Annotated in this window: 344 protein-coding genes and 1 pseudogene (2 of these 345 only partly in view); 163 read left to right on the top strand and 182 right to left on the bottom strand. The window is 55.4% G+C overall.

Annotated features, from left to right (window positions below; genetic code table 11):
• The 5 genes from Mal52_RS26205 to Mal52_RS26225 form a co-directional block, all read right to left on the bottom strand.
• On the bottom strand, positions 1 to 500 hold the 5' end (the start) of the coding sequence (locus tag Mal52_RS26205) for a 3-hydroxyacyl-CoA dehydrogenase NAD-binding domain-containing protein (protein WP_145379586.1). 1,657 nt of this gene lie to the left of the window's left edge; only the first 500 of its 2,157 coding nucleotides appear in the window; the start codon lies at positions 498 to 500; its stop codon lies beyond the left edge, outside the window.
• Positions 501 to 715: 215 nt separating this feature from the next.
• Positions 716 to 2,005: a thiolase family protein gene (locus tag Mal52_RS26210; protein ID WP_145379588.1), complete on the bottom strand. Its 1,290-nt coding sequence runs from the start codon at positions 2,003 to 2,005 to the stop codon at positions 716 to 718.
• A 107-nt stretch (positions 2,006 to 2,112) separates the two neighbouring features.
• On the bottom strand, positions 2,113 to 3,129 hold the full coding sequence (locus tag Mal52_RS26215; RefSeq protein WP_145379590.1) for a DUF1571 domain-containing protein: 1,017 nt from the start codon (positions 3,127 to 3,129) through the stop codon (positions 2,113 to 2,115).
• A gap of 103 nt (positions 3,130 to 3,232) precedes the next feature.
• On the bottom strand, positions 3,233 to 4,144 hold the full coding sequence (locus tag Mal52_RS26220; protein ID WP_145379592.1) for an SDR family oxidoreductase: 912 nt from the start codon (positions 4,142 to 4,144) through the stop codon (positions 3,233 to 3,235).
• A gap of 109 nt (positions 4,145 to 4,253) precedes the next feature.
• Entirely contained in the window at positions 4,254 to 5,942 is a 1,689-nt protein-coding gene (locus Mal52_RS26225; protein WP_145379594.1) for a long-chain-fatty-acid--CoA ligase, read from the bottom strand.
• Between the two features lie 689 nt (positions 5,943 to 6,631).
• Here Mal52_RS26225 and polX point away from each other — a divergent pair.
• Positions 6,632 to 8,344 carry a DNA polymerase/3'-5' exonuclease PolX gene (gene polX, locus Mal52_RS26230; protein WP_145379595.1) on the top strand — a complete coding sequence of 571 codons (1,713 nt, stop codon included), beginning with the start codon at positions 6,632 to 6,634 and terminating at the stop codon, positions 8,342 to 8,344.
• A 52-nt stretch (positions 8,345 to 8,396) separates the two neighbouring features.
• On the opposite strand, the gene Mal52_RS26235 is transcribed toward polX, so the two are convergent.
• Positions 8,397 to 8,597, bottom strand: coding sequence for a hypothetical protein (locus Mal52_RS26235; RefSeq protein ID WP_145379597.1), 201 nt, complete (start codon positions 8,595 to 8,597; stop codon positions 8,397 to 8,399).
• A 349-nt stretch (positions 8,598 to 8,946) separates the two neighbouring features.
• On the opposite strand from Mal52_RS26235, the gene Mal52_RS26240 reads away from it, so the two are divergent.
• Complete coding sequence (locus Mal52_RS26240) at positions 8,947 to 10,437, top strand: endo-1,4-beta-xylanase (protein WP_197534475.1); 1,491 nt, start codon at positions 8,947 to 8,949, stop codon at positions 10,435 to 10,437.
• A 73-nt stretch (positions 10,438 to 10,510) separates the two neighbouring features.
• Positions 10,511 to 11,929, top strand: a complete 1,419-nt coding sequence (locus Mal52_RS26245; protein WP_145379601.1) for a cryptochrome/photolyase family protein — start codon at positions 10,511 to 10,513, stop codon at positions 11,927 to 11,929.
• Between the two features lie 6 nt (positions 11,930 to 11,935).
• Here Mal52_RS26245 and Mal52_RS26250 read toward each other — a convergent pair whose 3' ends face one another.
• From Mal52_RS26250 to Mal52_RS26260, 3 genes are all read right to left on the bottom strand, one after another.
• Positions 11,936 to 12,358, bottom strand: coding sequence for a hypothetical protein (locus Mal52_RS26250; protein WP_145379603.1), 423 nt, complete (start codon positions 12,356 to 12,358; stop codon positions 11,936 to 11,938).
• 130 nt (positions 12,359 to 12,488) lie between these two features.
• Positions 12,489 to 12,866 (bottom strand): hypothetical protein, encoded by a 378-nt coding sequence (locus Mal52_RS26255; RefSeq protein ID WP_145379605.1) that lies wholly within the window; start codon positions 12,864 to 12,866, stop codon positions 12,489 to 12,491.
• Positions 12,835 to 13,356, bottom strand: coding sequence for a hypothetical protein (locus Mal52_RS26260; RefSeq protein WP_145379607.1), 522 nt, complete (start codon positions 13,354 to 13,356; stop codon positions 12,835 to 12,837). Before Mal52_RS26260 ends, Mal52_RS26255 begins: the two co-directional genes overlap by 32 nt.
• Positions 13,357 to 13,697: 341 nt before the next feature.
• Between Mal52_RS26260 and Mal52_RS26265 the strand changes: the two genes are divergently transcribed.
• Positions 13,698 to 14,405, top strand: coding sequence for a hypothetical protein (locus Mal52_RS26265; protein WP_145379609.1), 708 nt, complete (start codon positions 13,698 to 13,700; stop codon positions 14,403 to 14,405).
• Between the two features lie 633 nt (positions 14,406 to 15,038).
• Here Mal52_RS26265 and Mal52_RS26270 read toward each other — a convergent pair.
• On the bottom strand, positions 15,039 to 16,493 hold the full coding sequence (locus Mal52_RS26270) for a catalase (protein ID WP_145379611.1): 1,455 nt from the start codon (positions 16,491 to 16,493) through the stop codon (positions 15,039 to 15,041).
• A gap of 711 nt (positions 16,494 to 17,204) precedes the next feature.
• Positions 17,205 to 20,156 carry a vitamin B12-dependent ribonucleotide reductase gene (locus Mal52_RS26275; RefSeq protein WP_231962448.1) on the bottom strand — a complete coding sequence of 984 codons (2,952 nt, stop codon included), beginning with the start codon at positions 20,154 to 20,156 and terminating at the stop codon, positions 17,205 to 17,207.
• A gap of 744 nt (positions 20,157 to 20,900) precedes the next feature.
• Here Mal52_RS26275 and Mal52_RS26280 point away from each other — a divergent pair.
• Together Mal52_RS26280 and Mal52_RS26285 are read left to right on the top strand one after the other, a co-directional pair.
• Positions 20,901 to 21,857, top strand: a complete 957-nt coding sequence (locus Mal52_RS26280; RefSeq protein WP_145379612.1) for a DUF6807 domain-containing protein — start codon at positions 20,901 to 20,903, stop codon at positions 21,855 to 21,857.
• A 60-nt stretch (positions 21,858 to 21,917) separates the two neighbouring features.
• Complete coding sequence (locus Mal52_RS26285; RefSeq protein WP_145379615.1) at positions 21,918 to 23,036, top strand: glycosyltransferase family 4 protein; 1,119 nt, start codon at positions 21,918 to 21,920, stop codon at positions 23,034 to 23,036.
• Between the two features lie 11 nt (positions 23,037 to 23,047).
• Here Mal52_RS26285 and Mal52_RS26290 read toward each other — a convergent pair whose 3' ends face one another.
• Complete coding sequence (locus Mal52_RS26290; RefSeq protein WP_145379616.1) at positions 23,048 to 23,488, bottom strand: hypothetical protein; 441 nt, start codon at positions 23,486 to 23,488, stop codon at positions 23,048 to 23,050.
• A gap of 222 nt (positions 23,489 to 23,710) precedes the next feature.
• Between Mal52_RS26290 and Mal52_RS26295 the strand changes: the two genes are divergently transcribed.
• Complete coding sequence (locus Mal52_RS26295) at positions 23,711 to 23,980, top strand: hypothetical protein (RefSeq protein WP_145379618.1); 270 nt, start codon at positions 23,711 to 23,713, stop codon at positions 23,978 to 23,980.
• A gap of 394 nt (positions 23,981 to 24,374) precedes the next feature.
• Here Mal52_RS26295 and Mal52_RS26300 read toward each other — a convergent pair whose 3' ends face one another.
• The 10 genes from Mal52_RS26300 to nadC form a co-directional block, all read right to left on the bottom strand.
• Entirely contained in the window at positions 24,375 to 25,955 is a 1,581-nt protein-coding gene (locus tag Mal52_RS26300; RefSeq protein ID WP_197534476.1) for a vWA domain-containing protein, read from the bottom strand.
• Positions 25,956 to 26,263: 308 nt separating this feature from the next.
• Complete coding sequence (gene argS / locus Mal52_RS26305) at positions 26,264 to 28,225, bottom strand: arginine--tRNA ligase (RefSeq protein ID WP_145379620.1); 1,962 nt, start codon at positions 28,223 to 28,225, stop codon at positions 26,264 to 26,266.
• A gap of 45 nt (positions 28,226 to 28,270) precedes the next feature.
• A complete protein-coding gene (gene rsfS, locus Mal52_RS26310; RefSeq protein ID WP_145379622.1) occupies positions 28,271 to 28,687 on the bottom strand; it encodes a ribosome silencing factor in 417 nt (138 codons plus the stop codon).
• A gap of 100 nt (positions 28,688 to 28,787) precedes the next feature.
• Positions 28,788 to 31,247 (bottom strand): sodium-translocating pyrophosphatase, encoded by a 2,460-nt coding sequence (locus Mal52_RS26315; protein ID WP_145380787.1) that lies wholly within the window; start codon positions 31,245 to 31,247, stop codon positions 28,788 to 28,790.
• A gap of 575 nt (positions 31,248 to 31,822) precedes the next feature.
• Positions 31,823 to 33,193: a hypothetical protein gene (locus Mal52_RS26320; protein ID WP_145379624.1), complete on the bottom strand. Its 1,371-nt coding sequence runs from the start codon at positions 33,191 to 33,193 to the stop codon at positions 31,823 to 31,825.
• On the bottom strand, positions 33,190 to 34,809 hold the full coding sequence (locus Mal52_RS26325; RefSeq protein WP_145379627.1) for an ABC transporter permease: 1,620 nt from the start codon (positions 34,807 to 34,809) through the stop codon (positions 33,190 to 33,192). The genes Mal52_RS26320 and Mal52_RS26325 overlap by 4 nt, the downstream gene beginning before the upstream one ends.
• Before the next feature lie 124 nt (positions 34,810 to 34,933).
• Complete coding sequence (locus Mal52_RS26330) at positions 34,934 to 35,875, bottom strand: ABC transporter ATP-binding protein (protein ID WP_145379629.1); 942 nt, start codon at positions 35,873 to 35,875, stop codon at positions 34,934 to 34,936.
• A 596-nt stretch (positions 35,876 to 36,471) separates the two neighbouring features.
• Positions 36,472 to 37,617, bottom strand: a complete 1,146-nt coding sequence (locus tag Mal52_RS26335; protein WP_145379631.1) for a hypothetical protein — start codon at positions 37,615 to 37,617, stop codon at positions 36,472 to 36,474.
• 306 nt (positions 37,618 to 37,923) lie between these two features.
• Positions 37,924 to 40,257, bottom strand: coding sequence for an ArnT family glycosyltransferase (locus tag Mal52_RS26340; RefSeq protein ID WP_145379633.1), 2,334 nt, complete (start codon positions 40,255 to 40,257; stop codon positions 37,924 to 37,926).
• Between the two features lie 405 nt (positions 40,258 to 40,662).
• Complete coding sequence (gene nadC / locus Mal52_RS26345) at positions 40,663 to 41,553, bottom strand: carboxylating nicotinate-nucleotide diphosphorylase (protein WP_231962449.1); 891 nt, start codon at positions 41,551 to 41,553, stop codon at positions 40,663 to 40,665.
• A 176-nt stretch (positions 41,554 to 41,729) separates the two neighbouring features.
• Between nadC and ald the strand changes: the two genes are divergently transcribed.
• Positions 41,730 to 42,842, top strand: coding sequence for an alanine dehydrogenase (ald, locus tag Mal52_RS26350; protein WP_145379635.1), 1,113 nt, complete (start codon positions 41,730 to 41,732; stop codon positions 42,840 to 42,842).
• Positions 42,843 to 42,884: 42 nt separating this feature from the next.
• Here the strand turns inward: ald and Mal52_RS26355 are convergent, their stop codons facing one another.
• Positions 42,885 to 43,682: a VOC family protein gene (locus Mal52_RS26355; RefSeq protein WP_145379637.1), complete on the bottom strand. Its 798-nt coding sequence runs from the start codon at positions 43,680 to 43,682 to the stop codon at positions 42,885 to 42,887.
• A gap of 608 nt (positions 43,683 to 44,290) precedes the next feature.
• On the opposite strand from Mal52_RS26355, the gene Mal52_RS26360 reads away from it, so the two are divergent.
• Positions 44,291 to 46,495, top strand: coding sequence for an FG-GAP-like repeat-containing protein (locus Mal52_RS26360; protein WP_197534477.1), 2,205 nt, complete (start codon positions 44,291 to 44,293; stop codon positions 46,493 to 46,495).
• 311 nt (positions 46,496 to 46,806) lie between these two features.
• Here the strand turns inward: Mal52_RS26360 and Mal52_RS26365 are convergent, their stop codons facing one another.
• From Mal52_RS26365 to Mal52_RS26385, 5 genes are all read right to left on the bottom strand, one after another.
• Positions 46,807 to 49,242 (bottom strand): CRTAC1 family protein, encoded by a 2,436-nt coding sequence (locus Mal52_RS26365; RefSeq protein ID WP_197534478.1) that lies wholly within the window; start codon positions 49,240 to 49,242, stop codon positions 46,807 to 46,809.
• 235 nt (positions 49,243 to 49,477) lie between these two features.
• Entirely contained in the window at positions 49,478 to 50,449 is a 972-nt protein-coding gene (locus Mal52_RS26370) for a sulfotransferase (RefSeq protein WP_145379642.1), read from the bottom strand.
• Positions 50,436 to 51,416: a hypothetical protein gene (locus Mal52_RS26375; protein WP_145379645.1), complete on the bottom strand. Its 981-nt coding sequence runs from the start codon at positions 51,414 to 51,416 to the stop codon at positions 50,436 to 50,438. Before Mal52_RS26375 ends, Mal52_RS26370 begins: the two co-directional genes overlap by 14 nt.
• A 203-nt stretch (positions 51,417 to 51,619) precedes the next feature.
• The gene (locus tag Mal52_RS26380) at positions 51,620 to 52,816 is read right to left on the bottom strand and encodes an ABC transporter ATP-binding protein (protein ID WP_145379647.1); all 1,197 of its coding nucleotides are present in this window, start codon (positions 52,814 to 52,816) and stop codon (positions 51,620 to 51,622) included.
• A gap of 12 nt (positions 52,817 to 52,828) precedes the next feature.
• A complete protein-coding gene (locus Mal52_RS26385) occupies positions 52,829 to 53,737 on the bottom strand; it encodes an ABC transporter permease (protein WP_145379649.1) in 909 nt (302 codons plus the stop codon).
• A 224-nt stretch (positions 53,738 to 53,961) separates the two neighbouring features.
• Between Mal52_RS26385 and Mal52_RS26390 the strand changes: the two genes are divergently transcribed.
• Genes Mal52_RS26390 through Mal52_RS26400 form a run of 3 tightly spaced genes read left to right on the top strand, consistent with a single transcriptional unit; the run spans position 53,962 to position 57,017 of the window.
• Positions 53,962 to 55,215, top strand: a complete 1,254-nt coding sequence (locus tag Mal52_RS26390; protein WP_197534479.1) for a DegT/DnrJ/EryC1/StrS family aminotransferase — start codon at positions 53,962 to 53,964, stop codon at positions 55,213 to 55,215.
• Complete coding sequence (locus tag Mal52_RS26395) at positions 55,216 to 56,289, top strand: glycosyltransferase family 2 protein (protein WP_145379651.1); 1,074 nt, start codon at positions 55,216 to 55,218, stop codon at positions 56,287 to 56,289.
• 14 nt (positions 56,290 to 56,303) lie between these two features.
• The gene (locus Mal52_RS26400; protein WP_145379653.1) at positions 56,304 to 57,017 is read left to right on the top strand and encodes a WbqC family protein; all 714 of its coding nucleotides are present in this window, start codon (positions 56,304 to 56,306) and stop codon (positions 57,015 to 57,017) included.
• On the opposite strand, the gene Mal52_RS26405 is transcribed toward Mal52_RS26400, so the two are convergent.
• From Mal52_RS26405 to Mal52_RS26450, 10 genes are all read right to left on the bottom strand, one after another.
• Positions 57,014 to 57,490, bottom strand: a complete 477-nt coding sequence (locus tag Mal52_RS26405; RefSeq protein ID WP_145379654.1) for an Mpo1 family 2-hydroxy fatty acid dioxygenase — start codon at positions 57,488 to 57,490, stop codon at positions 57,014 to 57,016. The two genes, Mal52_RS26400 and Mal52_RS26405, sit on opposite strands and share 4 nt — an antisense overlap.
• A gap of 78 nt (positions 57,491 to 57,568) precedes the next feature.
• The gene (locus Mal52_RS26410) at positions 57,569 to 58,240 is read right to left on the bottom strand and encodes a hypothetical protein (protein WP_145379656.1); all 672 of its coding nucleotides are present in this window, start codon (positions 58,238 to 58,240) and stop codon (positions 57,569 to 57,571) included.
• A 106-nt stretch (positions 58,241 to 58,346) separates the two neighbouring features.
• A complete protein-coding gene (locus Mal52_RS26415) occupies positions 58,347 to 59,114 on the bottom strand; it encodes an enoyl-CoA hydratase/isomerase family protein (RefSeq protein ID WP_145379657.1) in 768 nt (255 codons plus the stop codon).
• Between the two features lie 91 nt (positions 59,115 to 59,205).
• Positions 59,206 to 60,309: a hypothetical protein gene (locus Mal52_RS26420; protein ID WP_145379659.1), complete on the bottom strand. Its 1,104-nt coding sequence runs from the start codon at positions 60,307 to 60,309 to the stop codon at positions 59,206 to 59,208.
• Positions 60,310 to 60,983: 674 nt separating this feature from the next.
• Positions 60,984 to 61,532 carry a DEAD/DEAH box helicase family protein gene (locus tag Mal52_RS26425; RefSeq protein ID WP_145379661.1) on the bottom strand — a complete coding sequence of 183 codons (549 nt, stop codon included), beginning with the start codon at positions 61,530 to 61,532 and terminating at the stop codon, positions 60,984 to 60,986.
• A gap of 225 nt (positions 61,533 to 61,757) precedes the next feature.
• Positions 61,758 to 62,042: an antibiotic biosynthesis monooxygenase family protein gene (locus Mal52_RS26430; RefSeq protein ID WP_145379663.1), complete on the bottom strand. Its 285-nt coding sequence runs from the start codon at positions 62,040 to 62,042 to the stop codon at positions 61,758 to 61,760.
• 121 nt (positions 62,043 to 62,163) lie between these two features.
• Positions 62,164 to 63,591, bottom strand: a complete 1,428-nt coding sequence (locus Mal52_RS26435; protein WP_197534480.1) for a sulfatase — start codon at positions 63,589 to 63,591, stop codon at positions 62,164 to 62,166.
• A gap of 245 nt (positions 63,592 to 63,836) precedes the next feature.
• Positions 63,837 to 64,781, bottom strand: coding sequence for an outer membrane protein assembly factor BamB family protein (locus Mal52_RS26440; RefSeq protein WP_145379664.1), 945 nt, complete (start codon positions 64,779 to 64,781; stop codon positions 63,837 to 63,839).
• Positions 64,782 to 64,883: 102 nt separating this feature from the next.
• Positions 64,884 to 65,183 carry a hypothetical protein gene (locus Mal52_RS26445; protein WP_145379666.1) on the bottom strand — a complete coding sequence of 100 codons (300 nt, stop codon included), beginning with the start codon at positions 65,181 to 65,183 and terminating at the stop codon, positions 64,884 to 64,886.
• A 114-nt stretch (positions 65,184 to 65,297) separates the two neighbouring features.
• Positions 65,298 to 66,140: a ThuA domain-containing protein gene (locus Mal52_RS26450; RefSeq protein WP_145379668.1), complete on the bottom strand. Its 843-nt coding sequence runs from the start codon at positions 66,138 to 66,140 to the stop codon at positions 65,298 to 65,300.
• A 244-nt stretch (positions 66,141 to 66,384) separates the two neighbouring features.
• Between Mal52_RS26450 and Mal52_RS26455 the strand changes: the two genes are divergently transcribed.
• The 7 genes from Mal52_RS26455 (at position 66,385) to Mal52_RS26485 (ending at position 76,303) form a co-directional block, all read left to right on the top strand.
• Positions 66,385 to 68,838: a hypothetical protein gene (locus tag Mal52_RS26455; protein ID WP_145379670.1), complete on the top strand. Its 2,454-nt coding sequence runs from the start codon at positions 66,385 to 66,387 to the stop codon at positions 68,836 to 68,838.
• Between the two features lie 316 nt (positions 68,839 to 69,154).
• Positions 69,155 to 69,766 carry a PAS domain-containing protein gene (locus Mal52_RS26460; RefSeq protein ID WP_145379672.1) on the top strand — a complete coding sequence of 204 codons (612 nt, stop codon included), beginning with the start codon at positions 69,155 to 69,157 and terminating at the stop codon, positions 69,764 to 69,766.
• Between the two features lie 277 nt (positions 69,767 to 70,043).
• Positions 70,044 to 70,397, top strand: a complete 354-nt coding sequence (locus Mal52_RS26465; RefSeq protein WP_145379674.1) for an STAS domain-containing protein — start codon at positions 70,044 to 70,046, stop codon at positions 70,395 to 70,397.
• Positions 70,398 to 70,460: 63 nt separating this feature from the next.
• Positions 70,461 to 73,316: a 2-oxoglutarate dehydrogenase E1 component gene (locus Mal52_RS26470; protein WP_145379676.1), complete on the top strand. Its 2,856-nt coding sequence runs from the start codon at positions 70,461 to 70,463 to the stop codon at positions 73,314 to 73,316.
• Between the two features lie 9 nt (positions 73,317 to 73,325).
• A complete protein-coding gene (locus tag Mal52_RS26475) occupies positions 73,326 to 74,132 on the top strand; it encodes a CPBP family intramembrane glutamic endopeptidase (RefSeq protein WP_231962734.1) in 807 nt (268 codons plus the stop codon).
• 335 nt (positions 74,133 to 74,467) lie between these two features.
• Entirely contained in the window at positions 74,468 to 75,658 is a 1,191-nt protein-coding gene (locus Mal52_RS26480; RefSeq protein ID WP_231962736.1) for a HEAT repeat domain-containing protein, read from the top strand.
• A gap of 63 nt (positions 75,659 to 75,721) precedes the next feature.
• Positions 75,722 to 76,303: a HEAT repeat domain-containing protein gene (locus tag Mal52_RS26485; protein ID WP_145379681.1), complete on the top strand. Its 582-nt coding sequence runs from the start codon at positions 75,722 to 75,724 to the stop codon at positions 76,301 to 76,303.
• Positions 76,304 to 76,480: 177 nt separating this feature from the next.
• Here Mal52_RS26485 and Mal52_RS26490 read toward each other — a convergent pair whose 3' ends face one another.
• The 13 genes from Mal52_RS26490 to queC form a co-directional block, all read right to left on the bottom strand.
• Positions 76,481 to 77,800, bottom strand: a complete 1,320-nt coding sequence (locus Mal52_RS26490) for a nucleotide sugar dehydrogenase (RefSeq protein ID WP_145379683.1) — start codon at positions 77,798 to 77,800, stop codon at positions 76,481 to 76,483.
• A 496-nt stretch (positions 77,801 to 78,296) separates the two neighbouring features.
• A complete protein-coding gene (locus tag Mal52_RS26495) occupies positions 78,297 to 79,292 on the bottom strand; it encodes a sugar phosphate isomerase/epimerase family protein (RefSeq protein ID WP_145379685.1) in 996 nt (331 codons plus the stop codon).
• Positions 79,293 to 79,508: 216 nt separating this feature from the next.
• Complete coding sequence (locus Mal52_RS26500) at positions 79,509 to 80,324, bottom strand: leucine-rich repeat domain-containing protein (protein WP_231962738.1); 816 nt, start codon at positions 80,322 to 80,324, stop codon at positions 79,509 to 79,511.
• 96 nt (positions 80,325 to 80,420) lie between these two features.
• The gene (locus tag Mal52_RS26505; RefSeq protein ID WP_145379689.1) at positions 80,421 to 82,148 is read right to left on the bottom strand and encodes a hypothetical protein; all 1,728 of its coding nucleotides are present in this window, start codon (positions 82,146 to 82,148) and stop codon (positions 80,421 to 80,423) included.
• A gap of 44 nt (positions 82,149 to 82,192) precedes the next feature.
• The gene (locus Mal52_RS26510) at positions 82,193 to 84,586 is read right to left on the bottom strand and encodes a beta-N-acetylhexosaminidase family protein (RefSeq protein ID WP_197534482.1); all 2,394 of its coding nucleotides are present in this window, start codon (positions 84,584 to 84,586) and stop codon (positions 82,193 to 82,195) included.
• Between the two features lie 254 nt (positions 84,587 to 84,840).
• On the bottom strand, positions 84,841 to 85,356 hold the full coding sequence (locus Mal52_RS26515) for a hypothetical protein (RefSeq protein WP_145379690.1): 516 nt from the start codon (positions 85,354 to 85,356) through the stop codon (positions 84,841 to 84,843).
• A gap of 34 nt (positions 85,357 to 85,390) precedes the next feature.
• Positions 85,391 to 86,257, bottom strand: a complete 867-nt coding sequence (locus Mal52_RS26520; RefSeq protein ID WP_145379692.1) for an ExeA family protein — start codon at positions 86,255 to 86,257, stop codon at positions 85,391 to 85,393.
• Positions 86,258 to 86,274: 17 nt separating this feature from the next.
• Positions 86,275 to 87,072, bottom strand: a complete 798-nt coding sequence (locus Mal52_RS26525) for a hypothetical protein (RefSeq protein ID WP_145379694.1) — start codon at positions 87,070 to 87,072, stop codon at positions 86,275 to 86,277.
• Positions 87,069 to 87,602, bottom strand: coding sequence for a hypothetical protein (locus Mal52_RS26530; RefSeq protein WP_145379696.1), 534 nt, complete (start codon positions 87,600 to 87,602; stop codon positions 87,069 to 87,071). The genes Mal52_RS26525 and Mal52_RS26530 overlap by 4 nt, the downstream gene beginning before the upstream one ends.
• A 152-nt stretch (positions 87,603 to 87,754) precedes the next feature.
• Positions 87,755 to 88,555 carry a 4-hydroxy-tetrahydrodipicolinate reductase gene (dapB, locus tag Mal52_RS26535; protein WP_145379698.1) on the bottom strand — a complete coding sequence of 267 codons (801 nt, stop codon included), beginning with the start codon at positions 88,553 to 88,555 and terminating at the stop codon, positions 87,755 to 87,757.
• Positions 88,556 to 88,660: 105 nt separating this feature from the next.
• Positions 88,661 to 90,433: a sensor histidine kinase gene (locus Mal52_RS26540; RefSeq protein WP_145379700.1), complete on the bottom strand. Its 1,773-nt coding sequence runs from the start codon at positions 90,431 to 90,433 to the stop codon at positions 88,661 to 88,663.
• 197 nt (positions 90,434 to 90,630) lie between these two features.
• Positions 90,631 to 91,317, bottom strand: coding sequence for a 7-carboxy-7-deazaguanine synthase QueE (locus Mal52_RS26545; RefSeq protein WP_145379702.1), 687 nt, complete (start codon positions 91,315 to 91,317; stop codon positions 90,631 to 90,633).
• Positions 91,318 to 91,373: 56 nt separating this feature from the next.
• The gene (queC, locus tag Mal52_RS26550; protein ID WP_420824961.1) at positions 91,374 to 92,084 is read right to left on the bottom strand and encodes a 7-cyano-7-deazaguanine synthase QueC; all 711 of its coding nucleotides are present in this window, start codon (positions 92,082 to 92,084) and stop codon (positions 91,374 to 91,376) included.
• A gap of 381 nt (positions 92,085 to 92,465) precedes the next feature.
• On the opposite strand from queC, the gene Mal52_RS26555 reads away from it, so the two are divergent.
• Positions 92,466 to 92,951, top strand: a complete 486-nt coding sequence (locus tag Mal52_RS26555; protein WP_145379706.1) for a hypothetical protein — start codon at positions 92,466 to 92,468, stop codon at positions 92,949 to 92,951.
• 44 nt (positions 92,952 to 92,995) lie between these two features.
• On the opposite strand, the gene Mal52_RS26560 is transcribed toward Mal52_RS26555, so the two are convergent.
• Both Mal52_RS26560 and Mal52_RS26565 read right to left on the bottom strand, forming a co-directional pair.
• On the bottom strand, positions 92,996 to 93,430 hold the full coding sequence (locus Mal52_RS26560; protein ID WP_145379708.1) for an ASCH domain-containing protein: 435 nt from the start codon (positions 93,428 to 93,430) through the stop codon (positions 92,996 to 92,998).
• 9 nt (positions 93,431 to 93,439) lie between these two features.
• The gene (locus Mal52_RS26565; protein WP_145379710.1) at positions 93,440 to 94,834 is read right to left on the bottom strand and encodes an MBL fold metallo-hydrolase; all 1,395 of its coding nucleotides are present in this window, start codon (positions 94,832 to 94,834) and stop codon (positions 93,440 to 93,442) included.
• 445 nt (positions 94,835 to 95,279) lie between these two features.
• Here Mal52_RS26565 and Mal52_RS26570 point away from each other — a divergent pair, with 445 nt between their 5' ends.
• Both Mal52_RS26570 and Mal52_RS26575 read left to right on the top strand, forming a co-directional pair.
• The gene (locus tag Mal52_RS26570; RefSeq protein ID WP_145379712.1) at positions 95,280 to 96,353 is read left to right on the top strand and encodes a carboxypeptidase-like regulatory domain-containing protein; all 1,074 of its coding nucleotides are present in this window, start codon (positions 95,280 to 95,282) and stop codon (positions 96,351 to 96,353) included.
• 377 nt (positions 96,354 to 96,730) lie between these two features.
• The gene (locus Mal52_RS26575) at positions 96,731 to 97,267 is read left to right on the top strand and encodes a hypothetical protein (RefSeq protein ID WP_145379714.1); all 537 of its coding nucleotides are present in this window, start codon (positions 96,731 to 96,733) and stop codon (positions 97,265 to 97,267) included.
• Positions 97,268 to 97,424: 157 nt separating this feature from the next.
• Here the strand turns inward: Mal52_RS26575 and Mal52_RS26580 are convergent, their stop codons facing one another.
• The gene (locus tag Mal52_RS26580) at positions 97,425 to 99,044 is read right to left on the bottom strand and encodes a putative ABC exporter domain-containing protein (RefSeq protein WP_145379716.1); all 1,620 of its coding nucleotides are present in this window, start codon (positions 99,042 to 99,044) and stop codon (positions 97,425 to 97,427) included.
• A gap of 165 nt (positions 99,045 to 99,209) precedes the next feature.
• Complete coding sequence (locus tag Mal52_RS26585) at positions 99,210 to 99,953, bottom strand: ABC transporter ATP-binding protein (protein WP_197533495.1); 744 nt, start codon at positions 99,951 to 99,953, stop codon at positions 99,210 to 99,212.
• Between the two features lie 213 nt (positions 99,954 to 100,166).
• Here Mal52_RS26585 and Mal52_RS26590 point away from each other — a divergent pair, with 213 nt between their 5' ends.
• The 5 genes from Mal52_RS26590 to lpxK all read left to right on the top strand — a co-directional run bounded on the left by Mal52_RS26590 (position 100,167) and on the right by lpxK (position 105,046).
• A complete protein-coding gene (locus Mal52_RS26590; RefSeq protein ID WP_145379720.1) occupies positions 100,167 to 100,784 on the top strand; it encodes a Uma2 family endonuclease in 618 nt (205 codons plus the stop codon).
• A gap of 56 nt (positions 100,785 to 100,840) precedes the next feature.
• Positions 100,841 to 101,257 (top strand): hypothetical protein, encoded by a 417-nt coding sequence (locus Mal52_RS26595; RefSeq protein ID WP_145379722.1) that lies wholly within the window; start codon positions 100,841 to 100,843, stop codon positions 101,255 to 101,257.
• Between the two features lie 143 nt (positions 101,258 to 101,400).
• Positions 101,401 to 102,297: a TIGR01777 family oxidoreductase gene (locus Mal52_RS26600; protein ID WP_145379724.1), complete on the top strand. Its 897-nt coding sequence runs from the start codon at positions 101,401 to 101,403 to the stop codon at positions 102,295 to 102,297.
• Positions 102,298 to 102,469: 172 nt separating this feature from the next.
• A complete protein-coding gene (locus Mal52_RS26605) occupies positions 102,470 to 103,639 on the top strand; it encodes an isocitrate/isopropylmalate dehydrogenase family protein (protein WP_145379726.1) in 1,170 nt (389 codons plus the stop codon).
• A 333-nt stretch (positions 103,640 to 103,972) separates the two neighbouring features.
• On the top strand, positions 103,973 to 105,046 hold the full coding sequence (gene lpxK, locus Mal52_RS26610) for a tetraacyldisaccharide 4'-kinase (protein ID WP_197534483.1): 1,074 nt from the start codon (positions 103,973 to 103,975) through the stop codon (positions 105,044 to 105,046).
• On the opposite strand, the gene Mal52_RS26615 is transcribed toward lpxK, so the two are convergent.
• The 4 genes from Mal52_RS26615 to ilvN all read right to left on the bottom strand — a co-directional run bounded on the left by Mal52_RS26615 (position 105,010) and on the right by ilvN (position 108,985).
• On the bottom strand, positions 105,010 to 105,909 hold the full coding sequence (locus Mal52_RS26615; RefSeq protein ID WP_145379728.1) for a hypothetical protein: 900 nt from the start codon (positions 105,907 to 105,909) through the stop codon (positions 105,010 to 105,012). The genes lpxK and Mal52_RS26615 overlap by 37 nt on opposite strands.
• A 147-nt stretch (positions 105,910 to 106,056) precedes the next feature.
• Positions 106,057 to 107,037, bottom strand: coding sequence for a hypothetical protein (locus Mal52_RS26620; RefSeq protein ID WP_145379730.1), 981 nt, complete (start codon positions 107,035 to 107,037; stop codon positions 106,057 to 106,059).
• A gap of 230 nt (positions 107,038 to 107,267) precedes the next feature.
• Positions 107,268 to 108,266, bottom strand: a complete 999-nt coding sequence (ilvC, locus tag Mal52_RS26625) for a ketol-acid reductoisomerase (RefSeq protein ID WP_145379732.1) — start codon at positions 108,264 to 108,266, stop codon at positions 107,268 to 107,270.
• Positions 108,267 to 108,490: 224 nt separating this feature from the next.
• Positions 108,491 to 108,985, bottom strand: a complete 495-nt coding sequence (ilvN, locus tag Mal52_RS26630) for an acetolactate synthase small subunit (protein ID WP_145379734.1) — start codon at positions 108,983 to 108,985, stop codon at positions 108,491 to 108,493.
• A 293-nt stretch (positions 108,986 to 109,278) separates the two neighbouring features.
• On the opposite strand from ilvN, the gene Mal52_RS26635 reads away from it, so the two are divergent.
• Entirely contained in the window at positions 109,279 to 110,358 is a 1,080-nt protein-coding gene (locus Mal52_RS26635) for an acyl-CoA dehydrogenase family protein (protein ID WP_145379736.1), read from the top strand.
• 85 nt (positions 110,359 to 110,443) lie between these two features.
• Here the strand turns inward: Mal52_RS26635 and Mal52_RS26640 are convergent, their stop codons facing one another.
• Complete coding sequence (locus Mal52_RS26640; RefSeq protein WP_145379737.1) at positions 110,444 to 111,202, bottom strand: SDR family NAD(P)-dependent oxidoreductase; 759 nt, start codon at positions 111,200 to 111,202, stop codon at positions 110,444 to 110,446.
• A gap of 217 nt (positions 111,203 to 111,419) precedes the next feature.
• Here Mal52_RS26640 and glgC point away from each other — a divergent pair, with 217 nt between their 5' ends.
• Positions 111,420 to 112,682: a glucose-1-phosphate adenylyltransferase gene (gene glgC / locus Mal52_RS26645; RefSeq protein WP_145379739.1), complete on the top strand. Its 1,263-nt coding sequence runs from the start codon at positions 111,420 to 111,422 to the stop codon at positions 112,680 to 112,682.
• Between the two features lie 35 nt (positions 112,683 to 112,717).
• On the opposite strand, the gene Mal52_RS26650 is transcribed toward glgC, so the two are convergent.
• Together Mal52_RS26650 and Mal52_RS26655 are read right to left on the bottom strand one after the other, a co-directional pair.
• Positions 112,718 to 114,271 (bottom strand): serine/threonine protein kinase, encoded by a 1,554-nt coding sequence (locus Mal52_RS26650; RefSeq protein WP_145379741.1) that lies wholly within the window; start codon positions 114,269 to 114,271, stop codon positions 112,718 to 112,720.
• Between the two features lie 555 nt (positions 114,272 to 114,826).
• Positions 114,827 to 115,441 carry a sigma-70 family RNA polymerase sigma factor gene (locus tag Mal52_RS26655; RefSeq protein ID WP_145379743.1) on the bottom strand — a complete coding sequence of 205 codons (615 nt, stop codon included), beginning with the start codon at positions 115,439 to 115,441 and terminating at the stop codon, positions 114,827 to 114,829.
• Positions 115,442 to 115,833: 392 nt separating this feature from the next.
• On the opposite strand from Mal52_RS26655, the gene Mal52_RS26660 reads away from it, so the two are divergent.
• Complete coding sequence (locus Mal52_RS26660) at positions 115,834 to 116,361, top strand: hypothetical protein (protein ID WP_145379745.1); 528 nt, start codon at positions 115,834 to 115,836, stop codon at positions 116,359 to 116,361.
• A gap of 81 nt (positions 116,362 to 116,442) precedes the next feature.
• On the opposite strand, the gene Mal52_RS26665 is transcribed toward Mal52_RS26660, so the two are convergent.
• Both Mal52_RS26665 and Mal52_RS26670 read right to left on the bottom strand, forming a co-directional pair.
• Complete coding sequence (locus Mal52_RS26665; protein WP_145379747.1) at positions 116,443 to 116,934, bottom strand: 6-pyruvoyl trahydropterin synthase family protein; 492 nt, start codon at positions 116,932 to 116,934, stop codon at positions 116,443 to 116,445.
• Positions 116,931 to 117,854, bottom strand: a complete 924-nt coding sequence (locus tag Mal52_RS26670) for a triphosphoribosyl-dephospho-CoA synthase (RefSeq protein WP_145379749.1) — start codon at positions 117,852 to 117,854, stop codon at positions 116,931 to 116,933. Before Mal52_RS26670 ends, Mal52_RS26665 begins: the two co-directional genes overlap by 4 nt.
• 526 nt (positions 117,855 to 118,380) lie before the next feature.
• Between Mal52_RS26670 and Mal52_RS26675 the strand changes: the two genes are divergently transcribed.
• Both Mal52_RS26675 and Mal52_RS26680 read left to right on the top strand, forming a co-directional pair.
• Positions 118,381 to 120,144, top strand: a complete 1,764-nt coding sequence (locus tag Mal52_RS26675) for an ArnT family glycosyltransferase (protein WP_145379751.1) — start codon at positions 118,381 to 118,383, stop codon at positions 120,142 to 120,144.
• An 847-nt stretch (positions 120,145 to 120,991) separates the two neighbouring features.
• Positions 120,992 to 121,936 carry a ParB/RepB/Spo0J family partition protein gene (locus Mal52_RS26680; RefSeq protein WP_145379753.1) on the top strand — a complete coding sequence of 315 codons (945 nt, stop codon included), beginning with the start codon at positions 120,992 to 120,994 and terminating at the stop codon, positions 121,934 to 121,936.
• Between the two features lie 143 nt (positions 121,937 to 122,079).
• On the opposite strand, the gene Mal52_RS26685 is transcribed toward Mal52_RS26680, so the two are convergent.
• Positions 122,080 to 122,451 (bottom strand): hypothetical protein, encoded by a 372-nt coding sequence (locus tag Mal52_RS26685; RefSeq protein ID WP_145379755.1) that lies wholly within the window; start codon positions 122,449 to 122,451, stop codon positions 122,080 to 122,082.
• 1,148 nt (positions 122,452 to 123,599) lie between these two features.
• Here Mal52_RS26685 and Mal52_RS26690 point away from each other — a divergent pair.
• The 3 genes from Mal52_RS26690 (at position 123,600) to hemL (ending at position 126,711) form a co-directional block, all read left to right on the top strand.
• Positions 123,600 to 124,466: a radical SAM protein gene (locus Mal52_RS26690; RefSeq protein WP_231962451.1), complete on the top strand. Its 867-nt coding sequence runs from the start codon at positions 123,600 to 123,602 to the stop codon at positions 124,464 to 124,466.
• 44 nt (positions 124,467 to 124,510) lie between these two features.
• Positions 124,511 to 125,230, top strand: a complete 720-nt coding sequence (locus Mal52_RS30640) for an acyl carrier protein (RefSeq protein WP_145379757.1) — start codon at positions 124,511 to 124,513, stop codon at positions 125,228 to 125,230.
• Between the two features lie 182 nt (positions 125,231 to 125,412).
• On the top strand, positions 125,413 to 126,711 hold the full coding sequence (gene hemL / locus Mal52_RS26700; RefSeq protein WP_145379759.1) for a glutamate-1-semialdehyde 2,1-aminomutase: 1,299 nt from the start codon (positions 125,413 to 125,415) through the stop codon (positions 126,709 to 126,711).
• 60 nt (positions 126,712 to 126,771) lie between these two features.
• On the opposite strand, the gene Mal52_RS26705 is transcribed toward hemL, so the two are convergent.
• On the bottom strand, positions 126,772 to 127,299 hold the full coding sequence (locus Mal52_RS26705) for a PilZ domain-containing protein (RefSeq protein ID WP_197534484.1): 528 nt from the start codon (positions 127,297 to 127,299) through the stop codon (positions 126,772 to 126,774).
• 527 nt (positions 127,300 to 127,826) lie between these two features.
• Here Mal52_RS26705 and Mal52_RS26710 point away from each other — a divergent pair.
• The 7 genes from Mal52_RS26710 (at position 127,827) to Mal52_RS26740 (ending at position 134,466) form a co-directional block, all read left to right on the top strand.
• Complete coding sequence (locus Mal52_RS26710) at positions 127,827 to 128,312, top strand: 3-hydroxyacyl-ACP dehydratase FabZ family protein (protein WP_145379763.1); 486 nt, start codon at positions 127,827 to 127,829, stop codon at positions 128,310 to 128,312.
• A gap of 58 nt (positions 128,313 to 128,370) precedes the next feature.
• A complete protein-coding gene (fabG, locus tag Mal52_RS26715; protein ID WP_145379764.1) occupies positions 128,371 to 129,123 on the top strand; it encodes a 3-oxoacyl-[acyl-carrier-protein] reductase in 753 nt (250 codons plus the stop codon).
• A 176-nt stretch (positions 129,124 to 129,299) separates the two neighbouring features.
• A complete protein-coding gene (locus Mal52_RS26720) occupies positions 129,300 to 129,689 on the top strand; it encodes an acyl carrier protein (RefSeq protein WP_145379766.1) in 390 nt (129 codons plus the stop codon).
• Positions 129,690 to 129,819: 130 nt separating this feature from the next.
• A complete protein-coding gene (locus Mal52_RS26725) occupies positions 129,820 to 130,329 on the top strand; it encodes a 3-hydroxyacyl-ACP dehydratase FabZ family protein (protein WP_145379768.1) in 510 nt (169 codons plus the stop codon).
• A gap of 196 nt (positions 130,330 to 130,525) precedes the next feature.
• Entirely contained in the window at positions 130,526 to 131,812 is a 1,287-nt protein-coding gene (fabF, locus tag Mal52_RS26730) for a beta-ketoacyl-ACP synthase II (RefSeq protein WP_145379770.1), read from the top strand.
• A 357-nt stretch (positions 131,813 to 132,169) separates the two neighbouring features.
• Complete coding sequence (locus tag Mal52_RS26735) at positions 132,170 to 132,379, top strand: small basic protein (RefSeq protein WP_145379772.1); 210 nt, start codon at positions 132,170 to 132,172, stop codon at positions 132,377 to 132,379.
• A gap of 338 nt (positions 132,380 to 132,717) precedes the next feature.
• Positions 132,718 to 134,466, top strand: a complete 1,749-nt coding sequence (locus tag Mal52_RS26740; protein WP_145379774.1) for a GH3 auxin-responsive promoter family protein — start codon at positions 132,718 to 132,720, stop codon at positions 134,464 to 134,466.
• On the opposite strand, the gene Mal52_RS26745 is transcribed toward Mal52_RS26740, so the two are convergent.
• The 6 genes from Mal52_RS26745 to Mal52_RS26770 form a co-directional block, all read right to left on the bottom strand.
• Complete coding sequence (locus Mal52_RS26745; RefSeq protein WP_197534485.1) at positions 134,430 to 135,554, bottom strand: serine/threonine-protein kinase; 1,125 nt, start codon at positions 135,552 to 135,554, stop codon at positions 134,430 to 134,432. The genes Mal52_RS26740 and Mal52_RS26745 overlap by 37 nt on opposite strands.
• A gap of 258 nt (positions 135,555 to 135,812) precedes the next feature.
• The gene (locus tag Mal52_RS26750) at positions 135,813 to 136,760 is read right to left on the bottom strand and encodes a ribose-phosphate diphosphokinase (protein ID WP_145379778.1); all 948 of its coding nucleotides are present in this window, start codon (positions 136,758 to 136,760) and stop codon (positions 135,813 to 135,815) included.
• Positions 136,761 to 137,029: 269 nt separating this feature from the next.
• On the bottom strand, positions 137,030 to 137,998 hold the full coding sequence (locus Mal52_RS26755) for a bifunctional UDP-N-acetylglucosamine diphosphorylase/glucosamine-1-phosphate N-acetyltransferase GlmU (protein WP_145379780.1): 969 nt from the start codon (positions 137,996 to 137,998) through the stop codon (positions 137,030 to 137,032).
• 63 nt (positions 137,999 to 138,061) lie between these two features.
• Positions 138,062 to 138,751 (bottom strand): hypothetical protein, encoded by a 690-nt coding sequence (locus Mal52_RS26760; protein ID WP_145379782.1) that lies wholly within the window; start codon positions 138,749 to 138,751, stop codon positions 138,062 to 138,064.
• A gap of 21 nt (positions 138,752 to 138,772) precedes the next feature.
• Positions 138,773 to 139,171 carry a hypothetical protein gene (locus tag Mal52_RS26765; RefSeq protein WP_145379784.1) on the bottom strand — a complete coding sequence of 133 codons (399 nt, stop codon included), beginning with the start codon at positions 139,169 to 139,171 and terminating at the stop codon, positions 138,773 to 138,775.
• Positions 139,172 to 139,243: 72 nt separating this feature from the next.
• Complete coding sequence (locus Mal52_RS26770; RefSeq protein ID WP_145379786.1) at positions 139,244 to 140,425, bottom strand: hypothetical protein; 1,182 nt, start codon at positions 140,423 to 140,425, stop codon at positions 139,244 to 139,246.
• Between the two features lie 302 nt (positions 140,426 to 140,727).
• Here Mal52_RS26770 and Mal52_RS26775 point away from each other — a divergent pair, with 302 nt between their 5' ends.
• The 5 genes from Mal52_RS26775 to Mal52_RS26795 all read left to right on the top strand — a co-directional run bounded on the left by Mal52_RS26775 (position 140,728) and on the right by Mal52_RS26795 (position 144,674).
• Positions 140,728 to 141,042 (top strand): hypothetical protein, encoded by a 315-nt coding sequence (locus Mal52_RS26775; protein WP_145379789.1) that lies wholly within the window; start codon positions 140,728 to 140,730, stop codon positions 141,040 to 141,042.
• A gap of 233 nt (positions 141,043 to 141,275) precedes the next feature.
• Entirely contained in the window at positions 141,276 to 141,554 is a 279-nt protein-coding gene (locus Mal52_RS26780; protein ID WP_145379791.1) for a hypothetical protein, read from the top strand.
• A 56-nt stretch (positions 141,555 to 141,610) separates the two neighbouring features.
• Complete coding sequence (locus Mal52_RS26785) at positions 141,611 to 141,925, top strand: hypothetical protein (RefSeq protein ID WP_145379792.1); 315 nt, start codon at positions 141,611 to 141,613, stop codon at positions 141,923 to 141,925.
• The gene (locus tag Mal52_RS26790; protein WP_145379794.1) at positions 141,906 to 143,897 is read left to right on the top strand and encodes a DUF1501 domain-containing protein; all 1,992 of its coding nucleotides are present in this window, start codon (positions 141,906 to 141,908) and stop codon (positions 143,895 to 143,897) included. Before Mal52_RS26785 ends, Mal52_RS26790 begins: the two co-directional genes overlap by 20 nt.
• A gap of 141 nt (positions 143,898 to 144,038) precedes the next feature.
• Positions 144,039 to 144,674: a hypothetical protein gene (locus Mal52_RS26795; RefSeq protein ID WP_145379796.1), complete on the top strand. Its 636-nt coding sequence runs from the start codon at positions 144,039 to 144,041 to the stop codon at positions 144,672 to 144,674.
• 129 nt (positions 144,675 to 144,803) lie between these two features.
• Here Mal52_RS26795 and miaA read toward each other — a convergent pair whose 3' ends face one another.
• Positions 144,804 to 145,835, bottom strand: coding sequence for a tRNA (adenosine(37)-N6)-dimethylallyltransferase MiaA (gene miaA / locus Mal52_RS26800; protein WP_231962453.1), 1,032 nt, complete (start codon positions 145,833 to 145,835; stop codon positions 144,804 to 144,806).
• Between the two features lie 124 nt (positions 145,836 to 145,959).
• Between miaA and Mal52_RS26805 the strand changes: the two genes are divergently transcribed.
• From Mal52_RS26805 to queG, 7 genes are all read left to right on the top strand, one after another.
• On the top strand, positions 145,960 to 146,412 hold the full coding sequence (locus Mal52_RS26805; protein WP_145379798.1) for an SRPBCC family protein: 453 nt from the start codon (positions 145,960 to 145,962) through the stop codon (positions 146,410 to 146,412).
• Positions 146,413 to 146,452: 40 nt separating this feature from the next.
• Positions 146,453 to 146,734, top strand: a complete 282-nt coding sequence (locus Mal52_RS26810; protein ID WP_145379800.1) for a hypothetical protein — start codon at positions 146,453 to 146,455, stop codon at positions 146,732 to 146,734.
• Positions 146,735 to 147,211: 477 nt separating this feature from the next.
• Positions 147,212 to 148,804 carry a citramalate synthase gene (gene cimA / locus Mal52_RS26815; protein WP_145379802.1) on the top strand — a complete coding sequence of 531 codons (1,593 nt, stop codon included), beginning with the start codon at positions 147,212 to 147,214 and terminating at the stop codon, positions 148,802 to 148,804.
• Positions 148,805 to 148,927: 123 nt separating this feature from the next.
• Positions 148,928 to 151,852 carry a valine--tRNA ligase gene (locus Mal52_RS26820; RefSeq protein WP_145379804.1) on the top strand — a complete coding sequence of 975 codons (2,925 nt, stop codon included), beginning with the start codon at positions 148,928 to 148,930 and terminating at the stop codon, positions 151,850 to 151,852.
• 108 nt (positions 151,853 to 151,960) lie between these two features.
• Positions 151,961 to 152,362 (top strand): bifunctional nuclease family protein, encoded by a 402-nt coding sequence (locus Mal52_RS26825; protein WP_197532400.1) that lies wholly within the window; start codon positions 151,961 to 151,963, stop codon positions 152,360 to 152,362.
• A gap of 434 nt (positions 152,363 to 152,796) precedes the next feature.
• The gene (gene purB, locus Mal52_RS26830) at positions 152,797 to 154,227 is read left to right on the top strand and encodes an adenylosuccinate lyase (protein ID WP_145379806.1); all 1,431 of its coding nucleotides are present in this window, start codon (positions 152,797 to 152,799) and stop codon (positions 154,225 to 154,227) included.
• Positions 154,228 to 154,242: 15 nt separating this feature from the next.
• A complete protein-coding gene (gene queG, locus Mal52_RS26835; RefSeq protein WP_145379808.1) occupies positions 154,243 to 155,361 on the top strand; it encodes a tRNA epoxyqueuosine(34) reductase QueG in 1,119 nt (372 codons plus the stop codon).
• Here queG and Mal52_RS26840 read toward each other — a convergent pair.
• Together Mal52_RS26840 and Mal52_RS26845 are read right to left on the bottom strand one after the other, a co-directional pair.
• On the bottom strand, positions 155,349 to 156,461 hold the full coding sequence (locus Mal52_RS26840; RefSeq protein ID WP_145379810.1) for a WD40 repeat domain-containing protein: 1,113 nt from the start codon (positions 156,459 to 156,461) through the stop codon (positions 155,349 to 155,351). The two genes, queG and Mal52_RS26840, sit on opposite strands and share 13 nt — an antisense overlap.
• Positions 156,462 to 156,693: 232 nt before the next feature.
• Positions 156,694 to 158,307 carry a nitrilase-related carbon-nitrogen hydrolase gene (locus Mal52_RS26845; RefSeq protein WP_145379812.1) on the bottom strand — a complete coding sequence of 538 codons (1,614 nt, stop codon included), beginning with the start codon at positions 158,305 to 158,307 and terminating at the stop codon, positions 156,694 to 156,696.
• A 203-nt stretch (positions 158,308 to 158,510) separates the two neighbouring features.
• Here Mal52_RS26845 and pbfA point away from each other — a divergent pair, with 203 nt between their 5' ends.
• On the top strand, positions 158,511 to 159,821 hold the full coding sequence (pbfA, locus tag Mal52_RS26850; protein ID WP_145379814.1) for a (R)-1-hydroxy-2-aminoethylphosphonate ammonia-lyase: 1,311 nt from the start codon (positions 158,511 to 158,513) through the stop codon (positions 159,819 to 159,821).
• A gap of 17 nt (positions 159,822 to 159,838) precedes the next feature.
• Here the strand turns inward: pbfA and Mal52_RS26855 are convergent, their stop codons facing one another.
• From Mal52_RS26855 to Mal52_RS26870, 4 genes are all read right to left on the bottom strand, one after another.
• On the bottom strand, positions 159,839 to 160,717 hold the full coding sequence (locus Mal52_RS26855; RefSeq protein ID WP_145379815.1) for a 2-phosphosulfolactate phosphatase: 879 nt from the start codon (positions 160,715 to 160,717) through the stop codon (positions 159,839 to 159,841).
• 4 nt (positions 160,718 to 160,721) lie between these two features.
• Positions 160,722 to 161,339: a sigma-70 family RNA polymerase sigma factor gene (locus tag Mal52_RS26860; protein WP_145379818.1), complete on the bottom strand. Its 618-nt coding sequence runs from the start codon at positions 161,337 to 161,339 to the stop codon at positions 160,722 to 160,724.
• 127 nt (positions 161,340 to 161,466) lie between these two features.
• Complete coding sequence (locus Mal52_RS26865) at positions 161,467 to 162,717, bottom strand: radical SAM/SPASM domain-containing protein (protein WP_145379820.1); 1,251 nt, start codon at positions 162,715 to 162,717, stop codon at positions 161,467 to 161,469.
• A 358-nt stretch (positions 162,718 to 163,075) separates the two neighbouring features.
• On the bottom strand, positions 163,076 to 164,425 hold the full coding sequence (locus Mal52_RS26870) for a calcium-binding protein (protein ID WP_197534486.1): 1,350 nt from the start codon (positions 164,423 to 164,425) through the stop codon (positions 163,076 to 163,078).
• 670 nt (positions 164,426 to 165,095) lie between these two features.
• Here Mal52_RS26870 and Mal52_RS26875 point away from each other — a divergent pair.
• From Mal52_RS26875 to fmt, 3 genes are all read left to right on the top strand, one after another.
• Positions 165,096 to 165,365: a hypothetical protein gene (locus tag Mal52_RS26875; protein ID WP_145379824.1), complete on the top strand. Its 270-nt coding sequence runs from the start codon at positions 165,096 to 165,098 to the stop codon at positions 165,363 to 165,365.
• A gap of 181 nt (positions 165,366 to 165,546) precedes the next feature.
• Positions 165,547 to 166,119, top strand: coding sequence for a peptide deformylase (gene def / locus Mal52_RS26880; protein WP_145379826.1), 573 nt, complete (start codon positions 165,547 to 165,549; stop codon positions 166,117 to 166,119).
• Positions 166,120 to 166,136: 17 nt separating this feature from the next.
• Entirely contained in the window at positions 166,137 to 167,099 is a 963-nt protein-coding gene (gene fmt, locus Mal52_RS26885; protein ID WP_145379828.1) for a methionyl-tRNA formyltransferase, read from the top strand.
• A gap of 425 nt (positions 167,100 to 167,524) precedes the next feature.
• Here the strand turns inward: fmt and Mal52_RS26890 are convergent, their stop codons facing one another.
• From Mal52_RS26890 to Mal52_RS26950, 13 genes are all read right to left on the bottom strand, one after another.
• Complete coding sequence (locus tag Mal52_RS26890; protein WP_197534487.1) at positions 167,525 to 169,063, bottom strand: sodium:proton antiporter; 1,539 nt, start codon at positions 169,061 to 169,063, stop codon at positions 167,525 to 167,527.
• 35 nt (positions 169,064 to 169,098) lie between these two features.
• Entirely contained in the window at positions 169,099 to 171,318 is a 2,220-nt protein-coding gene (locus Mal52_RS26895; RefSeq protein ID WP_145379831.1) for a sensor domain-containing diguanylate cyclase, read from the bottom strand.
• A 55-nt stretch (positions 171,319 to 171,373) separates the two neighbouring features.
• On the bottom strand, positions 171,374 to 171,868 hold the full coding sequence (locus Mal52_RS26900; protein WP_145379833.1) for a chemotaxis protein CheX: 495 nt from the start codon (positions 171,866 to 171,868) through the stop codon (positions 171,374 to 171,376).
• A 385-nt stretch (positions 171,869 to 172,253) separates the two neighbouring features.
• Positions 172,254 to 172,919 carry an FHA domain-containing protein gene (locus Mal52_RS26905; RefSeq protein WP_145379835.1) on the bottom strand — a complete coding sequence of 222 codons (666 nt, stop codon included), beginning with the start codon at positions 172,917 to 172,919 and terminating at the stop codon, positions 172,254 to 172,256.
• Positions 172,920 to 173,176: 257 nt separating this feature from the next.
• Positions 173,177 to 173,599: a response regulator gene (locus Mal52_RS26910; protein WP_145379837.1), complete on the bottom strand. Its 423-nt coding sequence runs from the start codon at positions 173,597 to 173,599 to the stop codon at positions 173,177 to 173,179.
• A gap of 322 nt (positions 173,600 to 173,921) precedes the next feature.
• On the bottom strand, positions 173,922 to 177,065 hold the full coding sequence (locus tag Mal52_RS26915) for a PVC-type heme-binding CxxCH protein (protein ID WP_145379840.1): 3,144 nt from the start codon (positions 177,063 to 177,065) through the stop codon (positions 173,922 to 173,924).
• Between the two features lie 1,177 nt (positions 177,066 to 178,242).
• A complete protein-coding gene (locus tag Mal52_RS26920) occupies positions 178,243 to 178,611 on the bottom strand; it encodes a hypothetical protein (protein WP_145379842.1) in 369 nt (122 codons plus the stop codon).
• Positions 178,612 to 178,657: 46 nt separating this feature from the next.
• The gene (locus Mal52_RS26925; RefSeq protein WP_197534488.1) at positions 178,658 to 179,737 is read right to left on the bottom strand and encodes an MraY family glycosyltransferase; all 1,080 of its coding nucleotides are present in this window, start codon (positions 179,735 to 179,737) and stop codon (positions 178,658 to 178,660) included.
• A 448-nt stretch (positions 179,738 to 180,185) separates the two neighbouring features.
• Positions 180,186 to 181,115 carry an NAD-dependent epimerase/dehydratase family protein gene (locus Mal52_RS26930; RefSeq protein ID WP_145379845.1) on the bottom strand — a complete coding sequence of 310 codons (930 nt, stop codon included), beginning with the start codon at positions 181,113 to 181,115 and terminating at the stop codon, positions 180,186 to 180,188.
• Positions 181,105 to 181,755, bottom strand: a complete 651-nt coding sequence (gene rfbC, locus Mal52_RS26935) for a dTDP-4-dehydrorhamnose 3,5-epimerase (RefSeq protein ID WP_338054800.1) — start codon at positions 181,753 to 181,755, stop codon at positions 181,105 to 181,107. The genes Mal52_RS26930 and rfbC overlap by 11 nt, the downstream gene beginning before the upstream one ends.
• Entirely contained in the window at positions 181,704 to 182,870 is a 1,167-nt protein-coding gene (locus tag Mal52_RS26940; protein ID WP_420824962.1) for a class I SAM-dependent methyltransferase, read from the bottom strand. Before Mal52_RS26940 ends, rfbC begins: the two co-directional genes overlap by 52 nt.
• Positions 182,871 to 182,896: 26 nt before the next feature.
• Complete coding sequence (rfbG, locus tag Mal52_RS26945; protein WP_145380797.1) at positions 182,897 to 184,024, bottom strand: CDP-glucose 4,6-dehydratase; 1,128 nt, start codon at positions 184,022 to 184,024, stop codon at positions 182,897 to 182,899.
• A 357-nt stretch (positions 184,025 to 184,381) separates the two neighbouring features.
• Positions 184,382 to 185,344: a beta-ribofuranosylaminobenzene 5'-phosphate synthase family protein gene (locus Mal52_RS26950; protein ID WP_145379849.1), complete on the bottom strand. Its 963-nt coding sequence runs from the start codon at positions 185,342 to 185,344 to the stop codon at positions 184,382 to 184,384.
• A gap of 378 nt (positions 185,345 to 185,722) precedes the next feature.
• On the opposite strand from Mal52_RS26950, the gene rfaE2 reads away from it, so the two are divergent.
• The 5 genes from rfaE2 to plsY all read left to right on the top strand — a co-directional run bounded on the left by rfaE2 (position 185,723) and on the right by plsY (position 191,444).
• Positions 185,723 to 187,258 (top strand): D-glycero-beta-D-manno-heptose 1-phosphate adenylyltransferase, encoded by a 1,536-nt coding sequence (gene rfaE2, locus Mal52_RS26955; protein WP_145379851.1) that lies wholly within the window; start codon positions 185,723 to 185,725, stop codon positions 187,256 to 187,258.
• The gene (gene waaF / locus Mal52_RS26960; RefSeq protein WP_145379853.1) at positions 187,255 to 188,316 is read left to right on the top strand and encodes a lipopolysaccharide heptosyltransferase II; all 1,062 of its coding nucleotides are present in this window, start codon (positions 187,255 to 187,257) and stop codon (positions 188,314 to 188,316) included. The genes rfaE2 and waaF overlap by 4 nt, the downstream gene beginning before the upstream one ends.
• 172 nt (positions 188,317 to 188,488) lie before the next feature.
• A complete protein-coding gene (locus tag Mal52_RS26965) occupies positions 188,489 to 189,703 on the top strand; it encodes a glycosyltransferase family 4 protein (protein ID WP_231962457.1) in 1,215 nt (404 codons plus the stop codon).
• A complete protein-coding gene (locus tag Mal52_RS26970; protein ID WP_197534491.1) occupies positions 189,684 to 190,493 on the top strand; it encodes a lipopolysaccharide kinase InaA family protein in 810 nt (269 codons plus the stop codon). The genes Mal52_RS26965 and Mal52_RS26970 overlap by 20 nt, the downstream gene beginning before the upstream one ends.
• Before the next feature lie 258 nt (positions 190,494 to 190,751).
• Positions 190,752 to 191,444 carry a glycerol-3-phosphate 1-O-acyltransferase PlsY gene (plsY, locus tag Mal52_RS26975; RefSeq protein WP_145379857.1) on the top strand — a complete coding sequence of 231 codons (693 nt, stop codon included), beginning with the start codon at positions 190,752 to 190,754 and terminating at the stop codon, positions 191,442 to 191,444.
• A 55-nt stretch (positions 191,445 to 191,499) separates the two neighbouring features.
• Here the strand turns inward: plsY and Mal52_RS26980 are convergent, their stop codons facing one another.
• Positions 191,500 to 192,102 (bottom strand): hypothetical protein, encoded by a 603-nt coding sequence (locus Mal52_RS26980; protein ID WP_145379859.1) that lies wholly within the window; start codon positions 192,100 to 192,102, stop codon positions 191,500 to 191,502.
• Positions 192,103 to 192,319: 217 nt separating this feature from the next.
• Here Mal52_RS26980 and Mal52_RS26985 point away from each other — a divergent pair, with 217 nt between their 5' ends.
• The 5 genes from Mal52_RS26985 to Mal52_RS27005 all read left to right on the top strand — a co-directional run bounded on the left by Mal52_RS26985 (position 192,320) and on the right by Mal52_RS27005 (position 199,646).
• Positions 192,320 to 193,378: a M42 family metallopeptidase gene (locus Mal52_RS26985; RefSeq protein ID WP_145379861.1), complete on the top strand. Its 1,059-nt coding sequence runs from the start codon at positions 192,320 to 192,322 to the stop codon at positions 193,376 to 193,378.
• Between the two features lie 110 nt (positions 193,379 to 193,488).
• The gene (locus Mal52_RS26990) at positions 193,489 to 194,928 is read left to right on the top strand and encodes a zinc ribbon domain-containing protein (RefSeq protein WP_145379863.1); all 1,440 of its coding nucleotides are present in this window, start codon (positions 193,489 to 193,491) and stop codon (positions 194,926 to 194,928) included.
• A 1,304-nt stretch (positions 194,929 to 196,232) separates the two neighbouring features.
• Positions 196,233 to 196,919: a hypothetical protein gene (locus tag Mal52_RS26995; RefSeq protein ID WP_145379865.1), complete on the top strand. Its 687-nt coding sequence runs from the start codon at positions 196,233 to 196,235 to the stop codon at positions 196,917 to 196,919.
• A 671-nt stretch (positions 196,920 to 197,590) separates the two neighbouring features.
• The gene (locus Mal52_RS27000; RefSeq protein ID WP_145379867.1) at positions 197,591 to 198,274 is read left to right on the top strand and encodes a hypothetical protein; all 684 of its coding nucleotides are present in this window, start codon (positions 197,591 to 197,593) and stop codon (positions 198,272 to 198,274) included.
• On the top strand, positions 198,267 to 199,646 hold the full coding sequence (locus tag Mal52_RS27005) for an MATE family efflux transporter (RefSeq protein ID WP_145379869.1): 1,380 nt from the start codon (positions 198,267 to 198,269) through the stop codon (positions 199,644 to 199,646). The genes Mal52_RS27000 and Mal52_RS27005 overlap by 8 nt, the downstream gene beginning before the upstream one ends.
• Before the next feature lie 182 nt (positions 199,647 to 199,828).
• On the opposite strand, the gene Mal52_RS27010 is transcribed toward Mal52_RS27005, so the two are convergent.
• Complete coding sequence (locus Mal52_RS27010) at positions 199,829 to 201,682, bottom strand: WD40 repeat domain-containing protein (RefSeq protein ID WP_145379871.1); 1,854 nt, start codon at positions 201,680 to 201,682, stop codon at positions 199,829 to 199,831.
• Between the two features lie 247 nt (positions 201,683 to 201,929).
• Positions 201,930 to 205,139 (bottom strand): peptidase domain-containing ABC transporter, encoded by a 3,210-nt coding sequence (locus Mal52_RS27015; RefSeq protein ID WP_145379873.1) that lies wholly within the window; start codon positions 205,137 to 205,139, stop codon positions 201,930 to 201,932.
• A gap of 369 nt (positions 205,140 to 205,508) precedes the next feature.
• Between Mal52_RS27015 and Mal52_RS27020 the strand changes: the two genes are divergently transcribed.
• Both Mal52_RS27020 and Mal52_RS27025 read left to right on the top strand, forming a co-directional pair.
• Positions 205,509 to 206,807 carry a Gfo/Idh/MocA family protein gene (locus Mal52_RS27020; protein WP_231962458.1) on the top strand — a complete coding sequence of 433 codons (1,299 nt, stop codon included), beginning with the start codon at positions 205,509 to 205,511 and terminating at the stop codon, positions 206,805 to 206,807.
• A gap of 252 nt (positions 206,808 to 207,059) precedes the next feature.
• Positions 207,060 to 207,755 carry a hypothetical protein gene (locus tag Mal52_RS27025; protein WP_145379877.1) on the top strand — a complete coding sequence of 232 codons (696 nt, stop codon included), beginning with the start codon at positions 207,060 to 207,062 and terminating at the stop codon, positions 207,753 to 207,755.
• 214 nt (positions 207,756 to 207,969) lie between these two features.
• Here Mal52_RS27025 and floA (Mal52_RS27030) read toward each other — a convergent pair whose 3' ends face one another.
• Positions 207,970 to 208,932, bottom strand: coding sequence for a flotillin-like protein FloA (gene floA, locus Mal52_RS27030; RefSeq protein WP_145379879.1), 963 nt, complete (start codon positions 208,930 to 208,932; stop codon positions 207,970 to 207,972).
• 127 nt (positions 208,933 to 209,059) lie between these two features.
• Positions 209,060 to 212,428, bottom strand: a complete 3,369-nt coding sequence (locus tag Mal52_RS27035) for an efflux RND transporter permease subunit (protein WP_145379881.1) — start codon at positions 212,426 to 212,428, stop codon at positions 209,060 to 209,062.
• 416 nt (positions 212,429 to 212,844) lie between these two features.
• On the opposite strand from Mal52_RS27035, the gene Mal52_RS27040 reads away from it, so the two are divergent.
• The 3 genes from Mal52_RS27040 (at position 212,845) to eat (ending at position 216,775) form a co-directional block, all read left to right on the top strand.
• Positions 212,845 to 213,702 (top strand): hypothetical protein, encoded by an 858-nt coding sequence (locus Mal52_RS27040; protein WP_145379883.1) that lies wholly within the window; start codon positions 212,845 to 212,847, stop codon positions 213,700 to 213,702.
• On the top strand, positions 213,699 to 215,138 hold the full coding sequence (locus Mal52_RS27045) for a hypothetical protein (protein ID WP_145379885.1): 1,440 nt from the start codon (positions 213,699 to 213,701) through the stop codon (positions 215,136 to 215,138). The genes Mal52_RS27040 and Mal52_RS27045 overlap by 4 nt, the downstream gene beginning before the upstream one ends.
• A gap of 155 nt (positions 215,139 to 215,293) precedes the next feature.
• On the top strand, positions 215,294 to 216,775 hold the full coding sequence (eat, locus tag Mal52_RS27050; RefSeq protein ID WP_145379887.1) for an ethanolamine permease: 1,482 nt from the start codon (positions 215,294 to 215,296) through the stop codon (positions 216,773 to 216,775).
• 17 nt (positions 216,776 to 216,792) lie between these two features.
• On the opposite strand, the gene Mal52_RS27055 is transcribed toward eat, so the two are convergent.
• Both Mal52_RS27055 and Mal52_RS27060 read right to left on the bottom strand, forming a co-directional pair.
• Positions 216,793 to 217,302, bottom strand: a complete 510-nt coding sequence (locus tag Mal52_RS27055; protein ID WP_145379888.1) for a hypothetical protein — start codon at positions 217,300 to 217,302, stop codon at positions 216,793 to 216,795.
• A gap of 124 nt (positions 217,303 to 217,426) precedes the next feature.
• Positions 217,427 to 219,025, bottom strand: a complete 1,599-nt coding sequence (locus Mal52_RS27060; protein ID WP_145379890.1) for an NAD(P)/FAD-dependent oxidoreductase — start codon at positions 219,023 to 219,025, stop codon at positions 217,427 to 217,429.
• A 261-nt stretch (positions 219,026 to 219,286) separates the two neighbouring features.
• Between Mal52_RS27060 and Mal52_RS27065 the strand changes: the two genes are divergently transcribed.
• Entirely contained in the window at positions 219,287 to 221,731 is a 2,445-nt protein-coding gene (locus tag Mal52_RS27065) for a HEAT repeat domain-containing protein (protein WP_145379892.1), read from the top strand.
• A gap of 29 nt (positions 221,732 to 221,760) precedes the next feature.
• On the opposite strand, the gene Mal52_RS27070 is transcribed toward Mal52_RS27065, so the two are convergent.
• The 4 genes from Mal52_RS27070 to Mal52_RS27085 form a co-directional block, all read right to left on the bottom strand.
• A complete protein-coding gene (locus tag Mal52_RS27070) occupies positions 221,761 to 222,207 on the bottom strand; it encodes a GNAT family N-acetyltransferase (protein WP_145379894.1) in 447 nt (148 codons plus the stop codon).
• A gap of 178 nt (positions 222,208 to 222,385) precedes the next feature.
• Complete coding sequence (locus tag Mal52_RS27075) at positions 222,386 to 223,402, bottom strand: leucine-rich repeat domain-containing protein (RefSeq protein ID WP_145379897.1); 1,017 nt, start codon at positions 223,400 to 223,402, stop codon at positions 222,386 to 222,388.
• A gap of 37 nt (positions 223,403 to 223,439) precedes the next feature.
• Complete coding sequence (locus tag Mal52_RS27080) at positions 223,440 to 224,510, bottom strand: leucine-rich repeat domain-containing protein (RefSeq protein ID WP_145379898.1); 1,071 nt, start codon at positions 224,508 to 224,510, stop codon at positions 223,440 to 223,442.
• A 681-nt stretch (positions 224,511 to 225,191) separates the two neighbouring features.
• Positions 225,192 to 226,631, bottom strand: a complete 1,440-nt coding sequence (locus Mal52_RS27085; RefSeq protein ID WP_197534492.1) for a sulfatase family protein — start codon at positions 226,629 to 226,631, stop codon at positions 225,192 to 225,194.
• Between the two features lie 379 nt (positions 226,632 to 227,010).
• Here Mal52_RS27085 and Mal52_RS27090 point away from each other — a divergent pair, with 379 nt between their 5' ends.
• Positions 227,011 to 228,498 (top strand): Gfo/Idh/MocA family protein, encoded by a 1,488-nt coding sequence (locus tag Mal52_RS27090; protein WP_145379900.1) that lies wholly within the window; start codon positions 227,011 to 227,013, stop codon positions 228,496 to 228,498.
• A gap of 133 nt (positions 228,499 to 228,631) precedes the next feature.
• Entirely contained in the window at positions 228,632 to 231,142 is a 2,511-nt protein-coding gene (locus Mal52_RS27095) for a vWA domain-containing protein (RefSeq protein ID WP_145379902.1), read from the top strand.
• Between the two features lie 18 nt (positions 231,143 to 231,160).
• Here the strand turns inward: Mal52_RS27095 and Mal52_RS27100 are convergent, their stop codons facing one another.
• Complete coding sequence (locus Mal52_RS27100) at positions 231,161 to 232,207, bottom strand: glycosyltransferase family 2 protein (RefSeq protein WP_197534493.1); 1,047 nt, start codon at positions 232,205 to 232,207, stop codon at positions 231,161 to 231,163.
• Between the two features lie 404 nt (positions 232,208 to 232,611).
• On the opposite strand from Mal52_RS27100, the gene rfbA reads away from it, so the two are divergent.
• The 4 genes from rfbA (at position 232,612) to Mal52_RS27120 (ending at position 241,402) form a co-directional block, all read left to right on the top strand.
• Positions 232,612 to 233,538, top strand: a complete 927-nt coding sequence (rfbA, locus tag Mal52_RS27105) for a glucose-1-phosphate thymidylyltransferase RfbA (protein ID WP_145379906.1) — start codon at positions 232,612 to 232,614, stop codon at positions 233,536 to 233,538.
• A gap of 569 nt (positions 233,539 to 234,107) precedes the next feature.
• On the top strand, positions 234,108 to 235,373 hold the full coding sequence (locus Mal52_RS27110; RefSeq protein WP_145379908.1) for a peptidylprolyl isomerase: 1,266 nt from the start codon (positions 234,108 to 234,110) through the stop codon (positions 235,371 to 235,373).
• Between the two features lie 406 nt (positions 235,374 to 235,779).
• On the top strand, positions 235,780 to 240,873 hold the full coding sequence (locus Mal52_RS30030) for a hypothetical protein (protein WP_197534494.1): 5,094 nt from the start codon (positions 235,780 to 235,782) through the stop codon (positions 240,871 to 240,873).
• 208 nt (positions 240,874 to 241,081) lie between these two features.
• Positions 241,082 to 241,402: a Rieske (2Fe-2S) protein gene (locus tag Mal52_RS27120; protein WP_145379910.1), complete on the top strand. Its 321-nt coding sequence runs from the start codon at positions 241,082 to 241,084 to the stop codon at positions 241,400 to 241,402.
• A gap of 65 nt (positions 241,403 to 241,467) precedes the next feature.
• Here the strand turns inward: Mal52_RS27120 and Mal52_RS27125 are convergent, their stop codons facing one another.
• Positions 241,468 to 242,139 (bottom strand): DUF4328 domain-containing protein, encoded by a 672-nt coding sequence (locus Mal52_RS27125; RefSeq protein ID WP_145379912.1) that lies wholly within the window; start codon positions 242,137 to 242,139, stop codon positions 241,468 to 241,470.
• A 105-nt stretch (positions 242,140 to 242,244) separates the two neighbouring features.
• On the bottom strand, positions 242,245 to 243,537 hold the full coding sequence (locus Mal52_RS27130; protein WP_145379913.1) for a PQQ-binding-like beta-propeller repeat protein: 1,293 nt from the start codon (positions 243,535 to 243,537) through the stop codon (positions 242,245 to 242,247).
• A 238-nt stretch (positions 243,538 to 243,775) separates the two neighbouring features.
• Between Mal52_RS27130 and Mal52_RS27135 the strand changes: the two genes are divergently transcribed.
• The gene (locus Mal52_RS27135; RefSeq protein ID WP_145379915.1) at positions 243,776 to 245,191 is read left to right on the top strand and encodes an aldehyde dehydrogenase family protein; all 1,416 of its coding nucleotides are present in this window, start codon (positions 243,776 to 243,778) and stop codon (positions 245,189 to 245,191) included.
• Positions 245,192 to 245,358: 167 nt separating this feature from the next.
• On the opposite strand, the gene Mal52_RS27140 is transcribed toward Mal52_RS27135, so the two are convergent.
• A complete protein-coding gene (locus Mal52_RS27140; protein ID WP_145379917.1) occupies positions 245,359 to 246,327 on the bottom strand; it encodes an HDOD domain-containing protein in 969 nt (322 codons plus the stop codon).
• 242 nt (positions 246,328 to 246,569) lie between these two features.
• Positions 246,570 to 247,448, bottom strand: coding sequence for a deoxyribonuclease IV (locus Mal52_RS27145; protein ID WP_145379920.1), 879 nt, complete (start codon positions 247,446 to 247,448; stop codon positions 246,570 to 246,572).
• Positions 247,449 to 247,715: 267 nt separating this feature from the next.
• On the opposite strand from Mal52_RS27145, the gene Mal52_RS27150 reads away from it, so the two are divergent.
• The 4 genes from Mal52_RS27150 to Mal52_RS27165 all read left to right on the top strand — a co-directional run bounded on the left by Mal52_RS27150 (position 247,716) and on the right by Mal52_RS27165 (position 250,604).
• The gene (locus Mal52_RS27150) at positions 247,716 to 248,204 is read left to right on the top strand and encodes a hypothetical protein (protein ID WP_145379922.1); all 489 of its coding nucleotides are present in this window, start codon (positions 247,716 to 247,718) and stop codon (positions 248,202 to 248,204) included.
• A 395-nt stretch (positions 248,205 to 248,599) separates the two neighbouring features.
• Positions 248,600 to 248,803, top strand: a complete 204-nt coding sequence (locus Mal52_RS27155; RefSeq protein ID WP_145379924.1) for a hypothetical protein — start codon at positions 248,600 to 248,602, stop codon at positions 248,801 to 248,803.
• Positions 248,804 to 248,925: 122 nt separating this feature from the next.
• Positions 248,926 to 249,984 carry a 3-oxoacyl-ACP synthase III gene (locus tag Mal52_RS27160; protein WP_145379926.1) on the top strand — a complete coding sequence of 353 codons (1,059 nt, stop codon included), beginning with the start codon at positions 248,926 to 248,928 and terminating at the stop codon, positions 249,982 to 249,984.
• An 83-nt stretch (positions 249,985 to 250,067) separates the two neighbouring features.
• On the top strand, positions 250,068 to 250,604 hold the full coding sequence (locus tag Mal52_RS27165) for a GNAT family N-acetyltransferase (protein ID WP_145379928.1): 537 nt from the start codon (positions 250,068 to 250,070) through the stop codon (positions 250,602 to 250,604).
• Positions 250,605 to 250,678: 74 nt separating this feature from the next.
• On the opposite strand, the gene Mal52_RS27170 is transcribed toward Mal52_RS27165, so the two are convergent.
• The 5 genes from Mal52_RS27170 to Mal52_RS27190 form a co-directional block, all read right to left on the bottom strand.
• On the bottom strand, positions 250,679 to 251,137 hold the full coding sequence (locus tag Mal52_RS27170) for an ExbD/TolR family protein (protein ID WP_145379930.1): 459 nt from the start codon (positions 251,135 to 251,137) through the stop codon (positions 250,679 to 250,681).
• A 219-nt stretch (positions 251,138 to 251,356) separates the two neighbouring features.
• Complete coding sequence (locus Mal52_RS27175) at positions 251,357 to 251,776, bottom strand: ExbD/TolR family protein (RefSeq protein WP_145379931.1); 420 nt, start codon at positions 251,774 to 251,776, stop codon at positions 251,357 to 251,359.
• A complete protein-coding gene (locus Mal52_RS27180; protein ID WP_145379932.1) occupies positions 251,773 to 252,648 on the bottom strand; it encodes a MotA/TolQ/ExbB proton channel family protein in 876 nt (291 codons plus the stop codon). Before Mal52_RS27180 ends, Mal52_RS27175 begins: the two co-directional genes overlap by 4 nt.
• Before the next feature lie 385 nt (positions 252,649 to 253,033).
• A complete protein-coding gene (locus tag Mal52_RS27185; protein WP_145379933.1) occupies positions 253,034 to 254,596 on the bottom strand; it encodes a bifunctional GNAT family N-acetyltransferase/carbon-nitrogen hydrolase family protein in 1,563 nt (520 codons plus the stop codon).
• A gap of 508 nt (positions 254,597 to 255,104) precedes the next feature.
• Positions 255,105 to 257,108 (bottom strand): peroxiredoxin family protein, encoded by a 2,004-nt coding sequence (locus Mal52_RS27190; RefSeq protein ID WP_145379934.1) that lies wholly within the window; start codon positions 257,106 to 257,108, stop codon positions 255,105 to 255,107.
• A gap of 327 nt (positions 257,109 to 257,435) precedes the next feature.
• Here Mal52_RS27190 and Mal52_RS27195 point away from each other — a divergent pair, with 327 nt between their 5' ends.
• Positions 257,436 to 258,431: a hypothetical protein gene (locus tag Mal52_RS27195; protein WP_145379935.1), complete on the top strand. Its 996-nt coding sequence runs from the start codon at positions 257,436 to 257,438 to the stop codon at positions 258,429 to 258,431.
• 77 nt (positions 258,432 to 258,508) lie between these two features.
• The gene (locus tag Mal52_RS27200; RefSeq protein ID WP_145379936.1) at positions 258,509 to 258,652 is read left to right on the top strand and encodes a twin-arginine translocase TatA/TatE family subunit; all 144 of its coding nucleotides are present in this window, start codon (positions 258,509 to 258,511) and stop codon (positions 258,650 to 258,652) included.
• 55 nt (positions 258,653 to 258,707) lie between these two features.
• On the opposite strand, the gene Mal52_RS27205 is transcribed toward Mal52_RS27200, so the two are convergent.
• Both Mal52_RS27205 and Mal52_RS27210 read right to left on the bottom strand, forming a co-directional pair.
• Positions 258,708 to 260,372, bottom strand: coding sequence for a fucose isomerase (locus Mal52_RS27205; RefSeq protein WP_145379937.1), 1,665 nt, complete (start codon positions 260,370 to 260,372; stop codon positions 258,708 to 258,710).
• 200 nt (positions 260,373 to 260,572) lie between these two features.
• Positions 260,573 to 262,201 (bottom strand): ribulokinase, encoded by a 1,629-nt coding sequence (locus Mal52_RS27210; RefSeq protein ID WP_145379938.1) that lies wholly within the window; start codon positions 262,199 to 262,201, stop codon positions 260,573 to 260,575.
• A 330-nt stretch (positions 262,202 to 262,531) separates the two neighbouring features.
• On the opposite strand from Mal52_RS27210, the gene Mal52_RS27215 reads away from it, so the two are divergent.
• Positions 262,532 to 263,305: a DNA topoisomerase I gene (locus Mal52_RS27215; protein ID WP_145379939.1), complete on the top strand. Its 774-nt coding sequence runs from the start codon at positions 262,532 to 262,534 to the stop codon at positions 263,303 to 263,305.
• 453 nt (positions 263,306 to 263,758) lie between these two features.
• Here the strand turns inward: Mal52_RS27215 and Mal52_RS27220 are convergent, their stop codons facing one another.
• From Mal52_RS27220 to Mal52_RS27235, 4 genes are all read right to left on the bottom strand, one after another.
• Entirely contained in the window at positions 263,759 to 264,187 is a 429-nt protein-coding gene (locus tag Mal52_RS27220; protein WP_145379940.1) for a hypothetical protein, read from the bottom strand.
• An 83-nt stretch (positions 264,188 to 264,270) separates the two neighbouring features.
• Positions 264,271 to 265,236, bottom strand: a complete 966-nt coding sequence (locus tag Mal52_RS27225; RefSeq protein ID WP_145379941.1) for an ATP-grasp domain-containing protein — start codon at positions 265,234 to 265,236, stop codon at positions 264,271 to 264,273.
• Positions 265,229 to 265,897, bottom strand: a complete 669-nt coding sequence (locus Mal52_RS27230) for a 7-cyano-7-deazaguanine synthase (RefSeq protein WP_145379942.1) — start codon at positions 265,895 to 265,897, stop codon at positions 265,229 to 265,231. The genes Mal52_RS27225 and Mal52_RS27230 overlap by 8 nt, the downstream gene beginning before the upstream one ends.
• 62 nt (positions 265,898 to 265,959) lie before the next feature.
• Positions 265,960 to 267,477, bottom strand: coding sequence for a sulfatase family protein (locus Mal52_RS27235; protein WP_231962459.1), 1,518 nt, complete (start codon positions 267,475 to 267,477; stop codon positions 265,960 to 265,962).
• A gap of 254 nt (positions 267,478 to 267,731) precedes the next feature.
• On the opposite strand from Mal52_RS27235, the gene Mal52_RS27240 reads away from it, so the two are divergent.
• Positions 267,732 to 268,568: a DUF4349 domain-containing protein gene (locus Mal52_RS27240; RefSeq protein WP_197534495.1), complete on the top strand. Its 837-nt coding sequence runs from the start codon at positions 267,732 to 267,734 to the stop codon at positions 268,566 to 268,568.
• Positions 268,569 to 269,083: 515 nt separating this feature from the next.
• Positions 269,084 to 270,124, top strand: coding sequence for a DUF1573 domain-containing protein (locus tag Mal52_RS27245; protein WP_145379944.1), 1,041 nt, complete (start codon positions 269,084 to 269,086; stop codon positions 270,122 to 270,124).
• A 110-nt stretch (positions 270,125 to 270,234) separates the two neighbouring features.
• On the opposite strand, the gene Mal52_RS27250 is transcribed toward Mal52_RS27245, so the two are convergent.
• From Mal52_RS27250 to Mal52_RS27270, 5 genes are all read right to left on the bottom strand, one after another.
• Positions 270,235 to 270,810, bottom strand: a complete 576-nt coding sequence (locus Mal52_RS27250) for a peroxiredoxin family protein (protein ID WP_197534496.1) — start codon at positions 270,808 to 270,810, stop codon at positions 270,235 to 270,237.
• 182 nt (positions 270,811 to 270,992) lie between these two features.
• Positions 270,993 to 271,916, bottom strand: a complete 924-nt coding sequence (gene rbsK, locus Mal52_RS27255) for a ribokinase (RefSeq protein ID WP_145379946.1) — start codon at positions 271,914 to 271,916, stop codon at positions 270,993 to 270,995.
• 118 nt (positions 271,917 to 272,034) lie between these two features.
• On the bottom strand, positions 272,035 to 274,287 hold the full coding sequence (locus tag Mal52_RS27260; RefSeq protein ID WP_145379948.1) for an HlyD family efflux transporter periplasmic adaptor subunit: 2,253 nt from the start codon (positions 274,285 to 274,287) through the stop codon (positions 272,035 to 272,037).
• Positions 274,288 to 274,793: 506 nt separating this feature from the next.
• Positions 274,794 to 276,818, bottom strand: a complete 2,025-nt coding sequence (locus Mal52_RS27265; RefSeq protein WP_145379950.1) for a GAF domain-containing protein — start codon at positions 276,816 to 276,818, stop codon at positions 274,794 to 274,796.
• Positions 276,819 to 277,500: 682 nt separating this feature from the next.
• A complete protein-coding gene (locus Mal52_RS27270) occupies positions 277,501 to 279,456 on the bottom strand; it encodes a preprotein translocase subunit SecA (RefSeq protein WP_197534497.1) in 1,956 nt (651 codons plus the stop codon).
• Positions 279,457 to 279,691: 235 nt separating this feature from the next.
• Between Mal52_RS27270 and Mal52_RS27275 the strand changes: the two genes are divergently transcribed.
• The 3 genes from Mal52_RS27275 to Mal52_RS27285 all read left to right on the top strand — a co-directional run bounded on the left by Mal52_RS27275 (position 279,692) and on the right by Mal52_RS27285 (position 282,390).
• Positions 279,692 to 280,300, top strand: coding sequence for a peroxiredoxin family protein (locus Mal52_RS27275; protein WP_197534498.1), 609 nt, complete (start codon positions 279,692 to 279,694; stop codon positions 280,298 to 280,300).
• A gap of 128 nt (positions 280,301 to 280,428) precedes the next feature.
• On the top strand, positions 280,429 to 280,887 hold the full coding sequence (locus tag Mal52_RS27280; protein ID WP_197534499.1) for a hypothetical protein: 459 nt from the start codon (positions 280,429 to 280,431) through the stop codon (positions 280,885 to 280,887).
• 393 nt (positions 280,888 to 281,280) lie between these two features.
• Positions 281,281 to 282,390 carry a DUF6263 family protein gene (locus tag Mal52_RS27285; RefSeq protein WP_145379957.1) on the top strand — a complete coding sequence of 370 codons (1,110 nt, stop codon included), beginning with the start codon at positions 281,281 to 281,283 and terminating at the stop codon, positions 282,388 to 282,390.
• 32 nt (positions 282,391 to 282,422) lie between these two features.
• Here the strand turns inward: Mal52_RS27285 and Mal52_RS27290 are convergent, their stop codons facing one another.
• Both Mal52_RS27290 and Mal52_RS27295 read right to left on the bottom strand, forming a co-directional pair.
• Positions 282,423 to 283,520 (bottom strand): hypothetical protein, encoded by a 1,098-nt coding sequence (locus tag Mal52_RS27290; RefSeq protein ID WP_145379959.1) that lies wholly within the window; start codon positions 283,518 to 283,520, stop codon positions 282,423 to 282,425.
• A 180-nt stretch (positions 283,521 to 283,700) separates the two neighbouring features.
• The gene (locus Mal52_RS27295) at positions 283,701 to 284,672 is read right to left on the bottom strand and encodes a C-terminal binding protein (RefSeq protein WP_145379960.1); all 972 of its coding nucleotides are present in this window, start codon (positions 284,670 to 284,672) and stop codon (positions 283,701 to 283,703) included.
• 189 nt (positions 284,673 to 284,861) lie between these two features.
• Between Mal52_RS27295 and Mal52_RS27300 the strand changes: the two genes are divergently transcribed.
• The 9 genes from Mal52_RS27300 to Mal52_RS27340 all read left to right on the top strand — a co-directional run bounded on the left by Mal52_RS27300 (position 284,862) and on the right by Mal52_RS27340 (position 298,137).
• A complete protein-coding gene (locus Mal52_RS27300; RefSeq protein ID WP_145380802.1) occupies positions 284,862 to 285,530 on the top strand; it encodes an RraA family protein in 669 nt (222 codons plus the stop codon).
• A gap of 340 nt (positions 285,531 to 285,870) precedes the next feature.
• A complete protein-coding gene (locus tag Mal52_RS27305) occupies positions 285,871 to 287,334 on the top strand; it encodes a M81 family metallopeptidase (RefSeq protein ID WP_145379962.1) in 1,464 nt (487 codons plus the stop codon).
• A gap of 1,075 nt (positions 287,335 to 288,409) precedes the next feature.
• A complete protein-coding gene (locus Mal52_RS27310; RefSeq protein ID WP_145379965.1) occupies positions 288,410 to 290,557 on the top strand; it encodes a sensor domain-containing diguanylate cyclase/phosphohydrolase in 2,148 nt (715 codons plus the stop codon).
• Positions 290,558 to 291,078: 521 nt separating this feature from the next.
• Entirely contained in the window at positions 291,079 to 291,660 is a 582-nt protein-coding gene (locus Mal52_RS27315; RefSeq protein ID WP_145379967.1) for a DJ-1/PfpI family protein, read from the top strand.
• Between the two features lie 22 nt (positions 291,661 to 291,682).
• Complete coding sequence (locus tag Mal52_RS27320; protein WP_145379969.1) at positions 291,683 to 292,138, top strand: DUF423 domain-containing protein; 456 nt, start codon at positions 291,683 to 291,685, stop codon at positions 292,136 to 292,138.
• A 46-nt stretch (positions 292,139 to 292,184) separates the two neighbouring features.
• A complete protein-coding gene (locus Mal52_RS27325; RefSeq protein ID WP_145379971.1) occupies positions 292,185 to 292,922 on the top strand; it encodes a hypothetical protein in 738 nt (245 codons plus the stop codon).
• Positions 292,923 to 293,158: 236 nt separating this feature from the next.
• Positions 293,159 to 294,568 (top strand): pyridoxal-dependent decarboxylase, encoded by a 1,410-nt coding sequence (locus Mal52_RS27330; protein WP_145379973.1) that lies wholly within the window; start codon positions 293,159 to 293,161, stop codon positions 294,566 to 294,568.
• 258 nt (positions 294,569 to 294,826) lie between these two features.
• Positions 294,827 to 296,218, top strand: coding sequence for an ATP-binding protein (locus Mal52_RS27335; protein ID WP_145379975.1), 1,392 nt, complete (start codon positions 294,827 to 294,829; stop codon positions 296,216 to 296,218).
• Between the two features lie 386 nt (positions 296,219 to 296,604).
• Entirely contained in the window at positions 296,605 to 298,137 is a 1,533-nt protein-coding gene (locus Mal52_RS27340; RefSeq protein ID WP_145379977.1) for a prenyltransferase/squalene oxidase repeat-containing protein, read from the top strand.
• Positions 298,138 to 298,163: 26 nt separating this feature from the next.
• Here the strand turns inward: Mal52_RS27340 and Mal52_RS27345 are convergent, their stop codons facing one another.
• From Mal52_RS27345 to rpsO, 10 genes are all read right to left on the bottom strand, one after another.
• Complete coding sequence (locus tag Mal52_RS27345) at positions 298,164 to 299,012, bottom strand: FliM/FliN family flagellar motor switch protein (RefSeq protein ID WP_145379979.1); 849 nt, start codon at positions 299,010 to 299,012, stop codon at positions 298,164 to 298,166.
• Between the two features lie 150 nt (positions 299,013 to 299,162).
• Positions 299,163 to 300,041: a DUF6454 family protein gene (locus Mal52_RS27350; protein ID WP_145379981.1), complete on the bottom strand. Its 879-nt coding sequence runs from the start codon at positions 300,039 to 300,041 to the stop codon at positions 299,163 to 299,165.
• Positions 300,042 to 300,076: 35 nt separating this feature from the next.
• On the bottom strand, positions 300,077 to 301,006 hold the full coding sequence (locus tag Mal52_RS27355; RefSeq protein WP_231962381.1) for an IS3 family transposase: 930 nt from the start codon (positions 301,004 to 301,006) through the stop codon (positions 300,077 to 300,079).
• A gap of 50 nt (positions 301,007 to 301,056) precedes the next feature.
• Positions 301,057 to 301,341, bottom strand: coding sequence for a transposase (locus tag Mal52_RS27360; protein ID WP_420824937.1), 285 nt, complete (start codon positions 301,339 to 301,341; stop codon positions 301,057 to 301,059).
• A gap of 237 nt (positions 301,342 to 301,578) precedes the next feature.
• On the bottom strand, positions 301,579 to 302,508 hold the full coding sequence (locus Mal52_RS27365) for a PEP-CTERM sorting domain-containing protein (RefSeq protein ID WP_231962460.1): 930 nt from the start codon (positions 302,506 to 302,508) through the stop codon (positions 301,579 to 301,581).
• 272 nt (positions 302,509 to 302,780) lie between these two features.
• Positions 302,781 to 303,560 (bottom strand): PEP-CTERM sorting domain-containing protein, encoded by a 780-nt coding sequence (locus Mal52_RS27370; RefSeq protein WP_145379985.1) that lies wholly within the window; start codon positions 303,558 to 303,560, stop codon positions 302,781 to 302,783.
• A 206-nt stretch (positions 303,561 to 303,766) separates the two neighbouring features.
• Positions 303,767 to 305,179: a sigma-54-dependent transcriptional regulator gene (locus Mal52_RS27375; protein ID WP_145379987.1), complete on the bottom strand. Its 1,413-nt coding sequence runs from the start codon at positions 305,177 to 305,179 to the stop codon at positions 303,767 to 303,769.
• Between the two features lie 134 nt (positions 305,180 to 305,313).
• Positions 305,314 to 306,033 (bottom strand): sensor histidine kinase, encoded by a 720-nt coding sequence (locus Mal52_RS27380; RefSeq protein WP_231962461.1) that lies wholly within the window; start codon positions 306,031 to 306,033, stop codon positions 305,314 to 305,316.
• A 99-nt stretch (positions 306,034 to 306,132) separates the two neighbouring features.
• Positions 306,133 to 308,259 carry a polyribonucleotide nucleotidyltransferase gene (locus tag Mal52_RS27385; RefSeq protein ID WP_145379990.1) on the bottom strand — a complete coding sequence of 709 codons (2,127 nt, stop codon included), beginning with the start codon at positions 308,257 to 308,259 and terminating at the stop codon, positions 306,133 to 306,135.
• A gap of 324 nt (positions 308,260 to 308,583) precedes the next feature.
• A complete protein-coding gene (rpsO, locus tag Mal52_RS27390; protein WP_145379992.1) occupies positions 308,584 to 308,853 on the bottom strand; it encodes a 30S ribosomal protein S15 in 270 nt (89 codons plus the stop codon).
• Between the two features lie 609 nt (positions 308,854 to 309,462).
• Here rpsO and Mal52_RS27395 point away from each other — a divergent pair.
• From Mal52_RS27395 to Mal52_RS27410, 4 genes are all read left to right on the top strand, one after another.
• Positions 309,463 to 310,272 (top strand): sensor histidine kinase, encoded by an 810-nt coding sequence (locus Mal52_RS27395; protein ID WP_145379994.1) that lies wholly within the window; start codon positions 309,463 to 309,465, stop codon positions 310,270 to 310,272.
• Between the two features lie 514 nt (positions 310,273 to 310,786).
• Positions 310,787 to 311,410 (top strand): hypothetical protein, encoded by a 624-nt coding sequence (locus Mal52_RS27400; RefSeq protein ID WP_145379996.1) that lies wholly within the window; start codon positions 310,787 to 310,789, stop codon positions 311,408 to 311,410.
• On the top strand, positions 311,388 to 311,789 hold the full coding sequence (locus Mal52_RS27405) for a transcriptional regulator (RefSeq protein WP_145379998.1): 402 nt from the start codon (positions 311,388 to 311,390) through the stop codon (positions 311,787 to 311,789). Before Mal52_RS27400 ends, Mal52_RS27405 begins: the two co-directional genes overlap by 23 nt.
• A gap of 246 nt (positions 311,790 to 312,035) precedes the next feature.
• Positions 312,036 to 313,043: a hypothetical protein gene (locus Mal52_RS27410; RefSeq protein ID WP_145380000.1), complete on the top strand. Its 1,008-nt coding sequence runs from the start codon at positions 312,036 to 312,038 to the stop codon at positions 313,041 to 313,043.
• Positions 313,044 to 313,167: 124 nt separating this feature from the next.
• Here Mal52_RS27410 and gad read toward each other — a convergent pair whose 3' ends face one another.
• Positions 313,168 to 314,559 carry a glutamate decarboxylase gene (gene gad, locus Mal52_RS27415; RefSeq protein ID WP_145380002.1) on the bottom strand — a complete coding sequence of 464 codons (1,392 nt, stop codon included), beginning with the start codon at positions 314,557 to 314,559 and terminating at the stop codon, positions 313,168 to 313,170.
• A 170-nt stretch (positions 314,560 to 314,729) separates the two neighbouring features.
• Between gad and Mal52_RS27420 the strand changes: the two genes are divergently transcribed.
• The 5 genes from Mal52_RS27420 to Mal52_RS27440 all read left to right on the top strand — a co-directional run bounded on the left by Mal52_RS27420 (position 314,730) and on the right by Mal52_RS27440 (position 318,553).
• Positions 314,730 to 315,341, top strand: a complete 612-nt coding sequence (locus Mal52_RS27420; protein ID WP_197534500.1) for a TMEM175 family protein — start codon at positions 314,730 to 314,732, stop codon at positions 315,339 to 315,341.
• An 89-nt stretch (positions 315,342 to 315,430) separates the two neighbouring features.
• Positions 315,431 to 316,285 (top strand): DUF1559 domain-containing protein, encoded by an 855-nt coding sequence (locus Mal52_RS27425; RefSeq protein WP_145380006.1) that lies wholly within the window; start codon positions 315,431 to 315,433, stop codon positions 316,283 to 316,285.
• An 11-nt stretch (positions 316,286 to 316,296) separates the two neighbouring features.
• The gene (locus Mal52_RS27430; protein ID WP_197534501.1) at positions 316,297 to 317,028 is read left to right on the top strand and encodes a DUF1559 family PulG-like putative transporter; all 732 of its coding nucleotides are present in this window, start codon (positions 316,297 to 316,299) and stop codon (positions 317,026 to 317,028) included.
• Position 317,029: 1 nt separating this feature from the next.
• The gene (locus tag Mal52_RS27435) at positions 317,030 to 317,815 is read left to right on the top strand and encodes a DUF1559 domain-containing protein (RefSeq protein WP_197534502.1); all 786 of its coding nucleotides are present in this window, start codon (positions 317,030 to 317,032) and stop codon (positions 317,813 to 317,815) included.
• Positions 317,816 to 317,824: 9 nt separating this feature from the next.
• Positions 317,825 to 318,553, top strand: a complete 729-nt coding sequence (locus Mal52_RS27440) for a DUF1559 family PulG-like putative transporter (RefSeq protein ID WP_145380012.1) — start codon at positions 317,825 to 317,827, stop codon at positions 318,551 to 318,553.
• Positions 318,554 to 318,640: 87 nt separating this feature from the next.
• Here Mal52_RS27440 and Mal52_RS27445 read toward each other — a convergent pair whose 3' ends face one another.
• From Mal52_RS27445 to Mal52_RS27455, 3 genes are all read right to left on the bottom strand, one after another.
• The gene (locus tag Mal52_RS27445) at positions 318,641 to 320,137 is read right to left on the bottom strand and encodes an ABC transporter substrate-binding protein (protein ID WP_145380014.1); all 1,497 of its coding nucleotides are present in this window, start codon (positions 320,135 to 320,137) and stop codon (positions 318,641 to 318,643) included.
• Between the two features lie 253 nt (positions 320,138 to 320,390).
• The gene (gene ppc / locus Mal52_RS27450; RefSeq protein ID WP_145380016.1) at positions 320,391 to 323,147 is read right to left on the bottom strand and encodes a phosphoenolpyruvate carboxylase; all 2,757 of its coding nucleotides are present in this window, start codon (positions 323,145 to 323,147) and stop codon (positions 320,391 to 320,393) included.
• Positions 323,137 to 323,493 (bottom strand): hypothetical protein, encoded by a 357-nt coding sequence (locus tag Mal52_RS27455; RefSeq protein ID WP_145380018.1) that lies wholly within the window; start codon positions 323,491 to 323,493, stop codon positions 323,137 to 323,139. Before Mal52_RS27455 ends, ppc begins: the two co-directional genes overlap by 11 nt.
• A gap of 1 nt (position 323,494) precedes the next feature.
• Here Mal52_RS27455 and Mal52_RS27460 point away from each other — a divergent pair, with 1 nt between their 5' ends.
• From Mal52_RS27460 to Mal52_RS27540, 17 genes are all read left to right on the top strand, one after another.
• Positions 323,495 to 323,914, top strand: coding sequence for a methionine-R-sulfoxide reductase (locus Mal52_RS27460; protein ID WP_145380020.1), 420 nt, complete (start codon positions 323,495 to 323,497; stop codon positions 323,912 to 323,914).
• Positions 323,915 to 324,267: 353 nt separating this feature from the next.
• Complete coding sequence (gene ppk2 / locus Mal52_RS27465) at positions 324,268 to 325,146, top strand: polyphosphate kinase 2 (RefSeq protein WP_145380022.1); 879 nt, start codon at positions 324,268 to 324,270, stop codon at positions 325,144 to 325,146.
• Positions 325,147 to 325,283: 137 nt separating this feature from the next.
• Positions 325,284 to 325,922 carry an adenylate kinase family protein gene (locus tag Mal52_RS27470; RefSeq protein ID WP_145380024.1) on the top strand — a complete coding sequence of 213 codons (639 nt, stop codon included), beginning with the start codon at positions 325,284 to 325,286 and terminating at the stop codon, positions 325,920 to 325,922.
• A 286-nt stretch (positions 325,923 to 326,208) separates the two neighbouring features.
• Complete coding sequence (gene coxB / locus Mal52_RS27475) at positions 326,209 to 327,261, top strand: cytochrome c oxidase subunit II (RefSeq protein WP_197534504.1); 1,053 nt, start codon at positions 326,209 to 326,211, stop codon at positions 327,259 to 327,261.
• Between the two features lie 15 nt (positions 327,262 to 327,276).
• Positions 327,277 to 328,941: a cytochrome c oxidase subunit I gene (gene ctaD / locus Mal52_RS27480; protein WP_145380029.1), complete on the top strand. Its 1,665-nt coding sequence runs from the start codon at positions 327,277 to 327,279 to the stop codon at positions 328,939 to 328,941.
• Between the two features lie 16 nt (positions 328,942 to 328,957).
• Positions 328,958 to 329,584, top strand: coding sequence for a cytochrome c oxidase subunit 3 (locus Mal52_RS27485; protein ID WP_145380031.1), 627 nt, complete (start codon positions 328,958 to 328,960; stop codon positions 329,582 to 329,584).
• 26 nt (positions 329,585 to 329,610) lie between these two features.
• On the top strand, positions 329,611 to 330,489 hold the full coding sequence (locus Mal52_RS27490; RefSeq protein WP_145380033.1) for a hypothetical protein: 879 nt from the start codon (positions 329,611 to 329,613) through the stop codon (positions 330,487 to 330,489).
• Positions 330,486 to 331,259: a c-type cytochrome gene (locus Mal52_RS27495; protein ID WP_145380035.1), complete on the top strand. Its 774-nt coding sequence runs from the start codon at positions 330,486 to 330,488 to the stop codon at positions 331,257 to 331,259. The genes Mal52_RS27490 and Mal52_RS27495 overlap by 4 nt, the downstream gene beginning before the upstream one ends.
• Before the next feature lie 22 nt (positions 331,260 to 331,281).
• The gene (locus Mal52_RS27500; RefSeq protein WP_197534505.1) at positions 331,282 to 331,836 is read left to right on the top strand and encodes a QcrA and Rieske domain-containing protein; all 555 of its coding nucleotides are present in this window, start codon (positions 331,282 to 331,284) and stop codon (positions 331,834 to 331,836) included.
• A 28-nt stretch (positions 331,837 to 331,864) separates the two neighbouring features.
• On the top strand, positions 331,865 to 333,328 hold the full coding sequence (locus Mal52_RS27505) for a cytochrome b N-terminal domain-containing protein (protein WP_145380039.1): 1,464 nt from the start codon (positions 331,865 to 331,867) through the stop codon (positions 333,326 to 333,328).
• A gap of 40 nt (positions 333,329 to 333,368) precedes the next feature.
• Positions 333,369 to 335,804, top strand: a complete 2,436-nt coding sequence (locus tag Mal52_RS27510) for a cytochrome c oxidase assembly protein (protein ID WP_145380041.1) — start codon at positions 333,369 to 333,371, stop codon at positions 335,802 to 335,804.
• A 2-nt stretch (positions 335,805 to 335,806) separates the two neighbouring features.
• Positions 335,807 to 336,358: a hypothetical protein gene (locus tag Mal52_RS27515; protein WP_145380043.1), complete on the top strand. Its 552-nt coding sequence runs from the start codon at positions 335,807 to 335,809 to the stop codon at positions 336,356 to 336,358.
• Positions 336,359 to 336,520: 162 nt separating this feature from the next.
• Positions 336,521 to 338,143 carry an FMN-binding glutamate synthase family protein gene (locus tag Mal52_RS27520; RefSeq protein WP_145380044.1) on the top strand — a complete coding sequence of 541 codons (1,623 nt, stop codon included), beginning with the start codon at positions 336,521 to 336,523 and terminating at the stop codon, positions 338,141 to 338,143.
• A 41-nt stretch (positions 338,144 to 338,184) separates the two neighbouring features.
• On the top strand, positions 338,185 to 339,432 hold the full coding sequence (locus Mal52_RS27525; RefSeq protein ID WP_145380046.1) for a hypothetical protein: 1,248 nt from the start codon (positions 338,185 to 338,187) through the stop codon (positions 339,430 to 339,432).
• Positions 339,433 to 339,593: 161 nt separating this feature from the next.
• Positions 339,594 to 341,282, top strand: a complete 1,689-nt coding sequence (locus Mal52_RS27530; RefSeq protein ID WP_231962463.1) for an NAD-dependent malic enzyme — start codon at positions 339,594 to 339,596, stop codon at positions 341,280 to 341,282.
• A 15-nt stretch (positions 341,283 to 341,297) separates the two neighbouring features.
• A complete protein-coding gene (locus Mal52_RS27535) occupies positions 341,298 to 343,004 on the top strand; it encodes a thiamine pyrophosphate-binding protein (protein WP_231962464.1) in 1,707 nt (568 codons plus the stop codon).
• A 119-nt stretch (positions 343,005 to 343,123) separates the two neighbouring features.
• Positions 343,124 to 344,497: an NAD(P)/FAD-dependent oxidoreductase gene (locus Mal52_RS27540; protein ID WP_145380049.1), complete on the top strand. Its 1,374-nt coding sequence runs from the start codon at positions 343,124 to 343,126 to the stop codon at positions 344,495 to 344,497.
• A gap of 30 nt (positions 344,498 to 344,527) precedes the next feature.
• On the opposite strand, the gene Mal52_RS27545 is transcribed toward Mal52_RS27540, so the two are convergent.
• The 14 genes from Mal52_RS27545 to Mal52_RS27610 form a co-directional block, all read right to left on the bottom strand.
• The gene (locus Mal52_RS27545) at positions 344,528 to 345,502 is read right to left on the bottom strand and encodes a TraB/GumN family protein (protein ID WP_145380051.1); all 975 of its coding nucleotides are present in this window, start codon (positions 345,500 to 345,502) and stop codon (positions 344,528 to 344,530) included.
• A gap of 337 nt (positions 345,503 to 345,839) precedes the next feature.
• Positions 345,840 to 346,664 carry an SH3 domain-containing protein gene (locus tag Mal52_RS27550; protein ID WP_145380053.1) on the bottom strand — a complete coding sequence of 275 codons (825 nt, stop codon included), beginning with the start codon at positions 346,662 to 346,664 and terminating at the stop codon, positions 345,840 to 345,842.
• The gene (locus Mal52_RS27555; protein WP_145380055.1) at positions 346,661 to 348,556 is read right to left on the bottom strand and encodes a BatD family protein; all 1,896 of its coding nucleotides are present in this window, start codon (positions 348,554 to 348,556) and stop codon (positions 346,661 to 346,663) included. Before Mal52_RS27555 ends, Mal52_RS27550 begins: the two co-directional genes overlap by 4 nt.
• Positions 348,557 to 348,608: 52 nt before the next feature.
• Entirely contained in the window at positions 348,609 to 350,015 is a 1,407-nt protein-coding gene (locus Mal52_RS27560) for a tetratricopeptide repeat protein (RefSeq protein ID WP_197534506.1), read from the bottom strand.
• Between the two features lie 19 nt (positions 350,016 to 350,034).
• Complete coding sequence (locus Mal52_RS27565) at positions 350,035 to 351,156, bottom strand: vWA domain-containing protein (protein WP_145380059.1); 1,122 nt, start codon at positions 351,154 to 351,156, stop codon at positions 350,035 to 350,037.
• A gap of 108 nt (positions 351,157 to 351,264) precedes the next feature.
• A complete protein-coding gene (locus Mal52_RS27570; RefSeq protein WP_145380061.1) occupies positions 351,265 to 352,341 on the bottom strand; it encodes a vWA domain-containing protein in 1,077 nt (358 codons plus the stop codon).
• Between the two features lie 3 nt (positions 352,342 to 352,344).
• Positions 352,345 to 353,379 carry a hypothetical protein gene (locus Mal52_RS27575; protein ID WP_145380063.1) on the bottom strand — a complete coding sequence of 345 codons (1,035 nt, stop codon included), beginning with the start codon at positions 353,377 to 353,379 and terminating at the stop codon, positions 352,345 to 352,347.
• An 8-nt stretch (positions 353,380 to 353,387) separates the two neighbouring features.
• Complete coding sequence (locus Mal52_RS27580; RefSeq protein WP_145380065.1) at positions 353,388 to 354,263, bottom strand: DUF58 domain-containing protein; 876 nt, start codon at positions 354,261 to 354,263, stop codon at positions 353,388 to 353,390.
• Positions 354,264 to 354,348: 85 nt separating this feature from the next.
• Complete coding sequence (locus Mal52_RS27585) at positions 354,349 to 355,362, bottom strand: AAA family ATPase (protein WP_145380067.1); 1,014 nt, start codon at positions 355,360 to 355,362, stop codon at positions 354,349 to 354,351.
• A 378-nt stretch (positions 355,363 to 355,740) separates the two neighbouring features.
• Entirely contained in the window at positions 355,741 to 357,105 is a 1,365-nt protein-coding gene (locus Mal52_RS27590; RefSeq protein ID WP_145380069.1) for a sigma-54-dependent transcriptional regulator, read from the bottom strand.
• Between the two features lie 48 nt (positions 357,106 to 357,153).
• A complete protein-coding gene (locus tag Mal52_RS27595) occupies positions 357,154 to 358,608 on the bottom strand; it encodes a sensor histidine kinase (RefSeq protein ID WP_145380071.1) in 1,455 nt (484 codons plus the stop codon).
• Positions 358,609 to 358,936: 328 nt separating this feature from the next.
• Positions 358,937 to 361,576 (bottom strand): zinc-dependent metalloprotease, encoded by a 2,640-nt coding sequence (locus Mal52_RS27600; RefSeq protein WP_197534507.1) that lies wholly within the window; start codon positions 361,574 to 361,576, stop codon positions 358,937 to 358,939.
• A gap of 169 nt (positions 361,577 to 361,745) precedes the next feature.
• Positions 361,746 to 362,360: a thioredoxin gene (gene trxA, locus Mal52_RS27605; protein WP_197534508.1), complete on the bottom strand. Its 615-nt coding sequence runs from the start codon at positions 362,358 to 362,360 to the stop codon at positions 361,746 to 361,748.
• Between the two features lie 328 nt (positions 362,361 to 362,688).
• A complete protein-coding gene (locus Mal52_RS27610) occupies positions 362,689 to 363,552 on the bottom strand; it encodes a BamJ family beta-barrel-assembly machinery protein (protein WP_145380073.1) in 864 nt (287 codons plus the stop codon).
• A gap of 431 nt (positions 363,553 to 363,983) precedes the next feature.
• Between Mal52_RS27610 and Mal52_RS27615 the strand changes: the two genes are divergently transcribed.
• Entirely contained in the window at positions 363,984 to 365,216 is a 1,233-nt protein-coding gene (locus tag Mal52_RS27615) for a hypothetical protein (RefSeq protein ID WP_145380075.1), read from the top strand.
• A gap of 52 nt (positions 365,217 to 365,268) precedes the next feature.
• On the opposite strand, the gene Mal52_RS27620 is transcribed toward Mal52_RS27615, so the two are convergent.
• A complete protein-coding gene (locus Mal52_RS27620; RefSeq protein ID WP_197534509.1) occupies positions 365,269 to 368,745 on the bottom strand; it encodes a protein kinase domain-containing protein in 3,477 nt (1,158 codons plus the stop codon).
• Between the two features lie 249 nt (positions 368,746 to 368,994).
• Between Mal52_RS27620 and Mal52_RS27625 the strand changes: the two genes are divergently transcribed.
• The 5 genes from Mal52_RS27625 to Mal52_RS27645 all read left to right on the top strand — a co-directional run bounded on the left by Mal52_RS27625 (position 368,995) and on the right by Mal52_RS27645 (position 372,838).
• Positions 368,995 to 369,312, top strand: a complete 318-nt coding sequence (locus Mal52_RS27625; RefSeq protein WP_197534510.1) for an ArsR/SmtB family transcription factor — start codon at positions 368,995 to 368,997, stop codon at positions 369,310 to 369,312.
• Between the two features lie 61 nt (positions 369,313 to 369,373).
• Positions 369,374 to 369,934, top strand: a complete 561-nt coding sequence (locus tag Mal52_RS27630; RefSeq protein ID WP_197534511.1) for a rhodanese-like domain-containing protein — start codon at positions 369,374 to 369,376, stop codon at positions 369,932 to 369,934.
• Positions 369,935 to 369,981: 47 nt separating this feature from the next.
• On the top strand, positions 369,982 to 371,394 hold the full coding sequence (locus Mal52_RS27635; RefSeq protein ID WP_145380081.1) for an MBL fold metallo-hydrolase: 1,413 nt from the start codon (positions 369,982 to 369,984) through the stop codon (positions 371,392 to 371,394).
• A 25-nt stretch (positions 371,395 to 371,419) separates the two neighbouring features.
• On the top strand, positions 371,420 to 372,256 hold the full coding sequence (locus Mal52_RS27640; RefSeq protein ID WP_145380082.1) for a sulfite exporter TauE/SafE family protein: 837 nt from the start codon (positions 371,420 to 371,422) through the stop codon (positions 372,254 to 372,256).
• 48 nt (positions 372,257 to 372,304) lie between these two features.
• On the top strand, positions 372,305 to 372,838 hold the full coding sequence (locus tag Mal52_RS27645; RefSeq protein WP_145380084.1) for a hypothetical protein: 534 nt from the start codon (positions 372,305 to 372,307) through the stop codon (positions 372,836 to 372,838).
• Between the two features lie 61 nt (positions 372,839 to 372,899).
• Here the strand turns inward: Mal52_RS27645 and Mal52_RS27650 are convergent, their stop codons facing one another.
• Positions 372,900 to 374,222: a carbohydrate porin gene (locus tag Mal52_RS27650; protein ID WP_197534512.1), complete on the bottom strand. Its 1,323-nt coding sequence runs from the start codon at positions 374,220 to 374,222 to the stop codon at positions 372,900 to 372,902.
• 188 nt (positions 374,223 to 374,410) lie between these two features.
• The gene (locus Mal52_RS27655; protein ID WP_145380088.1) at positions 374,411 to 375,862 is read right to left on the bottom strand and encodes an HTTM domain-containing protein; all 1,452 of its coding nucleotides are present in this window, start codon (positions 375,860 to 375,862) and stop codon (positions 374,411 to 374,413) included.
• Positions 375,863 to 376,263: 401 nt separating this feature from the next.
• On the opposite strand from Mal52_RS27655, the gene Mal52_RS27660 reads away from it, so the two are divergent.
• Entirely contained in the window at positions 376,264 to 380,097 is a 3,834-nt protein-coding gene (locus tag Mal52_RS27660; RefSeq protein WP_145380090.1) for a DUF2339 domain-containing protein, read from the top strand.
• A gap of 210 nt (positions 380,098 to 380,307) precedes the next feature.
• Positions 380,308 to 381,456 (top strand): SGNH/GDSL hydrolase family protein, encoded by a 1,149-nt coding sequence (locus Mal52_RS27665; protein ID WP_145380092.1) that lies wholly within the window; start codon positions 380,308 to 380,310, stop codon positions 381,454 to 381,456.
• Positions 381,457 to 382,314: 858 nt separating this feature from the next.
• Here Mal52_RS27665 and Mal52_RS27670 read toward each other — a convergent pair.
• Positions 382,315 to 383,145: an ankyrin repeat domain-containing protein gene (locus Mal52_RS27670; protein ID WP_197534513.1), complete on the bottom strand. Its 831-nt coding sequence runs from the start codon at positions 383,143 to 383,145 to the stop codon at positions 382,315 to 382,317.
• A 100-nt stretch (positions 383,146 to 383,245) separates the two neighbouring features.
• Positions 383,246 to 383,902, bottom strand: a complete 657-nt coding sequence (locus Mal52_RS27675) for a hypothetical protein (protein ID WP_145380093.1) — start codon at positions 383,900 to 383,902, stop codon at positions 383,246 to 383,248.
• A gap of 338 nt (positions 383,903 to 384,240) precedes the next feature.
• On the opposite strand from Mal52_RS27675, the gene Mal52_RS27680 reads away from it, so the two are divergent.
• Complete coding sequence (locus Mal52_RS27680) at positions 384,241 to 386,454, top strand: DUF1549 and DUF1553 domain-containing protein (protein ID WP_197534514.1); 2,214 nt, start codon at positions 384,241 to 384,243, stop codon at positions 386,452 to 386,454.
• Between the two features lie 16 nt (positions 386,455 to 386,470).
• The gene (locus tag Mal52_RS27685) at positions 386,471 to 387,898 is read left to right on the top strand and encodes a DUF1501 domain-containing protein (RefSeq protein WP_145380097.1); all 1,428 of its coding nucleotides are present in this window, start codon (positions 386,471 to 386,473) and stop codon (positions 387,896 to 387,898) included.
• A gap of 18 nt (positions 387,899 to 387,916) precedes the next feature.
• Here the strand turns inward: Mal52_RS27685 and Mal52_RS27690 are convergent, their stop codons facing one another.
• The 3 genes from Mal52_RS27690 to Mal52_RS27700 form a co-directional block, all read right to left on the bottom strand.
• The gene (locus Mal52_RS27690) at positions 387,917 to 388,762 is read right to left on the bottom strand and encodes a dienelactone hydrolase family protein (RefSeq protein ID WP_145380099.1); all 846 of its coding nucleotides are present in this window, start codon (positions 388,760 to 388,762) and stop codon (positions 387,917 to 387,919) included.
• A 359-nt stretch (positions 388,763 to 389,121) separates the two neighbouring features.
• Complete coding sequence (locus Mal52_RS27695; RefSeq protein ID WP_145380100.1) at positions 389,122 to 389,841, bottom strand: hypothetical protein; 720 nt, start codon at positions 389,839 to 389,841, stop codon at positions 389,122 to 389,124.
• 102 nt (positions 389,842 to 389,943) lie between these two features.
• Entirely contained in the window at positions 389,944 to 409,392 is a 19,449-nt protein-coding gene (locus tag Mal52_RS27700; RefSeq protein WP_145380102.1) for an Ig-like domain-containing protein, read from the bottom strand.
• A 1,402-nt stretch (positions 409,393 to 410,794) separates the two neighbouring features.
• On the opposite strand from Mal52_RS27700, the gene Mal52_RS27705 reads away from it, so the two are divergent.
• The 4 genes from Mal52_RS27705 (at position 410,795) to Mal52_RS27720 (ending at position 413,308) form a co-directional block, all read left to right on the top strand.
• Positions 410,795 to 411,151, top strand: coding sequence for an ArsR/SmtB family transcription factor (locus tag Mal52_RS27705; protein ID WP_145380104.1), 357 nt, complete (start codon positions 410,795 to 410,797; stop codon positions 411,149 to 411,151).
• 76 nt (positions 411,152 to 411,227) lie between these two features.
• Positions 411,228 to 412,361: an ACR3 family arsenite efflux transporter gene (gene arsB, locus Mal52_RS27710; protein ID WP_145380106.1), complete on the top strand. Its 1,134-nt coding sequence runs from the start codon at positions 411,228 to 411,230 to the stop codon at positions 412,359 to 412,361.
• A 42-nt stretch (positions 412,362 to 412,403) separates the two neighbouring features.
• Positions 412,404 to 412,841, top strand: coding sequence for an arsenate reductase ArsC (locus Mal52_RS27715; protein WP_145380107.1), 438 nt, complete (start codon positions 412,404 to 412,406; stop codon positions 412,839 to 412,841).
• Positions 412,838 to 413,308 carry an ArsI/CadI family heavy metal resistance metalloenzyme gene (locus Mal52_RS27720; protein WP_145380108.1) on the top strand — a complete coding sequence of 157 codons (471 nt, stop codon included), beginning with the start codon at positions 412,838 to 412,840 and terminating at the stop codon, positions 413,306 to 413,308. Before Mal52_RS27715 ends, Mal52_RS27720 begins: the two co-directional genes overlap by 4 nt.
• 79 nt (positions 413,309 to 413,387) lie before the next feature.
• On the opposite strand, the gene Mal52_RS27725 is transcribed toward Mal52_RS27720, so the two are convergent.
• The 5 genes from Mal52_RS27725 to Mal52_RS27745 form a co-directional block, all read right to left on the bottom strand.
• On the bottom strand, positions 413,388 to 413,663 hold the full coding sequence (locus Mal52_RS27725; protein WP_145380111.1) for a YncE family protein: 276 nt from the start codon (positions 413,661 to 413,663) through the stop codon (positions 413,388 to 413,390).
• A 105-nt stretch (positions 413,664 to 413,768) separates the two neighbouring features.
• Entirely contained in the window at positions 413,769 to 414,806 is a 1,038-nt protein-coding gene (locus tag Mal52_RS27730) for a hypothetical protein (RefSeq protein ID WP_145380113.1), read from the bottom strand.
• 46 nt (positions 414,807 to 414,852) lie between these two features.
• On the bottom strand, positions 414,853 to 415,257 hold the full coding sequence (locus tag Mal52_RS27735) for a hypothetical protein (protein ID WP_145380115.1): 405 nt from the start codon (positions 415,255 to 415,257) through the stop codon (positions 414,853 to 414,855).
• A gap of 67 nt (positions 415,258 to 415,324) precedes the next feature.
• Complete coding sequence (locus Mal52_RS27740) at positions 415,325 to 416,287, bottom strand: DUF1559 domain-containing protein (protein WP_145380117.1); 963 nt, start codon at positions 416,285 to 416,287, stop codon at positions 415,325 to 415,327.
• 830 nt (positions 416,288 to 417,117) lie between these two features.
• Positions 417,118 to 417,375 carry a hypothetical protein gene (locus tag Mal52_RS27745; RefSeq protein WP_145380119.1) on the bottom strand — a complete coding sequence of 86 codons (258 nt, stop codon included), beginning with the start codon at positions 417,373 to 417,375 and terminating at the stop codon, positions 417,118 to 417,120.
• Positions 417,376 to 417,715: 340 nt separating this feature from the next.
• On the opposite strand from Mal52_RS27745, the gene Mal52_RS27750 reads away from it, so the two are divergent.
• The 3 genes from Mal52_RS27750 (at position 417,716) to Mal52_RS27760 (ending at position 419,411) form a co-directional block, all read left to right on the top strand.
• Positions 417,716 to 417,997 (top strand): hypothetical protein, encoded by a 282-nt coding sequence (locus tag Mal52_RS27750; RefSeq protein ID WP_145380121.1) that lies wholly within the window; start codon positions 417,716 to 417,718, stop codon positions 417,995 to 417,997.
• 144 nt (positions 417,998 to 418,141) lie between these two features.
• Positions 418,142 to 419,140 (top strand): flotillin-like protein FloA, encoded by a 999-nt coding sequence (gene floA / locus Mal52_RS27755; RefSeq protein WP_145380123.1) that lies wholly within the window; start codon positions 418,142 to 418,144, stop codon positions 419,138 to 419,140.
• Positions 419,141 to 419,162: 22 nt separating this feature from the next.
• Positions 419,163 to 419,411, top strand: coding sequence for a GreA/GreB family elongation factor (locus Mal52_RS27760; protein WP_145380125.1), 249 nt, complete (start codon positions 419,163 to 419,165; stop codon positions 419,409 to 419,411).
• A 34-nt stretch (positions 419,412 to 419,445) separates the two neighbouring features.
• On the opposite strand, the gene Mal52_RS27765 is transcribed toward Mal52_RS27760, so the two are convergent.
• Complete coding sequence (locus Mal52_RS27765) at positions 419,446 to 419,997, bottom strand: MarR family winged helix-turn-helix transcriptional regulator (RefSeq protein WP_145380127.1); 552 nt, start codon at positions 419,995 to 419,997, stop codon at positions 419,446 to 419,448.
• Positions 419,998 to 420,234: 237 nt separating this feature from the next.
• On the opposite strand from Mal52_RS27765, the gene ectA reads away from it, so the two are divergent.
• The 12 genes from ectA to Mal52_RS27825 all read left to right on the top strand — a co-directional run bounded on the left by ectA (position 420,235) and on the right by Mal52_RS27825 (position 434,477).
• Positions 420,235 to 420,723, top strand: a complete 489-nt coding sequence (ectA, locus tag Mal52_RS27770) for a diaminobutyrate acetyltransferase (protein ID WP_197534515.1) — start codon at positions 420,235 to 420,237, stop codon at positions 420,721 to 420,723.
• Positions 420,724 to 420,746: 23 nt separating this feature from the next.
• Positions 420,747 to 422,042 carry a diaminobutyrate--2-oxoglutarate transaminase gene (gene ectB, locus Mal52_RS27775; RefSeq protein WP_145380131.1) on the top strand — a complete coding sequence of 432 codons (1,296 nt, stop codon included), beginning with the start codon at positions 420,747 to 420,749 and terminating at the stop codon, positions 422,040 to 422,042.
• 38 nt (positions 422,043 to 422,080) lie between these two features.
• Complete coding sequence (locus tag Mal52_RS27780; RefSeq protein WP_145380133.1) at positions 422,081 to 422,476, top strand: ectoine synthase; 396 nt, start codon at positions 422,081 to 422,083, stop codon at positions 422,474 to 422,476.
• 234 nt (positions 422,477 to 422,710) lie between these two features.
• Positions 422,711 to 423,661 (top strand): ectoine hydroxylase, encoded by a 951-nt coding sequence (thpD, locus tag Mal52_RS27785; protein ID WP_145380136.1) that lies wholly within the window; start codon positions 422,711 to 422,713, stop codon positions 423,659 to 423,661.
• 18 nt (positions 423,662 to 423,679) lie between these two features.
• On the top strand, positions 423,680 to 423,979 hold the full coding sequence (locus Mal52_RS27790) for a hypothetical protein (protein ID WP_145380139.1): 300 nt from the start codon (positions 423,680 to 423,682) through the stop codon (positions 423,977 to 423,979).
• Positions 423,980 to 424,012: 33 nt separating this feature from the next.
• Positions 424,013 to 425,146 (top strand): M24 family metallopeptidase, encoded by a 1,134-nt coding sequence (locus tag Mal52_RS27795; protein WP_197534516.1) that lies wholly within the window; start codon positions 424,013 to 424,015, stop codon positions 425,144 to 425,146.
• An 88-nt stretch (positions 425,147 to 425,234) separates the two neighbouring features.
• Positions 425,235 to 425,774 (top strand): TRAP transporter small permease, encoded by a 540-nt coding sequence (locus tag Mal52_RS27800; RefSeq protein ID WP_231962465.1) that lies wholly within the window; start codon positions 425,235 to 425,237, stop codon positions 425,772 to 425,774.
• A 55-nt stretch (positions 425,775 to 425,829) separates the two neighbouring features.
• Complete coding sequence (locus Mal52_RS27805; protein ID WP_145380809.1) at positions 425,830 to 427,092, top strand: TRAP transporter large permease; 1,263 nt, start codon at positions 425,830 to 425,832, stop codon at positions 427,090 to 427,092.
• Positions 427,093 to 427,097: 5 nt separating this feature from the next.
• A complete protein-coding gene (locus Mal52_RS27810; protein WP_145380142.1) occupies positions 427,098 to 428,165 on the top strand; it encodes a TRAP transporter substrate-binding protein in 1,068 nt (355 codons plus the stop codon).
• Between the two features lie 352 nt (positions 428,166 to 428,517).
• Complete coding sequence (gene nrfH, locus Mal52_RS27815) at positions 428,518 to 429,096, top strand: cytochrome c nitrite reductase small subunit (RefSeq protein ID WP_145380144.1); 579 nt, start codon at positions 428,518 to 428,520, stop codon at positions 429,094 to 429,096.
• A 14-nt stretch (positions 429,097 to 429,110) separates the two neighbouring features.
• A complete protein-coding gene (locus Mal52_RS27820) occupies positions 429,111 to 430,661 on the top strand; it encodes an ammonia-forming cytochrome c nitrite reductase subunit c552 (protein ID WP_145380146.1) in 1,551 nt (516 codons plus the stop codon).
• Between the two features lie 321 nt (positions 430,662 to 430,982).
• A complete protein-coding gene (locus tag Mal52_RS27825; RefSeq protein ID WP_231962466.1) occupies positions 430,983 to 434,477 on the top strand; it encodes a PPi-type phosphoenolpyruvate carboxykinase family protein in 3,495 nt (1,164 codons plus the stop codon).
• Positions 434,478 to 434,692: 215 nt separating this feature from the next.
• Here Mal52_RS27825 and Mal52_RS27830 read toward each other — a convergent pair whose 3' ends face one another.
• Positions 434,693 to 435,373, bottom strand: a complete 681-nt coding sequence (locus Mal52_RS27830; RefSeq protein ID WP_197534518.1) for a GNAT family N-acetyltransferase — start codon at positions 435,371 to 435,373, stop codon at positions 434,693 to 434,695.
• A gap of 444 nt (positions 435,374 to 435,817) precedes the next feature.
• Positions 435,818 to 436,702, bottom strand: a complete 885-nt coding sequence (locus Mal52_RS27835; protein WP_197534519.1) for an alpha/beta hydrolase family protein — start codon at positions 436,700 to 436,702, stop codon at positions 435,818 to 435,820.
• Positions 436,703 to 437,017: 315 nt separating this feature from the next.
• Here Mal52_RS27835 and Mal52_RS27840 point away from each other — a divergent pair, with 315 nt between their 5' ends.
• The 6 genes from Mal52_RS27840 to Mal52_RS27865 all read left to right on the top strand — a co-directional run bounded on the left by Mal52_RS27840 (position 437,018) and on the right by Mal52_RS27865 (position 447,362).
• Complete coding sequence (locus Mal52_RS27840) at positions 437,018 to 437,581, top strand: ECF-type sigma factor (RefSeq protein ID WP_145380152.1); 564 nt, start codon at positions 437,018 to 437,020, stop codon at positions 437,579 to 437,581.
• Positions 437,582 to 437,869: 288 nt separating this feature from the next.
• Complete coding sequence (locus tag Mal52_RS27845; RefSeq protein ID WP_145380155.1) at positions 437,870 to 442,090, top strand: protein kinase domain-containing protein; 4,221 nt, start codon at positions 437,870 to 437,872, stop codon at positions 442,088 to 442,090.
• Positions 442,091 to 442,588: 498 nt separating this feature from the next.
• Entirely contained in the window at positions 442,589 to 442,972 is a 384-nt protein-coding gene (locus Mal52_RS27850; RefSeq protein ID WP_197534520.1) for a winged helix-turn-helix domain-containing protein, read from the top strand.
• A 425-nt stretch (positions 442,973 to 443,397) separates the two neighbouring features.
• Positions 443,398 to 444,579, top strand: a complete 1,182-nt coding sequence (locus Mal52_RS27855) for a Kelch repeat-containing protein (protein WP_145380158.1) — start codon at positions 443,398 to 443,400, stop codon at positions 444,577 to 444,579.
• A gap of 51 nt (positions 444,580 to 444,630) precedes the next feature.
• A complete protein-coding gene (locus tag Mal52_RS27860; RefSeq protein ID WP_145380160.1) occupies positions 444,631 to 445,551 on the top strand; it encodes an alpha/beta hydrolase in 921 nt (306 codons plus the stop codon).
• Positions 445,552 to 446,051: 500 nt separating this feature from the next.
• Positions 446,052 to 447,362 carry a serine/threonine-protein kinase gene (locus tag Mal52_RS27865; RefSeq protein ID WP_197534521.1) on the top strand — a complete coding sequence of 437 codons (1,311 nt, stop codon included), beginning with the start codon at positions 446,052 to 446,054 and terminating at the stop codon, positions 447,360 to 447,362.
• A gap of 134 nt (positions 447,363 to 447,496) precedes the next feature.
• Here Mal52_RS27865 and Mal52_RS27870 read toward each other — a convergent pair whose 3' ends face one another.
• The 12 genes and pseudogenes from Mal52_RS27870 to Mal52_RS27925 form a co-directional block, all read right to left on the bottom strand.
• Positions 447,497 to 448,261 carry a HoxN/HupN/NixA family nickel/cobalt transporter gene (locus Mal52_RS27870; protein WP_145380164.1) on the bottom strand — a complete coding sequence of 255 codons (765 nt, stop codon included), beginning with the start codon at positions 448,259 to 448,261 and terminating at the stop codon, positions 447,497 to 447,499.
• 563 nt (positions 448,262 to 448,824) lie between these two features.
• Positions 448,825 to 449,283 (bottom strand): Fur family transcriptional regulator, encoded by a 459-nt coding sequence (locus Mal52_RS27875; RefSeq protein WP_145380166.1) that lies wholly within the window; start codon positions 449,281 to 449,283, stop codon positions 448,825 to 448,827.
• A 307-nt stretch (positions 449,284 to 449,590) separates the two neighbouring features.
• Positions 449,591 to 450,808 carry a sodium/glutamate symporter gene (gene gltS / locus Mal52_RS27880; RefSeq protein WP_145380167.1) on the bottom strand — a complete coding sequence of 406 codons (1,218 nt, stop codon included), beginning with the start codon at positions 450,806 to 450,808 and terminating at the stop codon, positions 449,591 to 449,593.
• A gap of 51 nt (positions 450,809 to 450,859) precedes the next feature.
• A complete protein-coding gene (locus Mal52_RS27885) occupies positions 450,860 to 452,029 on the bottom strand; it encodes an amidohydrolase family protein (protein ID WP_197534522.1) in 1,170 nt (389 codons plus the stop codon).
• Between the two features lie 263 nt (positions 452,030 to 452,292).
• Positions 452,293 to 453,519, bottom strand: a complete 1,227-nt coding sequence (locus tag Mal52_RS27890) for an acetate/propionate family kinase (protein ID WP_145380169.1) — start codon at positions 453,517 to 453,519, stop codon at positions 452,293 to 452,295.
• A gap of 50 nt (positions 453,520 to 453,569) precedes the next feature.
• A pseudogene (locus Mal52_RS27895) lies at positions 453,570 to 453,731 on the bottom strand (hypothetical protein); the annotation flags it as partial.
• Between the two features lie 12 nt (positions 453,732 to 453,743).
• On the bottom strand, positions 453,744 to 456,188 hold the full coding sequence (locus tag Mal52_RS27900; protein ID WP_145380173.1) for a phosphoketolase family protein: 2,445 nt from the start codon (positions 456,186 to 456,188) through the stop codon (positions 453,744 to 453,746).
• A 199-nt stretch (positions 456,189 to 456,387) separates the two neighbouring features.
• Positions 456,388 to 458,193, bottom strand: coding sequence for a V-type ATP synthase subunit A (locus Mal52_RS27905; RefSeq protein WP_145380175.1), 1,806 nt, complete (start codon positions 458,191 to 458,193; stop codon positions 456,388 to 456,390).
• Positions 458,177 to 458,839 carry a DUF2764 family protein gene (locus Mal52_RS27910; protein ID WP_145380178.1) on the bottom strand — a complete coding sequence of 221 codons (663 nt, stop codon included), beginning with the start codon at positions 458,837 to 458,839 and terminating at the stop codon, positions 458,177 to 458,179. The genes Mal52_RS27905 and Mal52_RS27910 overlap by 17 nt, the downstream gene beginning before the upstream one ends.
• A gap of 89 nt (positions 458,840 to 458,928) precedes the next feature.
• Positions 458,929 to 459,579, bottom strand: coding sequence for a hypothetical protein (locus Mal52_RS27915; RefSeq protein WP_145380180.1), 651 nt, complete (start codon positions 459,577 to 459,579; stop codon positions 458,929 to 458,931).
• Positions 459,580 to 459,634: 55 nt separating this feature from the next.
• Entirely contained in the window at positions 459,635 to 460,081 is a 447-nt protein-coding gene (locus Mal52_RS27920) for an ATP synthase subunit C (RefSeq protein WP_145380181.1), read from the bottom strand.
• Positions 460,072 to 461,373: the 3' portion of a V-type ATP synthase subunit I gene (locus Mal52_RS27925; protein WP_145380183.1), read on the bottom strand. The gene runs 573 nt beyond the window's last position; only the last 1,302 of its 1,875 coding nucleotides appear in the window; its start codon lies off the right edge, out of view; it ends in the stop codon at positions 460,072 to 460,074. Before Mal52_RS27925 ends, Mal52_RS27920 begins: the two co-directional genes overlap by 10 nt.

Below are 461,373 nucleotides of genomic sequence, written 5' to 3' on the forward strand. Positions count from 1 at the left end.
AGCATCATCGGTAGCGCGTCGATCAGTCCGATGAGTTTGGGCAACCGGACCGTGCCTCCCCAACCGGGAATCAACCCCAGCATCACTTCCGGCAGTCCCAACTGTGTCTTAGGATGTTTGTCGGCGAGACGATATTTGCAGGCCATGGCGAATTCTAATCCGCCGCCCAAGCAGGCGCCGGATATCAACGCTACAGTGGGCACTTTGAGCGCCGCCAACTGGTCAAACACCTTTTGGCCGAACTGCGACATCTCGCGCGCCGCATCTTCGCCATCCAGGTCCTTCATCTCGGTGACATCGGCACCCACGATAAAGTTGCCCGGCTGTCCGCTGCAAAAAGCGACGCCCTGAATCGAATCCTCGTTGCGCACGTGCACCAACAGATCGCGCAGCTCCTCTAAGGTCGCCCGCGAAAACGAATTCACCGGCCGATCAGCACGATCAATCCGCACATGCAACAAACCGTCCACCGGTTCGTCATAGTGCCACATGATGGCCATCCTGTTTCCTCCCTGTCCGTCGTACTGACGGTCAATTCCGTTCTGCTGTTTTTTAAGAACTTTTAGCCACAGATGAAACACGGATAAAACACAGATCTGACCTAGTCTCTATGCAAGGTTTGGGAACCAAGGTTGTGCTATAGATATCTTTTTTCTGAGTTTCATCTGTGTTCAATCTGTGGCATATTCAAACCCTGACCACCTCGCAAAAACGCTCAAGCAGCGATGCGTTCGACGATCACAGCTGCGCCTTGTCCGCCGCCGACGCATAATGTTGCCAATCCGACGCGCTGGTTCCGCCGTTCCAATTCTCGCAGTGCTGTTAAGACCAATCGCGCCCCGGTGGCCCCGACTGGATGTCCTAAGGCGATGGCGCCGCCGTTGACGTTTAATTTCTCTTGATCCAGCGGCCCCAGCAACGTGCGATCCTCATAGGCGGCACAATCCTGGGGTGGATTTTCAAAACCTTTCAGGCAGGCCAACACCTGTGCGGCAAAGGCCTCGTTGATTTCGACCAATTCCATCTCGCTGAGTTTCATGCCACTGGATTTTAACGCTTTGGCGCTGGCATAGACCGGGCCGAGTCCCATGCGTGCGGGATCGCAACCGGCGTAGGCCGAGCCGCGGATTCTCCCCAGCGGTTGCAGTCCGTGAATCTTGGCGGTCTCTTCTTCCATGATCAACAAAGCAACCCCGCCATCGGTGACTTGGCAAGAATTGCCGACGGTGACGGTCCCCCAACGGCGATCGAAATAAGGTTTCAACTTGCTAAGTGCTGTAAGGCTTTGGTTATCGCGTGGTCCGATATCCTGTTCGATCGGGTTCGCTTTTTTGCCGGCATAGGCGGTCATGGTTTGATTGCTGAGCCGGTCCTCTTTCCAGGCTTCGACCGCGCGTTGGTGGCTGCGGAGGGCGAAGGCATCCTGTTCTTCGCGGCTGATGTCATATTCACGGGCCAGTTTCTCGGCCGTGTCTCCCATCATCAAACCGGAGTACGGATCCTTAAGGCCCATTTCAATGCCGATCTGCGGTTGAAAATCGGAGGGGCGAAACCGGGTGATGGCTCCCAACTTCTGTAGTGGACTGCGGCCTTTAACGACGGAGAATAGCTTCTCAGCAAATCGTTTTTTCCAAAAGACGGGGATGTTGCTCATGGAATCGACCCCCAGAGCAACGATGCAGCCAGCTTCGCCCGCTTCGATTTTTGCAACAGCTTCGGTCACGCTTTCCATGCCGCTGGCACAATTCCGATTAACGGTGTGCGCGATACTGGCCTGTGACATGCCGCACCGCAGCGCGATCACACGTGCGACGTTGGCCGAATCCGCGGGTGACGCCACGTTGCCGGCGATCAGTTCGTCGACGGCTAGCGGGTCGAAGTTATTGCGGTCGAGCAATTCGCGGACGACCATCCGCCCCAATTCGGGCGCGTCGACATCGGTCAGCGGTCCTCCCGCTTTTACAAACGGCGTGCGAATCCCATCGACAATGACGGCTGTGGCCATCGGTCCCTCCCTGCCATCATGGCTATCCTAAAGTGGCCGGCGCTCTGAGGCGCCAGCATCCGTCGTTGCGACGCGTCGGTTCAGTGCGAGCAGGCTCAGCGACGGTCTCAATCGTTCTGGAACCCATATTCTTCATTTGAGCGATCAAAATCAAGGTCGCTCAGTGGAGTGCCGAGTGCCAAGTCGCAGTAACCATAGTATTCGATCAATGTTTCGTCATCCATTTCCTCGCAGCCCCAATCCGCACCCCAGTCTGATTCGGGCCAAGTAAAGTTGGCGATTTGGATCGGAACGGAGAGCTCTTTATCGATAAACAAATCTGATTTTCGATAAGTCGCCGAGACCTGCGGGCTGCCATATTCCAGGATAAATCGGTAGCAGGGACGTTCGTGGCAGACTTCGTCGTCGAACAACTGGCACTTCAGGTCGGTGTTCTTCTCCAAATCATTCTGACGATCAGTGATGAGGGTCTCCACCAAACGCAACAGGCCCATTTGAGTCACCGGGTAACGCGACTGGCTCATGGCCAGCACGCAATGCGGATCCAAGCTGATGACCGGGAGCAGCCGTGATTTCCAGCCGACTTGCTTGAGCAAGATATTCCCGTCATTGACGCCGTCGGCGTAGAGCATTTCCTGCCCAGCATCTGTTTCGACCCATTTCATATAGACACTGAACGGTTCATGACGGACCTTGATTTCCGTCACATCGCCTTCGGTCAATTCATCTCCCACGCGTTCTTGTTTGATGAACGTCGCAGTGTAGTGATTGATACTTTTGAGCCGTTCACGTCCATTTTCCAGCAAATTCAACGCAGTCTGCAGCGCGAGTTGTTGCGGGTCTTTTTGGACGTCGACGTCCAACGGTTGTGTGGCCGATGTCGGCTCGGTTGGTTCGGTCGCTGCGACCTGGAGAATCTCGTTATTGAAAGCCGAGGCGACGGGAGTCACCGTCGAGGCGCGACGACTGGCCTTGCGGAAGTCGTGCGGATCGGCCGCAGGGCGTTGGCTGCCCCAGTGTGTATTGACAACCACACCGACGATGCAGATTGTCGAAAGCAACATAAAGATACGAAGCCGGCGGGGTTGAGACCGTCCAATCGGCGAAGAATGCTGTAGAGTCATGATATCGCTCCAAGTAAAAACCGACGATTCGTCTCAGAGCTTCGCTCCTTCTTCGCTGAGATGGTCGTAGTGTCCGCAAACTTGATTTGTAGAGAATTGAGAATTAGGGGTAGCTCTCGTCGACCGCCATCGCAGCTGTCTTCCGAGTCCGCTTTTGGGGGGGTAACGTAGGTACACGAGCCGCCGGCACTTCGACCTTCGGCTGAGGGGGTTTGCTGTTCCAAGTAATCATGCTGGTCGTAACCCGCAGCCAGTTGCATAACCACCGAAAGAGTGAACGATGCATCGTCCCTCGTCCAAATGGAATCAACTTCACTAGCCACGGAGTCAGGAGCTGCTCTTTATTCTTGCGAACAGAATTGATGATTTGGTTTGCCAGTTTTTTGGGCGTCAGCATCGGAGTAAACCGCGGCGTGCACACGCCGGCAAACATACCCGTTCCGACATAACTGGGGCAGACGGCAGTGACTCCAACGTGTTCATGTCCATTGAGCCGCAATTCCTCGCGTAACGACTCGGAAAAACCGAGCACGGCCCATTTACTGGACGCATATGTTGCTGCATTGGGCAAGGCGATCATAGCTGCGGCGCTGGCGATGTTCACGCAGTGCCCTTCGTCGTTTTCCACAAGATCCGGCAAGAAGGCGTGTGTCACAATCGCCGGACCCATGGTATTCACACGATAGGTCGCCAGATGTTTTTCGATGGGGACATCCATAAAAGCGCCGCCGAAGACAACGCCCGCATTATTAACGAGAATGTCGATGCTGCCGACGCTTTCCCGCACTTGATTGCGGACCGCCTTCACAGAAGCCGGGTCGGAGACATCCATGCGAAAACCGACTGCCTTATGGCCGGCGTTGGTTAAAAATTCAACGGTCGACTCGACACGCACTAAATCTAGATCGGTGACGATGATCGTCGCCCCTTGCAAGGCGAATTGCAGCGCCAGTTCACGACCTACGCCGTGTCCGGCGCCGGTGATCAACACTCGTTTTGCCGTCAGATCCCGCATGATCGTTCCTCGTTTATATTGTGATTCATTTGTTGCGTTTCTGAAGCAAGTCCATCCGTGACCATGATTCCTTTTGTCAACATCGCCGTTATTCTTTACGTCACGTTTGTCAGGTACGCAAATCTTTACGCAGTACCTTGCCTAAAAAATTGCGAGGTAAATCTCCTTCGGCGATTTCGATCATCCTTGGCTGCTTGTGTTTCGCTAGGTGTATTTTGCATTGATTCAAGAATTCTTTGCGGTCAAACTGCACGCCGCGTTCTAAAACCAAGATCGCTTTGACGACTTCACCTCGGTCGGGATCGGAAACACCGACCACCGCCGCGTCTTGAATCCCTGAAAACTGTTTGATCACTCGTTCCACATCCGAGGGATAAACATTAAATCCGGATGTAATGATTAAATCTTTTTTGCGGTCCACGATGCGAAAGAAGCCTTGGTCGTCGCAGACTGCCAAGTCACCCGTGTACAACCAGCCGTCGCGAATCGCGCTGCTGGTTGCCTCGGGATTGTTCCAATAACCAACCATGACTTGCGGGGCGCGGACCGTGATCTCACCCACTTCGCCCGGGGCAACCGGCCGAAATCCCGTATCGGCGTCGACAATTCGTACTTCGGTATCCGGCAACGGCATACCAATTGTTCCGGCCCGAGCTGACCCGTCCAACGGACCGGCATGTGTTACGGGACTCGCCTCGGACAGACCGTAACCTTCCACAACAATCGCACCGGTATGCTCGGTGAATTCCTCAGCCACGCTGGTTGGCAGCGGAGCCCCTCCCGACATGCAATAGTTGATCGACGTATAATCTCCCTTGCCATCGCGCATCAATTTGTTCAACTGACACAGCATGGCAGGCACGGCGTGGAAGACCGAGGGCCGCGCGGTTTCGATCGCCCGTAAGACCCGTCGGGGGACAAATCGATGTTGTAAAACCAAAGTGGCCGCCATCGCCGTTCCGGTCATGGCGCAGGTTGTTAAACCGTAGCTATGGAAGAATGGTACGACCGCCAAGACCGTTTCTTCGGCCATTGTCGCACCGCCCCAGTGGTGCAATTGCCAAGCATTGGCGACCAGATTGCGATGGCTGAGCACGACCGCCTTCGGAGCGGCTGTGGTCCCGCCGGTGGGAAGTATAAATGCGGGATCATCGAGTGAATGCTGTTGGATCGGCTGGAAGATCGGGTTGCCCTGTGCGAGTTCTTTTGCCAAATCCCGGCAACGCTTGTCCCGCGCTTTGCTACGGATCCCCAAGCGTACGATCCGAGCCGCCTTGTATCCCCATTTTTGCAACAACGGCAAACGATCGGCGATTGTCGTCAGCAACACGGATTCGGGCTGGTACTCGCCGTCGAACAATAATGGCAACAACATGTCCAAACCGATAACGGTTTTGCACTGTGTCGTCTTCAGCAAAGCAGTGACTTCGCCCGCAACCATCAGAGGGCTAACGGCGACCACAACGCCGCCGGCCATCCAAATGCCGTTTAAGGCGACCAGCATTTCCGGGGTGTTGGGCAACAACACGCCCACGCGATCACCCGGCTTGATCCCCGATTTGACGAGCACATGAGCCATCTGCCGCGCCGCGGCAAAGAGCTCCGCATACGTCATGCGTTGGTTGTAGTAGTGGCAGGCGACGCGATCGCCGTAATCAGCAGCGGTCCGCTCTAAAAAGCCCCAAGCAGGGATCTGCGGATACTCCAACGAGGCTGGAACGCCCTCGGGATAATGATCCAACCACGGAGCAGTCCGTGATCGTTTTTCGATTTTGGTGCGTTGGGAAGTTACGGCCATCGTGTTCCCTCCGATGCTTTAGCGGTCGCGCCACAATCCAGAACAGAACTGTGGCTTTGCTCTCCCCACTCTGTAAGATAGGGGCGGAACATTAACCGAAAGCAGGAATTAAGGCATCACCAATTTTCACAGGCGCAAAAAACAATCCTCCATGGCACGACAGGGTGCCATAGTCAACATATACAGACATTTGCAGGCGTCGAACTGCTTCCTGGTTCAACACGCCACAAGTTTACCCAGCCTGGGACGATTCGTCAGAAACAACGATTTGGAAATGATTTACAACATGTCGCTTCAAACCCAAACGACTGAAGCCGTCTGGCCAAAGCATGTGAGACAGAGATGACTTCTCCATCACAAAAGATGTGGCAACGAACCGAATGCAGATATCATCCGATTCCAAATTTTCAAAAAAACTACGGCGGGCCGCTGTGTCCACTGAGGGACTGACATCGTTGCCGCAACAGCTACAGCTTTCCGCCGTCTACTGAGAATGATTGCACTGACATCTCGAAAGTCAATCCTTCAGTCAACAAAAACGGCATTCGCCATTAAAAACCTAGGTCACAAATCCCCTCACGTCAAATCGGCCCCAGCGACCCGTAGCCTTGTTGTGTACTCTGCGAAGTCGCAAAATATCGAACCTGTTTTAAATACCAACTCTTTCCACAACACCACGATCCACTCTCATGCAAAACTCTGAAATCGCTCGCGCGTTTGATGATCTGGCCGATCTGTTAGAAATCGACGGCGCCAATGCCTTTCGCTTGCGGGCTTATCGCAATGCATCGCGAATGATCGCCGACCTCCCGGAGTCCATGACGGCGATTGTCGAGGACGCAGACCGCTCCCCCAGTGAGCTGCCCGGGATCGGAAAGGATCTCGCGGAAAAAATCACGACGTTGGTCGAAACCGGCACCTTGCCTCAACTCGATGAGATGCGGGATAAGATTCCCCCGGGAGTCGTGGAAATGCTGCGGTTGCCCGGCATGGGTCCCAAGAAAGCAGCCATTTTGTTCCATGAACTCTCCATCACCACGCTGGAGGATTTGAAGCAAGCTGCTGAGCAAGAACAAATCCGCGCGCTGAAAGGGTTTGGCAAGAAGACCGAAGAATCGATCCTGGAAGGATTAGCACACGCACAACAATCCGCCGGACGAGTCTTTTTAGCCGATGCAAAAATCCAAGCCGACGCCATCTTCGAATCGCTATCGCAGTTACCCTCGGTTCAACAAATCGCCGCAGCCGGCAGTTTGCGGCGGAGACGAGAAACCGTCGGTGATTTAGACATGTTGATCACAGCCGACGACTCCACCGAACCGATGGATGCGTTGGCAGACCACGAGTTGGTGGAAAAAGTTTTAGCCCGCGGCGAAACCAAACAGCGCGTCCGACTGCGATCCGGTTTGGAAATGGACCTGCGGGTCGTGCCCGCAGAATCGTACGGCGCCGCTCTCCAATACTTCACCGGCTCCAAAGCGCATAACATCGTCGTCCGCCGCCGTGCCCAGGAGCGAGGGCTGAAGATCAATGAATACGGCGTGTTTCGCGACGAAGACGCTGTTGCGGGACAGACCGAAGAAGAGGTCTACGCCGCCGTCGACCTGCCGTGGATCCCGCCGGAACTGCGCGAGGACCGACGGGAATTCGAATGGGCAGAGAACAATGCACTGCCAACGCTGATCGAAATAGAAGACATTCGCGGTGATTTGCACATGCACACCACCGCCACCGACGGCACGGCGTCGATCGCCGACATGGCGGCGGCCGCAAAAAAGCGCAAGCTGAAATACATCGCCATTACCGATCACTCGAAGCGAGTCACCATGGCCCAAGGCTTGGACGCCAAGCGGTTGCGCGCGCATTGGAAAGAGATCGACAAGGTCAATGCTGAGACTTCTGGAATTGAAATTCTCAAAGGCATCGAATGTGATATCCTTGAGGATGCAACACTCGATTTGCCCGATGACGTGTTGGCCGAAGCGGATTGGGTGATCGCTGTGCTGCATTATGGTTTGAAACAGCCACAGGACCAAATTCACAAACGGCTGCTCACAGCGATCAAAAACCCGCATGTCTCTATCATTGGGCACCCGACCGGACGTCTGATCGGCAAGCGACCGGGAGCGGAGATGAACATGCAGGAGATCCTCAAAGCGGCCGCCGACCACGGTGTGATGATGGAGATCAATGCGCATCCCAGCCGATTGGATCTCGACGACGTCGCCGCCGCAGCGGCAAAGGACCTGGGCATTCCCATCGTAATCAGCACCGACGCCCACGCGACAACCGGCTTCGACGTGCTGCAGTACGGCATCTACCAAGCCCGTCGCGCGGGGCTGGAGAAGAAAGACGTGGCGAACACCAAGACGTGGGGCCAGTTTAAGAAGTTGTTGCGGTGAGGTTCGGTCCTTGCCGGGTGTCACTCGGAAGTTCGACGATCGCTTTGCGGGCTTACCGTTTCCTTTTGCGGCGTTTATGAATTTCTTTGCGGCGACGAATCCATTTCCGCTCTAATAGGTACCAACGTAACTTTTCGGAAATTGTGGCATAAATGATTGCTGCGACCAACAAAACAACAAACGCCAACAGGAGCACGAACGTTAAATTCGAGAACCATCCCAAAACCGTCTCGATTGGATGTGGAGAATCCATGTTGAGCGACTCGATTCTGCCAATTTGCCTGCGTATTCAGCTTTCATCCAACGGTAAAGCGATAATTACGGACGGTCAACTGGTTCTCTGCCAACCCTGTTAAGATTTCTACAAACCCTAAGAAGATCCACGGAAAATCGTGTCGGTTCGTATGAGTCAATTGAAAATTTGAGCATCAACCCTAGAGTCGTCAGCAGAGGCAATGGGTGGCCTTGGGGGTCCGTTGGATTGGTTCGTCCAACCCTGTACAAATCGCCTCTTCCCCGTTGACGCGTCCCGCGGCAGGGGCAACAATGGCAGGCGGAGGTTGCGGCACGTCGCGCGCGGCCGGCGGAGGGGAGAAAACGTAATGGGTGTCATGCGATTCGTTGTGCCTCAATGCGAATCGCTCAGCGATTGGCCCGAGGTATTTCGCGCCTATTCCAGTGGCCTGGATCGCAGCGTTTGGCCCACCCGCGTCGAATTCGACGGACAGACCATTGTATGTCGACGACAAAACTCCGAAAGCAGCCGGATGCACGTTGCTTGGCCGGTCCAGGACTTCGGCCGTCCCATGCTGGCGACCGCCATGCTTCCCGAACGCGAAGCCCCTTATGTCTTGGCCGTCGAATTGGCCCGCGGCAAAATCGTCCAGGTGCGCAACCTGCGTGCGGAACTGACTCAGGCCGATTTGACCTTGCCGCCTGAGTATCATCAGCGCTATGCGCAGGCCCACCGCGAATTTGGACACGCTGCCAGTTGCCAGGACGATGTCGCCAAGGCAACCGAATCTGCCAATCGAGCGATTTACCACGCCTGTCACGCCGCTGAATTGTTGGCCCGCGCCTACTCGCAACAGTTCTTGGAATCGCGACATCAACAATACGACCAACTGCCGACATCGCTGGGCTGTCGATTGGACAACCAAATCCCCGAACCGCCGGAGCAGGAGTTATTCTGTTCCGCTTTCAATTCGGCCGCCGTACCCATCGAATGGCAGTTGGTCGAGCCGATCGAAGGGCAGGCCGACTGGACCGCATTCGACGCTCAAGTCGACTGGTGTATGGAAAACCGATTGGTCATGCGGGGCGGACCGTTAATTGATCTCTCCCCGCGCGGATTACCAAAATGGCTGTGGGAATGGGAACAGGATTTTTGGAACCTGCAAAGTTTTGTCTGCGACTTTGTGGAAACTGCCGTTTCACGGTACATCGGTAAAATTCGCATTTGGGAATTGGCCGCCTGCGCCAACAGCGGCGGCGCGCTGGTGCTCAACGAAGAACAGCGCTTGACCCTCGTCGCCAAGACATTAGAAGTCGCGCGGCACATCGATGAAGAAGCGCGATTCGTGATTCGCATCGACCAGCCCTGGGGAGAATATCAGGCCCGCGGGCAACACCGGCTCTCCCCGTTACATTTTGCCGATGCCCTCGTGCGGGCCGGACTGGGACTGTCCGCACTCAATCTGGAAATCGCCATTGGTTATCGTCCCCGCGGGACGCCGTCGCGCGACCTGCTCGATTTCTCCTCGATGATCGACCGTTGGTGCGCATTGGGAATCCCCCTGCACATCACGTTGGCCTTTCCCACCAGCGACCAGCCTGATCCGCTGGCAGACAGTGATCTGGAGGTCGACCGCTCCGCTTGGAAACTACCGTGGAGTCCCACCGCCCAAGCTCAGTGGTTCGACATGCTATTGCCGCTGTTGATCGCTAAACCAGCCGTCGCTGCGGTCTATTGGGCGCAATTCTCCGACGCCACGCCGCACACCTTCCCGCATTCCGGGCTGATCGGCCCCGACGGGATCGCCAAGCCAACCTTGCAACACATGATCGACTATCGCCGCAAGCATTTGAAGTAACGGTCTTGTCCGCATGTGCCACGTGTCTGTAACGTAGCTCTGCAATACTTAGTTCTTCAACACGTGACCCACCATGACTGCCACAATCGTGCGGTTTCGCAATGATCTGCGGATTGATGATCACCCCGCGCTGTTGGCAGCAATCCAGCGCAGTCAGCCGATCGTCCCGGTCTTCGTGTGGTCCCCCGATGAAGCGGGCAATTGGGCGCCCGGGGCAGCGGCGCGGTGGTGGCTTGACCGCTCGTTGCGGAGTCTCGCTGCGGATTTGCAGCGACGCGGTTCGCGGTTGATCATCCGTTCCGGTGACGTCTACGAAGAAATTGATAAGCTCATCGAAGAAACCACCGCCGATGCCCTCTATTGGACTCGCGGCTACGGACCGGCACTTCTGGAAAGTGATCAGCGACTGGAAACGTCGTTCACCGAGCGGGGAGTGGAGGCCGTTTCCTACAGCGGACGGCTGCTGTTTGAACCGGACGCCGTGCGGACGAAACAGGGAAATCCCTACCGGGTGTTCACCCCGTTTTGGAAAGCCTGCCTGAATCTTGATCCACCGCGCGAGCCGACCTCCGCACCCCGCAAAATACCCACTCCGCAAGACTGGCCCGCATCGGAGTCGATCGATTCGCTCGGACTGGCTCCCCCATTGGATTGGGCCGACCAGTTTTCCCAGCGCTGGCAACCCGGTGAGCAGGGAGCGAATAAAAAACTAAAACGTTTCCTAAAACAAGCCGTTGCTGACTATGAAACGGGGCGCGATCAGCCCGATGATTACGGCACCTCGCGCATGTCGCCGCACCTGCACTTTGGCGAAATCAGCCCGCACAAGATTTGGTACACCCTGCAAACGCAAAGCGGTGACGGCTCCCAGGCCTACTTGCGGGAACTCGGCTGGCGGGAATTCGCGTATCACGTGCTCGTCAATTTCCCGGAAACACCCGACCAACCCTTGCGGCCCCAGTTTGAAAACTTTCCCTGGCAGCACAACGCAACAGCACTGCGGAAGTGGCAGCGGGGGCAAACCGGTTACCCGATTGTCGATGCCGGCATGCGCGAACTGTGGACAACCGGCTGGATGCACAATCGCGTCCGCATGATCGTCGCCTCATTTCTGACCAAAGATCTGCTCATCGATTGGCGGCAAGGTGCGCGCTGGTTCTGGGACACACTGGTCGACGCCGATCTGGCCAACAACACCATGGGCTGGCAATGGACCGCCGGCAGCGGCGCCGACGCCGCCCCCTACTTCCGCATCTTCAACCCCGTCCGCCAGGGAGAGAAATTCGATCCCGCCGGCAACTACGTACGGCAATGGGTGCCGGAATTAAATTCGCTACCGAAAAAGTGGATCCATAACCCATGGGAAGCCCCCGCCGACGTGCTGGCTGAGGCGGGCGTTGAGTTGGGTAAGAATTATCCGCAGCCAATTGTGAATCATGGTGAGGCGAGGAAGGCGGCGCTGGCGGCTTATGAACTGATTAAAGGCACGTAGTTCAGTTCAAAGGCTGTTCCACAGATACATTTCCTTGCCCGTCTCGGCTGCGCGGCGTGCGAGTGTGGATAAATCGGCAACGATGGGGGCAAAATCGTCGGGCGACCAACCGAGTTCTTCTGCGGTTGCTTGTGCAAACTGAGCCGCAATATCGGTGATCTCGACATCCCCGATCCGCGCTAGGCCTTCCAGCATGTCTTGTGGAACGGTCGTCGTCCACTCTTCCGCATCTTCGGGCGTGATAAGTTGAAACTCACCGAGCAAATCGACGTCGTATTCGCGCCCGCGTAAAACTGCCAGAAACTGCGCAGCTTGCAATGGAGTGATCGATTTCAACTGGCACTGGTCCGCCGCGTCGAACGCATCGCCGCCAGCGTAGTTTGGAGCGCGCGTTGGATCAGCAATGAAGAAGTCGCTGAGAATTCCCATGGGATATCCAATTCCGTCAATCCAATAGTTCCGGCAGTACCGGACGAATGCGGACACACTTTACTTAAACTCTACCAAGCAACAAGCGGCCGGTAAAACCGGTCCTACGTCCTTCGCGAGATTCTCCGAATCAGATTTTGTCCGCAATCGACGTCCCGTCAGAGAGCCCTCCCCAAGGTTGGCCGCTCCAGACCCACAACTGATCGATCGCAATCCGTTGTAGTGGCCCAAACGCAAGTGACGGAACCGCGCCGCGTGACACATACATGACGTTGGTTGTACGAATTCTCGCTGTAATAAAACCGTCATCAATGTCATGAGCAGAGAGAATCATTACATCCCGGCGGATATCACGCGCGATAAACCGAGACAGTACACACTCATCGCGATAGATCTTGCGATGTCTTCGTTTTATCAATTGACGGAAAATGTTTTTGATTGGCTTCAGCATGATTTCTTGTTGACTTAATGTTAAATCACTTCGTTTTCCCCTCCCCAAACCGCTCATCAACAATCAACGTCTCCGCCGGTAGCGGAATGCGATTCAGGTCGACGATTTTACCGTCGACTATCAGTTCGATGTAAGTCGTGTTGATCCACGATTTTGCCCCGCGCTTTTTCGCTTCCTCCAGTGCGGCATCCACTTTGTCCTTAGGGGCTCCATGGGCTTGCAGCGTATGAATACAAACTCCGGCGTCGCCTTTGCCGTCCAACCAAAAACTGGGACCGCGCCGCAGCACAATCGGTGCCCCTTCGGTTTTGACCTTCAGGATGTGTGGCCACGCTGCTTCGAATTCCTCGCGCGTTGTGAAAGGGATCGCGTAATTCACCTGCGGAAACATTGGGCCTTCGAAGGTCCGCGCCTGTTTGCGGAGCGGTTCTAATTCCTGAGGCCAATCTTTGGGCCAGTCCCCGCCGTCCTTCACTTGATAGAGGGCGTACAGTGGGCCGGCTGAAAGAATCAAGATCGCTGCTAGCAGCGGAATCGCGCGTTTCATTGTGATCGCTCCAATGAGAATGTGACCGGGGGAGGCTCCTGATTCTGACGCGGTACTCGCAGGAATGGTTCCAGGAATTCTATGGAACTTTGGCTCCACTGAATAGACGAGCCTGCCTCACGTGGACGAGGCCACAGAGTCAACGGCGCAAACCATCAGACGGCAAATCCGATGCTTTTCTGCCAGACGGGCTGAAAAAAATTGACGCGGCGAATTTTCTCCTGTACCGTTGGTTCCAATACGACAAAGCGGTGCAATCGATCGCTTTGTGAACGCAATATTCGAAGTGCTGCGCATGTACAAATCGTTTTCATATTCTTTCCAATTTTAGGATGTTCTTCATGTCTGATACGCACAACGATCATGACTCGACTTCTTCCCCGGCAACGGATGCGGAACTGCAGGGCGATGCTGGAACATTAATTCCCTGGACGGTCAGTAACAGCGACGGAAGTAAGTCACACATTGTCCATGTCGACTCTGAAGGCATCACTTGGGCCTTGGGGATGAAAAAGCCCGAGGCGTTCGGGCAACTCGTCGGCAGACTGGCGGCTCAGCCGGATCAATCCGCCGCTTTGATCGGAGAACAAAAAGGCGGACAGCATCTTTCGCGCAACGACATCGACCGCGTGACCTTTGCAGAAGACCTCAAGCAATTGGTGATCACCGACAAAGCCGGAAAAAAACAGAAGATCGCAAAAGGAGACGACGACGAGCAGAAACAGGTCTTCGAAGCAGTCGGGCAACACCTCGGCGGCAAGGCCAGTGAGGAAGAGGCGGACGCTTGGTCGATCATACAGGGGCCGTTGGTCACGCTGGCAATCTTCGCCGCGATCGGCGGGTTTTTCATCTACTTCACCACAATCTCTGACCCAAACTACGAAGCCACCGGCCGTCGCAGCGGAATGAAGCAATTGATGAACTGGCTCGGCTACACCATCGGCCCCACCTGGGCCTCGGTCATCGTGGGTGCCCTGGTGCTACTGATCATTTCCTTAACGGTCGTCCAACTCGTGAAACGACCGACGCGGAAGGTTTTGGAGTTGTGATTGCTTGGCGTGAGTATCGCTAGGCAATACCGACCAAGCAGCCGCCTGAGGAGTTGGCTGAAGCAGGGAGGGGCTATTGGAAAACTCCGATGTGAGTGTTGTTCAAACGGATGGTAGCACGACAGTCAGGCTCCCCATGCCGTTACCCTATATTCCGGTCCCTGAGTGGATGTCGTCACTTGATTTTTTTTCGTTCGTCGCCATTCCGGTATGGGTGACTGGTTCGATGCTGGTTCGGTCGATGTGTCGTATCCAACCACCGCCGCTCGCCATCTTTTGTGTCACGCCGGACAGATTTCGGATGGAATTGGTAGCGCGCGAGAGCGGCAATTTGACGACCTTCGAGTGTGATCGGAAACAGATCGTTGAACTGCGAAAGAATCGATTCGAACCAGGGCTTTGGATTCACGTGCGTGGCCAGAAGATGCACTCGTATCTGCAAGATGTAGACGACGACACGATTCACTCACTATGTCGTGAATTGTGGACGATCCTCGCCTCGAATTGCGAGAGGGTGTCTTCTGGCCTGTCATGTGAAACTGAGTGAAATGCGTCTGGCGGCTGCTTGACGCGCGCGATCTCCAATGGTCAATCGCGCACGCCATCAAGCAGCTGCCTGACCGATTCACGTTCTCACCCGCCCGAGACGCCTTTCGCGATGCGGTCGCCGACGGCTTTGTCGATGTTGCGCCAGTACTCAAACGCGCGCTGCAACACCGGATCAGAGACGCCGTCCTTCAGATGTCCGACGACATTCGACACCAACCGGTCGCGCTGCGCATCGTCCATGACCTCGCGAACCAAGGTGCCGGCTTGGCCCCAATCATCGTCGTCTTCTCGCAGGGTGTAAGCGGCGCGGATGAATTCGCCGTTGGCTTCCCAGACGGCCGACTCAGGATAGCGCTCGCCGTCAGCCTGGGGGCCGCCTTTGGAGTTCGGGGCATACACGGGGTCGGACACGTTGTCGACGCGCATCGCCCCATCCTTGCTGTAGCTATTCACAGGCGCTTCGGGGCGGTTGACTGGAATTTGCTTGTAGTTGACACCCAAGCGATGACGGTGGGCGTCGGCATACGCAAACATGCGGCCGAGCAACATTTTGTCTGGGCTGATCCCGATCCCCGGTACTAGGTTGTTCGGTTCGAACGCCGCCTGTTCGATTTCTGTATGAAAGTCAGTTGGGTTGCGATCCAGCGTCAACCGGCCGACGTCGTGCAGCGGATAGTCACCGTGCGGCCAAACTTTCGTCAGGTCGAACGGATTGAAGCGATACGTTTTCGCTTCTTCGAAAGGCATGATCTGGACCTTCAGTGACCAACTGGGATAGTCCCCGCGTTGGATCGATTCAAACAGATCGCGGCGATGATAGTCGCCGTCGCTGCCAGCCAGTCGGTCCGCCTCATCCTGGGGGAGAAAGTCAATTCCCTGATCGGTCTTGAAGTGGTACTTCACCCAGAACCGTTCACCGGCCGCATTGACCCACATGTAGGTGTGACTCGAGTAGCCGTTCATGTGCCGCCAATTCTTAGGAATCCCGCGGTCCCCCATCAACCAGGCGACTTGGTGGGCGGACTCCGGCGAAAGGGTCCAGAAGTCCCACTGCATGTCGTGGTCGCGGAGACCATTGTCCGCACGGCGTTTTTGCGAGCGGATGAAGTGTTGAAACTTCATCGGATCGCGGAGAAAGAACACAGGCGTGTTGTTCCCCACCATATCGTAGTTGCCTTCGCTTGTATAAAACTTCAGCGCAAAGCCACGCGGGTCGCGCCACGTATCGGGGCTGCCCCGTTCGCCGGCCACCGTGGAAAAGCGGATCAACGTGCCGGTTTTCACGCCCGGCTGAAACAACGCCGCTTTGGTAAAGCCGCTGACATCGTGCGTGACTTCGAAGTGCCCAAACGCGCCGGACCCTTTGGCATGAGGCTGGCGCTCGGGGATCCGCTCCCGATTGAAATTCGCCATCTGTTCAATCAGGTAATGGTCGTGTAACAGAATCGGTCCATCCGGCCCTACGGTCAGCGAATGTTCGTCACTGGAAACCGGAATCCCCGCATCAGTCGTCGTGGGTGGGGGGGTCTCTTTTTTCATGATCATTCTCCTTAGATTGCTGTGTTCGACCCAAGCGACCCAACGACCACAAATTCAACCGCGGTACTGCGGGAATTCATCGCCGCCAATCTGCCGCCTAGCCAGAGAAGTTCAAATTCGAGGGAGCAGAGACAAAACACACGCTTCCGTATCCAAGTTGCACCGCCTCCCCCCGTAGACTCGGCCCATGTCTTTTACTAGCGGGCATCATACTCCGTTCTACCCCTGGAGAGAAAGCGTGCGCAGAAACGCGCGGGCAATGTGTCTTGCAGAATGGCCCCCATGCGCGAAGTGCAGATCCATGGCCGAAGGCCTACTGACATCATAGCCAGGGGCAACGCCCCTGGAATCGGAAACCGCAAATTCCATGGTTGGCCAACGGCCAACATCACCCGCTGATTCATGCACCGCATGTTGAATATGGCCTACGGCCAAAATCCGTATTGTCGCACATGCTCCCTACGGCGTTGCCGCAGGCTAAGGTGTCGGTTGGCCTTCGGCCAACGGGCCGTTCGGTGCGGTAGAATAATCAGTCCGTAGGTCAGGCTCCCGCCTGACGCGAATGACACAGGACGATCAATCGCGCAAGCCGTTAGGTGGCTGCCTGACCAACTCGCTTGCACCTCCAGTTTACAAAAAAAAACCACTACAAACAAAAACGCCCCGGCTTTTGGCCGGGGCGCTGGGAACAGGATATGCGATGAGCCCTCCTTAACTACAACCCATGCTGTTCCCGCAGTTGTGGCAGAGATAGCAATTGCCATTGCGGACGGTGATCGCTCCGCAATTGTCGCATGCCGGGGCATCCGATTGGTATTTGGCGAACAACTCACTGCGAGCTGCGGGGGTGTCTTCCAACTGCACCATGTCCTGTTTGGTCACATTCGTGGAATGACCATTGGCAGGGGTGTCAGGCAAAACCTCCGGCGTGGCGACTGTAGCGGTCGTGGCAGTTGCCACGGCCTTGGTTGCTTCGGCTGCGGTTGCTTCGGTCGTCTCTTCCTCAGTTTCCCGCACCGGAGCGTTCGCTTCGCGATAACCGGTGAGGAACTCCATGCCCAACCAACGGAAGATATAGTCGACCACGCTCTTGGCGTTGGGAATATCTGGATTGTTCGTCCATCCCGACGGTTCAAAGCGGGAGTGTGAAAACTTGTTGACGAACACTTCCAGCGGCACGCCGTATTGCAGACCCATCGACATCTCGGTACCGATGACATCCATCAGTCCACCGATCGTGCTGCCTTCCTTGGCCATGGTGATGAACAATTCACCCGGCGTACCATCCTCAAACAGACCCACGGTCACGTAGCCTTCATGGCCGCCGACGGAGAACTTATGCGTCAGCGACTGCCGCGTTGAGGGCAATCGTCGCCGCGCCGGAGCAGCCACTTGCGGGGCCTGCTTACTGTCGTCTCCGTCTTTGCTGGTATTGAGCGGCTGGCTTTTCTTGGAACCGTCGCGATAAATCGCCAACGCTTTCAATCCCAGTCTCCAGCCCTCGATATAAGCTTCTTCGATGTCTTCGACAGTCGAGTTTTCGGGCATATTGACGGTTTTGGAAATCGCACCGGAGAGGAACGGTTGAGCGGCGGCCATCATGCCGACGTGTCCCCGCCAACTGATCGAACGTTCGCCGTTGAGCGCCTTAAAGGCACAATCAAATACCGGCAAGTGCTCGTCCTTGATGTCCGCAGCACCTTCGATCGTATCGAACTCTTCGATGTGCTTGCAAATCGCGTCGATCGCGGCACCATCATAGCCTAGTGATCGCAACGCCATTGGCACTGTGCGGTTGATGATTTTCATCATGCCGCCGCCGGCGAGTTGCTTGTACTTGACCAACGCGATGTCCGGCTCGATACCGGTCGTGTCGCAGTCCATCATAAACGCGATCGTGCCGGTCGGAGCCAACACCGTCGCCTGGGCGTTGCGGTAACCATGTTGTCGGCCCGAAGTCAGGCAGTCGTTCCACACTTCGCGGGCTGCGTCGCGGAGATACACCGGACAATTCGGATCGATCTTCTCGACCGCATCGCGATGCATTTGCATGACGTTCAGCATCGGTTCGCGGTTTTCGCTGTATCCGGCAAACGTCCCAATCTTGCTGGCGATCTGACTGGAGGTCAAATACGCTTGCCCATTGAGCAACGCCGTCAACGAACCACAGATGCCGCGGCCGGTCTCGCTGTCGTAGGGAATTCCCATCGACATCAACAGGCTGCCGAGATTGGCATAACCCAGCCCCAACGGGCGGTACATATGGCTGTTCTCGGCAATCGCCGGCGTCGGATAGCTGGCGTGGTCGACGAGAATTTCCTGAGCGGTGATGAAGATCGCGGCCGCCCGGCGGAACCGGTCGACGTCGAACGTCGCATCGGCGTTCTGATACTTCATCAGGTTCAAGCTGGACAAGTTGCAAGCCGTGTCGTCCAGGAACATATATTCCGAGCAGGGGTTCGAGGCATTGATCGGTCCCGAATTCGGACAGGTATGCCACTGATTGATCGTCGTGTCGTATTGCACGCCGGGATCACCACAGTACCAAGTGCCTTCGGCCATAGCCCGTAGCACATCTTTGGCTTCGTACTCGGGGCCGGGCTGATTTTCGTCGGTGACCCAGTGCGTTTGCCATTTCTTGCCGTTGGTTGCGGCTTCCATGAACGCATCGCTGGTGCGGACCGACAGGTTTGCGTTTTGAAACATGATCGAACTATAGGCTTCGCCATTGAAGTTCGATTCGTATTCGCCGCTTTCGATCAGCGTCCGGGCTTTTCTTTCTTCCTTGGCCTTGGCTTCGATGAACTCCAAGATGTCCGGATGCCAATCCTTCAGACTTTGCATCTTGGCCGCACGACGGGTTTTGCCACCCGATTTGACCACGGCCGCGATTTGGTCGTAGACCCGCATGAAGGAGAGCGGACCCGACGGAATTCCGCCGCCCGTCAGTTTTTCGCGGGCACTACGGATCGTCGACAGATCGGTTCCCGTTCCTGAACCGAATTTGAAGAGCATCGCTTCGCTGGTCGCCAGCCGCATGATGTCTTCCATGTTGTCGTCGACCGACTGAATAAAACAGGCCGAGCCTTGTGGGTATTCATAAGGCGTATCGGGCCGCTTGATGGAGTTGGTCTCAACATCCCAGCGGTAGTTGCCACGACAGCCTTTGACGCCGTATTGGTGATACAGCCCGACGTTGAACCAAACCGGTGAGTTGAACGAGCCGTGCTGGTGTAGCAGCAACCAAGTCAAATCGCGGTAATAGATTTCGCCATCTTCGCTGGAAGCAAAGTAGCCGTCTCGAATGCCCCAATCGGTGATCGTCCGCGAGACGCGGTGAATCAACTGGCGAACGCTGTTTTCGCGTTCCGGCGTTCCCGGTTCGCCAAAGAAGTACTTACTGACAACGACGTTGGTCGCCAGCGAACTCCAACCGGCGGGAACTTCGCAGTCGGTTTGTTCAAACAGAACGTTCCCGTTTTCGTCTTTGATATGGGCAGAACGATATTCCCATTCGACCGTATCAAACGGGTCGGTACCAGCTGGGCAGAATGAGGGAGTGGTGGCGACCTTCATCGAAGTCGGCTCCACGGGACGGTGGCCGTTATGGCCGTTGTGGGTGTGAGACTCGGTGGTAGCAGTTCCATGCACTTTGTGCATCATGCACTCCTTGAGATTCCATAGGTTGTAACGCGGTTGCGTCTGTATCGAACGATTGGTCCTGTTCAAAACCGCCGTCTGAGCAATTCAATCACGGTTGTGTTGGTGGGGGGGAAGCATGCGTCTTGGTGATGAAGCCATGGCTTCTCCGCTGTGAAAACAGCAGTGCGCACCAACCTATCCCATTGCCCGTTACGCGGCCTTTCGTGGATGTTTATCGACAGACGACTGCCAGAAATGTGAACAAACGACCACTATATTGTAGAAATGGTTGGCACTTCATGCAATACCATCCCTTGGGTACATCGGCAATAACGTGCACCACATGTAGCGATCACTGGAAGGATCTACTATAAATTGGCGATTCACTTTGTCAATACGCGACTACTTGCGTTTCGCCATTCACCCCCGAGTCTAAGGGCGCAAGTCCCAGCCCTAAAAAGGACTTGCCGCGATTCATATAATTTTCATTTTTGCGAATTTTGAGATAAGCCGCGCCCAGTCCCACCGGAAAACCTGACCGTTTTCCACCAATTCCCCCAAACAGCTATACATTAACAATATTTCGCAAGTCACTGTCATAAAACAACTTGTGACCGAAACCACTTTTCGGGAAATTTGCACGACAAAAGCACAAATCCAGCAGACACCGACAACTGGTACCGGGACTGGTATACTACGCCTCCGCTTCACCAGGCGGCACGCGACGATTGCCGACAATTCGTTGATTCACCCCAGGAGTCACCCATGTGGAAGCCAACCAGTGCCCTCTCAATGGTCCTCATCCTCAGTCAGTGCGGTGGAGCATTCGCTGCGGAGCCTACCGTCGGCTTTCAGGAAAAACCGGGGCAAGTCAACGTCCTGATTTCCGGACAGCCCGCTTTCACCTATGTCTACCAGGATGACGCTACGCTGCGTCCCTATTTTTCCAATGTCCATACGCCGGGCAACATTCGTGTCACGAGGAAACACCCCATCGATTCGCAGAGCGAAGGGGGAGATCATGGCACGATGCACCCGGGAATCTGGCTGGCCTTCGGCGATATCAACGGTGCGGACTTTTGGCGAAATCGCGCCCAGGTCGTGCACGCCGGTTTTGTAGAAAAACCGCACGTCAAAAACGGTCGCGGAATGTTCTCGGTGAAAAATGAATACCGACATGACGGCAAACTCATTTGTACCGAGACCTGTCGCTACACGATCCTGCCTCAAGAGAGCGGATACTTGCTTGCCAGCGACTCCACCTTCGCCAACGACGACCATCCGTTTGCGTTCGGCGATCAAGAGGAACTCGGCTTTGGCGTCCGCGTGAATCGTAAACTACGCGTGAAAGGGGGTAACGGCCGTATCCTGAATGCAGATGGGCTCAAAGACGAGAAACAAGTCTGGGGCAAAGCGACCGACTGGTGCGACTACAGTGGCACCATCAACGACCGCCATGTAGGTCTGACCGTCATGCCGCACCCCGACAATTTCCGCCGTAGTTGGTTCCACGTCCGCGACTACGGCCTGATGCTGGCCAACCCTTTCGGACGCAAGGCGCTCACCGGTGGCGACAAGAGTTCCGTTTCCGTCCAACCGGGTGAAACCTTGCGGCTACGCTTTGGCGTCTTCATACACGACACCCCCAGCGCAGAGCAGTACTCGCCCGCAGCCGCTTATCGTGATTATCTAAAAGAAACACAATCGCCGAATGCATCGTGAAAGCTGTTTTGAAAGCGAAAGCACTGCTCCTCTCGCCACACCTTGTGGAAGTTGAATTCCATGCCACGCATTGCGATTTGTTTTGAATATCCGACGCTCAATGGCGGGGAGCGGTCGATGTTGGCGGTGCTGGATGCGCTGCGGACCGAGGCGACCGATTTTGTGATGTTGGCGCCCGCAGAGGGCCCGTTGGCGGCGGCGATTCTAAAACGCGGGTGGGAACTGATTCCACTACGTCTGCGCGACGCGACCGGGCAACGCCTCACGCGCGACGCGGTCATGGCCCATCTCCTCGAGGTGATAGCGCAAAGCAGAGCGGATTTGGTCCACGCCAACAGTCTCGCCATGGGACGTTTGACCGGTGCGATTGCCGCGCAGTTGAAGATCCCTTGTACGGCCCACATTCGCGATATTTTGCGGCTAAGCCGCGCAGCGATTACGGACCTGAATCGCAATTCGCAGATCGTCGCAGTCTCGCAAGCAACGCGCACGTTCCATGTCCGGCAGGGACTTGTTGAGGAACGGTCACAGGTGATTCATAACGGCATCGATACGGACGCGTTTCAGCCGCGCGCTGCTAGCGGTTGGCTGCACCAGGAATTAGGACTGCCGCCGCGCACGCTGCTGGTTGCGACCATTGGACAGATTGGACTACGCAAAGGGCAGGATGTTTTGGCGGCAGCGGCGCGTGCATTGCCATCGGAATTCGCCGACGTGCACTATTTGCTCATCGGAGAACGGAACTCCAGCAAACAAGAGAACATCGATTTTGACGAGTCGCTTGCGGGACAATTTCCAGCCGGGCGCTTCCACCGTTTAGACGTGCGGGACGACGTGCCGCAGTTATTAACAGAGATCGATTTGCTGGTGCATCCGGCGCGGCAAGAACCATTTGGTCGCGTCCTCTTAGAAGCGGCCGCCTGTGGGCGTGCGATTGTCGCGACCGATGTTGGTGGCACAGCGGAAATGCTGACTCATGGAGAATCAGCACTGCTCGTTCCAGCGGACGACGCAACAGCACTCGCAGCCACTATGGGCGAACTCCTGGGGAACGAAGCCCTGCGACACCAATTGGGGGCGGCCGCCCGCGCGCGCATCGAAGCTGATTTCACCATCGACCGCGCTGCCACGCAACTGCGTGATGTCTGGATGAAACAGACCTCACGCCGCAAACCCTAAAGGCCGGCAAGTCATTGGCCATGAAATCGCATAAAATGACGCTGCACGTTGGCAACGCACGATTGGCCATCAGTCGCCGCTGTGACGCAGTGGGCTTCGTCCGTGGCAGCACGCTGTAGATGCTCCCGCACCTGAGCAACATCGCCACTCAGGGCAGCCTCTTCGATCTCATCGCACGTCAGCCCAAAACAGGGACAAATCGGCGCAGCGGGATCTTTGGGATAGACCGGCTGCAAGAGGCTCGTGGCTGCGATCGTGCGCTCCATCTGATCAAAATAAGCGACAGAGCAGGGGGGATGCGGGCAAAAAAAGGCAGCGTCGCTGATTTGGTTCCGCAACTCCTCCGGCAAATGAGCGACCAGCGTCTCCCGATAAACAGCATGCCCGACCGTTCCGCAAGCCGGACAGCGGTCGCCATGGTCCTCGGGTTCTTTTACAAACGCTTTATTCATTTTCAGCGGGGGCCTTTCCAAGACAATCTTACCCTGAAATGGCCCTCAGCTCCTAGTCCGTTTGCATAGCCGGCACTGGCTCCCGATGAAGCGCCGGAGCGGACGGCGGATCGCTCTTCCGGTCACGTGGAATTCCGTTAACATACGCGCTATCGTAACGCGGCAGCATAGCCGGGTTGCATTGTGGAATCCCTTATACCAACGAACTCACGGACGAAAATTATGGAGACTTCGGAAAGCTGGAAAATGTTGTTTGAGAATTGGCCCGACTCAATTTCGCGTAAAGGGCTCTTGGTGACAAAGTTCCAGGAGACGATCCCCTTCGTCGACTTTATGATTTCGGGCGGCATCGTATTGTTCGAACGGGACAAACCCGATGCGGTCGGCGGCCGAAAAGTGATGCTGGCTTACGAATCAATCAGCGCCGTAAAAATCACCGAAATCATCGACCTACCCCGATTCCAAGTCATGGGCTTCCAACCCCCATTTTAAGAGCGGCAACAACACACCGCAGGGTGCGTCGCGACGCACCTTCCCAAGCAGACCGAGAGATGTCCCGCTAAAAAAGAACTCGCGCAAAGACGCAGAGCCGCAAAGAAGAAAAAGAGAAAGCTGTTGGAAACCCGTATAGATAAATCAATAACACCTGTTTCCAGGCCAGCCGCAAGCGACTCCTCAACGTGACACAACATCTTACTCTTTAAAAAGATAACTCTTTGCGTCTTTGCGTCTTTGCGCGAGGCTTTTCTTTCGTAGGGTGCGTCGCGACGCACCTTTCTATGTAGTATCAGAGATGTGCTTCGTAAAGAAGGACGCGCGTAAAGCCGCAAACAAAAAAACCATGAGAGACCCGCGCACTTGCAGCGTCTCTCTATGCACAAACCGGCTAGAGTTTACTCAATTGATTTCCGGCTTTGAGCGACCGGGCGCGTTCGACGAGTTCTACAAACTCCGCGCGGTATCCGTGAGGATCCCATGTCAGATTGGCGCGGGCAATTTCCAAAACGGTATCGAGCGTCGCGGTACCCCGATGCTCCGAATCGCGCAACAGCATTCCAAAGGCGGCGATCGCTGTTGCGAATTGAAAATCGGGCGAGGCTTCCGCAAATGACTTGTCGCTGTGCTGCAGCGTAAACCGCAACTCGCGACTATCGGTGCCATCAGGGTCTTTATAACGTAGCCGTAGCGTGAGCACCTCGAACTCATCGGCAACAGCAGCATTCTGCGGTTGTTGGTATTTCGACGGGTCGACCTGGGGCAGGGGGGTATCGCTGCCGACCGGCACAATTTCGTACAGTGCGGTGACCGTATGCCCCGCACCAATTTCGCCGGCATCCTTTGCGTCATCCTGAAAATCCTCCGCTTGCAGCATACGGTTTTCATAACCGATCAGCCGGTAGCCGGCCACGCGGGCCGGGTTGAAATCGACTTGAATCTTCACGTCTTTAGCAATCGTGATCAGCGTGCCGGTCATTTGTTCAACGAACACCTTGCGGGCTTCGTTGAGCGTATCGATGTAACCGTAGTTGCCATTCCCGCGGTCGGCTAATTTTTCCAACGTGGAGTCTTGGTAGTTTCCCATGCCAAATCCCAGCACGCTCAAATAGACACCACTTTTGGCTTTGCTCTCGATCAGCTGCACGAGATCGCTTTGGTTGGTGGTGCCGATATTGAAATCACCATCGGTACAGAGGATCACGCGGTTGACGCCGCCGGCAATGTAGTTTTCGACGGCCACGTTGTAGGCCAATTCCACACCCGCGCCGCCGTTGGTCCCGCCACCGGCATTCAACCGTTCCAGGGCGTCGTGAATCACGTCGCGTTGATCACCGGTCGTGGAGGGGAGTACCAATCCCGATGCGCCGGCATAGACCACGATCGCCACGCGGTCGTTTTCGCCGAAATTGTCGACGAGCATTTTGATCGCCGATTTAACGAGCGGAAGCTTATTGGGTTCGGCCATCGATCCGGAGACATCCAGCAAGAACACCAGATTGCTGACCGGACGGTGCGCACTGTTGATTTCACGCCCTTTCAAAGCAATGCGCGCCAAAGTGTGTGCGGGATTCCAGGGGCAACCCGCCATTTCGATACTGGCAGAAAACGGTTCATCGCCGCTGGGAGGAGGGTATTCGTACGGGAAATAGTTGAGCATTTCCTCAATCCGCACCGCCCCAGCCGGTGGCAGCTGCCCTTGTGTCAAGAACCGGCGCACGTTGGAGTAGGAAGCGGTGTCGACGTCGATCGAAAACGTCGAAAGGGGATTGACCGCGGCATTGAGGAAGCGGTTTTCAACAATCTGGTCGTAGGCTTCGCCACTAAAATCTGTGTCGTTGGACAGAGAGGTTTGTGCCATGGACTGGGCATCAATCGATGCCGCCTTTCTCTCTGTGTCCATCGGTCGATTGGAATCGTAGCTGCAACCAACCATACACATCGTGCCCAGCAGGACCAGAACAAAGCGCATCGCATCCCCTCCTCAAGAATTGTGAGGTGCCCGTGTTCGATAAGAAGTTAGCGTCGCGGTGCGAGCATTGAGCGCGACCGGCATTGGCTATCTATTAGAGATGCGCTGCAGCGAGAAATAATTCCCGGGATTCACATTTTTTCAGAGAATCCGCGCAGCATGGATAACAATCACGAGAAGCAAGCCGTGTCGTTTACCAGTTCGTTGAAAACCCAAAAACTTTCGAGAGTCGGGTGCCACTGCTGGCTTGTCCAGCAGTGTTTTTTAGGTCACACATTTTGCACTGACACCCAATTTCAACAGGCCGGTTACATCCGTTCGCTGGTGTGGATGCCGAGCAGCTCAAGGCCCTGCGCAATCACGCGGGCGGTCAGGTCGCACAGTAGCAGGCGGCTGTTGCGCAAGTCGTCTGTTTCCGCATTGACCACAGGACAATGCTCGAAAAAACCGCTGAACACACCGGCGGTCTTGAACAGATACTCGGTGAGATAATTCGGCCGATATTCCGCCGCTGCTTGCGCTAGTGCTTCGGGAAATCGCAATAGCGACAATATGAGTTGTCGTTCTGACTTGTGGGAGAGTCGAATGACGGCGCCGGACTGTCGCAGCGACTCCCGGTCGACCTCAGCACGACGGAGAATGCCGCACACGCGGGCGTAGGCGTATTGTATATACGTCGCCGTGTCGCCGGTGGTAGCGAGCATCTTGTCCCAGTTGAAGACGTAGTCGCTGTCACGATTGTGGTGCAGGTCGGCGTATTTGATGCCTCCCAAGCCGACGATCTCTGCGATGCGACGACGCTCCGGTTCATCGAGTTCCGCGCCGTTGGGCTTGGCATCGTCGTTGTCACTGACAATCGTATAAGCCTTGGCGATCGATTCGTCCAGCAATGACTCCAACCCCACCGTATCGCCTGAACGCGTTTTGAAGGGACGTCGATCATCCCCTAGGATCGTGCCGAAACTGACGTGCTGCAGCTCGGTCTGGTCGTAGCCCCATTTACGAACCGTTTCGAACAGCAGCTTAAAGTGATCCCCTTGGCGAGCATCGACGACGTAGATGATGGCGTCGGCCTTCAACTCCTCGATGCGGTATTTGACCGTCGCCAAGTCGGTGGTTGCGTACGTAAATGCTCCGTCGGTTTTGCGAACGATAAATGGGGCCTCGAAGCCTTCGACGAAGGCGCAAATCGCCGCTTCACTCTCGCGGGCAATCCCTTTTGCCTGCAGGTCGGCGACGACGTCGGCCAGCATCGGTTGATAGAAACTTTCGCCCAACGATTTGTCGAAATGAATTTCTAACCGGTCATAGACGCTTTGCAGTGCTTCCAAGCAGAGCGGAATGAACTGGTCCCACAACGCCCGGTTTTCCGCATCCCCCGCATGCAGCTTGGCGGTTTCATTGCGGGCAGCGGTCGCGATCTGGGGATCTGCGTCAGCCAGGGCCTTGAGTTTCGTATCGCCATCGACCGTGGCGATTTTCTTTTCAGCGGCCTGGATTTTATCCTTCAGCCCGACGACTTGGTTGGTGAGTTGCTTGACCGCTTTTTTTGCTTTTTTGTCTTTGGGATCGGCGTCTTGTTGGGCCGCGGTTAAAGCGGCTTCGCGCTCGGTCAATGTCTCGCGCAGCTGTGGCAGCTCTTTGGTGGCGGCGTGGTAATCGCTAAGTTGATTCACCAGACGGTACAGCCGCGACAGCTCAAGGACGGGAGCTTCCTCATAAGCCGACTGGTCGAGGAAGTTTTTGTACCCGTAGATGATCATGCCGAACTGCGTCCCCCAATCGCCGATGTGATTGTCACCGACGACATTGTGGCCCAGACAGCCTAGGATGCGGTACAGAGCAGCACCGATCACTGTGCTGCGGAGGTGCCCGACGTGCATCGGTTTGGCGACATTGGGAGCAGAGTAGTCGACGATGAAGTTGCGCGGTTGGGCGACCGGTTCCACGCCGAGGCGCTCGTCGTTGATCAGATTATTGATGGCCGTTTCCAGCCATTCGTCGCGCAGCTTGAGATTAATAAAACCTGGTCCGGCGACTTCCAGCGGTTCGCACAGCTCGTCGAGATCGACACTGGCAACCAGTTCGGCGGCCAATTCTCGCGGCATCTTGCCGACCTGTTTGCCCAATGACATCGCGCAGTTGGCTTGATAGTCGCCGAACTTCGGATCACCGGCCGGTTTGATCATTGCGGCGAACTGCGGCGCATCGTCGGTGTAGCTATTGAGCGCGGACTCAAATTGGTCACGGAGTTGTTTCAGGACGTTCATAGCGGCCTTTGGCAGGGGGTCAGCATCGCTGCGATCACGGATGGATCACTCAGCGTCGTCGAGGGGGACCGACTGCCAGTCGATTTTTTCCGCATCGGCCCACAAGTGTTCCAGATCGTACAGCGTGCGGGTCTCGGGATTGAAGACGTGGATGACGACGTCACCGTAATCCTGCAACACCCAGGTATCGCCGTCGTACCCCTCGGTTCCGATCCGCTGCGACCCGGTCTTCCGCATCATGCGGCTCGATTCGTCGGCGATAGCGTGCATCTGTCGCCGGCTGGTGGCTGTGGTGATCACAAAGTAGTCCGCAATCCGTGTCACCGAGGTCAGGTTCAACACGACCGTATCGGTGCCGCGATATTCATCGGCCACGCGTGCACAGCCGCACGCCAACTGTAAGGCGCGCTCCTGTGCGGCGCTGTTTTGCGGTTCACTGGATTCAGTCGTAATCGTCTTCATCTCCCCAATTCCGGCCGGAGCCATTTTAGTAAGAAACGTGATTTGTCTTTAGGACACGTTTCAATGGTTCGCGGCCGGTTTCGCTAGAAACAACGGCGGGCTACATGCCCAACGCCATTTTTACGATCAGGCCGGCGAAGACCACTGAAACCATACTCATCAATTTGATCAAGATATTCAAGCTGGGACCGCTGGTATCCTTGAATGGATCGCCAACAGTATCTCCCACCACGGTGGCTTTATGGGCATCAGTCCCTTTTCCGCCGTGGGCACCTGCTTCAATATACTTCTTAGCGTTGTCCCAGGCACCACCGGCATTGGCCATCATAATGGCGACGGCAAAACCGGAGGTCAGTCCGCCAGCCAGCATGCCCATGACGCCAGCGACGCCCAACAGCAAACCAACCACAATCGGGGCAACCAAGCCCATAACGGCCGGTACGACCATTTCACGCTGCGCGGCTGCTGTACTAATGGCGACACAAGAGGCATAGTCCGGTTCGGCTTCGCTTTCCATGATACCTGGAATATCGCGGAATTGACGGCGGACTTCTTCAACCATGGCACCGGCAGAACGTCCCACAGCCTTCATGGTCATCGCACAGAACACGAACGCCAAGGCAACACCGGCAAACATACCGACCAGTACCCGCGGGTTCATGACAGTGACGTTGTAATAACGAACAAAGTCCGGAATTTTGGCAAAGCGGTTATTTACGATATAGCCTTGATTCGCCAACTTATCGAGGTCGACTGTTGCGGAATCGCCCGGTTTGAGGTCAATCAGTGCTTGCAGTTCCTTGTCCCGGTGTTCTTCTTTGACGGTCGGCGGGAAGATCAACCAAGCTTCGTTTTTGCCACCTTCTTCTTTCGAATTTGTCGCAAGCAACCCGCTGGCGACTTTTTTAACCGTGCCTTCGCCTTCTGTTCCCACAATCGAGGGTTCCACCCAGCGGTCGAAACCGATGCGGACTTCTTCGACATAAGCGGCCAATAGTGCCAGAGCGGTCAAGGCAGCTGAGCCGATGGCAAAACCCTTACCAGTCGCGGCTGTGGTATTCCCCAAGCTATCGAGGGCGTCGGTCCGCTCGCGGACGATCGGGTCTTGGTGGCTCATTTCCGCGTTACCACCCGCGTTGTCGGCAATCGGTCCGTAGGCATCGGTCGCTAAGGTCAGGCCCAGCGTACTGAGCATGCCGACGGCTGCGATACCGACCCCATAAAGGCCCAAGGCAAACGTATCGGCGTTGGCATAGTCAAATCCGGTGCAGGCACCGAAGGAGACGAGAATGGCAGCACCCACGATCACGATCGGAACCCAAACGCTGTAGAAGCCTTCCGCAACACCGGCGATGATAACGGTGGCCGGTCCAGTGACCGCTTGGTCGGCGATTCGTTTTGTCGGGGCGTATTCTTCGCTCGTCGAGAATTCCGTCCATTTGCCGATTCCGATTCCAGCGACGAGGCCGGTCACCACGGCGATAAACACACCAAAGGCCAATCCCCATCCATGCGGCATCCCTGCATTTTCGAGAATTTCACCGACTTCGCCGGTGGAGGGTAGATACAAGATAAAGAACGCCAGCACCGCCGTCACGACAGCGACTAACGCACTGGAAATGTTAATTCCCTTGGCCAAGGCGGCCAGCAGATTGCGCTGCGAGGCTCCTTCTTCGGTTTTGACGAGGAAGACACCATAGATGGAAACCGCGATTCCCGCCGCCGCAATAGCAAACGGCAACAACAGCATCATGGCCTGCATTTTCAGGTGACCCTGAAATGCCGCCACGCCCAAAGCCGCGGTCGCCAAAATCGAGCCACAATAAGATTCGTAGAGATCCGCACCCATACCGGCGACGTCTCCCACGTTGTCTCCCACGTTGTCGGCGATCGTGGCGGGGTTCCGCGGATCGTCTTCAGGAATTCCAGCTTCGACCTTTCCAACCAAGTCGGCACCCACGTCGGCTGCTTTGGTGAAGATGCCGCCGCCCACGCGAGCAAACAACGCTTGGCAACTCGCCCCCATGCCAAAGCAGAGCATGGTGACCGTGATTTCTTCCAGAGTGAAGTGATAGCCCATCATGGGGGCAATGTAATACAGGCCGCCAAACCAGAGCGTGATGTCGATCAGACCGAGTCCGACCACCACCAAACCCATGACCGCACCGCTACGAAAAGCAACTTGTAGACCTTGGTTCAGTGATTGCTTGGCGCCTTGGGCGGTCCGTGAACTGGCGAGTGTCGCCGTTTTCATCCCGAACCAACCGGCCAAACCGGAAAAGAAACCACCGGTCAGGAAGGCAAAGGGGACAATCGGGTGTTGGGCCTTAAAGACAAAGGCCACAATCCCCAGAATAATCCCAGTTACAACGAAGAAGATCGTCACGACCTTATATTGCTGCCGCAAATAGGCGTTCGACCCGTCGCGGACATGACCGGCGATTTTGACCATCACCTCGTCACCTTCGTCCTGGGTGATCATCCAGTCGTAGAACTTTTTGGCGTACCACAATGCCGCTATCGAAGCGATAAAGCAGAGGCACCAAATCATGAACACCATGACAGGAGACCCCTGATTCGAGGCTCCTAAAGCCGCGTCGCCTTCACCCGCTTCCTGAGCGAATAAGGGCGTGGCCATTAAGGCCGTAATTGCCAAAGGCAAGAGCAGTTTCCAACGATTCACCATCTGACCGACTCGCGATGAGAGGAGTTTCATCCTGGGGTTGATCTCCATTGTACAGAGGCTGACACAATCAGCGAGAAAACGTAGACGGACCACTTGGTCGGGACGAGCGATGCCCCAATTAGAATGCCGCTACGCAACTGGGCCGGTTGTGCCGCAATTCATGGTTAATTCATGATTTCCAGCGACTAAAGGCCGCGAGTGTAGCGGTGGTCGACGTTCGTTGTCAACGTCGCGGCTATCGGCAAAAGCGGCTGATTTGCGGAAAATCTGCCAGATTTTTCTCGACGGCGCGAATCTGTCGCCACAGAGGAAATTGCCCGGCCGGTCGAGCTGAGGATTGAGCGCAATCAGAGCGGAGTTTTGCCTCCACAAAGCCCTCCCCGCCCTGATACGGCGGGGAGCTTACCTGCTTCAACCGATTCTAGCAGCGTGGAACGAGACTCGCCGACTTACTGGCGAGTCCGCCGCCGCAATTCCGATTGTGCATTGGGGACACGAGACTGGTTCATGTTCCACATTTTCTTGAGCGGATGCACATCGACGCGTTTTCCAAGCGTTTGCTGGATGTCGCGATAGATCAAGATGGCCACTAGCCCTTCTTCGACGGTGAGTTCTTCTTCGAGCAAGACCGGGAAGTCCTCGAGCATTTTTTCAAACTTCCGCATACCGCGAAGCAACAGCGCCTCGGCTTCGATGAATTCGCCCGCCTTGTACTTTTGCTCACCCTCGTACAGATCACTGTGGGCTTCCATGGTGTTGGTTTCGCGTTCAGCCAACACGCGGGTCCGCCAGTAGGTGTAATTGGTCAGATTGTGAAAGTACGAAACCGTCCGTTTGACGGTCTCCACGTCGACGTTGTATTCGGCTGCCATTTCTTCGAACTCGGCTTCGCTTTGCACTTCCATGCGAATTTCGCCGAATTCCGTACGAATTTTATCGTTTCCAACTGCCAACCAGTCATCGGATGCTGTTTGCCAAGCCTCCCGAGATCTTTCACCCACTTTGCCTTCACGACTGAAGACATCCGCGTAGTCGATTTGCGAGCGTGCGGGATAGGTGTTGAAAATCTCATTGGTCATGATGTGTTGCTGGTTTTGCGGGTACTGGGCCGCAACATCCTTGGACTTTTGAAACCATTCCTTGGCAACCAAATAGTTGTCCTTGCCATCGGGGTTTAAGTCGCGATCAATCCGTTCGTCACTTTCGCCGATCTTCGGATTGGGATCTTGTTCCATAAAGTATTGGCGAAACTGTTTCCATTCGTCAGAGCGGCCAATTTTTTTGCCCAGCATACTTCCCGTATGCCAGTAGAGTTCGGGCAACTTATGGTTCCGCTTCGTGCCCCGCTCCAAAAATTTGATGCCGGTCTTGACCCAGTGGTAGCGGTCCGGAACCGCATCCCATTCGGCCGAGACGTTGTATGCCAAGTTCCAACCCTGGAACTGCCAGACTTTTTGGAAGTGCGGCTGCAACAAAATAATCGACTCGGTCGTACGGTTTAGTTCGGCCCAGTCCTTATGCTGTTGCTGTTCTTGAGCCTCCATCCACAACAGATTGGTCGCAACGCCGCGTAATCCCAGCAGCACCAAGTTCATGGTCGCACTCGAAGGATCGACGTTCCCCAGGTCGGTGACACCGAGGTCGTTCTGCCTCCGCAGCGCATCGAGATGGCCCCCTGTTTCGGCAGGAATCGCGGCGCGCGTTTCCGTCGCCGGAATCGCGGTTCGCCCCGGACGTCCCAGTAACAGGATCGGAATCAACAGCAGGATAATTCCGAACAGATATACCAATTTGCGTTGTAGCGAATTGAGCTTGTTCATTTCGATTCCAATTCACGATACTTCAGTGCAACGTACGCTAAAAAGATCCACGGCAAACAGTGGCCGACCATGAGGGCAATTCCGGGCAGCAGTGCCGCTGAAAACGGAACATCAAAACCATTAGCCGTATATTCCGTGAAATCCAACGATCCAAAGTTCGGCACCAACTTTTGCGTCACTTTTAAAAACGCTTCGGGCACGGCATCGATCGTTTCAATCACGGTCTGGCCGGTCGATTTTTCGAGTTCGACATTCGGTGTGGTGTGCTTGTAGATTCGGACCATCGATTCCAGAACACCACCCCCCTTGACGTTGCCGGCCGCCAGCTCTTCAAAGAACCCTGAAAAGCTCTTGCCGACGATCAACATCACCGAGCTGGCCAGCGTAGCGACCGGACCTTTGACCACACAACTCCAGCCGACACACAGCACGACCGCCATTGCCATCATCATCCAAACGCCAACCAGGGCTTTGCAATAACTGGCAGCAAAATGGTGTTCGGGCAGTCGGATGAACAAGTCAGGACGTGCCATCCCCAGGTACTGGCCGGAGGTCAAACATTCGACTTCGACGCGCAGCTTGCCGTCTTTGACCAAATCGTCGATCAGATCAACGGTTTCTCCCCGGCGGACCGGCAAGGTGCGGGGAACTGTCGTGATGTTGGCCCCGTTGTGGAATTCCTTGACTTCAAAGGGAGCAATCGGCACCCGCAAATCTTTGTCTTCATTCACGAAGGTATAGCGGGCACGAATGCCGCGGTCGGCATCGCCAATGTAAGAACGAAAAACTTGAAAGGACGATTCCAGCCGCAACTCCGGCTCGCCGGTTTCGGGATCGGGACGCAAATAATCTTCGCCCACACCGTCGAAGACCCATGTGGCGCGGGCCTTGGTATTGCCCGGGATGTAGCTACGAAACTCCCAGACATCACCGGTATTGATGCCCGATTCTGCCGGCTGGCCCTGCTGGTCTAGCCAGATTATGTCGTTACCGTAGACCGGAACTTTAGCGGTTAGCGATGCGCGAGAATCCTTGTCGACGACTTGGCGATCCAGCCAGAGATAACCGGCAGCCCCCATCACGACCAAGGCGACCGTGCCGATCATGGCATAGCCGAAGATCCGCCCCAGGACAATTTCACTACGATAAACCGGTTTGGTCACCACGGTGTGCATCGAGCGGGCTTTGATGTCGTCGGGAATCCCCCAGCAGGCCAGCAATACGACCAGCGGCAAAATCAACCAACTGATCGAGGTGAGCACAAAACTGACGAGCACCTTGACTTGCGTGTCAGGCTGATCGCCCGGCGAACTCAAGAACCATCCCGCGAACATGATCAATAGCACAAAAATCACGCCGACCGCAAAGATCTTGCGTCGCCAAGCTTCACGAAAGGTCAGCATCGACAATGCAAAGACGCGCCGCGGGGACGTGGAAATCCAGTCATGGACACACGACCCGATCTGCGAAACCAACCAACCGGGGCCGCTCGCCCCTCGGGTCAGCAACGACATGACCAGCAGAAACAAGAAGATGGAAGCCGTTGCGATCCCAGCCACAATTGCCCAGTTGGACAATCCGCCGAGAACGTCAAAGGGTATTGGATCAAAACTCATACTTCACCAGGAAACGCAATGCGCGATGTGAAAGTGCTGAAAGTTGCGGGTATCGGGCGTCATTTGCCCCCAACCGGAAATATTCAATCTCATGATTGCCAACCCGGGGGGCCGGCAACCGACCTCACGACTCCGCAGCTTCTTCGCTAGCCGGCAGCGACTCCGCTGGCGCTGCCTTGTCTTCACCCGGCGGCACATACCGCTGCCCCGGCCGGTCGGCGGAATCGCGGACCGTCTTGAGGAACAGGTCTTCCAAAGTGGTGACCGGATGGTCGACATCGATCGTGTCGTTGTTGTGCTTGGCAATCACCGCTTTGACCTCGGCGATAGCATCTTCACTCAGCGTACTGGCGCGGATTTGTGTGATTCCCTGGTTTTTGAGCAATTCGTCCACGCGGCCGAGCACCTTCAGTTCGCCGCCGTCCAAAATTGCCACCCGATCACAGACATCCTGCACGTCGGACAACACGTGGCTGCACATCAGGACCGTCTTGCCCTGATCACGCAGGTTCAAAATCATATCCTTCATGTCCCGGGTCCCCAAGGGGTCCAGGCCGCTGGTCGGTTCGTCGAGCAACACCAGATCGGGATTGTTGATCAAAGCTTGCGCCAAACCAATCCGCCGCGTCATCCCTTTGGAGTATTCACGCAACTGACGTTTGCGGGCATGCTGCAATTTCACCATGTCCAGCAACTCGTCCGTCCGTTTCCGGCGATCTGCTTTGGACATGTTGAACAAACGCCCGTAAAAATCCAAAGTCTCGTCGGCGTTTAAAAACCGGTAGAGATAAGATTCTTCGGGCAAATAGCCGATCCGTTGGTTCTTCGAGACATCCGTTGCCGGTTGACCCAGGATTTCCACGGTCCCTTCGGTCGGAAACAACAACCCCAACAACAATTTGATGGTCGTTGTCTTGCCGGACCCGTTGGGGCCCAACAATCCAAAAATCTCGCCCTGTTTCACTTCGAGATTCAGTGAATTGAGTGCGCGAACTTTCTTTCGCCCCCAGAAGTCGCGATAGACTTTCGACAGGCTGCGGGTTTCAATGACGGCCTCGGAGTTCATGGACGTCCCTTACACAAACGAATGACTCAGAAAAAACTCAATGGAAATGAATAACAGCAGCGAACTTTGACCTACGGAATTTGCCCCTCGGATTCCCCACAAAGCGTTCCACTCGGGCCGATATTTTCCCCGTAAAACCAAATGGGAAAGGCATTTATCGATCAGAATGTGCGATTCGCGAAAGAGAGGACTCTAGGGATGCGTACGCTCCGTCCTGCCGGGATGTTGGGACTGGTTTTCGGATTTCTCCACAATTTGCGTTTCCTGTCCGACATTCACCATGCCGCAACTAGGCCGGACAGGCCCGGAAACACCAACAATCCCTCACACTCAACCGGGCGGAACCTACAAACGCCTCGTTCCGCCGGGCCGTATCCTCCGTGCCGGTCTCCAATTTAGAGTCGCCGACCAGCCGATGCAATAGCTTAGCCCCCTCCTTCAATTCGCAGCGACCGACAAGCGCCCGTTTGTACCGGCTGCACCGGTATCGAGAGCGTTTGCGTCTGGGGCACGGGTCTCTCAACCCGCACCATCCCAGTCGAAGGACACCCGCCACACCGCCATGCCTGCCGGCTGTGAGTTTTTCAGATGCGCTCTCAAGGTTTCTCGACAGCATTTCCATCGAGGCGTTGCCTCAACGTCTTGAAGCGTTCGAGGATTTTGCGGTGAGCGCGGGGTGTCTGGTAGACAATGAAATATCCGGGCACGTAGGCCATCGTTCCATGGCCACCATTTGGGGACCAGGTTTTAGGCAGCACCTTGGTAGTTATCTCTTCGGTGATTACGCTGGGCTCAACATTGGGGCCCAGTAGTTTCTGCACGTCGTAAATATGTGTTTCCGGGAGAGCATTGACCTTTTCTGGCGTCGTGATGAAAAGTACTTCGTGTCGGGCAATGTAGTCCAACTTAAGCGGTTTGAGAGCCTGATCCAACGCTTGCTGCAAGGACGCCCCTTCAGGCTGAAGTGTGACTGGAGGGTCTGCGCGAATTCCAACATCGTGGAGGGCGATTCTATCGACGAGAATGTTGATGTCATGCAATCTACTGAAGAAGACCATAACATCGGTCAGTGGGATGTCGACCATACCCACATTACCAGGGTTTGTTTGTTCCGCCAGCGCGTTTAATACGCGCGGTGCATCATTATTGGTCAGCGGAAAACTTTTCTCTCTGGAACGAATCAGCTTGTGGCCTTGAGTCAAATACCACGTCAATTGCTCGAATTTCTTTTGCACCGCGGCACGATTTGTCATGACCAAACCATTTTCCGTCCAGTCGATCGTGCCTTCCCCTCCCGCATCTCTCCAACTCTTGGGGGCAATGGTCGCATAGATGGCTTTTTGAAAAGCCGTCTTGGCTGCCTTCGTGTCTTTCGTTTTTATAACGTCCTCAAATTTCGCATATTGATGGTAAACGGTTTTCACATTCGGCCCGACCGCAATTTGAGCCGTGGTAATCGTGATTACGCCGTCCCTCACCATCCAGCCCAGTTCCAAAGGTTCGAGCAACAAAGTGAGCACATGCCCTAACTTGATACTGTCGACCTTATAGTTGATCAATGCGTCCGGATCGATCCCCTGCTTTACCAATTCCTCGTGATCAATGACGATCTGCAGATCATTGAGCGTTGCCAACGATTGGATCGCGTCGGTCAGTTTCACGTCTTGAATGTCGATGGATGATGACGTTTGGAGCGTCGCATGGAGTCTCTGTTCCGCCTTGGACAACTCGTCGCCGGCCACCGCACCGGCCCGCGGTTTGCCTTGTCCCTCATCCCCCAGAACAGAACCGCTGTATGCGCTCGCCAAAATAAATGGCAGGCATACCAAGATCTTAACATTCACACATCGCAGGACCCAAGATGATCGGCGCATTGGAGTCTCCTGAACAATGGATTAAGAAAGGCGGATCCCATTCGTAGGCCACCTCAGTCCGCATTGTCTATCCGGAACTCTCAGCGAACAAGCAGATTCTTGGAAAATCTAGACCGGGCGCGTCTTTTCTGCTGAAGCAATATCTCGCAGTCAGACGCCTTAAACAGCCTCGCTTCAATCGCTCTTCACGACCGGGAAAATCTGATACCGCTGATACACTGCCGTCGCTTTGTTTTCCGGCGGCATGACGATCGAACGTTCCAGCGAGGGAACCCATTTCTGAACATCGGCGAGCTGCGTCGGCGAGAGATCATCGAGCGGGCCGTAGCCGCTGGAGTCCTTGATCGGCCACTGCGGCCCGAGGATGCCCATTCGCTGCATCTCGGCGAACCGCGCCGGCGTGACGAAATCGGTGTAACCATACGACCCCGCATCGCGATACCGCAGGATCTCCGCCCAGTTGATGTAGATGTGCGTAATACCCGCGTCGTGCAGTTTTCGACGGATTTCGTCGGCAGGGCGTAGTTTCCATTCACCGGCGGGGACGCCCGGTTGTTTGTCCGCGAACCATTGATCAAAAATCGAGTAATCAAAGACCGTGTTGTACACATTGGGGAATTCGGCGGCGAACACCACCGCATTGCCCACGCAGAGCACTTTGGAGCCGGGGGGGAGTTCGCGATTCAGCTTCGGCAGACCGGGCGAATAATACCCTTCGGTGTGCTGCCGCGCGAGAGGGTAGTCGATCAGGTAGGCGTTGTATCCGCACAGCGACAACGGACCGGAGATCATCGTCAGGTGATACAACGAAACCACACCGAACAGCCCGATCCACAGAATCCGCCACGACAACCGCGCACTCCACGTCGCCCCCACACCGGCGAGCAGGGCGACAACCGGAATCAATGGCACCCAAAACCGATCGATGCGATGCGTAAAGATCCAATACGTGAGAAACAAATATCCGACGTAAGCCCACAACCAGATCACCAAGCGTCGCTTCGATTTCAACAAAAATGCCAGCGGCGCAAGGCCAAACAAAAACGGGCTCAGCCAATCGCTTTTGACGGTCACATCCATCACCTTTTCCGCCAAGTCGAGCGGCGAATAGGTGTTGGGGCTGTGGCCGTGCTTCCATTTCGCATTCAAATCCGCATCCCAATCCGCCCCACCGAAGACCGAATAGACCAACGGATAAACCGGATTGCCCGTTTCGATCGTGTTTTTAATCAACCAAGGCCCGATCGTGACCGCTGTTCCCAGGGCGAAGATCAATCCCAAACGGATAGCCCCTCCCCTCTGTTCCGCACGTTCACCGGGGCGAGTGAAAGGCAGGGCCAACGCCGCAATTCCCAAGGGGATCACCACCGACAACACGCCGGGGTATTTGCAGGCCATCGCTGAACCGGCGCACAATCCAGCCAGTAGGAAGGGCCGCCATGGCACCCGTACCTCGGCCGCAGCATGGAAACGTTCATAGCCGATCATCACCGCATAGAGTGCGGCAAACAGATAAAACGTCAGCCCCCCTTCGGCATAGGCAATCGTGGAGATGCGGTACGTCCAGGGAGTCGTCAGATGAATGGCCGCCGCATAAATACCCGCACGGGTGCTAAACCACCGCGATCCGGCGGCATAGATTCCTAGGGCGGTCAGCGGTCCGAAGCTCATCAACACGACTTTTCCAGCCACAGCCCCCCAATACCAATCCCCCAACAGGACCATCGACAACAGCGTCAGCATCTCAGTGCCGAAGGGAAAACTGGTGTAGACGTTGTGCGGCAACATCTCGATGCGACCCGCTTGGAAGTATTCCTTAGGGCCGCCCAGGTGATACTCCAGCACATCAAAATCGGTCGAGGGGAGCAGTGCCCCCAGGAGCATGCAAAGTACGAACGGCACGATAATGAACAGCCACAGGTTGTAATTCCGCCAATGATCGTCGGCGTCTTCGTTTGGCGGTGCCGACTTACGGCGGAATATTCGCAGACCGAGTTCAGCCAGCACGGCCAAGGCCAATAGTCCACCGAATAGCTCGCGGGAAAGTACGCCAAACCAACCCAACACAAGTGTGATCAAGGACCACGCAGAGAGGCCCAGCGCAAAAGCAAAGAACGTTCGTTCGCTGGTGCGCCGATTGGGGTCGGGACAAACAACGCGCAGCAGCAACTGCCCCGTCGCCCACGCCCCCAGGAGAATCGCCGTTGCGACCAAAAGCGGCGGAACACGCTGGGAAAGATTTCCCCACGAGGAAACCACAGCCGGCACCGGATTGGGAGGATCAATCAAGTCAAACAGATCCCACGGCACGCGTTGCCAGACATCGGCGCGCGAGACGGGAAAGTTGGGCAACTTGAAACTAAAAAAGATCGCACCGAAGATGACGAGCCAAACCACGATGGCCACGAAGATTTTTGGATCTCCGCGCTCAACCAATGCCTCCGCCGTCGCCCGCGGCTGTTCGGTTTTGGGTGTGGTTGTTGATTTGGTGCGTCGTTTGGAACTCACGTGTGGGTTGCTTTTCTATAGGGGCGCGGCAATTGTTCGGCGGTAGACGGAAAGAACCACAAAAATCACAAATGACGCGAAAACAAGTTCTGGTTTTCATTTTAGCTTATTGCGAGTTCAATTTAAGCAATGGAAGGTTGTTTTGCACCTTCTCCATTTTTTCGTACTACAACCCCTTTTTGTTTCGCATTATGAATTACTCCGGCGCGTGGTCCGGCACGGAACGCACAATGCGACGGCAAGCCGTCGGTTTGGGATGAGAGAGAGTCACGCTCGGAAATCTGTGTTTTATCCGTGTTCAATCTGTGGCTAAGAAAACAGCAGCCTTGTTTGGTTGCGGCACTGCTGCGCTAGGTTTTTCGTTACTTTCGTGGTTAATCATTGAACCAGCAGGCCTGCCCGTAATCATTGGCCGGACCAGTCGAAGGCTAGATCGAGGGCGATGGCGGAGTGTGTTAGGGCACCGATGCTGATGCGTTCGACGCCGGTTGCGGCGATTTGTGCGACCGTCGCCAACGTGACGCCGCCGGAGGCTTCGAGTTGGACGCTGGGTTGTCGTTGATTTCGCAATTCGACGGCGCGTCGTAAGGTGTCGCAACTCATGTTATCCAACAGCACAATATCGGGGGGGCCATCGAGCGCGTCTTGAAGTTGCTCCAGCGTATCGACTTCGACCTCGATGGAAATCCCCGGTTTGACGCTCGCCCGCGCCGTTTGAATGGCGGCGGCAATGGTCTGTGCCTGTTGCGACACAGCCCAGCCGGCAAGGTGGTTGTCTTTAATCAGCACGCCGTCATACAGACCGATCCGGTGATTTGTTCCCCCACCGGCGCGGACGGCATACTTCTGCAAATGCCGCCAACCCGGCAGCGTCTTGCGGGTATCAAGGATCTTCGCGGCAGTTCCCGTCGCGGCGGCAACATACCGGCTGGTGAGCGTGGCGATCCCGCTCAGGTGCGTCAAAAAGTTCAGCGCCGTCCGTTCACCGGTCAATAGCGTCCGCAACGGTCCGCGTATTTCCGCGACGGTCATCCCCGCTTCTACAGCAGTGCCGTCTTCAACGAGGCGGCGGACTTCGACCTGGGAATCGAGTTGCTCGAACACCATGTCGACGATCGGCAGCCCCGCCACAATGCCCGGTTCGCGGACGACCACCGACACATGTCCGCGCTGCTGCTCGTCGATCAACGCGCGCGACGTCAAATCGCCCGCATCATCAAGATCCTCCCGCAGCGCCATTTCCAACAACTGTCGAGCATTCGCCCGAGCAAGGTCATCAAAGACCGGAACGTTCAACGATCAACTCCTCAAGCTCAACTAAAAATGTTTTGCAACCACAAAATTCGATTCACTTGCCCGCACACACGCAACCAGTGAATAATGCCCAAAGCCGCACAGCGGAAATACTGCTTACTGCTTACTGCCTACAGCCTACTACCTACCGCCCTCTACGAACAACCCGGAGCAACCCCATGATCGTTGGCGTGCCCACCGAAATCAAACCGGATGAATACCGCGTCGCCCTGTTGCCGGTCGGGGCGGAGGAACTGACCCGCCATGGGCATCGCGTGCTGATTCAAACCGGCGCAGGAATCGGGAGCGGGATTCCCGACGAATTATACGCTGAAAACGGTGCGGAAATCGTCGCTACAGCCGACGAGATTTTTGCCCAAGCCGACTTGGTGATCAAGGTCAAAGAACCGTTGCCCGCCGAATGGCCCAAACTTCGCGCTGGGCAAATCTTGCTGACCTATTTCCATTTCGCCGCCAACGAAGAATTAACCCGCGCCGTCTTGTCGACCGGCATCACAGCTGTCGCATACGAGACGCTACGCGGCGCCAAGGGAAACTTGCCCTGCTTGACCCCCATGAGCGAAGTCGCCGGGCGGATGAGCATTCAGCAAGGGGCCAAGTATCTGGAGCGCCCGCAAGAGGGCCGTGGAATCTTGTTGGGAGGCGTGCCGGGAGTGCCGCCGGCGGACATTGTGATCTTTGGCGGGGGAGTCGTCGGCAAAAACGCCGCCCAGATCGCTGCCGGTTTTCAAGCGGACGTGAGCATCCTGGACATCAACGTCGATCGCCTGCGGTATCTGGAAGATATCATGCCGGCCAATGTGAACACGCTGTTCAGCGACCGGCACACTGTTCGCGAACAATTGATGAAGGCTGATTTGTTGATCGGAGCGGTGCTCATCGAAGGGGCCCGTGCGCCGGTATTGGTCAAGGAAGAAGATCTGAAACTGATGAAGCCCGGAGCGGTGATCATCGATGTCGCCGTCGACCAAGGCGGCTGCGTGGAAACCGCTCGGCCCACGACGCACTCCGACCCGACCTACATCGTCAACGACGTCGTGCACTACTGCGTCGCCAACATGCCCGGAGCAGTCGGCCGGACGAGCACCTATGCACTGTGCAATGTGACGTTTCCCTACGCCCTGCGGATCGCCAACCACGGCCTCAACGCGGCTTGCACAGCCGATCCCGGTTTAGCACATGCAGTGAATATGTCCGCCGGCAAACTGACGAACCGCGCGGTGGCGGAGACGTTTGGGTTGGCTTATGAGGAGTATTTGCCGGGAGCGTAAACCAACCTCGGTCAGTCAAACAAACGTTTTCCATGTGCCCAATCAATCATCCGCCGGGACGGTCATCTGAATCAGGTCAAACACCGCTCCCTGTGGGTCACCGACGATGCTGATATGGCCGACTGAGACTTCAAACGGTGGTTGGCAAATCGTGCCCCCCAGTTGCACCACGCGGTTGGTGGTCGCTTGAATATCCTCGACTGAGAAATAGACGCCCCAACAAGACGGAATGTCGCCCATTTCAGGCGTCTTCTGCAGCATGCCTCCCAGCGGGCGGTTGTTGAGTTGGAATGTCCAATAGGGGGTTGCGTCCGACTCTTCCTTCTCCACCGCCCAGCCAAAAAGACTGCCATAAAACTCAAGCGATGCCCCCACGTTGTCGGTGAGCAGTTCGTTCCATGACCAACAACCGGGGTCGTTGATCATTTCAGCACCGAAGTGGTCCAAGCCTTGCCACAAGGAAACGACCGCACCGCTGGGATCGCTGATGATCGCCATGTGTCCGGTGTCCATGATTTGAAACGGCTCCATCAACACGGTGCCGCCGCACGCCTGAGCACGTCGCGTAGAGGCTGCAATGTCATCGACATTGATGTAGGAATTCCAAATCGGCGGCATACCGGTCGATTTCATCTCGTCGTTCATCGCCCCCATGCCGGCGACTTGCAGGTCGTCGATTGTAAAAACTCGATACGGCGGTCCGCCCGGCGTCTCTTTTTTTGCGGATTCCCAGCCAAGCAGTTCTCCATAAAACTCCTGCGCAGCTGTGACGTCGTTCGTCATCAAGTCGACCCAACAAAATTGCCCATTCGCATACTCTGTTCTGGTTCTGGTCGCCATCGTTACGCTCTCCGTGAGCCTGATGAAGGATAAGGGAACTTGCACCAAGTATGCTGGCAGAATTCGGAGGCGGGTTCAACAAGATTCTTGACGGAATTTTTCGAGACTGCGAAGCGGCACGAACGGGAGTGGAGAGACAGGGGGACGTTGCGAGCGGCGGAAACAGGACCGGCTGTTCCGGTTTTCCTAAGCCACAGATTTTCTTAAGCCCCGGTTTCCCTAATCCACAGAGAAATCCCCGGCAGAGAACGAAATCGTGACGTGTCCCATTGCCCTCAACCTGACCGTTTGCGGTCGCAGTGAGCGATCCGCACCGGATGATGCACCGGCGTGATTTTCGCTTGAAACAAAGGGATTTCCCCTTCCCTACGATCGTCGCAATCGGCCTCACGCAGCGACGAACGAGACGAGACAAGAGTTGCAATGTCTCTAGTAGCACGTGATAATAAGGGTGCGCTTTCTTGCCTGACAAACTCTCGCTGACCAAGACAGGAGCAGCCATGACAATTGCCCAAAAGTGCGGTGGCTGTTGCAAGATCATTCTGGCTGGAATGATCAACGGTTTCTCCGGCTGTCATCGGTTCTCCGGCTGTCAAAGAAAACTGGCTATGAAACGACTGATACTACTGCTGGCATTGGGAGTGATCGGGTGCGGGCCTGCTGAGGTGACGGAAACCAACCCTGCAGAGGATGGTGATAGTCACCAGCGCATGCTCGCCACACTGAAGGAAATTCAAGCCAGCAGCACAGACGACCAACCCTACCTGAATGATGGCCGGCAAGAGCAACTTGCCCAGCAGTTAGAGAGCTTACCGGCCAACGTACCCCCGCAAGTGAAGTTGAAAACGCAACTGCAACTTTCTGAAGCCCAACTGCAGGCTGGAAATTCGCAGCAAGCCGTAGAGCAACTCTTAGAGGCTAAGAAATACTTGCTGGAAGTGGCGAGCGTTGTACCGAGGTCCGACCAAGTGCGGGACCTCTTGAACATGAAGCTAGCGGTCGCCTATTTGCGGCTGGCGGAAGACCAGAACTGCGTGAATTGCCGCGATGCCGAATGCTGTATCTTCCCGATCCAAGGCAAAGGAGTGCATCGCAACAAGCAGCCTGCCCAGAATGCGGTGAAATATTTGACTGCCTATCTGGAACGGAACAAAACCGATGCAACGGCGACTTGGCTGCTCAATGTGGCTTATATGACATTGGGCGAGTATCCCGAGAGTGTGCCCAAAAAATGGCTGTTATCCGACGGCCAGTTTGAACTAGACAGTGAATTCCCGAAGTTCAAAAACATCTCCCCGCAACTGGGTCTGAATACGTTCTCACTCTGCGGTGGAATGATTGTTGACGATCTGAACGGGGACAACTGGCTGGATGTGGTCACGTCGTCGTGGGACACCTCAGGGCAGATGCGGTGCTGGTTGAATAATGGGGACGGAACGTTTACCGATCATACGGAGGAGTCAGGACTGACCGGTCTGTTCGGCGGTTTGAACATGATACAGGCCGACTATGACAACGATGGCGACGTGGATATTCTTGTTCTCCGCGGAGCATGGCTCAGAGAGAGTGGCCGCCATCCCAACTCATTGTTGCAAAACGACGGCAACGGCCGGTTTCGCGATGTGACGTTCGAAGTCGGACTGGGCGATCATTTCTACCCAACACAGAGTGCTGCCTGGGCTGACTACGACAACGATGGTGATTTGGATCTGTACATCGCGAACGAGATTGGCAGTTCAGAGCTCTTCAATAATGACGGACAAGGTCATTTCACCAACGGGACCATCATGGCCGGCGTTCCGGGGGGACGTTACCCGAAAGCTGTTGTGTGGGGCGACTACGACAATGACCGCTACCCAGATCTGTATCTTTCGAACTTAAAAGGGCCGAACCAACTTTATCACAACAACGGCGACGGGACTTTTACTGATGTCGCTGCTCAGGCAGGCGTCGTCGAACCCAACCGCAGCTTTCCCACCTGGTTTTGGGATTTTAACAACGACGGGGTGCTCGATATTTACGTCGGTGCCTATTGGGCCAAGATCGGTTATTTTGCAGCAGACTACCTGGGCCATGCTCACGCAGCTGCCACGGATCGACTCTATCAAGGCGATGGAAATGGCGGTTTTCGAGACGTCACTGAGGAAATGAACCTGGCGAAAGTCACGTTGCCGATGGGTTCAAATTTTGGCGACATCGATAACGATGGCTTTCTCGATTTCTACCTGGGGACGGGATACCCAGACTATGCGGGTATCATGCCCAACCGAATGTTTCACAATCAAAATGGACTGCGTTTCAAGGAAGTCACCACAGCGGCCGGTTTGGGGCATTTGCAAAAAGGGCATGGCGTCGCCTTTGCGGACTACGACCACGATGGGGACCAGGACATCTTCATTGAATTGGGTGGCGCCTTTCGAGGGGACGCTTTCTCGGACGCCGTATTCCAGAACCCAGGATTTGGCAATCATTGGATCACCGTTCAACTCGTCGGCACAAAATCGAATCGAGCGGGAATCGGTGCACGAATTCGAGCCGAAGTGCAGGAAGACGGCAAGCTGCGGTCGATCTACAAATGGGTCAACAGCGGCGGAACCTTTGGAGGAAGCCCGCTGCGACAGCATATCGGATTGGGCACCGCAAACCGCATTGAGCGACTAGAAGTCTACTGGCCCACCACCGACACGACACAGGTGTTCACCGATCTTGAGGTGGACCAGATGATTAAAATCATCGAGGGCGAAGACAAATACCACCCGATCTCCGGTGTCCAGAATTCAAACAACGTGGTTGAAGTCGGTGCTGCCCACTAGCGAATAAGCCTTTCGCGTCGGCAGTGTCTTCTGAGTGGAAAACACGCCTGCGGGTCGAACTAGAAACCGCATCAGATTCTGATTGATTGCCAGCTTCTCTCACGGATCGAAGCGGTAAGGCTTACACCATGGGGATGGGATTTCTCCCACGCTGCTGCCCCAACCAGGGCCACAAAGTCTGTGTGGCCAAGCGCATGCGCCGGCAACAAAGCTCCCAACGCCGGAAATAATGGCGTGGGAACTGTCGGCTGCCGGCTTTGGTCACATTCACCAATTCGCAAGGTAAAGCAGACGACTCGGCGGGACGTCTGCTAGCTTTCCGAGTCCTCAGCAGCCTTCGCTTCCTTGATATCGGCTGACTCGATTCGGTGGTAGCGATTGGTTTCCGGGCTGGGGATTTTCACAACTGCGCCGTCGGGCCATTGGATCTCGATTTCCTCGACCTTGGTTTCAGCTCCCAGACCGAAGTGCACGACCGGTGCGTGTTGGGAAACAAACGAGTCGCCGGCGACAATCGGGGCAACGTGCGTCTGGCTAGGCGTCTTGACTGTGACTTTGGCACCGAGTCCGGAACGCGATGTCCCCTCCAGGTTGACGCCGATCCAATTCCCATCCGAATCGTCCTTGTTCTCCAGAACATGGATCGACCAAGTCCGATTGACCGGCTCTCGGCTGCGGATCACGAGATCCATATGCCCATCGCCATTGAAGTCGTCGCTGATCACATTCCGCGAATCATGTTCGGAGGAAACACCCGCTAGAAAATCGATTCGCAGGAAGCCTTGGCCACCTTCATTCATGAGGAGCACATTATGCTCGAATCCATTCCACGAAATCCCTTGATCCGAGAAATTCAGTTTGCGATTCATTTCAAAGAAGTCGCGCAATTTCGGATCCGTTTTCGACGACCCCGTATAGATGTCGTGACACCAAAACGACGTGCAGTAATCTTTCGCCGTTTTTTGACTATTGTGACCGTTGGCGACGAAAAGATCTCGATAGCCATCGTTGTTAAAGTCGAACGAAGTCGATCCCCAGGACCAGCCCGTTCGTGCGACCTGATCGTTAAACGTCGCCTGATTGAAGTCTTGCCCATCGGCAAGATACATGCGATTGCCATAGCCCATTTCGGGGCGATTCGATTGATAATCCTCGAACTCTTCTTGACCAAGCCCCATTTGATGCAACCGCTTGGCGGTCGTCGACGACATGCCCGTCATGAAGAAATCCAGCTTGGAGTCCAAATTGTAATCACCAAAGCTGAGAGACATGCCAAAGGCATGCCGGTCGCTAAGTCTTTCGTCAGTGATGTCCGAGAATTTCCCGGTTCCATCGTTCGTATACACGTCAATACCCGAGAAATCGCTGACAACGACCAGGTCCAGATCCGAATCGTGATCCACATCCGCCAATGAGGCAGAGTAGGTCCGGCGATTTCGCTTTTCGGTCAACCCACTCCACTCGGTGATATCCTCAAAGGCACCATCCCCGTCGTTGCGGAGCAAATAAGCGGGATGCCCATCGTTGGCATCAAAATAAGGGGTCGGCATCTGGCCGCCACTGTAGGGTTGCCGGTATTGGCCAATCCAAACATCCAGATCACCGTCGGCATCGATGTCACCGGCTGTGAGGACTGTTGGCTCACGAATATCCTTGGCCGAGAAAATCGGCTTTGCACGTGCTGTAAACCGTCCATTCTCGTCGGCAGGGTACAGAAAAACGATGCCATTGCTGCCTGCACCCAGAAAATCTGCTCGTCCGTCTCCCGTGAAATCGGCCATGACTCCCGAAAAGCCCAGCCCAGGCGGTGGGGGGACTTCGAAGAGTGAATCTTGCTCGAATTGGAAGTCTCCCCGATTCCAATAGAGTGCATTTTCTACGGGCGAAATCAGCTCCGACAAACCATCACCATCAATATCGTTCGCGATCAACAGCAGCCGAGCTTTCGTGTTGACCTTCATAGTCGCAGCTTCCTCAAAAATCGGAGCAGCTTGGCGTTTGAGGATTTTGACATCGGTGGCTTCGATGCTGCGAGCCTCGGGTCGACTGGCGGGTGTTGAAAGCGGCTTCCAATGCACCACCAGCTTTCCTCGAACGTTATAAAAAGCCTGCTCTGAATCATTGGCAAGATCCAAGACAAACGATACGTCAGAGCGTGGCGACTCTTCACTGGGTTCGAAGCGACTATGATGCCATTCGGACTGGACGATCCGTAAACCGGAGTCTTTCCATTCACTGAGCCACTTCTTCCACTGAGCGGGATCGAACGTTTGCGTGCCGTTATCACAGAGAAACGCGTCAATCCCGTGATCATGACGGGTCGGCTCACCCGGCATCCCGAGCGTCAAATCTTCGAATGTGAAGTCCGCCAGTTCGTTCATTTGGTCTTTGCTGGAACGCATCTTGTCCCACAAGCCGATAAAGGGCTCTTCGTACTTTTGAGCCGTAACTTCATCGGACCAAACGGTCTGATCCAACTCCTCGCGTTTCGCGACGATCTGACGAATGACACCTTCATCCACCTCAACTTTGCCCTCAACAACTTCGTCGGTGGGGGCTTCTTTCGTGACTCCTGCACCAGTCAAGACTTCGTCGATGACGACTTGGTCTTTCTGAGCCGCTCTCTCTTTTCCATCCTGAGGTTTGTTGACTTCGTTTTCGCGACTGTTGAAAAAGTACACGACGGAAATCGCAATCAGCAGCAGCACGACTCCCGTGCCGACCGCTTTCGGTGCCTGACCTGCCATAACTCTCACCTTTCGCGTTATTTTTCCGCTCATCTAGGTAGTTCGGAAAAACTGGAAAAATTGAACGGATCTATAGATATGATTCTAGAAGCAAAGCTCATTCTATAGGGGATCAGTCGCTAGTTCAAACGATGTCAGCTCGTTCGGACGACGGGAGGCGAGATAAAAACCTGCCAGCAATGTGTCTACGACACACGACTAGAGATCGTTGGAATCGATCAACCGGCTGAATTCTCTACGGCTGGACAGCGCGGATGATCTGCGGCCAATTATGACCGTCGCTGCGTTGCCGCACCTCAAACGACGACGGCAGGTCGCCTGCATTCGCAGACAACGGACGCTGGCATCTGTCGGAGATTTCTTGCAACAGTGATCCCGGAGCAGCGCAAAATTGTTCATAGGACACGTGCACAACACGCTCCTGAGGAATCGCTGCGGCGCCGCGTTGAATCGCAGCATTGGTCGCCAGAACTTGCCATGCGGTTTGCTGCGGCGGAGCGAGCGACAAAACCTGTTCGTAACCGGGTGGTTTGAATGAATACCACGCCGTATCCGAACCGGAAAATTCTCGCCGGGCGGCGAGTAGTGACTGCGCGTTGTCCGCAACATCCCGCTGGACAATCACAAAATAACTATTGGCAAACAGATGCGCGAGATAGGGGATGTGCCAATTCAGAATCATCCCCTTGAGCACCAACGGCTTTGCGAAGGCCGTTTGCAAAGCCCGTAGTTCGCGGATAAACGTTTGCCCATCGGACGACGCCAGTTCAGCGTCGCTGAGTTGTTGCGTCTCACCGAACTGAAAAAACCGCCGCCAGAAGTACCAGAACTCGTGCGGGGACAGAGCGCCCCGCGTTTTGCCGAGTTGCGATTCAAACGCTGCTCCGACTGCACCGCCAATTTCATCACGGAAATCGCAGTCGTACAACATTTTTTGCAATTGCGCCCCGAGATACGGCGCATAATAAAACCGAGAAAGGAAATTCGACGGATAGGCAAACAGGCCCGACTGTGCCAAATATTGGTAAACCAACGTCGTGCCGCTGCGGGCGCATCCCATGACGTACACGATCGGCTCATCACACAGTGGCAGCTCAGTGATTTCACGCTGTTCGACTGGCCCCAGGCGCGCCTCGAAAAACTTCAGCAGTGTTTCTAATTCTTCAGTCCGTTGGTATTCCGGAACCCGCTGGTCATGCGACGGCATCGAGCACCTCCAGGATACGGTCCATCTCCGCGCGGCCCAGTCGTTGGTCAATCGGCAACGGTAACAAAGCGCGGCTCAATTCCCGTTCCCAGTCAAACACGTCGCCCTCGCGGGACACGCATTCGGCCCACAATTGCGGCGCAAAGATTTGCTGATCCCACAACTGTTGATGTAAAATTGGCGGCTGCGGCAGAAAAGGGTAACAGAAGGGAACCGCGTCGGCATCGAGATGTAAGAGACTCGCCTGCAATTGGTTGCGCGAGGCCAATTCGCCGTGCAAGTATTGATAGTTCTCGCGGCGAATCCTTGCTGCGCGGGTGTAATCGACGCCGCCGAGGATCGATTCGCTCAGTCGAGACATCTGCGTGATCGCTTCGCCATTGCGACGTTCATTCTCGCGAAAAATCTCATGCCCGGCGGAGATTTCTCCCTGTTCGCGCAGGATCAAATGTTCGAACCGATAGTTCGCATTCCGCTGCCAGGTGTCGGGTGAGGGCAGGGCGGCATCGTCGGGGCCGTATAAATAACCGCCATCGGGAACGCCAAAAAACTTGCGGGCGGAATTGAAGTAGAATGCTTTGGGGGCGGCGGGGGTGTGAAAAAATGCCTGCGTATTATCGACCCACAAAAACTCCGCCCAACGGTCTGCAAGAGCGGCGACTTGCTTGTTCTGCAGACCAAAGTAGTTGATCACGACAATCCGCTCGCCATGGCCCAACTCAATCTCAGGTGAGACCGACAAGTCCGGCTCCAAACCATAATATTTGACGGGAATGTCCGCAGCCCGAAATGGCTCCAGCAGGGCGTCGCAACAATAAAACGGAACCCAGACCGCCGTCGGTTTTTCCACATTCAACAAACAGCCAACACAACTGCGCCCACTATTCAGGGCCAACCGCGCATGCGGATGTAACGGCTCACCACTAGCGGTCGGCTCCCATTCAAAATATCCGCCGACTGCATTCATACCTAAAGGTGTCCGCCAAGAAGCGCTACAAGTTGGGGGCCAACAAATCGGTCGGGTGCGTCGTGACGCACCTTTCGATGTCGTAAGAATCGCTTTGCCAATGTTTTGACGCTCATCGAAAAATCGTTGTTTACATCACTCATTTTCATGGGAGACATTTTTCGTCCTGTGCGAGAAAGGTGCGTCGCGACGCACCGTACATCTTAGGCGCAGCGGACGCGTGTTTCGTGGATCACCGATGCCCACTCGACATGGTCGCCGCCAAATTGAAACTCCAAGGATCCCGCTTTGCGCGTCAGACGTTCCATCCGTTCGACGGTGACGACGGCGAACATCAGGCAATACTTCCCCGGGGTTAATTTCAAATTCCCAAGATCCATTCGTACGCCTCGCTGGGTTTCCGTAAATCGCAATTGTTCGCGTTGCTGCGGTTTGATGGCCAGAATCGGATGACCGGAAAAATCTTCGATCGTGATCCGCAGTTCCACCTCCGGCAGGCCCGGTTCTAAGTCGAGGTCCAATTCCACGGACAACTCATCGTCGCCGGTGATCACCGCTTGTTGGTTGTCGAGAACCTCGGCGTCGTTGATCCACAGTTTCTCGTTGTGAATTCTGGCAGCGGTATTCCCGAACACTTTCAACTGTGTCTCGCATTGCGTGTAATACGCCTGTAGCCCTTGCGACAAATCGTGGCTGTTGCAAATGATCTGCCCTTCGGAAAACACAGCCACGCGCGTGCAAAACCGCGTCACGAATTGCATGGAATGCGAAACGAACACGACTGCGGCGTCCTCGAGCAGTTCCTGAATAAGATTCAGACACTTCAATCGAAAACCCAGGTCACCCACAGCCAGCACTTCGTCCAGAAGCAATATATCGGGCCGAATCATGATCGCCGCCACGGCAAATCCCAATCGGACCTGCATGCCGGAACTGTAGTTGCCGACCGGTGAGTCGATGAACTGCCCAATTTCAGCGAACTCGACGATCTCGTCGAACCGTTCGTGGATTTGTTTTTTGCTCAGTCCCAGGATCGAGCCGTTGACGAACACGTTTTCCCGTCCGGTGAGGATCGGATCGAATCCCGCTCCCAGCGCGATCAACCCACCGACGCGGCCCCGCAGCATGATTTTTCCAGCGTCGGGTTTGATCAATCCGTTGAGCATTTTGAGCAGCGTGGTTTTCCCGGCGCCGTTGCGGCCGATCAGCCCCAGGCATTCGCCGCGACGGAGATCGAAACTCACGTCATCCACAGCCCAAAATTCCTCCGACCGCAAAATGCCCGGCGGCGTTCCGAGGATGTCGCCGGCGAGATCCGTCAGTCCATACCACAGCGATTTTTTCAAATCCCGGCAAAACTTTTTGCCGACATGATCGCAACGTAATAATATTTCCGACATGGCGATCGAGCCTCACATGCCTTTCCGGGCAATGATGTGTGGCCGCGCCACGTGCAAGAGAATCAACCCGACTGAAAGCATACCTGCGGCGAATATCACCATGACGGCAGCGGGCAACAGCGGTTGTGCGTCCCCGCCAAACAACAGTTCTCGGCAGAGGTTCAACAGCGGCGTCAATGGGTTCCACTGCATCAGCGCGCCAAGCCACCCGGTCTCACGCACAGGATAGATCACCGGCGACAAATACATCAGCCCCATAAACACAATGTGTGTCATGCGGCCGATATCCCCGTACAAGGCAGCCAACGGCGCCAAAAAACACCCCGCCGCCGCACCCGTCAAAACCAACCCCGCCACCGCGAGTGGAAACAACATCACTGTTGCCGGAAGCCGATACTGATAGAGCAGGAACAGGCAGCTCAGCGGGATTCCTGCCAACAAAAACTGGAAGGCAACATTCGCCAGATTCCGCGCAATGAATGCCTCGATGGGCACATTGAGTTTCTTGAGAATGTCACTGGAGTAGACATCGACAGTCGCATCAAAACCGGCGCGTAACAAACCCCACAGGATCGTGCCGGAGAGCACGAACAACGGATACGGGATTTCGGTCTCGATCGAAACCACCGCCTGCGACCGCAAAAACACCCACATCGCCGCTGTCATGATCGGACCGCTGAACAACCAGGCGTATCCCATAAAACTGCGGCGGACTTGTGATTTCAGGTCGCGGGTGAACAAAATCCACGCCAACTCGCGCGTCGACCAAAAGTTGCTCAATGATTGCCGAAGCAACAATAACGGATGGGACCGCGCGCCGCTGGGAGCATAGACCAACCAATCCCCGGAGCGCGGGCTGTGTAGCACGTCCGACTCGATGGCAGCGATCTTTCGGGGGTCAACGGTTTCGACGGACGACACCTACTGCTCCAGTTCCTTCTGTAATTCCCATAGCGGTCGTTGAATTGCCGGATTCACCGTTGGGGGCGTTCAACTCTCCACGGATTTTCGCCACAACGACAATTCAAGATGACGAAAACCGAAGCGGTCTCTTATGGCAATTGCCAAATCGTGTCAAGCTGTCCCGCGACGATGACCTGTTTTGAGATAGGCCGACAGGGACGACCGCGTCTCGCCAAGCTCGTATGGCCAACATTTGCCCGATGCGGTACAAGACCGCTTGCGAAACGCGATTTGAGATTTGGAGACGATCCTTGATCACCGACGACTTACGAGACTCCGTTCCCTACCAAGAAAACCCTGTTCCCGACAGCGACCGGACGCTACACGTTGGGCAACCGAATTTGTCGGATCGCGCAGCGTTTGACCGCTTAGTGGACGAGATGTATGAAAACCGTTGGTTCACCAACAACGGCCAACTGGTGCAGCGTCTCGAACACCGGCTCAGCGAGTACCTGCAGGTCAAACATGTCGTGCTGGTGAACAACGCAACAACCGGACTGCAAATCGCCTCACAGGCGCTGGGACTGACCGGCGAAGTGATTCTGCCCGCTTTTACGTTCGTCGCAACAGCGCACGCATTGCAATGGGTCGGCTTGAAACCGGTGTTTTGTGACATTGATCCGCAGACACATTGCATTGACCCGCTAAAAATCGAAGCCCTGATTACCGAACAAACCTCGGCAATCGCCGGGGTCCATGTCTGGGGCCGTCCCTGTCCCACGGACGCCATCGACGAGATCGCCAGCCGACACAATTTGGCCACACTGTATGATGCGGCGCATGCGTTTGGTTGCCGCCACCAAGGCCGCATGCTCGGCAATTTTGGGCAATGCGAAGTCTTCAGCCTGCATGCGACCAAATTCTTCCATACCTTTGAAGGGGGAGCGGTGACCACCAACGACGATGCCTTGGCTGAAAAAATCCGGCTGATGAAAAACTTCGGATTTGAAAGCATGGACCGCGTCGTTGAATTGGGAATCAACGGCAAGATGCCCGAAGTCTGCGCCGCCATGGGGCTCGCTTCGCTCGAACAGTTAGACGACGTCCTCGAAATCAACCGTCGCAACTACCTCGCCTACGACGCGGGCCTGTCGGACATTCCCTATGTGCATTTGCATCCGCAGACGAACTTGGAGGGGACAAATTTTCATTACATCGTTGTCGAGGTCGACGACGACGCGCCGTTGAGCCGTGACGAACTTTTGAAACGGCTGCATGATTCCCAAATCCTGGCCCGGCGCTATTTCTTCCCCGCTTGCCATCGCATGGAACCGTATCGCACGCTGTACCCGGAATATCTCGATGCTCTTCCGGAAACCGACCGTTTGTGTCAACGCATCATGATTTTACCAACTGGAACGGCGATTTCGCCGGATGATATTTCTCGGATTTGCGCAACGATCCGCTCCTCACTCACACGAAGGAAAGCTGCTTAGATGAAACTGCGGGAGGACTGCACAACACGACCGACATCAATGACTGAGGCCGACGAAATCATTGCCGCCGCCACACGCGAACATGCTGCTGAACAAATCGTAACCGAGCCGCTGCTCAGCGTGTGCATCATCACCTACAATCAACACCGCTTCATTCGCCAAGCTGTGGACAGCGTCTTAGCGCAAAAGACCGATTTCCCCTACGAAATCATCATCGGCGACGATCAAAGCAACGACGGCACCACTGAGATCGCCCAGGAACTGCAACAGTCGCATCCAGATAAAATCCGTGTCTTAACGGCAACGGAAAACCTCGGCCAATATACCGGAAACGGTCGGCTGAACATGATCCGCACATTGCGCGCGAGCCGCGGGAAATATGTGGCGATGCTCGAAGGGGACGACTACTGGACGTCGACACAGAAACTGCAACAGCAGGTCCATGCGCTGGAGACCCATAGCGACTGGGCCATCTGTTTTCATTCCACCCATTGTTTTTGGGATGATGCCAGCAATCCTGGGTTTAACTTTCCATTGGAATTTGACCGAGACGTTTCCACGATCGAAGATTTGATCGATGGGAATTTCATGCAAACCTGCTCGGTCGTGTATCGCAATGGGCTGTTCGGCAATTTTCCCGACTGGTTTTTGGAAGCCGGTTTGGGGGACTGGCCGCTGCATATCCTCAATGCCCAGCATGGTGACATTGGCTATCTCCCGGAAACAATGTCCGCTTACCGGGTCCATCCTGGAGGGGTTTGGACATCAAAATCACAACAAGATTGTGAAGCGATCATTTCGCAACTTTATCTGTTACTCCATCGAAATCTGCCACGCCATTTATCTGATCTCGCTGGGAAACGTCTGTTGAAAGAGTTTGTCATTCAAATCGATGGCTTGCACGGAGCTTGCAAAAAATACGACCAAGCCATCAAAACCTTGGAACAGCACATCGTCAAACTGAACGCGCAGCATGAACGCTCCTCAAGCTACCGATTGGGACGTTCGTTGCTCTCGCCGTTGCGGATGTTGCGAACCTTGTTTCGCACACGCGTGTCGGCACAGGTTCAATAAGACAGGAGCCGCGCATGAAACTTGGAATCATGCAGCCCTATCTCTTTCCGTGGATCGGCTATTTCCAGTTGGTGAACCTCGTCGATGAACTGGTCATCTACGACGACGTGCAGTACATCAAGAACGGATGGATCAACCGAAATCGCCTCTTGATCAATGGCCAGCCGCGCTATTTCACCTTGCCGGTGCTCAAGGCATCCCACGCGCTGCCGATCTGCGCGCGGCGATTTGCGTCCTCGTTTGAGCGTGACAAACGGCGCACGCTCAAGAGCCTCGAAATGGCCTACGCCGCCGCCCCGCATTTCCGGGACACGCTGAACTTGGTGCAGGACTGTTTTGCCTGCCGGGACGACAACGTAGCCGCGTTTGTGTCCCACACGTTATCGAAAGTTTGCGACGCTTTAGGAATCGAGACGCTGTTGCGGCGGTCTTCGGAACTTAAACATTCCCCCGCAATGCGCGGGCAAAACCGGGTGCTCGACATCTGCCGGGCTCTGCACGCGTCGCACTATGTGAACGCCATTGGGGGAACCGATTTATACGAGAGCGACGTGTTTGCACAAAACGGCCAGCAACTCAGTTTTCTGCAGACGCGCGACGTTGCCTATCAGCAATTCCAAAACACGTTCCAACCCAACCTATCCATCATCGACGTCATGATGTTCAACAACCGCGACCAGATCGCCGCGCTGCTGCACGAATTCGATTTGAAATCGCCGCATTGCTAATACCGAATTCCCAAGCGGCGATAAATGAAGGCCAACAGCCAAATCGGGCCGATCAGGAGATATTGAATATCCTCAAAGAAAGCGGGCTTTTTCCCCTCGATTTTGTGGCCGATGAATTGGCCGATCCAAGCCACCACAAACACCACCAACGACGCCACCCACACCGGGCCAAGACCCGTCCGCTGATAAGCAACCAGCACGCCGACCGCCGCTGCGGAGACCAGGAACATGCCGGCAGCCAGCATCAGCGATAACCGCAAATAGAACAACAGACTGATCACAATCAGCAGCATCCCCCAATTCCAATAGGGGGAATCCAGACTTGCGGTTCCAGGCAGCGCCACGCCCCACAACAGACCGATCAAGCTCAGTACAATCAGCGGAATGCAAATCCAGTGCAACGTTTTGTTGGTCGCGTTTTGATGGCAGACCGCATATTCAGCGAACCAGTCATCGGCGGATTTTTTGGGCATAGCGAAATGAAGCTTGAGGTGACAGGCTGGAGGCCTCGGGGCGACTCCGAATGAGTCACCCCGCAGACAGGACGGTACTTACTTAAGTTTTCCCGTTTTGACGAACTCCACAATGGCATCTTTGTGCGTAGCCAATGTCCCTTGAGGGCCGGTGGCTTTGACGAAATAGTTGTCCGTGGGGGAAAAGGGAATGATAAAGCCAAGCATGCGTTGGTTTTCCGCCGGGCCTTGGCCGGGACGTTGACTATTGAACGTACCCCGAATATCGACCATCGTTGCCGTCTTACCGTCGACGTCGATTTCGGTCACCGCCGGTTCGTCACCATCAGCCATTTTGAATTGACCAATCCAACGATCAATATTGGCCTGTTTGCCACCACCGGCTGGCATGATCGTCAATTCCGCATCGCCATCTTCCCCGGGCAGTATAAACTTCGCTTCAACAAAAAACGGGTTGGCTTCGCGGTTCCAATCGGCCGGAGCGGCAAAAGTCATGCCCTTTAAATCGACATTGGCGGTCGCGGTCGTCTCATCGCCGTCTGCGGCATCCGTTTTCGGGGCGGCGGCTTCTTCCTTGGCCGGTTCAGCGGTTTCGCTCGCGGCAGCAGGGGGAGTTTCTGGTTCGAGCGGTGGGGCGGTGTTGAGTTTTTCCGTCGCAGACCCGGTCTGAGCGGGTTCTCCGCAGCCGACACAAATCAACGCAGCGACACACAACGTCGCAACAGGCAGGAATCGTGCACGCAGTAACATCTGGAGTTCTCCTTAGCAATGAGTCGTTTTCAGCGGCGCGAGGCAGTACTCGCGTGAATATTTTAAACAATCCGACAATTGCTTTTGTACTCGATTCGCCCGCGACTTACCATTTCGCCGCACGTTTCTCCAAAAACGCGTTGACCCCCTCCTGCGGCTGGCCGGTTGCGTAACAAGCGGCAAAGGCGACCGCTTCCTGTTCTAATTGCTCGTCAATATCACCCGGTACGAATGAATTGAGCAACCGCTTAGCCATTTCCAAACCGACCGGACCCCGCGCCAACAGCCGCGCAGCTTCCTGTTCCACGGCTGTCTGGAATTCGTCATCGGGAAATACCTCGTGCAGCAGTCCCAAACCTAGCGCTGCTTCAGCCGGCCACAATTCAGCGGCCAACACAATCCGTTTGGCGACTGATGGTCCAAACAACCGCGCGGTTCGCACCGTGCCCCCCCAACCAGGGATCACACCGATCGATGTTTCCGGCAATCCCATGCGACAGCCCGCGGCGCCAAAACGCAGATCGCAAGCCAGGGATAATTCGCTCCCACCCCCCGCGCACGCGGCATGAATGGCGGCGATCGTTACCGGTCGCAACCGCTCGATCCGCGACATCAATTCCTGTCCCTCACGGGCGATTGTGTATGCCGTTTGCTCGTTGAGGCTCCGCAGTTCGTACACATCCGCCCCGGCGCAAAATGTTCGTCCGTGGGAACTGAAAATCACCACTTGACTGTTGTCGTCTGCTTCGAGTTGATCCAGCGTGGCCGCCAATTGTTGCCGTGTTTCTTGGCTGAAGACGTGCACGCCGTTTTCAGTCGACATCCGTACGCGGGCGATTGGTCCGTCGAATTGCAAAATGATTTCGGTCGCCATCTTGACGCAACTTCCTTCTGCCAAAGAACGAAAACAGGCACCGGCCAGTCGACCGGTGCCTGTTGATTATTACGAGAATGTTCGGCAAATGCTAATTGCCGCTCAGCGCCACAGCCCGTTCCGGAAACGCCGGACCTTGCGGTGCGGCAATCGCCGGGGCTGAGGGTGTGCGATGGGCAATCCATTGCCCCACACGTGTGGCCGTCGAACGTGCTCCGTTGGCCGGACGAAATCCAGCCATGCGGAAGTCCGCCTTTTTAGGAGCCGGCGCCGGTACCTTTCGGGCCAATTCCGGCTGTCGCTTCGGAATTACCATCGCTTCCGGATCGCTGAAATCGTCGAAATTATCGAGATGATCGCCTTGGCTGTCGTCAGTTTCCCGTTTGGGAATGGTACTGCTCGGTTGCAAGTCCGAACGGGTGCTCGGATCGCGGCGTTGAGCTTCACGTCTGCCCGGTTGCGGTGCTGGAGCACGCGCGGTGGTCGGGCTGTACGGGGCTGCATACGTCGCGACTGTTGATCCCAGCGGAACCGAACGATACACGGTGACCGGCCGACGGGTGACAACCTCTTGGCTGGTCATCCGCACGGTGTTGACGGCCACTTTTTGTGTGGTCGTTCGGGGAACCATCCGCGTCACGCGGTAGTTCACCTTACGCGTGCCATGTACGGCGACGCGGCGCGTCACAGGGACATTGACCGTCTGTACATTCGGCACATAGGCGTGTTGCACAGAGTAGTTCGGTGTGAAGGCCGAACGGACGCCGTACCCAACGCGATTGAGAAATCCGAACAGATCCGGCCGACTGTCGTATTGGCAAGGAGTCATTTTAGGACGCGGCTGATATTGGGTCGTCCAATATCCGCAATCGCGTGTCACTTGACGGCATTCGGTGACGTCCTGATACGCCACGGTGGGAACTTCGGTTTCGCGATCTTCCACCACCGGTTCATAGGTGGTGACTTGTTGATCCACGTAACTGGTTTCGACAACGGGTTTCTGCACGATTTGGCGATACTCGCGCATTTCGGTGACCGGGACCGTTGTATAACAAGGCTGCGGCTGAACGCATTGAACGACCGGGGGCGGCGCGCACGACGCACAAGACGGCTGCCATTGGGCAGAAGCCGAACTCCCGACGGATACAACCGCCGCTGCACCAACGAGCAGAATGCGGGGGAACATGCGGGTCATAGGTTCCTTCCTGAGAGACTAAAAACGATAGAGTGTTGAGAGGTAGCGTGAGAGGACGAGCCAACTATGGTTTTTTGTAGGAATTCGCGACGGGGAAACTCTGCACCGGTGCTGAATTCGCCTGAGTTTTGGCTCGGGGGGCGGAAAATTATCGCAATGCAATTTTTCGGTCAAGTCCGCCTGCCCCGATGTCGAGGTAGCAACGGATTAAAAGATAGACATTCCCCGCCATCTCAATCCACACGACCAATGGCAACTGATGGCAAGCTAATCAGATAGGTCTTTCCGCACGGCAAAGCAGAGAGAATTCCAAAAAAATCTCTCAATACTGCAGTGCTGTTTGGAGATATGGACGCAGAGTGTTTGGTGTGGTCAACCGCCCGGGTGGCTTGTTTACCCCCGGGCGGTTTTTTCTGCGCGGGCGGTTTGAAGATAGACAATGGGTGGCACGGATGCATCGCAATCCGTGCGCCGCAGGCACATGAAGGTGCCCGACCCATTACCAACAGAACGGTTCCACGAGCGCGATGTCAATCGGCGGCATGTGATACCGTTACCCTCAGGCTCGTCGCTTCGTTAAGCTTTCAAACGACAGTCTGGTCTACTCGCTTTACTGGTGTTACCCCGCGTTGCACTGGCGAAGCCAGTGGCACCCGCGCAATTGCGAGCGGTGATTAGTGAGCTCCAAAGAACAACTCATCTTTACGATCAACGGTTTCCTTAAGCGCGTCGATGAACTCTTCGTGGAACCCGTCTAAGTCCTCAAATGCTTCAGGATCAAGCGCGTTAAGTTCATCAAAAAGACTATTCACTTCCGACGCAGTCAACCACCCAAACATGCAACCATCGTGATCAACGTTCGTACCGACCAACGGTCTTCCTGCTTCTAGGAAACCCAAGAGTTGTCGACTAGACTCTGAAACCAATGGATCAGCAATCTCTCGGTATTCTTCCCAGATGTCGTAATGTTGCCAATCATCGAGTGGCAATCGATACGGAGCTAAGTCGAGATGTTTTGCCAATGGTTCGATCACATAGTTCCAGCACCCTGGCTCCATCGCTGGGGCTGAACCCATGATCATTTCCTCGGCATAATCGCTAGCATGACTATCCTCCGGCAATCCCTGAAGAAATGCGTTCAGAAGGTCGGCGTCTTTCGACCCGACGGACTTCTTGACGGTTTCGAGCGATCGAATAGAAATCATGTAAGTTCGCGCGGACATCTGCTTTATTCTCCCAGACGATAGGTTGAGCGACGCCCCTCGAGGTTCCTGGCAACCGCAGGGGCCACAAGACATTACGAATTCACAGTATGGAATTATTATAAGGCGGGTTCACATTTGAACCCGCCACCAACTCTCCTCGCTTCGTCATTCATCGAACAACACCTCGTAGGGCGTGCAGTGCATAGGCCAGGCAGCTACCTGACGCGATTTTCCAAACCCCTCCTAATGCTTGTAAATCTTGTGCTGCGGACGGCCGCTGAGGATTTGTTCCTTGCCCCAGTTGGTCACTGCCCGAAATGCGTCGCTGTGGATGAAATCAGTAAACGCCTTCTCGTCCGACCATTCGCTTGTGATCAAATACGAAGCATCGTCGCTGACATCTTTCCACAACGTCGAACTGTCGTGCCCCTCAGCTGCCTTGAGCGCGTCGATCACGCCGGCAAACTTGTCTTCAAACTCCTGCTGCTTCCCCTCAATGACGTGATAATTCATGCCGACCGTAATCATAATTCATTCGCTTTCGGTGAGTATTTGTGAAACTACGTATGTCGCCGGCCCATGATATCGCATTTCCGCACAAACACAACCGGGTAGCCCCAACAATGGGGGGCACGGATTGCATCGCAATCTACTTCCCCTCCAACTCCGCCGCGGCCGCCTCGTACGCTTTATGACCGGTCGAACCTTTGCCCAGAATCGGTTGTTCCTCCTTGGGCAGCCTTTTGCGGTGGGCGTCCAGGACGCTCTTCATCTGCGGATCGCCGGCCAGATTGGTCCATTCATGGGGATCGTGGTCGTGATCATACAGTTCCTCCGAACCGTCGACATAATGAATGTACCGCCAGCGCGTCGAACGGACCGCATGGTTGCCGCGGCCGAAGGTCGTGATCGCCGGGCGGTCCCAGGCGCGCGACGGATCTTCCAGCAGCGGCGCGAGTGATTGCCCTTCATGCTGTGGATTCGCTTTTTGGCCGGACAACTGCAGTAGCGTCGGATAAATATCAATCAAACCGACCGGACGCTCGCAGACCGCCGGTTGGATTTCCGGTCCGGCGATGATCAACGGCACCCGCGTACCATCTTCCCACAACGAACGCTTCGCCCAGCGCTCTTTTTCACCCAGGTGAAAGCCATGGTCGGAGAATAAACAGACGATCGTGTTTTCCTTGTCCGCCCGCTGGTCCAATGCATCCAGGACCTTCCCCACACAAAAGTCGGCAAAACTGACCGAGGCCAAATACGACTGCACTGCATGCGACCATTGTCCACTCTCCTGAACCCATTGATGCTCCGGCGCAACATGTTTGAGCGTCACCAGATTCCGTGCATAGGGGGACAGATCATGGATGTCCCCTTCACTGATCACCGGTAGTAGGACCTTCTCGCGGGGATGCAGATCAAACCAGAGTTGCGGGACATACATCGGGACGTGCGGACGGAAAAATCCAACCGCTAGGAAGTACGGTTTGTCCCCTTCGGTTTTCAGCTTCTCTGCAGCCCAGGTCGCGATTTTATAATCTGGCATCTCTTCGGTCCGCTCGGGATATGCACCCCAGTCCCACAACGGATGTCCGTGTGGTTGGCTGATTTTTTCCTTGGGCCGCGGACCGAAACTACCAAAGCTTCCGCCGTACTCCCCCACGCGGTTAAAGATCTGCTGATTCGCCTGACTGTGAAACAACTTGCCGGCTCCCATGACCTGGTAGCCGTCATCGGCAAAGGCTTCGGGAATCGTCTTCTCGTTTTTCGTCACCTCCGATTGCGGCAGGCCGGGATTGAGAAAATACAACCCGGTCGACGAGGGCAACCGCGAAACCATCAGACTGGCTCGCGACGGCTGACAGACCGGGGCTTGGCAATGTGCATTGGCAAACAACACCCCCCGCGCCGCCAACCGATCAATATTCGGCGTCAACGCCTGCGGATGCCCCGCCAAACAACCGACCCAGTCATTCAGGTCATCGACGCTAATCAAAATCACATTCGGCTTCGCCGCAAACGCAGTCTTGCCTGGAATACAAATCAGCAGCAACAACAAAGCCATAAAAATACGCATGAGGTGTCCTTAAGTATCAACAATAATCGTGCGCCAAACATGCCAGCGAGGCTCGGCAGGAGCCTCGCCTTCAGATTCTAGCCACAGAGATCACAGAGGACACAGAGTAAAAAAGGCTTTAGACCTTAGGCTTTAGACTGTAGGTTTGGCCGTCGGAAATCAGTTGTTTTCCTACAGTCTAAAGTCTACAGCCTACAGTCTCCTTCTCTGTGTCCTCTGTGTTAATCCGTGGCTAAAAACTTCTGTCACTTGGCTTCAATCTCGGCAAGTTTCTTGCGAACCAGAGCGGATTGCTCGTCGTTTAAAATCTGCCAACACGCGAGGCCGTTGCCGACGAGGTCGTATTCATCGAATTCCCAGACGATGTTTTTGTTGCGATCGATTTCAAAGATCTGCGGATTGTCCGGCCCCGCATGGCAATTGCCGACGACAAAGTTGCCGTTGTCCAATTCCTCTAGGCAAGTCGTCCATTTCAGTTCCACGTCGGTGCCGGGCACCTTGTTCTTGATTTCCCAAACAACCCGTTTGTCGGGGGTGATCTCCAATACGCTATTGCCGCCACCCGACGCGATCAACGTGTTGCCGTTACGCAAGCGAATGGCTCCGTAAACGCGGGTCTTGACCGGGTACTCCCAAACGATTTCCCCGTCGCGATTGTATTCCGTCACCACGCCGGGGTCTTCGGAACAGACGAGGTATGTCCCTTGAGGCGTCATCCGCACCAACCGCGTCGACTGCGTGCCACCCGGTTTCAATGGGATCTGATGCACAATCTTCCCCGCACCGTCGACTTCAATCATCCGCCCCACGCCACTCTCGGTAATCAAAGTGTTTCCGTTGGGCAGGCGAGCAAAAGCGTGCACGTCGACCCGTTTGCCGGCATTACCGTTCATCGTGGCGGAGTCATACGTCCAGACGACCTTTTTATCCAAGGTCATCTCGGTGAGTTGGGTCCAACTATCGTGGAACAGAATGTTCCCATTGGCCAACAACTGCACATCATGATGCCCCGCATGCCCCTTGCTCGGCCCAGCAGTCTTGTGCGACCAAATCACTTCGCCATCCGCATCACAAATGGCAAGCACATTTTTACCATACGAAGCCCCCACCAAAACCAACCGCTCCGCTTGAACGTTTGCGGTGGTGAGGAGACAGGCGAGACAAAAGACGGTTGTGAGACAGTGCTTCATGTGGTGGTAAGTTCCTTGGTTTGGCTGAAGAGAAAACCGTAGGGCAGGCTCCCGCCTGCCATTCAAACCGTCTCTTCGCGTGACGGCAGGCGGGAGCCTGCCCTACATTGATTCTACGGGTTGTTCAGTGCCTTGCAGTTGTTTGATAACCGATTTCAAGTCCTCGATTTCTGACTGTTGGGATTGAAACATTCCATACACCATGGTCAAGACACTGCCCAAAGGGCCGGCAATTGTCATAGCGACGAAAAAAATGAACATCGAGTTAGTCATGCCGCCGCCGTCATCGGAACGCCCAAAGAAGAAACCCCACACAGGGCACATCACCAGCAGGGCAATGAACCAATACGACATTATGCGGATGGACTTCAGCGCGTGATTGACATCGAACTTTGTATTCATAGAAGTCACCTCTTTCTTTTTGTTACGATTGCATGAACAAGACGCAGGGCAGGCTCCTGCCTGCCGTTGAAACTGTGTCCTCGCGCGAGGGCAGGCGGGAGCCTGCCCTACGGGCTATTTACGAGGTTTCAACTCCAACACTGATGCCTCTACCGCCACATCGGTGCCCTTCTCTGGGATGGGATATTTCAGTGTCCAGAGAATGCCCTGTTTGACTAAGCGACGGTAGGTTTCTTGTTTCCAATTGTCATGGAAATGCAATCCGCTAAAGCCAAACGAACGGCCGCCGTTGGGGCGTTGCCAGGCCCAGGAAACGGTTTCGTCTTGGTCGTCGATGCGAGCTTTGATCAATGGCGTAATTTTAGTCGGCGGTTTGGGGAACTTCAGTTGGTAGTAAAATTCCTCGTCCAGTTCGAGCGTCTCTAAGCCGCGCGTGATGGGATGTTCACCATCAGCGACGGACATCGTTGTCGTCAGGAATTTGTATTTGCGGTCCGGTCCGCCATGGCAGCCACCGAAGAGTTTCACGAACGACGCAGTGTCGGCCGCCTCGCGGGTTCCCATTCCCCAATGCAGCACCGAAAAACCGCCGCCCCGTTGGGCGAGCCGCTCAAACGCAGCTAACCGCTCCGGGTTCTGGCTAAGCCACTTCGCCCCTTGCGAGACAAACAGCACCACTCCATCGGCGCCGTCGAGCAACTCCGGCCCCTCGGCCCACGGTTCGTCTGCCTTGGTGATGATCGTTTGCAGACCATCGACCCCCTGCAGCAAATGCGCGACGACCTGCATGCCGGCCATGTATTCGTGCGTTGTCGGTTTGTGATTGTCTGGCCCTTGGCCGATGAGCAACAACCGTTTTGGCTTGGCTGTTTCCTCGGCAACGGCGGAATGGGGCAGCGCCGCACAGAAAACGGCGGCGATCAACAAACAGTATAGGAACGGCAATCGAGTCAGCATCGAATCGCGGACCTCCGGCGGTTCAGGGGAGAATGGGACGAACGTACACCCATCGTAACCTCCTTCGGCAAAATTCTCCGCTGTTTTGAGAGAACTGACGGGTGGATTTCACGGAATTTGAGGTTTTTTAATTTTTTAGGGATTTTCTTGTACGAAATGCGAGCCGTTTCGCCACTAACAGGGGTAGGGGGATGTTTCCCCCCAACGCGACGTTGATTGAAATTTGATGTGAAGGAGTAGGACCGTGCGGTTGACCCTAAGAACTCTGCTGGCATATCTCGACGATATTTTAGAGCCGAAGCAGACGAAGGAACTCGGCGAAAAAATTGCCGACAGCCATTTCGCCACGTCGTTGATCAACCGCATCCGCGAGGTCTTACGACGACGACGGCTGACCGCCCCGACGCTAACCGGTCCCGGCAGCGGGTTGGATCCCAACACGGTTGCCGAATATTTGGATAACACGTTGCCACCGGAGAAGGTGGCGGACGTGGAGAAGACCTCTCTGGAATCAGACATCTATTTGGCTGAGGTAGCGGGTTGCCATCAGATTTTGACACTCGTCCTGGGCGAACCGGTCGATATTGTTCCGGAAAGCCGTGAGCGGATTTACGCCCTCACCGCTCCGGAACAAGTCGCCACGCTGCCCAGCCCCGCTCCGGAACCAGTCCCCGCGAAAGAGCGGCCCAAAGCGAAGTCGGGCGTTCGTCCCGCACCGCAGCCGGTTGCCGCTCGTCCGGCAGTTGTTGAGCAGGACGACTTTCGCAAGGGAATTCCCGACTATTTGCGAAAGCCGCCGCTGTGGAAACGCGCACTCCCCTTTGCGGCAGTCACAGCTGGACTGTTGCTGGTCGGGCTCATGATTTTTGCCTCCAATCAGCCAGACGAAAACAACGCCGCCGGCACAGGCGGGCAGGCAAAGATGGCGGCAGTTGAGAAAAAGCAGCCCAAACTGCCCGTGCAAGAGGAGCCGACCGTTGATGAAGCACCCGTGGAAATTGCCAGCGCTGAGCTTGCCGGTACTGAAGATGTAGAGGCCGTCGAGGAAGTGGTTGAGCCGCCGACAGAGACGGAATCCGCGGATGAAATCGATGAGACACAGCTCGCTGAAATTGAAACGTTCGCCCCCGAAGCATCCATCGATCCCCCTGCGCCACCCGATGGTGCGGTGGAAGTCGCTTCCACACTGCCTGACGAAATTGGCACGGTTTTGCCCGAGGTTGATCCGCAGGAGAACAGCCTCTTCCCGCCGGATGTCCCGGTAGAAACGGATCTGGATACAGAAACAAAAACCGAAACCCCATTGCCCCCGACTCCGGCGGAAGAAACGCCGATTGAGTCGCCAGTTGAAACGGCAACGGAAACGGCAACGGCAACAAGCGATACAGAACCGGGACCGGAACTTGTTTCCGCTGAGAGCGAGCAGGACAAAGTTGCGGTTGTCGAGACACCTCCACAGCCGTTGGAAACGGTCCCGGTGCCCCCCAAAAAACTGCGTCCGCCGGTGACTGCGCAATATCAGCCCGGACAAAACGGAATCATGTTGGTCCATGACCCCCACGAAGCGGGCTGGAGTAAGTTAGCCCCCCGATCAAAACTCCACCCGGGGGATCGGATTGCGGTACCGGATCCCTATTTCGCATCGATCCGACTCTCAGAAGGAAACACACACGTCACACTGTTGCCGGGCAGTCAAAACGGATCATTGATGGAATTGACCGAGCCCACAGAAGCGGGTCACTGCACGATTCAAGTCACCCGCGGCCGGTTTGTCTTTCGCGGAAATTCAAAATCGGCAAACAAACAGGACGGGCCGATCGAAATTGGCTTGAGAGTGGGAAATGAATTGTGGCAGGTCAAATTCCTCACGCCCGACGCCGTCTGGGGCTTGGAAATTAACCCGCGTCGTCCCGAGGGATCGGACCAACCGTTGGGAGACAATTCCTACACCGGCGACCTCTATGTCGCAGCGGGGACAATTCAATTCTTTGATGGTAAACAACTCAAAATCGTCAAAGATGGTCCCGCTTGGATTCCCTTAACCCTGGGGCAACGCCCTCAGGTCAGTGCCGACGGAACCGTTGAGCCGTCCGCTCCGTTGACGACCATGCCCAATTGGCTTGGTATGCCCAAGCTGACAGGTAAGCAATTGGAGCACAGCCGCCGCTTCGCACGCGAATTTGACGAAGTACAGCCGATCGAAATTTCGTTGGTCGGAGCGGTCGACCACGCCGACGAGGACATTGCCGCCTTGGGAGTCAAATGTTTTGCGTTGACCGAAAATTACGAAGTGTTGGTCAAAGCACTTTCCGGTTCGGAATCTGAAAGCGCCCGGCGGGCTGCCGCGGATGGACTGCGGGACTGGTTGCCGACCGATCCCGAAAATGGCGACAAACTCAAACAAGAGCTTTCCAAGGTTTACTACGAAGAAACCCCCGACGTGATCTATCGTCTCCTGTGGGGGATTCCCAAGGCCGACGCCGAACGTTTGGCGCCTTCCTTGCAATTGGTGAAGTGGATGGGACACGATCAACAAGTGATTCGGGAGATGGCCTTTGACGAAGTGCGACATCTTTCAGAAAAGCAGGGAACTTTGGGGTACCATCCCAGCAATGGTTCCGTGCAGAAACGGAGCCGTGCCATCGAAAGTTGGCGCCGTTTTGTCGAACGGACCGGCGGCCTGCACAGGCAGCGTTAGTGCGCGAGTCACAACCGAGTTGAACATGTTCGGGAAATTTCAGATCCCGATCGGCCAAATGCATCAAAGGATTTTTTATGACCTGATGAAACTACCTAGTCGAGTCTCCCGGTCGCTGCTCCATCTTGCAAACCACCCCATATCGGATTAGATTACCTGCGGGCCACTAGAACCGAGGGTAGAGGATGCCGCGGCCCCCCAAACCGTTGATGCAACAGGGCGGGCCGCAACTCAGTTGCTGCGTTGTCAAACAGAGTTGTCCAACAGACTCGATTGACAACGTGTGGGAACCCTGTACTTGCCAGCGAACGCCATTATGGCCAGCGAAGATCAGCCCCGGTCTTCTTCCGTCGACGGTTTCCCCGTTTCGAAAGAGCTTTCGCACGCCTTGCTCGAATGCATGCCGGTGAACGTCATCTTCAAGGATCTTGGGGGGCGGATTCTGTTCGCCAATCAGCGGTTTTGCCAAGAATCGGGCTCGCGCCCCGGCGAGTTGATCGGCAAAACCGACTATGACCTGTTTCCCCAGGAAATGGCAGAAAAATATCGCCGCGATGATGCCGATGTGCTCAAACGGGGCGGAGTCCTGCACGATGTCGAACGGCATTTAAACATCGACGGCGACATCCGCTATGTCGAAGTCTTTAAGGCCCCCGTGCAGGATGCTCAAGGGCACCTCATTGGTGTGCAGGTCCTCTTCTGGGATGTGACGGAACGCAAACTGGCCGATGAGCAGTTCGAGAACGAGCAAAAGCAGATCAAGTCCTTAACCAGCCGCATTCCTGAAATCGCCCTGCGACTGGATCGCGTGGAAAATGATTCCCAAGCTCGCGAAACCATGGACGCACTCCAAGATGTACTCACGCGGACTTCGGCAGCCTTGGCCAAGTTTTCCGCCGGCGATGCCGGATCGAGCCGCAAATCGTGATTGCCGCTCAGCTGGAATCTTCTACCCCTACCGCTAGGCAACACGAACAGCTAATTCGGCAATGACCGCACAAAAGGGACGTGAGGAACCAATTGTATTTGCGGGCCCCAATCAGGTACCATAGGCCCTTGACCACTAATCGCAGTGTGGCAGTACGATTTTTGCGATGCCATGCTGAACGTTGCCGATTTCGCTGATTTTTTCCCAATAGGGACGCATTAATCGTCGCGTGGTGGACTGACAAAAGGGATTCTCGATTCGGAACGACGGTTACTGTATGAGTATTTATGAAACGGAACAGAACGGCGATATCTTAATCCTCATCCCGCACTTCGGCGCGGGTGAATTTCGGTATCGTGATTTTCACATGGCATCTAGTTCCATGCAGCGGGATTTAGCCAACAAAGAGATCAAAGGCCTCTTGATTGATCTCTCGGACGCCTTTTATTTCGGGTCCGAATTCATCGGCATGATGATTGTCTTCGCCAAAGCTGTGCGTAAGCATGGAGGCAAATCGGTCATTTGCAACGCATCGTCACAGATGTTGGAAGTTCTAGGCACAATGAACATGTCCAAAATTGTGCCGATCGTGGCGACCCGCGAAGAGGCGCTACAGACATTGACGGCTTAACGTGTGCGGGCTTTCTGCCTGTATTCAGTCTTCTTCATTTTTGGTTGCGGCAACATCAGGCCCATGAATCACGCTCCCTCAGACAGCATCCCCGCCGAAACACAAAACGGCACGCACATCGGCGAACAACTCAACAGCCAAAGTTTGGCCTTCGTCGAGCAACTCTTCGCCGAATTCCAGCGCGATCCCACGTCGGTCCCCGAACAATGGCGGGCTTGGTTCCGCGAAGAGATGCTGGGCCAAGAGGGTCCGCCTCCGCAATCCGCGCAATCGCCGTTCGGCCAACGCAGCCTGTTCAATCCAACATCGAACGTCTCCACCAACGGCAAAAAATCTAGCGATGTCCAAGACATGGCTGGATTGCAGGAACGCTTGGACCAATTAATCCGCAACTTTCGCGTGCGGGGACACATCATTGCTGCAGTCGATCCGCTGGATCAACCACGCAGCAGCCCGGCGGAACTGGACCCGGCTTTTTACGGCTTCACCGAACAAGACCTCCAACGGCCGATGTCGACCGAATGGTTCGGCGGACCGGAAGTCAACACGATCCGCGCCATGATCAAATGGCTGCAAACCACCTATTGCCGCTCCATCGGCGCGCAGTTCATGCACATTGACAGCCTGAGCGTACGGCAATGGCTGCAAGATCGCATGGAGAAGACTGCCAACCACATCAAGCTGGGCCGGGACGAGCAGTTGCGGATTCTGACCCGTTTGAGCAACGCCGTCCTGTTTGAAGAATTCATCCAAACCAAATTTGTCGGCGCCAAAAGTTTTTCGTTGGAAGGGGCTGAAAGTCTGATTCCATTGCTCGATATGGCGATCGACAAAGCGGGGGACGACGGTGTTCGCGAAATCGTGCTGGGCATGGCGCATCGCGGGCGGCTGAACGTGTTGGCCAACATTCTGGGAAAAAGCCCCCGGCTAATTTTCCGCGAATTTGAAGACAAAGATCCCGAACTGAACTTCGGACGCGGCGACGTCAAATACCATCTCGGACACAGTTCGGATTGGACGACCGCCGGCGGCAATGAAGTGCACCTCACACTCTGTTTCAACCCTAGCCATCTGGAATTCGTGAACCCCGTTGCTGTGGGACGACTACGAGCCAAACAGGATCGTAAAGGCGACACCGAAGGTCACCGCAGTATGGCGATCTTAATTCACGGCGACGCCGCCTTTGCCGGGGAGGGAATCGTCCAAGAGACCTTGAACCTCAGCGAGTTACCCGGATACTCCACCGGGGGCACGATTCACGTCATCGTCAACAATCAAATTGGTTTCACCACCGGCCCCAAAGAGGCGCGTTCGAGCACCTATGCCACCGACGTCGCCAAGATGCTGCAAAGCCCGATCTTCCACGTGAATGGAGAAGATCCCGAGGCGGTGGCACAGGTCGTTGATTTGGCGCTCGATTTTCGCCGCGAATTCCAGCGCGACGTGATCATCGATATGTACTGTTATCGCCGCCGCGGCCACAACGAGGGCGACGAGCCGATGTTCACGCAACCGGTGATGTATCGCGCAATCAAAAACCGTCCCACGGTCTTCGAGGCGTATTTGAATCACCTGTTGTCGTTGCGAGGCATGACCAAAGAAGAAGCCGACGCCATCATCGAGGACCGACGCAAAGAACTGGAAAAGGATTTGGCAATTGCCCGCCGCGATACCTTTATTCAATGCGTCGATAAGCTGGGGGGAGTTTGGCTGGGCTATCATGGCGGACACGTGAGCAAGGCGGACCACGTCTCAACGGCCGTTGACAAATCGGTGCTCAGTGAAATCTTGAAGATTCAAACCGAACTGCCGGTCGATTTCACTCCGCACCCCAAAATCAATCGGTTGTTATCCGCCCGTCGGGAAATGGCCGGCGGCAAACGACCGCTCGATTGGGGGGCTGCCGAGGCATTGGCCATGGGGACCGTGGTTGCCGAAGGAACGCGATTACGGCTAAGCGGCCAAGACGTGGGTCGCGGCACGTTCAGTCATCGGCACGCCGTGCTGTGTGACTACGACGACGGTCACTCCTACATTCCGCTCAGACATCTTGCTCCCGAACAAGGCGCGGTTGATATCTTTAACAGCCCGCTGTCCGAAGCGGGTGTGCTCGGATTTGAATATGGCTACAGCCTCGACTGCCCTGACGGACTGGTCATCTGGGAAGCACAGTTCGGTGACTTCGCCAATACCGCGCAAGTCATCTTCGACCAGTTCATCGCCAGCGGCGAGGATAAATGGGATCGGCTTAGCGGCGTGGTCGTGTTGTTACCCCACGGATTCGAAGGGCAGGGGCCGGAGCATTCCAGCGCACGGTTGGAGCGGTTTTTGAGCCTGGCCGCGGACGACAACATGCAAATCGTCTCCCCCACAACCCCGGCACAAATGTTTCATTGTTTGCGACGGCAAGTCTTGTGCCGTTGGAAAAAACCGCTGATCGTCATGACCCCCAAAAGCTTGCTACGGCATCCCGAAGCAGTCTCATCACTCGACGAATGTGCCACCGGTGAGTTCCAATATTCGATTCCCGACGCGCTCGAAAGTGATCCAGCCGAAGTCAAGCGAATCCTCTTATGCACCGGGAAGGTCTACTATGACCTGATCGCCGAACGAGCGGAATGGGACCGCCATGACGTGGCCATCATCCGCATCGAGCAACTGTACCCGCTCTATGAAGAAGGTCTGGACAAAATTCTAGCTGACTACCCCGTGGGCATCCCCGCAGTCTGGGTCCAGGACGAACCGGAGAACATGGGTGCCTGGCGCTATCTGTTCTGCCGGTTCGGCGAACGCTTGTTCAACCGGTTTCCGCTCTCGTGTGTCTGCCGAGCCTCCTCGGCCAGTCCAGCCACCGGTTCGGCACGCAGCCATCGCGTGGAACAGGACGTCATCATCGCACGAGCCTTCAACCGCGAGTAGTCGTTGCGTATGTATCCCTTCGACGATCTCATTCCACTGTTGATGACGCTGGCCGGATTCATCAGTGCCGCTGTCTGGGCAACCGCCGTGCGCGAATTCACACAGGGCCGCCTGCCGCTACAGCAATGCGAACCACGACCGGTCCGCTGGGACCATTGGACGATCTTGGCGGCACTGGGCATTTGGGTGTTTGTTGATACGGCCGTCGTGTCTCTGCTGGGTCTGAACAGCGAATCGAGTCCCCTCACCCGCATTCAAGCCGGCACGTATTCTGGGCTGGGCAAATGTGCCTTGTTGATTCCACTGTGGGTCATTGCCGCCGGCGCCAAGCCGCGCGATCTACTCCCCTTGCCCGGCCAATGGGGAGGCGATTTTAAAGCAGCTCTGTGGGGTTTGTTCGCCAGCCTACTTCCCGTGTGGATTGTGAGCCTATTGATCGAGCCGCTCCGCACAGCGAACAACGGCCACCCCCTCATCCGCATGTTGCAGGACCATCCCTCGGTACAAACGGTTGCCTGGATCACGTTAGCCGTATTGGTCGCCGCACCGCTCTGCGAGGAACTGCTATTTCGCGTGATCCTACAAGGCTGGTTGCAAGACCGCGTCTCCCCCTCCACAGCGATCGTATCGGTCGCCATCGCCTTCGCCGCCATCCACGCCAACTCCTGGCCCGACCCACTACCGTTGATCCCACTCTCGTTGATCCTAGGCTACATCTACTACCGCCGCCGCAGTTATCTAACCAACGTACTAATGCACGCGTTGTTCAACGGCGTAAACCTGCTACTAGCGCTCTCGCAGGGGCCGGAGAGGTAAGTCGGCGACGCCTAGCAGTCCGTTGAAAAACCAAAAACATTCGCGAGTCGGGTGCCACTGCTGGCTTGTCCAGCAGTGTTTTTGCTTGCCACACAGTTTGCACTGGCGGACAAGCCGCCAGTGGCACCCTTTTTCAACGGGCTGCTAGGTCTGTCGCTCGATTTACCAGTACACGGATTGCGAGAGGCGACCGCATGCGGTCGCCTTTGAAGGTAGTCGTAGGGCAGGCTCATACTTGTCCTGCCGACTGAGACGCTATCGGGATGTTCCTAGACGGTTGGTGCTGATACAATGAATGGGTAATCCTCCAACCCGTGTGGGATGTTGAGTTCGTGATGCATCGAATCGCTTTGTGCTTGGCTGTTCTGTACTGCTTATCGGTGTCGCCCACGCATGGGGCTGAACCGATCCCAGAAGCGGCTGGCCCGGAAGACCGCGAGCAAATTCCGAAACTCATTCAGCAACTTAGTGACCAACGAATTCCTGAGGATGCTTTCCCTTACCGTGAGACGTATGGCGGGTACGCGATGCGTGCGCTCGTTAATATTGGGATCGAGGCTGTTCCAGCTTTGACGGCGGCGGTCGAGACGACCGACGCGGAGTCTCGGTGGCTGCCGGTACAAGGGCTGAAACGGATCGGCCCTCCAGCCCGCACTGCACTTCCAGTTCTCATTCGAAACCTGGACGTGGACTCATGGAGTTTGCGGTCGGAGATCACGGACTCATTGGCGAAGATCGATCGTGATGGAACGACTGTGATCCCGTCATTGAAGAAGATGCTTCGCGATGAGAATCCTTACGTTCGCGAGAGTGCCGCAACAGGCTTGGGGGCGTATCCAGCACATGCCGAGACCGGTGTCCCTGCGTTGATTGCCGCCCTGAAAGACGAGTCCCCCGATGTTCGCGCGGCCGCAGTCGTGTCTCTGGGAAAGATTGGTAAACCTACGAAAACAATAACACAATCTCTGCTGCCGCTACTCCATGACCGTGGTCGCTATGCACTGGTGGGCCATGACGTTGTTGTGCAATTTGACCTTATAGACCTCGTAGCGAGCGTTCTATCAAAATTCCAAGATCAGAAACAAGTCATCGTTCCAGCGCTCCTAGCGGCCTATCACGACGAACAATTACCAAGCAAAACAGGAATCATCGATGCTCTTGTGCACTTCGATGCAGCCGCCGAGCCGATTGTCCCTGATCTCATTCAGGCCATGAGTCGTTTGTCTACAACGAAGGACGTCGGTCGAATTCATGAGCCGATTGTGCTCGCGCAACTCGGCAAGCATGCGTCCGGGGCAATCCCGGCAGCGCGAAAACTGTTGCGTTCCGGAGACGGGCTGGCAAAGCTGTATGCGGCCGGAGTTCTGGCATGCATTGATCCCGATTCGCCACCAACGGCATTTGAAGTCTTAGCGCAACCTTTGCAGGAACCAAATAAAAACAGCGACGTCACCTTTGATTTTCTGGATGTCCTGGGTCCGGAGGCAGAGCCTCTAGTTCCCGATCTATTGACGTTCTTGCGATGAGACAAACAGGCTTTCGAACTAATTAGTGATGCCCGGATTTTCAATACATTCAGGCTATTTGGAGTGAAAGCGAAGCCGGCGATTCCGTCGCTGATAGAACTGTACCGGAGCACCTTGGACGAACATGAAGCTCAGGAGACATTCTTGGCGATCGGACCAGCAGCGCTGGATGGGTTGGTCGAATCATTTCGAGGACAAACGGCGTCTCCGCAAATCATCCGAGCAATCGAAAGGTTTGGCCGCCAAGCTGAAGAGACGATCCCTGACCTGATCGTATCGATGAATGATGACGATCCTGAAACCCGCCAGTCGATCGCGAATGCCCTTGGCTCGATTCGCAGAAATCCTACCATCTGCCTCCCTGCGCTGGGCCGCCTCTTGAATGATCCGCATGTCGCGGTTCGTGCGACTGCAGCGAAGAGCATTGGTCGATTCGGCCGCGCGGCAATTTCGGCCGTGCCACAACTTCGTGCCGCGCTTAGCGACGATTTCGTGGATGTCCGAGTTGCTGCAATTAGCGCGCTGTGGAATATTGGTGCCACCGACATTGAGACCCAACAAGCAGTCGCTAAGCGAGTGACGGACGCACATCCGCTTGTTCAGTTAGTTGCGAAGGAATGGATGGAGAAATTTGGGAGCCCCTGAAAAATCAGTAGCCGTCGATCAGGTAGCCGCTTAATACAGATATTGGTACCGTCACAATTTGAATACCAGCATCGCACAATGCGACCGCAAGCGGTCGGTATGGGAGTTGACGAACGGCGGCGCCAACATCCGTGTTTGATCCGTGTTCATCCGTGGCTCATTTAATCAGGAACAGGATCAAGCCTTCCAGATCTTCTCGCGCCCATCGACCACATTCTTCGTCGAATTGCGTGTATCGACGATCAATTGCCCGTGTCGCACGATGGAATCGTAGTCGAAACGTGTGTGATCTGTCGAAATCAGCAGGCAGTCTTGCGACGCGAGGAACTCCGGCGTCAGTTCTTCGCTGCTCAGATCCGGGACGTCGTGGTGTCGCATTTGCGGCAGTTTGGGGACGTGTGGGTCGCTGTAGCTCAGTACCGCTCCCCGTTCCCGCAATAGGTCCATCAGCACGAACGATGGGCTTTCACGGGGATCGTCGACGTCTTTTTTGTAGGCGACGCCCAACACGCAAATTTTGCTCCCCTTGATCGGCTTACCATGCTCGTTGAGCGCCAGCGCCAGTCGATCGATGACGTACTGCGGCATGTGCGTGTTGACCTCGCCGGCCAACTCAATAAACCGCGTCTGCATGCCTTCCTTGCGAGCGACCCAGCTCAAGTAAAACGGGTCGATCGGAATACAGTGACCGCCCAAACCGGGTCCGGGATAGAATGCCTGGAAACCAAACGGCTTGGTCTTGGCCGCATCAATGACTTCCCAGACGTCGATGTCCATCCGATCGAGCAGCATCTTCAATTCATTGACCAGCGCGATATTGACCGCCCGGTAAGTGTTTTCCAAAATCTTGCACGCTTCGGCAACTTCCGGTGACGACACCGGGACCGTGTTCACGATGGCCGAATCATACAGCAGTTTGGCCAGCCGTGAACTCGTCTCGTCGATCCCCCCGACCACTTTGGGAATCCCATCGGCGGAGAAATCGAGGTTGCCGGGATCTTCGCGTTCCGGGCTGTAGGCCAGATAAAAATCTTTGCCCGCTTCCAATCCCGAAGCCGATAGGATCGGCAACAACACATCGCGGGTGGTGCCGGGATAGGTCGTGCTTTCCAGAATCACCAATTGCCCCGGACGCAACACAGCGGCAATTTGCTTGGCGGTCCCTTCGACGTACGACAGATCAGGATCGCGGCTGTCGGACAGCGGCGTGGGTACGCAAATCAGCAGCGTATCGGCTTCCGCCAGCCGCGCCATATCGGCGGTCGGCTCAAATTTCCCCGAAGCGGTCCATTCTTGGATCCACTCCGGTTTGATGTGATCAATATAGGTCTTGCCCGCTTTCAGCAGATCCACTTTGCGCTGATCGACATCAAAGCCCATCGTGTCGAATCCGGAGGCGATAAACGCACGGATCAACGGCAGTCCGACGTAGCCCAAACCCACAATACCAATTTTAGCGGTTTTGTCCGCAATGGCTTGATCCAACGGAACGGTCATAGTTCGGCAATCCAGAAGTCAGGGGAAAGTCGGGTGGGGATAAACGGGTTGTATTAACTACAACGTGCGCACAGCAGTGACAGCGCACATGTCACGGAAACTTAGTACGCGTTGTAGGTTGCGTCAAGCTGCGATTCCCCGACAGGCATGGACAGCGGGAGGTTTTCTTAGCCACAGAATTCACAGAGGAAATTCGACTGTAGGCTGTAGACCATAGGATTTGGCGTTCGCTAATCAGGTCTTTTCCAAAGGTCTACAGCCTAAAGCCTGCGGTCTCTGAATACTCTGTGGCTAAAACCTTTCCCCTCGTTCCCAAACTCCGTTTATGAACCCACCTTCGCGAAGCTTTGCTTCACTCGATTCCATCTGTGACTAATCTGTGTTCGATCTGTGGCTAAGAATTCAATCCCATACTTCGAAAACGACCCGCGCATCAAGAAACCCCGGCACACACAACGTGGACCGGGGTTGTGAACGAAAATTGTTCTACGTTCGCTTAGTTATCAAAAGCGGCATCGAAGGCGATGTTTGATGGGGAGAAGTCGACGTTTTTCACAAACTGGCAGGCTTCCCGCGCGCCGGCTTCGCGTTCCATCCCGGTGTCTTCCCATTCCACCGACAGCGGGCCGGTGTAGTTGATGTGGTTTAGGGCACGGATGATTTCCTCGAACCGCACACCACCACGGCCAACACTGCGGAAATCCCAACCGCGGCGCTCGTCGCCGAACGACAAATGGCTCGACAAAATCCCCGTCCGACCATTGAGCGTGACAGCCGAGTCCTTCATATGCACATGGTAAATCCGCTCCGGGAAGAAACGAATGAACTCCGCCGGATCAATCCCTTGCCAGATCAAGTGGCTGGGATCGAAGTTGAAACCGAATTCTTCGCGGCCATCCAGAGCAGCCAAGGCACGTTCGGCGGAATAAATATCAAACGCGATTTCCCCAGGATGCACTTCCAAGGCGAACTTGACTCCGCACTCTTGGAACACGTCCAGAATCGGGTTCCAACGTTCGGCCAACAGGTCAAATCCGGCGTCGATCATCGACCGCGGGATCGGCGGAAAGTCGTAAACCAGATGCCAAATGCTCGATCCGGTGAACCCGTTGACGACATCGACGCCCAGTTTCTGAGCGGCACGGGCTGTGTTCTTCATTTCCTCGATGGCACGTTCGTTGATTCCAGCAGGATCGCCATCGCCCCAAACATACTCCGGCAGAATGCTCTTGTGGCGTTCATCGACCACATCCAACACCGCTTGGCCAACCAGATGGGCGGAGATCGCATGCAGCTTCAGGCCATGCTTTTCCAATAGTTCGCGTTTGCGGGCACAATAGGTATCGTCCGAAAGGGCTTTATCGACCTCAAAGTGATCGCCCCAGCAGGCGAGTTCCAGCCCGTCGTAGCCAAAATCAGCCGCTTTTTTGCAGAGTTCCTCGACAGGAAGATCAGCCCACTGGCCGGTGCAAAGAGTCACGTCGCGCGCCATGGTCGGTACCTTTCAGGTTGTTTTCGCTAACGTCGGTGTCACAGGGTAGTTTGAGAGACCCTCGAATGATTCATCACGTTAAAAAACTACGTGGCCAAAGTCAACGAAACGAAGGGACGTACCCCGACCCCAAAGTCGTACGGTCACCCTACGGAGAAGACAAAACGGGGAATTGAAGGCAAGTTTGCGGGGCACCTGTTGCCCAGGGAGCATCCGCTACCGTCTGCCTTTCGCATAGGCGGGCACTGTTGCCTTCAGATCATTACGCCCCGCATCACTGACCTGTGTATTGTCGAGAGTGAGCCGTTTCAGTTGAGGCATCGCTTTGAGATATTGAAGCCCGTCATCGGTGATCGAAGTATCGTCGATATAGAGAAATTGCAGGCTGGGGAACCCTTGGAGCTGTTCTAAACCCGCATCGCCGATCTGCGTCCCAGTCAGATTCAGCGTGCTGAGCCTGGGCAACTCTCTGAGGTGTGCCATTCCCACGTCAGTGACCTGTTCACCGGAAATGTAGAGTGTGCCCAAGCTAGAGAGTCCCTTGAGGTGCTCCAGCCCTGCGTCACTCAGCGGCAAGCCGTTGAGGTTGATCGTTCTCAAGTCGGTGAGCCCCTTGAGGTGCTCGAGTCCCGCGCCGTTGATTTGAGTCCCATACAGTCTGAGCGTGCGCAAACTGGTCAGCCCTTTGAGGTGTTCCAGACCTGCATCCGTGATGGCAGTGTCGTTGAGATAAAGGTCTCGCAAATTGGTGAGACCTTTCAGGTGTTTCAATCCGTCATCGGTGATCGGTGTGTTATTTAGGTCGAGAAACTGCAGGTCGGTGAGCCCTTGCAGGCGTTTTAAATCTGCATTTGTGATCGGCAAGGATTTGAGGTCGAGCCCCTTATTGTCCGGCGAGAACGAACCTCCCAGTTCCTCGATTGCAGCTCTGGTCTCCTTCTCTGTGTTCGGCGCATCAGTCGCCTCCGGTTGTTCATCCGGGCCCGGTGCCATTTTGGCCGCATCACAACCCGAGAAGACCAGCAGGGTCATAACTAGCACCAGGGGTTTCGATTCAATTCTCATGGAATGGCCTTTGTTTCGAAGCAAGCAGGGCAGACTCCCGCTTTCCGTGAGTTTCTAGTCAATTCAACAACTTTTCACCGCTGCATCCGTCGTCAACCGGTTGTTCATAAGATTTAACCGATTGAAAGCGAATAATACGAGGCAAAGGACGATCGCATAGCAGGCACCAATCTTTGCCGGCCAGATGGAGATGGCGCCGACGACTCCGGTAAAAGTCATCAGGTCCACAAGTCGCGCGCTAATGAGCGGCGCCGCAGCGCTGGAAGGTCTTCCAATCGGTGGATAAAAAATGGCTCGCCACGTCTGGAAGAGGCCAGCTGCAACGATCACGATACCCACCGGAGCGAAAATAATCTTCCGCGCTGTCGGCCAAGCGTACTGGTCAACGGCTTGGGGATCATACAGCCCCAACAATATTCCTTCCCGTTCGGATGCTCCCCAGGCCATGATAAACAGCAAAAGAAACACGCTGTAAACAAAAGAAACACCGCGCTGCCGATCACCAACCGCTTCCTTGTAGCATGCCGTGAGCATCATCGGGACGACATACAGAATCGCCAAGAAAATGCCCATGCTCAAAAAATAATCGCGAGAAAGGACATGCACGATCAGTGCGACGCCCGTCGCAGCTGCCGTCGTCTCACACCATTTTTGGTAAGTCGAACGTTCGATGCCGGAGATTTTTACACCTTTTTTCTCGACCTCTGCAACCGCCCAGTAAAGCACGGCGACATACAGCAAACCTAAGTTGAATCCCGACTGGAGTTCCCACATTTTCCACCAATCGACCAAACCGGGGTCGTATTGATACCCCAGGCACCACAGCGCCGACAGCGGAAATCCCACACCAAAACCAGCCCCAATCACTAATCCGGCCAACAATGTCTGTCGATCGCGATTCAGGGCTGCGACAAGCAACGCGCCCAACCACCAGCCAACGACGATCATGTTTTGCGAATTGGTATACACGGTGCGACTCAGATGGCCGCCGAGTGGCCCGGCGAACATGCCAAGTTCGTCGTTGGGAAAGAATAACCACTGCGCAACCGGCAACAGCAACAGACTCACGATTCCCACGGCAGAAATGAGAATTCCCCGCGCGATCCATTGGGGCAATCTGACCTTCGCTGTCAAAACACATACGACCACACACAACGACGCGCAAAAGAACCAAATTGCCAGCATGGTCCCTTGTGAGTCTGTGGATGTTTCCGCGGCACCAGTTGCATTCAATTCCGCAACGTACAGACCCAGATCCCATTTGGGAAAGAACAGCCAAGGCCATGTTTGTATCGCGATGCGTGTGAGAAACGCAAATCCCAGTGGGACCACCAGCCGAGCCAGCCAGACGCCCAGCGATTTTCTCCCGGCGAGCGCCCAACCCAAGGCAATTCCCCCCGGAGCGGCCCAACCGATTCCGCAAATCCCAAACCAAGTCAAGCTGAGCCACTGCGAAATGGGCAGAATTTCATCGCCGACGCTGAATTCACCGCGTAGCCACGAAACATATTGACCGTACCCCAACTCGCCGCCCAATGTAATTCCCAACCCCAACCACAACGGAATCCCACGGGCGTCAATTCCTTTTCGCCAGCAGACGTACCACCACAACAGGCCCCAGGTCAGTCCCGGCACCAGGGTTCCATCCATGCCGCCCCAACCGGCGGTCCCGCGAATGGCCCAGGTGATCGCGCCCATCCCGGCAAACACCAACGAAACAAACACAACCTCGCGCATCGAAGTGCGATTGTCCTTGTGGCGTTGGTCGATTTCAGGGGCCGCGATGTTCATGGTTGCATCGATTGCTTGCTGAGGAAAAACTGCTGCCCGTTTCGCTATTGTTTGAGCAACCAGACTTCAGCCAAGTGTGACCGTTTCTGCCAAGGCACATGCGTTTCGTCGACGGGATCCCAAGTCAGACGCAGGGCGCCATCGGCGGTCAACTCTGCCGGAACCGCGAATTCCTGGAACTCTCCAATTTGACTCCCCCGTTTGGTGACAGGCAGTTTCTTGCCGTCACCTCGTAAAGGCGACTCACCTTGCCCGGTCAGTCGCACAACATAACGCGCATCGGGGTCCAATCCATCGTAGTCGACCCCCACCGGCCAGCGCATGTGGTGCAGCCATGACAGCCGCCGCCGGCTCCGGCCTTCGTCGACCCACGTATGCCCTGGGTTCCAGGCATGTCGGCCCTCGGGATCGGTGTTGATTGCTTCACCGCGAATGACATGTGGAGATTTTCCAACATGCCCGATGTCGTCGTAAAAACTTCCCGGACCGGGATCTTCCCACGTACGGATCACATCCAGCCGCGCCACTCTATCCTGCTCGCGGCTTATCTTGCGAATCTTCGCGAATTCCGCTTCCAGCCACCAGCGGTCATTGAGCGGGCGGTCTACAAAGTCCATCACACAGCCACGTTCCGCGCCGCTGCCTCCGAATCTTTCGACGCTCGTCTGATAACCAATCGAGCGGAACAATTCCTCGGCCAGATCATCAATCCGTGCCCGAAGTTCCGGTCGGCAAGGCGCGGAGACGACGCGCTGCAAAATACGTTCAGCACGCTGCATCGCTGTTAAGGCTCCAAATTTTGGTGCCTGAGCCAGTGTCTGCAAGGCTTCCTGTTCAAGCTGGGTTTCGTAGAGCAGTCGGTGGCGGGTATAAGCGTCATAATACGCACGCATCAAATGTTGCTGAAACCGCCAGTTCTTCAACAATTCTGGATGTTGCTCTTCCAAACGTTGCCAGAGTGCCAATACGCCATCAACACTGGCGTTCTCAGCCAAGCTGCCCTGCCAATTGTTTTCTAGTCCCAGTAATGCGTCCGCAATCGACTCAGCAGCTTCTGCCCCAAAATGAAAATGCGCGTATTGCACAAGTATCTCACGCGCATCCTGTTGAGAGTCCCACCCTAGCATGCTCCAGACAGCCTTGTTGACATCGTCGTTGATGCCGTCGGAATAAGTCACAAAACCATCGGTGTGCGGTGCAAAACGGCGGAAGATCGTCGAATACGCCACCGGCCGCGGATTGGTCGATTCGCGAACCAACGTCACCGCATAAGCGGGATCCCACCAACTGACGGGAAACTGACATTCGACGGTGTGCGTGATGTCGGGATAGGACCGCACCGGATAGCGTTTCGGCAAACGCATCCGCGTCTCACGAATAGAAAGCGCGGAAGTATCGGCCACAATTCCGCCCAACCAATCGGGCTGCTCCCGCGCGATGTAATCCATCACGAACTTGATCTTCGGTTCATCAAAATCCTGCAATGAAACCCAGACTTTGGCACGCGGGTGAGACTTCGCCAGCAACTTTGCCAAGTCTTCCATGAAGGGAATCACCAATTCCGGCGGATTGTCGCCCGGATCCCCTCCCGGCACAAACACGGCATCCAACCGTGGCGTCGATTCATAAAACTTCGCGTGCTTTTTGAGTTCAGCTTGGCGGCGCTTCTGATCCGTCAACGAGAATTGCACCGGCGTCCACACCCAATAATCGACGTCGTAGCGGTCACAAATTTCGCCGATGATCCGATTCATCTCCGGCCTCGGATACTGCATCAACTCGTTCGTGCGCCCGTCTTGAAAGGGAATATTCTGCACGCAATTCATGCCGAGCAAAACCTGTTCGCGGATGTACTGATCGTACTGCGCCCGCGACCACGCATCGTAACTGTTCGAGAGCGCCCGGTAGCCCATTTCATGCCCGCGATGGGGATATTCGGGCGCTGTGGCAATCTGCAAAGCCTTATCGAGTTTGATTTCTCCTTTGCGGCAATGGAGTTCACACAAAAGGCGGCCCACCCCATAGATTGCCCCCCGGGAATCAGCCCCCACAATAAAGACTGCAGGCGACTTTTTGTTTGGATCGTCCACAACCCGAATCGCAAAACCTTCCGACTGCGCTTCAGGAAGCCTCAGATCGTCACGTCGAGGAATGCGATTCGACCAATCCGCCTTTGTGTTGCGCGTTGCAATGGCAATCACCGGTCGATCGGATTCCGGCCAAGTCTGCTGAATCTTGAGTTGAATGCCGGATCGTTTCGCAAGCTCTTCCACCAAGATGGTCGCCGCCACATCCTCGGTCTCATCACCCTGTCCCGCAGAAACGACAACAGCCTGCGAAAGATCAACCCATAGAGGAGCAGCATGCACATTGGAACTCCCCAATAGGAATCCGCAAAACACGACACCAAACACAACATTGAGACGTGAATAAACCATGGCGATAGTTCCGCTTCTCTTTTGCCTAAAGCCCGACGGTTCGGCAATTGATGTCCGCAACCTTCACCGAACTCTGTAGGCAACAATTCTCGCAGATCACATCGCGCATTGTTAGGGTAGAGATCATTAACGGCATCACGATTGTTATTTGGCCATGCCAATGACACTGCTGAATTTCAGGCAAACGCGCAGGGTGGCCCCGAAAGATTCTTTCGGGGCGGCGCAGCCGCAGGAGAGACCAGTTGACGCCGTGATCACTGCGGTCTCTGCAACGACGCATCGCCAATGCTGTGCTGTGACAGGTACGAGAACAGACGACGCGACTCGTCTTCGAGCGGTTGCGATTTCCCGTGTTTGTGGTCCCGGAACGGTTGCCAAAACCGGAAGGTTTTCGCCCAACGCAGTGGGACGAACACGATCACGATGGGGTTGAACTCGCGATCACCAGCAAAATGGGAGAAGAGCTGTACCGGCAAAGTGCCCGAATTCCAAGACCGTCTTTGCGACCAATTGAGAATGGCCGTCGATCGCGGCAATCGCGTGATGATGTGCTCTTCGATGTAGTCGTGCCAATGCGGACTCTCCGAATAGACTAAGAGGACGTATCGCCCGCGCGCGCACCAGCAAATCCAAACCACTACGTTGAGCAGCAGGCCATAGAGCAAGCACACCACGCGATAGAGCAGCCACACCCCGACAACTAACAACAGAATTGGCAGCAGGATCACGAGCAGTGGAATCGCAATCAGAATTCTGAGGTATCTGGGCATTGTTGCTTGGCCCTAGCCTAAAACCTCCGCTGCTTTAATAACTCACCAACCCCGCCACCTCTTCCGCCACCGCTTCGGCCTGCGGACGGGAGATGGTGCGGGAGTCATCCGCGTAACCCACCAACAAGGCCAAGTCGGCGAGGCGGTTGATTTTTCGCGGGATGCCGCCCGATTCGACAAAGATGGTTTCCAGCGACTCGGCATCGAAGACCGGTTCGCTCGCGCCGGCCGCCTGAAGACGGTGCTGGATGTAGGCCACGGTTTCGTCGAACGAAAAGGGCTGCAGTAGGCAATTGACTGTCAGCCGTTCTTCAAGTTCACCCAAACGGCGGATACGGCTGAGCAGGCTGTGTTGGGCCAAGAAAATCAGCGTGAATTTCATGTGCCCTTGCTCCTGAAAATTGAGCAATAACCGCAGCGTCGCAAACACGCTGGGATCGTCGATGGTGTGGGCTTCGTCGATAAGAATCACCGGTTGTTGGCCCCGCTCATTGGCGGCGGCCAATTGCTGTTGAATGCGTCGCACGATCACATCCAACCCCGCGCCGCAGATCTGCTGTTCGTCCGCTCCTAACTCTACAGCCAGGTAGGCCAACAATTCCGCCGACGACATTTGGGGAAACACGATATGCACCAAGGGCGCAAAGTTTTCGGGCAAGTCGGCTGCGAGCATCCCGGCGACATAGGTTTTCCCCATCCCCGTAGCGCCGGCCAAAATCCCGGCCCCTTTGTTGTTCTCGATCAGATACCGCATTTTCAGCAGCGCAGCTTCGTGCGTTTCGCTACGAAAGAAAAAGCGCGGATCACTGTTGTTTTCAAACGGATGGTCGGCCAACTGCCAATGTTGTTCGTACATAAGATTTGTCGCCAGGTAACTTGAGGAATCCGTATTCAAAAACATTTGCAAGCTGCGTTTCGCTACCCCATCATCCGCGGCGGGGCGATTTCAGCCCCCAAGTCTTCGCGGCGTGTCTCGATGACACCCAAAAACATGTCCGATTGTTTTGCTAATGACTCAACGATCACATTGCGTTGTCCGCTTTCTCGATCATCAAAGTCCACCAAAATCGTTGTGCCGACCACACCCGCCGCCCAAAGCGCCGGTGCGTCCATCGGATCCGCGATACAGCCCGCATCGATCAGGATCAACGGATACTCATCGGCCAACCCGGCCACCAAATTCGAAATCTCCGCTGCCGCATCGGCCAGTGAAACGATGGCCAAGCCCGATTCGCCCAGCTTGTGGGGCGATCTCGCTTCATGACCTGTAACCTGCAGTTGATCACACAATGCCGGCCGTGCGCGATTGGCTTCAATCAGCAACACTGGTTGCGCCGCACGCGCAGCGAGTGTGCGTGCCAGCGTCAAATAGACCGACGTGCAACCGACCCCCGTCTGTGAACCGGCCAGCGCCACCACCGATTTTTTTCCGCAAGCGGCCAATGCTTCAAGTTCAGCCGCCACTGATTCAAATCCCTCAGCGGCGCCGCGCAGCAATTCGTCGCAAATCGCCGGCCATTGCCAGTCCGGTGAAGTCGCGGTAAGAGGGACAACCTCTGCATCCGCTTTCGAATCCACATCCGAATCCGCATCAGCCAGTCGCGGCGCAACCTCAGCCGGGGATTCGCCACTGACCTGCTCAGGCGGTCGCTGGCAATCCGCTTCGGTTTCACGGCGTCGAAACGCCTTAATGAATGTCCGGTCCAGTGCGGTCATTTCGAGGAGCTATCGACTCTGTGTGTTGGTTCATCTTCAATCGTGCCCACCAGCCAAGCCGGCGAATCATGATCGCCTGCCGCTCCGCCTGGAACAGCGGGACCGGGATCTGGTGAGGCAACTTCCAATGGCAAAAAGGCAGCGTCGGGAGACGAACTGCTCTCGCTGAGAAATTCGACTTGTTGGATATCCCCCGTGGAGGCCCCCAAACTCACCGCCCCCAGTTCCGCTCCCGCTGCCAAGTGGTCGATCTGGCTGTCCTGAGTGTTGGTCTCAGTTTGCGGCCATAAATTGAGCGACAACGCCCAAACCACGAGGCACATCCCAGCCGCGGTTACCCACGAACTCGTTTTAACCGACCGCAGTTTGTACAGCCCGCGCGCAGAATATATTTTTGCCAGCCGCCATCGCGATGGCCGACTGCGGGGCGATTTCACCGCGGTTGCAGCAGACGCTTGCTCATCCGCGACGACTGCGTCTGGCGCAGATGCTGCTTTGGAACCGTTGGAGGAGTGGACGACTTGGGACACGTGCCGATTCCTCTGTTTTGAGACACGACAAACTGAGCGATCCTGCGCAGCGGCGCGCGGGACAACGATACAATCGATATCGGCGCACGATTCTCACGATCTTGAAGGTTTTGCCGGTTATCCGGCCTAGGTCAGGAGCATTGCAATATCAGTCAAAGCCCCAACGCTTCCTCAATTGTGTACAACCCCGGCTCTTGCTCGCATAGATACCTAGCAGCAATCAACGCGCCATGGGCGTAACTGTCCCGTGTATGCCCCCGCACGGTCAAGTCGATGGTCTCTCCCATCATGCCGAACACAATCGTATGCTCGCCGACATTGTCCCCGGTGCGCAAGGCATGATATCCGATCTCAGATTGCGGCCGCCGACCCGGTTGTCCATGCCGGCCGTGCACGTGCTCAGTCTGTCCCATTTCGTCCGCGATGATCTGGCCGAATTTGAGAGCGGTCCCACTCGGAGCGTCTTCTTTAAATCGATGATGTCGCTCGATCACTTCCACATCGACTCCACTAGAGACCCCTTTTAAGACACGGGCCGCTTCTCGTGCCAACTTCATGGTGAGGTTGACCGCGATGCTCATATTCGGAGCCAACAACAACGGCGCCGTATGCGAGGCCGAGAGGACTTGGTCCCGCTGTGCGGCAGAGAGACCCGTTGTGGCCGCCACCAACGGAATTGCTCGTTCTCCACACAGCTTGGCAATCGCGACCAAGCCGGCAGGCAGCGAGAAATCGATCACGGCATCGACGCGCTCACCCAATTCACTCGTCACCGGCACACCGATGTGACCAACGCCCGCCAATTCACCGGCATCTGCGCCGAGATGCGGAGAGGCGGAATACTCCAGTGCTGCACCGACCTCCAAGCCGTTCTCCTCATGGACGAGTGCGACGACTCTCCGTCCCATCCTGCCGGCAGCTCCATTAACACCAATTTTCAGTGACTGCGTCATCCGTTCTATCCTTGGTTTTGTATTACATTCAAAAGCTGTGCAAGTGGCGCAAACTCGCAGATTTGCCGGGCAAACTCAAGCCAGCCCGCTAAGATTTCTCCGCTGCTACGAGCCTTCCGGCGGCGATCCAGCTTCCTTGCCGGCGATCTCCAACAAGCCGTAATCGACGCGGCGGAGCTTGGACAAGTCGATGGCTTGTTGGGCGCGGGATTCGTCCAATTGGTCCGGTTGGTCCGCGAGATGCGTCGGCACCGTCACAGTAAATGTGCTCCCCTTGCCCAATTCGCTCAACAGCGACACTTCGCCCCCCAGCAACTTCGAGAGCTCCTTAACAATCGAAAGCCCCAATCCGGTTCCCGCGAATTCTCGCGTGAGCGCATTGTTCGCACCGGGCGCGGTGTTGCCCTGGCGAAACTTTTCGAAGATCGTTTCTTGATCCTCCAACGGAATCCCCACGCCGGTATCGTCGACCGTCAATTCCAATTGGTCGTTATCGGTCGCTGTCACCGCGATCCGCACGCGGCCCCCTTCGGGAGTGAACTTAATAGCATTGGAGAGCAAATTGTAGATGATCTGCTGCAATTTCCCCGGATCTTGACGCAGAACCGGCAAGCGCGGATCGACCTCGTAGTTCAGCGAGATGTTCTTCTTCTCCGCCAACGGGCTGAGCATGCCCACGAGCCGTTCAATCGTCTCGTCGATCGGAAAATCGGCGAGATGCAATTCCATTTTCCCACTCTCGATTTTCGCGAGGTCCAAAATGTCATTGATCATCGCCAACAAATCTTTGCCGGCGCTTTGAATATTGTGCAGATAACGCTTCTGCTTCTCGTTGATGTTCGCCGACCCGGTCAATACGTCGCTGAAGCCCAGAATACTGTTGAGCGGCGTTCGCAGTTCATGGCTCATTGTGGTCAAGAAATCGTTTTTGAGGTTGTTCATCTCGAACAGCCGCATGTTCACTTGCGCTAATTCGTCAACCTTGGCGTCCAGACTGCCGTTGACGTGCCGCAGTTCCTCTTGCACCGCCACCAGATGCCGCAACATGCGGTTGAAAGCATGACTCAGTTCCTCAAACTCATCCCCCGTGCGGATGTCCGCTCGCAAATCAAGCATGCCGCGGGCGATTTGGTCACTGACATCCTTAAGGTGCAACACCGGTTTCACGATGACGTACCGCACGATGGCATAGGCCGCCACCATGGCCAAAAAGGCGGTCGCGATGGCGGTCGCCAACAAGATGGCATCGTTCTCGGCCAGCTTCTTTTCGGTTTGATGTGCCGGAAAGGTGATCTCCACCATGCCCAACAAATCACCCTCTTGCTTGTCCGCATGTTGATGGCAGGCGATGCAGGCCGTGGTTGCACGGACAGCACCATAAAACTTGTAAGCGCTATTGGCGTCGCTTCGGTGAACGTTGGCTGCATCCTTATTCTGCAACAAATACGTCATCGCCTGGTGCCCTTTGAAATCCTTGGGGCGCTCCGTATCCTGCACATCCGGTGACCGCACCGCCCAGGTCAGATCCGTCGAAAACTCAGGCACCTTCACCTTGTGTATCGCATCACTTGGCAGTGCTTGGTCTAGCTCCGTCTCGTCGTCCGGTCCAGGCTGCTCGTTGGATTCCGCCTCTTTGTCCGACTCGGATTCTTTGGCTTCCTTTTGCTTCACCCAAACCGGGTGCTCATAGGTCATGATTGTCTGGGTCAGCATTTCGCCCGTGATTTCATGCTGCTCATACAACAGATTCGCCGTGCGATGGCCGTAAAACGCGAAACTGCCCACGATCAGAATCAACAGACCGCCCCCAAACAAGAAACGGCACTTCCGTTCCAAGCTGGTTTCCCCGAGCAGACGTTTGAAAGTTCGGTAAGACATAAAACCATTTCGCGGTCAAAAAATAACGGCAACCGACCCGCTCAGCATTCTATAAGATTTCCACACCCCTGGGCAGAGCGATTCTTAGAAGGCTTGAGGCAACAGGCCCGAGGGTACAGGCAAATTTTTCTGCCTACTGCCTACTGCCTACTGCCTACTGCCTACTGCCTACTGCCTACTGCCTACTGCCTACTGAATCACTTCCCCCGCACATTCCCATACAGCTCAATGTGCAGCCGCGAGGTAAACTGGTAGCCCCGCTGTCCCGCTGCCGCTTCGACCCATGGCGACTTCTCTGTTAAAGCCTCAGCTGTGACCGCTTGCGGCATCAGCCAGACATGGCGGGACTCCGCTTCGGGAATCTCCGCCAAATACGCCTCCACCTCGTCAAGATCATTGGGGTGATCGATTACGAATTTGAACTGGTAATCATAGTCCCGCAACAACCGGCGAATGACTTGCGGACGATGTCGGTCGCGCTCGTGTCGCGCCCGCCATTCCCCGGCCTGTTCCAGGCTGGGCACGGAGTTTGAGAGTTTGGGACTGATCGACATCAAATCCGCCTGCAGCAACAAATCGACCGTCCCGGCCGTCTCCACCGTGATGAATTTTCCTTGTTCACGCAGTGCCGCCGCCAACGGCTGGACCTCGGCCTGCAGCATCGGCTCTCCCCCGGTGATCACCACATGCGTGCAATCGTATTGCAGAACGTCCTCCACAATCGCATCCCACGAGCGATTCTCCCCTTCCGGATTCCACGAGGTATACGGGGTATCGCAAAACCAACACCGCAGATTGCATCCGGAGGTGCGCACAAAAACCGACGGCTCGCCACTGTAGCGGCCTTCGCCTTGCACGGAATGAAAAATCTCGGATATCTGCACAGTGGTCTCGTCAAACGATCTGGTGAAAACAGAATAGAAAAGCCGCGCTCAGCATTTCAGCCTTGCGCCGGATAGGTCAGCGGATCTTCCAACCCCGCATCGTGGAAACCCTTCAACCGCAACAGGCAAGCATCACACTGCCCGCAAGGCAGACCCGTGTCGCTGGGATCGTAACAACTGATGGTCAAACCGTAATCCACACCCAGCTCCCGGCCGCGGCGAATGATCTCCGACTTGGTCAGATCGATCAGCGGCGTATGAATCCGCCAAACCCCATCCCCTTCGACCCCCGCTTTGGTCGCCAGGTTCGCTAAATGCTGAAATGCGTCCACAAACTGCGGCCGACAATCCGGGTAGCCACTGTAGTCAACGGCGTTCACCCCCAAAAAAATATCAAACGCCCCCAACGTCTCCGCCCAGCCGAGCGCCAATGACAGGAACAACGTATTCCGCGCGGGGACATACGTCACCGGGATGCCGCCGCCGATCTCTTCCACAGCGGAATGCTTGGGCACCGGCGTCGCCGAAGTCAACGCCGACCCGCCAATCGCCCGCAAATCCAACGGTAAGACCAAGTGACGCGACGCACCAAACGCCGCAGCGACCCGCGCCGCCGCCTGCAATTCTTGCGCATGCCGTTGACCGTAATCAATCGTCAACGCAAACAGCTCAAACCCAGCCTCACGCGCAATCGCCAGCACGGTGGACGAATCCAACCCGCCACTAACAAGCACAACCGCCGGTTTTCCGGAAGTGGACATAACAATTCTGGTGTTTCATAGAGACAAAAAAACCCGGCAATCCGCCCCCAGCGGCGGGCCAACGGTCGAGTTTAGCAGATCGGTATAGGGTCTGTCATTTGCAGCGACAAGTGAGGCGTAAGCGGGGGCAGGCCTGCCCCAACGGCCCATTTCCACCACGAAGCTCCCTTTGCCAGCCGCAACAGCCCCGATAAGCTGAACGAGCTATACCAGGTGATTCATCGGCAGCATCATCGAAGGCAAGTTGGAACCATTCTGACGTAGGATGCGTCGCGACGCACCTTTCTGTGTAGGACGGGAGACATGACCAACTAAACAGGCGCTGCAAGGCAGATTTCGGTCCGTTTAGGGAACTATCATACCCGGTCATAATCATTCGGATTCACTATGTCGAAAACCTTGTTCGTAGAATATCGCAATGCCGGTTTCTGGGCCTCGGATGTCGCCGCTTCCGTGTTCCTCAAGTTCCTTATTGAGGTGGCTAATGAGCACATCTTGCAGAACCAGGATGAGTGGCTGAACGATGACATCGCTCACTGGCGTTTCAATGCAGGTGTCTCGGACTGCGGGCTCCACCTCAATAACGAATGGAAACCGTCACAGACCGAGGTGGTCATCGTACTTTGTCGCAATGCCGTAAAACGGATACGTGAAAACGGAGATATTCCAGCTAGCGAAGTCGCCACGTGGCGATTGTTTAATGATCTAGAAGTTTGTACGCGAGGCTTTGATCCCATTCCGTGTGAACCGGTGGCCCGGCTTGGTGATGCGGTCGCGGATTTGCTTAACAACACACTTCCAGTAGCACCACATGGGCATTGGTGGTTTTATACGCTCGATAATGAAGTGAAAACGATCGCCAAAAAGCAATGAACAATCCCCGTAGAAACGGACAACAGGCTTTGGGGACCACAGAATCACCCGCGCCGCCGCCACGGATAAAACCAAACCCCATACGGCAAAAACAACACCTCTAACGGCTCCGCAAACCGCACCGGGTCGCGCAGTTCCCAGGCGTATTGCCCATCCAACATCGCGCCGGGCACACAGGCCGCCGTCGCATCCCGCTTGCGGATCGGACGCGTGTTGTGCAATTCGACGCTCCCCACGACCACGCCGCGGGGCAGGGGGGTGACATCCAGATCATGCCGCTTTGCTGCGGCGAGTGCAGGCGGTGTTTCGGCCAGTTTCTTGGAGGCGTACAAATATATCCGCCCCCGCTTCCGGGTGTTCACTGTGCGGACTTCGATCGTTTTGATGCCCTGCAGGATCAATTCCACCCAGGGCTGACGAATCCCTACGGTGATTTGGTCGGGATCGGGGTGCGGCTTGTCGGTGGGTGGGACGGACACGGCGAGCGGTTAGACCTCGAACGATTCAAACTGCTGGGGAATGATTGGATCCTCGTCGCAATAGTCTCGCAGGATTGTCGCTAGACTTTGCGAGGACTCCGGTTCGCCATGCACCAAAAACGCCTGACGCACGCCGCCGCGCGATGCCAATTGGTCGTACCACCACTTAAAATCCTCGACATCGGCATGCGCCGACAGACCATTGAGTGTCTTGACCTGCGCCTTGAGTTTGTAGTGGCGGTTGAAGATGCTGACCTTCTCGCGCCGCTCCACAATCCGCCGCCCGAGCGTATGCGCCGCTTGAAAACCGATGATCACAATTCGGTTCTTGGGATCCTCGACCGAGTTTTTCAGGTGATGCACCACCCGCCCGTTTTCGCACATCCCGCTGGCGGCGATCACCACAAACGGCCCCTTGCGACGATTGAGCGCCATGCTCTCCTGCCGGTTGCCAATGTACGTCAGCCCATGAAACCCAAACGCGTCCGCATCGGTCATCAACGTCGACTGCACATCAGCATCCAACAACTCCGCATGCCGCCGATAAACCGATGTCAACCGATTCGACAACGGACTATCGACAAACACCGGCACCTCGGGCAGCAGGCCTTCGTTGGTCAGTTGATTCAAAAAATAAACCACCCGCTGCGTGCGTCCCAAGCTAAACGCCGGGATGATCACTTTCCCCCCCTCATGGACCGCCTCTTGGATCACCTCCAACAGCGCCTGTTTCAAATCCGCCGCCGGGGGATGCACACGATTGCCGTAGGTCGATTCCGATATCAAAATGTCACAACCATCGACCGGTTGCGGGTCGTGCAACAACGGCAAATTCCGCCGGCCCAAGTCACCGGTGAAGACCAACCGCCGCGTCCGTGCGCGTTCTTTGAATTCCAATTCGCAGATCGCCGACCCGAGAATGTGCCCCGCTTCGACGAACCGCAATCGCAGCGCCGGATTCAGCGTAAACCATTCGTTGTACGGCATCGGCTCCATCAATTGCACGACGGCGCGGACGTCCTCTTCGTCGTACAACGGTTCAGGTGGAACTTGACCTCGCTCCAAATGCCGCGCGAGATATTTCGCATCCTCGGCCTGAATCCGCGCCGAATCCAACAGCATGATGTCGGCTACATCGGCGGTCGGATCGGTGCAAAACACCGGCCCACGAAACCCCGCGCGATACAGCCCCGGCAGGTTCCCGCAGTGGTCAATGTGTGCATGCGAAAGAATCACCGCATCCAAATTGGGAGGATCACAGCGAAACGTCTCATTCTTCCGTCGCGACTCCGCACGACGTCCTTGAAAGAAACCGCAATCCAATAACACGCGCAGGTCACCGAACTCCAACAAATGCTGGCTCCCCGTGACCTCTCCGGCCGCACCACAAAAAGTGATCTTCAAGCTGTCACCTCCCTGTTCGATTGCCGATCCTAAGACGGCCAAGCGCCGCTGCCTCCGATATATCAACTTCAACACCCGCACGCCATTGTAATGCCCCCATCTTTCTCCCCTCTCACCTTGGGAGAGGGGCCCGGGGTGAGGGCTCCCCACCAGACGGGTGGCCGCGATAGCTTCGCTATCGGGGCGGGCGCAGCCCGCAAGAAGCCGCAATTTCTGCGCTCAAAAACGAGCAGAGCCTCGACAGCAAGGACAGCTGAAACTGCGGCGTCTTGTGCCAACGGCACACCGATTGCCGTTGGCAATCGCTGCCACCCGATGCGTGTCTTTTTGAGATAACGCAGGTCACTCAAACCGAATCATATTGTTCAATCCAGTCGGTTGTCATACAACACCGCTGCTCTTGAAAGCTCCTCCCCGAATAGCCCGCAATCTGGGACTGATGATCATGAACGCAGCTCGAATCCAAACCAAGTTAGTACTCATTAGCTTTGTCAGTTGCGCGATCACGATGGCGACCTCTTCGGCATCAGCCGACGAACCGAGCACATCACCGCAGATTTTCCTTGCAAAAGAAGAGAAAAATCCTGAAGCGCAGATCAAGCTGTCGGGACTCGTTCGGACCGCCGATAGGAAACCAGTTCCAGTCGGCACACGACTGAAATATTGCTCGATCTACACCTTTCGCCGCAAAGGGACGACAGGAATCACTCAAGCGATGTGGGGAAATCTCGGCTGGCGCCTTGGCCCCAACGGCCGGTTTTCCGGAGCTCCCTTCTACGGGCACGCAGAAGGTGACACTTTGACGCGCGTCAAATATTATTTAACTGCGTCGGCGCCAGGATATGCCCCCAGTTGGATTGGTCCACTCAAAGCGAAACCTGGAGATTCGCTTGATGATTTGGACATCGTCCTCAAGCTAGGCTTCGAAGGGCGGTTGAAACTGACCGATTCGGATGGAAAGCCAATAGTTGGTGTAAACCTTGAGATGAGCTACGCGGGTAAACAATGTCCGCTGTTGGGCAAGCTGAAAAGTGGTGATGATGGAATGGTGATTATCCCCGACTGCGCTCAAGCTTCCATTGATGTCTCTATACGCCATCCGGGATTTCAACCGTCCCGTTTCAAAGTTTTGCTATCGCCCAACAAAGACCTACAGCATGAACTTCTATCCGCTCGTCCAACCACCGGACTTGTAGTGTCAAGTGAGACAGGTGAACCAATCCCTGGAGCGAAAATACAAATTCTTGAAGAACAATTCGTTTATCCGGTGTTGTTTGGACTATCTCACGTTACATGTCCCCACGAATACCATTTTGGAGACGGTCCGATCGTCGGAAGCAGTGATCAACAAGGTCGATTCACAATCGATACCTTCATTGATGACCTCGACTATAAATTGGCAGTGATAGCTCCAGGCTACAAAAACGGTCGGCTCATCAAAATTCAAAGTGGACAAAAGGATCTTCGAGTGGAACTTGAGCTAGCTCCTGAAGAGGAATCGTCCAATAACGGCCTTTAATGCGGAAAGCCCCCCGGCGGAGCCGAAGGCTGAGGGTCGTAAATTGAACACATCCGGGGCGTGTCCCCTAAGATTCGCCGCGCCGTAAGTCCTTATGAGATAACGCCTCACGAAATCCCCCTTTGAACGGAATGCGATTTCGCATAAAATTCATCGAGTACCGAGCCAGCGTCCCACCACGGACGACCACTGCCTAAAGTCTTCGAAAAAAGACGACAGTGACGCCGTACATCACCTATAATTGAAACAGACGAAACAGCACATCGCGTTTAGACATTCCACGCTGTTACCACAATCCACGCCGAATCCAGAAATCTTCATTGCGAAGATCTTGGGAAGTGAGTCCGTCCGTAATGTAGCCATTCAAAGGAGAAGTGATGGTCGCTCCGATCAGTGGGGAGAATTCCCTGGACCGCCTGTTTGCCGCTCTCACCGAGCACACGTTCCAGAACGATCTGGGCATCGCCGATCCTCCGCTGATTGACTACCTCTCCAAGTTGCTGCTCCGTTTCATCCGCACCGACGCCATGTACCGCGTCCGTGACGTCGAAGGCAACTGCCTGAACGAAGTGGTCGACATGCTGGCCGAAGCGGAGGCCCGCCAAGCCAAACCACAACGGGAAGCCTTCCGCCACATCGGCGACTACACTCTCTTCTGGACCGGGGTCTACCCTGAAGCTCTGCCGAGATTTCAAGGCGCCAGTTCCAAAGATCAATTGATCGACTACTGCGCACAGGGCAAACGCTCCTACTTCATCGCTAGCACATTCGATGACGAACCGTATCGCGACGAAGCCCCCATCTTGCGACGGCTCAGCGAAGAGTTCGAACTCTGCATGACCGGCCTGCACCAAGTCCGCGCCGAATGGGAAAACCTACCTCACGAACATCAAAACGACGCCGGCCAAAATTAGCCACACCACCGATCAGTGAACGCAACAATTTCCCCCTCTCCCTCTGGGAGAGGGCCGGGGTGAGGGTTTCCGCACAGCACTTGCGGCTTCACCGTCAAGCGAGTCTCGCATGATGGGACACCGGAGGTCCTGGGGAACGCATCACAACAACCCCCGCTCAACTCGCCAACGATCGCGAGACATCGAACCGCTGAAATGCCCACGCCACCAGCGGCAAAATACCGGCCACGCCGAGCATCAGCAGGCACCAGGCGACGATCAATCCGGCCGCCGTTGATTTTCCTAACAGCACATACGCCGCGACTCCGCCGGCCGTTGCGAAACCGACGATCACAGCCAGGAACAGCATCTTGGCCATCATCATCATCATTTGCCGGCCGAAGTGTTGAAAGTCTCCCGGCGTACTAGCGGCAATCCGGACCGGATAGATCAAAAACGTCACGTTCTCCACGCCGTACAACAACACATTCAGCGGCACGACGAATACGCCTGCCAATCCGGCGACAAGCACATTGCCCGTGATGACCGCCACTACCACGAACAACACCAACTGCAACAGCGTGACCAAAATGATCGGCGCCGCCAACTCTCCGGCGGCGATAGCAATCGGCCGCAGCGGCAACTGCTTGAGCAATTCCATCTGTTCCAAATCGCCGCGAAAATCAAACGGGAACAGCGACGAAAAAATAAAGGTGCAATACACCGAAGCCCCTACCAGCACCCCCACCAGGTTTTCGCCTTCCATCTTGTGCACCAAAAACAGCACGACCCCGCCACCCGCGAAAATCATGATCAGCGGAACCCACATCGAGCTGCGTAAAGCTTTGGTAAATTGACGCCGCGCAATGGTCCCCACTCCACCCAAACGCGGGAATTGGGGAAGCCGGCGACGGACGGATCCCTCGCTGGCGGTGAACTTAAAGTTCCCGCTCCGCATCCGCTGCATCCGTTGGTACACCGCTTGACTGCCAGCGACCGAGGACTCCAAATAATTCGCGTCCAATTGCACGATAAGCAGCACCAACGCGGCATTGATCGCCGCCGCGGCACTGGCCCACAGGACGAAATCTGGAAACACATGCTCCGCGGCCATCACGCGACCATAGATATCAAAGGGCGCCAATAACACGACGCCCGCCGTTGTCTGCCGGACGGCGTTGACATAATCCTGCGGTCGATCCCCTTGCCGCGCCTCTAAGCCATTCCACACGGCAATGGCCAGCACGACTCCCACTGCCAACAGAATCAATTTCCGCGACAATGACACACCGTGCTCAGACAGCGTTTGTACCACCAACACAAAGGCGATCTGCAACAACTGCACAAAACAGATGGCCAAGAACAACCCCGCTATCACAAACCACCACGACACGGCGTAGCGAGTTGTCCATGTTGAAAAGAGGAGCGATAGAAAAACCGCCCCCACCACGTTGCCGGCGATCTTGTAATACAACAACTCGCGACGGGCGAACGGCCCGGCAAACAAAAAGTCCACCTCCGCCGGCCAAAAATGAATCGCCTGCAATTTCGCGCTGGAGTTCAAACTCAACAGCGTAAAGCCCAACAGAAACACCGGCACCATGGTCCGTAGTAACTCGGTTTGCGGCTCGTGCGGCGTACTCAACAGCACAAACACGTTGGACCCCAGCATCAGGACCAACATCATCGCGCCGCAACAAAACGTAATCGCTCCGCGAACCGACTTCAGGCCGCTCAACGTCCGCCGCAAATTCGCGCGATACCGCAACCGCAGCAATTTCCATAACGCCGGATGCATGAGGGGGGGACCTTTTTAGGCGACAGGCTTGAGGTTACAGGCTACAGGGCTGGCTCAACAAAGTCGACAGGCATGGAACGCCACCTGGGATATGAATAGCCATTGAAAACTCCACCGACAATCCAATCGTGATACAACTCATCGACAAACCTCAAGCCTCGCCCCTCAAGCCTCCGTCTGCGTTCGTGTGCCTTCGGTTGCATGAAAGAACACGTCCTCAAGCGACGCTTCACCACCCAACTCTTCGTAAGCCGAACGCGCTTCAGCGATGGTTCCGAAAAACAACTGGTTGCCCGAACTGAGAATCAACACGTGCGTGCACAAGCCTTCCACCAACGACATCAAGTGCGAACTCACTAGTATTGCCGCCCCCGCTGCGGCGCGCTGCTTGATCGACTCCCGCATGATGCGGATGCCCCGCGGATCTAAACCAGTCAACGGCTCGTCAAGCAGGATCGCCCGCGGATTGTGCAGATAGGCGCAGGCAATGGCCAGTTTTTGCCGCATGCCCCGCGACAGCCCGTGCGCGAACGCGTCTCGTTTTTCGGTCAGCTCGAATTGCTCCAGCAGTGCTGCTCCCGCGGTTTCCAAATCAGCAACCTCATAGGCCGAAGCAATGAACTCCAAATGCTCCCAAACCGACAATGCATCGAATAAGTGCGGATCGTCCGGGACATACGCAAGCTCCCGTTTGGCAGCAACGGGGGTTTCCACAACGTCATTCCCGGCAATCAACAGCCTGCCGTGCGTCGGCGGCAAGATTCCGGCAATCGCCCGCATCGTGGTGGTCTTCCCCGCACCGTTGGGACCGACCAATCCCAGTATGTGCCCCGGCTCAACGTCGAACGACAGTCCACGTACCGCCACCGTTTTTTCGTAGGTCTTGTGGAAATCCCTGACCGAAATCACTTGCATCTGCCTTTAACGACGTGGAAAACTCGCCCCGCTTGGTCCCTCAATCACGGTGCATCATAGGCCCCCCCCGCCGCCGAGACAATCGGAGCCAATCCCCGTTGACACGATCTGAGCCACAATATCGGGGAAAAAGTCTTCGAAGCGGCCCGAATAGCGCGTACAATAAGGCCAGCAGTCCACCCGAATTATTAATGGGAAGCAGCACGCATGAGTATTGCTGAGAACCAGGAAACACGTCGTCTCGGTCCAGAGTTGAATGGGATCGCCATGACCGTCGAAGAATTCGACGTCGTCGCGGAATCAGACGATTTGTACCAATACGAACTGATTCATGGAGTGCTCATTGTGAATCCAATCCCATCTGAACAGGAACGTGATCCTAACGGCGAACTGGAGTATCTGCTGAGAGCCTACCGCTACAATCATCCCCAGGGTGGCAATCTTGATGCGACGCTTTCCGAAGAATACGTTCATACATCGGCAGGTCGTCGAATTGCCGATCGCGTTATCTGGGCTGGCTTAGGACGGGTACCCGATCCACGGACTGATGTGCCCACAATCGTCGTGGAATTCATTTCCCACGGACGGCGCAACTGGTTGCGGGACTATATTGATAAGCGGGACGAATACCTCGCGCTTGGCGTCCAGGAGTATTGGATCTTCGACCGCTTCCGCCGCACATTGACTGTCTATCGCCAAACCGAGCAGGGCGTCGCCGAACAAATTGTGCCGGAAGCGAAAACCTATCGCAGCGACATTCTGCCCGGCTTTGAGCTTCCCATCGCACGTGTATTCGCCGCTGCCGACCGTTGGGGAAAAGACTAACACACCCGCAATAACCGCTGTTTTTACCTCGATGGTCTCACGCCCCGGATGCTCCCATGTTGGTAACTTGTCCTCATTGCGAAACACAGTTTACCCCCACAGCCAGATCTTGCCCCGCGTGCGGCGACTACCAACCACCGTTGGCATCCACCGCCGATTACGAAACCAATCAGGCTGAACTCGAAATCTCCGGCGGCACATCCGTGCTTTGCGTGCATCAACGACTCGTCGACAAAGGCTTCAGTGAAATCGTCGCCGACGACATCATCACCTCCGCGCGCCGTAATGTCCGCCGCGCAAATCGTCGCACCGGCGGGTACCGCATTCTTGCTGGTGCCGGTTTATTGGCCGGGGCAGGCTTGTTGGCGTTGGTTAGCCGCGGCGCAATTGTCGTGTTTAGCATCCTTGCCATTGGATTAGCATTGTTTGTTGCCGGCATGATTCAATATGTCAGCGGCGCGAATCTTGACTAAGTGGTCGGTTTTGCCTTGTTGTCTAGCATTCTAGACATCATGATGGGACCCAGCGGTTAATCTTTGCCGCCCTTTCTCGGTTCATATCATTCATCGCACGATCTCAGCGCTTCCCGTCGGCACGTACAGGAGACGTTAGTCCAATGAAAGTCTTGGTATCCGGAGCGAGCGGACTTGTGGGAGGGGCGGTTGTTCAGGCATTTCTGGACGCTGGACACGACGTCTCTCGACTCGTCCGCCGCCGCATTTCGGTTTCTGAAAATGATCATTTCTGGGACCCAGCCGCCGGCAAATTAGATCCCGTCGCGCTTCAGGGCGTCGACGTGATGATTCACCTGGGAGGCGACAATATCGCCGACGGACGTTGGACCCCCGAGAAAAAGGAACGCATCCGCGACAGCCGCCTCGAGAGTACGCGATTGCTCGCCGAAACCGCTGCAAAGCTTGAGCATCCTCCTAAGACATTCCTGTGCGCCTCAGCGATTGGCTTCTACGGTGACCGCGGGAATGAAACCTTGGACGAAGGGAGTACTCCCGGGACTGGGTATTTACCTGAGGTCTGCCAGGACTGGGAGGCCGCCTGCCAACCTGCACGCGACAAAGGAATCCGTGTCGTCAACCTCCGCTTTGGTATGATCCTCAGCCCCGATGGCGGCCCGCTGGCCAAAATGCTCACGCCATTCAAAATGGGCGTCGGCGGCAAAGTCGGCACCGGCGAACAATACTACAGTTGGGTCTCCTTGCACGATGTGGTCCGGGCGATGGAGTTTATCATCGATGTCCCCAGCTTAGAGGGACCGGTCAATATCGTGACGCCCAATCCGGTCACCAACTTGAAGTTCACCAAGACACTCGGTGCTGTCCTTTCACGGCCGACCGTGCTACCCATGCCCGCCTTCGCCGCCCGGTTGGCTTTCGGGGAAATGGCCGACGGGTTATTGCTGGCCAGTGCCCGCGTGATTCCCGACAAACTCCGCGATGCCGCGTTTACTTTTGAACACGATCAGCTCGGAAATTGCCTGCAAGCATTGCTCAAATAGCCGATCGCTGACCGGAAATTCGGTCGTGAATTCCCGGGAAACGCTTAGTTGAAAACGGACTTGCGTTCTGCTACCGTTTCTAATCGCATGTAAAGCGCTGACTCCCCGCGCGGAATCGGCGCAAGTTCTTACTCAATTTCAGGTTCCATCGGACCGCACAGGCAGGTTTTTTATGTACAAGGTGACGTTGATTCCCGGAGACGGGGTAGGTCCTGAAATTGCCGAAGCCACGCGAAAATGCGTCGATGCCACCGGCGTGAAAATTGACTGGGATTTCCAGGAGTGCGGGATTGAAGTCATCGAAGCCGAGGGCAAAGTCCCCGACCGCGTGATGGAATCGATCCGGGCTAACAAAATCGCTCTCAAAGCCCCGATCACGACCCCCATCGGCAAAGGCTTTCGCAGCGTCAACGTCTTCCTGCGACAAGAACTCGGCCTGTACGCCTGTGTTCGCCCCTGCAAAACCTACAAGGGTGTGCGAACCTACTTCGAAGATTCCAACGTCGACTTAGTGCTCGTCCGTGAAAACACCGAAGACCTCTACGCGGGCGTCGAATTCCAAGCTGGTGAGGAACGGACCGCGCAATTGATCGCCAAGATCAACGAAGTCGCCACCGGACGAACAATCGATACCGGCAGCGACACCACTGGTGTGAGCATCAAGCCGATCTCCATCGAAGGCACGCGACGGATCGCCGACTACGCCTTCCAATACGCCGTCGACAACAAACGCAAGATCGTCTCGTCGGTCTGCAAAGCTAACATCATGAAATTCACCGATGGGCTGTGGTACGACGAAACCCGCGCAGTGGCGTTGGCCTATGGCGCAAAATTCGAATGGCCCGATTTGGCCGAAGGTGTCCAGCCCGACCCCGCTCTTGTCGGCAATGTCAGCGATACCAACGGCGAAATCGAATACAACGAGCGCCTGATCGACAATATGTGCATGCAGTTGGTGCAAAAACCGGAACTGTATGACGTGATCGTCACCGAAAACCTGTACGGCGATATCCTCAGCGACCTGTGCGCCGGACTCGTCGGCGGACTGGGTGTCGCCCCGGGAGCCAACATCGGCACCGAAGCCGCCATGTTCGAAGCCACGCACGGCAGTGCTCCCAAGTACAAAGGCCAAAACAAGGTCAACCCGGTTGCCTTGATCCTCTCCGGCAAAATGATGTTGAACCACCTCGGCGAGCACGAAGCCGCCGCCAAGTTGGACAACGCTGTCGCCGAAGTGATCGCCGAAGGCAAAGACGTGACCTACGACATGAAACCCGACCGCAACGATCCCTCAGCTGTCGGCACCCAAGAAATGGCCGAAGCCATCTGCCGCCGCATGTAGTCGTCGGCAGAAAAAGAGTGGCCGGTGGTCAGTGGCCGGTGGCCAGAATCAGTTTCAAAACCCGGTTGCGCTTGTTCCGACAACTTGCAGATCAGTATCAGCGATTCGCGTCAGAGGGTTTTGAAACGACTTATTAAGTAGAGAAGAGTAGGGCAGGCTCCTGCCTGTCGCTTTGAAACCTCGGCATCGGGGTGCCACTGGCGGCTTGTCCGCTAGTGCCGCTGATCGGTGATACTTTAAAAAACATCAACCACGTACCGGGTGCCACTGCTGGCTTGTCCAGCAGTGTTCTCCCCGGCCACGCGGTGATTCCTTCCGGGCCATTGTCCCGACGTGAATGAAAAAAACTTTCGCGATCTGATCTCCGGAAAAACGCCAGGCCTTGGGCCAACCCTGGCGCGCGGCGGACTGCGACTGCTCTCACCGTTCTACAGTTGCGGCGTCAGACTTCGCAACGCGGGCTTCCATTTCGGTCTGCACACGATTCATCGCGCCCCAGTGCCAGTGGTCAGCATTGGCAACCTCACCACGGGCGGCACCGGCAAGACTCCCTTTGCCGCTTTCCTGGCCCATTGGTTTCGCGATCACGACCGGCAGGTTTGTTTCCTCAGCCGCGGTTACCGCGCCGAATCAGGGCAAGTCAACGACGAAGCCCGCGTGCTCGAGCAACTCTGCCCCGACGTCCCTCACCTCCAAAATCCCAACCGCGTCGCCTCCGCACAGACAGCCGTCACACAGTTCAATGCGGAACTGCTCATCCTGGACGACGGATTCCAACACCGTCGCCTACACCGTGATCTGGACATCGTCTTAATCGACGCCGTCAATCCCTGGGGCTACGGATATCTCTTGCCGCGCGGATTGCTGCGAGAACCACGCACCGGTTTACGCCGCGCCGATGTCGTCGTCATCACCCGCGTCGATCAAGTCGACGAAGACCGCCTGGCCGCCATACGCCAACAAATCAGCCAATACACTCCTGTTGAACCGGTCGAAGTCTCGTTCCCTCCCATGCGGCTAATCAACGCTGCCGGTCAAACGGCCGAAATCAATTCGCTGCACGGTCTGCCATTGGCAGTCTTCTGTGGGATCGGCAACCCCACCGCCTTTCAAGCAGCCATCGAAACCCTCGGCCTGACAATCGCCGCGTTTCGCGAATTCCCCGACCATCACCCCTACGGCAACGACGACGTCACACAACTCAAACGTTGGGCTGCAGACGCGAACGCATCAGCCGCGCTCGTCACGCAAAAAGACCTCGTCAAATTGGACATGACCGACTTAGACGGCGTTCCTTTGTGGGCTTTGGAAATCGGCTGCAAAATCAATCGCGGCGAAGAGACGCTCTCAGCGGCGCTCAACCGCCTGATTCAATCGTCGACAGCCTCCGACTCTGCGGAAGCATAATCGTCCTCGTTTGGATCCCCCACGTCGTCTTCAGGGACCTCTTGCGGCAAGGCCGTTAATCCATCGATGATTTCACGGGGGACGATCATGTCCTTGAATAAGTCCAGCGTTCTCGTTTCCCACGCGCCTTGCTTATTAATCTCAGTAATAACTCGCCAGCCAGACAGGAAACAGGATTCGTCACAACCAGGACATTGATACGGTGTCAGTTGGATGTAGTCACTGTCGTGGATAATCTCGCTTCGAAACTCCATAAGTGCCGAATAACGCTCGGTTTCAAGGACCTGAACGAGTTCATCGCGACATTCCGACGAAACCCGTACCTCCAATCCCATTGCTTCCGACCAGCGCCCACATGCTTCACAATAGGGAGGTCTTTTTCTGTATCCTGACACAATGACCAGCCCGCAAATCATTACCGCTTCGCAAACCCAAATCACATACAGTTCCGTACCCAGCGGCTCTTCACCGTTGAATTCCCAGACGCCCTGCTGGGCAATGATTTGAATCACTTGCCAAATAATTTGCGGCGAAAGAATGATCGAACCAGTGAGCAGACCGATATAGGCAACCCAACTGACGTAGACCAAAAACAATCCGACAACAATGCTCACGCCATGGACAACAACGCGATTGCGGACCTTTCCCACGCGCGCCCCATAGTCAACCGCCGATCCTCCCAGGGCACCGATGCTCAAAGCCCCAAAAAGACTAAAGACGACAAACGGATCGTAAAAACTAACTAGTGCGTAGATTGGGCCCATCACCACAGCCGCAAGACCGCCAACGGTGAGCATCGTGAAAATACCCGAAATCGGAGCAGTGTTCGACGGGCGGTAATAACGATCAGCGGCTTCAGGCATCAGCGCAACCCTTTCACGGCGCAGTGAACACGCGGCGGAATTCCAACAACTAAACTCATCGATGCCACCTAGCGGGCGGACATATTGAGGAGCATTAGACGATACGGAATTCTGTGTGTCCCCAGACTCACATTCGTAACGAAACCATCAAACGACCGGCGGTTCCTCGACGTCGGCATCCGCCTTCGGAGGTGACGTTTCCTCACTCGATAAGACCACTTCTTCGGCAGGCGTCTCTGCCGGCAAGGTGGCCAAGCCTTGGACCACGGAGTGGGGGACAATCATGTTCTCGAAGACGGTCCTCTCTTTTGTCTCTTCCTCGCCTTTATCGTTGGTCGTGATCGTCTTACGCACTGCGGTGAGGTGGTCGGTCTCTTCACACAGGGGACAGGCATACGCCGTCAAATGTACGCAGTCCAGCGGATTGACCGTCCCGCTGCGCAAACCCAGCAACTTCGAATACTGCTCTTCTTCCAAGGCTTGTGAAAAATCGGCTGCGCTTTCCAAGGGGACCTTTGCAGCCAATTCCTCCGGCTCTGTCCAGCGATTGCACGCTTCGCAAAACGGAATGCAGTCCCCCATGCCTGTGAGTAACGCAATGCCTCCGATGATTAGCGCTTCGAGCGCCCAAATCGTATATAGCCCTGAGGCGGACGGCTTCGAACCGCGCATTTCCCACAGAGGGTTTTCAGCAAAAAACTGGATAAAGGCCGTCACAGCCACCGGATTCGTGACGACTAGGCCGATCGCAGCTTTGTCTTCTGCATCGGCGTTCATTTGGATGACCAATGATATATAGGCCACCCAACACAGATACACAGCGACTGCCGCAATCACAAAGCTGACGCCGATAACGACTTTACGATTCCTGACCCGCCCAATCCGTGTGCCATACTGAATGGCCATTCCGACACCGGCCCCAAAAATCGCTGTGGCAATGATTGTGAAATAGACGAACGGGTTGAAGTACGCCAGCAATCCATAAATCACCGCCAGCACAGCTGCTGCGAGCGAGCCGACGGTAAACATGGTGATGATGCCCGAAATCGGAGCAGCACTCGACGGGCGATAATAACGGTGAGCGGTTTCGGACATGTCCACGGCCCCTTCAGTTCGTGGTGATTTCATGGCGAATTTCTAAAATTGAAATTCTCAAGCCCCATCCTACGGGCGGATTTTCTGGGGAGCAAGAAAATTCACCGACCGTTTCAAATTCTCCTCCGCCTCCGCTGAGGCAGAACACCCCAGCGCAAAAAAACGACCGCCACCAATCAAGGCAACGGTCGTTTTTGAATCTCTATCGGGGTGCCCCTGGCGGCTTGCCCGCCAGTGCGATGCACGCGATGCGTCTCGCAAAATTACTTCGCGTCGATCCAGCTCATCATGCTCCGCAATTGCTTGCCGACCGTTTCGACTTCCGAGGTTTGACCCCGACGTCGTTTGGCCAAGAACGTGGCGCAGTTGGCTTTGTTCTCCAAGATCCATTCCTTGGCGAATTCGCCGTCCTGGATCTCCTTGAGAATCTTCTTCATTTCCTGCTTGGTCTCTTCGGTGACGATCCGCGGTCCGCGGGTGTAGTCGCCGAACTCAGCAGTGTTGGAGATACTGTACCGCATGTAGCTCAGGCCGCCTTGGTACATCAAATCCACGATCAATTTCAGTTCGTGCATGCATTCGAAGTACGCCATCTCCGGCTGATAACCCGCTTCGACCAACGTTTCGAAGCCCGCGCTAACCAGCGCGCTCACGCCGCCGCACAGCACGACTTGTTCGCCGAACAGATCCGTTTCGGTCTCTTCTTCAAACGTCGTTTCAATAATCCCCGCACGGCCGCCGCCGATGCCTTTGGCATAGGCCAAAGCCAGTTGCCGCGAGCTGTCCGACGCGCCATCGCCCAGTGCGATCAAGCTCGGCACACCGCCGCCCTTTTCGTATTCGTACCGCACCAAGTGGCCCGGACCCTTGGGAGCCACCAAAGCACTGTCCACCCCTTCGGGGGGCACAACTTGGCCGAAGTGAATGTTGAAACCGTGCGAGCAAAGCAGCAAGTTGCCCGGCGAGAGGTTGGGTTTGATTTCGGTACGATACAAATCGCCTTGCACTTCATCCGGCAGCAGGATGTTCACCAAATCGCCCTGTTTGGTCGCTTCGGCAATCGAGACCGGCTCAAAGCCATGCTTGACGGCCAAATCATAGTTGGCCGAGCCCTTACGCTGTCCGATGATTACATTCAACCCGCTATCACGCAGGTTCTGTGCCTGGGCATGCCCCTGGCTACCGTAGCCCAAAATCGCAATCGTCTTGTCTTTGAGTAATGCCAAATCAGCATCGTCATCGTAATAAATCTTCGCGGCCATGATTCTGCTCTTTCAGTTTCTGCAAATTACAATCTGTGGTTTGTTGTGAATTGTTGTATCTAGTTCCCAAACTCTGTTTGGGAACGCTCGTCCGCGAAGCTCTGCTTCGCACGTCCAATATTCAAGTCATTCATCCAAAACAATGCGCCGAAGCGGAGCTTCGGACCATTGGGTTCCTAAACAGAGTTTGGGAACAAGGACATCAACACTTAGACCTCAGGCGTTTATTCCCCAACCGCACTGTCCGCTCCGCGGGTCAGGGCAATCCGTCCGGTGCGGACCAGTTCGATGATGCCGTACGGTCGCATCACTTCGACGAACGCCACCAGTTTTTTCTCTTGGCCGGAAATCTCGATCATCACATGTTCCGGCCCGACACCGACGATGCTTCCTCGGAAAATTTCGGTCAATTCCTTAACGTCGCTCCGCGTCCCGTTTTCCGTTTTGACTTTGATCAACATCAAGTCGCGTTCGACGTATTCTTCTTGCGATACGTCCAGTACCTTGACCACGGTTACAATTTTTTCCAGTTGTTTACGTGCTTGATCGAGTACCCGATCATCGCCGGCTACCACGAAGGTAATCCGCGAAAACTCGGGATTCTCAGTTTCACCAACAGCCAGGCTGTCGATATTAAAGGCGCGGGACGCCAACATACCGGAAATGTGGGCCAAGACCCCGGGTTGGTTCATCACCAACGCCGAGAGAACGTGTCGCATAGAACGAAATTCTCCTGTTAAAAACGAGGGTAAAAAGCAAGCTTTGCCCACCCAAACGGGCAAGTGTGCACCATCAGCGCGGCCGGGTCGGCGCAGACCGCCTCCCTGCCTGTGCAACGTGAATGCAAAGAGTGTAATTGTCGAGACCTCGGATCACAAGCGTCCGCCGTTTTCGCCCCCAAATCCCCACACTTGAATTCCGCCAGCCGACACTCGACAATAGGGGATGACCGCCGCACATCTTTCGCAAGTTGTTCCTGTAGTATGAGATAGGCCGACACTCCGGTATTCGCATGGCATCCAACTCCCCGCCCACAACACAACCGATCGAGCCTTTGCTCAAACGGCTCGCCGAAACCACCGGCGAGCTCGACCAACAACAAATCTGGCCCAGCCAGCAATTGCGCTGGCTGGACGAGGCGGGCGTCCTGGGCTGGACGGTCCCCCGCGCCTATGGCGGATCCGAAATCTCCGCCGCCGAATTGGTCGCAGGCTACGAGCAACTCTCCGCAGCCTGCCTCACGACCACCTTCGTCCTCACACAGCGCAACGGCGCCATTCAGCGCATCGCCGGCTCGGACAACGAATGTGTACGGGACACGCTCTTGCCCGGCTTGGTTCACGCCGACATCTTTGCGACGGTGGGCATCTCGCACCTGACCACCTCCCGGCAACATGTCGCCAAACCAGTGGTCTCGGTCCGCGAAACCGCTGCCGGTTTCGTCTTCGAGGGATTCATGCCTTGGGTCACCGGAGCCCGAGCGGCGGACTACATTGTCAGCGGCGGCACGCTGGACGACGGACGACAAGTCTTGGCTGCGATCAAAACCGATCACCCCGGCGTCCAGCCGCAAGACCCCGTCAGCTTGATGGCACTCTCCGCCACACAAACCGGCGCGGTGAAGCTCAACGATGTCGAAGTCCCTCGCGACATGTTGATCGCCGGACCCGTCGAACAGGTGATGAAACAAACCTCCGGCGGCGCCGGTTCGTTCACCACCTCTGCTTTGGCACTGGGTGTGACGAACGCCGCTGTCACCTCTCTGTCAAACGAAGCTGCGCGGCGCCCCGACCTCACCGAAGTCCACGAGCAATTCGCCCTGTCCGCCACACAGTTGGCCGAGGACCTGCACGCTGCCACACGTGGCGAGGCCGGTGCCGAACACACCGCCGAATCGCTCCGCCGCCGCGCAAACTCACTCGCACTGCGCAGCACACAAGCAGTCCTCACCGCAACCAAAGGAGCCGGTTACGTCTCCGGCCACCCCGCCGAGCGCGCCGTCCGCGAAGCGATGTTCTTCCTCGTCTGGTCCTGCCCCCAACCCGTAGCCGCCGCCGCCCTCAAAGAATTCGCCTGCACAATGGAGGGATAACCCCTTCCAAAAGCGAGGCGCCAAGGACTGCCCCTATTCTGGCCACCGGCTACTGCCTACCGCCTACTGCCTACCGCCTACCAATTCAGCAGTCCTTAAACCAAAACCCCCCATCCACACGCAACACCTCGCCGGTAATGTAGTCCGCATCGTCGGAACATAAAAACGTTGCCGCTTTGCCGATGTCGGACGGGGTTCCCAATCGCTTCAATGGTAGCTTCGCACCTTGCTCGCGGATCGTTTCTTCGTCAAAGGCGATGTGTTCTCCCGGAGTGTCGATCCAGCCCGGTTCGATGACGTTGACGCGGATGCTGTGCTCGGTCAGTTCCACGGCAATCGTTCGCGCCATGTGGTTCAGCCCCGCTTTAGCCGCGTTGTATCCTACACTCAACCGATACGGCATCGCTGCTTGCACGCTGGAAATGAACACGATCCGTCCCGGCGTCTTCGATTTGACCATCTGCCGCGCCGTTAACTGCGCCACGTGAAATCCGCTCACCAGCGTCCCTTGAATGACCTTTTCAAACACCTCCGGATCGTAGTCGAGGAATTCACAACGCACGGTGTAAGCGGGGTTACTCACCAGAATGTCCAGCGTCCCCGCAGCGGCAATGGCGCGCTCCACTAACTCTTCGCAGCCGCTGCGCGAAAAGATGTCGGACTCAACCACGGTGCACTGTCGTCCCAGGTCGCGAATCTCTTGTGCGGTCGCCTGCACATCAGGACTCCCGGGGCGATCATTGATCACCACATCTGCGCCGGCGCGAGCCAACTCGAGCGCGCAGCCTTTGCCGATCCCGCGTCCCGCACCCGTCACCAACGCCTGTTTGCCGGCAAGTTTCATAAAACACTGTTCCTAATTTTGAATCAAACACAAAATATCGCACAACATCCAATGCGCTGAAAACATTGCCATACGCGGCATTTCAGCGAATCACCATTGCCCATCACTATCGACTTTTGATAATACGGATATCGTAACGGGCCACAAGTGTTGTACTCCGCGGAATGATCGCCACGCAAACGCGTTCTCCGCTGCGTGATGAATGGGGGAAACAGGGATGAAAAATGTTCTCGCCATGGTCTTGGCGGGTGGGAAAGGCAGCCGGCTCGAACCACTCACGCGCGATCGAGCCAAGCCGGCGGTTCCTTTTGGCGGACAATACCGCATCATCGATTTCACGCTATCGAATTGCCTCAATAGCGGATTGCGACAGATACTCGTCCTCACGCAATACAAGGCCGCCAGCCTCGATCGGCATATCAACCTGGGCTGGCGATTCCTCAATCGCGAACTCGATGAATTCATCGACATCCTCCCTCCCCAGCAACGCATTGATGAGCAATGGTATCAGGGCACCGCTGACGCCGTTTATCAAAACATCTACTCCATCGAAAAAAGCCGCCCCGAAGATGTGCTGATCCTCTCCGGCGATCACATCTACAAGATGGATTACTCCGAGCTCGTTCGGGAACATAAACTTTCCGGCGCCGATGTAACCATCGCCTGCATTCCTGCCAGCATCGAAGAAGGTCGGCAATTCGGCGTGGTGCAGGTCGATGACCGCCGCCGCATTGTCAATTTCCAAGAAAAACCGGCCAACCCTCAACCGCTCCCCGACGACCCCAATCGCTGTCTGGCATCGATGGGAATTTACGTCTTCAAAGCGGAGTTCCTCTTCGATGAACTTTGCCGCGATGCGACTCACAGCGACAGCGCTCACGACTTCGGCAAAAATATCATTCCTTCGATCATTGATACGCACCTCGTGCGTGCCTATCCGTTCCACGATAAGAACACGGGTGACAGCCTGTACTGGCGCGACGTGGGGACCATTGATGCTTATTACGAAGCCAACATGGATCTCGTCGCCGTCGCCCCCGATTTGAATCTGTATGACAAATCGTGGCCGATTCGGACCTACCAACCGCTGATGCCGCCGCCGAAGTTTGTCTTCTCTCAGGCCGATGCCGATGACCCCCGCGTCGGACAAGCTTGGGACAGTATCATTTGCAGCGGATCAATCATCTCCGGCGGTCGTGTACTACGCTCCATCTTGTCCACCGACGTCCGCGTGAATAGTTGGGCGGAAGTCGAAGACTCGATTCTGTTCGATGGCGTAGACGTGGGTCGTCACGCCAAAATCCGGCGAGCGATTATTGATAAGGGCATCTCCGTCCCTGAAGGAATGGAAATCGGCTACGACCTCGAGGCTGACCGCGCGCGAGGGTTCACGATCACCGATTCGGGAATCGTCGCCATCGGCAAACTCACCGGCCTAGGCGACCTGGCCGATACCAACCGTGCCGACGCCGTTGCCTGAAACGTAGAGTTTCACTTCAAGCCCAGCGACCACCCTCACGGCGGTACCTGCACGCCGTGTTGTTTCAGCGTGTCTTCCAAGTTTTTGATCCGCTGTTGGTCACGAGTGTGTTGTTTTTCCGCATCCGCCACTGTATTGGATCTGTTAACGTAACCAACCGTGGCGACCACAGCCACAGATAACAACAAGATGAGCACGGCACTGGCCAACCGAGCAATTGTCGAATTGCGTTGGCACCATCGCCAGAGCACCGCCAGCGGGCGTTTGCGGCCTGCATGAATCACGTCGCCGGCTGCGAACCGCCGCAGGTCCTCGGTCAATTCCAACGCCGATTGATAACGGTCGGCGGGATCGGCAGAGATTGATTTGAGGATGATCGTTTCTAGATCACGAGGGATTTCGCGGTTGATGGAGCGTGGCCGAATCGGTGGTTCGGTCATTGCTTGTTGAATCAAACGGGGTGCTTCGGGTTCCGTCACCGCCGGTTGCAATGTGGCGATTTCGTACAACGTCACACCCAAGTTGTAGATTTCCGTCCGCACATCGAATTCGCCACGAAATTGCTCCGGCGCCATATAACGCAACGTCCCCACGGTATCATGCGATTCGGTGAGATTCGTGTCGCCCAACACCCGCGCCAATCCAAAATCAGTCACCCACACCTTGCCGGTAAAATCGATCATCAGATTCGACGGTTTAATATCCCGGTGGTAAATCGCCATATCGTGCGCGTGCTGCAAAGCGCCGCCGACTTGAATCCCCATACCGGCAATATTCCGCCAATAATAGGATTCCGTCCGCACCCCCGTGGACTGAACAAAAAACCTCCAAAACCGCGTCGAGGTATCCCCGCCGGACATCTCGCCTTGATCGTTTGCAGACGTTCTATTCAACGAATGCTGATCCGGCGGATTTCGCCCTTCGAGATGGGGTTGTTCCGTGGTGACTTTCGAAGAGACCAACCGCTGCGCAATCCCGGTCGAAGAGAGCGTCGCATCGGGGCGCGAATCCAGGTACTCATCCAGAGCAGCAGCATCCTCGCCCTCTTCTTCGGTCAGCCGTTTCAGACAGCCAATAATACTGTCCAAAGAATAACCGTCGATGAGTTGCATCGCGTAGTAATGCGATCCATCTTTATCACCCACACCAAACACTGGGGCGATGTTGGTATGGTGCAATTTGGCCGACGAGAGCGCTTCTCGCTTGAATCGCAAGACGTGTTTGGGAGAGGGCAAATAATTAGCCGGCAGCACCTTGAGGGCGACGCGGCGGTTGAGTGAACTTTGCATCGCTTCATAAACGATCCCCATCCCACCACGGCCCACCTCGCGTTGAATCACGAAGTCACCGAACACAGTTTGCGCGGGAAGCGCCGGTTCATCGACGACCACCGTCGGGTGAGAATCGTCCTGCGGCTTGGCTTCCTCGAGGATCGCAATGATCGGAAACAGACTGCGAATCCCCTCGGCATAACTGGGGTAATTGACGAGGTATTCGTCAATCGTCGGATGGTCACCCGCCTGCAATCGCCGTGAAAAATCTTCGGCGAGCATTTCAATCGGGGTCCGCCGTGAGTCACTCCATGTCATATTAACCGCCGTCCACCCCGCATAACTTGAAGCCCAAGTCCCATTCCCAAATCAAGATCCGTACACGATCGAATACAGTATAACAAACAAAGGACTCGCCGATTCACCCAGCACGTTGTGCGTTTTAGGGAGTAACGAGAAACCGTTGTCTCGTTTCACAAAAAATCTCCCCAGACCTTTGGCCGCAACCACAGAAAGTTTTAACCACGAAAGAAACAAAACACACGAAAAGGAAACTACGTTTTTCATCCAAACAATTGTTTGAGTTCAACTGAATCGCTGTAAGTCTTCACCGTTGTCTCTGTATCTATTTCGTGTATTTCGTTTCTTTCGTGGTTCATCTTTTTCAGGCAAACTCAAAATTTGCGAGTGGTGCAAAGTTTTTAAACGTTCGTAGTACGAACAGCAAAACCGACGTCTGAATTTTCACCGAACGGTTCCAGCAGATCTGTGTTTTATCTGTGTTCAATCTGTGGCTAAAATAAAGTCAGAAAGGGATTGCGGTTCGCCCGCGCTGCTGGCGTTCGCACTGAATCCTTCGCAAACCGTAAACGATTAAATGGTTCCCGACTCGTCGACCAGGATCGTTCGCAACCGATTCAAGGCGCGCAGGTAACGGTTGCTGGCCGCTGGTTGTCCGATGCCTAAGAGATCCGCAATGTCCTTGTTGCTCATCTCTTCAAAATGGCGCAACACCAGAATCTCGCGGTCGATCTCGTCCATCCCATCAATCGCGTCGCGCACGCGGGCCAATTTCTCCCGGCGGTCCGCCATGCTCGACGGTGAAGCGATGTTGGAAACCAACTTGTCAGCTAAGATCGCATAGGAAGAGTCCGCTTGTTGCAGCGAGACCTCTTGGCGAATGTCGCGCTTCTGCACACCGAAATGCCGTCGGTGGATATCGATCAACGTCTGCATCGTGATCTGCCGGATCCATAATGAAAACGGCATCGAACTTTGCTCTAAAAAATGCGGCAACCGAGAACGCGCTTCGATGAACGATTGTTGGACCACATCCGACGCATCAACCCGCCGCGTCAATCGACGGTCCATGTGAAACGCAACAAGCCGTTGTAACTGATCGCGATATTGATCAAACGACGACGCCAGTGTCGCTGAATCTTGATGCTCTCGCATTCGCTTAGACGCGTTTGAACGCTCGTCCGCCATACGTCGATTTCCCGCAAATGCCAAATGACCGTCGGCCCTACTTCATTCCACTGCATATCAACAGGCTTGTGATTGCGTCCCACCTCCTATGAAGTGGTAGATGCTGTTGCCCCACCGATCTGCTGATCCAACGCGAAGACTTCGCGTCAAGTTCCATTCTTTGACTGAATCGAGGTGTTGTCAACCCGCGGATGAGGTTTCGAGGCATGCCTGGGTAAACCGGCGGTTGTGTCGTAGCAGTCATTCTGCCAGCAAACTTGCTAAGCCATAAGCGAGAAACCTCTCTATTCCCAATCGAATCAGCGCCCCTATCAGTGAAAACCCTCGATTTTTCTCGTTTGGATACTCATGGAAACTTCTACTCCTCTCTACCTTTTTTGAAAGGGACAACCATGATCAATCTGGTTCACAAACAACCTCGCATCAAGTCGAGATTTCGACCGTGCGCAGCGATGGGATTCGCCATCGTTGCCATGGCCGCACTCGCGATGCCAAACTCCGCGCAGGCACAAATGTGTCCAAACGGGGGAGCAGGCGGTGGATCGACCGGCGGATCGACCGGCGAAACAGCGTCAACCGGTGGAACAAGCGCGAGCAGTTCTGCCACAGGGGCACTTGCTGCTGTGCAAGCCGCGCAACAGATGATGCAGATGCGACAACAGCGCAACGAACAGTACCGGCAGTACCTGCAACAACGCCGCGAAATGTATTTGGCCTCGATTCGTAACAACAACACCGAGACCAAACGGAGTCGCCGCGTGAGCGAAAAAACAGCACAGGCTCGACGCGAGGAACGGCGACTGCTCCGCGAGGAACGGATCGCCCGCAATCTTGAACGGTTGAATCGCATCCGCGAGGAAATCGAAGCAAAAGCCAAAGCGGAGTCGGAGACTCGCATCGCATCCACCGGCGGACAATAACCAATCACGGAAGTGCGGGCCCGCCGCAACGGTGCCACTGCGCACCAAACTTTGGAACCCGGCCCGGGCGACGACCGGTTTCTACAAACTCATTTCGCAAGTCGCCCATTGACCAAAATTTTCTTCGACATCGACCCGTATGGATTCGACCGGCGCTCCCGCCTTTTGATGGACCACATCCTCCAGGCGCCGGCCGATCCAGCGGGCGATCAGCTCCGCCGTCGTGTTTTCCAACGGCAACAAGATACAGTCCTCCCGAGGAAACACCCACCGCCGTTCCTCGAACGTCGCTTCGACTTCACGGTCTCCTGCCACGACTTTGATCTCCGCATGCTCGGTCGGCAATAACACCCGGTGATCCAGCTCATCGACAATCGCCTGCAATTCATCGCGCAGCGCAATGAAATCGAACACGTAATAATTCTCATCGAGCGCCCCGGCCACCTCCGCCGCTACCCGCCAATTGTGGCCATGCAGCCGCTCGCAAATGTTGCCGGCAAACGTGATGAAATGTGCCGCACTAAATACGAGATGGTCTTTGGTCACCCGCACACGAAATCGTTCGTTGGTCATCGTCTTCCTTCATTGATCAAAATGTCCTGGCCCGCCGCACTGTCTCTTGCGTCGCTGAGGGCCTGCCGCGCGTTCTCAAAATCAGCGAGCCCGTCGCGGAAGGCGGCAAATAAAATGGCCGCGATCAGGTCCGCCGTCGTCCCCGGATTGCGACGATGCCCATCGCCGCGCAACCAAACATCCAACTCAGCCACTTCCGTCGATGCCAAATCGGCCGACTCCTCAAACGATTCCAATGCCCGCTGCGCGCGCTGTCGGGCTTCGCCGGCAATCGCTGCTCCGCACTTCCGGGCGATCAACGAATCACCAAATCGTGCCATCAACTTCAATTGCAAATGGACGATCGATGCGTTCCATTGCTCCTGACTCGAGGGGGCATCCGCGAAATGCAAAGTGGCATAATCCAAGACTACGCCAAACCCATTGGCATATTCAGCCGCAATTTGATCCCACTCCGCCGCCCGTTTCATGACGGCCAACAACGACTCGGTCGGCGCCTCGGCCACATCTTGATCCTCGACCGTCCCCATCCCACCTGGTGCGGCAAGACGAATCGCCTCGTAAACCAGCGCGGCATCTTCGTTGTCCACCCCCTCTAAGATGTCGCCGATCCCGTCGGTCAATAGTCGTTCTGGTGGCACCGCCGCCAGTGGCGCGATCAACAAGACGATCCCCAAATTCACGTTCCGCCCCAACGCCTCGCGCGTCGCACGAATCGCCGCCAACACCGTTGGTCCGACTTTCAGTTCTGCCGAACGGGCCAACACCGGTTCGACCACGTGGGCCGCCTGGACGAAATCATCGTAGACCAAATCGACAAACCCGGCGGCGGGATGGACGTTCCCCGGCTTGTGCGCCGTCGCCTCCCACAGGCAAGCGACACGGATCATCTCTTCCAATTGTTTGCGGTCTTGGTGCATGCGTGCATTGTAATCGAATGCTCATTTCGTTGTCGCCCGCACCGCCATACTCTCGGTGAGCAACCGCGGGGGGTCGTGTTCGCAGATGCTGTCACCTTTGTGATTCGCATCTATTGTAGCGCGCCCCTCACCCCCGGCCCCTCTCCCAGAGGGAGAGGGGGGGCATTTTCTTCTCCCTCTCCCTCTGGGAGAGGGCCGGGGTGAGGGTTTCGCATGACAGATGTACTCTCCTCACCATACGAATCGCCAACTGTTTCCCGACGGTGATTCTCTCGACGTGCCGAACTCTCAAATCCAGACCGGCAATTGAACAAGGGCCCAGCGAGGCTAGTCGGGGGAACGTCAAACGTAGCGCGCCCCTCACCCCCGGCCCCTCTCCCGGAGGGAGAGGGGGGAGTTGTTTTGGCGCGTGATTCGTGGCACAGGAGTCTCCGTGGGCTGAGGGTTGTGATGGGGTATGCTATGATCCATGACGCTTAAACCGTCCGGCCCGCATTCTTGAAAACCGACCCGTCGATCCACCTCAATGAACTCACCCCGCCACCTATTTTCAGCATCGACCGTGATCTTGCTCGTGGTAGTCGTCGGCTTCCTGCTTCGCGGCGCGCTGCCGAGTCGTATTGCCATCGAGCATTTCGACGAAGGGGTCTATGCCTCGAATCTCGTCACCGGACCCGAATACGAATACCGGTATCCCAGCCGGCATCTCTTCGCGCCGCCGCTCGGTCCGTGGTTGATCGAGTGGTCACAGGTAGCGTGGGGCATCAATGATTTGGCATCGGTGGCGGTGAATCTCATCGCGGGTGGGCTGACCGTTTTGCTGGTTGGCTTCGTCGCCGCACGCTGGTTCAACGATCGCGCCGGCATCGCCGCCGCCGCGTTGGCTGCTTTGTCGGGAATTCATATTCTGTATTCCCGCACCGCTCTGACCGACCCGCTCGTCTGCTTTTGGATGCTGGCCGCGGTCTATGCGATCTGGTGCTCCCTCTCCTACGGAGACAAAAGCTGGGCGGTGATCGCCGGAGTGCTGACCGGTTTGTCGTGGTGGACGAAGTACAACGGCTGGCTTCCCTTGGCCATCGGTGTGTCGGCAACCATCCCGTGGTTGTTGGTCGGTCGCGACCGCGCACGGCTCCGCACCTCTCTGGTCTGCCTCGTAATCATCATCGCCACCGCCGGGATTGTCTGGTCCCCGGCCTGGTACAACCTGCCCGATGGCTATGCCGCGGTCGCTGCCAATCATCGTCAATACCTCGTCGGCCTCGACCGCTGGCCGCAAACCCTCTGGCAGCAGTTGCTCAATCACCGGCTACTCGAAGGCGCCTTCGGTCCCCTGAGTCTGGCTGCGGCAGTTATTGTTGTGGGGGCCTTTTCGCATCTGCAGGACAATGCTTCCGCAACAACCCGCACCTCGCATTTTTGGAAACTGCTCGCCCTCGCTGTGGGACTGACCGCACTGGCCAGCCTGTCGGCATCCAGCATTGTGCTTGCCGCGCTGGCTGTCTATTGGTTGTGGCGAAACGTCGAATTACGTCCTGCGGAGTCGCCGCCGGATGAAGATCCAGCTGCCGTGCAATTGGCGCTCTGGATGTTGATCGCCTGGATCGCCGGCCTCTCACTGACGACGCCGCTCTACACCGCCTACCCCCGGATCACGCTCCCTTGGCTGGTGCCCATCTGGTTGGCTGGAGGAGCAGGGATTGCTTGGCTGGTCGCCGGCATCAGGCAAGCGGCCGACGAATCACCAACCGCCAGCGCACCACGTGGAACCATCGCCTGGGCAGCCGGAATCATTGTCGTGGGAGTTGCGGTCGCCTTCGCCGGTCGGTATTGGAATCCCGGTTCCACGTGGAGCGCCTGGCAGTCCCACACCGGTCTGGCCGACATCGCTGCTGAGGTCAAGGCGGACATCGAACAGCAGATCGTAGAGCAGGGGGGATCCCCCCGTAGCGACAATTACGTCGTCGATGTCTACGGCGAACCCAGCCTGTTTTTTCAGCTACGACAACTCGGCATCGAGTTAGCCCTGCCGGCCAGCAACCTCAGATTCGCACAACCCGGCCTCGCTCCCCCGACACATCCCACCTTCCTACTCGCCGGTCCGCATGCCCTCCGCAGCTCACAATTCGAGGAGCAACTTGCGGAGACCGCCGGCCGTCTGAAGTTGCTGAAGACCTACCCGTACACCCCCAGCGATTTCGTCCTCCTCAACCAACACCCCCCAGAAGAGATCCGCCAAGCAGACGGCCAGCAGCGCCAGTATTCCGTCCGACTCTACCAACTTGAGTAAAAGTTCCACGTGGAACTGCGGGCGGGCGGCGGGGCCGCTTTGTGCGAGCTTCCGCTCGGTTAGGGTGGGCCGCTCCCGTTGGTCGCTGCGCATTGTTTATTTAGCGCACCGGGAGGGCGAAGCTCCTGCTGAGCCGCAACGGTACCTGCGGCGTGGGACCCCTAAGGAGCCTCGCCCGGAATGACCTATCCAATCGTCAAAGCACCCCAAGGTGGTCTGGCCGCCCCGGTGGAAGTTCCACGTGGAACTTTGTCTCAAACCGGCATTGGACTGGAGCCGGGAACGGTCGGTGCCTACCCGGTCAAAGGGTGCGTCAAACGTGGAACGCCCCTCACCCCCAGCCCCTCTCCCAGGGGGAGAGGGGGGATCCCATCTACTTCTCCCTCTCCCTCTGGGAGAGGGCCGGGGTGGGGGTTTTCGCACGACAGTTGGCGCTCCCCACCCAATCAATCGCTCACGGCAACCCGACGGGTAAATATGCCCCGCGATCCCATCCCAGCAGAGGGTTGAATACGGTCGGCGCCTACCCGGGCAAAAGGTGCGTCAAACGTGGAACGCCCCTCACCCCCGGCCCCTCTCCCAGGGGGAGAGGGGGGAGTTGTTTTCTCCCACTCCATTCGGAGGGGGCGGCGGGGTGAGCTTGTTTTTAACACCCGGATCGCTGGTTACACGTGGAACATCGCCCGACCGCACCGGACGCCCCAGAAGTCATCTTGCTTCTAATCGGCAATGGCAGTTAGAATCCCCGCCCGCGACGATCCTGGACGTTTCGTCGTCGCGTGGACGACCCCGGGCACATCAACGTGCCGCACTTTGGCATGTGGTTTTTATTCGAAAGCGATCGATCATGGATGATCAACAACAAGACTCCAAACGGCGGCTGGGACGTGGACTGAGTTCTCTGCTGGGTGGTTCGGCTGTGGAAACACACGAACCCGATCCGCCCGAAGTGCCCGCTACCATCCAAGCTCCCGGCCCCTCGGAACTGGTGCATGTGGCCGTCGATGAGATCGAGCGCAACCCCTACCAGCCACGCCGCGAGTTCGACCTCGATGCCATCAATGAACTGGTCGACAGTGTTTCGCAGCACGGTGTCCTGCAGCCACTGCTGGTCCGGCTGACAGAGCAGGGCTATCAATTGATCGCCGGTGAGCGGCGGTTGATCGCATCTCAAAATGCCGGCCTGACGACGGTTCCCTGCCGCGTTTTAGAAATCGACGACCAGGCAGTCTTCGAAATCGCCATTGTCGAAAACGACCAACGACAGGATCTGAACGACATCGAACGCGCCCAGGCTTATCAGGAATACCTCGACAAGTTCCACTGCACGGTCGAAGAATTGGCCCGCAAGGTGGGCAAGGGACGCTCCTCAATCAGCAACTGTCTGCGGTTATTGGAACTTCCCAAGTTCATCAAGCAGACCCTGGCAGAGAAAAAAATCTCCGCCGGTCACGCCCGCGCCCTCTTGCCGCTGGAAGACGAGTCGCAACAAATCGCCATGTGCCAGCGGATCCAATCGGAGTCGATGTCGGTCCGCCAGACCGAACAAGCCGTCCGCGACGCCAACGCCGAAGAGGACGAAGCGACGATCCCGTTCGAGAAACCACAAGCGGGCAAACCGGCCCCCCAGCCGAATCACCACCTCTCGTCGCTACAACAGCAGTTGCGTGATCTGGTCAGCGCCAAGGTCGACATCCGCGTCAGCGGCAAGGACCGCGGCAAGATCATCATCCACTTCAACACCAACGATGAGTTCGAACGGATCATCGACCAGTTGAAAAAAGCAGCCTAATTCGAGCTAGCTAAAGAACCCCCTCTCCCCCTGGCAGAGGGCCGGGGTGAGGGGCAAGCCAAGTTTGACGCCCCACCCCTGAGAGGTTGTCGGAGTCGAAATAGAGCAGGGCACCAAGTTCTCTCCAGCAGCCCGCCACCCCCCTATGCCTCTTCCAACCATCGCTGGCCGGATGCGGCTTGGATTTTTCCAGCCAAGCGATTGCTGATCGCAAAGGGGATATCGGGATGGGCCTGGAAGACCAGAGTCACATACTGATAAAAAAACATCTGGCTGCGAACCGCCTGAATCTCCTCCCACGGAATAAAGAGCGGTGGGTGAAAGAGACTGAAAAAGACAACCAGCGGGACAACCGCAATCCTCAGGCCTTGGTCGTTGGCGGTAATATTCAGGCTCATTCCGTACCCGGTCAAGCCCCCCATCGAGCCGGATTGCATCCACCAACTGGTGCCATCGATCTTCTCACGGCAGGCATATGTTTTGGCCAAACGCCGCCAGCCGCCAACTTCTGCCATGATGAACAGAATCGCAGCCTACGCCGCCAGAATTGCCGGGACCAGCCAGAGGAACATCCATGGGGGCTGCTGAAAGTTGATCATGGGGCGCTTCCAATGATTCGGTAGACGACTCGTGACGTGCAAACTCAATGCACGATAGTCTGTCTAAGACAACGTGCCAACCATTGGCGCGGATCACTTTTTGGTGTTCGGCTCCCACCCCCGGCCGGTCCCGAGAATGAAAAATAGCCTGGGGTAGCCGCGATTGCCCCCGGCAATCGGGGCGGGCAAAGCCCGCAAGAAGCCGCAGTTTGTGCGGTCCTAAACAAGCAGAGCCTCATCGGCAGGGACAGCTGAAACTGCTGCGTCTTGTGCCTGCGGCACACCGATTGCTGTGGGCAATCGCTGCCACCCGATGATTACTTCCCCCCTCCGATGAAATGCAATATGTTGCGAAGGACAAATGGAACGCCAAACGTGGATCGCCCCTCATCCCCGACTCCTCTCCCAGAGGGCCAGGGGGGAATTCTTGCGGCCGCTACCGAAGAAGAAATTGGCACTGGGTAGCCGCGATTGCCCCCGGCAATCGGGGCGGGCGAAGCCCGCAAGAAGCCGCAGTTTGTGCGCTCCTCGACAAGCAGAGCCTCATCGGCAGGGACAGCTGAAACTGCTGCGTCTTGTGCCTGCGGCACACCGATTGCCGTTGGCAATCGCTGCCACCCGATGCTTGCTTCCCCCCCTCCGGTGAAATGCAATATGTTGCGAAGGGCAAAGGGAACGCCAAACGTGGAACGCCCCTCACCCCCGGCCCCTCTCCCAGAGGGAGAGGGGGGAACCATTTCTTCTCCCTCTCCCTCTGGGAGAGGGCCGGGGTGAGGGTTTTCGGACGACAAGTGAACGTCCCAATCCAACTCAACTCCAATTTCAGCCCAACATCGAAAAACTCCGACCTGTAGCAGATTACCCCCCGATGCGTTTCGCGCGAGTCCGATCGAGCGAACGTCAACCATGGCTCGCCCCTCACCCCCGTCCCCTCTCCCAGAGGGAGAGGGGGGAATTCAGGGACGGTTACCACCGGCGGTGTGGGTGCGTATAATGGAGGGCGTCCATTTGTCGTGGGCATTATCCAACGTCATCCGCTAAGTTCACCGAGCCTTCGATCCACCGTGACCAACCCGCAACACACCCTGCATACCGATCACTCGCGGCATTGGCGCGAGAATACGTTTGTCTATCCGGTCCTCTCCCGCCGTAGTCGCGGGGTGTCGATCGGGGTGAATCTGAATCCGGACAAGGTCTGTAACTTCGACTGTATCTATTGTCAGGTCGATCGCCGTAGCGAAGCGGAGACGCGGTTTGTTGCCACGGAGCAGTTGTTGACCGAAATCGACGCGATGCTGGGATACGTCTCCAGTGGCGCGCTGTTCGCCGAAGAACCGTTCTCGACCGTGCCGCCCCAGTTGCAGCGGCTGAACGACATCGCCTTTTCCGGGGATGGGGAGCCGACGACGTATCGCAACATTGACCAGATCGTCGGAGAGGTGGCCGGTCTCAAAAAACGGCACGGGTTGGACGACGTGAAGATGGTGTTGATCACCAACGCCAGCATGTTCCACCGCCCAGCTTGCCGCGAGGCCCTGCGGATTTTGGATGCCAACAACGGCGAGATCTGGGCCAAGCTCGATGCGGGAACGGCGGAGTATTATCACCTGATCGAGCGGACGAAGATCCCGTTTCAACGGATCCTAGACAACATCACCGAAGCCGCCCGCGAACGGCCGTTGGTGCTGCAAAGCCTCTTCATGCGCGTGAATGGCGATCCCCCGCCACCGGAAGAAATCGACGCCTACTGTACTCGGATCAACGAAATCCAAGGGGCAGGCGGACAAATCAAACTCGCCCAAATCTACACCGTCGCCCGCCCCCCGGCAGAGAGTTTCGTCTCGTCGCTGACCGACGCCGAAGTCGACGCAATCGCCGAGCAGGTGCAGCGGGAAACAGGCGTGCCGGCGGAATGTTTTTATGGCGGGTGACCGATCGTGTACATCATCAATTCGAGACGTAAGGAGTGACGCTCATGGGATTGGATGTGGTGGAATTAGTCATGGATGTGGAGGAGGAGTTCGACATCAAAGTCCCGGATGGGGATTATGAGTTCCTAGCGACTGTGGGTGATTTCCATGGATACATTTGTGTAAAGACACAGGTCAAGAAATCGGATGTTTGCCTGAGCAGTAAAGCGTTTTTGCGACTGCGACGTGGGCTGATGTCGGCGATCGGGATTGACCGCGAACAGGTGCGGCTGGAAACGCCGATCGACGAATTGGTCCCGATTTCAGGACGGAGGCAGAATTGGCATCGGTTGCAAGAGGATATGAGGGTCAGGCTGCCGGAACTGCGACGGCCGGAGTGGTTGTCGACTACTTTGCAAACCGGGGCGATCGCTGCGATTCTGGTATCATTTTTGACCGCGTCGGCGACATTGACTGATCCGTTTGGTCCGAAATTGGTGTGGCTTTCTCTCTTCCCGCTCAGCATTGCTGCGACGGTTTTAGCCTATTGGCTGACAGTTCCATGGGCAGTCTGCCTGTCACCGGGGTGCGTCACGATTCGCAACCTGACGACGACGGTTCTGAATCAGAACTATTATCGTTTACTGTCACGGGAGAATTTGCCAGTCGAGCCGTCGGATGAGGTTTACCGCCGGTTGGTAAATATGGTCAGCGAACATTTAGGCGTTCCGCTGGAGGATATTCACCCAGAGTCGCGATTCATCGAGGACTTAGGATGCGGATAACCCGCTGTATTTGATTTCACGGCGCGTGTATGGTATCCCCATCGACTCCCCAAACTGACGGCTTGGCCGTCGTACTCGGCGCGGGAGGGCTGGTTGACGTCCCAGGTTCGTCGCCCCTCACCCCGGCCTTCTCCCAGAGGGAGAAGGAGATATTTATCATTGAATAGTTGGTAGAACACCCCATGCAACACGACGTCAGCCACAACGAATTTCAACGTGCACAGCAACTCATTCCCGGCGGTGTGAATAGCCCGGCGCGGGCTTTTGGTGGGGTCGGGGGTGAGCCTCCGTTTATTGAGCGGGGGAGCGGGGCGTATTTATACGATGTCGATGGCAACAAACTACTGGACTATGTGGGGTCGTGGGGGCCGCATATTTTGGGGCATCGGCATCCGGCGGTGATCGAAGCGATTCAGCAAACGCTGGCACGTGGAACCAGCTTTGGCGCGCCGACGGTGCAGGAATCGGAATTGGCGGAACTGGTCATCGACGCGGTTCCTTCAATCGAACAGGTGCGTATGGTCAACTCCGGAACCGAAGCGACGATGAGCGCCATTCGGCTGGCGCGGGGATTCACCGGACGGGATAAGATCATCAAATTCTCCGGCTGTTATCACGGGCATGTCGACAGCCTGTTGGTCCAAGCGGGAAGTGCGGCGCTGACGTTGGGAACCCCCTCAAGCCCCGGAATTCCGGCCGGTTGCACGGCGGACACACTGTCTTTGGAATACAACGATACCCAGCAATTGGCCGAAGTTTTTGCTGCTCAGGGGAGTGAAATCGCCTGCGTGATCCTGGAGCCGGTTGTGGGCAATATGGGCGTGGTTGCTCCCTCGACGGAGTTTTTACAGACGCTCCGCCAGTTGTGCGATGAGCACGGTGCGTTGTTGATTTTCGACGAAGTGATGACCGGATTTCGGGTCGCTTATGGCGGGGCGCAAGAGCGGTTTGGGATGCGGCCCGATTTGACGACGCTGGGAAAAATCATCGGCGGCGGCATGCCGGTGGGAGCCTACGGCGGGCGGGCGGATGTGATGAAATCGATTTCGCCGACCGGTCCGGTCTATCAAGCGGGGACACTTTCGGGTAATCCGATGGCCATGGCCTGCGGGATTGCCACGCTGCGGACACTGAAAGAAACCGATCCGTATGCCGAATTGGAACGGAAAACCAAGCGTTTGGTGGCCGGTTTGAGCAAGGCGGCCGGCAAGGCGGACGTGCCGCATACGGTTCCGCATGTGGGAAGCATGTTCACGTTGTTTTTCAATGCCGAGCCGGTCACGAATTATACAGTGTCGTCGCGGAACGATACGGAGCGGTTCGCGCGGTATTTTTGGGGCATGCTGGACCGCGGGTTCTATCTGCCTTGCAGCCAATTCGAGGCGAATTTCGTGTCGGTCTGTCATACCGACGAAGATATCGACGCAACGATTGCGGCGGCTGGGGAGTCGATCGCGGCTGCGGTGGAAGCGGGTGAATAGCTTCTACAAAATCAGGCCCGCATTGCGACGGCGAAGCCGTCGGTTTGGGCTTTTTAGCGATTAGACGACGCGGGCGGTGAAGAGGTGGCAGCCGAAGAATTCGATCTGTTCGAATTCCAATGGTTTGGCGAATCGACACATGACCGTCCAAAGTCCCTGGCCAGCCGGTTGCTGACGCACGACTTCAGCGACGGCAATTAAGCGGTGGCCGAAGAGCGGATTTTCGATCTTCATGCAGACCGATTGTCCGAGTTCCAATGAACGACCGAGCGTCATGGCCAGACCGCTGCGGCTAATGTCGACCATGCGGCCTTTGATTTGCGAACTATGCAGCGTCCAGGCTCGCTGGAAGAGAGAATTCTCACTCCCCCCGGTATCGGCACAGAGAGAAACCGTACAGCGGCTGATGCGACGCGGAAAAGCCCGCCGATCCAGGCGTGGCGGTTGCACGTTTGGCGCAGGGGTATCGTGAATTTTTACTCGGTTCGTGGCGGCTGAGGGTGGCTGTGATGCGCGCAGTGGTTGTTTCTGTGCAAGTATTTTTAGCGCATGGGCCAGCGCCGAGTGCGGTGCTCCGGCTTGAGCCACACCGGGCTCTACCTTCTCGCAAGAGCCAAGTGAGGAGGGAGTGAAGATCTGTTGGGTATCTATCATAGTCCAGGCGACCGCCGATTGCTTCCGATGTTTAACGAGCGTCATGAACCTTAAACCGTTGTGGGACATAACGATATGAGTTGCGCAACCATAGTTCGAGGAGGGTAGCGTGTCAAAAACGGTCGCTGTTGCCTGATCAATATGGAAGGCATGGTCGCCAGGAAGATCGTATTGTGACGGTTGTAGAGGCGGAAGGATGGGACATTTAGGAAAGAATACACATCCTGGACCGACGAGTCTTCGCACACACCCCAATCATCCTAAGGCCTCAGACTGATAGCCTTGTGATGGATTTCGCGGCTGACTATACTCTCACGATTCTGGCGTGGCCGTGACGGAACTGGCTCAACGTCCGGAAAGAATGAACCGACTAACGATCGTGGTGTGAATGATTGCCGTTTAACATCACGCGTTGAGTAACGATTGAGCAACACGGCGCAAGGCCGTAAAAAAGAGGACCGATGCGTTTTTCGCTTGTTGATAAAATTACGTCATTGGAACCGGGACGTTCGATTACGGCTGTCAAGAACCTGTCGTTGGCCGAAGAATATCTGGCCGACCATTTTCCCGGGTTCCCGGTCATGCCGGGCGTCTTGATGCTGGAAGCCATGGTGCAAGCCGGGGCTTGGCTGGTGCGCGCGACGGATGATTTTTCTGAAAGCACGATCTTGTTGAAGAGCGCTAAAGCGGTGAAATTCAATAGTTTCGTGACGCCGGGAAATTGCTTGACGATCGATGTGAACTTGCAAAAAACATCCGACGGCGAGGTCACTCTCAAAGGCAAAGGGACTGTGGATGGCCGTTCAACAGTGAGTGCGCGGTTGATCTTGGAAAAATTCAATTTGGCCGACCGCAATCCGGAATTGGCGGCGTCGGACGAATATCGTATTCGCAAATTGCGCGAGTTGTTCGCGGAATTGTGGACACCTCTAGAACAAACAGTGTGATTCAGGGCCCGGCCCTTTTTGTGAATCACACTTCTATATTGGAAGAAGTTGGAATCTGATGAGTCTCGAAGGTAAAACGGCGTTAGTGACCGGTGGGAGCCGGGGGATCGGCAAGTCGATCGTATGGGCGTTGGCAAAAGCCGGCGCGAAGGTCGCGTTCGTCTATCAATCCAGCAAAGAGGCGGCCGACCAATTGGTTTCCGATCTGGAGCTGGATCAACACGAAGCCCTTGCGATTCAAGCCGACGTCAAAGACAAAGACGCAGCCGATGCGGCTGTGGCTCAGGTGCTCGAAAAGTGGGAAAAGATCGACATTTTGGTCAATAACGCGGGGATTATCCGCGATACCTTATTGGCGCAAATGTCGCCGCAGCAATGGCAGGAAGTGATCGACACGAATCTGACGTCGGTGTACAACTTCTGCCAAGCGGTCACCCGGCCGATGATGTCGGCGCGTTACGGGCGAATTATCAACATGTCGAGCGTTGCTGCCGAATTTGGTAATTCGGGACAAGTGAATTACGCCTCGAGTAAAGCAGGCATGATTGGTTTTACGCGTTGCCTGGCCACAGAATTAGCGCGGCGGGGCGTGACGGTAAATGCGGTGGCTCCTGGTTTTATTGAAACCGATATGACAGAAGCGGTCCGCAACTTAGCGGGCAGCGAACTGAAGAAAAAAATTCCTGCCCGACGGTTGGGTCAACCGGATGACGTTGCCCAAGCTGTCCTGTTTTTAGCTGGTGACGGGGCCTCCTATGTTACTGGTCAAACGATCAGTGTTGATGGCGGATTGACGTTGGGTGGATTTTAAGCTGTAAGCCTCTCCCGGGACGGAGAGGTCGCGGATACGGAAAAGTGGGTCGGGTCGCCATGCTGGATGGCGTCCAAAATGACGATGAACAATTAGGTTGGGTATTTTCAAATTAGGGACACAGCGCGGTCCGTGTGACATCTCAGGTCACGGAACCGCCACTAGGAGGAGGCGTAATGCCGACACAAGACGAGATTTACGAAAAAGTTGCCGAGACGATGGTGGATGCCTTGGGTTTGGATGACGACGAAGTCACTCCCGAGGCGACCTTGGTCGGCGATTTGGGTGCGGAATCGATCGACTTTTTGGACATCGTGTTCCGTTTGGAAAAGACGTTCGATGTGAAGATTCCTCGCGGCGAATTGTTCCCAGAGAATCTGACCGCCGGCGATCCCAATTTGGTCAAAGATGGCGTCGTGACCGAAGAAGGCTTGGCGACTTTGCGCGAAAAATTGCCGTTTGCAGATGTCGACAAGTTTGCTGCGGATCCCCAAGTGGAGAACATCGGCGACCTGTTCACCGTACAAATGATCGTCAATTACCTCGATAAAAAACTGGCGTCCTAACGCACAGTTCGAGGTCGATTTTTAAACAGACCGGTTCGGCGGGAGATTCGCCGGGCCGGCCTTTTCACGTTGTTTGCGCGGATACCGCGGCCTAACGCGCGTTGCACCGAGAGCAGAGGCGAGTGATTCCATGCGGTGGATCTGGATAGATCGGTTTACAGAGTTCGAAAGCGGTTCGCATGCCACGGCCGTTAAGAATGTCACGTTGGCCGAAGAGCATTTGCACGACCATTATCCCGGATTTCCGGTGATGCCCGGTTCGTTGATCATGGAAGGCTTGGCGCAAACGGGTGGGATTTTGCTCGGTGAGAAAAACGACTTCGAGCATGTCGTGATTCTTGCCAAAATCCCCAAATGTGAATTTCACAGTTGGGCCTGTCCGGGCGACAAGCTGACCTATAAGGTCAACCTGGTGGAGTCTTCGGAGCAAGGCGGTATGGTGGAATGTACGGCAACGGCCGGGGACCGCCTCGTCGCTGAAGCCGAAATTGTGTTCGCCCATGTCGACAAAACCCGTCCGGAAGCGGCGGCGATTGATCAAAAGAACTTCGTGTTCAGCATGCGGTTGCTGGGTGTGATGGATGTCGGCAAAGCCGGGGACGGCAGTACGAAGATTTCCGTGAAAGCCGAATCCCACTAGCCGGACTGTTGACCCAGGATAAATTGAATCGACTGGGCGGTCCCTTTTCCACATCTACGAGAATCGTGCTTGGCCTACAACGGGCTACGCGGATACAATAGTTGTCGTCCGCGGCACGTGATGGATGCCCGGCCGCCACAATTGAGTTTTCAAATCCCCGCGTTTCCATTCCTTTGAGAATTTGGATAGCAGTTCCATGAGACGTCGAGTTGTCGTAACCGGAATCGGTTGTATCACGCCCGTGGGCAACACTGTGGAATCCATGTGGAAAGTCTTGCAGGAAGCGGGTAGCGGCGTGGGGCCGATTTCGCACTTCGATGCCTCCAACTTTCCCACGCAAATTGCCGGCGAAGTCAAAGGCTTCGACTTCAGCAGCTACGTCGATGACGAAAGCCTGTATGAACACGCTGGACGGAATGTTCGCTTTGCCATTGGGGCGGCGACCGACGCGATTAAAGATTCAGGGCTGATGGACGACCCGAATCTCGACCCGGTCGATTTCGGCGTCTATTTGGGAGCCGGTGAAGGGCAACAGGACTTCATGAGCCTGATGCGGATCATCGCCGATGCCTCGAAAAACGGCGAAGTCGACTTGGTGCAATTCACGCGAAACGGTTTGGCGGCTTTGCATCCTCAAGCGGAATTGGAACAAGAACCCAATATGCCGGTGGGGCACTTGGCATCGATTTTCAATGCCCAAGGCCCAAATGCCAATTGTCTAACTGCCTGTGCCGCCTCCAGCCAAGCAATCGGCGAAGCGACGGAAATTATTCGTCGTGGCGATGCGGACGTCATGTTGTCGGGCGGAGCGCACAGCATGATTCACCCGTTTGGCGTGACCGGGTTTAACCTGCTAACGGCGTTATCGACCAATAACGAGGTCCCCCAAGCCGCGTCGCGTCCCTTCGATAAAAACCGCGATGGTTTCGTGTTGGGTGAAGGGGCAGGGATGTTGGTTTTGGAAGAATTGGATCGGGCCAAGGCACGGGGCGCCAAGATTTATGCGGAGATCGCCGGTTATGGTTCCACGGCAGATGCGTTTCGCATTACCGATACACACCCCGAAGGACGGGGAGCGATTGCCTGTATCAAAATGGCGCTCAATGATGCGAAGGTGAATACGGATCAAATCGACTATGTGAACGCGCATGGCACCAGCACTTCGGTGAATGACCGCGTGGAAACATTAGCCATCAAAGGCGCATTGGGCGATGATGCTCGCAACACTCCGGTTTCCAGCATCAAAAGCATGATGGGACACTTGATCGCCGCTGCGGGAAGCGTGGAAGCAATCACGTGCATCTTGGCGATGCGCGATGGCGTTCTGCCACCGACGATCAATTACGAGACTCCTGATCCTGATTGCGATCTGGACTATGTCCCGAACGAATCGCGTCCGCAACAAGTCTCGCGGGCGCTGTCCAACAGCTTTGGATTTGGCGGGCAGAATATTTCGCTTATTTTCTCCAAGTTCCAAGACTGAGCTGTGGGCACCCAAGTGGTCCAGTTTGGGCGTCACACTAGGTGGAGCTCGGCGTTTGAAATCGTTCCTGGGGCGGGACGGGACCGATTTCAGTTGAAATGTGGGACAAAGATCCCTAAAATCGCGGATTGCGGCAATTTCTCTCGGTCACCGCAACGAATCGTGCGGTCAGTGTTTTTGATCGTCAAACTTGCGGAATTCTAGGGCTTTAGAACGTCCAATCTGTTGTGTCGCTTATGGCGGCTAAGCGGGTGATTCAGATATAAATCGAGTCGAGCAGTCGCTCGGCACGAGCATGACAGTCAACCGGCGGCATGTTGCCGCAGTGGTTTTTGAGACAGTGAAGAGAGGTTTAACGTGACAGTTCATAAGAGTTTACGTCGGGGAGGCCGTCTGGCACGTTCGCGGAATGTGTTGACGCGAGCGGAGCGGGTCGCCCAAATGAAGTCGGAAGATCGCTGGGTCGAAGGACGCAGTCCTCTGGGACTTCCCAAGGTTCGGGTCATTAAGTTGGTAATTGGCAAAAAGAAGAAGAAGAAATCTGCGGAAGAAGACGAAACTAAGTGAGAAGGACGCTAGAGGAGTTCCGGCGACGGCTATGTACGGTCGTCATGCGGTAATTCCCGAGATTTTGAGCGGATTCGCCAAATACCAGGATGGATATTTGCCCGTATCGGATTCTCACGCGTTTGCTTTTGGAACACGGTCTGAATGTGCGCCGTCGTACAAAAGTCACCGGGACCCGCCAGAGGAGGTCGGGCTGGTAAAGCATCCTTCGCGTTTTCGTTTTCGTTGGTCGAGCCACATAGGGCTGCTGGTCGATACTCGAATTGATGGGTATTGGATGAGCGGTGGGTCGCCTGTCGAATCGGCTTAGATACTGCACGAATTCGCGGACAGGAGTCATGCTCGATACAGTCCGATACTGGGGCGGTGCACCAATCCGTCTCCGCATGCGCCGTCAAGTTGCGAGCTTTGTAAAGGCTACGCAAAATTCACGTGGTGCGCAAAATGCCGTCCTTCAGCGACTCATCGCGCTCAATGCAGACAGCGATTTTGGTCGCCAGCACGGCTTTTCTGAGATTCGCAACGTGGCTGATTTCCGCGCCCGTTTGCCGATTTCTGATTACGAATATTTCCGCCCCTACATTGAGCGGCTCAAGAACGGTGAGAGTTCAGCGCTGTTGGGCCCGCAAAACCGGTTGTTGATGTTCGCGCTCACTAGCGGAACAACCTCGGGTGCGAAATACATTCCGATCACGTCACAATTCATGGACGACTATCGTCTCGGTTGGCGGATCTGGGGTGTCTGTGCCTACGATGACCACCGCGCTTTGTACAAGCGGCGGATCGTGCAGCTCAGTAGCGACTACGACCAGTTTCGCACGCCGGGGGGAACGCCTTGCGGCAATATCAGCGGGCTGGCCTGCGAAATGCTCAATCCGCTGATCCAAACGATGTATACCGTGCCCAAGCCGGTGATGAAAATCAAAGATCCGCGGTCGAAGTACTACGCCATGCTGCGTGCGGCGATCATGGACTCGAAAGTGGGCATCGTCACCACGGCCAACCCGAGCACGCTGCTGCATCTGGCGAAGTTGGCGGACGAATGTCGTGAGGACTTGATTCGCGACATTGCCGACGGCACGTTGTCGTCGAAGGTGACAGTCGATGATGAGATTCGCCGTGGATTGCGGAACAAGACACGGGCAAATCCGCGACGGGCACGCGAACTAGAAGCGATCGTCAATCGGACGGGACACCTGTATCCCAAGGACTTTTGGCCCGAGTTGGAACTGCTGTCGGTCTGGACCGGTGGCAGCATGGGACCGTACTTGGCGGGCCTGCCGCAGTTTTACGGTGAAAACAACATCCGCGACCACGGTCTGTCAGCCAGCGAAGGTCGCATGACGATTCCTTTGTCCAGCAATACGTCGTCCGGCGTGCTCGATGCAACGTCGCACTTTTTCGAGTTTATTCCTGAAGAGGAAATGGGCTCAGACGATCCCACAGTGCTTGAAGCGCATGAGCTGGTCGAAGACCGGAACTATTTCATCCTGTTGACGACTGCATCGGGGCTGTACCGCTACGATATTCACGATGTCGTCCGCTGCACAGGATTTCTGGGAACGACGCCGACATTGGAGTTCCTCAATAAGGGGGCTCACATTTCCAGCATCACGGGCGAGAAGATTTCGGAAAGCCAAATTGTCGCCGCTGTTCGCGAAAGCGTCGATCCGCTGGGTCTGGAGCTGGGACATTTTACGGTCGTTCCGTCGTGGGGTGAGCCGCCGCAGTATCGATTCTTGGTGGAAGAAACGAATCTGCCTTCAGCTGATGTCGGCGCGAAAATTGTGGCCAGCACCGACCACTGCTTGAAGAGGTTGAACCCCGAGTACGACGAAAAACGAAATACCGGCCGACTGGGACCAATGACGATGCAGTTATTGCCCAAAGGAACCTGGGAGAAGTTTTGCGTCAAACGGCAATCCCGTGTGGGGGGTAGCCTTGAGCAATACAAGCATCCCTGCCTAGTCCCGCAGTTGGAATTCTACCAGGAGTTTATGGACGAATTCGTCAATGGTCGGCGGACGGACACCGATGGGATTCCGCGTCCTTACTCGTCAGCAGCAAATCGAGTGGATGCTAAATAGATCGATTCAGACTCAGATTCGGACTCGGCCGCTGATTGGGAGCGGTCGGGGAAATCGGTGAGTTCGATTTCTTCCATCCAATGCCGGATCTCCGCAACGTACTCGCTGGACAGATCGCCTTTGACAAGGACGTTTTGAAACTCGGCTGCTCCGTGTCGTGCAAGATCGGCGTCTTCGGCCGTTTTGAATCGTTTTTCCGGGTCGGGGTGCACCAGCTTTCGCAGCATCCGAATCAGCAACTCGTTGAACGCCAATTCTTCAGGCGGCAGCAACTGGGGAAGTTGGTCGAGGATGGTGTGTTTTGCTTTGAGCGCGGCATTGAGACTTTTTTTGCCGAGAAAAGGTTGTGCCCCCGTGAGCATTTCGATGAGGACGTAACCCAAGCCGGCCAAGTCGGCTGCGGGTGAGCCGACGGTGCCCTGCAGGACTTCCGGTGCGGCATAGGCGGGTGTGCAGCGTCCCGTTTCCGGCCGATTGCGAAGATCATAGGCCGATCCGATATCGATGATCTTCACGCTCCCAGTCCGTTTGAGCATGATGTTGGCCGGTTTAATGTCGCTATGAACAATCCCGCGGCGGTGCAGCGCATCGAGCGCGGAGAGGCAACCGCGAAACACGGCGATAGCAAATGCCGGCCGAAGACGCGGTTTCTCCAGGCCGCGTGTTACAACGACCTCATTGATATCGCGCCAGCGTTCCGCCGAGACGCGTGACTTGAGATGTTTCATCATGCCCGGCTTGAGCAGGCGTTGTAAGTCGAATCCGTCGACCCATTCCATCTCCAACAGCCGCAAGCCATCAATGGCTACGAAGTCGTGAACAGCGATCAAATTGTCGTGTTGAACGCCGGCAACCTGAGAGGAGACCTGGGCGATGCGGGTCATTTCCCGCTCGTATTTGGCGGTTTCGTCAAAATGCTCGGGGGAAAAGATTTTGAGGGCGACAGGCAGTGAAAAGCCGTCCACACCACTGCGTTCACTGAGATAAACGACCCCTTGTCCCCCGACTCCGATACGGCGCAGAAAAGGGCGTTGCGCGACCCAATCGAGCTTTTGCCGCTCGAGTATCGCGTTGTAATTGGCCAGCAAATCCTGCTGGACGCTGCTGGGATCCTGTGGGGGGCCGTTCAGAGGTTATTCCTCACAATGGGAAGCAACCCCGCGAAAGGGGCTGGGTGGATGTGACACTCGAGATGTTCTTCAGACATCACGTGCCGACAGGGTCCTGGACACCAAAATTCGGCCAACGGTTCGCAGAGGGATGCGGCGAACTTAGCACGATCTTAACACAAACCTTGGGCGAGGAAAGGTATTTTTCGGCAACAGTCTTTCCGCAGGTCGCAAATATCAATCAAACAAATAGCTGACTGATTCAGCGCGGTGGATGCGTTTGATCGCCTCGCCCAGTAAGGGGGCGACGGTGACGGTGTGCAGGTTGGGGAGGTCTTGAGCTTTGGCGATTGGCAAGCTGTTGGTGACGACCACTTCCTTGACAGGAGCTTCGCACAAACGTGACACCGCTGAACCACAAAACACGGCATGGGCGGCGCTGATGTAGATTTCTTCGGCTCCATGCTTGTGGGCGACGTCGGCAGCGCCGCAGATCGAACCGGCTGTGGAGATCATATCGTCGAACAGTACGGCAATTTTGCCCTGCAGTGGTTCGCCGATGAGATTGGCCTGTTGCGTGCGGGTGGCACTGCTGCGGCGTTTGTCGACGATGGTCAAACTGCCGCCCAGATGGCGCTGATGATGCAAGGCGCGCTTAATGCTGCCCTCGTCGGGACTGACAATGGCCAGCTTGTCGGGGGGCAAATTCAGTGAACGGAAGTATTGATCCAGAATCGGCGCTGCATAGAGGTGGTCAACCGGCAGGTCGAAGAACCCTTGGATTTGGGCGGCATGCAGATCCATCGTCAGCACGCGATCGGCACCGGCGGTGACGATCATGTTGGCGGCCAACTTGGCGGTGATCGGAACGCGTCCGGCGTCTTTGCGGTCTTGTCGCGCGTAGCCAAAATAGGGGATGACTGTGGTGATCCGTTCGGCGCTGGCCCGTTTGCAGGCGTCGATCATGATCAACAACTCCATCAAGTTGTCATTGACCGGCGGGCCGGTGGGTTGAAACAAGAACACATCGCGGCCACGAATGTTCTGCTCCAATTTGCAGCCAATTTCCCCATCGGGAAAATCCCAGAGATCGATTTTCCCGAGCGTGATGCCGAGATAATCGGCGACTTCGCGGGCCAATTCGGGATGTGCCCGGCCGCTGATCAGCGTGAGAATATCGTGCATGGCGGATTTTGCTGCGCGCGGGAACGTGGCGGAGTGAGAGAGTACCGACACGCGCCATTGAATCGCGGGGCGGGGGGAGTGTCAAGGGTTCGGCGGTGAAGGAGTGGTGGGGGGACGGGTCGGGGTAGGCGCTCGTTTGATTTTGATGGCGAGCCTCACGCCTGTTCCCTCACGCCTGATGCCTGGGTGGGGAGACCTTCGGTCGGGGGGGTGCGGGGTCGGGAGACCCGCGCACAGCGTTTGGCCCGCGCACAACGTTTGGGCCACGCTCAGCCGATGCGTTCGAATGCTGCGACTGTTGTGCCGTCGGGGAGGTTGGCTGTTCCGTCGATGGCTGCGTGGGGGCCGATTTGGCAGTTGTTGCCGATGGTGACCGGGCCGCTGATTGTGGTGAAGGGGTAGATCGTGGTGTCGCGGCCGATCTGGGCGCGGGGGTCGATGTAGGTTTGTGCCGGGTCGACGATCGTGGTGCCCTCGAGCATCAGGGCCTGCATGGTGGCGTCCTGGATGCTGCGATGCACCTGGGCGAGTTGATCGCGGCTATTGACGCCCAAGGCTTCTTCGATGGTCAACCGCTGGGCGGCGACGACGCGTTGGCCATCAGCCAGCATGATGGCGGGGGCGTCGGTCAGGTAGAGTTCACCCTGCTTGTTGTCGGTGTTGACGTGTTTCAGGGCAGCGAAGAGTCGCTGATTGTCGAAGACGTAGCAACCGACGTTGATTTCGGTGATCGCTTTTTGAGCAGCATCAGCGTCTTTCTCTTCGACGATGCACTGGAATTCGCCGTCGGCATTGCGGACGATGCGGCCGAGTCCGAAATTGTTTTCGGTGACAGCGGTGCCGATCACGCAGGAAGCTTTTTCGTCTTCATAGTCCTTGAGCAGGGCGGAGAAAGAACTGCTTTGCATCAGCGGCGCGTCGCCGGTGAGGATCATGGTGGCGCCGTCGTGCTGGCGGAGGTTTTCTTCACAGACCATCACCGCATGCCCGGTGCCGTTTTGTTGGGCCTGCAAGGCAAATTCGACATCCTTGTGCACCGAGAGCGCGGTTTTGACCTGCTCTGCTTCATGACCCACGACAACGACCAGCCGCTCGACACCGGCGGAACGGGCGGCATCGAGGACGTATTCGATCATCGGCCGGCCGCACAATGGGTGCAGGACCTTGGGCGTCGCCGATTTCATACGGGTGCTTTTTCCGGCAGCGAGGACGATGGCGACGGGGGCGGCGGCGGGCATGGTGTGGCTCTTTTTTTGTAGGCGGTAGGCAGTAGTCAGTAGTCAGAAAAGAGTGGCCGGTAGTCAGTGGCCGGTGGCGAGTGGAGATCGTGTTTGCGGGATCTTGGTTGTTTTTTGTTTGTCTTGTGGGTTGGACTGTTCGGCTGGCTTTGAGGGTACGGCAACTCTCTTGAAGGTTACGGTTCGCGCCGTAGGCTTTGGCTCGAATCCTCCGGCTAAGTGGTACGCACCAAAATGATCTTGGACCCACTCCGGGACATTGCTTTTCGATGTTTTTTCGTAGGTCGTTTTTGCGGAAATGAACAGGTTCAACTCGGGTATTTCTTTTAGTGCGCGAAATTCGTCGTTGAAGCGGTTTGAAATCCAGATTTTCCCTGAAACTTTGCCTCCGTCGTTCAAGGTCACAGTATTGTCCCGGCCAAGTAAATCGTAACCATAAGAAACGGATAAAAAATAGACGGTTTGGACGCGATATCGGTCCGGTATCCCGGAAACCTCTATCGAACTTTGCCTGGGCCCTGACCAGGGAAGATTCCACTTATCGATCACAACATTGTCGGGACAATAGGGAGACAGGAATTCTCCGGCATCCTGTTTGTTGTAAGCCAATGTGAGGGATACCCAAACGTGGCCTTTTTGATCGACTTCAAGGCTGTCTGCATGCAACGTTAAGGCGCGGTCCTGCGCGAACGCGACCAGGTGTTCATGGCCTAGTTCAGACAATAGGCATCCAAGGGCAAGAATGAGTTCCATTGTGCATCCAGTTGCCGGTGGTCAGTTGTCGGTGGCGAGTGGAGTGTTCGTTTGCTCGCGAGGATCGGGTTCCCACGTTTCGGTGGTTCGGTTGTAGATTTCGCCGGTTTGGCCGTTGATCATCCGACCGTGCGTTCTGGCTGTAAAACGACTGTTGAAAAGGCCAAACGCATTGAGGATGTAGTAATTGTTTTCGTCGGCATAGTAATAGTCGGTAAATATTTTGAGACCATCCTGTGCCGCTATGATTTCACTTAGTTCTTTAGGCGAGATATTGAAACCGTCTGGCGTTTCGAGCTCTGCAGCCTTGGAGGTATCGCCGACGTATCGAATTGGCGATTTACCCAATCCGGCGCAGCCAACGAAAATGATGAGAACGGTAGGTAGGGCGAAGCGATTCAGGGTTGATCGGATTTGCATGATGCCTCGATTTCGATTCGTCATGCACAGCATGACCTACGGGGTTTATCGGGCCACCGGCCACTTTTTCCCCTAAAACCGCAGCCCCATGCGAGCGATGAAGCCGGTGTCGATGTCTAGGTCCGGGGCGATTGTTTGGAAGCTGAATTCGCGGTTGAAGACCCAACCTGCTTCGATGAAACCTGACACACAGCAGCCGTAGTTGCGGAAGCCCATCAGGATGCGAAAGTCTTCGATTTGCATGCGGTCGGTTAAGCCTGTTCCTTGGAGCGTGACTTCGTAGGCTTCGACGTGATATTCGCCGCGGCCGTAGAACCAGGTGGGGCCGAAAGCGGTGTTGCCGATGAAATAGTCGATGCGGGGGCGCGGCCAGACCATGGTGAATTCCCAACGGTCATCGGGACGCCAAACAAAACCGGCGTAGGGGACGATCAGATCGTCGACCCGGTCCCAATACTGTACTCCGAGGGCCCAGGTCCATTGGGGGCTGGTACGGATGAACAAGGCTCCCCGGCCATCCCACATCCAGGCTTCGGACGAGGCCTTTTCGAAATCGCTGGCGACTTGGGGAGTAAAACCGATCTCAAAAGAGTAGGGGCTGCTGACGGAGGTCGAGAGTTGGAAATCACTGGCGAGGCGATAGGCATTGGGCCCCAAGGGCAAGCCGGACGGACCACCCCAGCTGCGGTAGTTGAATTCCGGGCTCCAGGAGAACGCGGAGTCTTGAAACCATCGCCACGTCCGCCGCAATTGAGAGTCGAACTCAAAAACGCTGAATTTTCCGAACGGGCTTTCGGTGCTGGCAGCCGGCAGATATCCGACTTCCCATTTCGAGCTCCAGCCAAAACGGACCGGTTCGGGACCAGCGGAGCCGTAGAATCCGTTGGAACCGGGAACCGTATTGTAGGTCGGCATCGTTTGGTCGTAAGGAGTGACGAATCCGGGCTGCGGCGGCAGAAACGGGTCGCCACCGGTATAAGGAGGCGGAGTTCCATAGGAGGGCTGATCGCCGTAGACCTGTGCGACCTGGACCGGTTGTGAAAATGTAGGCGGCGCCAACGGAGCATTGTAAGGTCCACCTGCAGCTGGAAACGATTGGCCGACCGGAAACGCTGTGGGTTGCGGCATGTACGTCGGGCTTTGCCCACGGACCTCGGCAGCGAATGCGGCTGACGGTGACGTTACATGAATGGGACCGGCAGCTTCAGGCTCAGCGGATATCAGGGCCAGTAGGCAAAGTAATTGTGCGTTCACGCCAGTGCACCTATGATTTCTGGGAAGTGCGGGGGGAAATCGGTGGCGAAATGTCCTTGAGAGATGCCACGTTTGCTCCGGGGATGGGGCGAATCCACACGTTGTGGAGTCCGCGCGTTTAAGGAGCGGTGTGCGATTGTCTAAAACCGGCGATTTTCGTCAACAGCAAGTCGGTGCTTGGGGGGAATTGAGATGGGAAAAAGGTTGTTGAGGGGCGGTGGGGAGTCGGCAGTAGGCGGTAGACAGTAGACAGAAAAGGGGAGAGTTGGTTGTTGGGGGGCTGTTGTATGTGGGGTGTGCTAATGAATCTTGCAACAAAAATCTTTCCGCGATTTGATCCGTTCGGAGATCGCTGCCCGAGCTGTGGGAAATGCGCTCTGCGGGAGTACCCAATCCACACGAATCCGCCGGTCAACTGGTCGCTGTGGGATTGCCTTAAGTGCGGCGGCGAATTTGTGAAGGAGGGCGGTCGCACTATTCCGCGTAAGGAATATGACGGGCCGTTGCTCGCCGAATTTTTCTTTTCGGTACGCGAACAGCCTGACGTAGATCCGAATGAATTATGGCGACAACTCGAATTGGAGCGGAATCAACACGAAAAAGGGGACGGGAATTGAGATGGGAAAAGGTTGTTGGGTTGGCAGTGGGGAGTAGACGGTAGGCAGTAGGCAGAGAAAGGGGCGGTTGTTGGCGAAATCTTTGCGGCTTTGCGTGAGGTTTTTCTGATAGCACCTCACAAAGCGATTCCACCAGGCGATCGAATCGATTCTGCTTCGGCGGCCAAGATGGTGTCGCTTCGCTCTCGGTGAACGGTTAAGCTGACGGCAGACGCAATGGGAGGCTGCTCGCTATGAAACGTCGTTATCTGATTCTCATCACCCTGCTGGCCGTCATGGCCTGTCCGCTCTTAGTGGGGCCGTATGCTTGGCTCGACTTCAATGGCCATTTGCCGGGAGCGATCAGCACGGCGGTCGATCCAGCTTATGCATTCTTAAAGACGGAAGCCGGGGGATTCGATTTCACTCGACATCTATTCGATTCCTATATCGGACTTTGGCTGGGTGGCAAACAAGAAGCGCGCCTTTACCGAATTATACGGACGTCCAGAAACGATTTGGCGAGGCGCTAGATTCTGATTGAATCATTCTCTTTGCCTCACATGTCGCTCACACGAAAGCCGTAAACATGGCAACCCCGAAAACCTTTAAGAGGCTCGGCAAGATGCTGATCTTCGCGGGAGTGCTTGCTTTCCTCGCCGGCCCCGCTGTCACTACTGTGGGGATGACCAATACCTTTGAGCAAATCAGTCAAACCGACGAAATTCCAGACGTAGCGGTTGAACAGGCAGTCGAAAAGACTGTGTCGTTGTCATGGCGAACAAACGCGATCGGCATTCCAGTGGGATTGACCTGCCTAGTCGCGGGCATTTGTTGTTATGTGGTGGCTGCACGATTGAAACGCCTGGCGGTTGCCCAAAACAGTGAAATTCCCGCCGCATGATCTGTTGTCCAGTCGGGGCGGCGGGTATGATGCATGCTGGTCAAAGTTACTCACCGCCGAGGTCGACATGCTGCAGTTGCTTTCCGATTCTGGTTCGCCCAATTTTTGCGATGGTCTATCGCGGCGGCGGATGTTGCAGGTCGGGGGGTTGGGGACGCTGGGGTTGGGGCTGCCGCAACTGCTCAAGGCGAACAGCGAGGCGGCATCGTCTGCGTCGACGTTTGGCCGGGCGAAGCGGGTGATCTTCTTTTTCATGTGGGGCGGACCGGCGCATCAGGATACGTGGGACCTCAAACCGGACGGTCCTTCTGCCACGCGGGGCGAGTTTTTGCCGATCGCGACCAATGTGCCCGGCATGCATATTTCGGAACATTTCCCACTGATTTCCCAACAAGGCGACAAGTTGGCGATCATTCGTTCGGTGGGGCAGGAAGACAACAACCACTCCACCGGCGCGCATGCGGGATTGACCGGACGGCGGCATGAGCTGAAGCAAGAACGCTTTGCCGCCCGCGAGACGGATTTTCCGCACATTGGGTCGGTGCTCTCGAAATTGCGTCCCAATGCGGCGGGAATGCCGACGTTTGTGTCGATGCCGGAAATCATTGCCACGACCGACGGCACGATTACGCCGGGACAATTCGGCGGCATGTTGGGCAAGGCGCACAATCCGTTTCAGATCGATCAACACCCGGATTTGCCCGACTTTTCAATCTCGAGTTTGGCGCTGCGAGGCGGAATGAATCCGCAGCGGATGGATACGCGGCGGCAATTGCTGGAACAAATCGACGACGTCCGGCGATTGGTCGACCGCGGTGCCCGCGTGCGGGACATGGACGCGTTTTATGCACGGGCTCTCGATTTGGTCCTGTCAGCCGAAGCGCGGCGGGCGTTTGATATTTCGTCGGAGAGCGAAGAGACGCGGCGGCGGTATGGTTGGCACACGTTCGGTCAAAGCACGCTGCTCGCCAGACGATTGGTCGAAGCGGGGGTCAAGCTGGTGACCGTTTATTGGCATCGCGAAAAACCGACCGTCGATGCCAGTTGGGATACGCATTGGCTGAACAACCAGGAACTGCGCAATCGGCTGATGCCTGTTGTCGACCGGCCGATCGCGGCGTTATTGGAAGACCTCAAGGCCAGCGGATTATTGGATGAGACGTTGGTGATATGGAACAGCGAGTTCGGTCGTTCACCACGATTCAATCGTTATGGCGGCCGCGATCATTGGGGTGCGTGCAATTCGGTGGTGATGGCGGGCGGCGGCGTTCCCGGTGGGCAGATTTTCGGGGCGTCCGATGAACAGGCGGCGCATCCGATTTCCGAAAAAGTGACGCAAGACGACATTGCCGCCACGGTGTATCACCTGTTGGGGATCGAACCGGAGACGGCCATCCAAGACAAACTGGGCCGCCCCTATCCAGTCGCGTTGGGCGAACCGATTCATAAGTTGCTGGGCAATCGCGCCCAACCAGAACCATCGCCCGATCCGCCACCCATTATAGGGCGCCCGAAAATCGGTCGGTTCACGCAAATGTTGCGGGAGCGGGGACTGCGGTATTTGACGGTCGACTTTGGCAATCCCGATAGCGAAGCGGATTGGAAACTGGCTGGTTTCGGCGAAGCGGTCGGTGAAGGTCTGGAACGTTATCGCCAACCGGCTGCAGAGGTCGCACGGGTGACGTATCAAGGCATTTGGCATGTGATGTTCGACTGGGCCTACTTGGTCCTGCGTTGCCCCGAACCGCGCACGCTGGATGGTTTGGTGCTCACACTGGAAGGCCAACCGTTGCCGATTCCGGAAAACTTGGCACAGGAACCGCCGTCAAAAATCTGGCACATCCCATTTCCTCCCGGCACGATTGCCGGCAGTCAGAATTTCGATTTAGCGATTCGCGGTGCGGATTGGCGGCTGACTGATTTGGTGTTGGTGGGGGATCGGATATCGGAGCGGCATTTGGGGTATGTTTGATTGGGGGTGGATGCCGCTGAGCGGACCTGAATCGCAAGTGGATGTCTGAATTGATTTGAAACTAAATACGTCGCTTGCCTCGCCAACGGATTGCACAGCGGACCCTACTCACTTGGTACAGTGTTCCATCGAAGTTGAATCGTGAATCGCGAAAAACTCATTGCTGACCTCAATCGGGCCGTCGCTGACGAGGATGCAACCTTATCGCGTCTTGTGAGCTTTGAGCATGGAAGTCGTGAACGGGTGGAAATGGAACTTCGATACAATACGGTACGGAATTCTGCAGCGGCTATCCGACGAGAGTTGGCCACGGTGACAGGCGAAGAACATGCGGTCTGGCTGGATTTGGGTGTCCGCCCCGAGGCTGCCATTTCTGGTGCTGTTCTCATTCAGACCGAGTCACGCTGTTACTTGATTTTCAATGCGAGCAACCTAGATGTTGACGGACGTGCGGCCCAGGCGATTGCTGAATTCAAATATCCCCGAAATACCCGATTTGGCGCACCCAACGATGAGGCGCTCAGCGGACATCCATTATATGGTCGCGGATTGCAACCCTATGACGCATTTGAAGTGATCAACTCTCGATGGCTTGTCGAGGAACTACGGCAAAATCAGGTAGCATTTCCAAATTACGAATTCTCATGTCGCCATTTTATCTTCACATTCCACGACAGCTCGTTCGAATGTTTGGCAGAGGATCTCTCCGTAACCGTTGATGAACGTCCGTTCGACCAAATCTGGCATGACCTATATGCGAAGGTCAATGAGCTGTGAGTTGTTGCCTCGACTTTGGTATTCCACTGATTTTGCCAATGAAACTCCACCTGTTTCAGAGCGCGGGAATTGCGGCTTCTTGCGGGCTTTGCCCGCCCCGATAGCAGAGCTATCGCGGCCACCCAGTGTTTAGAGGCTTTCGCTGGATGTTTTGCTGAATTGGGTGAAGCGTTGGGCCAGTTCGTTGGGTGATTCGGTTCCGTTGATTTCTAATGCGCGGCATTCTTCTAAGTTGCGAAACCAGGTGTGCTGTCGTTTGGCGAATTGGCGGGTGCGGATTTGTAGGGTTTCGATTGCTGCGGGCAATGTGGTTCGCTGCTCCAAGTGTTCGATGATTTCTTTATAACCCAGCGCCTGCCGCGCTGTGTTGGCCATCGGTGGTGAAATCGTTAAGAGTCCGCGGACTTCTTCGACCAACCCGACAGCGATCATTTGCTCGACGCGGAGGTTAATTCGCTGGTACAGCCAATCGCGCGGTGGGGAGAGCCAAAATACGTTTGCGGGGCGTTGCTCGTTGGGCAGCGGGCCTTGTTGTTGTTGTGCGGAGAGCGGCTTGCCGGTTAGTTCGTGTACTTCTATGGCGCGAACAATCCGCCGCAGATCGTTGGGGTGCAACCGGGCAGCTGTGGCTGGATCGACTTCCGCTAATCGACGATGCAGCGATCCGGCGCCGTGCTCTTTTCCGAACTGGTCGAGTTGTTTCCGTAATTCCCAATCCGCCGACGGGCCTTCGAAGACACCCCGTAAGACGGCGCGCAGATACAATCCCGTCCCCCCCACAAACAACGGCACGCGGCCGCGATTGAGGATCTCTTCGCAAACGGCTTGCGCCTGGGCGACATAGTCCGCGACGCTGAATTCTTCGTGCGGATCAACGACGTCGAGCATGTGATGCGGGATGCGGGCCTGTTCTGCGGGATTTGGCTTGGCAGTGCCGATATCCATGCCGCGGTAGATGGCCATCGAATCCAACGAGACGATCTCCGCCGACAATTGCTCTGCCAACCGCAACGCCGTCGCTGTTTTTCCACAGGCGGTCGGACCGGCCAAAAATTGACAGCGGGGCAAAATATCGGGCGAAAACTGCATGAAAATGGCATCGTCAGCGGGAGAAACGGAGGGTGATCGTAATATCTGCCAGCATAGAGACCCCGTCGGCATTTGGCCAGATCCTACGGCGGATGGCTGAATTGATCGCATCGCCTTCCCGAATCGGTTACTATGAGATCGCGCGTGAATTTAGACCGGACTTGAAGCACCGAGGAAGACAGGGCGAAATCTATCGATGGCGGAATTTGAACGTAGCATCGTCGTCACCAGTGGGCTGGAAGAAGTGTTTGATTTCCTGCTCCGTCCCCAAAATGTGACCCGCATCAGCCCCCCCGACATGGGACTGAACTTTGTGAATGCGCCTGAAGTGGTCGAACTGGGCAGCATCATGGAGTTCAAGGTGCTCGCCCGCGGAGTCGTGCAGAACATCACTCACGAAATCACGCATCTCGACCGCCCGACGCGTTTCATCGAAAAGCAGGTCCAGGGACCGTTCAAGCAATGGCAGCATGAACATGCGTTTGAAGCGACGGGTGAAGGGGTGACGATTATCGATCGCATCTCCTTCGAACCGCCGGGCGGGTTGATCGGCTTGCTGGTGACCGAAGAATCGATTCTGGATTCTTTAGACGACGGGTTCGCGCACCGGCACGCACAGTTGCAAAAACTGCTGGGCAACGAAAGCTAAGCGGCATGTTCCCTCACCTTACGATGAACGGCCTCCTTCTATGAGCCAACCTCGCCCCCCCAAACTGCCGGCCTCGCGTCGCAATTCGGAATCCAACGCCGGGACCTTGTTGGCCGTCTTTTTCATCCTGTTGCTTGCCGGGGGGTTCCTGGCTTTGATCGGGGCCGCCACTCAAACCGGCTTTTTCTTCTTCATCCCCGTACTGCTCATCGCTGCCACGTTGGTCGGCCTGTTGCATTATCTTGTCTGGGGCCGGTTGTTGTCGCAGCGGATCATTGAGGAAGACGAAGCCAAGGCTCAATTTCCCGAGTCGGGCAAGTGAACGCGTGCCGGTAGAGGCCTTGCAAATTTATCGAAAACTCTCTGTGAACGTGTTCTCACCTAGCATTGCGGCGGGGTCTGAAATCCGAGGCGGCCTATCGTTCGCTGGAGTGGACCATTTAGGCTTAAGTCGTTATCAGGGCCTAGTTTGACAATCCCCGTTCTGTGCCGTATTATTAGAATTCTATACAGGTGACTCACTACAATTGCGGATTGCTCAGATGTCACGGTTGCTAAACGATATTCGAACTCCCTGCAGCGGCGCTATTGGCGTGCGCATTGGCGAGATTATTATTGAGCAACCCCCGCGACCTTGAGCACCAACGGTTTTCACACAACCTTCCACCCTCAGGTCGATTTGATCTGAGGGTTTTTTTGTTTCCAGTCGGCAGTCTACGGTAGACCGCAGGCAGCTCTTTATAGGGAGTCTGTTCTGTCTACTCCCCTCTGTCGACTGCCTACTCACACAGGTTTTCGTATGGCCCGGATACAACTTTACGACACAACGCTCCGTGACGGCAGTCAGGGAGAAGGGGTAAACTTTTCGCTGCAGGACAAGCTGCTGATTACGCGCAAATTGGACGCTCTTGGTTTTGACTATATTGAAGGGGGGTATCCCCTCTCCAACCCCAAGGACTTCGAATACTTTCAGCAGGCAGCGGAGTTGTCACTCCAGCATGCGCGGGTGTGTGCGTTTGGTATGACGCGACGTCGCGGCGTGACAGCGGAAAACGATGTCGGTATGCGCGCCTTGATCGATTCGCAAGCGCCGGTCGTAACTATCGTCGGCAAGTCGTGGGATTTGCACGTTGAGGAGATTCTCCGTGTTGACGAGGCGGAGAACTTGGCGATGATCCGCGACTCGGTCGCGTTCGTCGTCTCGCAGGGACGGGAGGTCATCTATGATGCCGAGCATTTCTTTGACGGATATCTCCACAACCCCGAGTTCGCCCTGGCTACGATTCGAGCAGCACAGGAAGCGGGTGCCACGATGGCGGTGTTGTGCGACACCAACGGCGGCAGCTTGCCCGAACAAATCGCCCGCACAGTTGGCATTGCATGTGACACGTTGAAGATCCCCGTTGGAATTCACACGCATAACGATGGTGATCTGGCCACGGCAAATTCACTGGCTGCTGTGGCGGCCGGGGCGGTGCAGGTGCAAGGGACCATCAACGGCATCGGCGAACGTTGCGGCAATGCCGACTTGGTCTGCGTCGCTGCGAATTTATCGCTGAAGCAAGAGCACGAAGTACTCGACGGTAAAGGAGTGCGGCATCTGACCGAATTGTCGCGGTACGTTTACGAACTCGCCAACATGAATTTTCGTAACAACCAGCCGTTTGTGGGCGCCAGTGCGTTTGCCCATAAAGGAGGCATGCACGTGCATGCGGTCAATCGCATCGCGCATAGTTATGAACACATTGAACCACAGGTCGTGGGGAACGTGCGTCGCGTGTTGGTGAGTGAATTGTCGGGCCGGTCGAACATTGTGGCCAAGGCGACCAAATTCAAATTGGAGCAAGATGCAGACCTGATGGCCAAGATCCTGGAGCGTGTGCAGGATTTGGAGAGCGAAGGCTACCAATTCGAGGCGGCGGAAGCGTCGTTTGACTTGCTGATTAAGAAGGTGGCGGGCAATTACGCAGCAATGTTCGAGCGGATGCATTACCGTGTGAATGTGGAAACCGACCAGAAGTCGCAACCCGTCACCGAAGCGACGGTCAAACTGCGGGTCCATGGCGAAGTACGGCACGAGGTGGCTGAGGGAGACGGACCGGTCAACGCATTGGATTCGGCATTGCGGAAGGCACTCAACGGGGCCTATCCGGGACTGGAGGAGATGCATCTGGTGGACTATAAAGTCCGCGTGATCAACTCCACCGAAGGAACCGCCGCCCGCGTGCGGGTTGTGATCGAAAGCCGTGATAAAGAAGAGATCTGGAGCACAATCGGCGTGAGTGAAAATGTCATCGAGGCGAGTTGGTTGGCGCTGGTCGATAGTGTGGAATACAAATTACTTAAGGATGCGGGGCATTTCGAAATCGAAGCCATGAGCGCCGCCGACTAATCCCCCGTAGGTCAGGCTCCCGCCTGACGCCCTGACCAGATAACGTCCAACATCTAACGTCCAATAGAAACCGCGTCAGGCGACTGCCTGGCCTACTGAAATACGAAGAATCTAGAAAACCTCATGACGACTGAACTGCCCAAGCAGTATGAACCGAAAGCCGCGCAAGAGCGGTGGTATTCGCAATGGGAACAGGATGGCCGGTTTGATGCCGATCCTGATCCGGAAAAACCATCGCATACGATCATGATCCCACTACCGAACGTCACCGGCGCGCTGCACATGGGGCATGCGCTCAACGGGACGTTGCAGGATTTGATTACCCGTTGGCGGCGGATGCAGGGCTTTGAGGCGCTGTGGATGCCCGGCACGGATCATGCCGGAATCGCGACGCAGTCGGTCGTTGAACGGCGGATGTTTGAAGAAGAGGGGCTGACGCGGCACGATATTGGCCGTGAGGCGCTGGTCGAGCGGATTTGGACTTGGAAGGACCAATACGAAGCTCGCATTCTCAACCAATTGAAACAAATGGGGGCCAGTTGTGATTGGCGGCGGACTCGGTTTACGCTCGACGATATGTGCTCGGTGGCGGTTCGCAAAACCTTCTTCAAGTTGTTTCGTGATGAACTGATCTTTCGCGGCAAACGGTTGGTCAATTGGGATACCTTCCTGCAGACAGCGGTCGCCAATGACGAAGTGTTTCACGAAACGGTTCCCGGCCATTTTTGGACCTTCACCTATCCGGTGGTCGGCAGCGATGAGACGCTCGCGTTTTCGACGACGCGGCCTGAGACGATGTTGGGCGATTCGGCGATTGCCGTTCATCCCAGCGATGAACGTTATGCGCATCTGATCGGAAAAATGGTCAGCATTTCGGTCACCGGCCGCGAGATTCCGATCATTGCCGATGGGATTTTAGTCGACAAGGAACTCGGTACGGGAGCGGTCAAAGTCACTCCCGCGCATGACCATAACGACTACGCCTGCGGCCAGCGCAATGATCTGCCGGTCATCAACATCCTCAACAATGATGGCACGATCAACGAAAACGGTGCTCCCTATGAAGGGTTGGACCGTTACGAAGCTCGCAAGAAAATTGTTGCCGATATGGAGGCAGCAGGGCATCTGGTCAAAATTGAGGACCGCGATATTGAAATCGCGCACAGCGATCGCAGTAAGACGCCGATCGAACCGTATTTGTCCGACCAATGGTTCGTCGCTATGCAGGACTTGGCGCAATCGGCGATTGATGCGGTTGAGGATGGTCGCGTTCGTTTCTATCCAGCACGTTACACCAAAACGTACAACGATTGGTTGGGCGAAAAACGAGATTGGTGTATCAGTCGGCAATTGTGGTGGGGACACCAGATTCCGATTTGGTATTGCGACACCTGTAGTGAAGCGGATCTGCAAGCCGCTTTCGGTGAGCGCGAGGATGTCTCCTATCGCCGCGACGCAGATGATACGACGTGGCTGATTTGCGGCGAAACCGATCTGGCCGAAGATGCGATGGGCGCTGAACATAAGTTGGTTCGCGATCCGGATGTTCTCGATACCTGGTTCAGTTCCGCCCTGTGGCCGCACGCCACACTGGGTTGGCCGGAGCAGACCAAAGACTTGGACTATTTCTATCCCGGCAATGTGCTGATCACCAGTCGCGATATTATTACGTTGTGGGTCGCGCGGATGGTCATCATGGGGCTGTACAACATGGGCGATATTCCCTTCGCGCATGTGCATATCCATCCCAAGATTTTGGATTCTTTCGGCCAAACGATGTCCAAGAGCAAAGGCAACGGCGTCAATCCGCTGGACATCATCGATAAATACGGCACCGATGCGATGCGGTTTACGATCGCCTCGTTCGCCGGCGAAAGCCAGGACGTCAAGATTCCGGTCGACTACGAATGCCCCCATTGCGGCGGGCTGATTCCGCAGACGCTCAAGGATCAAAAAGCGACGCCCGACGGCGGCGAAAAGCCGCGAGTTACGTGTAAGCAGTGTAAGAAGAGTTCACAGTTCTCCAGCCCGTGGTTCGATCCCGACGAGGGAGAACCGGTTGCGCGGATCGTCAGCGAGCGGTTTGAGTACGGTCGTAATTTCTGCAACAAACTGTGGAATGCCGCTCGGTTCGCCATGTTGAACCTCGAAGGCTATACGCCCGGCGAGATTGCTCAAGACGAATTGCAGGTCGAAGACCGTTGGATTCTCAGCCGGCTGTCGCGGACGGCCGAGTCAATCAACGCGCTGTTGAGCGAATACAAATTCGACGCGGCGACGCGCGCTCTGCGTGATTTTGTCTGGAATGAATTCTGCGACTGGTATGTCGAGATGGTCAAACCGCGGCTGCGCGATGAAGAGGCGAAACCCTCGACGCAGCGGATTTTGGTGGGGGTGCTGGATGGCATTGTCCGTTTGCTGGCGCCGTTCACTCCGTTCCTGACAGAAGAGCTTTGGGCGCGGTTGAATGAAATCGCGCCGCAGCGAGGCTTGTTCACGCCACAACCAGCGGCCGAGAGTTGCATGATTGCCTCGTATCCTGAGTTCCCGCTCGACTGGCAGGATGCAGGGTTGGAGTCACGGTTCGCGCGGTTGCAGGAAACGATTGTCGCTGTCCGCAACCTGCGTGCGGTATATCGCATCGCCAATGCGGTCGAACTGCAACTGCACGTCCGTTGCCCCGCGGGGGTCGCCGCGGAACTGGATGATGTCGCTCCGCAATTCGACAATCTGGCCAAAACGAAATTGGCCGCCACCGGACCGGACATCGAACCGCCCCCGGCATCGGCGAGTTTTTCGTTGACCGATGCGGACGGATTTGTCCCGCTGGAAGGAATTGTCGACTTGGGAGCGGAATTGGAGCGACAAAAAGCGGAAGCGGAGAAACTCCGCGGGCATATCGGCGGCCATGAGAAGAAATTGGCCAACAAGAATTTCGTGGACCGCGCTCCGGCGGAGGTTGTCGAGGATGTCCGCGAGACGTTGGCAGGCCTGAAAAAACAGTTGGAGAGCATCGAAACCATTGTCGCCCAATTGGGCGGGTCGTAGAATTCTCTCGATCCCATCCGCCCACCGGCGGCTTGGATTTTGCATTGCCTGCCAATTGCCTATACTGGGCGATAGACTTCTATTCGTATACACTCGGAGAACTCAGCCGTGCTCGTCCATATGGAATTGGCCCGCATTATTATCAACGAGATCAACGATCACCAGATCGTTTATCTGCGGGAAGTGAACGGCGACCGGCAATTTCCGATCGTCATCGGATTTTTCGAAGCATCGAGCATCGATCGCCGCGTCAAAGACGAGGCCCCACCGCGGCCGTTGACCCACGAATTGCTGAAAAACACAATTGAAGAACTGGGTGGCGAATTGCAGGACGTGGTGATCAACAACCTGCTGGATCACACGTACTATGGTCTGCTGCGGATTCTGCAGGACGGCGAAACGGTCGAAATCGACTGCCGCCCCTCAGATGCAATCGCCTTGGCGGTCCAATTCACACCACACTTGCCGATTTATGTCGACGAGGAAGTCCTTGCCGAAGCGGCGAATTGAACCCGGCATCGCGCGCAGGGGCACACTTCAATTAGCCACAGATTGAACACAGATCAAACACAGACTGAAGCCAGCGCTGCTAAGTTGCATTCAAGACTTTGACAAGAATTAGCCTCAGAGATCACAGAGAAAACCGAGAAAAGCTGTCTTGTGGGGTCATCGTGGTTTAATGAATCTCTCTGTGAGCTCGGTGCTCTCTGTGGCTTATTTTTTTAGCGGTGGGGATTTGCACAACAGATGAAGCATTGATGCATTCGGGGCACAGGTGTGATGTCGTTGATGGTCAGATTCCCAATCGACCGCTTGCGGTTGATCGAGGGGTGGCATTGAAAACATTGCGTAGGTCATGCTGTGCATGACGAATCGCAGAGGAATGAAAATCGAGCAAGCTTCGTCATGCACAGCATGACCTACTAAAGAGAATAGGCCCTATTTTGACTGCCAACCAGTACGAAAATCCGTTGATCTCACGATATAGCTCTGCGGAAATGAGCGGCATTTGGTCGCCGCAGACGAAATTTTCCACCTGGCGACGGTTGTGGGTCGCGCTGGCTGAGGCGGAGCGTGAGTTGGGGTTGGATATCTCAGCTGCGCAGATCGCTGAGCTTCGGGAAGCGGTGGACGATATTGATTTTGCCACTGCCCGCCGGCACGAAGAAACCTTGCGGCACGACGTGATGGCCCACGTGCATGCCTATGGCGACCGTTGCCCGAATGCGCGGGGCATCATCCACCTGGGGGCGACGAGTTGTTATGTCACGGATAACACCGACTTGTTGTTGTTGCGGGACAGCTTGGAATTGATCCGTGCCCGGCTGGTGCTGACGATCGACCAGTTGGCGAAATTCGCCGCTGAGTATCGCGATGTCGCCTGTCTGGGATTCACGCATCTGCAACCCGCGCAACCGACGACTGTCGGCAAGCGAGCGACGCTGTGGTGTTATGATCTGGTCCTCGATTTGGCGGAAATTCAGCACCGCTTGAATACGCTCCGCTTTCGCGGTGTGAAAGGGACGACCGGAACCCAGGCGACTTTCTTGCAACTGTTTGACGGCGATCATGCCAAGGTCGAAACGCTTGATAAACTTGTTGCTGAAAAAATGGGCTTCGAGACAACCTATGCGGTGACCGGTCAAACCTATTCGCGCAAGATCGATGCACAGGTGTTGGCGGTCTTGAGCGGCATCGGGCAATCGGCGCACAAGGCGGGTAGCGATCTGCGGTTGTTGCAAAGCCGCAAGGAATTGGAAGAGCCGTTCGGTAAACAACAAATCGGCTCTTCAGCCATGGCCTACAAACGCAACCCGATGCGGGCGGAGCGGATGTGCGGACTGGCCCGTTATGCGATTAGTCTCACCAGCAGTGCGGACAACACGTTGGCGACGCAGTGGATGGAACGGACGTTGGACGACAGCGCTAACCGCCGCCTGAGTTTGCCGCAATCGTTTTTGGCCATCGATGCAGCGCTGATTTTGTACCGCAACGTGGCGGATGGACTAGTGGTCTATCCGCAGGTGATCGCCAAACATGTCGCCGAGGAGTTGCCGTTTTTGGCCACCGAAGAAATCCTGATGGCGGGCGTCCGCGCCGGTGGGGATCGGCAAGACCTGCACGAAAGTGTCCGCGTGCACAGCCAAGCGGCCGCTCAGCAGGTCAAAGAGCATGGCCAGTCCAACGACCTGATTGCGCGTCTCAAAGGGGACCCCGCCTTCGCGAATGTCGATTTGGACGGCGCGCTCGACGTCAATAAATACATCGGCCGCGCTCCGGAGCAAGTCGACGCCTTTATTAGTGAAGTCATCGAACCGATCCGCACGCGGTACGCCGAGGACCTGAATCGTTCCGCAGGCGAGGTCCGGGTTTAATCTCCTTGGGATAACATGCCCACTGCTGCCATCAAACAACATGCCCGGGACGTGGGTTTCGACCTCGTCGGCATTGCGCCGGCGGTCCGCCCGGCGGGGTTTGGTGATTTCCAGGCGTGGTTACAAAAATGTTACGATGGCGAAATGCGGTATCTCCGCGGCCGTGAAGAGGCATACGCGCATCCCGAATTTGTGCTGCCACACGTGCAAAGCGTGATCATGCTGGGCTTGAATTATCGCACGGCCGAACCGGTCGCGCTGCCACCCACTGGAGGGCGGATTTCGCGCTATGCCTGGGGCGACGTCGATTACCACGATACAATCCGCGGCAAGTTACGGCAGCTTGCAGGGCATGTTCACGAACAACTCCCCGGTTGCCGCACGCGAGGTGTCGTCGATACGGCCCCGCTGCTAGAACGTGATTTCGCCCGACTGGCGGGGCTGGGTTGGTCGGCGAAAAATACGATGCTGATCAATAAGCAGATCGGCAGTTGGACGTTTCTAGCAGCTCTGCTCATTGATCGCGAACTCGTCTACGACGCCCCGCACGAAACATCGCATTGCGGCAGTTGCACGCGTTGCCTGGATGCTTGTCCAACCGATGCGTTTGCAGAACCGTTCGTGCTGGACGCGAGCCGTTGTATTTCGTATCTGACGATTGAATTGCGAGGACCGATTCCCACTGAATTGCGGGAGCCCATAGGAGATTGGTTGTTTGGTTGTGACATTTGTCAGGAGGTCTGCCCGTGGAATCGCAAAGCGCCGGTCTCCGGCGAACCGACATTCCAACCCCGCGATGACATGCGTCCGGTCGATGCGTTGGAATTGCTCACGCTGAGTGAAGCGGAGTTCCGTGCGCGATTTCGACAGACGCCGCTTTTTCGACCCGGTCGCGCGGGATTGTTGCGGAATGCGGCAATTGTGTTGGGCAATGCAGGGGATGAACGGGCGGTGCCGGCGTTGATAGCGGTGCTGAACGACGACGAACCGCTGATTCGTGGGGCGGCTGCATGGGCGTTGGGGAGGATTGGTGGAGCGGTCGCGCGAGTGGCGCTGACGGAGCGAAGCAGGATTGAAAATGATGGCAAGGTGATTCTTGAGATCGACGGGGCATTAACGAACTATTCAGCGTGAATCTCAGGAACAGAATAGAAATTGACGTCCCCCTCACTGTTTCCGGTTGCGAGCGTTTTTCCATCAGGCGAAAAAGCAACTGCAGTGGCACCCCAATAGTCGTCGTTGTCTTTCACAGTGGCGTCATCCCTGATTGTTTTAATTAACTCACCCGCTTCGATATCCCAAATCATAGTCAAACCTTGATCTTGGTCGTCTGGTGTTTCGGTACAAGCCGCTAGTAAACGAGCATCGGGAGACAGGGCGATTCCACAGATCACGACATCACCGGCATTGAACGTTCGGTATAGGGACCCGTCATTGATGTCCCAAATCGAAATGACATCTCCACAGCAAAACTGGGTCGTCGCAATTCTTGTTTTGGCGTGTGCCATCTGGATGGATTCGGTCGTACGAAGCAAACAGCGGCTTTGCTCCGATTGACTGGCAATATCGTAAATGGAGAGGTAACGACTATTGTCCACCCCTGTCACTTGAATTGCCAACAGGCGTCCATCAGCAACAAAACCAATCGGCCACATATCAAGGCCGTCTGCGGACAACTCCGCGCGCTTCTCGCTCGTCTCCACTTCCTTCACGACCACTTGATCATTGCCGGCCCTGACAGCGACATGACGGCCGTCGGGCGAAATCACGCGGGGATCCTCTATGGGGAAACGTTCCGGTTTCAGTTTGTGGATGTTCCAGCGAACGACTTCGTTGCCTCCCATCACATGGATGCACTCGCCGTCTGGGGTAAAATAAAGGGGCGCATATCCGACCATGGCATCAATCGTGAGCGAAGCCTGGTCGACCCAACTCTCGCGACCCAAGCCATAGTCTTTGGGTTCCCAAATACGAACTGTTCCCGGCGGATTTTCGAATAACGGTGAAACCCGCCAGCTGCTCGGATGTTGCGGGTAGTGCGTGCTTGCCAATTTCTTACCGTCTGGCGAGAAGGCCAGCGAATCAACCGCAAATGCACCGGCTGAGGCCGAGCCGTGAATCGCCCAGCCATCGTCGTCCTGAATGGCTCCATCCATGTCGATTTGCGAGGCACATCCAGCAAACGTTGCGAGGCACAGTGCCATCGCCAGCCCGGCATATGAAATCCGTTTCATCGAGAACGGCTCCTGAAAACGATTGCGATTCGCTGAAAACGTTATCCGAACCCTGAAACGGCAGCAATAGCGACTTGTTGGATAGCGGCGTGACCGACGATGATGTCGTTTCGGAAATTTTGGCGGCGTTGGTGGATTGTGCGTTACCCCCCGGCAAAGCCGGGGGCTGAAAGCAAACGCGCGCAATCCACATTTCCATCAGCCCCCGGCTTTGCCGGGGGGGGCGTGCCGATTACGGACCGGGCACGGCCGACACCGGTAATTCAAAATAAAACACGCGGTTTTGATCCAACGGGCCGTCGATTTCTTCTTTGGGGATCAATAACCGGTCGCCCAGGATTGTGCGGCTTTTGATTGTGCCGTCGGGGGCGGTGACTAAAAATTCTGCGGGATGCACGAAGACGATGTATTTGCCGTTTTGTCGTGAACGGCTTTGCACGATCGGGTCGTTTCGCCGGGGGCCGAACATGCCGCCGGAGGGGCAGATCAAAAACTCCGCGCCGTTCTCATTGAAGCGGCCGACGATGGATTGTTCCGTTCGGTCAGCGCAGATCATCAGGCCGGTTTTGCCGAAGGGGGAATCGAACACCAACGACCGATCGCCGGGAGTGTTGCGGACCAATTCGTGTTGCAGTTTTTGCTTGCGGTATTTTCCTACCAGTTCACCTTCGGGATTGATGAACACAGCCGTGTTGTACCGTTTGTCGCCGTCGGCTTCCATCATGCCGGCGACGAGATGAATATCCAATTCGTCCGCCAGTGCCGCTAATTTTTTGAAGTATTCGCCATCGGGAATCGGTTCGCCCAGTGCGCGGTATCGGGGGAGCGGAATTGATTTGTCGGCGATGGCGTAACCATCCAGAAACGACTCGGTGGTGACGACAATCTTCGCGCCGCCGGCGGCTGCTTCGCGAATCAATGCCTCGGCCCGTTGGTAATTGGTTTCCTTCTCGGTGCGAATCCATTTGAGCACGATCCCTGCGACGCGAACCGTCGGTTGATCGCTTGTGGAAGCGGCATTTTTTTCGGCGAGACGTTTTTTGATCAGCGGAGCTAAGAACTTGGCTGTTTCATCGCCAATGACATGATAACCGGCCAGATTGGGGTGCCGGTCGCTGAACCAGCCGGGGACGTCTTTGAGGTGTGCATCGTAGCGATTGCCCATCGCAATCACTTGCTGGTCGTAGATCGCTGGGCGGATGAGCAGATGAAATCTCTCCGGAACATTTTTGAGTGGAACGCGGCGATAGGTGAGGGCCTGTGGGCCGGCTGCTTTCAGCTCAGCGGCAAACCGCTCGTGGACATCCAACAATGGAACGTTTTCACTTTCAGCCACCGCGCGGACAATGGTATTGATGTCCTCGTCGCGCTGATCGCGGAAATAGGGAAACGTCGGCATCAGGATTAGTTCAGCGCCGGGATGATCCTGACGTAACCGTGCCATCAGCTCGCGTAGATCGTTGGGAAAATTCTTGGCAAAGTCCTTGCGCTTGCCACGGTCGTTGAGCCCGTAACGAATCAGCACATAATCGAGTCCGGGCAACGGCTTAATGTCGCGGTCATACCGTCCCGATGTGAGGAGTCCGTGGACAAACTCGCCGTCGCGACCTTGGTTGATCACATTTGTGGCGGGGATATCATTGTCCGCTTTGAGCAAATCGCGAATGACATCTTCCAGGTGATGTGCGTTGGGATCGGTTTTGCGACAGATACTGCCAATGCAAGTGCTATCGCCCATCAACAAGATTTGTAGTTTGCCGTCATGATCGGCGCGGGCGGTGGCGGATGCGACGGTGAGGGTGAATAGACAAATACTGGGCAGAATGAGGCGACGGAATAACAGCATGGAATGACTCCGGGATGAGGTAGGCAGTTCCATGCCATGATAACCGGGTGGAAAGCGGTTCGTCCACATTGTTGCTCGTTTGGCAGGTGTTGTTTTGTTCGTAGACGTTCGCTGTCTGATCGAGGACAATCACCGATTGAATCACACTGTGTGCGACGGCGAAGCCGTTGGTTGGAGTGAGGAAAACGTAGGCGGTTGGGATTATGAATACACCGAACGATGATCACTTGCGGACCGAAGGGGACGTGAATTTTTCCGCCGTGCGACAGGAATGGCAGGCGGGGCATCTGAATGAGAAAACCCGATCCATTTTGGATGCGGATGCGCGGGCCTTTCTGCACCAATCGCTCTCCACTCCTTGCCTGAATGCGCTGGAGGGTTGTGAAGGCATTTATCTGATCGACAGTGCTGGTCGGCGGATTATGGACTTTCATGGCAATAGCGCTCATCAAGTTGGTTACGGTCACCCGCGCGTTGTGCAGGCGGTCAAGGATCAACTGGATCAATTACCGTTTTGCCCGCGACGGTACACGAACGAACCATCCATTCAACTGGCGGATAAATTGGCGGAAATGGCGCCGGGTGATTTGAGTAAAGTCCTCTTTGCCCCCGCCGGGACCGCTGCGATCGGCATCGCTTTGAAACTGGCACGTTATGCGACCCGGCGACACAAGACGATTTCGATGTGGGGTTCGTTTCATGGAGCCTCGTTGGATGCGATTTCCGTGGGCGGCGAAGCGCTGTTCCGTGACGGGCTTGGGCCGCTGTTGCCCGGCAGCTTGCACGTCCCTTGGCCGCACGAGGAACAAGACGCGGCAGAGATCGAACGATTGATGGACCAAGAAGGGGACATCGGCGCGGTGATTGCCGAACCGATGCGGTGCACAACCGTCGATGCCCCGTCGGCCGCTTATTGGCGGCGGGTCCGCACGTTGTGTGATGCGCATGGCGCGCTGTTGATCTTCGATGAAATCCCACTCGGACTGGGACGGACAGGGCGATTCTTTTGTTGCGAGCATTTTGGAGTCACGCCCGATGTGTTGGTGATCGGCAAGGGGCTAGGTGGAGGGGTGATGCCGTTGGCGGCCACGATTGCTCGCGCTGATTTGGATATTGCCCCTGATCGCGCCTTGGGGCATTACACGCACGAAAAAAGCCCGTTGGCCGCAGCCGCGGCGCTGGCCACGATTGACGTTATCGAACAAGAAAACCTCGTCGCCCGTGCCCATGCATTAGGACAACACGCGGCTAGTCGTTTGCGTCACCTGCAACAACAAGTTCCCCTGATCAGCGACGTGCGGGTGCTTGGGTTGGCGATCGGGGTTGAATTGTCCCGCGGTGGTGGCAAAGCGAATGCCGAAGCGGAGCGGGCGATGTATGAGTGTTTGACGCGGGGCTTGAGTTTCAAAGTCTCTGACGGCAATGTGCTGACTTTGATGCCTCCGTTGGTGATCAGCAAGGCGGAGTTGGATGCTGCGTTGGATATTGTTGGAGAGGTGTTGCGTGCCTTGTAGGGTGTGGTGAATTTGCGTCAGGGGAGGCTGTTGGTTTTGCGAAAACCCTCACCCCCGGCCCCTCTCCCAGAGGGAGAGGGGGGTATAGGATTGGGGGGTGGCAAGAACACCGGGGCGTTCTTATGGGTGTTGGTGGCTGGATAGAGCGTGTGGTTGGTGGTGGACAGTTCCGGGACTATGGGGTGTGTGTCCCAGTGCGAGGCGATCACGATATCCGAGTCGAGTCCGAGTTGGCGGAGATTACGGCCGCCGTAGCTATTGCGCAATGTGCTTAAAAATGTCTCGGCATCTTTTCCGGCTGATTCCCACAGTGACATGGCTAGCGTGGTTTGGTCGTCTTTGATTTCTGGACGACTATGCTGCGTCCACAGTGCGGTGGCGATGGCTCCGGCGCAGAGGGCGTCTTCGACGGTGACCTCGCCGTTTGTGCCGGCGCAGATGAAACGCACCGGGCGTCCGTCGCGAATCAATACGTCGAGTAGCGCATTGAGATTCGCGAAACACCCAATCACAATGCGCTCGGCAGCAGCAACGGCGTCGATTGCCGCGGTCCCGTTGGTGGTGGTGAAGATGATCGTCTTACCGGCAATTCGCTCAGCCGTGTATTTTGCGGGGGAATTGTCTAAATCGAAACCTGCGATCATCGTCCCCTGCCGCTCGCCTCCTAGTAGGATTTCCTTGTCAGCGAGTTGTGTCGCCAGTTGCCGAGCAGCGTCGACGGTCGCGCAAGGAACGACTGCTTCAGCGCCGACGTCAAGTGCGGTGGTAATCGTCGTCGACGCCCGTAACAAGTCGATCACGACGGCGACAGATCCTGTGAGCAAATCTTGGTCGAGCATCTGCGGCAAGAGGTGGACGGAGAACGGGAGCGCTGTATTGGCGGTGGGAGTATCCATTCTCTTAGCTGCCTCCCAACACCGTGCGGAGTCGCCGCAAGGCGCGTACGTACCGCATTCCGGCGGCTGGTTGGCTGAGGTCCAGTGCCTGCGCGACTTCGCTGTTGGAAAGTTGTTCGATATGCCGCATCAACATGATCTCACGGTCATCTTCGTCTAACTCATCCAGGGCGGCCAAGAAGCGCTCCTGCAATTCCCGTCGAATTGTGGCGGCGGCCGGGGTGAGTTCTTGGTCTCGTAATTGGGCGGCCAGATCGAGGCTCGATTGATCGCCCGTCCCCAGGCGGTGCATGGGTTGTTCGCGGTCGACGCTGCGCCGCTCGGCGACGCGGTGTTTGCGATGCGCGTCGATCATGTGGTCCTTGGCCAGATGCCGCAGCCAAAGGTGAAAGGGCATCTTGGGGTCGTCCAGATAACGTGTTAGCCGGCGACTAGCTTCCAACAGCACATCCTGTACGACGTCGCTGGCATCGACGCGCTGCGCTAACTTGCGATCCAACCGCAGGCGAACCATCTGCCGTAGCGCCTCGCGATGCCGATCCAGCAATTGCCCCACGGCAGCGGAATCACCTTGTTGGGCGCCGCGCAGCAGTTCTTGTGTTTGGTCGGAATCGGGCCACATTGTTAGGCTTGAGGCTTGAGGGGACAGGCTTGAGGGTTGGGGATTTGATTGCTGTTGGACAGCTCGGGAGTTGCATTGGCATGGCCAGTGGTACCCAAATTACAATAATACCTGTAGAAATTGCTGGTTAATGGTCGGCGGTGACCATTGATTCTTTGTTTGCCGAGGGGAGCGGATTGACGGGGGCGTCGTAGGCGCCGAAATCGTTGAAACAGAAACGCTTGACCAAACGATAGATTAGGTTTTTCTCTGGAATCTCAACGGCGGGATTGTACTGTGAGGTGCGGTTTTCCATCGCCTGCAATTCTGCCAGCGCGGTTTGCCGGACAGTGGCATCCTTGGCGCCATGTAGGACGACTAATTCCTCCAACAAGTCGGGCCGCTCCAGTACGATACAACCGCGCGTCGATGAGGCGGCGAGTTGGCGGAAATCCTGTAGGAAATCCGATTCGCGGAAGACGTCCCGAATGTGCCGCTCGTCGTGGATCGATTCTTTGGAAAACTGCACGATCGGACAGGGTTCGATATCGCCCCAGGGATTGATGTGGTGGCTGATCCCGGTTGCCGCCGGGCAGAGCGCGCGGCCTTCTCCGTCGTAATAGGCATCGATGACGCCAATCGGTTTTGTCGCCCGCGTCTCGACCACGAATTTGCGAATGCGGGTTTGTTGTTCGGGCGTGAGCGCCATATCCGGTTCGGGATCGGGACCCATCGGGCGATAGACGTGATACCAGGTGTACATCACACCCATCTCGATGAGTCGGTCGACCCATGCGTCGGTCACTAAGTCATCGATGTTGGTTTGGCAGACGGAGGTGCAAACGCCGGTGAGCAGTTTGTTGTTCACACAGTTTTCAATGCCCTGCATCGTCTTGCTGAGCACGTCTTTGCGGCCGCGGCGTTCGTCGCTGACGATTTCTGTTCCCTCGACGCTGATCAGCGGCGTGACATTGCCCAGTTTGCGAAGCCGCTTTGCTTTTTCATCGGTGATGAATTGGCCGTTGGTGAAGACTTGGAAATAGCAATCGGGATGTTGCTCGAGGATGTCGAACAATTCCGGATGCATGAACGGTTCGCCGCCGACGATGCCGAAAAAGCTGTTGCCGACCTCTTTGGCTTCGGTGATTAGCCGGTTCATAGCCGTCAGATCGATGGTCTGCTGTTTGGCAGCCACGTCGACCCAACAGCCTTGGCAGCGGAGGTTGCAACTGTTGATGATCGAGACGTACAAGAATGGCGGAAAATATTCGCCCCGTTTGAGCCGCTGTTTAAATTTGTAGACGCTGCGCAGTCCTTTAAAACCCATGTTGTACATGAGTTTCCACAACAGCCGCTTGTCGGTTTCGAACAAGGCGCGTTTGGCCATTCGCAGGTACATCAACAACGTCCTCTCAGATGGAAGTGTAGGTCCGGTTATCCCGGACGATTGTGTCAGCGACCGGCATGAAAACCGGACCTAGCTCGGAGAGCCTTCGTCAGCCAACAGCGGCCGGTGGAACCGACCCTACTTAGCCTCTATCGTAACGCTCGGGGGATTGTTTAGCCACAGATTCCTACGGAATTCACATGGTTACGCAGTCGCCTTGCTGGCAAGTCCCGAATCGAACGCTAGCGGTTGGAATTGACGAGAAAGCGAATCGGACTGTGGGTTAGGCAAACCGCAACAAAAAATCCCCGCCACGGACGAATCCGAGACGGGGCGGTTGAAGTTGAAATTTCTCATGACGCGGGACGTATTACGAGTGGAATACGTTCTGGGTCGTGTCCCCTTCGGCACTGTTGAAGCCGTAGAGGTATTGTTGCAGCAACCAGTAACCGGAGGTTCCCAGCGGCTTGTAGTGGCGGACGAAGACGTCTGAACCGCTACCACCGTAAATCGAGTCGTACACGCCTCCGACGGGATCGTAACCACCATCGAGGTAGTCGTCGCCGGCTTGACCGGACAGTGTGTCCCGGCCGGTTCCGCCGTAGAGGTCATCGTCGTCGTTTCCGCCGTACATGGCGTCATTTCCGGCGTCGCCATAGAGGCGGTCCTCACCATTCGAACCCCACATGCGGTCGTCACCGTTTCCACCGCGGACGTAGTCGTTGCCGTCGTTGCCGACGAGTTGATCGTTTCCATTATCACCGTAGATCGAATCGTCGCCGTCTTGGCCCCACAGTGAGTCGACTCCATCGCCGCCCCGCATGTAGTCGTTGCCGGCTTGGCCCAGCATGTAGTCATTACCGTCTTGGCCGTACATGTAGTCGCGGTCGTTTCCGCCATACAGACGATCGTTGTCATTGCCACCGTACATCCAATCGACCCCGGAATCGCCATAGATGCGATCGGCGCCATCATGACCGTACATCGAGTCGTTGCCCGTTCCGCCTCGCATATAGTCGTTTCCGTCACGGCCATAGATGCGGTCGTTTCCGGCATCGCCGTACAGATAGTCATTCCCAGCGCCACCGTCGACGGTGTCGTTGTTATTTCCACCGTACATCACGTCGCTGCCGGCTTCGCCACGCATATTGTCGTTTCCGTTTCCGCCATACATGCGGTCGTTACCGTTCCCACCATACATATTGTCATTGTCGTTGTCGCCGTAGATGCGATCGTCGCCGTCGCTACCGTAAAGATTGTCGTTACCGTTTCCGCCGCGAACGGTGTCGTTACCCGCTTGGCCGTCGATGAAGTCGTTGCCGTTGTTGCCCACCAACGAATCGTTGCCGGTTCCACCGTACAAATTGTCGGATTGTGATCCACCGAAGATCGTGTCATTTCCGGCTCCACCATCGGCCGTCATGCTGATGTCGGTGTTGTTGATGACGGTGTCGTTACCATCTTTGGCATCGACGACAATCGAGTCGACGTCGTCGAAGTCGTAGTCGCGGTCTTCAATGACATCACCGTCGGCATCGCGGATGACGACGAGGACTTCATCGATTTCGCCATCGTCATAGGTATAAGAGATTTCAATCGTGTCGTCTTCGTTGGTGCCCTCGATTTCGAGTACACCATCATCAAGATCGATGTCCGCCGCCATCAACCGGCGGTCTTCCAGTGCTTCGAATTTCATTTTGCGTTTGTTTGGGAGAGTCATTTCGTGTTCGCCTTTTCGTTGGAACGGTGTGTTTGAAAAAATGGTCCAATACTCTGTGAAGCGAAACCGGTGGCGAACTGTTACACAGATATTGCAAGAAAAAATGTGGGCCGCAGAAATTCGTGCAGAGCGTGCCGTGGGCAGCAGCATCGTGCGGAAAAGCAGCTGTCTCAATTCGATTCGCGATTCGCCCCGTCGGTTTTGAGAGCAAAAAATCTCGTAGCAAAATTGGGGAATCGCCGTTGACGTGAAAGAAAGAACTACTTATCGTTCGCCGCTCTTCACTTGGGGGACCCCAGGCTCCGGTGACTGGCCGCGTTTTTTCTTCGAAAACAGAGCCGCCGTCACATCAGCCTTCCCCGCCGAACACTTCCTCTCAAGATCCACTTCAAGTTTTCAGAATCGTGCATCCATTCCGGTGTTGTTCGCGTGACCGTTGTGTCAGGACGAACGGATTGGAAAACCATGCTATTGAGATAATCCTTAGCCGTCTGACCGTTTCCCGAATGAACTGCAGACGGCCCGACCCGACCTCACAGCCTCTTCTCGTGACCCGTCACGATCCATGAACTGGGCAACCACCAATCCCCTGGGGATTGTGCGAAGTCCATGATGGGTAACCTGAGAATGGAACCGGGCTGTGCCACTTCGTTCCGCAAAGGACTGCGTTATGAGACAATTGCTTTTGACCGTTGTCGGAATTTTTTCGTTGACCATGGCAGCCGGGTGCTGCTGTTGGAGCAACCCTTGCAACTCCTGTAGCAGCCCGTGCAGCACCGGCAACTGCGGTCCTGGTGGCTGCGGCGTACAACAATACGGACAACCGTACAACAGTGGCGCCTATTTTGGTCCGGCGTCGCCTCAAACGGCCTATGCGCCGCTGCAGCCCATTCCGATGACAGCCGTTGGTCCGGTGGAATCGCTGCCGACCTATCGCTAAGCCGACTACGCGATCGAAGCGTTGAGCGATGGCCTGACCTTCGATATCTTGGTTTTGCGGGAATCCCGCCTTTGTTCGTTGATTCATTCGCCGAGGGGTGATGTACTCGACGACAGGGGCGGTACGTCCTATAATTCAACCTTGGTTTTTGTCTACGGTTGGAATGGGGACGTGTCGGTTCATGGAAATTGTTAAGTATCCGCATCCTGCATTGCGGTGGAAATCATCGCCCGTTCAGGCCATCAACGCCGAATTGCGGTCTACGGTCCGCGAGATGTTCGAGTTGATGTATGAAGCCAACGGCATCGGATTGGCCGCCAATCAAGTGGCGCTGCCGATACGGCTGTTCGTGCTGAATCTCCTGGCCGATCCGGCGGAGAAGGAAGAAGAATACGTCTTCATCAATCCGGAAATCATCCGCCGCAAGGGAAACCAGGAAGCCGAAGAAGGCTGCCTGAGCATGCCCAATCTTTATGGCGATGTCCGCCGCGCTGGAGAAATTGTGGTCCAAGCGTACGGTTTGGACGGGCAAGGCTTTGAACTGACCGTTGACGAGTTGGCCAGCCGCGCGATTCAGCACGAAACGGATCATCTCGATGGGGTCCTGTTCACCGACCGCATGACCGAAGCAGCCCGACGCGAAATCGATCCGATGTTGACTGATTTTGAAACGCTGTTCCGTCGCCAACAGGAACAGGGAAAATTCCCGTCTGACGCTGAAATCCAGCAGCAACTCCAGGAACGGACTCCGTAAGTGGAGGGGATGCGCGGATGACAAGGTTACGATTGGCCATGATGGGAACAGGCGCATTTGCGGTTCCCACCTTCGCAGGCTTATACGACACGCCGCACGACGTTGTGGCGCTCTACACACAACCCGCGCGCACCGGTCGCGGGCATCATAAACACGTGCGCAATCCAATGGTCGAACTGGCTGAAGCGCACGATACCCCAGTCCTGCGACCGGCAAAAGTCAACACACCTGAGTCGTTGGACGAGATGGCCGAGTTGCAGCTCGATCTGTTGGTCGTGGCGGCGTATGGACAAATCCTCTCGGCTAAGCTGTTAGACACCCCACGACTTGGCGCGGTGAATGTGCATGCCTCGCTACTACCGAAATACCGCGGCGCTGCTCCGGTGAACTATGCGATTCTTAGAGGCGAAACGGAAACGGGTGTGACGATTTTCCAGATCGAACCGAGCCTCGACTCCGGACCGATCTTGGGAATGGAGTCGCTGACGATCGGCACGGAAGAAACGGCCGGGGAATTGGAACCGCGACTCGCGCAACTCAGCGTGCCGTTGGCTCAGCGCGTCATCAGCGAATTGGCGGCCGGCACCACGAATCCGCTTGTCCAAGACGAAGCCACTGCGACGTTAGCGCCAAAGATGAAAAAAGAGCAGGGAGCGATTGACTGGACGCGTTCGGCTGACGAAGTCGACTGGCACATTCGCGCCATGCAACCTTGGCCCAAGCCGTTCACGTTTTGGCATCGCTCTGAAGGAAAACCGCTGCGGTTGGTCGTGCCGCATGTTCGCAAAATCGACGCCCGCTCAGCCGAATTGCCAGGCACAGTCCTGGAAAACGACGAAGGCGGATTGTGGATTCAAACCGGAAGTGACGTGGTAGAGATTGTGGAAATCCAGCCCGAGGGCAAACGTGCCATGTCCGCCGACGATTTTCTCCGCGGCCACAGCGTCCCCGCCGGCGAGCGTTTCGGGCCGCTGGAGTAAGCCGCCGTAAAGCGTCTGCAAGGGGTGAGGCGTGAGGGTTAGGTTTTAGACTGTAGACCGTAGACTATAGGGTTGGTCAGTAAATGCTGTTTGGCATGGCATGTGTATGTACTGGCCGCTGGTGAGGCGTGTGGCGTTGTAGCGATGGCTCAAGCCTTGGCAGCGAGAATCCCCGTGAAACGGGGATGGAAATGGCGGGCGGCTACTGCATACCCCGTCGTAAACGACGGGGCTGATACCGCTGCGCGGAAAACGCCGGTGAACCGGCGTCATTTACGCCACTCGCAAGGCTTGAGGCGTGAGGGGACAGGCGTGAGGTGGGCTGTAGGCTATAGACCGTAGACTTTAGGGTTGGTCGATGGCTGCCGTTTGGCGCGGCGTGCGTACGTTCTGGCCACCGGCCACTGGCCACTCCCTTCAACTCGCTAAACCAAAAACACCCACGTCAGCAACAGCGAGAGCGGAAACAGGACCGCGCAACTGTAGGCCATGTAGCCGAAGAAGCTGGGCATGCGGACGTTGTTCTTTTCGGCGATCGACTTGACCATGAAGTTCGGTCCGTTGCCGATGTAGGTCATGGCTCCCATGAAGACCGCTCCGAGGCTGATGGCGATGAGCGAAGGCTCAGCCACGCCTGCGACGGTGGTGGCGTCGGTGGGGATTGTCTTGGCTGTTTCGAAGAAGACGACGTAGGTCGGGGCATTGTCTAAGAAACTGGAGAGCAACCCGGTCCCCCAATAGAACTGCCACGATTTGTCGATGCCCAAGGAGGGACCATAGGTGTGCAGAATCTGAATCGGCGCCTGCATGCAGATGAAAATACCAATGAACAGCGCCGCCACTTCGACGATGGCGTCGTAGTTGAACGAGTTTTGTTTCCGAATCGCTGCCGATGTTGAGAGCAACGATAGACCGGTCAGCGCCAGCATGACGATTTCGCGAAAATAAACCGGTGCGTGATAGTGCGTGCCGGGGACCGCTTTCGACGGATCGAGCAGTGCGACGCAGAAGATGACGCCAAACAACCACAGGAAATTGATTCCGCCTCGAATGGCGAATGGCTGCGGACGCTCGGGACGGGTTTCCACGGCGGAGCGATCTTCATGACGGAACCGCCATGTGTCCCAAAGATAATACACGACCAGCAGAGAGCCGTTCATGGCCAACCATTGCGGCCATAGCTTGAGTGTCCAAAAGAAATCTACGCCGCGCAAGAATCCTAAAAACAACGGCGGATCACCAATCGGTAACAGGCAGCCGCCGGTGTTACATGCAGCGAAGATGAAAAAGACGACGGTATGCACCACGTATTTGCGGTTGGCATTGGCTTTGAGCAGCGGGCGGATCATTAACATGGCAGCACCGGTGGTCCCGATCAGACTGGCCATCAAAGCGCCGACGGCAATAAAGCCGGTATTCAACTTCGGGCGTCCGACCAGATGTCCCTCGATGGCGATGCCGCCGCTGATGACATACAGGCTGAACAGCAAGACGATGAACGGGATGTATTCCACAAGCATCGCGTTTTTCAGTACTGTGAGCGCCGCACCCCAACCGGGGGCGGACATCTCATGCGAGGTGTGATCCAACACACCGTGGCCATAGATAAACGCAAAATACAACAGTGTCAGCGCCCCGCAGCCCACAGCGACCAACAGGCGATTGTGATTGTGTTCCCACCACTCTTCGGAGAAATGAAACAACGGCAACAGGGCGATGCACAGTAACAAACCGGCGAACGGAATGATGCTATAGGCAGCCGGCGGGGGTGCTTCATGCGTGGCGTGCTCCGCATGAGCGGCGGTCGCGTCGTGTGCCGCTTCCACCCCATGATGCACCGCGGTTACGGTTGCGACCGATTGAAACTGCCACAGGCCATAGCAAATCGCCATACCGACAATGGCACCTACGACCCAACGTCGGGTGAGTTCTTGTTGTCCACCCGGGACTGCGGTGATTTCCATGATTCTGACTTTCCAACAATTGCAAGGCGCCCGATTTAACGGGGATCCGCCGGGGCAATTCCACATGAGGGGGAGGGAACGGAGTCCGTTGTTTGATTCGTCGTAGGACTGGAAGCGAAGAATTCCGAACAGATGACGTCCGTGCGACTCGTCGCATAAGCCTCCAATGCGCATTGCAATTCGACCCTGCTCAAGATGTCCTGAGATGCGATTGCTTGGAGCAACGCACTGGGGTCTTCTCGCTGCAGGATCAACAGATCGACGAGTTGGTCTTCGCTGAGTAAATCCAATCGCAGGGCGACCTCGCCGAATCTCTCGCCGGTGCATTCTTGCTCGGCAAGAATCGTTTGAACGTCAACGGACCGCAGCACTTTGCAGGAGACGGCTAATTGGCCGATCTGCGCTTTTTGGCCGGTCACCTGCAGCAATGCTCGCGAGACGACGGGAATATCCAATATCTGGTTCGCAACGAGCCAGCGGCTGAAACGATTATTGGTGACAAGTTGTTCCAACCGGGCTGAGGATTCGCAGATCAGCGAACGAACTTGCGAACGGTTGCCGCCTGCATGTTTTGATTTGTACATCTCTTGGTCGGCGGCGGCGATCACACGGTCTCCGACATCGACACAACTTCGTCCGGGAATATCTAAGGCGGCTCCCAGGCTGACACAGATGGTCAAAGGGCAACCGTCAATTTCAAATTGCTCAGTTTCGATTCGCAAGCGGATCCGTTCAGCCAGTTTTTCCAATCCCTTAAGAGTGGGATTGCTGACCAACACAACGAATTCGTCACCCCCATACCGAGCGAGGATGTCATCGGGCCGTAAAACTTCAAGAAATGCAGCCGCCACTTGTTTTAAAATTTGATCACCAAATTGGTGCCCATAGGTGTCGTTTGCCTGTTTGAATTGGTCAATATCGCAGAAGATCAACCCCAGTGGATGAGCGGTTTGTACGCAACGCCCGACTTCGGTATCCAAGGCATCCTCAAAGTAGGCTCGGTTGAAAGCGGTGGTGAGCCGATCGTACTGAGATTGCTGCTGCAATTCGTGATGCTGGGATTCCAAGTCGTGTTTGGCTTGAACGGCCGCTTCGTGCCGTGCCGTCGCATGCAGGTTGGCCACGCTTTCTTGCATCACAAGATTCGCCAATTGTTCGCTGGCTTGGGCCATCAATTCGGCAGGGTCCTCGAGTTGATTGGCTTGAGCCGAAAACTGATCGGCGACGTCCTCGATGCGCGCACGCACCTCATTGAGGAATTCTTCTAACTCCTGTTCATCCATTTCATAATCGTGGGCGGCACGTTTTTGCAGTCGCTCATAAGCGATGCCTAAACTGTTGGCACAAAAGAAATCGCCCACACAGGCGGCGAGTGCCAATGCGCGCTCTTGGGAATGGGTCGCAGGATCCTCTGATGTTTCCGGTTCTTCGACCGCCGCATGATGAGAGCCAATGAACTTCCAGAGCGTTTCAGGCAATTCCCACGTTTCGGCCAACTTGACACCGATTTCCATATGGTCGAAGCCCAGTTGTTCGCGTTCGATTTCGTAGAGATCGCGCGACTGCGTGGCAGCTGTGGTCATTACCGCCTGATATTCGTCGGGAATCGCCTTGAGCATCGCCAATTGGCCCAGATCGAGCAGCAGGCCAGCTAAGAACAGTTCTGATTCCATCCGTTGTTTGGCACGCCGTCCCAAAGTTTCTGCCGCAGTGGCTTGGACGACGGATTGCAACCAATACCGCGCGTAATATTCTGACAACGGCCCGGTTGTGGATGCGTGTTGGGACAAATAGAAACTCAGCGCCAACGATGTGACGTAGGTGCCACCCAGCAAGCTAACGGCCCGTTCCAGTGAAGTGACTTGCGAGGAAACTCCGAAGAACGTGGAGTTGACCGCCTTGAGGATTTTGGCCGAGATCGCCGGATCGTTTCGGACCAACGCTTGCACTTCAGCGATGCCCGCTTCAGGATCATTTCTCAGCTTGAGCAATTCGACCGCAACTGACGGCAATGTCGGCAGATGTTTGGATGTCCAGATTGTTTCGGGATCGATCATCGTCTCGACCGGATGTATGGGGATTTTTTGGGGGGGAGCAAGCCGTTCAATTTTCGAAGGGTCGATTGAACGTTTCGTCGTCGCTGGAAAACCGCAATACAGGACCACTTCGCTGGAAGTCGTCCAAGACGTCGATGTCGGGTAGGTGGATTCGGGAGGCTGTTTTGGCAGGACTTTAACGATGGTGGGGTAGCGCAAAGCAAGATTCAGGATCCGCGACAAATGAGTCGCGGACAGGTGGGACTGTTACTCGTCAATGCACGGGTTTGGTGAAACCCACCTCGATGGTAAACGGTCCCAGGTCGCTGTCGAATGAAATACAAATCGGAACGACATCGGACGGATAGTGCACGACGTGCCCGGCACCGGTGACGACGTTCGGGATGCTTAACGACAATTCCAACTGTGCCAAGTGCGCTTTGGCAGCTCCGGCTATCATGTTGGCCAATTCGCCAATTGCGTCGCAAACTTCATTGTTGACTTCATCGGTTTTGATGCCGACCAATTGATCCAGGACGGAAAATGACATCTCTTTGCCGAAACTCAATACGAACGTCCCTTGGACGAGGCCGGTCAATCCAATCACAGCACTCACTTCATGCTCGGGCGTCACTTGCGTCTTGAGTTTGAGGCCGGTCCGAGCTACCGATGCCCCCAACATCATTTCAAAAACGTTTTTGGTCGAAGTAATCACCGGATTGATGTAGTCGACGTCCGACGCCATTTTTTGTTCAACAGCCGCACTCATGGTGACTTTCCTCAAGGGGGGGCAATATCCAGGCGGATTTGACATCAAGACGAAGCGAATCTCCGACCTCTTCGAGAGAGCTCGCCGACCTCTACGCCGGTCGGAAATTGAGAATCTATCGCCACTATAGGTCAAGAATTGCGAAGAGTCGGGCACTATATTGCACGACGTTGCCAATTTCTCAGTCAGGCGATGAGAAATTAGGCGCGGTTTTAACAGCCGTAGGGGTCATTCCGTCAAAACGAGCGGACGAGCCGGATGACTGCATGGATTCGACACAGCAGAGCGCGCAGCCTGAAGTGACTGTACATTGCGTGGGGCGCGGAGATGGCTCTGAGCCGGTTTTGAGGAACAGCGCGATTCAACCGGTCGAACGATCAGACCGTTAGCGGTCTGGATCAGCGATTCGTCGCAAGTAGATCGCCAGGTGCATCTCAGTTTTGAGCAACCGTTGCCATACCGCGGCGGGGACTTCGATCCGTGGTTGCTCGCCGCCTCCGGTACGTTCTTCGGCATTCTCTAGCACGGCTGCGATTTGATCGTGGACATAGGCCAAGACGTCCGACACCAACGCTGCATGTACCGGTCGCATGTCGCGCGGGATCTCGGGGGGACCTTGCGGAAACAACTCCCCATCCGCCCGCGTGCTGCCGACTGCATCGGATTGATCTTCGCCGTGCAGCGACATGGTGTGTGAATCGGATGACAGAACTCCGCTGTTGAGTAGTTCGTCCCGCGTCTGTTGTATCGAGATTTCTTCTTCACTACCGAAGATCAACAACGAACGTCCGACAGCGACCAGATCACCGACTTGGAGCACGCGCATGTGCATCGGGTGCCCATTGACACGCGTGCCGTTGGTGCTGTCTAAATCGGTTAAAATAAACCGGCCGTCGTCGTCTTGAATTTTGACGTGAAATCGGCTCACGCTTTCGTCATTGAGACGAATGGTATTGTCGTCCTCACGGCCGATCGTGACCGGCGTGGGCAAATCTGCGTAGACCGATCCTTTCTCCAGACCGCTCACAACTTGAAATGTCACCATGGCCATGCAGCACGCTTTTGTAGAGAGTCTTGCCAACGTGGTTGCGTCGTGATGTCCCAGGATACGAGCGAGGCAAAATGGTTATCGAGAATGGCTCGCTGAGAACCAAACCTTTGAGCCATTCGACAACTGACCTCCGCCTGGGAACGCAATCAGGAGAATTGCGGATCAGGAAAAATCCGCCGCATAAACCAACTTGTAACATGGTAACGCGCTGAGCGTCAAGAACTTCTCCTCGCGCACGCCCGGTTACACACGGGGCGTTAGTTCAGTGAGGCGGCCCAATTCAGGATGTCTGGGTCGTTATAAGTCTGGCCGATCGCATCCGAGACAGACTTGACCACCTCAATTTTTGTGACCGGTTTGGCCAAAACCGAATAGGCCTCCGCCTGCTCGGCGTCGCGGCGCAAATCGTCCGTTGCATCGGCGGTGATGATAATACATGGCAGCAATTCGTGCAGCGATTTGACAATCCGCACCGTTTCCAACCCGGTGAGGACTTCCATATGCATATCCAACAACACTAAGTCGACGTGTTGCTCTTGCACAATATCGATTGCCTCTTCGCCCGATTCCGCCTCGACCAAGCTAAACCGCAGCTCAAATATTGAGCGGAGTGCCTCGCGAAAATGCGGATCGTCATCGGCGATCAACAATTCATAAGGACGGTTGCCTCGACGTCTCACAGGAACCTCCTTTGATTCCAACGATCAAACATCACACGAAATTCTGCGCAAACAATCCCTCCGGGACTGATGCCTGACTCCCTTAACAGCAACAACAATGCCAACAGGCTGCAAATCAATGGCGATTCCCTAAGTGTCACTGTCATAGGGTGTTCCGAAATTGGCTTGCAAGCCGGGTCATCGATTGTACCAGATGAATACGTCCGAAATCGAGATGAATTTACAACCGGCATTGCCCAAACTGTCAGAACGGCAGGTTTTTTAAGTCGCCAAAATGGCCAAGAAAGCCGTAAAACAGGGGCACACGTCTCCTGGGTTGCTGTTATTTCAGTGTTTCCAAATACGCCAGCAGGTCTCGAAATTCGCGAACTGTTAATTGGTCCTGGAGTTTTTCGGGCATGATTGACGTTTTTTGAGGCACCCGTTCGTCGATTTTGTTGCTCGATAACTCCAAGATATTCCCCTGGGTATCGCCAATCGTCACCGTGCCCTCACGGTCCTGGGCCAGGATTAACCCGCTGTGGACTTTGCCATCCTGCATGACGAATGACCAGCCGGAGAATTGGGGAGCGATCTCGGCGCTCGGTTCCAGGATCGACTGCACCAGTTTGTCCCGCTTAAGCGTGCCGGCGACTTTGGAGAGTTCCGGGCCGATTTGCCCGCCGCGGCCGTTGACCGTGTGACAGCGATAGCAACCCGCTCCGCCGGAGTGAAAAAACACCCGCCGCCCCGCATCCGCATCCCCCGGTTGCTCAAGCAGCTTTTGCCATTCCTCAATGGATTGCGGCCGCTTAGTACGCAAGGCGGCGTTCCGTGGCACGTTTTGTCCGCCGGCTTTTAGCGCGCGTTTGAGTTGATCCGCCAATTCGCGATCGTCATCGGTTACATCGTCGCCTTTCGAGCTTATCAACGATGTCGATAAATCGGTCAGCGCCGTGTTGAGCTCCGCGTTGAAATCCTGCGGCGGTATTTTGCGGACCGCTCGTAGGGCTTCGATTTGCAGGGCGCGATCTTCGGAACTCAATAGCGACGTCAACAGCTCGCGCGATGCGGCATCGATGGGTTGAGCAGCCAATCCGACTAGTGCCTCAGCTCGCAGATTGGTCTCCAGGTTTTCGTCACGCGCGATGCCTGCCAACAATTGGGTGGCGGTCGGAATGGAGGAGGCTTGTAAGGTGCGGACCGTTTCCAAGCTGAGCACCGGATCGGCGACCGCTAATAAATCGTTGAACAGTTTGTCATTCAACCCGGCATGGGCCGGATCGAGCGCCCGCAAGGCCCGCGCCCGCAACTGTGGTTTTTGTTGGGGGTCGGTGACGAGTTGCAGCACATATTGCGAGCCGTCGATTTCGTTTTTGATTTTCGTTTTGAAATCACCGTCACGCTCCACGCCATCCAAAATCGCTAGTGCCGCCAGCGTGGCTTCGAACAGATCGGTGGAAAGATTGCCATCGGTCAGCAACTGTTGCAACTGCGGCCGCAGGTCTTGGAAATCCTCCTCGGCGATCCACTGCACGGCGGCGCGTTGGATGTCGGGGGACGGATCGGCGAGGCCCGCTTCGGCGGCGGCTTTGAATTTGGGGGCCTTTTGGCGGAGGGCGAGGAAATAGCCGAGGCGGGCGCGCGGTTGCTCTATGACATTGTGGTTTGTCTTTTTGATTAACAACTTTTGTGAAAACTGACTACTTGCGATTTTTATTAAACAGCAAAATACAAATGGATCGTCGTTTAAAAAGACACTGTCATACGTTTCAAGCACCACATAGGAATCAATGTTTTTCTCTTTCGAGTAGTGCCCAGCATCCATTAGTGAAAGCGTCACGAACGGAAACGTCGGATCACTCGATTCAAACATCGTTGATAAAATGTGCCCGTACATATTCATTGGATCGGGGTCTAATAGCGATATCCCAAAATTCAACAAGAATTCACGTGCTGCTTCATCCTGAATTAAGTCATCCCATGAATCGGCACGCTGCAGGTGCTTGTCTAAAACCTGAAATACGGCAGTTGCGGATTCGTCAAACATCCTAGCAATATTTTGATCCCTTGCCTCTTGATTTGGCTGTACCAATTCGTGTTCAGTTGGGGACATTCTGTTCGTCAGCGTCCACACAGCTTCGACTCGGGCACGCGAGGAAAGCTTTAAGTCGGTCATCGACTTTTTCACAGTATTTCGCCCCTCCTCTGTCTCCGCCAATGCCACCGCCGCTGCGCGACGCACTTCAATCCGTTTTGACTTCAGTAACTCCTTTAACTCCGCCACCGGCCGTCCAGGAATTGTCGCGGTGTTGATCACCTCCCGCTGCGGCTCCTCTACCGCCGAGACGCGCCAGATGCGGCCGTGGCCGTGGACCGGGTAGTCCTTGAGGACCCAGTCGGTGAAGTACAAACTGCCGTCCGGCGCGACCGCCAAGCCGACTGGGCGGAAGTTTTCTCCGCCGACGATCAACGGTTCCGCCTTGGAAGTGAACGACGTGCCGCGGGGTTTGAGTTGGAATCGATCGATGCGGTGGTCGCCCCAGGAACCGACTAGCAGCGAGCCGATGTATTCTTCCGGGAAGCCGTCCGATTCGTAAGCGACGATGCCCGAGGGGGCTTCTCCCGTGCCGGCGACCATCGGCAGCGTGCCGGGCAATTCACCATTCCAGGAGGTAAACGGATGCACGCCGCGACGGCCGTTGCGGTAACGATAACCGTAATCACCGCCGCGAATCGTGTGCAACAACCGGCAGGGTGGACGGCTGTCGGGATCGTTGTCGACGGTGAACATGCGGCCGAACGTGTCGAAACAACTGGCGTAGGGGTTCCAAAATCCGGTGGCGAACCGTGTGAGCTTCGAACCGTCGGGGCGACACCGAAAGATGTTCCCCCCTTCGCCGCCCCCGGTCTCGACACTGCCGTCAGTGCCGAACAGTTTGTAATCCGCACCGAGGTTTTCCCCCATGCCGATGTACATCCAGCCGAGTGCGTCAAAGGCGAATCCGGCCAGGCCGTTGTGTGGATAATCGCCCGGCGTGTCGAGATGCAAAATCCGTTCGCGGCTATCGGCCTTGCCGTCGCCATCGGTATCACGAAACAACAAGACTTCTTTCCGCGTCGCGATATAGACCGCCCCGTCGGGCCGCAGGGCGATGCTCATGGTATGCACCAACCCGTCGGTGAAAACGACGATGTCGTCCGCGCGGCCATCGTTGTTCGTGTCGCGCATGATCAAAACGCGGTCGCTGTCGTGCCCTTGGTAATCGCTCGCGCGGTGGTGCGTGTTGCTTTCAATCGCCCACACGCGACCAAGATGGTCGACGTCGATGCCGGTCGGCGTGACGATCTGCGGATGCTCGGCGAACAGTTCAATTTTCAACCGCGGATCGAGCGATTTCGGCGGCGCGTCTTCCGCAGCACCGGCGATCATGGGATACACCGCGATCAGGATAACGGTAGCGAGCAGATTCATGCGAGCGGTCATGCGATTCCTTGTCGTGGATTGTGCGAACGAAATCGAGATTGGATTTTGGCCAGAATGAGATTGTCATGGCGGACGCACCATCAGCATACAAAAGTCTACGCCGAAGGCGTTAGTCATCATAGCCTAGGGTCGCGAACGTAGTGAGCGCACCCTAGGTGGGCGAGGCGATAATGTGTGGCAACCCTGCAGGGGTTGTTCAATCGTGATCGGATCGCATTACGGGGCATGCGATGCGTTGAGAAACCCTTTCAGGGTTTGTGCGCGGGGAGCCTGGGTTCCTAGGGTGGCGCGGCTTCGCCGCTTACCCTAGGCTAGGATGAGCTACCCCTTTGGGGTAGTGATAGGTGTGCGTCGACGTTCATTGGGTATGCTGGTCGCAGGGCCAGGACCGGGTGTCGGCGGAGGTGAGGATTCAGTGGGGATCCAGTCATGGCAAACGCACCACGAACATGCAAACGTGTACGCCCTGCATACGAAAGTCTACGCCGAAGGCGTTCGTCATCATAGCCTAGGGTCGCGAACGTAGTGAGCGCACCGTAGGTGCGTGGGGCGATGATGTGCGGCAACCCTGAAGGGGTTGTTCAATCGTGGTGGGATCGCATTATGGGGCATGCGATGCGTTGAGAAACCCTTTCAGGGTTTGTGCGGGGGCGGGCCTGGGTTCCTAGGGTGGCGCGGCTGCGCCGCTTACCCTAGGCTAGGATGTCTTACCCCTTTGGGGTATGTGCCCGCGGGCGTTGATATTTGGTGGGCGTTGTTTTTTGGTGGGCGTTGATAATTTGCGGACGTTGATATTAATGGGGGTGCCAGCAGGGCCAGGACCGGGTGTCGGCGGACGTGAGGACCCAGTGGGGATCCAGTCATGGCAAACGCACCACGAACATGCAAACGTGTACGCCCTGCATACGAAAGCCTACGCCGAAGGCGTTCGTCATCTTAGCCTAGGGTCGCGAACGTAGTGAGCGCACCCTAGGTGCGCGGGGCGATGATGTGCGGCAACCCTGTAGGGGTTGTTCAATCGTGGTGGGATCACATTACGGGGCATGCGATGCGTTGAGAAACCCTTTCAGGGTTTGTGCGTGGGGGGACCGGGTTCCTAGGGTGGCGCGGCTGCGCCGCTTACCCTAGGCTAGGATGTCTTACCCCTTTGGGGTATTTGCCCGCGGGCGTTGAGCGGCTAGGGCCTGTTGGCGCCTGCTGATACGGCGACGTCGTCGACGATGCCGTTGGTATGCCGGATTTTCACGCGCCAGCGCTTCGTTCCGAAATACTCGCCGCCGGGGCCCAAGTCGCAATCGAGGTACGCGCCGGTTTCATCCGACTTTTTTTCGATTTTGAAACCGTTGTCCGACATCACCTTCTCGGCTTTTTCAATGGGTGTGCCGGGCGGAGTTTGTTCGAGGATCCGCTGCTGCATTTTCTCCACACCGGGCAGACCGGCGTTGCGGAATTCGGCGGGGAGGTCGCTGGTTTGCAGCGGCTTCGGGGTATTGCACCCGGCAATTAGGAACAACGGCAACACGACCGCCAGAATACGTGAGATCATCGGTCACCCTTTTGATAAACACTGGCCGTGCCAGTGACACCCCAATTCATTGATTTTTGGCTGCACTCGATCTGTTTTTTATAACACGCACACGCCGCATCCAGCTTTTTGCCAATTCCCATTCCAGCCGGCAACAATAATGCCCGGCGAACAAATAAGCCGGTACGCCGCAAAACGCCAACCAGGCTAAGGCGGGAACACCGATGGCGACTGAAATGAAACAGGTCAGACCCGTCACGCAAAACAGGCCCGCTAGAAATCGCAGCACCGCCCAGCGGGACATGCCATGGCCCAGCAAACTGTGATGCATGTGTCGTCGATCGCCGTGCCAAACATCCTGTCCGATCAAAGCACGGCGGAGGATGGCCAAGGATGTGTCCAAAATTGGGACCGTCAATAATGCCACTGCGACACCGAGATGCAGTGCATCACCCGGTGCGCGCGGCGCTTGGATTGCTAAATACGACACGGTCATCCCGATCAGCATGCTGCCGGAATCTCCTAAATAGACGCGGGCCGGCGGCAGGTTATAAACCATGAAACCAATCAATGCTCCGGCGTGAATCAACGCCAACAGCGCGATTTCGGTGCGGTCGGTGATCACGGCGATCGCAGCGGCGGCAACTGACAATCCGACACCGGTCAATGATCCCAACCCGTCCATACCGTCTAAAAAGTTGATGGCGTTGATTCCGGAAACCAGCCACAGCACGGTTAGCATTTTTCCGAACATGCCTAGATCCCACACCGTGCCGAACACCCAAATGCGATCAACCGCATCACCGGCCATGACGATCGGTAGCACGGCGATGATTTGTCCGACAAACTTCCAGCGTGGTTTGAGATTGAAGACATCGTCGTATGCGCCGACCAGACAGATGATCAGCGAGGAGAGTAGCACAGGAACCAAGCCCCCGACGGGAACTTCGGTCAAAGCGGCGACGCAAGCAGCTAAGAGAATGGCGACGCAGACTGCCACTCCCCCGAGCGTGGGGACGGGATATTTTTGGCGTTTGCGTTGGCCATCGGGGCGATCCATGGCTCCGGTACGCGCAGCGACAAATCGCACGCCGGGCGTGAGAAATATCGCAGCCATAATTGCAATCACAAACGGGACACTCAGCATCCAGGCATCCATACCTTATGCTTTAGACACCCGCCGGAGCAGGTGTTCAGTCGATCAACGCGGTCAATCCATTCCCGCCGCGCACTACGGCAGGCCCGCGAAAGATAAGGGGTCGAGTGGCGGAGTATAAACGCTCATTAGAAATCGACAAACCCCATTATCGAGATACATTTCATGCTCGAAACGGTTGCGAGATTGGGCGGGCCAATGCGCGCGTTTGCCTTTTGAGACGACGGATTCCTGTTAGGTCACCACTACCGTAGACATGGCGCAGGGCGAAGCAAAGCAGCGGGAAGGGGCGTTTTTAAACCGGAGTTTGGGAACGCGGTGACAAAGGGATGTCAAACGACCTGGGGGCGAACTGGCGTTCGTCCCCAGCCACCCTTCCGTCGCAAAACATTGGCGACGCCAGTGGCACCCTTTTTCGGGCGGGCTCTTAGTCATCTCACTAGGCGGCGCGTGATTGTCGGTGTTGCTGTAATTCATGCACGACCGACCGCAGACCTTCGTCGAGGGTAATCGACGGTGCCCAAGCGACTTCTGTTGACAGCCGCTCGGTCACGGCGGAAATTTCCGGCGGGTTGTCGATGGAGGGTTCGCCGTTTTCGATGGTGGCATTGCCGCGGCCCACGGTTGCCACGAGTCGGGTTGCGATCTCTTCCAAAGTGACCGGTCGGCCTGAGGCGATATTCACCGGGCCGGTTACGTTGCTCTCCAACAATGTGGTGAGCGCGTCTCCGGCGTCATGCACGTGCAAATAATCGCGGACATGCGAGCCATGCCGGCAAATTGCTGATTTGTCGGCGAGCAAAGTTTTCACGGTTGAGGAGACAAAACGCTGATCCGATTCTCCCGGACCGTAAACGTTAAACAAACGGCCCCAGGCGGAACTTAAGCCAGTCGTGCGCGAGTACTCGGCGACCACTTGCTGCAAGGCGTTTTTAGACACTCCGTACAGACTCGTGGGACGTAACGGGGTCGTGATCTCGTCGCAGATTTCGGCGGATTCACCATATTCGGCACAACTGCCGGCGAAGACAGCCCGCTGCCCGCCGCAAGCTGAAAAGCCGCGCAACAATCCTAGGCTGGCCTCGATCCATTGCGCATTACTTGGCGAATTCCAAAACCGGCCATGCGTTGTTTCCCACGCCAAATGCAACAGGTGCGTCGGTTGGATCATCTGTAACATACGGCAGACGTAGTCGCTGTCAAACAGATCGCATTCATGGATCCGCATCCGCGGCGACGGCGCGAAGGGGCCGGTGTAGGTCCGCGAAGCGACATGCACTTCGTAACCATTGCGCAACAAGGCGTGTACGGCATGCCGGCCGATAAAACCTGTTCCGCCGGTCACAAACACAATTTTTTCATCCGTCATAAGAACGCTCCATCGTTTCCGCCACAGCGTGGGTCGCTGCAGTGGTCTCGTACTGAATCTGTCGGTCAAGGACCGGTCCAAAACTTTGGTCACGCTCTGAAATGCAACGAACTGGCAGCGGCCATTCGATGCCGATTGCCGGGTCGTCGTGGCAAAATCCGCGAGCGTGTTGGGGCGAATACGGGTGCCCCATTTGGTAAAACAATTCCGTGTCGGCGGTCAGTGTTTGAAATCCGTGCGCCATTCCACGGGGGATAAACAGCGTGCGACGATTGGCAGCGGTCAATTCCACGGCATGCCAACAGCCGTAGGTTTGCGAGTCGGCGCGGAGGTCGACGATCACGTCATAGGCTGCGCCACGGAGGCAGCAGACTAATTTTTGTTCGGCGTGCGGCGGCACTTGATAGTGCATGCCACGCAAAGTACCGCGACGGCGATTTTGTGACAGGTTGCATTGCACGATGTCGACATCAATACCATGTTCGCGGAGCGTCTCACGACAAAACGTCCGCGCGAAAAATCCGCGCTCATCGCGCCGCAAATCCGGCTGAATGACAAATGCGCCGGCCAAAGGTGTCTCGATTAGATTTATGGCAGCACCTCGACTTCCGGAATCGGCACCACGAATTGTCCGCCCCAGCGGCGGATTTCGGCCAGTTGCTGCGTGATCTCGTCGCGAAGATTCCAGGGAAAGATCACCACATAATCGGGGCGATGCATGTTGATCGCATCTGGATGCAAAATCGGAATCTGCGTGCCGGGAATAAAGTGTTGTTGTTTGCGCGGATTGCGGTCGACGGTGAAGTCGATGAATTCGACATCCACGCCGCAATAATTCAACAGAGTCGTCGCCTTGGCCGGTGCGCCATAACCGGCGACGCGCGCTCCTTTCAACTTCGCATCCAGCAAAAACTGTAACAACGACAATTTCGCCACGCGCAACTGGCGGTTGAAGTCGCGATACGTCTCGAGCCGCTCCAAACCGCGGCCCCGTTCTATCTCAATCAGTTCTTCAACAGCGGTCGCTATTTCAGGATTCGCCTCGGCATGCCGCGCGAAGACCCGCAATGACCCGCCGTGCGTCGGCAATTGCTCGACATCGGTGACAGTCAGATTGTGAGCTGCAAAGATCCCCTGCACGACGGCCAACGATAGGTAGGAAACGTGCTCGTGGTAAATCGTGTCGAACTGAATGGACTCGATCAGCCGCAACAAATGCGGAAACTCGACCGTGATCAAACCGTCGGGTTTCAATAACAATTTGAGGCCGGCAACAAAGTCGTTGATGTCCGGCACGTGAGCCAACACGTTGTTGGCGATCAATAAGTCGGCGTTTAATCCCCGCGCCGACAAATGCTCGGCATACGGTTTTCCGAAGAACGTTGCATCTGTGGGAATCCCGGCGGCGACGGCGACCTTGGCCACGTTTGCCGCTGGATCGACGCCGTGAACCGCGATGCCCTGTTTTTGAAAACAGCTCAGCAAACAACCATCGTTGCTGCCAATTTCCACAACCTGCGAGGCGTTGTCGAGTTGGAGTTGGGTTGCCATTCGTTCCGCGTACTGTTGGCAATGCCTTAACCAACTGCGGGAATAGGAAGAGACGTACGCATATTCCCCAAACAACGTTTGCGGCGATTCCAAGTGCTCCAATTGCACGAGTCGACATTCGGGACAGACTTGGACGTGCAGCGGATGGAACGGTTCCACCGCGCGCTGCCGATCCATGGGGACATAGGAATTCGCCAACGGCATCATTCCCAGGTCGGCGAACGTGACGTTTAACCGGCTTTGGCAAAACCGGCAGTGGGCACCTGTGTATTCAACGGTATCTTCGTGCCGAGAAATTGGCAAATTTGCTGTTGCGTCACCGCGCGTGCGTCGAGTCCGTTCTGAAACGCTTGGTACCATTGAACCGTCCATTGTAAAGCGGTGTCGAGTGTCGTGCGGGGCCACCATCCCAGTTCCTCCCGCGCCTTTTCACAATTCAGTTTGAGTGAATGAGCTTCGCACGGTTGCTCGCCGACGGCCAATTCCCAGGAGGCGTCTCCCTCCCACAATTCGGCCAGTCGATCGGCAATCACCGAAACCGGTTGTGCATCTTCATCGCGGGGACCGAAATTCCAAGCCTCGGAAAAATCGCCGGGGGCGTCCCACAGCTTTTCGGCCAACATTAAATAGCCCTTGAGCGGTTCCAAAACGTGTTGCCAGGGCCGCACGAACAGGGGATTGCGGATTGCGGCGGGTTGATCCGCTGCGAAGGCCCGCATCAAATCAGGAACCAGACGGTCTTCAGCCCAGTCGCCGCCGCCAATGACATTGCCGCTGCGGACCGTTGCGATGGCTGTCTCAGCTTTCGCCGTGGATGAGAAAAAGGAGTCGCGGTAAGCGGCGGTGATCAACTCGGCGCACCCCTTACTACTGCTGTAGGGATCGCTGCCTCCCATGGGGTCTGCTTCGACGAAGCCATGGATCGCGTCATGATTTTGGTAGCATTTGTCACTCGTGACGACAATCGCGACGCGGACACCAGATGTCTGTCGCACGGCTTCCAGCACGTGAGCCGTTCCCATGACGTTGGTAGCATAGGTTTCGAGCGGTTCGTGATAGGAGCGTCGCACCAAACTCTGCGCCGCCATGTGAATCACGATCTCCGGCTGTGCATCGCGAACCGTGGTGCGCAGGTGTTCGAAGTTGCGGACATCGCCGCGAATCGAGCGTAGGTCATCGTCAAGATGGGCGAGCTCAAACAGCGCTGGTTGTGTGGGGATGTCGCGGGCAAAACCGACGACCTCGGCGCCTAGCTCTTTGAGCAATAGACAGAGCCAAGCTCCCTTAAAGCCCGTATGGCCGGTCACCAGCACACGTTTTCCGCGCCAAAACGGCTGCCATAGTCTGCCGCCTTCCATGGCGTGCCCTCCTAAACTCATTTCCAGTGAGATCATTTTCGCCAGACGAAGTCCCTCGTCGAGCGAAAGCGGGGCGTAATGTGGCAGAAACATTCCGCAGGGTCAATATGTAATTGAGATGCCGTCCGGCAACTCAAATGACGATATTTTTAGCCACAGATGAAACACGGATCAAACACAGATTCGAGGAAGGCGGCAGACAAATCCCCAAACCGACGGCTTGCCGTCGTGCACGGTTATCCATGCCAAGTAACACCTTCGCACTGGCAAAGCCAGTGGCACCCTATTTTTCAGCTGTGATTATGCATGGGTGACGGGAATAGACACCGGTGGCGTGAAACCGCGTGGCCAACCGTTCTATTTTATCGTCGCACCGTGATTCATCGGTTTGACACAGCGGATGTCGCAGTTTTGGCAATTCGGGTCGCTGCGCAATTCGCCGCATAGCACGTCCGCGTGTGATTGATCGCGACAGAGTACAAAGAGCGTTGGGCCCCAGGATGTTTGGCCGATTCCCGTATAGCCCCGTTCCCGAATGACCGGTGCCAATTGTTGCATCGCCGGTGAGGCGAAGACTCCCCCTTGTGTCGGGGCAAAATATTCACCGACCATCCGACCGAATTCGTAAATGGCCGCACTACAGGCGTCGAAATCGGCTTCGATCACAGCCGGCATCATTTGCAATAATAAAATCCGGCAAAGCGTATCGGTCATGTCCGTCGGCATCGGGGCCATCTCGGCAAAGGCCTTCAATTCCGCTGATCCGGAGAGCCCGCTGAATTCTTTGGGGGTCACCAGCACAAATCGCCATTCGCTTGGAAACTCGGCGTGTCCCACCAGTGGGGCAACGGCGTCCTTGCTCCGTTTGCCGCCGTCGATGAGGAACCCTCCCCGCTCAAAACCGTGGATGCCCAGTCCCGACCGCAAACCCCGCCCGACACGTTCGGCCAACGGAATCGCAGGAGTCGCTGATTCACCAGCCAGCACCGCTAGCACGCGGGCGGTGGCCAAACCGAGTTGCGTTCCCGAACCGAGCCCCGCATGTGGCGGAATCACTTGCTCCAGGTTGATGCGGCAAGGGGGAGGCTGCTTGCCGTTTGGAATGGATTCCCGGTAGGCGCCGACGAATCGGCGCACGCGATCGGCAGCAATTTCGTCTCCAATTACCTCGTCAGCTTCGGCGACGGTTCCGCGCAGGCGATAACCGATTCCTGAGACCATCACCCCGGCGCCGCCGAATTGCCGCGAGATTTGGGGCGAATGCGCTAACAGCCCAAAATGTAGCCTCGCACCGGTTTCGACAACAACTTCGTCGGTCATGATCTCACTACTTCCGTCCGCCTCGGCCAAACGACTCTCGATTTCCGGTTTTTCTTCCCCCAGATTAACGAATCGGCTGTCGGGACGCAAAATCGTGGCGGTGGATATTTTTTGTGGTGAGAAATGTTGCCGCTGCGGGTTATCTTAAAACGCCATCGCCGCGAATCGGCATTGACTCAAAACGCCTTGCTGACGATCATTCCCGCCCCTCGCTAGCGATGGAGATCACCGAGTCACAGAAGTGCTCTGCCTCGCGGTGCGTTTCCCTTTCCGGCCGCGGTTGTCTGCTCTCTCCACAGGGAGCGAAACAATTGTCGCTGGGGCAAGGACTATAAAAACTTGATCTGTAGACTCTTTCGCAATGGATTGCGACCGACGATGTCCAATGATTTAATCCAGGTTCTGCAAAACCTTGGCCGCCCACAGGTGTTGGTGTTGGGCGACTTAATACTCGACCGTTACATCTGGGGCGACGCCGAACGGGTTAGCCAGGAAGCGCCCGTTATACTGCTGCAAGCCGATCGCAGTGAAACCCGTTTGGGCGGTGCTGCGAACGTCGCGCAGTTATTGCGGGGATTAGAAGCCGGCGTTTCGCTCGCAGGTGTCACCGGTGATGACCTCGACGGACGCGAACTCCGCAGTGAACTAGAAGCCTTGGATGTGAATTGTGATGCGGTGCTCGTCGACGACACGCGTCCCACGACCGTCAAGGAACGCTTCATCGGACGCGCGCAACATCGGCATCCGCACCAAATGCTCCGCGTGGATCGTGAACAGCGCACGGCGCTGGACGCCCAACGCTCGGAGACCTTGCTGCAGACCGTCCTGCCGTTGATTGAAAAACACCAAGTCGTGTTGATCTCCGATTATGCCAAAGGCGTGTGTACTCCGGAAATCGTGCAACAGATCATTACCCACGCTCGTCAAGTCGGCGTCCCGGTGATTGTCGATCCGCGACCGGGCGAGGACTATTCGCTGTATCACGGTGCGACGGCCGTCACGCCGAATCGTTTAGAAACCACGCGGGCGACCGGCATCAATGTGCAATCCAGTGATGATGCTTTTGCCGCGGGACGGCAATTGTGCGAAGAACTGGACCTGAAGAATGCGTTTGTGACACTTGATAGCGACGGCATCGCTGTGGTCCAAGCGAATGGGGACGCGGAATTGCTGCCGACGCGCAGACGTGAGGTTTACGACATTACCGGCGCGGGAGACATGGTGCTGGCGACGATTGGTGTCGCCATGGCCGATGGGGTCTCGTTGGCGGACACCGCCCGTTTGGCGAATATCGCCGGCGGTTTGGAGGTCGAGCAGATCGGGGTGGTTCCCATCACGCGCGACCAAATGTTGGGGGACCTACTGACTGGTCCGCGTAAGACCTACCAAAAAGTCTGCGATCTCGACGAACTTGCTCAGCACGTTTCCGCGCGGCGACAATTGAAACAAAAAATCGTGCTCACCAACGGCTGCTTTGATTTGTTGCATGTGGGACATGTGCATTATCTGCAACAAGCCGCCGATGAAGGGGATTGCCTGATCGTCGCCGTCAACAGCGACGCGAGCATCCGCCGCTTGGACAAGGCTCCGGATCGCCCGTTGTTTCCGCAACAGGAGCGAGCCACTATGTTGGCCGCTTTGGACGCGGTGGACTATGTGCTGGTCTTTGACGAAGAAACACCGCACGCCCTGCTGGATCGCCTCCGACCTGATTTGTTGGTCAAGGGGGGGACGTATCGCCGCGATGAGATCGTGGGTTGGGAACTTGTGGAATCCTATGGCGGCGACGTAAAGCCATTGTCGGTCATTCCCGGTGTCTCCACGACACAGATCGTTGAACGGTTGCGGGGCCAGACGATTTTGAAGAGACCCGCTGTTTCTCAAGCTCATGCGCCGGAGCGAAAAGCAGGATGAAAATTGCAATGTTTTGCCCGAACTGGGTCGGCGACCTCGTGATGGCGACTCCCGCACTGCGCGCCGTGCGCAATCGATACCCCCGCGCGGAGATCATCGGCATCATGCGGCCGTATCTTTCCGACGTACTCGACGGGACGGGGTTGATTGATCGTGAATTGTTTTACGACCCGCGTGGCGCCAATCCAGCGCAGCGTGGATGGTCACTCAGCCGCCAATTGCGCTACGAAGACATCGATTTAGCATTGTTGTTCACCAACTCATTTCGAACAGCCATGATCGCTTGGGCGGGGCGGATTGAACGTCGCGTCGGTTTTGCTCGCGATGCGCGGCGCTGGTTGCTGACGGATGCTTTGAAACCAAAATCTCGACGAACTCCGCATCCGGTGATCGACGAGTATTGGCGCTTGGCAGCGTATGTCGGTGCGAAATCCACCGGCGGAACCGCTGAGCGACGGCAGATGGAGTTGGCCACCAGCTCTGAAGATGAACTGCGGTTTCAACGGATTCTGGCCCGTATTGGGTCGCCGGAGGAAACGCGGGGACTCGTCTGTTTGAATTCCGGAGGCGCCTTCGGAGCCGCGAAGCATTGGCCGACGTCCTCGTTCGCCGAGTTGGGTCGATTGATTGCCGATAAATTTCATAAACAAGTCCTGGTGTTGTGTGGACCGGCCGAGCAAGCGCAAGCCCGCGAGATTGTTCGCCTTGCCGGACATCCGCACGTGGTCAGCCTCGCCGGCGAATCGCCCAGCCTGCGATTGACTAAAGCGGCCATCCGTCAAGCCGATTTATTGGTCACGACCGATTCCGGTCCACGGCATTTTGCCGCTCCGTTCAATGTCCCGGTTGTCACGATTTTTGGGCCAACGCACATCGCTTGGAGCGAAACCTTTTACCCCAAGGCGGTCCATTTGCAGCTGCATGTCGATTGCGGACCTTGTCAAAAACGGGTCTGTCCGCTCGGGCATCATCGTTGCATGCAGGAATTGGGCGTGGATCGCGTGTTCAGTGCGGTGACGAGACAGTTGCACGAAACCGCACGTCGGTCCGTGGCTTAGTGCTTTGTCACAGTTAAATTTTAGGGTTGTGTGTCACTGGCTTTGCCAGTGCGAGTTCAAAAGATCGGAAGTGTTACCAGGCACTGGCAGAGCCAGTGGCACCCCTGGTAATGATTGGCCGGCGAAACGATAAGCTGCGTCGCACTACAAACATTCTTCTAGTTCGGACCTCATGGCTATCAGTACCGTACAACAGGTCAAAACACCGAAAGCCGCCCCCCCTGCCCTTGACCGGCAGCCGTTGAAGATCGCGATTGCGCGGCGCTATTACTCCCTGCAACGCGGTGGAGCGGAGCGGTACTGTGTGAATCTATCACGGCAGTTGCTCAAGCTGGGGCATGATGTTTCGTTTGTCGGCGAAGGCATCGACGACGCGCTGAGCGACGAGTTGCCGTTTTTTCCCGTTCGCGTGCAATCCTCGACTTCCTCGGCCCGCAATCGCTCGTTTGCCGAGAACTGCGGCAAGGTGATTGCCGGGCAGAATTTCGATATTGTCTATGGATTGGGTCGCAGTCTGGGCGTCGACCTGTTTCGGGTGACCGAACGACTGCAATCGCACTGGTTGAACGTGCACTATCGCAATCGGGCGCATCGGTTACTGCAGCAACTCAATCCGCGGCACCGGACGCTCATCGAGTTGGAACGAACGATCTGCCAGTCACCACAAACGCGGCGGATTGTGACGATTTCCTCCGTCGACGGCGCGTTGTTGCAGCGGTATTACGACGTGCCGCCGGAGAAAATCCGCACGATTTATAACGGCGTCGACATTGATCACTTTCATCCCCGCGCTCAACAGTTTTCCGCAGAGGTCCGTCGCGAATGGGGGATTGGGGAACACGATCCGCTGATTACGTTTGCTTCCATGGATTTTGCGGGCAAGGGACTGCGGACCATCTTGGAGTCGCTTCGCTCAGCTCGCAATCAAGAGATTCAACTTCTGGTATTGGGACGGGGGCCGCAACACAAGTTTGCGAGACTGGCCAAACAATTGGGCGTCGCGAACCGCGTCACCTTCGCCGGACGACAAGACAAAATTGAGCGGTTTTATGCAGCGGGGGATCTGATGGTTCTCCCGACGACGTATGAACCGTTTCCCAATGTGGTCGTCGAATCGATGGCCTGTGGAGTTCCCGCGATTACGACTGCCACCGCCGGCGGTGCGGACATGATTGACGAAGAAGCCACCGGCTACCTGTTGCCCGATAGCTGGGCAGTAGGCGAATTGGCAGAACGACTGGACCACCATTTTTCGAAAACGGACGCCCAGCGCGAATTGATGGCGACTGCCAGTCGGGCCAGGACAGCCACGATGACGGTCGAAAACAATGCGCGGCAAGTTTCGGAGTTGTTCTACGAGGTGTTGCGTGACAAGTCTCGCGTTTGAGGATTGGCAAAGCGGAAAGTTGCGCGTGAATCGCGACTTCGCGCAGATCCTCCGCAGCAACCAACTCGACACGTTCGATGCATTGATGAATCTCACCGGCGGCACGATTGCCAAAAACCTGTTGGCGGAACGGACCACAACGCGGATCACGCTGCAAGATGGGGAGCATTCCCGTGGATTTTACATCAAACGCCATTTGCCCTCGCCGCTCAAAGAATACTTCAAACCCTTGTTGCGGCTGACTTGGCCGATACTGGGCGCCCGCAACGAATGGGATGCTCTGCTCGAATTCCACACAGCTAAAATTCCGACCATGACACCGGTGGCACTAGGTGAAGTGGGGCGGTATTCGTTTCTGGTGACCGAAGCGATCGATGGGTACACGAAGCTGCCGGAATGGTTGGCACAACAACCGGCGACGGCTGATTTGACGCCGGTCGTGGACCGCGTGGCTGAGATCGCACGGCGGATGCATGTCTCGGGATTGCATCACCAAGATTTTTACTTGGGACACTTGTTGATCCGCCAAGGCGAAGATGATTTTGACGTGCGGGTCATCGACTTGGGCCGCGCACGGGCGTCGGCCCACCTGTCGCAGCGTTGGATCATCAAAGATTTAGCGCAGTTAGACTATTCCGCCCGGCACATGCGAATCCGCGAGCAGGTGCGGTTTTTGCATGGCTATTTCGGCGGTTCACGGCGACTCGACCCGGCTGAAAAGCGCCTCGTACGACGAATCCGCAACAAGTCCCGCTGGATTGCACGGCACTCGCAGAAGAATCGGTTGTGAGGGGTGAGGCCTGAGGCTTGAGGCGACAGGCTTGAGGGGTGAGGTTGTGGGCGGTAGACCGTAGACGGTAGGAAAGCGTCCTGCCCAGCAGATCATGACTGCCTCACGCTTTTCTCACGCCTGTCACCTCATGCCTCAGGTCTCTGTCCATCGAATCTTTTATCGGATTCTGATACCGTCACCGGTTCATGCTGCCTTGTTGTCTTGAGCGGCCGCTGTTTGCCGGGGTTCTTCGGTGTTCCAAAGGGATTTCTATTCATGAATGATGCCACCGCTGCCTTGATTGTGGCGATCATTTCTTATCTCGTCGGTGCGATTCCGTTTGGCTATTTGATTCCCAAATGGTGTAAGGGGATCGATATACGCGAGCATGGCAGTGGAAATCCGGGGGCGACGAATGTGCTCCGCACCATGGGGAACGAGTGGGGAATTCTGGTGCTGTGCCTGGACCTGCTCAAGGGATTGTTGCCAGTATGGCTGTTGCCCATGTGGTTGTTGCCTAGCGACAGTCCGGCGATGCTTCATCTGCGTGTGCTGGCAGGAGTGGCGGCCATTGTGGGGCATATGTTGCCGGTGTATTTGCAGTTTCGCGGCGGCAAAGGTGTGGCAACTGCCTTGGGGGTCGTGATCGTACTGGGAGGATGGGGAACGCCGGTAGCTGTGGCAACGTTTCTAATCACATTCGCCGCATGGCGACTGGTGGCGCTCAGTTCGATGCTTGCAGTCAGCGCATTTGCGATCACGCAACTAGTGGTGCTTTATCCGTATCCGTCCCAGACGTGGAGCTTGCTGGGTTTTAGCGTTGCGGCGCCGTTGCTGATCATCTATCGGCACCGCAGCAATATCGTACGATTGTGGAATCGCGAGGAGGAAAGAACGGAGATCGGCAAACGCTCTTCGTCTGTAAAAAACGAGGTTCCGACGGAGTCCGATGAAGATTCAGCGGCGTGATTTGGTGCGGCGCAGCGGTTGCGGGGCCGATGACACAAAAAAAACGGGTGGGCTTTCAGCCGACCCGGATGTCGTTGGTCAACTCCAAAACTTCGTCGATGGTGTTCATGGCTGCGTGCGATGCCAGTTGTTTGGCATAGTAGCTGGACGTCCGTCCCGTGAGCACGAGATGATCGGCCAGCAGATCAACCTGCAGACCTTGAATCATCCCATTGGTGTGTTGCAGCACCTGTTGGCGGACGCGTTCGTCGAGCGGCATTTGTATCTCAGCCGCTGGCGTATGTAATCGCATGTCTGTTTCCTCCTTGATGAAAAGTCGCTGTGCGATTTCGTCTCTCAAGTTTCCGGAAGACGAGTCGGCGGACTCCAATTGCATGAAGCAACCGGCGGCCCGAGTCCGGTTTTCGGCAACGCGGAGAACTTGCGTCAGCGCGGTCTTAATGAAAGCCCGCTCAAACGGCAAAGCCATTTGCATCGCAGAAAGAAGCCAATCGCGTTTCTCGTGTCCTTGATGTCGCGTCGACTGATTGTAAGTGAGCTTGAGGGACTTGCGGGCGGCAGGCTGCTCGTCTTTGAATCGGCTCGTCAATAAGAGGGGACAACCAGGGGATGTCCTCAAAGAACCGCTCAACAAATCCAACACCCAACTGTAGTGCATCCCCCACAATACGTCAAATGATATCTAGCGGCTTACGGTCTGATTCACGAAAAACTCATCATGATTCCCACAAGGCGTTTCCGCGCGACGACGAATTTGCGATGATACCCGCACGCCCCAAAACCAACCCGCCATCGTGCGGCAACAATTGGCAACGTTTCGACTCATTTCCCCCATCCGAATTTCACTGAAAAACACAAAAGGAATGATGGACACTATGGATCAACCCGCCTTGGAGTTTCTCAAAGCGTTACTGTCCGCCCCCAGCCCTTCGGGGTATGAGCAACCGGTGCAAGCCGTGGTCCGAGAATTTGCCGACAAATTCGCGGCTGAGGTGACCACCGACTGGCATGGAAACGTCATCGCCGCTGTCAATCCGACCGGTTCGCCGCGGATCATGCTCGCCGGGCATTGCGATCAAATCGGCCTGATGGTCAAGCATATTGACGACGAAGGTTATGTCTGGGTCGACCCGATTGGCGGCTGGGATGTGCAGATGCTGATCGGCCAAAACATGCTGATCCACAATGCAGCGGGAGCGGTCCCCGGGGTTATCGCCCGCAAAGCGATTCATCTACTCACCCCCGATGAACGCAAACAAGTCCCTGAGATGTCGGACCTATGGATCGACATCGGTGCCAAGGACAAAGCCCAGGCGGAGGAATTGATCGCAATCGGTGACCCGGTGACGTTTGAATTGGGATTCCGGGAATTGCAAAACGGCTTGGCGACCGCTCCCGGCATGGACAACAAGGTCGGTGCCTGGGTGGTGATGAATGCACTCAAGCAGGTGGCCGCCGGGAATCCGCAGGCAGCGGTCTTCGCTGTTTCCACCGTTCAAGAAGAAATTGGTCTGCGTGGTGCCAAAACGAGTGCCTATTCGATTGAGCCGCAATTAGGAATTGCTGTCGACGTCACGCACGCCACCGATTGCCCGACCGTCGATAAGCAAAAATACGGCGACATCAAAATGGGCAGCGGCCCGGTGGTGTATCGCGGCCCGAACGTCAATCCGGTGATGCACGAACAACTGAAATCGACATCCGCCACGAGTAAAATTCCTGCGCAAATCGCCGGTATCTCCCGCCCCGCGGGGAACGACGCCAACGCCATGCAAATCAACCAAGGGGGCATGGCCACCGCCATTGTGGCGATTCCCAATCGGTATATGCACAGCCCGGTGGAGGTGATTTCGCTGGACGACCTAGAAAATGCCGCGCAACTCATTGCGGAATTTTGTCTGTCGCTGACGCCTGAGAGTGACTTCACGCCCTGATTGTGAATTTGGGCGAGCCCAGTGGAATTTGTATGAACCGCCGGCGGCAATTTTGCGTTGCCGCATCAGAAAGACGATTTTCACCGAAACACCGGACCTGACAGTAAGCTATGCCGAACATCACCTGCCCCCAATGCCGTGCCGAGATTGATGACGATTTGTGGGAAAGCACGGGACGGGCCGAATGTCCGTTTTGCGGGGCAGACATGCCGGAATTGGCAACCGCTGCTCCTATTGAAAACAGCGTCTCCGGTGCAGAAGCTGGGCGGATTTCTCTGCCGCCGTTGCCGTCAAAAAGTGTGATTCAAATCATCGAAGCCTCGCCCGACCGCCGCGTGTTTTACATACCTGGCGGCCGAGCGGGGGGCATCGGTTTTTTTGCGTTGGTCTGGAACGGCTTTATGGCGGTGTTTACGACGGTGATGATATCGTCGGGGCTGGGTGACAAACCGGGTGACATGCCCCCGCTAGGTCTTGCCGCCTTTCTCAGTCTGTTTTGGATCATCGGACTTGGCCTTGCGTATTGGTGGGTCAAAGCCAGATTCCAAAGACTGTTCGTGATGCTCGATCCGGGACGGATCGTAATCCAACGCGTTTTATTTGGCCGCAAGCGGGTCGATGAAACGGAGCTAAAGAAGACCTCGCGGGCCGAATTGATTGAGGCTTACCGACAAAACAACCGTCCGGTGTATCGCATCGAAATCGTCGGCGATAACCGCACAGCTAAGTTTGGCACATCGTTGGAACGGGAGGAGAAGAACTGGTTCGTCGACCGCATCAACGAGTTTTTGCACCCTGCTGGGACACCGCCGACCGGTGCTGCCAAATTCTGTTCTCAATGCGGTGAAGGTCTCCAGGAGGCCCAACCCGATCCCGTGACCGGAGCGGTGACTTGTTCTGCTTGCGGCACCATGGTTTCCAGCGCGAACATCGACGCTGAAGGGGAAATGACCGAGGCCAAAGAGAATGCGGAGATCGACACAGCCGAACTTGTTCAACCAACCGACGTGATCATCGATGAACAACGCGGAGATCATTTAAAGTTTCATCTCCCGATTTGTTCGCACGCAACGCTGTCCTGGATCGTGGCCGGCATGGCGTTTTTGTTTGGTGGTATTTTTCTGGCAACCAGCTTGGCGAATTTGGTCAATTTTGAAAAATTCGATCTGATAAGAACGTTGTTCCTCATTCCGTTTGTGATGGGCGGACTGGTGCCGATCAGCGTGGGCCTCTTCGCACTGCGTGGCCGCATTACGGCCGATATTACATCGCAGCGGATCAAAGTCCGCTATCATTTGGGGCTAATCGGAAAATCCAAAGAGATGGCGACCGACCAAATCACCGAAGTGAAACTCATGACCGGCGCGCCCTCCGATTCCCGCATCCAGAACAAATCAGGCCGGTCGCACAGCAATAACATCGCTGCCAGCGTCGTCAAATCAGCCGACCACATGATCCCGCTCACCCTGATCCACGACAAACCAACCGCCCGCTACGTCACGCAACTGGTACGACGCCAATTGCGAGAAATGGGTGTCGAGTTCCCGTAGACGATGTTGTGCTTTCGCGAGGAGATGTTGTGCGCGGGTCTCCGACCCCGCACTCGCCCGACCGCAGGTCTCCCGCAGAACGTGGATTCGAAACCGCCGTTGTTAGTAAAAAAGCCTCACGCAAAGCCGCAAAGCTCGCAAAGAGATTTGCGATGTTGATGTGGTTAGCATCGGTTTGCGTAGATCGCGCCGTACCTGCCCAAGCAATTTGCTTACAAAAATGCTACCCACACCACACAGCCTCCCTTTCTGAATCCGTTTCTCCTGGTCACTCCATTGCGGTCTTTGCGACTTAGCGTGAGTCTTTTTGTCTGCGTTATGGAGTTTGACGGCTAAAGCCTCAGCAGCGAGAACCCCCGTAGAACGGGGGTCGATTCGGCGGGTTATCTCCCCCCACCCCGCCGTAAACGACGGGGCTAATACCGCTGCGCGGGGCGCCCGGTGAACCGGGCTTTTGTGCTCACTACGGTCTCGGTGGTTGTCGTCCGGTCCTGGGATCCTCAGTCGGATGGCAACGTAAAGACAGATGGACCGACTGAATATATCGGTAAATTTCGTTGGTCGTTTCGCGTTTGAACATTGGGGAGGGTAACCCAACTGGCTCGAAATGGGACGACACCTGATGCGAACGATTCCCTATATGTGCTTGGCGTGCGGTGAGATCGTCGACGTAGCGGTTCCCATCGGTGAAACGGGACCGGGCCGTTGTCCGATGTGTGGTGGGGAGTTGACGTGCGATTTTGATTTGCCGGTCAATGAGCACGTCCGGGTTGAGGTTCAGACGCCGGAGCGATTGCGGTTGTGTTATCCTTGCGTCATCCCGGCACCAGGGCTATTTCAAAAAATAGCGTGGTTTCAATTTTCACTATCGCCGATTGTTATCATTTGGATGATGGTACAGTCGTGTTCGCAAAGACCATCCATTTTCGGCTTTGTACTATGTCTAGGTGTTGTTGCTTATTTCGTGATGTGTTCGGTCATATGTCTGTATATCGGGCTTCTTATTGCGTTCGGTCGCACGACACTCGATTTCGATAGAAAATGCTTGGATATTAAAATGCGCTTATGGGGATATTGTCGAACACGGACAGTAAAACTCAATAAAATTCAAAGCATTTATTCGTTCAGAAGCATTTGTACGGTTCAAGAAATGAACCATGACTCGCGAAATCGAATGATTCTGTGGGGACGTAAAAAAACTTATCGATATTTGTCGATTAAAGGAGGGACTGATTTCGACTCGGCCCGCTACGTTACCCACCTGATTCGCCGACAACTGATCACCATGGGGCACGAACTACAGGATGGCTAAGACCTTTCCTATTCAATGTCATAGCTGCACGGAAATCCTGGACGTTGCTGCGGACATGGACGTAACCGCCCACTACGATTGTCCGATGTGCGGTGCGGCTATCGAGATCGCCGAGGCGGAAGACTTCGACCTGCCTTGCCCGGCTGCGGTGGTCATCGAGGAACAGACGCCTGAGCGTTTGCGGCTGCGCGTGGTCGAAAGTCCCCGGGGAAGCGATGGTTACTATTTAGCGCTCTTATTTATGGGCATCGGACTCGTTTTAATAGGCTATGTCGTATTGGTACTGAGTATTGATTTTGATTATCCATTTCCATTGATTCACAACAACATAATTGATCAATTATTCTACGGGATAATCTCGCTGGGAGGAGGTACCCTTCAATTGACTGCAGCTAGATCACTAGAATTGGCAGGTGAAAATGTCACCATTCGATATTATGTTTTTGGGCTGGATTTTTTCCGAAGGAGGACGCGTTCGACCTTAATCGATAGCGTCTACACTGTGCCCCCTCACGCTAATTTTAAGCCTCTTCGTGTCTGGCAAGTTATCCTCGCGGTTGGATCAAAATTTCATACACGACGTTCGATTCTCACCCCAAATCCCGACCTAGCCCGCTACGTTACCCACCTCCTCCGCCGACATCTGATCACCATAGGACACGAACTACAGGATGGCTGAGACTTTTCCAATCAAATGTGGTAGCTGCACAGAAATTATCGACGTCGCTGCGGACAGTGACCCGGTCGCCGCCTACAATTGTCCGATGTGTGGCGCGGCTATCGTGATCGCCGAGGCGGTAGACTTTGAACTGCCTTGCCCGGCGGAGGTGGTGGTTGAGGAGCAAACGCCTGAGCGTTTGCGGTTTCGGCTGCGGTCAAGTTTACGAGGGTCGAATAGTCATGCGTTTGCAATGACAGTTTGTGTGGGATTCCCAATTCTTGATCTGTTATCGGAAATTGGAATCGCTTGGGTGCGTTCCGGCCATCTTCCGGGGGTGTTCCAATTATTGACCCAAGCCGCGATTTGCACTCTCATCGCGTTTTTTCTGGCGTCTTTTATTCTTTTTGGATCGACGACCATCGAATTGTCACACGGGGAGTGCTTCGTGCGAGAGCGAGGATTCTTCCTTCCGGTTAAGTGGCAATGTCCTATCGGCGACATGACATTCGTGAGAATGCGAAGCAAGCGATCTCGGCTATGGCCATTTCGCATTTTTGTATACTGCACCGATGTCACAATACGATGGCGGGGCAGCTACCAATGGGCAGAATCACCAAATCCCCGCATCGCTCGCTACGTCACCCACCTCCTCCGCCGACAACTGATCACCATGGGACATAACCTGCACAATGGATGAGATCTTTCCCATTCAATGTCGTACCTGTGCGGAGATTATAGATGTCGTTGCGAATATTGACGTAGTCGCGCCTTACGAATGCCCTTTGTGCGGCGCGGACATCGCGATTAGCGAGGCGGAGGATTTCGATCTGCCTTGTCCGGCGGAGGTGGTGATTGAGGAACAGAGTGATAATTTCTTGAGATTTCGGGTGGCAGATAGTCCCAGAGGTAGCGACAGCTTCTATTTGGGACGTTTGTTTTTTGTCATCGGTCTCGTTTTTTTAGGGTGTGTTGTATTGATGCACTTTATCGACTTCGATTTTTGGCCTCGATATTTTGACGATCCCCTTTTTGTTTTAATGTACGGATTAGGCTTTCTGGGCACGGGTGTCCTTCAAATGACGCAAGCAAGATCGCTAGAATTGGCGGGGAATCATCTGACCGCTCGATATCATGTTCTTGGGGTGACTTATTTTCAAAAGAGGACTCGTTCGGGCCTAATCAACAGCGTACACGTGGTAATACCTGCAATAACTATTTGGCCAGTTCGTATTTGGCAAGTTGTCATTGCCGATCGCCCTAAAACACATGGACGTTTTTTAATTTTCACGTACAACCGAGACGCTGCACGCTACATTACCCACACCATCCGCCGACAATTAAAAACCATGGGACACGAACTGCAGGATGGATGAACCCAAGGGGGAACGTGAGCGGAGTCCCGTTTTGACGGGGCCGGTGGGTAGAGCGGTGATGGTGCTGGCGCTGCCGGTGCTGGTTGAGCAGTTGCTTAGTTTCAGCGTGGGGATGGTTGATACCTATCTCGCCAGTATGAGCACCAATGCCACCACGGCGGTCGGGTCGGCGGCTTATGTAGGGTGGTTGGCGTCGTTGATCATTTCGTTTGTGGGCACCGGTACCACGGCGCTGGTTGCGCGGCATTGGGGGGCGGGTGAACACGACGCGGCCAATCGCATTGCCAACCGCTCGATGGCCATGGCGGCCTGCATGGGACTGTTGGTCTTCGTGTTTGTTTTTTTTGCGGCACCGGCGTTTGCAATGCTGCAACAGATGGAGGGCGAGACCTATGACATCGTGGTCCGCTACCTACGGCTTGACGGTCTGGGGTTGATCTTTGCCAGCATCACGCTGGTCGGCTCCGCTGCACTCCGCGGGGCGGGTAATATGCGGACACCGATGAAAATTCTGGGCATCGTGAATGTGCTGAACGTTATTGTCTCGGCCACATTGGTTTACGGCCTCGGTCCGATTCCAACGCTGGGCGTCGATGGCATTGTGATCGGAACGGTCGTGGCCCGCACAAGCGGGGGCTTGTTGATGATCTGGGTGTTGTTTCGCGGCAACAGCGGGTTACAACTGCACCGCCACGAAATTCACCTCAAAGGCTTGGAAGTCACCCGCATCATGCGGATCGGTCTGCCGGCTGCCTCGGAGGGGATCATCATGTGGGCGGGAAATCTGTTGTTCCTGATGATCATTTCACGGCTCAGCCTCGAAGGATTTAGCAAACCATTTTATGCGGCGCATATCATTGGTATTCGCGTCGAGGCGCTCACGTATCTGCCGGCGGTTGCTTGGGGACATGCGGCAGCAACGATGATCGGACAGGCACTCGGCGCGGGTGATGCCCAGCGCGCGCGACGAGCGGGGCAAATGGCGGTCCTGCAATGCAGTCTGCTGGCAGCCGGGTTGATGGCGTTTTACTACTTCGGGGCGGAGTGGATTTATACGTTGATGACCAAAGATGTCGCCGTCCGCGCCATCGGCATACCCGCATTTCAGTTTATGGCGCTGTTCCAAGTGCCGTTGGTATTGTCGATCGTCTACGTCTTGGCGCTGCACGGCGCAGGGGAGACGCGGTATCCGTTGATCTTTACAATCATCGGCGTGCTGTTCATCCGCGTGCCGCTGGGGTATTTGTGCGGCATCGTCCTGCACGGGGGACTGATCGGTGCCTGGGTCGGCATGAATGTCGACGTCACCATCCGCGCGATTCTGTTGTTCATCCGCTTCCGCTGGGGCGATTGGCAAGGCACTCGTGTGTAACGGCACTGACAGTCGAAAACGGTGACGCCGACAATGCGGTAGACGGGCGAGTTTTACCATGCCGGCGGACGTCATCCCCCGCGCACTGCTGGACAAGCCAGCAGTGGCACCCGATTGCTGGACTGTGAGCAATATCATCTAGCGCTGTCGTAATCGAATGTTCCCAACTGCAGGCAATTGCTTCATTTGGCATGCGCTGCGACGTCGTACATCACCAGTGTTTGGCCTCCGGTTCCCGGTTGGATGCGGGCGGTGAGTGTGATGGCGTTTTGAACGAACGTGATCGCAGCGCCGAAATTTGATTTCTGGACGCTCTCTTCCTTCCAACCCAGTGCCGTGATCTGGCGGCGACAATTTTCGAGGGCCTCGTCCGGGTCGATGTCGGTGGTGTAGGAGGTGAACTCGGGTGTTTCAAACGTAGCTTCGCCTCCCGCCGGGGCGGGGAGCTTGCGGGTGTCGATGTTGCCCATGTGCAGGAACTCGACGGATGTTTTTTGCCCCTCCACCGAATCGCCCAATGTGTTGAAGTACAGCCGCAGGAGATACCCCTCTTTTTCGTAAATCCGCAGCCAGGATTGATCCGTGTCGAGCGCTGCGACAGACTGTTCGCGTTCTTGCCAACCCGCTGCGGAGAGTTTTTCGCGATAGAATTCTCGGGCCTCAGGAATCGTCAGCGGGGCGAGGTAGCCGATGTTGTTTTTCTCTGTCGTTTGATAGTCTCCCCCTTCGATGCGGGGAAATTTCTTTAAGTCGAGCATGGCCACAAGTTGCTCCATCGTGGCCGCCTCGGGCAGTTTCACCGTCGGCGGGGCGGGAGTCTCAGGCTCGTCTGTCGGTACCCCGACTGTGTCCGCTTCGAGCGGTGGTTCGGTGGATGAATCCTGTGGTTTGGCGGCGGATGTTTTGATCGTGCCGGGGCGACCGTAGAAGCGAATCGTTCCGTCGCTGACGATCGCTAGCAACTTACCGTCGGGCGACCAAGCGACCTCGTCGACGGTGTTTCCTTCTTCGATAATTGTCTGCAGTGATTTTTGAGCGGCAATGTCCCAAATCTGCGCTTGGGTGTCCATATCACCGGTCGCCAACAATTTTCCATCAGGAGAAAAGCTGACCGCTCCGACGCCGAATTCATGTTTCAACGTGGCGATGATTTTGCGCGTGTCGACCGCCCACACCAGGGCGGCGTTTTCAAAATCGACGGTTAAGTCGGCCGTCACGACCTGCTTGCCATCTGCTGTGAATTTGGCTTCGCGGACAAAAACGGCCCGCGGCTCCGACAGTCCCAACGCGCCGAGCTGATCACCCGATTCGGCATTCCACAAGAAGACTTCATCCCCCGCCGAGAGTACGGTTTTGCCGTCCGGTGTGATGTCGGACCGGACCGCTTTTTGTGATTCCGTATTGATCACCGCCAGCGGTTCAGCTGTTTCCGTATCCCAGGTCTTGACGAGCCCATCGTAGCCGGAGGAGACCAGTCTCTTCCCATCCTGCGAAAAGGCGACCGAAACAATCCCGGCCTCATTCGCCTCGATCGAGTGCAATAATTCGTTGTTTTCAAAATCAAATAGGTGCACCAGTCCGTCACCGCCGCCGATCGCCAACAACTTGCCGTTGGCAGAAATCGCCAATGTGTCGGCCTCGACGATTGTGCCGGTGAGCGGGTACAGACCCTCAAAGATATGTAGCGGCTCTTCGTCACCAATTCTCCAAACCTTAGGCTCTCCGCCACCGGTCACAAACGTTGTACTATCCGGCGCAAAGGTGAACGCGCCAAGACTATATTCCTGCAGGACCATGGTGCTGAGAAGTTCCAACGGTTCAAAAGGCTCTCCTGCCGGTGGGGAAGGTTCTGCGTCGCTTGACGCATCGGCTTTGGCTGGCAGCGGAGCCTGGTTGTTGGACGAACTCTCAGTCGCCGGTGTCGTCGTCGCGTCCTCGTCAGCGCCGCCGCAACCGGTGATGCTCACTGAAACGAGCACCGCGAGCAACAACACCCAAACCTGTTGACGAAACATCGCACAAAGATACGTCTTCATCGCTCAGCCCCCTGTTGAGAAGAAACGGTCTCGATTACGAGCACGGTGCTGGTGTGGCACACCGCAAAGTTTACTCACTTTAGGGGACATTGCTATGGCATTCCTGGAGAAATGCCTAGCGAATGCCTAGGTGTATGCGGATGACATTGGTGTCTGTGTTCGTATGCGACGTCGGGAACGACCGCAAGCGGTCGGTTTGGGATTTGCGTGTGGTCGTTGAAACAGCCCGTAATCTCACCGGAGCAAATTACAAATTGAGTTGCTGCGCTGCCAAGTAGTAATAGGTGCCGCGTTTGGCGATCAGTTCGTCGTGCGTTCCCGTTTCAACGATCGCCCCGTCGTGCAGTACGAGGATTTGGTCGGCGTCGCGGACGGTGGCGATTTTGTGCGCGATGATGAACGAGGTGCGGTCGGCCAAAATCGCGTCGAGGTTTTTTTGGATCTCGCGTTCGCTCAAACTGTCCAGCGCGCTGGTCGCTTCGTCCATCACCACAATTCGCGGATTGCGATACAAGGCCCGCGCGATGCTGATCCGCTGACGTTGCCCGCCGGAAAGCGTTAAGCCGAACTCGCCAACGACCATGTCGTAGCCCAGCGGCATCGCGCGGATAAAATCGTGCGCCCCGGCCAACGTGGCTGCTTCCTCCACTTGCTGCCGGTCTGGGTTGTCATCGCCTAAGGCAATGTTTTCCAGAATCGTGCCGCTGAACAGCAGGTTTTCTTGCAGCACGAACCCGATCTGCTTTCTCAATGTGCCCAAGTCGATCCGTTCCAGGTTCCAATCATCGATGGTGATCGTCCCTTCGGTCGGTTGATACAGCCCCAAGAGCAAGCGGGCCAGGGTTGTTTTGCCCGAGCCGCTGCGCCCGACGATGGCGATGCGTTGTCCCGGCGCTGCTTCGAAGGACAGGTTTCGCAATACATACGGCGCCCCTTTGGTGCCGTAGTGGAAAAAGACGCGGTCGAATTTGACGCGACCCCGAATGACTTTGGGATAGACGCGTTCTTCCGGCGGCGGCTGCGGTTCGGGGTCGTTGTCGAGTACGTCGCTCAACCGCTCCAAGGAGACGCGAGCTTGTTGCAGTTGATCCCACAGTCCGATGACACTCGAGAGCGGTCCGATAACTTGTCCGGCCAGCATGTTGAAGGCCATGAAATCGCCCAAAGTCAATTCATTGCGCTGGACCAATGTCAGTCCATACCACAGCAGCGCCACGTTACTGAACACACCAATGGCGCCGTCGATTGCGCCGAAAGTTTCTCCTAGTTTTTCGCTGCGATACTGCGATTTCAAGTATTTCTCAAACAGGAGCTCCCATTTTTTCTGCATCGGCTCTTCGACAGCCATGGCTTTGACCATGTCGATCCCACCGATGCTTTCGATGAGGTTGGATTCATGGGCGGCCCCGTCTTCCATCAACCGGCGATGCATTAACTTCATGATCGGGCTGACGATTAAAGTGAAGGCCACGAAGACGGGGACGAATGCTAAGACCACGGCCGCCAAACGGGCATTGAGCATGAACATCACCACGAAATAAACAACCACCATCAACGAATCGAGCACAACCGTCATGGTGCCGGCGGTGAATAGCTCGCGCACATTTTCGTTATCGCCAAAGCGGGCCACGATATCGCCCGTCCGCCGCAGCTTGAAAAACCGCGTGGGTAGCTGCAGCAAATGTTCGTAAAACTCGTGCAACATGGTGCGGTCGAGTTTTTGGCTCAAGCGGACGGCGACTAGGCCCCGCAACATCGTCATGCCGATCCCAAATACGGAAACTATTACCAACCCCGCTGCCAGCCAATTTAGTGACAGCAGACTTCCAGGAGGCGCGGTGCCGTCTGGGGGACCGGCATCGGAGGGCATCAGTACCGAATCGATGATGTATTTCGTGAATAACGGCGCAGCCAGACCAACGATTTGCAATAACAATGATATCGCCAGGATCACACCCAGCGTCTTCAAGTTGCTCTTCATTAAGTTGGTTAACCGCCGCGCAGCTTTGGGCTTGGTGCGAATTCGCTCCGCGGCTGCCGTGGGAGTCACCTCCAGCGCGAAGCCGCTGAATTGCGTTTCCAGCTCTTCCAGCGTGACCCGGTACTTGCCCATCGCGGGGTCGGCAATGTACGCATATTTCTCATTCAATGCGTACAGCACCACGTAGTGGTAGCCCTGCCAAAAGAGGACGGCCGGCAATTGCAGTTTCGGCAGCCGATCCGCGGTGAGCTTCAAACTTCGTGTTTCGTAGCCGACTTCGTGGGCGGCATGGATCAATTGTGTTAGCGACGCCCCCATGGTGCTCACACCGGCCAAGTCGCGCAACCGGCTGACGCCGACGGGACGTCCGTGATGCGCTGTGATCATGGCCAGCGAGGCGGCTCCGCAATCAACCTCCTCGTGTTGGGGGATATACGGAAACTGGTACCGCCGCCAAAATCCGCCCAGGCCTGTTGAGGGCGGAGTCGGGACATGTTCACCGGTCGCAACCTCCTCGTCAGCGGGCATCTCCGTCGCTGTGACCGGGACCATCGCTGCGGGCGGGGCGGTTGGTTCGACGATGTCCTCCGATTCGGTGGTGGATGTCGCAGCATTTTCCTTGGCGATCGCTGCATCCCGCACCTGAGTGGTCACCGTGTCAAAGTGTTCGGCCGCGTCATCCGCGCGGGTATGTGCGGCGCGCTCTTCGAAGTAGGTCCGTACCTGCGGCACATCGTCCAGCAGTCGGCAAAAGTCGGCAGCGGCCAACGTTAGCATCGAGACCGGTCCGTCTGATTGAAATGTGAAATAGCTGCCCACCGGCGGCCGCTCGACCAACGCGCTGCCGCCGAAGGTATCTCCCGACGTCAACGTTGTCTGGACTTCCCCTTCTTTGACGACGTTCACACGGCCCGATTGAATCAAATAGAAATGTTCGGGAACTTCCCCAGCGGTGAGGATCGACTCTTCTGCGGGAAAGTCTTGCGATTGAAACTGATCCACCAGTTCTCGCAGTTGCGGCGGTTTGAGTTGCGTGCCGAGTTGTCCCACCACTTTGACGAAATTCCACAGCTGCAACCGATCCGCATATCGGTCAAAATATTGCCGCAGTTCGCCGTTTTTCTCCAGGAGACTTTGCACAGCTTCGGCCGGGATGCTGATCAGCGTGCTGTCGGCCGCGGAACGAATTGTGGCGTTGCGCGGCGCGTTGCTGACCAATGACATTTCGCCAAAGTGATCGCCGTCGAACAGCGTATTTAAGGGGAGTTCGTCGCCGTTCTCTTCGTGGAGCACACGGACTTTTCCAGAGTAGACGACGTACATCCGGTCGCCCACGTCTCCTTGCCGAAAAACAACCTGCCCGAGTTTATAGTGCCGGATATCCGCTTGGTCGCGGATGGCGGCCAGTTCTTCGTCGGAGAGTAACGAAAAGCAACTGCAGTTCCTCAAGCAGGTTTCCAATTGATCGACGTTCATTCAGTTTTCCTAACCGGGCCGCAGATGTGACATCAATGTCGTGAAAATGAAACTGCCAGTGTAAACGTCCCGCATGCGAAGATCGACTACATAAACAATAAAAGATCCCAAACCGGGTGTTTTCCAGTAGACGCTGGACCGCAATCGCAGACCCGGGTACGCTAGAGTCTGTTTCAAAACCCGGTTGCGCTTGTTTGACATGTTGATATTGGGGTGTCAGCGAGATGCGCCAGAGGGGTTTGAAACTAGTTTTAGAGAATGCCGGAAAGCGTCGCTCGTGAGTGACCGATGTTTGCTGGACTCCGCCGCTATTTCTGCCATGACCCCCATTGTGGGATTGGCCGTTCCGTCAATTCAGGAGTACCGATTGTGCGCCACCATTCGACATCCCGCCGTGACTTCTTAAAAAGTTCTACAGGAGTTGCCGCTGCAGGCATCGCGGCTCCTTATCTTTGGACCAGCGCTGTTTTTGCCGCCGACGGTCCAAACGAACGCATCAATGTGGCTGCGATTGGCGTGGGTGGACGGGGATCGGGAAACGGACGGAGAGCGGCTGGATTGGGAAACATGGTTGCGTGTTGCGATGTCGATAGCCAGCATGCGGAGAGGTTCGCCGCGGGGATCGACGGGAACTGCGCGACCTATACTGATTACCGCAAACTGTTGGATCGCAAAGACATTGATGCGGTGACGGTCGGCACTCCCGATCATTGGCACGTAAAAATCTCCATCGACGCCATGCGTGCCGGTAAGGATGTCTATTGCGAAAAACCACTGACGCTCACGATCGACGAAGGCAAACAAATCTGCCGCGTCGTCAAAGAGACCGGTAAGGTCTTCCAGGTCGGTACGCAACAACGCAGTGAAAATGAGCAACGCTTTCTCAAAGCGGTCGCGATTGCCCGTAGCGGTCGTTTGGGCGACAAGCTGCACGCGCTGTCTTCGGTTGGCGAAGCATCGAGCGGGGGGCCGTTTCAGGTGACCAAACCGCCGGCGAATTTGGATTGGGAAATGTGGCAAGGCCAAGCCCCGGAAACCGGGTACATGGCAGAGCGGACGCATCACAATTTTCGGTGGTGGCAGGAATACTCCGGCGGGCAGGTCACCGACTGGGGCGTACATCACACCGACATCGCCCTGTGGGCCTTGGGATTGGATGAGACCGGCCCGACCAAGATTTCTGGAAAAGGAACATTCAATAAACAGAAGGACTGTTACAACGTCGCCAAAAGTTTTGACTGCCTGATGGACTTCGAGGGCGGACATCAAATCCAACTGACCAGTGGTGGCAACGAATTGGTCATCACCGGCGACAAGGGAAAAATCCGCGTGAATCGCGGCGGACTCACTGGGAAACCAGTCGATGAAATTGCCGCGAGCAAAGAGGAAACCGACTGGCTCAACGGCGAAGTCGAAAAACTGTACCGCAACATGCGAATCGCGGGGCACATGCAGAACTTCTTCGACTGCATCAAAAGCCGCGAACTGCCGATCTCCGACGTCTACACACACCACCGCTCGGTCAGTGCGTGCCATCTGGCCAATATTGCGATGATCCTGGACCGTGAATTGACCTGGGATCCCCAAAAAGAGGACTTCGTCGGCGACGCCGAAGCGACTTCGATGCTCAGCCGCGAGCAACGCAAACCGTATACGATTGATGCCTAAGCGACTGTCGGGTGTGTGACATCAATCGTTAAGGACAACCAATCGGCTACATGAAAATACCTCACGCCAAGACGCAAAGCTTGCAAATAGAAAAATCTATTTCTGCGAATTCGTGTTGCGATTTGATTGAATCGAGGTTTTGAAACAAAGATTTCGTTCACTGACTTTGGCGAATCAGAAACTCAAACCATGAATACCGAATGTCCTCACTGCCAGACGCGTGTGAATCTTTCGGCGGATGGACGGTGCCCGATGTGTCGTCGCGCGATCGGCATCGCCTCGCAAGAAGTGGTTGAAGAGTCGTCTATTGAAACAACGCGTGAGCAATCGCAACGCGATGCGGTCGTCGACCTTTTGTTGTGCCCGATGTGCGGTGTGGCTTCTCCGGTTGGCAGCATGAGTTGTCCAAATTGCGGGGAGGATTTTGGCACACCGACCGGCAGCATGTGGCGTGAGGGTAAGAAAACTCTCGTCATGCACAAAACCGCTGAAATGCCAAATCGGTGCGTCAAAAGCAATCAGCCATCTACCCGCTACCTCAAACGTAAACTGTCGTGGCATCATCCGGGGTGGTATGCGTTGATTGTGGTTTGCAACATGATCGTCTACGTGATTGCCGCACTCATCGTGCGCAAGACGGCGACCATTTACGTTGGGTTGAGCGAGGAATGGTTTGCACGGCGACAGCGGGCCATCTTAATCAGTTGGGCGTTGTCCCTGTTGGGAATTGCCCTGCTGGTCACAGGTATTGCGCTGGTCGATGAGTCAGAATATGCGGTGGCCATGATCCCGCTTGGAATCATCCTGCTACTGGGCGGATTAATTTATGGAGTCGTAACGGCGCGAATCGTGGAGGTCAAGAAAATCAAAGATGATTACATCTGGCTAAACGGCTGTTGCGCCGAGTATCTGGACGAATTGCCTGAATGGACCGGCGAGCTATTGTAACGGCATGGCAAATCGCAACACGCCAAGCAATTCAGCGCTGCAAAAAGGATTCGTTCATCCCGATTTGGGGTGCCACAGGCGGCTCGTCCGCCAGTGCAAACAGAGACCGACGCCGCTGAACAGGGACACCCCAACCCGGTACGACACTGGCGGACGAGCCGCCAGTGGCACCCAACGCCGTCGCTAAATGAATGGTTGACTCGATCGCCGGAGGTTATTGGCCGTTGCTGGCAATCGCCTTCTTCGTTCGCAGGTTTCCGGAACGGTAGGCCGTTGCGATCGCCTTGGGAACATCCGCTTCGGCCAAAACGACCTTGGCGCGGTTTTCCTGGGTGAGCGCTTTCATCTCTTGCTCGGTGGCTACGGCTTGGGCGCGACGTTCTTCGGCACGAGCACGGGCGACGCGGACATCCGCCTCGGCCTGATCCGCCTGCAACCGGGCACCGACGTTTTCACCCACGTCGACGTCGGCGATATCAATCGACACGATCTCGTAGGCGGTTTGGGAGTCCAAACTGCGATCCAATACTGCTTTGGCAATCAGCATGGGGTTGGCCAACACGTCTTTATGGCTATCAGACGAGCCGATCGCTGAGACGATCCCTTCACCCACACGGGCGATGACGGTTTCTTCCGTGGCCCCGCCGACGAGTTGTGCGAGATTGGTCCGCACGGTGACGCGTGCGCGGGCTTTGAGTTGAATCCCATCTTTAGCGACACCATCGAGAGTTGTCCGGCCCGAGCCGCGACGGGGGTCGGGGCAATCAATCACCTTGGGGTCGACGGAGGTTTGCACGGCATCCAAAACGTTCCGGCCGGCCAAGTCGATGGCGGCGGCCGTATCCCAGTCCAAATCGATTTTGGCACGGTGGGCCACAATTAACGACTGAATGACGCGGCGGACGTTGCCTTGAGCCAAATAGTGGGCAGAAAGTGCCCGCGTATCGATCGGGGGCAGTCCTGATTGCACCGCCATAATCTTGGACTCGACGATCACCATCGCGTTGACTTTTTGCAGCGACATGCCGATCAGTTGCAAGATGCCGATGCCGGTCCGCGTGACGAAGGCCCGTAGCCAGATATTGAAATATTTGATCCCTACGAAAGCGACGACCAAAAAGAGCAGCCCTCCGATGAGGAAAACCGCCGCCATGATCAAGAATTGAGGGTCGTCCATTTTGCTCGTCTCCGTATGACCAAGTTATCAGCGTCGGCGGCGATTCCCGCCGGGCCGAAGATCCTAACAACTTACGAGATTACCTAGCGATTTGCAATTCCACCAGTCGCACGGAAAAGTCCAGGTTTTAAAGCTCCCTGTCGAGCGATGCGGTCGCCAGCTCCCTGGTTTGTTGCTCGTCATTCTCCTCAGGATCATCCGGTTTGCGGCGACCGACGATTTGCGTGAAGTCCATGTAGACCATATTCAACGACGGCACGATGACTAACGTCAAACCGGTGGCAAATGCCAGCCCAAATGTGAGCGTCACGGCCAAGGGAATCAGGAATTTGGCCTGGAAACTGGTTTCGAACATCAAAGGCATCAATCCAGCCACCGTGGTCAATGTGGTCAGCAGGATGGCACGGAGCCGCAATTTCGCGCCGGCGACATTTGCCTCAAACGGTGTCATGCCCAGTTTCACACGGCGATTGATGAAATCGACCAGAACCAGCGAGTCGTTGACCACAATTCCGGTCAGGGCCACGCAGCCGATAAAGCTCAAAATGGTGAGCGGATTGCCCGTCACCCAGTGTCCGATGATCGCGCCCAACACGCCAAAGGGAATGGCCGCCATCACGACAATCGGTTGCAAATAAGCCCGAAATAGCCCGGCGAGCATCATGTAAATCAACAACAACGACACAAGCCCGCCGATCCACAGACTGCCCATCGCTTTGCGGAATTCTTCCCCTTTTCCCAATTCTTCCAGCCGGACCTGAGGATGTTCTTTGCGCAACTCAGTCGAAAACCACCGACGCACATCCGCCATAATATCTCGTGAATTGCCCTGTTCGTCGTTGATTTGCCCGATTACCGTAATCGAGCGTGTCTGCTGGCTGCGATGAATCGATGTGAAACTCTCCCCTTCGGTGAGCCGCGCCACTTCGTTGACCGGAACCCACCCCCGGTTGCCGGTCGTTGCCGGGGTGGGAATCCACATCGATTCTAAATTGTAGATGTTATAGCGAAAGGACTTGGGATAGCGGACCATAATTTTGACGTCTTCCCGATCCCGCGTAATCCGCCGCACCTCGCGCCCGTAAAACGCGCTGCGGACATGACTGCCCAACAACGTTTCCTGAATTCCAGTCGGCCGTCCCGCATCGCGCATTTCGACGCGGACTTCACGTTTGCCCCGGTCATGGTTGTCGTCTAATCCGTAAACCCCTTTATAGGTCGCCAACTGCGCTTTGAGTTTTCCAGAGACGACTTTCAACTCCTCAAAATCATCGCCGGCGATACGGAGTTCGATATCCTTGCCGCCGGGCCCGCCGCTCATCGCTTCCCAAGTGACGGAATTCACGCCTGAAAGTTTTTCCGAGACACCGCGCAATTCGTCCAGAATCTGGTCACTGGAGCGGTTGCGCAGTTCGGCCGGTTGCAGTTCGATAATCAACTGTGCCAAATGCGGTTGGCTGAAGTCCCCCACCGCACCGGCGCCGGTGAAGTCAATTTGCAGCGCCACGAAGGATTGCACATTGACGACCTCCGGCAACGAGACGGCATATTGCGTCAATTCGTTGAGCCGTTTTTTGGTCGTAGCGGCCGGCGTTCCGACCGGCATCTCTACACCGGCAATGATCGTCTCGCTATCCATTTCTTGCACCATGACGATCTCGACAATGCCGCCGGCGATCAGGCCGAACGAGGCGATGACGAGAGCGAGCGCGACGGTTAGCGTGACGTAACGCCAACGCAGTGTGAACCGCAGCAACCGTTCATAGGTTGCGTTGATCGCCCGCATGATCGTTTTTTCTTGCACGGCGCCGAGCCAGTGAAAAAATCTGCGAATCCTGCCCACCTGTTGTTGATCGTCTTTTTCCGCATCGCTGCGGTGCGGCGGAATATGGGACAAGTGCGCCGGAAGAATCACCAATGCTTCGCACAATGAAACGCTCAGGGCACACAAGACCACCATCGGCAGCACACCCATAAAATCGCCGATTTGCCCCGTGATAAACAGTAGCGGTGCAAACGCGCCGATCGTGGTCAGAATGGCGACCGTGACCGGCCACATGACCTCTTCGGCTCCGACGATCGCCGCTTGGCGGGGCGGCATGCCCTCTTCGACATGCCGATAAATATTCTCGCCGATCACAATCGCATCGTCGACGATAATTCCCAAGACAACAATCAGCCCCATCATACTGATCAGGTTCAATGTCTCGCCAAACGCCCACATCATGATGAATGTGCCCATGAACGAAATGGGCAAGCCGATTGCCGCCCAAAACGCCACACGCCAATTCAAAAACAACACGAGCGAGAGTAGGACCAAAAACAACCCGGACTTGCCGTTGCGGGTCATCAGGTCCAATCGCCCCTCGACGAATCGAGCCAAGTCGCTATGCAGGCCGAGTTGGAAGTTGCCATCAATCGGCTCCGAGGCACTGGTTTCGTACACCTCCTGCAAATCGGGACGACCCATCGCCCTGTCCATAAACCATTCCAACGACGAACCCACCAAGGCCAGCGGTTTCCAATACCAAACCTCGTTATAGGCTTTGCGGAATCCATAAGGATCAAAATCCGGATCGCGTTCCTTGCCGGCGACATAGGCTTTGACCATCCGCGCGATTTGGATCGCATCCTGGTCGGCCGTTTTAAATACGATGCAGCTGGCCGACGGTTTGCCGTTGAAATAGCACTCCAGATCCGACTCGATGAATTCATCGATCACCACGGCAACATCCGACAGCAAGATCTTGCGGCCGTCGGGTGTACTTCGCACGACGATGTCGAGCAGATCCTCCCCTTCCCGTTCTTCGCCAAGCGTGCGCAGCGTCATCAACGTGCGATTGCTTTCCAATTCGCCGCCGGAAACATCGCGATTGGTTTGGCGAATCGCATCAGCAACTTCATCGAAGGTGATGTCGTATTGCCGCAATCGCTCGGGGCGGATTTCGACGCTGATTTCGTCGTCCCGCGTTCCGGAAACTTCTACATCGCTGACACCGGGCAGCAACAACAAGTCATCCCGAATTTTGCGGGCTTCGCGTTTGAGGATTTTTTCGCCGCCGTCGCCAAAAATGGCAACACTGATCACCGGCAGTTTGGGTTCCATTTTGCGGACAACTGTTTTTTCGGCATCGTCCGGCAGGTCTTGGATCGCATCGACCTCGACCTTGACCTCCTGCAGCACTCGATCGACGTCTTTGACTTGGCTGTAGAGCGTGACCGACGTCATCGACAAGCTTTCTGAGACCGTCGATTCGACCTTTTCGACTCCGTCGATATCGCGGACCGCCTCTTCGACCTTGATCGTGATCGCCCGCTCGATCTCTTCGGGCTGCACGCCGGGATGCAGGGTACTGATTAAGAGCTTGTTGGGCCGGGATTCGGGAAACATTTCCCGAGTCAAAGTGATCGAGAAGATCCCGCCCGCCACCAAAACCACGATCATGATCATATTGACCAAAACCGGGTTTTTGACGCTGAAACTGGGAATGGACATAAGGTCGCTACTGCCCTCGGCCGTTGAATCCAATCATTGAGATGTTCGCGCGAGCTGCCCCGATTTCAGGACGCCGCCCCCGGTTACCTGCCGTCTCATTATAGACGCCCCTGCGTCGTGACAACATTGGCGAATTGCCGGGAATGGATGCTTTTCCAGAATTGGTAAAATTCCGCAAATCTTTTCCTAGGGTGGCGCGGCTTTGCCGCTTACCCTAGGCTATGGTAACAAACCCCTTCAGGGTCATGTCCTTCCGGCACTCCAAATTGATTGGTCGATTTTGGGCATTTTGTGCTGTATGTCACGTTGCATTTCGCCACCATGCCCTCAGGCAAACTTGACAGACGCTGATCCTCGTCGAAGATGGGCGGATTGTTGTGCCTTTCCCTTTTGTCTCTTTTGCCAACGACCATCGCATGCTACGTGGTTTGAAAATCTTCCTGGCTGTCTTGCTGTGCGGAGCGGCTTGGTTGTCGTTTGATGCATGGTACACACCGTTGGAAGTGCGGCAGCAGGCTGCGGCCGAGAGAGTGACAGGCGGGCCGGATGAGTTTGCCGCTACCAAAGCTTTCACCGAAGCCCTGTGGGGATCATTGCGCTGGGCGGCGCCCCTGGCAGTGATTGCGGCTTTGTTGGCACTCTTTCAACTGCATCGGCTGGCCCCATTTTTGTCCGCCGCCGGACGCGGTTTTCAAGCGGCAACCTCGGCAAGTGAGAAGCCGCGCGACTCACGTCAAACGTGGCTGATTCGAGGATTTGTGGCAGCATGGTTGATCATTGCCATGTCGCAATTTGGGGAAAGCATCGTGCAGCGGATGCGCGATTGGCAGAGCTATGGGCTGCATTCTGGACAGACGTCGTTGCCGAACCTCAGCGATACCAACTATCTGGTGATTCGCTACCTCGAAGAGGCGACACCCCCGGATGCAAAAATTCTAGTACTCAGCGACCAAAAATTGTTCTTCCTGTCCTATTACCTGTTGCCGCGGCGGTTGTATCACCCGATGCATCCCGACAGTGAATTCGTAATTCCGCTGGCTCAAGGGAAACGCCAATTGGCTGCTTATACGCGTGCGGACTTGCCGCCCCAATACCTCGACGAATTGCAACCAGACTACGTGCTCGAATACTTTGAAGGCGACGCGTTTGTCGATCCTGCCCGGGTTCGAGAAGATCCGGAATGGCTCAAGTTTCTGGGTCAGGGACAAATCACCACTAAGCGGCCCAAGATTCAGGTTATTTTGCGTCCCTATCCAACGGAGGGGACGCCGTGATTGGTTGGGGTTTGTTACTCTTGGGCCTGATCGGCCAATGGCTCTTCGGCGCCGCACTCGCCACGTTGATTCTCGGCCGCCGCATTTGGAGACCGTCTTCACAGGCCGGATGGCTGACGAGCCGGGCGGAATTGATCGGGTTGGGTATCGTGCTGGGAATTGCCGGGACGAGCTACGTGCAATTCCTGTGGGGACTTGCCGGCGGTCCGTTGGCGCGATCGACGAGCATCGGTTGGGGAGTCTTGGGTTGCCTGGCTGGAATCGTCGCTTGGGGACTCAGCCGCACCCCCCGCCCTGCTCCGCTCGGTAACGACGACCAATCCGCCTGGGTCCGTTTCGCCGCGACGATTGTTGTGTTGTTGTTTGTTTCGCTAATGGGCCAAACATTATTAACGCCGCAGCGGTTGTGGGATGAACGGGCGATCTTTGGATTGAAATCGATCGTGTTGTACGAGGACGCCCAACTGCAAAGCGCTGACCTGTTGCACCCCGATTTCGTCCAATATCACCCCCGCTATCCACTGCTGATTCCGTTGGCCGAACAACACATCTATGCCTTGTTGGGACGCGCTGACGACCGCTGGGCTAAGTTGCTCTTTCCGCTGATGTCTCTCGGCATGGTGCTCACATTTGCTGGGGTACTGCAACGTCATCTGCGGGTCGCTACCGCCTGGCTATGGACATTGGTCTTAGCCACCGTGCCCATTCTGGCATTCAACGATTACGGGTTCCTCTCCGCTCAAGCCGATGCCCCCATCGCCTGCTATCACGGCGTCAGCCTGCTCTATCTGTGGAGTTGGTTACGTACACGGCGACAAGAAAAGATCAGTGAACCGCGCCCATTGATTCTGGCCGCCGTGGCCGCGGCAATGACACTTTTCACCAAGGACGAAGGAATCGCGCTGGCGCTCATCGATGGTGGCCTGTTGTATCTGTTGGTCGCGGTAATGGCCTGGGGACCGGAGAATCAAAAACTCGCTGCCCTAAAAACCGCGCTGGGCTGGACGGGTCTCTATGCCGTCACAACGTTACTCATAGCTGCCCCATGGTTCCTCTACCGTGGGCGACTGCCGACGACGACGGAGATGAATTATAGCGGGCGAGTGAACTTGGCGACGCTCGTCGCGGGACTCGGCACGCTGTCGTGGTCCGTGCCACACATGCTCGGCGCCATGTTCCTGCAGGTGACCACCATGGGCCTGCAGTGGTGGGGATTGCTCATCGCTGGAACGACACAACCGCGCCGCGCACTCCGCCCGGAGCAGCTGTTATTGCTGGGCGACTTACTAGGCGCATTGGCAGCCCTATTGGTCGTCGGAATGATCGCTCCCACGCCGGTCGAAGAACACATCGGCGGCTCCAGCCACCGCTTTCTTATGCAACTCACACCGGTCGCCATATTGTTCATGGCCGGACAGTGGAGTGGAGATGAGTAGGTGGTTGAGAGTGGCCAGTGGCCGGTGGCCAGAAAAAAAGCTTCGCTCGCCCAGCCCTCATGCCTGTCCCCTCACGCCTCACGCCTAAAGTTGCTGGACGCATTTGCGGTGACTTGCCACAATGCGTCAACGATACAAAACACGAAGGAAGTTGCATGGACACCAAGAAACCGGGCGTTGTCAGTTACGATCAAGTCGGCGACGAGTATCTGCAAAACCGCAAGCTGCGCAAATCGGCGGGGTGGATTTTGTTGTGGGCCTTGGGGGTGGGAGCGGTTATTTCCGGCGATTATTACGGCTGGCAATTTGGTTTGGCGCAAGGGTTTAAAGCACTGGCGATTGCTACGGTTTTGATGGCCGCCATGTATGTTTGCATCGTGTTCACGATTGCCGAACTCTCTGCTGCGCTGCCGCATGCAGGGGGATTTTTCTCATTCACCCGCAATGCCTTTGGTCCAACGGGCGGATTTATTTGTGGCCTGACTGACACGATCGAATACGTGATCACACCAGCTGTGATCGTTGTCGGTATCGGCGGGTACGTCAACAAACTCGTGTTCGGCGACAGCACGCCGCCGGATGGGATCACCTTTTTCTGGTGGTTTTTGTTTTATGCGGTCTTCGTGGCCGTTAATATTCGTGGCGTGGAATTGACGTTGAAAATCGGCTTGTTGATCACCGGTATCGCTGCGGCAGTTTTGATTATGTTTTATATCAGCGCTGTGTCGTCCGGTGCATTCAGTTGGGAGAATTTGCAAAGATTCACTCCCCACGAGACAAAAGCATCTTCGTGGCTGCCTTCGGGGACTTGGCATATTTTTGCGGCATTACCTGCGGCCATGTGGTTCTACTTAGCGATCGAACAACTCCCACTCGCTGCGGAGGAAGCCCACGATGCCGTCAACGACATGCCCAAAGCATTGATTTGGGGGATGTTGACGTTGCTCATCCTGTCAATGTGCACGCTGGTTCTTAATACCGGAGTCATTTCCAATCCGCAGGAATTTTCGGAATCGGAAGCTCCTTTGGCGGACGGGTTGAGCGAAGTCTTCGGAATTGGTGCCGGGATGCGGCTTTTGACGCTCGTATCCCTAACCGGTCTGATCGCCAGTTTTCACGGCATCATCTACGCCTACGGGCGCGTGTTGTTTGCCCTGTCCCGCGCCGGCTATTTTCCACGGTGGATGTCACTCACCGGGAAAAACCATACTCCGTATGTCGCCATCATACTGGGGGCCGGGATAGGTTTTGCTTGCGCCGTAGTGATTCAATTCGCCGGCGACGACAGTTTGGTCGGCAAGTCGCTGCTGAGCATGGCGGTCTTCGGCGCCGTGATTTCTTACGCGATGGTCATGCTCAGTTTTATTAAACTCCGCATCACCCGTCCGAACATGCCGCGTCCCTATCGCAGCCCGTTGGGTATTCCCGGAGCCGTGGTGGGATTGGTGCTGTCGCTGATCGCACTGCTGGCCACCTTCGATGACAAAGCGGCCCGCCCCGGTGTGTGGGGGGTGGCGATCTTTGTGTTCGTGGGGATTGTGTATTTCTTCCTCTACAGCCGGCATCACCTCGTCGCCCAAGCCCCGGAAGAAGAGGACGCTCTGATTGCTCAAGCGGAACATGAATTGTCGCATTAGCGATCGAAGACGCTTTGCTACATGTCCCGCCGATAATAACCAAAGAGGCCACGTTGGACATCAACGACAATGAGGTCACAATTGGAGATTTTTCCCTCTGGGCTGAGCGGCCCGCGGATGATCAGAGCGAAATGAGGTTCACCCTTATGGTTACGCAGTGGCAAAAACCACTTCTCAAGTGATTTCCATCGGCGAAGGCCTTGAGGCTTCTGCTTCAGCCATCGACCATATCCATCAGGAGGCGCACTCGAAAGAATTCTCTTCGCTTCCTCCACTGGGATTCTCAATACCACTTCACGGGTTCCGTCGGCGCCACCTGGAGGAATGGCAATTCCTTTTGTATACGTGTCAATGTGCTCAACAAGTTCGACGGAATCCGTTCTGGGAATGTTAGCCAGTCGCAGTGCGTTATCAACCGCCGAGTCCGCGCGTGCTTGGTTACTACGGTGAACATGTATTGCGACCGAAATGGCTAGAACCTCGTAAACACAAATCGCGACAAGGCAACCACTAGCGATCCGTTTCATCGCGGGCTCATCCATTGCGAAGAATCATTTTTGTTTCTGGTTTCCGCGATTGAGAAGGCAACCAGAGACGGCGCAGCCAACAAGAAGCCACAATTACCGTGATTCCTAGCATACAGACAAAAAATCACTTCTCCAAGACCGCAAACTGCGACACGATGGCCTTCGCACACCGCAAACCATCGACAGCGGCGCTGATGATTCCACCGGCATACCCTGCTCCCTCGCCGGCGGGATAGAGGCCGGCGATGCCTGGGGTTTGGTAACTCTCGCGATCTCGGTCGATACGCACGGGAGAGCTACCGCGCATTTCGGGGCCGACCAGCACGGCGTTTTCCAGGAACTGGCCGCGCCATTTTTTGTCCATCACTTTTAGCCCGCTGCGGACGGCTTTGAGGATCACCGGGGGGAGGACTTCCGACAGGTTGGCCGAGACAGAGCCGCGCTGGTAGGAACAGACCGGCGGGCGGCCGTGTGGGCGACGGTCGGCTAAAAAATCCTCCGCGGTTTGCACCGGGCAGAGATAATCGCGACGGCCAATCTCATAGGCGATTGCTTCGTACTTACGCTGCACTTCGACGCCGGCCAGTGGATGGTTGCTCCCCATTTCCTCAGGCTCAAGCGTGACGACCAGTCCGCTGTTGGCGAAGGGTGTGTCGTGCCGAGAATTGCTCATGCCGTTGGTACAGAACATCTCCGGTTCCGACACGCTGGGAATAATCGAGCCACCCGCGCACATGCAGAACGTAAACAGATCCTTTTGGCCGCGGGCGACGAGATTGTAATCGGCAGCACCGAGCAGGTCGTAGTATGATTCCTTGCCGTATTTGCGGCGATTGATTTGGTCCTGCGGTTGTTCGATTCGCAGTCCCAATTGAAACGCCTTGGCACGCATTGGCACGCCCAGTTCGTGCAACATGTGATAGCTATCCCGCGCGCTATGCCCGATGCCCAACACGACCGCCCGCGTCGGTAAATAGCCGCTCGAAGTTTGCAGGCCGCGAACAACACCGTCGTTGATGTCCAGCCCCTCCATCTGGCAACCGAAACGATATTCACCTCCCAGGGCTTCGATCTTGCGGCGAAAGTTGCGCACCAACATCGGCAGCCGGTTGCTTCCCAGGTGGGGGCGGTGTTCGTAGCGGATCGACGGCTTGCCGCCGCACTCCACAAGTTGCTCCAACACCCAATCGACATCCGGCCCGCTCATGCGACAGGTCAGTTTCCCATCGCTGAACGTCCCCGCTCCCCCTTCGCCGAACAGGTAATTGTTCTCGCGATCAAACGCGCCCCCGGAATCGAAATCGCGAATCGCTTTCACGCGCGGTTTGACCGCTTGGCCCCGTTCTAAAATGATCGGGCAATAACCCCGCTGTGCCAAATAATACCCGGCCAACAATCCAGCCGGCCCCGACCCCACGACCACCGGCCGCTGCGGCAACGGTTCCGGCCCCGACGATGGCTCGACGAAGACCGGATCGCTGAACTGCGTCACCGCTTCCCCGCCGCTTTGCCGCGCCAACAGCGCCGTTTCGTCCGCCAAGTCCACGACGGTCGAATACACAAACTCCATCCGATTTCGCGACCGCGCATCCAAGCTTTTCCGCAAAATCCGCCACTGGCGAATCTCCTCATCGCCCACCCCCAACAATTCCGCCGCCGCACTACGGAGCGATTCTTCAGGAGCCTCGACAGGGAGACGGAGATTGGTGATTTTCAGGGACATTGGCGGACATTTCGGGTGGACGGACAATTTTTGCGACGGAGAAAGTGGATTCTTCCCGATTCGGTTGTCGCGAATCTAGCCGACGATTTCAAATGCACCAAGCTATTGGAAGGTGAATTTTCTTGTAAATCGGAATCTGGCGATCTATCGTGAACGGCGACAGTATCGCTTACAGGCGATTGACAACTTCGGGCCTAGCGCCCGGAAACGGTTGCATTCAAAGCCGATCATGTGATTGACAATTGACAGAAGAGAGATTCAATGCGTTCATTTTATCTGACTGCGAGTCTGTTGGTAGTGATTTCGCCCCTCATCGGGTGTGGTGGCGGTGGCGGTAGCGACAAGGACGATTCCATACAGCAAGTTGGCGTGGATACCAGATACGTTCTACCAGACGCGATATTTGCCGCGGTGATCAATGTACGGCAGATACACGAGTCACCGGTGTGGGAGGATCATCCCCAACACTTGAAATGGTCTGATTCATTCTTAGAGGCTTTCAGCTACGCGCAAATGGATCTGAAGTCTGGTGATTTTGGAGGAGACATCCGGCCAGAGAATATCAACCGTATCGTCTTGAGTGTGGGGTTTAGACCAGAAGATGCCACGACTAAAATTCCGGTCGCATTGGTTGCGCACTTCAAAGAAGCTCATGCTGATATTGAAACCATCGAACAATTTTGGGGACTTGCGGGTGATCCCGATTCAATTCAGAAAAAAGCAATTGGTGCCGCATCTTATTATTTCGTTCATCCAAAAAAGTATCTTTCAGAGGCGATGTTCGTTCACTTCCCGGATAAACGGACCGCCGTTGTTGTGAACAACGAAAAAATACTGCAGGCATTCATCGCAGAGAATTCCGATGTCACTTCACCAATTACAGAGAAGCTTCCAGATCTTGATCTTGGTCCCGACGCAACATTTCTGTTGGCGATAGACGACAAGCAAAGGGACATTATTAACACCTTTATTAACATCTATGGGAGAATGACTTCAGGGAAATTTCTAGGGAACTTGCCTGAAGGACTGCAAGAAGCGTCTCTCGCCGGATCACTTTCACCAGATTTAGAATTACAAGCCTCATGCCAATTCGTTGATTCGGAAATTGCCACCGCTGCGAATACATCCTTTACTGGATGGACGCAGAATTGTCTGTCCGTCGTATCCACTGCGCTGGGGGAAAATAATCCGCCCGTTTCAGCGGAGTTGAGAAAAGAAGTACTCGCGATCCAAAAATTACTGAGCGGACTTCAGTCCGACCAGAATGGCAGCCGAGTCGACATCCAAAGTTCAAATACTGATGGCATCGACGGCCTAGATGCCATGGCGGCTTTTACAAAGTTAAAACTCGCGGCTGTAGAATCTGACCGCAAGAGATTCCTAGCACGAGTGGATTATGAAAAATCCCATCCCCGCGGTTTCTCGTCACCCGCCAATTTGAAATACGTGCTGCCAAACGCCACATTAGGCGTTGCCATCAACGTGCACCAAGCCATGCAGTCACCTGTCTGGGAAAACAACACTGAAGTCAAAATGTACCTTCCCATGCTTCAGGCTCTTCTTCCCAACTTATCAGAGAGCGGGCTGAACCCGTCAAACATTGCTCAGGTTTTCGCGAGCATCGAACCGGCTGACGGGCCGGACATCTCAAGATCGTCGGTATCTGTTGTCCTGCAGCTCAAATCGCCGCATGCGGGTGAAGGTTTAGTGGAGCAATTCACAAAATCAAAGGGGCAAGAAAGCAAAATCAACAAATTGCAGTTTAATGGCCAATCTTATTTTAATCTTGACCCCAATAGCCCGCTGGGACGTCAGTTGTTTCTTCATTTCCCAGACGAAAATACAATCCTATTCGCTGGTCCAACGGAACAAGTGATACAGCAAGTTCTAAAACAAGACGCGTCACCCGATTCACCATTAGCCACAACGCTTAACACCGCTGATATGACACACGACATCGTATTTGTCGCTATCGCCGACGATCAAATTCGTGACTTCCTACGTAGAGTGTCTGCTATGTACTTGGGCGATGAAATGACCGGGCTGCTAAAACGTGCGGAAAACGCTGTCGTGTCCGGCACCTTTTCACCGAATGCTCGATACGAAGCCGCTCTTACGTTTAGCGATGAAAAAGCCGCTACGGATATGCGCACAGTCCTGTTGAATAAACTTCAGAGTGTCAAATCCACAGTCGAAACACGCATTGAGAAACTCAAGCCACTGCCGGATGTGAACATGCAAAAGCAAGTCATGCCGGAATTGAAAGCATTTATTGATGGTGTGCGTTCGGAGCAGACAGGAAAAACTACGCGATTCTTTGTTGTCGGTTTGGACAACATGAACCTGATCAAAGTGCGCGAAGCTGAAAAATGGCTAGCCTGGGGTGTTGACGATAACGATGAAGATTCATCGGAGGAGAATTCCTATGGCAGTCGGTCAAACGAATCCGATCCAGAGGATATCGAATCAACGATTAAGGACCGAGTCCAATACCATATTGACCACCTCACCAAGGAGAAATACAAATCGTTTGGGCCGGAACTTCGAGTCTCTTTTTGTGAAGCCCTAGGCAAAAGGGGAGCACATGCCAAAGCAGCCCTGCCCCATCTTCAAAAAATTGCCGATGATGCGGACGAAGACGAGTCGGTCCGCAAAGCCGCGGCACAGGCGATTAAAGATATCAATTCCGACATGGAACAAAATTAGCGGCCCGCCAAGCTATTAATCACGGCGGATCAAGCTGCCCGTTCTGCTGTGTACTTCAACCGTAACAATTCCTGCCCCGTGGGTTCGTGTACCGATTCGCTCAAGGGTTGGAAGCCGTAGTTGTCGTAGAATTTACGACCGATGGCGTTCGCGCGGAAGACTTCGACCTCGAGGACACTGTGTAAGTCCCGTGCTTGGTCCATCAAGGCGCGGCCGGCGCCGGTGCTGTGGAAGTCGGGTTGTACGAAAATCGCGCCGACTTCGTTGCCGATCAGGGCGATGAATCCGATCACGGTGCCGTCCTGTTCAACGACCCAAGTGTCGGCGTTCGGTAGATACATGTTAGGAATGTTGTGCCGTTCTTGGGCGAGGAACTCCTCGGTCAAAAACGGATGCGCCAACCGCGTCGCTGCCTCCCAAGAGGAGAGTACACCCTCTAAGTCTTTATCGACGTATTGGCGAATTGTGCGTTCCATGCGACTTAAATCCAGAATGATTGCGCCGGTCGCCGATTTTAGGTTTGCTCAGAAAAGACGAACCACGAAAGCAGCGAACGGCACGAAATACAAAGGGAAACAGCGATCACCTAACCATCAAATTAGGCCACCGCTTTGTGACAGCGGAGCGATATGGTAGGTGTTTGGGCGGCGCCAATCAATAACGCGTCACTTCGCAGCCCGGCAGGGTTCGCTGGAGCTCGTCGCGTTGGGCTTCGCTAAGTTCCAATCCTCCCAATCGCAGGCGGCGCAGATTGTGGAGGACGTATAGCTGCCGCACGCCGTCGAACGTCACTGCTGTTTCCGACAGATTAAGGTCTTCCAAATTGGCCAGCGGGAGCAGATGTTTGAGCCCCGCGTCAGTGATATCGGTCCCCACCAAGCTCAACGTTTCTAGGTTTTTCATATCCTGCAAGTGTTTCAATCCCTCACCGGTCACCGAGGTTCCGATCAACAGCAACGATTTGAGTCCGCTCGATTGACCGATATATTTCAGTCCCTGGTCTGTGAGTGGCGTGAGCGTGATTTCCAATTCTTCCAGCTGCTTCAGCTTCGATAATGATGCCAACCCACTCCCTTGAAATTCAGCTTGGCGTATTTTCAATCGCCGTAGATTCGATAGCGTACCAAAGCGGGACAGCCCCGCATCGGTAATGCTGGGATTCAGCAGGGTTAACGATTCAAGATTCGTGAACTGCCGGATGTAGTTCATGTCCTCATCGCTGGCATCGTAGAAACAAACGTTGCGGACATGCTGCAGCCAGTGCAATTTATCTGCGGCGGGCCGTAAATTCTCGGCATCTCCGGCGATCAATTCGATCCTTAGCAATTCGTGGTCGGTCCATTCCTGAAAAATTGCTGGGCCTATGTACTCCGTATTTGCGAAAGTCCCGGTACCTAACGTTGTCGTTTGATGAAACGAGGTTAAAAGTTCGAGAGAGTCTTTCGTGGATTTCGGTGGGGGTGGGGGCAACAATAGTGGAGATGTGCCCCCGGGATTTGTGATGCTGACCAGAGGACACTCCGCACGAATCACCGCGATCGCCCGCTGCTCCATCGCAATCGGCACCAGCCACTTCACGCTGATCACCGCCAACAGTGCGACAACAACTAGCAAATACGGCCAGCGCGCACGGCGTTTCGTCTTCGGCAGTTGAGTCGCTATGCCTGCCATGTTTTGCCCTTGGCAAGAATTCACTGTGTGGCGCCAATCAATAACGCGTCACTTCGCAGCCCGGCAAGGCTTGTTGCAGTTCGTCGCGTTGGGCATTGGTCATCCCAAAGCCTCCCAGTCGTAGGCGGCACAGGTTGTGGAGGACCTGTAACTGCCGCACGCCGTCGAGCGTCACTGCGGTTTCGGACAGGTCGAGGTCTTCCAAGTTGTCGAGAGTAAGTAGATAGGGCAGTCCGGCATCGGTGACCTTGGTTTCCAACAAGCTCAACGTTTTGAGTTGCTTCAGATCCGACAGATGTTTTAAGCCGTTGTCTGTAATGGGCAACCCCAAGAGCATGAGCGATTCCAGTCGCGGCAGATTCTTCAAGTGGACTAGACCGTCGTCCGTCACGCGTGTGCCCACAAATTGCAATGATTTGAGTCCGTTCAACTTGCAAACGTAACCTAGCCCTTCGTCGTTCAACTGCGTGTTCGTCAGGTCCAATTCTTCCAACTGTTCCATAGACGAGAAGGCCTTGAATCCGCGACCATTGATGTAGGCGTGAGGCAGGATCAGCCTGCGCAAATTTGTAATTTCACCAAACCTCGATAGACCCGCATCTGTGATAAATGGCGAGCGGAGGTTCAACGACTTGACCCTTGGTAATTGCCCGATGTAGGCGGCGTCCTCGTCCTCCAGGCCGAACAAATCGACATCGACAACGTCTTGCAGCCAATGCAACTGATCGGCCGCCGGACGCAAATCTTCGGCCGAGCCCTCGATCATTCGTACCCGCAGAAATTCGTGACCCGTCCACTCTCTAAGAAAATCCGGACCAACATAATCGGCATCCAGATTCGTAGATTTCCTTGCAGATAACATCCACGTTGAATGTGTTAAGAGAGAGAGCGCGGATGCCCCGGGTGGTGGCGCGGGCGGAGTTGTTGATGGAATTTGGATCCCTACTCTCGGACACTCCGCACGAATCACCGCAAGCGCCCGTTGCTCCATGCCGATCGGCACCAGCCACTTGATGCTGATCACCGCCAACACCGCTGCTGCGGCCAGAAAATATGGCCAGCGCGCGCGGCGTTTCGTCTTCGGCAATTGAGTCGCTGTGTCTGCCATGGCGCTTCCTTTGGCAAAGTCGGCTTGGGGCTTGAGGGGACAGGCTTGCGGCGGTTGGATTGTATGTCAAATGTGTTGGGCACGCCAATCGTTTCACCCACCCCTCCCTGGCCACTCCCTTCACCGCTCCGCATCACGCGTTGTGCGCGGGCCTCCCGATAAAGACTGGTTGTGCGCGGGTCTCCTGACCCCGCACCCAGCCGACCGCAGGTCTCCCGCAGAACGTGGATTCGAAACCGCCGTTGTTAATAAAAAAGCCTCACGCAAAGCCGCAAAGCTCGCAAAGAGATTTGCGATGTCGATGTGGTTAGCATCGGTTTGCGTAGATCGCGCCGTAACTGACAGAACATTTTTTAAAACGATGCCCCCCCGCCACACAGCCGCCATTCATACATTCATTTCTCCCGTTCACTCCTTAGCGGCCTTTGCGGCTTTGCGTGAGTCTTTCTTTTCTGCGTGTTGGAGCTTGACGGCTAATGCCTCGGCAGCGAGAACCCCCATAAAACGGGAGTCAATTTTGTGGGTTGTCGACCACTCACCCCGCCGTAAACATGTTGTGCGCGGATCTCCCGACCCTGCACCCTCATGACCGAAGGTCTCCGACCACCGTAAAATTCGAGAGACCGCTAAACCAGCAACATTCCTCCACGCCAACTCGCCACCAACCTTCCCGTATCACTTCTACTGCCGACTGTCGACCGGTTTGCACGATGCCTGCCACGCCAGCAACTCCGCTTGCATCCGCTCCACGATTTCCGGATGTTCAGCGGCGATGTTGTGGACTTCCTCCGGATCGGCCAGGATGTCGTACAATTCAAATACCGGTGGCCGGAGTGGTTTGCCGTTCGAGTCGCGCTTGCGTTTTCGAGTGTTGTTGATGAGCTTGTAGCGATTGTCCGTCCAGGCCAATGCATCGTGGTGTTGAAAACCGATGGGTCTGGGTCGCTCGGTGACGTTTTTTTCGATCAGCGGCAACAGGCTTGCGCCGTCGATCGCGCGCTCGGTGGGGATTTGTACGCCGAGCAATTCCAAAATCGTTGGCAGGTAGTCGCTGGTGACCGCTGGATAATCGCTCACCCTGCCAGCGGCGATCTTTGCGGGCCATTCGATCAGCCCCGGCACACGGACGCCCCCTTCGTACAAATCGCGTTTGCGGCCGCGATACGGACCGGCCGAACCGGGGGATGTTTTCGCTTGACCCTCCGGGCCGTTGTCGGAACAAAACGTCACCAACGTATTGTCTGCCACGTTCAAATCCCGCAGAGTCTGCCGCAACCGCCCGACTTGTTCATCCATCGCCGTGATGCAGCCGTAATAGTTCCGTGGAAAGTCATCGTACTCGGCATACAACTTGGCATGGTCCGGACCGGCAACGACTGGCAGGTGCGGGGTGTGAAACCAGACGACGACGAAGAACGGTTTCTGTTGTTCGGCAGCTTGAGTGATAAACGGCACCGCGCGATCCATAATGACCCGCGCATCGTCTCCTTCAAGATTCTCGGTCACGACCTCGCCGCGTTGATTCCAATACCGCGTCCCATAGGGAACGGCAGCGGCGCGATCCTGCAGGTAGTTCCAGCCTTTGCCAGATGCCTTGCCGTGCGGTTTGAGCATCGGGTCAAACGTGGGGACTTTGGCCTCGGTACTGAAGCAACGATCAAATCCGTTGTTCTGTGGCGGTGAAAAATGTGCCACATGTTTCGGCCCTCCGCGATTGGAATCGCGAATCGTTTTGGTCATGGTCCCCAAATGCCATTTGCCGAAATGTCCGGTGGTGTATCCCTGTTCGCGTAGCAGTTCCGCCAACGTCAATTCCTGTGGTGTCATGTGACCACTGTTGGCAGTCAAGATTCCATAACGGTACGGATGCCGCCCGGTCAGCACCGATCCCCGTGTGGGGCTACAGACCGGCGCTGCGGAATAAAATCGATTCAGCTTCAAACCGGCCCGCGCCATCGCATCCAGGTGCGGAGTCTTGATCACCGTATTTCCGTTAAAACCGGTATCCCCCCAACCCAGATCGTCGCACATGACAAGCACAACGTTCGGTGGGACGGCTGGCAAATCGCAGGAAACACCCAGCAACAACACGCACAGAGTTGCCATACAGCGAAACGACATGAAGAGCTCCCGGCAATTAACGTTAAAAAGTGGCAAGGAACCATTATCATACGGATTTCGTACGGCAATCGGTCAAGGTATTGGAATTCAGGTCCAATATTTTTCGCACAAAAACTTCGGTTTCCACAGCGAATGAGCAATCGTTTTTCAAATCGTGATCGTAGTGCCGAATACAACCGCAGAGGGTTGGTTTGTGACAATTGTAGCGGAGTCTCTTCGCGACCACGTTGCTCTACGCTGAGTCAACCGCTCGTTGCACAATGGCCGGAAAAATGGGCTCAACTTGCGAGAACCTATTCGGTCGGTTTACAATGAAGTCCACCAAATAACGTGACCTACCCCCCGCATATTCTTCTTTTTGAATCACAGAGGATTTCCGATGTCGATCATCACTCGCCGACGTTTTTTACAGACTTCGACCGCCGCAGCGGGCGCTTCGCTGTTGCTGACCGGCACGCAAGCGTCCGGTAAGGTCAATGGAGCCAATGATCGGGTGCGAATCGCCGTCGCCGGTTTGAATGGTCGCGGCAAAAGCCACCTGCAAGGTTGGCTGGGACAAAAGAACGTCGAAGTCGCTTACGTCATCGACCCCGATCAAGACGTCTTGGATCGCACGCTGAAAGCGCTTGCTGAAAAAGGTGTCACCAACGTCAAAGGCGCCGCTGATGTCCGGGAAGCCTTGGAAGATAAAAACGTCGACGCCATCTCCGTTGCCACCCCCAACCATTGGCACTCGCTGATCACGATTTGGGCGGCGCAACACGGCAAACATGTCTACGTTGAAAAACCGATGAGCCACGACATTGCTGAAGGCCGGGTCGCTGTCGAAGCCCAGAAAAAATACGGCGTCGTCGTGCAACACGGCACGCAGCGTCGCAGCAACGCACAGCTTGCCGGACTGGTCAAAGAAATCCAGGACGGCAAATTCGGCAAACTGAAAATCTCCTACGGATATTGCTGTAAGCCGCGGAATGGCATTGGACAGAAGAGTCCGACCACACCGCCATCGAACTTGAATTGGGATCTGTGGAAAGGCCCGGCACAGATTGACCAATATCACCCCAATTTCGTGCACTACAACTGGCACTGGTTCTGGGAAACCGGCAACGGTGACATGAACAACCAGGGGACGCACCAATTGGACGTCGCCCGCTGGGCACTCGACGAAGATCAAACGCACCCCGTTCGCGTGATGGGCATGGGCGGCCGGTTCCAATGGAACGACCAAGGCGAAACCCCCAACACGATGTTCGCCGTCGCCGAATATCCCAACGGACAGTACGTCTACTTCAATGTCCGGAACGTGAACTATAAGAATTACAAAAAGCAGGTCCTCAACGAGTACTACTTCGAGGATGGCGGAAAGATTCTCCCCAACCCGCAAGCGAAACATCGCGAAGGGGGCGACTACTGGAAGTACTTTGCCAAAGGCGATACCCAAGGCGAAGTGCTGACTGTCGCGGATGGTGATGTCACGCCCGGCGGCAACTGGGGCGCCTTCATTGCCGCCGTCCGCGAAGGAAACCCGGACATGGCCAACGGCAACGCCCTGGATGCCCACTACGGCTGCGTGCTGGGCCACATCATGAACAACTCGTATCGCTTGGGTGTGGACGTTCCGTTCAACAGCAAAGCGGGTAAGTTCGGTGAAAATACCGATGCCTACGAGCACTTCACGGCTCTGCACGACATCATGAGCAAAGACGTGGGACTGTCCGCCGAGGACAACAAATACACCGTTGGTCCCTGGTTGACCTTCGACGGTGCCAAGGAACGTCACACCGGCGATCATGCCGAAGCGGCCAATTCCTTGCTGAAAGACGCCAACACGACCGGCTTCGAAATCCCGCTGTTAGCGAGCCTCTAAGCCGCCGTGAAAAACGACAACTGACGAACCCGTATGCCCCCGGTTTGGTTTCGACCAAGCCGGGGGATTTGCATTCATCGAGTCACTGTACGCGTTTTACCCAACGATCCTCTTTGTTCTCGACAGGTCACGCGTGGAAGCGTCGAACATCATTTTTCAGGGCCGGGGTCTGTGGTGGCTGTGGTTGAGCCTAGCCGCACTCGCGGCCGCCGGCGTGATTTTTCTTTACCGTTACGAACGCCGTTTGGTGGCGGCGCGGATCGGGAATTCGCTGTTAGCCTTACGGCTGTCCGCCATCGCCTTGCTGTTCTTCGCGCTGTTGCAACCGGTACTGGCCGTCGTGCGCGAGCGCGCTGCTGAACGGCGGATATTGATTGCCATCGATGTCTCGCAAAGCATGCAGACACCCGATCCCCAGGCGAGCGACGCGGAAAAACTGCGCTGGGCGCGGGCCTTGGGAACCATCGGCAATGACCACAACCGCGACCGTATAGACCAATGGCTGCAGGCTTTGGAAAATGAGCAAGAACCGAAATGGGTCGCATCCGGCGACGGCGAAGCGGCAGTGCAACTCGCACAAACGCGCCGCGATAGCCTGCATCAACTCCTGGATGAAATCGGCGCTCTGCAACGCCGCGAAATTGTTCAGCGGATACTGACGTCAACGACCACGCCGTTACTCGCCAAGTTACAACGGATTGGTGATGTGCAAATCCATTTGTTCGCCGACAAGGCTGTAGCCGTCGACGGGGATGCGTTGTCGCTCATGGACCTCAACGAACAGGAGTTGGGCTTGAACGTCGGTGTGACAAATTTGCAGGCGGGAATCGCAGCCGGGACTTCTTCTGTTGAGCAGCCATCGACAGCGGGAATCGTACTCCTTACCGACGGCCGCGATACTTCAACGCACGATCCCATCGCAACGGCCCGCGCGCTCGGCCGCGAAAACATTCCGCTGTTCCCGGTGCTCATTGGCAGCCCCCGCAAACCGGTCGACATCACCGTTACCGATCTCGATTTTCCCACGTCCGTCTTTTTAGGCGACACCCCGCGACTGACGGCAACCCTCGCCACGACCGGTTTTGCAGGCCGCGCCCTCGAAGTCATCCTGCAACCAGCATCCGGTGCTGCAATGCGAAAAATGGTCAACGTCGAAGCGGACACGACAACCGTCGCATTTGACTGGCCGGCCGATTCAGCGGGGCGGTCTTCGTTCAGCCTCTCCGTCGCTGCACAACCGGAAGAACTTCGCGACGACAATAACTCGGCCGAATTCGCGCTTACGGTCGTCGATGACACAATCCGCGTGCTATTGATCGAGGAGGAAGCTCGCTGGGAATTTCGGTTTATCGATAACGCCTTTCTGCGCGACAGCCGCGTTGATGTCGCGCAGGTGATCTTTGAACAGCCGTTTCTCAACGTCTTGGATGCATCATTCTTCCCCCGTCAATTGGACTGGCCGGACGATCCCGCTGCCTGGGACAAATCCGCACTGGCCGAAACTGATGTGGTGATTGTGGGCGATGTCTCGCAAACACATCTGACACCCGCTGACTGGGAAAGCTTGGACCGTTACGTCGACGCCGGCCGCGGCACACTCGTGCTCTTAGCAGGGAAAAACCATGCGACGGACGGTGAACTTCCTCCCGCCTTGCAGCGCCTGTTGCCGGTTTCTGATTTGCGGATCGAGCAATTCGCTAAAAAGTCTGCACAATCGTCGCCTAGCGAACGCGGCTTTCATCTCGCGCTCACCCCCGAAGGGGAACGCGAACCGATGCTGCAGTTCGCCGCCGATCCCCAAGCCAATCGTGAAATCTGGCGTAATTTTCCCGGACATGTTTGGGGCATGACCGGTACCGCTAAACCAGGCGCAAGCGTTTTGGCGACCATGGTTCCCCCCGCCGACGCTCCACCGGGAACCTCAAAGAATCGCGCAATTCTGGCACGACAAACCTACGGCCTGGGGCAGGTTTTGTGGTTGGGCATCGACAGCACATGGCGATGGCGGCACCGCGCGGGAGACCGGTATCACCACCGTTTTTGGGGCCAGTTGGCCCGCTGGGGCGCACGTCAGCAAAGCCTGGGTGGAACGGACAGTGTGAAATTTGGTTTTGAGCGAAGCGATATTGCCCAAGGAGAAACAGCAGTCGTGCGTGCTCGATTCAATCGTGTATTTCTCGAACGCTATCCGCAATTGACAGCGACAGCCGAACTAGTCGCCGCGGGGGAATCGCGTATCTTGCAAACACTTCCCTTAACCCCGTCGCCCGGTCGCCCCTTGGCGTATGAAGGAGAGGCGGTCGACTTGCCGCCGGGGGAATACACGGCCCGCCTGAAAGTCGACGGAGCAGATTTGGGTGCGGCAGAATTCGTGGCGACGTTGTTTGTCTCGCAACCGCCAACGAAGGAACTGACCGACCTAAGCGCCAACGCGGAGCTGTTATCACAACTTGCCACCGTCAGCGGCGGACGGTTGATCGGCCCCGATGACTTGTCCGAGTTGCCGCAATTGCTCAATGCTGCTGAGGCCGCGCACGGTGATCGGGATGAAGTCGCACTCTGGCAACACCCGTTGCTATTGCTACTGTTCTGCGCATTGGTCACGACCGAATGGGTGGTCCGCAAACTGAACGGCTTACCGTGAACTACAGTGGTGCAGCGGTCATTGCGGCAAGACGGGGACCAGTGGTAATTGGAGCAATAAGGAGAGTTGCTTCAATCGCGATTGGCGGCGGATCCCAAGTTTCATGACGCGGGAAATCCTTTGGAACTTCCCTTGGCGGCTTTCAAATTTCTGGCAAAATAGCCGCACGAGTTGCGCCCGATCGTCGTCGGCGTTCGTGGTTGATTCCAACCGCCGCAACAACGTGCGGGCTTGGCCAATCCCAGCCGTCAAGTTGGCAGTCTGCCGTCCCACATACGCAGGCAAATTCGATAACAGTCGGCCGATGTGCACATGCGTGCTCCGTGCTCCGACGCAATTTTTGCTGTGCTGTCGGTAGCGGACTGTCGCAGTCGGTAAATAATGAATCCGGCCGGTTGTCGCAGCGCACAAAGCCAGCCACCAGTCGTGCAGCGCCGCATCGGTAGGAATCGGCACGGCCAGTTCCAACAATGCGCGATTGACCAATGCCGTACAACCGGTGACAAAATTTTGCACCAGCAACGTCTTGAGGGGTTGATGGGGCGAATGGGCCAAGCCTTCGTAGCCCATAAAAGAGTCGTGAATTAACCGCAGGTCTTCATCCACGACCGCCAAGTCGGAATGGACCAGTTGCGGGACATCGCGACCATCTTCGTCTTCCGCGCAGAGAATCAGTTCCATCTGTCGTGCGATTTTTTCGGGATGCCAAACGTCATCCTGATCGGCGAAGAGGACATAGGGGGCGCCGGCGTCATAAGCCGCTTCCAGCAATGTGCCGAAATTCTGTGTGGTTCCCAGCCAGCCCTGCGCGTCGTTGAGTAGCGTAATACGATGGTCGTTGTTCGCTAACTCTCGGACAATGTCGACGGTGCGGTCGCTGGAACTATCGTCCCGAACCAGCAAAGTCCAATTGGTATAGGTTTGTTGTTGCAGGCTTTCGATTTGTTCGCGGATGTAATCTTGGCCGTTGTAAGCGGCCAGGACGATCGTCACCGGCGGCCCGGCGCAGACCAGGGACGTTTGCGAACTTGACTCGATTTCGTGGCAGCTCTGGGTGTCTAACACTATCGCATGCTTTCCCGTATCAATACCGCCTCGGCGGCGTGGATTGGGGGTCTCGGGTTTTTTAGTCAATGGCGCGAGGCATTTCGCTCTGTGCTGACTGCACGAACATTGGCATCCCGTCATTGCGTGGCGAAGGGTACTCATCCCCGCCAAATTGGGCAATACGACTTTGCTACTCAGTTGTTACGTCAAAACGGTGTCTCAAAACTGCGGCGGTCTTGGCAACAACTGTTTGAAATGGCGAGATTCATCTTTTGTTCACAAAAACCAGGCTGGTTTACACGTCAAATCACGGTTGATAGAGTTGGCCGTCGAACATTCGGATTCTATTCATCTCCAACGGCGAAGATCCTACCAGTTAAACAACGCGGAACCTCCGCAAATCATCTCAAAAGGAATGGGCCATGCCTTTAAAAGGAATCGTTCTCGCCGGTGGTGCGGGAACCCGGTTGCACCCGGTCACACGTGTCATCAATAAACAACTGCTACCGGTCTACGACAAACCGATGGTCTATTATCCGCTGAGCACCTTGATGCTAGCGGGAATTCGCGATGTGTTGATTATCAGCACGCCCGAGGATCTGCCGCTCTTTCAAACGCTGTTGGGGGATGGCTCGCAATGGGGCATGCGGCTCAGTTTTGTCGTACAGCCGACTCCGGCCGGCCTTGCGCAGGCGTTTATCCTGGGCGAGGAATTCATTGGCGACGACCCGGTTTGCCTGATTCTGGGCGACAATATTTTTTACGGACACGACCTGCAATTCGCATTGGAGAATGCAGGGAAATCCTCAGCCGGTGCGACCGTATTCGCCTATTATGTCCGGGACCCACAGCGCTACGGTGTCGTCAATTTCGACGCCGAAGGCCGGGCGATCGATATTGAAGAAAAACCAGCCCATCCCAAATCGAATTACGCGGTCACAGGTCTGTACTTCTATGACAATCGTGTGATCGAAATCGCCAAAAACCTGAAGCCCTCTGCTCGTGGCGAGCTCGAAATCACGGATGTGAACCGCCGCTATTTGAACGATGGCGAGCTGCGGATTGAACTCTTAGGACGCGGTAGTGCCTGGTTGGATACGGGAACCCCCGCATCGCTGCTGCAAGCGGCCTCATTCATCGAAGCGGTCGAGCAACGGCAAGGTTTAAAAATCTCTTGCCCGGAAGAAATCGCGTTTCGTATGGGGTTCATTGATGCTGATCAACTCCGCGCGTTAGCCGAGCCGCTGAAAAAGAATACGTACGGAGAATATCTGCAGGAAATCGCCGACGGAGAATCGTCGCCGTTGATCGAAGACCACGATAGTCGCGTTCGCCGCGAGAACAGTTAAACATCGCGTCTCTACGCGGACCTTGTTCGTGTTGCGCGACATCTATTCAGCTCAGTCCCTAGGACAAAGCCTACGGCACTGAGTAACGATAAAGCACAGGTTCTGGGTGGTTGAGGACGAGCATTCGCTCGTTCCCAGGGCGTTTGGCATTCCTGTGTCTTATAAACTGGGGGCGGACTTTGTCCGTCCCCAGCCACCCTTACGTCTCTGCCCCATTGAGGGCATCTCGTGGTACATAAGCTACGAAGGTCGGCGATGAAGATCCGTCTGCATGCAAATTTAAGATGAGCGTCACCAATTAAGAGATGACAGTCGCTAGCGGTCCGATCATTTTTGAGATTCGATCTTTTTTCGATCGCAGCGCATTATCAGTCGCAGAGAGCGATATCCGAATTGACCGTTTCGGAGAATCGCCTCTATAATCCGCCGCTGATTTTCCATCCTCCCCTCATTTCCGAATCGCATCGTGTTATCTCAATTACGATGCGTGTTCACACCATTTCTCACTGACATTTCCCATTTGCGGCTGCGCCGATGTTTCGGCTCGCCCCAGCACTGGTTTCGCAATAATGAAACAAACACTCACCCTCGTGGCTGCGTTGGTCATCACCACGGGTTGCAACAAGATTGCCAAGGTCGACAATCCGGTTGCCCCCGAACCGCCGCCCCGTTTGTCATTTGACAATCGGCCGACCAGGGACACTTCTAAGTCAGCCCCGCAATTGGCAGCGCGCGACGAAAAGCCGTTGGCCAATGTGGCGGACGAGATTCCCGCGTATGATGACTTGCAGCTCAATGAAAAGGGTGTGACGCGCGTCACCAATTCCCGAATTGGTCCCGCATCGACGAATGCAGACCGCGATCTCGGCACTGCGACGGGAACTCTGGTATTGGTCAACGGCGAACCGATCTTTGCCGAGGACGTCTTGCTGGAATTCGAGAGACGCGTCGCAAAAACGAAACAACGTATGACCGCTGCTCAAATTGAAGAAGCACAACCAGAACTGCGTGCTGCTCGCGCTGAATTTCTCCGTCGCAGTCTTCCCATGCACGTCCAGAGCAAGCTGTTGTCGTCGGCATTGCTGAAGAGCCTGACGGAGGAACAAAAAGAGCTTTTGGACCAAGGCATGAAACAAGCCTTCGAAGACAGCTTGGAAAAGAAGAAGAAGGAATTGGGCATCACCAGTCGCGGTGAACTGGAGGTGGCCATGGCCAAAGAAGGCGTGACGATGCAGCGGATGCAACAGGCTTTCTATGAAAACCAAATGGCTCAGTTGTACGTCTCGCAAAATGCCGGGACACCACCGAAGTTCAGCCGCCGTGAATTGTTTGACTACTATCAAGAACACAAAGAAGAATATGCGGTCGAAGGCAAAGTCAAATGGCGGCAGATCAAAATCGGCTTCAAGGAACGTGGTGGCGAACCAGTCGCGCGGCAGGACATCGCGAAGATCGAACAGTTGCTCATCAACGGTGCTGATTTTTCAGAACTGGCTGAAGAGCACTCCGACGGACCGACTGCGCTGAACGGCGGTATGTGGGACTGGACCGAGATGGGCAGTCTTGTAGATGAAAACCTGGAAGCCATTCTGTTTCAAATCCGCCCTGGCACGGTCAGTGACGTGATCAAATCAGATGACAGTTATCATATTGTTCAGGTCGTTGAACGGATCGATCCGGGTTATGTGCCGTTCGAGGACGTGCATGAAAAAATCAAATTGGAATTGCGCCAAAGCCAATACCAAGAGGCGGCGGCCAAACTTGTTGACGAACTCAAAAAGACAGCCGTGATCGAACCGAAATACGACTTTGGCGATACGGCATTACTGCAATAACAACGACAGATAGAAACGGTCGGTTCGGCAGAAATTGCCGGAGTTGTTTTCAACTTGAACCGGTCTTTCGAAAAGCACGAGAAACACTTCAAATTTCATCTGACCGGTCTTGACCGGTATGTCGGGTTTCCGGTATTTAGCCCGCACTTCTACACTCTCTCCACAATTCACACACTCGTTTGTTAGCACAGGCGTGATCGGGCTGCGGCCCCGGCGGCGATACGTTCGTCTCCGGATCCACTCCCTGCCCGGGATCAACGTCTGGCTAGAGAACTATCGCATTCGAGTGATTTCGCCGCACGGCGCGCGACATTGCAATGGTGTCGGGCTCAGGCGGCGAGTTCACTCCCACGTTTGGTTAATTTAGGTCATGGAAGCTGTTAGGACCTTTAAGGAGGTAGGTACGTTGGGTAAGGCACTAGGATTATTCGCCTGTGGTAGCCTCATCACTGCATCGTTGTGGTGTGGGCATCAAGGTTTTGCCGCTGAGACAAACTCGAAGCGTTCTGCATCACAGAAGAACGATTCGACAGCCGCTTCTCGCGAGCGGTCGTCACGAGCTTTGTTGCGACTCGGCAAAGAATTGTACGCCAAGGGACGTTATGAAGATGCGGTTCGGTCTTTCCGAGCTGCGACATACGCTCCCGGAAATCTCGCCAAGGAAGAACGGGCGCAACTCGAACAATATTTGTCACGCGCCGAACGCAAACTGAAAGCACTGCCTCGTGGGAGAACGGCTCGCCGGATCACGGCTCGTGGCCAATCGCCCGAACCGTCCAATCCGTTCGCCGTCGCGGCGCAAGGTCTTGGATCAGCTGATCGCAAGGCAGCCGTCAAGAAATGGTTGGCCAATGCCCGCCATGAATTCGAACGCGGTAATGTTGCCGCCGCCGAAAAAACGGCACTGCAAGCCGCCAACATCAAAGTCCGCTTTGGACTGTTGGAAGACAGCCCGCAACGGCTGTTGGAAGACATTGCGGCTTACAAGCGCAAAGCCAATGAAAGTGTCTTCGATGACACCAATACGGTGACTCGCGCACAAAGCACGAATGATTTTGAAATCCGTCAAGCTGGCGGAACAGAACATGCGACGCGTCGATTCCCCACCGGAGTTCCCGGGGACATCGTCCAAGTCGCCGGCAGCCAACCGGCTGAAGCTCCGCATGACGAATGGCGTATCAAAGCCGATTCGTTGATGCAAAAAGCGCGTGAAGCGGCCGAATCGAAACGCCTCAACGAAGCGTATCGCCACGCCTTAAGCGCACAACAACTCGAACGCAAAGGCAAAGTTCAATACGCTGACGGCGAAATGTCACCCACCGCCTTTATCGAAGTGCTCAACAGCATGGAAGAAAAAGCGTTGGTCGCCACCGGAAAGCCGGATGCCATTAAAATTCAGGCACAACGCCTGCTGGCAGCTGCCGAACGGGACATCGCCGCTGGAAACTTTGAAGCGGCCTATAAAAAGGTCGACCAAGCCGAAAGCATGGATGTCGCTTACGATCTGTTGGAAAAACGGCCCAAGTCGGTCCGTATGAACATTGCCGAAGCGGAAAACGCTGAAGCCAACAAATTCGTCCAAGGTGGACGTTACCAACGTTCGACCGGCAGCCAATTTCCTTCGGCCGCTGAGAAATCAGCAACCCCGTTCGAAACGGCTCAACAGGCCAATTCGCCCAAAGCTCAAGCCGTGAGCTTGATCAAACAGGCCCGCAAGGACCTGGCAGCCGGCGACATTGAAGCCGCCCGCCAAAAAGCGGTGCAAGCACGAGAGATTCCCGTCGCTTATGATGTGTTCGACGATCAACCCCGGCTGGTCCTCGCGGACATCGCCCGGCAAGAACGGATGTCCAACATCGCGGCAAACGATAACCTCTTCGACGAAGAACCGGCCAATCCGTTTGCCGAACCGGCTGCTGATCCGGTGAAAACCGATCTAAACGCCGATAAGCGGCAAGCCTTGAAATTGCTGAACCAAGCCAGACTGGACCTGAAGGCGAAAGACGTCGACAGCGCCCAAGAAAAGGCAAAGATGGCCGCCCAACTGGGGGTCAAGTTTGGAGTCATGGACGACAGCCCCGAGAAAGTCTTGGCGGACATCGACTATTTCACCAACTCCGGCAAACAAGCCCAACGCTATGCTCAACGTGATACCGAAATCCAAGCCGCCAGTGGCGACCGGGACAAGGGTCAAGTGGAGAACGCTGACGACGCAGAAATTGCGTTTCAGGTCGAGGAAAGCACGACGGACGACAAGGCATTGGCCACCCAATTGCTGAACGAGGCCCGCAATCTCGCCGACAAAGGTCGGTATGACGCGGCCCGCGCTAAAGCGATGGAAGCCCAAAAACTGGACGTTGCTTACGATCCGTTTGATGATGATCCTTCACAGGTTCTGAAATGGATTGCCAAAGCCGAAGCCGCAATCAGTACACCGGCAGCCGTGATCTTCGACGAAGAGAGCGACAACAGCCCGTCGCTCACGCAGTCGGAAAAATCGGGATTGGATTTGTTCAATGCCGGCGAAAGCGAACTGCGTAGCGGTAACCGTAACCAGGCTTATCAGTACTTCCTGCAGGCTCACCATACCGGTGACCGCCTGAGCCCGCGACGTGCACAACAACTGCAGGACTACCTGCAGGAATTGCGTCCGCGACGCGACAACAAATTGCGGCAAGTCCAATACCTCGCCGAAGAGGGCGAGTTGGCCACCCCGCAAACTGGTGACAATGGTGGTTCGTTGCTGCCCACGGTCGACAACGAACGCAAAGTCGCCTATTCGAAACTTCGTAATGATGTGATGAACGCTGGCTTCCGGGCCGAACGCCTGAAAACGTCCGAACCCGAAAAAGCGTTGCAACTGTTGGGTGAAACTTTGACCAAGGTTGAGAATTCGGATTTGCCGCGTGATATGCTGCAACCGATGATTCGCCGCATCAATCGGAAACGTGAAAGCATCAAATCGTATCAGGTGCAACACGCTCCGGTGATCGCTCAACAAAACCACAATGCGGAAGTCCGCGACGACATCAAGCGTGATGTGGAAATTGCTATCCGCATCGAACAAGACTTCGCCGACAAGGTGGACGAGTTCAATCAGTTGGTTAAGGAACAACGTTACGCCGAAGCGGAAGTCATCGCCAAACAAGCCAAAGCACTCAGCCCTGAGTCGCCCGAAGCTGAGGTGATGATCTTAAAGTCGAGATTCTTGCGAAACATCACACGTAGCGAGAATACTCGTGCACTCAAGGAAGAGGGTTTCTTGAATGCGTTGCACGAAGTCGACGAAGCCTCCATTCCCTTTACCGGCGACTATGCAATGCCGGCACCTAAGGAATGGTTTGAAATGACCGCTCGTCGCAAAAAATACGCCGGCGACAACCGCCGACGGACCGAAGCGGAAGAGCGGATCGAACGTAACCTGGAACGTCCCGTCTCACTGCACTTCGACAACGAGCCTCTGGCCAACGTCCTCAACCATCTCGGCAGCTTGGCCGACGTGAACTTGTGGATCGATGACGAAGGTCTGGAAGACGAAGGCGTGACGACCAATACCCCGGTGACGATCAACGTCGACGGCATCCAACTCAAGAGTGCCTTGAATTTGTTGCTGGAACACCGCCACTTGGGTTACATGATCAAGAACGAAGTGCTGCAGATCACCAGCGACATTCGCCGCCAAGGCGAAGTGATGGCGGTCACCTACAGCGTAGCGGACTTGGTTGTCCCGATTCCGAATTTCGGAACGCCTTCCACGATGATGGGCCCTGCAGCCAGCACGAGTAATCCCGCCTTCAACGCCGGGTTAGACTACGATGGCTCAAGCCCAATGAATGTGAGCGGTGGTCAGAAATTCTTCGATGTCCCTGCAGCCGGTGGACAGGCGCCCTTTGGCGGGATTCCTGGATTGCCGGGCGCACGTAGCCCCCAACTTGGTGGTGGATCGGGTGCGGACTTTGACTCTTTAATCGACTTGATCACGACGACGGTTTCCCCCGACACTTGGGAAGAAATCGGCGGCCCGGGAACGATTAGCGAATTCGAAACGACCCTGAGTTTGGTCATTCGCCAAACCCAACAGGTTCACGAAGAAATCGCCGAGTTGCTGGACCAGTTGCGTCGTCTGCAAGACTTGCAAGTTACCATTGAAGTCCGGTTTGTCGCCGTGTCGGACCGGTTCTTCGAACGGATCGGTATCGACTTCGACTTCGACGTGCAGGACAACGTCGGTGGACCGAACCCACCTGTTGGTGGCTGGGGTGCAACGACTCCTCCCAACGGAACCTATCCCAACGTGACACTGCAAAGTGGAACGACGGGTGGAACGACGGGGACCACGGGTACGACTGGTACCACGGGGACGACTGGAACGACTGGTACCACGGGAACCACAGGGACGACAGGAACGGCAGGCAGCACAGGATTCTTTAGTGATCCTCCGCTGCGACAGTTGCCCGACTTGGACAACTATCCCAAGTACGGCTCGATCGTGGGTTACAGTAACGCCAACGGTGGTGCCTTCTCACCTGACTTAGACGTTCCCTTCCGTCAAGGTTCGTTCGACATCGGTGTCCCGGACTTTGGAAACTTCCAAGCTGAAGCCGGTATCAACATGGGTATCGCGATTCTGAGCGACATTGAAACCTTCTTCTTCATCAATGCCGCAACGGGTGACGAGCGGAGCAATATTATGTTTGCCCCGAAAGTCACATTGTTCAACGGCCAAACGGCCACTGTGACTAGCCAAGTGCAACGTCCGTTCGTCACGAGTTTGATTCCGGTCGTCGGATTCTTCTCGGTCGGCTTCCAGCCGGTCATTCAGACGATCGCTGACGGTGTGCAGATGCAGGTCCAAGCGGTGATTTCCGCCGACCGTCGTTATGTGCGACTCACAGTGATTCCTCAGTTCTCGAACGTGACTGACGTCTTCACCTTCTCATTCGTCTCCGGTGGAGGTGGTATTGCCGGTGGTGCTGGCGGTACAGCCGGTGGAGTCGGCGGCGGAGCCGGTGGAGTCACTGGTGGCGGAATCGGTGGCGGTGGAGTCGGTGGTGCCGGTGGTGGCGTCGGCGGTGGTCTCGGCGGTGCCGGTGGCCTCGGCGGTGGAGCAGCTGGCGGACTCGGCGGTGCCGGTGGTGTCGGCGGTGGAACCGGCGGTATTGGTGGTTCCGGTGGAACAGCCGGTACGACGGGTACTGCGGGAACATCCGGTGCGGCGGCGGGTGGATCGATTACGGTTCAACAACCGGTCGTCGAAATCGTCCAGGTCGTCACAACGGTGAGTGTGCCGGACGGTGGTACTGTTCTCTTGGGCGGCATTAAGCGGCTCCGGGAAGGACGGAACATGGCCGGTGTCCCGATCTTGAACAAGATTCCTTATATCAGTCGCTTGTTCAAGAACAGTGGTGTCGGACGTGAAACCGAAAGCCTGATGCTGATGGTCACACCGCGGATCATTATTCAGGAAGAAGAGGAAGAGTTGCTCGGCGTGCCGCTTTAATCAACGGCACTTCCTAGTAACCGTGTAAAAATTGACTCCGCCGGTGGCCTGAAAAGACCACCGGCGGTTTTTTTATGCGCTCACTCAACAGGCATCCATCAGCCAGGTATTCCCGCCGCATCTTGAACGGAGTGGTACTTGGCGAATTGCCGCCAGCCGTTATGATGGAATCAGTTGGTTTCATATCCGTATTTGGGGAACGGTTTACATGGCGGAGTTTTACACGGTCGCACGGGTGGGAGAGATCCCCGAGGGGGAAGGCCGATCATTCCCCATCGAAGGCCGCATGGTGGCCGTCTTTTTGCTGGACGGCGAATACTCAGCCATCGACGACATTTGTTCGCACATGGGCGCCTCCCTAGCGTCCGGCAACGTCGAAAACGGCGCCGTCTATTGCCCCTGGCATGCCTGGCGATTCTGCGTCAAAGAAGGGACCTGGCTGGACAACCCCAAATCAGCCATCGGACAAAAATGTTTCGAGGTACGGGTCGTCGGCGAGGAGATTCAGGTAGCGGTGCCGGTGGAGTAGGAACGGGATAGCCTCAGAGCTATTTCCAATTCGATTCTCGTCGAGAATCGATGAATGACTGGTCGCTAGACTGTGGCTGCCGAAATACGCTCATATTTCTCGGTTTGCCATGTCTGTAAGGTCGTTACGAGCGAAATTGCGGCGATCCCCAAGATCAAGCTGACCACATCGACGACAAGCGAGACTTGGCTTGATGCCAGGAAATCATCAAGCGTTTTTGCCCGCATCGACATACGCGATGACACTCTCCCGATAATGATTGCAATCACCCACATCGTCCACCAGCGCGATGTGGCCGCTGGTGAGGAAGCCTCCTCCCAGTCGTCATCCATATTGGGATTCGAGGCCTTGAAGATTTCGATCATCACCTGATACGGCTTCCAAAAATTGGCTATCGGCACAAAAAACCAGCCGACCGCCCAACCGGGAGAGTATTCGAGTTTATCATCCACCAACGACCGTGCGTTCCGACTGGAAACATAGGTCCAACGTAAAAACAGGATCGCTGTCATCAAGTACACGACAATCGCTGCGCCAAAAATCATCAATTGGCGCTCATCGTTTGCATCGGCTTCTCCCTCGGCAACGATTGCTCCATCAACCATTCTTTGTATCATCTGAACTTCTAGCCAATCGGACCAAAGTCCAACCAACGAGAAGGCACAGTAGAGGCCCAGAAAGCATTTGAGAACTAAAGACAACGTGGACGTGTCGCGAAAACCCGTGGGATCGGCCATCAAATCGACTCCGCAAGCACTAGAGAGTTTGTATTACGAATCGTAACAGACAACTTGATTGGCCCGCGACTTAGGGATCCCTCGAACCGGCAGTCTCCCACACAGCTATTCCTTCCGAATCGCCCACAAATTATCGAACGTTCGCAAATAAATCGTGCCGTTGGAAATCGCTGGCGAGGCGGCTAGGGAATCTTTCATTTCGTTCACGGACACCACTTCAAATTCCGGCCCTGCTTTGACGACCGTAATGCGACCGTCGCGAGCGGTCAGGTAGATGTGACCGTCGGCGTAGATCGGCGAGGCTCGGTGGCGTTGCCGGTGTGTCCGCTTTTGCTTGTAAAACGTCTCGCCCGTCTTGGCATCCAGCGTCGTCAAGTTTCCGTTTTCCATGCACAAATAAACAATCCCGTCATAGACCACCGGCGTTGGCACATCAGGCGTCTTCTCGTGCTGCCACAAACGATACGTCTTGGAATCGGTGATGTCTCCCGTGCCATCGGGACGCAGAGCTAGTAGCGGGCTACGCTTGGCGGACGGAGCGACGATGATTCCCTCAGCCGTCGTCGGCGAAGCCACCAGCCGCAACGTGCGGTCGTAACGGTCCGGCGGATTCAAGCCGCCGCTGCGCCAAATCTCCTTGCCCGTGTCCAAATCGTGGGCCACGATCAAATCGGCGCCATGGGTCAGCAAAAATTCCCGTTCATCGTCGCGGTAGATCGTCGGCGAGGCATAGGCATGTTCGTTTTCCGCAACCGCCTCACTCGGCCGGGGCTGCTTCCAGATTTCTTTGCCGGTGAGCTTATCCAAACAGACCACCAGCGCTTCCTGAGTCGCTGCGTCGCCATCGCCGTGGATCAATTGAAAATACAACCGATCGCCATCCAACACCGGCGTCGACGTCATCCCGAATTGAATATCGAAGCGACCATAACGGTCCTGCATGTTGAAATTCCAAATCTCGTTGCCGTCGAAGTCGTAGCAACCGATCGCGCCATTGCCCATGTAGGACCAGACATGCTTGCCATCGGTGCAAGGCGAGGGGGATGCGGAGTTCCCTTCGTCAGTACGGGCGGTCTTGTTCCCTTGACCGACGACTTTGCGCCACAACTCTTTGCCATCGGTGTTGATGCACATCAGCAACAAATCATCGCCGGCAGCGGCCGTGACAAAAATTCGGTCGTCCCACACAACCGGCGACGCCCCGCCCGGTCCAGGCATTGGAATTTTCCAGGCGACGTTTTCTGTACTGCTCCACGAGATGGGCAAATCGGTTTCGTGGGAGATATTGTCCAGTTTGGGACCGCGCCATTGGGGCCAATTCTCAGCCTGGGCACTTGGGAGTGCTACGGAAAGGACCCAGCAAATTGTCGCGGTGGAAATCAGAGAAAAAATACGCATACCGATGACACCTTCAATCAACGCCTGGAGTGAAATAGGTTTGTGGCTTGCTTCCAGTTTGGCGACTGGAACGGCGCAGGTCAATCGATGCGAACGCGACGACCCCGCAGCTCTCAATTTGGTGAGGGGACATTCCAGAATTCCCCTTCGACTTTCCCCCGCACCACCTCAGCGATAAGCTAACAGCCGGTGCAATCTATCAGCAAACCCAACACACCTCATTCGGGGAGACGCTCCCATGCAGATGTTTTTTAGCGGGCAATGGCAAGACAAATCCGACACGATCGATGTCGTCAACCCATTCAACGGCGAAGTGATCGATACGGTTCCCCGCGGCACAGCCGCCGATGTCGATGCGGCATTGGCTACGCTGGCCGAAGGGGCGCGGATCATGAAGAAGATGTCCGCTTGGGACCGCTGCCAGATCCTCCGCAAGGCCGCCGCCATCATGGAACGTCGCGAAGAAGAACTAGGCCGACTGATCAGCACCGAAGAAGGGAAAATCCTGGCCGAAGGAAACCTGGAAGCTTCGCGGGCGCGGGAAGTCATCGAAGTCTCCGCCGAGGAAGCCCGACGTATTACCGGAGAGATGGTGCCGCTCGATGCCGCGCCGGGCGCCGCCGGAAAACTCGGTTTCACATTGCGGGTCCCTTGCGGAATCGTCGCCGCCATTACGCCGTTCAATTTTCCCTGCAATCTCGTCTGCCACAAAATCGGGCCTGCCATCGCCGGCGGGAATGCGGTATTGATTAAACCCGCTTCCGACACACCATTATCAGCACTCAAACTGACCGAGATCATGCTCGAAGCGGGTCTGCCTCCCGAAGCGATCGCCTGCATCACCGGGCCGGGCAGCGAATTGGGCCAGGCGATCTGCGAAGATTCGCGCGTGCGCAAGATCAGCTTCACCGGCAGTTTTCCGGTCGGAGAAAACATCTGCCGCATGGCGGGCATGAAAAAAGTCACCATGGAACTGGGCAGTAACTCGCCGGTGATCATCATGGACGATGCCGACATCGAAACCGCCGTCAAAGCCATCACATCCAACGGCTACGCCAACGCTGGCCAGACCTGTATCTCCGCGCAGCGCATTCTCACGTCCAGCAAAATCCATGGCGACTTTCTCGATGCACTCCAGCCGAGCGTCGAAGCACTGTCGGCCGGCGATCAACTCCAAGCAGGAACTAATGTCGGCCCCTTGGTGCGCGAGGCAGATGCGGAGCGGGTCGAGAAATGGATTCGGCAAGCTGTCGAAAGCGGTGCGCGGCTTGTCACCGGCGGCGAGCGGAACGGATCCGTCTGTGAACCGGCTATTCTGGCGGACGTCGCCCCCGAGATGCGAATCAGTTGCGAAGAGTTGTTCGGACCAGCAGTCGCCTTGACCGTTTTTGATGATATCAACGAAGCGATTTCACTGGCCAATCACACCGAATTCGGTCTCTCAGCCGGGATCTTCACACAAGACATCGACCGCGCCATGCGCTTCGCCCAGGAAGTCGACAGCGGCAATCTGCATATCAACTGGGGTTCACAATGGCGCGCTGATTTAATGCCCTACGGCGGCCTCAAGCACAGCGGCACCGGTAAAGAAGGCCCCAAGTATGCCATCCGCGAAATGACCGAGGAGAAGATGGTTGTCATGCATCTTAAATAGGCTTGAGGGGTGAGGCTTGAGGTAGGGGGACGTGCCTGGGTTGGGAGACCTGCGGTCGGGACTGTGCGGGGTCGGAGACCCGCGCACAACGTGATGGGTGCGGGGTCGGGAGACCCGCGCACAACTTGTCACCTCAAGCCTGTCTCCTCACGCCTCACGCCTCTTACCTACACCGACGTGTCTTCAATTGCTGACGTAAGACTATCGAGGTCCAGGGCGGCTTCGAGTGAGGCTTCGTTGTGGGTGCGGCGGGCTTCTTCCAACAGCAATTCGCAGTCGATGGTCCCTTCCAAGGAGATGCCGAACATCTTGGCATTTTCATCGATCTCGCGTTGGCAGGTCACAGCCAGCGCGATGTACGCATCGAGATCGATTCCGAACTCGGCAGCCAGCAATTCCTGTGAAGCAGCGACGTATTTGTTATCCGGCGTCCACAAGGCATGTGCCATCAAATCACCGGCGTGTACGGCAACGGTTAACAGTTCCGTCTCTTCCCCCTCGACGTGATGCAAGGCGACCGCTTCGATCAATTCTTCGGGCAACTCCCAACGCTGCAACAGACGTGCGCCCAGTTCCGGATGCGCAAATCCAAACTCTTCGCGTTCGGCTTTGAGTAGTTCAAGGCCGTGTGGGTGTTGGTCGACAATATTAAAAAATCGTTCCGGTTCCAGTTGTGCAAAAATCAATTCGCCCATGTCGGCCAGCAGCCCGGCGGAATAGGCTTCGTCGGCGTTGAGTTCTTTTTTCAGTTTCGCCAATTCGGCCGCCACCGTCGCGATCGTGAGCGAGCGGCGCCAGAATTCTGAATATTGTTTGCCCCGCGCGCCGCGGGTCATGCTCTCCACCAATCCAAAGGTTAAGGCAATCAATCGCAACGACCGCTGCCCGATGAAGGCCACTGCTTGACGCACGCTGGTGACTTTGTGCCGTAAGCCGTACCGCGACGAATTGGCCACGCGAAGGATCTTCGCCGACAACGCCGGGTCGCTCTCGATGCACTGGGCGACGGTGCGGACGTCAAAGTCGGAGTCGCGGGTGAGTAGCAGGATCTTCTGCGCCACTTGCGGGGCGGAGTGCAACTGATCCATGCGGTCCAAAAAGCCATCGATGGCACGATTCGGGGTGGGGGCGATCATCGCAAGACTCGTTTGCAGGCATATTTTTTGAAAATGACACGGAGTGTGTCAAAAACATAGCTTGCCCACCGACGGGGGCAAGCCGCCACCCGTCGCTTTTCGGGTTGCCAACTCACCCATCAAATACCACCGCTATAACCCCCACCCAGAGTGTGACGCGTTCGACTTTCTCGCATTGTCTGAGCGGGCACATAATCGACACGACCGCTATCACTCTCCGGCCGGGCGTTCGGCACCAACGGTTAGCTGCGTTTGGTCCGTTTGCGTTTTTTGACCAGGCTTCTTAGCGTCGCAAGGTTGATCTCATCCAACGGGGTTCCGTCCTCGTCCCCTTTGGGGGTCTCCATGTACATCGGTACCTTGGCGAAACGACGGTCGTTGAGCAGATTGCGAAACGGTTCCAAGCCCAAAAAGCCTTCGCCGATTTTCTCGTGCCGGTCAACACGGCTGCCGAACTCTTTTTTGCTGTCGTTCAGATGAAACGCTCGAATGCGGTCCGTGCCTATCAAGCGGTCAAATTCCTTCATCGTTTTTTTGTAGTCTTTCGGCTCGGTGATGGCATAGCCGGCGGCAAAGATATGGCAGGTATCGACGCACACTCCCAGTCGCTCACTTTGTTCGACATGGTCAAAAATATAGGCCAACTGCTCAAAGCGATGCCCCAGATTGGTCCCTTGCCCAGCGGTCGTTTCTAATAGGACTTGCGTCTGAAATCCCTCGGTTTGTCGGTGGGCTTCGTCGAGAGCCTGCACAATTTTTTCAAGCCCCTCCTCTTCGCTCGATTTCACAAAGCTCCCCGGGTGCATGACCACACCGATCAAACCCAACGCCTCGGCGCGTTGTAGTTCGATCACAAAGGCATCGAGTGACTTCTTCCACAGCGCGTCGTCGGGACTGGCCAGATTGATCAGATAACTGTCATGCGCGACCGGGTGGGTGACGCCGGTCTCTTCGAGGGCTTCGCGAAACAGCCGGATATCCTCTTCGGTGAGCGGCTTGGCGCGCCACTGATTATTGTTCTTCGTAAAGATTTGCACACAGTCCATGTCGAATTGGGCCGCGGCACGAACCGCTTTGTAATAACCGCCGGCAATGGACATATGAGCGCCGAGAAGGGGCATAGTCGAACTCAATCTTGAAAAAATGGTGAAACTTTCCAGCAATTCACGTTCAATAACCATAGACATATCAGACACTTACGGTCAACCGCCTCCGTCGAAATTGTCCACCGCGCTTGCTGGAAAACGCAATTCTGCTGCCATTGCCTAACCCCTTCGCCCAGCATTGGTTCGGAAAACTAACTGCCGAATTTGCAAGATGTTCTTGCCAGAAGGCAGTCGTCGCGTCTAAGATTTCGTCATGGCTCCGAATATCTAGGGGAATTCGCCATGGAATGGAATGCTTTAACCATCGTTGCTTCTCTTGTGGGGGGCGTATTGATTGTTGCGGGAATGTTGGGAGCGGTCGTGCCACTGCGCCGGCGGTTAAAATCCAATGAAGGCCGCCGCGCCTGTCAGGCGTTTCGTTTTCAGCGGGAAATGCTCGAAGCGAAGTTCTTCGACATTGCCGTAACCTTGGGAAAACCCCGTGGGTTGCGCTGGATCGATTGCCGTTGGGAGGACAATGTCACATTTGCCCGGGATAAGCAAACGGGGCTCCTCACTGCATTTGTAGCAGTCAATATCCGCTTTGAAGCGATCGAAGGGGGCGATATGGAGGACGTCGCAGCTGTCGACACGATTCGCGATGCAGCGGCCCTATTCCACTACCAAAACGGACGCTGGGGAACCGGCGGGCGGGCCCTGTTTAACCTCAATCCCGACGAAGCGCTGATTCGGCTAGAAAATCAGTTCGAGCCGTTGGCGCCAATGACGTAAGATTTTAGGCCGGTCGATCTGCACAGCTGTGCGGGTTAGTGATTGTCGGTCGGGCTTTCGGCATCGTCGGACGTCACCGCAAAGCGGGGTTGGCGGATCGATGCACGTCATTCCGACTTTAGCAGAACTGACCTCGCTGAAAATGTCATCAAAGAACAATTGTCTCAACGTTCGATGTTGGAGAGGGATCGCGGCATCTCAGAACCGGGCGGATCGCGGATTTTATGGCTGCTGCCCCAGTCGCCACTGCGAAAAACTGGCTGACCGAGACCAGTGACATACTTGAGATGCCTCGGTTCGACCGTTACGATAGGGGTGTATTTTCAATGGGAATACACGCCAGCGGTGGTCGGTAAGTACAATCATGTCCCCCGTAACAAGGCGGAACTTTACGAATGAGTGAATATTTGAATTTAGAACTGACAAAAGAACAGCGTGAGCTGTTACTCGACGGGCTGAGATTTGTCCGCAGCGCGCGGGCCTTAGACGTCCGTGATCCTCAACCGGGGGATGATCCGACGCGCAAAGCGGAATTGTCCGAAGTCGACGAATTGGTAGGCTTGCTCGAAAAAGGGCCGACCTCGACCGTCAATGCATGAACGCGTTTTCTCATAACCGGCGACGCCGGCGTTGACTGCTCCACCCGGGAACAGTCGGACAGCCGAGTTTGTCGGATGAGAAAACCCTCGAAACGAAGGCCGCTTGCTGCGGATGTCCCGGAATGCGTTATCAGAACGTGTGCGTTGAGGCACTGACTTACACACTGCCTCCGCATGTCGTGACTTCCGTGGATATCGAGGAACAACTCGCCCCAGTCTATGACGGGCTGGGGATGTCGGTCGGCCGCTTGGAACTGATGACCGGAATCCGCGAGCGGCGATTTTTTCCGCCAGGAACCTCGCCCGGTCACGTCAGCGCCACAACCGCCAACGACGCCATTGAAGCGTCGAAGATCGACCGCCGCCATTTTGGTTGTTTGATTCATGGTTCCGTTTGCCGCGACCAAATGGAACCGGCGACCGCTTGCGGCGTACATTACGAAGCCGGCATGCCGGGCGATGCGTTGGTGCTGGACGTCAGCAACGCCTGTCTGGGCATACTGAATGGCGTGATGATTCTAGCCAACATGATCGAACTGGGGCAGATCCGTGCCGGGGTCGTGGTGGGGACCGAAACCGGTCGCGATTTGGTCGAAGGCACCATCGACTCCCTACTCCGCAATCCAGACGTGACCCGCAAGGACGTCAAACTGGCATTCGCGTCGTTGACGATCGGATCGGGATCGGCGGCCATCGTGTTGTGTGATCGCAAGTTGAGCAAGACAGGAAACCGTCTGCTGGGAGGCGATTTCCGCGCTGATTCCGAAAGCCATCACCTGTGCATGGGGGACAGCGAAATCGAAACCCACGGCGACGGTCGCCCCCGCATGCTGACCGATGCCGAAGCCCTGCTGCACGCCGGCATCGATCTGGCTGCCGTGACGTGGGAGCGGACCAAACAGGCCCTGAATTGGACCAATGATTCGGTCGATAAAGCATTCACACACCAAGTTGGCAAAGCCCATAAAAAGCTGCTCTACGAACGTCTGGAGCTAAGCCCCCAGATTGATTTTTCGACTCTGGAATTCTTGGGAAACACCGGAGCCGCCGCCCTGCCGACCGCCACCGCTGTCGGTATTGAACGGAAACATGTTCAAGCAGGGGATCATGTCGCTCTGCTGGGTATCGGCAGCGGACTGAACGCCATCATGCTCGGCATGCAATGGTTGGGCCACCCGTAGCTTGCTGCCGGCGATCCAGAAGAGTCGTGCAAGAGTCACTTCGTTCACCCCACATCTTGACGTCTGTTGGTATTGGGTGAGGCATGAACGTCATTCTGCAAACCCCGCGGCTCTCTCTGCGGGAAATGTCGTTGGACGATCTAGATTTCGTCGCAAGCATGTTGTCCAACCCGGAGGTGATGCGGTATTACCCGAAATGCTATACGCGCAGCGAAGCTCAAGCGTGGATCGAACGGCAACTCATGCGGTACGAACAGCATGGGCACGGTCTGTGGCTCGTGACCGAAAACACAACCGGCGAACCGGTCGGACAAGTCGGCTTGGTTCAACAGCAGATTGAGGCGACCGCTGAAACCGAAGTGGGTTACCTCATACACCGTCCGTTTTGGAGGCGGGGACTGGGAACGGAAGCAGCGCGGGGTTGTCGAGATTTTGCGTTTCAGGAATTGGGCAAGAAGGAACTGATCGCACTAATCCGCCCGGTCAACATCCCCTCACAAGGGGTGGCAACGAACATTGGCATGTCCTGGAAACGCCGTCGCGTGCAACACGCCAATTTGGAACATTGCGTATTCACGATCACTCGTAGTGAATGGCAAGCAGAGCTACTGATTTCATAATCCGCTGGACGCGGTTGAGTGGCTCGCGCACATTGCCATGCGCAGAAATAAGCCTACTGCCTACTGCCTACCGCCTACTTCGGCCGTGGCGCCTCGGCGGCGAAGCTGATGGATTGATAACCGGCGGCGCGGCAGAGGTCGTAGACGTGGATCATGTCGCCCACAGGGACGTCCTTATCAATGTCCAGGATCACCGGGCTTTCGGCATCGAGTTTGGCGACTCCTTTGAGAACGGGCGCTAACTGATCGAAGCTGTCGTATTCACGATCATTCAACTCGATCACGGTCTGCTGTTCAGCGTTGCGACTGAGATAGATCCACAGTTTGACCTTGGGGATCACCTCTTCAGGCGGGACAACCGGCGCCTCGATGCTGCCGGAGGGGGGCATATCGGTGGGCAATAGATCCTCGATGGTTTGCCCGCTAGCGGCACAGACAAAGAATATCAGCAATAGAAACACGACGTCGATCATCGGCGTCATCGCACCGGTCGCCGAGAGTTCATCGATGGGTGGATAAGGGGGGCGTTTCATGGGATTTGCTGTGCAAATCAGTGGCGAGTGGTCAGTGGCCGGTGGCCAGAAATAAGTGGTTCGTCACGACTGAATATTTCGATGGGGTGCCACTGGCTTTGCCAGTGCCAATGCAAATGTGTGTGCTACTTACAAAACACTGGCAGAGCCAGTTGCACCCGCCGAGTGCTTAGAAAAGTTGGTGTTGTTTAAATCTCTCTGTCTCTGGCCACCGGCCACTCACCGCGTCGGCAAGACAGCCCAGTTAAGTTTTGTAATGCCGACTTTAACGCAGGAGAGCATGAGTGGTTCGACAGTGCCGTAAGGGACGGTGCGGTCGGCGCGGATTTGGACCTCCAGCGGTTCTTCGCCGGCATCGACCTTGGCTTGTTGAATCATAAATTCGAGTTGCGGCAACAACATTTCGTTACCACCGACAAAAAATCGCTGCTCAGCCGTGATGGTGACTACCACCCGCTGTGCCAGTTCAGCTTCGTCGGTTTGTCGCGTCGCTTCGGGGAGTTCGACCGCCTGGGCGGTTTCGGAGCGAGCGAGGTGACTGGCGGCCAGGAAGAAAATGATCAACAGAAACACGATGTCGATCAACGGCGTGATATTGAAATGCAGCCCGCGTTCGCGGCGGCGCAAGGGGACTTTCATGACGAGGTCGGCTCCTCGCTACTACCGGTCGTTGGCGGCGACGGCGTGGGGGCTTTGGTCGATTGTTGTGTCACAGCAGGTTGCGAAGTGGCGGTTTGTGAGGCGGGTTCGACAGCCTTCTTTTTTTGCTGGCGGCGCTGCGCGACGGTGCGTTTGTATTTCGTAAAGACATGCTCGGCCATCAGTGTTGATTCAGCGACCAGTTCGTCAACACGGTTACGGAAAATTGCGAAGGCTGCCAGCGCCGGGACGGCGACACTTAGTCCCAGCAGTGTGGTCACGAGCGCGCGGTAAATTCCGGGAGCCAATTCCGAGACCTGGGGATTGGCTTTGGCTTCGAATTCCATAAAGGCCAAGATCATGCCCCAGACCGTGCCGAGCAGTCCCAGCATAGGGGCGAGGTTGCCGATGACGGACAGGTATTCGATTTTGCGAAACAGCCGCGCGGCTTGTTCCATGCTGGCATCCTCGACCGCTTTTTCGACGGCGGAGTAACCCATTTCGACCTCTGCCAAACCGGCGGAGATCACGTAGCCCAAAAAGCTGGGCTGCAGTTTGCATTGCTGTTCGGCTTGGGCGTATTGTTGCAGGCCGACAAGGCGATGGGCTTCTTCGGCCAGTCCGTGTGGCATCAACGTGGCATGGCGGATGGAGATCAGGTGTTCAAAGATCAGCGCGATCATCGCGACGCTGAGCGCGAGGATGATGTAACCGACGTACCCACCGGCCTGGATCATTTCTTTAATGTCCAGCTTTGTCGCCTCGGGTTGATCCTGAGCAAATGTCGGAGCTTGCGCAAAACCGGCCTGAGCCATCACCAGCCAGAGACAGCCGCCGAGCAAGACGATTATCACGAGTCGTCGCGTATGCATCCGCACACTTCCTTTGTCCATGGAAGAGGTCACGCCGTCGATTGGCCCGAAAGAAACCGCGTATTTTAGGGAATATGTCGCGCCGTATTACTGCGCGGGGGAGAAAAATGAAAGTGCAATTTGCGGCGGGGGGCTGGTGGGGCTGTCTTAAAACGGTTTGCAAAGGCTGCGGCGGGGGTTTTGAGATAGCGGCGGTTGCATTGTTCTGCGTTTAGGTTCTGATTCTCTTGCGGTTAGCTGATCGACCCTTTTGTGTGGGATGGTCAAACTTGGCTTGGCCCTCACCCCCGGCCCCTCTCCCAGGGGGAGAGGGGAGAATGGGTGGGTTTTTGCAGAGTAGCTTGCGCCGCAGCGGAGATGGCTGGTTTTTTCCGGTGCGCGGTGATCAGATTTCGCGGGACATGCCGTCTTCTTTGTAGACCACGGTGTACAAATCGCGGCGGCGGTCGTTCCAGTTTTGGACGGTGCCTGATTCGCGGTGGCGGCGTAATTGTTCCAAATCGAGGTCGTGAATAATGACGGTTTCGACGTTGGGGTTACATTCCGCGGCGACGGCGTCGCGGGCGAACTCGATATCAGCCGGCGTATAAATGCCCGACTGTGCGTAATGGATGTCGGCGTTTTCGACGGAGGGGAGATTGCCCGTACAACCGGCGATCGCTACGTAGATGTGGTTTTCCACACACCGGGCCAGTGCGCAGTGTCGAATTCGCAAATAGCCGTGCCGCGAGTCGGTGTTGAATGGGACGAACACCATCCGTGCCCCTTTGGCGGTGGCGATACGAGTCAACTCGGGGAATTCGATGTCGTAACAGACTTGAATCGCGATGCGGCCGCAATCGGTGTCGAAGACTTCGACCTTGTCGCCGGGACTGACGCCCCACCATTTCCGTTCGCTGGGGGTGATGTGAATCTTGTACTGCTTGCCGATCGAGCCGTCGCGGCGAAAGAGATACGAGATGTTGTACAGCGTGTCGTCTTCGACGACGAAATGCGATCCGCCGATCACATTCACGTTGTATTTGACCGCCATTTCGGTGAACAGCTCGAGGTATTGCGGCGTGAATTCCGAAAGTTGCCGCGCCGCCAATCCGGGGCGTTGCGGTTTGACGCAGGAAAGCAATTGCGTCGTAAATAGCTCGGGAAAGAGTACGAAGTCAGAGCGGTAGTCAGAGGCGGTGTCGAGAAAGAACTCGACTTGTTGCGCGAATGCCTCGAAGTTATCGATTTTGCGCATCTGGTACTGCACAGCGCAAATCCGCACCGGTTCGGTGGGATGGTTATATCGCCGCTTGGGCGCCGGACGGTAGTCCAGATTCCGCCATTCCAGAAACGTCGCATAGCCACGGGATTCGGTGTCAGAGGGGAAATAGTCGGCGATCAATCCCTGGACGGTAAATCCGTTGGCGAGCTGCGCTGTGAGCACAGAATCGTGCAGCGATTTGTCGGCGACGGCGTCGATGTATTCGCGAGCGGTCATTTCATCAGCATGTTCCCCGTAGCCGGGAATGCGGCCGGCGATGACAATCCGTTCGAGATTGCGTTCACGGCAGATTTCTTTGCGGGCGTCGTAGAGTCGCCGCGAGAGTTTCATGCCGCGGTACTCGGGATCGACCATGATCTCGATGCCGTAGAGCGTGTCGCCACGAGGATTGTGGTTGCGGATGAAGCCATTGTCCGCAACGGCCTGCCAGTTGTGCCATTCCATGGCCGGGTCGTATTCGAGGATCAAACAACTCGCGGAGGCGGCCACTTTTCCATCGCATTCGACACAGAATTGCCCTTCGGGAAAAAGCTGCAGTTGGCTTTCAATCTGTTCGCGGCCCCACGGTTTCATGCCGGGAAAACACTGCAGTTGCATGTCGACGAGAGCATCAAAATCGTCGATCGTCATATTGCGAATTTGGAGATTCCATTCGTATTCTGTCAGATTGATTTCGTCCGTCATGAGTGGTTACTTTCGAAGAACCCGTTTCAAAACATAGTTGCGCTAGTTCCGCAAACTTGCCAAATCAGTGTCAGCGGAACGCGTCAGAGGGACTTGAAACGACCTAAGGGAAAAGGTGCGCAATGCCGCGCGGTAAACGACTGCGAGCGCGTATCCTAGTTTGTCGATCGTGCGGCGGGAAGCAATATTGCGTTTGCCTGGGGAATTCGCCAGGCTCCCTGCGATGGACTTTCTTGCGTCACGACTGCGAAGCGTGGTCCACCTGGGTGAGGGGGCTAGTGATCATTTCCCACGGCTATCGCGCAGCCACGTTTGTCCGATACGGCGCTTCGCTACTGTCGCTGCCGTTGTTGCTGATAGAGGAGCGGAATGATGGCATGACAATTCCTGTGTCGGAATTAAGGGGCACAGAAGTGACCTATGCTCACATGTCTGCAACTTGGACTCACCCAAAAAAGCAGGCCTGGATCGAGTAATGTCGATCCAGGCCTGTCTTCGTTTTCGGTGATTACTTCTTCTTAACGGCTTGTTCGATTTGCTTGTTGAAGATGTATTCGAAGATCTGCAACTGTTGGCGATTGACTTGCACTTCCGGCCCATCTTCGGGAAGCGGCCAAGGAATCGACAATGCTTCGGCGGCCTCCATGACCAACTGCATGGCGGATTCTTCTTCAAGAGCATTGAAATTGAAAGTCACACGGCCGTCGCGGCCAATCACGACAAACCCGGAATCATAGCCGGCAAGATACGTTAAAGCTGTCGCTCCGGCATATGGTTCCAGAGCTTCGTCGATGCCGGCCAAGGATTTCCAACCGCGAGCCTTTTGGAAATCACGAACACGCTGCATATCAGACCCGGCTTCGAAGATTTCTAAAATGACAACTCCCTGTGGTCCAAATTTGGACTGGAGTTTCTTCATGGCTGTAATGGCTTCTTGGTTTTCCTCAACCTCTTTGAGATCCTCCATTGGCTGGGAGAAAATAAGAACAACCACTTTGCCTTTGAAGTTGTCGAGGTTTCTTGACTTGCCATCGATCCATGAGGCAATTTTCAGCGGCGGCGCGACTTGAGAAGGCTGAATGGGCTGAGGCGCCGGGGGCAATGGCTGAGAATCGCCGGCGCGGTAGGTCCGTTCATCGACCGCATTGATATAGAGAGCGCCCTTGGGAAACGCGAGTGCTAGAGCGGCCGGTTCGATCGCTTTTTTCGGTTCAAATTTTGTGGCTTCCCAGGCAGTGACGCGTCCCGTCACCAGCGGTGGGCGAGGCGCGTCTTTGGCCAAGGTGCCGGCAGCGAATTCCTCCCGCTGTTTTTGAGCAATTTTTGCGTCGGGAATGAGATCGCGGCGTCTTATCTTTGCCGGATAGAAGCCATTGGCGACCTTTTTGACGGCCAGGATTTGCAAGTCGCGATGAAACGGGGTGACGACTTTATCGGCCGTGCTGACGTAACTCCATTCCATGCGTAGCGGCAGAGCGCCTTGCCGGGGGTCGATCCAGACACGCGCCCGCTCCCCTTTTTCAACGACTTCATCCATGACATACATAACGCGGCCTTTGACCTCAGTCCGCTTGACGACTTTAAAACGACTCGGATCAGCGGTCATCAACAGATCCCATTCATGCCAATCTCTTTTGTGGGTCCACTCCTCTTTAACAATACCCATCGGAGGGAGCGAAATGGAGATGCAGTCGTTGAGGACATTCGCCACACGGCCCTGGCCGGGGGCGTTTCCGCCGAACCAACACCGCAGCGGTGGGTCGTTGTCTTTTGACCACGATGCCAACACGATCGAGTTATACAGCTCCGATAATTTCTCCGGAGGAGTCACTGCGCCGGGAAACAATGTGTCATCGGATGCGGATGGATTGTTTGACCGGCGGAGGTGAAGTGATTGGCCATCGGTCCAGACATACGGCCGCTGAATCACCCACCCTTTGAGGCGTTTTTTGACCAACTCGTCGGACAGGCCCTGTGTCAGAGATTGAATTTCCGCGTCTAAATACCGCATGGTCTCTTTGAATTGCGCTTCATCCAGCGCTTTCCCGTTGACCACAATAGATCCCGGATTTGCCTTGGTGAAGTCTTGTTTCTCCTTGAGACGCTGCCGTTCGGTTTCAATCGCGGCTTCCGTATCGGTGATTGTCATGCGGTATTCAACACCCAGCGGCATGAACTTGGTGAAATTCTTGTGATAGGCGGCTTGGATGGCTTTGACCGAAGGTAACTTCGCGGTTCTGCGCGATGCAGCTGCTCGCTTGCGGGGCGCAGCCGGGCGTTTGCCGGTCGAGGCGGGCCGTTTGCCGGTCGTCGCGGGCCGTTTGCGCGTAGCGGTTGTCGGTTTGCCTTGAGGGGCTGTTGCCGGCTTGCGCTGAGGAGCGGTTTGTTTTTTAGCAGCGGGCGGATCCGCGGCGCGGGCGTTGAATCCCCCCACCACAACGGTGAAACCGCAAAGAACGGCAAACAGGGCGCTGAGCGAACGGCCGTAAGGGCGCAATTTCCCGACGGGCATTGAGTTCTCCTCCATGAGAAGTTGCAAGCATTTTTTTGAGGTGCGGCGGCATCTACGGCGCAACTGCCGCGGGCCCGATCCACAATGGAACGGGTCTTTTAACGGATATGAGACAGGTTGGCTAGCCGAGATCGTTGCTGGAATAACGGAAAGTTTTTCAGTCCCGTTTATCTCAAAATGTCGGCGAGTTGTTCGATGCTTCTTGCTTATCTTGGAACGACCTATCGGACTAATTGTTACCGGGATTGACGATGCGCAGTGAGTGGTTTTTAATGAATTTACGGTCGTGCACGTGGAATTGAAATTTCTCGTCCAGAAAGAAAACTGATGGGAGCGCCTCGCCAAAAACAGTGGACCTGGATTGTTTTCGGAGTATTCCTGACAAGCTGTCTGCCACTGACAATCAGGGCTGATGAGGGTGCGATTCAAAAAGAGACGGTCGCCAAGAGCACGTCTGGCGAAACGGTGAAAATGCCGGTGAACTACAATCGGGCGATGCTAGTCGTCGTTTCGGAACAGGGCGTCGCGGGGGTGCGTTTTCTTGATGCCTTTGAGCGGGGCAACAAAACCGGCAATGGAGTTGTGGGCGTCTCGTACGAATGGCGTTTTCTGGGGCGAGAAGCCGATGCGAAAGAGCAAACCGGAAGAGGTCGCGTGTTTGCCAAACTGAAAGACAGCGAGGTGCAAAAAGGGACATTCGATGTGCAATGTGGGCCGATGAGTCTGACGTGGTCCTATCGCCAACAAAAGTCGGGGGTCGTGGCATTCGACCCCCGCAACATGTCGGTTCACTCCCTTGCCGACAACTACTTCACCAAGAGAAAGGGCGACCCGCTCCACAAACCGGTCGACCTTCGCCGCTTTCTACAGGCCGAGGCAAACTCCAACGGATCGCAAATGGGAGCGCCGGTCTACTACCAAGATTGCGCCGTCGTCGTAAAGCACCCGTCAGGATTGGCAATTTTTGAATTTGGTGAACCTTTCGAACACGAAACGGACAAGGAATTCCCGCACTACGGGATTCCGTTTCACGGCAGGTTTTTGTCGCCCGGAAAACCGACCCGCGAACACAACGGTGAAGTCTATGAAGAGCGATTCCTACGAGGCGGATTCATCAAGTCCCAATTGAATCTTGAAGTCGGACCGCTGCAGATGGAGTGGTCGCAAGGGGATAATTCATTGGGTTGGGTTTACTACGCTCCCGAGCAAACCCCTGTTTGGATTGTTGAGAAAGGCTCCTTAGAGACATTAATTGCCGCCCTTTCCACGCCACACAAAAGCGAAGAAACCAAACCGGCGCCAATTTTGGAAAAGACCCCGTAACGACTGTTCCTGTCTGGGGTTGATGGGGACGATGAAGCGAGTTGGACTATCGTACAAATCTGAGAGGGGAGTTGCTGATGTTTCTACCTGGCCCGATGGAACTGCTGATCATCGCCGCGATTTTCTTGATGCTCATCGGCGTGCCGTTGCTCATCGCTGTGCTGGTGATTTATCTGGTCAAAAGCACGAAACCGCCGGGGGGCGACGATCGGCACGGCTAGCTCGCCCCCCGGCATAGCCGGGGGGCTAATGGAAACTGGGGCTAATGTCGGTGAACTACCACTCCTTGCCATCGGCGCGGGTGCCGCAGAGGGCGACTTCGATTCCCAGTTCGGCGGCCATTGAGGCTTTGGCGAGTAATGCTTTGTCGGCATCGGCGGCCGACTTGGCGTAGGCGACTTGGATGTGGTTCGATTTGTGACGGGCCATCATTTGATCGCGCGACGTTCCGTAGGTGACGGCGTGCATGATCGGCCATTGAGGGGTGGTTTCGTTCCAGCGTCGCTCGGTTTCTTTTTTGGATAGCTTCACCACGCCGCCGCGGCCGAGGTCCATTTTCAGGCGATCGTCTTCGACATAAATCCGCGACCAGATGATTTCACCCGGTTTGGAAATGCCTCGCAGCGTGCTGCCGCCGGCGGGGAAGTACATGGGGACTTGCCGCAGGCCGTCGGCCCCTTTCCATCCACCGATGAAATGCGCCGGCGGGGCGGCGCCGCTGATGAGCAGCACCCAGATGTAGTCATCCACTTTGCCCGTAGCATCGTGATCGCCCCAACGAATGTCGTGCAGCGTGTTTTCGACCGGTTGGCCCATCGCTTTGTGGACGCGATAGGTAATCAAGCTGTCCAGGCCGGCGCACTCGTCAACTTCGTTGAAGTGCGGGATCGCTTCGCCAGCGTACAGTTCGCGTTTGCCATCGCGACTGGTGACGGGCGGGCGGTCCTGGTTGTTGAGGGTCCCTTCGACCAAGTCGCTGGCCGGGAGCAGGTCTTTGAGTCCCTGTTGGTATTGAATCCCGATGCAGTCGCAGCCAAAGTCATCGGCAATCCGCACCGCAGCGATGTACATTTGGCATTGCTTGTGAATTTGATCATCGGTGAGATCGGTTTCGTGGGTGGGTCCGGTGTGGAAGGTCATGCCTTTGTCTTCCATCCACTTGCGGACTGCTTTGGCTTCGGCGTCTTTGACTTGCGTCGATTCATGGTACAGCGCCGACTGGCTGAGGCGTTCTTTGTAGAGGCCGGTCGGGTTGAGGAGATGGTCGGGAATGATCGCATTGAACATGCCCATGCAGCCTTCGTCGAAGACACCCATGATGGCTTTTTCGGATTGCATCTGGGCGGCCAGCGACTCGCCGAGTTTGCGTTCCTTGCCTGAGATTTTCACCCGCTTGAGCGGTTTGACATGTTTGGTCGCGTGCCTGCACGTGCCGTTCGTCAGCCATTTCTTGAGGCGAGTCGTGAAATATTTATCGGTGAAATCCTCGCTCCAGAGTGTGGAATACTCTACACCCGCTTTGGTGAGCGAGCCGTTAAGATTCAGCATGCCGACCAAACCGGGCCAGGTCCCCGACCAGTTGGCAACGGTCAGAATCGGGCCTTGATGCGTGGCCAACCCCGAAAGGACGTGATGCGAGTACTGCCAAACCGCTTCGGCCACGATCAACGGAGCGTGCGGATCGATGTTTTCAAAAACCTGCATGCCTTGTTTTTGCGAGCCGATGAAGCCGTGCTTTTCGGTTTCGTCATAAGGATGCGCGCGAACGATTTCATAACCGGCCGCTTCGACCGCTTGGGTCAGTGCAGCTTCCATTTGCTCTTGCGCTTCCCAGCAGTTTTGGTTTGCGGAAAGCCGCAAGTCGCCACTGGCGATCAATTGAACTTGGTTCTTTTTGAGTTTTGGTTTTTTGGTCGGTTTAGAAATTGTATAGGCGGCCATCGTCGGTGTGTCCTAATTTGTAGTTTGCAAATGTGATCAATAGCAAAAGGAATTCAAAAATGTGCCGTCATCGGCCCGCTTATGAAATCAGAGAGCCCCTATTCTCGGGTGCCACTGCTGGCTTGTCCAGCATTGTTGATGCAGGTCGTGCCGTTTGCACTGGCGGACGAGCCGCCAGTGGCACCCACTCCAATGGGGTATTAGAGGTTTTCGGCAACGAGCACATCGGCCAGTTTGCGGTAACGTTGATAGATGTTTTCATAGGCTGCTTGTGCATCCGCTTCTGGTTCGACAATTTTCGCCGCACGACTCGGATCATCCGCACGCGGACCGGCCATAGCGGCGATGGCGTCGGCGGTGGTGGCAAAGTGTTTTCGATCGGTGTCGGCGGCCAAGACGCCGAGAATCGCCGCCCCGAGTGCGGGGCCTTGTTTTGAGGGATGCACTGTGATCGGCAACCCCAGGACGTCGGCGTAGATTTGTACCAACAATGGATTGTGGTGCGGAAGTCCTCCGGTGGCAACGATGCAGGTGACCGGCACGCCGTTTTCTCGCAGCAGGTCAACGATCCAACGCACGCCAAAGGCGGAGCCTTCCATCAAGGCGCGGTACATGTGCCCTGCCCCGTGGTTCATGGTTAATCCGACGAACGCGCCGCGCAGTCCCCCATCCATCAGCGGCGTGCGGCAACCGTTGAACCAATCCATACAGAGCACGCCCTCAGCACCCGGCGGCATCGTTGCGGCCTGAGCGGTGAGTTGATCAAAGTTGTCGTGGCCGGTCGTGCGCCGCAGCCAATCGAAGGCGTCTCCCACAGCGGCCTGTCCGGTTTCGTAACCGAAAAAGCCAGGAAGGATTCCCCCTTCGACGATCCCCGCAACGCCGGGGACGTTTTGTTCAGCATCGGCATTGAGCATGTGGCAACTGCTGGTTCCCATGACCATCACCAACGTGCCTGCTCCAGCAGCGCCGGCGCCGGGGACACCGGCGTGTGCATCGATCGTGGCGGCGCTGACGGGGATTCCGGCGGGGAGTCCGAATTTCTCTGCGATCGATGCACAGAGGGTGCCGGCCGCTTCGCCCGGCGCGAGGAATTGTCCTGGCATTTTCTCGGCGACAACGTTTTCTAGTTTAGGATGCAATGCGGCAAAGAATTCACGGGAGGGGAAACCATCGTGGCTATGCCACATGCCCTTATAACCCGCTTGGCAGGTGGAACGAGGCAGTTTGTCGGCGGGACTATCAACCAGTTGCCAGACATACCAGTCCCCTGCTTCGAGCCAGACTTCGGTCGCTTCGTAAACGGCGGGCGCCTCTTCGAGGGTTTCGAGCATTTTGGGAAAGAACCACTCCAGGCCGATGATGCCGCCGTAGCGAGCTAGCCAAGGTTCGTTGCGGGCGCGGGCCAGTTCGTTGATTTTCTCGGTTTGCGTTTTCGCGCCGTGATGTTTCCACAGTTTGGGCCAAGCAAATTTTTCAGCAGCCCACTGCGGCACGAGACACAGCGGCGTGCCGTCGCTCAGCGCGGGGAGCATGGTGCAACTGGTGAAATCGACACCGATGCCGATGATTTCGTCGCCGGTCAACCCAGCTGCGGCCACAGCATCGCGAACTGCTTGAGCGGAGGCTTCGATCCAGTCGCTGGGATGCTGAAAGGCAAAATCGGCGGGGAGTTTTTCATCCGTGCCGGGCAAGGTCTCGGTAATTTGTCCGTGCTCATAAGGCACGACAGCCGAGGCGAGTTCGTTGCCGTTCAGATCGGTCAACAAGGCCCGGACCGATTCGGTACCAAAGTCGAGTCCGAGTGCAACATGTGCCGGTTGATTCATGGGGTGGCTCCGCTGAGATTTGTCGATCATTGACGAGAGGTGTTATAAAATAAAGTCTCGCGCAGAGACGCTGAGGCGCAGAGAAAAAAGTTGGTGGAAAAACGGGGTTCCGAAAAGTTGCCAGGATAGCGTAAAACGGCGGTGACTGCGAATGGTGGCGGGGGAATTTTGTGGAGGTTGGGAGGTTGTCTCCGCAGTCTTGGCTGAAGTTGGTACACTGCGGGGGCGTGAACCGGTGGGCCGTCGGATGCGTTACGGTATTAGCGGCCCGAACGGGCTGTTTTCGAGTTATTTTTGGGTTGGAGCAATCGCCTCGCAAGGACGTTTGTTGTGGGATATTTTTTCAGATACTTGTTTAAACTACCGCCGGCAAGGGCGGCCGTTCGATTTCTGTTGGGCGTGATCGCAATCCCGACATTTCGGCTATTTTTGCGCAAGGTCGTGCGTCTACAGGATTTGGACGCTGAACTTGAAAAAGATTTAGAGCAATGGTTTCGTGCCTCGCTGGTTCTGTTGGCCGTGACAGCCAACATGGAACATTTGATGTTTGACTGGATCACGGGTGAGCATACAAGGATTGACCTGGATTGGTTGGTGCTTGGCGGACGGATTTTGATCGCGGTCGGTGTGATTGAAACGATGCCGGATCAGGAGTTGTTTGCAATTATTTATCCTGGTCCGCCGCACCTGAAGTTTCGTCGCGGGCAAATCCTGAGCACAGTGAAAGAACATTGGCGGCCCTACATCAGAGGTTTGATTTGCCAACACATCAATCGCTCATCGCCGGTCTTTGCGATTATGTCGGCAATTTTTTCTGGCCCCGCGGGTTGGGTGTTTTACGTACTTGCGATTATTCAATATTTGATTATTGGACTGGTCACATCCCGCGACCATGCAATGAGCGTGCTCAGTGAGTTTGACAAACAGGTCACGAACCGACGGCGGGAGTTGATTGAAGAGTTTCACCTGGACGAGTCAGACACGCAGGTTGCACCGCCCGAAGAACAAACGACCGCGGAAGAGGCCCCGCCCCCCGATGGCACCGCTTCCGACAAAACGGCACAACAACCGGCGCCTGAACCGACGCGAGATTCGTCGCCATAGCCGGTTGGAAGCAATCGGGAGATGTTTGGCCAACGGCCAAATGACATCATAGCCTAGGGCATTCGCCCTAGGTATTTGCGTTGGCAACAATTTTGTCATTGGCCAACGGCCAATTTCACGCTTTCGGCACGTGCGCAACGCATATGAATTTGGCCTTCAGCCAAAAATCATTGTTGCCATAATAATACCAGGGGCGTTGCCCCTGGCTAAGGTGGGGATTGGCCGTTGGCCAATCTTGTGTGGGGCGCTCGTGGTGTGCTCGTGGGGTGCTCGTGGGGTGCGGTTGGGGCGGTGCTGGTTGATCACGTCCTTTTTGGTGGGCGCTGCTGCGGGATGCTATGGTCGACTTGCTTGCTTCTCTTATTGGCAACGTGGGAATTGCGGCTTCTTGCGGGCTTCGCCCGCCCCGATAGCAGAGCTATCGCGGCCACCCTGTGGATGGTTCTGGCCGGTTTACTCGTAGTAATACCCCAGGCTGCGGGTCATGCCGCGCATTGTGTCGGCGGTCTCTTCGAGTTCTAGGTCGTTGGCTTGGTAGAGGACCAGGGCGGAGAATAGGTCGGTTTGGAAGGTGCGGACCCATGCGCTGTTGTAGACCTCCATCGCCCGGAATTCGAGGTCCCAGGCGACGGCATTCTCGTCGCAGATGTTGTCGTCACCTTCGTAGATGTCGAGGTCGTCGTATTCCTGCCGGAAGGCGTCGAGGGCGGCTTCGGCGATTTTTTCAGGATCGGGCCGGTCGAAAAATACGGTCAACAGCCAAAACGAGGTTTCCGGACTTTGCACCGTGATCGCGACTTCCTGGGCGTCTTGTTGTTCGGTGATTTCCCAATCGTCGGGATATTCAAAACTAACACCGTGTGACTGATAGGTCTCGACCATGAGGGAATTCTCCACGAAAGCACGACTGCAAATGTCAATTCTGGGGGGCAATTCCCAAACGTTAGACGGGACGGCGGCGGAAATCAATACTCGACGTTCGTGAGATCCGTGGCGGGTGGATGAGGCAGGCAGTGCACCGCTTCGGCAGCCGCATCGAGTAACTGGACAGCTTCGAGCGCGGGTGCCTGAAGTGCGGCAGCGGTTTCATCGTCGAGTCGTTGTGGCGTCCCGCCTTGAAAGACGTTGGTCACAGCACCGGGACTGGTCCGCAACACACCGCCCAGATACCGACCGGCCATCACGAACAGCCGCACATCCCAAAAGTTGCCGTCGCGAAGTTGCGGGATGATCCGCTCGGACAGCAGATGATTCCCAAAAAACGACTGTGGCGGATCGTGCGGATCGGCGACTTGTACGCCATGCCCACCAAAACCAACGCGAGGTTTGATCACATACCCGCGTTCAAATAGATTGGGATGTGCACTGAGGATCGCGGCTGCCTCACTGGGAGTTTCCACCGCAAAACTGCGCGGGACACGAAAGCTGGTTGCCGACTTCAGCGCGGTATAACAGTCGAGTTTGTCGCGGACAGCGACCCAGGCGGCGTTGGGATTGATCACGCGGACGCCGCTGCGCTCATACGACCACGGTAGGTCGTACCACCAGCGGAAAATGCTCCCGGGTCGTACACGATTCCCTTTGCGGGTCAGTAACTCATGGGAATCTTGCTGGTTGTCCTCCACGTGGCAAATGACCAGCTCTCGGTCGAGGTGCAAACGCAGGTGCCCGGCAATCCAACAGGCGTCTTCGTCGGCGTCGGGCAAGGGATCGTTCCGCCGCCACATCAGGCAGGTGGGGCCGTCGGCTGCGTTTAAGACCTCGGCGGTATGTCGAAACGGCATATCGTTTTTGTAGAGCAACAGGTATTCCCACAGCATGTGCGAACAACGATTGGCCTCCAATAAGACCGGTGTGCCGTCGGCATCGAACATGAAGTCCAACCCGGCCCACTGGTAATGCTGCACTGGGACGGAAGCGAAATTAGGCATCGGCGTACACCGTCGGATCGTCAATACCTGCCGCCATGAATGCCTGCTGCCGGCTGCCACATTTGATGCAGCGTCCGCAATGCTGATTGTCCCGAGGATCGACACAGGAGAAACTGTGCGCCAGCGTGTCGCGATCGGTTTCGCGGATGACGTCGGTCTTGGTCATTTGGATATAGGGGGTGAGAATTTCAATCGGACGACCTGCTTCGAGGCTGAGCAGTTCCTGCGCGCTGTCAAAGTATGCGCGGCTACCATCGCGAAAGGAGTTGTCGGCGGTGGTGCCGAGCGCGCATTGAAAGTCCGGCAAATGTGCGACTTTAGGGAGTGCAAAACTCAAAAGCATGAGATTGCGTAGAGGGATTTCCAAATCGTGGCTTCTAGCTCCCGCACGGGGGATGTTGTTTCCGGTGACGGCCCAATGATTGTCGAGCCAACCGGCGAGGGGAATCTGAAATTGAATGAGCGGGTCCAAGTTGTCTGATGCGTGTGCCTGGCATAATTGTTGAACGAAGAGCGTCTCGACGTCATCCCAAATCAAGCCGCAATGCACGTGCACGGGAACAACGCGTCGCTGCTGGCTGAGAAATCGGCTGACCAACGACGTGCTTTCGACACCGCCGCCAAGCAGTACAACGATCGGACATTCCAGGGTGTTTGACATCGCGGGTGTGGGGTGGTGTGCGCAATGGTGTGGGGTGAAACCGGTGTGGACGCGGCGGGATGTTATTTGCCTTCGGCGGCCCAACGTTTCATTTGTTGGATGTTGTCCTGCAATTCTTGAAGATCTTCGATCGATCCGCGGCGCCGCCGAGTATCGAGGTACAGCTCCATGTCGCTGTCGTACATGGCTTCGGATTCGGGATTCCGGCCGTGGTCGTTGGTGCGGACAATCCAATCGTCGAGGCGGTTTCGCATGTCGGCCAATGGCGTGGCGAATTTGGCGTCGCCGGCAAGATTGTGAATTTCGTGCGGATCATTTTCGAGATCGTACAATTCTTCCGGCGGTCGGGTGGGAGCGAACAGTTGTTTTTGGATGTCGTTCAACTCACCAGCAGCAAAGGCGCGCCGCAGATCGATGAGGATTGATTTGTGGTCTTTATAGGCGCACGGCTGGAGGTGCGGTCGTTGTGGCAAATAATTGCGGATGTATTTGAAACGATCCGTCCGCACGCATCGCAGATGTTCGACCGTTTCGTCGCAGCGATCACGGGCGGCAAAGATCGCTTCACGGGGTTGATAGTCCTCGGCAAGTACATCCTGCGCCTGCATGGTTTCGGGGAGCGGAATTCCCGCTGCTGCAAGGGATATGGCCGCCATGTCGATGTGTTCGATCAAGTCCTCCCGAATGGTTCCCGCTGCGATCCCCGGGCCGCGGAGGATGAACGGAACGTGAATTCCTTCTTCGTACAAAAACTGTTTGCCGCGGGCGTGGCTGATGCCGTGGTCGGTCATGAACAGCACGAGTGTTTGGTCAAGGACGCCTTCCTCCTTGAGCCGCGCGATGATCTCCCCGACAACGCGGTCCGTTTCGAGGACGGAATCCAAATAGGCGGCCCAATCTTCGCGCTGCACCGGTGTGTCGGGGTAATAGGGAGGAAGTTTTACGTCAGCAGGGTCCGTTTTGCTTCCAAACTTTTGCTTTGCCTTTTGAGCAAATTTTTGCGCCGACTGCCGCGTACCGCCGCGGAGTTTTCCACCGGGGAGTTGGATCTGAGCAAAGAAGGGCTGCCCCGGTTTGCGGTTGGCCCAATCGGAACCGTCGTACATCGATCGATCCCACTCGAAATTGTAGTCGGTTTTGCCGAGTCGATTGGGACGGATCGGCCATCCGCTGATGGTCGTGTAATAGCCGGCGCGTTGGAACAACAGCGGAATCGGTTCGACGCCGGGCGGGAGGTGAATTTTTTCTTCGCCACGTCCACTGCGATGATGGTGCGCTCCAATCGCTGTTTGGTACATGCCGGTGATAAAGGCCGAACGACACGTGGAACAGACCGGAGCAGTCACAAATGCGCGGTTAAACTGCACGCCCTCCCGGGCGAGTTGATCAACATGTGGTGTTTCGATCAACGTTTCTCCGTAACAGGAAAAGTTGGCCGACATGTCGTCGACAACGATCCAGAGAATATTGGGCCGCGCGGGGGCAGGATCGGCGGCCTTCGTCATGGAGGGGGATGCGAAGACGAGGGTAGCGAGGAATAGTAAGACTGATGTCCAGCGAATGGTGTTTGCGTTGTTCATGCTGGTGGGCGCCTGATGGTGGTGTGAAAACCCTCACCCCGGCCCTCTCCCAGAGGGAGAGGGGGTCGCCGAGTGGTGGGTGGTGAGATTTAGGTTGGTGGTTACGATTTTTAGGCTGGCCGTTGGTTTACAGTATAAACGTGGATTGATTTGATCAATAGCGTGGCCCCAGGGAATAAACGGCATGCATGGAGGATCTTACCATTGTGCGATCTCGCGAATTCTTTCATGGACGTTTTGAAAGGGCGCTCTCCATGGTTAGACCTTGTGCGATGTGGTGTCTGCTTCTGTTGACCGGTTGCGGTGCAGCAGAGGGAATCGATAAGAAACCAGCGGTCGCCGTTGCACCTGCGCGCGGCGATAAGGTGGCGGCTGACGAGGGGGACTTGGCTCAAAGGGGGCAACTTGAACGCAAGATCATCTACCGCGCTGACATGGATATCGTCGTTGAAGATTTCTCCGGTGTACCCGCACAGGTGCAGGCGATCATCCGCCGCCTCGATGCATTTGTTGCAGATGCTCAAGTATCAGGCACTGCCAACGTGCCGCGTCACGCGTATTGGACAATCCGCATTCCGGCGGAGAAGTTCGAGGAGTTTCTCGTTGCGAGTCGACTCTTGGGAGAAGTTCGTAGCGAAAGCCAAACGGCCCAGGACGTCAGCGAAAAATTCTATGACCTGCAGGCACGGCTGGCCAATCAGCAACAAGAAGAACAGCGACTCAAGGAATTACTCGATCAGCACAGCGGCAAGTTGGAGGAAATCTTGGCCGTGGAACGCGAGATCTCAAGGGTTCGGGGGGAAGTGGAACAACTGCAAGGTCAACTCCGCGTTCTATCGGATCTGACAGCCTATTCGACGGTCACACTTCGATTCGAAGAGATCAGCAATTACGCACCTGTGCAATCGGCATCGTTTACGACACGCATCGAACGCACATGGTCATCGTCGATTGAATCGTTTAGCGAATTGGCGCAATCGATCGTGTTGGCCGTGGTCTTCGTCGCTCCTTGGATTTGCGTCCTGGCTATTCCGTTGGTGGCAATTACTGTCTTTCTAAAGTGGATTCGACGCAAACCGGTTTCGATGTAACGACTGTTCGAGAACCGTTTTTAGTGATTATTGGGCCCTAGCAGTGTTCAGTGGCAGATAGGCTAGGTCGATCTGCTTAGCAGCGTGGCGGTGGGTCTGGCGTTTGAACAAACTTGGTGCGTCGTTCGGTTTGCTCCGCTGCTGGGTGGGGAGGCAAAGTTTTCCCAGACCACCAATCCGGCTGAAACTCGCTGCTGCGGCGATTTGATTTTGTGAAATCCCGGAAATTCATCTTCACAGCCCCCAAGAGTCGGGTATGTTGAAGTAAGCAGATTCGAAAACAATTACGAACGGGTCTCGCGTTTCTGGGTCAGACGCGATAACCCTTCGACGAATCATAACTGGGCAGTGACGACCGGCGGCGACTTCTTTCATCGCGGGCGATTTCTATATTTCTTGCATCTGCGGTGTCTGCTGCGCGGTCGGTCCGGCTGGTGAAATTGTTACGACTGAATGTGCCAAGGTGGGCAGGGAGACTGACAACGGAATGGCCGATTCATCCAACGAGGAGGACCATGATGTTCAAATTTTGCACGATTACTCCTGCCACACTTTTGCAGAAAGGGAGACCGGCGGCAGTCGCGGTCTGTTGCTTGCTGCTGTGCTCGGCAGTTTCGGCACAGGCCGCAGAGTTGACTTGGGCAGAAAAGATGTTCGACCGGCTGAATCAGGATTTTGGCACGGTTCCCAAAGGCTCGGTTGCCAAGGCGCGGATTAAGATCACCAGTCATTGGCGGGATGATACGCACATTGCCGATGTCCGCACGACCTGCGGGTGCTCTGCTGCTGAGCCGGAAAGAACGACGCTCAAAAGCAACGAATCGACGTACATCGAAATCACGATGAATACGCACAAGTTTTCGCACCGCAAGAACTCGAATGTGATCGTGACCTTCGACAAACCACAGCGGGCTGAAGTGCGGATTCCGATCACGGCATTCATTCAACCAGACATCATCCTCGCGCCGGGGAGTGTGAATTTCGGGACGGTCGATTATGGAACGGGATGGCGACAAAAGGTGCAGGTTTCTCATGCACGTTCGCCCAACTGGAAAGTCCGCAGCGCGCATACGGACAACGAACACTTGGACGTGACTGTCACGCCGAACGCAAATGGAAAACCGGGGTATGAAGTTTCGGTTCTGTTAAAACCGACCGCACCGGTGGGAGACTTCCGCGATCAAGTCGTGTTGGAAACCGTGGGCGGGGAATCGTCGCAAGTGACGGTATTGGTCGAAGGGAAAATCGCCCCGGATGTAATCGTCTCACCGCAAACCGCCTCGGTGGGTAAACTCCACCCGGGCGACAAAAAAACGGTGCAGTTCGTGGTCCGCGGGAAAAAGGCGATCATGATCGAGAAGATCACCTCGGGCGCCGATGAATCGGCATTTGCCTGGCAATCACCGACAGATGAAAAGAACGTGCACGTGATTCCGATTCACCTCAAAGGGGACTCACCCATGGGCAAGTTCGTGGAGGAATTCGACGTCCGCATCGCCGGTCGTTCTGAACCGGTACACTTCAAGGTGTATGGTGAGATTGCCGCAACGGAGTAATGTTCTCCGCGGTGTGGGAACACGAGAATAGCGCTCGGCCTTCGGTTATGACACCGAAGGCCGAGCGTTTTTTGTCTAGCGACTGCACTTACGGGCCGTCCATGCCCAAATCATTTGCCGAGTTCAGCGATGATTTCCTTGGCTTTCGTCCGCCCGCCATGTGAGCGGCTGATTTTTGCGAACGTGACTTTCTGATCCCCATCGATGATGAAGGTCGAAGGATACGAGGTTTCCTTCTCCCCTTCCCAGCGCAATCCGTAGGCATTGGTGAACGCAAAATCGGGATCGAGCAGAAACAGGAAATTCGGGGGAAACTTCTTTCCCTTGATGAATTGCTGAGCATGCTCGGCCACCCCATCTTTGTTGTCGGGATACACAAACACGACCGTCGATTTCTGCTCGTTGAACCCCTTGGCGGCGTTGAGAAATTCGGTCATTTGCCGGGAGCAGAGTGGGCATTGGTAGGTGGGAAAACCGCGGAGCATAACGACCACGACCGGTCCCTCTTCGATCAGCTTGCTCAGTTTGTGTTTTTTGCCCTCCAATGTCGGGAGTTCAAAATCGGGGGCTTTTTTACCGACGGCGGGTGGTTTGGTTTCCTTTTCTGCGCTGCGAAGTTCGCCGCCTGTCCAAAATAGTCCACAGGCGATGGCCAGCAGTGTCAACGGAATGTGTATTCGATTCATGGAATTCGCTTTCTGGAAAATGTCGTGCTGTTGTGTTTGGAAAAGTGCCTTGAACATCGGCCGCTTCGCGGCATGTGAAACGGCGTTCTTTACGCGGACGGCAGAATTATGAGACTTAGGGTGCACGGTGACTGTGAACTGCAACACAATCGTGATTTCACAGGGTTGATTGACACGGGGCGTTATTCGCCCTTTTTCGACAGGGCTGCCTCAATTTCGTCGCGGTCGGCCAGAGACGGTTGCGCGCCGGAGCGGGTGACGGCAATGGCCGCGGCGGCGGTTGCCCAGTGTGCGGCTTGTTCCAGCGCCAGACCTTCGGAGACTGCTACGGCAAGTGCGCCGTTAAAAGCGTCTCCGGCAGCGGTGGTATCGACGGCGGTGACCTTCCGGCTGGGAATGCGTACGTTCGTTTCACCCGTGATCTGGCAACCGTCGGGCCCCAAGGTGGTGATGACGCAGCCACATCCGAGATCGCGCAACTGTTGCGCCGCCTCCCCAACACCGTCTCTCCCGGTCAGCAACGCAGCTTCACCGGCATTGGGGGTCAGCACGTCGACCAATGCCAGGATCTCAGGAGTGGCGATTTCAGGGAGCGCCGGTGCGGGGTTGAGGATGGTGATCAGTCCGGCAGCTCGCGCGCGCTGTAGTCCCCGGACGACGGTTTCTATGGGGGATTCCAAACAGCACAGAAACACCCCTGCGGCGGCGAACAAGTTCTCGGGGAGCGCATCAACGTGCTGAGGAGTAAGATGCAGATTGGCACCGGAGGCAACGCTGATCGCGTTTTCGCCCTGTTCATCCACAAAAATCAGCGCCACACCGGAGGGTTGGTGGGGTACGGTCGTGATGTACTGGCTGACGAGGTTTTCGCGAGAGAAATTATCAAGCGCAGCGCGTCCGAATTCGTCATCCCCGACGGCAGCAATAAAGGTGACCGGATCGCGGGCGGCACGGGCAGCGGCGACGGCTTGGTTGGCCCCTTTGCCGCCCGGCGCCTGAAAGTATTCGCCCCCCAGAACCGTTTCTCCAGGAGCAGGAATCCGTGGTGAACGAATGACTAAATCGGTGTTCACCGAACCGAGCACAATAATGGCCGAAGGCGGCATAAGTGGCGAGACGTCTTAATTCGGGGAGTCGTGATGGATTACAAACAAACGGGACGAACATGGTCGCTAAATCGGGACGAGAGGAGCACGCTGAGATTTGCCGCTTCTGCCATCCGTTTCACAACCTGAAGTGGAACGTCTCAGCGAGATACCGCCAAGCGACTTGTGCGAGGGTGCGGCGTTTGCATTCGATTTTGGCGCGGCCTTTTAATCCCGACACCAACAGATCCATAGGAAAATTGCCCTCCGGGTCTTGGATGAAGACCAGTGCTTGATAGGAGGTGTTGAGCGGCTTCATGCGACCGGAGGAATCCTGGGTGGTGGCAAGTTCACCGCCGAGGGAGTTGGAGAGTTGGCTGGGGGAGTCCTCCATCACGCGCCGCGAAAGCTGTTCGATTTTGCATTGAAAGGTTTTGTCGGGAAACGCATCGAATTTGATGTAGACCGGAAAACCTTCCTGGACGAACTCAATCTCGGATTGGTCGATGATCAGAATCGCTTCTTTTTGGTGAGGATCGCCAATCGTGCAAACGGACGTACCCGGTTCTAAAAAAGTACCGAGGTTGCGCTTGTCGAGCGGGCTCCCATGCCAGCGGGGGAGCGTTTCGTAGATATCGTGGTGGGGCGGTTCAGAGACAATTTCGGGAGGAAACACGGTTCCGTCGACCGGCGCTGTGACGCGGAGGTCGTCGATCTGCTCTTGGCGGATTTCGACTTGTTTGAGGGCGTCATGATAAAGCTCCTCGGACTGGGCTCTCTCTCCGCCAAATTTGCTGCCCAGATTGCGATAAACGACTTCCGCGTATTTTTGGTCGGTGGCAATCCGTTCCTGTGCGCGCAGTTCGAAGTTGAAGTCCTCGTTCTCCAATTCGACGAGTACGTCCCCTTTTTTGACTTGTTCCCCTGGTTGCACAAGCACCTTTTTGATGCGACCACCCCCTTTGACGAACACCGCTTCGGCGTCGCGGGGCCGGACGGTAAAGACCGTGTTGACTCGCTTAGGCACCGGGATCATTAAAAAGCCGACCAGCAATGCGACAGCGACGACTCCACTGACCGTGGCCCGGAATTTTTTGATCATTTCCAACCTTCCCGGAGTAAAGATGAACTTCACCATTTTGACGACCGGCATGACAAACATCATGATGACAATACCGGTAGCCATCATCGCGCTGATGGCGCCTAACTTGTACGGTTTGAGAAACGTGTACAAGAACAGCAGAATCCCGAACGTGACCATCCAGCGATAACACCAACTGGCGATGGCATAAGTAATAAACCACCCTTTGCGAGATTTGGGCATAAAGGGATCGGCGGGCATTTCCAAGCCGAGGCAGACCTGCGCGGCGGTCCGTTGCAGCAGTTGGTTTGCCTTGGTTCGCAGGTTGGGAATTTCCAACCAGTCGCTCATGACGTAGTAGCCGTCAAATCGCATCAGCGGGTTGGCGTTGAGCAGGATGGTATTTACCGAACAGACAAACATCGTGCTAAAGGCGATGTTGTGGATCAAGCCGGGTGCGGAATACCACCAGATGAACGTAGAGATCGAGGCGAGCACCACTTCGACGTAAATTCCAGCCAGACTGATGGCGATGCGGTGCCATTTGTTGGGCATTGTCCAGGAGTCCGAGACGTTGCAATACAGCGCCGGGGAGAGCACGAGGAACAGCATCCCCATTTCATGGCATTCGCCGCCAAAATGATGGCAAGTCAAGCCGTGTCCGAACTCGTGGACAATTTTTGTCATCCCCATGGCGATCCACAGCCAGACGATGTTTTTCATGTTGAAAAAGGAGTGAAAGCTTTCCATTTCCGGGCGACCGCGGAACTCATGGAAATTCACCAAGACTAACCCCAAAGCGGAGAACGCCAGCAGAACAACACAGGCCAGCGCCCATGGGGTGTAGATCCATTCGAAGCGGGGATACAGCCAATTGAGCGCCCGTGCGGGGTCGAAACCAGGGAGTTTGATGTACAGCACGTTCGACAGCGTGGACTTCAATTGCTTTTTGGCGCGGTCCTCGCGGCGTTTGAGCAGCTTTGCCCCCTGCCCTGCCGCCTCGCTGATGACCATTCCCGATTCATGCAGCCGGCCGATGAATTGCTGCAATTCTTCGAGCGTGATTTTTTGCGGAATGAATTCCGCCTCGAATTCGTCTTTGATTTCCTTGAGGCTCCGCACGCCATCGAGCGACGCGAGGATTTTGTATTCTTCTTCCTGAAACCGGTAGTACTTGAGTCCGACCGGATCCTTAATCAGGTAGTAGGTCCGCCCCTCGTAGCGTTGCTCGCTGACGACCAAATCGGGACGGCGGCGCAAAATCACCGGCCGTTCGATCGAGGCAGCCATCGAGGAATTGGGGGAGGCCATAGTTCACATCGGGTAGAAGATTGGTTGATTCGTAGGGTGCGTCGCGACGCACTTATCTGTGGAGGACGATTGATAAAAAGTTCGGGGTAGCCGCGATGGCGCAGACATCGGGGCGGGCGCAGCCCGCAAGAAGCCGCAATATCCGCGCCCTGATACGAGTAGAGTCTCGATGGCAAGGACAGCTGAAACTGCTGCGTCTTGTGCCTACGGCACACCGATTGCCGTTGGCAATCGCTGCCACCCTGTAATTGTTTCCTCCGAGGCTAAATGAATTTGTCCCAAAGGGACAGGGAGTATGTTGTTGGGTGAAGTTACGGAGTTGTGTGACGTGGATCGGTTGTGTGCGGCTTGGCGGGAGCCTCGACCTCCCGGTTTTTTTTACGTGGGTTTGCGATTTTGTTTGCTTTTTTCCTCTTTGCGATTTCTGCGACTTTGCGTGAGGTTTTTTTCCGGTTGGGAATTTCTCGTACTACTCAGAAAGGTGCTTCGCGACGCACCCTACCTTGTCAGTAGCCGAGCCAGAACTTGACGTTGTAATAAAACGCATCGATGGCGGGGTGGAAGTAGACGTAGCCTAGGGGGCGTTCGCCGCAGATGATGCCTGCTTTGACCTCAGCACCGGGGCGGAGTTTTTCGGGCATGTCTTCGGGGTCGGGCGTGATCGTCAAGAGGACGACGTTTCCTTCTTCTTCGACAACCTCGGTGATCATGGCGGTTTTTTCGACTTTGCCGTGATAACGCCGCTCGGGATTGGTGGCCAGGACGTACGTCACATCGAGTTGTTCCCCCGGTTTCAATTCTTGTTGTGCGCGGAGAATATGGCCGACGCGGTCCTCGGGGACTTTGACTTCCAACACCCAGGATTTTTGGTCATCGGCGACGCTGACCAGCAACGTTCCGGGTTGGACGGGGCGATTGGCGATGCGTTCTTCGATACCCCAAGTCGTAACCACACCTTCGATAGGGGAGATGATGTTGAGGTTCCGTTTGCGTTGCTGGAGCGATTCCACATCCGCTTTCAAGCTTTCGCGGTTGGCATCCAGCGACATTAAATCGCCCGTGATTTGGATTTTTTCCTGCTCGGAAATTCCCTCAGCATTACGCTGATTGCGTTTGATGTTGTATTCGCTTTCGGCGCGATGCAATTCGATTTGGGCTTTTTGGAGTTGGCTTTCAAGGTTGAGATCTTCCATCTCGACCAAGACGTCGCCCGGATGAACACGATCGCCATGGTCCACGCGAATATTGCGGACGGTTCCCGCTTCGCTGGCAAATAGGTCGCGGCGGATCCTGGGCTGCAATTTCCCGTCACCTTCCAGACGGAACTCACCCGGCACAAGCGTGAGCACACCAATGATTCCGGCCAGCAACATCAACACCGCCAGGAATTTCGCCAGTCCGCGGCCTTTGAGTTTGGAGACCTGGCTTCCCATCCATTGCCAAACTGGCAGCAGAAACACGCGCTGGTAGCGCTGCGAGTTATACAAGGCGGTTTCGCTGTGCCGCACGACGATCTCGGCCAGTTCCCGCAATTGCGGTTCGGGCTGATTGTCCTCGATCTGCTCTACGACCAACGCACCAAAATAGCGGCTCTCTGCTTCGGGGTCGTCTTGGGTTTCTTTGAGCGGCATGACAAACACCGCTTTGGAACTTCCTTCGTCGACATAGTCCCGCAGGGCCTCTTCGATTCGAGGAGGCAGATCATCTGTTGAACCGGTATAGACCAATGGTTCACCGGCGAAGACAACCGAATCGACCAGTGCGGACATCAATTGTGTAAGGTTGGCGCGGCGGTCGACGACGTCCTGCCCACTGATGGCCTCGATCCGCATTTTTTTACCATGCCGCAGCGCGACGCTGACACGGTCGCAACCGATGAGCCGGCGTCCGTCGTTGGCAACAGTGTAGGCAACGGCATTGGTTTTTAGCGAAGTGTGGACCTGCCGGGTGAAGGATTCCAAACGCGACCAAAGATGTTGGCGATCGACGAGTCCCCGCAGGCGACGGTTTTTGAGGAAACCCGCACCAAGTTCGCAGACTTGGTTCAAAAAGCGCTCGTAGCCTTGTTGCACGACGGGCGCCGCCGAGGGGTTGTGAAAAACTTCTACGAGGCCTTCGGCTGTGCCATCGACAGTCAAGGGACTGGCAACGATCAGATAATCAGTCGGATTGCCGGGGCTGCCGGGTTCGGTGCCCCCACTCTTGGCCGGGATCGCTGCACCGCGATTGTTGGTGAGAATTTGTCCCAGCAAGCGGCCGTGTGTTTGTTGTCCCGCTTCGCCAAGTTGATCAAAACCAACTTCTTGCAAATTGATTTGATAAACAAGTTCCAAAGCGCCGGCATCATTGCGGAGCCAAACCGCTCCGGCGGGCGCGGCTAAGGCGGCCAGGATTCGCCCCAGATAATTGGGGAAATACTCCTCGTCCGAGACATCGGTCTCCGACAGCCGTGCAATCTCGCTCACCAGACGGCGGATCTGCTGCTTGGTTTTTTCAATTTGGCTGGTGCCGGCGGTTTCGGTCGTAGACATGAAAGTCCTAGTGCTGCTCGGCAGCTTGGTTTTCGGAGCGGTTATTCATATACGCCACTCCGGTGTCGCTTTCCTGTTCGTTGTTCGTACTCGAAAACTAAGTTGATATGGTCTACTCCTGGAATGACCACTTCAATTTGTCATGCGGCAATTTGCCGATTCCGCACGAACCCCCAACGGGCTTCGTGTCCTGATCGATACGATCATTTAGGTTGTCACAATTACACGACAGCACAGTCCGAAAGTGAGCAGCCCTTCGGTTGCTGTATTCTGCCAGATGCATGGCAATCCGTCCAACGGGAATTGCTGCCTAGCCTAGAATAAGGCGAAATGTACGAACGGCTCGTTCGGCAGCGGCCGTCGCGATAAACGGTTTTCCTATTTATAATGGTTGCGTAATTCACCGATGAATCAAGCCTCCCGCCGCAGACTTCAAGCGAATCCGCGTCTGGAAGTGTTATCGCTACGATAAAAAAGCCTCCAAAGTAGGCACTACGTCAGAATTTTGTGCAGAGACTTCCGTTGACGCCCACTGAATCAGACACCCCGGTACATCATTCTGCTTCCGATCACACATTGCGACGGCAAGCCGTCGGTTTGGGGTGCTGCTGTTTCAGGCCTGAAAAACTGTGTTTCTTCGGTGTTTCTTCAGCGGCTAGGCGATGCACACTGCGTTGTGGGGTTATTCTGCGGTGTTGAGGAAAGGGTCGAGGCCCATGTTTTCTTGCATCTCGGTGCGGCGTTTTTCGAATTTCATCATTTGTGTGCGTCCGCGGGAATGTTTGCGTTCGATCCTGCGTTGTGCTTTACGGAGCAATTTGACGAGGCGGTCTTTTTGGACGCCGCCGTTGGAAGCTGCGGAGCGGTAACTTTCGCGAATGCGCCGCGCTTTGGCGGTGCCGTAGCCTTCGAGCAATTGGTCGTCCAGTGAGAGGAAAAACTGACTGGAGCCGGGTGCACCGTGGCGGCCGGAGCGACCGACCAGTTGGTTGTCGACCCGTTCGGAGTCATGCCGCTCGGTCCCGATGACGTGCAGGCCCCCCATGGCATCGACTTCTTTGGACACTTTGATATCGGTCCCGCGGCCCGCCATGTTGGTGGCAATGGTCACGGCGCCGAGTTCTCCGGCTTTGGAAACGATCTCCGCTTCCTTTGCATGTTCCTTGGCATTGAGAATGGTGTGCGGGACGCCGTTTTCTTTGAGTAGTTTGCTGACGTGCTCCGACGCATCAATGGAGCGGGTACCGATCAAGACCGGTCGTTGTTGCTCATGCAATTTCCGCGCTTCGTTGACGACCGCTTGCCAACGCGCCTCGGCTTGGGTGAACATTTGGTCGGGCAGGCGTTTGCGCTTCGATGGATAGTGTGTGGGGATTTTCAAGGCGGTCAGGTTGTAGATCCGTCGGACTTCCCAGCGCGAACTCCAAATCGTTCCCGTCATGCCGAGAAGGTTTTTGTACCTTAAAAAATAGTTTTGAATCGTCGTCCGCGCCGCCTGGCTGGTGCCGACCGTTACAGCCACGCGTTCCTTGGCCTCGATGGCTTGGTGCAATCCGCCGCGAAGTTTACGGCCGTGCATAATCCGCCCGGTACCTTCGTCGACGAGTTGAATCTCGCCATCCATCACGACGTATTGCTGATCACACTGAAATTCGAGCAGGACTTTGATCGCCCGCTCGATGTATTCGTATAGTTCCTCCAACGGCATCTGCCGGACAAGATTAGACATCGGCAGCGCGCGGACCTTCCAACGTCCCTCGCGTTTCAATTCGATGGTTTTCTTTTCCGGATCACGGGTAAAGTCTTCGCGGTCCTGAAACTCACCGGCATGCCGCGCCGCCCATTCGTAGGTATCGACGACCTGTTGTTCCGGCTCGGAACTGGGGGCACTGATGATCAATGGGGTACGAGCATCGTCGATCAGGACGCTATCGGCTTCGTCGATAATGGCGCAATAATGCCCGCGCTGCATGGGCGTTTCGGTTTTGCCCTTCTCGCCGAACAACAAATCCGCGGCACCGGATGCGGATGCTTCGCCCCCCATCGCCAAGCGATCTTGCAAAAAGTCGAAGCCAAACTGCGTGGCTGTTCCGTAGGTGATATCGCATTGATAGGCGGCGCGGCGGGTGTTTTTATCGAAATCGGGATTGGTCACCCCGACCCGCATGCCCAACAGGTTATAGACGGGCGACATCAGTTCGGCGTCGCGTTGGGCGAGATAGTCATTGACGGTCATCACATGCACGCCCTGACCGGCCAGGGCGTAGAGGTAAACCGGGAGCGTGGCAACCAGGGTTTTGCCTTCGCCCGGTTCCATTTCGATGAGCGCACGGCGGGTCATGGCGGTACCGCCCAGCAATTGCACGTCGTGGTGCCTTAGTCCGACGGTGCGTTGCGCGGCCTCGCGGACGATAGCGAATGCACGAGGCATGACTTTCTCAAGGGTTTCGCCCCCTTTGATCCGCCAACGGAGGTCTAAACTCGCCTTGCGTAGTTCGGCATCGGTGAGCTTTTTGATCTCATCTTCGAGCGCATTCACACGGCGAACGTTGAGCGCCGATTGCGCAAAGGCACGTGCAGCGCGGCCTCCGATACGGGCTCGAATTGCATTCCACCAAGCGGGTCCAAATCTCGACATCGACCGCGAATATCCCCTCATAACCGGCGACGACCTGACAACCAGCGCATGATAGCAGGGCGGACTGGGTTTGGCGATTCAACTTTTTGTAGCCCAGGGCCGTTGAATACGCCGGCAATCCTTCTACAACGCACAGAGAGACTCCAGGCAACGTGGCAATGACCTTGGTTAGTCGTTACGCTGCATGATGTGCTTTTTCACTCCGCCGAAATTGAGATTTTTGCTGCAGTCCGCCATGACCGAGTCCCATGACCAACTTATTGAGGAATCCCGCCCCCCGCGCAGCGGCCTGCCAAAAATTGTGTGGGTGATTCCGGCGGCGGCTGTGTTGATCGTGTCCGCAATTGTGATCCGGTCGACGTACGGGCCGCTTTGGCAAAAGGACGGGTCGGGGGGATTTCAGCCCCGCCCTGCCCCGGAGATCGTGTTGCTTGATCAAAGCAAAGAGCGGCACCGCACGGCACGGTATCTCGGCCGGCGGTCGCTGATCGTGCTGTTTTTTGACGGCCAAAAGCGACCCGAAGACGTCCGCCAATTGGCGATGCTCCGCGATGCCTATCCTCAAATCCGAGACGCCAACGCTGAGATCGTGGCAGTCAGCGGGGCACCGTCGGAAACGATGGCGCAATGGGGCGGCGGCTCGATCCCGTTTCCTATCCTGGCCGATGTCGACTATGCTGTACACAAGCAATGGGGTGTTACGGTTCCCGAAACAGGACCGTTCATGCCGGTCATGTTTCTGGTCGATATTCGTGGCGTGATCCGCGATTCGCAAGAGTTTGATCCGCCCGATTCGCCCCTCGACTTGCCCCAACTTCTCGATCAACTCGCACGACTTCAGTAGGGCTTTGCCAGTCGAAGTCGAGATGTCGGGAAGAATTACCAGACACTGGCCGAGCCAGTGGCATTCGAAATTCTAAGTGTGACCAAATACTAGTGGCACTGCCACGCAATCTTGCGACCCAACGAAATATGTCTTCCTCTGAGACCGACAAGACGCAATCGGACGCCGCCCCCCGCACCATATCGGGTCGATTGGTGGTCATGTCGATGTTTATTCTGGGTGTCATCGGCGGAACGATTTGTGTGACCTATGCGATTTGGCACAACGCACCGTTCATTGAACTGAAGAAGGCCTTAGCAGCGGAATTCCCCAAGTCGGTCCCACAGATCGAGGGGGGCCAGCACAAAGGCTCGCCGATGACATTGCGGATCGTGATGAAAGTCGATTTTCACCCCGGCGAAGAAGCCAACGCGCCGCTCGCTGAGGCGGCGACGAAGCGGATCGTTGAGTTGGCGCAGCAACACCAAGATCTGTCCCCTTACGAGATCTTGCGTATCCACCTAGTCAAGCAGCGTCCGCAGGATCTCACATCGCGAAAGACGATTGATTTTCGCGTCGCGGATTTGCCAGACGAATCGCCGAAATGAGATAGCGGACTGCCAGTGTTTTATCAGTCATTCCGGCATCTCTCATCGCACTGGCAAAGCCAGCAGCACCCCCTCTATGTCAGTGCTCCCCTCTTGAGATGGCGATTTATCGAATTGGGAATTCTCCTCAATCGGAATCAGAAATTGGTGAGAGGCGGCGGTTCCGGGTTTCCAAGATGTGGATTGATTGGTATGTTCCGCCTCCCTCGCTGAATGCGGAATGCCGTGCATCTCAAAACAACGGTTTCTCGCGGCGAGGTCTCTACAAGAAGTTTCAAAACCCTCTGGCGCGTCACGCAAACACTTGCATTGTAGAATCCTGAACAAGCGCAACCGGGTTTTGAAACTGGTTCTACGACTTCGACGACTTTTTTATTGGCTGTTGAAATCCTCATGTTAAAATCACGAATCCTGCCAATCGCCACCTGCTGCTTGGGTATCGCGCTTTTGGTTACGAGTTCCGGTTGGTTTGGCAAGTCGGCTGACAGCGACGACAAGGCAGAGGCCGAATCCGAACAGACAGCCGCATTGCCGGCTTCGTTTTTCGATGACGTTGAGCCGCCGGCAGCGGTGGTTGCGCCGGGTCAAAGCGGATTGCGGATTGGCAACCGCTATGCGTACTTAAAGACCGTGGAACAACGCATCACGCAAGATCAAGCCGTTGGTGCAACCAGTGGTAGTTCACGGTTGACGATTGGCCTGACGTTGGAAGTTAAAGATACGGTCAGCGACGATGAGTTGCAGGTTGCCAGCTCTCAACAAAACGCCGGCGACACGCTGTTCAACGTGCGGTATCAAAACGTCAAATTGGTGCAAGATATTCCAGGACAAGAAATCAATTACAACTCGGACCAACCCAACAGTCCCGTGCCACCTCAAGCCGAAGCTTATCAAGGATTGCCGGGCCACGGTTTTTCGTTTTGGTTGGACAAGCAAAATCGTTTACGGAATCTCGTCGGGTTTCAAGACTTCTTGCAATCCTGCCTGCAAAATGCGTCGCCTGAACAGCGAACCTTCGTTTGGAACTCACTGGCCGGGATGACCGAGGAAGACTATCTGGCGAATTTTATTGACGACGGCATGGGCCTGTTGCCGCTGGACACGATAGTGCGCGGCAAGACTTGGCAACGAGAACGAAAGATTCACCAACCGCTGCCAGTGAACTTGCAATTGACGTATACCATCGATGAGGTGCAGGAATCGTTGGTAGAACTGGCAGTCGGGGGTACCGTGACGCCGCAGGCGGCGCAGGAACTCGGAGATGTGCAACTACAAATTGTCGGCGGGCGGATTTCGGGTCGCTGTACAATTGACCGTCAAACGGGGTTGCCACAAAATAGCCGCGTCGAGCAGGTGATGCAGATGGTCGTGCATTTGCCCGGCGGCGAATCGATTCCGCAGACCAAACAAACGATCTCGCAATTGACGGCAGTGCCGGAATCCGACGACCTCCGAGAGCCGCTTCCCTATGCAGGTATCGAAAAAGAATCGCGACTCCGCTGACACAACCTGCGAGCGACGGAGCGCACTTTCGGTTACTCGTCGTCGTTGCCCCGTTTGAGGAATCGGAGCCAGCGTCCGCTATTGGCATCTTCGCCAGTTTGCGCGGCATTGTTGGACGGGCTCGCTTGGCCAGTGACGCCCATTTTTTCGCGGTGCTTTTGCATTTGGTGTTGTTGCTGCTGCAATTCCGCTTTTTCTCGGGCAATTTTGGCGCGTTCCAACGAAAGCTCGACTTCGGTTTCGCGAATTTTGTCCTTCCACTCTTCTTCGAGAGCTTCCAGTTTTTCGCGAAATTCGTCCGGCATGCTTTCCATTGTGTCGAACTTGACGACTTCGCCTGAGCCTTCCTGTTCCTCGATTTGCTGCTTGAGCGAGGCAATAATCCGATCACGCTCCTGAACAGCTTGCCGCAATTGATCGATGTCGGCACTGTGCAAATCGATCGGTGTCGGCGTATTGGTCAGATCCTCAGCGGCTTCATCAACCGCAGCCTCTGGTTGCTCGGCGGGTGTTTCGATTTCAGCGACGGGTTCGGGTTTTGACTCCGGAACCGGTTCGCCCGCCATTAATGCGGCGCGTTGCGCTTCCCAACTGCCCGGTTTGAAGTCGTTGGCCGGCGCCTCTTCTTCTTGAGGCTCCTCAGCGGCGGGAGCTGGGTCGGATTTCGTGAGCGCTGACAACGCGCTGCCGATTCCACCGCCGCCACTTCCCTCACCCAGGACGTTCCCGGCAACCATATCGCGCAGTTCGGTCACCTGCAGTTCAATCCGCCCCAAGGTGACACCCGGTTGGGTGGCTTCCCATTGAGCGATCATTTGCCGCATTTCGTCAAAGAGCGTTTTTTGCTCTTCGACGATCTCTTTCGGCATTCCGCCACCGGAGCGGCTTTGCCTGGCGCCGGCTCTACGGTAACGATCTAATTGTTCCGCGGCTTGTTCCAGGCGCTCGGTGAGTGCAAAGACCAAATCTTCCTTCTCTTGGAGTTGCGACTCCAAGAGTTCGATTTGTTGTTGCGGACCTTGCCCTGGATCAGTCATCGAGGCGCCATTCTCTTGGGTTTCTTCAGGCGCAGGCAAAGAATCGAAATCAATGCCTTCCAGGTCGGCGTTGTTGTCTGTATTTGAGGACATCGTTGAGGCAATCTCCGAGGGGTGTCGTGCCACACCTGTGATTTGTGACAGTAGAAATGCCGTTTCCAAAACAGCACATCGACAGAGGTCACAGGCTACAAGAGATATAGGTCACACATCTTGCAGCGTCAAATTGTCCTCGTTGAAGTTGAGCAACATGGCCCAACTCACTGCCATCAATCAGTTGGAGTGCGGCCAAATTTGCGGATTGACCAGATGTTCCGGTTGGCGGGCATGCAACATGTCGGCGATTTGACGCGCGACGCGGTTGCGTAATTCCGCCAAAGATTGCTGTGAAACGAACGCCGCATGCGGTGTGACAATCACCCGTTGGTCGAGATACAACGGTTGTGACAAATCGGGAGGTTCGGGGTCGAAAACATCCAATGCCGCACCGGCGATTTCATTGTTCTTCAAAGCGGACCACAAATCGTCTGTGGAGATCACCCCGCCCCGCGAGGTATTGATCAAAAAGGCGGAAGGCTGCATTCGTTGGAATTGGAGTAGCCCGAACATTCCCCGCGACTGTGGCGTCAATGGGCAATGCAAAGATACAAAATCGCTACGATCCAACAATTCGTCAAAACTGACCATCTCGCAACCGCTGCTGCGCGGATTGCCCGACGGTGTATGAGACAGCGTCCGCATGCCGAAAGCGCGGGCTCGCGCTGCGACTTCACTTCCGATGCGGCCCAAACCGACCAAACCGAGCACGCATTCACTCAGGCGGCGCATGGTCGGGGCGGCACTCAGGTCGTATTCCTCCATCTTGGTCCGCGCGTGAAAAAAAGCCACATTCCGGGCACAGGCCAACAGCAATGCCAGCGTGTGGTCTGCAACCTCGCCGACGCAGTAGTCGGGCACATAGGTGACTGGAATATTTAATTGCGTGGCGGTGTCGACGGCGATGTTGTCCAAGCCAATGCCGAACCGTGCAATTCCCCGACAACGCGGCGCTGCATTGATCACAGCTTCGGTGACCTGCGCCCAACAGGTGCCAATGGCGTCGCAATCCTGAGCCAAATCGACCAGCGTGGCTTCGTCTCCGTTGGGGGCTGCGATGATCTCGGTATCGGCGGCGGAGAGAATTTTGCGTTCAATCTCCCAATCCGACCATGGCCGGTCGGTTAACAGTACTTTGAATTTCGGCATGGTTGTGACTCGTGTGGAAATTGGCAGTGATCTGGGCGCGCTTCCGGTCAGTCCACAATTTAACAAAACAGACGGCAAAGGCGTCAACAGGCGTTGCGTGTTGGAGCTGTCGACGGGAATATGTCAGATACTCGTACCTACTTCACAACCGCGTGCGACGCATTACGTTTTCTAAAGAAGGCACCGACCATGGCCGTTGAAGATCCGGCAACAATCACACTCCCGCAAATGCGCGAGCAACTCTACAGTGCGGTCGTCAGCGACGCATTGGATGGACTGGGATATTCCAATCAATCACCGCGCGTCCCCTTGCCTCCCATCACCGTCGACACCACGCTCGTTGGCCGTGCCAAAACAACTTTGTGGGCGGATATGGCGCATGAAGACCCGCAGCCGTACGAACTAGAATTGCAGGCGGTCGACAGTTGCCAACCGGACGACGTCTTCGTCGCTGCCGCCGGTGGATCGTGGCGATCCGGGGTGTGGGGCGAGTTATTATCAACCGCTGCAAGCAACAGCGGATGCGTGGGAGCAATCATCGATGGCGCGGTCCGCGACGTTGTCAAAATGCGGGCGATGCAATTTCCCGTGTTTGCCCGTGGAACCTGCGTTTACGACAGTATGCATCGCCAACGTGTGATCGACATCGACGTGCCGGTACAAATCGACCGCGTGACGATCTGTCCCGGCGATTTAATCTTCGCCGACGAAGACGGGGTCGTTGTCGTGCCCCAAGCCGTGGAACAGGAAGCCATCCGCGCTGCCTGGGATAAAGTGCATGCCGAAAACATCACGCGTGACGCGATCAAAAACGGTATGAAAGCGGTCGATGCTTATGCGAAGTATGGCGTGCTTTGAGCGGGGTGCGCAAATTCACCACGGAGTCACGGAGGACACAGAGCGACGGAGCCGCAACGATGCGTGATTGTTTTACTTAGCCACAGATTGAACACAGAAGGAACACAGATTTCCGGGGGGGGCCTTGAAAATCCCAAACCGACCGCTTGCGGTCGCATTGTGCGATCGGTGGTAAGTAGCGAATCTTGCTTGAATTCTTGTTCAACTGAAAACCTGTTTTTATCGTCCCGGGTACGACTTTGGGGCGTCTCCTGGCATGCTGCACAGTGCGCGACGGCAAGCCGTCGGTTTGGGGATTTTTTGATTACTACGTCTAGGCTTTTGCGAGGAGTGGGGAGTGATGCGGGTTGGGATATTGGGGATTCAGCATGAGTCGAATACATTTTTGCCGGTCCCCACCACGGAGGAGCATTTTCGCAACGGGGCCTTGCTGAGCGGTGAGGCCATCCGCGAGGAGTATGCCGACTCGCATCACGAATTGGGCGGGTTCTTTGCGGCGCTCGATGCGAGTGACATCCAAGCGGTGCCGCTATTCTTTGCTTGGGCCTTACCCAGCGGAACGATCACCACCGCGTCGGCGGAGTTTTTGTGCCGGCAACTCAAGGATGCCGTGGCCGCCGCTGGAGAATTGGATGGCCTGCTTGTTGCGCCACACGGGGCGGCGGTCAGCGAGCCGTATGCCGATTTTGACGGGCATTGGTTGTCGCAGTTGCGAGAACAAGTCGGTACTGAGGTACCGATCATCGGGACATTGGACCTGCACGCCAATTTATCGCAACAGATGGCCGATGCCTGTGATGCCTTGATTGCCTACCGGACAAATCCTCATCTCGATCAACGTCAACGGGGAGAGCAAGCGGGGGAATTGATGATTCGCACATTGCGCGGCGAGATTCATCCGGTGCAAGTGGCTTCGCTGCCAGCGGTATTGATCAACATCGAACGGCAATTGACCTCCGACTCTCCCTGCCGGGAAATGTACGCCTTCGCGGATGAACAGTTAGATCGCGAAGGTGTGCTTGCCAATAGCCTCCTCTTAGGATTTCCCTATGCCGACGTCGCAGAGATGGGATCGGCGTTTCTCGTTGTTACCGATGGCGACCGGGCGTTAGCGCAACGGAGTGTTGATGAATTGGGCGACTATCTGGTCCAGCATCGCGACGATTTTTTGCCGCACATGGTGGAAATCGACGAAGCGGTGCCCCGCGCACTCGCAGCGGCCACACCAGCCTGCTTGTTGGACATGGGAGACAATGTCGGGGGCGGTTCGCCGGGGGACAGCACATTTTTGTTGCACGCGCTCTGTGAGGCGGGCGTGGGTGAGGCGTTTGTCTGCATTTATGACCCTGAGTCGGTGGTAATTGCCGACGCAACTGGTCCGGGCAGCACGGTAGAATTGAACATTGGCGGCAAAACGGATGATCGCCACGGCGCCCCCTACCAAACCACCGCAACGGTGGTCAGCCTGCACGAAGGCAAATTCCGTGAGGACCAACCGCGACACGGAGGACGGACACATTACGACATGGGCCGGACCGCTGTCGTGCGAACCGCAGCGGGTCCCACAGTGATGCTGACCACGCGGCGGATGGTGCCGTTTAGTTTGGCGCAATTGACCAGTTGCGAGATTCAACCGCAACAGTACAAAATTCTGGTGGCCAAAGGGGTTCACGCGCCAACGGCCGCCTATGCTCCGGTTTGCCCGACGCTGTTGCGCGTGAACACACCGGGGGTGACGACAGCTGACATGCAGCGGCTCGATTTCCAAAACCGCCGCCACCCACTGTTTCCCTTCGAGCGCTAAACGACGGCTTTTCAATACCTGCTTTGCGAATACAGACCAGCGAACCGGGAGGGCGAAGCTCCTGCTGAGCCGCGATTCAAAGAAGACAGTCACTCTGCACGAGGTTTTCTTGCAGCGGTTCAACGGTCGTCCTATGCAGAAAAGTGCGTCGCGACGCAACCTGCACCACTCAAACGCTGGCCGCGATGAATGCAAATAAAGTAAACGTCCAATAGGCGAGCGTTAGGAGAATGGTGGATAGCGGAGCTACGTAATCCAGTGGCTCAAATTGACGCACCCAAGCTTCCAAAATACATAGAATCGACCAACAACCGAGCCAGGGGACTAAGTGAACCGCCAGGTATTCGTTATGGAATATCTCGTTGCCGAAGACCAACGCGAATGTGAAAAAGCTGAGATAAATGAAAAACGAGATCGGTCGAGGCGGCCGTTTAAATAATTGAATTAAAGTGAAAACGAGCATGCAAAAGCTCAAAAAAACGAGAGATACGGCGATTCCCCCGAGTGTGTTCAAGTCGAATAATAGGCCTGGTAGTTCAAACAAATCGCGCTGCATGATAATCCCTCGAACGGTTGACTGCCTTCAAATTGAAGAGAATCGGGCACTTTGCAACGATATCGAGACGATTCCCCACGATGAGCACTTTGGCGATTTCGCCACGCGTATATAACGCGACTCAATCACAAATGTCCGTCGCTCCGTGGTGAATTTAACCGATCCAATCGACGTGCCTGACGCAATCGATGTGTATCTAACGCGTCCGGAAGGTGTTCACGCATGGTTTTGATTGCCGAATGAAAACGTTTCCCGGCGCCGTTTTTGTTTGGAGGGACTTTATTGCCGAACAGGAACGTGCGTCGCGACGCGCCCTGCAAAGATGAGTAGGCCGGCGTGATTGGTTTAATCGAAATAATCGTGTCGCGTTGGCGAGGGATTGTTGTCTGCGGCGGAGCTTAATTGGTTGTGGGGACGGAAGTTGCGGAGATGTGTTTGACTCCGTCTCTCCGTGAGATAGTCTTTTCTGGCGATTGCGGAGCGTGCGCGGTGCCAAGATGATCTCGGAGAATCCCCCCCATGATGAATGTCACTGAAGTACCGGCCCCCTCTAACTCAAACAGCCAACAGTATCTCACCGACTCTTCGCAAGTCTTGTTGGGTTTGTTGACGTTGTCCGACAATTGTGTCGCACATCCCCGCACGACCGATGACGATACCGGCGACGTCATTGCGCGCCCGGCGTTGACCAGCTTGCTGTCGGCGCTGCATTACCGCGACGTGGCGACGGTCGAACATGCGCGGCGGGTGGCGATGTTGGCATTGGGCATGGCATCGCAAATTGGCTGGGAAGATCGGGAACTGAAGGTACTGGAAGTAGCCGCACTGCTGCATGACATCGGCAAGATCGGCGTTCCGGACAGCATCCTGTTCAAGCCAAGCTCCTTGAGTCCCGAAGAAGCGGAACTCATGTCGCTGCATTATTACATTGCCAACGACGTGCTGCAGGCGTACCACGTAGATCCTGAAGTCTTAGAGATCGTCAGCCAATGTCACGAACACTACGACCGTGTTGGGTATGATTCCCAACGCGTGGGCAGCGACGTCCATATGGGCGCGCGGATTTTAGCAGTGGCCGACGCCTATGATTCCTTGGCGACCGAACAGGTCTACCGCAAGGCCAAGCCGCACGATGAGATCATGCAGATCTTAATGCTCGGCGCGGGAACGCAATTTGATGGAAATATCATTTGTTCGTTGTCACGCTGGGTGGAAGATGGCCGGGTGCCGACGGGAATGCATTTGAACAGCAAGGGTTTGCTGCCCTCTGAAGTTTCGGAACGTGAATTTCGCGGCGACTCAGAAAATGCCGGCGCTCTGTGCCATATTTTTGCTTATCTCCACTTATTAGAGAATCTGTATGACGGATTCTATTTGATGAATTCCGATCAACGTTTCGTCGTCTGGAACCGCCGCGCCGAAGACCTGCTGGGGCATCGCCCACACCATATGCTGAACAACGTCTGGTCCAACAAGACCTTGGGCTACTGCAACGAAAAAGGCAAACCGCTTGCCGACAAGAAGTGTCCCCTCTTTCAAGCATTGGCCGAACGAAAGCCGGTTACCACCACGCTGCCGGTGCGGCATCGCAGTGGCGAACTGGTTGAGGTGGAAGTCCAGACCGTACCGTTGATCGATAGCGAGGGAATCCTGAAGGGCGTCGCGGAGATCTTCCGCAATACCTCTCGACAGGGAGGAAAAACCCAGCAGTATCGCGAGCTCAAAGAAGCCGCCAGTCGCGATTCGCTGACGCAAACGGCCAATCGCGGCGAGATGGAACGGCAACTCGAACAGACATTGGCCGAGGCGACAAATGGCCAAACCGCTGAGACGTTCTGCGTTATTTTTATTGATGCCGATCATTTCAAGAGCATCAACGACGATTTCGGCCATACGGTCGGGGACGACGTGTTAGTCGAACTCGCCAAACTCCTGCAGAATGAAACCTACTCTGGCGAGTTGGTGGCGCGTTACGGCGGCGAGGAATTTGTGGTCATCTGTCCCGCAACGGACCTCGACCAAGGTTACAAGCGAGCCGAGCGGCTCCGCATCGCTGTGAGCAAACTCAAGATCGCCGATCTCAAAGGTCGCAAGCTGACCGCATCGCTGGGTATCGCGGTGAACGAGCCGGGTGATACCGTCACGGATCTTCTCAGCCGCGCTGACAAGGCACTGTACGAAGCCAAAGGGGCCGGCCGCAATACGACGCGGGCGTACGCAAACAAAGAGTTGGACATCCAGTGCCAACTGGAGAACGCCCAAAAAGAGGCCAAAGAGGCGGAGGCATTTATGTACAAAGGCACCTTCCACGCAGTGATCGCGTCGGACATGTTGGTCTATAAGCTGGCAGGATTTGTCGACGATTACCAATCCAAAATTCTGGAAGTGACCCCCGAGCGCGTCGTCATGCGTCTCGGCAACCGCGGCGTCATTCCAGGGTGGGGCAATCATGACGGCCGACGCCCGGTGACGATTGAGGTGGTTATCGGCAAGGAAGAAGTCCAAGAGCCTGGCAAGACGCGCGCACGGGCCAAGCGGGTGGAGATTCTGGTCACAATTAGTCCTGTGGGCTGGATCCGCAAAAAAGACGTCTTCCAACACCGCGCTGCCGGCGTCTTCAAGGATTTGAAGAGCTACTTCATCGCTGATATGGATTTATCACCGTAGAGAGTCCGCCCGAAAAAGGGTGCCACTGGCGGCTTGTCCGCCAGTGCCTACGATGTCACCAGAAAAACACTGCTGGACGAGCCAGCAGTAGCACCCGACGCGGCTTCTCGATGCTGAACATCTCAGTGCTGTACAATAGCGCGCTACACAATGCACGTACTCTGCAAAGTTCAAAAAGCCTCGCGCAGAGACGCGAAGGCGCAGAGGGTGTTGTGTGACACGGATTGGTCTGTGCGCGACTCGCTGCCGGAGCCTTGCGTTTTCAGGTTTTCGCCAATGTGGGTTTGCAACCCTCGCTTCTTTTCTTCTTTGCGCCTCTGCGTCTCTGCGCGAGGTTTTTAGATGCGCAGTTCTCTCGTCCTCTGCAGAAAGGTGCGTCGCGACGCACCCTACGTTGCTGGTTGGCAACGGGGACAGCCCAAGAGTTGCGGAAGGACCGACTGTCGTTCTAACATAGCGCGGCTGACCGGAACCGTCGCACTGCCGGAACACTTTATCAGAGAACTGCTGAGGACTTCATCATGGCGAAACAAATATTAATGCTCGTCGGCGATTTCGTTGAGGACTACGAGGTGATGGTGCCGTTTCAGGCGCTGTGGATGGTCGGGTTGGAAGTGCATGCGGTTTGCCCGCAGAAAAAGGCGGGGGATTCGGTGCGGACCGCCGTGCATGATTTCGAAGGGGATCAAACTTATAGCGAAAAACCGGGGCACAATTTTACGCTCAACGCCGATTTCGATGCGGTCGATCCAACGGCCTACGACGGGTTGGTCGTGCCGGGGGGACGGTCGCCGGAGTATCTGCGGCTGGACGGCAAGGTCCTCGAGATGGTGCGGCACTTTGCGGAAACCGGCAAGCCGATCGCGTCGATTTGCCACGGCCCGCAATTGTTGGCGACCGCTGGAATTCTTAAAGGCCGCAGCTGTGCCGCTTATCCCGCTTGCCGACCGGAGGTCGAAGCGGCCGGCGGTCAGTTTGCGGAAATCCCGGTCGACGGTGTGCACGTTGACGGCAACCTTGTCACAGCACCGGCATGGCCCGCGCATCCCCGCTGGTTGGCGGCGTTTTTGGATGTGTTGGGCGTTACGATTCAACACGGATAACTGAATATAAAGGTGCTTGCTAATGTGTTGCTCGAAAAGTTGGACGTGGATCGGGGCGGTGATTGCCGGATTGGCGGTCGTGATGGGGGCGTTTGGCGCGCACGGCGTGGATGGGTATTTCGCCGATAAATACGCGGATCAAACCAAAGAACTCGCCGGGGGAGAAATCCCCGCTGCACAGAAATATCTGCGCGATTTTAACACAGCGGCGGATTATCAGATGTACCACGGCTTAGCCTTGCTGGCAGTCGGATTGCTGTCGACGATGCAGCCGAAGCGGTCGTTGCAGATCGCCGGTTGGTCGTTTGTGGGGGGCGTGGTTTTGTTCTCGGGGTCGCTGTACGTACTCACGCTCACCGGCAATACGAAGCTGGGCATGATTACACCCATAGGTGGTTTGCTGTTTCTTGTAGGTTGGGTGGCATTGGCGATCGGGGCGTGTCCCTGTGGGACGACCAAAGTTGAGTTGAATGTGTAAAGTCGCCGACCGCTGAGAACCACCATTTCAGGAGTCTGATTGCGTCATGAAATTCCTGGTGCTGCTGTTTATCTTCATCATCATGTGCATGGTCGGCACAATTCTGGTCTTCCAGTATTTTGGATGGACGGGGTTGGCTTGTGTGTTGGTCGTCCTGTTTTTGGGCGTGATCTTCCTCAAGCGACTGATGAGTTGGTTGTTTATCCGATTGCTGATGACGCCGTTTCGCAAGAAGGCGGCGGTGCTTAAGAATGCGACCGTTGAAGTGCACCGCGTCGCTCCGGCAGATCCTCCGGATCGCAGTGACGAAATCGCCGAAGAACGAGCCATGCTGGAAGAGGCGGGTTTTGATGATGAAGATTTAGAGGAAGAGGAAGAAGAGTACAGCTCTGAGGAATATCTACGCGATTTGATCGCACACGATGCGGCTGCCGATTGGTATGAGATTGATGTGACGATCACCCCAGCGACGCCAAGCGAAGGCCGCGAACAGACGCCGTTTCAATATTGGGAACCGGCAGAGTTGATGCTCGTGCCCTTTGATTATTCCGGAAACCGTTTTGACGGTGATGATTCGGACGATCCGGAAGAAAACGCCGGACTGGGGATTCACTCGGTGCAGATCTGGCAGGAGAGCGCGTTCCAGGAAGACGAAGAGGGAAAATACGCCGGACCACAACGAATCTTGCTGCACGTGGGCGTCCCCCGCGGAAGCAACGACATGGCATTCATGTACTATTTCGAAAAATTCGGGCAGGTGGAATTGCCCACAATCAACGTCTGAACTGTTGGCACAATCCGGTCGCTCGGCAAAGCCGGGGGCTGAGGGGCGAAATTTTGCGGGATCCGCCCGCGAACCCGCCGCATGTTGCCAAAATGCATCGTATGTTTCCAGTAGACCACAGCCATTCCGGTGCGCGTTGCGATTTGTGAACGCAAAACCGGCATGTTCCCTACAATTGCCCGAAGACTCGCGAATCTCCGCGTCGATTCGGTCCCTTGGTCCGCCGGAGACAAAGCATGTTCAATCGCAAAATCCATCGGCACGCCACACACATCCCACAGCGGGGAACCCACGCCGATATCGCCCAGCCGGCACAAGCCGCGGCGGTGGTCGGTGCACAACTTCCACAAACGCAAACCCCCGCTGCTGTCGCTTATCTCGACGTGCAGGAAACACTCCACTTAGCGAATGACCGGAACTACGACTTATCGTCGTTTCGCCACACGTGGCAGGAACCAGAGTTCACGCGTTTGATTCAGCAACTCTCCCAAAAAACTGCAGCCACCGAGACTGCTACACTGGAGCGTCGCTGTCTGCAAATGCTAGGGGATCTGTTCCATACCGCCGAACCGGCGGGAGCTTCGGTCTCGAGCCCAGCACTGGCCGTGCAATTGGCGGGGCTGGCAATGCTTTGGAATTGGCGCCGCCATCACCGGACGTCGGGCCAACCGATCACACGTCCAAATATCATTTGGGGTCGGACCCCCTCACCCGCATGGGCGCAATTCTCGCGCATCTTTGAAATCGAACCGCGCAGCGCAGAGTCGACCGACAACCGTTTCGTGTTGGATGTCGACAGCGCAATGGCGCGGATTGATGCGAATACGATTGGCGTCGTCGGTGTGCTGGGCAATGATGTGACTGGCAATTACGACTCCCTGGCGGAACTCAATGACGGGCTGACCCACATTGACAACACAACTGGTCACAACGTGCCGATTCACGTCGATGCGGCGGGCGGCTTCGTGGCGCCGTTTCTGACACCCGAAATGCCCTGGGATTTCCGTTTGCCGCGCGTGCAGTCCATTCAGGTTTCGGGAGGACAGTATGGGATGGTCCAACCCGCAGCTGAGTGGGTCTTATGGCGCGACCCGGCGACATTGCCCGCCGGATTGTGCGACACAAATCACGATGACAACGCGGTCTCCGCACCCGAACACGTGGTGGCCCAGTATTACAGTTTCCTCAGACTCGGTCGGGACGGGTATACGCGGATCATGCAGGATCTGCAGGACGTTTCACAAATCGTTGCGCAAGGATTGGCGGCGACAAATCGATTTGAGGTCTTGAGCGACAGTCACTCATTGCCGCTGGTGTGCGCCAAATTGCGGGATGGCTCCCGGTTTTCGGTGCTTGACGTCTCACAGGAATTGCACGAACGGGGCTGGCAGGTGCCGGCTTCGCGCGTCGGCAGTGGTCCCGTTGAGATCCTCCGCATTGTGCCGGGCGAGGGATTCGATCGCAGCCGTGCGGAGATGCTGGTTCAGGATATCCGGAGAGTTCTGAAAGTCCTCGACATTCGTCCTCCGCGGCGCACCCGACAAGAAATCGAGCAATCGTTGTTGCACGATGTCTCCGAAACACTGCACGATCTTCGCGGCATCCATACGCGGATTCCGCTGACCACGCCTGCTCGCGTCAGCTGACGCACCATTGCTTGACTCCATTCCTCCAAGACGATCGTAACAATCGTGCCGATTGTGGCGTTACCGTTGCTGCTCGCGAGCGCTCCTAGAGGAATTGGGCGAAACACTTTTTTTCGAGCCGATGCTCCGACTTTTGTCGTGAAGACGGACTAGGCTTTAACTGACCGATTGCGCAGGCAACTTCTGCATTGCGTTCGAACTGCCCTGCCCTCGGTTGATGTTCGCAAAAGTGTTTCAGGATTTAGTCGAGGAATTGCCATGGTGTCTTCCGATATGAGTACCGAATCGTTGTTGGCCTCTTTGTTTGCGGAAAAAGGGGTTCCTCAATCTCCCGCACCAGACGCCGTGACTGCCGCCAGCACAATAGATTCGGAATTCATTCCCGAAGAACCAACGACATTTGAAGAAGCGGATCTGCGTGAGGCGGAAGTTGAAGCGCTCATTCTGAAATTTCTGATGAATACTGCCTCGGCGACCGGGGCGGAGATCGCAGAACAGATCAAGCTGCCGCAAAAAATGATCGACCCTGTCCTACGGCGTCTCAAGGATGAACAGCAACTCGTCTATAAAGGGATGGGCTCGCTGAATGATTACATTCACGAGATCACCGAAATTGGGGCTGTCCGCGCGCGACGTTTCTCGGAGAAAAACACACATTTTGGATCCGCGCCGGTTTCGATCAAGGATTACATTGCGGCCATCGAAGCGCAATCCATCGATAAAGATAAACCGACGGTTGCCAAACTGCAGGCAGCGTTTGCGGGATTGACGATGTGCGACGATTTGATGCGCCGCGTCGGACGGGCGATCCATTCCGGACGAGGCCTATTCCTTTACGGAAGTCCCGGGAATGGCAAGACTAGTATTGCCGAACGGATTACCGGTGCATTCGGGGAACATATTTGGATCCCCCGCATCCTGAACATGTATGGTGAAATCGTACGGTTGTTCGATCCCAGCAGCCATGAGGAATTGCCACTCAGTTCCAACAACGGATTGGAAAACGGTATTAAAGTCGACCGGCGATGGATCAAAATTCGACGGCCGACGATCATCGTGGGTGGCGAATTGACGATGGACAATCTGGAGATGACCAAAAACCGCGATTCGGGAATCAGCGAAGCGCCGGTACAACTCAAAAGCAATTGCGGCACATTGCTGATCGACGATTTCGGTCGGCAACGCATGAGCGTCGCTGAGTTGCTGAATCGTTGGATTGTTCCGCTAGAAAAACGGTATGACATTTTGAGCATGGCCAGCGGCCGCAAGGTGCGTGTCCCTTTTGACCAGATGATTGTGTTTTCGACCAACCTGGATCCGTCGGATCTGGTCGACGAAGCCTTCTTGCGGCGCATTCCGTATAAAATCGAAGCGAAGGATCCCACCGAATCGCAGTTCCGCGAACTGTTCGCAGAGCAGGCAGCGACGTGGAACATTGAACTGCCCGCCGGTGCCCTCGAACATCTGATTGAGCAGCACTACAAATCGCCGCGCCGCAACATGCGATTTTGCCATCCCCGCGACATCCTGCAACAGGTCCGCAATCTGTGTGAGTTTGAAGGACAGCCACGGATCGCCGACATTTCCGCCCTGGATGCCGCTGTGGAAACCTATTTCGGAATCATGTACGGAACCGAAGATTGGGTTTGAGTCGCCCCCTGCTCTGCTTGCTGTGAGCGGGGTTCTCATCCCGGCAATGGTGGACTGGTTTCCCGGCTGCGAATCGTCGGTCGATGAGGTGTATTATCACAAATACTTTGTGTCCTCTACGGTTCTGCTGACTTCGCATTCTGTCTTGGCCGCCCGTATTTCGTCCATTAAGGCACGGTTGAGGGCGTTTCTAGCAGGCAATCTCGACAGTTGACTGGCGACATTTCTCGAAATCCTCGTTGATTGCCGCTGAGCAGATGCGTAGAGTGCTTATTATGAATGGGCCAACGCAACGTGCTCCAATCGGTTTCGATTCTTCGTCCGCGAATCAGCGGATCGCCTCTCCCCCGCCTGGGCGACCGAAGTCCCGGCGGACGGCGCCCAAATTGAAACCCCTTGCTGACGAATCCGGCGACAGCAATCGCCCTGCCTCGTGGCCCTTTCGCAACTTGGGTGATGCCCCGGGATGGGTCTGTAGCCTGTTAATTCATGCTGCTCTGCTGATTATTCTCGCACTGATCACCGTCACGCATCAGTTTCGTGATCGCTTGCCGGAGATTTTGGCTGTTCTCGGCGAACGCGAACGAGCGCCGGTAGCGGAAGAGTTAGAGACGACCTTCCAGCCCATTGAGATGCCTGCTTCGGACAGTTCTCTGGAATCGTTTGATGCGCAGGATATGGTGTCGAGCTTGTCGGTGCCGCTGCCGCTGGAGGAAACGCCTCAAGAGCCGATCCAAGTGTCGAAGAAGACCGATTTAATTTCGCTGGAATCGATCCCAACGGTCGGGTCGCCGGAGTTATCAGGCCGGACGGGTGCCGGAAAAGCTGCACTCATTGCGAGAGAGGGCGGGACGCCGGAAAGTGAAGCCGCCGTCGCGCTGGGATTGCAATGGCTGGCCAACCACCAAAATCGCAACGGCAGTTGGAGTTTTAATCACACAACCCGGCAATGCCGTGGTCAATGCAGCCACCCCGGCTCACTCAACAACTGCACGACCGGCGCGACCGGTTTGGCGTTGTTATGTTTTTTGGGTGCTGGACATTCGGACCAATCGGGGGAATACAAAAGAACCGTATATCGCGGGTTGAAATACCTGCTGTCGCAGATGAAATCCTCGAAACGTGACACGGGCAATCTGATGGGGCGCACCGCCCGCCGCGGTCGGCGTGGAGGTAATGAAGGAATGTATGCGCAGGGCATCGCCACGTTGGCACTTTGCGAAGCGTATAATTTGGGCCACAGCAAATTTTTGCGAAAGCCCACACAAGATGCGCTGAACTTTATTGTCCGAGCTCAAGACTCCTCCGGCGGAGGCTGGCGGTATAATCCCGGTGACCCCGGCGATACGTCTGTTGTCGGCTGGCAAGTGATGGCACTCTACAGCGGTCGCATCGCGGAAATGGATGTGCCGCAACAAACGTTTGACGGCGCGTGGGCATTTCTGGACAGCGTGCAATCCGATGAAGGGGTCGGCTACGGTTACCGACGACCTGGTGCCACGCCCACGTTATCGGCTGTCGGTTTGTTGTCGCGGATGTACTTAGGTAAACAGCACGGATGGGATCCGACCAATCCGGTCGTTAAGTTGGGGGCCAACCGACTGTCCGTCTTGGGCCCCTCGGCCAAGGACATGTATTACAACTACTACGCCACGCAGTTTATGTACCAAGTCGGCGGCGACACCTGGATCAGTTGGAACAACGAATTGCGGGACCAATTGGTGGCCAAGCAAGATAAAAAGGGGCATGCCGCCGGGAGCTGGCTTCCGACCTGTCGACATGGCAGCCGACCAGGCGGACGCTTGTACATGACAGCGATGTCGATTTTGACGTTGGAAGTCTACTACCGGCATTTGCCGATTTACGCCCGTAGCGGCGATGTCCCGGCAGATGGCGGGGACAGGCCGATCGACTTTTAATTGCGGTTCACGAAGTGTCTGTGGTGTTAAGACAAAATTCGTGGTTCTCGGCGGGGGACGTAGCCGACTTCGCTGATCTTGATCCCGAATTTCTCACCGATTTTGACTGCTTCGCCGCGAGCATACATCTGGTTGCTCACCATCAGTTCCAACAGGTCCTCGCACGGTTTGTCGAACGAGACGATGGTTCCGGGACAGAGATGCAATAGCTCATCGATTTCAATACGCCGCTCAGCCAGCTTTACGATCACGGGAACATTGATGCCACGAATGCGTGCCAACGGATCGACCGGCGGCGGTGCCCCGGGTGTGTTGGTGGATGCCGCGACGGGTGCCTCGACTGCGGTTTCAGCCACTTTTTCACGGGATGGTTCGGCACTGGCCGATGCAGTCACGGCAGCGGGCAGCGGCCATACGATCCATAGACGACTTTGATCCTCATCGACACTGACCGGCAACATCGTCGCGGATTCCGCTGGACCGGGCTGCGTCATGGCCGTCAGTAGATTGTCATGTGCCGTTGTTGTGAATTCTTCGCATTCGATATCGGGCGGCAGTAGATTCATCGACCATTCCATGGCCAATGTTTCCAATCGCGCACGCTGGCTGTCTCCCGGTTCGGTATACCACTCGGGAAGCGGCAAAGATGCAGGGATGGCGCACACCAACGACTGATCGCCGACGCGGCAACAAACCAGCAATCCCGGACCGGCAAGTTCGGAGGGGGCATCGTCGCTGGACCAATCGGCGGGCTCGCCGATGGTTAATGTCTGCTTGGTGTCAAAGCATTGATTGAGCGACTCGGCAATTGCGGCACTATTTTCGCAGCAAATGCTGACAATCCCCTCAACGGTGGTCGATGAGAAATCGGCCATGGTCCCCCTTTATCTCGAAACCGCGTCCTTACCAGTGGTGTCGACGCGCGCACTCCCGGTGTTTGGAAGTGTTATCGGCGCCAACAGATCCGGAGCTTTTGGTAAAGCCGTTGCAATCGTCGCAAATTCCCACGGGAAGGGATCACGACATCATTCCGCAGCGATCTTCCACTGGTAGCGAAATATGCGAGCATCCTGTCCCAAATCGCCGGGCAGGAAGAATAGCTGGTCACCCAATACGGCTAGTCCCTCGCGGGTGAGGGTCTGTTCGGTCCCCTTTGGACGCGGCACGCGGGCAGAAGCAATTTTTGATCGTTGGCGAATGTCCACAATGGCCACCAGCGCGGGGGATGTCGCTGGTTCGCGGTCGCGATTTTTGTCGACCCCACCGGCAAGGACTCGTTGCTTGCCAATTCCTTTCCAGTCTTGGACTGCCAGAGCCCAAGTTTTGTCGTCGCTGATTAGTTCTTGGCGGGGAATGGTTTCCACTACCGTCCCATCCGTCCGCCAACGATAGACGAGCTTCGTATCCCAATTGGCTCCGTACAATTCGCGGGACATCGAATCACAGGCGATGGCCCCAATGTGATCATCGCAGGTGAAGGCCACTTTGCTCACGGTAGTGGATAATGGTTTGTCCGGTTGATGGGGGAATCTCAGCACAACAGTGCGGCTATGGGGCCGACTGGCGGAGATGGGGATCCAAAAATCCTGACCGTCGAAATCAAAGCCGCCGGGATGATCCAAACGCAATGCATCGTCCGGACTCTTTTGCGGAGGGGTAATCTCGACGAATTCGACTGTTTCTAGATTCTTGCGATCAAATCGCAACAGCAATGCGCGGCGCGGTTGTGTCTCCAAACGACCAGTGACGTAGTAGTGCCGCTGTGTGACAAACAAGCCTTGCGTATGAATCCGCGCCGGCTTTCCATCGATGTCAAAATTCGGCAACGCCTCGGCGGCTTTATACTCCAGCAGCAGAGATTGCGCTGCGGCGGGGGTGACAGACCAACAGTTCTGCATCGCCATTGCGACTGACCTGCATCAAATTCCTGTACCACCGCTTATGAAGATCGGGTTAGGTAAAGCACGTCCTGTTTTTCATCGGAAGCTTCGTGAGCCCCGTTCGCCTTCGCTGTCGCCTCGGCCTGCGTAGCGGGAGGGGCCGAGGGGGCGGCGATGGTGGGCGGGGCGGACCCCGTTTGTCGAGTTCGAGCTGAGGTCAACCTCTGCCCAAACTCCGCCGGCGTCAAATATCCCAGTGAACTGTGTGGCCGATGCTCGTTGTAATCTTCACGCCAAACTGTTGTCAGCTGTCGTGCCGCTCGCAAACTTTCAAACTCCTCGGTCGCTAAAAACTCATCACGAAACCGGCTGTGAAAGCTTTCCGCAAAACCATTCTCCCACGGACTGCCCGGCGCGATGTACAACGCCTCCACGCCCAACTGTCCTAACCAACTCCGAAGCGCCTGCGCCACAAACTCCGGACCATTGTCGCTGCGAACATGACGCGGCACGCCCCGCATGGCGAACAATTCCGCCAGCGTGTCGATCACATCTTCACTTGTAATGCTGCGATCCACTTTCAAAGCCAAACACTCCCGGGTGTGTTCGTCGACGATCGACAACCACTTCAGCGGACTGCCGCTCGCCGTGCGATCGAACACAAAATCCCACGCCCACACATCGTTCTGGGACGCCGCTTTTCGCCGGTGACAGCCATTGGCAGTCGTTCCCAGACGGCGTTTCTTACGCTTCTTCTGCGGCACTTTCAGCCCTTCTCGACGCCACAGCCGATAGACCCGCGTGTCGCTCGCCCGCCAACCTTCGCGACGCAGCAAATGGGCGATGCGGCGATAACCGAACCGCGAACGACGGCCTACCAACTGCAGCATCCGCTTGAGCAAACCATGCTCATCGTCGCGCGGTTGCGCCACATAGCGTTGGCTGCTACGAGGCTGCTTCACCACGTGGCACGCTCGCCGCTCCGACACCGCAAACGTGTGTTGCAGTTCACGGACGGCACTACGCTTTCGAGAAGGGCTTACCAGTTTCCCTCCGCAAGGTGTTTCAACATCTTGATGTCCAACGTCTGGTCCGCCACGATTTCCTTCAGCCGCCGGTTCTCATCTTCCAAGGCCTTGAGTCGCATCGCCTCCTCCGACTTCATCCCGCCGTACTGTTTCCGCCAACGGTCCAATGTCGCTTGGCTGACTTCCAGCGCCTGCAGCACGACCGCTTCGTCTTGCCCGGCATTGAGCATCGCATCGGCGTCACGCAACTTCTTCACAATCTGCTGCGGCGAATGCCGCCTGCGTCGTTTCGTCATTAAAAGATCTCCTTGCAAAAATCGCTCAGAAACCTTCATAACCAATGGCACAGTTTTTTAAAGGCAGGCCACGACCACCACGATTCCCAACCAACATTTCATCACAATTCCCCTCAGCGATTGAGGACCAACGGCGGGTAAAACGTAGCCACTTCTCTACGTCCATCCTAACAAAAAAGCCGCCCCCGGGATGCGGGGACGGCCGAATGCCAAATATCAAATTGTTGTCAGATGGTTTCAGGCAGCCGCTTGACGTTGCTTGCGGCGACGCATGCCATAACCGGCCAATCCGACCATGCCGATGCCGAGCAGCACCATGCTGGAGGGTTCGGGAACGGCATTCACGTTATTGACTTCGGTCAATACGTTATCAATGTACAGTCCTCCGCCCAGGGTACCGGTAGCAGCAGTCCCAGAAACTCGAAACAGTGTCGTTTGCACGGGAACACCCAATGGCTGCAGGGCCGGTTGGTGGATGGCATAAAATTGCTCCCAACTCGTTCCAGAATAAACAAGACTGTTATTCACGTAATAGTTAACAACATCGTTTTCCACACCATCCATGAACAGCACTTCTATTCCCAGCGTGTGCCAATCGGTATAGCTAAGGCCCGTCGAAATTGTCGTCGGTCCGACGAAATTACCTGAGGAATCCACGTCATAGGTAATGATCTCCAGCGAAGACCCAGTATCTTCGATATCAACAAATCCTTGACGGCCACCGGAACCATTGTCGGGGCTCAGCGTAATGCTCAAACCAGCTTGAGCGGCACCAGTCGCTGATTGGAAGTCGAATTCCGTAAAGTAGCGGTTATAGGTCGCGCCGGTGGAACCTTCGCCCGCGAATTCATTCGGCATGGAATTGGTGGGATCCAACGGAAGTGAGGGAATTCCCCCAGGCCGCGGCGCAAAAGGCATATCACCAAACGAGCTTCCAGTCACTGCATTGGAAATCCGCCAAACCTGATTCCCAGTGCCATCATCAACGACTCCTTGGTCGATGTTGGCGTTTGTCGCGCTCCATCCACCTTGCCCGTTCACACTTCCCAGTGCAAACGATTCAAAATCGGTGAAGCTACCAGCCTGTGCCTTGGATACAAGGCAAGTCGACACGGCCATTACCATTCCGGCAACGAGCCATCGTGAACGCATAACTTTTTTAATCATGTTGTCTTTCCTACTGCTAAATGGTGAGCGATTGTTATCCGATTCATTCTTATATACTGCGGAACTAAATGCCACAGTCGTTGTTCCTGTTCAGATATCGATTGTGCGCAGTTTTGCGCGGCAAGGTTCCACCGTTGGGGAATCTCGCCAAATCCAGCCACAATCGGAGCAACGACAGGGCGGGCGTGATCAGACTATCACACCCGCCCGGGTCGTATTCCTAGCTATTCCTCAAATGACTCAAACCAGCTGACAAGCAGCGGAGAGCATTTTTAGGCAGCGGCTTGATTTTGCTTGCGGCGACGCATGCCGAAGCCAACCAATCCGACCATGCCGATGCCGAGCAGCACCACGCTGGAGGGTTCGGGAGTGACGACCACTTGCGCCGTCGTCTGAGCTAGCGTGCCTCCGTTAGCGTCCAGAACCGTCAGACGGAAATCGTAAATTCCGTCGGCATATGGATCGAACGCGATTGGCGCCCAACCGAGGTTTTGCGAGTTCTGCACGACGTTGTAGAGGTTCAGATTAGCGTTGTCGATGACGCCGCCGCCGTTTCCAGTGGCGTTGGTTCCGACCGCATTATCTGTCCACGCAGAGAAGACATCAAAAGGCCCCAAGAAACTTACGCCAGCAGAGGGATCGACGTCGATCTCCAGCATCACCTGCACGTCAGCCAGGGTCAAACCGCTTGTACCGTCCCAATCGACATTTGCCGAGAATTCGTAATTCCACGTTGCTGCGGTTCCGGAAGAAATTCCAGGTGTGGCCTGATAAACGCCTCCGCTGTTCGGAAGCACAGGTCCAAACCGCTGCTTGCCACGCAAACCAACTTCCACTCCATTGGACTGGCTGATCGTCCAGCCGCCATTGGGATTGCCACTGCCAAAAATTACATCGGGCGTGACATTCCCAGCTTGTGCCGTCGTTGTCAGCAAGGCTGCAACGGCAATAACCGCAAATCCTGTAGTAAGTCTCTTCATCGGGGCATCTCTCCTCAACATTCCATGGTTTAAGTGGGGCAGAACGAAATCAAAATCCAGGGTGGCCCGCATGGAAATTAGCAGTATTGAAGCTGGGCCGAATTCCGGCGGTAGCTGGAGCGCAATTCAATTTGATTGCAGCAAATTGGTTAGGCCCATTCTGAAGCCTCGCAGAGGGAATTACAAGCAGAATCGCCCAATTCAGTACAATCCCTACATTCAACCGTTCTTAACATTCACCAAAGAGCGGTCGAGCGAGATTCTTCAGGCGCAGCGGGCTATTGATTCAGCCCGAATTCCTTGATTTTGCGGTAGAGCGTCCGCTCGCCAATCCCCAGAATGCGGGCCGCTTCCTCGCGTTTGCCCTCGGTCAACTGGAGAGTCTTTTCGATGTAAAACCGCTCGATGTCGGAGAGCGACTTGCCGATCAGAGCATCGTGGCCATCGAATCCCAGAATTGGCTCATCACCCGCGCGCGGCGGGGGGGCAATCTCTTCGGGCAGATCGTCGACGTCTAACAATCCGTCCATATCGACGACCACCATCCGTTCGATGACATTTCGCAATTGGCGGATATTGCCTGGCCAGTCATAGGCCATCAGTGCTTGCCGCGCCGATTTCGACACATGTTCGACCTCACGTCCATGTCGTGCCGTCATTTCTTTGATGAAATGCTCGATCAACAGCGGGATGTCTCCCCGGCGCTCCCGCAGCGGCGGGAGATTGATTTTGACCACATCCAGGCGGTAGTACAGGTCCTTGCGAAACTTTTTGTCTTCCACCATCTGCGCCAAATCGGCATTGGTGGCAGCCACCAAACGGACGTTCACCTTGATCGGCTCGTTGGCGCCGACACGATTGATCTGACCGTCCTCTAGTACGCGGAGCAACTTGATTTGCGTCGACATGGGCATTTCGCCGACTTCGTCGAGGAACAGCGTGCCACCGTTGGCGTATTCAAATTGTCCAATCCGCCGCCGCTCCGCTCCGGTGAACGAGCCTTTTTCATGGCCGAACAATTCGCTTTCCAGAATACCTTCGGACAGGGCCGAGATATTCAGCGGTACGAATGGCTTATTTTTGCGGCGACTGTTTTGGTGAATCGCCTTGGCCACCAGTTCCTTGCCGGTCCCATTTTCCCCCAAGATCAATACCGAACTATCGGTTGGGGCGAGTTGCTGCAGTTGCGTGATGATCTTCAGCATTTGCGGCGTGTTGCCGACCACCCCTTCGAAGCCGAATTTTTCGTCGAGTTGTCGTTTGAGTTGCGTATTGTAGCGGGCCAGCTTGAGGCGTGACGAAGCCTTTTCGACCGCCGCTCGCAGTTCAGAAATGTCGAGCGGTTTGGTGAGGTACGTATAGGCCCCGTGTTGCATGGCCGTGACAGCGGAGTTGATCGAACCATGTCCGGTGAGCAGGATCACCTCAGCGTCGGGGAGTTCCTCTTTGGCTTTGGCGAGAATCGCCAACCCGTCCATGTCGTCCATTTTGAGATCGGTGACGACGACATCGAATGTATCACTCTCAATCAGAGCGGCCCCCCGTACGCCCGAGGCGGCGACGGTGCAATCGTAGTCGACCCGTTCCAAGCTTTCAGCGACTGCCTGCGCGTGCGGCTCATCATCGTCGATAATCAGCACGTGGATCTGAATCGCCGAGAGGTCGATGGAATTGTCTTGGGAGTCCGCCATGGACAATCAGCTTCTTATTTTTTTTTTTGGGGGGGGGTATGGCGCTGTGCGTCTCTAGTTCGACTTCTGACAGCGGATGCGCGCCTGAAGTTTTTCATCGTGACAGCTAAGAGTAGACATTCCGATGAAAATGATCAATCCGCGGCGGGCAAAGCGATTGTAAAACGTGTTCCGCGCCCCGGTTCGCTATCGACGGCAATGCGGCCGCCATGTGCTTGAACAATCTTGCGGGCGGTGGGGAGTCCGAGTCCGCTGCCGCCGGATTTGGTGGAGTAAAACACTTGAAACATTTTTTCCACCGTGGCGGGACTCATGCCAACGCCGTTGTCAATCAAATCCAGCAGAACTTCGCCATCGCGTGTATAGGTTTGCAATTCCAGCAGTCCGCCTTCGGGCATGGCTTGTTGCGCGTTTAAGGCAAAATTCATCAGAACTTGACGAAACAGCGCGCGATCGAGACGCACGTGGGGAATATTGCTTTGAAAGTGCGGGCTGATTTCTACATTTTGCTCTGCAGCTTCGGCTTTGTAGAATTCGACGAATTCGCTGATCACTTCATTCAAATCAGCCGGGGCCAAGTCGATTTCACCCATGCGGGCAAAATTGAGGAATTCTTCTAGGATGGACTGCAGGTGCTGACACTCGCGCTGTACGGTCTCCACCTTCCGCAACATACGGTGGCCGTTGGCGACTTCGCTTTCCACGATATCTTCTTGCAACAACTCGAGGCTCAGCAAGATGGTCGAGAGCGGATTTTTGATTTCGTGCGCCAAACCACCGGCCAGCGCAGCGATCTCCTCGTATTGATCAAGCAACCGCTGCTGTTCGGCTGCGTTCATGGATTCAGCGGCCATCCGGATCACCCACTTTCCGCTGGAACGCGCAAAAGGAAACGAGGCTGCGATGCGAGTCGCAGCCTCGTGAAATTCTTAATCATCTATCACGACGCAAAGTTAGGACTCGTCCGACTCGGCCTTTTCGTCGGATTCACCCATTTCGACCATGGCGGCTTTGCGAGAGAGTTTGACGCGGTTTTGGTCGTCAACGGCGATGACCTTCACGTGCATCTTGTCCCCTTCTTTGCACACCTCGCCAACCGATTTCACATAACCATCGGAAAGCTCGCTGATGTGGCAAAGGCCATCTTTCCCGGGAGCGATTTCGACAAACGCGCCGAAGTCCTTCACGGAGCTGACGGTTCCGCTATAGATCTTGCCGACCTTGATCTCTTCGGTCAAAGCTTCGATACGCGCCAAGGCGTCTTCGACTTGGGATCCACCGGCACCGGCGATAGTCACCGTGCCGTCTTCACCCACATCCAAGGTCGTGCCGGTTTCTTCTTGAATGGCGCGAATCGTCTTGCCGCCCGGCCCGATCAACAAGCCGATCTTGGACGGGTCGATCGAAGTTTGCAGCAATTGCGGCGCGAAGCTTGAAATCGCTTCACGCGGCCGGCGAATCGCACTGAGGATCGATCGCAGCAAATCCAATCGCGCCTCTTTGGCTTGAGCCAAAGTTTCACGAATGATTTTTTCGCTGATTCCGTCGATCTTGAGGTCCAATTGGATGCCGGTGATCCCTTTTTGGGTTCCGGCAATTTTGAAGTCCATATCGCCGAAGTGGTCTTCGTTCCCAATGATGTCGGTCAGAATGACATATTCGTCGCCCTCTTTGACCAAACCAATGGAAATTCCGGCCACCGGTTGGCTGATTGGCACACCGGCATCCATCAGGCTCAATGTGGCGGCACAAACCGTCGCCATCGAGCTACTCCCGTTGGACTCAGTAATGTCGGAAATCACCCGCATGGTGTAGGGGAAATTTTCGGAACTGGGCAACACCGGCTTAACGGAACGTTCGGCCAAGGCACCATGACCGATTTCCCGGCGTCCGGGACCACGAATCGGGCGACATTCACCGACCGAATAGGACGGGAAATTGTAATCGAGCATGAACCGTTTGCCGTAGTCGTCAAACAATCCGTCGACCCGTTGTTCATCACGCGTCGTTCCCAACGTGACGGTCGAGACCGATTGGGTTTCGCCACGAGTAAACAGAGCCGAACCGTGGACACGGGGCAGGATCTGCACTTCGCAAGAGACCGCACGCAAGTCGGTCGGACCACGACCATCGAGCCGTTTGCCGCCGAGCGTCATTTCCCGAATCGCTCGGGCTTCGACGTCGTGGAATGCTTTTTTCAAATCGCCGATCGTTGCGCCGTCGGCAGTCTCTTCGACACCTTCGGGGAAGAACTCTTCCATCAGTTCGTCGCGCACAGCCTTCGTGGCGTCGGCTTGGGCGTGTTTGCCCGAGACTTCCTTAGCGGCCCGGATTTTATCCAGCGCTTTTTCGGTGACAATCGCATCGAAGGGATTGGCGGGCGGAGCCTCGTATTCGACTGGCGAATTTCCAACCTTTTCGATGAGCTCTTCTTGAATTTCGCACAGCGTTTTGATGTGCTTGTGAGCAAACATAATCGCTTCGGACATGCGCTCTTCGTCCATCTGGGCAGCAAACCCCTCGATCATCAACACCGAGTCTTTCGAACCGGAAACGATCAAGTCCAAGTCGCTAACATCCAGTTGTTCCTGCGTCGGCAAAACGGCGAATTCGCCATCGACGTGAGCAACGCGGACAGCTGCGATGGGTCCTTGGAAGGGCACCGGAGCGATGCACAACGCGGCGCTGGCCCCTAGCATGGCCAGGATGTCCGGGTCGTTTTCATGGTCGAACGCCAAGACGTTGGCCATGACTTGTACTTCTTCGTGGTACCCTTTGGGGAACAAGGGGCGAATCGGACGGTCGATCAAGCGGCTGGTGAGGATTTCCCGTGTTGTGGGCCGTCCTTCGCGTTTGAGGAACCCGCCGGGGAATTTACCGGCTGCCGCCATGCGCTCACGGTAATCGCAAGTCAACGGAAAAAAGTCGATTCCCGGTCGCGGGGGACCGGATTGAGCGGCCACAAGTACGACCGTCTCTCCATATTGCACCAACACACAACCGTCGGCTTGCTTGGCAATTTCGCCAGTTGTGATACTGAGTTTTCTGCCTGCAAATTCTCGTTCGACAACAACTTTCACTGCATTCACCTCACCCGGCCCAGCCGGTACCTAACGACACAAATTTCCGCTGATGCAACCACTTTCGACGGGTCACACCGGTAATCCAACACAAAAGCCAACACATTTTTCCTGACCAACCCAATTGATACCGCGTTGCTCGCAATACTTTGGGGTGGGTATATATCGCGCATGGCCAACTGGCGCCGAAACGCATGTGCAACCAAACGGCGGAGACGAGTGCATTTCAGTTTTGATAACTGGAACTCGTCTGTCTCGAACAGCATCGCCGCCGGAGCTTGATTCCGCGCAGCCGGAAACCGCGCGGCGTTCCGGACGGAATCTTTACTTACGAATCGACAATTTCCCGATGATGTCGACGTATTTCTGTTGATTCTTCCCTTTCAGGTAATCCAACAGTCCCCGTCGACGGCTGACCAGCATCAACAAACCGCGCCGACTAGCGTGATCCTTGGGATGCGTCTGCAAGTGTGAGGTCAACTCATTGATCCGTTCGGTCAATACGGCGATTTGTACTTCCGGCGAACCGGTATCCCCGTCTGAACGAGCGTATTCTTTAATCAATTCCGACTTACGATCCTTGGTAATCGACATCCATCATTTCCTAGTTTTCCCGCAACGGCATAGTGAGTCCGGGTGCCCAAGTCGCGGGGTCAGGCAGCCCGTTTCCAGCATTTGGAAGTGAAGTTCCGGCCCCGGTAAAAATCGGGGTCGAAGAATTGCTTTAACTCTATCAATGCTGGGGGAATATGCAACGGTAAAACCAACCCCGGCAGCTCAAGGCAGCAAGTTTCAACCGGTCCGCCGGACACCCCCAACGACGAAGAAATCGGCCATTCCCCCCACTGCCCCACCGCACAGGAAATCACGCATAAACAACTACTATCATTGGGCTTACATCGCGCCTCATACTCGTTGAAATACTCAACGACACCTGAAAATGACTCCGCGCAGCAGTTCGGGGAGGCAACCAGAACCGGAGAACCTGTGGCAAAGTCGCTAATTTGACTCTCCCGTACATCCGGGTCATCGCTGGGCAGGTTTTGGGCTAAGGGTGCGGGTTACCTGTGGTCTACTACAGTTACGGCTTGAGCAGCACCGATACGATTAGTGTTATCCAAACGAAACCTACGACACGACCGCCACGCACGTGTCTGCAGGGAACGTATTGAAATCCAGAATAATGATCGGTGGGAATCTTCCATGACGGACCAACACGATTGCCAAAAACACCTTGCTGAAATCAAAGCCCTCCGCGAGGAATTGATGCAAGCGCAAAAGATGAGTTCCGTCGGCGCACTCGCCTCTTCGGTGACGCATGAATTCAACAACATTCTCACCACCGTCATCAATTACGCCAAAATGGGCCTGCGGCATAAGAACGAAGAGACACGCGAGAAGGCATTCAACAAGATTCTGGCCGCCGGGCAGCGCGCCAGCAAAATCACGACCGGCATGCTCTCCTACGCCCGCAACGGCAGTGATCGCCGAGAAGTGATGGATCTTGTGGAACTCGTCCAAGATGTCTTGGTGTTGGTGGAAAAAGACCTGCAGAATCATCGGGTACGCATGCAGACGCATGTCGAAGGCCAACCGGTTGCCGAAGTGAACGCCAGCCAAATCCAACAGGTCTTGTTGAACATGATCATCAATGCCCGCCAAGCGATGGATGGCGGGGGACGGTTGGATATCGGGATCCGAGCGAATCCGGAGTCGAATTGTGCCGAAATTTCGATCCGCGACTCGGGACAGGGAATTCCTGCCGACCAACTGCGAAAGATATTCGACCAGTTCTATACCACCAAGACCGTCGATGAGCAGGGACAAGGTGGCACGGGGCTGGGACTAGCGATGGCCCGCGACGTCATCGAGGCGCACAACGGTCGGTTGCGAGTCGATTCGGCCGTCGGCAAAGGGACGACCTTTACGCTGAAATTCCCCTTGGCTCAGGCGAGCGACGTCAAAAAGCCAACCAACATCTTCCGTGGTCCCGCTGCGACATCAAAATCGTAACGCAGCCCAAAATGGCCGGGTTTTCTTAGCCACAGATGGAACACAGATGAAACACGGATTTTCGGGTATGACTCCCGAGAATCCCAAACCGACCGCTTGCGGTCGCATTGTGCGAGTGGATCGACAGAAATTCCCCCACGAATTTCACGCACGACGCACAAGCTTTGACTGTTTGCCATGTAGCAGCCCACCCGAAAAAGGGTACCACCGGCGGCTTGTCCGCCAGTGTGGAACAGGTGATCGGCAAAACACTGCTGGACAAGCCAGCAGTGGCACCCGACTCTTGATTATTTTGCGATATTTCAATGGGCTGTTCGTGGTGTCACTGCTCTCAATTACCATGAAACCCGGTGCGATTGCCGTACGACGCTATTCATGAATTGCGCCCAGGGGCCCCTGCCATGATCCGGCTCTGGCGACGCTTCCCGGTGATTTCTCTTGACGGCAGCCTGTGCGGGCGTGTAGCTTTGTACTACAAAGCAAGCATGTTCGCCACTTGAGGGTTGTCCCCGCTATGGAACTCCAGGAAGCACTGGTTCAGATATCCGAGATCCGCCAACAGATGGCGCGGGCGGAGGTGTTTCGTGGTTTTCGCGCGCTTCCCGTTGCCTGCTCCGGCGGACTGGCGATTGCCGCAGCCGTTGCGCAGGCCAGTTGGATCGAGAATCCGCTGGCACAATCGACGCACTATCTCAGTTTGTGGATCGGCGTGGCGGCGATCAGCCTGGGAGCGCAAGCGATCGAGATGTGGATGCGTTCCCGCACCTCGCAATCGGCTTATTCCAAAAGCATTATGCTGTTGGCGGCGGAGCAATTCTTTCCCAGTGTGATCGCCGGTGCGCTGCTGACATTTGTCTTGGTCAATTTCGCCGAAGAAACGATTTGGATGCTGCCCGGTTTGTGGCAAATGCTGATTGGGCTGGGAATGTTCGCCACCTATCGCTTGTTGCCCAAAGCTGTGTTTTGGGTAGCTGCATTTTATGTGATTAGCGGCATTGTCTGTTTGGCCGTGGCGCGGGGCGACTTGGCGCTCTCGCCGTGGGCGATGGGTATGCCATTCGGATTGGGCCAATTGGCGACCGCTGCTGTCTTGTATTGGACGTTGGAACGAAACGATGACGAAGCCCTCAAAAACTGAATCCGCCGCCGAGAACGGACGTTTCGCCTACAACGGTTTGGAACGCGTGATCCACGAACGCGCCCGGTTGAGCATTATGACCTCGCTCGTCGCGCATCCGCACGGCTTGCTGTTCTCGGACTTGAAGGATTTCTGCGCACTGACCGACGGCAACCTCAGCCGACACATCGACGTCCTTAAAGAAGCTGGGTTGATCGAAGTCTGGAAAGGGCTGAAGAACAACCGCCCGCAAACGCTCTGCCGGTTGTCAGACGTGGGACGTCAACGGTTCACGGAATATATCAACGTGCTAGAAAACGTGGTCTCCGACGCCGTCAATTCCGAAGCCGCCGAGCGTGCGGCGGATAAAACCATCACCGAAGGTTGGTCGCCGGTGTGAGTGCTGGCTGTCGACCGCCAAATGACCAACGTCGAGTTGTCGGGGTGCCAACGAAGCCGCAGGAATGTTCTCCGGCCATTTGAGCAAAGGTTTGGGGCTAGAAACCAACCTCAAGGGCAATTCGGCTGCCGCGCTAAAATAACGGCCTCATGCGATTCTTGTCCTATCTGACGACTCATTGGCTCATGAATTTGCATTCCTGACGAAGTAACCACGATTTACGCCAACATATTTGTAAGCGCCCCAATGACCGATCACGAATACCCGACGGTTGCCGACGATGATGTCGTTTATAACCTTCAAAAGCAGTCTCGCGATCCAAACGGAGTGCTTGAAGGGCTTCGTTATTTTCAGACGGTTCAAAAGCTCCCGGACTGCACATCCGAACAATTGATCGAAGAATGGACACAATTTCACGAAGCCATCTCCGGATTGTTACCACCCCGATACCTAGCTGGAGAAAGGTATCCTAATCTTACACCTTTAGGGCACTGGGAAACGGTTTTCGAGGTCGATTATTACTCAAATTTCGATCTTCCGAGGGGGCGAACGGTTTGGTTGATTCTGTTTCATGAATTGATTCGAGAAGAATTCATCACGCTTTTGCAGAATGATATTCTAGCGAAATATCCTTTATGGAGAGTGTACGTAAAGACAACCGATATCGACTTGGATTTGCTTACAGGAGCTGCGAAGGCTTGTGACATACTTGTCTACCCCAATGCGGTACGTTACGGAAACCTCGCTTCTGGAATGGACAAGGCGTCCGACTTTTCGAATTGGAAGACGGAAGCGGCTCGCCTGTATTGGGAGATTGCTGGCTCAGAAATCAGACAATTCGAGTGGGTTAAGTCGCGGGTACCGAAACTCTTGCCAATGATGCAAGAAAATGAGATTGAGGTGGTCGGTGCGGTTGACTGCGGAAGTGAATGGTCATTGTGGTATTTAGAAGAGGAGTCACAAGACTACCATTATTTTGTCATGGATCACGGCAGCCTCGCACGTGGAGAAGTCTCCAAAGTCATGCCCGGTGACAACTTTTCGATCAATCGTCACGGGGAGGTAGGGGGACGTGATGTATATGGTTCTAACAATACGAAAACCATATTGAAAAATTGTAGCTTTCCGAAATCAATTCTTGATGACCTGGAGGTGCATCGCAAATCGCGCCAAGGGGAATCAGGGGATTCTTACAAAAAGTGGCGGTTGATCGTTGATTCCGATTTGATTGCGAAGGAATCTGATTTTGCTTGATATCGAATGGGCTGATGTGATTGGTTTGTGAATCGCAAGTCACGCAGAACGATTCTCTCGTGCCTCCCCAATTAAACGGCCTGCACCATCGCGACTTGTTGTTCTTTTAACCTGCGTGCTGGCATCAATGGTGAAAATTTGAGCCGCTTACTTTGGCGGTGTGCTCTGGCTGCGATTGGAAATGTTCTACCGCCCGCCGCAGATCGATCAATAGCATGTTGGCCATATCGCGGGTGAAGCCTTCTTTGCAAACTGCGCGCAGCACGGCCAAGTCATCGCGGTTTTTGGGGAACGTGTAGGCAGGGAGCAGCCAGCCTCGTTCGCGCATTTTGTCGGAAATGTCGAACACGGAAAAATTGTTTCTCGGTTTGACGGCGAAGGCGAACACGGGAATATCGCTGCCGTCGGAAATCAATTCAAACGGGCCGATCTTGGCGATTTCTCCGGAGAGAAACATAGCGACTTCCCGCGAGGCTTCGTGGATCTGCCGGTAGCCTTCTTGGCCTAACCGCAGAAAGTTGTAGTACTGTGCGACGACCTGATTACCTGGCCGCGAGAAATTGAGCGCGAAGTTTGGGAGATCGCCTCCCAGGTAATTGCAGTGGAACACCAGATCGTCGGGCAACTCCGCTTGGTCCCGCCAAATGATCCAACCCACGCCGGGATAGACCAGTCCGAATTTATGTCCCGAGGTGTTGATCGATTTCACCAACGGAAGACGGAAATCCCACTCCAGGTCCGGCTGCAAAAAGGGCGCGACCATGCCGCCGCTGGCACCGTCGACATGAATGGGGACCTCCCAACCAGTGTCGGCATTCAGTTTTTCCAGGGCGTCGTTGACCTCTTTCACGTTTTCATAACGACCGTCGAACGTGCTGCCCATGATGACGACGACACCGATGGTGTTTTCGTCGACCAGCTTGAGGGCTTCCTCAGCGTTGAGGCAGTAGCGGTCCCCTTCCATCGGCACGAAGCGCGGTTCGATCTCCCAGTACCGACAGAATTTTTCCCAGCAGACCTGCACGTTGATGCCCATCACCATGTTGGGTTTATCGTGCGGCTTGCCTTGGGCTTTGCGGCGGTCGCGCCATTTCCATTTCAGCGCCATCCCGCCCAACATTGCGGCTTCGCTGGAACCGATCGTGGAACAACCGGTGGCGGTCGCCTGTTTGGGGGCATTCCATAAGCGGGAAAGAATATTTACGCACCGCAGTTCAATCTCAGCGGTTTGCGGATATTCGTCTTTGTCGATCATGTTCTTATCGAACGTCTCGGCCATCAGCTTGGCGGCTTGCGGCTCCATCCAAGTGGTGACGAACGTTGCCAGATTCAGCCGCGAATTGCCATCGAGCATTAATTCGTCGTGGATCAGGTTGTAGACGGTCTCAGGGGGCAACTCTCCGGCGGGCATTTCGTATTTGGGCACAGGTTCATTGACCGCTCGCCCCCCGTATGCCGGGGTGAGCATCGTATCGGCCGGAGATAATTCGCTGAGATCGACTTTTTTATGCATAATGCTTTTGCCTTGAAAACTATTTCAGTGGGACTCGTTATCGTGCAAGTGTTGGTGGCTGTCAGCTCGACGGTCATTGTGCGCCGTCGATGCAGGCTTGGCAACTTACTTTCTTTGTTGGCCGGGCCATCGGCACAATGACCGGCAATCGAATTTCACGCAAGGTGAGATGTATGAAATCGAATAACGATGCAAGGTGGACCTCTTCTCCGGTCCGATTATGTTCACTGACCGACGGCGTCTACGCGATTGTATTGACGTTGCTCGTGTTGGACCTCAAGCCGCCGCAGGATGCCAACCTCTCGAATGACGCACTGGTGGAAGACGTCTTGCAGCAATTCCCCACATTCTTGGCCTATATTGCCAGTTTCACCGTGGTGGCTCAAATCTGGCAGCGGCACCACCGGCTGTTTACGCATCAGCGCGAGTGCGACTTAACAATCGTCAGCCTGAATTTCTTGCACATATTTTTGGTGACTTTGATTCCGTATACAGCTTCACTGGTCGGACATTACGACAATGATCGCTTTGCCGTGATCTTGTTCAATGTCGACTTAGCCACAGGCGGAGGCTCGCTGATGCTCATTGCCCATCGTATGGCCAGCCGGCCCGATTTGCGCGACCCGGGGAAACCGCCCCCCTTGCTGACGTATCCTTGGGCAGCACGACACGTTTATGGAATATCCGGTGCGCTGTCGGTGCTGATTTCTTTTATCAGTTTGCACTTCTCGCTGCTGGTGTGGATTTTCGGAGCGGTGATTATGGTCAAAGCCAAACGGCAATGACCCAATAAATTTGTTGTCACGGGAATTGCAGCGGGTATGATGAACCGCTGCTGCCGTTCACCTATCTGCTTATCCTGGAGCGACTCAAGATGAAGACCTGCCCGTTTTGTGCTGAAGAGATTCAAGAGGCGGCGGTCAAATGCCGGTATTGCAACTCGGACCTGACCGGTGCGCCGGCGGTCCAGGGAGACGCTGCCTATGCCTCCAGTGATCCTCCGCCGAAATCGTCTACTTCGACAGCATGGATTTTAGTCGCTGTATTGGGCGGTGGCGCATTACTAGTCGTTCCCTGCATGATCGCGATGTTGTTGCCGGCGGTTCAGCAAGCGCGTGAAGCGGCGCGGCGGACGCAGTGCCGGAATAACCTGAAACAGATCGGTCTGGCTCTGCACAACTATCACGATGTTTGGGGGTCGTTTCCGCCCGCTTATATCGCTGACGAAACCGGCCGCCCGATGCACAGTTGGCGGGTGTTGATCCTGCCGTACCTGGACCAACAGGCGCTGTACGATCAATACGATTTCGACGAACCGTGGGACGGCCCCAACAACAGCCGCTTGTTAGCGAACCGCCCACCCGTTTACGCCTGTCCCAGCAGTGACTTGGACGCGACCTCGACATATTACGCGGCGATCGCGGGGGAACCATGCGTCTTTGCCGGCGCGGAGCCGATCGCTATCAGGGACATCACTGACGGCGCGAGTAACACGATCCTGGTTGGGGAGGTCTCCGGCATGGGGATCCCCTGGATGGAGCCGCGGGACGTGGAGTTTGACACGTATACGAATATCGGCGACCCGGCGGGATTCAGCAGCGACCACAGCGGCGGCGCTTTCTTTTTGTTTGCCGATGGCAGCGTACAGTTTCTGTCCGAAGAGACAGACCCGGACGTGGCGCGGTCGCTGTTCACGCATGCGGGGGGAGAAATGATACCGGTGTGGTAGGAATGGATGACATGGACAGGCAATCGATCGATAAGCGGGGTTTCACAACAATCGAATTGGTCGTGGTGGTTGTGATCATCATCGTGCTGATTCTGCTGTTACTCCCAGTGCTACAGTCTTCACGTGGTGGCGACTCGTTATTTCGTGGCCAACGTCGAAACAGTCTCAAGCAGATCGGTCTGGCATTACATAACTATCACGACGACTATGGAGCGTTTCCCCCTGCTTATGTCGCGGATGAAAACGGACGCCGGCTGCACAGTTGGCGGGTGCTCATTCTCCCTTATCTTGGGGAACAGCAGGCGCAAGAATTGTATGAGCAATACGATTTCTCCGAACCCTGGAACGGCCCGAACAACGTCAAGTTGCTGACGCAGCGTCCTAATATTTACCGCGGTCCCGGCCAACAGGGAGATACTACCATGACGGCGTATGCCGCCATCGTCGGGGAACCGTGCGTATTGCAAGGGACGGAACCGGTGGCGATCAAGGACATCCGGGACGGCACGTCAAACACGCTCGTTGCAGGCGAGGCCGTTGGGGCAGGGATTCCGTGGACCAAGCCGCAGGACGTGGACTTCGATCAATTCACGCATTGGGGCGACGCGAATGGTTTCAGCGGCGGCTTTCCCGTCGGAGGAGCATATATGCTGTCCGCCGATGGATCTGTGCACTTTCTTAGCGACGAGGCGCCTGACAAGGAACTGGCCCGGTCGATGTTTACACGTGCGGGTGGAGATTGACATGGTTTATTACGAAGGCGAAGGCATAGCCATTCCCCGCAACGAGACGTCCGACTCACGGCCCTTTGTAAAGCGTGTAATCGTATACGGCATTCTTGCTGGTGTGCTTTTTGTTTTCTTTCTGCTCATGATGCCCTCGGTCGGTCCGCATCCCAAAGCGGCTCGCAGGACGGCCTGCCGCAACAATCTCAAGCAGATCGGCCTGGCGCTGCACAACTACCACGATGTCTACGGCACCTTTCCGCCCGCATATGTTTCGGACGACCAAGGCCAACCGATGCACAGTTGGCGGGTGTTGATTTTGCCGTATTTCTACGATTCAAAATACCGAGCCCTCCACGATCAATATCACTTCGACGAGCCGTGGGACGGGCCGCACAATATCGGCCTGTTGGAGAAAACGCCTGAGCTATATCGTTGCCCCAGCCATAAGGACGCGGAAGCGGGGATGACCGACTACGCAGCTGTGGTGGGCGATGCGTGCGTGATGCGGGGAACCGTGCCAGTCACAATCCGTGAAATCACCGACGGATCCAGCAACACAGTTGTTCTTGGGGAATCGACCGGGTCGCGCATTCGCTGGACCGAGCCGCGCGATGTGAGCTTGGGTACCTTCAAGCACATTGGCGATGTCGATGGTTTTAGTAGCGAACACGATGGTGCTTATGGGGGCGCATTTATGCTGCACGCTGATGGAAGCGTGCATTTTGTGAGCGAGGAGATGCCTGCGGAGAGCTTGAAAACGCTGTTTACACGCGCCGGTGGGGAAGAGGTGCCACCGTACTAGGAGTTCCGAATGGACCATGCCAGTGACTCTGCCAAGCCGAAGCGCCGACGGTGGGTCTACTGGAGCCTCGGCGTTGCCGTGATTTTTGGCTTTTTGGCGTGGCGTGTGGTTTTGTGGGGCATGCATGGCACCGAGGCAACTTGGAACCGCGGCATGCTCAAACAAATCGGACTGGCGCTACACACTTATCATGATGACTATGGTCGCTTTCCGCCGGCTTATGTCACCGACAAGGACGGCAATCCGATGCATAGCTGGCGGGTGTTGATCCTGCCTTATATGGATCAAGGCGCATTGTACAAAGCCTACGATTTCTCGGAACCGTGGGACGGGCCTCACAATATCCGCTTGCTGGACAAACGGCCCGTAACCTATGGCGGGAGATTTTATGATGGAGATAAAACAAAAACGCATTTTGCCGCGATGGTCGGCGATCCATGCATTTTCCGCGGCGCGGTGCCGGTGAGCCTCAGCGAAGTGACCGACGGCTCATCTAACACATTAATCATCGGCGAGGCTGTAGGAGCGGGGATTCCCTGGACTGAGCCGCGCGATATTGAATTTGAGAAATTCACCCGCTTTGGCGACCCAAACGGCTTGAACGGCTTCGACAACATTGCCGTTACGGTTTTATGTGCCGATGGCTCGGTATTTCGGATCATTGCTGACCAAATTGATGGCGATGCACGTGCTTGGTTCACGCGCGCCGGAGGTGAAGAGATTCCGCGAACTGACTGACTCGAAGCGGAGCTTCGGGAAATTGCGTTCCCAAACGGAGTTTGGGAACGAGGTAACAGAGTTTGGGAACGCGGGGACAATCAGTTGTTATTCCAGGTTGGCTAACGGGCGCAGGCCGAGTGAGCGGCGGTAGCTGTCGCGGAGGGTTTCCATGCCGATTTTTTCGGCGATCTCTTTCCAACGTGTGGAGACCGTCTTGAGCGTTTCTTCGGCGGACTCGGGATGGGACAAGCATGAGGTTAAGCCTGCGGTCAGGGCGGCGCGAAATTGTTCGCGGCCGATGACCGGCAGTGCTGCCACGAAGGCTTTGTTGTCGAGGCTGCCAGCCACCTCGCCCAAATAACTGCCCCCTTCGGCGGCGCTCATATCTTCGGGAAGCCACAGTTCAGGATAAGACATCTGCGAGGTGCGGCAGACCGTGCGCGTGTCCGGAGGAAAGGTGGTTGCCATTTGTTCCAGTGACGTGAGGAACTTGAACAGATTCCAAGCCGCAGCGGTTTCCAACTCAGAACTGCGAGCGGAGACCGCGGCGGTCATGCCGCCAAATCCGGAGAGCGTGACATAGTTGATGCCGTCGTCCGCTCCGGGCGCCCAAACGTCTTTTGAGCGATGAAACACTTCAGTCGATCCGGGCAAGCGTACGAAACCGATGGCGATGTCAGCGGCGCGGGGTTGCGGGGTGATGGTTTCTGATTCACGAGGATTCGCCGGCACCAAGACCGGTAACGGGTTTTCAAAGCCGGTTTCAAACGTGATTGCCATCGCCGCTCGTCCGGCGAAAAATTCGCGGCGACAATCGTAAGTGTCATAAGTCAGTACCTCAGGCGGCATCGCTTGGACGGCTTTGAGGCTGTCTTCAAGTGCGCGCTGAAAACCTGGGCCATCGATTTGGGGCTCGCCGCTGCGGATGTCGAAAAAGGTTGTGTATTCGTCGGGATGTTTCACATACGAGACGGCTCGGGCGAGGTACATCGTAGCGCGAAACTCTTCGCTCCAGGGCTCAATGACCGGCAATCCCCCTGCCCAATCATCAACCGTCTCGGCGAGTTTTTGGTACTCCTCCCAGGTTCGAGGAGGAGACAGGTTGGCGGCTGCTAAGAGGTCTTCGCGGTAATAGCAGGTCAACACAGGGCAAGAAATCGGCACCGTCGCCGGGCCGCCGTACCGAGCGCCGACGGTATCGCGCAGCCCTTTAAACAAATCGTTCCAGTCCAAGTGATTCGGCTTGCGGAGTTGCTCGGTGATCACCGGAAACCATCCCGCATCCCCAAGATCTGAAATTCCGGTCACGGGAAACAGTATCAGGTCGGCGGAATCGGCGTTTCCACCATAGGCCTCAATTAAGGACTGATTCCCATCCAGCTCTCGCGGCTTGAGAACGACTTCGGCTCCGGTCCGCTTTTGCCATTCGGCCAAGGCCAATTCCCAATTCTGTTCCAGGCCCAGCCCAGCGGGAAACGAGACGGTGACTTGGGTGCCGGCAAATGGATTGGTCTCAACGACTGGTTTGTCGTCTTCACAACCAACACAGCCGAACACGATGAACAGACACAACGTGGACCAAGAAGCAAGCGGGAATCGCATGCGTTCGCTTTCTCCAATGGGGATCGATACGACAGGAACTTAAAGAGAGAAGAATACAGTGCAGAGTGTAATTGCCCGACACACCCGTTCCTAGTACGACAGTAGGACTTAAAATATTGGGTCATCCCGATTTAGAGTGCCACTGGCGAACAAGCTGACAGTGGCACCCTACTGCGTAACCTGTTAAATGACAAGTGGTTACCCACACTCCGGTGATTTAACTTAGCGCTGTCGGACTACCGGGGTCCGCAAATCAGCCGCTGGTTCGCATGCCGGCAGCAATCCCTTTGATTGTGAGCCGCATGAGATGCCGCAAATTTTCTTCATTCTCGGAATGCTCTGGAGATTGGGGGTTCTGCAAACGCCGCAACAAATCGACTTGGATCAAATTCAATGGGTCGATGAATTGGTTGCGGAGCTTGATCGACTCTTGCAGCCACTGAATTCCGTCGAGCAATTTTTCGTTGCCCGAGATGGCAAGCACTGCGTCGCGTGACCGAGCGTACTCTTCGGCGATCCTATCTCCCACCTCAGACGATCCTGAGGCATCGTCGGTCAGATCCGCGTACTGCTTGGATATTTCCAAATCCGTCTTGCTCAGCGCCAGTTCGGCGTTATCGATGGTGGCGCGGAAAAACGGCCATTTTTGGTACATCGAGCGCAGTTGCTCCAAGGCGGCGGGATCGGTCAATGACTCTTGAATCGCTGCGCCAAGCCCATACCAAGCGGGAACCAAACAGCGAGATTGTGTCCAGGAGAAGACCCACGGGATGGCGCGTAGATCACTGAGACTGCTTCCTCCCCGACGGCGGGACGGTCGCGACCCGATGAGCAACCTTTCGATTTCAGAAATCGGGGTGCACCGCCGAAAGAAATCGACAAAGTTGGGATGCCTGACGAGTTCGAGATAAGCCTTAAACGATGCCTCGGAAAGTTGACGCATCGATTCAAACCACTCCTCAGGAATATCGGCTGGGGGCATTCCCGCCGCCAACAGCGACGACCAGACGACCTGTTCCATATGGCGGTGAGCGATATTGGGATCATCGTAACGATCGGCCAAGACCTCTCCCTGTTCGGTCAGCCGCATGGCGCCGTGGAAGGTTTGTGGTGGCAGCGAGAGGATACTGCGTGCCGCCGGTCCCCCGCCGCGTCCTAATGATCCGCCGCGGCCGTGGAAGAATGTCAGTTGCACCCCTTCGCGCAAGGCGATTTGGTATAGCTGTTGCTGCGCGCGATACAGCGACCAGCAGGCGGCCAAATAACCGCCGTCTTTGGTGCTGTCGGAGTAGCCCAACATAATAATCTGACGATCCTGTTGGCTCCGCACATGTTCCCGATAGCAGGGAATTTCCAGCATGGTTGCAAAGATGGATGAAGCTTGCCGCAGGTCGTCAATGGTTTCGAACAGCGGAATGATCGGCAGCGGCGGGATGCGGTCGGGTTTGACAAAGGGGAATTCCGAATCCGCATGCTCCCACAACCACAGCACGTTGAGGATGTCACTCGGCACGTGGCACATGCTGATCACGTATCCCCCCAAAGTCTGTGGGCCGAAAGCGACTTTGACCCGTTTGAGCAATTGAAACAACGACAACGTTTCCCGCGTTTCGTCGGAGAGGCCTTCGGTGGAAAACGAGAGGGGTTGGGTTAATGTTTTGGCCAGCAGTTCTTGTCGCTCGGTTTCGGAGAGCGTCTCGGCGTTTTCACAAACACCCGTATATTGCAGCAGCTCATTCACCACGTCGCCGTTGCGCCGCGAATCTTGACGCACATCGAGCCGCGCCAAATGGAATCCGAACACGTTGATTTTATCGATCCACTCAGAGATTTCTTCGGCGATCAATTCGTTGCCGGGTGTCGAGAGCAGTGCCCGGTAGATGACCGAAACGTCCTCGGCCAACTCTTGCGGAGTGGCATAAGCGCCGTCGACAAAGAAATCATCGAGCCCTACGTTTTGCGTTTGTTCCAAACGCCGCAGAATCACAGCCAGGTTCCGCCGCAAGATTTCATCCGGCGGAATTTCGCGCAAGATGCCTTGCAAGTGCGGCCAGCGTTCCAGTGCTGCTGTCAGCGCGTCGTCGATTTCGGTCCCGAGCGAGACTTGACGTTTGGAAACGCTCAGTGATTCAAAGAGATTCCGGCAGGTGGCGATATGCGCGTCCATGGCAGACTGCCGCAGCCAAAGCAGGGTCTGTTCCGTTACCCGATGCGTGACGAATGGATGCCCGTCTCGGTCTCCGCCGATCCAGGAACCAAAGGTGATGTAGGGGTGTTCGCGAAAGGTCTCACCGGGATAGACGTCGGCTAATCCAGCGCGGATTTCTTTGAGAATCTGCGGCACGACCTCCCACAACACGGGTTGAATAGAAAGGCCGCGTTGGACTTCCTGCAAGACCGTTGGCCGCCAGGGGCGGACGAAATCGGTTTGCCACAATTTGGTGACTTCAGCACGAATGCCGCGACGATTGCGGGCGAGTTCGCCGGGGAGCAGGTCGCTGGTATTGACGTCCAACAAGACACGGATCCGTCGTAGTTTTCGGCGAATGGAACGCCGTTTGGCATCTGTGGGATGTGCGGTGAACACGAGTTCGATTTCCAACTGATCCAACAATTGCTGCATCCGATCGGTCGAACTCCCTTCATCCTTCAACTGCAGCAAAGCATTCTCAATGGATTCGCTGCGCGGTGCGGATTGTGCATTTCGCGCACGGTCGCGCAGCACACGGACCCGTTGACGGTCTTCGGCAATATTGACTAAGTCCAGAAAAATGCTAAACGCGCGAATCACCACACGTAGTTGCGGTTCCGTCAATGACGAAATCAGAGTTTTGAGCTCTTCATTGGCGTGTTGCTTATGGTTTCGGCGATCTTGTGAAATGCGAACGATGGTCGCGACTTGCTGTAACAACTCGGGGCCGGCGATTTCCTCAATGGTGAGTTCGAGCATCTCGCCCAATTCGGCGATTTCCCGATGCAATGAACTATTGTCAACGTTTTCAAACAGCATATTCTTCCTTCATGGTCTCGACTGGGGAGCAGTCGTGGCCGATCAAAACAAATTTTGAGTGGATGTTCAGTGAAGTGTGACCATTGATACAGAGCACGGCAAGCATATCGCGACAAGTATCCCCCGTCCGGTCTTCCCAGCAAGCGAAGCAGCGGCCGGAAATGGCGGTCATTGCTAATAAAGCTGTTCCTGGCAGCCGTGCAGTTGTGACTCGGTCAGCGACGGTGTGTGAAACATGGTAGTGGTTGTGGTCGAGGGTTTCGCCGGACCGGCATTTTGTTTTCCTGCGCCGCGTGTATACAATTTCACTCAACATTTCACCTGTGAGCAGACCGAGGATCGCCATTATGAGCAGCCGCCCGTCAACCGACGCATTGAATGCACTGACGCCGGAGGAAGCACGCGTCATTCTTCACAAAGGGACCGAACGTCCTTTTAGCGGTGAACATGCCGATCGAAAAACGGCTGGCACGTATCTCTGCCGACACTGCAACGCGCCGCTCTACCGATCAACGGACAAATTCGAAAGCGGCTGCGGTTGGCCCAGCTTCGACGATGAAATCGCCGGCGCCGTCACCCGTCACGTGGATGCCGATGGTATGCGCACGGAGATCGTTTGTCAGAATTGCGAGGGTCATTTGGGACACGTCTTTCTGGGCGAACGGATGACCCCGAAGAATACGCGGCACTGTGTGAATTCGGTGTCGCTGACGTTCATTCCCGAAGGGGAGCCACTGCCAGCGGTGATATTGCTGAACGGCGAATAGCCGACGATCAACTTTCCTATCGGCTGAGAGTCCGAGGCATGCGGACCAGACGCGTGACCCCCGCTGGGGAGGCGACGGCATGCAGAGCTGGTCGATTTCGCCATGCATGCCCCTGCATCGCTTGAAGAAATTTCTTGACAAGGCGAACGTGCAATTCCAGGATAGAGTGGAGGCGATTTGCCTGAAGTCCTCGCATGTTCCGCCATGTTGATTGGCATGCCAGATATTAAATGCGGACTGTTCTCAGGAGTTGTCGCCATTGTGGTATGAAATTCCCTGTTTGGTACCGCACTTGCTCGCTTCAAACTGGCAAAGCACCCTTTCATGATCCTCATTTCTCGATTGGTGGCAGTATGGCGGCGAAAGAAAAACACGAGAAACAAAAGAAGACGTCCAAGAAACAGCGAGCGGAAGAGGCTTTGACGAACGGGACCGGCGACGTTAAAGCAGAGAAGCACGCCATTGATTCCAAGATCTATGAAAAGGAATTGGCCCGCCTACAAATTGAATTGGTGAAGCTGCAAGAGTGGGTCAAGCATGAAAAACTGAAAGTGGTGGTGATTTTTGAAGGTCGCGACGCCGCCGGCAAAGGGGGCGTGATCAAACGGATCACTGAAAGCCTGAACCCCCGGATCTGCCGCGTTGTGGCATTGGGAACGCCGACCGAGCGGGAAAAAACGAGTTGGTATTTCCAGCGCTACGTTGCCCATTTGCCCGCTGCGGGAGAAATCGTGTTGTTCGACCGCAGTTGGTACAACCGTGCGGGCGTAGAACGGGTGATGGGATTTTGCAGTGATGCGCAGTATCAGGAGTTTCTCCGCTCCTGCCCAGAGTTTGAACGGATGTTGGTCCGCTCAGGAATCATGGTCATTAAGTATTGGTTTTCGGTGAGCGATGCGGAACAAGAACGCAGATTTCAGAAGCGGATGAATGATCCGACCCGCAGTTGGAAGCTCAGTCCGATGGATGTAGAATCGCGCTCGCGCTGGATCGAGTACTCCAAAGCCAAGGATGTGATGTTCGCGCACACCGACATCAAACAAGCTCCGTGGTTTGTGGTCAAAGCCGACGTTAAAAAGTGCGCTCGGTTGAATTGCATCAGCCATTTTCTCAGCATGGTTCCTTATAAGGATTTGACCCCCACGCCTCCCGAATTGCCGCCGCGGCCCGAAGGAACCGGCTATATGCGTCCGCCGATTGAGGATCAGACATTCATCGACGAAATCTGGTGAGCCTTTCATTACGTTGCGACTCGGAGTAATGTTTTGATCGGCTTCTCGGCTGGTTGGCGATGTTGTGTTCCGGTATTCCTGAAAACAGCCGCCGATGCGCGCTGAACGAATCACGTCACCTTGAAATTGAGTAGAACATGCACAAGTACGTCATCATGGGTGTTCAAGGCTGCGGCAAGGGGACGCAAGCCAAAATGCTCGCTGAAACCCTGGACTTGGTGCATATCAGCGTGGGCGATATTTTCCGCTGGCTCATCAAGAATCACACAAAACTGGGAGCACAGGTCAAGCGTATTGTCGCCTCCGGAAACCTCGTCGGCGACGATGTCGTGGAGCCAATTGTGCGACGCCGGCTGAACGAGCATGATTGGAATTACGGTTTTATCCTCGACGGCTTTCCCCGGAGCGTCTCTCAGGCAGGTTTTTTCTTGGAAAGTTACGACATCGACGCCGTGATTCATATTCAGGTGCCCGATGCGGTCGTGAGCGAGCGGGTCTTATCGCGGCGGCTGTGCAGCCAATGTGGGTTGGACTACAACCTGATCTCGCACCGCCCGGAAGTGGAGAACGTCTGTGACGTCTGTGGAGGCCAACTGGTTTCCCGCCCCGACGATACGCCCGAAGCATTGGCCGAACGCTTGAAGGATTACCACGAAAAAACAAAGCCAGTCCTGGAACTATTCCGCCGCAAGGAGTTAGTGCTAGACATTGACGGCACGCGTCCTCCCCAGGAAGTTCAACAGGATATCCGTTCGCAGCTCGGTGTTTCTGTATAGCGCGGCAATGCAAGTTTTTGCTTTGAACTCATTCGAGCATTTGATTTCTCCTCCTGCGGAATCAAGGCGGCGGTCCACACCACCCGATGCAGCGACTTCTCGGTGTCGATAAAATCCGTTCATCTCCCAACAACAATTCAAATTCGTAGTTGCCGCAAAAGGAATTTGTTTGTACTTTGCAGCAATGAAGGATAGACCCGTTGCACAGGATGGATTTCAATTGCAACGCTCGAACGGCACAAATCAGCCGAACGAGGGACGCCGCTCTTGCGCGAATGGAGTGTTGATGACGGCCAAGCGCCCTTCACGAATCGTCGCCCGCAGCATACGGTGCGTCTTGCTAACGGCTCTGGTTTTGCTCGGAACCGACAATGTCGTACTGGCCGAAAGCACGTCGATTTTCGATACGGCTTCGTACAACTCCGAAAAGATCAGCGAGATCTTCATGCTGGTGTTGGCGATCACCGGGTTGATTTTTGTGCTGGTGATTGCCGCCATCGCGGTTTTTGTCGTGCGGTTCCGTGCACGGCGCAGTGAAACCGAAGATGAGCCGGAACCCCCGCAAATATACGGCAGTTGGCCGATCGAGATCGCCTGGACGATTGCGCCGCTGTTAATCATTTTTGTTTTGTTCCTCGTGGTCGTCCGATCCGTCAATGAACAACGGCCTACGCAGGCTCCGGGCGATGCCGTGCAGGTGCGGGTGATTGGGAACCAATGGTGGTGGTCCTTCGAATATCCCGAATTGGGTTTCACCACCGCGAATGAATTGCATGTCCCGCTGGACGAATCTGCAGATCCCAGTTCGGTCTTTATGCAATTGGAATCGGCGGATGTGGCGCACAGTTTTTGGGTCCCGCGACTGGCCGGCAAGACCGATCTGATTCCTAACAGAATCAACACGATGTGGTTTACACCGAACGCGACTGGCATCTATTACGGACAATGCGCGGAGTATTGCGGGACACAACACTCGAAAATGTTGCTGCGGGTGATTGTAGAAACCCCCAGTGAATTCGCAGCTTGGGTGGAAAACGAAAAGAAGCCAGCGGTGAACGACCCTGCGGTCGCCGACGGGCGGGCGCTGTTTTTGGAACATTCCTGCGCCAGTTGTCATACGATTCGCGGCACCAACGCGCGGGGCACTTTTGGGCCGGACCTGACGCATTTGATGAGCCGTCAAACGATCGGTGCCGGGGCCGCTGAGAACAATCACGACAATCTGATCACTTGGATCACGAATCCACATGTTTTCAAAACGGGATGTTATATGCCCGAGATGAAACTGACTGCTGAAAACGTCAAAACCATCGTCTCTTATCTGGAATCCCTTCGTTAGCGGGCAATTGTTGTCATGGAAGCAGACGCCTACACCGCCCTCCCGAACCGTCGCCCCGCTACAGCGGTGGCGCACGATTGGGTGACGACGGTGGACCACAAACAAATCGGCATCCTGTATATTGTGGCGAGTTGTTTTTTCCTGACGCTGGGCGGCGTGGAAGCGTTGTTGATGCGGCTGCAATTGTGGATGCCCGATCTAGAGATCGTCAGCCCGCAAACATTTAACCAATTGTTCACAATGCACGGCACGACGATGATTTTTTTCGTCGTGATGCCGGTCGAAGCGGGCATGGCTAACTATTTGGTGCCGCTGATGATCGGCGCGCGGGATATGGCTTTTCCCCGGTTGAACGCGTTCGGCTTTTGGATGTTTCTGTTCGGCGGGTTTTTGTTGTACTTCAGCTATTTCGGCGCGATGGGCTTATACGGCGCCGGATCGGCTCCCGACATCGGTTGGTACGCCTACGCTCCACTGACCTCGCCGGCATTTTCGCGCGGGAATAGCACCGATTATTGGCTGCTGGGGACAATGATTTCGGGCGTGGGAAGCGTTTCATTCGCCGTGAATATGATCGCTACGATCATCACCATGCGGGCACCCGGCATGCGGTTGTCGACGATGCCGTTGTTCGCTTGGATGATTTTGGTTACGTCCGGTTTGATTGTGTTCGCGTTTCCGCCCTTTACGGCGGCAGAAATCATGATGTTGTTCGACCGGCACCTCGGCGCGCATTTCTTTGATACGCAAGCCGGGGGCGACGGTCTGCTGTGGCAGCATCTGTTTTGGTTCTTCGGACACCCGGAAGTCTATATTTTGGCGCTGCCGGCCTTTGGCATTGTTTCAGAAGTCATTCCTGTGTTTTCGCGTAAGGTGATCTTCGGCTATGCCTCGATGGTGGCAGCCACGGTGAGCATTGGCTTTATCGCCATGGGGGTGTGGGCGCATCACATGTTCACGGTGGGGATGAGCAGTACGGTCGATCTGTTCTTCAGCGCTGCCACATTCCTGATTGCCGTACCGACCGGAATTAAAATGTTCAACTGGACGGCAACGCTCTACGGCGGCAGGATCCGTCTGACCGTGCCGATGCTGTTTTCGCTGGGCTTTCTCTCGTTGTTTCTTATCGGGGGATTGACCGGCATCATGCTGGCGATTGTGCCGATGGACTGGCAACTCAGCGACAGTTATTTCCTGATCGGCCACTTCCACTTTGTGGCCTTTGGCGGGATCTTTTTCGCGGTGATGTCGGCTTATTACTATTGGTATCCCAAGGCCATTGGGCGAAAGATGAACCGCAAATTGGGGCTGTGGCATTTCTGGCTGCAGTTCATTGGGTTCAATCTGACGTTCATTCCGATGCACTTCTCAGGCATCCTGGGCATGCCCCGTCGCGTGTATACGTATAAGGCGGGTGTGGGGCTGGAATTTTGGAATCAAGTGACCACCGTCGGTGCGATCATCACCGGCATCTCGTTGCTATTTTTCATCGTCAATCTGTGTTACTCCTATTTTTATGGCGAGGAAGCGGGCGACGACCCTTGGAATGCTTGGACGTTGGAATGGGCGACGACTTCGCCGCCTCCGGCTTATAACTTTGAAGAACTTCCGGTTGTCAAAAGCCGACGGCCGTTGTGGGATTTGAAACATCCCGACGATCCGGATTGGAAACACGAATAACCGGCCTCACAAATTCATGAGCGAAATCGCGCACACTACATCCGGCGAACTTGCCGCCCCCCCACAGGGTTGGGAGGGGGAAGGAACATCGCATCTGGATCCCAAGAAAGTCGGCATGGCCTGCTTTCTGTGTTCCGAAGCGGCGTTCTTCATGACCTTGCTGGTGGGTTACGGTTTGTATCTCGGAAGAGACCTGACTGGCCCCACACCGGCAGAAGTGCTCAGCATGCCGCTGGTGATAGTGAATACGATTTTGCTGTTGAGTAGCAGCATCACAATCGCCCTGGCTATGAAACGGTATGAGAAATCAGAATTCGGACAGTTTCGCCTGTTCCTGGGGCTGACCATCTTTTTGGGCGCAGCATTCATTGTGGGAACGGGCATCGAATGGAAAGGGCTGATTGAAGATCACGGACTGACGATCAGCCGCAATCTGTTTGGCACGACGTTCTATACGCTGATCGGCTTTCATGCGACGCATGTGACGATCGGTTTGATCATGATGTCGACGTTGTTGGGCATCCAAGCGGCTGGACGTTTGGGAACTGACAGTCCGGCAGCGGAACTGATTTCGTGGTATTGGCACTTTGTGGATGGCGTGTGGATTGTGGTCTTTTGTCTGGTTTATGTGTTTGGCCGTTGATGGCATCAGAAAGCGGATTTGACGCATTGAATTCTTCTCCCGAACAACATGAAGGCTCCGCCGAACGTGGCGACGCACCGGTGCGTGAAGAGGTGGTGGAAATGCCCAACGCCACAGCTGCGCCGATGGTGATGGCATTCGGGCTGACCTTGGCGCTTTCCAGCGTGGTGATGCATTTGGCCTTTGCCGTCGTCGGCTTGGTGATTGCAGTGGGCGGATTGGTGTATTGGATTCGCCACCTGACCCCAGGAGCGGGTGTGCACTGGGAAGAATGGGTTCCCAAAAGCAACCGCCCCCAACCGGTACGGGTCTCACCAGGTGGCGTATCATCGATTCAATCCGGGATGCCGGGCCATCGGCTGCGTGTTCCCGCGGAGATTTATCCCTACTCGGCAGGTCTCAAGGGAGGACTTGTCGGCGGGTTGATGATGGCGCTCACGGCGCTGGCCTATGGGCATTTCAGCGGGCATGGCATTTGGTATCCCGTCAATCTGCTCTCGGCAATGGTCATCCCCGCTTTCAATAACATGGGCGCTGAGGACCTCGACAAATTCCACCTGATGGGCTTGATCGTGGGAACGATCATTCATGTGGTGACATCAATCATCGTGGGTCTGTTCTTTGGCATCATTTTACCGATGTGCCCGCGCTGGCCGCTGTTGTGGGGCGGGTTGGTCGCTCCATTGTTGTGGTCAGGATTTGTGTACGGATTCATGGGCGTCCTCAATCCAGTGATGAGTGAGCAGGTGGATTGGCCCTGGTTCTTCGTTTCGCAATTCGCTTTCGGAATCACCATGGGGTTTGTCGTGATGCAATCGACCAAAGTTCAAATCCAACAGGTCTTGGAAGTGGAAACCCAACAGCCGGCGGACAACAGCCAACACTCGCAACCGGACGAATCGTGATCAGACAACGCATTCAACAAATTCGCAGGAAAGTCCCCCGACCGTCGCACGGTGTCTTGCGACGATGGTGCGGTCGCTTGTGTCTGCTCTCACTGTTTTTCTCCGTGGGGTGTTTCGACTCACTGCCGGGCAAACCGACGGAAGCAGATCGCTATAAGCGTCCCGACACGGTTATGGATTTTCACACGCTCTACAAAACCAATTGCTCGGGTTGCCATGGTGCCGACGGCACAATGGGACCGGCGCCGCCTTTGAATGATCCGCTGTTTTTGGCGATTTGTTCCGATGCGGACATCAAGCAGATCGTCATGCACGGTCGAGACAACACACCGATGCCAGCCATGGACCACAAAACGAGTGGGCCGCTGACGGAGAAACAAATCAATGCCATCGTCGCCGGCATTCGCGCGGAATGGGGCAAAACGCCGCCCCAACTATCACCACCGTTTCCGACCTACCAACTTGCTGAGACACCCGGTGATGCGCAAGCCGGTAAAAAAGTCTTCTCGCAATATTGCGCCACCTGTCATGGCAAAGACGGCCAAGGGGACACAGCGGGAGCACTGAACGACGCCGGTTTTCTGGGCACGATCAGCAATCAAGCCTTAAGGCGGATCATCATCACAGGCCGCAGCGACTTGGGTATGCCGAACTACCATGCGATTGGCGACGATTCGCTGGAAGGCAAACCGCTGACATCCCAACAGATCACAGACTTGGTCGCCCTGCTGGCAGAGTGGCGGACCGCTGATGTAGGGGGCAATGAGTAACGGAATGGACGAAGGAACTTGTATGAATTCACAATCCGGCGAACCTCCGACCATGGAGACGGCAACCACCCGACGGGGGTTTATGGAGTGGTTTAGCTGGGCGCTCCTGGGGCTAGGCAGCGTGGCGATGGCGATCCCGATCTTGGGATTTTTTCTGGGACCGATTCTCAAGCCGCGGGCCGATGAATGGGTCGATTTCGGGCCGCTCACGGACTTCCCGCAAAATTCGACGCGTTTGGTGGATGTCTTGAATCCGCTGCGCGGCGCCAACGATGGGATGACCGGCAAGGTGGCTGCTTATGTCCGGCGGATCGAGGGGGAGACGTTTCAAATTTTCTCTACGCACTGTACCCATTTGGGCTGTCCGGTGTCGTGGTTCAAGGAATCGGGACTTTACATGTGTCCCTGCCACGGCGGCGTGTACTACGAAGATGGAGGGCATGCCTCCGGTCCGCCGCCGCGCGGATTATACGAATTCGAGCATCGCGTCGAAAAAGACCGTTTGATGGTCAAGTTGGGACATCTGCCCACGTTGCAAGATCCGGGAAGCGCACACGTCTCGGGAAAAAACTCATAACGGCAGCGGCGAAGGAATCCGCAACACAATGAAACAGGCAATCGGTAAACTCTTGTGGTGGTTTGAGGAGCGGCTTGAGCTGCGCACATCGTTGTGGACGGTGATGCGTCACCCCATTCCGCGCGACCTCCGCACACAAGTCGGCTGGCTGTACGTCTTTGGCAGCACGGCTATGACACTGTTGGTGTTGCAAATCGTGACCGGCATCGGCTTGGGGATGGTCTATGTTCCCTCGGCCGGCGAAGCCTACGAGAGCCTGGAACATATCAACTACAACGTCGAACTGGGCTGGATGTTGCGGGCGATTCACAATTGGTCGGCCAACGGCATGGTGGTGCTGGTGGTCGTGCATATGACCCAAGTCTTTTTGATGGGGGCCTATAAGTATCCTCGCGAATTGACTTGGATGATCGGCGTGGTGCTCTTTTTGCTGACGCTCGGCATGGCATTCACTGGTCAAGTGTTGCGCTGGGACGCCGATTCCTATTGGGGTCTGGGCGTCGGAGTGGCGATGGTTGGGCGGATTCCCTACATCGGTCCGGAGTTGGTGGAGTTGATGTTGGGCGGCCCGACGGTAGGAGCGGATACGCTCAGCCGATTCTTTGCGCTACACGTGTTTGTTATGCCCGGCCTGTTGTTTGCCTCGTTAACGGTGCATCTGTATCTGGTGGTCCGCAAAGGAATCTCAGAACCTCCCAAGCCGGATGACCTCGTCGATCCGGAAACCTATGTTGAAAAATATGAAGAGAAACTAAAAACAGGCGATCCGTTTTTCCCGGATGTCTTTTTACGGGATGCAGCGTTTATTGGATTGACGTTGTTGGTGATTGTGGGGATGTCCGCCATCTTGGGGCCTGACGGTCCCGGTGCGCCGCCCGATCCGACTTTGTTGGCCGTCGAACCGTTGCCTGACTGGTATTTCCTGCCCGCGTTCGCCGTGTTGGCGCTCAGTCCGCCCTCGTTGGAGACCGGGATTATTTTGATTGCGCCGGTGATCATTGTTGCCATCATGTTCTTGTTTCCGGTCTTCGCCGGAAAAGGACAGCGTAGTCCGCGTCGACGACCGGTGGCCGTGCTGATCGTCATCGGCTGTTTTCTCAGCTACTGTGTGTTATGGCAGTTGGGCGTGCAGGAACCGTGGTCGCCACACATGACTGCTTGGAGCGGCGTGCCGGTGCCAACGCACATGATCAAAGGTCGCTCACCCAAAGAGTTGCAAGGGGCGGCCATCCTTCAAGAAAAGACCTGTCGAAACTGCCACGCGCTCGATGGACAGGGAGGCCAGCGTGGGCCGGATCTGACCGTGGTGGCGACGCGGTTGACACGGGACCAGTTGATTCGACAAGTCGTTCAAGGAGGCGGAAATATGCCCGCCTACGGCAAAGAATTGAATCGCTTCGAAGTCGAAGCATTGGTCAGCTTTTTGGAGACATTAAAGCCAGAGGGTTACGCTTCGGCTGAAGCCTCGGTGGTCACCGATCGGGCTGATTGAACTGTCGCTGCGGATTCGTTTTTCGGACGATTTTTCACCGGTGATTTCAGTGGACTCCTCGTTCCAAGCCATTCTCAGTTCCTGGTCGTTCGACGTTTGGATCGTGGCTCCGATTGTACTGTCCACGCTGCTCTATGTGCGGGGCTGGTACGTACTTCGCCGGCGTGGGTCGCAGCGATTTGGTGCCTGGCAATTGGCCGCGTTTGGTTGCGGCATGGCCTTGTTGTCCATCGCCCTACTCTCGCCCATTGAAACCTTCTCGGCGTTGATGTTGCGGATGCACATGGTGCAACATCTGCTGCTGATGTTTCTCATTCCGCCGCTGCTTTGGCTCAGCGCCCCGGAGCTGCCGTTGCTGTGTGGATTGCCCTCAGGCCTGCGTCGTGAATGGATCGCGCCACTTTATCGTTGGAAACCGATCCGTAGCGGTTTTGCCTTTCTCACGCGGCCACCGGTGGCGTGGGGTCTGTTTGTCGCAGCGACTTGGATTTGGCATCTCCCGCGTTTTTATGATGCTGCGCTAAGCTCTGGAACCTTGCATAACTTGGAGCATGCCTGTTTCTTCTGGGCAGCCATGCTGTTTTGGTGGCCGGTCGTGCAGCCCTATCCGAGTCGATTGAACTATTCGCGGTGGGTCCTGCTGCCCTATTTGTTTCTGGCAGCAGTTCAAGGGACGGTTCTGTCGGGGATTTTGTCGTTTGCCAACGATGTGATTTATGACCATTACGAATTGCTGCCGCAGGTCTGGGGCATTACCGCAATCGATGATCAAGCCATCGCCGGAACGTTGATGTGGCTGTTTGGCATGCTGGCCTATGTGATTGCCGGAGCATTGGTCGGATATAAATTGCTCTTTGCGCCTCGTTCGAGGCAACTTCACTTTGCCGTGGCTGGTATGCCAGCAGTGCAGAGTGGAGTAACCGCGTATGGTCCCCCCACAGCAGTGCGGCCGACTCCCCGCCGATTGAATCGCGCTAAGCATCGCCCACCGGTGCGGCAACAATTGCCGATACTCTCCCCCGATGGGGATTCCTGCCACCGCCCTGCGAGGGACGTACTGAACGTGCCGCTCTTGGGCCGGTTTCTGCGGTGGAACAAATCGCGGTTGGTGCTGCAAATCTTGATGTTCGCAGCGGCGGCTTTGGTGATCGTCGATGGATTGTTGGGAGCGCAGATTGTTTCGCTGAATCTGGCGGGCGTGCTGCCGTGGATCCATTGGCGCGGATTTTTGGTGCTGGGGTTACTCGTCGCCGGGAATTTGTTTTGCATGGCTTGTCCGTTCAAATTGTCGCGAACGTTGGGGAAGACACTCTTCGGCGGTCGTCGACACTGGCCGCGATGGCTACGCTCCAAATGGCTGGCCGTCGGCTTGTTGTTCGTGTTCTTCTGGGCCTATGAAGTGTTTTCATTGTGGCAAAGCCCGTGGTGGACGGCTTGGATTGCGGTGGGGTATTTTCTGGCGGCGTTTGTGGTGGATGGTTTTTTTCGCGGAGCGGCGTTTTGCAAGTACGTCTGCCCGATCGGTCAGTTCAATTTTGTGCAATCACTCGTTTCGCCCTTAGAAGTTCGGGTTCGTGACACGTCTGTCTGTGAAGAGTGCACGACCAAGGAGTGCATTCGTGGGGCTGCGGCGACAGCGACGGCTGCGGCGATTCCCGGTTGTGAATTGCATCTGTATCAACCGCGCAAGTCGAGTAACTTTGATTGCACGTTTTGCCTCGACTGTGTGCATTCCTGTCCGCATCAAAACGTGGGGATCCTGACAACGCTGCCCGGTCGGGAACTGCTCCGTGATCCGCGGCGGTCGGGGATCGGTAAATTGGGCAGTCGAACGGATGTAGCGGCGCTGGTGTTCCTGCTGGTTTTCGCCGCTTACGTGAATGCGGCAGGCATGGTTGCCCCTGTCTTGGATCTAATTGACAAGCTGCAAGCAGAGTGGGGTTTTGCGAGTCGCATTCCCCTTGTCACGGCTGGGTATCTGTTGGGTTTGGGAGCAGTACCGTTCTGCTTGGTGGCGATCGCTTCGCTGGCCGGACGCCGATTGAGTGGGGATTCCGAATCCGCCTTGCGCATCGCGACGCGATTCTCGTATATGCTTGTCCCACTCGGTTTTTCGATGTGGTTGGCGCATTATAGTTTCCACCTGTTCACCAGCAGTGGCGCGTTTAGCGCTGCGTTGCGACGATTTCTCAGCGAGTTTGGATGGCGCGACGTCGAGACGGCAGCGTGGGTCTGCTCGTGCGGCTTAGAAACAGCCGATTGGTTATTGCGAATGGAACTGATGCTGCTCGATGCCGGATTGTTAATGTCGTTGTATGTCGGATACCGCATTGCCCGCGATCGCTATTTGGGAATGCGGCGCGCCATGGGAGCGTTTCTGCCTTGGGCGGGGATAGCGGTTATTTTGTTTCTCACGGGTGTTTGGCTCGTGTTCCAGCCGATGCAAATGCGCGGCGTGATGCCGATGGGGATGTGAACATGATGGCGGCACACTCTTCACGAAAAATTCTCATACTGAGCCTGTGTAGTTTGGCGTGGCTGCCCGCGCTGGCGTACGGGGATGGTGGCACGGCCCGATTTTCGGGGAACGTTGGCGACTATCGCATGACTGTCTTCACCGAGCCGACCCCGTTGCGCGCCGGTCCGGTCGATGTCAGTGTCTTGCTACAGGACCGGCAAACCGGGGGATTCGTAACGGATGCGGCGGTTACTATCTCAGTTTCTCACGCCGACCGACCATTGAACGTCAATCGAGTTACAGCAACGACCGCTTCTGCGACGAACAAACTATTTCAAGCAGCATCGTTTGAATTCGCGCAGCCGGGCACTTGGAATATCAGTGTCGAGGTGGACGGGAATCAACAAACGGAGAGTAGCGCGTTCGAACTCAATGTCGCTCCACGTGTTCCCCGTTGGGTCGACTTTATTTTTTGGATTGGGTTTCCGGTCATTCCGATCGCGCTGTTTGGGGTGCGGGAGTCGGTCCGATATCGCCAAGCTCGCGCACCGAGTCCGGCTACCGCCGGTTGACAGCAAATTCACGTTGTATTTCCGCTACAATTCGCGTATTTCTCGTAGAACCATTCGCGGTCAAATGGCCGTTTTGTTGTTCCACAACGATTGATGTTTTCACCGCAGACGACAGGCCCGGCGTTATTCATTTTCCTTCCCCCCCTGCAACGTGTTTGAATCATGAGATATTCCGCAGTCATCATCGTTCTGGCCGGCACGTTACTCTGCCTTCTCCTGGGCGTGTTACGCGATTCGGCATGGTATATCCCGTTAGTCGTACTCGGGCCGCTCTCGTTGCTCGGCATCTGGGATTTGACGCAGACTAAACATAGTATCTGCCGCAATTATCCCTTATTAGGTCGATTGCGATTTCTGCAGGAGATGATTCGTCCTGAGATCCATCAGTACTACGTCGAAAGTGACCTGGATGGCCGACCGTACAATCGAGACGAGCGTTCGTTGATTTATGAGCGAGCCAAGAATGTTTCGGGCCTCAAACCGTTCGGCACCGAGATGGACGTCTATGGCGACGAGTATGAATGGTTGGATCACTCGATTGCACCACGTCCCAAGCAGGATGAGCCGTTTCGCATCACCGTCGGCGGCCCGGATTGCAAGCAGCCGTATTCGTGTTCGGTCTTGAACATCTCGGCCATGAGTTTCGGGGCGATCAGCCCCAATGCCATCGAAGCACTCAATCGCGGAGCCAAGAAGGGGAACTTCTATCACTGCACCGGCGAAGGGGGACTGAGTTCCTATCACCTGAAAAACGGTGGAGATTTGGTATGGCAAATCGGCACCGGCTACTTTGGTTGCCGCGACCAAAATGGCGCGTTTGACCCTGGCTTGTTCCGCGAACAGGCGCTCACTCCACAAGTCAAGATGATTGAGATCAAGATTTCACAAGGAGCCAAGCCGGGACATGGCGGTGTGCTGCCCGCAGCCAAGATCACACCGGAGATCGCCCGCACGCGGAAAATCCCCATGGGCCGAGACTGCATTTCTCCGCCGGGACACACGACCTTCGACAGCCCCCGCGGTTTGTGTGAATACGTCAAACAGTTGCGAGAACTCTCCGACGGCAAACCGATTGGCTTTAAGCTGTGCGTGGGACATCGCCACGAGTTTCTTGCCATCTGTAAAGCGATGTTGGAGACCGGCATCCTCCCCGATTTCATCACCGTCGACGGGGGTGAAGGGGGCACGGGAGCGGCACCGAATGAGTTTTCCGACAGCATTGGCACGCCGCTCAAAATGGGGTTGATGTTCGTACACAATGCACTAGTGGGTTGCGGTCTGCGCGATAAAATCCGCATTGCCGCTTCGGGAAAAGTCAGTTCGGCTTTTGCCATTGCCCGCAACCTGGCCATCGGCGCCGATTGGTGCAACGCGGCTCGGGGCTTCATGATGGCGGTGGGCTGCATCCAAGCGCAATCGTGTCATACCAATCGCTGTCCGGTGGGCGTCGCCACACAGGACCCCGTCCGTCAGCGGGCGCTGGACGTGGGTGACAAGGGAGAACGGACCTACCATTTCCATCACAATACGATGGAAACGTTGTCGGAGATCGTCGCGGCCGCCGGCATCGATCATCCCTCAGAATTTCGCCCCTACCACATTCATATCGCCCTCAGTCGCACCAACGTAAAGAACTATCAGGAAGCTCATCCATTTTTGCAGTCGGGCGAGTTGCTGAAGGGTTGCCAACACCCGGACTTCAAGACGCATTGGGACATTGCTTCAGCGGAGTCATTTCAGGCTCAAGGTGCGGACGTGAAAATCCAAGAAGAGCTTGCCACATAAATCACAGACGTTCATTTTTAATCAGCTATGGGGATTCAGCGATGGCCATTGATGAGTTGACGTACCCGCCTAAAGGGGACAAGAAAAATTCCGCATTTTTTGACGAATATCGCCTGAAAATTTATGAGCGACGACGCGCTGCGGGCTTGGAACAGTTGCTCGGCAATATGGTGGGCATCGTCGTTCAAGTCGAACATGGTGAAGCGATTCCCTACTTGCGAGAACTTTACCTGCTCGGCCCCTATCGCTTTGAAGCACTCCATCAAAACGCGACGCATCGCATTTATACGCTGTGTTCACAGCCGAATTTCCCGCGAATGATCGTGCTGGAGCCACTCACCGCCGACTATGCCGACGAAGTGACGTTGCTCAATCGTCTCTATCCCTTGGCGGCTCAAAAACCAAACGCGCGATACATCGGCGAAATCTTCAACACCACTGACACTGGCCAGACACGAGAGATTTTGGAATCGCACAACATCCGTTTCAATTATCACCACGAAACGAAAAACCCGTTTTACACCGATTCGGGTGTTCTGTTTACCTTTCCCTCGGATTACACCTGCAACCGGATCGGTTATTTCCAAGGTGATATTGAAGACATTGAAGCACTCAAGCTGGGAGACCAGCTTGAATTCGACGCGGCGGAACTGGCGACCTTGGAAAAAATCGCGGAGTTCGCCCAGGCTGAACGCCTCGACCCCCTCGTGCTGGGTGTCGATCATTTGGCGACACGAATTTTGGCTGGGGAACGCGAAGATGCGATTCTGGAATTCTTGACGATGACCCACTACTACTTCTGGGGGGCTTACAACATCGCCGAGATGAACTCGTCGACCAACGTCAATCGCAACGGCCATGTCGAGGACGATAAGGAATCGCCGGCCAAAGTCTTCACCGCCAACAACACGCCTTCGTTCATCAATTCCTTTGAAGGCCTGCCGATGCCGACTGAGGATTTTGTGCGCAATTACGGACGCCGTTTGCACCATATGGCTTACGAAGTGCAAGACGGCGACCATCGTGGCGGCGAGAAAAACGTCGATTTTGTGGTCAATACCTTGCGGGATAAAGGGGTCAAGTTTCTGGCCCACGTGGTGGGAGAGTGTCTTGACGATCCGAACCTCAAGCAGATTTTCTCCAAACATTCGGAGTATTCTATTCTGATCACCGAATACGTCGAACGCTGCCATGGATATGAAGGGTTCTTTACGAAGTCGAATGTTGCCTCCCTGACCGCTGCTGCCGGCCAAGACGAACGTTACGAACATGGACATGTGTTCGACTAATCGTCAGCCCCGCCAAATCGTTGTCGCGTCTCTTTATTCGCACTGTTTTTGATCACAAGTAGTTTCAAAACCCTCTGACGCGTCACGCAATCACTTGTGTTATTGATTCCCGAACTGGCGCAACCGGGTTTTGAAACTGGTTCTATGCAGAAAGCCCTATCGTGACATCCAACCAACCAACGCAGGCCTGCTCTCCCTTGCACGGTCGGGCCTTAATCGAATCCCCACTCGACAACAAAGGAACCGCCTTTACGGAACAGGAACGTATTGACTTCGGACTGACCGGACTACTGCCCCCGCATGTGGAGACGCTCCAGGAGCAGTCGGAGCGGGCTTACGAAGCGTTCTGTATGAAACAGTCCGACATCGAAAAGCACATTTACCTGCGACAACTGCAGGACGAAAACGAAACGCTGTTTTACCGGCTGATGCTCGACCACATCGAAGAAATGATGCCGATCGTTTATACGCCGGTGGTCGGCGCGGCCTGCGAAAAATTCAGCCATATCTATCGCCGTCCCCGAGGGATTTTCGTCTCCTATCCGGAACGTCATCTCATGGATGGCGTATTGGATAACTTGATTCAAGATGTCGACGTCATCGTGGTGACCGACGGGGAACGTATTCTTGGCTTGGGCGACCAGGGTGCGGGCGGCATGGGAATTCCCATCGGAAAACTTGCTCTCTATACGCTGTGTGGCGGAATTCACCCGGGCAAGACCTTGCCGATTCTGCTGGACCTGGGAACGAATAACCAAGAACGCTTAAACGATCCGATGTACATCGGTTGGCGGCATGAGCGCATCAAAGGCAAGGAGTACGACGAGTTCATCGAAAGCTTTGTCACTACAGTCAAGCGGCGTTTCCCCGATGTGTTGCTGCAATGGGAAGACTTCGCCTCGGTCGATTCTGAGCCGATCTTGGAGCGGTATCGCGATCAGCTCTGCACATTTAATGACGACATCCAAGGGACGGCGGCGGTGACGACCGGGACGATTCTGGCCGCCGTGGCTGCGGTGGGAGGCGACCTGGCCGATCAACGCATCGTGATGCTCGGCGCCGGTTCAGCGGGATTCGGTATTTGCAGCCAACTCAAACGGACCATGCTTCGCCAGGGATTGAGTGAAGAACAGGCACAGCAACGTTTTTATATTTTGGATGTCGACGGCCTGATCTACGATGGCCGTAGCAATCTCAGCGCCGTCGAGAAAAGCCTGGCGCAAAGTGCGGCCAATCTCACCGACTGGGACTGTGATGTGACCGGCTCGATTGCATTCGCCGATGTTGTCCGCAATGCCAAACCGACTGTCCTCGTCGGCGCCACTGGGCATGCCGGCGCATTTCCGGAGGAGATTATCCGTGAGATGGCGCAGCACGTGGAACAGCCGATCATCTTCCCACTGTCGAATCCCACATCCCGCGTGGAAGCAACGCCAGCTGAAATATTGGAGTGGACCGAAGGTCGTGCCTTGATCGCGACCGGCAGCCCGTTCGATCCCGTTGAATATGCCGGCAAAACACATGCCATCGCACAATGTAACAACAGCTACATTTTCCCGGCGATGGGATTGGGCATCCGCGCCTCGGGAGCAACACGTGTGTCGGACGAGATGTTCGCCGTGGCGGCAATCGCGCTGCAGGAAAAATCGCCCGCTTTAGAAGACCCCACGGCATCGCTGCTGCCCGCGCTGAAAGATATTCGTGATGTCGCACGGCATATCGCGGTCGCTGTGGCGACCGAAGCCCAAGCCCAGGGACTGGCTGAGAAGACCTCGCCTGAGGAACTTGAAAAGCGGATTGACCAAACCATTTGGTCACCGACTTATGCGCCTTTGACGCGCTCAAACTAAGCATTGGTTCAATTCATGAATGCAAGCAATATGGACAACTCCCCAACAACCGTGGGTGGCTATCTGGCTGCGCGGCTGGAACAAATCGGTCTTCGGCAATACTTCGCTGTGCCGGGCGACTATAACCTAGTGCTGCTCGATGAGTTCTTGACCAATCGCAACTTGCAGATGATCTCCTGTTGCAACGAACTCAACGCCGGTTACGCCGCCGATGGTTATGCCCGCGCGACGGGAGGTCCGGCGGCTGCGATTGTGACATTCAGCGTCGGCGGCTTGAGCCTGTTGAATGCGATTGCCGGTGCATATGCCGAAGACTTACCGGTCATTGCGATCTCCGGTGGGCCGAATACGAACTCCGAAGCGGAATACGAGTTTCTGCACCACACCTTGGGCGATGTCGATTATGGATATCAACGCGAGATCTTTCGCCGCGTAACGGCCGAAGCGGTGATGATTCAACATCCGACCGAAGCCCCGCGGCAAATCGACCGGGCCATCGAGACGGCACTCGTAAAACAAAAGCCGGTCTATTTGGAAATTGCCTGCAATATTGCCGGCGCAACAGTCTCCTCGCCGAATCCACGTACGTTCAATGTGCGCTTCTCCAGCGATCCCACGTCGCTAGATCAAGCCGTCGAACACGCCGCTGAGTTGCTCAACGCAGCCATCAAACCTGTGCTTGTCGCCGGAGTGAAACTTCGTGCTGGCGGGGCGGTTCCCGCATTTCAACAACTTGCCGATTCAAGCGGCTATGCGGTCGCCCATATGCCCAACTCGAAAGGTTTTCTGGACGAACAGCATCCCGGTTTTATCGGTAACTATTGGGGACCGGTCAGTTCGCCCGGTTGTGGAGAAATCGTGGAGTCGGCCGACCTGTGTTTATTCGCCGGCGCCACCTTCACCGACTACACCACCACCGGCCACACAGCACTGATCAATCCACAAAAAATGATTCGCGCCACGTCCGATAGCGTGATTCTTCCCACACAAACTTACAACGAAGTTGCACTGGCGGATTTCCTAGACGGTTTGACCGCCAAACTCAAACCCAATGACGCATCATTGGCCGCCTTTAAGCGTATTCAAGAACCGGCACAACAACCGCAGCCCAACGGAGATGACGCACCACTCACCACGCGAACCTTGTTTTCCGAAATCCAAGGGCTACTCGATGAACAGAGTGCCGTGATCGCTGAGACGGGTGACTCCTGGTTCAACGGCATGCAACTCGACCTCCCCTCGGGAGCTAACTTTGAGATTCAATTGCAGTATGGTTCGATCGGCTGGTCCGTGGGTGCCACGTTGGGCTATTCCATCGGGCTTCCCGAGCGGCGGGTCGTGGCCTTGATTGGCGACGGGTCGTTTCAGCTGACGGCTCAAGAAGTCTCGACCATGATTCGTTACGAGACGAATCCGATCATCTTTTTGATCAACAATGGGGGATACACGATCGAAGTCGAGATTCACGACGGTCCGTACAACACAATCAAAAACTGGGACTACGCCGGCTTGGTCGACGTGTTCAACGCCAACGACGGAAATGGTTGGGGCTGCCGTGTGACGACCGAAAAAGAATTGAGCGACGCAATCGCCCATGCGAAGCAACATGACGGCTTGGCTTTAATCGAGGTTGCCATCGACCGGGATGACTGCAGCAAAAACCTGCTGAAATGGGGCGGGCAAGTCGCGAAGAACAATGGACGCCCGCCACGAAGGAACTAGAACCGGTTTCAAATACCCGGTTGTGCTTCTACCGAATATTTGTACAGCAGTCTCAGCGGAACGCGACAGAGGATTTTTATAGCGACTTGTAGCAAAATTGGACTTGAGGACTCTGCGCTATGGATAGGAACTCCCAACAGAAAAACGGTAACTCCCCGCCGCGTGTGGTCATTGTGGGGGGCGGGTTTGGTGGTCTGCAAATCGCCACAGCTCTCAGCAAGTCACAAGCAGCGATCATTCTCATCGATCGCCGCAATTACCACCTGTTTCAACCGATGCTGTATCAGGTGGCGACGGCTGAATTGTCACCGGCAAATATCGCCGCTCCGTTGCGATCGATCTTGCGCAAACAAAAAAATACCGATGTCGTGTTGGGTGAAGTCACCTCGGTCGATCTGGACCAAAAAGTCGTCCGTTTCAATGGAGGCGAGATAGGCTATGACTATCTGGTCCTGGCCACTGGTGTGCGTCAGTCCTATTTCGGGCACGACGATTTCGCGCCGTTTGCGCCGGGACTCAAGTCGATCGATGATGCCTTGGAATTGCGGCGACGGATTTTGCTGGCCTTTGAGGAAGCTGAATGGGAAGCAGATGAAGAGGCGCGACGGGCAAAGCTCACCTTTGTGATTGTGGGGGGAGGCCCGACCGGAGTGGAACTGGCCGGCGCCATTATGGACATCGCCTCCAACACGCTGCCAAGCGAGTTTCGTAACATCGACACCAAAACGGCGCGGGTGATTCTTATCGAAGGGAGTCCACGTTTAATCGCCGCCATGCCCGAGGACCTGAGCAAACGCGTGCACAAGGCCTTGGAAGAGATGCATGTTGAGATCCGTTTACACACCATCGTCACCAATGTTGACGAAACGGGTGTCTATATCGGTGATGAACATTTGCCGGCGGAGAATGTGTTTTGGGCCGCCGGTGTTCAAGGGCAAGCACTCGCGCATGAATTGGGAGTGGAAATCGATCGCGGCAGTCGCATCGTGGTGGGGCCGGATCTTTCAATCCCTGGCCATCCCGACGTGTTTGTCGTGGGAGACGCCGCTCATGCGACCGACGCCACTACTGGAAAGCCGGTCCCCGGAGTCGCACAAGGAGCGATTCAATCCGGCCGCTTTGTCGCCGCACAAATCAAACGCGAACTGGAGGGTGGCGATCCGAAAAACCGGCCCGCTTTCAGTTATCACGACAAAGGTTCAATGGCGATGATCGGCCGCGGCAAGGCGGTTGCCGCCATCGGCAAAAGACATTTCGGCGGCCTGTTGGGCTGGCTGACCTGGAGCGTCGTACACGTGATGTTTCTGGTTGGTTTCGGCAACAAGTTGACGGTGATGTGCGATTGGTTTTGGAATTACATTCGCCACACACGGCAAGCGCGTCTCATTACCGGCGATCCGGAGTTTCAACTGAAACAATTTGGTACTGGTGGCAAAAAAGATGCGACACCGACCCCTTCGGAAACCGATCAGGTCGATGCCGCGTCTAACTAACCCCACACACATAGAACACGCAGCAGCAAGCTATTGCGGTTGCTGCAGGAGCTGCAACAATCCTTCCAAGGCTGATTTCTTGGACGCCCGCGTGATATCCCACGCTTGCACCCAGCTGACGTCACCTTGCTGCATTTGAAAATCCTCCGTCAATCGCGACGCCATGTCGGGCATGTGCGCTGCTCCGTAATAGACGGCGATGCGTAGCGGTTTGCCGTTTTTGCGATTCGCCAACTGCTCCTTGAGGACCTTCAGTGCTGCTTCATTGCGATCGACGATGAGGATGGAATCCAACGTCGCTCCCAATCCCATATCCGGCCCTAGTTCCTCAAGTTTGCCAGCGATCAGCGCTTTCAGTTGTTGGGCTCCCTCCTTGCGGGTTAGGAACGATAGAATCTCCGCGTCCGACACATTACCGCTTAGCGATCCGCCGTTCGCCCATTCTTCTTGGTATTGTTGCATCACCTCTTTGACAACCTTGATGAACAGACTCATGCCGGTTTCACCCCGCTTACGCATCGCTTCGCCGAGTTCGGTCGGCGTGAGGTCGGCATGCACGAAGTTCTTTGGCGTGTAGTCGATCGAGTCGACTTGGAAACTCAAGTCCAACATCGAAGGTAGCATCCGTTGCACGAGTGCCAATGGTGTCTGCTGGCGATCTGTGAAGCCGCGAGCCGGTGTGACATCCTTGGGTTTGACCATCTCGTATAGCACAATGTCGTAATCCTCGAACAACCGGTTCAAGGCATCGAAGTAAACGTCGTCGCCGATGTGTATGGCGCTGACTAAATCGACCGTGACATTTTTCTCGCCTGACTTGGGCGCAAACGAAACGACAGCAGTCTCCAGTGCTTCGGGCTTTTGGTCTTTATCGCGTGAGACGCGAAGGTATTTTGTCGGCGAAGATTCCTCCTGCGGACTTTGGGCCTGCACCGCGGTGCTTCCCAACAACGTGGCGGCACATAACGACGTCGCCACCAGTGCGCGGTTGACTAAACAAGACATAAATTCGAGTTCCTTTTGAAGTTTGCGGCGAGAGATCGTGTCCCGCGAACGGCCCAGCGACACGTTACCTGCAGACGATAATTCGCAAACTCCACTCAAACATTGATGGAATTCGCGGTTGCGGAGAAAAGATTCCGCTCAATAACTCAGACAACACGTTCTTACGTTCAATACGATGCTGGCCCACAAACCGTTGGGCTCCTCCCGTTTGAAGGGTCAATCATCGTCGTTCCATACGTCAAGTCTACGTCAATTTGCGAAACCGGGTCGTTGACTCGCTCGTCAACAACCGCGGGTTTCACAAACGGCTTTGCTCGCATGACGAGCCTCCATCAAACTAAATCACTTCCAACTGCGAATCGGTTAACCAACCGGTCCGACCATCGTGCAATTGCACATGGATCCACTCGCCGCGTTGCTCGACGACCTGAACTCTTTCGCCTTCGATCAGCGACGTCCCCTCTTGGGAACCAAACGCCTCACCGTTGCCTTCGCGTAACGGGACTTGATCGGCCGTGATAATTCCCACGGGCAATTGCGGGCCTTGATCGCGGTTGGCCATGATCAATGTGGCGGACAAAAACAGACCGGCAGCTACAACCCCGATGGTTTTCAACGAGCGTTGCCAATTTGGTATCCGCAGACTCATCGTGATCCAGAAACAAGCCCAGGCGATGGCGGCGACCAACAATAGATTCTTGAGCGGAACGGCCGCTAGATGTTGTTGGGCGCTCTCCCACGTCGTTTGCGGAATTGCCGCCGGTGCTTCGGTTTTTACCAACGATCGGGCATGCTCCAGATTGGCGTGCACGGCTTTGTCGCCGGTCATCGCCGCCGCCCGTTCGTAGTTGGCGATGGCTCGCCCCAAAGCACCGCTTTGCAAGTACGCGTTGCCGAGGTTGAAGTGCATTTGCCAGTTGTTAACGCCGTCGTCGACGAGCGTTTGATACTTCGCCGCAGCCGCTTCGAATGCCTCCTTTGACAGGGCGCGATCGGTTGCGTTGGCTGTCCCGCTTTCGTACAGCGTGTTGGCTTCGTGCAGGATCGTTTGTTGTTGTTCATGATTCAATTCCCCCGCCCGGGCCTCTCCCGAATCGAAAGTGGTTGCTAACAGGGCTGCGACCAAAATCGCGAAGCCAGCAATCGTGCGGTTGGTTTTCATATTTGAGTTCCTTGTAGTCTCGAATTCATGGTGGTGTTGGAATAGTTGGGGGCACTGCCAATGCCGGCAACACACGATTTGGCCGTCTGAATCAAACCAGCGATGTCGACTCCGCCCGAAGCGGCGTAACTACAACGTTCGCACTGTTCGATCGTCTGCTCGCATTGATCAAGCCCGCTGAAACCGCGTGACCGTAATTCGGCGATCATATCGCGAGGACTCATCGTCGAGTTCGGCTGATTCAGGCAGCTTGCCAAATGACTCCGCAGAGCTTCGATGACTTCACCCGGCGATTTGGCCCGGTCCAACATGGCATTCGTCGCCCGCTGGCTTGATCCCGGCAGGACGCTCATCCAATGGCCCAAGTGCTCACGATTGCGGTACAACACCGTGCCGACAAACAGCAGCGGCGGAAACACAAAGGCGATTGTCCAGGGCCAATCTCCCATCGGTCGTGAGACCGTGAGAACATTGTCGCCGGTAAAATTTGCGTAACTAACAAACGACTGCGGCTGTTGAGGATCAGCGGCCGGCTGCGAACCGTTTCCTTGTCGACCGACGATGGCGCTGGCGGCCAGGTTATTGCCCGGCGTCACGTTGATCTTGATCGGCTCGCTTTTGACCGTGACAAACTCCTCCCGGTTGGGATCAAAAAAGGTTAATGGAATCGCTGGAATCTCGGTGATCCCCGCCTTGCGAGGTCGAATGCTGACGGTAAACAGTTTCGTATCATCCTGCACGATTCCCGCCAGCGGGTCGTCGGAGACGCGGAAGTCGGACGACAACACACTCAGCGAGGGGGCTTGCACCAATTCCATCGGACCATCGCCGCTGATGCCGATATACAGTGTAATCGGATCCCCGGCCTGCACGTCGGTCGGTGTGGCTTGCGTGCCGATTCGATATTGCCCCACCGTTCCACGATAGTCATCAGGACGGTTTTCCGTGGGGACATCCGAGACGAGCGTCGCATTGACACTGGCCGTGGCCACGATGGGCCGTGCGTCGGCGACGACCAACTTCGGTCCGAACATACTCGGCATATCGCCGCCGAACATGCTACTCCGTCCGCCGAAAAACGAATCAAATGGATCGCGCGATTTGCCCAAACGGGTTGGATAGTCGACAACGATTTGTACATCTTCGGCGTCAACTTCGCCCGGACGTTTGGGGTAAATCGTGGCGGGGATTTCATACTGGTAGTAGCTATGCTCGTTTCCATCGGCATCGGCGCGAAGTACTTCTTCGCCACCGGGTCGCTGGTTGTTTTCAGCCAGCTCCTGCATGCGTTCGCTAAAAACGCCCCATTGGCTGCGGTCGGCGGATATCATCTGCCACATATCCCCTTCCCCCAGTTTGATGTCCAGGGAACGGTCGTAGTACGGCTTGACCCAGATTTTCAACGTCAAGTTCATCGGCTGGCCGACGTAGATTTTGTCGTCATGCCCCACGATTTCAGCGAACAGCAGATCGCCAGTTTCGCTGCGGGTCACGACAAAACGTTGTGGTCGCGTCGAAACGGTTTGGCCGCCGACATTGACCTCGAACGAGGGAATTTCAAACGTTCCCGTGCGCCGGGGCACGATCCGCCAGGCGTGTGTTTCGGAAACACGGTGCGATCGCCGTCCGTTGATGATCGTTGTTTGCGAACTCCGGCTGGGTGATCCCATGGACTTGATTTCCAATCCATCGACCTGCGGAATCTGGGGAACGACGGAGGAATCCGCATTCTCGATCTCCACGGACAACGTAATTGGAGAGCCGACATAGGCTTCACGCGTCGATAGGGACGCCCGCACTTGTGCGGCCGAGGCCGGGGTTGCGGCGAAACCGGCGCCGCTCAGCATGGCAATTGCCAGTGCCGAAATTGTGAAAGAGGATCTTGATTTCATCGCTAATGCTCCAAAATATAATGCGCCAAACCGATCAGGGCCGGGCGGTGGATTACCAATCTTTGTCAACGGGAACGTAACGGCTTTGCACTTTCTTGAGGTTTTGCATCCGTCGCATCAAGTCGCGATCGCGGACGGCTTGCAACATTTTTAGTGCTTCCTGCTTGGTCATGGCTTGCTCCATTTCTTCACCGTGCTCTGCTGCTGCAGCGGCTGCGGCCTGGGGTTCGCCTTGTGCTTCTTCGTCGCCGGCCTGGCCGACGGCGCCGCCCGATTGCTGCTTCTCATGTTGTTCATCAGCGGATTGCGGGTCGGCGCCGTGCGGCTGAGCCGGTTGTTGCTGCTCGTCCTGTTGCTCATCACCCGGTTGCGGCTCGTTTTGCTGCTCGGATTTGTCTTGCTGTTCCTCAGGAGACTGTGGCTGACCGTCGGACTGTTGATCCTGCTGTTGCGGATCCTGCTGGTCTTGGTTTTGTTGATCCGACCGGTTTCCCTGGTCGGATTTTTGCTCATCTTGCTTCTCTGAATCCTGTTGGTCGGAGTCCTGTTCACCAGAGTCCTGCTGGTCAGCTTCGTCTTGTTGGTCCTCCGGCTGAGCATCATCGTTTGATTGCTCATCCTGCTCGCCGGAACCTTGTTGTTCATCCTGCTTAGATTCTTCTTCATCCTCTCCCTGCTCGCCTTGTTGATCCTGCGATTCGTTCTGTTGATCTTGCGAGTCGGATTCCGATTCCGAGGAATCTTGTTGATCTTGGTTTTGCTCCTGTTGTTGATCCTGATTCTGCTGCTGATCTTGTTGTTGCTCTTGATCCTGGTTCTGTTGTTGGTCTTGCTGTTGGTCTTGATTCTCCGAGTCCTGTTGCTGGTCTTGCTGCTGTTGATCTTGTTGCTGATCTTGCTGTTGCTGCTCGTCTTGCTTTTGTTCTTCCTCTTGTTTTTGTTCTTCTTGCAGCTTGTTGATCAACAGACTGGCCAATTCGATATTGGCTCGCGCATCGGAGTCGTTGGCGTCGGCGGCTAAGCTGCCACGGTAGTGGGAGATGGCCGACCGCGCCTTTTCGATCGCCGCGTCGCGATCTTGTTCGGCTAGTTTCAAGGCATCGGTGTAGTCGCAATTCGCGAGGTTAAACCGTGCTTTCGCTTCCAGTTTGCCGTTGCGTGTCGCGGTCGCTTCGGCAAACAATTGCCGAGCGCGTTCCGTGTCGCCTTGGCGGTACAGAGCGATGGCTTCGTTGTATTTTAGTTCGTTACGATTCGGTGCCAGCGCCGCTGCTTGCTGATAGTCCTCCAGCGCCTTATCCACCTGACCCTCAGTCAGAGCGGCGTTACCGCGATTGACGAGTTTGGCAAAATCGTTTTCGCCCGCCATCACCGGCTGCCCTGGAGCGAATGCCGCCAGGGCCAGCAACGGCAGGGATGTCTTCACCAGTTTGGATCGAAATATCGTTTTGATGTTCATGGTTTGGGTCCTTATCAGGTCACGCCGCATGGGTGTGCTTGGAGGTGCGATGGGTTGAGGATTTCGAATGTCTCGTCGGTTTCAAAGGTGCGTCTTGCGGTGGCGTTTCGACACCGTAACGGTGAGGGACTGCCGAGGCTCGTTTGCTGCCACTCAACAGCGTATCTGTTAAGAGCAATAACAATGCCAAACCGACAAACCATTGGTACCGCGGAATGTAACTATTGATACGGGCGGTCTCGAAATCTTGCTCATTCACTTGAGCGACGTATTGACGATAGACGCTCGCCATGTCGACTTGCTTCGTTCCCGCCGGAATGTAGGCTCCGTCGGTTTTCAAGGCGATTTGCTTCAGGACTTCGCCGTTCATCTTCGACCAAATCTGCTCGCCATTGTGCGTCAGGTAACTACGATGCCGCGGAGAAGATTGAACCGGCACCCGCGAACCTTGTTCGCCATCGCCCAGTCCCACGGTGAACATGCGGATTCCATTGGCTTGATGCATTGCTTCGGCCACCGCCACAGGGTCACTTTCATGGTCTTCACCGTCGGTAAAGATCACAATGGCCTTGTGGTCGGAGGTTTTATCTAGAAATGCCTCGGATGCCATGCCGATCGCATCGCCGATTCGCGATCCGCCGCGATCGACTTCGTGCGGACCAACTTCGTCCAGCGTCCGTTTGAAGTCGTTGTAATGACTGGTCAGCGGAATCTTCTGACGGACGTCCCCGGCGAAGACCACCAGCCCAACACGGTCACCGGCCATTTCGTCGACCATATCCTTAATCTGTTGCTTCGCCCGCTCCAGACGGTTCGGCGTCACGTCTTCGGCCAACATCGACCGCGAGACGTCCAGCAGGAACATGACCTCGATACCCTTTTGCGGAACCTCACGCCAGGTCTTGCCCCAACGGACATCGACCAAGGCCAAGACCATGGTGGCCAAGGCGGCCGAGACGATTCCCAATTTGAAAATTCGTCGGCGTCCCGAAGCGGGAAACAGGAACGGCGTCAGGTTTTTGGTGGCGAATCTTGCCACAGCGCGGCGATTTGCCACGGCTGCGGCGACGGTCACCGCCACAACAGCGGCCACCAGCCACAAGTAGTTGAAGTTGGCGTAATTGCCGATTTGAATATCCATGACACGTCTTTCCGGTTATGAGTAAAGCGTCTATGAGGAATGCGGGAATTATTAGGTCGGGTGCCACTGCTGGAGTCTGCTGCAGTGGCACCCTTTGTCCACGGGTTGCTAAACAAGCCGTCGGAACATCGTATGACTAAGCACAACCTGTGCCACGAGTGCGAAAAGTGCTAACAGGACCAGCGGAGGCATCTTCATGCCGGCGACTTGCACCGGTTCGATCGCCCATTCGCGATAGTCCACATATTGCTTCTCTTCCACGCGGCTCTTTTCGAGTTCATCAATCTTTTCGTAGATGGCTGCCAACGAGGCTGTGTCGGTGGCTCGGAAGTAGTTGCCGCCGGTCAGCTCCGCGACTTTGGTCAACGTCTCTTCATCGATATTGACCTCCATCATCCGGTACTCCTTACGCCCAGTGAACGGGTCGACCACCGGCACCGGAGCTTGTCCTTGGGTGCCGACGCCGATCGTGTAAATCTTTACGCCCAAGGTCGCTGCCAGTTCCGCCGCTTGGATTGGATTCACATCCCCGGCATTATTCTCACCGTCCGTCAGCAGGATCATGACCTTGCTTTTGACTTTGTCGTCCCGGTCGTTATCCAAGGCAGTCAGTTTTTCGACCGCCAATCCCATGGCATCACCGATGGCGGTGCCGTCTTCATTGCGGTCGTCGACGATTTCAGATTGATTCAACTGTGCGACGAGAAACGGGTGGTCCAGTGTCGGCGGGCTGATGCCATCGGCATGCCGTGCGAATGTCACCAAACCGATCAAATCGCTGAACCGTCCTTCCAAAGCCTCGCCGCCGGTAATGAATTTGCCGGCGACGTCTTTGACCGCTGTCAAACGGTCAACCGGTTGTCCTTCGACTTCAAAATCCATGGCCTGCATACTGCCGCTCCGGTCGACCACCATTTCGATGGCAATCCCTTCAGATTCGCTGACCGTCTGTTTACGGCCTTCTTGCGGCCGTGCTAAAGCGACGATCAACAGCACCACAGCGGCAATCCGCAATGCGGGCGGGACCCAAGCGAGGCGTTGTTTCCACGTCTTGGGAAGATTTTGTAATCCGCTCGTATCGCTGAACGCGACCGAGGTCGTTTTGCGTTTTCGCAGGACATACCAGGCCACAAACGGCACGGCTGCCAGTAGTATGAGAAACCAGCTAGATGCGGTGGTGAACATGATTTATGCCTCCTGAGCGACGGGGTTAGGGTCGGATTGTTTACGCGTCGGAGCGGTCTCCGCCACAAAGCGACGCGCCGTTTCCATCGCCTCATTGCCGTCCGACGTCGCCGGGCAGTAACTCGCGAATTTGACGATGTCTGCTTGCGTCAAAAAGTCCTTTAGTAATTCACAATGTTCGCGGCTGAGTGTTTCCCCGTCGCGAATGTGTGCCAAAAACTCGTCCGTTGTCAGTCGAGGAGCGGCGATTTCAAAACGACGCTCGATATAGATGCGTACGATGTCGGTCAGGCGCGAATAAAACAGTTGCACCTGTCCTTGCTCAACATGCTGTTCGTCAACCAACCGGTCCATCTCGGCCAAGGCCCATTGTTCGGCGGTCAACTGTCGGCGATTCCGCAGTGCGACAACCAGTAACAAAGTCGCAATTGCCAATCCGGTTCCCCCGGCGATCCACCAAGCCGTATAAGTCGGCGGAGCGGTGATCGGCAGATCGACGACCCCTTTCAGGTCACGAAACTGCGTCGGATCCGCCTGGCCTTCCAGAACGCTGGTGATCGAAATCGGAATCGACTGCGAGGTAATCACGCCATGTTGCGGGGTCTCCCCCCGTTTGTCGGTGAATGCCACCGCGATCTCGGGAATTTGTTGATCCCCGGAAAGCAGTGATTCCAACTCGTAGACCCGCGTCCAACTCCGCTGGTCTCCCAACGGAATATCCAGCTTGTCGGTTACGTCGACGACATCCAGTTGCCCCAGCGAAGTGGGCTGCTCAGGGAACGAGACAGTCACCGATTCGGGAACGACCACCGATAATGTCAGTCGAATCCGCTCCGCAATTTGCGCCGCAGAGCGATCGACCGTGGTTGTCATTTCCGCGGGACCGCTGTGTGTGGTGAATGCCACACCCTTCCCCGCACCGTCCGCAGGCGTCGATTGGGCCTGCAGTTGGCCTGCCAGCAACAGGATGGCCGCCGCTGCGAACGCAGAGCACGTGAACGTTCCGCGTCGTTTCATTTTGTTATGTGATATTTTCATCAGACGGCTCATCGCCGAGCCTCCCGTTTGTGAAAGAATTTTCGAAGTGGATCGACGAAGTCGTCGCCAGTTTGAATGTGAATCGGGTCCATTTTCAATTTCGTGAACAGTGCGTCCCGTTTCTCACCGACCCGTTTGGCATGCTCGGCATACAACGCACGATGCCGGCGGCTGCTCGTATCCAAGGTGACAATCTGGCCGCTTTCCGCATCGCGAAGTTCGACTAATCCGACGTTGGGGATTTCCAACTCGCGTTGGTCACCCACAACGACCGGAATCACGTCGTGTTTTCGCGTTGCGATCCGCAAAGTTTTTTCGTAATTGTCATCTTGGAAGTCGCTCACCAGAAACACGATCGAACGGCGTTTGACCGTGCGATTGAGGTGTTCCAATGCAGCCTTAATATCCGTGCCGCTCCCCATCGGGTTGCAGTACATCAATTCCAGAATCAGCCGCATCACGTGACGCGAACCTTTCCCCGGCGGCACCACTTTTTCGATGCCGTCGGTGAATAGATTCAAGCCGACCTTGTCATTGTTCTTGATGGCGGAGAATGCGAGCGTTGCTCCCAACTCCGTCACCAATTCCCGTTTTGTCTGATAGTGCGTCCCCAGGCCTTGTGAGGCACTGAGGTCGACCAGCAACATGACCGTCAACTCGCGTTCCTCGCGGAACAATTTGACGTATGGCTCGCCGTAGCGGGCCGTCACGTTCCAGTCGATGCTCCGTACATCGTCACCAACGTGGTAGGGACGCACCTCCTCAAACTCAACGCCGCGGCCTTTGAAGGCCGTATGATATTGGCCGCTCAACATGTCGTCCGCCAAGTGCGACGTGCGAATCTTGATGCGGCGCAGTTTGTTTAATAATTCCAGGGGAATCATCGAATTTAGACCTCACTTTCGTTGGCCACGATAAAACTAGAACACAACCCGCAGGGCCCGCCATGCGGACTCTCTGCACCTTGGATTAAGGAACAGGGATGTGTTCGATAATCGCCCGGACGATATCATCCGACGTCTTGTCTTCCGCTTCGGCCTCGTAAGAGATCACCACGCGGTGCCGAAGTACATCCAAGGCAATGTCCTTAATGTCCTGCGGTGTCACATATCCGCGACCATGTAGGAACGCATTCGCTTTGCCGGCCAACGTCAAATTGATCGTTGCCCGCGGCGAACCGCCGTACTGGATCAACTCGTTGATCGGCAATCCGTATTCACTGGGGTTCCGGGTCGCCATCACCAAATCGACAACGTACTCTTGGACTTTGCCATCGACATAGATCTCGTCGACCAACTCACGCGCCTGGGCGATTTCTGCCGGTGAGGTCACCGCACAAATCTCCATCGAACTCTTGGTCTTGGACATCCGCGAGAGGATTTCCAGTTCCTCGCTGCGGCTGGGGTAATCGACCACGACTTTGAGCATGAAACGATCCATCTGTGCTTCGGGAAGCGGGTAGGTCCCTTCTTGCTCAACGGGGTTTTGCGTCGCCATGACAAGAAACGGCTCATCCAACAGAAACGTTTCGGATCCGATCGTGACTTGCCGTTCTTGCATCGCTTCCAACAAGGCACTTTGCACCTTGGCGGGAGCACGGTTGATTTCGTCAGCCAAAATCAGGTTCGAGAAGATCGGCCCTTTTTGAATGACGAACTTTTGATCTTGGGGTTGATAAATCAACGTTCCCAACAAGTCGGCCGGCAACAGGTCCGGAGTAAACTGCAAACGCTGAAAGCCGGTGGAGATTCCTTTGGCCAACGTCGCCACAGCTGTGGTCTTTGCCAATCCGGGTACGCCTTCGATCAACAAGTGGCCGTTGCCAAGCAAGCCGATCAACATGCGGTGCATTAATTGTTTTTGCCCGACAATCACGCGGCCGACTTCGTCCAACAGACGCTGAAACGGTTCGCTACGAATTTTGGCCTCTTCGGTCAATTCGTTGATTTGAGCATGAGTTTTTGAATCGGTCACAGTCGCCATGTCATCATTCCTCGCGGAGTATCAGGCACCGCCTTGGAGCGAGGCGGTGCCGATGGGAAAGGATTAGGTTTCGTGCTCCGGTGATGACAAAAGCAAAGTGCGTGCCAATGCGAAAACGAACGCAAATCCCCTGAAAAACTGCTAAAAACACATGTTTTCGCATGGGGCAGAATGCCCCACGGGGGAAGTTCGCCCCAAGCGCATCGATGATCGATCGGGGGATGGCGGGAAGCAAATGGGAGCGGGTGCCTCAGCATGCTTGACGGGTAGTGCGTTTGCTCGCAGGGCGGATAACTTTGGGGAGCGCGCTTGGTCTCACGACACTGCCGGACAAGCCGGCAGTGGCACCCTAACTGGCGAGGCAATTCTTGAAGCGCCTCAGTCGTTGTCGACGCCGTATTGTTTCAGCTTGCGATACAGCGTCTTGCGATCCAATCCCAGCACGCGAGCAGCGAGCGTTTTGTTCTGGTCGACGGTATCCAGCACATGCAAGATATAGCGGCGCTCGACTTCCTCCATCGAGACCAACTCCATCGGATCGGCGCCGCCGATGAAGACTTGCGAGGACTGGTAGTTGCGGATTTTCTCCGGCAAGTCCTCCACGGCAATTTTGTCGAACCGCGTTAAGGCGACCGCTCGTTCCATGATGTTTCGCAGTTCGCGAATATTGCCCGGCCAGGAATAGCTCAGCAGTTTTTCGGCAGCCTGTTCCGAAATCCCCACGATTTCCTTTTTCGCACGTTCGGCAAATTGCTCGACGTAGTGTTGCGATAACAACAATACATCCATGCCCCGCGACCGCAGCGGCGGTAGTTCGACTTGGATCACATTGATGCGGTAGTACAGATCCTCGCGAAACCGATTTTCCTCGACAGCCGATTCCAGATCTCGATTCGTAGCAGTGAGAATGCGGACATCAAACGGAATTTCCTTGTCACTGCCGACGGGACGTACGCGGTTTTCCTCCAGGGCCCGCAGCAACTTCACTTGCATAGCCATCGGCATTTCGCCCATTTCGTCTAGCAGCAACGTGCCCCCTTCTGCTTCCAGAAACAGTCCTTTGCGCTCGGTCCGTGCATCGGTGAACGCGCCTTTGGAGTGTCCGAACAACTCACTTTCCAGCAAGGTTTCCGACAATGCCGCACAGTTCACCGCAACGAATGGCTTCTCAACGCGGCGACTTTTTTGATGAATCGAGCGTGCCACCAACTCCTTACCGGTCCCGCTTTCGCCGGTGATCAGCACCGAAGCCTCCGAATCAGCAATCCGCGCCAGTTGATCATACAAACCGTGCATCACCTGGCTATCGCCCAGCATTTCGCCGAACCGCCCGGTTCGCTGCACGGCCTCGCTGAGGACCTGCACCTGCTGTTGTAACCGACTGTGTTTGCAGGCCCGCTCGATCGTCAGGGCCAACAGGTCCATTTCGATCGGCTTGGTGACAAAGTCATACGCTCCGGCGCGAATCGCAGCGACCGCTGTTTCCAGGCTGCCGAAAGCGGTCATCACGACGACCGGGATGTCGGGGCGGTTATCGGTGATTTGTCGGCAAAGTTGCAAACCGTCGGTGCCGGGCATCCGTACGTCGGTGAGCACGACGTCGAACTCCTGCTCCTGTACGGTACGCAGCGCATCATTCGCGCTGGTGCACCACGAGGATTCCATGCCCCGCAAGCGCAGATCGGTGTCGATCAATTCGCACATGCTCTGTTCGTCATCAACAACTAGAACTTTGCCGTTCATGTCGGTTCCCATAACCTGACTGACCACTTCCAACTGGTTTTAGAAAACTTAGGATTCTGCCGGCGCCGATTTCGGGAGATACACGGAGAAACAGCTGCCCTGTCCGACTTCACTTGTCACCGAAATCCACCCGCCATGCTCCTGCACAATGCCGTAGGAAATCGACAGTCCCAACCCCGTCCCCGCTCCGACATCCTTGGTGGTAAAAAACGGTTCGAAGATGTCATGCAAACGTTCTTCCGGGATTCCAGAACCATTGTCCGTCACATCGATCTGATAATACTCGCCCGCCGCCAAATTCACATCTTCCGGCGGTTGCACATTCGTGTCTGCTAATCGCACGTCGACTCGACCGGCATCCTCCATCGACTGGACCGCATTCATCACCAGATTCGTAATCACCTGCTGGATTTGCCCCGCGTCGACATGGGCGGGAAAGGCATCGCCATCCGCTTCCACTTTAAGCGTCACGTGGGCTTTGTCGGCATAGGGCCGCAGCAGATCCACCGCGTGATCGAGCACTTGCCGCAAATCGGCCGCTTCGCGCTGTGGCGTCGACCGCCGCGCGAAATCCAGCAATTCGCGGATTATCTTAGCAATGCGATCCGCTTCGGTCTTGATCACGACGGCACTTTTTTGAATTTCCTCGTCGTTCAGTTTTCCGCTGGCAATTAAGCCGGCGCGGCCGGAGACGACGTTGAGCGGAGTTCCCATTTCATGCGCAATCCCCGCCGCCAAACGGCCGACGGTCTTCAGACGATCCGCATGCCGTAATTGGTGCTCGGTTTCGATGCGGGAGGCCGTCTCAGCTTGGATGGTGTCGCGCTGCTCGGCCAATTGATCGCACATCTCGTTGAGGGCCATCGCCAATTGGCCCAATTCGTCTTTGCGATTCAGGTGCAGCGGTTCAGAAAAATCGCCTTGGCCGACGCGTTTGGTCTTTTCCACCAATTGAGTTAGTGGCCGTCCGATCATACGAAGGCCACCGACGATCAGTATCGCGCCACAGATTGCCGCGACCGCCAACACCGAAAGCACCGAATTGGTGATCGTCTCCCGCATCCGTTCTTCGACCGGATCGGTTGGTTCCGAAACGTCGATTTCCCCACGGGTTTTTCCATCGATTTCAAATGGAAATATTGTATGGACACGCCTGTTGCCGTTGCTGTCGGTCACCGTCTCAGTCACGGTCTGATCAAGCCGCACAAATGCCAGCGCTGCCGGTGTTTCTCCTGGTGCATTGTCGTCCCTACGCAAGTACCGGATCGTTGTTTCTCGTTTGGTCGAAATCCGCACGACATGTTCGACCTCGCTATGGCCCCCCTCGTTCCAGGCGTCGAGCAGAAGGTGAGGCTTTATCGATTCGACAAGATCCGCGGCGTGCTGTGCATGATCCTCGGTAAAATCCGTCGTGTCCTGCTGAATCGTGAGATAGCTGAACAGCCCCGTGATGGCCACCACGGCCAATAAGAACATCAGCATGATTTTCGAAGCAAGTTTCATGACACTTTTCCGCGGTTCCACATCCCAATCTTCATAGCCCTCACTTGTGCCAATGCTACGTGACCCGCTCCAATTTGGGAAGGAGCCAACCGAGACCCATGGTGCCGCCAAGATGATGTGTTTCTTTTGCCTTTAGAAAAAGCACGGAGAAGCTGCGGCTTCTTGCTCTCATGGCGGCAGGCGGGAGCCTGCCCTACAACGACTTACCAACACTACCTATTAAATCGCCGCTGGCAGCGCGAACGGCCGGTCGTACGATCCCCATTGGATCGCCGACCGGTCCGTCGGGCTACAAGGACGCACAAGTGAACGTCGAAAAAATCAATAGCTAAGCCGTCTTAGAAATCCCCGCATCCAGGATTTTTCCGATACGAAGGGAAATGTCCTGCAGATGAGAACGGGTATAAATATCCAATTCGATCTTGCCGGCCAACAGGTTGTCGATCGTATGCTGCAGTTCGCCGATTTTTGCTGCGGCCACAACCGCCGCATCGCCTGGTTGTTTCAAGACCAAATGCGACACCCTTTCCAAATAACTCCGCTGCAAGTTGCGGCGAAGACTGCTGATGGCAGGTTTCCGAGCCGTATATTCTCCAGGTTGGATCGCATCGACTTCACTGAAGACCGATTGGGTCAACCGGGAAATCAATTCCGCAACCGTCAACGCATCCTGATCGGCCGGCGTTTTCAGCTCGTTGTCCGCCACGCGATCCAAGGTTAACGGAGAGAGTAACTGGTCCAGGATTCGATTTTGCCACAAGGCAATCGTTTCGTGCACCGGAAAATCGGAACGATCCGCGACATCACTTCCCCAGTGCGACCACCGCGCCGGGCTCATGTGATTGAACAGTTCCGGCGGAATCTCATAAGCCGCGTCGCTGAAGACCGAGTCCTCCAACAGTTGCAGCGCCTCTCGCTGTTGGGCGGGCGACACAATTTCCGCCGGATTCTTTGCTCCGGCATCTCCCTGGTGGCTGCGATTCATGCGAACGCCCCCCACATAACGCGCTGCGAAATGCATGGCTTGTCCTTGAATCGATAACAAATTATTCAGCGACGGACGCACGCGTTGATAACCCTTTCCGTCCGACGTCGCACGCTCCACAACTTTTGGCAACAGTTGACGCACCAACTCACTCCGCTGGCGGGCATAACCGATCAGGTCATTTCCCAAATCGAAACGATTCGCATCCGGATCGGGATCGATGCCCCGCGTATCTTCGTCTGTCGCGAAGATCAGGCCCGGCTCCCCGCTCCGTGCGGCGATGGCCTGTAATAGCGGAACTTCTCCGCGCGGACCGCCCGGTAGCGGCGCGTAACCGTATTGAATGGCCCAGATGTCATAAGGACCAATCGTCGTCGAGAAATAGTCGCCTTGCTTGTCTTTATCCGGCACGATGTTGGTCGGCAGATAGTCCATCACCGACGCAGCCAAACCGGTTTGGCTCGTGAGTTCACGATTCTGCAGTTCCTCCAAGCTGCGAAACGTGCTTGCTTTGAAATTGTGACGTAATCCCAACGTATGGCCGACTTCATGCATCACGACCTCCTTCAGTCCCTGCATGACGGCCGTCTCCTTCAGTTCTTCCAATCGCTCTCCCTCGGCATGCAACGGCAGTACACTATGCACCAATGCTAACTGGTGGGACATTCCCTGACAGTTGCTGCAGTGGTGCGCGTGTTCGGCGGCGGATTTCTCTGCTTGCTGCTGCCGATAGGTTTCGATATCCAGCGCTCCGCCAGTCATTCCCGCCACATCCTCTTGCGTGAGCGTTTCAATCTGCTTGCTCCACGATTTGACAAAGTCGGCGTCGAGAATAATATCGGCATCCAAAATCTCGCCGGTGTACGGATTGATCCGTGATGGTCCCATCGCGAAACCAGCATTGGCCGTCATCCAGCGGAAGGTGTTGTAATTGATGTCCTCCGGATCCCAAGTGGCATCGTCGGGCTGCTGACGCACTTCGATCGCGTTGAGAATTCCAGCTGCTTCGAATGCCTTATTCCACTCCGCTATTCCTTCGCGGATCGGCTGACGGTATTTGTACGGAACGGTGTTCTCGATCCAGAAGACGATGGGCTTTTTCGCCGGCGACAATTTGGCCGACGGATCGGCCTTCTGCACATTCCAACGATTGATCAGCCGCACGAATTGATCGTCGCCATCGTTGTCCGAATAGTCTTTTACTGCTGTCACAAAGTACCCCACACGATCATCGGCCAACCGCGGACGGTAATCCGACGGGGTCAACCGGCTGATCGAATAGTGCACGTGAATCGTCACACCGCGCGTATCGGCCACCGTGTCGATCTTTACATGGCCGCTCGAGGCGTACGTTGCCGCCACTTCCAGCTCGACATTGTTCTTGAAACCCTTAACCCCGGCCCAATTCGAACGATCCGCCGCGAATGAGAATCCCGGCAGTACGTGCGAAATCTGGGGCAGATCGGACATGAACACCTTAGTGATATCAACCAAATCGCCGCCGTGCGGGCCTTTGGTAATCACCGGCAGGCTGAATAGCACGCTATCGGTAAACGCATTGGTGACGGCTGTCGATTCTGGGCTACCGTGATTTGCCCGAAAACGAATATTACGGCGGACGATTTGAATGCGGTCGTCGACCTTCTTAAATCGCCACACCCAGTCGTCATCAAATCCCCAAGTCATGCCTCCCAAGAGTGGGGTTTTGCCGATACCTCGAGCGATTGAGGTGAGCACTAAGTATTCGCTACCGAGTTGTTGAGGCCCCATTTCCGCATAGAGTTTGCTCCCTTTGCGGTACAGCGGCACGACCCCTTCAATGGCCGTTGCCCCTTTGAGGATTTTTTCGTACGACGGTTTGCCGGCTGTATCCGCGGCTTTCGCAGCGCTCTCTCCACCGGCAATAGCGGCGGGTACCCAGAGTGCCATCGGTACGATTGCGATCGCGACGATGGCACGCTTGGCGAAACTTGTGACTCGCATGACTGCTCCTCTTCGACTCGCTGAGGGGTTTATTTTAAGTAACCGGCTGGTCGGCCGGATTGGCTGTATCAGGGACTCTTGAACCCGGCTCACGTGGAACCGGGTTCAAAAGTCGTTGCACATCAAAAGGTGCTTGCAACAATGATTCCTTGATTTGTTTGTTGCCGTATTACAGCAACGTCTTGCTCGGTGCGGAGTGAGAATCGATTCTCGCTCGTAACTCCGCTTTACGGGCCGCTCCGACAACCTTTTCGACCGGCTGTCCGTCCTTGAAGACCATCAACGTCGGCAGGGCTTTGATGCCGTAGCGGGCCGCGATTTGCGGATTGTCATCCACATCCACCTGTGCCACCACCGCTTGACCGCCCAGTTCACCCGCCAGTTCATGGATCACCGGTTCGATCATCCGACACGCGCCGCACCAGTCCGCTCCAAAATCGACCAACACCGGCAAGTCGTTGTCGAGCACCACCGACGAGAACGTCGCATCGGTGACATCCACCGGCTGCCCGGCCGCGGCTTGGGGCACTGCTGTGTGCGGGACCCGAGCTTGTGGAGCACGAGCGTGCGAGATGGCATCGCGACGTAACTGTCGTTCGACTTCCCGCGTGGGGTTATTCGTCACAGCGGGTTGAGCGACTTCGGCTCGCTCTCGTTCAATGATGGTATCCATCGTTGTAAACTGCGGTCGCTGCCGTTGCGGGCTTTGCAGTGACCACCACAACGCCAACCCACCCACTGAAACCGCGACTGCCAGATAAAGTTGTATGCCTTGATTCAACATGTTTTTCTCCTTGTGCCAACCGCGAAATTGCGGTCTGTGGTTGTATACAGCAAGCGGCGTGCCTAACCGAGCCAACGTTAAGAAACAGGCAAAACACCCGCGTTTTTACATGTTTTTGCAATCCATCGAGCCATTGCGCTGGGGCATAATTCCCCAAGCGACGCCTTCTGCCCCCGACGATCAGTTCCAACGTCCTGTTGTTTGCCGCATGAACTCACGCGACCTCGACGACCGCGCAAAAAAAACCCGCGCCCGGCAGATTGACTTGCCGGACGCGGGTAACTGCCAGGAGTTCACCACGCTCCTGTCTCATCATTTGCTCAGCAAATCACTCCGTCGCTGTTTTGGCTTCGGACAGATTCACCGAAAGCGGTTTGGACGGTTCTTGTTCCATCACGTCCAACAATTCCACTTCAAACACCAACACTTCGTTGGGTCCAATTGCCCCACCTGCTCCGCGGGGACCGTATGCCAACTCCGCAGGAATATACAATTCCCATTTCGCTCCCGGGGACATCAACTGCAAAGCTTCCGTCCAACCAGGAATGACGCCGCCGACGTTGAACTCGACCGGCTCGCCACGCTTGTAGGAGCTGTCAAATTCTTTGCCGTCCATCAATGTGCCGCGATAGTGCACTTTGACGCGATCCGATTCGGAGGGCTTTTTGCCGTCACCCGCTTTAATGACACGATATTGCAGTCCGCTGGCGGTCTCGGAGACGCCCTCTTTCATTTTGTTTTTCGCGAGAAAGTCCTCGCCTTTCTTCTTCGCTGCTTCACTCATCTTGGCATGTTCGGCCATCAAGGCTTCCATTTGCTGTTTTTGAAAGGCCGTTAAAACAGCCGTCATTTCCTCATCGGAATATTTCGAAGCCTTGCCGGCCATTGCATTGCGAAATCCTTCAATGAATTCGTCCGCCTGCAACGGGAGCTTCTGTTCCTGCATACCCTGTGCCACATTCGTACCGATGATGTAACTGAGAGCCTTCAAATCGACTCCCGCCTCGGAGGCGTTTGTTGCCTCACCCGCTTTGGATTCGCCAGAGGACGCTTTCGCCGATGTGGCGGCCGTATCCGCTCGCGCCGTTTGCAAGCTCCCCTGCATTAGTCCTGTACTTGCAGCAACAGCCCCCACACCCAGCAAGGCGCCCATGGCAATGGGGTACTTCATTTTTGAAAAACTGAAACTCATCTCAACGTCTCCTGGTTCGTGTTTAGAAGGGAAAGCATAAATGGTTTTGCACCGGACCAACTTGTTTTGTTGTTGTGCCCCCGTGCGGTTTTAAAACACAAATGCAATCGACGTGCCAAACATCTCAGTCCCGTTCCGCTGGAGATGGCAAGCATGCATTTCCACCTAGCCCGCTAGGAGAATATGCGTTTTTTAAATTTCTAATTCGCGTGAATCACTCATCCGCTTCCGGCGTGCTCCCAGCGGGGCAGGCTTCCCCAACGTGGCGCTTTGCCCCGTTCTCCTCACGGTTCCCTAGGCCAAGTCAATCAACGATCCGCTTTACCGAACCGTTTGCAAATTCTAAACGGCGGGTGAGGTACCAATTGTCCTGTTCCGGCTAAAACAAATAGCCACCAGGTCACAAATTCATTTGTCTGATCGGGAGACGAATGAGTAAACTGGTCAGCGCCGTTCAGCCGGCGCATCGCAAAAGCGTTGCACAGTCTACGGCCACGCATCTCTGGAGAATGTGCAAGATTTTGAGTGACAACCGATTTCGACATCAGCAATACACAAACGCTCCGCCGGCGACGAGATATCACCTCCTCCGCGCGGATCCCGGTCCAGAATTGGACAGCGAAGAGTTTCGCGTGCGCATGCGGGCCGTCGGCGAGAGATTGCGGGCCGCCGGTGTTTCGTCCCTCTATCTGGTGCATGGAACGTTTGTGGGCGGAGACGCTGCCGGATTGTGGTTGGAATTGTCGCGACTGCTGCCCGCTTACGGCGATGTGCTGCGACAGTTGAACAAACAATGGGTGGACGCCACCGTCGGCGAACATGGCAACTTTACCGCTCAGTTTGCGCAGAAGCTCGAAGAGTCACTCAACGATGGCAGCGAACGACAGATTTCAGTCCGCGTCTTCCATTGGTCGAGCGAAAACCACCACATCGGCCGTGCCGACGCTGCCGTCCGGTTGTTCGATGAATTGGACAATCGAAAGGACCAAGGACGGATTTTGCTTTGGGGTCACAGCCACGCCGGCAACGTCTTCGCGCTGTTGTCACAGCTGCTCGCGGCTGACAATGCGACAATCGACCTGTTTTTCAATACGGCGCAGGTCTTTTTTCGCAATCCAATGACGCGGCGGATTGATCTCCCCTGGTGGCCGGATGTCTGGCGGCGGCTCAACGATCCCCACCGTGTGCTGTCTGCCGACCAATGCGATTTTGTCACGTTCGGGACACCCATTCGTTATGCCTGGGATCCCCATGGGAATGCACGACTTTTGCATTTCATCAATCATCGACCGCGCGAGGGATCCCCCGATTACTTGTGCCCTTTTCCACCCACGCTCGACGACATCATACATGCAGCGGATGGCGACTATATTCAGCAACTAGGCATCGCGGGAACCAACGTGCCTCCCGGCGTCCTTGCGTGGCGGAATTTCTTGGCCGACCGCAGGCTCAACCAATTGTTGCAGCACAACCTGCGGCTGCGCGATCTTCACGAGCGTCTCAAGCTGGGAATGCGTGTTCCCGAACAAGGGGTCTCGCTGTTGTGTGACTACGGCACACCAACCGGCAACATCGCACGGCACCACGCCGGTCATGCGGTTTATACACAACTACAATGGCTGCTTTTTCACGCTGAACAAACCTGCGCGTATTTGTATGGGTGAAACCTCAAGGCGTCGCCTTCAAGCAAATAGAGTGTTCAATGCCTACCCAAATTCACTGGGGCGACACTTGAACCGGATTCTCCGTATCAATTCGCCAGAGAAAAATATTGCTCGGCTGAGTGCGAACAGCCTCTCGCCAATTGGGGTGATTCCACAGTTCCACCCGACCTGACCATCCACCAGCGATGATTGTCTGGCCATCTGGTGAAAAGAGCAGATGTTGGAAACTCCCTCGCCCCCCCGGAATGGGCAGTGAGAGCAGTGCCTCCCAATGACGCAGGCGCCACAAGCGTATCGCTGTGTCGTCAAATGCACCGGCCACCAGTGCATTCCCGTCCGGTGAAAACTTCACGGATCGGTAAATGGAAAAGCCTCCTTGCAGTATTTCGATCTCTTGATTGTTCAAATAGTCCCAAAGAGCGATCTCGCCACGCTTTAATCCCAGTGCAATCGCGTGGCCGTCGGGTGCAAATGCCATAGCTGTTGCCGCCATGGGAGTATTGAGGCGACTGGGCTGCAAAAATCCTTTGCGCCCGAAAGGGATAATCATGTTTTGGCCGGAATTCGTTGCAATCCATTTGCCGTCACTCGAAATTGGTATCTGCAAGTTTTCACCATGCAAACTTCCATGCCCCAGGGATTGGTTATCGAGACGGTCGTTTGTCACCATGTCCCACAGCGAAATGGTATTCACGTCGCTCTCCCATGCATTGCTGCCAACCAGCAAACGTCGATTGTCGGCCAAAATTGCCAATTGCATAGGGACACCCTCTTCGAGACTTATCTGAGACTGTTCCTTATAAGTTAACGAATTGACAATGCGGACGATGCTCTTGACCGATCCATGTTCCAGACCTCCGAGTGCCAGATGTTCGCCATCGGGTGAAAATGCTAGCGAGAAAATGGAATCGCCCGTTTCTTGATGGACGAGGCGTGGAATCTCCGCAGCGATGTCCCAAATTTGCCACCCTCCGCTTGCCTGACGCGGGTCCCTCGTACCGGTATGCTGACCGAGCGCCAAAAACCGACTATTCGGGGAGATCGCGATGCCTTGTAACCCCAATGGTTCCGCGGCAAGTTTCGTACGATGAAAACCGGCAGAAATGTCCCACACGCGCAGTCGGCCCGCACTGTCTCCCGCTACGAACAGTCGACCGTCCGGGGAAAAGTCCATTCCCCAAAACGCAACGCCGTCATTCTCAATCACATGAGCGATACTTTGCGTTGGCAGATCCCAAAGATAAATCGGCCCATTGCTGCCCACCGATGCCATCGATTGATCGTCCGGCGCGATCCGGATGGCTTGCGCCGTATCCTCTTGCTGCCCCACTAATGAAATCCAACGAATTCCATTCTCGACGCTATCAAATCTGACATCGCCACTGTCGCCGCAATAGGCCACATATCTGGAATCGTGTGTAAATACGGCGGAACGGACCGATGTGCCGTAGCGACGTGTTTTATCCAAAGTGTAGTTCGTCGTGTTCCAGACGATTGACGTGCTGTCGCGGCTAGCGGTGACCAACCACCTCCCATCTTTTGAGAACTCGACCGATTCGATCCGTCCGCGGTGTGCTTGAATCGAGTGACGTTCCTCCATACTGTCCAAATCCCAGACCTTGAGCACTCCAGCATCATCGGCCGAGACCACGTCCGATGTCAGCGGCGAAAACGCCACACCGACAACCATTGTCTCATGCCCGGTTAATGTGCCGATTTCCTTCCCCGACTCCACTTCCCAGATTCTGACCGTATGGTCGTCGCTTGCCGTTGCCACGCGTGAACCATCTGCTGAGAACGTTACGCAGTTCACTTCATTCGAATGCCCCTTTAGAGTTTGCAAGCGTTGGCCGCTGGCCGCATCCCAGATATGGGCCAATCCGTCGCTGCCCGCGGTTGCAAAGGAGCGGCTATCCGGCGAAAACCGGATGAAGTAAATGTTATTGAGATTGTCATCCTCGTGAGCGTGGGCGTCGAAGGAAGTGAGCAAGACCGGCGGTGGCGCGTAGTCTTGAGGATGCGCAAGTTTCCACAGGTAATGCCATTCAAATCCCCGCAGATCGCTGTTCCCGTCCTGCGGCAAATGGGGCTTCAGCAATTCTTGTATCGCCGTGGATGTGTTGGGTTGGTCCTTGATACGAAAGTAACTATCGGCCCAGATTTCACCGGCACGTTTGACGTCACTGTAGTATTGGTCTTCGCGCAACACTTCGGGATCGCTGGCGCTCGCACCGTTTCCATCGAAAACGGAAACCGCTCCGCGAGGCATTGCAAACCAAGCGACCAAGGAGACCAAAGCGGCAATTGCAACGGCTCCCATCAGGACACTGACGCCCGAAAATTTTCTGCGGTTCACCCAATGCACCGTTTTACGCAGCGTGCCCTGTCCGCGCGCAAGAATCGGCTCACCACGAAGAAACCGCCGTAAATCAGCTGCCAAATCACCCGCCGTCGCATAGCGTTGCGCAGGTGTTTTCTCCAAACACTTTAGACAAATCACCGCTAATTCCCGGGGAATCTCCGGCCGCTGTTTGCGGAGCGAAGGAGGTTCTTCGGAAACCACTTTTTGCAATGTCTCGAGGACTGTTGCTCCCATGATCGGCGGCTTGCCAACCAGCAGTTCATACAGGATCACACCTAGCGCATAAATGTCGCTGGACTCATCAACATCCTTCGTCCGGCCGGCGGCTTGTTCGGGTGACATGTATTGCGGTGTTCCCAAAATCGCACCGGTTTGTGTCACACTGCTGTCAGCCGCAATAAATTTAGCGATACCGAAGTCTGTGATGCGCGGAATATATGCGTATTCACTCCTCTTTGGCACTGACGGATCCGGTTCCAACATGATATTGCTGGGTTTCAAGTCGCGATGGACGACCCCCTGACGATGGGCATATTCGCTGGCCTCCACCAATTGTGCGACCCATTCGGCTACTTTCCGGGGATCATTCACCAAACCTTGTGCGCAACGCCGCGCGATCCACATTGCTAAATTTGGACCCGCGCAGTATGCGGAGAGGATATACCGGCCTTTCTCGAATTTTCCGGCTTCGTACACCGGAATGATATTCGGATGCGTTAGCGCTGCCGCGGCGCGCCCTTCGCGCAAAAAACGACGATCCATATCATCTGAAATCGAGGCATCCATACGCGGAATCTTGAGCGCGACCTCCCGATTCAACTGCGGATCAAACGCCAAGAGGACGACCCCATTTCCTCCCTCGCCAATTTTGTCCAGTACTTTAAATCGGCCAAAATGTTTGGGGAACGTCCGCGGTTCCGAGGACTGCTGATTTGTCTGGGCATTGGTCAGCGCGACGGTTGCGTCTCGATGAGAGATGAAGCCGGCTAGATCCGTCTCATACAACTCTTTGAGCATCAACAGAATTTGCAATTGTTCCGAACCGAAGCGTCGCAGGGCGTCGGCTTCGATCGCCGCTGTCTCCCGGCCCTCGCGCAGGGCCTCCTCAAACTCGTCGAGCAAAACAAGCCATTTGAGATCCTTCGTCGGTGAATCGTCAAAGCTCACAATTCTCATCCCGTCGCAATACGGTGATGTCACATCAATCGCCGCTGCTCGACCCGGTTGGTGCTGAGCCGTGGCGCAGCACTCAATTATCGTAACGCGCCCAAGTGAATTCATGAAGCACCACAGCCCTTTTGTCACATCCGGGCCAATTCCCGTCCCAATTCGTTAGCGCGCTCCAAATCCCAAAAAACTGTGAAAACACTCATTGACATGTCGCGAGTTGACGATACAATGAAGTAGGAGCCAATCATGAAAGCAAAAAAAACAAAAGCAACGATCGCCCCAATGGAAGCGTTTGGACAAGCAGCAGAATGCCTCAAGGCACTGGCGCACCCGGCGCGACTCCGCATGGTGCAGCTGTTGCTCGATGGCCGGTACACCGTCGGGGAGTTGGCAGAAGACTGTGATATTCCCAACAATGTGGCGTCGGAGCATCTCCGATTGATGCAGCGTTGTGGTTTTTTGACAAGCCAACGCGAAGGGCGCAAGGTGTTTTACGAAGTCGCTGAACCACACTTGGCTGACATCATGAAGTGCATCGAAAGCCGGTTTCTGGCAGCCCCCTGAAGGAGACTGCTTATTTTTTTGACACATATATCATAACCTTACGATATTACGAGGTATTATCATGGCCACGCTAAAAACGATCTCAGTCCAAGAACTGGCGGAAATCGGAGACCAAAAGAAGGTCGAATTGATCGACGTCCGCACTCCGGCGGAATTTCGCGAAACACACGCAACCATTGCTCGCAACGTTCCACTGGATGCACTCAACCCGGAAAAACTGCTTGCCGACCGAAATGGTTCAGGGGATCAACCGCTGTATGTGATCTGCAATAGCGGCAATCGGTCAAGCAAAGCGTGCGAGAAACTGATCCATGCCGGTTGCGAAAATGTGGTGAATGTGGAGGGGGGCACGCAGGCTTGGGAACAAGCCAATCTCCCGGTCGTCCGCGGCAAGAAGACAGTCTCACTGGAGCGGCAAGTCCGCATCGCCGCCGGCAGCTTGGTGTTACTGGGCAGCGTGTTAGCTTTGACGGTGCATCCCTATTTCGCCGGACTGGCCGCCTTTGTGGGAGCGGGCTTGGTATTCGCCGGCGTGACCGACACCTGTGGCATGGCCATGCTGCTCGCCAAGATGCCTTGGAACCGCGTCAGCAGCGACGATCAACAATGCCGTGTTGCTTGATGCCCGATTCCATCAGCGAACACGAAACAGATGAAAGGAACAATGTCATGTACTTCCAACGTTATTACTTAGAATGCCTGTCGCATGCCTCCTACATGGTGGCCGACGAACAAACGGGCGTCGCTGCAGTGATTGATCCACAGCGGGATATTGAAATCTATCTCGAGGATGCGAAAGAGCACGGTTTTAAAATCGAGCATGTGATCCTCACGCATTTCCACGCCGACTTTATCGCCGGGCACATCGAACTGCGAAATCAATGCGGAGCTAAGATCTATCTCGGCAGTCGCGCCGAGGCCGAATTTGAATTCCAAAGACTGGGTGACGGCGATGCGATTGAATTTGGCAACGTACGGCTGCAGGCGCTGGAAACACCGGGGCATACGCCCGAAGGCCTCTCGATCCTGGTCTTCGACAAGAGTGTCGACAGCGAGCAGCCGCAATCGGTTTTAACAGGCGACACGCTGTTCATCGGCGACGTCGGTCGGCCCGACTTGTTGGCATCGATCGGTGTCACGGCCGATGAATTGGCAGATATGCTCTACGATTCGTTGCACAACAAATTGATGAAATTACCAGATGCGACACTCGTTTATCCTGCGCATGGCGCTGGATCGATGTGTGGTAAAAACTTGAGCGACGCCGCCTCAAGCACGATCGGGGAACAGAAACAATACAATTACGCGCTGCAGCCGATGACGCTGGAGGCGTTTAAGGAATTAGTCACCGCCGAACAGCCCGAAGCTCCTGACTACTTCGTGCACGATGCCATTTTGAACCGTCAAGAACGACCGGCAATGGACGAAACCATGCGTGACAAGTTGCGTCCGCTGGATGTCGACGAAGTCTTAAGCCTGCAGCACTCCGGCGCACAAATTGTCGATGTCCGCAGCGCTTTGGACTTTGCCGGTGGACATCTGCAAGGAGCGCTGAATATCGGCCTGGATGGAAAATATGCCACATGGGCCGGAACGATTTTAGACAAAGACCATGAGATTGTGGTCATCGCTGAACCTGGCCAGGAACAGGAAGCTGTCATGCGACTCGGACGGATCGGCTTTGATAACGTTGTCGGCTATTTACTTGGGGGGCTCAATGCCCTGGACGATCGCCCCGATCTTTTGCAGCGGACCGAACGGATTACGGCACAGGCACTGGCCGAACAACAGTCGGCGGCCAGTCACTACTTCATCCTCGATATACGTACGCCGACGGAGTATCAGCAGGGGCACATCGAGGGGAGCTACAACATACCGCTGAATCACCTGGAGGAACGGCTGCAAACCATTCCCAGCGATGAAACTGTGGTGATCCATTGTGCGGGAGGCTATCGCTCATCTCTGGGGGCCAGCTTATTACAAAAACATGGGTTGGAAAACGTCCTCGACTTAGTCGGCGGATTTGGGGCATGGAAAGCGTCTCAATTGCCGCAAGTCCCCGCGACCGCTTCAACAACTTGAGTCACAAGATCATATAGGTAAACTCATGGAGACCGTCATTCTCAGCTTGGGCTTTGGTCTCGTCATTGGGTTGGCTTTGGGGCTGACCGGTGGGGGCGGATCGATTTTCGCGGTGCCATTGTTGGTGTATGCGATGTCTGTACCGCCACACGAAGCTGTGGGGATTTCGCTGGCGGCCGTCGGGGCGACAGCCGCCTGGGGTGTGATCCAACATCTACGAGGTGGTCAAGTCGAATTCCGTACAGGGTTGCTCTTCGCCGTGACCGGAATGCTGGGAGCGCCGCTCGGCACCTGGCTGAATTCATTGATGCCGGAAAAGCTATTGATGCTGCTCTTCGCCGGTTTGATGTTGGCAATCGCGTTACGCATGTGGCGCCGCTCGACAGCATCGAACACAGCAACAGAAAAGACTGCTTGCCCCGCTGACGCAACCGTGGAATCGCCGAATGAGGCAACGTGCCGCCGCGATGCCCAGGGCCAACTGCAATTGACATCGCGCTGCGCGGTGCTGTTGATCGCACTGGGGTTTGCCACAGGCATCTTATCGGGACTGTTCGGAGTCGGCGGGGGATTTGTGATTGTCCCAGCACTGGTGTTATTCAGCGGTATGCCCATCCATCGCGCCGTTGCTACCTCGTTATTGGTGATCGCCTTAATCAGTGCGTCGGGGATCGCGTCCAACCTGCTTGCCGATCGGCCCCTCGATTTTCACATCGCAGCGCTGTTCGCGGGAGGTGGGATTGTCGGTTTGTCGATGGGGACCCAACTGGGCCGTCGGATTTCAGGAGCTGCATTACAGAAGGGATTTTCCATGGCCGTTGTGGCCGTGGCGGTATTGGTGGTCACAAAAAGCATGTTTTAAAAAACGGGTCTCTGGTGAGCGGCCGTTTCATTTCAGTGGAGAACAATCATGAGTACGACACGACGGATATTCCTGGCAGCGTTGGGCGGACTTCTTAGTTCGCACTTTGCCGGTCCTCTATTGGGTGCACCACAGCGCGGGCGCGGTAGACGGGGACGCGGCGGCGGGCGGGGACAGAATGACCCGCAATTCCAAAGAGATCGCACCGTATTTCAATATCTGTTAGCGAATCACAAACAGATTCGGCGCGAGGTCAAGAAACTGCCCAATGGTGTGGAGACGGTCACCGAATCGGACGTGCCGGAAATCGTCGCCGCGATTCAGGAACACGTCGCTGCCATGCATCGCCGTGTTAAGAACAAACAACCGATCCGGCAGCGCGATCCCTTGTTTGCAGCCTTATTTCGCAACGTACAATGGACCTCGATGACTGTAAAAAACACCCCCAAAGGGGTGCACGTCGTGGTCACGTCGGAAAAAAAGGCTGTCGTCCCGTTGATTCAAGCCCACGCCCAAGTTGTGTCGGCATTTGTCAAACTGGGATTCGTGGAAGCACGCAAGAACCATGCTGTTCCCAAATAACCGATGCGCGTGGCTGTCGGATGTCAAACTGACCTCGATGGTCGGCTGCGACAGCCGACGGCTACAGCAGCAATTGTGCCCGCAGGCCAAACACGACGGCTGTGTCGTTGAACTGCACCGACGGTTCCACGACTTGCAAGTCGGCGGTCAGATGAAACCAGGGCGTGATGGTGGCGTTGTAATAGATTTCGCCCCCCTGCAAATTGTCGACGTCGAACTGCCGTTGCAACGACTTGAATTGTCCGCTGAGGCCGCTGTAGAAATATCCGACGCCCAGCGTATCGTTATCACGACCGCGAATCATACCTTGAGCTTGCAAGGCCACGTTGCCGGTCCACCGATACGGACTGGTCTCTTCGTCAGCCAATCCCCACTGGCTCAATAGGCCGACATTGCGTTTCGGATTACACGGATCGACCATCAACTTTTGTTCCGCCACATAGAACAACGACCACGAACCGCTTTGTTGTCCGGCAGTAATCCCCTGCCCCGGAATGAAGGCCCAATCCAAACGATCCAACGAGGAAAAGTCCCCACTAGCCCATGTTCCGCCGAACAGGTGCGAGCCGGGCAACTCGTTGAATTCTGTAAAAAACCGCCATAAGCCGAGGACGACCGCACCGTTGTCGAACAATTCGTCGAAGCCACTGGTTGTGGTCGAGTTATTCGAGTCATAGGCAACCAACGCTCCTTGAATTTGCTTCTCCTTCATCCGCAAGACCCCACCCCCAAGCGTCGACAGCGGAAACGTGCGGGCCATTGTTAGTGGGAGAATCATCGAGGCATTCATAAAGCCCGTCACGCCGCGGCCGGTTTGAGGGTAGAGCATGTTCCACAGATCGAGTGCATTGAATTTCCCAAAAGAGAGCGCCCATTCTTCACTGAGCGCTTGCTGGAAGAGCAGTCCGGTAATCGCCGTTTCGTTATTGAGCGAGGGATACAGCAAGTTACCATTCACCGGGGCCAATGGTGCCGCGTCCATGATTACGTCCTCGCCGTAGCGCGTCTCGGCATGCAAAATGGCCATGAACCCTTCATTGAGGCCCAGCTTGCCCCCTTCAAAGATCACAAATTGATCCAGCTTGCCGCCGTTGTTAAACGTCTGCTGATTTCCGCCGCTGGTGACTCCCTGATAGAAGTTCGTCAACGAGGCGTTATACACAATGCCGCTCTCAGCCAACCCAGAACGCAACCCACCCAAATCCCCGAGCATGAACGGCGAGGACAACCAGTCGGTGCAGGGATCCGTATTGCTATCGCACATCCAGCTGGGTTGTGCCGTATCGCAGGCCGGAGCGCAATACTCCTGAGCACGTGCAGTGCCGCAGAACGAGATCGCCAGGCAAACAACACTGAATCCGAAGAGTTTTGCGGAGAGTTTCAAGATCGTGACTCCAATCCATCGGGGCCCGGGCGGAACAAAAGAAGACCGGCTTCTCATTGATCGTGCCTCTCCGTGCAAAACATCACGGAAATCAGCAGCATCAGAAAATGCGTTGCGACCCGCAAAGATTAACAATTGGTCAAGAACGAGAAACTTCACGCTGTACGGTCAACGTGAAGGCACTCAACTCAATTGGTGACAGTCACTTCGGGAAGCTCGATTCCCAACTCCGCCGGCCATTGATCTGTGGGCACATCCCACGGCTCTGCGCGGAGCGGTTCTGTCAGCGGGACAATCCAGGGCTGGTGCCCCCATGTACGATCGACCGTTAGCAAATCAAGCTCCGGATCAATCATCAACTGAGGCTTACGCCCGTTGAGAGACACAAGGACAACCGCACGGATCTCTACCTGCTCGATTCCCGCCTGGCGTGCCATCTCAGCAAAGAGCCGGGCAGTCGCCACAATCTGATCGGGCGAGACAACCAGTTCGCGGAGTTGAAGAGCGTTCAACATCCGGTCAACGGGAATCTCGCCGGTTTCTCCTTTCGCTACGTCTGTCGCATAAAAGCGAATGAATACGTTCTTGTTACGAAGCATCATCCGCCATGCAAACTGATGCCCCTCTTCCGTCCAACTGGGATCCCCTGGATAGACCCAATGCCGCAGGGGAAAAACCAACTGACACACCACAAACAGGGCCACCACACCCAACACCGCCCGTTGCCCGAGAGTTGTAGCGGCGGTTGGAACACTGTCCGTGGCCGGCAAAGGCCGGCGAAGAAGTTTTCGTGGCCAATCCGCTGAAAAATAGATGGTCGTCAGCAGTATCATCATCCAAGGGAAAACATCGATGTCGAACAGCATCGCGTTCATCAAGTGAAAGAGAGTGGCAGCGATGTAGGCAAACCAACGCGTTTTCTTCCACAGCAATAACGGCACAATCGACAGGTCGAATATCAAGCCCGCATAGCTTAAGGCCCACGCCATCCATCGCTGCGTGAGATACGGACCAATAACCGGGAGATCGCTTTTATAGCTAATCCAAAACCCGACCGGCATCGCTTGTAGCCAGTCGCCGTTCAGCTTGGCGATTCCGCCATAGACATACGGCAGTGCCACCATAAACATCAATACCCACCGGCACCAGTTGGGAATGAATTGGCTTGCCCGCTCAGGCACGACGGTCGCATCGACCGAGAAAGAACGGTGAGCGGGAATCAGAATCAGCAAAAACGCAAGCAAACTCATCATATAGTAGTGGTTCTGAAACAGACCCGCCTCTGCCAGAAACGTGTAGGTGTATGTCACAAAGAGCACGATTGCGCTGAGCCGATAGAACCATCCCAAGCCGACCCCGATCGCCGCCAGTCCCATCAGATAGAACACCTGCTGCATCCGTTCGCCGCTCATCGGCCGGACCCACTCAAAACCAAAATAGCTCAAGTGGTGCGGAGAGTCGGTAAAGTAGAAGGTCACCCAGTCCCGGCTCAGAAACAGCCCGACGTGCCACAGCATGACGCCGGCAAAAGCAATCCGGAAGAAGACCACGCTCCCAATGTCACAAGGCTCCCACAACCGACGCCACCAGGGAGTCGAGGGGTGTGCATCCTTCATCGCTGGTTCATCGGGCTGGTTCATCAGGAGTCGTAACCTTCAATCGAGACAAACCGGTTGTATTCGAACCCAGCAACGCGACCCTCCAAAGATATGCCGCCACGCGTCCTGGACGGAATCTGCGGGCTCGGCAGAGAAGTCGATGCATTCGCCATTCTTACCCGCGACCAGTGCGTTCGATAATACCCGCAGACGACGTGCCCGTCAAAGACTTAGACGTCGTTGCCCCTTGCGTCTACCCGTTGGCGGAGTAAGGCGAGACGACCAGCGGATGCGGTGCTAGCAGAAAGATCGTTCGCTCGCGTTATATCCCGTGACCCAACAACGTCTATTCTCTAGATGCTTGTTGTTTCCGTTTCTGAACTATGCGAAGCTCGCGATTGAAGTGTGGATATCGACGGGATTACTGATAGGGGAATGTCGGGATGGACGGAGTATTTATCCTTTTCGCGATTGGGATCGGGGCCTGGATTCTCCTGGGACCGATCGTCGTCTTCCTTCTATTTCAGCGCGTCCGTCACATGGAGGACCGCATCTATCGGCTCGAACGATCCAAAAACAGCAGCGCAACGGAAAAGACTCACATCGAGACCACCGAACCGGCAAAGCCTTCCGCACCGATCCACTCCGCAGATATTTGGCTGAATGATGTTAACCAGCCCCCGCAACCGCGTTCGCGTTCCGTGCCGAAGAAAACGCCCACAGCTGCGACGGCGTCACCATCAGCAATATCTAGTCTCGCGGACAAAACAGAAACAAAGGTTTCCTTCGAAGAACTCTTAGCGGGCAAATGGCTGACGTGGATCGGGGCCGTAGCTGTGATTCTCGGCGTTGGTTTCTTCTTCAAATACACAATCGACACGGGCTTGATCGGCGAAACCGGGCGGGTTGTGTTAGGGGTGTTGGGCGGAATGCTCTGCTTTGCCGGTGGAGCGTTTGCCATGCTTCGCAATTACCGCTGGCTCTCGCAATCGCTGGTCGGTGCAGCGCTAGGCATTCTGTATTTCTCGCTGTTCGCCGGTTATCGCTGGTACGAGTTGATGCCGCAAGAGCTTGCGTTCGGTGGCATGATTCTCTCGACAGCGGCTGTTCTCTCGTTCGCTGGTTATTTCAAAGCTCAACCGACCGCGGTACTGGGATTGATCGGTGGATTTCTAACGCCCGTCATGCTCTCCACGGGTCAAGATGCACAATGGTCACTTTTCTCCTACATCTTTCTATTGGATGCAGGCGTGTTGGGACTTGCGACGTTTCGCAAGTGGCAACCGACGCAAGTGCTGGCGTTTGTCGCCACACTCTTCATGTGGTTAGGTTGGATTGAACAACACTATGCCCCAGAAAAGATGTCGGCAACTTTGATTCTGATGACAGCCTTCTTTGTGCTCTTTGCCCTACTGGGCGTGTGGCACAACATCATCCGGCGTGAACAAGCCAAGGCAGCCGATTTCTTTCTGATCCTGGCCACACCCGTCGCTTATTTCAGTGGTCTCTACGCAGTGACATTGAAAGAATTCTCCGCATTGCACGGGGTACTGGCAATTGCGATGGCTGCGGTTTATTTGGCGTTGGGGTTAGTAGCGCTTTCCCGCCACCCCGCAGGCCGTCGCGTCATCATTGCCATGGGTGGAATTGCTGCTTCGTTCTTGACGCTGGCAATTCCACTGCAATTTACAGGGCACTGGGTCGTGATCGCGTGGGCAGCCGAGAGTTTGCTGTTGGTAGAACTGGGGCTGCGTTTCAACGAAGTCAGACTTCGTCAGGCGGGCTTTGGACTTTTGATCTTCGTGCAAATGTTGCTCGCTTATTATTCCGCTGGAACATTTTTGGAACCAAATCAATTCCAAACGCGGTTCACTAGAATCGATCCGATTGCTCTTGAAACAATGCCCGGAAGTGCGATGCAGCCGACCATCAATGCCACCCCGGACGATCCGTCCTGGACAAGCATATTCAATGGTCGTTCTCTGAGTTTTTTGGCATCGATTCTCGTGTTGGCAGTCCTGGGATGGGAATATCGTTCACGTTTCGCTGCCACATCCGATCAACTTTCGACAAGGGAAACAAATATTTCGGATCCCACCCGCGCAGGGCCAAGTTCATGGCTGGGGATCTGGTTGCCCGCCTGTGTGCCGCTTGCTGCTTGGGCGATGCTCATTGTCGAATCGTTCGCCTTCGGCCATGCCCGGCATTGGCGGTTTCCCAATTATACAGGCATGTTTTTGATCTGGACGTCGTTGATTGCGGTTTCCGTGGCGTTGATGTCTCGGTGGTTAAACACGCGTGAGTTGCGAATCGTGACAGCGGGTCTCTTTACGATCTTGGGGGCTCTGCTGGCCATCACATTCGTCGGCACGCTTGCGGGCTGGCAATCGGACTGGCGAAGCCTAGAGACCGTTGCCAATGGCGGACTGTGGAATCTGTTCCTCGTCAATCCTCGTGGCTTGGGATTCCTCTTCGCGATTGCTGCCGCATGTTTTGTGGCGTTCTTGTTTCGACGCGACGATTCGGAGCAACCGACGGACACGGAATGGGAACGGCAGTTTTATGACCTCCCGCTGAAGACAATACTGGGCCTATTCGCCAATATCACTGCCTTGATGATGCTGACCGCTGAAGTTTATGCCCAGGGTGTCGTCCGCGACTGGGGAACGACCAGTTCCCTGTTGATCACCATCGTCTGGACCTGCTATGCCATCGGAACCCTGATTGCGGGCATCTATTTTCGGTCAAGTTCGATCCGCGTTCTTTCGTTATCGCTGTTTCTACTCACGACGTCAAAAGTCTTCTTTTATGATATTTGGCACCTCAACACAGCGATCCGTTTTATTGCGTTCGGCGGACTGGGGGTCTCGTTGTTCTTGGTTTCCTTCCTCTATCGCCGCTATCGCGAACGTATCCGTGCATGGATTGCCCCGGTCCTGATTGCGATTTTGGTGCCGCTCGCCGCATTGGCGAATTCGACGACCGCCTATGCTGCTGATTCGGCGGAAAACGTTTTGGAAACCCTCACCCATCGCTATCCAATTGATACAGATGAGACCACGACTGACGCCTACGGCGAGATGGTCTTGCCCCCAGGCTTATACGGCATCGCCCGACGTGACCTGGGTGACCTGGGTGACCTGCGAATACTCTCTGTCGATGTCGACACGGAGGCTTGGGAGGAAATCCCGTATGTCTTGAGTCGGCAAACCGATGAAATACGCACGGTGACACCTAAAGCGGAAATGTTAAACCTCTCCGAAGTGGGGGGAACCACCCAGTTTCTGCTTGCGTTAGGAGAGACGCGCGAACCGGTCAACGAGATTGACATTGGCATTCAAAGTACCGATCGCAATTATGAACGGTCGGTCAAAATATTTGCCGCAAATCAGCGCGATCCCCAAGTCTGGAACCTGCTCACTGACAAAGGTTATCTCCTCGACGTCTCGCGTTCTGGACATCGTTTTCAGGTGCATCGCGTCCATTTCCCGAAAAGCCGGTTCGCGTTTTACAAAGTGGAGATTCACAATGGCGATTTACCTCCATTAAAAATCACCGGCGTAACGATTCTCGACCACATTCACGTACAGGCCCCCCGTGTCGAATCGCCGGCTCGAATCGTTTCAAACGCCACCTCTCCTGAAACGAAGCAAACAACTGTTGTTTTCGATTTCGGATACGATCGTCTGCCAAGTGTTGGGATAAAACTCGACATCAATTTCGTCGGTAATTACTATCGCACGGTACAGCTTGACGCTACAGACAGTTTGGAGGAACCCGTTCGCTGGCGGACTGTTCGATCGGGACAACTGTATCGGATTCAGCGTTTGGGCGTGAACGTGGTGGAAGATCATTTGGAATATCAGCAGATCACTGGCCGATATCTCCGGCTAACCATCAACGATGGCGACGATCGCCCACTGAAAATTGCGGGTTGTACGGCAGAATCTTTGCAACAAACCGTCGTGGTGGAGAATCGGCACTTGAACGTCGCCGGTCGTGAAATCGCCCTGTATGTCGGCAGCGAAAGCTTGCAGCCTCCTCGTTATGACCTGGCCAAGACGATCGGCTCCACGCGCCAACTGGCCGCAAGCAAAATCAATTTTCGTCCTGTCGAAAAGAATCCATTCTTTACCGGGCCGATCCAACCCAAGCTTCCCTGGAGTGAGGAACATCAAGGATTGCTTTGGACGGTCACGATTTGCGGCGTTGTGGTACTCGGGACGCTCACCGCATTTCTACTCAAAAATGCCGCCCGCAACCCGGAGCCGGATTGACCATTGTCTGCTTCCCGTTCCTCACCAGCGAACCCAACGTCGCCCGGCCTGCCAGCTGATGCGACAGTGTCGCATTGCGGTGTGGAGTCACCACCAGTAGCATGACTTTGCCAACGTCAAAGGCCGTGTCGCGAAACCGATGGCCGGTCACTTGTTTTTAGAAACCACAGCTCTGTTCCGAACAGAACATCCATACGCAGAGAGTACGTCATGCCTGCTCAATCGAGATTGACATTGAAATTCACACTGTGGTTGTTCGCAATCGCGATTCTTAGTGCGGAGCCTTGCCGAGCTGAGGAAGTGGGTGGTCCGCTGCGTCTCACTTTGCCGGCGGACTGTTATGCGGTTCCCGGTGTCGAATTCAGCATTTACTACGATAATATTGTGCTCACGGAGACACCTGAGGATTATGATTTCCAAGTAACGTGTGATATCGGAGAATCCGCAGCAAAGCGTTGGCGGATCACTCCACAAGAAGCTGATGTGGGCGATCATCCGTTGACGGTCTCCGTTTCTGATGCCGACGGAAAATCCCTCGGCACGGCCAAGACGGTGCTACATGTGACGAAATCTGATGCGGGAGAAAATCGTCCGCTCCGTTTGCTGATCGTCGGCGACAGTCTGACGCACGCCACGCATTACCCCAACACAATCGCTGAGCATCTCACAAGCGCGGGAAACCCGCAGTGGACTATGCTGGGAACGCACCGGCCTTCCGCAGCCAAGACCGGTGTCGCGCATGAAGGTTACGGCGGCTGGACCTGGCAACGCTTCGCCGCTCACCATGAACCCAACCCCGATGGCACCTATCGCAAGCGAAGCAGTCCCTTTGTCTATCTGAACAAATCGGGAAAACCGCAGTTGGACCCGCAACAATATTTCGAGAAGGAATGCGACGGCAAGCCCGCTGATGTGATTGTGTTCCTACTGGGAATCAACGATTGCTTCCGACTCAATCCCAACGACCCGGAGAGCTTGGACGATGGGATCAATGCCGTCCTTGAGCAGGCAGAGATCCTCCTAGCCGCATTTCACAAAGCAGCCCCGCAGGCCAAGCTAGGCATCTGCCTCACCCCGCCGCCCAACACGCGGGAGTCCAGTTTTGAGGCCAACTACAAAGGCAAGTATCCGCGCTGGGGCTGGAAGCGCATCCAACACAGACTGGTCCAACTTGAAATCGCGCAGTTCAAAGGACGGGAGCAGGAACAGATCTTCATCATCCCAACAGAACTCAACCTCGATCCCGTCGACGGATATCCAACCAACAACGGCGTCCACCCCAACCCAGCGGGCTACGGTCAAATCGGAGCAGAGATTTTTGCGTGGTTGAAAGCGGAATTGGCGGCAGACGGTCGGTAGGGACGGGTTTTGATGCTGCGGCATGCCGCCAGAAATTTTCGGAGGCCACCCGTGAAGCGACGAGCGTTCGGCTGAGCTATACAAACTTGTTCACACTGTATCGCCGTCTAGCCCCCACATACTCTTAAGCCTTTGAACCCTTTGCTCGTGTCGCTCATGCGGAGGGACACTTGCAAGGATATCGTCATCGGAAACGGGCTGCACCAGACGAGTGAAAGCCCCTGATCGCCATTCCACCCAATCGTCGTGTACCAGAGGTTCGCACAATTCCAATACGGACGCAGAAGTGTCGGCAACGACCTGTGATGCTGTCTCCCATACCTCAAGACACCCTTGAGGGTCCAGTCCCTGGACACTGAACAAGACCGCAGCAATATCTGTTTTCAAGGCGGTAAGCAGCTTCAGCCGAGTCTGTCGACTTGCCCCGATTTGTGAGACCGAATACCTACCGTAGATTCCGTTCTCAGCCAGTACAGCTTCCGCAACAGGCTGTGATACTCGACAATTTCTAGCATACCACTCGACTGCCGACTTCGGTGAATGAAACGGAAAGGCCATCTCCATTCTTGAATCTGCGTCGCTACGCACACCTGTAGCATAAGTTTGATGGTACGTTCGGTCAGGGAATCGCAAGGCTACGTATTCACTCTGGACAAGTTCAATCGGCGGAAATACCGCTTTCTCACCACCCGAAAATACTATGCGTTCCTTCATTCTTGACCTACTCCCTTTGACGACGTCCTTCACTGCTGCAAAACGTTCATGCCTATTCACAAACAACTCCCACGGCTGAGTCCTGAAAGAATCTTTCGCGGCCAACCGTGCGGATTATTGAGTTTCTTTGAAGCAGGAATCCAACTACACGGACCCGAGGAGATAAACTGCTGGCCGCCTTCCGCCAGAACCATCCCAGTTGACGTTAAACCCATTTCTTCGAAATGTGTCAACAATCAACTGGCCAACCCGTTCCATGTCTTTCGGTTGTCCTTTGGGAGCACCCCAAAAAGCGAGCTGTAGCTGGCTGGTTTGCTTGGCGCGATCTAGGTCTTGACGTGTATAAAAACGGCATCCATGCAGACCGGCTTTTTCGCCGCCGCGATCGTGAAATACTTCGGCGCAATCGGAGAAGCCATCTTCTTGAGTGTATCCTGCGTCCTGAAGTGTAACCAAACCCGCTTCTGAGAGTTGATCAAATATCGAGTCGATGTGACGCTTGGCCTCGTTCCATTGCTTGGCTGTCATTTTAATTGGCTCGGGTTCAGGCGGCGGTGGCTCGGGCACAGGTTCGCCCGTAACTCGCGAAAGGAGTTCTTGCGCTTCAAGTGTCATTGCGTTGGTAACAATGTGATTCCCGTTTCCATCGCGAGTATTTGGATTTGCGCCTGCATCAAGCAGTAGCTGAATTGGTTCAGTCGATGGAGAAAACTCTGCTGCGAGATAGAGCGGCGTGCGGCCCCCACCTCCTATCGACTCCAATGGGCTACCAGCATCGATAAGAAGTCGCATCACGGCAAGGATTTTGCTTAGATCACCAGTGTTCGTTCCCATTGCTGCGCAATGCAGGGCCGTGAATCCGTATTCATTCCTGGCGGCTGGCTTGGCCCCCGCTTCGAGGCAAGCGCGTGTCATCTCCAAGTCACCACCCTGAGCGGCATCGAAGATTTTTTTGCGGTTTATTTTCGATTTCATTGTGGATTCAAAAACAGAACGCTTGAAGACCACCGGGCGACAGCCAGTGCAGTTTGAACCTAGAGCCTCGCACAATCCAACGCTGCAGTACACGCATTGGCTATTTGCTGAGGTCTCGTTGAAGGGCGTCTGGAATAGCCGACCCGTTTTCCGACATACCAATGATAATGTAACGCTGGCTTGCAGTCTCCAGAATCTGTGGCAGAGCGAAACGCATCATGCCCGATATGGGTACGCGCGTTTCCGCTCCATCGGCGGCGATTGCCACAAGCTCGTGCTTGGGTTCACGGCTGCCCGGGACTTGATCGATGTAGAGATAAGCTGTTTTTGTAAAATCAATACTGTGGCGAATCGGTTTAGCCTTGGTGCCGACCTCACGAGTAACGCGCGTGGGTGTGAGAGTGACGTTATGGTTGCTACTGACTATGTCGAATGTATTGAATGCCATCCATGCGGTTATCGCGACAAGTGCAACGGAAAAGAAGCGATAAATCCCAGGTTGAAGTGCGAAGACAAACGCACCGATTCCCGTAAGTACAGGAAAGATGATGAAGGGCAGTTTGGATGACAAATTCTCGGTATAAACAGTCGAGTCCCCTTTGGTGGCAACGTTTACAGGGGGTGTTCCAGAAAACTGCAGGGCGATAATCATGACGAAGGCGGCAACGACGATGATCCGCGCCAGGTGAACCTGTATCGGGTGAACGGGGATGGGGTTCCCGTAATCGTCAACTGTTGCTGTTGTCGTTTCTTCCACGCCGGTCAAGGCTCCAGCAACTCACTGATGTTAGAGGGAGTTTCAATCCAGTACTGGCAGACGGCAAAGTTGCAGCCTATCGCCCGGGTCGCCCCATTTTAGACGGATGTTTCCGCATTGTCACGTTTTTCCTGCGTGATACGACCCCAGTGATGCAAACAGCGAGATGCCATTTCTTGCCACAAATCGGCCACGATCAAACAGAACGCGGTCGCCCTTCATTCAGTGATTCACACAGCCTGTTTCGCTCGAATCATCGACAATCAACTTGAAAAGGGTGTGGACATGGTTAAGCTAGAATGGGGCTCTTTTTTTCGTAGGCTGAGGAAATGCGCGTTTTGAGTATTCGATTGACGATCCTGGGCATTTTATTAGCGTGTGCCCCTGCTTGCGCGGTTGCGGGCGAGATTAGCTACCTCAACGACGTGATGGCTGTTTTTTCCAAAGCGGGGTGTAATCAGGGCGTTTGCCATGGCAATAAATTTGGCAAAGGGGGCTTTCGACTTTCACTGCGTGGACAAGACCCGCGCTTTGATTATCTGTCTCTGTCGCGCAATCTATCCGGGCGTCGCGTGAACGTGCAGAATCCCGCCGAGAGCCTGTTGTTGCTCAAACCGACTATGGAGGTCGCCCACGAAGGGGGGCGGCGGTTTGATGTCGATTCGGTTGAGTACAAAATTCTCCTGCAATGGCTCGAAGCCAACATGCCATTCGACTCCGATCAAGCAGAGCGCTTGACGGGACTCACGGTCACCCCGCAAGAGAAAATTGTTGTCGGTGATATAGACAAGATTCAACTGACGGTGCTGGCGCAATTCTCCAACGGCACCTCGCGCGATGTCACACGGCTGGCGGTTTATGAACCGGTCAATCAAAACGTAACCGTAAGCATCGGCGGTCTCGTGCAGCGCGAAGATTTTGGCGAAACCTGGGTCAATGTTCGCTACTTGGACCAACAATTCGCCGTGCGACTTGCATTCATTTCGCAGCAAAACGGCGACAATTGGAAGGCCACGAATCCGCACAACTATGTGGACGAACATGTCTTCGCAAAATTGAAACAATTGCGACTGAACCCTACTCCTCTTTGCAGCGATGAAGTCTTTCTGCGGCGCTCGTATTTGGACCTGTTGGGTCTGCTGCCGACGCCCGTTGAAGCTCAGCGTTTCATTTCTGATCACCGGCCGGATAAGCGAGCGCGGCTGATTGAGGAATTATTGGACCGAACCGAATTCGCCGATTTCTGGGCACTCAAATGGTCCGACCTGTTGCGAAACGAAGAGAAGACACTCGACCGCAAAGGGGTGGAGAATTTCCACGCTTGGATTCGCCGCGCATTTGCACAGAACATGCCGCTGGACCAGTTCGTCCGAGAATTGATTGTCGCCCGGGGATCGACCTATGAGAATCCTCCGGCAAATTTTTATCGCGGATTGCGTGATCCGATCACCCGCGCCGAATCGTCCGCCCAATTGTTTCTGGGCATCCGACTGCAATGCGCTAAATGCCACAATCATCCTTTTGATCGTTGGACGCAAGACGACTACTACGGCTGGGCGAATTTGTTTGCGCAGGTGAATTACAAAACAGTCGACAACACACGCAAGGACAAGCTCGACAAGAATGAGTTTATCGGTGAGCAGATCGTCTACATGACTTCCAAAGGTCATGTGAAGCATGCGGTCACAGGGCAGCCGGCTGCATCAAGGTTTTTAGGAGCCTCGGACCGATCCATCGATGAGCAAGACGACCGACTGCTCCAGCTGTCCGCTTGGATCGTCTCTCCTGAGAATCGACTATTTGCCCGCGCGCAGGTCAATCGCATTTGGTACCAATTGATCGGTCGCGGGATCGTCGAACCGATCGACGATTTTCGGGTTACCAATCCTCCTTCGAACCCGAAGTTACTCGACGCTTTAACCGACGACTTCATCGCCAGCGGCTTCGACGTCAAGCACATGATTCGCACGATTATGAATTCGCACGTCTACCAAGCAGCATTGCCGACTGCGCCCGGCACAGCGATGGAGTTGGAGAACTTCGCGCGACCCGTTGTCCGCAGACTGACTGCCGAGCAAATCCTCGATGCCATTTCGCAGGTGGCCGGCAAACCGGTTGCATTCAATGGCTTTCCCGTGGGAATGCGAGCGTCGCAATTGCCCGGAGTCCGCGCGATTCGGCCGCGGGACAAACAACTCAGCCTAGGGGATCAATTCCTCCTGACCTTCGGAAAGCCGCAACGAATGCAAACCTGCGAGTGCGAACGCTCCAACGAAACGACGTTGAGTCAAACACTCCAAATGGTCAGCGGCCCGTTAATGAATCAATTGTTGGCCGCGGATGAAAACCGAGTGGATGAGCTACTGCAATCCAAACGGTCACACGAAGAGGTCATCAACGACATCTTCTGGTCGACGTTGACACGGTCCCCCACAGCAGAGGAAATGGCCACCGTCCTGTCCAATGTTCAACAGGGCGATTTGACTCGCGAGACATTGGAGGACTTGTTGTGGGCGCTGCTGAACTCGAATGAATTTCTTTTGCGGCACTAAGTGAAGCACCGAGATCATGAATAGGCCACAGTACAATCAAAGCCAGTTGGATTCCGCCGTCCGTCATTTTCAGGATGAGCAGTTTCTACGCCGGGATCTGCTGAAAATCGGCGGCGCTGGATTTTTGGGGCTCACGCTCCCGAAGTTGCTTTCCGCATCCGAACCGAAACAGCCCAGCGCAAAACCACCAGGTCGCGCTAAATCTGTGATTTTTCTGTTTCAGTTCGGTGGGCCGAGTCATGTTGACATGTTCGACATGAAGCCCGATGCGCCGGATGGAATTCGTAGCAAATTCGCACCGATTCAGACCTCCGTCCCTGGATTGGTCACCTGCGAACACCTGCCCGAAACCGCTAAGGTGATGGACCGCGTCGCACTCGTCCGGTCGGTGCATCACAAAATGAAGAACCACAACTCAGCCGGTTACCACGCTTTAACAGGCGTTGCCCCTCCGCTCGACGATCAGCGCCTACGGGAATTGCCCGACCTTTATCCGGCCTATGGTTCGATTGTCGATCAAGTCGCCCCGGCCAGTTCGGAATTGCCGACGTTTGTTTCCTACCCTTACGTGATTGCCGACGGCTCGACCACGCCCGGCCAACGTGCCAGTTTTCTCGGCAAGAAATTCGATCCGCTGCTCATCACCGAAGACCCCAACGATCCCCACTTTAAACTCCCCGAACTGAGCCTGCCTGCGAATCTTTCGCAGGACCGACTCTCGAACCGACGTCACATGCAACGTCTGTTGAATCGACAGTCCCAACTGTGGGAGTCCTCCACACAAGCCCGCGGCCTGGACGACTACTATGAAAAAGTCCTGACCATGCTGGCCTCATCGCGTGTCCAACAAGCCTTCGACCTGACACAGGAATCGGAAAAAGTCCGCAACAATTATGGCCGCACCACCTACGGCCAAGGCTGCCTGTTGTCGCGACGATTAGTCGAAGCAGGTGTGAAGTTCGTCAACGTTTATTTTTCCAAGGGCATTGGAGGACAAAGTACCACCAGCGGAGGCTGGGACACGCATGGCTTTAACAACACGCGGATGTACAAGATCCTGCCGGAATTTCATCTCCCGATCACCGAACAAACTTTGCCGACGTTACTTCTCGATCTGGAAACGCGCGGTTTATTAGATGAGACGTTAGTGGTCTGGATGGGTGAATTTGGACGCTCGCCGAGAATCAACAAAAACATCAGCCGCGATCACTGGCCGTTTTGTTACACCGTCCTGATGGCCGGCGGAGGAATTCGCGGCGGGGCAATTCACGGAGCCTCCGACAAACAAGGCGCCTATCCCGATCGCGATCCCGTCACGCTAGGCGACATCGCTGCGACAATGTACGCCTTGCTGGGCATCGACCCGGAAACACAGATCTACGACCGGCTCGATCGCCCCTTGCCAATTGCTCAGGGCAAACCGATCCAGTCCATCATGGCCTAGTGCGGACCGACGATTAGGCTACACCAGCGATTGCTTAAACAACGCGAGCATGCGTGCCCAAGCTTTCTCTGCTTGTTTCTGGTTGTACACCTTGGTGTCGGGCGGACACCAACCATGTGCGGCGGGGTACACCTCGATCTCGGCGGTGAGTCCTGCGTCGGCAAAAGCTTTTTTGAGCACCTCTTTCGCTTCGGGATCGCGTTCGTCGTCGTTTTCGGCGACCGCATTGAGGAACTGTGCCTTCATTTTGGGGATCAGCAGATGCGGGCTGTCCGGTTTATCGGTGACCAAGCCGCCGCCATGAAACGTCGCCCCTGCTCCGACACGGTCCGGCACAGCTGCCGCCGTCCGCATCACGATGGGGCCTCCCATGCAGTATCCGGTGGTACCGATCTTTTTGCTCTTGTCGACCTGCGGTTGCGCGTCGAGCCAAGCAATAAACGCCTTGGAGTCTGTGGTTTGCGTCTTTGCATTCAACGACCGCGCCAGCGGGATTACATCTGGAATCGGCGTGTTCGCCCCTTTGGGAGCGGTCGGCGCCTTTTGGGTGCGATAAAACGGATTGACGACCAATACGCTGTACCCCGATTCGGCAAGCCGATTGCCCATCTGACGAAACGCCGGGCGCAATCCGAAGATGTCCGGCCAGATAAGCACCGCTGGGTGCTTACCGGTTTTGGGAGCCACAAAGTAGGCATCGCATTTGCCGTCGGGAGTTTCAATCACGACGTCGCGTCCACTCACCTCTGCCGCATTCGCCGTACGCGGCAGCATGGCAGCACCGACTGCCGCAGCCGCCATCGCACCAAAGTCCCGACGAGAATATTTCTTAAGATCGTCTTCAAAATGATCTTGATCACACATAAGGAGTCTCCAAATCAAAGGGGGCAGTACAGCTAAATTCTATCCGGTCATAACGAAAATCATCGGATAAAAACAAGCCTACCAGCCCCGATTCTCATCTCCCCAATCTGCGACGCGTTGCTAGCTGCACGCCCTAAAAAGGGGGCCACAGGCGGCTTGTCCCCAGTGCAAAACGTGTGACCGGCAAAACACTGCTGGGCAAGTTAGGAGTGAATACCAACTCTTGGATGTATTCGTTTTTTCAACGGGCTGCTAGCGACCGTTCCTCTTCAACACGTGCGGATCGTGGATCCGACTCGAAGACTCCGGCGTGGTTTGGTCGGTTGGACCGCAACAGTGACGGCGCTATTGATTAAGAATCACGCGGCACAACTGGTCGATGCGTTTTTCAATCTTGCACGAAACAGGATCAAACAGAACGCTCCAAGTCCTGCCAAGATCAGGCCTTGCGGTTCAGGAACGACAGTAATCGGTTGTTCAACGGTGACCGAACCCGAAACCAACTGAGCGTCAACCGGTTGCCCAAGCAATGAGAGCACGGGACTCCCCGGCGGCGTGCCGACCGCAAGAACCGTGCTTTCCCCTGGCGCGAGTGCAACAAAGTCGTAACTCAATACCGAAAATGTTTCACCGGGCAGGATCGTAAAGGGGAACGGGGAGAACAGCCCCACTGCACCAGCTCCCGATGCGAAACCAATCGGAGGAACAGCAAATTGCGCTGTCAATGGAGCACCGGTCGCAGCAAACTGCGGAAACGGTAAGCCAAACAGATCGATCGTTCCAGGATTGACTCCGGCCAATGCTCCGCCCAAATATCCAGTGGGACCGGCACCGAGAACGGCTCCTGCATCATTATAGGCGAGGTCGAACAAGATCGTATCGAAAATTGTGGGTGACAGGGGCAAGCCGTTATCGCTGATCACAACATCTACGGTGAAGATGTCGCCGAGCAGCACTGTCGTCGAGCTTTGAATCCCCGGCGTCAGTGGATCCATATCGACAGAAAGGACAGCTCCCGCATTTGTCACTGCCGGCGAAACAAAAAACGCCAGGATGGCAATCGGTAAAAAATTACGCATGAACACGAGCTTTCTAAACAATATCTTGGTTGGACGTCACGGTCTCGATTCAGCCCTACTTACATTTAACCCAGTCTCTCTATTTCACGCAAACGATTCGATTCAAAATTGTTCCGATTCCAAGAAAATATCATCAGGCAGTGAGCTGCCGACATTTCCGTAAACGGACCAGAAGTCCAGAATATTCACTTGTCCATCGCCAGTGGTATCGGCGTCGGTATTGAATTGGCCAAAGTTTGAAGTGAGTTTCATCACATCGCTGAATCCCACACTCCGGTCGCCGTCGATGTCACCTTCCAGGCGATGGAACCGATAGTCATAAATACCGTCGTCAACGCCATCCGTATCCTGCAAGACCGCATCGACAAGTTGTGGGTTGAGGATTTCGCCCGTCTGAATTCGCAGTGCATAGTTGTCATTGCTCAAGAGAGTCTGACCGCTACCGCCAAATCCGTCCACGGTCAGGTCGACCGTGACTGAATTCGTCGCATCGTCCCAAACAAACCGGTCGGCGGACAGGACGACTTCTGTCGACGGAGAATTTGTCAAACCGTAGATCTGAATAATCTCCACGATCTCACCGCTGGCGATCAACGCCCCGATGTTCGTATCGTCGCTGAACGTGACAGTGATATGCCGCACATTCGAACGGTTTTCTTCGCCATCGTTCACAGACACGTCAACGATCGTAAATTCATTCACGGCTGCGACGTTCACATCAATGGTCACCGGTCCCGACGTAATCGCCGCATCGCTGCCATCTCCGGTATCAGTCACGTCGTAATCAAACGACGCTGGACCGTCCGCATCCGGTGTAAACCGTGCCGTGTAACCATCGGCCAGCAATTCCACCGTGCCGTTGACCGCACCCGACACACTAAACAGCAGATCGTCGTCGGCTGTCTCAACATCGTCCACCAGCGTTCGTAGATCAATCTCAACGGCTGTGTCTTCGTCGGTATTCAGCGTCGTCGTACCAGCAATAGGAACATCATTCACCGCGGCCACAGTGATGTCGATGGTTTGCGGAGCGGATGTGATCGCAGCAGCACTGCCATCTCCCGTATCCGTCACGTCATAGACGAACGACGCCGGACCGTTGTAGTTCGCGCCGGGTGTGAACCGTGCGGTGTAGCCATCGGCCTGCAATTCCACGCTTCCATTCACAGCACCTGACACACTGAAGACGAGATCGTCGTCGGCTGTTTCCACATCCTCCACCAACGTACGCAGATCAATCTCAACCGGCGTATCTTCGCTCGTCGACATTGTCGTAGAACTTGCCACTGGATCGTCATTCACCGCAGCGACGTTGATGTCGATCGTTTGCGGAGCGGACGTGATCGCAGCAGCACCGCCATCTCCCGTATCGGTCACGTCGTAGACGAACAAAGCAGGACCGTTGTAATCCGCACCCGGTGTAAACCGTGCGGTGTAACCATCGGCCAGAAGTTCGACCGTACCATTCACCGCGCCAGAAACATTGAACGCGAGATCGTCATCGGCCGTTTCCACATCGTCGACTAACGTACGCAGATCGATCTCCACCGGTGTATCTTCATCGGTATTCAGCGTCGTTCCCGTCGCGACCGGATCGTCATTCACCGCCGCCACATTGACGTCGATGGTTTGCGGTGCAGATGTGATTGCCGCAGCACTGCCATCTCCCGTATCCGTCACGTCATAGTTGAACGAAGCGAGGCCGTTGTAGTTAGCACCCGGTGTGAATCGGGCGGTGTAACCGTTGGCCAGCAGTTCGATTGCACCATTCACCGCACCAGAAACGCTGAATACGAGATCGTCGTCGGCCGTTTCAATGTCGTCCACCAGCGTCCGTAGATCAATTTCAACCGGCGTATCTTCATCCGTCGCCAAGGTCGTCCCCGTCGCAACCGGATCGTCATTCACCGCGGCCACATCCACGATGAACGTCTGGCTAACGCTTAGTCCACCCGTATCAGTCGCTTGGACCGTGATGGTTGATGAACCGTTGGCATTCGGAGCGTAATCGAGCGTCAACTGGCCGGTGGTCGGATCGATCATCACCGACGCAAACAGCGATGCGTTGCTATTCGCTGTGATCTCAAGGTCCAACTCACTATCCGCATCTTCCAAATCTTCGAAGGCGGCAAACAAGTCGATCACGCTCGAGGGAGCATCCTCAATCACAGCCACGTCGCCAATCGGTGTTTCCACAAACGGTCGGTCATTATCGCCACCGACTGTCACATCGATCGTGACGGGGCCGACTGTGATCGGATCATCACCGCCATCACCCGTGTCCGTCACGCGATAGGCAAACGACGCTGGACCGTTGTAGTCCGCACCGGGGGTGAACCGTGCTGTGTAACCGTCAACCAGTAACTCCACACTGCCGTTTTCGGCGTCTGACACGCTGAAAGTCAGATCATCATCGGATGTCTCGACATCGGAAACTAATGTTCGCAAGTCGATCTCGACGGGTGTATCTTCGCCGGTCGACAAAGTCGTGGAATCCGCCACGGGAGCGTCATTGACCGCTGCGACGTTGATGTCGATCGCGATCGGGCCTGCGATGATCCCCGGGTCATCCCCATCCCCACTGTCCGTCACATCGTAAACAAACGAAGCAGCGCCGTTGTAGTTCGCACCGGGCGTGAACCGCGCCGTATAACCGTCAGCCAGTAACTCCACGGTGCCGTTGACCGCACCAGAAACGTTGAACACCAACTCATCATCGGCGGTTTCCACGTCATCGACCAACGTTCGCAAGTCGATCTCCACCGGCGTGTCTTCGTCGGTATTCAGCGTCGTCGTGCCGGCCGTTGGATCGTCATTCACAGCAGCCACGTCAATGTCCACGGTTTGCGGAACGGATGTGATTGCAGCAGCGCTGCCATCGCCCGTGTCCGTTACGTCATATTCAAATGATGCTGCGCCGTTGTAGTTCGCACCCGGTGTAAACCGCGCCGTGTAACCATCAGCCAGCAATTCTACGATGCCATTCACAGCACCTGAAACACTGAATACGAGATCGTCATCGACGGTTTCGACATCGTCCACCAACGTTCGCAGATCAATCTCGACAGGCGTATCTTCGTCAGTCGCTAAAGTCGTCCCTGTCGCCGTTGGATCATCATTGACGGCTGCCACGTTGATATCGATTGCGAGCGGCCCAACGGTAATTGCTGGATCGGCGCCATCGCCGGTATCTGTCACGTCATAGACGAATGAAGCCGAACCGTTGTAGTTCGCACCGGGTGTGAACCGTGCCGTGTATCCATCAGCGAGGAGTTCCACGCTACCGTTAACCGCACCCGAAACGTTAAATACCAGATCATCATCGGCGGTTTCCACGTCATCGACCAGCGTTCGCAGGTCGATCTCCACCGGCGTGTCTTCGTCGGTATTCAGCGTCGTCGTACCAGCCACCGGATCATCATTCACCGCAGCCACGTTGACGTCCACGGTTTGCGGTGCAGACGTGATCGCACTAGTACCGCTGTCTCCCGTATCCGTCACACCATAGTTGAACGACGCGGGACCGTTGTAGTTCGCACCCGGTGTGAACCGGGCTGTGTAACCATTGGCCAGCAGTTCGACCGTGCCGTTCACAGCGCCGGATACGCTGAACACGAGATCGTCATCGGCCGTCTCAACATCGTCCACCAGCGTCCGCAGGTCAATCTCGACCGGCGTATCTTCATCGGTATTCAGTGTCGTCCCCGTCGCGACCGGGTCATCGTTCACTGCGTCCACGTTCACGGTCATCGTGAGCGGTCCGGTCGTGATTGCCGCTGCACTCCCGTCGCCGGTATCCGTCACGTCGTAGTTAAACGAGGCCGGACCGTTGTAGTTCGCCGTCGGTGTAAAACGAGCCGTGTGGCCGTCCGCCAGCAGTTCTACGGTGCCGTTCACCGCCCCCGAGACATTGAAAATCAAATCTTCGGCGGCCGTTTCGACGTCGGAAACAAATGTCCGCAGATCGACTTCAAGCGGGGTGTCTTCCAAAATATTAAATGTCGTGACATCCCCTTGCGGAACGTCGTTTACCGCCGCCACGTCCACCACAAACGTCTGGCTGATACTCAGTCCGCCCGTGTCGGTCGCCTGAACGGTGATCGTCGACGTCCCGTTGGCATTCGGAGCATAATCGAGTGTCAACTGGCCGGTAGTCGGGTTGATCATCGCCGACGCAAACAGCGATGCGTTGCTGTTCGCTGTGATTTCAAAGTCCAAGTCGCTGTCCGCATCTTCCAAGTCGTCAAAAGCGGCAAACAGATCAATCAGGCTTGAGGGAGCGTCTTCCAGAACGGCAACGTCTTCAATCGGTGTTTCCACAAATGGCTGATCATTGTCGCCACCGACATTGATATCGATCGTGATTGGACCAACGAGGATCGCCGCTGCACTGCCGTCACCCGTGTCGGTCACGTCGTAAACGAAGGACGCCGGACCATTGTAGTCCGCACCGGGCGTAAACCGCGCCGTGTAGCCATCGGCGAGCAGCTCCACGGTCCCGTTCACAGCACCCGACACGCTGAAGAACAGATCGTCGTCAGCCGTTTCGACGTCATCCACCAGCGTACGCAAGTCGATCTCAACCGGCGTATCTTCATCAGTCGCCAAGGTCGCTGCCGTCGAATCCGGCTCATCATTCACCGCAGCCACGTTGATGTCGATCGTCAACGGCCCCACGATAATCCCCGGGGCATCACCATCGCCCATGTCCGTCACGTCATAAACGAACAACGCCGCACCATTGTAATTCGCACCCGGCGTAAACCGTGCCGTGTAACCATCGGTCAGCAGTTCCACCGTGCCGTTCACGCCACCGGAGACATTAAAGACCAAGTCGTCATCAGCGGTTTCGAGATCGGCAACCAACGTTCGCAGATCGATTTCGACCGGTGTGTCTTCATCGGTCGCCAAGGTTGTTCCTGTCGCAACCGGATCATCATTCACCGCTGCCACAGTCACGTCGATCGTCACCGGACTGACCGTAATCGGAGCATCACCGCCATCACCCGCATCCGTCACGTCGTAAGCAAATGAGGCCGGGCCGTTGTAGTTGGCACCGGGCGTGAACCGGGCCGTATAACCATTGGCCAGCAATTCCACCGTGCCGTTCACGGCTCCTGACACGCTAAAGACAAGATCGTCGTCAGCCGTTTCCACATCCTCGACGAGCGTTCGCAGGTCAATCTCAACCGGCGTATCTTCATCGGTTGCTAAAGTTGTCGGATTCGCCACTGGATCGTCGTTCACCGCAGCCACGTTCACATCGATCGTCAATGGGCCACTAGTAATCGCCGCCGCACCGCCATCCCCTGTGTCCATCACGTCATAGACAAATGAGGCCGGACCGTTGTAATCCGCACCCGGTGTAAACCGTGCCGTGTGACCATCGGCGAGCAATTCCACCGTCCCATTGACCGCACCGGAAACGCTGAACACCAGATCGCCGTCCGCCGTCTCGACATCTTCGACCAACGACCGCAGGTCAATTTCAACCGCTGTGTCTTCGTTCGTATTCAGCGTCGTCGCACCGGCCACCGGAGCATCATTCACCGCGGCCACATTGATCTCGATGACTTGCGGAGCGGACGTGACCGCAGCGGCACTGCCATCTCCAGTATCCGTCACGTCGTAGACGAACAAAGCAGGACCATTGTAGTTCGCACCGGGTGTGAACCGCGCCGTGTGACCATTGGCCAGCAGTTCGACGCTGCCATTCACGGCACCCGATACATTGAACACGAGATCGTCATCGACCGTTTCAACATCGTCCACCAGCGTCCGTAGATCAATTTCAACCGGTGTATCTTCATCAGTATTCAGCGTCGTTCCCGTCGCTACCGGATCGTCATTCACCGCCGCCACCGTGATGTCGATCGCGAACGGCCCGACGACAATCGCTGGGTCCACGCCGTCGCCGGTATCTGTCACGTCATAGACGAACGAAGCAGGACCGTTGTAATTCGCACCGGGCGTGAACCGCGCCGTGTAACCATCTGTCAGCAATTCTACGCTACCATTGGTCGCGCCAGACACACTGAACACCAGATCGTCATCGGCCGTCTCGACATCGTCCACCAACGTCCGTAGGTCAATTTCGACCGGTGTGTCTTCGACAGTATTCAGCGTCGTTCCAGTGGCTACCGGAGTATCATTCGTCGCACTGACCGTCACATTGATCGTCACCGGATCGCTCGTGAGAGGAGTATCCGCACCATCGCCGGTATCAGTCACGTCGTAATCAAACGAGGCCGGACCGTTGTAGTTCGCGCCGGGTGTGAATCGTGCCGTGTAACCATTGGCCAGCAATTCCACGCTTCCATTCACAGCACCTGACACACTGAAGACAAGATCGTCGTCGGCTGTTTCCACATCCTCCACCAACGTACGCAGATCAATCTCAACCGGCGTATCTTCGCTCGTCGACATTGTCGTAGAACTTGCCACTGGATCGTCATTCACCGCAGCGACGTTGATGTCGATCGTTTGCGGAGCGGACGTAATCGCAGCAGCACTGCCATCTCCCGTATCCGTCACGTCGTAGACGAACGACGCCGGACCGTTGTAGTTCGCACCGGGAGTGAACCGCGCCGTGTAACCATCAGCGAGGAGTTCCACGCTGCCATTGACCGCACCAGATACGTTGAACACGAGATCGTCGTCGGCCGTTTCGACATCATCGACCAACGTTCGCAGGTCGATCTCAACGGCTGTGTCTTCGTCAGTATTCAGCGTCGTTCCCGTCGCCACCGGATCATCATTCACCGCCGCCACCGTGATGTCGATCGCGAACGGTCCGACGATGATCGCTGGATCCGCGCCGTCGCCGGTATCTGTCACGTCATAGACGAACGACGCCGGACCATTGTAGTTCGCACCCGGTGTGAATCGCGCCGTGTGACCATCTGCCAGCAGTTCGACCGTACCATTCACCGCGCCAGACACGTTGAACACCAGATCATCATCGACCGTTTCGACATCATCGACCAACGTCCGTAGATCGATCTCCACCGGTGTATCTTCATCGGTATTCAGCGTCGTTCCCGTCGCGACTGGATCGTCATTCACCGCCGCCACATTGACGTCGATGGTTTGCGGAGCAGATGTGATCGCAGCGTCGCTGCCATCGCCCGTATCCGTCACGTCATAGTTGAACGATGCGGAGCCGTTATAGTTCGCACCCGGTGTGAATCGTGCCGTGTAACCATCGGCCAGCAGTTCGACCGTGCCGTTCACAGCGCCCGATACGCTGAATACCAAATCGTCGTCGGCCGTCTCAATGTCGTCAACCAGCGTCCGTAGATCAATTTCAACCGGCGTATCTTCATCCGTCGCCAAGGTCGTCCCCGTCGCGACCGGATCGTCATTCACCGCCGCCACATCCACGATGAACGTCTGGCTGATGCTCAAACCACCGGTATCAGTCGCCTGGACCGTGATGGTTGATGAACCGTTGGCATTCGGAGCGTAATCGAGCGTCAACTGGCCGGTCGTCGGGTCAATCATCACCGACGTAAACAGCGATGCGTTGCTGTTGGCCGTGATCTCCAAGTCCAACTCACTGTCCGCATCTTCCAAATCTTCGAAGGCGGCAAACAAATCGACCACGCTCGAGGGAGCATCTTCGATCACAGCCACGTCGCCAATCGGTGTTTCCACAAACGGTTGATCGTTATTGCCACCGACATTCACCGTAATCGTCACCGGCCCGACGGTGACGAATGGGTCGTCCCCACGGATTCCGTCATCAGTGACGTGATAGTCGAACGCGGCAACTCCGCTGAAGTCTTCATCCGGGGTGAAGCGGGCTGTGTAGCCGTCAGGTAACAATTCGACCGTACCGTTCACCGGGTTGGATACGGCAAAGGTGAAGTTGTCATCCTCCGTCTCGACATCTTCAACCAAGGTCCGCAAATCGATCTCGACCGCTGTGTCTTCAGTGGTATTCAACGTCGTCGTGCTTGCCACGGGTGGGTCGTTAACGTCTTCCACAATGATGCGGAACGTTTGTTCGACGAACAACCCGCCGGTATCGGTCGCGCGAACGGTGATGACGGTCAGCCCTGCGGCGTTTGCTGCATATTCCAACGTGAGTTCGCCGGTGACTTCGTCGATGGAGACGTTTTCGAACAATATAGCGTCGGTGTTGCCGGTCACCTCGAACACCAAGTCTTCATCCGGATCTTCGACGTCGCTGAAATATGTGAAGAGGTCCAGGACCGTCGGCGGGGCATCCTCATTGACATCAAAGTTAGACAAGACCAACTCGATCACGGGTGTGTCGTTCTCAGCAGCAATAACAACATTGTTCACGATCGGTCCCACAGTGATCGGTGCAGCACCAGAATCGCCCGTGTCCGTCACGTCATACTGGAACGACGCTGGGCCGAAGTAATCCGCTCCGGGTGTGAATCTCGCCGTATAGCCATCCGCCAGCAATTCGACGGTGCCGTTGACCGCGCCTGAAACGCTGAACACGAGATCGTCGTCAGCCGTTTCATCGTCTTCGACCAGCGTCCGCAGGTCGATATCGACAGCGGTGTCCTCGTTGGTATTCAAAGTTATACCGACGGCGACCGGTGCTTGGTTCACGGCAAAAACGTTGACGTCGATTGTTACCGGACCGGAACTGATCGGCGCGTCGCCGCTGTCACCGGTATCTGTGACTTCGTAATCGAATGCAGCGGGACCGTTGTAGCCATCAGCCGGCGTGAACACCGCCGTATACCCGTTGGCCAGGAGTTCAACGGTGCCGTTGACCGCGTTGGACACGGAAAATGCCAGATCGATATCCGGTGTTTCCACATCGTCAACGAGCGACCGCAGATCGATTGAGACCCCAGTCCCCTCGGTAGTGTTGAGCGTTGTCGTTTCCACAACCGGAGCGTCGTTGACAGGAGCGATGATGATGTTAACTATAAACGGGCCGACAGTGACCGGGCCGTCGACACCATCGCCAGTATCTGTGACTGTAAACTCAAAATTACCGAAACCGTTGTAATCGGGGACGGGAATAACAGTTGCAAAATGGAGGCTGTTCCAATTGAGAATGATGTTATCAACGCCGGTGATGTCGAAGACCAAATCTTGACCGGTCGTTTCTACATCGCTAATCAATGACGTCAGGGAAAAGTCGAACCGCTCGTCTTCATTCAAGTTCAACGTTGTGAATATATAGATGGGTGCATCATTGACGGCAGCGACGTTGACGTTGATTACTATCGGGCCAACCGTGATCGGAGAATGAATACCATCCCCCGTATCGGTCACGCCATAGAGAAATGACGCCGCACCATTGTAATCCGCTCCTGGCGTGTATCGCGCCGTGTAGCCGTCAGACAGCAATTCCACCGTGCCGTTGACAGCACCGGAAACACTGAACACAAGATCGTCATCAGCCGTTTCAGCATCATCAACCAGCGTTCGCAGGTCGATTTCGACAGCCGTATCTTCGTTAGTATTCAAAGTCGTGCCAACGGCGACCGGTGCTTGGTTCACATTGGCCACGTTGACGTCGATTGTCACCGGTCCGGAAGTGAGCGGTGCATCTCCATTGTCTCCGGTATCGGTGACATGGTAATCAAACGACGCAGGTCCGTTGTAACCGGCAGCGGGGGTGAACCGCGCCGTGTAACCGTTTGCTAACAACTCCACGGTACCGTTGACAGCATTGGACACGGAAAACGTCAGCGCGCCGTCCGGTGTTTCCACATCGTCGACCAGCGTACGCAAGTTGATATCGACGGCGGTCTCTTGGTCGGTGTTGAGCGTTGTCGTTTCCGCAACCGGGGCGTCATTGACCGGAGCGTAGTTGACGTTGACGATAAACGGGCCAACAGTGATCGGGGCGTCGGTTCCGTCACCGGTATCCATCACGGTGAATTCGAATGAGGCGGGACCGTTGTAATTGGGAATGGGAAGAACAGTAGCATCACCGTTGGAGGCGAAGTTGAGAACGATGTGATCAACACCGATGATATCGAAGACCAAATCTCCGCCCAGTGTTTCGACATCAGTGACATACGACGTCAGGAAGAAATCGATCCTCTCATCTTCATCTAAGTTGAGAGTTAGACCGGAAAAGACAGGGGCGTCATTGACCGCATTGACGGTCACCGCAAACGTCGTTTCGACAAACTCACCACCAAGGTCGGTGGCGCGAATCGTAATGTCAGCCACACCGTGCAAATTGGGAGCATAATCCAGCGTCAAGATTCCCGTGGCAGGACTGATCGATACTGCTGTAAACAGCGCGGCGTTCGAGTTGCCCACGACTTCATACGTCAACTGCTGATCGGCATCTTCTGCATCGTCGAATGCGGCAAAGAGGTCGATCTGGGTTGCCGCCGCGTCTTCGTCGACGGTGACATCAGCGATACCGGTCGTAGTCGGCGGTTGGTTGGAGCCGATCTCTTCGACAATGGTCGTGGTGACTTGTTGCTGGCCAAGTTCTACCCCACCGGTAACGTCAGTGATGTCGACGATGACCGTTTCGCTGCCTTCATCCAGTTCATCAGCGACTCCAGTGATGGTGATGCTGCCCGACAGACTGCCCGCTTCGATCACGATCGAGTGATCTGACAGCCTGTAGTCGCCTGCCGAGGCTACGAACAACAAGCCCAATGGATCGACGAGCCCGCCGCCAGAAGACATGGTTCCCAGAAAATCGCCCGTAGTCCCGTCGTACTTGAGAATCGCGCCGCTGGCGCTGCTGACATAAAGATTGCCATCCGGACCGAACGTGAAGTCGGTCGGTGCGTCTAGCCCGCCGCCGGATGCGAAGCTACCGAGAAACGCGCCCGTCGTCCCGTTGTAACGGAGGATCTCATCATCAGGCTCATCGATGAGGTAGAGATTACCATCCGGGCCGAACGCTAAACCGGTCGGCTCGTCCAGTCCACCGGCACCATCCCCAAACAACTCCTTGATATAGGCGCCAGTCGTGCCGTTGAACACCAAGACGTTGTACGGTCCACGACTGCCACCACGCCCGTGATTTGAGACATACAGATTGCCGTCCGCGCCGAATGCCAGTCCGACCGGATTTCCCAAATCCTCCGTATTGGGTAAGACAAACTGGTCGATGAACGCGCCGGTTGTGCCGTTGTAACGGAGCACGCTGTCGGTCTGGTTGCTCGTCACGTACAGGTTTCCATCCGGGCCGAACACCAAACCCCGCGGATCGTTGAGGCCGCCGCCGCTTGCAAAGGTGCCAAGCAGCGCACCGGTCGCACCGTCGTATCTCAGGATCGAATCGGTCGCCACGTTGGCCACATAGAAATCGCCATCGGGGCCAATGATCATGTCGCCGGCAGCGCCCGTGAAGTATTCATCGATGAACGCACCCGTGGCCCCGTCATATCGCAGGATGCTATTCGTCGCGCCATTAGCGACAAGCAGCGACCCGCCTTCGATGAAATCGTCGGCCGTTCCGCCAAAGCCCAAGAAGACCGTCACGTCCTCAGTGGTGATCCCTGAGAGTGTCGCTGTGATGGTCACGGTACCGCCCGCTTCTTCGATGATGTTCGAAGAGGCGTCCAGCGTGACCTCGGGGACAAACGCCGCTGGAATGACGTTTATCAAAATGTATGTGAAATCGGTGGCAGCCTCCGAGTCGGTCACCCTGATTAAAATTCCTTCCATCCCGCTGGAACCGGGGTTGCTGCGATATGACAGCGTGGCGAGTGCGGCGTTGATGTCTGCGACGGCGCCTTCCACCATGATATCGTCCGTGCCGTTTCCAGACACGGTCAACCCAGACGTATTGCCAAGCGTTATGTTGCCGAAGGTCGAACTCAACTCAAGTGCAACGGTGGCCGAATCGATGTCCGTGACGCTCACGCCATCGATATCCAATTGCGTATCTTCGTCCACAAACAACTGCCCCGGAACGGTAAGAACCGGGGCGTCGTTAATATTGTTGACGATGATCGAAAAGGTCTGTGCCTCACTGATGTTCACGCCACCGTTGGCGGTCCCACCGTTGTCCATGAGTCTTACAGTAACAACGGCCGTTCCCGCAGCGTCATCGGCCACTGCGAACGAGAGTGCTCCCGCCGCGTTGATCGTGGGACCGTCGGTGAAGAGGGCATCGTTGTCGGTCGACACCAAGAACGACAGCGTCTGACCACTTTCGTCTGTCGGACCAGCAGCAATATTGGTAGCAAACGCATAATTCGTTAGCCCGCCCGAATCCTCATCCACCACCTGGTCGCCCGCCAAGGTAAAGGACGGACTATCGTTCACGCTGGTGATATCGACATTTACTGTGATCGGCCCCAACGTGATGGCCGAATCGGCACCGTCACCCGTATCCGTCACGTCGAAGTCAAATGCAGCTGCTCCGAAGTAGTCGGCGGCAGGCGTAAACCGCGCCGTATAACCATCCGCCAGCAATTCAATTGTGCCATTCACGGCACCGGAGACGGTAAACGTCAGATCGTCGTCGGCGGTTTCCAAGTCATCGACCAGCGTCCGCAGATCGACATCCAAAATCGTGTCTTCCACAGCATTGACCGATGTGGAGACAATCACCGGATCGTCGTTCACAGCAGTGATCGTCACATCGAACGACTGCGTTACGGTTTGTCCGGTGGTGTCCATCGCCTCAATGGTCAAGGTCGCCGTACCATTGGCATTGGCGGCATAGTCGAGCGTGAGCATGCCGGCGGCGATGTTCAGTGAGGTAAAGAGCGCCGGATTAGTATTGTCACTGACGCGGAAGGACAACTCCGTATCCAAATCCTCCGTGTCACCGAATGCGGCAAACAAATCAACGATTGTCGAAGCCGCATCTTCTGCAACAGTGACATCGTCAATCTGGGCCTCAATGAACGGCGGCACACTTGTGGGAATGCGACTGCCGAAATCGAGGTTACCAATCGTCTCACCCGGATGAACGGTTACGGTGTAGGAAAGCGGAATGACCGGCTCGACAAGTTCGTCATCCTCAATGGTCACCGTGGCATAGCGCGGTGCACCGACCGTATAGCCACTGCCCGACTCCACCGTGATAACAATCGTCTCCAACCCTTCCGCAGCTCCATCCGTGAGCGGCGTCAGGTCGACCGTGACGGAAGAGTCGCCATCCAGGATGGTCGCAATTCCGGAAAGTGCTACGAAATCGCTGCCAGCGGTCGCTGTGCCGCCGATGGAATAATGAACCTCCAGCGCGCCGGAAGTCGTATCCGTACGCGTGAACGTAAACGCCCCCGCGGTAGCCCCTTCTTCGTCAATTGTTGAAATCACGGTATCGACCGTGACAAACGGTAAACTCGTTCCCGGCGGGCGATAGGACTGGGCTTGGTTGTAGTCGACTTCATATCCCAGGTCCGCCAACGCACCGACCGTCACCAGACTGATCATCGCATTCGGATCGCTGATCGAGGTCATCAACTCGTTATCGAAAACCGTCTCGCGCCAGTGACTGCCCACCGACCCTGGGCCACCTACATTTTCCAGAGGAATTGAGGACGCTGAAATGTTAAAGATGTCCGCGTACTGCTGCACCGCCTCTGCGCCAATGTATCGCGGATCCGGAGTCCCCACGTTGACCCGTAAACCGTTTGCGTCCCACAACACCCCCAGTCCCAAAGCGTGACCGATTTCGTGGAGGATGGTGCCGAAGAGTTCCGGGTGATCAAGATCGTTGACATCGAGCACGACCTCTCCGCGCACAGGCAATAATGTTCCTTCATGATACCCGCCCTCTGGAATGAGCGGACGTGCTTGACCGAGGGTATTCCCCACACCATCGATGTCGATTGTATACACATCCATTAGAAAATCATCGACAAAGAACCCGTCCGGGCTGACCATGTCGGACAAGTCCCCGACGATAATTGACTCCCAAATCGCCGCGGCATCGAGGAAGAGTTGTTCCTGCTGCGGCGTGAGCGTTGCCGACAAAAACCGGAAATCAATATCGAAACCGGCCTGTGTCTCCGCTTGCGAACCAGGGAACGTCTGCACCCGGTCGGTCCCGTCGGGATATTCGACGGCAACAGTATAAGTCCCCGGCGCAAGATTGGTGAATTCATACTCGCCTTGTGCGTTCGTGGTCGTAAAGGGTTCGTCGGCAACATCGCGGACACCGTTCCCATTGATGTCGAGATAGACCACAAATCCTGCCAGCGGATCTTCGACCGCGTCCTGCACGCCATCGCCGTTCGTGTCGTTCCATTTGATACCGCTGAGCGTTGAGGGCTCGAAAACCGTAAACGTGCGAGAAAAGACATTATTGTCTTCGCCACCAGGCCCTTCATCGACGTCGTCGCCCGAGTCGACCGTCATTTCGAGCGTGTGTTCACCGGCCGACAGTTGACCTAAGAAGATGTCTTCAAATCCTGCAAAATTAAACACTCCAAGTGTACCGGTCTGTTGCAGGGTAGTGACTTCCACCCCGTCGAGCGTCAGAGTTACAGAATATGAACCGGACGGTATGCTGCCAAAATTACCGCTGCCCAGATCGACGTAAATATCATCCGTCGTGAGCAGCAGCGGTGTCGACGTATTGGTTCCCGACTCCTTGGAAATCACGATGGGGTTGTCCCACCCCGCAGCTAAGCCGGGTCCGATATCCGCGTACCCCGCAGCACCGACGTTGATGACCTTGTAGAAGATGTTGTTGCCTTCACCGCCGGACAGCCCTTCATCGACGCTGCCCGTCGAATCGATGATCAACTCGATGGTGTGGATACCGTTGCTGAGCGTGCCAATCGCGATGTCCTGGAAATCGAGCGCAAACTCATTCACGCCCAACGGAGTCGAGCGCGTGAGAGTTGTGATCGTCGAGCCATCGATGCGAAGCGTCACCGAAAACGGACCCGCCTCGGCAATCCCGAGATTCGCCACTCCCAAATCGACAAATAGGTTGTCCGTGGCGTTATATGCCAAAGCATCCGTATTGGTTCCCGTAACTGTGGAAACGACGATTGGGCTGTCCCACACACCGTCGATCACGTCCGGCACCAAGTCGGGCAATGGCGAGTCATCATTCTGAATCGTGGCGACTCCCTCGCCATCTTCGATGACCGCGCCGGAGGCGTTGTTGAGCACCACCGAAAAGGTTTCGTCATCCTCAAACAACGTGTCGCCGAGAATCTGTACAACAATTGTCCGCTGAGTCTCACCCGCGGCAAAGGTGATTGTTCCGTCGGTAGCAACGTAGTCCCTGCCTGCTTCAGCGTTATTTGCAAGTGGATTGACGAAGACCCGATCGACCAACCCCGCTGCGGACGAGTCGACGGTCGTGAAATCGACAGTAGCTTCACCGGAGGCATCGCCACTTCGAGTGACCGTGAAACTTGCCAGTGAGCCGACGGGACCGGCAAATCGCAGCACCTCATTCAACCGCGCGCTGATGACATACAGGTTGCCGTCCGCATTCACCTGAATGTCGCTGATGTCATCTAACCCACCGGCACCTGGTGCTACAAAATCACCGATCAACTCACCCGTCGTCGCATCAATTTGCATCACTGATGAGCCAGCACGGTTGGTGACAAACAGCAACGAGCCGTCGGCCGAAAAAGCGAGACCACTCGGGATCCGTGGACCGGGAATGGCGGCGAAACGCCCCAAGAACGCTCCCGAGTCACCGTCATAGCGGAGCACTCCAGCGGTGCTGTCATTGCGGGTGTCGTTCACGACGTACAAATCGCCGTCCGGACCGAAAACCATGTCCTGAGCACCGGTCAATCCGCCGGTTTCATCGACACCGCCGGTCAGCGGATCGTCACCGACGAAGATGTCGACAAATTCCCCCGTGACCGCGTCGAAACGCAAAACCTGATCGGGGAGACTACTTTGACCGATGAGCACATACAACAGCCCGTCTTCGCCGAAGAACATCGTCCGCGCGTTGAGCACTTGATCGGCGGGAATAAAGGTGTCCACGAACGTGCCATCCACCGGATTAAAACGATGAACACCATCTCCCAGGGTATAGACGTTATCGTCCGGTCCGAAGACAACCGCATCGAAGGTCAGCACGCCTCCATCGTTGTCGAGAATAAACTCCGCACCATGATTGAGCGGCGTGGACAGCGGTTCGCCCGTCTGCCCGTCATAGCGAAACACGCCGGCCCTCGAACCGACATAGAGATTTCCATCGGGGCCGAACGTAAGGGAACGTGGGATATTCACCCCCCCCTCGCCGGAGGAAACGAAGGCATCCATGAATTCCCCGCCACCCAGCCCGGCCCCTTCAGTGACAGTCACGTCGCTGACAGAAATCGTCGGTTGCGCCGGCGGAGGGACGTCGTCATTGATGATCGTACCGACCGCCCAGTCATCCGTAATCAGCGTGTCGTTAATCTCGAAGAAAAAGACCCCAAACGATTCGTCCGGTTCAACAACCAAATCAGAATAGACTGGAACCGCAATGATGATTTCCGACACGCCTGGTTCAAAGATTAAATATCCGCCCCACCCCCATTGTGCCGTCGGCCCGAAGTCAGCATTTGGACCGCCATCCGCACTGCCGGCCTCAAATTCGAACCTAACACGCAATCGCTCGGAAGTGCTGCCGGGACGCGTCGCGACAAAGTTGAAGTTCTTGGTTCCCAAGTTGCCTTCGACATAGGTGACGTCGGAAATGAACAACTCGCGGACGTCGTCGTTGAGAATTCGGCCCTCCCCTTGGCCGACAGCGATCGCCCCTCCAGCAACATTGGACAAATTGACGAAGAAGGTCTCGTTGGCTTCGTCGTCGAAATCACCGGCGACCTGCACCGTGATCGTCTTCTCTGTTTCGCCGGCCAAAAAGGTAAGCGAGCCGCTTGTCGTTTGATAGTCGCCCCGCTCGCCGATCACACCGCCGTTGTTCTCGAACCAACGAATCGAATCGTCGCCGAAGGAGGCCGCAGCCACATCCACGTCGCCATCACCATCGATGTCGGTGAGGATAATTTTTTCAACCCCGACGGAAACTGTCGAAATATAGTGAAACCGATAATTCCCATAGCCGAGATTTTCATACCAAGCGATTTGCGACAAACCCGCAGTAGCGGCGACGACGTCCAGGTCACCATCGCCATCAATATCAGCAGTCGCCACCGAGTTTGACGACCCCGCAAAATCATCAATGACATAATGTGTGAAGTTTTCATTTCCGTCGTTTTCGTACCAGTCAATGGCGTAAGTTGAGCCCGTAAGCACGTCGAGGTCGCCATCACCATCCATGTCGGCAGCCCACACCGATTCAATAGTCCAGACTTCGTCGGCAATGATATGCTTAGTAAAGTTCTCGCTACCATCATTTTCAAACCACAAGACCTGCCGCGGACTTAGCATCGAACCAACAAAGTCTAGATCACCGTCCTGGTCGAGATCAATAACTTCGAAGTCATCAGCGCGTGCCGCGCCGGTACTCACCGTGTGGTAAGTAAAACCGCCGGCGCCGTCGGACTCATACCATACTAGGATGGAGTCAAAATTGACGGCCACGACGATATCTAGGTCCCCATCCGCATCGAGATCGACCACTTTGACGTCCGAGGGACGATCAAGTTCACCTGCGCCACTAATCGTCCGCTCTGTGAAATTTTCACTGCCATCGTTCTCATAAATGTTGACCTCGTTGCGGGCGTAGGAAGTCGCAATGATATCCACATCGCCGTCGCCATCGATGTCCGCTGTCGCCACCCCATAGACGTCGCCTAAAATGACGATTTCGTGAAACGTATAATTCTCGTTGCCGTCGTTTTCATACCACGCGAGTGTGTTATCATCGCGCGACGAGGAAACCATGTCGAGATCGCCGTCACCGTCCACATCGGCGACCTGTACGTTGCGAGCTCCATCGGCCGTGTTGTCGATCAGATGCTCTTCGAAGCGCGAGAACTCTGTCGAGACATCCACGATCCCCAATGCCGTGCCGTCTGCCGTGGTGAAATCGACGGTCGTTTCTCCCGACGTATCGCCGCTGCGGGTCACCGTGAATTCAACAGTTTTTGAAAGCAGATCGCCTTCTGTCACGACGGCATCGCCGATCGAAACAGTCGCCCCCGGCAAGGCGTCATCGTTGAGAATCGTGCCGCGCGCCTGACCGTCATCCACCGAACCGCCCACGGTGTTACTAAGGCTGACGAGTAAGTATTCGTCTTCCTCATGTGCGACGTCGCCATTGACGATGACCGTGATCGTCTGCTGGGTCACGCCATCGGCAAACATCAACGAACCGCTCGTCGCGAAGTAATCACCCAGCTTCTGATTTTCGTAGTAGGTGATCGTATCTTCGACCGTTGAGGCAGACAGGATCTCCAGGTTTCCATCACCATCCAAATCGTCGGTGAAGAGCGTCGGAGCCACCAGCTTACCCGCTGTCACCGTATGCAATGTCCAAAAGTTGCGGCCGAGGTTTTCATGCCATTGAATGCCCGCATCATCCCCCCCCACGGAAACGACAACGTCCACATCACCATCGCCGTCCATATCGGCGGTCCGCACATCGCGTACCCCGTCAGGGGTGGTACGGATCTCTTGGTATGTAAAGTTCTCGTTGCCGTCGTTCTCAAACCATGTGATGGTATAGTCGCCGTCATAGACAGCCACCACGTCAAGATCGCCGTCATCGTCGAAGTCTGCGGAGGAGACCGCAGTGGGTGTCGCCTCACTCGGCGCTTCGAAAATCACATGCCGCGTGAAGATTTCATTCCCATCGTTTTCAAACCACGATACGGTGTTGTCACCGGGGTTTGATGTGAGAACGTCCAGATCACCGTCACCATCCAGATCCGTCGCCTCAAACGCATTCACTTGGTTTGCAATATTGGTCACAACCCGCGTTGTGAAATTTCCATTGCCATCATTTTCGTACCAGAAAACGGTGTGGTCGAAATCAGACGACGCCATCGCATCCAGGTCCCCGTCGCCATCAACGTCGGCAACAGCAACCCTTTTCTCGCCTGCAACGGCAGTGTCGATTGCATGGAACGTGAAGTTCTCGTTGCCGTCGTTCTCGTACCACGCAATCGTGTTGTCTTCGCGCGAGGCCGTGAGGATATCCGTGTCGCCATCGCCATCGAAGTCACCACTGGTCACATCTTCGGCACCATTGGCCGACGTGGTTACGGTGTGCGTTGTAAATACTCCGCCGCCGAGATTTTCGTACCAATGAATCGTATCGGAAAAATACGAGGCGGACAGAATGTCACTGTCCCCATCGCCATCAACATCGGCCGACGACACCGCCTCAGCGCGATCGGCCGTGGAGCTCAGAGTCTGTTCATTGAAAAACGTTTGAACCGGCGTCGCGTTCCCGCCGCCGGTTTCGAAATCGACGGTAACCACTCCTGAGGAACTACCGGTCCGGTCGACAGTGAATTCGAACGTCGATGTGCCGGCATCGCCCTCGGAAATCGAAAGATCGCCAATGGTCAGCGACCCCGCCAACAACGTGCGGTCTTCCAGTCCTTCCAAGGACAGCGGGATCTGTCGTCGACAGGTGCTAAACTTCCGCCAACTGCGATTTCGGCGACGGCGTTGAGAGGTCAAGCGAGTATAACGTTGCGAGCGAGCCCAAGAGGTGGTGAGCAATGACCAGAAAGACATGCAGGTTCATCCCGTCAAAATAGGGGGGCGATGAATCGATTTTTAATAAGAAACAAAATGATTGAGATGGAATATAAAAATCAACGATCTGCCGATCCCGGAAGGCAACGACAGACGTGCGAATCCGCAGATTTGCGAATCCTAAGACTGGGGAGTTTGTGTGGCAGAGGGCCCGCAAAAGCGCACCACACAGAACCAAAGAATTAACAAAGCGAGCAGCGAAGCGATGTAGATGTAATAGAAGAATGGCCTAAGAGCGACGACGTGATAGCGAGCGCGAGTGATCCCGACATGAGCTGTCTCCGTAAATCCAAAGGTGTAACATCAGAGCGAAAATGTTCGACACGCGTATCAACTGCAACGCGAAGCTTGATTGAATAGCAGCTGACAAAACTGGAGCAGAAGAGTTCAACGCAATACCCTAGCGAAACGAGCAAAAGCGACCGACGAAAAGAAGTGACAATGCGTCGGTGTCGTTGCGTTGTTTAGCAAAGCGAACTTGCGATGCGGGCCAGTCTAAACTGCGCAATTCGCGAAATCAACAAAAAAAGCAGAATCCCTCCAAACCCTCCGGCCTGCAGAGAATAGAAAGCGCGAGTCGGCACGCGATTTCACGCGGGAGTCAATCAACCAAACAGCGAAAAAGCATCCGCACTTCCCCCGGCTTGCGCAAGGATTCCACAAGCGGAGACCCGACTCCACATTGATAGAGAACGTTAATATTCTGCTAAGAACTAGTTCAATACCCTACTGCGTTTGTTCCTGAAACTTGCAAATCCGTGCCAACAGAATGCGGCAGCGGTTTTTGAATCGAATGAAAAGCAGACCACCTCACTTCCATTCCCGGCTTCAAAAAATGCTCTACCACTGACGGCCAAGCAACCATCCGCGATGAGAGCGTCTATCCCAAAGACTGTCTCAACTGTTCCGTGGGCAAGATCGCGGGACACGACTTGTCACCATCAAAACTAGGGTTACTACCTAGCACAGATCTGCACCCCACCCCCGCCCAGCGGCTGATAGGCGTTGAGGATTGCGCGCTGGAATCGTTAAGCTTTCGTAATTGCGCAGCATTGGCTCTGAAATCTTCGGGATTGATCGCTTCTTGTTACTCAACGGTGCGACCAGCTCAGCCGCAACGTTGCCAACCAGCGACACCGGCGTCGTGAACAGGGACTGCGGAACGAAAGCCTGATACCCCACTCCAGCCGGCAAAGCCCTGGACAACTTTCCGGTAGGGGTTATGACAACATCGCACCGATTCACCACCAGCCGCCGCCGCTGGAATTTTGGCCAATTCATTTCGCCTGCCGCAATTCACTGGAGATTTGGATTGCCATTGACGATCGATAGGTAGCGGCGTACTATATTCGCATAGGCGAATTCAATAGGACCCCCCAAGATGGCCACAAAAACTGCCAGCATCTCACTCACGACAATCTTCCGAGCGCTGTCCGATCAGACGCGGTTGCGAATTCTGAATCTGCTGCGCGACGGAGAATTGTGCGTTTGCGATTTGGTCGATGTGCTGGATGTGCCGCAACCAACAGCTTCGCGGCATTTGGCCTATCTGCGGAAGTCCGGACTAGTGCTTGCTCGCAAAGAAGGACTGTGGCACTACTATCGATTGACCCCCAGTTCCTCGCCGTTTCACGAAAAGCTCTGGGAGTGTTTGGCGACCTGCGAAGCTGTCGAGTCTGAACTTGCCAGCGACCGCCAACAACTCAAACATTCGCCTTGCCGTGACTGCTGCGACTAGTTTTTTTTAACAAATACATTCGCCTAAGCACATATAATACCACACCAAAACAACAAGAAATGGGAGATTAGCTCCGATGGCCGATGGAGTCGCCAAGCGTCTGGGTTTCCTGGACCGGTATTTGACATTGTGGATTTTTCTAGCGATGGCGGTCGGAGTTGCCGCCGGCCGCTTGCTTCCCGGTTTGGAAGGTTGGATCAATTCGTTTCAGGTGGGCACAACGAACATTCCCATCGCGGCCGGTTTGATACTGATGATGTATCCGCCGCTGGCCAAAGTCCGCTACGAAGAGATGGGCGAAGTGTTCCGCAATTGGAAACTACTCGCGCTGTCGCTGGTGCAAAACTGGGTCATCGGACCGGTGCTGATGTTTGCCTTAGCGATCTTGTTCCTGCAAGACTACCCCGAATACATGGTGGGGTTGATCATGATCGGCCTGGCCCGTTGCATCGCGATGGTCATCGTCTGGAATGAGTTGGCCAAGGGAGACAGCGAATACGCCGCCGGGTTGGTGGCTTTCAATAGTATCTTTCAAGTGCTGTTTTTCAGCGTCTATGCCTGGGTATTCATCACCCTGTTGCCGCCGTTATTTGGATTGGCGGGAAGCACTGTCCAGATCGGTATCGGTGAAATCGCGCAGAGTGTCTTCATCTACCTGGGCATCCCCTTTTTGGCCGGCATGGCCACACGGTTTGTTTTAATCCGGGCTAAAGGTCGGCAGTGGTATGAACAACAATTCATTCCCACCATTAGCCCGCTGACGCTCATCGCACTGCTGTTCACAATTCTGGTGATGTTCGGGCTGAAAGGAAATTTGATTGTACAGATTCCTGGTGACGTGGTGCGGATCGCTGTGCCGCTGTTGATTTACTTTGTCGTAATGTTCTTGGTGAGTTTCTGGATGGGGAAAAAGATCGGTGCGGACTATTCAAAAACGACCACGATCGCCTTCACTGCGGCCAGCAACAATTTTGAACTCGCCATCGCCGTGGCCGTCGCCGTCTTCGGCATCAACTCCGGCGCCGCTTTCGCAGCTGTGATCGGACCGTTGGTCGAAGTCCCCGTGTTGATCGGATTGGTCAATGTCGCTCTCTATTTTCAAAAACGATACTTCGGTGACGAAATCTCAGACGACGAAACCCTGCAATCCGCCGCGGCGGCCGCCTGCCCGACAGTTCGTGGCAGCCACGCAGAAGCCGGGCAAGATTAATCACCAATTGAAACGCGAACCATAAAAAAGGAATACCATCCGATGCCAAAGCGAGTCTTAATTCTCTGCACCGGAAACTCATGTCGTTCACAGATGGCCGAAGCGCTCTGGGAATCGCTGGGCGGCGGCAGTTGGCAGTCTGAATCCGCCGGCTCAAAACCCTCCGGCTACGTGCACCCTTTAGCCATCCAGGCGATGCAGGAAATGGACATCGACATTCCCGAACATCAAAGCAAATCGCTCGATCAGTTCCAAAACCAACCGTTCGATCTCGTCGTGACAGTCTGTGACAACGCCAAAGAGTCCTGTCCGGTTTTCCCCGGGGCAAAGACCACGTTGCATTGGCCATTCCAAGACCCCGCCGATGCCACTGGTTCGGAAGAAGAACAAATGACCGTCTTTCGCCGCATCCGCGACGAAATCAGAGACAAAATTGAAACCTACTTGCAAACTCTTAAACCTGAAGGAGAGTCAAAATGACCAACGAATCCGCTGTCGATTTTCCCGGCAATTACCGTCTGCACGTCGCTTTGACCGTTTCCAACTTGGAAAAGTCCAAGCATTTCTATGAAATCCTGTTCGGCCAACCCGCCTGCAAAGAACGGCCGCGGTATGCGAAATTTGAGCCGCATGACCCGTCAGTCAATTTGACACTGAACGAAGAAGATGGCAATGTGCGAATCGAAGGCGGATCCGCTCACTTCGGCGTTCAAGTCAAATCCATCGCAGCGGTGCACGCCGCCATCGAGCGTTTCCAAGCAGCCAACATCGAAACGATCACCGAAGAAGGCACTACATGTTGCTACGCCGTACAAGACAAGGTGTGGGCCATCGATCCTGATGGACATAAGTGGGAAGTCTTCGTTGTCCTGCAGGCCGACGCCAAAGATGAACGTTACGAAGCCGCCGGTTGCTGTGGTCCGGAGACCGTTCAACTGAATAAGTAAGACACTGGTTATTTAGTTAAGACACTGGCCTTCCCCACAAATCGTGGGGAAGGCCAAGCCGCAGCCCGCGCGATTTCCCTCAATGACCGTGATCTTCTTCCCCTAGGGCAATTAACTTAGTCGGCTTCCCACCAACCGGCATTGTGGCTAGCACCCCCAGATCCTTAAGCGACATGATCGAAATCGTACTGTCGCCGGGGTTGGTCCAAAATGCGTATTGACCGGCGTGATCAAACGTAATCTGGTGGTGTCCGTAGTGGCCTTCGACGGCGCTGTGTCCCACGGGAATCGTTTCCAGCAACTGTGCGTCGGAAAAATCGAGATCTTGGTTGGGATCAAGTTGGACGATGCTCAAGAATTCGTCCCCTTCGACATCAGCGGGATGGTTGTGAAAGACAAACGCTAAGCGCCGCCCATCAGCTGTTTTGACGATTGCCGGAACCGTGGGCCCGTTTCCCGGTTACATAGGAAGTGGAACGTTCACGAGTTGTGGGGAGGTCTCGTGCGCATTCAACAGCCCCAGCATAGCATAGTCCTCCTCTCCATAAACAAAACTGACGTAGTCGCGGTGCGTTGCAAAAGCCCCCGTGCGCAATGGTTTTTTCGTCTCGGGATTCTCACCAAGCGCGATGTGATGAATTTCCGTATCCGCATGTTCCGCCATCGGATCAAGATCGGCTGCGACCCAACAGATCCCATCGGCCGGCGCAAAGAAAACCTTGTCCGCTGCAGTGGTGGCGCCGTGAATCACCCCCGTAGGCAGTGCTAGCGAATAAGCGATCTCCTCGTTTCCCTCAGGCTGGATACGAGTCACGTCCACGCGTCCCTGATTGGGACCGCCACCGTCAATCCAGGTCCCATATCCGGTTCGGTTTTCCGCCACGGCCAACGTAATGTGATGTCCGCCGCCGGCATGGAACCCTTGTGATACGTTGACCTCCCCTTCTCCATCAACGACTGAAGGATCGATCCGGGTGTAACCGTTTTTGCGATCATTGGCTAAATAATAGACGTCTCGATAGACGTACAGATGGGCCGGGTTTCCTTGTTGATCGTCGAGTTTCCGGGCAATGATCCGTGGTTTGTCGTCGAAACTCCAATGCCCATGATCGCCGTGCGCTTCCTCTTCGACACCGGTTGCTAAGAGCACCCACCCGCTCTGAAATACACCGTCCGCGTCGTCCCGCACGCCGACCAGCAACGTACCTTGGCTGCTGTCCATCTGCACGAGATTTTGATGCTCAGCATCGAGCACCGGAAATTCGTCGACGTCATGCATCTCACCCAAACTGGGCGGGTTACCTTGTAAAACATCTGTCCAACGCAGCTTTCGCGTATCGTGGTCTTGAAGAAACAATCGGCAAATCACCGACGGCTCCGGTTCTTCGGCGGCGTGTGCCGATGCGTCAAATGTGATCAAATCCTGCTGCTGACCGCAGCCCACCAACATGAAGGCTGCGTGCAATAGTCCGACATAATTCCAAGTTTTCAGGTTCATGTTATTTTCCTGCGCGAGTCGCATATGTGGGTTCGTAAGATAAATTTCATTCCGCAGCAGAGACAAAGGGCGGCCCGGTTCCCGCTTGAGTTTCCATAAACCGGCCCCGGCGAAATCCGAGAAACACCCAATGGACCTCCGTGTCCGTTTGGGAGAGCCAATAAAACCGTCTGTCTCCCACTGGGGTACGATAGACCGACGGATTTCCTTGCAGCAGTGGGTTCTCTGCCACCGAGGGTTGATGTCGCAGATAGTTGGTCAGCAACCGTTGGTCTCCCTCGGTCATTTCTGATTGCCGCTGCCACGTTGTGCTGTCGATGTGCAGTTTGTCCGGCGGTGTCGACATGGGCCGAAAGACAGCCGTGGTTTCCGCCGAGCAACCCTGTAGACCCCACAGCATGAGCAAAGCGGCCAACTGTTGCACCGCTGAAGTGACAGTGATCAAGCGCATATTCCATTCCTATTCAATACCGGCAACGGCAACGATCCATTGCAGCCGAACAGCGAGCGAGTCATTCTTAAAATTCACTAACGACCTGACCATCACTGCGCGAAAACAGTTGTCGCATGGTCGCCAAGTCGATGTTTTCGTTCATAAACTGCACGCTCCCGTCACACATCAAGATGTTGGCTCCGCCCGCATGCTGACTCCTCGGTCCGGAGACCAATTCGCCATGGTGTGACACATCCGGCTCAGCGGAATTCGGTGGAAAATGGGCGTTCACCAGCACGTGATAGCCTGTGCTGCGAATCCAAGCCCCGGCGCGGCGCCCCTCATAGCGGGTTGCGGGAAATGCCGTTAATGCATCCGCATTCACGGTACAGGGGCCGCCTCCACTCACCCGCTTCATTTGCCGTTGCGCGTCGACCAATTCAGTCGTGTCGTCGCCACGTGAGCCAAACAGAGTTTCAGCCATGAACACCGTCGTCGTTGTTCCATCTGAAATGTCTCTGAAACGAGTCGATGAACCGCGCCAAAACAGGCCATCGTTGAGTCCTGTGCAGTAATTCAATTCGCTCCCGCTGCCGCCATTCACCATATAATTTGCACCGGCAAACAAATCCCCGTTGCCGTCTTGATACATGACTTGACCGGCATCACTCGGGCAGACAAAAACCGGCACAACCCGAGCAGCAGCAGTCGCCAAGAGCGGATTGACCTGAGGAGCCCAAGCCGGCCCCAACAGCAGCGGATCGTTGAAGTCAATCAGACCATGCAGATTCGACTGCTCAAGATAGGGAAGGACTTGAGCTTGCGGAGAATAGCCGTAGTTCGAATCCGCAGCCAACAGCGGAAAGGCAGTATGCACATCGTAATAATTGTGCATGGCAATCCCGAGTTGTTTGAGATTGTTGCGACACTGCGTGCGCCGCGCCGCTTCGCGCGCCTGCTGCACCGCCGGCAGCAATAAAGCAACAAGAATCGCAATGATGGCGATCACCACCAGCAATTCAATGAGTGTAAAACCAGAACGTTTCATAGGTGAGTTCCCAGTCGATGAATACGAAACAATGACGAAAAGCGGCGAACCAGAAACACGCAACCGGCGCCGTCAACTAAGGCGCAAGTATGACCACACAACACCTATTTGTAAATGCAATCCTTTTGCATTTACGTCATTTCCGAAAAATACACCAGTTGCACCTGACGACACTATTCCGCACCAGCCCCACCGCCGGCTATAAATCCCCAGCCCACACCGCATTGGCTCAGGCTGTACCGGTAGCCAGCGACCCTGTTTTAGACTTGTATCTAAGCGTTTGCGGAAATCTAAGCACGCATGACAATTGCACCAGAGCAGTTCACACGCAGTGGCCGGTACTTCCAGAAAGCGCAGTCCAGCCCCAACCCCACGCCGACGGACACCGCACAACAAACAATGGTTCCGCCGATTTGCGTGCGTGCGTTCAACAAATAATTGCACATGCTATTTGGATGCACATACCCAGCAAGGGCCCGGCAAACACGCACCTAAGGCCATGCAGCGCGGCAGATGCGATTACAGCAGCCTGCCGAGAACAGCCAACACAACTGAGCCCACCCAGAGCATTCGAAGATTGCGCATTAAACGCCCCCACGCAGCGCGGGTAGCAGCTGCTCTCGACATGACCGCAAAGCCGCATCAATGGCCTGGTTGCCGATTCACACTCGCCGCAACGGCGCTCGCGCATTTCCCGGCGCGCAAAATTTGCGCGGAATGCACAGAGCGGTCCACATTCGAGCCGCCACCGCCACCCATGGCCATGACTGACCTAGCAGCCAATGGGACGTAAAAACGAACCGTGGGCGACGACCATACTCAACACAGCATTACTCCAACGTCAATTGCGGACCCTGCTCAGTCTTCTTCAGATCCAATTCTTTATCAGACAAAGCCTCGTTGGTCGGCGCATCGAGTGCGAGGACCGTTTGCTCACCATGATCAAACGTTGTGTCCCCAGGAAGAACTTGTCCTACGCGCACCACCAAGCTATTGGCTTCGGGCACAAAACGCACGACCGATTCTTCAGGTGAACTCGCGAGAATTTGCGACAAATGTTCAGCAGCATTTTCGGTAACGGTCAACATCGGCAACTCCTTCTAAGAAAATTACATGGCCATTCACCGGCGTGCCGGCGGACAAGTACGATCTGACCGCCGATCGACACGCCGCAACACCGAGACTTCACCTGCCGGCAAGCCGCGGCACGGCCAAATATTATTTTGTGCTGAATGCATTTTCAAGAACAATCCGCCTCTCAACCCGAGGAGCACTCCCCCGCACACCAAATAAATACCAGAAAACCGCCAAAACCAATTGACACACACCCTCGCATTATATTAACTACACAAAGCATTCTGTCGGCACAACGCCACTCAGCCTGAACTTCACGCTTCGCCTGGCAAGTCAACAAAAGCTCCTCCACCCATGTTCACCATCACCAGCACCGCAGCCTACAAACTCAACGATTTACTGAAGGAATTGAGCGATTCCGAGGCAAAGTGCCTCAGACTCGAAGTGCGCGATTGCCAAGCGATGCTGACCCTGGATGAGCCTCGCGATTTCGACCAAGTTTTTGTCGTCGGCGACCGCAAGGTGCTCGTTGCCGATGCGACAACCTGCGACGAATGCTCGCAAGTCCACCTCGATTGTGGCTCAGCAGGAAACTTTGCACTTGTCTACTCCGGCAATCGCTTCGAACCGAACTGACACAGGCAAACATCGGCCGCCGCGAATCGCGTTGACAATCGCCCCGAGGCCGCCCACAAGCCCGCGCGGCGACACTCTAACCCGCCGATCACACACAGCCTCGCAAAGCCAAAACGAAACCCCACAACACTGGAGCGCAACCCAATGCTAAATGGATGGCTGACCGTTACCGGGATCGCGTTTGCGGTTGTATTGACACTGGTGTTCGCGTTTGTGTTTTCAAGATATGCCGGACTGTGGTTACGCGCCTTGGTTTCCCGTGCGCGCATAGGAATGCCCTCGCTTGTATCGATGACACTGCGACGGGTCAGCCCGCAAAAGATCGTCGACGCCAAAGTCATGGCAGTCCAAGCGGGACTCGAAGGAATTGACAAACGCAGCCTAGAGTCACATCAACTGGCCGGCGGACGCGTTACGAATGTGGTGCGGGCACTGATCGCTGCTCACCGGGCAAAAATCGATCTCGACTGGAACACGGCAGCAGCAATCGACCTGGCCGGTCGGGATGTCCTGGACGCTGTGCGCATGAGCGTCGACCCCCGCGTGATCGACTGCCCAGCCCCGGATGCACCGGGACGCAACACACTCGACGGAGTCGCACGGGACGGAATCCAATTGAAAGTCAAAGCCCGCGTCACAGTGCGCGCAAACTTGGCACAACTAGTCGGCGGGGCGACAGAAGAGACAGTTGTCGCCCGAGTTGGCGAAGGGATTGTCTCGGCCATTGGCTCGTGCGCAAACCACAAAACAGTCCTAGCGAATCCGATGCTCATCTCTCAACGGGTCCAGGACCGCGGACTCGACGCGCAAACAGCGTTTGCCATCGTGTCGATCGACATTGCCAACATCGACGTAGGCGACAATATCGGAGCACGACTACAGATCGACCAAGCCCAGGCGGATATGCGGGTTGCCCGCGCAAAAGCCGAAGAGCGACGCGCCCGCGCAGTCGCGACCGAGCAAGAAATGATCGCCAAGACACGCGAAAACCAAGCCCAGGTTGTCGCAGCCGAAGCGCGGATCCCGCGCGCCCAGGCTTGCGCATTTCGCGAAGGGAACATTGGCACCCGAGACCACCGACGCCGCAGGCACAGTCCCCGGACCGTGACCGCACCGCGCGCAAAAGAAACTGAACAACTCTGACTTCAAGAAAAGGAGAACTGCCATGCACGAAAATTCCGACAGCGTTGTCGATGTCGGCAACTGGGTTAACCTGACTGGATTCGAGCCCGGCGCTGAAGAAGAAAAAATCTATATCGTAGACGACGCAGCGGCACAACCGGCGGAGCTCAAGGTGGGCAAAAGCAGCCCGCTCGCCCAAGCTTTACTGGGCAAGCAAGTGGGAGATGAATTTTCGTTTCAGACACCGGCCGGGAATGTTCAGCTGACTGTTACCGCAACCGGACAGCCTTGACAGCAAGTCCACGCTTGCGACCGGTCACGATGCGCTATGCGGGCGGCTGTTCACTGAGACGATCGGCCGCCTTCTCGGCCGATTCATCGATCGCACCGATGGCCAGCATGGGAGTTGCGTCGATCTCCTCAGCCTCCATCATAGAGACAATGCGCTGCAACGAAGAAAGCGTCTGGGTTTTTTCCCAATCGGCCAACTTGGCGAATTCGTGCACGAATTGCTCCTGAAGCAACGACGGAGCGCTACGGACAAGCTCAGTAGCTTGAGGCGTAGCAACGACAAGCATCCGGCGTTTATCGACGGGGCAGCGGCGGCGAACGACAAAATCACGGCGCGTCAGCCGATCCAGAATCCCAGTAACCGTGCCCTGGCTTAAGTGAACCCGTTTCGCCAATTCACCGGCCGGCACCTCACCGATCTCACAAAGGGCTTTGAGCACAGTGAGTTGCGGCCCAGTGAGCCCATGTTTCTGCAACAGCTTACGGGAGCGTAAGTCGACAGCACGAATGATACGACGCAGCGCAATGAGCACTTGCTCGCAGAAGAAGTCATCGGGTTGCAGCGTCGTCGTCCGTTTAGCGGCCATGCATCACATCCAGAAAATGCGGATATATTACTGTGTACAGAAAGTATCGACAGGCGAGGATTTCGTTGCCTCAGGCACTACAGTAGATTAAAAACCAGTGAATTTAGCGAATCCTTAAATTTGCAGAGGATCACTGTGGACATTTATTTTCAATTGTGTACAAAGTAAATGCTCGGTATTGGCAGTAACTGCCAATAATGTGTTTTCGTCACGAAGCAACAGGGTAGTCAAATCTCTTTGAATTTCCGCGAGCCGACTTTAACCGACGCAGTTCGGATTACGCGGCTTGTCCGACGGTGTCCGCCGTTGGACGTGAATTCGCACTATCTCTCACTGTTGTTATGCCGCGATTTTCACGCAACTTGCGTCGTCGCGGAGCTTGACTCCCAATTGGCTGGGTTCCTGTCAGCATACCGTCCGCCCGGACGGAATGACACTGTTTTCGTTTGGCAAGTGGCCGTTGATCCTCAACATCGCTCTGCCGGCGTTGCTTCACAGATGCTCGACGAATTGTTGGCCCGCCCCGCGTGCGGTCAAGTCAACTGGCTGGAAACAACCGTGACACCCTCCAACACTTCGTCGCAAAAGTTATTCCGGTCTCTGGCAGCGCGGCTGGAGACTGAGTGTAACCGCGAAGATGGCTTCACAGCAGATTTATTCACTGAGGCCGATCCGCATGAACCAGAAGATCTGTACCGCGTCGGTCCGTTCGCACTGAATCACTAATCAACCAGAAAGATTTTGGTCATATGTCTATTTTTAATCGTCTTGAATCGAACGTACGAGGCTACTGCCGCTCGTTTCCCACGACTTTTACGACCGCTCAAAACGCAACACTCACCGATGAGAACGGGCAGGATTTCATCGATTTTCTCGCCGGTGCGGGAACCCTAAACTACGGCCACAACAATTCAGACATCAAAGACCCGCTCATCGAGTACCTGCAACGCGATGGCGTACTGCATGGACTCGACATGCACACCGACGCCAAGGCGCAATTTCTGGAAGCATTTGAAGAACACATTCTGTGGCCGCTGGAACTCGACTACAAAATTCAGTTCACCGGCCCAACCGGAACAAACGCCGTCGAGGCTGCCTTCAAACTGGCCCGCAAAGTGACCGGCCGGACGAATATCGTTTCCTTCACCAACGGTTTCCACGGAGTCAGCCTCGGCTCGGTAGCTGCCACGGGAAATAGCCATTTCCGAGACGCGGCGGGGACTCCGCTGAACAATGTGACGTTTATGCCGTTCGATGGCTACCTTGGCGAAGACGTCGATACGCTGGATTATTTCGAGCGGCTATTGCGCGACAGCAGCAGCGGTCTGGACCTGCCGGCGGCCGTCGTTGTCGAAACCGTCCAGGGCGAAGGGGGCGTGAATGTCGCAAGCGTCGAGTGGTTGCAAAAGCTCGAAGAATTGTGCCATGAATTTGAAATACTTCTAATCGTCGACGACATCCAAGTCGGCTGCGGGCGAACGGGAACGTTCTTCAGTTTTGAAGAAGCCGGGATTGTGCCCGACATCGTGACGCTCTCTAAATCGCTCAGCGCCTATGGATTGCCCATGTCGTTGGTTCTGATGAAATCGGAACTCGACGAGTGGAAACCGGGCGAACACAACGGCACGTTTCGCGGCAACAACCTGGCGTTCGTATCGGCCAAAGCAGCCATCGACCTGTATTGGCAAGATTATTCCATGACACGGTCGGTAAAACGCAAAGGGGCACTGATCGAGAAACGCTTGCAAGAGATTGCCGAAGACATCAATGATGTCGAACTGGAAGTCCGCGGGCGGGGGATGATCTGGGGCTTGGCCTGCCGGGAGTGCCCCGAACTGATGGAACTGGTCAGTGCTGCCGCGTTCAAACGCGGATTGATCATCGAAACCAGTGGCACGGACAGCCACGTTCTGAAGTGCTTACCACCGCTGACCATTGACGATGATCAACTGATCAGCGGACTGGAGACGATTACCGAAAGTTTCGCAGCCGTCCTCAATGATGCAGAGGCCATGAAGTCACTCGGCCTTGCCCACGCCAACTGATTTGATTTTTTGATACTACTCATCCGGAATTTGCAAGAATGATCGTAAAGAACTTAAACGAGATTATCGGCACCGAACGTGATGTCCACGGCGAGACATGGAACAGCCGCCGACTGTTGCTGGCCGGGGAAAACATGGGTTTCTCGATGCACGACACGTTGATCCACGCCGGCACTGAAACCACGATGTGCTATGAAAATCACCTAGAAGCAGTCTACACCATCGAGGGCGAGGGAGAAATCCAAGTGCTGCCGGACGGGCCGACCTATCCGATTGGTCCCGGTACACTGTACGCGCTGAACGAAAACGACCGCCATTGCCTCCGCGCAAAAACGCAATTGCGGATGGTGTGCGTTTTCAATCCACCGGTGACCGGCCGCGAAGTCCACAACGCCAATGGAGCCTACCCTGCGGCGACTGTGGCGGAAACTTGAGACGAGTCGTCGTTGCGCGCCAGAGAGCATCTATCAAACTGGCGGCAAAGTCGCGCCCGGCCAAACCATAACCACAGCCACAGCCAGATTTCCACCGAAGCGAAAAAGGGCCCTGTCCTTCTTTCTGCATTTTTTCGTGTGTGCCGTCTCTTTCGTAGCCCTTAAATTTTTCTAAGGAAACCGAAAGCTTGTACGTCACGCAAAGATTTTGAAGGTTAGTAAATACGATTCCCCATGGAGACAACACCCCCACACAGCATCGATGCGCGGGAAGACTGTTATCCGTCAAGGGTCCAACCCGAACCGGAATTCCTGAAACGATGCGACCCGATCGTCTACAACCATGAAGCTCCAGGACCGCTCTCCGCGGCACAACTCAGCCAGTTTGAGCGCGATGGGTTTCTGATCCTGCCCGCTTTTTTTCCGGAAGCAGACATCGCCACCTATAAGGAAGAAATCCAAAGGCTCGGCGCATCTGATGAAATTCAACAGCGTCCGGAATCGATTCTGGAACCGGACCATTGCGAGTTGCGTTCACTATTTTCCGTGCATAAACCAGAAATCAGCCCCTGTTTTTCTGAGGTGGCTGCGGATCCGCGGATTGCCGGTATGGCGGCACAAATCCTTGACGACGATGTGTATATTCATCAATCACGCGTCAACTTAAAACCGGGATTCGCCGGCAAAGAATTCTACTGGCATTCGGATTTCGAAACGTGGCACGTCGAGGATGGAATGCCGCGCATGCGAGCGGTCAGTTGCTCGCTGCTATTGACCGAGAACTACGAATTCAACGGTCCGCTCATGTTGATTCCTGGTTCGCACTGCCAATTCGTAGCGTGCGTGGGTGAGACGCCCGACGACCACTATCAAAAGTCGCTGCGGCGACAGGAATATGGCGTTCCAGACCAAGATTCGCTCGCGCGACTGGCCGAAGATGGCGGGATTGTCAACGTGGTGGGCCCGCCCGGCACGATTGTGTTGTTTGACTGCAACACGATGCACGGCTCGAATGGGAATATCACGCCGTTTCCGCGATCCAATTTGTTTTTTGTCTACAACAGCCTCAAAAATCGTCTCGTCGAACCGTTTTGCAGCAAAAAACCTCGCCCCGAATTTATCGCCAATCGCACCGCAGTTGCGCCGTTGACCATGCGAGAACTGAACGTCCAATCCCACGCTTGATGAGAGAGAGGGCCCGTGATGCTCGAAGAACTACAAACCATTCGCACGGCGGCGCAATTGTTATCGGTCCGCGAACCAGCGTTGGCCGAGCCATTGCTCGACGCATCTGCTACGATCTGGAAACAGATGTACGAACTCAACGACTGGCCGGCCGATCTAGCAGCAAGTGCCCTGCTATTGGCGAAGCAACTCAGTTCCACCGAGCACGATGTCGAAGGTACCGTCACGGCAATGGACCAAACAACGGCAACTGCGATGGCTAAGGCAATTATGGATTTCGCTAACGAGTTCGAAACCAAGAGCGGAGCGCTGGTCTAAACGATGAGACAACGCGACGACTTATCTTTTCCAATGCACGAATATGCACGGCGCATGCAGGCTCTCCGCGAACGAATGGCGGAACGGGGCCTCGACGCGGTGTTGATCACAACGCCGGAGAACATCTGCTATCTCACCGGTTTTGAAAGCCAAGGGCACTTTTCATTTTGCGCGCTGATCGTGCCGCTTGAAGGGGAACCGATCATGGTTCCCCGTCGACTGGAAGACAGCGGCGTGCAGGCCCGTACCTGGGTTTCGATTAGCTGCCCTTACGAAGAGGTGGAAGATCCAATCCAAAAGGTGCGCGATACGCTGCGTTTGTACGACTTGAGCGACAACCGCATCGGCTTTGAAAAAGATTGTTGGTTTTTCACCGCCGTGCAACAAGAGCGGCTGTTTGCTCTGTCGCACGAAACGTCGTTTGTCGACTGCGCGGGGATTGTCGAAGCGGGGCGATTGATCAAGTCGGATCTGGAAATCGAAATGATCCGCAGTGCAGCCCGTGTTGCAGAAGCGGGTATGCAGGCGGGCATCGAAGCGGTCCAAGAAGGAGCCACGGAAAATGACGTGGCGGCCGACATTCATTTTGCCATGTTCAAAGCCGGAGGAGAATGGCCGGCGATTTCGCCCTTTGTCGCCACCGGTCATCGCGGGTCGATCGGCCACCAAACCTGGGCGGGCGACATCATCAAGAAGAATGAATGCGTCTTTTTAGAAGTCGGTGGCTGCCTCAAGCGGTACCATGCAGCCATGATGCGGACCTGTTTTGTCGGTCAGCCCGACCAGCAAATCATCGATGCGATCAAGACCGTTCAAGAAGCAGTCGACGCCTCAATCGCAATGATCAAGCCCGGGATTCGCCTTGGAGAAGTCGATGCGGTGAGCCGCAAGATCATCGCCCGCGCAGCTCCGAATTTTGGCGGCATGCAAGTCACACGATCGGCCTATTCGATCGGGATCGCGTTTGCTCCGGATTGGGGTGAGGGTCATATCATGAGCATTCGCCACCGTGATCCGCGGGTCTTGCAGCCGAACATGACGTTCCACAACATTCCCTGGGTCCAAATCCCAGGAAAAGGGGGCATCGGCCTTTCGGAAACCATTCGTGTCACCGAAGATGGTTGCGAAGTCATTACGCAATTACCGCGTCAGCTTTACATCAAGTAACGACCAATATCGGATCTCAAGTTGAGCGGGAGCGGCGAGCATTCATGGAGAGACAACCAAGACCGGCCGACCGGGGGAGAGGAACGCGATGGCCTTTTTGACACGGCTGTTCGGCGGGATTCAACGCATCGAAGAGATACTCCTGGGCTGGTCGATCATCGCGATTGCCGCATTGACAATCAGCAATGTCTTCTGCCGCGCCGTTTTGCAGTTCAGTCTGCCGTTCACGGGAGAATTGTCACAATTCTTCATGATCATGGTCACATTTGTTGGCCTTAGTTATGCGGCCAGCCGCGGTCGGCATATCCGTATGACGGCCCTCTATGACCAATTCACCCCGCGCGGGCGAAAGGTGCTGATGATCATCATCAGCGCCTCGACAGCCGCCCTGATGCTGGTTCTTGCTTGGTATTCTTTCCAATACATTGATACCGTGAGGTTTTTAGAAAGCGTCTCGCCTGTTTTGCAGGTTCCGTTGTATCTGGTTTATATGCTGGTCCCGCTGGGATTGATTTCGGCTGCGATACAATATGCACTCACAACCGTACGCAACGTCATGTCACCCGACGTCTATATTTCATTCGACGTGAAAGACGAATACGAACAACCCCTCGACGGGGAAATCTAACGCGGCCCGACTGAGGCGGAGAGAATTCGTGGAAGCGTTACTGATTATCGGAATCATGCTCGTACTGCTGATGCTGGGCTATCCGATGAAGGTCCCCCTGTTGGCGGCGGCGTTGGCCGTCTTGTGGGTCTTTCATCCGGATGTCACCCCAGCGGTGCTCGTGCAACAGATGATCGGCGGCATAAAGCCGGCGGCGCTGATTGCCGTACCGATGTTTATTTTTGCAGCCGACATCATGACACGGGGGCATTCCGCGCAGCGATTGCTCGACATGGTGATGGCCTATTGCGGACACCTTCGGGGCGGCCTGCCCATCGCCAGTGCGGTGAGCTGTACGTTATTCGGAGCCATGTCGGGTTCGACGCAAGCCACCGTCGTTGCTATCGGCGGTCCATTGCGGCCGCGACTTCTCCAAGCCGGTTATTCCGATGCGTTCACCACCGCCCTGATCATCAATGCCAGCGACATCGCCCTGTTGATTCCCCCCAGCATCGGCATGATTGTTTACGGCGTGGTCTCCGGCACGTCGATTGGCGAACTGTTTATCGCAGGCGTGGGTCCCGGTTTGATGATCCTGGGCATGTTCTGTGTTTATTGCTGGATCGCCTCAGTACGCATGAACATCCCGCGTCAACCGAAAGCGGATTCCGCCACACGCTGGAAATCGGTTCGCGGGGCACTGTTTCCGCTGGGATTTCCCGTCATCGTGATCGGTGGAATCTATTCAGGATTCTTCAGCCCCACCGAAGCGGCCGCTGTCTCGGTGTTGTATGCCGTGATTTTAGAGATTGCCGTTTTCCGCGAATTGTCGCTGCGAGATCTGCCGGACATTGCCCTCTCGACCGGGGTCGTCACCGCTGTTGTGTTTGTCTTGGTCGGTGCGGGCGCCGCTTTCAGTTGGGTCATCTCCTTTGCCCAGTTGCCCGATGCATTGATCAACGATTGGTTGGGCTTATCAGCGGCCTCGGGATATTGGACGATTATGCTCACAATCGCCGCCGCGTTTTTCATCGGATGCATGTTCGTCGACCCCATCGTTGTGATTTTAATTTTGACGCCGATCTTTCATCCGGTTGCCGCAGCAGCGGGGATTGACCCGGTCTTGGTGGGAATCGTGGTGACTTTGCAAGTGGCAATCGGTTCTGCGACGCCACCGTTCGGCTGCGATATCTTCACAGCAATCGCCGTGTTTCGCCGCCCGTACTGGGAGGTCATTCGCGGGACACCGCCGTTTATCGCGATCCTGTTGTTGGCCGCCGTTCTATTAATCGCGTTTCCCGGGATTTCCCTGTTTCTCCGCGATCTGGCGTTTGGGTGATGAACATGTCTGCAGCAAAATTGATCCGCGTCCGCTGGCTATTGGCAATCTTGCCGTGTGTGGCGATGCTCTGCTCATGCGGTCGGCCTGCTGCGGAGCAATCGTCCAAGCCGATCCAATGGCGATTTGCCATCGAAGAAACGATTGGCAGCGTCCAGCATGAATATGCGCTCAAATTCAAAGAATTGATCGAGTCGCGTTCCCAAGGCGCGATTGAAGTCACGATCTACCCCTACGGCACGCTCGGGACGTCGGACCAGATCACAGAGTTGGTCGACATGGGCGTTATTCAATTCGCGATGGCCTCCCCCGGTCATCTCGGAAAACTGATCCCTGAAGTGCAGGTGTTCCTGTTGCACTTTGTGTTTTCCGATGACGAGGAAATCAATAACCAAGTACTCAACGACAATCCGGAGTTGCGACGCACATTCGATGAACTGTATGCCCGCAAACGACTGAAGTTGTTGTCGATCTATTCCGAGGGTTGGCAGGTGTGGACCACCAAAAAACCGATTCGCACTCCGGAGGATTTTCGCGGCGTGAAGATGCGGGTGATGACCTCGCCATTGCTGTTGGCCGCCTACGCCGCTTATGGAGCCAGCCCGACCCCCCTGCCCTATTCGGAAGTTTATTCCGCTTTGCAGTTGAACATGATTGACGGCCAGGAAAATCCGGTGTTTGCGATCCAGGAGATGAGCTTTTACGAAGTGACCGACTGGATGATCTTCGCCAAGCAATCCCCGTTCATCACAACCTCCGTCACCAACCTGGAATTTTTCCAAGGCTTACCCGCTGAGCAACAGGAACTGGTGTTGGAAACCGTCGATGAACTGAATGGTTATATTCTCGACGTCCAACGCGATTTTAACCGCGACCGGCTGGAATTGATCCGAGAGAACAAGCCCGGCCTCAACATCGTGTCTGACTTAACCGCGGAACAACGCGAGGCATTCCGCGGTGCCAGCCAGTCAGTGCGAGAACAGTTTGTCGAGTTAGCCGGCCCCGAAGGTCAGCGACTGCTCGACGAACTCATCCGGGCCATCAAAGCCGCTGAAGCAAAGCGCGCTCAATAGCTCTCCAGGGTGCGAACACAACTGGTGCACAAAACACCAAAGCGAGTCCGCGGATCAAAACGAGACACACTTGAGAGACTCTTTATTTTTTTTGAGTTTTTTATTGAGTCGTTTCCGGAGATTCTGCGTTGCCTATAAGCCGACGGCAAGGTAAAACACAAAGGCATCTCTCGATCATTCATATGGTCAGCTGCAACATTTCCGGCGTCATTCGTCGCCCAAGTATCGCCCCATCGTCTTAAGGGGTAAATAATTTTTGCCGACGTTCGTCGCCAGTCTTGCGTAAAGATTGTCGATCGTTTTCCTAGGCCCCATCTGATTAGGTCCGCCATCATCTTGGACCGCAAAAACAATGGCCCAATCCGATAAAGCTGTTCCCGAGGATTCCGCAGGCTCTCCCCAGGAGAAGACGCCACAGCCCGCCCGTAAACGGACCGCGTTCATCTTGGCTGTGCTGTTTATCGTTGGCCTGGGATTTCTTTCAGGGGTCGGCACATTTACGTTTGGATACGGTAAGGGAGCCAGTTACTTCAGTAACAATCCCCAATCGTGCGCCAACTGCCACGTGATGCAAGACCATTTTGATTCCTGGCAGAAGAGCAGCCATCATCATGTCGCTGTCTGCAACGATTGCCATCTGCCGCACGAATTTCCCGGCAACTTGATCACAAAAGCAGACAATGGGTTTTTTCATTCGGTGGCATTCACGCTGCACGACTATCACGACCCGATCCAAACCAAACCCCGCAACCAAAAAGTCACGCAGAACGCCTGCATTAGTTGCCACGGCGACTTTGTGCATGCCCTGCTGCCACAGGCTGCGGGGGGCGAATCGCTCTCCTGTGTCCACTGCCATGCGGACGTCGGCCATGCATTTCGGCCGTATTCCACCGGCAGCCAACGCGAACCAGCTTCCGTAGAATCCCACTAACAGGCCCATGAACTATGGCAATCACTGATCGAATCCGCTTTCGCTGGCTGGTCTTACTCACACTGTTGGTAGCCGTCACTTCCTTTGGTGTCGTGGCACTGCTGGTCAGCATCATCGAACGCAAGCAAGAAGCCCGCACGCCGACGGTAAAAATCGTTGACGTCACAGAGATCAGTACCGATCCCGAACCGTGGGGCTTGAATCACCCACTGCAATACGAAACGTATTTGCGGACGGCCGATTCGGAGCGAACAGATTACGGCGGCAGCAATGCGTTGCCGCCCAGCAAATTAGATAAATATCCGTGGCTGAAGCGGTTGTTTGCGGGGTATGCCTTCAGTGTCGATTACCGTGAAGCGCGCGGCCACGCGTTCATGCTGCATGATCAAGAAGTCACAAAGCGTGTCACCGACTTTCAACAAGCCGGCGCTTGTTTGCATTGCCATGCCTCAATCATTCCGACCTATCGCCGCATCGGGCTAGAAGAACAAGGGGTCGAAGCCTCCCCGGAGCGTCTGGCCGAGTCGTTCGATCAAGAGGCGGTCATGGCCGGATTCAAAGCTGTGAGCCAGATGAATTACGAGGATGTCTATGCCGAACTGCTCAAAACGCCCGATGGTAGCACCTCAGCCGACGACAAGGGCGATCCCCACATGGGGGATGCCCATCCGGTCTCCTGCGTGGATTGCCACGATCCCGATACCATGCAGATTCGCGTCACCCGGCCCGGATTCCTCGAAGGCATCGCCAAACTTGCCGAGAGCGACGACCCGGTGCCGCATCTCCCGAGTATCGCCCAATGGCGAAAGTCAAATTCCAAAACGCCCTACAATCCTAACGTCGATGCTTCACGGCAAGAAATGCGATCCTTTGTCTGCGGCCAATGCCACGTGGAGTATTACTGCGCGAACAAGATGACGTTGACGTTTCCCTGGGGCAACGGCCTAAAAATGGAAGACCTCGAACAAGAGTGGGATGAGACCGAATTCCCCGAGGGGGGTAAGTTTTATGACTACGTGCACAAGGAAACCGGCACCAAAGTCTACAAAGCCCAGCACCCGGAATTTGAATTGTGGAGTCAAGGCATCCACGCACGGGCCGGGGTCAGTTGCAGCGACTGTCACATGCCGTTCGAGAAACAGGGAGCGACCAAATTCAGCAGTCACTGGGTCCGCAGCCCCATGCTCAACATCAACCGCGCCTGCCAGACGTGCCACAACGTTCCGGAAAAGGAATTACTGGCACGCGTCGATGGAATTCAAGCACGCACGATGTCACAAGTCGACCGTGCAGCCACAGCCATGACCGACATGCTCGATGCCATCATCGCCGCGCAAAAAGCGGGTGCCACCGAGGAGCAACTCAAACCAATCCGCGACCTGCAGCGCAAGGCAATGTGGCGGCTGGATTTTGTTGCCAGCGAAAACTCAAAAGGTTTCCATGCGGATCAAGAGGCGATGCGCATCCTCGGCGAATCGATTGATTACAGCCGCCAGGCACAGGGCTTGGCATTCAAACTGGGAACCGCCGCGAAAACGTCATCGCCCCCGGAAGAGTCGAACTAATCCACAGACGACTCTCCCCAAGCGACTAGATGGGTGGGTGGGCTCAATACCAGCAACGGGCTGCGTCCTATCGCCAGCGTCCCACCCTCAAGTCCAACGATATCCGTGCGCGCCTTGACCGCCCCCCCTGGGAATCTCGACAATGCCATTGCACCAGAGATTCACCAGCTTCGGAATAGGATTCGCACACAGAAGCTTCCAGCCCTCTTGAGCAACATGCAGTCCAATCCTCAGCGACGCTGCTAGATTTTCTGGCAAACAGGGCTGTTTTCATGGGCACTCTGTCACAGTACATTCAACCGCTATCTGGATACAAAAACATTGCATCGATCTTCATTTCTCCACGATTCTCTGGGAGTCAACGAGGGGTTTGACGAGAACGTCAAGAACTCACGTCAGGACCGTTTACTCGACTATATCAACTTGCAACTGATCGCGCATGGACTGCCACCCGCCGCAGCATATCGTGACGACAGTTTTATCCAATTGACGCACGGCCTGTTGGACAAACTCCAATCCCAATCGCAGTTGCTATCGGATTATCGTTGTCCCGCCGATACTCGAATCGAATCGTTTCTCGCTCAATATTTTGACGATCTGAATCTGGAGCAACCACTTCAACTGCCGGCCAATACTTTCGTCATCGACCGCCACGGCATGGCCCGCGAGTTGTCCCTTCCGGCTGGGGGCGACGAATTCCAAACCGAAATCGTGCAATCGTATCGTGTGCGAAACGGTGTGCTCCACAATCCGCGACACGATCGACGTACGACCAAAGGGACGTTTCACGTCGCTGAGGGCGGACTTCCGATTCCTTTGGAAAAACGAGCCGTCCCCAAACATGTGGCTGCCGAATTATTCAGACGCGCGCTTTTGCCTCCGCAAGACCTAACGCGACTTCCCTACACGTCCAACCAGGAGGAGCAAGCACACTGCTTTGTCTCATTGATGTTGCGTCCCATCGTCTGCCCGGAAGTGCTCTCGGTCACTCCCGTGAAATCGATGGAAGTTCGTTTTTTTGTACCAGGGACACTTGTCAGCAACCTGGACTTTGTGGAATCGATTTTCGGAAACGCCGGTGATCCCCAGGTCCCGCAAAACGATGCCGGTCTCGACGTCGAACATTGGACCGGCCATACGGGAGCCGTCATCCTCGCGCCGCACTTGGAGCAATTGACCAAAAAAGAACTTGGCCTGCCCCCCTACAGTGAAGCTACGGAGCGGCAGCGACGGGACGAGATGTGTTGGAAGGATGAGCAAGAACTTTATAACGGAGGACAACCCTTCAAGCTGACTTGCCGTGATGCATCCGGGGTGATCGTAACCGTCATCTCCGATAATTATTTTGGATACTGCAAGAAAGAAGTCAAAACACAGATCAGTTACGCGGCCAATCTGTCTGGAAATTACGAGGAAGAGCACGCGGGAGGCGCAATCGCGTTTGCCAGCTACAACCTTGGCGACGAATTCCAGTTCAACAGCGTCCGCTATAACGGCAGGACCTTTGCCGACGTTGTCGCCGATTACGGCACCTGCATCAACGTCTTCCCCGAAGGCTACGGACAAGACCGCGAATACCCGGACCTGATCTATGTGCGCGAAGACGCCCGTGCAGACATCAATAGCCAAAAGATTGTCTGGACTCACGAAGGGGTTGAACAGGCGATTCCCCTGTTGCCGGGAAAAGTCTATATGGGTCCATCCGGCTATCAGTTGCGAATGGAAAAACACCCGATGGCCCCCACCTGGCGACTGGTTGGTACCGTCGGCGAAGGGGTCTTGTGCCACAAACCATGCACCGTCAGCGGTGGCGGCAAGAGTGAAATCAGCAAGTCGATTCGGGACTACATGCATTTTGGTCCCTTGTTTGTGGTCGACTATGAGCACGACATGCAGCTCGTCAATGACATTTTTGACCGCGACTACCAAGATCGATGGAAAGTTGCTTCGGATCATACTCAACAACCGTCGCGACGCGTTCTCAGCCCGCTGAGGTCGTTGGGCAGTGTCATCAAACTGTTCACGCCGTCTCCCGAATATAGCGATGAATACAATGCTTGGTTGAATACCATTCCCAGTCATGTATTTGCGATTGTATTCATGATCAAGCGATTTTATCGTCAAGAGTGGGGCAGCAATTGGATTGATCATTTCAACGTCGATGTGATTAACGGCGAACCTGGCCACGAACTCAAATACCGGGATCGACCGCTTGTGGGAACTTACCTCAAAGTGGGCTTCGCTAATGATCACACGTGGAGGACGTTCAAAGTCCGCCAAGATTTCATTGCCTCCGAAAAAATCCAGGTTGAAGATGACATCACCGCTTCCATTGTGGTGCCAGCCGATCAGCTGAGTAATCCGCCTCGAGGTGTTCCCAAGTCCAGCTACAAATTTGTGCAGAACTGCGAATATCGTTTCTTCCAACGACCTGATGATGCCATTCATCGAGGGCTGGATAAGCAAGCTGAGTACGACTTGTCTCAAAGCGACAATTTCATTTCGAACTTTGAGCCGCTCAGCCATCAACAGGTTGCTGAAATGGCAAAGTATGTCGTTGATTTCGATGCATTCAGCGCGCCGATGCAGAAAATCTTAAACGATGTGCTGGAGCACCAAGCAGGCTACGTCGTCTGTTCGGCCAACCCACGGCAGGTCGACGGGAGACCAACGAAGAACCCACGGTATCTTCAAGTCAGACCTGATTTGGTCCAACCGATGACGCGTTATGTCTCCGAAATGGGAACGCGTCTGGCCCGCGCCTTGCCAATTGAGGCCCCGGTTCAGTTGCCGGTCGGTGCGGTCTTAATCGGAAGACGCAACAATCCCCCCGATCCCAGCAATGGGATCCGCGGTCTGGCTGTCTACAATCCCATTCACTATCAAGAAATCCCCGAGTTGTTCATGGACTTGATCACCTCGCTCACCGGTCGCAGTCCGTCGACAACCGGATTTGGTAGCGAAGGTGCCCTCACCAAAGGACCGTTCAACTCCTTGCGAATGACGGCAGATCTGAATGCGGCTTTGGTCAGTTTCATTTTGACCGAATTGCCTGGATTCTCGACAGCTGCCGGCCATATTGGCCCAAATATTCGGGTGGATCACGACATCAGTTTGCTGATTCCGGAAGTTTGGTCCCGCATGACACCCGACGAACGGGAAACCGACTATCTGCTTGAACATGGTTATATGGAACCGGTGCAAGACTTTGAGCACAATGGAACAACGATTCCTGCTCACAGACTCGGATACCGAATTACGAACAGTTTCGTTCGGCACTTTTTTGGTCGTGTGTTTGATTCTCCCAATAAGCTGTTCGATGAATTGATCCTGCAACCGGAACGACAAGACATCGATGCATTCGCCGACGGTGTGCTCTATATCGTTGATGCGCAACGCCGAGTCGCTCAGCAATATCTCGACGATGGTTCGATCGACGACGCCTGCCCGCCGCTGCGTGCGTTACTGATGATTATGGCCAACGGAGAGTTCGAAGGAATGACGGAAAGTCATCCGGATTTCAGAAACCTGTTCACGCGTGAATCATTGTTACAAAGCTCTTGGTACCAGGACCGACTCGAGGCTCGTCAACAGCGGGATGTTAAGCTTTGGTCTGGGCATGTGAATTACGTCAATGACTTCTTGTCAAAGCAGCGTGGTGCCGGAGTCGTTAGCGAAATGGAGCTTGCGAAGCGAGCAGAGTTTGCCCAACAGCAACTCGAAACCGTCAGCTCGCCCGAGTACGTCGAATCTCTGATCGGCACGATCGGTACGGACCGGTATGACCGGACGGTCTCACCAACAACCGATGATTAGCACGCGGGTCGATACTCCAAGTCGTTTCAAAACCCTCTGACGCGTCTCACCGACACTGATCTGAACGTTTCGAGAACAGGCGCAACTAGGTTTTGAAACGGGTTCTGATAAAGTTAACCACTGCTTGCTAGGAAACTCGCCAAACGGATCGAGCCGACGAGTTGCGCGCCATCGTGCTGCGAGAATGTAAGAGGGGGTGTCATGTTTCGGTGGGTTTATGACGCGCCCAGGGGAATGAACCACCATGTCTCAACCGGTCTACGACCACATCGAGCAGCAGTCTTCTGCGAAGCGACGTTGTCCCCCTGGATGGTCCCCCACACCAAATCTCCCTGAGGTAGACGTTGCATGAGTCCTTGCTGAAGCGCGGTCCCCAAGCCACGCCCTTGGGCTTCGGGGACAACGAACTCCTCCATGATCATCCAGCCTTCAAAGGCACGCTCTGTTTGCCACAGGGAAGCGGCAAGTCCCAGGAACTTGTCACCCTCAGTGGCCACAACGATGTGGCCATGCTTGAGGCACTTTTTCAAATCATCGAGGTTGGATGGCCAGACCTCCGGTCCGAGGGGACTGGTTGTGCGCCATTTGTCGAACGCCTGACTGAATTCGTCAAACCAGGACAAGTCGCGGGCGGGTGAGACACTCGCGTGTAACGTTCCAGCGGCCAACCCGGCGAACAAGTATTGGCCGACCTCGCCAGTCCAAGGCGGAGCGGACTCTTTCGACCAACGGAATCGAACGGCCTCAGGAGCAAACTGCGCGAAGGCTTCCTGTATGGCAATAACCCAACGAGGCCGCGGCTCACCGGTCCACGCGATCAGGTCCACGAATGGCCGTGCGACATCACCACCTTTGAAACGAATTCCAACGAGTAGTTTTTCTCCATCAACATCCAAAACCTGGTGCGAATATGCTTCGGGGCTTAATCCTGAAACTGGACACGATGCGGCAAAGCCTCGCGCAAAAGCCTCGTCATCGCACAGGGAGAGTTGTTTCTCTAACCAGCTAGAAACACGTGCGGAATCACCAAACGGAGGAGGATCTAAACACCATGGGATCGGCATAATGGCAGACTAACGACGAGACGCGTCATATTAGAGTCACAAAATCAAAACCCTGAACTGCAATTTTTAAAAATGTTGGTCCCTCTGAATTATGACATGATCCGGCTGATGTTCTGGCGTCATTCCGCAGTCCAGGAAATCGTGTCTTGTGCATGAATGTAGCCAGTAACGAAGTAGCACTCGTCTCGCCTGTCGTGATAGCAGCTTGCCCTGCGCTTCTGGCGGAGTGCCGTGATAAGTGGTCAGCTGTTGCTCAGGTTTCTGTTGATACGCTGGTTACTGCTTTTTTTCAGGAGAACTGGCAGGCTGGTCGGGTTGGATTCCTTTTGTCAAAAAGTCTGCAATTTCGTGCTGATAGGTGCGCGCAATCTTGTCATTGTGCGTAGCACCGGGCACTTCATGAAAGATGAACGGGTAGCCTTTCTTTTGAAGCGCCGCGGCAAAGTCGCGGCTGTGATGTACCGGAACGACTCTGTCTTTGTCGCCATGCAGCAACATCACAGGCACTTTTCGGAATGCTTCGACATTCATCAAGGGCGAGAGCTTGGCAAGAGCGTCGTTGCGTGTCTCGGGTGTGATTCCATGTGCCTGTTCGACGGGAACGCGATAATGGGGGATTTCAACAAGCCATTTCGTAAAATCCGTGATTGGAAACACAGCCACAACCGACTTGATCCGCTCTGGTCGCCGCATGGTATAGATCAAGCTGGAACTGGCCCCCATGCTCGTGCCGAATAGATGGACTTGCTTGGGGTCTATGTTTTTATCCGTAATCATGGCGTCGATTACCGCATCAAGCTGCGTGCAGGCTTTCTCATTCATCCAATGAAACCGGCCCAAATCGGCCACAACCAACCAGTAGCCCCGTTCTGCCAATAGCTTTCGACATGTGGCGTACGGTTCGCGACCAATGTTGTATTCGTTCTTACGATGGGAGCCGCCGCTTCCATAAAGATGAACAATCAAGCCGGCTTGCCCCTCTGGAATCGGTTGTGGCTCGTAAACAACACAGGTGACGGCAGCCTTCCCATCCGGTCCCGGTAGCTGCTGGATCGAAGGCTCTGCGGCATGCACCTGCGCTGTGATCCCGACAGTTCCGACAAAATAAGCCAACACCAGAAAGCAGCGGGAGCGTACGAACTGTTCAGAAAACTTGTCCATCTGATTTCGTTCCTCTTTGCTGAACATTAGTAATATCTCTACCCCGATTCACTTGTCGCAGTGCCTTAGCCCACGGTTTCGCCGGAGAACCGAATGCTAGCGGATCCATTCATGGTCTTAAACCCTCGTTTTCCATCTACTCCTCGGCATTGGTTACGGAAACGGAGAGACGCTCCTCGTCATGTCGACTCATTTCCTATCCCCAAAAACGACTTTGAATCAATAACGTGAGCTTCCTAGAGAACTTGCGAAGCTCTTGTTGAATTTGCGCCAAATAGAAACTCGCGTCGGGGTTCAACGTGCAGTAAACTGACGATGATGATCGATATCACACAAATTCTTGGCGAAATTGATGAAGGCGATCCACACGCTGCGAATCGTCTATTGCCATTAATTTATGACGAACTGCGCAGGCTGGCTGCCGCGCGGATGTCGAGCGAGCGGTCCGATCATACACTGCAAGCAACCGCACTGGTTCATGAAGCCTACGCCCGCCTCGTGGGGAGCAGCAATGATACCTCCTGGGAGAACCGCGGGCACTTTTTTAGTGCCGCAGCAGAATCGATGCGAAGGATTCTGGTAGAAACAGCGCGGGCCAAGAAAGCTCAGAAACGTTCTACTCCGCAAGATCAACTGGCCATGACCAATATTAGTGTCGAGCCGCACATACCGATCGAGGATTTTCTCGACCTACATCACGCCCTCGAACAACTCGAACAGGAAGATGAGCGTCTGGGCCGTATTGTCAAACTGCGATATTTCACGGGGCTGACTATCGCTGAGACGGCTCTCTGCCTAGGTATTTCTGAGGCGACTGTGGTCCGAGATTGGCGTTATGCCCGCGCTTGGCTGCAGAGGAAGATGCAACCCGAGGGTTAACCCTCAAACCGCAATTCATTTCAGCTACCACGTGGCTAATTTTTTCTTGTCAACGATTGAGGCTATTTCTAAGACCGCTTTGAGACGTTCAAAATAATTATTGCTTTTTTTCGACAATCCTTCATTAATGATGACTGACATCAGTCTCGAATTTCGCATTATTTAACGGAGTTGATATCCCCAACGTGGTGGTTTTCATGACAGCCCCCTGCAGTTTTCTTCTAGCTTGAACAACGAATTCGCGCGATGCAGAGAATCATAATGTAAGCCATACGGAGCAGCGATTCGATGTCAATAAACTCGAAGACAAAACACCTCTTTGATCTCGCCGTCGAAATACCAGATCCGCAGAAGCAAGCTCTGTTCTTAGAAGTTGCCTGTGCCGACAACCACGCAATGCGGACCGAACTTGAAGAGTTGTTGCGTCACGATGCTGCCGAAAATAACCCATTAGACGCGCCACTGGCCCCGTCGATCCTGGGTCGTTTCCGTGGATTACAACCGGGAACCATGATCGGTCCCTACAAGATTCGAGAGCAAATCGGCGAAGGAGGGTTTGGAGAGGTCTATGTGGCCGAGCAAACCAAACCGATCCGCCGTAAAGTGGCCCTCAAGCTGATTAAGCTGGGAATGGAATCCAAGAACATTGTCGGCCGCTTTGAATCTGAGCGCCAGGCACTGGCCATGATGGATCATCCGCATGTTGCAAAAGTGCTTGATGCCGGCACTGCAGCTGATGGGCGGCCCTACTTCGTGATGGAACTGGTCAAGGGGACCACGATCACCAAGTTTTGTGACCAGCACAAACTCTCAACCGATGAGCGTTTGCGGCTGTTTATCGATACGTGTCACGCCGTACAACATGCGCATCAGAAGGGCATCATCCACCGGGACCTCAAACCGTCAAATATCATGGTCACGACGCGGGATGAAACACCGATCGTGAAAGTGATCGATTTCGGAGTCGCCAAGGCATTGAGCCAGCCTTTGACGGAAATAACGGTTTACACCGCGTTCGGCCAGATGATTGGCACGCCGATGTATATGAGCCCAGAGCAGGCTCAACTGAATGAAGTCGACGTCGACACCCGGTCCGACGTGTACGCACTCGGGGTCCTGCTGTACGAGTTACTGACAGGGACAACACCCTTTAATCGAGAGACCTTGGAGAGTGCGGGCTTCGATGAAATGCGTCGCATCATCCTCGAAGACGAACCGCCCAAACCAAGCTCGCGTTTGAGCACACTGCAAATGCAGAAAGTCTCGACGATTTCTGATCAACGAAATGTCGACCACCGCAAATTGGGACGCAAACTGCAAGGTGAGTTGGATTGGATTGTGATGCGGGCGCTGGAGAAAGACCGCAACCGCCGTTACGAATCTCCGAGGGAATTCGCCGAAGACATCAATCGATACTTGAAGGGACAAGCAGTCAAAGCCTGTCCGCCGTCGGTGACGTACCGGCTGGGAAAATTCGCGAAACGTCACCGGGGAAAGCTGACGAGCATTGCCTTGCTGCTGGTCACGTTGTGCGCATTCGGATCCTGGGAGTTGCTGCAGTCTCGTCAGCATTTGCAGGAAATGGGCACCGTCATGGATCAGCTCAGAACCGCATTGGCCCTGGTTGAGGAGGAGAAAAGGGCATCGGACAAAGCGAATCAATTGACACAGCAAGTGGCCACTCGCGCACGTCAGACGAGTTATCTCTCACAAATGAAACTCGCCTTTCAGCGCTACGGAGAAGGTCGGCTGATGGAGGCGTCACAGATTCTGGCCGACCAAATGCCGACAACGGACGAACCGGACCTGCGGCACGTGGAATGGAACTATCTCAACTCCAAGCTCAACGAGCGTTTTCGAGTCATCGGAACGCATTCCGCCGGCGTGCAAGACTTGGCGATATTCCCCGACGGCAAACGCGTCGCTTCAGCCGGTATGGATGGTGTTGTCTCGATTTGGGATATCCGCTCAGCAACTCGACTGAAGCACTTTAAACTGCATCACCGGCCGATACACGCAGTCGCCATCTCGCCGGACGGTCGCTGGATTGCTTATGGCGAAGAGGATTATCCATACGATTCCCACGTAGTCTTGATCGACGCCATGACGGGTGACAAAGTAGCGCGGCTTAATAAATTCCCGTACACGATTCGCTCGTTGGATTTCTCCGGAGACGGCAAGTACCTCGTATCCGCATCAGCAGGTGCCAAGGAGGTCGTTGTTTGGGAGTTTGAGAATGGCTTCCAGGGAAAATCATTCCGACTCGCTCCAGTTACGTACGGCTCCATTTTCGTAGATTTTATCGGTGCTGGCTACACCTTGATGGTTCCCAATCCGGAAACTAAGTCGATCGGACTTTGGAATGTTTCATTGCAGAGTTCGATTGACAATGTCAACAACCCCTCTCGAAAAGCCCCTCTTGCATTCGCTTACAATGCGTCTCAACAATTTGCCGCGTACCTAATCGGACCTGCGGGAAAACGGGGCCGGGTCGATTTAGTCGATGCTGTCTCCGGCACTCGTCTAAACATGTTTGATTGCAACGGTCGGGAGCGTCTGGCTTTTTCGGACGACGGCTCAACGATTCTAATCGGCTCTTACAATGGCTGGATTGAGTCGTCGGATATCGTCACCGCTGACAGCTCGGATCACCGAGAAGTCACTTTCCAAGGCAAACCAAAGATCCGGGCTGTGAACGGGGCCGTCACTGCAATCTGCACGCTGAATTCCGAAATGGCCCTCGTGTCTGGGACGGATGGCGCGATCGTGCTGTATCGTTTTGGTCAGCTAGAACCAGAGCAACGTTATGCTCCAGAAGAGATCAGAGTCACGAATACTGCAACGTCGAATGATTCAAAATTTTTCGCTTGGTTGGGAACCGATGATCGCGTCCGTTTGACCGACTATGAAAGCGGCAAACTGCTGGCGACTTCAGAGAAACTGCCACATTTTGCCAGAACGTTGGTTTTCTCTCCGTGTGGATCACTACTCGCGGCTCAGTGCGATAACAAGCATCTTCAGTATTGGGATGTTTCTCAGGGAGACTTTCAAAGCCTCGGTAGCCGGAACTTTGGACATTCAAGTGGAATGGATTCTGCCTGGGGGCATGTCGCGATCGATCAGCAGCATGTGATCGGCTTTGGTGAAGAATTGGATAATCTCTATTTTCTCAACACACAAGAAAATGCGAGGTTTGAAAAGCAACTCCCCAATGCTTTTGCCAGTTCGGTTCTGCTCTCCCCGGACAACCGAATAATTGCTGCGTCAAATCTCGGTGTACAGATATTTGACCGCGCGACACTAAAAGCTCAAGGTTCTTTCGTCAAGGGCGGTCATGTCTTTAGCATGGCCTATTCACCGGACAGTCGCTGGCTAGCTTCTGGGCACAAAGACGGAGCGATTCATCTCGGAAACGTCTCCCGTGGAGACTCTCATTTCCGACTGAACGGTCACAATTATGCCGTACGTGCGCTCACTTTTTCGCGTGACGGAGCACGGTTGATTAGTGGCGACGGCGATGGCTATCTCGGCTTCTGGGATGTCAAAACGGGGAAATGCTATGGATTGTCTCGAGAATTTTCCGTCGACAATCAACGTATCCGTAAGCTCTCCTTAGGCCCCAGCGAACAATGGTTGGATGTGACGGCAGGGTACCGCTTGAAACACCGTTGGACGAAACGCGTTCCGCTTCGCCCCAGCGAATGGTCGTATGATCTACGGCAGTTGGAGAACAACTCGCAGTACCCTAGCCGCGCAGAGCAACAACCAAAACTCCCGGGGCAATTGGCATACGACGGTTTTGAGTACCCAGTTGGCAGCCTAACCAATCAGAACGGCGGGCATGGATTTCGACGCGGCTGGACAGCGTTGAGCAATCTGACGAAACCCAGCAATGCCGAAGTTGTTGATCTTGAGATTGAGAATCAGGGCGGGCATTTTCATGCGACCGGACATTCCATCTTGATGCAGGGCAAGGACACGCTCTCGAGAGGCCTCGCCCAAAAAATCGACCTCTCACAAACAGGTGAGTATTACATCTCGCTATTGGCCAAGCGTCTGCCTACAGGAAAACCCGCATCCGCCAGCCAACAGGAATTGGCAATCTTACTGATGAACAAGGAGAACATGCAGGTAGTGCAATTCGGTCTGAGTAGCGGTCGAACCATCTTCATGCGACAACTTCAGCAGGGTCAAGCGATCTCGCAGGGCACACCCCCCAAACAAGATCACGTTGCCGATGACATCGCCTATTTACTACTCATGCACATCCAAGTGACCTCCGATGCCGAAGGCCAAAATCTGGCCCGCTGTCGCGTCGCGGGCATTTCCTCTGCACAAACCTTTCCGCGTAGCATTAGCGAGGTCAAGTGGTCCGGCCCGGCTCTTGACATCCGCACCGACATAACTTTTGACCGGTTAGTTATCACAAACGGAACCAAAGCCAGTTTTTTGATTGATGAGTTAAAGATCGGTACCACCTACGAAAGCGTGACCGGCGCCTGGCCGTAGACTCATAGCAATTCGATTGGCAAGCCGTTGGACATAACACAAACATCATTTTTCCTGAGTATTGTTCGTATTAAATTCAGTCATCTCAACATACCAATCAAACAGGTACCACATTTACAGATGCCCGAATACTCCTGGCGAATCATTCTTTAAGTGGGGCCAAGTCGAGCACGCGAACCGTTTCGTCTTCGAGTACCGGCACAATCATAGCTGGGGCTTTGCGAGCCCCACTATTAAAAATATTACGAGTACTTTTGACATCAACGAGATGATACCGCAGCCCGGGGCAGTCGAAGGGGCGCGGCGGGGCGAGTCATGGTGGAAGAGATCGGACAGGGGACGTGAGCGACTCGGTTTTGCCAGCGGTGCGCTCCTGCCCAATAGTTTTTGAAATCTTCCCTCACTTTTCATCGTCTAACCGCCGATGAATTTGATCGCTCCTCACATAAACCTGGCCGGTTTTATTCTCCGGAGATGTCGCCTAAGCAGCGGCCGCTGATGCCGCACGTCGAGGTCATCGAATGTCCTATTCTCGGCGAGCACATTGGCCGCAGGACAGACGAAAAACCGAATAACGAAAGGGACGATACGATGGCCACACAGCAAACGACATCGAAGAAAGTGACCCCCGAAAAGGCCACCGCCCCAAGACCCAGCGTCATCAACGCCGCTGCCAAAGTGCTCAGCGGATCTAAGGAACCACTAACTGCCAAACAGATGATAGAGCAAATGGCGGCCGAAAAATTATGGAACAGCCTCAGCGGCAAGACGCCGGACGCGACTCTCTATGCGGAAATTCTTCAGGAAATCCAAAGCAAAGGCAATGACTCACGGTTCGTGAAGGTCGACCGGGACCACTTTGGGACCAATCAATCACACTGACCCTGGTAGAAGCCGGTTGTGCCCTTGCCAACGACCTAAAATGAAATGCACAGAACGGCTACGATGCACCAACCGTTTGCCCGAATGTTTCGCCAGCATACTATTGCGGAAATCACGGGAATCCCAACTTCTGACCATGTCCTGAATCGATAACGAAACTCGCTCAAATCACCATCCGGCAAAATGTATTTGGCTTTGACGGTGAGAACAAGATTGTCTTGAATGCCGCCGACACCACCGGCCATATTTTCGTTTACCGCGCCCGCGTTCTCTGACCGGCCCGCCGTCGGTTCAACCTCCCCCTCGTCACCGAGAAGCTTTGACCGTCGGTAGGTCAACTCGCCTGATTTGTGGTACGGTACAGGCAATACAAGAGGCGCAAGTTGCCGCCTCCGCCAATCTGCAGCATGAGCGAGTGAACTGCGATGAATCGATGTGGAATCTTCTTATTGGTACTGTTGGCAACACAATTGAGCGTGAAGATCTTAGCGGCCGAGGAAAAGGTTGAGCCTGCACCGCCCAAAAAAGGTGTGCAGCCGGCGCCGCCACTGTCGGCCGATCCACCGGATGCCTATTCCCAATTGCCGACATTCGGAACCATTAAATGGGAAACCACAAAGCTGCCTTGGGTTGAAGAAGGTCCTTACGCCGGCATCAGCGGCGTGGCGATGGACGTCCACAACGGAAAAATTGTCGTTGCCGGAGGTTTCATTCCTGGTGGAGATGAAACGGACGATCGGACCAGCCGCAAGACCTCGCGCTGGTGTTGGGTCTACGATCCGGCAACTGACAAATGGAGCCAATTGGCTGACGCGCCCGATCGTCGCGAATACGGGCGCGGACTATGTGCCGGCGACAACTTCTACGTCTTCGGCGGCGGCAAGCAATATCAAAAGCAAGACCCTCCGTACCGTCCACACGGAGAATGCTTTGCATTGGACCTCCTCCAACAGCCTCCAGTCTGGCGTCCACACAGCCAACTGAATGTTCCCCGGACGCACATGGCAGTCGGACGTGTCGGCAACTACCTCGTTGTCGCTGGTGGCAATGAATATGTGTGGGCGGAGAAGGGTTATAGCCAAAACACAATTCGAAACACGACGGAGGTCTTCGATCTGAGCCAACCCAAATTAGGCTGGAGAACACGCTCCCCGATTCCGGCAGTCGGGCGCGGCTGGTCGGCCGCAGCGGCATCTCAAGATCACCTTTATGTTTTGGGCGGAGTCACTTGGAACGAATCGGGAAAGACGGTCGGTCTGCGCGAGACGTGGCGCTACAGTCCGCAGCAAGACGTCTGGGAAAAACGAACACCTCCACCAGTCGCTATCTCCGGATGGGCCGGCGCGCTCTATCAGCAGCGATATGCCGTGATTGTCGGTGGGGTCATGCGTGATAAAGAGAAACCCGAGCGGAAAAGCGTTTGGTCCGATCTAGCTTGGGTCTACGACGTGCAAGACGACCAGTGGCAACAATTAAAAGGTGCACTCCCGCCCGGCGCCGTGTTCAACGACTCAGCCGTGGTGATCATCGGCGACACCCTGTATGTCCTTGGTGGCGAGGGGCCAAAAGGGAGTCACTACAACTACTTCCTCAAAGGCCGCCTTTAATCCGATCCGGCAAAGACGATTCAATCCAATCATGCTTCCGAGGAGGCGTCGATGAAAAAACGATGTGCGTTCGCACTGTGGACAATGTGTGGAATGCTAGTGGCAGCAGTTGCAGTGGAAGCGGGTGATGGGCAAGCCGAGGCAAAATTCACCGTGCAGAAGGGGCTTGTCTTTGCAGGCGAGGATCAGAAACTCACGCTCGATTTGTACCGACCGCAAAATCCATCCGGCCCGCTCCCCTGCGTGATCGTCATTCAAGGAGGAGGCTTTAGGGCCCAAGACGGCCAGCGGTTTCGCCCCTATGCCGAGCGGCTGGCGAAAAACGGATTCGCGGCGGCGCTCATTTCCTACCGCGGCCGGCCCGATCATGAATATCTCGACACCCTGGCCGACGTTCGCTCCGCGGTCCGTTTTATCCGCACACACAGCGAAGAATACGGTCTCGACCCCGACCACATCGGCGCAATGGGGCGTTCCGCCGGCGCAACGCTGGCCGTATTGTTGGCGGTCGGTGACGACGTCGAGGGCCTGAAACTACCGGATGGAGTTGCGAAGGAGTCGAGCCGCATCCAGGCGGCGGCGGGCATTGCTGGAGTCTACGATTTCGTCGCCCGTTTCACCGACGAGGACCAGTTGGCGCTGCAGCCCAATGCGGAAAAGAAACGCCGCACCAACGGCCAGTGGATTGGAGCGGCATTCTCGCCGACCGATGCACATTGGCTTCAGGCGTCGGCGATCAACCACGTCAACCCGGCTGATCCGCCGGTGTTACTGCTGCACAGCCGAAACGATCGGACGGTCCCTTGGCTGCAGTCACGAGACATGCACGCGCGCCTGAAACAGGCGGGGATCGCAGCGGAAATCGAAATCAGCAATGACGGCGGTCACCGCGGCCCGGCAACGGCGGAGAAACGGATCATTGCCTTTTTCAAAAAGACTCTCACAAAAAAAGCCGCTGCACCAGCACGCTGACACAGTCGTCCTTGATCAAATCATCTGTTGCGATCCCTTCGAGGGGGGCTGATTGAGTTGTGCGCGCATCGCCCAAACAACTTACGAATTGAAATCGGATTTGCCGTTGGTTACGATCTTTGTAAGACATTTCCGCGACTCATTATCTACTACGTGTTCTATAATAGCTCGAGCGACGGATCGCCGTTTGGGGTTGCAGCCACAATCCAATTGTGCCAGAGACGTTAATTTCTGAATTCGCTTGATTGCGACTACCGATTCATGGTCTGCCATGAACGTCGCCGCGTGGCATCAAATCATTGTCACCCAAGAATTCGTGGAGCTCTGCGTTTGCCAACATGATCGTCCGTTGTCCTCATTGTCGTAATTCGGTTGACGTTGACGCTGAGGCTTCATTGAAAGAGTTGGTATGTCCCGATTGTGGGAGCACGTTCAATCTCATTTCTACCGACACAGTTCCGTTCGAGGGGAGTCAACCGACTTTTGTTGGTCGCTTTCGCTTGATTTGCGAGATCGGAGTCGGAGCCTCTGGCGTCGTTTGGAAAGCTTACGACGAAGAACTCGATCGCACGGTCGCTATCAAAATCCCCAGAAGAGAACAACATAGTCCCGAAGAAGCTGATGTGTTTGTTCGCGAAGCGCGCGCCGCGGCACAACTCAATCATCCGAACATTGTTAGTGTGCATGAAGTTGGCCAAGACGAAGGACGGATTTACATCGTCAGCGACTTTATTGAAGGGTTGAATGCCGCGGAATGGCTGACCGTCAAGTCACCAAGCATTCAAGAAGCGGCCACACTCTGCGCAATGATCGCCGACGGACTGCAGCATGCCCATTTGCGCAATATCGTGCACCGTGATCTCAAACCGTCCAATATTATGATCGATGCGGACGGCAATCCGTATGTGATGGACTTTGGATTAGCGAAACGGGAATCGCAGGATGTCACGATGACAATGGACGGCCAAATTCTGGGTACAGCAGCTTATATTCCTCCGGAGCAAGCTCTTGGACAATCGCATCAGGCAGACAGCCGCTCCGACGTTTATTCCCTAGGGGTCATGTTGTTTGAATTTTTGACCGGTGAGCGCCCCTTTCGGGGCAACACCCGCATGTTGATCTTACAGGCAATCCATACGCCACCTCCCCGTCCACGCGAGTTTGTTCACAATATCCCGCGGGATTTAGAAACGATCTGCCTCAAGGCCATCTCCAAGGAACCCTCTCACCGCTACCAGTCAGCGCAGGAGTTCGCAGATGATTTGCGACGTTTCTTGAATCAAGAGCCGGTTAAGGCGCGCCCGTTGGGGCAATTGTCGAAGCTGCTCCTCTGGACCCGCCAACTAAAACGCATTCATGATGCCGGCACATTTATGATGTTCCTGGGGGCCGGATTCGCTGCGATGGAAGTACTTGGAATTATCACACTAGCGATTCGGCGGTTCTTTCACATCGAGCATTTCTGGGTATTCCCCTATGTACCCGAACAAGCCTGGAAAGTGTTCGGCTGGTTTTTCCTTTTCATTATCTTGGGCATCACCATGGTGGCTATTGGCAAAAAAACCATTCAATTGCGCATTCCCGCAATCTGGACGGGACTTGTTGTTTCCTGGGGTTTGGCGACGTTCAATTTCGCAGTGTGGGGCGGCTTCGTTGATTTCACCCTGGGTGGCATGATGGAAGACAAAGTGTCGCGAGCATTGTTTTTTCTTCCAATGTTTGTGCTGTGCTCCGCACTTTTCCTGCTCTACGTTTCGGCCGTCACAGCACTTCGCTCGAACCGAGAAACGATCCGACTCCAGAGCCGGTAACCAAACGCCACATTGCGGCTCAGACTGGGAACCGCGAAGTCCAAGCAATACAGAAAGGGCATGCGCCAGCAGTTCGTTAAGGAACATCGACCATTTCGCGGATGCGTTTTTAAGTCGCTGGGAAATGGCTGCGGTTACGTGCTGGAGACCACGAGGCGGACCGTATAAAAGGCTCCCATCCCGAGAATCAAGAATGCCCGCACGTGTGCCCACGGAATGCGAGATGCTCCGGAGACGCGGTTGCCAAGGCGGTCGCCGAACAGTTGCAGCACTAGCCCCACGAGCGTCAGCGATGATGCAATGCCAGCGGCAAACAATGCGATGATCAGGTAAGCTGCCACCGGCGAGCCTGTGGATAAGCCGGTAAAATAAGCCGCAAGTGCCGAGGGACAGGGGAGTAAACCAACCGCCATGCCTAAAAGAGCGGTTGTCTTGTAGCTCGTTCGCGGTGCCGCCGGCTCCAACGCTTTGGGGGAGTCCGATCCCAACTGGACCAGACTCGATTCGGAATCGCAGTCATGATGATGCTCGTCGGAATGATGGTGATGCCCACAGCATCGAACCTGCTTACCGCGATACGCCTGCCAGACAAGATAGCAACCGACAGCAACAACCAGCAGCGCGCTGATCCACGGCAGAATCGTTGAGATCTGATCCTCATGATGATGATCCCCAGTCACCACATGATGAGCAAGATGCACGGCAAATGCGATCGCAAATAGCGACATCGAATGCGAAAACGCTGTGGAAATCCCCATAACAAATGGATGCCAGGGACTGCGGCGTCCCCCCAGCAGGTACACAAACATCGCGGTTTTTCCATGGCCCGGTTCCAGTGCGTGAAACGCCCCCAACAGGAAGGCCAGCCCAAGAGTTACGTCATGCGCATGATTGTGCATTGAGGTATAGCCTTAGATACTGCGTCGTGACGAGTCCGGCGAGATTAAGAGGTGAACCGAGTGCATGCCGACAACACCTTGTCAAACCAGACACATGCACTTTGCAGGGCGTTGCCATACTAAATACGCGACAAAATTGTCTCGCGCTGAACAAATTCCGGCAATTCTCTTCAATTCGGCAGAAATCCGCAGTAATGGATATTGCACACTGACTGCAATAGCACAACACGTGCCTGTGAGCTGGCGGAGTCTCCGTTTGGATCACGCGGAGGGACTGGCCACTACACGATTGAAACAACAACCCAAATCGATCGCAAACAACACCAGCCGCTTTGCGTTCGACGCACGGTGACCGTTTCATCCCCAGCGTTTGTGCGACTTCTTTGTGAACCATGCAGCAGCACGGAAAACTTTGCGAAGTCGAGGAGGAACTTCGAGTTGTGCGATCACTTCTTTAGTGCGATCGAGACTGGGGTCAAGTTCCACTTCTCGAACCGGCACATTTGCACAAATGAGAAACGCTAAGGCTGAGAAAACGCTGAGGCAAGGCCTCCTTCGCTGCCTTAGATCGCTGCCGTGTCGCAGTTTTTGCAGTGTCCCTTGATCAAAATCTCAGTGATGCGACCAACGCCTTTCGCGCGTCGCTGAGAACTGGCCGTGAAGGTCATATCGCCTAGGCACCGAACGTCGCCGCATTCGACACACACAAAGTGCGGATGTTTATCACCATCAGGATTATTGGGATCCAAGATTTCAAATCGCCAGACATGATCGCCCAGTTCCGTCCGCATGATAAGATCTGCGTCGGTTAAATCGGTCAGATTGCGAAAGACTGTCGCTTTGTCAAAACCAAGCGGGACTAGCTTTTCCGCCAGATCAGCATGAGTCAATGGCGAGGTCGCACTCCGCAACTCTTGCAGGACTGCGATCCGGGCTGGAGTAGCGCGCACCGCCCGGTCCCGGAGCAATTGACGGATTTCCTCAACTTCATTCGCGTCAACACGGCGTGTCTGTCCGTCCATCGGAAACCTTATTCAGTAGAGGTGGCCATTTGAGCTTTTTGAATTAGCCTGCACTACCGTGATTTTATCAGAACGAATTCCAACCGTCCATATCTGCATGTGAATTGCAGATATGGATTGGCCTCGATGCGGATGGTGAAGCGGAAAACAATTGCCGGGCGCCAGACGCATTTTGACAAGTTGTCAAATGATGTTGTGGTTTTATCATCGCCGATCTCTTTTGATCGTCAGTGTTCGTCGAGGCTTTTTTGTTCTTGCTTTGCGGGTTCAATTTACGCTCGTCATTCTTTTGGGACCGCGCACAGACTCATCCCCCGGGCAACGGCGCATGCTGCAAGAAAGGCAGGCCGATGAAGAACTTGATCACGAGTGCGTTGAGCAAGTCGATAAAGAAGGCTCCGACGAGCGGGATCACTAGAAACGCCTTGAACGAGGGTCCGTACTTTCTGGTGACCGCATTCATATTGGCGATTGCCACCGGCGTCGCCCCCATTCCAAGCCCGCAGAAGCCACCGACAATCACTGCCGCGTCATAGTCACGACCCATCACTCGGAAAATCACCAGCACGGCAAACAGTGTGATGACGACGATCTGAATCATCAGCACCAGGAAGATCGTGCCAAACGAATCGGCGAGCGACGAGAGATCCATGCTCATCAAACTCATCGCCAAGAAAAGCTGCAACGATATTTCGCCGACCTTATCGAAGTATCCGGCAGGCAACGGCTTTCCGGAACGGTCCGCCAAGTTCGTGACCAAGATGCCAACCATCATCGCTGTCAGAAAGCCGGGCAGCTTGATGTCGTTGGAAAACAGCCAGCGGTTGATCACCTCACCCAACGAGAGGCATACCGCAAGCACGAGCATTACGCCCAGTGCTGACTCCAATGAGTAGACCTCCGACTCTTCAGCCTCCTCCAGGTTGCTCGCTTCTTCGATCGCGCTGTCTGGCGCGAGGCCGTTTCGTTTGATCAACCACTCGGAAACGGGCCCACCGATAATTCCCCCCGCCACCAATCCGAACGTCGCAAAGGCAATGCCAGCCAGATCTGCGTTTGGAAGGCCGGCGGCCTCCGCCTCCTGCCCCCACGCGATCGCGGTTCCGTGTCCACCGGCGAGTGACACACTTCCAGCGAACAGACCGTAACCAGGATGCGCTCCAAACGAACTCGCGAGCAGCACACCGGTGAAATCCTGCACCACCAGAAAGACTCCCGCGCACACCACCATCACGCCTAGTGCTTTCCCCCCCGCCGCCAACCGCGAGAACTTTGCCGAGACGCCAATCGTCGTGAAGAAGATCATCAACAGCGTGTCGCGGATTGTCATTTCGAAAGTGATCTTTGGGCCGCCAAGAGAACTTACTGCCGCAACGATGATGCTGCAAAGCAGCCCTCCCGTCACTGCGATCGGAATACTGTACTTACCTAGAATTGGGACAACCCGCGTGATGCGGCTTCCGACCCACAGCACTGCGATCGCGACGATGACCACATCAACGCCAGTGACATGAAGATTATTCATTGAGTAGCTTGGCTCCAATTCCGTTACTTTTGTTACACATCTCAGCTGTTCTCACGGTCGCTTGTGGGCGGCTTCCCACGCTCTCACGCTCCGACGCGCTTCGTCAAAGATGCGTTCGTAATTTCCCTTCAGCAGCAGGTGCTTTGCTTCAGGCGTCAATTTGGCAAGCAGCGGCGCATAGAGTTTATAAACGTGGAGGTACTGCTCCTCGGTTTGGGGCGCGACAGTATCGGTCCCGAACAGAAAACGTTTTGGGAATTGGTTGATAAGATCAGCCGTCGCCTTGATGGCTTCGGGACTACCGACTAAATACTTCGCGGTCTCATCCCATGAAATGTCGAAGTGAATATTCTTGGGCTCGCGGTCCCGCAAACCCCGCTCTACCATTCCCAATTGATCTTCGACAGGTCGAACAACACGCCCCAGACCAATATGTGCCCAAATGATCACCGTGTCCGGGTGCCGATCGGCCAATGCTCTCAGTTTCGTGACGATGTACGGATCTTGATTGGGACGTGGAAATGGTGTGTTGACGTCACAATGCAGGACGACGGGAAGCCCAACCTCGGCGGCGAATTCGAGAATGCGGTCCAGGGCCTTGTTGCCAAGTGTCGCCACCTCTCCGGCGATTTTCGAGGAGACGAATTCTTTGTGGATCGAGAACTCGCCAATGCCTGAGAAGACGCCCGGGTAGACTTGAAGGACTCGGCGGATATGATCCGCGGCGTACATATCGGTCGGGTTGAAGCCAGTGATCATTGGGTCAAAACGCTTGCGCTCTTCAGGCGTCAGACGGAGATACTCGTGAGCGATCATCGCGTCAGTGAAAGAATAGTAATAGAGTGGCGCATCGGTCTGTGTATAATAGGTCGGCGCAAAATCGCCTGTACCGGCGTGCATCCATTGCTGCTGCAAGGGAATGCCGCACAGCATACTGCGTCCGACCTTGTCGCCCATGATCTGTAAAAAGCGACGTATGTCGGTTCCCTCTTGGACATAGTTTGTTAGGTGAAAGTGCGAGTCATGAAACAAGTAGCCGTCGTCGTCAGGAGGCAGGTCCAACGGCACTTCGGTCGGCGGCGGTACCTGGGCCGGTAGCGATACCTGAGCCAATTTGATGGGGCGCGGTTCCTTGGCCAATTCGGTCGGTGACGGCGAGCACCCCAGAAACACCAGCGTCATGAACCAAATCGACGGACCCGTGCAGTTCGACCTGAACATTGTCCCCTCCTCGCGCGGGTTTGTTGTTTTGCTCAACTGAATTCGATATCGGTCTGGTGATGAAGTCTTGATTGAATCGCACTGAGATACGCTAGAATAGTACACGAAGCAAAGGCGCCAAGGCTATTGCCTCTACCGTTGTTCTTGGACCGTGCAATGCAAATATTCAGAACGCTTCGAAGGTTGGACCGTGGGCGCAGAATAACTGCTGACACTAAAACGTAATTGTCCGCAACAAGCGCAACCGGGTTTTGAAACTGGTTCTAGGGTTCTACTTTTGTCTTGCCTGAGCCCCCTGCCGGCAGACCCATAACCGCTTGTACCTCGCGCAACATGGTTTCGTCTTCGCGAGTGTCAATGACCAAGATTCGGGCACGCGAACTTTCCGAGGCGATATCGACATCCGGCCGGCAAGCAGCATTGGTCTTGGAGTCCAACTCCAATCCCAGACATTCGAGACCGGAACAAATCATTTCACGGATTTCGGCGTCGTTTTCACCAACCCCGGCCGTAAAGACCAGTGCGTCGATTCCTCCCATTGTAACCGTCAATGCACCGATCGCTTGACGCACGCGATGTACGTAGATGGCAATTGCTAAACGAGCCTGCTTATCTCCGTCACTTGCTGCCGCCGATACTTGGCGCATGTCTGCTGAGATTCCGGAAACACCCAATAGTCCGGAATCATGGTTCAACGACTGCTCGATCTCCTCGGCCGTCAAACCTTGGTGATGTTGGAGGTGAAAAAGAACTCCGGGATCAATTGAACCACTGCGTGTGGCCATCATCAGGCCTTCGAGCGGTGTAAACCCCATCGTGGTGTCGACGCACTGACCGCCGTGAACCGCTGACGCGGAACAGCCATGCCCCAGATGACAGATCACCAGCCGCAGATTGTCGCTTGGGCGATCAAGCATTTTGGCGGCTTGCCTGCTGCAATACGCGTGGCTCAGCCCATGAAAGCCGAACCGGCGGATCCCCCAATCGCGAGTCCAATTTGTCGGAATAGCATAGGTATACGCTTCGGGCGGCATCGTGGAATGAAACGCCGTGTCGAACACGGCGATGTGCGGGACATCCGGCAGTTCTGCTTCGGCGGCCGCGAGTGTTTCCAAGCTGGACGGATTGTGCAGCGGTGCCAGTTCCCGCAGTTGCTCGATGTGTGAGCGAACCTCCGGTGTGATCTGGATCGAAGTCTGATATTCTCCGCCGTGAACGAAACGATGTCCGACGGCTGCCAACTCTGAGAGATCCGATAATCCTGGAGACTGGCCCTGCCGCAAATCACTGAGAAATCGCCGCACTGTTTCGCAATAACGCATTTCGGCGACCACTTCCGTACGTGCGACGCCGTCCTGCGCGATAAATTCATAACGCGTCGCTTCGCCGGCCCAATCGGCCTTGGCCTGTGCGAGAACGATTCCTGCATGCTGGTCGACGAGCGTTGCCTTGAGACTGCTAGACCCCGCGTTGAGCAATAGTATTTTCATGTCGGCCCGGCTTTCGAAAACAAGAGCACGACGGAGTGAGGTGCCGCCGCATCAATGGGAATGACTCGCGACGGTGCGGCATCCTCTTCGCGGTCGAATAACAGCAACTCAACGCCTGACGCCGTCCGAGAGAACAAGCTGAAATTAACACCACCGGGAACAACCGTGGCTCCCAGTGGTGCGGTTTCGCTCATGTTAGTCAAAGCGTTCATTTCATTTCCTCATCATACGTTATCGCCTTCGGTGGAAGTGCTAGGCGAGGGAGCTGCCCCCCTGCGTCCCCAACCCCATCCGGCAATCTCCGGCATGTCGTCGCCGTATTTGGAAATGTACTGTTTGTGGTCGATCAGCTTCTCATGAATCGCCTGTTTGAAATAGGCGGCACGCGCTCCCAGCTGCGGCAGCCGGTCAATCACGTCCTCGCACAAATGAAAGCGGTCTAGGTCGTTCATCACAACCATGTCGAACGGCGTGGTTGTCGTTCCTTCTTCCTTGTATCCGCGAACGTGCAGATTCTTGTGATTGGTCCGTCGATAGGTCAGCCGATGGATCAACCAAGGATACCCGTGAAATGCGAAGATGATTGGCTTGTCTTTCGTGAACAGAGCATCGAAGTCGCGGTCAGACAGGCCGTGGGGATGCTCGCTTTGCGGCTGCAACTTCATTAGATTGACGACGTTGATGACGCGCACTTTCAATTCCGGGAGATGCTGCCGCAACAAGTCGACTGCAGCCAGCGTCTCCAAAGTTGGGACATCGCCGCAACAGGCCATCACAACGTCCGGCTCGGCACCTTCGTCATTTGATGCCCAGGGCCAAATGCTGACGCCGGCGGAGCAGTGTTTGATGGCCTCGTCCATCGTCAGCCATTGTGGAGCTGGTTGTTTGCCGGCGATGACCACATTCACATAGTTGCGGCTCCGTAAGCAATGTTCCGTTACCGACAACAGACAGTTGGCATCGGGCGGCAAATAAACGCGGATCACTTCCGCTTTTTTATTGACGACATGATCGATGAATCCCGGATCCTGATGGCTTAAGCCGTTGTGATCCTGCCGCCAGACGTGTGAGCTGAGAAAGTAGTTCAACGACGCAATTGGCCTCCGCCACGGGATCTGATTACAGACCTTGAGCCATTTTGCGTGTTGGTTGAACATCGAATCGATGATGTGGATAAACGCTTCGTAGCAGGAGAAGAATCCATGCCGGCCGGTGAGTAGATACCCTTCGAGCCAGCCCTGACATTGGTGCTCACTGAGGACTTCCATCACTCGGCCATCGGGCGAAAGGTGATCGTCCTCGGGGTAAATATCTGCCATATAACAGCGGTTCGTGACATCCAGCACGTCTTGCCAGCGGTTAGAGTTATTCTCATCGGGGCTGAATAGTCGGAAGTTTTTACTCTCCAGATTCTGCTTCATCACGTCGCGCAAATACGCACCCATCACCCGCGCCGACTCGGCGATTGTCTCGCCGGGTGAGGGAACGTCCACGGCATAGTTCCGATAATCCGGCAGTCTTAATCCGCGCAGTAATAGCCCGCCGTTGGCGTGCGGGTTGTCGCTCATCCGCCGCGGACCTTTCGGCGCCAATTCAGCAAGTTCCGGGAGCAAGCGGCCGTTGTCGTTGAACAATTCTTCCGGCCGATAGCTTTTCATCCACTGTTCCAGAATGCGGATGTGCGCCTCTTGGTCCATGTCCCCCATCGGCACCTGGTGGCTTCGCCAATAATCCTCACATTTTTTGCCGTCGATCTCGGGCGGACAGGTCCATCCCTTTGGGGTACGAAATACAATCATGGGCCACGCTGGACGCGCTGTGACGCCGTTTTGGCGCGCGTCAGTCCAGATCCGCTGGATTTCCGCCACTGCCGAATCTAGTGCGGCCGCCAACTCCTGGTGAACATGTTCCGGTTCGTGTCCTTCCACGAAATACGGCCGATACCCCATCCCTTCGAAGAACTTTTGTAATTCGTCTTTGGGAATGCGCGCCAGGAAACAAGGATTCGCGATTTTGTAACCGTTGAGATGCAGGATGGGCAAAACGGCTCCGTCGCGGGCCGGATTGAGGAACTTGTTGCTGTGCCATCCGGTGGCCGCCGGTCCGGTTTCCGCTTCACCGTCTCCGACCACGCACGTAACAATCAAATCGGGATTGTCGAAAGCAGCGCCAAAGGCATGGCTTAAGGCGTATCCGAGTTCGCCACCTTCATGAATGCTGCCGGGTGTTTCCGGCGCCACGTGGCTGGGAATCCCACCGGGAAAACTGAACTGTTTGAACAGCTTTTGCATCCCTTCTTCGTCCAGGCTGATGTTAGGGTAGACCTCGCTGTATGTGCCTTCTAGATAAGCGTGAGCCACCAACGACGGCCCCCCGTGCCCGGGGCCGATGATGTAGATCAGGTTCAGATCGTCGCGTTTGATGATCCGGTTCAGGTGCACGCAGAGCATGTTCAGTCCGGGGGAAGTTCCCCAGTGGCCAAGCAACCGCGGTTTGATGTGCTCGCGCCGTAGTGGTTCGCGCAAGAGTGGATTGTCCAGCAAATAAATCTGGCCCACGGACAGATAATTCAAAGCACGCCAATAGGCATTCATTTTCTGCCGTTCCTCGACAGAAAGTCTTGTCTCAGAGTTTGCGCCGGATCGATTTTTCTCAGTTTGTGTCGACATGCAATGCCCTCCACGAAAACGGCCTTAGCCCATGTGATTGATGCTTAGCGATTACCAATTTCCGGACGCACGTTTTTCCAATCGTTCGCACTGGCAAACGCCCGGTTCTATTCCGTCAAAAAACAGTCGTCGATCTGTATGAAATTAATATGAACTGCACAAACGTTTTTTTATGGTCGAAACCGTTGGCAGCGAATGTTCATTTTGCCAGTTGACCAGTCGCGGCCGCTTCAATTTCGTCTTTGTAACGTTGATAATCCGCCGATCCCGGGGCGCTGTAGTTCCAATTCTTGTAAAGGCCGGTGACCTTGGTGAAAAATACTCGCGCTTCGTCGCGATTTTTAAAATCGTAGTCGCGGTCGATGAGCTGTTTGATCATCCGCAGGCTTTCCAACTGGCGTTCCCTCGGCATGCACGAATCAACTTCGTCAAAAGCGTCCTGCTGCAAAAATGCCATATCGAGTAACACGGATTTCTGCCAGATGAGGTAATCTTCGAGCGTAATTCCCTCTTCGCCCGTGACCTGCATCATCTGATTGATCGAGTCTCCTTGCTGCAACAGTTGTTGCATCCGTTTGACGTCGTGCACCCAATTCGCGTCAAGGTTCTTACTCAGCCACGGTGCGAGTTGATCCAGGTAGCGCGACCAGGAGACAAGAGGATCAATCGCTGGATAAAACCGCTTATAGGCTCGATCGTAGGAGAGCCCCAAAAACGTCTTCACCGTGCCCAGTGTGGATTGCGTGACCGGTTCTTCAAAATTTCCGCCGGCTGGCGATACGGTACCGATCATCGTCAGGCTCCCCTGCTCTCCGTCGGGACATTGAATAACGCCGGCCCGCTCATAGACACTCTTAATGGACGAGTCCAGATAGGCGGGAAACGCTTCCTCTCCGGGAATCTCTTCCATGCGGCCTGATGTCTCGCGCATGGCCTGTGCCCACCGCGATGTCGAATCGGCGATCAGCAGTACGTTCAGCCCCATCTGGCGATAATATTCCGCCAACGTGACACCCATATAGATCGACGCTTCGCGGGCGGCAACCGGCATAGACGAAGTGTTGCAGATAATGATGGTACGATCCATCAACGTGCCACCGGTGCGGGGATCCTTGGTTTCGGGGTACATGGTGATCGTCTCGACCACTTCGCCTGCCCGTTCACCGCAGGCCACCACAACGACGATGTCCACAGTTGAGTAGCGCGCGATGGTACTCTGCAGTACCGTCTTACCGGCGCCAAAGGGGCCCGGAATGCAGCCGGTTCCGCCAATTGCAATTGGGAAAAAAGTGTCGATAATCCGTGTGCCGGTCGTGAGCGGAGTCTGTGAGAAAACCCGTTCCGCGTAGTGTCGCCGCAATAGTGGAGCGGGAATGGGCCGGCGGACAGGCCAGTGTTGCACCATGGTCAACTCCCGCTCAATCCCTTTGCTTTCGATGCGGGAAATCGGATCTTCCAACGTAAAAGTTCCTTCACCGATCCAAGTGACCGTCACCGGTTCCGGCTCGCTGAAGGGGACGAGGATTTTGTGTGTGAACGGGCCTTCAGGCACTGTCCCCAGCACGCCCCCCGGAGGCACGCGGGAACCGACCTTCACGGCCGGCGTAAATTCCCACCTGCGCTGCATGTCCAACGGCGGCACGGTCGCCCCGCGCGGCAGAAAGAATCCATATTCCTCGGCCAACACGTGCAGCGGATTCTGCAAACCATCAAAAACGCGGCCCAGCATTCCAGGACCGAGAGTGGCTGATAACATTTCATCGGTCATCTCCACACGGTCGCCAATGCGCACACCGTCAGTATCTTCGAAGACTTGCATATCCGCGGTGCGGCCCCGGATGCGGAGCACTTCGGCTTTGAGTCGTTCATCGCCGACGTGGATGTAGCCCACTTCGTTTTTTTTCACCGCTGCCTGATCGTCAAACCGTACCAGAACGAGGCTCTCCCGCGCCTGAACGACGGTGGCCGTTTTCGCCTCGCTGCTGTTCTCATGAGTCTTTGACATCGGTCACCTTGTCGATCAATTCTGTGAATCGTGCTTTCGCTTGGGAAGCGTCACATTGCAGCCAGTCTTTGAGCATTTCCCATTGGAAGACATAGGCAAACACTGCTGCAAACGCGAACATCTGCTGTTCGGCAGTACGGCTTAACCAGCGCCAATTGAGGTCCATCAGATGTTGCTCCAATCCGATCGCATCACCGGCCGCTAAACATTCACGCGCTTGTGGCAACCACGGATAGAGATATTCCAGCCCGAAATCCTGGACATCCCAGTGTTGGCGGATGTGATACATATGCGGGAGCGCACTCCACATGCGCGTATTCTCCCAAGGTCCAACTCCGTCGTGCACGCGCCGCAGCGCCGCCAACATGATTTGCTGTATTCTGCGAAACGAGACGTATTCGTGTAACTGCGTGGAGAGTTCCGCGTTCAACAGCTGGGCGTATTCCGCCAGCAGCGATTCATCGGAATGCGCGGTCAGCCGCTCCGGGCGCCAGCGCAGAACCGACCTGGCGTGTTCCAATTGGGCGGCATGTTCGGGACGTAACCGGCGCAACCGTTGCTCCAGCCGCAATGGCGTGATGGGCAGCCGCTCAGCGCGCGTGAAATACGGCAATTGCGGCAGGCTGGAAATCACGTCGTAGTACATGGTGCGATGAGACAGCAGTCGCTGGCCCTCTCCCTCTTTCAGTTCAATTCGTTAGGTTCAAGTCTTTCAATCCAAACACCATTTATTGTTCACTCGACGCCTTCCAAAATCGCTTTAAATCGCGGAATCATACGCTGCGAAATCATCCGCGCGACCGCCCGGTCGGAGAGGTCGACTTCCAGTTTGTCCTCAATGAGTCGCACCCGCGCGCCGCCGGTGACGTCGTCATCCGGGATCAGTTCTATCCCCTCTCGCAACATATCACTTGAGAGTGCCAAAATCGCTTGATGGCCTTCCTCTTTGAGCGTCGCTTCGCCCAGAATTGCTTTAGAAATCCGAACTTCGATGTCCTTGTCTTGGATGAATTCTTCCGCAGCGCGACCGGCCAAGACGAGTACGATATTGCGAATCAGCTGTTCGTCGTGCGTGGCCGAAACGACCAGCCGTCTGACAAATTGTTCAAACTGCGCGATTACACCAGCCTTCAAGTTCAGGACGGTATCGCGGGAGGCCAGCCGCAACGCATCGAGCGACGCTGCCCGATCCGCTTCGATTTCAGCCGATGCTTTGGCGCGTTCGGCGTCTGCTTCGCTCTTGGCCTGGGCGACGATCTCAGACGCCTGCTGCCGAGCGTCGGCGAGCAATCGATCCGCCTCCGCTTGCGCGGTTTGTATCGCTTCGTCACGAATCCGCTCGATCAGAGTCTGTACGCCGGTCGACGTTGTCGTCTCATTTGCCATCAATGCCACCTTTTGAAAATTGGGACCGCTCGATAAGGACGGTTTGTCGCTTGGGTCATTGTGGTAATCGTCCCGCCAAAACGAGTGCGAACACAAATGCGAACACGGCGAAGCCTTCGATCAATGCTGCCGGAGCCAACGAGATGCCGAACACTTCCGGCTTGCTCTTAGAAGCATTGATGGCCGCAGCACACGCGGCGCCTTGAGCCAAGGCACTGAACATCAGCGCCACACCAGATAGTGCTCCTAAGGCAAAGATGCCGGGTGAGTTGTCCACTGTAATCGCAGCTGGTAACGCCATCGTCACCACAATGCCATAAATCGTTTGCGACGAGGGCATGGCTGCGACGCCGACAAACCGACCGTAGCCGCTTTCGACTTCCAGCATCGCGCCACACGCAGCAGTGCCGCCGCGCAGGCAACCAATCATACTACCTACGGCTCCCAGGGCCAGTGGCGCATAAAGCCCGATCCAACCCAACGTTAGTAGTGTCATTTCCACAGAGACCCTCCTTTACGCCGAAACGGTGTGAAGCGCCGACCTTCGTCGCTCAATCCCCAGTTGAAAAATTCGATCACGTTCAACCTCAACCCGTGAATTACGCCGCTCGAAACACCCAACAGCAAATTCAATGCATGCCCAAACGTCAGGACCAACAGTGCAAACAGCAAACCTAGCCGCGGCAAGCCACCATAAATCCCGGCAGCCATATCGTTAAACGCAGTCGCCAGTGAAGCGGATGCCAACCCCAACGCAAACAAACGCAAGTAGCTCAAAATGTCGCCGAAAGCGCCGGAGATTCGTGTCAACGCGAAGAGCCCGTGCCCAAGACGCTTTAGCGGCCGCTCGTGCCACGCTGTAAAACCGACGACTGCGATTAAGCCCACCAGGGCCATACCGATTCCGATCGACTTGAGGAACGTCACTGCGGGAATCAGCGAACCGGCCGCGTACAACAATCCACCACCGACGGCTGCCGCCCAACCGATTGCAGCCAACCCATCGCGCCAATCGGCAAAGCGGCGCGCGTTCATCAAATTGGCCAGCACTAGATGCAACCCGCCGACTAAAATAGAAACTCCCATCATGAGCGGTGAATTGTTGATGTCCAGAACGTGCAGCCGTCCGAACAGTGAATCCGGCGGCGGCGATATCCCGAAATAGCTGCCCACCAGCACGCCGTAGACTAATGAGAATACGACAATCATCAACATCATCGGCCGAAACCGCTGCCCTGCGCTCGGTTGTTGATCAGCCGGATTCCCTTCCTCATCCACGCCATGCGCCGTAATATCGTCCGCCGCAGTTGGCTTGCCGAGTTTTCGCCAAAAGAATAGCAGTCCCAGTCCAAGCACCGCCGCATAACCGGCATCGGCGAGTATCATTGCAAAGAAAATTGCAAACGAAACACAGACGATCGACGAGGGATCCCACGTTGAATAACCGGGTGTCATATAAAAATTCACCAGGTCTTCGCCAGCTTCCATATTCGGCGTGTTGCGCATCAACGTCGGTGGATTTTCTTCCGGCGACGGAGGTCGGGACTCGAACAGGTATCCTTTTGTCTGTGAATATTGGGCCAATTCTTCGACATGTTCTTGGGGAACCCAGGCTTCGAGCGCGAACAGTCGGTCGCTGTCATACGTTTGCTGTGCCGCGTTGGCGCGGGCGGCGGCGTCTTCCAGTTCGGTCAGGCTCTTGGCAAAGAGCAGGCACCAGCGTGTCAGAAAGGCGCGCTCCGCCTGCGCATCTTCGATGCCCAACTCCACTTCTTCCAATCGCCGTGCCAGCTC

The organism is Symmachiella dynata (genome assembly GCF_007747995.1).
Classification (GTDB): domain Bacteria; phylum Planctomycetota; class Planctomycetia; order Planctomycetales; family Planctomycetaceae; genus Symmachiella; species Symmachiella dynata.

Coding starts and splice junctions, on each gene's coding strand:
- Mal52_RS27630 (WP_197534511.1), top strand. CDS start 369,374: ATGGCCACGCTAAAAACGATCTCAGTCCAAGAACTGGCGGAAATCGGA.
- Mal52_RS26650 (WP_145379741.1), bottom strand. CDS start 114,271: ATGACATGGAGTGACTCACGGCGGACCCCGATTGAAATGCTCGCCGAA.
- Mal52_RS26490 (WP_145379683.1), bottom strand. CDS start 77,800: ATGACCGTTCCGTTGGATCAAGCCATTGCGGACAAAACCGCTAAAATT.
- Mal52_RS27425 (WP_145380006.1), top strand. CDS start 315,431: ATGAAGACCTGCCCGTTTTGTGCTGAAGAGATTCAAGAGGCGGCGGTC.
- floA (WP_145379879.1), bottom strand. CDS start 208,932: ATGGACGACCCTCAATTCTTGATCATGGCGGCGGTTTTCCTCATCGGA.
- Mal52_RS27690 (WP_145380099.1), bottom strand. CDS start 388,762: ATGTGTGATCAAGATCATTTTGAAGACGATCTTAAGAAATATTCTCGT.
- Mal52_RS26620 (WP_145379730.1), bottom strand. CDS start 107,037: ATGAAATCACCACGAACTGAAGGGGCCGTGGACATGTCCGAAACCGCT.
- Mal52_RS27010 (WP_145379871.1), bottom strand. CDS start 201,682: ATGAAGACGTATCTTTGTGCGATGTTTCGTCAACAGGTTTGGGTGTTG.
- Mal52_RS26775 (WP_145379789.1), top strand. CDS start 140,728: ATGAATCTTGCAACAAAAATCTTTCCGCGATTTGATCCGTTCGGAGAT.
- Mal52_RS27345 (WP_145379979.1), bottom strand. CDS start 299,012: ATGGCCGATTTCTCATCGACCACCGTTGAGGGGATTGTCAGCATTTGC.
- Mal52_RS26475 (WP_231962734.1), top strand. CDS start 73,326: ATGTATCCCTTCGACGATCTCATTCCACTGTTGATGACGCTGGCCGGA.
- Mal52_RS27500 (WP_197534505.1), top strand. CDS start 331,282: ATGAATTCACAATCCGGCGAACCTCCGACCATGGAGACGGCAACCACC.
- Mal52_RS27915 (WP_145380180.1), bottom strand. CDS start 459,579: ATGGCAAATGAGACGACAACGTCGACCGGCGTACAGACTCTGATCGAG.
- Mal52_RS27575 (WP_145380063.1), bottom strand. CDS start 353,379: ATGAAAATATCACATAACAAAATGAAACGACGCGGAACGTTCACGTGC.
- Mal52_RS27240 (WP_197534495.1), top strand. CDS start 267,732: ATGGTTAGACCTTGTGCGATGTGGTGTCTGCTTCTGTTGACCGGTTGC.
- Mal52_RS26275 (WP_231962448.1), bottom strand. CDS start 20,156: ATGATGCACAAAGTGCATGGAACTGCTACCACCGAGTCTCACACCCAC.
- Mal52_RS26290 (WP_145379616.1), bottom strand. CDS start 23,488: ATGAATAAAGCGTTTGTAAAAGAACCCGAGGACCATGGCGACCGCTGT.
- polX (WP_145379595.1), top strand. CDS start 6,632: ATGCAAAACTCTGAAATCGCTCGCGCGTTTGATGATCTGGCCGATCTG.
- gltS (WP_145380167.1), bottom strand. CDS start 450,808: ATGAATAATCTTCATGTCACTGGCGTTGATGTGGTCATCGTCGCGATC.
- Mal52_RS27290 (WP_145379959.1), bottom strand. CDS start 283,520: ATGTCCTCAAATACAGACAACAACGCCGACCTGGAAGGCATTGATTTC.
- Mal52_RS27220 (WP_145379940.1), bottom strand. CDS start 264,187: ATGGTCGAGACCTATCAGTCACACGGTGTTAGTTTTGAATATCCCGAC.
- Mal52_RS26395 (WP_145379651.1), top strand. CDS start 55,216: ATGAAACTGCGGGAGGACTGCACAACACGACCGACATCAATGACTGAG.
- Mal52_RS26875 (WP_145379824.1), top strand. CDS start 165,096: ATGAGACAATTGCTTTTGACCGTTGTCGGAATTTTTTCGTTGACCATG.
- rfaE2 (WP_145379851.1), top strand. CDS start 185,723: ATGTCCAATGATTTAATCCAGGTTCTGCAAAACCTTGGCCGCCCACAG.
- plsY (WP_145379857.1), top strand. CDS start 190,752: ATGAATGATGCCACCGCTGCCTTGATTGTGGCGATCATTTCTTATCTC.
- Mal52_RS27000 (WP_145379867.1), top strand. CDS start 197,591: ATGGATGAGATCTTTCCCATTCAATGTCGTACCTGTGCGGAGATTATA.
- Mal52_RS27625 (WP_197534510.1), top strand. CDS start 368,995: ATGAAAGCAAAAAAAACAAAAGCAACGATCGCCCCAATGGAAGCGTTT.
- Mal52_RS27200 (WP_145379936.1), top strand. CDS start 258,509: ATGTTTCTACCTGGCCCGATGGAACTGCTGATCATCGCCGCGATTTTC.
- Mal52_RS27735 (WP_145380115.1), bottom strand. CDS start 415,257: ATGCGCTTGATCACTGTCACTTCAGCGGTGCAACAGTTGGCCGCTTTG.
- Mal52_RS27025 (WP_145379877.1), top strand. CDS start 207,060: ATGTGTCGTCGCGCGATCGGCATCGCCTCGCAAGAAGTGGTTGAAGAG.
- Mal52_RS26315 (WP_145380787.1), bottom strand. CDS start 31,247: ATGGTGTTCATGATTTGGTGCCTCTGCTTTATCGCTTCGATAGCGGCA.
- Mal52_RS26495 (WP_145379685.1), bottom strand. CDS start 79,292: ATGGCGCGCGACGTGACTCTTTGCACCGGCCAGTGGGCTGATCTTCCT.
- Mal52_RS27155 (WP_145379924.1), top strand. CDS start 248,600: ATGAGTGAATATTTGAATTTAGAACTGACAAAAGAACAGCGTGAGCTG.
- Mal52_RS26920 (WP_145379842.1), bottom strand. CDS start 178,611: ATGATCTCACGTATTCTGGCGGTCGTGTTGCCGTTGTTCCTAATTGCC.
- rfbG (WP_145380797.1), bottom strand. CDS start 184,024: ATGGAAGGCGGCAGACTATGGCAGCCGTTTTGGCGCGGAAAACGTGTG.
- Mal52_RS26285 (WP_145379615.1), top strand. CDS start 21,918: ATGCCACGCATTGCGATTTGTTTTGAATATCCGACGCTCAATGGCGGG.
- Mal52_RS26890 (WP_197534487.1), bottom strand. CDS start 169,063: ATGGAAATCACCGCAGTCCCGGGTGGACAACAAGAACTCACCCGACGT.
- Mal52_RS27840 (WP_145380152.1), top strand. CDS start 437,018: ATGATGATCGATATCACACAAATTCTTGGCGAAATTGATGAAGGCGAT.
- Mal52_RS27060 (WP_145379890.1), bottom strand. CDS start 219,025: ATGTCCCTGAAAATCACCAATCTCCGTCTCCCTGTCGAGGCTCCTGAA.
- Mal52_RS26250 (WP_145379603.1), bottom strand. CDS start 12,358: ATGGGAATTCTCAGCGACTTCTTCATTGCTGATCCAACGCGCGCTCCA.
- rbsK (WP_145379946.1), bottom strand. CDS start 271,916: ATGCCGCCTTCGGCCATTATTGTGCTCGGTTCGGTGAACACCGATTTA.
- Mal52_RS27260 (WP_145379948.1), bottom strand. CDS start 274,287: ATGGCCTCCCCCAATTCCTCGATGGCTGCCTCGATCGAACGGCCGGTG.
- Mal52_RS27750 (WP_145380121.1), top strand. CDS start 417,716: ATGTTCACCATCACCAGCACCGCAGCCTACAAACTCAACGATTTACTG.
- Mal52_RS26470 (WP_145379676.1), top strand. CDS start 70,461: ATGAATCACGCTCCCTCAGACAGCATCCCCGCCGAAACACAAAACGGC.
- Mal52_RS27640 (WP_145380082.1), top strand. CDS start 371,420: ATGGAGACCGTCATTCTCAGCTTGGGCTTTGGTCTCGTCATTGGGTTG.
- Mal52_RS26660 (WP_145379745.1), top strand. CDS start 115,834: ATGATCAATCTGGTTCACAAACAACCTCGCATCAAGTCGAGATTTCGA.
- fabG (WP_145379764.1), top strand. CDS start 128,371: ATGAGTCTCGAAGGTAAAACGGCGTTAGTGACCGGTGGGAGCCGGGGG.
- Mal52_RS26940 (WP_420824962.1), bottom strand. CDS start 182,870: ATGCCGTTGGCGAATTCCTATGTCCCCATGGATCGGCAGCGCGCGGTG.
- Mal52_RS27265 (WP_145379950.1), bottom strand. CDS start 276,818: ATGTCTACGACCGAAACCGCCGGCACCAGCCAAATTGAAAAAACCAAG.
- Mal52_RS26460 (WP_145379672.1), top strand. CDS start 69,155: ATGGCCAGCGAAGATCAGCCCCGGTCTTCTTCCGTCGACGGTTTCCCC.
- Mal52_RS27590 (WP_145380069.1), bottom strand. CDS start 357,105: ATGAACGGCAAAGTTCTAGTTGTTGATGACGAACAGAGCATGTGCGAA.
- Mal52_RS27365 (WP_231962460.1), bottom strand. CDS start 302,508: ATGATTAAAAAAGTTATGCGTTCACGATGGCTCGTTGCCGGAATGGTA.
- Mal52_RS26260 (WP_145379607.1), bottom strand. CDS start 13,356: ATGAAACGCGCGATTCCGCTGCTAGCAGCGATCTTGATTCTTTCAGCC.
- Mal52_RS27665 (WP_145380092.1), top strand. CDS start 380,308: ATGCCTGCTCAATCGAGATTGACATTGAAATTCACACTGTGGTTGTTC.
- Mal52_RS26865 (WP_145379820.1), bottom strand. CDS start 162,717: ATGTACCTGCGAATGGCCAAACGCGCCTTGTTCGAAACCGACAAGCGG.
- Mal52_RS27870 (WP_145380164.1), bottom strand. CDS start 448,261: ATGCACAATCATGCGCATGACGTAACTCTTGGGCTGGCCTTCCTGTTG.
- Mal52_RS26750 (WP_145379778.1), bottom strand. CDS start 136,760: ATGCACGATATTCTCACGCTGATCAGCGGCCGGGCACATCCCGAATTG.
- Mal52_RS27635 (WP_145380081.1), top strand. CDS start 369,982: ATGTACTTCCAACGTTATTACTTAGAATGCCTGTCGCATGCCTCCTAC.
- floA (WP_145380123.1), top strand. CDS start 418,142: ATGCTAAATGGATGGCTGACCGTTACCGGGATCGCGTTTGCGGTTGTA.
- Mal52_RS26270 (WP_145379611.1), bottom strand. CDS start 16,493: ATGAAAAAAGAGACCCCCCCACCCACGACGACTGATGCGGGGATTCCG.
- Mal52_RS27065 (WP_145379892.1), top strand. CDS start 219,287: ATGCGTTCATTTTATCTGACTGCGAGTCTGTTGGTAGTGATTTCGCCC.
- Mal52_RS27555 (WP_145380055.1), bottom strand. CDS start 348,556: ATGAAATCAAGATCCTCTTTCACAATTTCGGCACTGGCAATTGCCATG.
- Mal52_RS27715 (WP_145380107.1), top strand. CDS start 412,404: ATGCCAAAGCGAGTCTTAATTCTCTGCACCGGAAACTCATGTCGTTCA.
- Mal52_RS26615 (WP_145379728.1), bottom strand. CDS start 105,909: ATGCCTGAAGCCGCTGATCGTTATTACCGCCCGTCGAACACTGCTCCG.
- Mal52_RS26255 (WP_145379605.1), bottom strand. CDS start 12,866: ATGAGCGGTTTGGGGAGGGGAAAACGAAGTGATTTAACATTAAGTCAA.
- rsfS (WP_145379622.1), bottom strand. CDS start 28,687: ATGAAGACGATTACGACTGAATCCAGTGAACCGCAAAACAGCGCCGCA.
- Mal52_RS26210 (WP_145379588.1), bottom strand. CDS start 2,005: ATGGCCACAGCCGTCATTGTCGATGGGATTCGCACGCCGTTTGTAAAA.
- Mal52_RS26755 (WP_145379780.1), bottom strand. CDS start 137,998: ATGCCCGCCGCCGCCCCCGTCGCCATCGTCCTCGCTGCCGGAAAAAGC.
- Mal52_RS26665 (WP_145379747.1), bottom strand. CDS start 116,934: ATGACCAACGAACGATTTCGTGTGCGGGTGACCAAAGACCATCTCGTA.
- Mal52_RS27285 (WP_145379957.1), top strand. CDS start 281,281: ATGTTAAAATCACGAATCCTGCCAATCGCCACCTGCTGCTTGGGTATC.
- Mal52_RS27455 (WP_145380018.1), bottom strand. CDS start 323,493: ATGGCGATCCTCGGTCTGCTCACAGGTGAAATGTTGAGTGAAATTGTA.
- Mal52_RS27855 (WP_145380158.1), top strand. CDS start 443,398: ATGAATCGATGTGGAATCTTCTTATTGGTACTGTTGGCAACACAATTG.
- Mal52_RS26575 (WP_145379714.1), top strand. CDS start 96,731: ATGGTCGCTCCGATCAGTGGGGAGAATTCCCTGGACCGCCTGTTTGCC.
- Mal52_RS26220 (WP_145379592.1), bottom strand. CDS start 4,144: ATGCGGGATCTGACGGCAAAACGAGTGTTGATCACCGGCGCCGGACAC.
- Mal52_RS27595 (WP_145380071.1), bottom strand. CDS start 358,608: ATGAAACTTGCTTCGAAAATCATGCTGATGTTCTTATTGGCCGTGGTG.
- Mal52_RS27210 (WP_145379938.1), bottom strand. CDS start 262,201: ATGAATCAACCGGCACATGTTGCACTCGGACTCGACTTTGGTACCGAA.
- Mal52_RS27440 (WP_145380012.1), top strand. CDS start 317,825: ATGGACCATGCCAGTGACTCTGCCAAGCCGAAGCGCCGACGGTGGGTC.
- Mal52_RS26810 (WP_145379800.1), top strand. CDS start 146,453: ATGAGCCAACCTCGCCCCCCCAAACTGCCGGCCTCGCGTCGCAATTCG.
- Mal52_RS27765 (WP_145380127.1), bottom strand. CDS start 419,997: ATGGCCGCTAAACGGACGACGACGCTGCAACCCGATGACTTCTTCTGC.
- Mal52_RS27760 (WP_145380125.1), top strand. CDS start 419,163: ATGCACGAAAATTCCGACAGCGTTGTCGATGTCGGCAACTGGGTTAAC.
- Mal52_RS26320 (WP_145379624.1), bottom strand. CDS start 33,193: ATGAACAAGCTCAATTCGCTACAACGCAAATTGGTATATCTGTTCGGA.
- ppc (WP_145380016.1), bottom strand. CDS start 323,147: ATGCTGTTTGAAAACGTTGACAATAGTTCATTGCATCGGGAAATCGCC.
- Mal52_RS26720 (WP_145379766.1), top strand. CDS start 129,300: ATGCCGACACAAGACGAGATTTACGAAAAAGTTGCCGAGACGATGGTG.
- Mal52_RS26235 (WP_145379597.1), bottom strand. CDS start 8,597: ATGGATTCTCCACATCCAATCGAGACGGTTTTGGGATGGTTCTCGAAT.
- Mal52_RS27295 (WP_145379960.1), bottom strand. CDS start 284,672: ATGCCGAAATTCAAAGTACTGTTAACCGACCGGCCATGGTCGGATTGG.
- Mal52_RS27250 (WP_197534496.1), bottom strand. CDS start 270,810: ATGAATCGAATACACATTCCGTTGACACTGCTGGCCATCGCCTGTGGA.
- Mal52_RS27175 (WP_145379931.1), bottom strand. CDS start 251,776: ATGAAAGTCCCCTTGCGCCGCCGCGAACGCGGGCTGCATTTCAATATC.
- Mal52_RS26405 (WP_145379654.1), bottom strand. CDS start 57,490: ATGCCCAAAAAATCCGCCGATGACTGGTTCGCTGAATATGCGGTCTGC.
- Mal52_RS26900 (WP_145379833.1), bottom strand. CDS start 171,868: ATGAGTGCGGCTGTTGAACAAAAAATGGCGTCGGACGTCGACTACATC.
- Mal52_RS27685 (WP_145380097.1), top strand. CDS start 386,471: ATGAATAGGCCACAGTACAATCAAAGCCAGTTGGATTCCGCCGTCCGT.
- Mal52_RS26595 (WP_145379722.1), top strand. CDS start 100,841: ATGTTGGTAACTTGTCCTCATTGCGAAACACAGTTTACCCCCACAGCC.
- Mal52_RS26525 (WP_145379694.1), bottom strand. CDS start 87,072: ATGACCGCACTGGACCGGACATTCATTAAGGCGTTTCGACGCCGTGAA.
- dapB (WP_145379698.1), bottom strand. CDS start 88,555: ATGACGCAGTCACTGAAAATTGGTGTTAATGGAGCTGCCGGCAGGATG.
- Mal52_RS27225 (WP_145379941.1), bottom strand. CDS start 265,236: ATGCCTAATTTCGCTTCCGTCCCAGTGCAGCATTACCAGTGGGCCGGG.
- Mal52_RS27395 (WP_145379994.1), top strand. CDS start 309,463: ATGACGGACCAACACGATTGCCAAAAACACCTTGCTGAAATCAAAGCC.
- coxB (WP_197534504.1), top strand. CDS start 326,209: ATGACGGCCAAGCGCCCTTCACGAATCGTCGCCCGCAGCATACGGTGC.
- Mal52_RS26325 (WP_145379627.1), bottom strand. CDS start 34,809: ATGAGTTTTGATCCAATACCCTTTGACGTTCTCGGCGGATTGTCCAAC.
- Mal52_RS27535 (WP_231962464.1), top strand. CDS start 341,298: ATGAATGCAAGCAATATGGACAACTCCCCAACAACCGTGGGTGGCTAT.
- Mal52_RS27900 (WP_145380173.1), bottom strand. CDS start 456,188: ATGTCGACACAAACTGAGAAAAATCGATCCGGCGCAAACTCTGAGACA.
- Mal52_RS26780 (WP_145379791.1), top strand. CDS start 141,276: ATGAAACGTCGTTATCTGATTCTCATCACCCTGCTGGCCGTCATGGCC.
- Mal52_RS27875 (WP_145380166.1), bottom strand. CDS start 449,283: ATGGACGGACAGACACGCCGTGTTGACGCGAATGAAGTTGAGGAAATC.
- Mal52_RS26390 (WP_197534479.1), top strand. CDS start 53,962: ATGGCCAACATTTGCCCGATGCGGTACAAGACCGCTTGCGAAACGCGA.
- Mal52_RS26845 (WP_145379812.1), bottom strand. CDS start 158,307: ATGCTGTTATTCCGTCGCCTCATTCTGCCCAGTATTTGTCTATTCACC.
- Mal52_RS26805 (WP_145379798.1), top strand. CDS start 145,960: ATGGCGGAATTTGAACGTAGCATCGTCGTCACCAGTGGGCTGGAAGAA.
- Mal52_RS27885 (WP_197534522.1), bottom strand. CDS start 452,029: ATGTTCAGGTCGAACTGCACGGGTCCGTCGATTTGGTTCATGACGCTG.
- ctaD (WP_145380029.1), top strand. CDS start 327,277: ATGGAAGCAGACGCCTACACCGCCCTCCCGAACCGTCGCCCCGCTACA.
- Mal52_RS26435 (WP_197534480.1), bottom strand. CDS start 63,591: ATGCGTATTTTTATGGCTTTGTTGTTGCTGCTGATTTGTATTCCAGGC.
- Mal52_RS27435 (WP_197534502.1), top strand. CDS start 317,030: ATGGTTTATTACGAAGGCGAAGGCATAGCCATTCCCCGCAACGAGACG.
- ald (WP_145379635.1), top strand. CDS start 41,730: ATGATCGTTGGCGTGCCCACCGAAATCAAACCGGATGAATACCGCGTC.
- Mal52_RS27130 (WP_145379913.1), bottom strand. CDS start 243,537: ATGCGTATTTTTTCTCTGATTTCCACCGCGACAATTTGCTGGGTCCTT.
- Mal52_RS27660 (WP_145380090.1), top strand. CDS start 376,264: ATGGACGGAGTATTTATCCTTTTCGCGATTGGGATCGGGGCCTGGATT.
- Mal52_RS27890 (WP_145380169.1), bottom strand. CDS start 453,519: ATGAAAATACTATTGCTCAACGCGGGGTCTAGCAGTCTCAAGGCAACG.
- fmt (WP_145379828.1), top strand. CDS start 166,137: ATGACAAGGTTACGATTGGCCATGATGGGAACAGGCGCATTTGCGGTT.
- Mal52_RS26465 (WP_145379674.1), top strand. CDS start 70,044: ATGAGTATTTATGAAACGGAACAGAACGGCGATATCTTAATCCTCATC.
- Mal52_RS27055 (WP_145379888.1), bottom strand. CDS start 217,302: ATGAAACGGATCGCTAGTGGTTGCCTTGTCGCGATTTGTGTTTACGAG.
- Mal52_RS27810 (WP_145380142.1), top strand. CDS start 427,098: ATGTCTGCAGCAAAATTGATCCGCGTCCGCTGGCTATTGGCAATCTTG.
- Mal52_RS27850 (WP_197534520.1), top strand. CDS start 442,589: ATGCCGCACGTCGAGGTCATCGAATGTCCTATTCTCGGCGAGCACATT.
- Mal52_RS26870 (WP_197534486.1), bottom strand. CDS start 164,425: ATGACTCTCCCAAACAAACGCAAAATGAAATTCGAAGCACTGGAAGAC.
- Mal52_RS26450 (WP_145379668.1), bottom strand. CDS start 66,140: ATGCTGACTCGATTGCCGTTCCTATACTGTTTGTTGATCGCCGCCGTT.
- Mal52_RS26990 (WP_145379863.1), top strand. CDS start 193,489: ATGCCGAACATCACCTGCCCCCAATGCCGTGCCGAGATTGATGACGAT.
- Mal52_RS27235 (WP_231962459.1), bottom strand. CDS start 267,477: ATGAACAACGCAAACACCATTCGCTGGACATCAGTCTTACTATTCCTC.
- Mal52_RS27910 (WP_145380178.1), bottom strand. CDS start 458,839: ATGTACTACGACGTGATTTCCAGCCTGCCGCAATTGCCGTATTTCACG.
- Mal52_RS27350 (WP_145379981.1), bottom strand. CDS start 300,041: ATGGCGATGCAGAACTGTTGGTCTGTCACCCCCGCCGCAGCGCAATCT.
- Mal52_RS26380 (WP_145379647.1), bottom strand. CDS start 52,816: ATGTCGGAAATATTATTACGTTGCGATCATGTCGGCAAAAAGTTTTGC.
- Mal52_RS27195 (WP_145379935.1), top strand. CDS start 257,436: ATGGGAGCGCCTCGCCAAAAACAGTGGACCTGGATTGTTTTCGGAGTA.
- hemL (WP_145379759.1), top strand. CDS start 125,413: ATGCAACACGACGTCAGCCACAACGAATTTCAACGTGCACAGCAACTC.
- Mal52_RS26445 (WP_145379666.1), bottom strand. CDS start 65,183: ATGAATACAAAGTTCGATGTCAATCACGCGCTGAAGTCCATCCGCATA.
- ppk2 (WP_145380022.1), top strand. CDS start 324,268: ATGGCGGCGAAAGAAAAACACGAGAAACAAAAGAAGACGTCCAAGAAA.
- Mal52_RS26410 (WP_145379656.1), bottom strand. CDS start 58,240: ATGTTACTGCGTGCACGATTCCTGCCTGTTGCGACGTTGTGTGTCGCT.
- Mal52_RS27430 (WP_197534501.1), top strand. CDS start 316,297: ATGGACAGGCAATCGATCGATAAGCGGGGTTTCACAACAATCGAATTG.
- Mal52_RS27540 (WP_145380049.1), top strand. CDS start 343,124: ATGGATAGGAACTCCCAACAGAAAAACGGTAACTCCCCGCCGCGTGTG.
- Mal52_RS27600 (WP_197534507.1), bottom strand. CDS start 361,576: ATGCGAGTCACAAGTTTCGCCAAGCGTGCCATCGTCGCGATCGCAATC.
- Mal52_RS27205 (WP_145379937.1), bottom strand. CDS start 260,372: ATGGCCGCCTATACAATTTCTAAACCGACCAAAAAACCAAAACTCAAA.
- Mal52_RS27275 (WP_197534498.1), top strand. CDS start 279,692: ATGACCGAGTCCCATGACCAACTTATTGAGGAATCCCGCCCCCCGCGC.
- Mal52_RS27305 (WP_145379962.1), top strand. CDS start 285,871: ATGCGGGTTGGGATATTGGGGATTCAGCATGAGTCGAATACATTTTTG.
- Mal52_RS27545 (WP_145380051.1), bottom strand. CDS start 345,502: ATGTCTTGTTTAGTCAACCGCGCACTGGTGGCGACGTCGTTATGTGCC.
- ectB (WP_145380131.1), top strand. CDS start 420,747: ATGTCTATTTTTAATCGTCTTGAATCGAACGTACGAGGCTACTGCCGC.
- Mal52_RS27280 (WP_197534499.1), top strand. CDS start 280,429: ATGTCTTCCTCTGAGACCGACAAGACGCAATCGGACGCCGCCCCCCGC.
- Mal52_RS27110 (WP_145379908.1), top strand. CDS start 234,108: ATGAAACAAACACTCACCCTCGTGGCTGCGTTGGTCATCACCACGGGT.
- Mal52_RS27360 (WP_420824937.1), bottom strand. CDS start 301,341: ATGACGAAACGACGCAGGCGGCATTCGCCGCAGCAGATTGTGAAGAAG.
- Mal52_RS27800 (WP_231962465.1), top strand. CDS start 425,235: ATGGCCTTTTTGACACGGCTGTTCGGCGGGATTCAACGCATCGAAGAG.
- Mal52_RS27400 (WP_145379996.1), top strand. CDS start 310,787: ATGGAACTCCAGGAAGCACTGGTTCAGATATCCGAGATCCGCCAACAG.
- Mal52_RS27790 (WP_145380139.1), top strand. CDS start 423,680: ATGCTCGAAGAACTACAAACCATTCGCACGGCGGCGCAATTGTTATCG.
- Mal52_RS26415 (WP_145379657.1), bottom strand. CDS start 59,114: ATGGCGACCGAAATCATTTTGCAATTCGACGGACCAATCGCCCGCGTA.
- Mal52_RS26600 (WP_145379724.1), top strand. CDS start 101,401: ATGAAAGTCTTGGTATCCGGAGCGAGCGGACTTGTGGGAGGGGCGGTT.
- Mal52_RS27560 (WP_197534506.1), bottom strand. CDS start 350,015: ATGAACATCAAAACGATATTTCGATCCAAACTGGTGAAGACATCCCTG.
- Mal52_RS26710 (WP_145379763.1), top strand. CDS start 127,827: ATGCGTTTTTCGCTTGTTGATAAAATTACGTCATTGGAACCGGGACGT.
- Mal52_RS27695 (WP_145380100.1), bottom strand. CDS start 389,841: ATGCGTAATTTTTTACCGATTGCCATCCTGGCGTTTTTTGTTTCGCCG.
- trxA (WP_197534508.1), bottom strand. CDS start 362,360: ATGTTGAATCAAGGCATACAACTTTATCTGGCAGTCGCGGTTTCAGTG.
- argS (WP_145379620.1), bottom strand. CDS start 28,225: ATGAACGTCCTGAAACAACTCCGTGACCAATTTGAGTCCGCGCTCAAT.
- Mal52_RS26985 (WP_145379861.1), top strand. CDS start 192,320: ATGGATCAACCCGCCTTGGAGTTTCTCAAAGCGTTACTGTCCGCCCCC.
- Mal52_RS26995 (WP_145379865.1), top strand. CDS start 196,233: ATGGCTAAGACCTTTCCTATTCAATGTCATAGCTGCACGGAAATCCTG.
- Mal52_RS27670 (WP_197534513.1), bottom strand. CDS start 383,145: ATGAAATCGAAAATAAACCGCAAAAAAATCTTCGATGCCGCTCAGGGT.
- Mal52_RS27170 (WP_145379930.1), bottom strand. CDS start 251,137: ATGAAACGCCCCCCTTATCCACCCATCGATGAACTCTCGGCGACCGGT.
- Mal52_RS27585 (WP_145380067.1), bottom strand. CDS start 355,362: ATGGCGACTGTGACCGATTCAAAAACTCATGCTCAAATCAACGAATTG.
- Mal52_RS27505 (WP_145380039.1), top strand. CDS start 331,865: ATGAAACAGGCAATCGGTAAACTCTTGTGGTGGTTTGAGGAGCGGCTT.
- Mal52_RS26915 (WP_145379840.1), bottom strand. CDS start 177,065: ATGACCGCTCGCATGAATCTGCTCGCTACCGTTATCCTGATCGCGGTG.
- Mal52_RS27380 (WP_231962461.1), bottom strand. CDS start 306,033: ATGGCCGCTGAATCCATGAACGCAGCCGAACAGCAGCGGTTGCTTGAT.
- Mal52_RS26760 (WP_145379782.1), bottom strand. CDS start 138,751: ATGGAACTCATTCTTGCCCTTGGATGCCTATTGTCTGAACTAGGCCAT.
- Mal52_RS27485 (WP_145380031.1), top strand. CDS start 328,958: ATGAGCGAAATCGCGCACACTACATCCGGCGAACTTGCCGCCCCCCCA.
- Mal52_RS26685 (WP_145379755.1), bottom strand. CDS start 122,451: ATGGCAGAAGTTGGCGGCTGGCGGCGTTTGGCCAAAACATATGCCTGC.
- waaF (WP_145379853.1), top strand. CDS start 187,255: ATGAAAATTGCAATGTTTTGCCCGAACTGGGTCGGCGACCTCGTGATG.
- Mal52_RS26640 (WP_145379737.1), bottom strand. CDS start 111,202: ATGAAACTTGCCGGCAAACAGGCGTTGGTGACGGGTGCGGGACGCGGG.
- Mal52_RS27820 (WP_145380146.1), top strand. CDS start 429,111: ATGGCAATCACTGATCGAATCCGCTTTCGCTGGCTGGTCTTACTCACA.
- Mal52_RS27180 (WP_145379932.1), bottom strand. CDS start 252,648: ATGCATACGCGACGACTCGTGATAATCGTCTTGCTCGGCGGCTGTCTC.
- Mal52_RS27145 (WP_145379920.1), bottom strand. CDS start 247,448: ATGCCCCTTCTCGGCGCTCATATGTCCATTGCCGGCGGTTATTACAAA.
- Mal52_RS26370 (WP_145379642.1), bottom strand. CDS start 50,449: ATGCCGTCGCATGACCAGCGGGTTCCGGAATACCAACGGACTGAAGAA.
- Mal52_RS27005 (WP_145379869.1), top strand. CDS start 198,267: ATGGATGAACCCAAGGGGGAACGTGAGCGGAGTCCCGTTTTGACGGGG.
- Mal52_RS26570 (WP_145379712.1), top strand. CDS start 95,280: ATGAACGCAGCTCGAATCCAAACCAAGTTAGTACTCATTAGCTTTGTC.
- Mal52_RS26280 (WP_145379612.1), top strand. CDS start 20,901: ATGTGGAAGCCAACCAGTGCCCTCTCAATGGTCCTCATCCTCAGTCAG.
- Mal52_RS27125 (WP_145379912.1), bottom strand. CDS start 242,139: ATGGCCGATCCCACGGGTTTTCGCGACACGTCCACGTTGTCTTTAGTT.
- Mal52_RS27905 (WP_145380175.1), bottom strand. CDS start 458,193: ATGTCAAAGACTCATGAGAACAGCAGCGAGGCGAAAACGGCCACCGTC.
- Mal52_RS27565 (WP_145380059.1), bottom strand. CDS start 351,156: ATGGATATTCAAATCGGCAATTACGCCAACTTCAACTACTTGTGGCTG.
- Mal52_RS27075 (WP_145379897.1), bottom strand. CDS start 223,402: ATGGCAGGCATAGCGACTCAACTGCCGAAGACGAAACGCCGTGCGCGC.
- Mal52_RS30640 (WP_145379757.1), top strand. CDS start 124,511: ATGGGATTGGATGTGGTGGAATTAGTCATGGATGTGGAGGAGGAGTTC.
- Mal52_RS26265 (WP_145379609.1), top strand. CDS start 13,698: ATGTCTGATACGCACAACGATCATGACTCGACTTCTTCCCCGGCAACG.
- Mal52_RS27615 (WP_145380075.1), top strand. CDS start 363,984: ATGAGTAAACTGGTCAGCGCCGTTCAGCCGGCGCATCGCAAAAGCGTT.
- Mal52_RS26240 (WP_197534475.1), top strand. CDS start 8,947: ATGGGTGTCATGCGATTCGTTGTGCCTCAATGCGAATCGCTCAGCGAT.
- Mal52_RS27420 (WP_197534500.1), top strand. CDS start 314,730: ATGAAATCGAATAACGATGCAAGGTGGACCTCTTCTCCGGTCCGATTA.
- Mal52_RS27795 (WP_197534516.1), top strand. CDS start 424,013: ATGCACGAATATGCACGGCGCATGCAGGCTCTCCGCGAACGAATGGCG.
- Mal52_RS26655 (WP_145379743.1), bottom strand. CDS start 115,441: ATGGCGGACGAGCGTTCAAACGCGTCTAAGCGAATGCGAGAGCATCAA.
- Mal52_RS26425 (WP_145379661.1), bottom strand. CDS start 61,532: ATGTCCGCGCGAACTTACATGATTTCTATTCGATCGCTCGAAACCGTC.
- Mal52_RS27165 (WP_145379928.1), top strand. CDS start 250,068: ATGAACGTCATTCTGCAAACCCCGCGGCTCTCTCTGCGGGAAATGTCG.
- Mal52_RS27745 (WP_145380119.1), bottom strand. CDS start 417,375: ATGTTGACCGTTACCGAAAATGCTGCTGAACATTTGTCGCAAATTCTC.
- Mal52_RS27040 (WP_145379883.1), top strand. CDS start 212,845: ATGCTACGTGGTTTGAAAATCTTCCTGGCTGTCTTGCTGTGCGGAGCG.
- Mal52_RS26400 (WP_145379653.1), top strand. CDS start 56,304: ATGAAACTTGGAATCATGCAGCCCTATCTCTTTCCGTGGATCGGCTAT.
- Mal52_RS27070 (WP_145379894.1), bottom strand. CDS start 222,207: ATGGAACGCACAATTCGCCAATACGTCGATAAAGACTTAGAGGGTGTA.
- Mal52_RS27230 (WP_145379942.1), bottom strand. CDS start 265,897: ATGTCAAACACCCTGGAATGTCCGATCGTTGTACTGCTTGGCGGCGGT.
- cimA (WP_145379802.1), top strand. CDS start 147,212: ATGGCCCGGATACAACTTTACGACACAACGCTCCGTGACGGCAGTCAG.
- Mal52_RS27370 (WP_145379985.1), bottom strand. CDS start 303,560: ATGCGGGCCACCCTGGATTTTGATTTCGTTCTGCCCCACTTAAACCAT.
- rfbA (WP_145379906.1), top strand. CDS start 232,612: ATGCCTTTAAAAGGAATCGTTCTCGCCGGTGGTGCGGGAACCCGGTTG.
- Mal52_RS26725 (WP_145379768.1), top strand. CDS start 129,820: ATGCGGTGGATCTGGATAGATCGGTTTACAGAGTTCGAAAGCGGTTCG.
- Mal52_RS27320 (WP_145379969.1), top strand. CDS start 291,683: ATGTGTTGCTCGAAAAGTTGGACGTGGATCGGGGCGGTGATTGCCGGA.
- Mal52_RS26540 (WP_145379700.1), bottom strand. CDS start 90,433: ATGTCTTACCGAACTTTCAAACGTCTGCTCGGGGAAACCAGCTTGGAA.
- Mal52_RS27080 (WP_145379898.1), bottom strand. CDS start 224,510: ATGGCAGACACAGCGACTCAATTGCCGAAGACGAAACGCCGCGCGCGC.
- pbfA (WP_145379814.1), top strand. CDS start 158,511: ATGAATACACCGAACGATGATCACTTGCGGACCGAAGGGGACGTGAAT.
- Mal52_RS27610 (WP_145380073.1), bottom strand. CDS start 363,552: ATGAGTTTCAGTTTTTCAAAAATGAAGTACCCCATTGCCATGGGCGCC.
- ilvC (WP_145379732.1), bottom strand. CDS start 108,266: ATGGCCGCGAAGATTTATTACGATGACGATGCTGATTTGGCATTACTC.
- Mal52_RS26500 (WP_231962738.1), bottom strand. CDS start 80,324: ATGACCCTGCTGGTCTTCTCGGGTTGTGATGCGGCCAAAATGGCACCG.
- Mal52_RS26765 (WP_145379784.1), bottom strand. CDS start 139,171: ATGCAAATCCGATCAACCCTGAATCGCTTCGCCCTACCTACCGTTCTC.
- Mal52_RS26300 (WP_197534476.1), bottom strand. CDS start 25,955: ATGCGCTTTGTTCTGGTCCTGCTGGGCACGATGTGTATGGTTGGTTGC.
- Mal52_RS27835 (WP_197534519.1), bottom strand. CDS start 436,702: ATGGACAAGTTTTCTGAACAGTTCGTACGCTCCCGCTGCTTTCTGGTG.
- ilvN (WP_145379734.1), bottom strand. CDS start 108,985: ATGCGACACGTTCTCTCGGCGTTGGTGATGAACCAACCCGGGGTCTTG.
- Mal52_RS27470 (WP_145380024.1), top strand. CDS start 325,284: ATGCACAAGTACGTCATCATGGGTGTTCAAGGCTGCGGCAAGGGGACG.
- Mal52_RS27720 (WP_145380108.1), top strand. CDS start 412,838: ATGACCAACGAATCCGCTGTCGATTTTCCCGGCAATTACCGTCTGCAC.
- Mal52_RS26420 (WP_145379659.1), bottom strand. CDS start 60,309: ATGACCCGCATGTTCCCCCGCATTCTGCTCGTTGGTGCAGCGGCGGTT.
- Mal52_RS27090 (WP_145379900.1), top strand. CDS start 227,011: ATGTCGATCATCACTCGCCGACGTTTTTTACAGACTTCGACCGCCGCA.
- Mal52_RS27520 (WP_145380044.1), top strand. CDS start 336,521: ATGAGATATTCCGCAGTCATCATCGTTCTGGCCGGCACGTTACTCTGC.
- Mal52_RS26980 (WP_145379859.1), bottom strand. CDS start 192,102: ATGCACTACAGTTGGGTGTTGGATTTGTTGAGCGGTTCTTTGAGGACA.
- Mal52_RS27325 (WP_145379971.1), top strand. CDS start 292,185: ATGAAATTCCTGGTGCTGCTGTTTATCTTCATCATCATGTGCATGGTC.
- Mal52_RS27740 (WP_145380117.1), bottom strand. CDS start 416,287: ATGAAACGTTCTGGTTTTACACTCATTGAATTGCTGGTGGTGATCGCC.
- nrfH (WP_145380144.1), top strand. CDS start 428,518: ATGGCCCAATCCGATAAAGCTGTTCCCGAGGATTCCGCAGGCTCTCCC.
- Mal52_RS26905 (WP_145379835.1), bottom strand. CDS start 172,919: ATGGCCATGGTGACATTTCAAGTTGTGAGCGGTCTGGAGAAAGGATCG.
- Mal52_RS27300 (WP_145380802.1), top strand. CDS start 284,862: ATGGCCGTTGAAGATCCGGCAACAATCACACTCCCGCAAATGCGCGAG.
- Mal52_RS26510 (WP_197534482.1), bottom strand. CDS start 84,586: ATGGTTTATTCACGTCTCAATGTTGTGTTTGGTGTCGTGTTTTGCGGA.
- Mal52_RS27375 (WP_145379987.1), bottom strand. CDS start 305,179: ATGGCGGACTCCCAAGACAATTCCATCGACCTCTCGGCGATTCAGATC.
- rpsO (WP_145379992.1), bottom strand. CDS start 308,853: ATGTCGATTACCAAGGATCGTAAGTCGGAATTGATTAAAGAATACGCT.
- def (WP_145379826.1), top strand. CDS start 165,547: ATGGAAATTGTTAAGTATCCGCATCCTGCATTGCGGTGGAAATCATCG.
- Mal52_RS26555 (WP_145379706.1), top strand. CDS start 92,466: ATGTCGAAAACCTTGTTCGTAGAATATCGCAATGCCGGTTTCTGGGCC.
- Mal52_RS27645 (WP_145380084.1), top strand. CDS start 372,305: ATGAGTACGACACGACGGATATTCCTGGCAGCGTTGGGCGGACTTCTT.
- Mal52_RS27015 (WP_145379873.1), bottom strand. CDS start 205,139: ATGAACGTCGATCAATTGGAAACCTGCTTGAGGAACTGCAGTTGCTTT.
- Mal52_RS26580 (WP_145379716.1), bottom strand. CDS start 99,044: ATGCATCCGGCGTTATGGAAATTGCTGCGGTTGCGGTATCGCGCGAAT.
- Mal52_RS27035 (WP_145379881.1), bottom strand. CDS start 212,428: ATGTCCATTCCCAGTTTCAGCGTCAAAAACCCGGTTTTGGTCAATATG.
- Mal52_RS27335 (WP_145379975.1), top strand. CDS start 294,827: ATGGTGTCTTCCGATATGAGTACCGAATCGTTGTTGGCCTCTTTGTTT.
- Mal52_RS27525 (WP_145380046.1), top strand. CDS start 338,185: ATGGCCATTGATGAGTTGACGTACCCGCCTAAAGGGGACAAGAAAAAT.
- thpD (WP_145380136.1), top strand. CDS start 422,711: ATGGAGACAACACCCCCACACAGCATCGATGCGCGGGAAGACTGTTAT.
- miaA (WP_231962453.1), bottom strand. CDS start 145,835: ATGCCGACGGGGTCTCTATGCTGGCAGATATTACGATCACCCTCCGTT.
- Mal52_RS26215 (WP_145379590.1), bottom strand. CDS start 3,129: ATGACTCTACAGCATTCTTCGCCGATTGGACGGTCTCAACCCCGCCGG.
- arsB (WP_145380106.1), top strand. CDS start 411,228: ATGGCCGATGGAGTCGCCAAGCGTCTGGGTTTCCTGGACCGGTATTTG.
- fabF (WP_145379770.1), top strand. CDS start 130,526: ATGAGACGTCGAGTTGTCGTAACCGGAATCGGTTGTATCACGCCCGTG.
- Mal52_RS26605 (WP_145379726.1), top strand. CDS start 102,470: ATGTACAAGGTGACGTTGATTCCCGGAGACGGGGTAGGTCCTGAAATT.
- Mal52_RS26785 (WP_145379792.1), top strand. CDS start 141,611: ATGGCAACCCCGAAAACCTTTAAGAGGCTCGGCAAGATGCTGATCTTC.
- Mal52_RS27845 (WP_145380155.1), top strand. CDS start 437,870: ATGTCAATAAACTCGAAGACAAAACACCTCTTTGATCTCGCCGTCGAA.
- Mal52_RS26680 (WP_145379753.1), top strand. CDS start 120,992: ATGGATGATCAACAACAAGACTCCAAACGGCGGCTGGGACGTGGACTG.
- Mal52_RS27160 (WP_145379926.1), top strand. CDS start 248,926: ATGCGTTATCAGAACGTGTGCGTTGAGGCACTGACTTACACACTGCCT.
- Mal52_RS26365 (WP_197534478.1), bottom strand. CDS start 49,242: ATGGCAGGTCAGGCACCGAAAGCGGTCGGCACGGGAGTCGTGCTGCTG.
- Mal52_RS27780 (WP_145380133.1), top strand. CDS start 422,081: ATGATCGTAAAGAACTTAAACGAGATTATCGGCACCGAACGTGATGTC.
- Mal52_RS27860 (WP_145380160.1), top strand. CDS start 444,631: ATGAAAAAACGATGTGCGTTCGCACTGTGGACAATGTGTGGAATGCTA.
- Mal52_RS27515 (WP_145380043.1), top strand. CDS start 335,807: ATGATGGCGGCACACTCTTCACGAAAAATTCTCATACTGAGCCTGTGT.
- Mal52_RS27085 (WP_197534492.1), bottom strand. CDS start 226,631: ATGTCGTTTCGCTGTATGGCAACTCTGTGCGTGTTGTTGCTGGGTGTT.
- Mal52_RS26925 (WP_197534488.1), bottom strand. CDS start 179,737: ATGCTGAGTGTCCCGTTTGTGATTGCAATTATGGCTGCGATATTTCTC.
- Mal52_RS26505 (WP_145379689.1), bottom strand. CDS start 82,148: ATGAACATCGCGGCCCCTGAAATCGACCAACGCCACAAGGACAATCGC.
- Mal52_RS27150 (WP_145379922.1), top strand. CDS start 247,716: ATGGAATGGAATGCTTTAACCATCGTTGCTTCTCTTGTGGGGGGCGTA.
- Mal52_RS27460 (WP_145380020.1), top strand. CDS start 323,495: ATGAGCAGCCGCCCGTCAACCGACGCATTGAATGCACTGACGCCGGAG.
- Mal52_RS27120 (WP_145379910.1), top strand. CDS start 241,082: ATGGCGGAGTTTTACACGGTCGCACGGGTGGGAGAGATCCCCGAGGGG.
- Mal52_RS27410 (WP_145380000.1), top strand. CDS start 312,036: ATGACCGATCACGAATACCCGACGGTTGCCGACGATGATGTCGTTTAT.
- Mal52_RS27570 (WP_145380061.1), bottom strand. CDS start 352,341: ATGTTCACCACCGCATCTAGCTGGTTTCTCATACTACTGGCAGCCGTG.
- Mal52_RS26635 (WP_145379736.1), top strand. CDS start 109,279: ATGGCATCCAACTCCCCGCCCACAACACAACCGATCGAGCCTTTGCTC.
- glgC (WP_145379739.1), top strand. CDS start 111,420: ATGAAAAATGTTCTCGCCATGGTCTTGGCGGGTGGGAAAGGCAGCCGG.
- Mal52_RS26295 (WP_145379618.1), top strand. CDS start 23,711: ATGGAGACTTCGGAAAGCTGGAAAATGTTGTTTGAGAATTGGCCCGAC.
- Mal52_RS27805 (WP_145380809.1), top strand. CDS start 425,830: ATGCTCGTACTGCTGATGCTGGGCTATCCGATGAAGGTCCCCCTGTTG.
- Mal52_RS26740 (WP_145379774.1), top strand. CDS start 132,718: ATGCTCGATACAGTCCGATACTGGGGCGGTGCACCAATCCGTCTCCGC.
- Mal52_RS26950 (WP_145379849.1), bottom strand. CDS start 185,344: ATGACCGACGAAGTTGTTGTCGAAACCGGTGCGAGGCTACATTTTGGG.
- Mal52_RS27135 (WP_145379915.1), top strand. CDS start 243,776: ATGCAGATGTTTTTTAGCGGGCAATGGCAAGACAAATCCGACACGATC.
- Mal52_RS26480 (WP_231962736.1), top strand. CDS start 74,468: ATGCATCGAATCGCTTTGTGCTTGGCTGTTCTGTACTGCTTATCGGTG.
- Mal52_RS27185 (WP_145379933.1), bottom strand. CDS start 254,596: ATGACGGACGAAATCAATCTGACAGAATACGAATGGAATCTCCAAATT.
- Mal52_RS26860 (WP_145379818.1), bottom strand. CDS start 161,339: ATGTGGCCCGATTCCGACCAAACACAAGAACTGCTGCGCGGCGCCCAA.
- queG (WP_145379808.1), top strand. CDS start 154,243: ATGCCCACTGCTGCCATCAAACAACATGCCCGGGACGTGGGTTTCGAC.
- Mal52_RS26840 (WP_145379810.1), bottom strand. CDS start 156,461: ATGAAACGGATTTCATATGCCGGGCTGGCGATGGCACTGTGCCTCGCA.
- Mal52_RS27405 (WP_145379998.1), top strand. CDS start 311,388: ATGACGAAGCCCTCAAAAACTGAATCCGCCGCCGAGAACGGACGTTTC.
- Mal52_RS27730 (WP_145380113.1), bottom strand. CDS start 414,806: ATGAACCTGAAAACTTGGAATTATGTCGGACTATTGCACGCAGCCTTC.
- Mal52_RS26670 (WP_145379749.1), bottom strand. CDS start 117,854: ATGCACCAAGACCGCAAACAATTGGAAGAGATGATCCGTGTCGCTTGC.
- Mal52_RS27705 (WP_145380104.1), top strand. CDS start 410,795: ATGGCCACAAAAACTGCCAGCATCTCACTCACGACAATCTTCCGAGCG.
- Mal52_RS27550 (WP_145380053.1), bottom strand. CDS start 346,664: ATGAAAACCAACCGCACGATTGCTGGCTTCGCGATTTTGGTCGCAGCC.
- Mal52_RS26590 (WP_145379720.1), top strand. CDS start 100,167: ATGAGTATTGCTGAGAACCAGGAAACACGTCGTCTCGGTCCAGAGTTG.
- Mal52_RS27310 (WP_145379965.1), top strand. CDS start 288,410: ATGATGAATGTCACTGAAGTACCGGCCCCCTCTAACTCAAACAGCCAA.
- Mal52_RS27245 (WP_145379944.1), top strand. CDS start 269,084: ATGATGTTCAAATTTTGCACGATTACTCCTGCCACACTTTTGCAGAAA.
- Mal52_RS26515 (WP_145379690.1), bottom strand. CDS start 85,356: ATGCCCAGATACCTCAGAATTCTGATTGCGATTCCACTGCTCGTGATC.
- Mal52_RS26675 (WP_145379751.1), top strand. CDS start 118,381: ATGAACTCACCCCGCCACCTATTTTCAGCATCGACCGTGATCTTGCTC.
- Mal52_RS27580 (WP_145380065.1), bottom strand. CDS start 354,263: ATGATTCCCCTGGAATTATTAAACAAACTGCGCCGCATCAAGATTCGC.
- Mal52_RS27655 (WP_145380088.1), bottom strand. CDS start 375,862: ATGAACCAGCCCGATGAACCAGCGATGAAGGATGCACACCCCTCGACT.
- Mal52_RS27700 (WP_145380102.1), bottom strand. CDS start 409,392: ATGTCTTTCTGGTCATTGCTCACCACCTCTTGGGCTCGCTCGCAACGT.
- Mal52_RS27330 (WP_145379973.1), top strand. CDS start 293,159: ATGTTCAATCGCAAAATCCATCGGCACGCCACACACATCCCACAGCGG.
- Mal52_RS26355 (WP_145379637.1), bottom strand. CDS start 43,682: ATGGCGACCAGAACCAGAACAGAGTATGCGAATGGGCAATTTTGTTGG.
- Mal52_RS26820 (WP_145379804.1), top strand. CDS start 148,928: ATGACGACTGAACTGCCCAAGCAGTATGAACCGAAAGCCGCGCAAGAG.
- Mal52_RS26855 (WP_145379815.1), bottom strand. CDS start 160,717: ATGGATACTCCCACCGCCAATACAGCGCTCCCGTTCTCCGTCCACCTC.
- Mal52_RS26375 (WP_145379645.1), bottom strand. CDS start 51,416: ATGAATGCAGTCGGCGGATATTTTGAATGGGAGCCGACCGCTAGTGGT.
- Mal52_RS26360 (WP_197534477.1), top strand. CDS start 44,291: ATGAAACGACTGATACTACTGCTGGCATTGGGAGTGATCGGGTGCGGG.
- Mal52_RS26430 (WP_145379663.1), bottom strand. CDS start 62,042: ATGATTACGGTCGGCATGAATTATCACGTCATTGAGGGGAAGCAGCAG.
- Mal52_RS26520 (WP_145379692.1), bottom strand. CDS start 86,257: ATGTTTTTGAATACGGATTCCTCAAGTTACCTGGCGACAAATCTTATG.
- Mal52_RS26930 (WP_145379845.1), bottom strand. CDS start 181,115: ATGACGGATGAAAAAATTGTGTTTGTGACCGGCGGAACAGGTTTTATC.
- eat (WP_145379887.1), top strand. CDS start 215,294: ATGGACACCAAGAAACCGGGCGTTGTCAGTTACGATCAAGTCGGCGAC.
- Mal52_RS27140 (WP_145379917.1), bottom strand. CDS start 246,327: ATGATCGCCCCCACCCCGAATCGTGCCATCGATGGCTTTTTGGACCGC.
- Mal52_RS26965 (WP_231962457.1), top strand. CDS start 188,489: ATGGCTATCAGTACCGTACAACAGGTCAAAACACCGAAAGCCGCCCCC.
- Mal52_RS26440 (WP_145379664.1), bottom strand. CDS start 64,781: ATGAAGCACTGTCTCACAACCGTCTTTTGTCTCGCCTGTCTCCTCACC.
- Mal52_RS27315 (WP_145379967.1), top strand. CDS start 291,079: ATGGCGAAACAAATATTAATGCTCGTCGGCGATTTCGTTGAGGACTAC.
- Mal52_RS27270 (WP_197534497.1), bottom strand. CDS start 279,456: ATGTCGAGATTTGGACCCGCTTGGTGGAATGCAATTCGAGCCCGTATC.
- Mal52_RS27190 (WP_145379934.1), bottom strand. CDS start 257,108: ATGCCCGTCGGGAAATTGCGCCCTTACGGCCGTTCGCTCAGCGCCCTG.
- Mal52_RS27445 (WP_145380014.1), bottom strand. CDS start 320,137: ATGCGATTCCCGCTTGCTTCTTGGTCCACGTTGTGTCTGTTCATCGTG.
- Mal52_RS26225 (WP_145379594.1), bottom strand. CDS start 5,942: ATGGCCGTAACTTCCCAACGCACCAAAATCGAAAAACGATCACGGACT.
- Mal52_RS26330 (WP_145379629.1), bottom strand. CDS start 35,875: ATGAACTCCGAGGCCGTCATTGAAACCCGCAGCCTGTCGAAAGTCTAT.
- Mal52_RS26245 (WP_145379601.1), top strand. CDS start 10,511: ATGACTGCCACAATCGTGCGGTTTCGCAATGATCTGCGGATTGATGAT.